Genomic DNA, 450722 nt, shown 5'->3' with positions numbered 1-450722 from the left:
GAGCAGAACCCTGGTGGCGATGTACCCGCTGCTGGGCTTGCTCGGCACGGTGAGCGGCATGGTGGCGGTGTTTGACGTGTTGGCCATCAACGGCGCCGGTAACCCGCGCGGCATGGCCGCTGGCGTTTGGCAGGCAACCCTGCCGACCATGGCCGGCATGGTGCTGGCGATTAGTGGATTGTTCAGCTTGGCGCGTCTTGAACGTGATGCGCGCCGGGCTCTAGAGCGGCTGGCTGACCAGCTGCGTCACGACTGAGATTCAACACATGAGAATGCGCCGTCACCACCAGCAAGACGAAGACACCGGCATCGACCTGACGCCGATGCTCGACGTGGTCTTTATCATGCTGATCTTCTTTATCGTCACCAGCTCCTTTATCAAGGAAGCCGGTGTCGAAGTGCAGCGGCCGCAGGCGGAAACCGCCAGCCCGCAGGACAAAGGCAATATCCTCATCGCCATCACCGCTGACGGTGAGGTGTGGATGGACAAAAAAGTGGTCGATGTACGCAGCGTGCGCGCCCATGTCGAGCGCATGCGTGTCGATCAGCCGGACGGCGCCGTGGTGGTGCAGGCAGACCAAGATGCCCGTACCGGACTGGTGGTGCAGGTGATGGATCAAGCGCGCCTGGCCGGCGTACAGGACGTTGCCCTGGCGGCCACGGCGGGAGCGCGTTGATGCGATTGCCCCTGTCGTTTGCGGCGGCCTGTGTGATGGCCTTGGCGCTGTTTGGCCTGATGCTTTATATGGTCGCGCCGCCCAGCAGCCAGCCGAGCGACGAGCCGCTGACGGTGGCCAATTTCGTTCGGCTGGATGGTGAATCCAGCGATACCGCGACACGCACCCGCCAGCAGGCACCTCAGCCACCGCAAGCGCAGACGCAGCAAGCCCCGACGCCGCCGACGCCAATGGCGGCGACGCCGAATGCCAGCCTGCCGGCGTTGGATTTACCCGTGCCGAGCTTGAGCAGCGGAATTGCGGTTAACAGTGCGCCAACGCCGAACCTGAGTGGTTTGGCTGCGGGTGCGGCGGCGCCAAGTGCGCCAGCCGCGACTGCCAGCGATGCGAGCGGAAATCCAGGCGGTCCGGAAAGCGAAGTGATGCCGCTCAATGACATCAGCCCGGATTACCCGCGCTACGCCTTGCAGCGTGGCATTCAAGGCCACGTGAAACTGGCGTTCACCATTAATCGCGCGGGCGCGGTGGAAAATGTACGCGTCCTCGAAGCCCAGCCGCAGAACGTGTTCGAGCGTGAAGCCCGTCGTGCCGCCGTGCGCTGGCGCTTTGCGCCGCGCACTGAAGGTGGCCTGGCGGTGGCACGTGAAGCCGTTAAAACCCTGTACTTCCGCCTAGAAGGAGGTCGCTAAATGGTTCGTCTATTGCTGCTGATCGCGCTGTGTGGCGCGGGTACCGCACACGCGGCAGAGCAGGCTGTTGATCCCGCAGTGTTTCGTGCGCTGGATACGGCGCAGATCGCGCAGAAAAAGGGTGATTATGCCGCGGCGCGGCGCGCGTTGGATGCCGCCAGCGCTAAACCCGATAGCCTGGAAGAAGTGCTGCTGTGGCGCAGTCGAGGCTATTTGGCCTGGGCGCAAGGCAACAATGTCCAAGCTCTTGAGATGCTCGATAGAGTCGTCAAGAGCGCCAAGCTGGACGCCGAAATGCACCGCGCCGAAGAGCTTAATCTGGCCCGGCTGAACCTTAATGAGCGGCGCTATGCACGAGTTGTGGCCCTGCTCGCGCCGCGCCAGGCCGGCGCCGATGAGGAGGTGCTGCAAATGCTGGTGCAGGCCTATCAAGGCATGGGACAGCCAGCCAAAGCCTTACCTCTGGCCGAGCGTTATGTGCAAGCCAACCCGAAAGCGGCGGACAGCTGGCTGCAGTTTTTGGTGGCAATGAATGCCGACCTGAAAAAATATGCCGCCGCCGAGCGCTGGCAACGCCAGTTGATGTTGCGCCAACCGAACAATGCGCAAGGTTGGCGTCAGTTGGCGGCTTTGCAGCAACTCAGCGGCCAGAATGGTAAGTCCCTGGCAACCTTGCGCGCGGCCTACCAGAAGGGCCTGCGCTTTAGTGAAAGTGAGCTGGATAATTTGGTGTTGCTGGCCGGCGCGGCGGACCAGCCTTGGCAAGGCGCCAAGCTGCTGGCCGGTATGCTCGATCAGGGTTTGTTGCCGCGTACTGCCGTACGTGAAGAGCGCTTGGCGCTGCTGTGGTGGCAAGCCCGCGAGCGGCGCCAGGCGGCAACCCTCTTCCGTGCGTTGGCCGCGCGTTCGGGCAGCGCCAAACACTGGATGAACTTGGCTCAGCTGGAGATGGAACAGGCGCGCTGGAAAGCAGGCCTGGAAGCCTTAGGCAAGGCCGAGCGCGCCGGCGCCGAGCGCAGCAAAGTGCGCAGTTGGCGTAACTGGGCGGAAAGCGAGTTGAGCTTCGCGCGGGAAAAACGTGTGGCCAGTGCCGGCTAGGTTCATTTCGTTTGTTTCAGCCACTAAAAAGCCAGACCCAGGTCTGGCTTTTTAGTGGCTGTCCGCCGCAGCGGGTAACACAGGTGCTTAGCTGTCGGGCAGCTCATAGGCGTAAATCTTTTCAGCTTCCATCTGATAGCCCGCTTCGGCCAGCTCGCTGCTGGTCTGCTCAACTTTGATTGGGCCTTCGATCCAGAACGGCTGGTACAGCGCATCCATCATCACACCCAGCTCAGTGGTCACGTGCACGATCTGATTGGAGGGTGGTGGCGGTACGTGAATGCAGGCGCCGAAGTACGGCACCAGCAAGAACTCGGTCACCCGGCCTTCTTCGGTGACGTCCAGCGGCACGATATAGCCTGGCAACTTCACCGCTTGGCCATCCAGCGCCTGTACCACGGGCGCTGCCGGCGATTGCTGCATCGTCGCCGGGCCAGATTCAGCCAGGGCATCGGCTAACTGCGAGAGATCATGCATGGGCGCCGGCTCAGTGACTTGCGGCGGTGCATCGGCGGGGACCATTTCTGACCAGGTCAGCTCGCGCACCTCGGCCGCCGCCAGTGGCAGGGCCAGAATGAGTAACAGGGTGGCGAGTAGAGAGCGGTGCATGGTCAGCCTCATAAACGGATCGATAAACCATCGGCCAGGGATTGGCGATACGCACGCCAGGCCGGTACACAACCCATTAACAGGGCGGCGCTCAGGATAGCGCCGAGCAGCGTCCACTCATAGCGCGTCGGTAGGTTTAGTGGCAGGTACAGGCCGTAATTCGCCTGCACATAACCCTGCGCGCCGGCGATGCCCACATACAGCAGCAACAGGCCCAGCAGCACCCCGGCCAGCGCCAGAGCAAAGGCTTCGACAATCAGCAGGCTGGCGATATGCCAAGGGCGGGCGCCGACCGAGCGCAAAATGGCCATCTCTCGGCGGCGTTCGTTGAGGCTGGTGAGAATGGCGGTGAGCATGCCGATCAGTCCCGTCAGTACGACAAACAGCGACACCACAAACAGGGCTTTTTCAGCGGTGCCCATCAGGCTCCACAACTCCTGCAGCGCCACGCCGGGCAGAATCGCCAGTAGCGGTTCGCCACGAAATTCGTTGATCTCCCGTTGCAGGCTGAAGGTGGCGATCTTGCTGTTCAGTCCTAGCAGCACGGCGGTGATTTGTTGCGGTTTCAGCGCCATGCCCCGTGCTTGTTCAGCACTGACCTTGGCCGCGCCGCGTGCCGGCATACCGTTCTGCCAGTCGACATGCAGGGCTTCCATGCCGGCCAGGGAAATATGCAGGGTGCGATCCACCGGAGTGCCGGTGCGTTTGAGTATGCCGACCACCTTGAACGGTTTGTCGTCATGCTTGACCAGACTGATGGTGGCCACGCCATGGGCCAGCACCAGCTCTTGGTCGAGCTGGTAGTCAAGCGCCTGGGCTACTTCCGCGCCGAGCACTACTTCGAACGGGTCATCGGTAAAGGCGCGGCCGCTGCTCAGTTGCAGGGCCTGAGTGCGGGCGTAGCGGTAGTGCTCGAAATACGCTGGGCTGGTGCCCATCACCCGATAACCGCGGTGTGAGTCGCCGAGGGAGATCGGGATGGCCCACTTCACCTGGCGGTGCTCGGCGAGGTGCTCGAAGCTGTCCCAGCGGATGTTGTTGGTGGCATTGCCGATGCGAAACACCGAGTACAGCAACAAGTTGACGCTGCCCGAGCGCGCGCCGACGATCAGGTCGGTGCCGCTGATGGTGTTGGCGAAACTGGCGCGGGCTTCGGTACGCACCCGCTCCACCGCGAGCAACAAACACACAGAGAGCGCGATGGCGAACACCGTCAGCCACGCAGTAAAGCGGCGGTTGCCCAAGCTGGCCAGCGCGAGACGCAGTAGATACATCGTTAAATCTCCGCCAAGCGGGTGGCTTTGTTCAGCTCTGCCAACGACAGGCTGCGGTCGAACAGTCGCGCCAGGCTCTGGTCATGGCTGACAAACAGCAAGCTGGAGCCGGCTTCGCGGCATTCGGCGAACAGCAATTCGAGAAAGGCCTCGCGGGCGTCGGCATCCAGAGCCGAAGTGGGCTCGTCGGCGATCACCAGCTCGGGCTGGCCAATCAGCGCGCGGGCAGCGGCGACGCGCTGTTGCTGGCCAATCGACAGGTCACCGGCGCGCCGCTCCAGCAGCTCGGGCTGGTGCAGACCGAGGTGGGCGAGCAGGCTACTGGTGGCCTTGGCCACGCTGCCATGGCGCTGAGTGGCGCGAGCGGCACGCAGTTTGGAGAAGTGGCAAGGCAGCTCTACGTTCTCGCACACCGAGAGAAATGGCAGCAGGTTGAATTGCTGGAAGATGTAGCCGGTGTGATCGACGCGAAAACGGTCGCGGGCGCTGACCGAGAGCCGGCTCAAGTCCTGCTCAAGCAGCTGGATGCTACCGCGATTGGGTTGCTGCACGCCGCCGAGCAGGCCCAGTAAGGTGGTCTTGCCGCTGCCGCTGGGGCCTTTGAGAAACAGGCTTTCACCGCGTTGCAGGGTGAAGGTGTCGATGTCCAGTAACTCGGGCTGGCCGGGCCAGGCAAAGCCGAGGTTGGACAGTTGGATCAGGGCTGCACTCATGGGTGAACTCGTTTGGCGCGTAGGGTGGGGCGAGGCGCGTGGCTGACGCTCTTTTCATCCACCACAAAGTGGCAGGGGTGGATGGTGAAGCGTCATCCACCCTACGTTCAATCAGTAAATTAGAAACTCAGGGACGGCTGCGCGGGTGTCAATTCCAGGCCCTGCTGGCCATTCGGGCCGATCAGTTGTACCTGAATTTTCTGGGTGGCGGGGAAGCGCTTGAACAGCTCGGCTAGATCAAGCTGCTTCAACTCGTCAGGCGTCTGGCAATCGAAAATGTAGTGCGCGTCGATGTCATTGTGCTCGCTGCCCTGGTCCTGAGCGGGGTGTTCTTTGTGCTCATGCGCGTTCTCTGCAAACAGCGGGCTTTCTAACTCTGCCTTGCGAACGCTGCAGTCGCCTGCATTCACGCCGAACAGCGCTTTTGGCTGCTTCAGCTGGCTGCGTGCCGCAGTGACCTTGGCTTTATCGGCATCGCTTTTGGCGGCATGTTCGAAGCCCACCAGGTTCATAGCCGGGCTCTCCAGTTGCAGTTCCAGCACCTTGCCATCGAGCACGATGTTGAGTTGTGCGGCGCCGTGTTCGTGGGCGTCCAGGCTGCTGTGTTCTTCATGGTGTTCATGTTCATGGTCGTGACTGGCTGCCAGGGCGGTGGCCAGGGGCAATAGCGCGAAAGGCAAGGCGAGTAGCAGGCGGCGCATGGTGATCTCCGGTCTGAATAATTAGTTGTTACGTTATAACAACTTTGTCGTGGGCATGGCCAGCTCTTCTTGGCGTGCTGATCGGGGCGTGGGAGCATGGCGGTTGATCAGATGAGGGCAGAGTCATGGTGCGAATTCGTGGGCAGATCGGCGCGTGGCCGGTGGACCTGACCGTAGAGCTGGATGCGCAAGATTGGGCGCAATTGGCGCAGCACATAACCCTGGATGCTCCGCCTGTGGCGCCGCAAGCCCCTGCGTCGACGCCGACGGCAAACGATGCCTTGTGGCAGACCACATTGGAGCTTTTACGTCGGGCTGGGCAGGTCGAAGGGCCGCAGTTGCTTGAGCAGTTGGCCGGGCTGGCCGGAGGCGAAGCGGCAGGTAAGCGCCTACTGGTGCGCCTGCGCCATTGCACTCAGGTGCGCATGGAAGCGGGTGTGGATGCGCCTATTTACCACTGGGTGGGTTGATAGGCATGGCAGGTGAGTTGCTGCGCGGTGGCATCTTGTGACTCATTTGTCGCGGCTAAAGCCCCTCCCACAGAGTTCGCTGGGCTCGTGTGAGGGGCTTTAGTCGCGAGATTCGCAACCGGCAGATAGGCGTTAGTAAATCGCCTGGTACAGCTTGCGTCGGTAGGCGGTGACCAGTGGGTGGTCGTTGCCGAGCAGGTCGAAGACTTGCAGCAAGGTTTTATGTGCAAGGCCGTCGGCGTAGCTGCGATTGCGTACAAATAACTTAAGCAGGGCATCCAGCGCCGGCTCGTAGTGCTGGCGCGCCAGCTGTTGCACGGCCAGTTGATAGCAGGCTTCATCGTCATCGGCGTTTTGCGCCAGGCGGGTTTTCAGGCTGGCAGCGTCGGGCAGTTCGCTGGCCTGGCGCAGAAAAGTCAGCTGAGCGCGGGCGCCGGCTAAAGCCTGCTTGTGTTCATCACCTTTTACCGCGTTGAGCACCGCTTCGGCTTCGTCCAGCTCGTTACGTTCGGCCAGGCAGCGGGCGTAGAGAATCAGCGCGGTGGCGTGCTCGTTGTTTTCCGTTAATAAGACTTTAAGCACGGCCTCGGCATCGGCGAAGCGGCCTTCGCTGAACAGGGCTTGCGCCGCTTCCATTGGGTCGGCTGCCTCCGGGGCAGGTTCGGCAACGTGGGTCTTGAGCAGTTCGCGAATCGCCGACTCCGGCTGGGCGCCGGTAAAACCGTCGACCGGTTGGCCATCTTTGAACAGCACCACGGTAGGCAGGCTACGAATGCCAAAGCGGGCGACTATATCCTGCTCAATATCGCAATTGACCTTGGCCAGCAGCAGCTCGCCTCGATACTCCTCGGTGATCTTCGCCAGCAGTGGCATCAGCGCCTTGCAGGGCGCACACCATTCGGCCCAGAAATCCACCAGCACGGGTTGCTCAAAGGAATTTTCGATCACCAGCTTTTCGAAGCTGGCGCTGCCTGCTATGTCAAAAATATAAGGGGAGTCACTCATGGTCGGTCTCGGCTGGGCGCAAGTGAAGAGGGGCGGAGTGCAATGGACTATTAGATGCGGCCGTGTGGGCTGGATACAAGGGGCGTTCAAGCACGCTCGGCGTGGTACAGGCTGACATAACGAAATTCGGTCGGTTCGGCCAGGTCTGGCCAGGTACAGGCTTCCCATATGCCGAGGCGCTGATACAGCGGGTGCTGGAAGTCGCGGACCCGTGAGTCGGCGACCAGCGCCTGGCGACCGCGGCTAAGGAATTGATCGAGCAGAGGCAGGTTGGCGCGGTCATACAGCACGTCGGCGACGATGATCAGATCAAAGCGATCGGTCTCGGCGAAGAAGTCGGCGGAGTAACTCAGCATCACGTTATTCAGCGCCGCGTTGGCGCGGCAGGCTTCGATAGCCAGCGGGTCAAGGTCGCAGGCCACCACTTCCAGCGCACCGGCCTTGGCAGCGGCAATTGCGACCACGCCTGAACCCGCACCGAAGTCCAGCACACGCTTGCCACGCACCCATTCGGGGTGCTCGGCCAGCCAGCGCGCGAGTACCAGGCCACTGGCCCAGCAGAAACACCAATAGGGCGGTTCTTCGAGGATGCGTCGGGTTTCTTCGGGGTTGAAGGCGCGGTCCATATTGTCAGCATCAATCAGCCACAGCTTGAGGTCAGTGCCGGGCAGGGGCGCGGCATTGAGCTGGGCGTCGCCGAGCAGTTCGCTGAGCGCCGTTTGTAAGGCGGCCGGTGCCGTCATGGAGCAGGCACCAGGCGCAGCTCACCAAGCGTCTGAGTTTCACCACGGGCAATCCGCTGCTGCGGCAAACGCAGAATCAACCTGCCGGCCTGGTTGGCTCGGCCATGCAACTCGATACGCGAGTGTTTGTTAAAGGTTTCCGGGTTGAACGGCAGGCGAAAGCCCAGCGCGCCTCCGGTGCCGCGTAGCTGGATATTGCCCAGTAGCGCTTCAGGGTTGCCGCGCGAGTCGACCGCCAGCAGAGCCAGTTCAACCTCCGCCTCATGGGGTACGTTGAGCAGGCTGCCACTCAGCTCGCGCTGATAGGCCGGCAGTGGCGCCGCTTTTGCTGGGAGTTGAACCGGCACCGGCTGAGCGGGCTCGACAGGCGCGGGTTTGTCGCTGGCGCAGGCTGTCAGCAGGGCGATCAGGCTCGAAAGGATCAGCGGTTGTAACGGCATAAGGGCTTTCATAAAGGTGATTAACTCCGCTGGTGTGAATGGGCGCCTGTATACCGTAAACCCCTCGGCTTGTCTTGCCTGCGGGATGCGCTACCATGGCCGCTTTCGTCGAGGGTCTGTTGCCGTTTCAGCGCGATCCGCGTTGCTGCGAAAAGCTCGCCAGGCTAGGCGTAGAGCGCAGGTAATGGCTATTCCCTTGCCAAGTCCTACAAGCACCGCATGGCGAGATTTTTCGCGCAACCCGAAGGGCCGGGTCTGTTTTAGTGCGATGCTGCGTTTCTCGACGGCTCATTTGGACCACCAAACTTCGCGTCTCGTGCCTTGCCTCGCGCTAAAACAGGCTCCGGCGTGTATGTGATGAAACGGTAACAGACCCTGAGGCTGCTTTATTTATGCACTGTCCTTTTTGCGCTGCCAATGACACCAAAGTGATCGACTCGCGCCTGGTTGCCGAGGGTGAGCAGGTGCGGCGTCGGCGTGAGTGCCTGGCCTGTGAGGAACGTTTCACCACCTTTGAAACGGCCGAATTGGTCATGCCCCGGCTGATCAAGCAAGACGGCAGCCGCCAACCCTTCGATGAAGACAAGCTGCGTGCCGGCATGCAGCGTGCTCTGGAAAAACGCCCGGTGAGCATCGAGCGTCTGGAAGCGGCCATCGCCCACATTAAACACAAGCTGCGCGCCACCGGCGAGCGCGAGATCAAGTCCTTGGTACTCGGTGAGTTGGTGATGGCCGAGCTGCAAAAACTCGATGAAGTGGCCTATATCCGTTTCGCCTCGGTGTACAAACGTTTCCAGGACCTCAACGAGTTCCGCGAGGAAATCGACCGTCTGTCCCGCGAGCCTGCCAAAGGTTGACGATGAATTCAGATCACGCCTTTATGGCCCGCGCGCTGGAGCTGGCCCGCAAAGGCCTGTATTCCACCCATCCCAATCCCCGTGTCGGCTGTGTAATCGTCCACGATGGGCGCATTGTCGGCGAAGGTTGGCATGCCCGTGCGGGTGAGCCCCACGCGGAAGTGCATGCGCTGCGCCAGGCCGGTGATAAGGCCCGCGGCGCGACGGCTTACGTGACCCTTGAACCCTGTAGTCATCATGGGCGTACGCCGCCGTGCGCCGATGCACTGATCAACGCCGGCATCACCCGCGTCGTTGCCGCCATGCAGGACACCAACCCGCAGGTCGGCGGTAATGGCCTGCTGCGGTTGATGCATGCCGGTATCGCCGTACAAAGCGGTGTGCTGGAGGCAGAGGCGCGCGCGCTGAATGCCGGGTTTATCAAGCGTATGGAGAAGGGCTTGCCGTTTGTGCGGGTCAAGTTGGCGATGAGCCTGGATGGGCGTACTGCCATGGCCAGTGGCGAAAGCCAGTGGATTACTGGGCCCGCTGCACGGTCCGCGGTGCAGCGTTTGCGGGCTCGTTCCAGCGTGGTGTTGACCGGTGCCGATACGGTGCTGGCCGATGATGCGCGGCTGACCGTACGCGCCGACGAGCTGGGGCTGGGGGCTGAACTGACGGCTTTGGCCATCACCCGGCCGCCGCTGCGGGTATTGGTCGACGGGCGTTTGCGCGTGCCGTTGAGTGTGCCGTTCTTTCAGGCCGGCGCGGCCATGGTGGCGACCTGTGCGGCGGCATCTGCCCGTGATCGCTATCTGGACGATGGACATGAACTATTGGCCGTACCCGGTAGCAACGGGCATGTTGACCTGCGTAAGTTGCTGATCGAGCTGGCCAGTCGTGGTGCTAACGAAGTGTTGGTGGAAGCCGGTCCGCGCCTGGCTGGGGCGTTTGCCCGCCTGGGCCTGGTGGATGAGTATCAGTTGTTTGTGGCGCCCAAGCTGCTGGGTTCCAGCGCGCGGCCGCTGCTTGATCTGCCGCTGGCGCGGATGGCCGATGCTCCAGCGCTGAAGATTGTCGAAATGCGCGCAGTGGGTGATGACTGGCGGATTATCGCGGTGCCTCAGTCGGTCGCGTGATGCGCGGCTATTCGGGCGGTCGCTTGGTCATGCAGGGCGGCGGCAATTGTGGTAAAACGCGTCTCGGCTGCGCAAGTAGCCGCAACGTTCTCAGGGCGGGGTGTAATTCCCCACCGGCGGTAATGGCTGCAAAGCCTAGCCCGCGAGCGCTTGCCAGGTGGTGTAAACCGCTGAGCAAGGTCAGCAGACCCGGTGTGATTCCGGGGCCGACGGTTAGAGTCCGGATAAAGAGAGAGCGGGATTGCCTATCAGGGCACGCGAAGGCGTGCTCACGAAATCCCTATCGATCAAACGCGCCCTGTTTTTTATAAAACAGGAGTTGGTTTAGATGTCTGATTTTTATTCCGTGCCCCGGGCTTCTGGCGCTGTTCGCCAGTGCTTTGCCGTGGGCGTTAAGAAGGGGGTGGCATGTTTACCGGCATAATCGAAGCCATTGGCAGTATCCGCGCATTGACCCCTAAAGGTGGTGACGTGCGGGTCTATGTGGAAACCGGCAAGCTCGATCTCGCCGACGTCAAACTCGGTGACAGCATTGCGGTCAACGGCGTGTGCCTGACGGCTGTGGAGTTACCGGGCGATGGTTTCTGGGCCGATGTCAGTCGCGAAACCCTGGCGCATACCGCCTTTATCAGTTTAAAAGCCGGCAGCAAGGTCAATTTGGAAAAGGCCCTGACGCCTACCAGTCGCCTCGGTGGTCACCTGGTCAGCGGCCATGTGGATGGCGTCGGCGAAGTCGTTGCCCGCGCCGATAACGCCCGTGCCGTGCAGTTCACCATTCGCGCGCCGCGCGAGCTGGCCAAATACATCGCCCATAAAGGCTCGATTACCGTCGATGGCACCAGCCTGACGGTTAACTCGGTCAACGGTGCCGAATTCGAGCTGACCATCGTGCCGCACACCCTGGCCGAGACCATCATGGTCGACTATCGCCCTGGCAGTCAGATCAACCTCGAAGTGGACCTGCTGGCCCGTTACCTGGAGCGTCTGCTGCTCGGTGACAAAGCCGCCGAGCCGAAAAGCTCGGGCATGACCGCAAGTTTTCTCGCCGCACACGGCTACTTGAACAAATAAGGAACTGCCAGCATGGCTCTTAACAGTATTGAAGAACTGGTCGAAGACATCCGCGCCGGCAAGATGGTCATCCTCATGGATGACGAAGACCGCGAAAACGAAGGCGATCTGATCATCGCGTCCGAGTGCGTCAGTGCCGAGCACATCAACTTCATGGCGCGCTTTGCCCGTGGCTTGATCTGCATGCCGATGACCCGCGAGCGCTGCGAAACCCTCAAGCTGCCGCTGATGGCGCCGCGCAACGGTTCCGGTTTTGGCACCAAGTTCACGGTCTCCATCGAAGCAGCTGTTGGCGTGACTACGGGTATTTCAGCCGCTGACCGCGCCTGTACCGTACAGGCTGCTGCTGCGAAAAACGCTAAAGCCGACGATATCGTCAGCCCCGGTCACATCTTCCCGCTGATGGCTCAGCCTGGCGGTGTTCTGGCCCGTGCCGGGCACACTGAAGCGGCCTGCGACCTCGCGCGTATGGGCGGCTTTGAGCCGAGCGGAGTGATCTGCGAAATTATGAACGACGACGGCACCATGTCGCGTCGCCCTGAGCTGGAAGAGTTTGCCAAGCAGCACGGCATCAAGATCGGCACCATTGCTGACCTGATCCACTACCGTCTGATTCATGAGCGCACGGTTGAGCGCGTCAGCGAGCAGGTACTCGACAGCGAGTTGGGCCAGTTCAACCTGGTGACCTACAGCGACTCGGTGGAAAACGATGTGCATATGGCGTTGACCCTCGGCGAAATTTGCGCCGAAGAGCCAACGCTGGTGCGTGTGCACAACATGGACCCGCTGCGTGATCTGTTTATGGTTAACCAGCCAGGCCGTTGGAGCCTGCGCGCGGCCATGGCCGAAGTGGCTAAAGATGGCAGTGGCGTGGTGCTGCTGCTGGGCAATCCGCTGACCGGTCCAGACCTGCTGGCGCACTTGGAACGTCAGTTGGGCGGTGAGACGAAAGTCGCCAACCCGACTACTTACAGCACCGTCGGCGCCGGCTCGCAGATTCTGCGCGATCTCGGCGTGCGCAAAATGCGCCTAATGAGTTCGCCGATGAAGTTCAATGCAATATCCGGCTTTGACCTAGAAGTTGTAGAATACCTGCCCGCAGAGTAAGACCGCCGCGCTACTGCGCTTGGACATACTGCGTTGAAAACCGGCTCGGCTTGCTCATTTACAACAGTAAACTCCGCAGCCTCGCCTGTTTTCTCCTTGTCTGTCCTGCGCTCGCTACGCGCTCTTCTGGTAGGCCATAATTTTTTGCCCCTGGCTCTTTAACGCTATATGAGAATTGTTCCATGACCCTGAAGACCATCGAAGGTACTTTCATCGCCCCGCAAGGCAAATTCGCCCTGGTCGTCGGCCGCTTTAACAGCTTCGTTGTTGAAAGCCTGGTAAGCGGCGCGGTTGACGCTCTGGTTCGCCACGGCGTGAAAGAAAGCGATATAACCCTCATCCGTGCGCCGGGTGCCTTCGAAATTCCGTTGGTTGCACAGAAAGTCGCCCAGCGTGGCGATTTTGACGCGATCATCGCCCTCGGCGCGGTTATTCGTGGCGGCACCCCGCACTTCGAATACGTCGCCGGTGAATGCACCAAGGGCCTGGCCCAGGTGTCCATGGAGTTCGGCGTGCCGGTTGCCTTCGGCGTACTGACTGTCGATTCCATCGAGCAAGCCATCGAGCGCTCCGGCACCAAGGCCGGCAACAAGGGTGCAGAAGCTGCATTGTCTGCCCTGGAAATGGTCAGCCTGCTGGCGCAGTTGGAGGCCAAGTGAGCCAGAGCGACGGCACCGGGCAGCAGCCACAAGCGCCGAAAAAAGGCCCCAGCACTAAAACCCTCGCGCGTCGTCAGGCGCGCACCTTGGCCATGCAGGCGTTGTACTCCTGGCACATGGCGGGTCAGCAGCTGAACGAGATCGAAGCGCAGTTTCGCGTCGATAACGATTTCACTGCGGTGGACGGGGCTTACTTTCACGAGATTCTGCACGGCGTACCGCGGCAGAAAACCGAGATCGACGGCGCCTTTGAGTCCTTGCTGGATCGTCCGCTGGATGAAATCGATCCGGTTGAATTGTCGATTCTGCGTCTGTCGACCTACGAGCTGAAGAACCGCGTGGATATTCCCTATCGCGTGGTGATCAACGAAGGCATCGAACTGGCCAAGGTGTTTGGCGCAACCGACGGGCACAAGTTCGTCAACGGCGTACTGGACAAGCTGGCGCCGCGTTTGCGGGCTGATGAAGTTCGCGCCAACAAGCGCTGAGCCTGTTTTGGGCGAGTTCGAGCTGATCCGTCACTACTTCGCCGCTGCGTCCTGTGCGCAGGCTGGCGAAGGCGTGGCTTTGGGCATTGGCGACGACTGTGCCCTGCTGGATTTGCCGGCTGGTGAACAGCTGGCAATTTCCACTGACACTCTGGTTGTCGGGGTGCATTTCCCCGAATCCCCCGATCCGTTTTTGCTCGGCCAGCGTGCGCTCGGCGTTTCGGTCAGCGATCTCGCGGCCATGGGCGCGACACCTGTTGGTTTTACCCTCGCGATAACCCTGCCCAGTGCTGATCCGGATTGGCTGCAGGCGTTTGCCCGTGGCCTGGATCAAATGGCGCAGCGCTGCGCGATTCGTTTGATCGGCGGTGATACCACCCGTGGCCCCCTAAGCCTGACGCTTACCGTGTTCGGTCGTGTGCCCAAGGGGCAGGCGTTGACCCGCAGCGGTGCGCAGATCGGTGATCTGCTCTGCGTCGGTGGTGAGCTGGGCGATGCCGCCGGTGCCTTGCCGTTGGTGCTGGGGCAGCGGCAGGCCGAGCAGGCCGTGACGCAGCCGTTGTTGGCGCGCTATTGGTCGCCTATGCCGCAGCTTGATTTAGGTTGCGCGCTGCGCGGCAAGGCCACCGCGGCGCTGGATATCTCCGATGGCCTGCTGGCTGACTGCGGGCACATCGCTGCCGCATCTGGGGTGGCGTTAGTCATTGAGCAGGCGCAGGTGCCGGTTTCCACCGCTCTACTGGCATTTGCCGGGGAGGCGCGGGCGCGTCAATGTGCATTAAGTGGTGGTGACGATTACCGATTGGCCTTTACCCTGCCGGCTCACTTCCTGCTGGAGCTTCAGCAAATGGGGTTGCCGATACAGGTAATTGGCCGGGTTGCGGCTGGCGAAGGCGTCATTTTGCTGGATTCGCGCGGTCAGCCCGTACAACCGCCGCGTAGCGGCTATCAACATTTTGGAAGTGCCTGTGACTGATCATCCCAACCAAGTTCCCGCCGAATTCGTTCCCCCGTCTGTGTGGCGTAACCCCTGGCATTTTCTGGCATTTGGCTTCGGCTCTGGCACCTTGCCGAAAGCGCCGGGTACCTGGGGTTCGCTGGTGGCGTTGCCGTTTATCCCACTGTTTCAGATGTTGCCGGACTGGGGCTATTGGCTGATGCTCGGCATTACCATGCTGTTTGGCTTTTGGCTGTGCGGCAAGGTGGCAGATGACCTGCGTGTGCATGACCATGAAGGTATCGTCTGGGATGAAATGGTCGGCATGTGGATTACCCTTTGGCTCGTACCTGAAGGGTGGGTTTGGTTGCTGCTAGGCTTTCTCTTATTCCGTGTATTCGACATCCTCAAGCCTTGGCCGATTCGCTGGATTGATCGGCATGTGCATGGCGGTGTTGGCATCATGCTCGATGACGTACTCGCAGGGGTGTTCGCCTGGATGGCCCTGCAGCTCGTCGTATGGGGATGGGCCAATGGGCTGGCTGCTGCGTTGGGCTGGTAATCAGGAGAGGGCATTAATGGGTCGGTGGTGGCTGGGGTTGGTATTCAGCATTACCAGTGCGCTGGTCTGCGCCGCAGATCCGCCGCAGATCCGTATTGCCAGCGAAACCTGGGAAGGTAGCACCCATGCAGATGGCACCGGCTTGGCCTGGGATATTTTCCGCGCGGTGTATGAGCCTGCTGGCTTGCAGTTGGCTATCCAAAGCGTGCCCTATATGCGCTCCATTGGCCTGGTACAGCGCGGCGCTGCCGATGCCTGGGCGGGTTCTTACATCAATGAAGTCGAGCAGGGTGTGTTCTACCCACGCTGGAATTACGACACTGATCAGATTGCCGCACTGGGTTTGCTGGATAAGCCTGCGCCGAGCCTGGAGACCCTCGGCGAGTTTCGCCTGGCCTGGATGCGCGGCTATGAATATCAGCGTTATTTGCCAAATTTGCGCCAGTACCGCGAAGTGTTGCGCCGTGACGGTATCCTCGGCATGTTGGACATAGGGCATGCGGATTTTTACCTCGACGCGCTGACAGAGGTCGAGGATGTACTGAGTAAGACGAGTCAGTCTGCTCGCTACCGTATTACCCCGCTGACCCTATTACCGATCTACCTGGGCTTTGCCGATACCGCGCGTGGCCGCGCCCTGGCTGAGCTGTTCGATAAACGCATGGATACCCTGGTGGCTGACGGCAGCCTGCGGCCAATTTTCCAGCGCTGGCAGCAACCTTATCCGTTCGACTAACTTGTGTGAGACGCGCCATGTACGCCTTGAAAGTAATGTTGTTGAGCGTGTCGCTGCTACTCAGCAGTTGGCTGATGGCGGCTACCCAGGTGCGGGTCGTGGGCCTGTTTCCGGGAGCTGCTGTATTAAATGTTGATGGTCAGCGCAAGCTGGTCAAGGTCGGCCAGGCTGGCCCAGGCGGGGTGACGGTGGTCAGTGCCGATAGCCGTGGCGCGGTCTTGCGCGTCGACGGTGTTGAGCGCAGCTACAGCCTGAGTCGTGAGTACAGCGATGGCTTTGCCGAGGCGCAGAAGAAGCAGCTTAGCGTGGCCAAAGGTATTGGCGGGCACTACTGGGTGGCAGGCTCTATCAATAGCCAGTCCATCCAGTTTCTGGTGGACACCGGCGCCACCTCGGTGGCCTTGAATGACGAGCATGCGCGCCGCCTGGGTATCGATTACCGGGTGGTCGGATCACCGTTGCAGGTCAGCACCGCCAGCGGCACTGCGCGCGGTTGGCGGGTGAAGCTGGACCGAGTCAAGCTGGGCGAGCTGGAAGTGCTGGGCGTGGACGCCGTGGTGCTGGAAGGCAGCTCGCCTACCGAGGCCTTGCTTGGCATGAGCTTTTTGAGCCGAGTGGGCTGGAAGGTCGAACAGGATGTGCTGGTGCTGGAGTCCAAGCACTAGCGCGGCGACACTTTGCGCTGGCTTGATCTTTATCATCAGTAATTCAGGCTAAGCGACAGTCAGGGCCTGCTGTTACAATACCGGCCTGTTTCTTCCTGCCCATTTCCTCTTTAGGAGCATCCGGTGTCCGTCGTTTTTGTCGCCGCCTCCCAGCTGCCTACGCCCTTTGGCGTGTTCACCATGCATGGCTTCCTTGAAGAAGCCACAGGCAAGGAGCACGTTGCCCTGACCTTTGGTGAAGTGGCGGATGGCGCGCCCGTGCTGGGCCGTTTGCACTCCGAATGCCTGACTGGCGACGCACTGTTCAGCCTGCGCTGTGACTGCGGCTTTCAGCTCGAAGCGGCGCTGCGTGCGATTGCCAGCGAAGGCCGGGGCGTATTGCTCTACCTACGCCAGGAGGGCCGCGGCATCGGTCTGCTGAACAAAATTCGCGCCTATGAGTTGCAGGACGGCGGTGCCGATACCGTCGAGGCCAATGAGCGTTTAGGCTTCGGCGCTGATCAGCGCGATTATGCGATCTGCTTGCCGATGCTCGATCACCTGGGTGTTTCGCAGCTCAAACTGATGACCAACAACCCGCGCAAGGTCAAAGCACTGGGTGACATGGGCATCAATGTGGCGACCCGCGTGCCGCTGCAAATCGACCACAACCCGCACAACCAAAAATACCTGGCGACCAAAGCCGGCAAGCTTGGGCATATGCTCGGCAGCTTGCATCAGGGCGAGGTTGAGGAAAGTCTGTGAAACGCAGTGAGGTGCGCCGGCGGCTGGCGCTGGAGTGGTGGCGGCAACTGGCTGCGGCTCTGCTGCCATTGTTTGTGCTCAACCTGCTGTTTGGCGCGGGTCAGCAACCGGGGTTGCTGACCATGCCGCTTTTTATCGCAGGGCTGGCCTCGATGTTTGTCAGCTTGCCGCTGTTCAGCACCTATAAGCGTGCGCTGGTGGCCACAGAAAAAGCCCTGGATACGCCGGCCGAACACGATGCTTGGCTTGAGCTGGCGCGGGTGCGACGCCTGGCATTTCTCGGTGCGGCCCTGCCTGCCTGGATTGCAGCTATCGCACTATTCGCCGGGTTGGAGGCGATTCCACTGATCCTCCTCGCAATTTCCAGTCTCGTGCTGATGTACCTTTATCGTATTCCTCACCAACTCGGCTGATGCGCGCGCTCACTTTCTGCTTGTTGCTGCTGGCCTGGCCCGGGGTGGCGGCGGAACGCGTGGTCAGCCTGGCACCCTCGCTCACTGAAATCATGTTGGAACTCGAAGCTGACGATCTATTGGTCGGCGTGCTGGATGGTGGTGAGCGCCCTGCGGCAGTTGCGCAGCTGCCCTCCGTTGGGCGTTATGGTCAACTGGAAATGGAAAGCCTGCTGGCGCTGCAACCCGACCTGGTGTTGCTCTGGCCGGACAGCATCAGCAAGGCGCAGCAGCAGCAGTTACGGCGCCTAGGTATTCCCTTGTTGATCGCCGAGCCGCGCAAGCTGGCCGACCTGGAGCAGCAGTTTGCCGAAATAGGTGCGCGTATTGGCCGTATCGAGCAGGGGCAGAAACTGCAGCGCGCGTTCAGCGCCGGGCTTGCCCGGCTGAGCCAGCGTTACCATCGCGATCAGCCTCTACGGCTGTTTTATCAGGTCTGGAATGTGCCGCTGTACACCATCGGCGGTCAGCAGATTATCAGTGACGCCCTGCGTATTTGTGGGGCTGAAAATGTCTTTGCCGAGCTCACCTTGCCCGCGCCGCAGGTGAGTGTGGAGGCGGTGCTGCAAGCGAACCCCGAGGTGATTCTGGCCGGTGAGCAAGGGCAGTTGGACGCCTGGCGCATCTGGCCAGGCGTGACGGCGGTTGCGCGTGAGCAGCTGTGGTTGGTGCCTGATGCGGGCCTGGAGCGCCCCAGCTTTCAGATGCTGGCGGCCACCGAGCGCCTGTGTCAGGTGCTCGCCAACGCCCAATAAAAAGCCCCGCAGTGTGCGAGGCTTCAGTTCACGCTGCAGGCAATACCTCAGAGTTGAGGTGTCCAGGTCACGGCAAACAGCGCGGTGCGGCCTTCGCTGTTGTAGCCGAAGCGGCCGTTGCTTGTGCTGTAAGTCGCTTCGGCATAGTCCTGGTCGAAGAGGTTGTTGAGTTTCAGGTCGAAGGCCACTTCCTGACTGGCGTGCCACTTGCCGCGCAGGCTCAGCAGGCCATAGCCGGCCAATTCGCGGGTGTTCTCAGCATCGTCATAGCGGCCACTTACGGCGCGCCAGCTGGCACCCACTGCAAATTCACCGAATGGCCGATCGATATCCAGGCTCAGCGTACGTTTGGCGCGGCGTGTGAGGGTGTGGCCAGTGTCACGATCGCGCGGGTCGATCAAAGCAAGTGCCAGGTTGGCCTGCCAGCCATACAGCTCCTGTTTGAGCGCCGCCTCGACGCCATTGATGCGGGCGGTCTGCACGTTCTGCGGAATGAAGTTCTGGTCGAGCACAATCGCGTCTTGCAGGTCGATGCGGTAGAGCGAAAGTTCCAGCGCGCCGGTTTCGCTGTAACGGCTGCGCCATTGGGCTTCGTAGCTTTTGGATGTTTCCGGTTTCAGGTCAGGGTTGGCGCTCGCGGAGCAAAAGCCGCCGAAACAGAAATCGGGGTAGTACAGGTCGTTGAAGGTAGGGGCGCGGAAGCCTTCGCTGTAGGACAGGATCAAATCGTTGTCGTCGTTGAAGGGCACCGTCAGCGCGGCGTTCCAGCTGTTCTTACTGCCGAACTGCTGGTTTTTGTCATGCCGCAGGCCCAGCTCGGTCGAGAACGCGTCGGCCTTGTAGCGGTGCTGAACAAATGCGGCCTGGTTCCAGCGCGACACCTCATTGAAGTTTTCGCTGCCACTCACGCGGTCCTCATACCAATCGGCACCCAGCAGTACTTCGTGGCGGTCGTTGAGGGTCAGGGTGTTTACCCAGTTGGCTGAGTCGCGGTAGGTGTTGAAACTGTAAAACGCATCGCTACTGGCTTGCGGTTGATCGTTGCCGGTGTCGCGTTTGTCCTCGCTGTGGCCAATTTCCAGGCGGCTATTCCACGTGTCGTTGAGGTTGGCGTCGATATAGCTGGAGAGGCTGCTGAGCCGAAAATCTGTGGTCGGCAGCGAGGTGCTGAAAAGGTCTTCAAACTCGGCCTGGCCGCGCTGATCGAGCGCGCTGAAACCCACTTTCAAGTCGTCATTGAAGCGGTGCGAAAGGTTCAGCGTCAGCGACTTATTGCGGTAGGCGTCGTCATCGCTATTGGCGCCGAAGTTGTCGCGTGTGGCGTCGATCCCTTGGGTTTCATCGAGTACCGCGCCCAGGTTAAAGCGGGTGTACGCGTCGCCGCCGGATACACCAAGGCTGCGTTCGAAGGTTTGGTTGCTGCCGGCGCCCAGGCGCACGTAGGGCTTGAGCCCGTCGCCGCTGCCTTGGCGGGTGAAGATTTGCACGACCCCGCCGATGGCATCCGAGCCATAGAGCGCTGAGCGCGCGCCGCGCACAACTTCAACGCGCTCGATCTGCTCGGGGCTGAGAAACTCCAGGCTGCTGGTGCCGCTGGACGCGGCGGCAATACGCTGGCCATCCACCAGGATCAGGGTTTGCGCGGTCGAAGTACCCCGCACGAACAGGCCCGTCTGGCTGCCTGCGCCGCCGGTACGGCTGACACTGACGCCCGGTACTCGCTCAAGCAGCTCGGCCACGCTACGAACTTGCAGGCGCTCAATGTCTTTGCGGGTAAATACCGTGGTAGCCGCTGTCACCTGCTCAATCGGTTCGGCATGCCGTCCAGAGGTCACAACCAACGGCTGCACCTCGCGGATGCTGGTTTGGTCAGCGTGGGCAGCCAGCGGCGTCAGCGCCACAGCCAAAGCAATACGGGACAACTTCATGTGATATTCCTCAAAAGACACAACACTTTTGAGGAGGGCAGGGGCAAGAACGGGCGCGCGCAAACGCAGCCTGAGCTTGACGGTGATGCCCTCCGCAACACCAGTCACATCCAGCAAGGCCGGTCTCCGGGCTCTCGACATGTGCAGCTTCACCTTCCCGGATTGCGCCAGTGGTTTATTAGGCTGCGTGCAGAATGGCTCTGCGGTCGATTACCGTTGCGGGGGCAGCGCCGGGTTGGCTGTTAAGAGCGCACCGGCTTCCCGTTTAACGCCGCTTCACTAAGAAGGGCGCACCTTGGCGGAAGTAAAACGCCGCGCACCTTAATGCGCGGTTGGATGAATTACAAGCAAGCAAGAATCAGGTTTGGATGAGCGGTGCTCATGCAGGCAGCGTGCTGAGGCGCTCGCGTACAGCTGCCTCTATCCCGGCAGCATCCAGCCCACATTCGGCCAGCATCTGTGCAGGCTTGGCGTGCTCAACGTAGTAATCAGGCAGGCCCAGGTGCAGCACCGGTTTGAGGATGCCAGCATGGGCGAGGAATTCGCTGACGGCACTGCCGGCACCTCCCATTACGCTGTTCTCTTCAACCGTGACCAGCAGCTCGTGACTGGCCGCGAGCTGACGCACCAGGGCTTCGTCCAGTGGTTTGACGAAGCGCATATCCACCACGCTGGCGTCGAGAGCCTCGGCGACTTTCAGCGCCTCATTCAACTGCACGCCGAACACTAGAAGTGCCGTTTTGCTGCCTTGGCGACGAATGATGCCCTTGCCGATTTCCAGTGGTGCGAGGCCTGACTCGATGGCGGCATTCGGGCCGCTGCCGCGCGGGTAGCGCACTGCTGCCGGGCCGTCGAACAGATGGCCGGTGGTTAGCATGCGGCGCAGCTCGTTCTCATCGCTCGGCGTCATCACCAGCATGCCGGGGATGCAGCGCAGGTAGGCAATGTCGAAGCTGCCGGCGTGGGTCGGTCCGTCTTCGCCAACCAGGCCGGCGCGATCGATGGCGAACAGCACATCAAGGTGCTGCACGGCGACGTCGTGGATCAACTGGTCGTAAGCGCGTTGTAGGAAGGTCGAATAAATCGCCACCACCGGCTTCACGCCGTCGCAGGCCATGCCAGCGGCCAGCGTTACCGCGTGCTGTTCGGCGATGGCGACGTCGAAATAGCGCTCGGGGTAACGTTCGCTGAACGCCACCAGGTCCGAACCTTCCTTCATCGCTGGAGTGATACCGACCAGGCGCGGGTCCTCGGCGGCCATGTCGCACAGCCATTGGCCGAAGACGCTGGAGTACTTGGGGCCGCTAGGTTTCTTCGGTGCGCTGTTGGCCCCCGGTTTGATCGGTTCCAGCTTGGTGATGGCGTGGTAGCCAATCGGGTCGGCCTCGGCCGGGGCGAAGCCCTTGCCCTTTTTGGTCACCACATGCAGGAATTGCGGGCCGTCGAGTTCGCGCATGTTGCGCAGGGTGGCCAGCAGGGTCGGCAGGTCGTGGCCGTCGATGGGGCCGATGTAGTTCCAGCCCAGCTCCTCGAACAAGGTGCCGGAGACCAGCATGCCTTTGGCGTGTTCTTCGGTTTTACGGGCTATTTCCCAGGCACCGGGCAGCTTCGACAGCACTTTTTTGCTGCCTTCGCGCATGTTGGCGTAGGTGCGGCTGGAGAGAATTTTGGCCAGGTAGGTGGACAGGCCGCCGACGTTCTTGGAGATCGACATGTCGTTGTCGTTCAGCACCACCAGCATGTTGGCTTTGACATCAGAGGCGTGATTCAGCGCCTCGAAGGCCATGCCGGCGGTCAGCGCGCCGTCACCGATTACCGCGACCGATTTGCGCTTGCTGCCTTGCATGCGCGCGGCGATGGCCATGCCCAGTGCGGCACTGATGCTGGTGCTGGAGTGGCCAACGCCAAAGGTGTCGTACTCACTTTCGCTGCGGCGCGGAAAGGCTGCAACGCCGTCCTTCTGGCGCAGGCTGCTCATCTGTTCGCGGCGGCCGGTAAGGATCTTGTGCGGGTAGGCTTGATGGCCTACATCCCACACCAGACGGTCATCGGGGGTGTCGAAGACGTAATGCAGAGCCACGGTCAGCTCGATGACGCCCAAGCCCGCACCGAAATGGCCACCGGTCTGCCCGACCGTATACAGCAGGTACTGGCGCAGCTCGTCGGCCAAGGTTTCTAGCTCGGCTTCGGCCAAGCGACGAAGCTCGTCCGGCGTATTGGCGCGGTCTAGAAGGGGCGTCAGCGGGCGTTCACGGGGAATCTCGTGGAAGGTCGTCGGCATCAGGCAGATCGTTATAGGTGTAAAAGATGCGGCAGTTTACCCGAAGCGCTGGAAACTGCCCAAACATGGTTCGGCCAGGGCGCTAACCGGCGGTACCCCGCTGCGACGATTTACCAGGTGTCGATTGCGCGTTTTTTGCCCTCACGTGGCGCTGGGCGGGGCGCAGCGTTGAGGCCGCGCAGCAGCCAGGCGCGGGTTTCCACGGGGTCGATCACCGCATCAATCTCGAGGAAACTGGCCATATTGATGCCTTTGCCGTTCTGGTAGGCCTTGGCCACCAATTTGTCGAACAGGTGCTGGCGCTCAGTCGGGTCTTCGAGAGCCGCTAATTCTTTGGCAAAGCCCAGGCGCACCGCACCTTCCAGGCCCATCGCGCCAAATTCGGCGCTGGGCCAGGCAATGGTGAACAGCGGCGAATGGAAGCTGCCGGCGGCCATGGCCTGGGCGCCGAGGCCGTAGCCTTTGCGCAGCACCACGGTGAAGAAGGGCACTGTAAGGCTGGCCGCGGCGATAAACATGCGCGACACATGGCGCACCGTAGCCTGCTTTTCGGCGTCCGGGCCGACCATAAAGCCTGGGGTGTCGCACAGTGACAGCAGTGGGATGTCGAAGGCATCGCACAGCTGCATAAAGCGCGCAGCCTTGTCGCCTGCGGCCGCGTCGATGGCGCCGCCCAGATGCGCAGGGTTATTCGCCAGTAGACCAAACGGCTTGCCCTCGATGCGGATAAACGCGGTGATCAGCCCCGGGGCGAACTGGCGGCGCAGTTCCAGCACCGAGTCGCGATCGGCCAGGGTGGCGATGACCTGGCGAATGTCATACACGCGCAGGCGGTTTTCCGGGATGAGGTGACGCAGCTGGCGTTGGTCCGTGCAGTGCCAGTCGCTCAGGCTGCCCTGGAAGTAACTCAGGTATTGCTTGGCCACCCGCACGGCCTCGGCTTCGTCAGCCACCAACAGGTCGATCACGCCGTTGGGTCCTTGCACGCTAACCGGGCCGACTTGCTCTGGCTTGAAGCTGCCGAGGCCACCGCCTTCGATCATGGCCGGGCCCGCCATGCCGATGCTGGCGTTCTCGGTGGCAATAATCACATCACAGCAGCCGAGCAGGGCGGCGTTGCCGGCAAAGCAACGGCCGGACACCACGCCCACCAGCGGCACCAAACCGGAGAGCTTGGCCATGCCGACAAAGGTGTGGCAGTCCAGCCCGGCCACGCCGACGAAATCGGTGTCGCCAGGGCGGCCGCCACCGCCTTCGGCGAACAACACCAGCGGCAAGCGCCACTGCGCCGCGAGGCCGAGCATGCGGTCGGTTTTCTTGTGGTTCATCACGCCTTGGGTGCCGGCGAATACGGTGTAGTCGTAGGCGATGGTCATGCAGCGTGCGGCGTGATCACCGAAGAGTGCGGCATTCACCGTGCCGGTGCCGGCGACCAGGCCATCGGCCGGGCTTTGTTCAATCAGCTCATCCAGCGAGCGGCGCCGGCGTTGCGCGGCCAGGGCGAGCGCACCGTATTCATTGAAGCTGCCATCATCGAGTAAGTCGGCGAGGTTCTCGCGCACTGTGCGCTGGCCGGTTTTACGGCGTTTCGCCACGGCCTGCGGGCGGCGTTCGTCGCGGGTGATGGCGTGGCGTTCAAGCACTTCGGCCAGGTCCGCGCGAATGTGCGCCAAGTCCAGGCTCTGTTCGTTCTGGCTGTGATCCGCTGCGACCTCGGCGGGCTCGATAAACAGCAACGCCTGGCCTTCATTCAGCGCGCTGCCGACTTGCGTCGCGAGCTTGCGGACAATGCCGCTGTGGCTGGCCTTGAGCACAAACTCCATCTTCATCGCTTCCAGCACGGCGATGTTCTGGCCGACGGCAATGGCATCACCTTCGGCTACATCCAGGCTGACCACTACCCCTGTACTGGTCGTGATCAGCGGCAGGCAGCCAGCGGGCGCGTCTACTACCGGCTCGGTGGTTTGTTGCAGCATCTGCGCAGCGGCAAAGAAATGGTGCGGATGGGCCTGCGGTTGAGCGGCCAGAAGTTCGCTCAAGTGGCTTTCGACAAAGCGCGTGGTCAGCTCATAGCTCGCCACTTGCGGCAGGCGCAGCAGGTTTTGCAGCAAGTGCAGGTTGCTGGCGACGCCTTCCAGGCGGAACTCACAGAGGGCGCGGTAGACGCGGCGCAAGGCGCTTGGGTAATCCGGCGCATGGGCGATCAACTTGGCCAGCAGCGAGTCGTAGCTTGGGCTGACCGGGTAGCCGGGGTAGCCATAACCATCCACGCGCAAGCCCGGGCCGCTGGGCGGTTGGTAGGCGCTGAGAGTGCCGGCAGCCGGGCGGGTGCTGCCGTCGGCGTTCATGCTTTCCAGGTTGATGCGCAGTTGCACGGCGCAGCCATTCAGCGCAGGCGGTTGCAGCAGGCCGAGATCGGCGAGTGAGTGGCCGGCGGCGAGCTTGAGCTGGGTGTGCAGCAGATCAACGCCCGTCACCTGTTCGGTGACGGTGTGTTCAACCTGAATGCGCGGGTTGGCCTCCATAAAATAGAAGTGCTCGGGGTGTTCGGCATTCAGCAGAAATTCGAAGGTGCCCAGGCCCTGGTAGCGGGCGGCGCTGGCCAATTTTAATGCGGCCTCGATCATGCGCTCGCGGGTCGTTGCGGGCAGGTCCGGGCTGGGCGCGATTTCCACCAGCTTCTGCTGGCGGCGTTGCAAGCTGCAGTCACGCTCCCACAGGTGGCTGACAGCGCCCGCGGCATCGCCCAGCACCTGGATTTCGATATGCCGAGCCTGGCTGACTAGCTGCTCGATATACAGCGCGTCATTGCCGAAGGCGGCGCGGGCTTCGGACTGGCAGCGGGTAAAGGCTTCTTCCAGCTCGCCAGCATTGAACACCGGGCGCATGCCGCGCCCACCGCCGCCGGCCAGGGCCTTGAGCATCACTGCACCATGCTCAGCGAGAAAGGTATGCGCTTGTTCCAGGTTAATTGCCTGATTGATTCCCGCCACCAGCGGCACCGCGCAACGTTCGGCCAATTCGCGCGCAGCGGCTTTGTCACCAAACAGTTCGAGCACCTCGGCGCTCGGGCCGATGAAGCACAGCCCGGCTGCCTGGCAACGACGGGCGAACTCGGCGTTCTCGGCGAGAAAGCCGTAACCCGGGTGCACGGCATCGCAGCCCTCGGCCTGAGCGATGGCGATCAGCTGATCCATATCCAGATAGGCCGGCACGCCACGCCCCTTGAGCGCGGTGGCGCTGTCGGCCTGGCGCACATGCAGGGAGGCGGCGTCGTCCTCGGCGTACACGGCGACCGAGCGGATGCCCAACTCACTGGCGGCGCGGGCGATACGGATGGCGATTTCGCCACGGTTGGCGATCAGCAGGGCGGCAAAAGGCATGGTGACTCCAGATTTTTATTCTGCGAGCCATCTTAGGCGCTCTGTAAGCGAGGTAAACCAAGCCTTAGCAGCTGAGGGTTGGGCTATTGATACGAGTGATAAGGGGATGGGTGATTGCGGCCATCTGGCTGATGCACAAGCAGTGGGAGGGGCTTGCAGCTCTGGTTCCTGCATCCATGCAGTCGCAGTCGAGACAAGAGCAGTGCAGCTCGCCGCTACAGCGCCTCCCACATGAGTGTCTGAGGCGGCTTAGCTGCGCCGTTCGACGATGTAGCGAGCCAATTCACGCAGCGGCTCAGCGGCTTGGTCGAAGGGGCGCAAGGCATGCAAAGCCTGGTCGCGCAACTCCAGGGCATAGGTCTTGGCCGCGTCGAGGCCGAGCAGGGCGGGGTAGGTGGGTTTGTCGTGGGCCTGGTCTTTACCTTGGGTTTTGCCAAGGGTGGCCGTGTCACTTTCCACGTCGAGAATATCGTCCTGCACCTGAAAGGCCAGGCCGATGGCACGGGCATAAGTGTGCAGCGCTTTTAACGCATGTTCGTCGGCCTGACCGCTGGCCAGGGCGCCAAGCTGCACGCTGGCTTCGATCAAGGCGCCGGTTTTGTGCCGGTGCATGATTTCCAGCGCGCCCTGGTCGAGCTGCTGCCCGACTGAACCGAGGTCGATGGCCTGGCCGCCGACCATACCGGCCGGGCCAGCGGCACGGGCCAGGGTACTGACCATGGCCAACCGCAGTTCGGCGCCATGCGGGTTGTGTGCGGCGTCGGCAAGCACCTCGAAGGCCAGGCTTTGCAGGCCGTCGCCGGCGAGAATCGCGCAGGCTTCGTCGAAGGCGATATGGGTGGTCGGCTGGCCACGGCGCAGGTCGTCATCGTCCATGGCGGGCAGGTCATCGTGGACCAGGGAATAGGCGTGAATCAGTTCCACCGCGCAGGCCGCTGCATTGGCGCGCTCCGGCTCGCCCCCGAGGGCTTCACAGGCGGCGTAAACCAGCAGCGGACGCACCCGTTTGCCACCATTGAACAGGCTGTAGCGCATGGCTTGGTAGAGCCGCTCCAGCTCTGGTTGGGTGGGGCTGAACAGGCGGTTGAGGGCGCTGTCGACGCGGTCCTGGCACTGGATCTGGTAGCCCGCAATCATGCCTGTTGATCCGCGTCGAAGGGGGCTTCCTCCAGCTCGCCGTCGCGCTCCATGAGGATCTGCACTTTCTGTTCGGCCTGAGCCAGGGCAGTCTGACAGTCGCGTGTCAGGCGCACGCCTTGCTCGAAGGCGGTCAGCGAGTCTTCCAGCGACAGCTCGCCGTTTTCCAGACGTTCGACCAGGCTCTGCAGATCGGTCAGGGATTGCTCGAAGTCGAGCGCGGCTTTTTTGCGGGCGGCCATGGCGGGGTTCTCGGGGCAGATCGGGAAAGTTAGAACCGGCGCGACACTAGCAGAGCCATGCCGCGCGGGCAAATCAAGCGGTTCGCTGGTGGCTAGCTGCCGTAGCCGCGCGCCATCAGCACCGCTAATAATGGGATGGCCAGCAGCAGTAACAGTTCCACGCGAATAACTGTGATCACCAGCCGCGCCTGGCGGGCGCTGACCTGCGGCACTTCGCCGGCTTTGAGGCTGTTGCGCCAGTTGAGGAAGACAAAGGTTGGCCCCACGGAAATCAGCCCGACCAGAATAAACAGGCCGACCTTGGCATGAAACAGGCTGTTGCCCAGGTAGTAGTCCAGGCCCTTGCCGTACAAGAGCACCCGCGCCAGGCCGCTAAGCAACACCACGCCGGCGCAGATGCCGTAGGCGATATCGGTGATGATCAGGCTGCGCGCGCGGCGCAGGTCCAGCGGCAGTTTGAATTGCACATGCTCAATGCTGAGCAGGGCAAACAGCAGAAAAATTGACAGGTAATGCAGGTAGGCGGCAATCGCTTGGCCCATCGTTACGTTCCTTCATCGGTGGATTAGTGGGCGAATTCGACCCGGTTACGGCCGTTACCTTTGGCCTGATAAAGCGCTTGGTCGGCGCGGTTCAGGGTGTCGCTGGGCGCTTCCTGGCTGGCACGCAAGGCGGCGCCAATGCTGATGGTAAGGCTGAGTGGCTGGTTGTCGATGCTCAAGGAGCTATTGCTCATGGCGCTGCGAATACGCTCGGCGATCTGGAGCAACTCTTGCGGGTCATGCACTTGCAGTAGCACCACGAACTCCTCGCCACCGCTGCGCGTGACCACATCCTGCGGACGCACGGCGGCGCTGATGCGTCGTGCGGCCTCCCACAGCACTTGATCGCCGAAGGCATGGCCGTGGCTGTCATTGACCTTCTTGAAGTAATCCAAGTCGCAGAACAGTACGCCGAGGTGCATGCCCAGTTCATCGGCCTTTTGTTGGTGCCGAGGTAAAAAGTGATTGAGGCCGGCGCGATTCCAGAGCTGGGTCAATGGGTCAAGCATGGTTTTGCGCTGCTCGCGGCTCAGCGCCGCTCGCAACTGTGCGGTCTGCTCGCTGACATGGCGCAGTTTCAGGTAGCCCTCCACCAGTATGGCCATGTCGCTAAACAGCCGTTGCTGTTGCTCGGTCAGTTGCTGCGGTGTCGGGTCGATCAAGCACAGGGTGCCCAGCGCCTGGCCTTCCTCGGAGAACAGCGGCTGTCCGGCGTAAAAACGGATATGCGGATTGTTGGTCACCACCGGGTTGTCATGAAAACGCAAGTCTTTTTGCGTGTCTTCAACAATAAACGGCTGGGTGCCAAGAATGGCGTGGGCGCAAAAGGAGATGATGCGTGGGGTTTCGGTGATCTCCAGGCCAATGCGAGCTTTAAACCATTGACGGTCGTGGTCGATCAGGCTGACCAAGACGGTCTTGACCGCGAACACCTCGCGCACCACCCGCACCAAGGTGTCGAGGTAGGGGTCGGCAGGCGTGTCGAGCAGCTCTTGATCATCGAGGATCTGCTGGCGCCGCTCTTCATCGCAGGGTATTTCAGGGCTGAGCATGGGAGGCACCTGAGGAGCTGGGGGCGAACCATTGATCGGCCCGGGTCAGGCGGTAAGCATAGCCGCCCAAGCACAGGCTGCGCAGCCCCATAAAGCTGAGAAAGGCCAGCCACAAGCCGTGGTTGCCGAGTGGCTGCAAAGCCCAGGCCAGCGGCAGGCTGAGCAGCAGCGCCAGGAGCATGGCATCACGCATTTCACGGGCGCGTGTGGCACCTATAAACAGGCCGTCGAGCAGGTAGCTCCACACCGCGATCAGCGGCAGCGCAGCGAGGTACGGCAGGTAGGCGAACGCCGCCTCGCGCACCCCTTCAATGTTGGTCTGCAGGCTGATAAACCAGTGCCCACCGAGCAGAAAGAACAGTGCAAAGCCGATGCTGGCGAACAGCGACCAACCACCGGCAACGATCAGTGTTCGGCGCAGTGCCGGGCGATCTCGGGCGCCCAAGGCATGCCCGCATAGCGCTTCCAGCGCATGGGCCAGACCGTCGAGGGCGTGGGCGGCCAGTAACAGGCCATTGAGCAGCAGGGCGTTGGCCGCCACGGTGGCATCGCCCAGGCGCGTACCCTGCACCGTGATCAGGAAGAACACCGCTTGCAGCGCCAGGGTGCGGATAAAGATGTCGCGGTTGACGGTTAGCAAGGGCCGCCAGTTCAGCCAGCGGCGCAGCGCCGCCCAGTCCAGTGTGCCGGCGTAGGCGCGTAGGGCGCGACGCGCCAGGTACAGGCCGAGCAGCGCACCGCTCCATTCGGCAATCACTGAGGCCCAGGCCGCGCCGGCCACGCCCCAGTGCAGGCCGAGGACAAACAGCAGGTCGAGGGCAATATTCAGCAAGTTGGTGGTGAGCAGAATGGCCAGCGGGCCGCGGGCGTTTTGCGTGCCCAGTAACCAGCCGACCAGGGCGTAGGTGGCCAGCGCGGCCGGCAGGCCGAACAAGCGGATATGCAGGTAACCGCGCGCCAGCTCGTCGAGTTGCGCCGAAGGGTTCATCAGGTCCAGAGCGGCGCTGCTCAGCGGGATGGCCAGGCTGATCAGTAGCGCCGCCAGCAGCACGCCAAGCAAAAGACCCTGTGTCAGCACCTGCCGCAGTGCGCCGCCATCATCACGGCCGGCTGCCTGAGCACTAAAACCGGTGGTGCCCATGCGCAAAAAGCCTACGGCCCAAGTCAACAGGGTGTACAGGCTGCCGCCTACGGCCACGGCGGCCAATTGGTGGGCGTGCGGCAGATGGCCGATCACTGCGCTGTCGACCAGCGCCACCAGCGGTACCGAGAGGTTGCTCAGAATCATCGGCGCAGCCAATGCCCACACCCGTTTATGAGTAGGAGCGTGCTGCCAGGCGTCGCGTATGGCGGTTATCACATGTGCCCTCAATCTTGGCTGAATACAGCGACAACGAAGTGCGCGGGTACGGGTTATAGGCCGGCTATTAAACACGGATCGCCGGGCGTGCGCTGCTGAGCGATATTGCGTTTGCCCAACTAGAGCCGGCTTTAACGTAGCCGGGCCGGCGTGTCGCAGATCGTTAAGCGTTTCTTAGTCCTCGCTAAGCGCCTCGACTATAGTGTCTGTCCTCTGCATCTACCCCTGTTGGAGCCCGCAATGCCGAAGAATGGACTGCTTCTGGCACTTGTCCTGAGCCTGCTCAGCGCCTGTGATTCTTCCACCTCTGGGCCTGCCGAAGTGACGGCGACCCAAGCCGCCCCGGTGAGCCCTGAAGTGGCCACGCCTGCGGTTGACCGCCAGGCGTTAGCCGAGCGCTACGCCGGCCGCGAGCTGACGGTGGTGGATGTGTCGGAAGTGCAGCTGGAGGGCGCCAGCACGCTGTCGATCAGCTTTTCGGTGCCGCTCGACCCGGAGCAGAAACTCAGCGAGCGCCTGCACCTGGTCGACAGTAAAAGCGGCAAGGTCGACGGCGCTTGGGAGCTGACCGATAACCTGATGGAGGTGCGCCTGCGCCATCTGGAGCCGCAGCGCAAGCTCGTGCTGACGGTGGATGCCGGGCTGCTCGGGCTGAACGGCAAGAGCCTGGGGGCTGAACAGGTGACCCGCCTGGAAACCCGCGACTTGCAGGCCAGTGTCGGCTTCGCCAGCCGTGGCTCCTTGCTGCCCACGCGCCTGGCCGAAGGCCTGCCAGTGATTGCCCTGAACGTCGACAAGGTCAATGTCGAGTTCTTCCGCATCAAGCCCGAATCGTTGCCGGCCTTCCTCAACCGCTGGGGCCGTTCAAGTAATCTGGATAACTGGGAATCCCGTAACCTGCTGCCAATGGCCGATTTGGTCTATGGCGGTCGTTTTGACCTAAACCCGGCCCGCAACACCCGCGAAACCCTGCTGCTGCCGGTTGCCGGCCTGGAGCCATTCAAACAGCCCGGCGTGTACCTGGCGGTGATGCGTGAAGCTGGCAGCTACAACTACTCGCAACCGGCCACGTTGTTCACCCTGAGTGATATCGGCCTGTCTGCGCGGCGCTACCAGAATCGCCTCGATGTCTTCACCCAGGCCCTGGCCGGCGGTGCTGCCCTGAGCGATGTACGTCTGGAAGTTCTCGATGCAGAAGGCCAGGTGCTGGCCGAAGGCGAGACCGACAATGCGGGTCACGCGCAGCTGCCGCTGCCACCCAAGGCCGAGGTGCTGCTGGCCCATCAGGGCGAGCAAACCAGCCTGCTGCGCCTGAACAGTTCAGCGCTGGACCTGGCTGAGTTCGACATTGCAGGGCCTGCTGCCCACCCCTTGCAGTTCTTCGTGTTTGGCCCGCGTGATCTCTATCGCCCGGGCGAAACCGTGCTGCTCAATGGCTTGCTGCGTGATGCCGATGGCCGCGCGGTAAAAACCCAGCCAGTAAATGTGGAAGTGCGCCGCCCGGATGAGCAGGTCAGCCGCAAGTTCGTTTGGCAGGCCGACGAGGCCGGTTTGTTTCAATACCAACTGCAACTGGCTGACGAGGCGCCGACTGGCCGCTGGCAGTTGTTGTTTGAGTTGGGTGACGGCAAGCCGCAGCTGTATGAATTCTCCGTGGAAGACTTCCTGCCGGAACGTCTGGCGCTGGAACTCAAGGGCAATGAAAAACCCTACACCCCCGCACAAAACGCCCGTTTCGATGTGACCGGGCGTTACCTGTATGGCGCGCCGGCAGCCGGCAATCGCCTTAGCGGTCAGCTCTATGTGCGACCGCTGCGTGAGGCGGTGGCCAGTCTGCCGGGCTACCAGTTCGGTTCGGTCACCGAAGAAGAGCTGAGCGAAGACATCGAGCTGGATGAAACCAGCCTGGACGAGCAGGGCAAGGCTAGCCTGGACATTGAAAGCCGCTGGGCCGATGCAAAATCACCGCTGCGACTGATTCTTCAGGCCAGCTTGCAGGAATCCGGTGGCCGGGCGATTACCCGGCGGGTTATTCAGCCGGTTTGGCCAGCTGAGCGTTTGCCCGGTGTGCGCGGACTGTTCGATGGCGAGGAAGTGGATGCCGACAGCCTGGCCGAGTTCGAGGTGTTGGTGGCGGATGCCGCCGGCAACAAACTGGCAGCGGATCAACTCAGCGTGCGCCTGATTCGTGAGCGCCGTGACTACTTCTGGAACTTCTCCGAAAGCGATGGCTGGAGCCACAACTACAACGAAAAATTCCTTACCTTGAGCGAAGAAACCCTCAAGGTCGCGGCCGGCGGCACCGCCAAAATCAGCTTCCCGGTGGAGTGGGGCCCGTACCGCGTCGAAGTCATCGATGCACAGACGGGCCTGCTCAGCAGCCTGCGTTTCTGGGCCGGCTACCGCTGGCAGGACAATGCCGACGGCGGCGCCGTGCGCCCGGATCAGGTCAAGCTGGCGCTGGATAAACCGGCGTACGTCGATGGCGATACTGCCCTGGTCACCGTCACCCCGCCTGCGGCGGGTAAGGGCTACCTGATGGTCGAGTCCAGTGAAGGGCCGTTGTGGTGGCAAGAGATCGAGGTGCCGGCTGAAGGTAAGACCTTCGACATTCCGATTGCCAAGGATTGGGCACGCCATGACCTGTATGTCAGTGCTTTGGTAATCCGTCCCGGTGAGCGTCAGAGCAACGCCACGCCCAAACGCGCAGTAGGCCTGCTGCACCTGCCGCTGGCGCGTGCGCCGCGCAAACTGGCGCTAACCCTCACGGCTGCGGAGAAGATGCGCCCCAACCAGCCGCTCACCGTCAAGGTGCAGGCGCGCAACGCCGATGGCAGCATCCCGAAACAGGTGCATGTGCTGCTGGCGGCGGTGGATGTCGGGATTCTCAATATCACCGAGTACGCCACGCCCGATCCCTTCGCCAACTTCTTCGGCCGCAAGGCTTATGGCGCGGACCAGTTGGACATATACGGGCAACTGATCGAAGCCGGTCAGGGCCGCGTAGCCAAGCTGGCCTTCGGCGGTGACGCGGCGCTGGCCGGTGGCGGCAAACGTCCGGACACCAGCGTGCTGATCGTCGCGCTACAAAGCCAGCCGCTGGCGTTGAACGAGCAAGGCGAAGGTGAAGTCAGCCTGAATATTCCTGACTTCAACGGCGGGCTGCGGCTGATGGCGCAAGCCTGGACCGACGAGCACTACGGCATGGGCGAAGGCAAAACGGTGGTTGCCGCCCCGCTGATCGCTGAGCTGTCGGCCCCGCGTTTCCTGGCCGGCGGCGATGAAACTACCCTGGCGCTAGACCTGAGCAACCTGTCCGGGCATGAGCAGAAACTGGATGTACAGCTAAGCGCCGAAGGCCAGCTGCGTCTGACGCAGAACTCCGGCGCGGCAATGGCACCGATTACTCTGGCGGATGGTCAGCGCACCATTCTGCGCATCCCGGTGACCGCGTTAGGTGGTTACGGCCAGGGCCGTTTCAAGGTCAGCGTCAAGGGTTTGGTATTGCCGGGCGAGGATCTGCCGCCGTTTAGCCGTGAGTGGACCCTGGGTATTCGCCCGGCCTATCCGGCGCAGCTGCAGCACTTTCGCGCGGTGCTCAAAGATGACGCTTGGCTGCTGCCGGCCAACGCCCTGAGCCGCTTTGAAGCGGCCGGCCTGGAAGCGCGCCTGGCGATTTCCAGCCGGCCGCCGCTCAACCTTGGCGAGCAGATTCGCGCGCTTAAAGCCTATCCGTACGGCTGCCTGGAGCAGACCACCAGCGGCCTGTATCCATCGCTGTACGCCGACGCGGCCACTCTGAAGCGTCTTGGCGTTGAAGCCGAGCCAGATGAGCAGCGCAAACGCGCCATCGAGCTGGGCATTGAGCGTCTGCTGAGCATGCAGCGCTACAACGGCAGCTTCGGTCTGTGGGGCGCCGACAGCGACGAGGAGTACTGGCTGACGACCTACGTCAGCGACTTCCTCCTGCGTGCCCGCGAGCAGGGTTTCGGTGTGCCGGACGAAGCGCTGAAAAAAGCCAGCGAACGCCTGCTGCGTTATGTGCAAGAGCGTCACCTGATCGAGGTCAACTACAGCGACAACGCCAACCATAGCCGCTTTGCCGTGCAGGCCTACGCCGGCTACGTGCTGGCGCGCAGCCAACAGGCGCCGTTGGGCGCGTTACGTAGTTTGTATGAGCGGCGCAGCGATGCGCTGTCCGGCTTGCCGTTGGTACACCTGGCCGTGGCCCTGCAAAAAATGGGTGACCAGCCGCGTGCCGATGAGCTGCTGACTGCCGGCCTGGCCCGTGGTCGCGACAGCAACACCTGGTTGGCCGACTACGGCAGCCCGTTGCGCGACCAGGCGCTGATTCTGGCGTTGCTGGAAGAGCATGATCTGGCGAAAAACCGACGTGAGGAACGCTTGTTCAACCTGGCCGATGAAGTGGCCGGGCAACAGTGGCTGTCGACCCAGGAGCGCAACTCGCTGTACCTGGCCGGCCGTAATCTGTTGAGCAAACCGGAGCCGAGCTGGAGCGCGGCGCTGCAAAGCGGCAGCCTGGCCTTCGAGCTGAGCAATGCCCAGCCGGGCCTCAAGCTCGATGGCAGTGATCTGGCTGCGCCGCTGAGTATCAGCAATTCCACGGACAAACCGGGCGATACGCCGCTGTATCAGCAGTTGACCCTGTCCGGCTACCCAAGCCAGGCCCCGGCGGCGGGTGGTGTAAACCTCAGCATCTACCGTGAGTACCTGGGCATGGATGGCCGCAAGCTGGACCTGAGCAACCTGCAGAGCGGCGAGCTGGTGCTGGTGCACCTGGCCGTGGCGGCCAAGCAGCGGGTGCCGGATGCCCTGGTGGTTGACCTGCTACCGGCGGGCCTGGAGCTGGAAAACCAGAACCTGGCACAAAGCTCGGCCAGCCTGGATGACGCCAGCAGCGCGGTGAAGGCGTGGCGTGAGTCGATGCAGAACGCGGCGATCAAGCATCAGGAGTTTCGTGGTGATCGTTACGTCGCGGCTCTGGATGTAAATGGCTACGACACCACTCACTTGCTGTACCTGGCCCGCGCCGTGACGCCTGGTAGCTATCGCGTGCCACCACCGCAAGTGGAGTCGATGTACCGGCCGAACTGGCAGGCACTGGGCGAAAGTCCGGGGCGTTTGGTGGTCAAAGAGCGCTAGAACCTGTCTCGGATCTGCTGCGCGTCGGCGATACTGCGTTAAAAATGGCCTCGGAATGCTCATTTACAACTCGTAAACTCCGCTTCCTCGGCCATTTTTGCCTTGTCTCGCTCTAGCTCGCGAGACCCGAAACAGGTTCTTCGAACGTACAAGGCCCGCCAAATTGGCGGGCCTTGTTGTTTAGCCAGGGTGACTTAGCTGATCAGGCCGCTCAGCAACCATAGTCCGAGTACCAGCCAGATCATCCCAGCAATGATCGAGCGTCGCATAAAAGCGCGTACCGCCAGGTACAGCAACCAGAGACCGGTCACTAGAACCACGATGCTGAGCAAGGAGGGCGTCACCCCCAAGGCCTTGGACATGCCCGCGATAAAGCTGCTGACCGCCCCGCCGAGCATGCCGAAAAAGCCGCTCATGCCCTCGACAATAAAGCGGATGACTGAGCCGACCGCTTCGCCAAGGGATTCAAAAAAACCTTCTACCGCCATGATTTCTGTTCCAAACGCGTGTATGTGATGGTTGCTGCGCGTCAGTGTGCCAGCCATTTGGCAGAATGGCAGCGCTATCGTTTGAGCGACACGCCAGTTGTGCATGGCCGTGGGCTGCACCTCAAGACAAGGAACACAGCAACACATGAGCGGCATCAAGCAAGGGTTGCGGCCCGGTTTATCGACCTGGACGCTCAGGCTGTGGCATCTACTGCGCCGGCCGTGGCTGTTGGCTGCGCTGTGTTTACTGGCCGTGCTGGCGCTAGCTGACCGCCTGTTTCCACTGCCTTTGCCGGCGGATGACCTGGCGCGCGTGGTGCTGGCTGAGGATGGCGCGCCGTTGTGGCGCTTTGCTGATCAGGAGGGTGTGTGGCGTTATCCGGTCAGCCCCAATGAGGTTTCGCCCTATTACCTGGACGCGCTGCTGACCTACGAAGATCGCTGGTTTTACCAGCACCCGGGCGTTAATCCGTTGGCGTTGGCGCGCGCGGCCTGGCAGAACCTCAGCGGTGGGCGGGTGCTCTCAGGCGGCAGTACGCTGTCGATGCAGGTGGCGCGTTTGCTCGATCCACATGCGCGCAGTTATCCCGGCAAGCTCAAGCAGCTGTGGCGCACGCTGCAGCTGGAATGGCACCTGTCCAAGGACGAAATCCTCACCCTCTACCTCAACCGCGCGCCCTTCGGTGGCACCTTGCAAGGCGTGGCAGCGGCCAGTTGGGCTTATCTGGGCAAGTCGCCGCGCCAGCTGACCCGCGCCGAGGCCGCCTTGCTCGCGGTGCTGCCGCAGGCGCCCAGCCGCTTGCGCCCGGATCGACATCCCGAACGGGCTCAGGCCGCGCGCGACAAAGTACTCAAGCGGCTGGACAGTTTTGGCGTGTGGCCGCAGGCAGCGATTAATGATGCGCTGGAGGAGCCGGTGTTGCTGGCTCCACGTCAGGAACCACGGCTGGCACCGCTGTTGGCGCGCAGGCTGAATACGCGCGGCAGCCCACCGCTGATTCGCACCACCCTGGATGCTGCGTTGCAGCGTCGTCTGGAAGACCTGTTGCTGGGCTGGCGCGCGCGACTGCCGGAGCGCACCTCGGCGGCGATTCTGGTGGTCGAGCAGCCAAGCATGGCGGTACGCGCCTACCTGGGCTCGGTGGATATCGGCGACGCCAAACGCTTCGGCCATGTCGACATGATCAGTGCCGTACGCTCGCCGGGCTCAACGCTGAAACCCTTCCTCTACGGGATGGCGCTGGATGAAGGGCTGATTCACGCCGAATCACTGCTGCAGGATGTGCCACGCCGCTATGGCGATTACCGGCCGGGCAACTTTGCCGCCGGTTTCAGCGGCGCCGTGTCGGCCAGCGAGGCCTTAGCCACCTCGCTCAACCTGCCCGCCGTGCAGCTACTGGAAGCCTTCGGCCCGAAACGTTTTGCCGGTGAGTTGCGCAGTGCCGGGGTGCCGTTATTGCTGCCGCCGCTGGCCGAACCTAACTTGGCACTGATTCTCGGTGGCGCCGGCAGCCGCCTGGAAGAACTGGTCAGCGGTTACAGCGCTTTTGCCCGTGGCGGCAAGGCTGCCCGTTTGCGCTTTCAGCCACAGGATGCGCTGTATGAGCGGCGCCTGCTGTCGCCAGGTGCGGCGTGGATCGTAAGGCATATTCTCAGCGGTCAGGCGCGCCCAGACCGCGACCCGCGCGCGCAGTTGGTGCAGCGGCCCAGCCTGGCCTGGAAAACCGGCACCAGTTATGGCTTTCGCGATGCCTGGGCGATTGGCGTAGCGCCGCGCTACCTGATTGGCATCTGGATCGGCCGCCCCGATGGCACCCCGGTGCCGGGACAGTTCGGCTTGGCTTCGGCCGCACCTTTGCTGTTGCAGGTGCACGATTTGTTGGTTAATCGCGATAGCCAGCGCGGTATAGCTTTGCCGGTTGACCCACAGCCTGCGTCGGTCGGCGTTGCCGCTATTTGTTGGCCGCTTGGGCAGCCACTGGATAGCAGTGACCCCAACTGTCGGCGCCAGCGCTTTGCCTGGACTTTGGACGGCACCACGCCGCCGACCTTGTTGGCGCAGGATCAGCCGCTGGGGCTCGGGCTGCAGGAGCATTTTTGGGTCAATTCGGCAGGGCTACGGGTCGACTCCCGTTGCCCAGGCGCCACCGCACAGATGTTGGCGCTCTGGCCTGCACCGCTGGAACCCTGGTTGCCGCGTCGCGAACGGCGCAGTGCGCGTTTGCCAGCCGCTGACCCGCAGTGCCCACCGCCTCAGGTGGCGGTTGCTGCACCGCTGTCGATAGTGGGGGTGCGCGAGGGCGACCGTTTACGGCGGCCGGCGGGCAGCGTCGAGCCGCTGCGGTTGCGTCTGTCTGCGCTCGGCGGCAGTGGCCGGCGGTGGTGGTTTGTCGAGGGCCAGCCAATTGCCGAAACCAGTGCCGATGCCGTGTTTAACCACGCCTTTACACGCAGTGGTCAGTATCAGCTGAGTGTGCTGGATGAGAGCGGGCAGACCGCCACGCTGCGGTTCAGCCTAGCCGAATGACAGGTGGCGCAAGAGCGTTGCGCCTCATAACTGACTACGCTGCAAGGAACAGGTCGGCGCGATAAACAGTCGGCCAACAGCGCAGGGATAAGCGATGTCGAGATATGGCTATGCAACTGTTTTCTGCTTGTGTGGGCTGCTGTGCAGCGCGCTAGTTACCGCGAGTGAATGGGCAGGTCCGAAGCAGGCCCCTCCTGTGCGTCGTGACATACAGGTGAGTTTTATCGCGGCGGATTTTCGTAACGGTGGGGTGGTGGGCGTGTACCGCAGCTTTGAGCGTGCCGCCAAGCTGCTGGGCTGGCAGGTGCATGCCGTAGATGGCCGTGGCGATCCGGATGAGATCAGGCGCGCGGCGGCGCTGGTGCTGGAGCGTAAGCCCGATGGCGTGGTGTTGGGTGGGTTCGAGCCGGACTATCTGGGCGATTTGCATAAGGCTTTTAAGGCCCGTGGCATCGTGCTGCTGGGCTGGCACGCCGGGGATCGGCCTGGGCCGACGGACAAACTGTTTAGCAATATCACCAGCGACCCGTTGCAGGTGGCGGATCTGGCGGCTGAATACGCCATGCGTGACGGCCAGATCGGCGTGGTGATTTTTACCGACAGTCAGTTCGCCATTGCTACTGCCAAGACCCAGCGCATGGTGCAGCGTCTGGAGGCATGCGCGCAATGTAAGGTGCTGAGCGTCGAAGACTTGCCGATTGCCAGCGCCGGGCAGGGCATGGATGAGCGTGTGCGTTCATTGCAGCGGCGCTTTGGTGCAGCGTGGAGCCATACCCTGGCGATCAATGATGTGTATTTCGATCACATCAATGTGCCGCTCAATGCGCTGGGGCGTAAGGATATTCGCAATATTTCCGCCGGCGATGGCTCGGCCAAGGCTTTGGGGCGCATCCACTCAGGGTTGTCGCAGCAGGTTGCCACGGTCGCTGAGCCACTGGGGATGCAGGGTTGGCAACTGGTGGATGAGCTGAACCGGGCTTTTGCCGGCCAGCCGCCCAGCCTGTTTGTAACACCTCCACTGTTGATTACCCCGCAGCTGCTCCAGGGCTCGGATGACCTCAGCATCGAGCTGGATTTCAGTCATGAAGAGGCCTACCTGCGGCTGTGGCGTCAGATGAACTGAAAACCCCAAGGCGCTGATTAAAGTCAGCAGGTGCAGCAGCCGATAGCGTTATACGTCGGCGGGCAATTGAGTTTGTATACAAAATTGTATTCAATCACTCACATCAAATAATAAACAAAAGGTATCTCCCATGGGCTTGTGGAAGCGCAGCATTCAGTGGCAGCTGATTCTCAGCATGGGCGCAGCATTGCTCGCCAGTATTTTGATTGTGGTGGGCGTCTATTCGGCAGTGGTCAATCGCCTGAGTGAGCGCTTTCTGGTCGAGGAAGCTTTGCCAGCGCGGGCCCTGGCGATCCGTAATGACCTTGAGCGTGTTCTCACTGCGCCCGTTACGGCCAATGCCGGGATTGCCAGCAATGTGTTCGTCCAGGACTGGCTGGCCAACGGTGAACCTGAGGAGCAGCGCGACTTAGTTGCCCGTTATTTGGAAGGGGTGCGCGAGCAGCAGAACGCCATGACCACCTCGATTGCCGTACTGGACAGCGGCAACTATTTCACGGGCAAGGGCCTGGCCCGGGTAATCAGCCGCGATCAACCCGAGAACCAGTGGTTCTACCGGCTGGTCGATGGCAGCCGTGATCAGGTACTGGAGATCGATATCGACAAAGGCACGCGCCTGCCGACCCTGTTTATCAATCAGCGAATCAAGCAAGGCGGTAAAACCCTCGGTGTCGCCGGGTTGGGGTTCAGCCTCAAGGCCATGTCGGAGATGATTCGTGATTTTCGTTTTGGCGAGCGTGGTCAGGTTTTTCTGATCGACGCCCAGGGTGACATTAAGGTGCACCCGCAAGCTGAGCTAAGCGGCAGTGGTCGTCTGGGTGAGGTGTTTGGCAAGGCCGCTGCCGAGCAATTACTCGGCAGTGATGGCAAGGCGGTGCGCTTTGAGCGCGACGGTGAGCCGTACCTGGCCGTGGCACAGAAGCTCAGCAGTCTTGACTGGCTGCTGGTCAGCGAAGTGCCGGAGGCGGAAATCTATGCCGAAGCGCGTCAGGCATTGCTGATGACCAGCGCCATTGGCGTGGGCGTTGCACTGTTTTTCCTCGGGCTGGTGGTGGTGCTGGCGCGTGGTTTGGTGCGGCCGATTCGTCAGGTGACAGTGGCCTTGGTGGAAATCGGCGGCGGTGGCGGTGATCTGACTCGACGCCTGGATGAGTCGCGTGAAGATGAGTTGGGTGATCTGGCGCGTGGTTTTAATCGCTTTATTGGCGGCCAACGTAGCTTGATCAGCGATGTATTGGCGACCAGCGAGCGCTTGCGTGCCTCGGTGGCCCAGGTTGCACAGGTGGTCGACAACACCGCCGGGCGTTCCGGCCAGCAGCAGGAAATGACTGACATGGTGGCTACCGCCGTGCATGAGATGGGCCTCACCGTGCAGGAAATTGCGCGCAACGCCAGCAATGCCGCGCAGTCCTCGCAAACCGCACGGGACGAGGCGCAGGGCGCACGTAACGAGGTGCGCCAATCTATCGGTCATATCGAAAGCATGTCTACCGACATTGGTAATGCCGCGGCTGCGGTGAGTGAGCTGGCCGAACAGGTGGCATCGATTGATCAGGTGTTGGCGGTGATTCGCGGGATTTCCGAGCAGACCAATTTGCTGGCCTTAAACGCGGCCATTGAGGCGGCGCGTGCCGGTGAAATGGGTCGAGGCTTTGCCGTGGTGGCGGACGAAGTGCGCACCTTGGCCAGTCGCACGCAAAGCTCGACCGATGAAATCCAGCAGATGATTCAACGCCTCAAGCAAGGCGCGGATACAGCGGTGAGTTCCATGCATGCAGGCCAACGCGCCACCGGTACCGGCGTGGAAGCCAGCCAGCGCACGGGGCATTCGCTCAGCGCGATTACCGAGCAGATTGAACGCATCAGTGACATGAATACTCAGGTGGCCACCGCCACCGAGGAGCAGTCATCGGTCACCGAAGAGATCAACCGTAACGTGCAGGGCATTGCCGACCTGGCGCATGCCACCGCCGGTGAGGTTCAGGTGTGCAAAGAGGACTGCAAAACCTTGCGTGGCTTGGCCGATGACCTGGCTAAACAAATGGGCAGCTTCCGCCTGTAGTGACTCAGCCTGCCGGCCGCGTGAGCGCCGTCAGGCTGATCTATCCCCCGAGCTGCATGTCGGGTCAGGCAAGCGCCAGGCGGTTGCGGCCGTTGCTCTTGGCTTGATAGAGCGCATCATCGACGCGCTTGAAGAATGCTTCGGCGTTGTCATCGCGCTGCATGTCGTAACAACCAACCCCCAGGCTTGCGGTTAGCGGCAGCACGGTTTCCTGTAAGTTGAAACCTTCGCGCTCCAGATCCTGACGGAATAGCTCGGCCAGTTGGCGGGCTTTTTCCAGGGGCGTGTTGGGCATCAGAATGCCGAACTCTTCACCGCCCAGGCGCAGCAAGGCATCACCGCCGCGGCGGAAATTGTGGCGCATGCGTTCGGCAAAAGCGCTCAGGCAGACATCACCGCAGGCGTGTCCGTACTCATCGTTGATCCGTTTGAAGAAGTCGATATCCAGCAGTACCAGCGACAGCGGCTGGCTCTGCCGTTGGGCGTTGGCCACCATCACCGGAAACAGGCTGTTGAACTGATAGCGGTTACCCAGCTGGGTCAGGCTGTCGGTGCGGCTGAGCTGGTCGAGACGCTCTTGCTGGTCGAGCAGTTGCAGTTCCAGTTTCAGGGTGTTGTGGTATTCGCGGTGGCTGCGGTTGAGCGCCAGCAGCAGATAGCTCAGGTAGAAACCCAGGGTAATCACGATGGCGTGTTTCATTTGCCAATCTGTCGCCAGGCTGAGCAGCCCAGGCAGATAAAGCAGCATCAAGGCCAGGGTCGCTCGCTTCTTGCGCATCGAGAAGGTGAACACCAGCGCGGTGCTGAAGGCAATGGTGCTGAGGGTGGCGATGATCGTCGAACTGCTGAACAGCACGTGCATCTGGGCCAGCGCATGGGCCAGCCCCCAGGCCAATGCGGTGCTGAGAATCAGCAGCCAGTGGTGGTTGAGCCAACGTTTTAGCGCGGTGGGCGTTTGTTCTTCGGGCAAGCGGTGCAGCAAACGCAGCGCTAACAGCAGCGCAAACACGGCAATACCGAGCAGCCCTGGCACCAACAGGGCCTGTGGGTCATTGCTGAACCCCCAGGTGAGCAGTCACGCCAGCAGGTAATAAATGCCACCCAGCGGCGTGCGGATGCGCGTGTCCTGGGCTTCGCGCCAGAGCGCAAAGGCCTGCGGTTGACGAGGGACGAGGGAATCGGTCATGGCCTGTGATCACAAAAAATGACGTGATCGCAGCATAACGCGTTCATCGTGAAAAAGCTGTCAGAGTGCCAGTACGCAGTCGGCGGCGCAGGCTTCGGTAAGCCCAGGCATCGCCGCCGGTTATGGCGGCGATGCCTGGCAAATCAACGCAGAATCAGCAGCGCTGATGGGCTGGTGCGCAGCAGGGTGGTGGTGGTACTGCCGAGCAAAAACTGACGAATCCGCGAGTGGCCGTAAGCCCCCATGGCCAGCAGATCGATGCCTTGCTCCAGTTGATAGGCGTGCAGGGTGGGCTCTACTTCACCGGCGCGAATGACAGTGTGCACTTCGCTGGCTGAGCCTTCTATTACCCGTGCAGCGGCTTTCAGTTGTTCCCTGGCATCGCTGGTGTCGGCACCGATCATCAGCAGATGACACGGCAGGCCTTTGAGCAGCGGGCTGGCCGCGATCATCTCCAGGCTTTTACGCGCGGTGGCGCTGCCGTCATAGGCCAGCATGTAGCTTTGCGGCGCTTTGAATGCACCGCAGCTGACCAAGATCGGCCGGTGCAGGGTGCGGATGACGTTCTCTAAGTGACCACCTAGCGGTTGGTTAAGGCTGTCGCTGGACGCGCCTTGACGACCGATAACCAGCAGGCGGATATCATCTTCCAGCTCACCCAGGCAGTTCACCAGGTCGCCATGGCGCTGGCGCAGCTGAGCAGGCTCCACACCATCGGCTTGCACCCTTTCGCGGGCCGCTTCGAGCATCAGCCGACCTTGTTCCATGGCCAGTTTATGGCGTTGCTGATCCAGGCTGGCCAGCTCTTCGAGCAAATGCTCGCGGCTGCCCAAACCGATAGCGCCGGACAGGTCGCTGCGGGTTGGGTACTGCACTTCATCCAATACATGCAGCAGGGTCAGCGGTGCGCTCAGGCGCTGGCTGGCCCACGCGGCATAGTCGCAAACTGCGCGAGTGGATTGCGAGCCATCAATACACGCCATTACTTGGGTCATAACATCTTCCTTTTAGTGGCCCGAGAGTAGATCGGTGGCGTTTTCTTTATCGTGCACACCGAAGCGGTCAACGATAGTGGCGCTGGCTTCATTGAGGCCCAGCACTTCAACTTCGGTGCCTTCACGGCGCAGCTTGATCACCACCTTATCCAAGGCCGCGACGGCGGTAATGTCCCAGAAATGCGCGCGGGACAGGTCGATAATGACCTTGCTCACGGCTTCCTTGAAATCAAAGGCAGCCACGAACTTGTCGGCGGAGCTGAAGAACACCTGGCCTACCACTGTGTAGGTGCGCTGGCTGCCATCGCTGGCGGCTTCGGAGTTGATGTAGAGGAAATGGCCGATCTTGTTGGCGAAAAACATCGCGGCCAACAGTACGCCGACAAACACGCCGTACGCCAGGTTGTGGGTATAAACGGTCACTGCCACGGTGGCGAGCATGACGATATTGGTGGAGAGCGGGAAGGTTTTCAGGTTGCGGATCGAGTCCCAGCTGAAGGTGCCGATCGACACCATGATCATCACCGCCACCAGTGCGGCCATGGGGATCTGGCTGACCCAGTCACTGAGAAACACCACCATCAACAACAGCACCGCGCCGGCCACCAGGCACGACAGGCGGCCACGGCCGCCGGATTTCACGTTGATCACCGACTGACCGATCATCGCGCAGCCGGCCATGCCGCCGAGCAGGCCAGACGCGATGTTAGCCACGCCCTGGCCTTTGCATTCGCGGTTTTTGTCGCTGTTGGTGTCGGTCAGGTCATCAATGATGGTGGCGGTCATCATCGATTCCAGCAGGCCGACCACGGCCAATGCGGCGGCGTAAGGGAAGATGATGCCCAGGGTTTCCAGGTTCAGCGGTACGTCCGGCCAGAGGAAGATTGGCAGGGTGTCTGGCAGCTCGCCCATGTCACCGACGGTACGGATATCCAAACCGAAGTACATCGCCACGGCGGTCATGGTCAAAATGCACACCAGTGGCGAGGGGATCAGCTGACCGATTTTCGGCACGTAGGGGAACAGGTAGATGATGCCCAAGCCCGCGGCGCACATGGCGTAAACGTGCCAGGTGACGTTGGTCAGCTCGGGCAGCTGCGCCATAAAGATCAGAATTGCCAGGGCATTGACGAAGCCGGTGACCACCGAGCGCGAAACAAAGCGCATCAGGCTGCCCAGCTTGAGATAGCCGGCGCCGATCTGCAGCACGCCGGTCAATAGCGTGGCGGCCAACAGGTATTGCAGGCCATGGTCCTTGACCAGTGTCACCATGACCAAGGCCATGGCCCCGGTCGCAGCGCTGATCATGCCGGGACGGCCGCCGACAAAGGCAATTACCACGGCAATACAGAACGAGGCATACAGGCCCACTTTGGGGTCGACGCCGGCGATGATGGAGAAGGCGATGGCTTCTGGGATCAGCGCAAGCGCCACCACCAGACCGGCGAGCACGTCGCCACGAATGTTAAAGAACCAGGTGTTTTTCAGGCGTTGCAGCATGGTGTGTTCCGGCGTCTGGGTCCGCTGTTACAGGCCAAGCCTGGGCGGATCGGTTAATCAAAGTCGGGCGTGGCGCAGCCATAAAACACAGCTTGCGAGCAGGGCGCTGGCGGCAATTACGGCGGCCAGGCATCACGCGGAGAGGGCGAAAAGGGTGCGCACCTTATCACAATAGCCCGACGGCAGCCCTTGTGCGCCGAGGCTTGCAGCCGTTAGCCGCGACGGATCAACCAGATACCCGCGAGGATCAGCAGCAGCCCGCCAAACTTGCCGATGCTGATGGGCGCTTCACGAAAGCCGGCCCAGCCAAAATGATCCAGCGTCAGGGCCATGCTCAGTTGCCCGGCAATCACCAACACCATAAACAGCAGTGCGCCGACCTTGGGCCCGGCAAAGGCGGCGGTGGCAATAAACATCACCCCAAGCAGGCCGCCGCTCCAGTGCCACCAGGTCAGGCCTTTTAACGCGCCAAGGCTGGGGAATTCACGCTGGGCGAGTACCAGGAGGAGTAATGCCAAGGTGCCGACCGCAAAAGAGACCAGCGATGCGGCCAATACGCTGGACACCTGTTTGGCCAGCTGACCGTTGATCCCCGCCTGCAAGGGTAGGCAGGCGCCGGCGACAAATGGCAGGGCGAGTAACCACCAGATCGGGGCAGGCATGGGCATCTCCACAGTGGGCAGGGTGCAGGAGTATGCCGAAAAGCTGTCCGCCACGTCAGCCTGGCAAGGCCAGATAAGCGCTCCCCGCATGCAAAAAGGCCTGGCGTTGAGCCAGGCCTCTTGCGTCTGCTGCGGGGTGCTTCAGCGGCTGCAGCTTATGGCCACTGCATTTCACCTTTGAGTACCTTGGCGCTCAGTTCCAGGCTGCTGGCGTCGAGCAGGTCCGGGTACTTGGTCTGCATCGTTTCGACTAGCGCCTGGCTGTTCTTGGTGTTGGGCAGTGCAGCTTCCAGGTCACTGAGGTAGTTACGGGTAAAACGCAGGTCATCCAGGTTCAACTTCGGCTGGCCCATAAAGTGCCCAGGCACCAGGGTTTTCGGCTGCAGCGCTTCCAGTTCATCCAGAGATTCCAGCCAGCTCTGACGCGCTTGCGTCGTCTGCGCATCGGCAATCCAGGGGTGGATATTGGCGTAGGTCAGCACGCCGCCGACTACGGCCTTGATGCTCGGAATCCACAGGCTGGTGTGCTTGGGGTCATGACCGATCAGCTCGATGCGTTGGCCTTCCAGGCTCAGGTGATCGCCTTGCAGCGCTTGCGGCACCAGGGTACGGGCTGGCGCGCTGTCCTTGAGAATCGGGCCCCAGTAGGCCAGCTTCGGCTCACGGCTTTTTTCGATATAAGCGATGGTCTCTGGCGTGGCCAGCACCTTGGCCTTGGGGAAGGCGCGGGTCAGGGTGTCCAGGCCGAAGTAGAAATCCGGATCACCGTGGCTGATAAAGATGGTGGTGAGGTTCTTGCCGCTGGCTTGAATACGTTCGACCAGCTCAAAGGCTTCGCGGGTGGAGAACTGCGCATCGACCAGAATGATATCGCGCTCGCCGCTGATCAGCGTCGAGGTAACCGGAAAGATCGCCTTGGCGCCTGGGTTGTAGACATCCAGGGTCAGCGGCTGGGCAATGGCCGTGGTGGCAAGGGTAAGCAGGCTGGCGGCGGTAAGCAGGCTGCGCAGGTGGTTGAGGATCGACATGCTGATCTCCTGTTGAGTAAGTGAGGCGATCTTAATTGCTTTAAATCGAGCAAAAAGCCCCTTAATCTGCGCATATTTGTTGCGTTATATGAGCTAATCATGGACCGACTGATGGCAACGCGGGTCTTTGTCGAAGTGGTGGAGCGTGGCAGCCAGACCGCTGCCGCCGAAGCGCTGGAGATGTCGCGGGCCATGGTCTCGCGCTATCTCGGCGAGCTGGAGGCCTGGGTCGGCGCGCGCTTGCTGCACCGAACCACGCGCAAGCTGAGCCTGACCGGCGCGGGCGAGCAGTTGCTCGGCCAGTGCCGCGAGATGCTGGCGATGGCCGAGGCCATGCAGAGTATTAGCCGCACGGATCAGGCTGCGCCGCGCGGTACCTTGCGCATTGCCTGCAGCCAGTCGCTGGCCCAGGCCTGGCTGGTGCATGCGCTGGATGAATTTATCCGCCGGTATCCGCAGGTCAGCGTCGACCTGTTGGTGGGCAGCCAGGCGGTCAATCTGGTGGAGGCGCGTATCGACCTGGCCCTGCGCATCACCAATCAACTCGACCCCAACCTGATCGCCCGCCCGCTGGCGGTGTGCCGTTCGGTGGTGTGCGCCACGCCAGCGTATCTGGCCAAGCACGGTACGCCACTGCGGCCTGAGGATCTGGCGCAGCACAACTGCCTGAGTTACGCCTATTTCGGCCGCAGCATCTGGGAGTTCACCCGCGCCGGTGAGCCGCATGCCGTGGCGGTGAGCGGCAACCTCAGTGCCAATGAGTCCATGGTGCTGCTGGAAGCGGTGCTGGCCGATACCGGCATCAGCCTGCAGCCGCGTTACTCGGTCAGCGCACAGCTGCGTTCCGGGACGCTGGTGCAGTTGTTGCCCGACTACGAACCGCAGCAACTGGGCATTCACGCCCTCTACGGCACACGCCGACAGATGCCGCCGGCGTTGCGGGCGTTGCTGGATTTTTTGATCGAGCGGCTGGCGGATCGGCCGGACTGGGACCTGTAAACCGGCCTACAGGGTTTTGCTGAACTGAATCAGCGCCACGCGCTGGCCTTTGGGGTCACGCCGTTCGACCACGCCGCTCAGGGCATAGCCGAGCTTGGGGTAGAGCAGCAGGCCGGCGCTGTTAGCGTTGAAGCACGACACCTGCATGCGTTTGGCGTGGTAATGCTCACGCGCAAGCTGCTCCATCACCGCCACCAGAGCGTGCGCCACACCATGCCCGCGTGCCCAGGGCGCGACCATCAGGTTGCCCAGCGCGCAGTAATCGTCGTAATGCCACTGATAAAAGTTGGCAAAGCCGGCCACCTGGCCATCGAGCAACACCACAGTGCTGTCGCGGCGCTCAGCGATGGCGGCGGCCAGCTGGCCGATGCTCAGCGGCCAGTCGGCTTTGGGGTAGCAGAAGAACAGCTCATCAGCGCTTTGTGGAAAGCTGACAATTTCGGCCAGGTCAGCCGCCGCGGCGGGGCGGTGGCTGAGGAGTGGGGTTGGGCTCATGCAACATCCTTGTTAGTCAGTCGTGCATTTGGAAATGGCGGATTAATGTGGCGGGTACTGACTTAGCACTTCGGCGACCGTGCTGCGAATCGATGCTTCGCGCTCGCTCGGGCTGGGCTGGCGGTTGCGCAGTACCTGTTCGGCACTGCCGCGCCAGACCAGCTTGCCGTCTTTGCCGTCGAGCAGATCGATCTGCAGAGTGCCGACCTGGTAGTCCAAGGTGCGGGTTTCCACATAACTCGGGCCACCCCAGAAACCGCCGCCCCATGGGTTGCCCCAGCTCCCGCCCATTTGGGTGCTGACTTGCTGCTGGCGGTTGTCGACGATCATCCACACCTGCACCTTGAGATCGCCCGCGCTGTTCGCGGCTGCCTCGCGCAAGCCACGCTGGTCGAGCTGCTCGCTGATGGCGCTGCGGATACGCTGGCCGGTGAGATCACTGTTGATGCGCGGGTCATCGGGTTTGTATTGCACGCCCGGCTCCTGCCAGCTCCAGCTGCGGTAGGCGGCAAAATCCCGACTGGGGTCGAAATCGCGTTCCAGCTGCGGCGTTTGGCAGGCGCTGAGGATCAATAGCAGGGGTAGTAACAGCAGTGATGCACGCATGGGTGCTCTCCTTTAATGCAGCGATCAGCTTGGCGGATACGCCGCCAGAGCCTGTTGTACCGCGTTGCGCAGCGCGGCGGCGCGTTCACTCTGGCTGCCGCTGCTGAGGGTTTCGGCGCTGGTACTCCAGATCGGCTGACCATCCTGGCCATCGAACAGTTCGATGCGCAGCACCATGACTTCTTCGGTATAGCTGCGCACCCGCGGCGCGCTGCCCCACATGCCGTATTGGTCGTCATAGCGGTTATGGCCGTACTGGCTGCCATAGTCCTCGCGTACCTGGCGAGTGCGTTGTTCGAGGCGCAGTTCAGCGCTGACCTTCAGATCACTGGCTTTGCCAGCGCGATACGGGCGCAGGCCGCGTTGGTCGAGGGCGTTGCTCAGGGCTTCCTGCACCTGCTCCGAGCTGGCCCAGGCTGTGCCGGCGGGCAGGCGTTGCCAGCTCCAGGTGCGGTAGCGGCCATAATCGCGTGGCGCGGCCGGGTAGGCGCTGCGGTCCAGCTGTTGCGGCGAGTGCGCAGGTGCTGGCGGCAGCGGTTTGCTGTCGGCGACATAAGGGTTGTGGCTCTGACAGGCCGCGAGGGCGGCCAGTAGCAGTAAAATCCAGAGCTGTTTCATGCATGACTCCTGCTACTCGAATAGGGGCATGGCAGGTCGTTGAGAAACGTAGGCGAGGCCGGCAAGACAAGGCAAAAATAGGCGAGGAGGCGGAGTTTACTGTTGTAAATGAGCATTCCGAGCCTGTTTTTAACGCAGTATTGCCAACGCAGGTAGTTTTTCAACGGTCTGTCAGCGTGGCCGGCAGATCCAGTGTAGATAACGGCCCAGCCCGGCAAAGCTGGGGTGGCGGCGGTAGGCCAGCTCCATTTCCAGCAGGTCGAGCAGCTCGGCCTTGGCCTGGAACGGCTGCGGCATATAGTCGTGAAATACCCGTACGCCACTCTGGCTTTCGACCTGCCAATTAGCCTCAAGTTGCGCCGCCAGCTCGCGTGGATCAAGCGGCATTTGTGGGGTCAGGCTCTGTTTTTCACCGGCGAATTCGGCCTTGCGCAGCTTGCGGAAGTGACCCTTGAGCAGGTTGCGGTAGATCAGCGCATCCTTGTTGTAGAACGCCAGCGACAGCCAGCCGCCGGGCGCGCACAGCTGGTGCAGCACCGGCAGGATGCTGTGCGGTTCGCCCAGCCATTCGAGCACCGCGTGGCAGATCACCAGGTCATAGGGCTGCTCCAGCTGACCGAGCAAGTCTTGCCAGGGTGCTTGGATAAACGTGGCCTGCTGCCCGGCGGCGGCAAAGCGCTCGCGGGCGCCGGCCAGCATCGGGGCTGCAGGTTCGGTCAGCGTCACCTGATGGCCGCGCTCGGCCAGCCACAGCGACATATGGCCAAGCCCCGCGCCAATATCCAGCACCCGCAACGGTCGTTCGGGCAGGGCCTCGGCCAGGTCGGCCTGGAGCACGGCGAGGCGAATTGCACCCTTGGCGCCGCCATAGATTTTTTCTGCAAAGCGCGTGGCCAGCTCGTCGAAGTGTCGATCAGTCATTGAGAAAGCGCCTCTCGCTGTCTGCCAGTTTGGCGCGGACGACGTGCTCCATATCCAGGCCCAGCTCACTGCACAGCAACAGCAGGTAGAGCACGATATCGCCGATTTCTTGGCCAGCATGGGCCAGCTCGTCGGCCGGCAGCTGGCGTGATTGCGCCTCGGTCAGCCATTGGAAGATTTCCACCAGCTCGGCCATTTCTACACTGGCAGCCATGGCCAGATTCTTCGGGCTGTGAAATGGCCGCCAGTCGTTACGGTCGCGAATGGCGTGCAGGCGGGTAGTCAGTTCGGCGAGGTTCATCGAGCGCTCCAGTTACGAGGCGCATAGCTTCGGGGGTTCATCTGCTCTGCGCAAGCGACTGCCGGGTGATTACCGGCGGCGCATGCTTTATTTCAGGCAGGTTTCAGTCGAGCGGCTGCCAGCTGCCGCTCATATGCGTCAATTCATCCTGACCGAGCAGACTGAATTGACCACTGCTGGCCGGCTCACTGGCCAGTAAGCGTACGTCGCTGGGCAGCAGCACCGGTTTTTGAAACCGCACGCTTACGGCATAGCCGGCAGCAGGCAGGCGTGTGCCCAGCACGGCCAAGGCGCGGCCCTTGTTCCACAGGCCATGGGCAATCGCGCGGGGGAAGCCGAACAGCTTGGCGGTGGCGGCAAACATATGGATCGGGTTGTAGTCGCCGGCGATGCGCGCATAACGGCGGCCGATATCTGCTGGCGCGCGCCAGTGCGCCAGAGTGGTCTGATCAAGTGCCGTTTCGGCTTCGCGTTCGGCCGGTGTGCCGTCCAGACGCAAAGCGCGGCAAAGAATGCGGCTATCGCCTTCCCAGAGCAGGCCGAGTTGATCGTGGAGCTGGGTGATCAGGCTGAAAGTCACGCCTTTGTCGTGGGGTTGCAGGTCCTGAACCTGCACGCTCACGCTAAACGGCCCGAGACCGCCGAGTGGGCGCAGCACTCGAATATGGTTCTCCAGGTGCACCAGGCCGAGCAGCGGGAAAGGAAAACGCTTGTCGGTGAGCAACCGCATCTGCAGGGCAAACGCCAGGATGTGCGGGTAAGGTGCAGGCAGCAGGTGGTCATCGGCAAAGCCACAGATTTGCCGGTAGCGCGCCAGATGCGCGGGGTCGACCGTGACCTGGCAACGCACACCCAGCTCGGGCAGGCTGCGGCCAGTGACGCGCCGGCGCAGTGCTGCGCGAGCAAACAGGCCAAAAAGGGCAGGTGGTGCGGGCAGTTCGAGCCAATTGATGGCCATGGGCACACTCCTCAGAACGGGTGGCAGCAGCTTAGTCGGCCAGCGCCACTGTGCATTGGCCGCGTTGCCTCGGCCTACGGCAAGCCAGCCAATCGCTTAACCGCGGGTGATTCACGCCTTGAGCGCAGGACCTAAAGCTGCCTAAGATGGCCGCGCCTCGCGAACAATAAGAACTCCTGAAAAATGCGTGACTTGACTGACGACGTGGCGCTGATGCGCCCGGTGATCGACGCCTTGCGTGCCAGCGGTACCGACCCTGATCGGGTGCTCGCACGCGTTGGCCTACCGCCTGGTGGCTTGCCTGCCGGGCGCTTTCCCCATGCTGCCCAGGCGCTGTTCTGGAAGGCTGCCACCGATGAATGCGGCGAAGAGCATGTCGGCCTCTACCTGGCTCAGCATCTGCCGGCGTTCCACGGCTTGCTGTTGGAGTATCTGTTTTTATCCAGTGAAACCTTCGGTGAAGGCCTGCGCCATGCCTTGCGCTATGTGCGCCTGCTCTCCGATACCCTGAATGCCACGCTGGAGGTGCAGGGCGAGCGCGCCGTACTGGTGCTTGGTATGACCCCTGGTACGTCACGGCATTTTCCAGAAATGCTCGCCGGCGCGGTGATTCGCTTGTTTGCGGCGCTGACCGAAGGCGATTTCAGCCCCCATGAAGTGCAGCTTATGCACACGGACGGCGCACCGCCTGAGCGTTATCAGCAGGTCTATGGTTGCCCTGCGCAACTGGGTAGCGAGCGTTATGCGCTGGTGTTCAATGCTTCAGTCTTGGACAAGACCTCACGGCATGCCGCGCCCGAACTGCTGCGTATGCATGAGTCGCTGGCGCGCCGGCAGCTGGCCGAGGTGGAGCGACTGGACCTGGTGCGTAAGGTGCGCGAGTTGATCGGCGAGTTGCTGGTCGACAGCGGCGCGACCCTGGAACAAGTGGCGGCGCGCTTGAATATGCCGGCGCGGCGGCTGCGCGAGCGCCTGGCGATGGCCGGGGTGCGCTTCAATGATCTGGTCACTGATTATCGTTGCCGGTTGGCCAAAGACCTGCTGCTCAACACCGATGAGCGTATCGAGGTGATCGTCGAACGCACCGGCTTCTCCGAGCCGAGCACCTTCTACCGCGCCTTCAAGCGTTGGGTCGGTGAGACTCCGGTTGAGTTTCGCAAGCGCGGCAAGCATTAAGAACCTATTCAAGCCTGCTGCGCGTAGGCCCTGCTGCGTTGAAAACAGGCTCGCATGGCTCTAGCTCGCGAACCTTTGCACAGGTTCTAGGAGTGCTACTGGGCGAAATAGGTCGCCCAGAAGTAATAGAGCGTCATGCCGCTGCCCACACTGATCACCAGTATGCGCAGGAGCTTGGCTGGCAAACGCTGGCCCAGCGCGCCGCCGACATAGCCGCCGACGGTGGCGCCCACCAGCAGAATTACCAGCTCATACCAGCTAACCCGGCCAGCGATGATAAAGGTCGCCGTGGCGACGCTGTAGATCACCGCCGAAATCAGGTTCTTGAGGGCATTGGCGCGGGCCAGTGGATGGCCTTCGATGGAGAACGCTGCCAGTTGCAGAATACCCATGCCGGCGCCGAAGTAGCCGCCATAGATCGATACGCCGATATGTGCGGCCAATGACAACGGGCTGTGCGGCGGTTGTGCCGCCTCGGCGCGACGGGCTGCCAGCCAGCGACTCAGCCAGGGGCTGGCGGCAAACAGCGCGGTGGCAGCCAGCAGCAGCCAGGGAATCAGGGTGGCAAATACCGCATCGCCGCCCACCAGCAACAGCAGCCCACCGAGCAAGCCGCCCGCCAGGCCGGCAACCAGCAACGGCAGTAAATAGCGGCCGAGTGGGCGTAGCGAAGCGCGCGCCGCCCAGGCTCCAGCCAGGCTGGCCGGCCATAACGCCACAGCATTGGTGGCGTTGGCGGTCACCGGAGGCAGGCCTGCCGCGAGCAGCGCCGGAAAGGAGAAGAACGTGCCGCCACCCGCCAGGGCATTCATGCCGCCAGCGGCAAAACCGGCAAGTACCAGCAGCACAATCTCGGAAACAGGCATGGCAAAGGCTCGGGCAAAAGGTCAGCAGCTTAACCAGCGTGCGCGGTGGGGCCAAGTCGACCAAGGTCTTTGGTGCATGGCTAGTTAAATTGCAGGCCGTAAAAATGGCCAGGAGTCATGTTTAAACGTTATCGGCTGCTGTCTCCATTAAGGCTTCTTTGGTTTGGAGATAGCTCTAGTTAGCCTCGGACGCCTTTTTATATGGATGTATAGCGACTAATTGCGTGGTCAGTCGTAGGCGATATTGGCAGGGTGTGAAAAGAGGCCGCATGCCTGGGCAATCATGACCCCGAGGCCCCATTTATCAAGGTGTGAGGCCTCGGTTTTAGTGGGGGTTACTTCGCGGGGTAGTCGGCAATAATTTGGTCAGCACCGGTCTTGGTCAAGCCGATCACTTGATAGGCGTGCTGAGCACCACCAACCTCCATACCTGGCGAGCCTGCCGGCATGCCAGGAACGGCGATGCCGGCCAGGTCATTGCGCTTGGACAGCTCGATTATTTGCGCCGCTGGCACATGCCCCTCGACAAACTTGCCGTCGATTACGGCGGTATGGCAGGACGCCAGTCGCGGTGCAACGCCGAGTCGTTGCTTCACCGAGGTCATGTCGCGCTCGACATGGTCGATGACGTTGAAGCCGCTCGCTTCCAGGTGCGAGATCCACTTTTTGCAGCATCCGCAATTTGCATCACGGTGAACGTCGATTGTCAGGGCATCAGCTGAATGAACGGCTGAGGTCATAAACAAGGCTGCCAGCATCGCCACTCGCGCGCCTTTACGTTTAGCTGTCATGAAGGTGCTCCTTACCGTCGGCATGGGTGTGGTTTTTGGGCGCGGTGGTCGGGGCCTGCTCCTGTTGAGTTGGCTCTGTGGTGTGATGATCAGCGCCACCCTGAGCATCCGCCGCATGGTGGCCTGCACCGCTATCTGATGGCGTCATATCGGCTGCGTGATGATCCGTACTCTTCGCCGAATCGCCATGATGACTGGCACTAGCGTTCGCTTTTGGGCTATCTGGAGCATGATGATCTGTTGCAGCTTCAGGCTCGGCATGATGATCCGACTTGGCGCTGCCATGCTGGCCTTCGTGGTTATGCATCTGGGTCTCACCACCGCCATGCTCGTGACCACCGCTCGATGCAACCAGCGCTTGATATTGCTGGGCATCCATTTTCGGCAACTGGTTGAGGAATGCGACCATGCCCCAGATATACGGGTCACCCATGCTCTTGCCCCAGGCCGGCATGCCAGTGGCCTTGATGCCATGTTTGATCACCCAGAACGCGGCGGCTGGACTGTCATCGATACCCATCTTCGCGAGGTTAGGCGGAGCGGGGTAAAGTGCTTGGCTTAGCTCAGTTTCCGCGACGCCCGGTGCCAAATGGCAGCCGATGCACATCGAGTTGTAGTTGCCTGCGCCAGCTTTAATCAGCGCCTCGTCATTGAGGTTAGGCACCTCAATGTCCTTGGAGCGCACTTCGATAGAGCGATCACGGGCCATCGTCAGGAATGCATGTACTGCAGGGAAGTGAGGGTCATCGGCGCCCACGTTGATCAGGCCCAAATAGGCCACGGCACCTACCGCCATACTTCCGACTACGCTCGCCGCCACCAGGGTTTTAATTGTTTTTTTCATGTCAGGCTCTTCAGGTTCTCAAAACCACATCCGAATACCGGCAACCAAGCGTGCCTCTTCAACATCCCCGCCCTCATCGCGCACTAAGTCGGCAGTGTTGCCGTAGGAGCGACTCCAGGAAACGCCGATGTAGGGCGCGAACTGGGGAATGATCTCGTAGCGCAGACGTAAACCGACCTCTGCATTGGCCAGGCCGGAACCTATGCCGCGCTCGGGATCGTTCTTGCCATAGAAGTTCACTTCTGCGGTCGGCTGGAGGATCAGGCGATTGGTCAGCAGGATGTCGTACTCGCCTTCTAAGCGTGCAGCCGTCTGGCCGTTTTCGCCGACAAAGGCAGTGGCCTCAGTCTCGAAGGCATACAGCGCCATGCCCTGAATGCCGAAGGCAGCCCAGGTCTGTGGCGACTCTGGTTTGAAGTCCTGGCGAACCCCCGCGACTACATCCCACCATGGGCCGATTGAGCGGCCGTACAGGGCCTGCAGCTCAGCGTCCTCAGTGACACCATTGGTGCGTTCACCCTCGGAGCGCAGCCACAGGCGATTGATGTCACCGCCAATCCAGCCGGAGGCATCCCAGGCCAAGGTACTGCCCTCATCGGCATCCTGGTATTCGAGTTGGTCAAGCAGGAAAAAGCTGTTGATGGCGCTGTCGTGAACCTTGTGCCCGGGTAACGGCGGAAACGCGGCTTCACGATCCGCATCTGTCAGAACCGGGATAGGCGTGCGACTGGTCGTTCTCGGGGTTACAGCGGAACCATGGTTCATCTTTGTATGATCCATACCCTCCATCTGCCCTTGCATGGCGCCGTGACCCATCTTGCTGTGGTCCATAGCCGGAGCTTTTTTGGGGGGCTGGCTTTGGCTGTGACCCATCTGGCTATGATCCATGCCCGGCATCGGTTCTTTGGTAGAGCCGTGGTTCATCTTGCTATGGTCCATCGGCATGGAACCGTGGCCCATGGCCGAATGATCCATTTCCTCTGCAGCGTGAGTTAACCCGCTGCTAAGCACGCTCAGCGACACTGCCAGTGCTATTAGGGACGGGTGTAAAAGCCTAGTGGTCATGGTTCGAACCTGCTTCGGCTTCGCTGCCGCCATGCTTATCCATCATGTTTTCGTGGTCCATGCCGCCATGATCCATTTGCTGGCTAGCCGCAGCCTTTGCCTTCGCGTGCTCAGTATTTTTTTCACTTGCGGCTTCAGACGCAGGGGCTTGAGTCGCGTGTTGTTCGTGCTCACTGTGACCTGCACCGGCCAATGACAGCGGAACATACAGAACAGCCCAAAGGCTCAACATAGCAGCGCTGCCAACCAGGGCTTTTCGCTTCATTAAAATGCTCATCAGATATCTCCTTTACTCATCCACACGAACTTCACGGAACATGCCCATTTCCATGTGGAGTAGCAGGTGGCAGTGGTAGGCCCAGCGACCCAATGCATCAGCCGTTACTCGATAGCTGCGTTTGGAACCTGGCGGCATGTCGATGGTGTGTTTTCGAACCATAAAGTTGCCGTTCGCATCCTCCAGATCACTCCACATACCGTGAAGGTGGATGGGGTGCGTCATCATGGTGTCGTTGACCAGCGTGATGCGCACGCGCTCGCCGTACTTAAGGCGCAACGGCTCAGCATCCGAGAACTTGATGCCGTCGAATGACCAAGAAAATTTCTCCATGTGCCCGGTGAGGTGCAGCTCAATGGTTCGGCTAGGCTCACGGCCGTCCGGATCGGGGAAGGTGCTTTTCAAGTCGGAATAGGTCAGCACGCGACGACCATTACCACGCAGTCCGATGCCCGGATCGTCCAGCTTGTGGGTCGGGGTCATGGTCTGCATGTCGACCAGCGGGTTATTGGTTTCAGAGGCTGGGTGCGCTTGCATTGCTGCGCCTGCGCCCATCCCCGCCATACCTGAATGGTCCATGTCGGCCATTTTGCTGTGATCCATGCCCGCCATGTCACCTTGCATCCCGCCAGCGCCCATACCGGCCATCTTGCTGTGATCCATGCCGCTCATGTCGCCTTGCATGCTGCCATGGTCCATACCCGCCATGCTGCCATGGTCCATACCCGCCATGCTGCCGTGATCCATACCCATGTCGCCCATGGCGATCAGGGGGCGAGGATCCGTTTCGGGTACTGCAGCGCTTAAGCCCTCTCGTATAGCCAGAGTGCCGCGGGCATAGCCGGTGCGATCCATGGACTGAGCAAAAATGGTGTAAGCCTCTTGCTCGGCGAGCTCGACAATCACGTCGTAGGTCTCGGCAACGGCGATACGGAACTCGTCGACACTGACCGGGCTTACGTACTGGCCGTCGGCGGCCACCACGGTCATCTTCAAACCGGGGATACGTACGTCGAAGTAGCTCATCGCCGAACCGTTGATAAAGCGCAAACGGAGCTTTTCACCCGGCTTGAAGATACCGGTCCAGTTGCCATTAGGTGCCTGGCCGTTCATCAGGTAGGTGTAGGTATAGGCGCTGACGTCGGCGAGATCGGTGGGGCTCATCTTCATTTCAGCCCACATCTTGCGATCTGCAATTGTTGCCGACCAACCTTGCTCGCTGACGTCGTTGATAAAGTCGCCAACGGTGCGTTTATGAAAGTTGTAGTAGTCCGACTGTTTTTTGAGCTTGGCCAATAACCGGGTTGGGTCTTCATCGGTCCAGTCAGTCAGCATCACCACGTAGTCACGGTCATAGCTGAATGGCTCAGGCTCTTTGGCATCGATGACCAAAGCGCCGTACACGCCGATCTGCTCCTGCAACCCCGAGTGGCTGTGGTACCAGTAGGTACCGTTTTGATTGACCTTGAACCAGTACTCGTACATGCCATCGGGCGCGATGCCGTGGAAGCTCAAGCCAGGTACACCATCCATGTTGGCGGGCAAAATGATGCCGTGCCAGTGAATCGAGGTGTCTTCGGTCAAGCGGTTTTTCACCCGCAACGTGACGGTGTCACCTTCCTTCCAGCGCAAAATTGGCCCTGGAATAGACCCGTTAATAGCCATCGCGGTCCGGGTTGCGCCGGTTATGTTTACTGGCGTTTCACCAATGAACAAGTCGAAGTCGGTGCCAGTCAATACGTTGGGCTGACCTGGGCTGGTCACCGCCCAAACGGGAGTGCGCCACAAGCCAAGGCCTCCGAGAATGCCGGTGGCGGCCAAGCCTTTAACGAAGGTTCGTCTTGAGGTTTTGCAGTGCATACCGTTATGTCCAATCAGTTGGAGGAACCAGGGGTAACCAACCGTGACGTCAGGTTGATTGTTAGTTTCATCCTGGGAGGGGTTTCCCTATCAGCCTTGCTCACTGTCGTGATTGTTCAAGTCGTTTCGACAGCGAGCTTGAGAAGTTGCCATATTTCAACCGGCTAATTGATTACATTTCTGTCAGGTTGGCCGCTTGCTAGCAGTTGGCGTGACCGGCTTTTGGGGTTTTATTACCTGCAACCGGCGACTCTTTTTTCTCTTGCTGGGCCAGTTGATAGGCTTCCATCGATACCTTGCTGGCCTGTTCCATACGGGCAATAGTCCGTTCAGCACCGCCTTCGGCCATCGCCAAAGAAGAAGCGGTAAGCGCGATAACCACGAACAGGGTTTTGATTGATTTCATCTGGGCGTTCCTCGATTCAGTTCAGTTAGCCCGGTGACCCAAGGTGGGTCGTTATCAGGCGTTGAGCTTCAGGCTCGAAGTAACCTTAACCAGAGCGCCCTGTCATAAACCTGAGCTGAACATTACAGTTCTGTCAGGTTGCTACTTCTCTCTTGTCGAGTCTCCACGGGCCTCTGTAGTGTCTACTCATGCCCGTTTACGAAGCCTGTGCGGATTCGGTTTATGGCATGCCTGGCAGCGATGCCTGAGCTTCTTCCGGTCAGTGGCGTTAAATAGTCCTGACCCCACACAACGCTCAAGAGAGAGAGCCACTATGTCGACCAAAAATACCGTTGCCACCGGTGCTGCCTTGGCACTCGTTGCCGCTAGCCTATTTGCCACCCTGCCGGTTCAAGCGGCTCAGGACGCGAAAACAGCTGAAGTGCAATGCTTTGGTGTGAATGGCTGCAAAGGCCAAAACGATTGTATGACTGCAAAAAACGCCTGTAAGGGCCAAGGGGAATGCAAAGGTCAGGGTTTCAACTTGATGCCGCAGGAAAAGTGCGATGAAGCCGGCGGTAAAACCAGCGAGTAAGCCCAGCCAAGGGAGTGCGAGTCACTCCCTTGGCTCAGAACTCTAATAAGCAAAAGCAACACGCTGGGTTTTGGCCTGGGCTTACGTAGCGAGTATTACCCGCAGATTCTGGAGCCCCCTCCCGTAATCAGAACATCCGGCGAGCAGCCGACGGCTATGCGCTGACCTGCGCGGCATAACCCAGGTCTTGAATCACCTTGCGGATAGATTCCGCGGGTTCTTGACTGTCTACCGATACCTTACCGGCAGCACGGTCAATCGCCACTTCTGCGGTGTCATCTACCGTCTGAATTGCTTTTGTGATCTTGCTGACGCAGCTGCCACAACCCATTCCGGATACCTGTAGAACGAACATAAATCACCTCGTTGGTTAGGCGGCATAGGTGCCGTAACCTGAGCATCGACCTTGTCACGACGGCAAGGTCAAGCTTGTTTTTTAGTGTTGATAGATGTTCTTTCAGCGTTGATGGATTACAGATGCCTGCCGACTGGTTTTAGATTCACGTTCATTTCAGTCGATGCGGATTTTCCGCGGCCTCGATGCGTTGAATAGCGATTAACCTATATCAATCCGCACTTAACGATTAGCGTAGGTTTACTTTGCCGACCATTCCCGATGGGTAGTGGCCTGGGATGTTGCAGGCGAACTCAAGCCCCGTAGTCTTAGTAAAGGTCCACACCAACTCTTCAGTGGCGCCCGGCTCGAGCAAAACGCTGTTTGGATCGTCGTGTGTCATGCCGACCCTCTTCATCCCGCCCATGGCATGCTCCATCTTGCTCATGTCATTTGCACTCGTGGCAGACGGCGTGCCGTTCTGAAACATAGCGGCCATTTCTTTTTGATGGGCGGCATGGGTGGCTGCCGTGCCCAAGTTGAACTCATGCAGCAGCGAGCCCTCATTCTTGAGTACGAAACGGATGGTTTCTCCTGCGTTGATATCAATAATCTTCGGCTCAAAAAAGATATCGCCCGTCCTGATCTCAATGCTGCGACTCAAGGATTACATTTTCGTAAGCTTCTGGTTGGGCGGGGGATTTGACTGCACACTCAGGCCACTCAAAATTGGGAAACCGCCCGCATGAAACTTCTGGTCGCTGACGACGAGCCAAAAACAGGTACTTACCTGCAACAGGGCCTCACTGAGGCTGGCTTCAACGTCGACCGTGTTATGACGGGAACGGATGCGCTTCAGCATGCGCTAAGCGAAGCCTATGACCTGCTGATTTTGGACGTGATGATGCCGGGCCTGGATGGCTGGGAAGTGCTACGTATGGTTCGGGCGGCGGGGAAGGATGTGCCGGTGTTATTTCTGACGGCCCGTGACGGTGTTGAGGATCGCGTGAAAGGCTTAGAACTGGGGGCAGACGACTACTTGGTCAAGCCCTTCGCCTTTTCTGAGTTGTTAGCCCGCGTCAGAACATTGCTGCGGCGCGGCAATAGTTCGCCCACGCAGACCACCATGAAAATAGCCGATCTTGAAGTTGATCTGTTGAAGCGGCGTGCCGTACGCAGTGGCAAGCGAATTGACCTGACCGCGAAGGAGTTCGCGTTGCTCGAACTACTGCTGCGCCGCCGCGGCGAAGTCCTTCCCAAGTCGTTAATCGCCTCCCAGGTCTGGGACATGAATTTCGACAGCGATACCAATGTGATCGAGGTGGCTATCCGACGCTTGCGGGCGAAAATTGACGATGATTTCGAGCTAAAACTGATTCATACCGCTCGTGGTATGGGTTACATGCTTGATGCGCCGGAGTCTGAATGAAGCATCTGTCGCTGACCGCGCGCATGAGCTTGATGTTCATGCTTGCGGTGATTGCAGTCCTCACGGCGGCCGGCCTGAGCTTCAATGAGCTCAGCCGGCATCACTTTATGATGCTCGACCAGCAGACGCTGGATGAGAAGCTCGAATCGACTCAGCAGATTCTGAGTAATACGCGCAGTCATGCAGACCTTGAAGAGGTGTTGCCTCAGCTGAAAGCGCTATTAGGGGCTCACCATGATCTCACTGCGATCATCCTTGCAAACGACGGCAGCGTACTTTTTGCCGAGCCACAGCCGTTCAATATTCCCGAGAAATACCGCCTCAACCCTGACCACGGCATGTGGGTATGGGAAGAGAATGGGCACCTGTATCGTGGGATGACCGCGCAGGTCTCAACCCCCGAGCAACCCGCGTTTCTAACAGCCTTGCTGATCCTTGATGTGACCAATCATGTGCATTTCTTTGAAACGCTGCAGCGCTGGTTCTGGATTGGCTTGGTCATTAGCGCGCTGGTCAGCGCTGCGTTGGGTTGGGTGGTCGCGCGTAGTGGGTTGAGGCCCCTGCGGCAGGTGACCTTTGTTGCTACGTCAATGTCGGCAAGGTCACTGAAAGAGCGTATCCCACTAGAGCCCGTCCCCCTTGAGCTTCAGCAGTTGGTGACTTCGTTTAATGCGATGCTTGCCAGGCTCGACGACGCATTTGTTCGACTCTCAAATTTCTCTGCCGATATCGCTCATGAGCTACGCACACCTCTCAGCAATCTGATGACGCACACCGAGGTGGTGCTTACGCAAAAACGCAATCTTGAAGCGTATGAAGACAACCTCTACTCGAATCTAGATGACCTTAAGCGCATGTCGCGCATGATCGACGACATGCTGTTCCTGGCTAAATCGGACAACGGTTTGATTATTCCCGAGCAAACGCGCATTGAGTTCAGCGAGGTGGTCGCCAAGCTGTTTGAGTACTACCACCTGTTAGCAGACGAGCAAGGCATCCAGTTGGCTGTGACCGGTACAGGTCACGTGCTGGGTGACAAACTGATGTTGGATCGGGCGATCTCGAACTTGTTGTCCAATGCGCTGCGCTATACACCTGCCGGGAAGACGATATTGGTAACGATCAAGTCGAGCGCAAGTGCTGTCACGCTCACCATCGAGAACCCAGGTGACACCATCAAGCCGGAGCACCTGGATAAACTTTTTGACCGTTTCTATCGGGTAGACCCAGCACGTCGTGAAGGCAGCCCGAGCAATGCCGGGCTTGGCTTGGCGATTACTCGATCCATCGTTGAGTCCCACAAAGGAAAAATCTGGTGCGCCTCCGGCAATGGCACCACAGCCTTTCACATGGAGTTTCCTCAGCAGCCATCATAGGGCCGTCATGACCCAAGGCGAGTTGAGGGCTGAACTTGAGCGACAAGCACACAGCGTTGTTGCCATCACGGGCGATTCAAGCTGCTTCATTGTTGCTGCCATTTTGGACCTGAGAAGGTTTGTACTCCCTGGGCCTTCTAGGCTGTTGTGGCTTTCTTTAAGCAATAAAAAAGCCGGCTTGTGGCCGGCTTTTAGGGGGTAGCCTCGACTTATTTTTGGTAAGCCGCGGCCGCCTTGATGATTTCGGCGCGGGCGGCGTCTGCGTTGCCCCAGCCTTCAACCTTGACCCATTTGCCTTTTTCGAGATCTTTGTAGTTCTCGAAGAAGTGCTTGATCTGCTCAAGCAGCAGGGCTGGCAGGTCGGTGTATTCCTGCACGTCCACGTACAGCTGGCTCAGCTTGTCGTGGGGTACGGCGATCAGTTTGGCGTCGCCACCGGCTTCGTCGGTCATGTGCAGCACGCCGATTGGGCGGGCGCGCACTACCGAGCCTGGGGCTACTGGGTATGGCGTGACGACCAGCACGTCGAGGGCATCGCCATCGTCGGCCAGGGTGTTAGGGATGTAGCCGTAGTTGGCCGGGTAAAACATGGGGGTGGCCATAAAGCGGTCGACGAACAGGCTGTCGGTGTCTTTATCGATTTCGTATTTGATCGGCGCGTGGTTAGCCGGGATTTCGACAACAACGTAGATGTCATTTGGCAGGTCTTTACCTGCTGGAACCTTGCTGTAGCTCATAAGTGACTCCCGGTACTGGGCCAAAAAAAGTGGCGCGATTATAGGCATATTCCCCTGGTGTTGCTACGCCGGGATGCCTAGCCATTGGTCGCGAACCCGCCATTATCGACTCTGACTTGATAGTCCGGGCTGTCGGCTTGCAGTTGGCGCAGGCGCGCCAGCGGGTCCTGCCGGTAGAACAACGCCAGCTGCGCGTATACCGCCGGGAAAGCCTCGGCGAGCAGGTCCGGGGCGCTGAAGAAATATTCGCTGGTAACGGCAAAGAACTCAGCCGGGTCTTCCGCCGCGTAGGGGTCGATGGTGGTTTCGGCCTCGGGGTGGGCGTCCAGCTCGGCGTTTAGCTGATCGAAGGCGCGCTGCATGGCTGTGGCCCAATCCTCAATGCGCATGTTGCTGTGCAGCGGCGGCAGGCCATTGGCGTCGCCATTTAACATGTCCAGCTTGTGTGCCAGTTCGTGAATCACCAGGTTGTAGCCATCCCACTGGCCGCTGGCTAACACGCCGGGCCAGGCGAGAATCACCGGGCCTTGCTGCCAGGCCTCGCCGCTGTGTTCACCCTCCCATTCATGCACCACGCCGCTGGCGTCGCGGTGGCGTTGCGGGCTGACGAAATCATCCGGGTAGAGCACGATTTCATGAAAACCCTGGTACCAGTCGAGATCGGCCAGGTGCAGCAGCGGCAGCTCGGCCTGCACCGCCAGCAACAGGCGGGCGTGGCTATCTAGCTCGACGCCGGGTAGCGCGGTCAGGTGTTTGTGATGCAGAAACAGCACGGCGCGTTCACGCAGGCGCTGCTGCTCGGGGCTGTCCAGGCCATCGAGTATTGGCAGCTGTTGCTGCACGGCGAGCCACTGCGCAGGACTGACGGGGTAACGGGCAAGGAGGCGCTGGCGACGCCAGGCACGGAGCGACCACATGGACTCTGCTCGGCGAGTAGAAAGCGCCCACCATAAGCCGAGGGGCAGTGCCGGGCAAGTCGGCACAAAGGCTGCAATAGCTTGGCTGTGCGCGACCTGGGAGGGCTGCCAATGTCGATCGAGCCTCTGCATCATCCCGCCGTTAAACTGCTCTGTGGCCAGGGTATTGACCTGCCAAGCCAGGCTGCACGGGCTCGCGCGATTTGGCTGCCGGGGCGCGAAGGGCGCGCTCCGGTGTTATGGGGGGCACTGCTCTGGGCGCGCGATTGCACTGATGTAGTGCGAACGCTGGAGGCCTATCTGGATGGTCTGTTAGCGGATTGCACGTGCACCCCGGCTGGCTGGAGCGAAGCCCAGGCGGCGCGGCAGGTGTTGGCAGGGTTTAATCAGCAGCTGTTTCGTCAGCATCAGGCCGGCCACAGGCTGGCGCAGTTAGATGCCGGATTGCTGTTGGTACAGGGCGCCCAGGTGCAGTTTCTTCAGGCCGGGGCGATTGGTTTGTTGCGCCATCAACATGGCAATGCCCGCAGCCTGGCTGGGCGCGAGGGTATGCAGTTGGGCGCGCAGGCCGAGCTGGCGCTGGTGCAGCACAGCCTGACCCTGACCCCGGGCGAGCTGTTGCTGCTGGCGCCGCAGCCTTTGTTGGATGTGGCCGATTTGCAGGGGCTGCGTACTGCCGCGCCCGCGCTGAGCGATGACGCTCTGTCCGCGCTACTGGCGCCCCTCATGCAGGCGCCTGGTGCCGCAGCCTTGTTGCAGTTGGGGGAAGCTGAGGTTGCACCGACATTGGCGCAACGCCAGCCCTGGCCCGTCGTGGGCTCTGCACACCCTGGCCTGCAGCTGGATGGCTGGGTGCTGCTTTCGGCCTGTAGCTATGGTCCGCCTGGGCGAGTATTTCGCGCCACCGATCCACGCGGTCGTGAGGCTATTGTATGGCTGGCCGAGCAGGCGGCGGATGAGGTTTTCTGGCAGCGCGAGTGGGTGTTGCGTTGCAGCCCGGTGACTGGTTTGGCGCAGATATTGTCCTCGCATCAGCCGCGCGAGCATGCCTTCTGGTTGTTCGAACCGCCCGCCAAAGGCATGCGGAGCCTGGTCGATTGGCTGGCAGCCCATGGGCCGCTGGATGCTGTGACGCTGCTGGTCATGCTCGAACAATTAATTGCTGCGGTGCGTGGCTTGCAGCGGCGAGGCATGCAGGGGCTGTGGCTGAATCCGCGCAATATCCTGGTGGGTGATGGCAGCCGGGTGTTGTTGCTGCCTGAATATGCTGCGCTGTTGCCTGGGGTGGCGCCGCAGCGCTTGCCTCAACAGGCGGTGCCGTTGGCTCCCGAAGCGCGATGTGGGCGGATGTTGGAGGGGCGTGCCGACCAGTTTGCCTTGGCGGCACTGGTTTATTGGTTGTTCTGCGGGCGCTGGCCGGAGGCTGCGCAGCCGGACGCCGGTTACAACAGCCGCTATGTGCCGCTGTCGCACTACCGCGCGCAGGTGCCGGCGGGTTGGGATGGGGTGCTGGCGCGTGCCCTGGCGCCTCGGCCGGAGGCCCGCTTCGAGGCGCTGTCGGAGTTTGAACGGGCGTTGCGTCAACCGTTGTCCCAGCACTCTGGCCCCATGCTGCGCGCACGGCACTATCGCCCGCATTGGCGCCTGGGGTTGCTGGGCCTGCTGGTGCTGCAATTGGCAGTGGGGTTGTGGCTGAGCCTGGGCGGTTGAAGCACGTACCGCCTGCGACGCATTGAGCGTCGCCGGCGTCGTGTAAGGCTTAGGGGGCGGTGAAGTCTTCGCTGATCGACAGAACAAAACTCTTGAACTCGGTATCTTCCTTGAAGCCGATGGATTCGTAGAGTTTGTGCGCAACTTCGTTATCGACGCTGGAGGCCACGCGCAGACGCACGGCATTGGTTTCTTTAGCCATTTGCTTGGCCGTCTGGATCAGGCGGTCGGCGACCAATTGACGGCGTGCATCCTGGCAAACGTAGATGTCGTTAAGAATCCACACGCGCTTGAGCGAGAGCGAGGAGAAGCTCGAGTAAAGCTGGCAGAAACCGAGAATTTTGTCTTCGTCATCGGCCATGGCCAGGTAGATCACTGACTCTTTACGGCTGATGCGTTTTTCTAGAAATTTTCGCGAGGAGTCAGGGTAGGGCAGTTGGCCGAAGTGCTCGCGGTAATCCACGAACAGGGGGGTCAATTGATCCAGATGCTCCAGGGTCGCTTGGACGATGCGCATGGTGAGCCTCTACTTCAGTCATGTGGATGGCTTTGGCAACACGGCAGCGCTGCCTGCGAACGACCCGATGCTGCCTAAAGCTTTTGGAAAGTGCAATCCAAACAAGCGTTTGGCTGGAATTGCCGCCCGCCAGGCGTATGCAGTGCACAAGGCAGTCGACTCTGGATTACCGTGGGAGAGGCTTTAGCCGCGACGCTTTAGCATTTCAGGCTAGTCGCGGCTAAAGCCCCTTCCACATAGCCGGGCACTGCAGCCGCCGATTAGGGCGGCCTAACCCAGCAAGAAATTTTCGCGTTGCTCTCCTCCCGCCAGCAGCGGCACCTCGGCCTCATCCTTCAAGTTGACCCCCGACAGTTGGCGCCTGTAAGCCTCACGCATCAGGTACAGCAGGCGGTGGCTGGCCATGGCGTAGCTCAGGCCTTGCGCGCGTACGTTGGAAATGCAGTTGCGGTAGGCGTCGGTCAGGCCAATCTTGGGTGCATAGGTGAAATACAGACCCAAGCTGTCCGGGGAGCTAAGGCCAGGGCGTTCGCCGATTAAAATCACCACCATGCGCGCGCTCAGCCGCTCGGCCACTTCATCCGCGACAGCGACGCGGCCCTGGCTGACCAAGGCTACGGGGGCCAGGCTCCAGCCTTCGGCTGCGGCCTGTTCGGTGATGCGCTCGATCATGGGCAGGGCGTTGCGGTGCACGGCCAGTGCGGAGAGGCCGTCTGCGACGACGATGGCCAGGTCGTAACCGTCCGGGTTGTTTTCGCGGTGCTGGTCCAACACTTCGGCGGACTCATGGCTCAGGCGCCGGCCCAGGTCCGGGCGCTGCAGGTAGGTGTCACGGTCTTTGGCGGCGCTGTGCAGCAGCAGGCTTTGCCGGTGCTGGCTGGCGAGACCGGCAGCCAATGCCGCATGGTCGAACGGCAGGTGCACGGCATCGCGGGCCTGGGCGTGGGCAAACTGGAAATCCAGCTGGGCGCGGGTCGGCATACTGGTGCCGGCGCGGCCGAGGGCGATGCGCGCCGGGGTCAGGTTGCGCAGTTGCTGCCAGGGGTTTTCGCTGGCGCCGCTGAGTGGGCTGTCATCGTACATAAGCGGCTCCTTAATTAACCAAGCTGCGCCAGGGCCTGACGAAACGCCGGCGGCAGGCTATTGCCCATGCGCGGAGGCCCGTCGGTCTGAGTGAAAATACCCATGCGCTGCAGCCAGCCTTCGAATTCGGGGGCCGGTTTCAGGCCCAGGCTCTGGCGGGCATACAGGGCGTCATGAAACGAAGTGGTCTGGTAGTTGAGCATCACATCGTCGGAACCGGGAATGCCCATGATGAAATTGATCCCGGCCACGCCGAGCAGGGTCAGCAGCACGTCCATGTCGTCCTGATCGGCTTCGGCGTGGTTGGTGTAGCAGATGTCGCAGCCCATCGGCAGGCCCAACAGCTTGCCGCAGAAGTGGTCTTCCAGGCCGGCGCGGATGATCTGCTTGCCGTTGTACAGGTACTCCGGGCCGATAAAACCGACCACGGTATTGACCAGAAATGGCTTGAAGTGGCGAGCCACCGCATAGGCGCGGGTCTCGCAGGTTTGCTGGTCGAGACCATGGTGAGCGCCGGCGGATAGCGCGCTGCCCTGGCCCGTTTCGAAGTACATCAGGTTGTCGCCCAGGGTGCCGCGCTTGAGGCTCAGGCCGGCGTCGTAACCTTCCTGCAGAATCTTCAGGCTGACGCCAAAGCTGGCGTTAGCCGCCTCGGTGCCGGCAATCGACTGGAATACCAGGTCCAGCGGCACGCCACGGTTGATCGCCTCGATCGAGGTGGTGACGTGCGTCAGCACGCAGGCTTGGGTGGGGATTTCATAGCGCTGGATGATGCCGTCGAGCATCTTCAGCATGTCGCTGATCGAGCTCAGGCTGTCGGTGGCCGGGTTGATGCCGATCATGGCGTCGCCGTTACCGTACAGCAGGCCATCGAGAATGCTCGCGGCGATGCCCGAAGGCTCGTCGGTCGGGTGGTTCGGTTGCAGGCGGGTGGACATGCGCCCGCGCAGGCCGACGGTGTTGCGAAAGCGGCTGACCACGCGGATTTTCTGCGCGACCAGCACCAGATCCTGCACACGCATGATTTTCGATACCGCGGCGGCCATCTCCGGCGTGAGACCGGGGGCGAGGGCGCGCAGGCTGGTTTCATCGGCAGCATCACCGAGTAGCCAGTCACGAAAGCCGCCAACGGTCAGATGGCTGACCGGAGCGAAGGCGGCGGGGTCATGGCTGTCGATGATCAGTCGAGTGACTTCATCCTCTTCATAGGGAATCAGCGCCTCAGTCAGAAAATGCTTGAGCGGAATATCGGCCAGGGCCATCTGCGCCGCAACGCGCTCGCCGGCATTGCTCGCGGCAACGCCGGCGAGAAAGTCGCCAGAGCGCGCCGGGCTGGCCTTGGCCATGACCTCGGCGAGGCTGTCGAAGCGGTAGATTTCACCACCTACCGTATGTTGAAAACTGGACATCGCGTGTCTCCAAAACCCCGCGCTGGCAGAGCGGGATAAGCTGCGCCAGCGCGGTGGGTGTTACTTGAGCGCTGCCTCGGCTTTACCGATGGCGACGAATTCTTCTTCCGGCGTACCGGCCACCAGGTGATGGCGGCTGTACAGGGCGAAGTAGGCTATCAGTACGGCGTAGATAACCGCAGCGCCAATCACCACGCGTGGGTCAACGAGGAAGCCGGCAACCACGGCCACGCAGGCCAGCACCAACGCGATGCCCGAGGTGACGATGCCACCTGGGGTGCGATACGGGCGATGCATCTCCGGACGGCGCACACGCAAGGTGATGTGCGCGGCCATCATCAGCACGTAGGAGATGGTAGCGCCGAACACTGCGACCAGAATCAGCAGGTCGCCCTGGCCGCTCAGTGACAGAGCAAAGCCGATCAGGCCGGGCACAATCAAGGCCAATACCGGCGCCTTGTTTTTGTTGGTCAGCGACAGCGAGCGCGGCAGGTAGCCGGCACGCGAGAGGGCGAAGATTTGCCGAGAGTAGGCGTAGATGATTGAGAAGAAGCTGGCGATCAAGCCGGCCAAGCCGATCAGGTTGACGAAGCTGCTCATCCAGGTTGATTCACCGTAAGCAATGGTCAGCGCTTCCACCAGTGGATTGCCCGAGGCCATCAGTGCGTTAGCACCTGCGCCACCTGGGCCAATCAGCAAAATTGCCAGAGCGAAAACCAGCAACACCAGCATGGCGCCAATCAAGCCGCGCGGCATGTCGCGCTGCGGGTTGCGGGTTTCTTCAGCGGCCAGGGGCACGCCTTCGACGGCGAGGAAGAACCAGATCGCATAGGGAATCGCCGCCCATACGCCGACATAGCCGAACGGCAGGAAGCTGCTGGCGCCTACGGCCTCGGTGACGGGGATATCGAGCAGGTTGGCGACCGAGAAGTGCGGCACCATGGCGACGATAAACACACCGAGGGCAATGGCGGCCACGGCAGTGATGATAAACATCAGCTTTAGCGCTTCACCCACGCCGAAGATGTGAATGCCGATAAACAGCACATAGAAGGCCAGGTAGATCGCCCAGCCGCCGATGCCGAACAGCGATTCACAGTAAGCGCCGATAAATACCGCAATGGCGGCAGGCGCAATGGCGTACTCGATGAGGATCGCGGTGCCGGTAAGAAAACCGCCCAAAGGCCCAAAGGCGCTGCGGGCAAAGCCATAACCGCCGCCGGCGGTGGGGATCATCGAGGACAGTTCGGCCAGGGAGAAGCACATGCACAGGTACATCAGCGCCATCAGCAGGGTGGCGAGAAACATGCCGCCCCAGCCGCCTTGGGCGAGCCCGAAGTTCCAGCCGGCGTAGTCGCCGGAAATGACGTAGGCAACGCCTAAGCCGATCAGCAAGACCCAGCCGGCTGCACCTTTCTTCAACTGCCTGCTTTGGAAATAGTCGGCATCGACCTGCTCTAAATCGGTGCCTTGCGGTAGACCTACCGCACTGGTTTGTTCTGCTGCCATGGGAGTTCCTTATCAACACGCTGGCCGCAGCGCAGGCCCGGCCAGGCGTGTAGGTATGTGAGGGAAGAGAGTTACCCGGTGGAGCAGCAACCGTTATGCCAACTGCGCCTCTGGACTAGACCTGAGGCGCGAGCTGGCAGGTCGATGTCGTTTTGCGGCATCGACTGCGGTTGCGCAGGCGCTTGGTAGCGCCTGCTGGGGCTAGAAAAAGCCCAGTGGGTTGGTGTCGTAGCTCACCAGCAGGTTCTTGGTCTGCTGATAGTGTTCGAGCGCCACCTTGTGGGTTTCACGGCCGACGCCGGACTTTTTGTAGCCACCGAACGCGGCGTGAGCCGGGTACAGGTGGTAGCAGTTGGTCCACACGCGCCCGGCTTTGATCGCCCGGCCCATGCGATAGGCGCGGTTGATGTCGCGGGTCCACAGGCCGGCGCCGAGACCGAACTCGGTGTCGTTGGCAATCGCCAGGGCTTCGGCTTCGTCCTTGAAGGTGGTGACGCTGACGACCGGGCCGAAGATCTCTTCCTGAAACACGCGCATCTTGTTGTGACCCTTGAGCAGAGTCGGCTGGATGTAGTAACCGCCACCCAAGGTGCCGCTGAGTTTTTCTACGCTGCCTCCGGTCAGCAGCTCGGCACCTTCCTGCTTGGCGATTTCCAGGTAGCTGAGGATTTTGTCGAACTGTTGCTCGGAGGCTTGAGCGCCAACCATGGTGTCGGTGTCCAGCGGGTCGCCGCGCTTGATCTGCTCAACCTTCTTCATCACCTCTTTCATAAAGGCGGGGTAGATCGACTCCTGCACCAGAGCGCGTGATGGGCAAGTGCACACCTCACCTTGGTTGAAGAAGGCCAGCACCAGGCCTTCGGCGGCTTTTTCGATAAAGCTTTGCTCGGCCTGCATGATGTCTTCGAAGAAGATATTCGGCGATTTGCCGCCCAGCTCCACGGTGCTCGGGATGATGTTCTCGGCGGCGCATTTCATGATGTGCGCGCCCACCGGGGTCGAACCGGTAAAGGCGATCTTGGCGATGCGTTTGCTGGTGGCCAGAGCTTCGCCAGCTTCTTTGCCGTAGCCCTGTACCACGTTGAGTACGCCGGGCGGCAGCAGGTCGCCGATCAGCTCCATCAGCACGCTGATGCCCAGTGGCGTTTGCTCGGCGGGTTTCAGTACCACGCAGTTGCCGGCAGCCAGGGCAGGGGCGAGTTTCCACGCGGCCATCAGGATTGGGAAGTTCCACGGGATGATCTGCCCAACCACGCCCAGCGGTTCATGGATGTGGTAGGCCACGGTGTTGCCGTCAATCTCGGCGGCGCTGCCTTCCTGGGCGCGCAGGCAGCCAGCGAAGTAACGGAAGTGGTCGGCGGCCAGAGGGATATCGGCGTTCAGGGTTTCGCGTACGGCCTTGCCGTTGTCCCAGGTTTCGGTGATGGCGAGCATTTCCAGATTGGCTTCAATGCGGTCGGCAATCTTCAACAGGGTCAGTGAGCGCTCCTGCACTGAGGTCTGGCCCCAGGCATCGGCGGCGGCATGGGCGGCATCCAGGGCTTTGTCGATGTCCTCGGCGCTGGAGCGCGGGAATTCGGCAATCGGCAGGCCGTTGACCGGTGAAATGTTGGTGAAGTACTGGCCTTTTACCGGGGCCACAAATTCGCCGCCGATAAAGTTGCCGTAGCGGGATTTAAACGAAACGAGTGCACCTTCGGTGCCGGGATGGGCGTAACGCATGCTGAGTGTCTCCTGGTTCTTATGCTTATTCTGGTGATACAGCGAAGAGCGCTGTGGCGCTTAACCAGAGCTAGAGCAAGCACCGGGCCAGGAGTTGTGAATGCCCGAAATAGAGCCTGTGCGTTGGTTTTTTAGGGTGGCTGTTGGCGGGCGTATGTATCGCCGGTGATACAGGGTGGGGTGACACTTTGTGCCAGGGGCGATACAAGCCGTGACTCGCCGGTCGGGCTGTCTTGCAATGGCTCGGCGGCTGGTAGATGCTCGGCTATCACGTGCACCTCCACAGTGGAGAACAATAACAATGCACAACTCAGCAACTCGTCACGCCCAGCAGGTGCTGACGGTGGCCCAAGGGCGCGGCCAACTCGCCGGTCCCGCAAGCGATTCTTCGGTGGCGCGCTCATGGCTGCGCTGCCTGCAACAGCATCACCTTGATCCGGCGCAGAGCATGCCGCCGGCGGTGATCGAGCACGCGCGGATGCTCGAGCGGCGCGAAGAGTTGCAGCAGGTGTTGGAAATTTCCAATAACGAGATGAACAGCCTGCATCGCCAGCTGGCCGGCAGTGGTCATGCCGTGCTGCTGACCGATGCGCGTGGGGTGATCCTCAATTGCGTCACCGAGCAGGCGGAAAAACGTACCTTCGAACAGGCAGGCCTATGGTTGGGCGCCGACTGGAGCGAGGCCTGCGAAGGCACTAATGGCATCGGCACCTGCCTGGTCGAACGCCAAGCGCTGACCATTCACCAGAACGAGCATTTCCGCAGCCGGCATACCGGACTGACGTGTTCTGCCAGCCCGGTATTCGACCCCCATGGCGAACTGCTGGCGGTGCTGGACGTGTCCTCGGCGCGGCATGACGTGTCGCGACAAAGCCAGTTCCACACCATGGCCTTGGTTAACTTGTCGGCCAAGGCGATTGAAGGCTGTCATTTTCTGCGCAGCTTTGAGAGCGAGTGGCTGTTACGTTTTCACGCCCAGGCCGAATACATCGGTCAATTCAGTGAGGGTTTGCTGGCCTTTGATGGCGACGGCCGGGTACGTGCAGTGAACCAGAGTGCGATCAACTTGCTGGGCTTGTCGCGTAAGCAGCTGCTCGGCCGCACATTAATAGAGGTATTTGACTGCCACCTGGATGACCTGCTCGGTCGCGCCTCGCCGCAGCCCAGCGCCAGTTGGCCGCTGTATACCCAGCGCGGTCAGCAGCTCTTCGCCATGCTCCGTGGTCAGCCACGGCGCAGGGTGCAAGCGTTGAACGCAGGAGGATTAGCGACCCCGGGCTTGTGCCTGGCCGATCCCGCGTTGCAAAACGATTTTCGCCGCGCGTTACGGGTGTATGAGCGTGATGTGCCGTTGTTGATCGGCGGCGAGACTGGCACCGGCAAGGAGGCCTTTGCCAAGGCTCTGCACCAGGTCAGCTCGCGTGGCGGCAAGCCCTTTGTCGCGCTTAATTGTGCATCGATTCCTGAGAGCCTGATCGAGAGTGAGCTATTCGGTTATCGCGGCGGCAGCTTCACCGGCGCACGCAAGGAAGGTATGCGTGGCAAATTGCAGCAGGCCGATGGCGGTACCTTGTTTCTTGATGAGATCGGCGACATGCCGCTGCCCCTGCAAACTCGATTGTTACGGGTGCTGGAAGAGCGTTGCGTCGAGCCAATTGGTGGCGCAGCGCAGGCCATCGATGTGCGGGTGATCAGTGCCAGCCACCGCGACCTCGCCGAGCGAGTGGCCAGCGGGCAGTTCCGTGAGGACCTGTTCTATCGCCTCAATGGCTTGGTGATTGAGTTGCCTGCGCTACGCGTGCGTAGCGATAGGCGCGAGTTACTGGATTTTCTTCTGGCTGAGGAAGCACGCGGGCAACCGGTGCGTCTCGATGAGCGCGCGCGCGAGGCACTGCACGCGTATCCCTGGCCAGGTAATGTGCGCCAGCTGCGTAATGTGCTGCGCACGCTCTGCGCGCTGTGCGAGTGCGGAGTGGTCAGCTATGGCGAACTGCCTGCGGAAATTCGCCATGCGCGACCGGCGCTTGCTCAGTTGCCCGCCCCCAAGCCAGACCAGCTGGGCGACGCCGAGCGGCAGGCCCTACTGGCGGTCCTAGAGGCGCAGCATTGGCACATGAGCCGCAGCGCTGAGCAGTTGGGCATTAGCCGCAATACCTTGTACCGCAAGCTGCGCAAGCATGGGGTGGCGCGCGCCATCTGAAAAGTTGCTTCCCCCCGTCAAGACTGCCCGATAAATGCTGGCGTATGGCCAGTTTTCCAGTGGATTTTGTCTAAACCAAGGGTTAGTCTCGGATGCACATGTTTTTTGGCGTCATTTTTTTCAATGCCGCCTTTTGCCGCTCAAGTTTGTGTTCAGGCAGCAGATAGCTAGCATTAACAGGGATGTGTCGAGCAGGGGCTGCCGCGGCTCTGCGGTGAGGGTTTGCCGGCCCGCGTGAAGCGTGGTGCGTCAAGTTCGACTGGGTTGGCGATAGCTGTGCGCCAAACGTTGCTGAATGTATTTATCGAGATCATTTATGTCGTTGTCGCTCACTGCCCCCGCCACCGTCTCAAACACCTTCGGTCACCTGTTTGGCACTGCCGCCGTTACCGGAGGCAGCCTGACCGGCGAAAGCTCGTTGTTTGGCATCGTCAATCTGGTGCTCCTGCTGCTGGTTGTAGGTGCCGGTTTTTGGTGGATGCACAGCAAGCATGCTCAGGCATTGGCGGCTGTGCGCCAGGCATTAGCCGCCAGTGAGGCGAAATGCCGGACGTTGGTCGAACCTGAAGTGTTGGCGCAACAGCAACAGCAAAGCCGCCAACAACTTGCCGAGTTACAGCACGCGCTGCAGCAGGCCCAGCAACAAGCAGAGCAAGAGCGCAATGCCTTGTGCCAGGAGCATGAGCAGACGCGACAGGCCCTCGAAGCAGAGCTGCACCAGCACACGCACAGCCGAAAAAATCGTTTGCACGAAATGAATAGCCAGATGTTGTTGATCAAGGCTGCGGTGCAAGAGTTGTTGGATGTCACCAGTACCATCGAGCGCTGGCATGAAGGCATGAACGGCATCATGGTGCACAACAAGATCATGCAGAAGCAGATTGGTGACTTTAAAAACATTGTTGGGCAGATCGCCATTCTGTCATTGAACGCCGCTATTGAAGCTGCACGTGCCGGCGAGTCTGGGCGTGGCTTTGCCGTAGTAGCTGACGAAGTGCGTAAGTTGTCTACCAGCGCCGAGACGCTCAACGAGGACTACCGCACTAACCTGAACAAGAATGCCTTGATCGCCACCCTGGCGTTTCAGGACGTGCAGGCCGGCGGCAATATGATTGTGACTGCCATTCATGGTGTGCAAAGTCAGGTCAACAGCCTTGGGCAAACCCTGCAAGGTGCTGACTAAACCATGCGTAAAGCCAATTACGAGCTCGAATCGACGCTCTACAAGCTGATGCAGGTGGCGCTGGAGCAAACCCTCAAGTCGTGTGACGCCGGTGTGCCCTGGGTCACCACCAAGGTAGAAGGGTTTGCCGAGTTGCAGCATGCGAGCTGTATTGTTCTTACCGTCTCGTCGTTCAAATTCAAGATCATGTGCTTGCTGCATCTTTCTATGGACGCGGCCAATCGCCAGTTTGTCGCGGATGCGCTGGGCAGCCCTGTCGAAGAGCTGCAGGAGTCTGAGTACAGCGACTACTTGCTGGAAATGAGTAACAGCTTCTGTGGCAACCTGAAGCGTCACTTGCAGAGCAGTTGCCCGCCGCTGGGCATGTCGACCCCCAACTTTCTCGATCGCCACTGCTTTGATGGCAGCATAAGCGTGCAGTTCGCCCACAGCGTGCATGTGCGTGCGCAAATGGCCGTTGGTGCGCCCTCACTGTTTGCCGCCAGTGCTATGGTCATCCTCAAGAATGACGGTGATCTGACGTTGCAGCACTACCACGAACATGTCAGTGAAATTGACAGCGAAGCGGACAGTTCCGGCGAGCTGGAGTTGTTCTAGTCCACCCGGTTTTTATGGCAGGGGTAGCGTAACGATGATTGGTTTTGACAGGCAGTTGGTGAGTAAGGTGTTGATCTTCGAGGATGTGGCGTCGGCCCAGGTCGAGCTCAAGGCCTTGTGTGCCGAGTATGGACTGATTGGCTTGAAACAAGCCCAGCACTCGGCGATGAACATGCTGGAAAGTAACATCGACCTAGGCGCCGTGCTGATTTCAGAAAGCTGTACGGACCCGGCCTCCGGCATTGCCGACGGGTTTGCCCTGGCTCGACACATTCATCAGTTACGCCGGGAACTCCCCATCTTTATCCGCCGCGAGGGTCGCAGCGATCTGGATGATTTGAGCCCAGAGGCGCGCAAGGGCATCGCGGGTGCCTATGACATCGAACGTCCCGAAAGCTTCAAGCTGCTGCTCGATCAGTACTTGGCCGACACCGAATACCCTATCTCGTTAATTCGCCGCATCGAAGAAATCACCCATAGCTCCTTGAATGCCCTGTTCCGCGATATCGAGGTGAGCAATGAGCTGCCTTATCTGGTCAAGGACAAGCTGACCTATGGCGACATCCTCAGTTTGTTGCCGGTCGAGGCCCCCTGGTTCAGCGGATACATGATGGTGCAATCCGAAGAGCAGCCGATGCTCGAGTTGATCAAGGACGGGCGGACGTCTATTGATGGCACGCATGTCGATTTTCGCGATGTGATGGGCATGCTGAGCGAGATTACCAACCTGGCATGGGGGGGGCTGCGCACCCGTTTACTCGCCCTGCATCCTGTGCAAAGTGGTGAGGAAACCCGTATCAGCGTCCCGATCACGGTCAATCAGTACAAAGAGTACATCTCCTTTGGCACCGACCGTTCTCAGCTGTGTTTCAAGTACACCTTGCGCGATCGTCACGATCGGCTGGCCCCGGTCACGCTGTACCAGAAGTTCATCTTCAATATCCGCTGGTCGCCAGAAGAGTATCGCCAGGCTGACGAAAACAGCGTGGAAGAGCTGGTAGAAAGTGGTTGTCTGGAGTTGTTCTAGATGACCCAGGGGCGCGGGCATTTCTAGCTTTTAGGCTTAACAATAAAAATAGGTAAGGCTGAATCCAATGGCACAAATACTCGTAGTAGATGACAGCGCTGCAATCCGTAACGAAGTGGCAGCATTCCTCAAAAATAACGGTTTTAGCGTTGAGGTCGCGGTGGATGGCAAAGATGGGCTCACCAAGCTGAAGATGGATTCGGCGGTCAAACTGGTGATATCGGACGTCAATATGCCGAATATGGATGGCTTGACCATGGCCGAGAAAATCCGCAGCGAATTGGGCAATCAGACCGTCAATATCATTATGTTGACCACGGAAAACGACCCCAATATGAAAAGCCGGGGTAAAGCGGCTGGGGTCAAAGGCTGGATTGTTAAACCCTTCAACGGCGCCAATGCATTAGGTGCAATTCAGAAACTGGTTGCCGGCTGACAGTAATACCTAGGTTGCACACGCGTCGACCCAGCGACCTTGGCCGGTCGTGTTGGAGGCCTCGCTTGCTAGTTGGAATATAAAAACAAAATATCCAATAAATGGTGGTTGCATGCCCAGTCTCAAATTGAGCTTCAACCAGAAAGTGGCGTTTGGATTTGCCATTATTCTGGTGTTGTTGACGATATCCGGCGGAATGTCATTGTGGACATTGAGTGACATCAGCCGGTCCAATCAACGGGTGCAGGAAACAGCGGTGCCCGTTGTTACCGAAGTCAACAAAGTGCAAATTCGCCTGCTCAAATTGGCTAATCTCAGCGCACTGGGCTTTAACGCGTTAAGCGAAGCGGATATTCGACCTTATCGCGATGACTTCGAGAGAGGGGCTGGGGAGTTTGCAGAAGGCTTCAAGCAACTTGAAAGCCTCGCTCAGGCGGACCCGCAACGTGCTGAGCTGGTCGCCGAAATTAAGCGTAATTACGAGGTGTACACCGCGGCCGTGCGCCAGATGTTCGACGCCAAACTTGCTGTGCTGGTGGCCAAGCAGCAGGCTGAAGATGAGGTTGCGGTGGTCATGGAGCGCTCCGACGATGTCGGTTTTGCTTTTATGGAAATCGTTAACGCCCGTGCGCCAAGCAAAGCCTTGGAAAAGGATTTGGAGTTGGCTCAGGGCTTTGCCAACCAGGCCGATGCCTTGATGGCAGGTGTGGCCAAGGCCGCCCAGGAAATTCAGGTCAGTGAAGCCAGTGACCGCCTGGAAAGCGCCCAGGATGACTTCGAGTTCATCATCAACGGATCGATGTCGTGGTTCGATAAGGCCGCCCCACTTTTCGAGCCCATGGATGATGCCAATATCATCCAAACCGCACGTGACAGCGTGGAGGCCCTGCGTGCACGGCTCAAAGCGCAACCGAGCCTTGTGGACTACAAAATTGAGCAGCTCACCCAGGCGGAAACTGCCCGCGAGCAGCTGAGTGCGTCCAAGGCCGCCGTGGAAAAATCGGTGACGGGGCTTGATGAGGTTTTGGTTTCGGCCGATGCGCAGTTCAATCGCCTGCAAGCGGAGCTCGGCGACAGTGTGAGCTTCGGGTTCAAAAGCACCATTATGATCTTGATCATTTTGCTGGCACTGGCCACGCAAAACTTCAACTCCATGCGCCTGGCTATTCGTAAAAAGATGATTGATCTGGCCAAGCTCAACGGCATAGGTGGCACCCTGGCCGCTGCGCGTGATCAGGACTCAGCACTGGAGCTGGTATTGCACGCCATGTACGAAAAAATCGGCATTGAGCGCGGTTCGGTGTACCTGTTCAACAAGGACAACGAGCTGGAGGCCAAAGCCTTCCTGCCGCCCAAGCAAATGGACGGTGCGCCTTCGGCGATTACCTTCACCATGGGCGAGGGCATCATTGGCCGTGCAGCGTCCTCGAAGAAAGCCTTGTTTGTACCCGATACCAGCCGCGACTCCACCTATGTGGGTGGTGAAAACGAGAAGTCCAAGGCATTGCTCTGCGTCCCGCTGGTGGACAAAGACATTCTTATCGGCGTGATGAACTTCTCCGGCGATGTCAACAAAGTGGTCTTCGCGGACAGCGATTACGAGTTTGTGGCCTCCGTGGCGCGTTCATTGGTGACCACCATCAAAAACATCCGCATGGTTGAGGTAATCGAAGAGCATAACCGCACCCTGGAGCGCAAAGTCGAGGAGCGCACAGCGGCGCTGAAACAGAAGAACGATGACATTGCCAACATGTTCTCCAACATGCACCAGGGGCTGTTTACCATCATCGAAGGCGGCTTGATCCATCCCGAGTACGCGGCGTATCTGGAAACCATTTTCGAGACCAAGGAAATCGCCAACCGTAACTTTGTCGATTTGATGTTCCGTAGCTCGACGCTTGGCGCCGACGTTATCGACGCGGCATCCACTGCGGTGGCGTCCATCGTGGGTGAAGATTCGATGATGTACGAGTTCAACTCGCACCTGCTGGTCACCGAACTGACGCTGGAGTTTGTCGATAAGCCGAACAAGCTGATTGAGTTGGATTGGGACCCGATCGTGGATGATCAGGACGTGATCACCAAATTGATGGTCACAGTGCGCGACGTCACTGCACTCAAAGCGCTACAGGCCGAGGCGGAAGGGCAGAAGCAAGAGCTGATGATCATTGGCGAAGTGCTCTCGGTAGATGCTGACAAGTTCAGCGACTTCATTGAAGGCTCCGAGTCCTTTGTCGGTAAATGCCGCACCATCATTGAGCAAACTCAACAGAAAGATCTGGGCAAGTTGGCTGAGCTGTTCCGCAATATCCATACGGTTAAAGGCAATGCGCGCACCTATGGGCTTAAGCACATTACCGACACCGTGCACCGTATCGAGAACACCTACGACCAGCTGCGTAAGAATGACGACATGCAATGGCAGCCGCAGGAGCTGCTCGGTGAGCTGGCGTTTGCCGAGCAAGCGATCAAGGTGTATCGCGGTATTTTCAAGGACAAGTTAGGCCGCGATGGCAAGCAAGGCATCGCTGGTGCGCGCGTTGATCGCGAGCAGATCAGCCGCCTGATGGAGAGCATTGCCGCCCTATCCAACACTGAGTTGCCGGCCAATGTGATCAATATTGTGCGAGATACCTACCACTCACTGGCCTCGATTGATGCCGAGCCGTTGGGTGCAGTAATCGCTGACGTGCTGACCTCGGTGCAGTCCCTGGCTGCTGAACTGGGCAAGCCGGCGCCGCGTATCGAGATAGCCGAGCATGATGTCTACACGCGCAGAGAAGCGCACAGCATGCTCAACAATATCTTTATGCATGTGCTGCGTAACGCGATGGATCACGGCATTGAGAGTGCTGCCGAGCGGCTATCTGTGGGCAAGCCTGAGCAGGGGTTGATTGGTATCGATACCCTGGAAAATGACGACGGAATAACCTTTGCGATACGTGATGATGGCCGCGGCATCGCCATCACTAAGCTGTTTGAAAAGGCGCTGGAGGTGGGCATTTATCCTGCCGGTACGGCGCGTCCATCGGCGCGCGAAGTGGCTAACTTGATCTTTGCCTCTGGCTTTTCCACTGCCGAGCAAGTCACTGAGGTGTCCGGGCGCGGTGTAGGTATGGACGCGGTGCGTGAGTTCCTCGAAGCCGAAGGTGGCAGTATTCAAGTGCAGTTGGATGCAGGCGATGAAGCCGCGGACTTCCGGGCGTTTACCACCTTGATTCACTTGCCGGCCAAGTTCTGCGTGATCCCGCCGGAGTTCGCCCAGGCGAGCTGATGTTCGACGTTGCCTCGCCACGATCGGGTGGCGGGGCGCTCTCCCTTTTTTGCTAGGCAGGCGCCCGTCTGCCAGCTTCTCGCGTGATAGCCCTGGCTGCTTGTGCAACGCTTTGTGGGCGACTGCTGTGCTAACCTGCGGCCATTCTGTTGTGGCCATTTCACAGGTTTTGAGGGCACCCATGCATATCCATGTTCTCGGTATTTGCGGCACTTTTATGGGCTCGCTTGCCGTGTTGGCCAAGGCCCTCGGTCACCGTGTGACCGGCTCTGACGCCAATGTCTATCCCCCCATGAGCACCCAATTGGAAGCCCAAGGCATTGAGCTGACTCAAGGTTACGACGCCGCGCAGCTTGAGCCTGCGCCTGATCTGGTGGTGATTGGCAATGCTCTGTCGCGTGGTAATCCTGCGGTGGAGTATGTTCTGAATAAAGGCCTGCCCTATGTCAGCGGTCCGCAATGGCTGGCTGATCACGTGTTGCAGGGCCGTTGGGTCATGGCCGTAGCGGGTACGCATGGCAAAACCAGCAGCTCGAGCATGCTGGCCTGGGTGCTGGAACATGCCGGGATGAGCCCGGGGTTCTTGATTGGTGGCGTGCCACAGAACTTTGGCATTTCCGCTCGCCTGGGTGACACGCCATTCTTTGTGGTGGAGGCCGACGAATATGACAGCGCTTTTTTCGACAAGCGCAGCAAGTTTGTTCACTACCGCCCACGCACCGCGATTCTCAATAATCTGGAATTCGATCACGCGGATATCTTCCCTGATCTAGCGGCCATCGAGCGTCAGTTCCATCATCTGGTGCGCACCATTCCTGGCGAAGGGCTGATCATTCATCCCACCACCGAGCCTGCGCTCAAGCGTGTGATCGAGATGGGGTGCTGGACGCAGGTAGCCACCACCGGTGAGGGTGGGCAATGGCAGGCGCACCTGCTCAGCGCCGATGGCTCGCGTTTCGAGGTGAGTTTCGAGGGCAAGGTTGCCGGCACCGTGGATTGGCAGCTGACCGGCCAGCACAACGTCGCCAACGCCTTGGCCGTACTGGCGGCGGCGCGGCATGTCGGTGTGGTGCCGGAGCTGGGTATTGCCGCACTGTGTAGCTTTATTAACGCCAAACGGCGCATGGAGAAGGTTGCTGAAGTGAATGGCGTGACCATCTTTGATGACTTCGCTCACCACCCGACGGCAATCGCCACCACCTTGGATGGCCTGCGCAAACGCATCGGTGATGCCAAGCTGATTGCCATCGTCGAGCCGCGCTCCAACTCAATGAAGCTCGGCGCGCACCGCGATGGCTTGCCTGAATCCGTGGCGCAAGCCGACTCGGTGTACTGGTATGCCCCGCCAAACCTGGGCTGGGACCTTGCAGGCGCCGTGGCCACTTCGACTGTACCGACCCAGGTTTGCGACTCGCTGGAAGCGATCATTGCCGGGGTAAAAGCCGAAGCAGCGCCGGGCACCCAGATAGTGGTGATGAGCAACGGCGGCTTCGGCGGCCTGCATGGCAAGTTGGCTGCAGCTTTGGAGGCATAAATGTCCGGACCTGAACGTATTACTTTGGCCATGACTGGCGCTTCTGGCGCTCAGTACGGTTTGCGCTTGCTCGACTGCCTGGTGCGCGAAGACCGCGAGGTGCACTTTTTGATTTCCAAGGCTGCGCAATTGGTGATGGCCACGGAAACCGACGTCATCCTGCCGGCCAAGCCGCAGGCGATGCAGATGTTCTTGAATGAGTACACCGGCGCTGCGCCGGGGCAGATTCGTGTGTATGGCAAGGAGGACTGGATGGCCCCGGCGGCCTCCGGTTCCGGCGCGCCCTCGGCGATGGTGGTGGTGCCCTGCAGCACGGGTTCCCTGTCGGCAATCGCCAATGGAGCATGCAACAACCTTATTGAGCGCGCGGCGGACGTGGTGTTGAAAGAGCGTCGTCAGTTGATTCTAGTGCCGCGTGAGGCGCCGTTTTCCAGCATCCACCTGGAGAACATGCTCAAGTTATCGAACATGGGCGCGACTATCCTGCCGGCATCACCGGGCTTTTATCATCAGCCACAAACCATTGATGACCTGATTGATTTCGTTGTGGCGCGGATTCTTAACTGCCTGGGTGTGCCGCAGGACATGTTGCCGCGCTGGGGTGAGCATCATCAAAGCACGCCTGATGAATAAGCGGCTGGCTTGCGCGCTAAGTGCTGTGTTGTTGAGCCTGACGGTCAGCGGTTGCGCCACTGTGCGCACCCTGGATGCGGCTAAGCCAGGAGCTCCGGTGGTGTATGCCGGTACCCGATTGAATCTGTATGCGCTGCAAGGGGGTTGCTGCGCGAGCGAGCGCTTCGGCGCCGAACCGCCAGTTTATCCGGCGGCTGACCTGCCCGTCAGTGCGCTGCTGGATACCCTGTTGCTGCCGTTGTCCCTGGCCACCGCTATTGGGCTAAACCTGGGCATCAGCGGCGGGCTATAACTCCGCTCAAGCATCCGGAATACGAGCACCCTTGTTCTGCCAGGTCGCGGCCACCGGCCAGTGCTCAAGGGCGTGCGCCGGCCCTGGCTTAGCGAACAAATAACCTTGAAAGCGCCTGCAGCCCATGTGCTGCAATGCATCGTACTGCTCCTGGGTTTCTACACCCTCGGCGGTGACTGCCAGGTTGAGGTTGGCGCCCAGCGCCAGGATGGTGCGGACGATGGCGGCGTCACTGGTGTGTTCGAGCAGGTCATGGACGAAGGATTGGTCAATCTTCAGCTGATCCAACGGTAGACGCTTGAGGTAGTTGAGCGAGGAGTAGCCGGCGCCAAAGTCATCCAGCGCCAGGAGCACGCCGCGCGCTTTCAGTTGGCTCATCTTGCCGATCAGTGTTTCCACATCCTCCACCAGCTGGCTTTCGGTCAGCTCCAGTTCCAATCGCTGAGGGTTCGCGCCGCTTTCTGTCAGGGCGGCAATGACATCCTCAACAAAATCGGGGTGGTGGAATTGCCGCGCACTGACGTTAACGGCCAGGGTGAGCTGGGCCAGCTGTGGGTGTGCGGCCCAGGCCACCAGTTGCAGGCAAGCACTGTGCAGAATCAGGCGGCCCAGGGGCAGAATCAGCCCGGTGCTTTCTGCCAACGGGATGAACTCGGCTGGTGGCACCAAACCGCGTGTGGGGTGTTGCCAGCGGACCAGGGCTTCGGCGCCGACCAGTTGCCCGTTTACGTCTACTTGGGGCTGGTAGTGCAGAATAAAATCGCGCTGGCCGAGGCTGTGGCGCAGGTCGACTTCCAGACGAGCACGGGCGTTGACCTCGGCCTGCATCTTTGGATCGAAGAAGCACAAGGCGTTGCGCCCGGCGGCCTTGGCCTGGTACATGGCCATGTCGGCCCGCTTGAGCACTTCATCAACCGTGCTGCGCTCACTGGGGAACAGCGCGATGCCGATACTGGCTGTGCTGATATGGCTGCGCCCTTTCAGGGCATAAGGCGCCGCCAGTGCGGCGTTGATCTTTTTACCGACATTTTCGACCTGTTGTCCGGCCTGCGCAGGGTTCAGGTTAAGGCCTTCGAGCATCAGCACAAATTCATCGCCGCCTAGACGGGCCAGGGTGTCTTGGGCGCGTACGTGATTGCTCAATCGCTCAGCCACTTGCTGCAGTAGTTGGTCGCCCATGTCATGGCCGAGGGTGTCATTGAGGTCTTTGAAGTTATCCAGGTCAATAAACAACAACGCGCCCTGTTGCAGGCCACGCGCATGCTTAGCCAGCGCCTGGTGCAGGCGATCTAGCAGCAGGCGGCGATTGGGCAGACCAGTGAGCGGGTCGTAGAAGGCCAGCTGGTTGATCTTTTCCAGGTTTTTTTTGTGCTCGGAGATGTCGGTGGAAATGCCGCATAAGGCGTAAATTTTGCCGTTGCAATCGCGCAGAGGCAGTTTGATCGAGTGAAAGACCCGCTCGCTGCTGCCGTCCAGGCTGCGGTTGATTTCTTCGGTCTCGACCCGCTCGCCGAGCTTGAGTACACGGCGATCGTTTTCATGCAGGTTGGTGGCCGTGTCGATATCGAAGAACTGCTCATCGGTCTTGCCGGTGACCTGCTGCACGTTCTGGCCGAACAACTCACACACCTTGCGATTGGCGTACTGATAACGCAGCTGTTCATCCTTGATGTAGATATAGGCTTCGACGCTATCGAGAATGGTGTTTAGGCGTTGCTCGCTGGCCTGCAGGTGTTGGGTTTTGTCTCTGATCTGGCGGCGTAACAGCAGGGCGCTCGCCAGGGTCACTACTAACAACGCAGTGAGGACCGCCAGCCCCCACCACACGCTGGTCGGCACCAGCAATCTAGGGCGCTCGCCACCCCAGCGCTGCAGGATCTGGTAGTACACCGAGTTGGGCGAGTCTTGCCAGTTCAGAAGGTGCTTGTCGATACGTGCCAGCAGGTCGGCATTGCTGCCCTTGCGAGTGGCGTAGAACAGCTGTGCCGGTAGGAACATCACCGAGCTGTTTTGCAGCTGGTACTCCTGCGCATGGAAGTCGCCAAAACGCTGGTTGGCCACAACCGCATCGGCCTGGCCTGCTGCAACCTGCGCAAAACCTTGCGGCAGGCTCTGTACGCCGATCAGTTGGGCCTTCAGACCAAAGCTGTGCAACAGCTCTTGCAGGTATTGTTCTTGCACCGAGCCTTGCAGCACGGCAATGCGCAGGTCTTGTAGGTCGATAATTGAGCTGAGCTGCAGGTTTTCTGCGCTGTACAGCTGCGACCAGCTGAATAGTGAGGGGATTTTATGGAAGTCGAGAGCCAGGGCGCGATTCTCGTTGAAGGCAACGTCGGGCATCAGATCGATGAGGCCGCGCTGCGTCAGCTCCAGGCAGTGTTGCCACTCGCAAGGCACCGGCCTCAGTTGCCAGTTTTCTTGGCGGGCAATTTCGTTAAGCAGCTCGCCAAGGATGCCGGAGAGCTTGCCATCAGTGCCCAGGAGCAGTTTCGGCTCATTGGCGTATACGCCAACACTGACCTGGCGCGGTTCAGCCCAGGCGGCCTGAACCATCAAGGTTAAGGCGCTTAGCGAGAGAAGCCAGCGAGCGAGCAGGGGGTGTAACAGGCGCTTCATGCGTGGGCCAACTTCCATTCGGTAGTCCATGGACTAACGATAGTCAGAATATGGCCTCGGCGCAGACGGATGCTGGCAATTAGCTAGGGGTTACTCGGCCCAGCCTTGGTAGATATAGGTCATGGGCCTCGGGCCCTTGAGGTAGCGGTTGCTCAGCTCGCCAATCTGAAAGCCGCCCGCCGTGATCAGTGCTTTGATGTCGCGATTGAGGTGGCAGCCACCAGCTAATGGCTTCCACAGCGGGGTCAGGCGATTCTGCCAGCGCAGCACGGGCAGTTCCGGGGCCATGCCGTGTTCGCAAAACAGCAGACGGCCGCCGGGTTTGAGCACACGGCGCATTTCTTTCAGCGCGGCCACGGCGTCGGGGATGGTGCACAGGGTAAAAGTGCAGACGATGCTGTCGAAGCTGGCGTCTTCTGCCTGGATCTGCCCGAGTTCGAGGGCAATCATCTCTACCGGAATACTGATGGCAGCGGCGCGTTGCTTGGCCAGTTTCTGCATATCGGCGCTGGGGTCTACGCCGATAATAATGCTGACCTTGGCGGCGTCGTAGAAGGCCAGGTTAAGGCCGCTGCCAATGCCGATCTCCAGCACCCGGCCATGGGCCTGGGGCACCAGTTGCGAGCGGGCTTTCATCACCGCGCCCATGCCGCAGGCGAAGTCGATCAGGTGCGGTAGTAGGTAGCGGTCATACATGCCCACGGTGTTGCCTCGGTTGGTACTTAATCAGCGTCGTTGCTGGCGTCGTCCGGTTGGTCATTGTTGTCGCCACTGGTGGCGGCAAAACATTTGATCCGGTGCGGGCTGCTGGTGCCGTCGATAACCCAGGCGTCGGCTTCACCATCGAAGCGTGCGGCCATTACCTGGCTCAGGCTGAAATGCCACTTACGTAAGGCGCGACCATCCATGCATTCGATGCTCAGCAGGGGCGCGTCGCCAGCCGGCGGGCTACCGGCCTGGTGCTGCGCCAGTTGTTCGGCGTTCAGGCTGAACTGCCAGGCATGCAAATCGTCGATTTCCAGCATATCTGCCTGGCTCAGGGCGGTGATCAGGTCGTGCGCGGTGGTGCTCATAAATAGACTCTTCTGTTAGCGGCCGAGACGGCGCAGTTGGTCTGATTCGATCACTCGGGTGCCAGAGCCCTCTTCCAGCGCCAGCCGCCACAGGGCGCGGGCCAGGACGGTGGCTTCGATGCCGCGGTATTTGCCCGGTAGCCAGCGCATAAACGGTGCGGCAAGACGCTCGCCGAGGCGAAAATCCTGGCGCGCCCCGAGCAGCAGCGATGGGCGAACGATGGTCAGCTGCGGCCAATTCTGCGCGCGCAGGGCCTGTTCCATTTCACCTTTGACCTTGTTGTAGAACACCGTGGAATTGGCGTCTGCGCCGAGGGCGCTGATCACCAGTAGGTGGCGCGCGCCAAGCGCGCGAGCGCGCGTGGCAAAAGCGATCACCAGGTCATGGTCGACTGCGCGAAAGGCTTCCTGCGAGCCGGCCTGCTTAATGGTGGTGCCCAGGCAGCAGAAGGCGGTATCGACCTTGCCGTCGAGTTGCGGCAGCAAGGTCAGCAGTTCGCCCTGCGGGTTTTCCAGGTGTGCGTGCGCGGCCAGTGGGCGGCGGCTGGGGGCCAGCACGCGAGCGACCGTGGGCTCGTTCAGCAAGCGGTCCAGCAGGTGCTCGCCAGTTAGGCCGGTGGCGCCTGCGAGAAGGATGTGCTGGGGCGTCAAATACATAGTGTGGAGTTCTCCGCTGATATTAATCAGCTTATCAGGCTGTTGGGTACGCGCATGGCTGTTAGGGGTTGACCGCAGATTGCACCTCAAGTGCAGTGTTAAGGGCGCGCTCAGCCTGCTGCTCGCGCAGTTTGCGCCACTGTGCAAGCACCGCTTTGGCGGGCCAGATCTGCGGTTCTGACGGCTCAAAGCCATCGGTTTTTTCACGTTCGGCGACGCTGGCCTTGGCCAATGTGAAGGCGCGTTGCAGGTCGTCGGTCTGTTGCAGGGCCTCGGCAAACAGGGCGCGACCGAAGTAGGTGAAATCGTTCTCTTCCGAGCAGCCGAAGGACACCCGGTCGGCCCGCGCAGCGGTGATCACCAGGGTCTTTTCATCCTGTAGCTTGGGGATAAATCCGCCGGAGTAGCAGGCCGAAATCACCAGCACCTTGTGCCGATCCTTCAGCGGTTCGAGCAGCGCTGCCAGTTCGCTGGCGGGCAGGTCGTCAAGCTGCATGCGCGGCTGGTCGAGGTTCAGTTCATGCTGGGCTGAGCCATGGCTGGTCAGGTAGATAAATATCAGGTCTTCCTCACCGCTGCGTTCAGCCAGGGCCTGAACACTGCGGCTCAGGCTGGCACTGGTGGCCAGCGGGCGATCGGCTAGGTGGTCGCGGTGGTTGACCAGGGTGATCAGGCCGTGGGCAGCGAAGCGCTCCTGCAGCAGGTTGCCGACATAATCGGCTTCGCGCATAAACACGCTCTGCTTGCCATCGCCTGCCAGGGTCAGGGCATACAGCTCGATGGCAGGCGTTGAGGCGGGCAGTTTGGCGATGGCAGCATCGAGCAGTCGGCCTTGTTCCAGCAGGCCGGTGGCCAGTGCGTCGGGTATGGCATTGCCTTGAGCGTCACGAATCAGCCGGCCGTTCTGCCAGGTGCCGCTCTGCTGGCTGCCATCGGCCAGGCTCAGGCGTCCCTCGCCGTGGTAACTCCAATCACTGAACAGGCCGGCATAATGGCTGCCGTCGCTGCCCTTGAATTCGCCTTTGCCAGTCAGGCTGCCATGGGCGAAGCGCCCGCTCCAGACATCGCCATCGGCGCTCTGATAGCGGCCCTTGCCGTGGAACTGGTTGTCGCGGAACTGGCCACTGTAGAGATCGCCGCCCAGGCTCTTGAAGCTGCCCTGGCCATTGAGTTGGCTGTTGTCGAATGTACCGACGTACTCATTGCCTTCGGCGTCGGTCAGTACGCCCTGGCCGTCGGGCTCGCCTTTCTTGAACTGGCCCTGGAAGCTGGCGCCGTTGCTCCACTGCAGCTTGCCCAGCCCGTTGTATTGCCCCTTGCTGAACTCGCCGCGGTATTCCAGTTGGCTGCTTTTCAGGTGACCTTCACCGCTGGGCATGCCGTTGGCAAAACCGCCCTCATAGCGACTGCCATCGCTGTAGGTGAGGCTGCCCTGGCCATGAAAATCGCCGCGCTGGAATTCGCCGGTATAGAGCTCGCCGTGCTTGCTGCGCCATTCGCCCAGGCCGCTGAATTGACCGTCCTTGAACGGCCCCTGGTAGTAGCTGCCGTCGCTGTAATCCAAGCGGCCAGGACCTTGCAGCAGGCCGTCTACAACCTCGCCACGGTAGCGCCCGCCATCAGGCAGCACTGCGTCGGGCGGCAGCAAGGGTTCGCTATCACCACAGGCGATCAGCAGCAGGGCGAGGCTCAGTGGGGCCAGGAGGGAGAGAGGGCGCATGCAGAGAATCCAGGCTGGGAGGTCGTTGCCGAGTATGCCTTAAAGCGCTCTAAGTACCGTGATTGAGCGCACCGGCAGGTACATGAAATAGAAAAGGCGCACAGGCATTTGCCTGTGCGCCTTGGTTCGGCGGCTGCGATCAGACGAAGCAGAGGGTCAGTGGTTCGGCGATATAAGCAGGTTTTTCCGAGCCTTCAATCTCCAGTACGACCTTGGCTTTAAGCAGCCACTGGCCGGGGTTCTTCTCGGTGGCATCGGTCAAGTTGACCACCAGGCGCACCTTGGAGTTGACCTTCACTGGCTGGATAAAGCGCACGCTGTCCAGGCCATAGTTGACGGCCATCTTCAGTCCTTTAGGCATGATCATGATGCCTTCCATCAGCTTGGGCACCAGCGACAACGAAAGGAAACCATGTGCGATGGTGGAGCCGAAAGGGGTGAGCTTGGCTTTTTCTGGGTCTACGTGGATGAACTGGTGATCGCCGGTGCATTCAGCAAACTGGTTGATACGATCCTGGTCGATGGTCAGCCATTCGGAACGACCGAGCTCTTTACCGATATAGCTGGGCAGTTCGGCGGCGGGTACTGATGTCATGGTTTCTCCTTGAAGACGCGAGTGTTGTTTTTTTTGGGGCGTAAATCCTTCTGCCCTAAGATCATCATGGGTTTGTCGCAGGGTCAAGTGCCTCGTGCGTGCGCGGCAAGCTGCCGTGAGTGCTGCGCGACCGCTGTAAACCGGCCCTTGCCGGGCGCATCTGCTTATAATGCGCGGCATTGCGTCTGGCATCATACGATTCGGAGATTACCCGTCATGCTGTTACGCGGCCTTTCCTGGCTGGTGCTGTGCCAGTTGCTCGGCACTGCGCTGAATGTCCTGCTGATTCCAATTCTGCCGGGGCCGATCATCGGCATGTTGCTGCTGTTCGGCTTTCTGCTGCTGCGCGGTGAGGTGGGTGAACCGCTGCACCAAGCCTCCAGCAGCCTGCTGAAATACCTGCCGTTGCTGCTGGTGCCGCCAGCGGTAGGCGTGATGGCCTATGCCGAAGCTATTTTCGCCGACTTCTGGGCCATTGTTGGCGCACTGCTGTTGTCGTTGTTGATCTCGATTGTGTTCGCTGGCTGGCTGATGCAGAAGTTGATCGACCGCCAGCAGCGCCGGGAGGATGCATGACAATGGAATGGCAGGCCGCCTGGCAGGCGCTGATCCACCATCCCCTCTTCGGTGTGGGCATCACTCTTGGTGCTTACCAGTTGGCGATTGCCGCCTATGAGAAAACCCGTTGGGTGTTCCTGCAGCCGGTGTTGGTGTCGATGCTGGCGGTGATCGGTATTCTGCTGGCGTGCGGGCTGACTTTTGCCGAGTACAAAGACAGCGCAGCGGCCCTGACCCTGTTTCTTGGGCCGACCACGGTGGCGCTGGCGGTCCCGTTGTTTGTCAATTTGCGGCGCATCCGTCAGCTGTTCTGGCCGACGCTGATCACCTTGCTGGTGGCCGGTGTAGTCGCCACGGTGCTGGGGATTACCCTGGCCTGGGCCTTCGGCGCCGAGCACATCATGCTGATGAGCATGGCGCCTAAATCAGTGACGTCGCCGATTGCCATGCTGGTGGCTAACCAGATTGGCGGGATTGCCGCGTTGGCGGCGGTATTTGTGATGATCACGGGGATCATTGGCGCCATCGTCGGCCCGTCCCTGCTCAAGCGCTTCGGCGTGCAGCATCCGGCGGCGCTGGGCATGGCGCTGGGCCTGACTGCACATGCAGTAGGCACCGCGCGGGCGCTGCAGGAGGGTGAAGAATGCGGCGCGTTTTCAGCCCTGGCCATGAGCCTGATGGGCGTATTCACCGCCGTATTGCTGCCGCTGGCGATTTTGTTGTGGCTATGAAAGAGGTATGTATGACCCTGCCGTTGTTTCCACTCAATACCGTATTGTTTCCCGGCTGCATGCTGGATTTGCAGATATTCGAAGCGCGTTATCTGGACATGATCAGCCGCTGCATGAAGCAGGGCGAAGGTTTTGGTGTGGTCTGCATCATTGAGGGCGCAGAGGTGGGGGAGGCTGCTGGGCAGTTCTCGGCCATTGGTTGCGAGGCAATCGTGCGCGACTTTGAGCAGCGCCCCAATGGGCTGCTTGGGATTCGTGTTGAAGGGGGGCGGCGTTTTCGCGTGCAGCGCGCTCAGGTGTTGCCGGATCAGCTGACTCTGGCTGAGATCGAATGGCTGGACGAGCCGCCTGAGCAGCCCTTGACCGCCGAACATGCCGATCTGCTTGCGCTGCTCGGTGCGCTCAGCGCACACCCGCTGGTAGCGTCGCTGGGCATGCCGAGCACGCCAGATGGTCAAGAGGCATTGGCCAATCAGTTGGCATACCTACTGCCACTGGAGGTCGAGCAGAAACTGCAGCTACTCGAAATGCCAGAAGCCCCCGTACGTCTTGAGCGCTTGCAGCAGCTGCTGGAGCTGTTGCAGGGCGAGCGTCAGTAACGGTACAGCAGCAATCCGGCGGACAGCTGCCAGGTGGTGATGCCGCCGAGCAGCGCGATAATCGCCGGTAGCAACAACCACCACACTTTCCCTGGCAACGCTGGCAGTGGCGCACGCCATTGCACCAAGGCTAAGCTCAGGGCGCAGAAACAGGCGGCCAGTAGGGCGCCGGCAATAATGTCACTGGGCCAATGCACGCCTAGGTAAATCCGCGAACCAGCAATCGCCGCGGCGGGCAGGCTGGCCAGCAGCAGCCAGGTCAGGCGCATGCGGGCCGGTTGCCCACGGCCTGCCAGCACCCCGAGCAGCAGAAAGAAGGCGAAGGCTGCCGAGCTGTGACCGCTGGGGAAGCTGAAACTGCCCAGTGGTTCCAACAGCACATCGGGGCGGCTGCGGGCGAAGAATGCCTTTAATGCGCCGTTGGCCAGGGCTGTGCCGAGCAGAATGCCAATGGCCAGGCAGAGCGTGCGCCACTGCCGGGTAACCAGCAGAATCATGCACAGCAGCACGGCGGCTGCCAGTTGCGTGTGCATATCGCCGAGACGGGTAACCAGCACCATCAGCGTGTCCAGCGCCGGCTTGCGATGTTCCTGCACCAGCGTCAGCAGGCCCTGATCGAGCTGGCTCAGGTGTGGCCAGCTGAACATCAGCCCCGCCAACAGAGCCAGACTTGCCGCTGCGGTCAGCAGGCTGGTGTGCCGTTGTCCGCGCAGGCTGCCTTGCACGCTGATACCCACCACCAGTGCGACACCGGCTGCTATGGCCCCAGCCTGCGACCAGAAGCCCTCTGGCAGTGGTAGACGCAACGCAGCGCCTGTAGCCCAACCGGGCAGCATGTAGGCGATTGACCATCCCACTCCGGCCAGCAGGCTGACGATAAAAAAACGCCCGAAGGGCATGTCAAACATGCCGGCGACCATCGGCAACATGGGCCGCAGCGGGCCGATAAAGCGGCCGATCAGTAGGCTGGCAACACCGTAGCGAACAAAGTAGCCGTGGGCGCTGTTCAGCCATTGAGGGTGGTTGCGCAGCACGGGCAGGCGAGCAATGTCTTGATGGAAGTAGCGCCCAAGGGCGTAGGACAGACAATCGCCCAGTAGTCCACCGAAAAACGCCAGCAGCAAGGTTTCCCCCAGGCCCAGCGCCCCGCTGCCTGCCAGAGCCGCAACCGCAAACAGCAGCACGGTGCCGGGTACCAGAATGCCGACAATCGCCAGGCATTCAGTGCAGGCCAGTAAGAAAATAGCCAGGCCCAGCCATTCGGGGTTGGCGCTTAGCCAGGAGGTCAGGGTGTCGAACCATTGGCTCATTGATGGTCATCCGTGGGGTTGAGTAAATGATAGTCCTGACCGGCGCGTTGGCCGCGGCGCAACGGGTTGCGTGTGCAATGGCGCGCGAAGGCCGCGTCGACAAAACGATAAGGCAGCTGTTCGTCACGGCCATGGGGGATGCCCAGGCGCGCGCATTGCACGATCTGTTGTGGCTGCTCGCCGATATCTTCAACAAACAAACGCTGTTCATCGAAGTGTTGCGCATCCCAGTCGGGCACCTTCAAGTTCATGGCTTTACACAGCAGCGTTTGCCCGGCGCAGAGGGTTTGAATTGTGCGCGGCCGGCCCTGGGCGTCGGGGTTGTTGGCCTGCATCTGGGCCAAGGCATCCGTGTCACTGTGCCTGTCTTGCCAGGGAAAGGCGGATTTAATCAGCACCGCATTCCCCGGGCCCTTGGCGCTGAAGTTCAGCGAGTCACCACCGCGGGCGTAGTACATATAGATATGCCCGCCATCCATAAACAACGCGCGCCGTTTATGGGTGTAACCCAGTGAGGCATGGCTGCCTTTTTCACTCAGGTAGTAAGCCTCGGTTTCGATGATCCGCGCGCTTAGCCAGCGCTCGCCCTGTTTATGGCGGATTATCTTGCCTAGCAGCTCGCGGGCGAGCAGGCATGCATCGCGGTCGAAGAAGCTGGCTGGCAATGCGCGGCCCTGGGGCCAGGGCAAACTAATGATGGGATCGGCTAGCATGCGATGTCACGGTCACTCGGCAGGGCATAGGCTGCGGGTCTGTTAGCGCTGTGTTCGCGGCTACGCGGCTCACGAATGAAGCGCTAATAGCCTCTAGAATAACAATAAGAGCCTGAATCATGCCTGAACGTGCCCGCGTCAGCAGCGCCCATATCAGCCCCAGCGCCCACTACACCGGGTATGTCTGGTACCGCCATCAGTTGGCGGACACGGCCTTTGTCACCCGGTTTGGGCGTTTTGTGCATGGTTTGCTCAGCCCGATTACCTGGGGCGCGCGGATGGCCTTTGACCTGGATATCGAGCAGTTGCTGCTGCAGCGGCATTTGCAGATCGATGCCCAGCTGACTGCGGCAATTGAGCAGGGCGGGGTGTGTCAGGTGGTGGAGATTGCTTGCGGCCTATCGCCACGCGGTCGGCGCTTTAGTCTGCGTTACCCGCAGCTGCGTTATATCGAGGCGGATCTGCCGGTGATGGCGGCGCGCAAGCGCCTGCTGCTGAATGCAGAAGGCTGGCTGGGCAGCCAGCATCAGGTACGTGCGGTAGATATTCTCGCCGAAGAAGGAGCGAACTGTTTGGCGGCGCTGTTCGCCGAACTGGATCAGAGCAAGCCGGTGGTGGTGATTACCGAAGGGCTGGTGAATTACTTCGAGCTGGCGCTGGTCGAGTCGTTCTGGACGCGTCTGGCCGAACAGTTGCGTGCGTTCCCCCAGGCCACTTACCTCACCGAGCTGTACCCCGACCTGCGCGAGCATCCACGTTACCGTCAGTTGCGCTGGGGTGTCGGGCTGATTGGCCGGCTGACCCGCGGCAACTACCCGCTGCACTACCGCAATGACCCGGCGATTGTGCAGGGCTTTGAGAAGTGTGGCTTTAGCCAGGTTGTGGTGTTTGATCCGAGCCGTACAAGCCAGGCGCTTGGCCTGGCGCCATCGCGCAGCGCAGGGCTGGTGCGGGTAATTGAGGCGCGGGTGTAAGCGACCGCGCCAGGGCGTGTAGCCGGGGTTGAGGTTCGGTGGGTTACGCGGCGTAGGCAAGATGTAACGGTTTGCCGCTAACCCACCCTAGGCGCAGGCTGCGGTCGGTAGCGGCTGTGACTGGAACTGCGTCGCCAACGCCTGGCTGGCCTGCTGATCGCTGTGTGGGAAAACGAAGGCCAGGCCATTTTCATTCTGACGCAGCGCCAGCAGCGGCTGAGCGGGCAAGTCCTTGCACAGCAACTGCCAGCCGCGCAGGTCGGTCGTTTGCGGCAGGTCGGCGTGCAGCAGCCCGCCGAAGAAGCCCAGCTCGCTGATATCTACCGACCACTCGCCGCCATCAGCATGTTGCAGGCGGGCCTGGCGTTGGCTGGGCGGCAGGCGCGGCTCGTGGCGTTTGTCCAGCTGCAGCAGTTGCTGTTTGGCCAGCAGGCTGCTGCCTGGGCTGCGGCTGGGCAGGGCTTCGCCGCGCAAAAACGGGCGATACAGGTTGGTGCAGGCCTCGCGCTGCTCGAATTGTGCCAGGTGATCGGCATTGTGGATCAAGGCGCAGCTGGCGTCAGTGCAGGCCGCGGCAAAGTGCGCGTGCTCCCAGGGCTGGGTGAAGTGGTCATATTCACCGGCCAGCACCAAGGTCGGACAGCTGGGGTGCGTGGCAAACCCTGGAAAATCCAGAAGACGCTGGCTGTTCTGCCGGTAGCGTTCGATATCGGCTGCGGATAAGCGTTGGATCTGCCGCAGCAGGGCTTTGCGAAACACCGGTGCCACGCCGGTTTGCTGCAGGCGTAAAGGGTTGAGCAAGCCGGTCAGTGCGCCATGGGCAAAAGCTTCGGTGCGGCCTTCGGCCAATAAGGCCAAGCCTTCTTGTAAGAGCAGGCGCGCACCGGGGCGTCCGAACGCGGTAATGCCCGCCAGCAACACGCGGGCGCACCGTGTCGGGTGGCGTGCGGCAAACAACGCGGCCAGAGCCGAGCCATATGAGAGACCTATCGGCATCAGGGCGGGCAGTTGCAGTTCATCGGCGAACACGGCAATCAGGTCAGCCAGTTGCTCCAGGCTCAGCTGTGGCGCCAGCTGCAGGTTGCCGCCCTGGCTTGGCAAATCGAGCAGAATCACGGGGTGGTGCTCAAGCAGCTCGCTGACTTCGCTGGCAAACGAGCGAAAGCTCTGGAACGCGCCGCCCAGCAGCAGCACCGGCGGACGTGGGTCATGGCTGCGATGGGCATAAGCCTGGTAATGCAGGCGCAGTTCGCCGAGGTGCAGCACCTGTGGGGCTTCGCTCAGGTGCGCGGGGCTGTAGTCGGTGCGGTAGTGCATGCTTGTCCCGCCTTGGCACTCGGCCGCCTGTTTTTCTTTTATGGGCAAGGTAAACACTCGTTAAAGGTTTGTTTACCTAACCTTCGGCCGGCATCGTGTTGTGGGTGTCACCCCGTGTAGCTGTGTCTGGCGGGGCATTGCATGAGGACGTTACCGTCGGTGCTAGTGCGTGCGTTGGCTACCGTCCGCCGCGCAGTGCTGGGCGTGAAGCAGCGCGGCCGTTATACTCAGCGACTTTTTTCAACCGCCAGACCCACCAAGACCATGACTGAGTCCGTGCTCGACTATATGACCCGCCTGGGACAGGCCGCCCGTAGCGCTTCGCGTGTGCTCGCGCGCGCCAGTACAGGGCAGAAGAACAGCGCGTTGCAGGCCGCCGCCGCCGCGCTGGATGCGGCCCGCAGCGATTTGACCGCTGCCAATGAGCTGGACCTGGCTGCCGCGCGCGCCAATGGTCTAGAGCCGGCGATGGTTGATCGTCTGGCGCTGACCCCGGCGGTGATTGATTCGATGATCGAGGGCCTGCGTCAGGTCGCGACCCTGCCGGACCCGATTGGCGAGATCCGCGATATGCGCTTTCTGCCGTCCGGGATTCAGGTCGGCAAGATGCGCGTGCCGCTGGGCGTGATTGGCATCATCTATGAGTCGCGGCCGAACGTGACCATCGACGCCGCGAGCCTGTGCCTGAAGTCCGGTAACGCCACCATTTTGCGCGGCGGCTCCGAGGCGATTCATTCCAATCAGGCGATTGCGCGCTGCATTCAGCTCGGCTTGGCCGAAGCCGGTTTGCCTGCCAGCGCCGTGCAAGTGGTGGAAACCACGGATCGCGCGGCGGTGGGCGCGCTGATCACCATGCCAGAATTTGTTGACGTGATTGTGCCGCGTGGCGGCAAGGGCTTGATCGAGCGCATCAGTCGCGATGCCAAGGTGCCGGTGATCAAGCACCTGGATGGCGTGTGCCATGTCTACATCGACAGCGCCGCCGACCTCGATAAGGCTATTCGTGTCGCGGATAACTCCAAGACGCATCGTTATTCGCCGTGCAATGCCATGGAAACCTTGCTGGTGCACGCCGCTGTGGCGGCCAAGGTGTTGCCGCCGTTGGCTGCGATCTACCGCGACAAAGGCGTTGAGCTGCGCGGTGACGCGGCAACTCGGGCACTGCTTGGTGGTGATGTGCTGGAGGCAAGCGAGGACGATTGGTTCGCCGAATACAATGCACCGATTCTGGCAATTCGCATCGTCGAATCGTTGGACGTGGCCATTGAGCACATCAACCATTACGGTTCGCAGCACACCGATTCGATCATTACCGAGAACTTCAGTGATGCGCGGCGTTTCCTTACCGAAGTGGACTCTGCCTCGGTGATGGTCAATGCATCGACCCGCTTTGCCGATGGTTTTGAATATGGCTTGGGTGCGGAGATCGGTATTTCCACGGATAAGCTGCACGCCCGTGGTCCGGTCGGTCTGGATGGCTTGACCAGTGAAAAGTATGTGGTGTTCGGCGACGGGCATATCCGCACCTGATGGCCAAGCGCAGCGGCGCCCGACGCATTGGCCTGCTCGGAGGCACCTTTGACCCGGTGCACATTGGTCATTTGCGCAGCGCCGTGGAAGTGGCGGAGTCGCTGCGTTTGGACGAGTTACGGCTGATTCCCAGCGCGCGGCCGCCGCACCGCACTGCGCCGCAAACCAGTGCTGTGGACCGTCTGGCGATGGTTCGGCTGGCGGTGGCAGGTGCGGATGTTTTGCAGGTGGATGATCGCGAGTTGCTGCGCGATAAACCGTCCTACAGCATCGACACCCTGGAGTCGCTGCGCGCTGAGTTGGCCGCTGATGATCAGTTGGTGCTGCTGCTCGGCTGGGACGCGTTTTGCGGCCTGCCAAGCTGGCAGCGTTGGGAAGAGTTATTACTGCATTGCCATATTCTGGTGTTGCAGCGTCCGGATGCTGACAGTGAGGCGCCGGAGGCGCTGCGTAACCTGCTCGCAGCTCGCAGTGTGAACGACCCTTCGGCCTTCAACGGGCCTAATGGTCAAATTGCTTTTATCTGGCAGACCCCCCTGGCGGTGTCTGCCACCCAGATCCGCTCGTTACTGGCGCGCGGAAAGTCGGCACGTTTTCTAGTGCCTGACGCGGTACTGGCCTATATCCATGCACACGGACTGTACCGTGGCGCGAATTGAACACGAGGCAAACGAGTTACTTATGACAAACGCAAAAAAAATGCAGAGCGAAGACCTGGTCAAGCTGGCCATCACCGCTCTGGAAGAAATCAAGGCGCAGGACATCACCACCATCGATGTGCGCGGCAAGACCAGCATCACTGACTTCATGCTGATCGCCAGTGGCACCTCCAGTCGTCACGTTAAGTCGCTGGTCGACAACGTATTGGAGAAGGTCAAGGAGCAGGGCGTGCGCCCTATCGGTACTGAAGGCATGGACACCGGCGAGTGGGCATTGCTCGACCTTGGTGACATCGTGGTTCACGTGATGCTGCCGACCGCTCGCCAGTTCTATGACCTTGAGCGTCTTTGGCAGGGCGCTGAGCAGAGCCGTGCACAGTTCAGTGCTGAGCCTGACGCTGATCAGCAGTAAGGGCGCGCTTCTGTGCGTATCAAGCTGATCGCCGTGGGTTCGCGGATGCCGCGCTGGGTGGAGGATGGTTGGCAGGAATATGCCAAGCGCATGCCCAGTGAGCTGTCCCTGGAACTGGTGGAAATCCCACTGACCACCCGCGGCAAGAATGCCGACGTAACGCGGATGATTCGCCAGGAAGGCGAGGCCATGCTGGCCAAAGTCGCGCCGGGGGAACGCATTGTCACCCTGGAAGTCGAAGGGCGGCCTTGGAGCACCGAGCAATTGGCGGTTGAGTTGGATAAATGGCGTTTGGATGCGCGCACCGTCAACCTTATGGTGGGTGGCCCGGAAGGGCTGGCGCCTGAGGTGCAGGCGCGCAGTGAACAGCGCTGGTCGTTGTCGCCGTTGACGCTGCCGCACCCCTTGGTGCGTATTCTGATTGGCGAGCAGATGTACCGTGCCTGGACCGTGTTGTCCGGCCATCCTTACCACAAATGATTTTTCATAAGTAACCAGCAGCCACCGATGCCGCAACCTATCCGCCTTAAAGACCACGAGAAAGACGGCCGCCTGATCCGCAAGCGGGCGTTGGTGGGTGCTGTGCTGGTGTTGCTGTTGACCTCGGTGCTGGTTGCGCGTCTGTATTACTTGCAGGTGGTGCAGTTCGAGCACCACACCACGCTGGCGGAAAATAACCGCATCCATGTACAGCCGATTCCGCCAAACCGCGGGCTGATCTATGACCGCAATGGCGTGATCATTGCCGACAACCGCCCCAGTTTTAGCCTGACCCTGACCCGTGAGCGTGCCGGCGACTGGCCGCAGGTGCTCGACGTGATCGTCGAAGTGCTGGAGCTGGGCCCGGATGAACGCGCCTTGTTCGAGCGGCGCGTGCGTCAGGGGCGTCGGCCGTTCGAGCCGGTGCCGGTGCTGTTCGAGCTGTCTGAGGAGCAAATCGCCCGCGTGGCGATTAACCAGTTCCGTTTGCCCGGGGTGGAAGTCTCCGCGCAGCTGGTGCGGCATTACCCGTTGGGTGAGCACTTTGCCCACTCGGTGGGTTATGTCGGGCGCATCAACGAGAAAGAGTTGAAGACCCTTGATCCGGTGTCCTACAGCGGCACGCACCATATCGGCAAGACCGGTATCGAGCGTTTCTATGAGGATGACCTGCACGGCGAGGTGGGCTACGAAGAGGTCGAAACCAACGCCCGGGGCCGCGTGCTGCGCGTGCTCAAACGCACCGACCCGACGCCTGGCAAGGATATTGTCCTGAGTCTCGATGTGAATCTGCAGAGAGCCGCTGAAATCGCCCTGGCGGGGCGGCGTGGGGCGATTGTGGCGATTCAGCCGCAAACCGGCGAGGTGTTGGCGATGGTCAGTCAGCCCAGTTTTGATCCCAACCCTTTCGTGACCGGTATCGGTTTTAAAGCCTATGCCGATCTGCGTGATTCGATTGATCGGCCGCTGTACAACCGAGTACTGCGCGGGCTCTACCCACCGGGCTCAACCATCAAACCGATGATGGCCGTGGCTGGGCTGGATGCTGGGGTCGTTACCCCGCAAACCCGGGTGTTCGATCCTGGCTTCTATCAGCTGCCCAATCACAGTCATAAATACCGCAACTGGAACCGTACAGGCGACGGCTGGGTGGATATGGACTTGGCCATCTCGCGCTCCAACGACACCTACTTCTACTCGCTGGCGCACAAAATGGGCATCGACCGCATGCATGACTACATGAGCCGCTTTGGCTTGGGTCAGCGCGTGTCATTGGACATGTTCGAAGAAACCTCTGGTTTGATGCCGTCGCGCGAATGGAAGCGTGCGCGTTACCGTCAGGCCTGGTATCCGGGGGAAACCCTGATCCTCGGTATCGGCCAGGGTTATATGCAAACCACGCCGCTGCAGCTGGCCCAGGCCACCGTGCTGATGGCTACGCGCGGCAAGTGGATTCGTCCGCATTTGGCTAGAACCATCCAGGGGCGAATTCCCCAGGACCCGAACCCACTGCCGGATCTCGTGCTGCGTGACCCGAAGTTTTGGGATAACGGGCGGCATGGCATGGAGCAGGTGATGCACGGCCCTCGCGGCACCGCGCGCAAGGTCGGCGACGCTGCGCTTTATCGGATTGCCGGCAAGAGCGGCACCGCGCAGGTGGTGGCGATCAAGCAAGGCGAAAAATATGACCGCAGCAAGGTGGCCGAGCGCCATCGTGACCATGCGCTGTTCGTCGCGTTTGCCCCAGCGGACAACCCGCAGATTGCCGTGTCGGTGATGGTGGAAAACGGTGAGTCCGGTTCCGGGGTTGCCGCGCCGGTGGTTAAACAAGTTATCGATGCCTGGCTGCTCGATGAAAAGGGTCAGTTGAAAGCCGAATATGCTCCGCCTGTGGCGGCTGAGGTCGTTAAGCCATGAGCAATAATTTCGACCGTAACCTTTCCACCGATGACCTGCTGCGCCGACGCGCGAGCGTGCTGCAACGCCTGCATATCGACGGTATTTTGCTGTTGCTGTTGCTGATTCTGGCGACCGGCAGCTTGTTTATTCTGTATTCCGCCAGCGGCAAGAACATCGATTTGCTGACCAAGCAGGCGACCTCGTTCGGTATCGGCTTGGTCGGCATGTTTATCATTGCCCAGCTCGAGCCGCGCTTTATGGCGCGTTGGGTGCCGCTGGCGTATATCGGTGGTGTGGCTTTGCTGGTGGCCGTGGATGTGATGGGTCACAACGCCATGGGGGCGACGCGCTGGATCAATATCCCAGGGGTGATTCGCTTTCAGCCTTCGGAGTTTATGAAGATCATCATGCCGGCGACCATCGCCTGGTACCTATCCAGCCGCAGTTTGCCGCCTCGCCTGAAGCACATCTGTATCAGCCTGGCGATGATCATCGTGCCCTTTGTGCTGATTCTGCTGCAGCCTGATCTGGGCACCTCGTTGTTGATCATTGCCTCTGGCGGCTTCGTGTTATTTATCGCCGGCCTGCAATGGCGCTGGATTCTCAGTGCTGTGGCCGCTGTGGTGCCGATTGCCATCGGCATGTGGCTATTCGTGCTGCGCGACTATCAGAAGCAGCGTGTGCTGACCTTCCTCAACCCGGAAAGTGATCCGTTGGGCAGTGGCTGGAACATCATCCAGTCCAAGGCGGCCATCGGTTCGGGCGGGGTGCTGGGCAAGGGCTGGTTACAGGGCACCCAATCGCACTTAGATTTTCTCCCAGAGAGTCACACCGACTTCATCATCGCCGTTTTGGCCGAGGAATTTGGCCTGGTGGGGGTGTGTTTGTTACTGCTGGTGTACATGCTGTTGATCGCACGCGGCCTGGTGATTACCGTGCAAGCGCAGACGCTGTTCGGTAAGCTTCTCGCCGGCGCGCTGACGATGACGTTCTTTGTTTATGTATTCGTCAATATCGGTATGGTCAGCGGCCTGTTGCCCGTGGTGGGTGTGCCATTGCCATTTATCAGCTACGGCGGCACGTCACTGATTACGCTACTGGCAGGATTTGGGATTTTGATGTCGATCCACACTCATCGTAAGTGGATGACGCAAGCTTGATTGGGGTTATGAATTTAATGCAAAGCACGCGTGGTTGGATGGTACGTACTGCACCTTGGCTGGCGATCGCCGGGGTGTGTGGGATAGTTCAGCCGGCCGCTGCCGGGGACTACCAGCAGTCACCGCAGGTGGCTGAGTTCGTCACCGAAATGACCCGCGATTATGGTTTTGCCAGCGAGCAGCTAACCAGCATGTTTGCTGAAGTCGAGCGTAAACAAGCGATTCTTGATGCCATTTCGCGGCCAGCGGAGAAGGCCAAGCCGTGGAAAGACTACCGGCCGATCTTTATTACGGACAAACGCATCAGTAAGGGCGTGGAGTTCTGGGCGCAACACGAGGCGACCCTGGCCCGTGCCGAAGCCGAATACGGTGTGCCAGCCCAGGTGATTGTGGCCATCATCGGGGTGGAAACCTTTTACGGTGGTAACACTGGCAGCTATCGAGTGATGGATGCACTGTCGACGCTAGCCTTCGACTACCCGCCACGCGCGCCATTCTTTCGTAAGGAGCTGCGCGAGTTTCTGCTGCTGACCCGCGAAGAGCAGGTCGAGCCATTGAGCATGACGGGCTCCTACGCCGGGGCCATGGGCTTGCCGCAATTTATGCCGAGCAGTTTCCGCGCTTACGCCGTAGATTTTGACGGCGATGGCCATATCAATATTTGGACTAATCCGGCGGATGCCATCGGCAGCGTCGCCAGCTACTTCAAGCGTCACCACTGGCAGCCAGGGCAGCCCGTGGTCAGCGCCGCTACTGTCACGGGTACGCAGGCCGAGCAAGGCCTGACTGTAGGGCTGGATCCGGTGAAAAATGTGGCTGAGTTGCGGGCGCTAGGCTGGACCAGTGCCGACCCGCTGGCGGACGACTTACCGGTGACGGCCTTCCGCCTGGAGGGTGCCGAGGGCGCCGAGTACTGGATGGGCCAACCCAACTTCTTTGTGATCACCCGCTACAATCGCAGTGTGATGTATGCCATGGCGGTCAATCAGCTGGCCGAGTTGCTGGTTGATGCACGGGGTAAGAATTGATGTCGCGTTTACCATTCAAATTGGCTGCTTATGGCAGCTTGGCGCTGCTGCTGGCCAGCTGCTCGTCCACCCGTGCGCCGCAACCGGTTGCACCGGTAAAGCAGGGCGGGGCGATTTCTGGGCCGGGAGACTTCAATCGTCCACACAAGGATGGTGCACCCTGGTGGGATGTTGACGTCTCGCGGATTCCCGATGCCGTGCCGATGCCTCACTACGGCGCGGTCAAGGCCAGCCCTTACACCGTATTCGGCAAGCAGTACTATCCCATCCCCGATGCCCGTCGTTATCAGGCGGTTGGCCCCGCGTCTTGGTATGGCACCAAGTTCCACGGTCAGGCCACCGCTAACGGTGAGACGTACGACCTGTACGGCATGACCGCCGCGCACAAGACCTTGCCACTGCCCAGCTACGTACGAGTGACCAACCTGGATAACGGCAAAACCGCCATTTTGCGGGTTAATGACCGTGGGCCGTTCTATTCCGACCGAATCATCGACCTGTCCTTCGCTGCAGCCAAGAAGTTGGGTTACGCCGAAAGCGGCACCGCACGGGTTAAAGTTGAAGGTATTGATCCGCACGAGTGGTGGGCTCAACAGGGCCGGCCGGTGCCTATGGTGCTGGCAGCGCCACAACAGACGGCTCAGGTCCAGACCACACCGCAGCCCGTTGCTCAGCCGTTTGAACAGTACTCACCGCCACCGCAGCAGCATGCCTCCGCGGTGCTCCCCGTGCAGATTGACGCAAAAAAAAACGTTTCAGTCGGAGCCTCTGGCCTGTATCTCCAAGTGGCCGCCTTCGCCAATCCGGACGCTGCGGAGCTACTCAAGGCCAAGCTGAGCGAGACAGTGGCTGCGCCAGTGTTCGTCAGCTCAGTGGTGCGCAACCAGCAGATCTTGCACCGCGTGCGTCTGGGGCCGGTGAGCAGCCAAAGCGAGGCTGAGCAGCTGCAGAGCAGCGTGCGCTTGGCTAACCTCGGCGAGCCAACCCTGGTCAAGGCAGACTGACGTGGCACTTATGGCTTTTCTGCGGGACTAAACAGCACCCCTGTCCGTTTACGATTGGCCAGGAGTCGCACTGACTATGCCCTTAGGGGCTGTTCCACCATCAGCAACTTAGAGAGACGGATGAATATCACCAGCTTTGCGCAACGCGTGTTCTTGTCACTTTTTCTGCTCAGCGCACCGGCTGTCTGGGCCAATCAGCAAGTGATCCCTTCTGCACCGCAGTTGGCGGCCAAATCCTATGTGCTGCTGGATGCCGCCAGTGGCAAGGTGCTGGTGGAAAACAACGGCGACCAGCGTCTACCGCCGGCCAGCCTGACCAAACTGATGACCGCTTACATCGCCACCCTGGAAATTCGCAAAGGTAAGATCGGCGTACAAGACCTGGTGCCGATCAGTGAGCATGCGTGGCGCACCGGTGGTGCTTCGTCCGGTGGTTCGACCATGTTCCTGCCGCTCAACAGCCAAGCTTCTGTGGATGACCTGCTGCACGGTGTGATTATCCAGTCGGGTAACGACGCGAGTATCGCACTGGCTGAGTACATCGCCGGCAGTGAAGACGCATTCGCTGACATGATGAACGAAACGGCTGCACGCCTGGGCATGAGCAACAGCCACTTTATGAATGCCACGGGTTTGCCGCACGCCGAGCATTACTCCAGCGCTCACGACATGGCCATTCTCGCTCGCGCCATCATCAATGAAGATCAGGAACACTACGCCATCTATGCGCAGAAAGAGTTCCTCTGGAACAACATCAAGCAGGGTAACCGTAACCTGCTGTTGTGGCGCGACAAGACTGTTGATGGCCTGAAAACCGGCCACACCGAGGAAGCGGGTTACTGCCTGGTCGCCTCCGCTGTGCGTGATGGCGCGCGAATGATTACCTCGGTGTTCGGCACCGTCAGTGAGTCGGCCCGCGCGGCTGAAACCCAGAAGCTGCTGACCTATGGTTTCCGCTTCTTCGAAACCCGCACCTTCTACAAGCAAGGCCAGGAACTGGCTCAGGCTCAGGTTTGGAAAGGCACTGTGCGTCAGGTTAAAGCAGGTTTGGCGTCTGATTTGAGCCTGACCCTGCCCAAAGGTCAGCTGGAAAAGCTGCAAGCCGGCATGATCCTCAACCCGCAGCTCACTGCGCCAATTGCCCAGGGTGATGTGATTGGTAAAGTTGAGGTGAAACTGGGCGAGGAAGTGGTGCACAGCGCCGACTTGATTGCCCTGGAAGCCATCGAGGAAGGTAGTTTCTTCCGCCGCCTGTGGGATAGCATCAGCCTGTTCTTCTTTGGACTCTTCAACTGATATCGTGACCGACACGCTCCTGCAGGCCGCGGGAGCGCTGTTGTTGCCACGGCTTACGAGGCCGTTACCACCATGAGTCAACCTGACGTTAAAACGCACAAGATCGAATTTCCCTGCGCCGATTACCCGATCAAGGTGGTTGGCGACAGCGGAGAAACCTACAAGGACACGGTGATCGAAGTCCTCAGCAAATATGCCAAGGTCGATCTCACTACCCTGGCCGAGCGCCAAAGCAGCAACGGCAAATACACCACGGTGCAATTGCATATCATCGCCACGGGTGAAGACCAGTTGCGCGATATCAACAGTGCGCTGCGTGCGACCGGTATCGTCCATATGGTGCTCTGATGAGCCTGCCGCTCGGCTTTCGTCAGTTGGGTCGGGTTGAGTACGAGCCTACCTGGCATGCGATGCAGCGCTTTACTGACACGCGTGGCGCGGATACACCAGACGAGGTCTGGCTGCTTGAACACTCCCCCGTCTTTACCCAGGGGCAGGCCGGCAAAGCCGAGCATGTGTTGTTTGCGGGTGACATTCCGGTGGTGCAGGTTGATCGCGGCGGTCAGGTGACTTACCACGGCCCCGGCCAGTTGGTGGCTTACCTGCTGCTGGACGTGCGCCGCAGTGGCATTGGCGTGCGTGAGCTGGTCAGCCGGATCGAGCGCAGCCTGATTGATCTGCTGGCCAGCTATGGCGTCAACGCCACTGCTAAGCCCGATGCACCCGGGGTGTATGTGGATGGGGCGAAGATCGCCTCGCTGGGGCTGCGTATCCGTAATGGTCGTTCTTTCCACGGCCTGGCGCTAAATGTGGACATGGACCTGCAACCGTTCCAGCGCATCAACCCCTGTGGCTATGCCGGCATGGCCATGACGCAGCTGGCCGATCAGGTCGAGGGGTCGATAGACATTTCCGACGTCAGTGCGCGGCTGCGCGAACAGCTGGGCAAACACCTGGACTACCCGCAACAGCAGACCCTGGCCGGCGTAATGGACTGTTAGATAGCGGCAGAATAAAAAACGCCTGACCCTAGGTAAATCCAGGGTCAGGCGTTTTTTTATGGTCCGATTAATTCAGATTCAGGGTCGGAATCAGGCTGTTGTCGAGCGGCTGGCCTGGCACGGGTACCGGCGCAGCCAGGCCCAGGTTGTTCTTCTCAAACACCTTGTCGGCGCGGTAGCTGGAGCGTACCAGCGGACCGGCGGCCACTTCCATAAAGCCTTTTTGCAGGCCGAGCTCGCGGAAATGATTGAACGCTTCCGGGCTGACCCAGCGCTGGACCTTCAAGTGGTTGCGCGTGGGTTGTAGGTATTGACCAAGGGTGAGGATGTCCACGCCGATGGCCCGCAGGTCATCCATGGTTTCCAGGATTTCTTCGTCGGTCTCACCGAGACCGAGCATCAGGCTGGTCTTGGTCAGCACGTCCGGGCGATGGCGTTTGGCATGCTCCAGTACGCGCAGGGTCTTCTCGTAGCCGGCGCGCGGGTCGCGCACGGCATGAGTCAGGCGCTTAACCGTCTCAACGTTTTGCGCGAACACTTCAAGACCCGAATCGACTACGCGCTCGATGGCCTGCAGGTCGCCGTCGAAGTCCGGGGTCAGGGCTTCTACCACGACATGCGGGGTGCGTTCTTTTATGGCCCGAACGCTGGCGGCGTAGTGCGCAGCACCGCCGTCGTCCAGGTCGTCGCGATCCACCGAGGTCAGCACGATATAGCGCAGCGCCATGAGCTCCACCGACTTGGCGGTGTTCTGCGGCTCTTCCAGATCCAACCAGCCATTCGGGTTGCCGGTATCCACGGCGCAGAAGCGGCAGGCGCGAGTACACACCGAGCCCATCAGCATGATGGTGGCGGTGCCGTTGGACCAGCACTCACCCATATTCGGGCAATGGGATTCCTGGCATACCGTGCTCAGGCGGTGTTCGCTGACATTGCGCTTGACCGCTTCGAAGCGACTGCCGCCGGGCGCCTTGACCCGCAGCCATTTTGGCTTGGGCTCGAAGACCTGAGGTTCGCTTGAGGCGCGGCGCTTTTGCCCGTCCTTGATTGCGGTGATGCCTTGAGTGGTGCGAAATTTTTCGCCGCTGGCAACGGTTTTAGGCGGGGAGGTATCGGACATCGGCAATCTGGGCTCCGCTAGAGGCTCCGGGGGACGAGGCGGCTTGTGGCCGCCGCGCAGTCTATCACAGGGTGTGACTGTGCAGTCCGTTGAGCGCCGTGCGGTTCCAGCTGCTCGGTTGGAGCGGCCGGCGCGCAGGGTTTGGACGCGGCGCAGTTAGTTATCTGAGTTGCAGCAACAAATCATGGCTGGGGTAGCCGTCCGCAGGTTGCCCTTGGCTCTGCTGGAATGCGCGTACCGCCTTGCGCGTATTAGCGCCGATGATGCCGTCTGCGGGGCCAGGTTCGTAGCCTTTGCTGGCGAGCAGTTCCTGCAGTTCGATGCGTTCGCTGCGTCCCAGTTGACGGTCGCCTCGCGGCCATGCGGCTTGTACGCCCGGATTGCCATCCAGCGCATCGCTGAGTAGGCCAATGGCCAACGCGTAGGCAGTGGAGTTGTTGTATTTGAGAATGCTGCGGAAGTTGTTCAGCAGCAGGAACGCCGGGCCGCGATGGCCGGCAGGTAGAAACAGTGTGGCCAGGCTTTGCTCATCGGCATCGACGGCTCTAACTGGGTTGATCCCAAGGGTGCGCCATTGCGCCACGCTGCGGCGCACTTCCGGGTCGGCCAGGGCGTAGTCGAAAGCCTGGGGCAGGTTTACTTCAAAGCCCCAAGGTTGACCATTTTCCCAGCCGGATGCTTGCAGGTAGTGTGCGGCGGAGGCCAAGGCGTCAGGGGGCGAGCTCCATAAGTCGCGACGGCCGTCACCATCAAAATCCACGGCATGCTGATTGAAGGTGGTCGGCATAAATTGAGTTTGGCCCATGGCGCCCGCCCATGAGCCAATCAGCCCCTGCGCAGGGCCGTCACCGGCTTGCAGTATCTGCAGTGCGGCCAACAACTGGCTGCGCCAGAATACTTGGCGGCGGCCGTCATAGGCCAGGGTGGCCAGGGAACGGATCACGTTGTGGCTGCCGATATTGCTGCCGTAGTTACTTTCCATGCCCCAGATAGCGATCAGCACTTCATGGTCTACGGCATAGGTGCTGCGAATGGCTTTCAGCGTTGGCCGGTGCTGTGCTTTGAGCACGCGGCCCTGGGCGATGCGCGAAACCGAGACGGCGCCGTCGATGTACTCCCATACCGGACGCGTGAACTCTGGCTGGCTGCTATCTGAGGTGACAACCCGCGGGTCAAGGGTGATACCGGCAAATGTGCGGTCGAACAGGTCTGCATCGATCCCGGCGGCGATGGCATCGCTGCGTAGCAACGTGCGCCATTCATCAAAGCTGAGTAGCGGCGTGGGGCTGAGGACGGCGCTCGCAATTGGGCTCGCGGGTGCAGCGGTAGCCGTGATCGGCGCGGCGGCAAGCGGTTGGGCGGGTGCGTCGGCGCAAGCCGTCAAGAGCAGTAGGATGCACGCAGTAGCGCTGTGGGACAGGCCCCGAATAAGCAGGTAAGGCATGGTGGTCTCGGCACATTTTGCAGGCCGTAACCTTAGCACGATTGAGGCGTTATGCGGGCTGCAGCGGGCGTTTCAAGCAGCCAGAAAGTATGAAGCCTCCCAGTTTTGCTGGGAGGCTTCGCGGCGGTAGCTGCCTTTGCCTTTGCTGGGTGTTTCCTGGCGTGAGCGAAACAGTGGCTGGGCAATCAGGGATTTGGCCTTGTTAGGCCGGTTTTTGGCTTTCTTCGCCATGGCGTGTCCTCAGGAAATGGTCTGCACCTTTGCAGGCGGCTGAAGCATGATCCGCTGCTTGCTGAATGTCCAGAGGTCGAACGCTAGTGGCTTAGCCCAAGGCGTTGGCCGCAGACGCTCAGGGTCAGTAAGCTCAGGCCGCTCCATGGGTTGCCTGCCGCTTGGCCCTTGATCTGGGCGTCAATCTGTTGGGCGTCTTGCAGGAGAGCAGCCCAGCGTGCGGCAGTTAGGCGTTGCAGGGCTTTGCTGACCAAAGGGCGGCGTTTGTCCCAGACTGGGGGGCGGGCTGAGCTAAACGCTTTATCCAGCGGCATGCCTTGGGCATGTTGCTGGGCGAGGGTGGCCAGTAGACGGATTTCCCGCGCCAGCGCCCAAAGGATTACCGGCGGCTCCACCCCTTCGCCGCGCAGGCCTTCGAGGATGCGCAAGGCATGCGCGGCTTCACCATTGAGGGCCGCGTCGATTAGGCCGAACACATCAAAGCGCGCACTATCTGCCACCGAGGCGTGCACGGTGTCGACATCGATCTGTGTGCCTTCGGCCAACAGTTTAAGTTTTTCGATTTCCTGGGCGGCGGCGAGCAGGTTGCCTTCAACGCGTATGGCAATCATGTCTACCGCTTCGGCGCTGGCGCTAAGGCCGGACTGCGCCAGGCGCTGGCGAATCCATTGCGGTAGCTGGTGGGCATCAACCGGCCAGATCTGCACGAATTGAGTCTGTGCGCCTTCGATCAGCGCCTTACCCCATTTGCTCTTCTGTGCGCTGCCATCGAGCTTTGGCAGGCTGACCAACAGTACGGTGTCTTCGGCAGGGCGTGCCAGGTATTCGAGGAGGGCTGCGCCCTTGTCGCTAGGCTTGCCGTTGGGCACGCGTAACTCCAATAAGCGCTTATCGGCAAACAGCGACAGGCTGGCGCCGGCTTGTAGCAGGTTGCCCCAGTCGAAGTTATTGTCGGCGTTGAATACCTGGCGCTCGCTAAAGCCTTGCTGGCGGGTGGCGGCACGGATGGCGTCAGCCGCTTCCTGGCAGAGCAGCGGTTCATCGCCGCTGACCACATACACCGGGCTCAGGTTGCCCTGCAGGTGCTTGCCGAGTTGTGCCCCGTTGAGTTTCATGGCTGGTTGAGTTTCATCGCGGTGCGAAGCGGGGCCGCTTGCGCGGCCCGGCAGCCTTACTGGGCAGGGATTGGCAGCTGAATCGGTGACTGTTGCGGTTGAGCCGCCTGTTGCTGGCGAGCCGCTTCCAGGGCATCGGCTTCGGCCTGCGCCTTGGCTTCTGCAGTTTGCTGCAGCTGGTCGAGCTGCTGCGGAGTGATCTGCTGCAGGCGCAGTACCAGCTGCTGGATCAGTTCGCGGTTCATTTCCTTGCGAGTTTGCTCAGCTTCCTGGTCATTGCCGATCAGGTTGTTGCCGTCCTGTGCGTAGAAGCTCTGTGCTTCCAGTTTATCGCTGAGCAACAGCAAGTTTTTGCTGCCGCGAATTTCGTACTCGAGGGTTTTGTTCAGTTCGTACTCGGCCGTGCGGGCGGAGCTGGTGAAGCTGGCCGCGCGACGGTCTTCCTGTTCGTTGCTCAGAACCAGGCTATACGGCGCACCCGGGTAGACCCGTACGCCGTTGGTCTCCAGCACTTCACGCACGTCCTTCACGGTTTCGCCGTAGGCATTGCGCGCGCTGACGTCGAGCTCTTTGAGGGCGAACTGAACGTCACCGGTGCCGCGCAGCTGGAAGCCACATGCGCTGAGCAGGGTGGCCAGGCCCATTACCAACAGATTCCGTTTGATCATCTTTTATCCCCTTGGCGTATCGTGCGGCGCGCCGCTTAGCGGCTGCGCCGAGCTTAATCAGTTGGCTACGATGTTGACCAGTTTGCCTGGTACCACGATGACCTTGCGAATGCTCAGGCCTTCGGTAAAGCGCAACACGCTTTCATTGCAGCGTGCAGCGGCTTCGACTTCCTCACGGGAGGCCGAAGCGGATACTTCAATTTGCCCGCGCAGCTTGCCGTTCACCTGGATCACCAGGGTCAGGCTGTCCTGTACCAGGGCTGATTCGTCCACCTGTGGCCAGCGGGCATCGATGATAGCGCCGTCGTGGCCCAACTCCTGCCACAGCTGATGGCTGATGTGCGGTGTGATTGGTGCCAGAAGTAAGGCTACCGCCTCTAGGCCTTCCTGTAGCAGGGCGCGGTCCTGACTGGTGCCTTGCGCGGCTTTTTCCAGCACGTTCATCAGCGTCATCACTTGGGCAATGGCGGTGTTGAATTTGTGGTGCTGGCCAATATCGATGCTGGACTGCTTGATCGCCAAGTGAGTGGCGCGGCGCACCGCCTTCTGCTCGTCGGTCAGGCTGGCGAGGTCGAGTGCACCGGCAATGCCCTGATTCACGTGATTTTGCGCCAAGCGCCAGACGCGGCGCAGGAAGCGATTCGCGCCTTCAACGCCGGCGTCCGACCATTCGCAGCTCATGTCAGGCGGCGAGGCGAACATCATAAACAGGCGGCAGGTGTCGGCGCCGAACTGGTCGATCATCGACTGTGGGTCGACGCCGTTGTTCTTTGACTTGGACATCTTCTCGGTGCCACCGATTTCCACCGGCAGGCCGTCGGCTTTCAGCTTGGCGCTGATGACCTTGGCTTTAGCGTCACGCTCAAGCTCGACGTCAGCTGGGTTGAACCAGTCTTTGCCGCCGTTATCCAGGGTGCGGTAGTAGGTATCCGCCACCACCATGCCCTGGGTCAGCAGGTTCTTGAATGGCTCGTTAGACGACACCAGGCCTTCATCGCGCATCAGCTTGTGGAAGAAGCGCGCATAAAGCAGGTGCAGAATCGCGTGTTCGATACCGCCGATGTATTGATCGACCGGCAGCCAGTGGTTGGCGGCCGCTGGGTCGACCATACCGCCGGTGTAATGCGGCGAAGCGTAGCGGGCGTAATACCAGGACGATTCAACGAAGGTGTCCATGGTGTCGGTTTCGCGCTTGGCCGGGCTGCCGCATTTAGGGCAGCTGCATTCGTAGAACTCAGGCATGCGCGCCAGCGGGCTGCCCGCGCCATCTGGCACCACGTCTTCTGGCAGTACCACCGGCAGTTGATCGTCCGGTACCGGTACGTCACCGCAGGTGTCGCAATGGATGATCGGGATTGGGCAGCCCCAGTAACGCTGGCGGCTGATGCCCCAGTCGCGCAGGCGGAACTGAGTCTTGCGCGCGCCGTGGGCGTTGGCTTCAAGATCAGCGACGATAGCGTCGAAGGCGGCATTGAAGTCGAGGTTGTCGTACTGGCCGGAGTTGACGGTTGTCAGTCCCGCTTTGTCGCCGTACCAGTCCTGCCACTGCTGGGCATCGTAGTCTTTGCCTTCGCCGGCATAGACCTGAGTGATGGGTAGGCCGTATTTAGTGGCGAATTCGAAGTCGCGTTCATCGTGTGCAGGTACGGCCATCACCGCGCCTTCGCCGTAGCCCCACAGTACGTAGTTGGCGACGAACACCGGCAGCTTGTCGCCGCTCAGCGGATGGATAACGAACTGGCCGGTGGCCACGCCTTTCTTCTCCATGGTGGCCATGTCGGCCTCGGCCACGGAGCCGGCTTTGCATTCGGCGATAAAGGCGGCGATGGCTGGGTTGCTTTCGGCAGCGCGCTGCGACAGCGGGTGCTCGGCGGCAACGGCGACATAAGTCGCGCCCATCAGGGTGTCGGGACGGGTGGTGTAGACCTTCAGCTGGCCGTCAATACCGACGCTGGCGCGGTCGTAATCAAAGGCTACATCGGCGCCGAAACTCTTGCCGATCCAGTTGCGCTGCATGGTCTTGACCTGTTCTGGCCAGCCATCCAGTTCATCCAAGCTGCTCAAGAGCTCTTCCGCATAGGCGGTGATCTTGAAGTAGTACATGGGGATTTCGCGCTTCTCGATCAGCGCGCCGGAACGCCAGCCGCGGCCGTCGATGACCTGCTCGTTGGCGAGGACGGTTTGATCCACTGGGTCCCAGTTTACCGAGCCATTTTTGCGGTAGATCACGCCTTTTTCGAACAGTTTGGTGAACAGCCACTGTTCCCAGCGGTAGTAATCCGGTTTGCAGGTGGTGACTTCGCGGGTCCAATCCACTGCCAGGCCCAGGCTCTTGAGCTGGGTCTTCATGTAGGCGATGTTCTCGTAGGTCCACTTGGCCGGTGCGACCTTGTTTTTCATCGCCGCATTTTCCGCCGGCATGCCGAAAGCGTCCCAGCCCATGGGCTGCAACACGTTCTTGCCCTGCATGCGCTGGTAGCGTGTGATCACGTCACCAATGGTGTAGTTGCGCACATGGCCCATGTGCAGCTTGCCGCTTGGGTAAGGGAACATCGACAGGCAATAGAAAGTCTCCTTGCCCGGCTGTTCGCTCACTACAAAGGATTTCTGCGCGTCCCAATGGGACTGCGCGGCGGCTTCTATTTCACGGGGCGAATACTGTTCTTGCATGGCTACCGGCACTGGGAATAAGGGCTTGCGGGAAGCGCCGTAGCATACATGAGCCCTGCTTAATCAGGGAAACCCTGATTGCGCCGGCTTTGACTGGCTGCAGCCGAGGTTCGCCGTTTGTCGCGGCATCCGGCTGCTGAAAAAGCGAACGCTAAGCTGATTATATGGAGCACGCGACGTGCTCCGTTGCGAGGTGATGGATGGCAGAATTAAGGCGTGGCGTTCCCGGCGCAGGCCTGTATGAACGGCTGCTGCAGCGTCTTGCCATGGCGTTGGATGAGGCGGACAGTTTGAGCGTGCTGTCCACGCAACCGCCGCTGGAGTTGGAGTTGCGCGGCTTGACGGCGGCAGAAATGGAGCTGATTCGCGCCTACCTTGATCGGGACCTGGACTGGCTGCGCGGCTGGCACGCGGCGGCTCAGGAAATGGCGCAGATCGAGCAACTGCCAAGTTCACGCAAGGTTGGCCGCACCGGGCGCAAGGCCACGGCTGCACTGCCCGGCAAGATAAAGCCCTTGCTTAAGCGGCGCCTACAGCTGTGTTGCGCGCTGTGCGGAACCCTGGCCGGTTGGCAGCCGGGTAATGGTGTGCAGGCGTGTAAGGCCTGTGGTTCACAGTTGTTTCGGGCCAGTAATCACCGATAGGCTGCGCGCACCCATGGAGGTGCCCAATGCCGCTTCGCTACATTCTTAAACAGTTTTTCCTGCCGCCAGGCTTGTTCCTGCTTTTGCTGTTGGCCGCCTGGTGGCTACGACGGCGTTTCCCGCGATTGGCGGCAGGCTGCATGGTTGTTGGGTTAGGAGGTATGTGGCTGTTTAGCCTGCCGGTGGTGGTCGAGCATTCGGCGCAGCTACTGGAAACTGAGCCGGCGCTAAAAGAAACGCAGTGGCTCGATTTGAATCAACAGGTCGATGTGATTGTGGTGCTGGGTGGTGGGCGTGAGCTGGATGATCCCGGCTGGGGCGCTGATCAACCCAGCCTGATGGCGTTGGAGCGGGTGCGTTTCGCTGCGCGCCTGGCCAAAGCCTCGGGTTTGCCGCTGCTAACCAGTGGCGGGTTGCACTATGGTGTCCCGCCCAGTGAGGCGGCATTGATGGCTGACGTGCTGGCGCGCGATTACAACTTGCCGGTGCGGTGGCAGGAGGGCGTGAGCCGCACCACGTGGGAGAATGCGACCCACAGCGCTGAGTTGCTGAAGCAGGCGGGGGTTACCCGCGTGGTGTTGGTCACCCAGGCCTGGCATATGCCCAGGTCACGCTGGAGTTTCGAGCAGGCCGGGTTGCAGGTAGTCAGTGCGCCGATGGGCTTTCTCGGTACGCCTAATGGCCGCCCTGCTGGCGGTTGGTTACCGGAAAGCAAGGCGGTGTGGCAAAACGGTCTGCTGCTTAACGAGGCCATCGGCTTGTTGGCGTATCGGTTGTTCTACCGGGGCCCCGCTGAGCAGTAACAACCCCGGTTTTTAACACTAGCTATTGATCAACTCCGCATGGTGGCACGCCACCTGTCGTGCATCGAGCAGACGCAACGCAGGTTGTTCGACCTGACAGCGCTCGCTGGCATGCGGGCAGCGCTGGTGGAACGCGCAACCGCTGGGCGGTGACAGCGGGTTGGGTAGCTCGCCACTGATCTTGATCTTGGGTTTGCTCGGATCAGGATGAATAGTTGGCGTCGCCGACAGCAGTGCCTGGGTGTAAGGGTGCAGTGGGCGCTGGTAAATCTGCTCGCTGGGGCCCATTTCCACCGGGCGGCCGAGGTACATCACCAGCACATCGTCGGCAACGTGTCGCACCACCGAGAGGTTGTGCGAGATAAAGACGTAACCGGTGTTGAACTCCTCCTGCAGGTCCATAAACAGGTTAAGCACCTGGGCCTGGATCGACACGTCCAGCGCCGAGGTCGGCTCGTCCGCCACCAGCACCTTGGGCTGCAACATCATCGCCCGCGCCAGAGCAATACGCTGACGCTGGCCGCCGGAGAACATATGCGGATAGCGCTGGTAGTGTTCGGGGCGCAGGCCGACCTGTTGCATCATCGCCTGTACACGTTCACGGCGCTCGGTGCGCGACAGCTCGGTATTGATCAGCAGCGGTTCGCCCAGCTGGTCACCGATTTTCTGCCGCGGGTTGAGTGAGGCGTAGGGGTTCTGGAAGACCATCTGCACGTCGCGGCGCAGCTGTTTGCGCTCGGCCTTGTTGGCGCCGGTTACTTCCTGCCCGGCGATCTGCAGCGAGCCGGAGCTGGGCTCCTCGATTAACGTCAGCGCGCGGGCCAGGGTGGATTTACCGCAGCCGGACTCACCGACCACGGCCAATGTCTTGCCCGCCTGCAGCTCGAAGGAGACGCCATTGAGGGCCTGAACCTGGGCATTGGGTTGGAACAAACCGCGGGAGATGTCGTAGTGACGGGTCAGGTCGCGTGCAGTTAGAACAGTGCTCATTAAGCCACCTCCGCAGTCAGATTGAGCGGATAGAAGCAGCGTACTGCGCCGCGCTCATGGGCATCCAGGGTTGGCCGTTGTTCACTGCAATGGGGCTGGGCGTAAGGGCAGCGTGGGGATAGCAGGCAGCCTGCCGGGCGGTCATAGCGCCCAGGGACAATGCCGGGCAGGGTGGTCAATCGGCGTTGACCCTGGCTGTGTTCGGGAATCGCCTTGAGCAGCGCCTCGGTATAGGGGTGAGCTGGGGCATTGAACAGCTGCGGCACGTGACCAATCTCCACGGCCTGCCCTGCATACATCACGCAAACCCGCTGCGCCGTTTCAGCCACCACGGCCAGGTCATGGGTAATCAGTACCAGGCCCATGTTCTGTTCGCGCTGCAGGCTCACCAGCAGCTCCATGATCTGCGCCTGAATGGTCACATCCAGCGCGGTGGTCGGTTCGTCGGCGATCAGCAGCTTGGGTTCGGCGGCAATCGCCATGGCAATCGCCACCCGTTGGCTCATGCCGCCGGACAGTTGATGCGGATAGGCATTGAGTCGGCTGGCGGCGGCGGGGATTTCTACTCGATCGAGCAGCTGCAGCGCACGCTCGCGGGCGGCCTGGCCCTTGAGGCCCAGGTGCTGGCGCAATACTTCTTCGATCTGGAAGCCCACGGTAAAACTGGGGTTGAGCGCGGTCATCGGGTCCTGAAAGATCATCGACAGGTCCTTGCCGACAATGTGCCGACGTTGGCGGCCCTTGAGGCGCAGCATGTCGGTGCCGTCGAATTGCAGGCTGTCGGCCGTGACGATGCCGGGGGCATCAATCAGGCCCATCAGCGCCATCATGGTCACCGACTTGCCAGAACCGGACTCGCCGACAATCGCCAGCACTTCGCCCTTTTCGATGCGCAAATCGAGGCCGTCGACCACGGGTACGGCAGTGGCGTCGCCGAAGCGCACGCTGAGGTTTTTGATATCCAATAGGCTCATGCAGGGTTCCTCACTGCGCATTCTTGAGTTTCGGGTCGAGTGCATCACGCAGCCCGTCGCCCATTAGATTGATTGCCAACACACTGAGCAGAATGGTCAGGCCCGGCAGGCTGACCACCCACCAGGCGCGCTCGATATAGTCGCGCGCCGAGGCCAGCATGGTGCCCCACTCAGGCGTCGGCGGTTGTACGCCAAGGCCGAGAAAACCCAGGGCTGCGGCATCGAGAATCGCCGAGGAAAAACTCAAGGTGGCCTGTACGATCAGCGGCGCCATGCAGTTGGGCAGCACGGTGATAAACATCAGTCGCGGCAGGCTGGCGCCAACCAGGCGTGCCGCCGTGACGTAATCGCGGTTCAGTTCGCTCATGACCGCCGCGCGGGTTAGGCGCACATAAGATGGCAGTGAGACGATGGCGATAGCGAAGATGGTGTTGATCAGCCCTGGGCCGAGGATGGCGACGATAGCCACTGCCAGCAGCAAGGATGGCAGGGCCAGCATGATGTCCATCAGGCGCATGATCGACGGGCCCAGCAGGCGCGGAAAGAACCCCGCAATCAGCCCCATAAAAATGCCGGGTATCAGCGACATCAGTACCGAGGCCAGGCCGATCAACAGCGACAGGCGTGCGCCGTGGATCAGCCGCGAGAGCAGGTCACGGCCGACTTCATCGGTGCCCAGTAAAAACTGCAACTGGCCACCCTCCAGCCAGGCGGGCGGGGTCAGCATAAAGTCGCGGAATTGTTCGCTAGGGTCGTGTGGCGCAATCCACGGCGCGAACAGCGCGCAGATCACCAGCACGATCATAAACAACAGCCCGGCAACCGCGCCCTTGTTGTGAGCGAAGGCTTGCCAGAACTCCTTGAGTGGCGATGGGTAGAGCAGCGATTGGTCGAGGCCGGCGTTTAGGGTTTCAGTGGTCATAGTGGGCTCCGTAGAACCTGTGCATGGCCTCGCGAGCTAGCGCGAGACAAGGAAAAAGTAGCTGAGGAAGCGGAGTGTGCTGTTGCACATGAGCATTCCGAAGCTGGTTTTGACGCGGTATCGCCGACGCGCAGCAGGCCATGAGCAGGTTCTTAGCGCTGATGGCGGATGCGGGGATTGGCCAGGCCGTAGAGAATATCCACGACGAAGTTGACCAGGATCACCAGGCAGGCGATCAGCAGAATGCCGTTCTGCACCACCGGGTAATCACGCGCGCCGATCGACTCGATCAGCCATTTGCCGATACCGGGCCAAGAGAAGATGGTTTCAGTCAGCACCGCGCCGGCTAACAGCGCGCCGATTTGCAGGCCGAACACCGTGAGTACCGGAATCAGCGCATTGCGCAGGCCATGCACGAACACCACGCGCGCCGGCGACAGGCCTTTGGCGCGGGCAGTGCGTACATAGTCTTCGCGCAGCACTTCAAGCATGGCTGAGCGGGTCATGCGGGCAATCACCGCCAAGGGAATGGTACCGAGCACAATGGCCGGCAGAATCAGGTGGTGCAGCGCATCAGTAAACGCGCCGGGTTCGTCGGCCAGCAGGGTGTCGATCAACATAAACCCAGTGACGGGTGGAATGTCGTAGAGCAGGTCGATACGCCCGGACACTGGCGTCCAACCCAACCACACCGAGAAGAACATGATCAGCAACAGGCCCCACCAGAAAATCGGCATGGAGTAGCCGGCCAGTGAAATGCCCATCACGCCATGATCGAACAAGGAGCCGCGTTTGAGGGCGGCTATCACGCCAGCGATCAGGCCGAGCGTGCCGGCGAACAGCAGGGCGGCCAAGGACAATTCCAGGGTGGCGGGAAAAAGGGTGATGAATTCGCGCCATACGCTTTCGCGGGTGCGCAACGACTCACCCAGGTCGCCCTGAGCCAACTGGCCGATGTAGTCGAAATATTGTGCGTACAGCGGTTTGTTCAGGCCCAGGCGCTCCATGGCCTCGGCGTGCATCACCGGGTCAACGCGACGTTCGCCCATCATTACTTCCACGGGGTCGCCGGGGATCATACGAATCAGCGCGAAGGTCAGCAGGGTGACGCCGAAAAAGGTGGGGATCAGCAGCCCCAGGCGGCGAGCAATAAAAGCCAGCATGCGAGTCAGTGCTCCATCAAGGGTAGGCGTGCGCGGGGCTGCATGGCCTGGCGCTGTTGTAGGGCGGCGTGTGGCTCGGCACCTGGGTGCCAGGCGAGCGTGCGCTTTGCAGGTAGGACGCGGTAGGCAACGGCGAGCCAGCCGGTTGGACGTAGCCAGATAGGTGCAGGCATTAACGCAATCCTCGGGTTTTACGCAGCGTGCAAGCGGTGGCCGGGTAGGCTGCCGTTGCCCGGCTGGCGAGCGGTTGGATAAACCGCTCGCCAGCATGGTTGAGGGCTGCTGTTACTTGACGCCGACGCCGTAGAAGGAGTTCAGCGCGAACGGACTGATCTTGAAGTCCACGACCTTCTTGCTCATCGGCTGGTAAACCGTGGAGTGGGCGATCGGGGTGATCGGTACTTCACGCTTGAGAATCACCTGGGCTTGCTTATACAGCTCGGTGCGTTCGGCAGTGTCAGTCACACGCTTGGCGGCTTTTACCAGCTTGTCGTAGTCGGCATCACACCACTTGGAGAAGTTGTTGCCGTCTACTGCGTCGCAGCCGTACAGGGTGCCCAGCCAGTTGTCCGGGTCACCGTTATCGCCGCTCCAGCCGATCAGCATGGCGTCATGCTCGCCGGCTTTGGCGCGCTTGAGGTATTCGCCCCATTCGTAGCTGACGATCTTGGCCTTGATACCGACCTTGGCCCAGTCGCTTTGCAGCATTTCGGCCATCAGCTTGGCGTTGGGGTTGTACGGGCGCTGCACGGGCATGGCCCACAGGGTGATTTCGGTGCCTTCCTTGACGCCGGCGGCCTTGAGCAGTTCCTTGGCTTTTTCCGGGTTGTAGGCGGGGTCTTTGATGCTGTCGTCATAGGACCACTGAGTAGGTGGCATGCCATTGACCGCCAGCTGACCGGCGCTCTGGTACACCGCATCGATGATGCCCTGCTTGTTCACCGCCATGTCCATGGCCTGGCGCACTTCGAGTTTGTCGAAGGGCGGGTGGGTGACGTTGTAGGCGATATAGCCGACGTTGAACCCGGCCTGCTCGGGCATATCCAGATTCGGGTCTTTTTTCAGTGCATCCAAATCCGCCGGGCGGGGGAACAGGGTGACCTGGCATTCGCCGGCCTTGAGTTTCTGCATGCGCACTGAGGCGTCGGTGTTGATGGCAAAAATCAGGTTGTCGAGCTTGACCTCGTCGGGCTGCCAATACTCCTTGTTGCCTTTGAAGCGAATCACCGCATCTTTCTGGTAGCGGCTGAATACGAACGGGCCGGTGCCAATCGGCTTCTGGTTGATGTCGGCGGCTTTGCCGGCCTTGAGCAGGCTATCGGCATATTCGGCGGACTGGATCGAGGCGAAGCTCATCGCCAGGTTCTGGATAAAGGCGGCGTCAACTTCGTTGAGGCTGAACTTGACGGTCATGTCGTCGAGTTTTTCGATCTTGGCGATGTTGGCGTCCATACCCATGTCGGTGAAATAGGGGAATTCCGACGGGTAGGCTTTGCGGAAGGGGTGATCTTTGTCGAGCATGCGCTGGAAGGTGAACAGCACGTCATCGGCGTTAAAGCTGCGGCTCGGCGTGAAGTACTCGGTGGTATGAAATTTCACGTTCGGGCGTAAGTGAAAGGTGTAGCTCAAACCGTCTTCGCTGATGTCCCACTTCTCGGCCAGGCCAGGGATTACAGCGGTACCGCCGCGCTCGAATTGGCTCAAGCGGTTAAACACGGTTTCGGCAGCAGCATCGAAGTCGGTGCCGGTGGTGTACAGGCCTGGGTCGAACCCAGCGGGGCTGCCTTCGGAGCAAAACACCAGGTTGCCGGCGGCGCTGGCAAGCGGGGTGCTGGCGATCAGCCCAGCGGCGAGTAAAGCCTGGATGATGGCGTTCTTACGCATAGTGACCTCATGGTTATTATGGTTGTGATCCTGAGGGGCCTCTTATGGAGACCTTGGGAGAAGCTATGCAGGGCGTGTGCCGGAGGCAAGGGGCATGTCGCAGTGAGAGCCGGAATGACGGTGCTGCGGTATGTTGTTGTCGCATTTTTATAACTGTGCGGGGAAAACATGGCAAAGCGCCGCTATCGTCTGATAACGGCGCTGCTTCTGTTTGTAGCAGTTTTCACGGCATCTGCACTTCAATCACCCCATCGGCGTTGATGTTGACCTGGCTGGTGCCGGCTTCGATCTCCGGTGTCACCGCCGCATCCATCATCGCAGCGCCTTTCATCGCTTCCATCCGCATCGGCATGGGGCGCTGGAAACCACCGCTGTTGAGATTCAGGCTGACCAGCTTGTAACCGCTGCCACCCAGGGCTTCAGTCGCAAGCTGGGCACGAGCTTTGAAGGCGGTGACGGCATCCTTGAGCAGGGCATCTTCGTGGGTCTTGCGGGTGTCATCGGCGATGCTGAAGTTCATGCCGCCCATTTTCAGGGTTTGCAGCATCTCTCCGGTGAGCTTGGACAGGGCGCTGAAGTCGGCGCTTTCCAAACGCAATTCGGCGCGCTCGCGCCAGGCGGTGATTTTCTGGCCTTTATCGTCGTACACCGGGTAGCTGTTACGGCTGCCGGACGCGACGCTGACGCCTTTGACCTGGCGTGCCTGGGCGATGCTGGCGTTGAGGGTTTTGCTGATCTGTGCGGCGAGGGCGGCTGGGTCGCTGTCTTGAGCTTCGCTGTAGAGGGTGACGTGCATCAGGTCGTGGGCGATTTCCTGATTGACCTCGGCGCGCAGCGCGACTTGGTTGTAGCGGGCCTCTTCGGCCATGGCCGTGGCGCTCAACAGGGTGGTGGCGCTCAGCAGCAGAGCGGTGGCGAGGCGGGACAATGGCAGCATGACAATTCCTTTATGTGGTGGGCGCATGGGTTATGCGCGGCTTTCCAGAGGGTAGACGTAACTATCTGACTGGTCGGGTTAAATCCGGTTCCAGAATTTTTCCCGGTTTGTGGATGGCGCTCCTGCGGCTGCGGCGTGTTGCCGCAGTTGGCGGCGCAGACGCTTGGTTATACTCCTGTAGCCCACTCGATGGGCACCTTGGAGCATCTTGGAGATTTTATGCTCGCACCTGTGCAGCTACTGTCGGCGAGTCGGCAAAACCTCTGGCGCCTGACCCTGATCCGCATTCTGGTGCTGGCGGCGCAGGCCGGTTCTGTGGGCTTGGCCTACAAGTCCGGGGCACTGCCGCTGCCCTGGCTGGAACTGAGCGTCACCCTCGGGATTTCCCTGGTGCTGTGTTTGCTGACTGCGCTGCGCTTGCGCGGGCCCTGGCCGGTGACTGAGCAGGAATATGCGGTGCAGCTGGGTTGCGACCTGATTATCCACAGCCTGCTGCTGTACTACTCGGGTGGCTCGACCAACCCCTTCGTTTCCTATTACCTAGTGCCGCTGACCATTGCTGCGGCGATCCTGCCTTGGCTTTACACCATCACCCTGTCGGGGCTGGCGTTGGGCGGTTACACCTTTTTGTTGATCTGGTCGCACCCGCTGGATTTACCGCAGGGGCCGCGCGAAAGCCTGCTGATTTACGGTATGTGGCTGAGCTTTGCCTTGGCTGCCGGTTTGATCACCTTCTTCGTCGCGAAAATGGCCGAAGAGCTGCGTCACCAAGAAGAGCTGCGCGCCGAGCGCCGTGAAGAAGGCCTGCGTGACCAACAGCTGCTCGCTGTGGCAACCCAGGCTGCCGGCGCCGCCCACGAATTGGGCACTCCGCTGGCGACCATGAGTGTGCTGATCAAGGAGCTGCGCCGCGAGCACCAAGAACCGACCCTGCAAGAGGATCTGGCGGTGCTGCAGGAACAGGTCAAGTTATGCAAGGAAACCCTGCAGCATCTGGTGCGCGCCGCCGAGGCGGATCGGCGTCAGGCGGTGGTCGAGCTGTCGTCGGTGGAGTGGCTGGAGGCTGCGCTCAATCGCTGGCACCTGATGCGCCCGGAAGCCAGTTACCGCTATCAATGCTTAGGGCGAGGTGCGCCGCCACGGATGATGCCGCCAGCTGATCTGACTCAGGCGCTGCTCAACCTGCTCAACAACGCTGCTGATGCCTGCCCGGACAAACTGGACATTCGCCTGGACTGGGATCACCAATGGCTGCGCCTGAGCATTCGGGATTTTGGCGACGGTGTGCCGCTGGCAATTGCCGAGCAGCTGGGGCGACCGTTCTTTACCACCAAGGGCAAAGGCTTTGGTCTGGGCTTGTTCCTCAGCCAGGCCAGCGTCACCCGTGCCGGCGGCACCGTTAAACTGTATAACCACGAAGAAGGCGGCACGCTCACTGAGCTGAAGTTGCCGCGCGCCTATGGCCGAGCTTAAGGAAATACCCGAATGAGCGATGAAGTGCTGTTCGAAGGCGAAGAACAACCGCACCTGCTGCTGGTCGATGACGACCCCACGTTTACCCGCGTCATGGCACGCGCCATGAGCCGCCGAGGCTTGCGAGTTTCCACTGCCGGTTCGGCGGACGAGGGTTTGGCCATTGCCGAGCAAGACATGCCGGATTACGCCGTGCTGGATCTGAAAATGGAAGGTGACTCAGGCCTGGTGCTGCTGCCCAAGTTGCTGGAGTTGGACGCCGAGATGCGCGTGGTGATCCTTACCGGTTATTCGAGCATTGCCACCGCCGTGGAGGCGATCAAGCGCGGCGCCTGCAACTACCTGTGCAAGCCGGCCGATGCCGACGATGTGCTGGCCGCACTGCTGACTCAGCATGCCGACTTGGACACCCTGGTGCCGGAAAACCCGATGTCGGTGGACCGTCTGCAGTGGGAGCATATTCAACGCGTACTCAGCGAGCATGAAGGCAATATCTCCGCCACGGCGCGCGCCCTGGGCATGCACCGGCGCACCTTACAGCGCAAGTTGCAGAAACGTCCGGTTCGGCGTTAAGCATCCGCTTACGCTCTGCGGCGCGTCGGCTCTGCTGGCTTAAGGGCAGGCTCTAAAGGTTGTTTTTGTGGCCTGCCATTCATGGCAGCCACGCTGCGGGCCGCCGCTGTGCGACGTTAAAAATAATTTCCGGCGTTTTTTCCCGCATGAAAGGTTGCTGAAAGCTTTTCGCGGGGCGGCCTTGCTATCATTAGCGCCCTATCTAAGTAGTTGCCAGGGGCTGTCATGCTCGCCGTTGTTCAGCAAACCATCAGCGTTACGGCCCCCGTATTTTCCATGCTGTTTCTCGGCGTGGCCCTCAAACGTTTCGGGCTGATTGATACGGGTTTTATCAACACCGCGTCGACGCTGGTATTTCGCGGCACCCTGCCGACCCTGCTGTTTCTTGGGATCATCAAGGCCGATCTAAGTACCGCCTTACAGCCGGCGCTGCTGTTGTATTTTGTCCTGGCCACGCTGGGCTGCTTTTTGCTGGCCTGGGGCTGGTCGGTTTTACGCTGCCCCGAGGCGGATCGCGGTATCTACACCCAAGGCGCTTTTCGCGGCAATAACGGCATTGTCGGCTTAGCCTTGGCGACCAGCATGTACGGCGATTACGGGCTGTCGGTGGGGGCGGTGCTCGGCGGTGTGGTGATCCTCAGTTACAACGTGCTGTCGGCCATCATCCTGGCTATGTATAGCCCGCAGGCCAAGACCGATGTCTGGAGCCTGAGCAAAAGCATTGCCACTAATCCCTTGATCGTCGGTGTGTTATTGGCGATTCCGTTTGCCGCGTGGCAAATCCCACTGCCGGCTTGGCTGCTGACCTCCGGCGGTTACTTTGCGCAGATGAGCCTGCCGCTCGCGTTGATTTGCATTGGCGCCACGTTAACCCTGGACTCTTTGCGCCAAGGCAGCGGCGTGGCCGTCAGTTCCAGCCTGATGAAAGTGTTCTGGTTGCCGTTGCTGGCCACGCTAGGCGCCGGGTTGTGCGGTTTTCGCGGTGCTGATCTGGGCATTCTGTTTCTTTATTTTGTCAGCCCAACGGCGGCGGCCAGCTTTGTCATGGCCAAGGCGGTCGGTGGTAACGCTCAGTTGGCGGCCGCGATTATTGTGATCACCACCTTGGCATCGGTGGTCAGCACCAACCTCGGGTTGTTGGTCCTGCAGTGGGTCGGTTGGATCTAAGTAAAAGAGCGAGCCGGGAGTCGGCGGTTATGGCTCCAGGCAATACGCAACCGGGTTAAATGTGAGCCACTCTGAAACTTCAGAGGGCCGTCACCGGCTGCGATTGTCAGGGGGGGTACAAGACGCTACCCTGCGCGCCTTCGCGCCTATTTAAAGGACTAAATCATGCGCAGCCTGTTGTCGCTCTTGTGCCTGGCGCTGCCTGCATCGATGGCCCTGGCCGAGCCCACGGCCAGCCTGGAAGGCCCTACCTCGGGTTGGCGTTATTCCGGCCTGCTCGACCGCACCGAGAATGCTCGCGTCGCTTACCCGACGCCGCCGATTGACCGTGGTGCGCAACGCAACCGCAGCATGATCGAAGGCAAACTCACGGGTACCCAAGGTTTGCGCCAGCCCCATAAGCTGGCAGTCAACGGCAACCCGCTGCCCCTCTATACCGACGCCGAAGGGCGCTTTGCCCGCCCGTATAACTTCGCTGCCGGCTCTAATAGCGTTGAGCTACGTGCCAATGGTCAGCCGCTGCGGCGCATCCAGTTTTATGAAGCCAACACGCTGAAGACCCCGGCCCGGGTGCGCATCGTGCTCGGCTGGGATGACCCACAGGCCGAGCTCGACTTGCACGTGGTCACCCCTGATGGCCAGCATGCTTTCTGGGCCGACCCGGTGATGAGCAATGGCGGCGGGCTGGATGTCGACAGTGTGGATGGCCCCGGTCCGGAAATGTTCACCATGACCGCGCCGCTGCATGGCACCTACCTGATTTACGTGAATTACTGGGGCAACCTGAACAGTCAGGGCTACAACTTCCAGGCCGGCAGCAACCTCAACGAGGTGATTACCTCGCAGATCAGCCTGGTGTTCAACGAGAACACCGTCAATGAAAAGCGCGAGACGTTTGTGGTGCCGCTGCGCACCATTGGTGATCTGCTGCTGATCAAGTCTTTCAACTATTGAATGTTCCCTGTGCGGGGATGAACCGAGGTTTGTAGACATGAGCGAAAACACCACACCTGCTGCTGCCGGCGCAGACGTACCGGTTCTCCGACGCTTGCCTCCGTTACTGCTTGCCCTGGCAGTGGTGTTGCCCGTGGCGGCGGCTGGGGTTTTCGGTTGGTTGTGGCAGGGTCAGCAGGCGACTCGCCAATTGGCTGAGGCGAACCTGCTCGGCTTGGACCTGGCGCGCCCGGATGTACTGATCGAAAGCGCCTCGCTCAGTCGGTTGCCCAAGGATCTGCTGGCCGTGCCTTTGTTGCGCGACACCCTCACCGAGGACTTGGTGTTCTATTACGAGACCAATGCCGACCGCTTAGGCCTGACGGGCAGTCTGCGGCGCATCATCTATGAGCATGACTTGCAGTTGCGCGACAACCTGCTCGATGAGTTGCTTGATCAGCCGGCCGAGGTGGCCTTGTGGCGTGATGCTGGCGGGCGACTCAAGCACTTCTTGGTGATAATTGAGCGTGGCGGTTTGGCCAAGGCATTAGAGCCGTTGGCCAAAGTGGCGCTGGACGATAGCCAGTTGAGCCAGGCAGGCGAATTTATTGTCGATGGCAGCGCGGTGCCTTTCTACCGCTTGCGCTACAACAACGACCGCTCGCTGGTCTTCGCCTCCCATGGCGATCAGCTGTTACTGCTGTCCAGCGCCGATATGTTGTTCGCTGCAGAGCCCGAGCCTGAGCTGGCGTCTAGCGCAGCGGCCGCTATGAGTGCGGACGCTGTGGCCCCGGAACCGGATGAGACCGAGGTTGCCGCTCCAGTGCCCAGTGAGCCGTTACTGGCGAAGGTTTCGACCGACACGCTTGAAGCCCTGCTTACCGGTCTGCACCCTTTTCCTGAGCGCTTCGGCCTGGACGCCCGCGCCTCACTGAGCCAGCGCGTCACCCTCAGTTCGGATTTTCTTGGCCTTGGTTATCAGCGTTTTATTCCGGCCTTTGCAGGTTTACGTTTCGAGATGGACGAGCAGGGCTGGCACAGCTTCCTGGCCCTGAATGAGGTTGAGGATCAAGCCGCGTTCGACTTCAGTCCGGTATGGCGCGCTATGCCCATGGGGGCCAGCGCCTGCGTCGCCCTGCCAGTGGCTGCGGCTGTGCCCGAGCGGTTGTTAAACAAGGTGGGGACTGAAGCCAAGGTCTCCGCCGAGCTGGGCAGCCAGCTCAGCGGTACGGCTGGCCTGTGCTGGTACGCCGAGTCGCGGCTGCACTCGCCGTTACTAGTCGGAACGCTCAAGGGCGAAGCCAGTGCGCAGACCGATGCCGAATTGGGTAAGTTATTCGGCAGCCTGATCGGTGCTTGGGAGGCTAATGCCGACGGTGGGGTCTTCCCGGTCGAAAGCAGTGAGCGGGGCACCGTGCATCAGTGGCAGCGCGACGTGGGCTCCAACTTCGGCCAGTACCCCGCCAGCCAAGCCGCTCAGCCCGATGCGCTGGCCGCCCGTGGCTATTTTCGCGTCAGCCTGGCGCGGCACGGTTCGACCCTGCTGTTCTCGCTGGACGACCGCCTGGTATCCAAGGCTCTGAGTACGTTGGATAAGCGCTTCCCGCCGCTGGCCGACGTGCTGCCCAAGGATGCGTTGGTGCCGGCCTACCTTGCGCCGCAGAGTTTGGCCGCATTGCTAGAGCGCGAGACCCTAGAGAGCCTGCCGGAAGACATGGAGCCGGTGTTTCGCAACGCCGCGCAAAACAACTTACTGCCCAAGCTGCGGGCGCTTTCCGAGCATGGCAAGTACGCCCTGACCCTGCCGGCTGGCAGCGAGCCGGATAGCGCCTGGCAGTGGCTACCGCTGCAGTGGCGCGCCCTGTGAAAGCACGCTATTTCCCCTTGCTCGCCGGCTTGCTGCTGTGCAGTCAGGTGTTGCTGGCTCAGACAGCTCCGGCGCTGGATGCGCAGCAGTCCCAGGTGTTTCGCGCCTGGTTTGTGCGTATCGCCCAGGAACAGTTGCGCCAAGGTCCTAGCCCACGGTGGCAGCAACAGGATTGTGCGAGCCTGGTGCGCTTTGCCGCCAACGAGGCGCTCAAGGTGCACGACGCCAAGTGGCTGCGCGCCAATGGCCTGTCCAATCGTTATTTACCGCCGGAGCTGGAACTGAGCGCTGCCCAGCGCCAGCTCGCCCAGCAGTGGCAGCAGGGCGGCGGGCAGAGCGGCCCTTACGTCAACGCGATCAAGCTGATCCAGTTCAACAGTCAGTTTGTTGGGCGTGATCTCAATCAGGCGCGTCCCGGCGACCTGATGTTCTTTGATCAGGGTGACGACCAGCACCTGATGATCTGGATGGGCCGTCACATTGCCTATCACACCGGTACCAGCACCCAAACAGACAACGGCATGCGCTCAGTGAGCCTGCAACAACTCATGACATGGAAGGACACCCGATGGATACCCGACGCATCCAACCCCAACTTTATCGGCGTCTATCGGCTGCACTTTCTCAGTCGATGAAGGCGCGCGCTAGCTGCATCGTGCTGCTGCTCAGTCTGCTGCCTCTGGGTGTCAGCCAGGCCGACGACAGCGTGGAACCGAGCGGCTATGCGCCGGTGGCCGGGCAGTCGTTCTTTCTGCTTGCTGATGCCAGTTTCGCCAGCGACGAAGTGGCTCAGGTGCGCCTAGAGGCACCGGGGCGCGACTATCGACGTTACATGATGGAACCCTACGGCGGGGTCGATATGCGTGTGTACCGCATCGACCAGCCGTTGGACTTTCTCAAGCGGCAGAAGAATTTGCACCGGGTAATGGCCGAAGGCGAGTTCAAGGGTGAGGGGCTGTCCAATACCCTGAGCTACCTGTGGGATAGCTGGTACCGCAAGTCGCGTCGGGTGATGCAGCGCGCCTTTTCCTATGAGTCGCGCAAGCACGTTACCGAGGAAGCGCCGGAGCTGAAAATGGGCGACGCAATCAGGGCGCCGACCCCATTCGAGGCGCAGCCGCAGTTTGCGCCGATCAAAGGGTTGCCGCTTATCGCCCAGTTTCGCTACCCGCTGTGGGATGCCAAGCCGATTCAGCCGCCTGAGGGCGTCGAGCTGGCCGGCTCATCCAGCTCCTTTATCAGCGTCAATCCGGGCAACGTGTATATCCCCTTGGGCAAGCTCAAGCCGGGGCTGTATCTGGTTGAAGCGTTGGTGGGTAAGTACCGTGCGACCACCGTGGTATTCGTTTCCAACACCGTGGCGGTGAGCAAGATCGCCGGCAACCAACTGCTGGTCTGGACTGCGCACAAACAGCAAGGCGGCGCGGTGGCGGGGGCCAAGGTGCTGTGGAGTGACGGCTTGGGCGTGATGAGCAGCGGTAGCACCGACGAGCAAGGCCTGCTGCGCCTGACGCACGCCAGTCCGGAGCGCTCTTACGTGCTCGGCGAAGACAGCGAAGGCGGTGTATTCGTCTCCGAGAATTTTTATTACGACAGCGAAATCTACGACACCAAGCTCTACGCCTTTACCGACCGCCCGTTGTATCGCCCCGGCGACTGGGTGGAAGTAAAAATAGTCGGTCGTGAGTTCAAGAATGCCCGCGACTCTGTGGTCGCACAGACCGCAGCGCTTAAACTCAGCGTGCTGGATGCCACGGGCACGGTGTTGCAAAACCTCGACCTGACCCTCGACAGCCTGGCGGGAACCCAGAGTCGTTTCCAGTTGCCTGACAACGCCGTGGCCGGTGGCTACGAACTGCGTTTCAGCTACCGCGACCAGCTCTACAGCAGCGCCTTTCGCGTTGCGGACTACATCAAGCCGCACTTCGAAATCGCCCTTGATCTGAACAAGGCGGATTTCCGTACTGGCGAGAAAGTCAGCGGCAAGCTGGTGCTGCTCTACCCGGACGGCAAACCGGTGAAAAATGCCCGCCTGCAATTGAGCCTACGTGCCCAGCAGCTGTCGATGATCGACAACGAGTTGCAGTATCTCGGTCAATTCCCCGTAGAACTCAGCAGTGCCGAGCTGACCACCGATGGCCAGGGGCGTGCCGAACTCGACCTGCCGGCGGCGGACAAGCCAAGCCGTTACCTGCTTACGGTATTTGCCAGCGACGGTGCTGCTTATAGGGTCAAGGTCAGCAAGGAAATCCTTATTGAGCGCGGCGCTGCACGTTATCGTTTGGAGGCGCCAACGCGCTTCAGCACGGCGGGCGATGCGGTGTCGTTCACCTACAGCAGCGAGCAAGCGACTGAACTCAAACCGGCCCGCTATGAGTGGGTGCGTCTGGAGGACCAGAGCCAGCAGAGCGCCAGCTTGGACGACGACGCAGCAGGTTTCAGCCTCAACTTCGAACGTCCCGGTACTTACAGCATCACGCTTAAGGACAAGCATGGCCTGATCCTTGGGGCCACCGGCCACTCGGTCAGTGGTGATGGCGTTAAGGCGGTAGCGGGCACCGTAGAAGTCTTGTTCGACCAGGACGAGTATCAGGCCGGCGCCGAAGCGGTGGCACTGATCACCTTCCCCGAGCCGGTGAGTGATGCGCTGCTGACCTTGGAGCGCGACCAAGTTGAAGCCACCGCGCTGCTGTCCACGGGCGGCGATTGGCTCAAGCTGGAGAAGCTCAACGACACCCAATACCGCGTGCGCATAACGGTCGACGATCACTTTGCGCCCAACCTGACGTTTTCCGTGCTTTACACCAAGGGCGGTGATTACAGCTTCCAAAACGCAGGGATCAAGGTAGCCAAGCCGCAGTTGGAAATCGCGATCAATGCAGATCAGGAGCGCTATCAACCGGGGGACACCGTGACGCTCGATCTGGCCACCCAGTTCCAGGGCAAGCCGGTCGCCACACGCCTGACTGTCAGCGTGGTGGACGAGATGATCTATGCCCTGCAGCCGGAAATCGCACCGGGCATCGACCAGTTTTTTTATCACCCGCGGCGCAATAACGTGCGCACCAGCGCCAGTTTGTCGTTTATTAGTTATGACGTGGCACTGCCGGGTAGCCCAACCGCACCGGGGCGGGCCAACCGCAGCGAGCGAGGGGTAAAGGTGCTGGAGCGGCCGCGCCGTGAGGAAGTCGACACCGCCGCCTGGCAGCCTGACCTGGTCACCGATGCCGAAGGTAAAGCGCGTTTGACCTTCCGCATGCCGGACTCACTGACCCGCTGGCGCATCACCGTGCGCGCAGTCAATGAGGCTGGCGAAGTGGGGCAGCGCAAGCACTTCATCCGCTCGGAAAAGCCGCTGTACCTGAAATGGAGTGGGCCGACCCTGTTCCGCGCCGGTGACCAGCCGCAGCTGGGCCTGTTCGCCTTCAACCAGGGCAACGAGAGTGCTCAAGCCGAACTGGTTACCCGCTATGCCGGCCAGGAGCAACGCCAGTCGGTCGAGCTGGAAACGGGCGTGAACTACCTAGCGTTGCCGCCTGCCAGTCTGGTGGCCGGGGAGTGGAGCGCTGAGCTGGTGCAGGACGGCAAGCCGGTGGATGCCCTTGCCGTGCCCCTGCGCGTCGTCGGCGAAGGCTGGCAACGTTTGCACTCGCAGAGCTTGAGCCTGAGCCCGGGCAGCAATCCCCTGAGCCTGCCGGCCGATGCCACGGCTATTCGCCTGCGTTTAGACGCGAGCTCGCAAGCGCTGTTTCGCGCGGCCCTCGACGATTTGCTCGAGTACCCCTATGGCAGCGTCGAACAAACGGCCAGCCGCTTGCTGCCGCTGAGCCTGGCCTACCCGGTCCTGGCCAAGGAAGAAGCCCGCATCGGCGAGCGCCTGCGTTTGATCATGCAAAACAGCCGGCTGCGCCTAGTACAGATGGCCGGTCCGGAAGCCGCGTTCACCTGGTGGGGCGAAGACGGCGAGGCGGATGCTTTTCTCACCGCCTACGCCTATTACGCCGATTGGCATGCCAGTCGCGCGTTAGGCATCAGCCTACCGCCTGAGCACTGGCAACGGGTGTTGGAGGTTTACGCCAAGCAAGCGACGGCTACACCTTTGCTGCAGCGCGCACTGATTCTCGATTTTGCTCGCGAGATGCAGTTACCGGTAAATAGCCTGCTGGAAGGTCTACTGACTAACCTGAGCCAAGCCGGCGAGGGTGATGAGGTGAGCCTGGATGATGCCGGTATGACCAGCGTGGTGATGGCCGCGCCCAACTCGACGCTCGGCCTGGCATTGGCGCGGGTGCTCGCCGCCGATCTGGCGACGACGACCAAGGTCAGCCTGCCGGCGGCCTTCGTTGCCGATCTGGACGACGCTCGCCAGCGTGTGGTGAGCAGCACTCACCCGTTCGCCGCTGCGCTGCGTCAGGCCCATGGCCAACCCGATTCGGCGCAGGTCAACGCCCTGTTGCAGCGCCTGACACCAGAGCAAGCGACCCTGGAGCGGGCGCTGGCTCTGACCTGGCTGCACAACCGCATCGAGCAGACACCGGTGCTCGCACTGCCAGCGCCGGGTGCCGGCTGGCTGGCCCAGCAGGGCGCGACCGGCGAGAGCTGGTGGCAATGGCAAGGCCAGGAACCACCTACCGCGCTGCTGGTACCGACCGAACAGAGCGGCACTGTGCAAGCCTCGCTCAGCTTCGACAGCGCCGCCGCGCCGAGCGGCGAGCTGCCGGTGCAGGTTAGCCGCCGTTTGCTGCGTCTGGTGCCGGGTGAGAAGGCCTTCAGTTTCAGCGTTGAGGCGGTGGGTGACGGTCCGTTGTCCAGCGCTGAGCTGTATCTCGATGAGGTGACTCTGCAAGGCGACGCCGAGCATGCCTATCGTTATGGGCTGCTGGAAGTGCCACTGCCTCCGGGCGCCGATGTCGAACGTACCACGTGGGGTATTCAGGTCAGCGGTTTGGGCTCGGCTGAGGCTGCGCCGCTGGAGAAGGCACGTCACGAGCCGGGGCAGATGCTCTACGCGGTGCCACTCGACAGCCTGCAAGGCACGGTGCAGCTGCGCCACCTGGTGCGGTTTTCGCAGAAAGGCCAGTTTCACCTCCCGCCGGCGCGTTATGTGCGCCTATACGACCCGCAGCAGCAGGCCGTTGAGCAGAAGCCGGCATTGACTGAGTTGCAGGTCAAATAAGCGGTGCGTGCACTCTGCTGGCTGGCGCTGTGGCTGCCCCTGCTCGCTGAAGCGGGGCAGGCGCCCCTGCAAGTGGCGTGGCGCACCAGTCAGGGCGACCAGCTGTTGCAGTTGGACCGCGAGCAGGTGCTGGCGCGCGGCAGCTTGCCGAGCCAGCTACAGGCCCCGCTGGGCAGCTTATGGAAACTGTTTGTTTACGCCTATTTGGTGGATAACCAGCAGGACGATCCTGGCTATACCTGCAGCGGCCAGGACCGCGAAGAAGTCTATTGCTGCCAGGCCGGCGAGCGCATCGACCGCGACCAAGCCTTGGTCAAGTCGTGCGGTTTGTATTTCACCCCGGTGCGTTTAGGACTACAGGCTGGCGAGTGGCAGCGCTACTGGGCGGCGCGCCGAGCGCCGACCTGGTTGCTTGACCTCGACCGTCTACAGCCGCAGCGCCGAGTCGCGGTGAGCGAGTTGCTTGAGGTGCTCGCCAATCTACCGGCCCAGGCCGAGGCGCGGCGGGTGTTGCTTGATGTGCCGCTGCATGCACCCGATGCGGCGGTGCTTGGTGCTCTCGGCGGACGCCTACGGGTGAAGACCTGGAGTTGGCTGGCCGATGACGATGCACAGGCCCGCCAAGGCGGGTTTGCCGGCTGGTTGGTTGATGGCACGCCGCTGTGGGTCGGTGGCTCCGGTACCAGTCAGAGCATTCTGCGCAACTATGCCGAGGTGCTTGGGCGCACGTTGCCGGCCCCTTGGCCACAGGAGTTGGGTGCCTGCGTGGAGGTGGCATTGTTTGATCGTTACCCGCTGCGGCAGGTTTACCCGCTAGACCGCACTGCAGTCAGTGGCGAGCTGCGTGGGCACTATGAAGTGGAGTTTGCCAATGGCAACCGCTTGCCCATCGAGAGCACCGGTGAGTTGTTTCTTCTGCGCGACGGTGCCCAGGTGCGTCTTGTCGCACGCCTGAGCCGTGAGGAATATGTGGCGCGGGTACTGGATCGCGAGGCTGCTGCGCACCCTGCAGAGGCCGCCAAGGCCCTGGCGGTGACCATTCGCAGCTACCTGCTGCAGAACGCCGAGCGGCGTGGCGAGTGCCTGGCCATACGCGATAGCAGTGCCAGTCAGCGCGTCGCTCCCCGTCCCGCTTCAGCCACTGCGCGTGCCATCGCCGCGTGGACGGCGGACCTGGTGCTGGCGGGCAGCGCCGTGACCTATCACGCCGACTTGCCCGGCCCTGAGCGTCTCGTGTGGAGGCAGGCGGTGGAGCAGGCCGAGTCGGGGCTGCGTTACGACACCATTCTGGCCCGTGCTTTTCCGCGCGCCAGCCTCAGCCGCTGGGATAAGCCGGTAGCCGCCTGCCAGCCGCTGGATGCTGCCGAGGGCTGGTTGCACGCGCAGCGCAGGCAGTGGCGTGCGACCCTCGATGGTGAGCCGGGCTACAGCGAAACCGCGCAGTTCACCGTATGCCGCCTGCTTTCCGGGAATCCTTATATCGACCGTGAGCGTCGCCGTATCTACGTGCGTGGCTTACTGTCGCTGCAGGATCGACTCGACCTGACGCACGAATACCTGCACTTGGCCTTCGAAGCTCACCCCAATGGCCAGGACGAGGACTACATCGAACGCCTCGCCCGTCACCTGCTTCTGGAATAGACCCCATGACCCTTCGTTTGCGTTCTACCGCCCTGTGCCTGATGGCTTTATTGCCGATAGTTGCCTGGGCCGAAATTCGTCTGGACACCCCGCGTAGTGGCTGGCGCCAGGGCTCGGCAGAGGGTGTGCACTTTATCCAAGAAGTTAACTATCCGGCGTCCTCGGTCAACAGTGCGCCAGATCAGGCCGATACCGCGCGTATTCGCGGGCAGATCAATGGCGTTAGCAAGGGGGATGGCGCGCCGGCGCGGCTGATCGTCAACGGCATCAGCATGCCGCTCAAGGTGCAGGAAGATGGCGGCTTTGACCGTCCATTCGTGTTCCCGGCCGGCAGTAATAATGTCGAGGTGCGTAGCCCGGATGGACAGCAGGCGCGCCGCGTGCAGTTTTACCACCAGGGCAGCGGCGAGACGCCGGCCAAATTGCGTGTGGTGCTGTCCTGGGACAGCGACAACACCGACCTTGATCTGCACTTGGTGACGCCCGACGGCGGCCATGTTTGGTATGGCGACCGTTCACTGGCTAACGGGGCGGCGCTGGATGTCGATGTGACCAGCGGTTTCGGCCCGGAAATGATCGCCTCACCAACCCCGCTCAAGGGGCAGTACCTGGTCTATGTCAATTACTACGGTGGAGCGGGCAACCCGGAATCGAGCCTGACTGTGGCGCAGATCACCCTGATCAGTGAGGAAGGCACGCCAAGCGAGAAACAGCAGTCGTTTCTGGTGCCGATGCGCGCCGCGGGCGAGCTAACACTCGTCAAACAATTCAGTTATCCGTGATCCCCGTCAGCTGAGCGGTGCCTATCAATAAGCACCGCTAGGGCCGGTGATTCCCAGGTTAGAGCTCAGGTGCTGACGCTTGCCAGGCCTCGATAACCTCTTGGGCGGCGCGAAAAGCATCGATGGTCGCCGGCACGCCGGCATACACCGCGCAATGCAGCAGCGTCTCGCGAATCTCCTCCACCGTGCAGCCGTTATTCAGCGCGCCGCGCACATGGCCCTTGAGCTCTTGCGGGCATTTCAGTGCGGTCAGCGCCGACAGGGTGATCAGGCTGCGGGTCCTGCGATCCAGGCCTTCGCGGGTCCAGACGCCGCCCCAGGCGTGCTCGTTAACGAAATCCTGCAGCGGCTGGGTAAAGTCAGTGGCGTTACCCAGGGCGCGGTCGACAAAGGCATCGCCCATCACTTCGCGGCGCGCTTTCAGGCCTTTCTCGTGGCTATCGTTCATGGTTCAGGTCGCCTCATTACGCTGCTTGCGCCACGCGCGGCCGGCGATGATCACCAGGGTCACGGCGGTTAGCGGCAGGGCGTAGCCGAGCATGGCGTTACCGAAGGATTCGGCGAACGGTTTGCCGGTGGAGAACAGCACCAGATAAACCGTGTAGGCTGCGTAATAAGCCAGAAACAACAGGCCTTCCCAGCGATTGATACGGTAGCCACTGAAGAAAATCGGCAAGCAGGCTACAGCCACGGCGATCATCACCGGGAAGTCGAACGCTAAGGCATTGGCCGCCACGTTGATGGCCTGCGGTGAAACCATCGACGCCAGGCCCAGCACGCAGAGCAGGTTGAAGATATTGCTGCCGACAATGTTGCCCACGGCGATATCGCGCTCGCCTTTAAGGGCGGCTGTGATCGAGGTGGCCAGTTCTGGCAGAGAGGTGCCGATGGCGACCACGGTCAGGCCGATCACCAGTTCCGACAGGCCCAGGGTGCGGGCCAGGCTGACGGCGCCTTCAACCAGAAAGTTGGAGCCGCTGACCAGCAGCACCAGGCCGGCAATAATTAAACCCAGATTGATCGCCCAAGCGTAGGGCTTGGCGGGTTCGTCGAGGCCGAACTCCTTGGCGAACTCATCATCTTCGTTAACGTCTTTACTGCGACGCGAACTGATGATCAAAAAGGCGGTGTAGCTGATGATGCCAGCGAACAGCAAAGCGCCGTCGAGGCGGCTGAGGCTGCCGTCCCAGGCCAGGGCATACACCACCAGGCTAGCGCCGATCATGATCGGCACGTCCAGGCGGATCAGTTGGCGTGAAACGATCAGGGGGGCGAACAGTGCGGTCATGCCGAGAATCAGCAACACGTTGGCGATGTTGCTGCCAACCACGTTGCCGATGGCCAGGTCGCCACTGTTGTTGAAGGCGGCTTGTACGCTGACGGCGGTTTCTGGTGCGCTGGTGCCGAATGCGACGACAGTGAGGCCGATTACCAGCGGTGGAATGCCGAACTGTGCGGCCAGTTTGGCGGCGCCGCGCACCAGAACTTCGGCGCCGGCCACCAGCAGCACCAGGCCAGCGATCAGGTAAACAAAGGTCATCAGGGTCATTGCAAGGGGCTCCAGAAAAGTGGCGTTAGTTTAATCATCGGCTTGCGGTGCGTCAGAGGGCAGCTCTGCGCGCCATCACCTTCTTTTGTAAGCGCCTGTGTTTATTGTGTCAGTTGCTGCACGCGCACCGGCGCTATGCCGTCGCGCAGCATGCCCAGTTGCTCAGCGGCCTTTTTCGACAGGTCGATGATGCGTTTTCTGGCGTAGGGGCCGCGATCATTGATGCGCACCACCACGCTCTTGTCATTGCGCAGATTGGTCACCTTTACCAAGCTGCCAAATGGCAGGCTACGGTGCGCGGCAGTCAGTGCGTGCTGGTCGAAACGTTCACCGCTGGCGGTTTTATTGCCATGGTGGCGTGCGCCGTAATAGGACGCCTGACCCTCGGCGCGATAACCGTTTGGGTCGATTTGACTGTGGCTGGCGCAGGCACTGAGTAGCAGGCTGGCGATGGCAATCAAGATCAGGCGCATAGAACCTCTGCTGGTTTTGGCGTGTTGTTGGGTATCGCTGTGCTCAGGCTCCGCGCCTCGCCCCATCCTACGAGTAAAACAACGCCGGGCTAGCCCGGCGTTGTTATTACAAGCCATCCTTGGCCTGCCGTCGGCTGACGCTGCGGTTTAGCCTTCGAGCTTTTTCTTCAGCAGTTCGTTGACCTGCCCGGGGTTAGCCTTGCCTTTCGAGGCCTTCATCGCTTGGCCGACGAAGAAGCCAAACATCTTGCCGCGCTTGGCTTCGTCGCTGGCGCGATACTGTTCGACTTGCTCGGCGTTGGCCGCCAGTACCTCATCCAACATGGCTTCGATGGCTTTGGTGTCGGTGACCTGTTTGAGGCCCTTCTTCTCGATCACCTCGTCAGCCGTTGCACCTTCGCCGGCGGCCAGGGCTTCAAAGACCATCTTGGCGATCTTGCCGCTGATGGTGTTGTCCTTGATGCGCAGGATCATGCCGCCCAGTTGCTCGGCGGACACTGGCGATTGTTCGATCTCCAGGTTGTCCTTGTTGAGCAGGCTAGACAGCTCCCCCATCACCCAGTTGGCGGCCAGCTTGGCATCGCCACACACACCGTTGACGGCCTCGAAGTAGTCGGCCAGTTCACGGCTGGCGGCCAGTACGTGGGCGTCGTAGGTGCTGAGGCCGAACTCGGCTTCAAAGCGCGCGCGCTTCTCGACCGGCAGCTCCGGCAAGGTGGCGCGAATTTCGTCGAGGAAGCTTTGCTCGATCACCACCGGCAGCAGGTCCGGGCAGGGGAAGTAACGGTAGTCGTTGGCTTCTTCCTTGCTGCGCATGGAGCGGGTTTGGTCTTTGTTCGGATCGTACAGGCGGGTTTCCTGCACCACCTTGCCGCCGTCTTCGATCAGCTCGATCTGCCGTTGCACTTCATGGTTGATGGCTTTTTCGATAAAACGGAACGAGTTGACGTTCTTGATCTCGGCGCGTGTGCCGAATTCGGTTTGGCCAACCGGGCGCACCGAGACGTTGCAGTCGCAGCGCAGTGAGCCTTCGGCCATGTTGCCGTCGCAGATACCGAGGTAGCGCACCAGCGCGTGCATGGCTTTGACGTAGGCCACGGCTTCTTTTGCCGAGCGGATGTCCGGCTCGGAGACGATCTCCAGCAGCGGCGTGCCAGCGCGGTTGAGGTCGATGCCGCTCATGCCGTGGAAGTCTTCGTGCAGGCTTTTACCGGCGTCTTCTTCGAGGTGCGCGCGGGTGATGCCGATGCGCTTCTGCGTGCCGTCTTCCAGGGTGATGTCCAAGAAACCCTTGCCGACGATGGGGTGATCCATCTGGCTGGTTTGGTAGCCCTTGGGCAGGTCTGGGTAGAAGTAGTTTTTACGGGCGAAGATGTTGCTTGGCGCGATTTCGGCGTCAATGGCTAAGCCGAACTTGCAGGCCATGCGCACCGCTTCGGCGTTAAGCACCGGCAGGGTGCCCGGCATGCCGAGGTCAACCAGGCTGGCCTGGGTGTTGGGCTCGGCGCCAAAGGCGATGGCGCTGGCAGAGAAAATCTTCGATTGAGTGCTGAGCTGGGCGTGGATTTCCAGCCCGATTACGGTTTCCCATTGCATGCGTGTCGTCCTCAGAATCCAGCCGGAGCTTGGGTGTGCCAGCCAGTGACCTGTTGGTACTGGTGAGCGACGTTGAGCAGGCGGCCTTCCTGGAAGTAAGGAGCGAGCAGTTGCACACCGACCGGCAAGCCATCGATGAAGCCCGCAGGCATCGACAGACCGGGGATACCGGCGAGGTTGGCGGTGATGGTGTAGATGTCTTCCAGGTAAGCGGCGACCGGGTCGTTGTTTTTCTCGCCGAGCTTCCAGGCCAGGTTTGGCGTGGTTGGGCCGAGGATCACGTCGACGTCGTTGAAGGCGGCGACAAAATCATTCTTGATCAGGCGCCGGATCTTCTGTGCCTTCAGGTAGTAAGCGTCGTAGTAGCCGGCGGACAGCGCGTAGGTGCCGACCATGATGCGCCGCTTCACTTCCGCACCGAAGCCCTCGCCGCGCGAGCGCTTGTACAGGTCTTCCAGGTTCACCGGGTTCTCGCAGCGATAGCCGAAGCGCACGCCGTCGAAACGCGACAGGTTGCTGCTGGCTTCGGCCGGGGCGATCACGTAGTAGGCGGGAATCGCGTGCTGCATATTCGGCAGGCTGATCTCTTTAACCGTGGCGCCGAGCTTTTTCAGCTCTTCGACGACTGCCATGACTTTTTCACCGATGCGCGCATCGAGGCCGGTGCCAAAGTATTCCTTAGGCAGACCGATACGTAGGCCGCTCAGCGGTTGGTTGAGTGCTGCCAGGTAATCGTCGACTGGTTGGTCAACGCTGGTGCTGTCCTTGGCGTCGAAACCGGCCATGGCCTGCAGCATCAGGGCGCAGTCTTCAGCGTTGCGCGCCAATGGGCCGCCTTGGTCGAGGCTGGAGGCGTAGGCAATCATGCCCCAGCGCGAGACGCGGCCGTAGGTCGGCTTGATCCCGGTGAGGTTGGTCAGCGCCGCCGGCTGGCGAATCGAGCCGCCGGTGTCGGTGCCGGTCGCAGCGGGCAACAGGCGCGCCGCAACGGCTGCGGCTGAGCCGCCACTGGAGCCGCCCGGAACGCGGCTTAGGTCCCAGGGGTTTTTCACCGCGCCGTAGTGGCTGGACTCGTTGGCCGAGCCCATGGCGAATTCATCCATGTTCAGCTTGCCCAGGGCCACCGTGCCAGCGCTGGCGAGTTTGTCGACCACGGTGGCGTTATACGGGGCTTTGAAGCCGCTGAGGATCTTCGAGGCGCAGCTGGTCAGCACGTCTTGGGTGCAGAACAGGTCCTTGTGGCCAATCGGTGCGCCGAGGAGCGCGCCGTTTTCGCCTGCTGCACGGCGGGCGTCGGCGGCCTTGGCTTGGTTCAGCGCCAGTTCTTCGGTAACCGTAATAAAGCTGTTGAGCTGCGGGTCGAGTTGGGCGATACGCGCCAACAGGTTGCGGGTCAGCTCTTCAGATGAAAATTGCTTGTCGGCGAGTCCGCGGGCGATCTCGGCCAGAGTCAGTTGATGCATGGCTAGGCGTTTCCCTTACTCGATGACTTGCGGAACCAGGTACAGGCCGTTTTCCACGGCAGGAGCAATGGCTTGGTAAGCCTCGCGCTGGTTGCGTTCGGTGACCTGGTCGGCGCGCAGGCGCTGAGTGGCTTCCAGCGGGTGCGCGAGCGGCTCGATGCCGTCGGTGTTGACGGCCTGCATCTGGTCAATCAGGCCGAGGATATTATTGAGGGTCTCGGTGGTACCCGGAATATCGGCTTCGTTCAGGCCCAGTCGAGCCAGATGAGCGATCTTCTCCACGTCGGAGCGTTCAAGCGCCACAGGTTTCTCCCTAAATATGAAAGTGGCGCAGTTGCTGGCCACTTTTGGAAATGTGAACGGGTTACCATGCACAGGTGCGCAGGGAACAGATAGTGATGAATGGCGGTCATAGGCCGCGATGATGGGCCGTAAAGCCCGTAAAAACCGGCAATCTAACATATTGGCGCCTTGCTCAAAATCCCTGCCGTTGTTAGAGTTTGCCGCACTTTTTTACCCACGCGTTGCCTAGGGTCCTTATCCCATGTTCAAAAAACTGCGTGGCATGTTTTCCAGCGATCTGTCGATTGACCTGGGCACTGCCAATACCCTGATTTATGTCCGCGAGCGCGGCATCGTCCTGAACGAGCCGTCTGTCGTGGCTATCCGCACCCACGGCAACCAGAAGAGCGTGGTAGCGGTCGGCACCGAAGCCAAGCGCATGCTCGGTCGCACCCCCGGCAATATCGCGGCTATCCGACCGATGAAAGATGGCGTGATCGCCGACTTCAGCGTCTGCGAAAAGATGCTGCAGTACTTTATTAACAAGGTTCACGAAAACAGCTTCCTGCAGCCATCGCCGCGTGTGTTGATCTGTGTGCCATGCAAATCAACCCAGGTCGAGCGCCGCGCTATTCGTGAGTCGGCTCTCGGTGCCGGTGCCCGCGAAGTGTTCCTGATCGAAGAGCCAATGGCAGCGGCCATCGGTGCCGGCTTGCCGGTTGAGGAAGCCCGCGGTTCGATGGTTGTCGATATCGGCGGCGGTACCACTGAAATCGCGCTGATCTCGCTGAACGGTGTGGTGTATGCCGAATCCGTACGTGTCGGCGGCGACCGTTTCGACGAAGCCATCATCACCTACGTGCGTCGCAACTATGGCTCGCTGATCGGTGAGTCCACAGCTGAGCGCATCAAGCAAGAAATCGGCACCGCTTATCCGGGTGGCGAAGTACGTGAAGTGGACGTGCGTGGCCGTAACCTGGCTGAAGGCGTACCGCGTAGCTTCACCCTGAACTCCAACGAAGTGCTGGAAGCGCTGCAAGAGTCCCTGGCGACCATCGTGCAAGCGGTTAAAAGCGCGCTGGAGCAATCGCCGCCTGAGCTGGCTTCCGACATCGCCGAGCGTGGCTTGGTGTTGACCGGTGGCGGCGCATTGCTGCGTGACCTGGACAAACTGCTGTCGCAGGAAACCGGCCTGCCGGTTATCGTTGCCGAAGATCCGCTCACCTGCGTTGCACGCGGTGGTGGTAAGGCGCTGGAAATGATGGACCGTCACACCATGGACCTGCTGTCCTCGGAGTAACGCGTCAGTTGCAGGCCAGCCGGTTGTCCGGCTGGCGCAATGTAGGTGCCGCACTTTCCTATTGAGCCTAAGCTGCAACCGGGTCTTACCCCGCTTGCAGCTTTTGTTTTGCTGGCTGATGCCGTGAGGAGCTGCCGATCAAACCGCTATTTGCCAAAGGACCTTCGCTGGGTGTGCGCCTGTTGGTGTTCACTGTGCTGTCGGCTGCGCTGATGGTGGTCGATGCTCGTTTCACGCTGTTACAGCCGTTGCGTGCGCAGTTGGGCTTGATTGTTGAGCCGGTTTACTGGGCTGGTCGATTGCCGGTGCGGCTGTGGGAGGGGGCTACGCAGGAGCTGAGCACACGCAATGAATTGGCCGCTGAGAATGAGAAGCTCAAGGCTGAGCAATTGATGATGCAGCGCCGCTTACAGAAGCTGGCGGCGCTGACCGAACAGAACGTGCGCCTGCGTGAGCTGCTCAATTCGGCGGCCTTGGTTGATGATGAGGTGCTGGCCACCGAGCTGATCGGCATCGATCCCAACCCGTTTACTCACCGCATTCTGATCGATAAAGGCGAGAAGGACGGCGTGGTGTTGGGGCAGCCGGTGTTGGATGCGCGCGGCTTGATGGGCCAAGTGGTCGAGGTGATGCCTTATACCTCGCGGGTGTTGCTGCTGACGGACACCACCCACAGCATTCCGGTGCAGGTCAATCGCAATGGTTTGCGTGCCATCGCCAGCGGCACCGGTAATCCGGAGCGTCTGGAGCTGCGCCACGTTGCCGATACGGCCGACATCAAAGAAGGCGACCTGCTGGTCAGCTCCGGCTTAGGTCAGCGTTTTCCAGCGGGTTACCCGGTGGCCATGGTCACTGAAGTGATTCATGACTCCGGCCAGCCCTTCGCGATTGTGCGGGCGATGCCCACTGCAATGCTCAACCGTAGCCGCTACATGCTGCTGGTGTTTACTGATCCACGCACGCCAGAGCAGCGCGCTACCGAGTCGGCGCAAGCCCAGGAAGCGCTGGACCGTGAAATTTTGCAGCAGGCGCAGCCTGCCGTTGATGCGCCAGTAGCGCCCGCCAATCCACCGGAGGCAGCGCAATAATGGCCGCGCGTTCAAGCAATACCTGGGTTGTCTGGCTGACCTTTGCGCTGGCGTTTCTGCTGAGCGTATCGAGCATGCCTAAATTCATGGAGCTGGGTCGGCCGCTGTGGCTGGCGCTGTTTCTGACTTACTGGGTGCTGGCATTGCCGCACCGTGTGGGCATGACCACAGCTTGGGGCGTCGGCCTGTTGGCGGATGTGCTCAATGGCACCTTACTTGGCCAGAATGCGCTAATCCTGACGCTGATTACCTTCCTGGTGCTGACCCTGCATCAGCGCCTGCGCATGTTCCCGATGTGGCAACAGAGCATGGTCTTGCTGGTGGTGTTTGGTCTGGCTCAGTTGGTACAGCTGTGGCTGAATGCCCTGACCGGCAGTCGTCCGCCAACCTTGGCGTTCGTGTTGCCGGCGCTGGTTAGCGCCTTGCTCTGGCCTTGGGTTTGCACCCTTTTGCGTGGGCTGCATCAACGTCTGGGCGTCAACTAAGCAAGGCATCTTGGCCTTGCGTTTATCCGACAGGGAGAAGTCAGCATGGCCACCCTTTATCTCGCTTCCGGATCGCCGCGTCGCCGTGAGCTGCTGACGCAAATTGCCGTGCCCTTTCGCACACTAATCGCCCCAATTGATGAAAGTGCATTGCCAGACGAGTCGCCAGTCGCCTATGTAGAGCGTCTGGCGCTTGCCAAGGGGCAGGCTGGACTGGCGGAATTGATCGACTCTCAGGACGCTGTTGTGCTCGGTGCTGATACGGCCGTGGTGCTCGACGGGCGCATTCTCGGTAAGCCCGCCGATCGTGATGAGGCGTTGGCGACCCTCAGTGCGCTGTCTGGACGCAGCCATCAAGTGCTGACGGCCGTAGCGCTAGTGAGTCGCGAACGGGTCGCTTCACGGGTGGTCACAAGCCAAGTAACGTTCCGCGCGCTGAGCCTGGCTGAAATTGAGGCCTATTGGGCTAGCGGCGAGCCGCAGGACAAGGCTGGGTGTTACGGTATTCAAGGTCTGGCGGCGGTGTTCGTCAGTCAGTTGCACGGCAGTTATTCGGCGGTGGTGGGTTTGCCGTTATGTGAGACTGCTGCGTTGCTCGCAGAATTTGCTATTCCGTGCTGGCAGTCGTTGCCAGATCACAGTCAAGAGGTTGCGGGTCGCGGGTGAATGACCGCCTTTATCGGCGCTGATTCCGGGCTTTCAGCTTTATCTCAGAAGAGATGAGCGCATGAGTGAAGAGATCCTGATCAACATCACGCCGATGGAATCGCGCGTGGCGGTGGTGGAAAACGGCGTGTTGCAGGAAGTACACGTTGAGCGCACGCAGAAGCGTGGCATCGTCGGCAATATCTATAAAGGCAAAGTGGTGCGTGTGCTGCCGGGCATGCAGGCGGCCTTTATCAACATCGGCTTGGAACGTGCCGCGTTTATTCATGCGGCGGAAATTTCCAGCCGCGAAGGCTCTGCAGTGGAGAGCATCAGCGCGCTGGTGCACGAAGGCCAGAGCCTGGTCGTGCAGGTGACCAAGGACCCGATTGGCAGCAAGGGCGCCCGCCTGACCACGCAGCTGTCCATTCCGTCGCGGTACCTGGTTTACATGCCACGCACAGCGCACGTCGGCATCTCGCTGAAGATTGAGGATGAGGCTGAGCGCGAACGCCTCAAGCAAGTGGTGACCGATTGCGTGGCCGCCGAAGGTATTGAAGAAGCCGGCGGTTTTATCTTGCGCACCGCCGCCGATGGCGCGGGTGCCGATGAAATTCTGGCGGACATCCGCTACCTGCGTCGCCTGTGGGAGCAAATCGCCACGCAGATGAAGGTCGGCTCGACGCCGCTGGTGATTTACGAAGACCTCAGCCTGGCCCTGCGCACCCTGCGTGACCTGGTGAGCCCGAAGATCGAGAAGATTCGTGTCGACTCGCGTGAAACCTTCCAGAAAATTACTCAGTTCGTTGCTGAGCTAATGCCTGAAATCGCTGATCGTCTCGAGCATTACCCTGGAGAACGGCCGATTTTCGACCTCTACGGGGTCGAGGATGAAATCCAGAAGGCGCTGGAGCGTAAGGTGCCACTTAAATCGGGTGGCTACCTGATCATCGACCCGGCCGAGGCGATGAGCACCATCGACGTGAACACCGGTGCCTTTGTGGGCCACCGCACGCTGGAAGAGACCATCTTCAAAACCAACCTGGAAGCCGCCACGGCGATTGCCCGCCAGCTGCGCCTGCGCAATCTAGGCGGGATCATCATCATCGACTTCATCGATATGGAAGATGAGGAACACCAGCGCCAGGTGCTGCGCACCCTGGAGAAACAGCTGGAACGCGATCATGCCAAGACCAATATCATCGGCATCACCGAGCTGGGCTTGGTGCAGATGACCCGCAAACGCACCCGTGAAAGCCTCGAGCAGGTGCTGTGTGAGCCGTGCAGTTGCTGCCAGGGCCGCGGCAAGCTGAAAACCCCGGAAACCACCTGCTACGAGATCTTTCGCGAAATTCTGCGCGAGGCGCGGGCCTATCAGCCGGAAGGCTATCGGGTGTTGGCTAACCAGAAGGTGGTTGATCGCTTGCTCGATGAAGAGTCCGGCAATGTCGCCGATCTTGAGGCATTTATCGGTCGCACCATCAAGTTCCAAGTTGAGACCATGTACTCCCAGGAGCAATACGATGTGGTGTTGCTCTGACATGCGTACATACCGCCCGAGTGTGAACTGAATGCAGGTCTTTGCGCGCGGTTTTGCCCTGCTGCTGCGTGGCGCACTGGGTTTTTGCGCCTTGGCACTGGTGCTGGCGGCCCTGTATGTCAGCCTCGGCCGCGAGTTGGTGCCTTTGGTGGCCGAATACCGCCTGGAGGCCGAAGACAAAGCGCGTGAGGCGTTGGCGATGCCGGTGAAAATCGGTGCATTGGAAGGCCTGTGGCAGGGCTTTTCTCCGGTGTTCACGGCCCATGACGTGGCGATTGGCGAGGGTGGCGCGGCGCTGCAGCTGGACCAGGTGCGGGTGGTGCCCGATGTGCTGGCCAGCCTGTTAGCGCGCCAAGTTCGAATTGCCCGGTTAGAGCTCGACGGCGTGCAGCTGGTGGTGGCGCAAAGTGAAGACGGTAATTGGTCGCTCAAGGGCTTGCCCCCGCGCAGCGAGCCCGCGCCCTTTGATCTGGCTCAGGTGTTGGCCCAGTCACAGGCGGTTAAGCGGCTGTCGCTGCTCAATAGCCAGGTGACCGTGCAGGCCTTCAATCAGCCGGTGCGTACCTTGACCTACGTCAACCTCACCGTGCGCAATGGCAGTGCTCGACAGCGCCTGGATGGTCGTGTGCTGCTACCGGATGGCCAGCCACTCGCCCTGCAAGTGCGCACACGTTTGCGTGCAGAACACTGGCAGAAGGCGGAAGCCGATGTGTACCTGAGCCTGCCGCAAAGTGATTGGGCGGCCTGGGTGCCGGCGAGCCTACTGGCGCAGTGGCGGCTTGAGCAGCTGCAGCTCGGTGGAGAGGTCTGGCTGAGCTGGGCCAAGGGCGGTGTACAGCGCGCTGTCAGCCGTTTGCATGTGCCCCAGCTCAAGGCCGGTTATGCCAAGCGCAAATCAATAGCACTGAACAATGTGGCCCTAAATGCCTATTTCACCCGTACGGAGTCGGGTTTCAAGCTGTTACTGGATGATCTGGCGTTCAGTCGCGATGACAAGCGCTGGGGTGAGGTGAGCCTGGCACTGACCCAGCAGGCCGAGAGCGCCGAAGTGCAGGAGCAATGGTTGCTCGGCATCGACCGCCTCGATCTGGCGCCGTTGCAACCGCTGGTGGCGGCGCTTGCGCCACTGCCGGATAACGCCTTGGCGCTGTTGGAGCAGCTGGATCCGCACGGCGCGCTGCGCAATATTCAGCTCGACTTGCGACCACAGCTAACTGACAGCAAGCGCTTACAGTTCTCGGCCAACCTAGAACGTGTTGGTTTTGCGGCGTGGCACGGCTCGCCGGCGGCGGAGAATGTCAGTGGCAGCATCGGTGGTGATTTGGGGCAGGGTGAACTGCGCGTCGATAGCGAAGATTTTTCCCTGCACTTTGACACCCTGTTCCCCAATCCCTGGCACTACAAAACCGCCAACGCCCTGCTGACCTGGCAGATTGATGAGCAGGCGTTTACCTTGCGCAGCCCGTATCTGCAGGTGGTGGGTGACGAAGGCCCCGCTGCCGGTGATTTCCTGATTCGTTTGCGCATCGACCCAAGCGAAGAGGACTACATGGACCTTCGTGTGGGCCTGCGTAACGGCGATGCACGCTACACCGAAAAATACCTGCCCAGCCGCTCACCGGGCTTGAGCCATGAGCTGGATGCGTGGTTGAAGACTGCCATTCGAGGCGGTGCGGTAGATGAAGGCTATTTCCAGTACCAGGGCTCGCTGAACAAGGGCGCCGAGAATGCCGCACGCAGCATCAGCCTGTTCTTCGCCGTACATGACGCTGAACTCGCCTTTCAGCCCGGCTGGCCCGCGCTGCGTGAGGGGCGTGGGCAAGTATTTATCGAGGACAGCGGCGTGCGCGTCGAACTGGCTGAGGGGCGTTTGCTCGATAGCCAGGTGCGCAACGCCCAAGCGCTGATCGCGACCTCATTACCTGGCAAGCCGCCGCGCTTGCTGCTAACCAGCGAGCTGAGCAGCAGCGTCAAGGATGCCCTGCATATTTTGCAAAAAGCCCCGATCGGCACGGCAGAAACCTTTGCCGGTTGGAGTGGTGAAGGTGCGCTGACCGGCAAGCTCAAACTCGACTTGCCGCTGCGCAAGGGGCTGGCGCCTGAAGTGGTGGTGGACTTTGCCACGCAAGGCGCGCAGCTCAGCCTGACTAACCCGGCGTTGCAATTCAGTCAGTTACAGGGGGCTTTTCGTTACAACACCGCGAGCGGTCTAAGTGCCCCGGATATTCGCGCCCAGGTGCTTGGCCATGCGGTGCGTGCCAAGGCGTTGGCTGAGGGCAGTCGTGGTAAGGCGCGCAGCCGTATCGAAGCCAGCGGGCAGATTGCTGTCAAGGAACTGAGCACTTGGTTGGGTGTTACTCAGCCGCTGCCGGTCAGTGGCAACCTGCCTTATCGCCTGAACCTCACTCTGGACGGCGCCGACAGTCAGCTGCGTGTGAGCTCCACCCTCAAGGGGGCGGCGATTACTCTTCCAGCACCATTCGGCAAGACAGTGGACGAGGAGCGTGCAACACAGTGGCGCATGAGCCTGGGCGGTCGCGAGCAGCGTTACTGGCTGGATTATGCGCAGTTGCTGAGCCTGACGTTTGCAGCGAGTCCGGGTCAATTTAACCAGGGCCGTGGTGAAATTCGTTTAGCCGACGGCCCGGCAAACCTGCCAGCGGGTCAAGGTTTACGGGTGCGTGGGCGAGTCGCCGAGCTGGATTGGTCGGCCTGGCAACAGGTGTTACAACCTTATGCCAGCGTGCCAGTCAATGATGCGCAGCGTTTGTTCAAAGATGCGCAATTGCACATTGGCCGTTTTAACGGTTTTGGTATCAGCCTCGATACGTTGGCCGTGGGTGTTACGCGCGAGGCTGCGACGTGGATGGTGAGCCTCGACAGTCCGCAGCTGAAAGGCCAGGTTGGGGTGCCGGATGGCGGCCAGGCGCCGATTGCACTGGCGCTCGACTACCTGCGTTTGCCCGCAGCCGCGCCCAAGGCTGCGGTTGAGCCTGTGGTGGACGCGCCAGATGCGTTGGCGGCCGTTGATCCGAGCAGTTTCCCGGCGCTGGATGTGCGTATCAGCGAGGTTTTTCAAGGCGTCGAGCCCCTGGGTAGCTGGTCACTCAAGGCGCGCCCGGTAAGCGCAGGTGTGCGCTTCAGTGAGTTGGACCTCAACCTTAAAGGACTCAAGATTGCTGGGCAGGCCTCTTGGCAGCACACGGCCAACGGTGTGCGTACGGCCTACAAAGGCCGGTTGGGTGGTGCAGACCTGGCCGATGTGTTGATTGCCTGGGGTTTTGCGCCCACGGCCAGCAGCCGAAGCTTTCATCTGGATGTGGACGGTGACTGGCCTGGTTCGCCGGCCTGGTTCGGCCTGAAGCGCTTTAGCGGCTCGCTGGATGCTTCTCTGCGTAAAGGGCAGTTCTCGGAAGTTGAAGGGCCTGCTTCGGCGCTTAGGGTCTTCGGTCTGCTGAATTTCAATTCGATTGGCCGACGCTTGCGCCTGGACTTCTCCGATCTATTGGGCAAAGGCCTGAGCTATGACCGGGTCAAGGGTCTACTGGAAGCCAAGAGCGGCGTGTTCGTAACCCGTGAGCCAATCGCTCTGGAAGGGCCGTCGAGCAACCTTGAGTTGAATGGCACGCTGGATATGACCACAGACCGCATCGATGCCAAATTGTTGGTGACTCTGCCGGTGACTAACAACCTGCCGTTGGCGGCGCTTATTGTCGGTGCGCCAGCTATTGGTGGGGCGCTGTTCATTGCCGATAAGCTGTTGGGTGACCGCGTTGCGCGGTTTGCCAGTGTGCAGTACGACGTCACAGGGCCTTTGAAAAGTCCGGATATCAGTTTCGATAAGCCCTTCGAAAAACCGCAGTAAACCCCCAGCGATTGATAGGCAGCCGTGCAGTCTGCCGCTATGGCTTGTAAGCTCAAGCTTGGTATTGGCATTGAGATAAGGCAGACATGAGCCTCGCAGTTGTTCAAATGGTCAGCCAGGACGATGTCCTGGCCAATCTGGCGCAAGCTCGGCAGTTGCTTGAGCAGGCTGCTGCGCAAGGCGCGCGGCTGGCTGTCTTGCCTGAGAACTTCGCGGCCATGGGGCGGCGTGATCTCGCCGCATTAGGGCGTAGCGAGGCGCTGGGCGAAGGGCCTATCTTGCCCTGGCTGCGACAGGCAGCCCGCGACTTAAAGTTGTGGATCGTCGCCGGCACATTGCCCCTGCCTCCGGACGGTGAACCCGAGGCCAAGGCGCACGCCTGCTCTTTGCTGATCGATGAGTGCGGTCAGCGGGTGGCGCGCTATGACAAGCTGCACCTGTTTGATGTGGATGTCAGTGACAGCCAGGGGCGTTACCGCGAGTCCGATGACTACGCGTTCGGCAGTCAGGTGGTGGTGGCGGATACCCCGGTGGGGCGTCTGGGGCTGACGGTCTGTTACGACTTGCGCTTTGCCGAACTCTATAGCGCCCTGCGTGCGGCAGGTGCGGAATTGATCAGCGTGCCAGCGGCGTTTACGGCTGTCACCGGGGCGGCCCACTGGCAGGTACTGACCCGTGCGCGGGCAATCGAGACGCAGTGCTACGTGCTGGCAGCCGGGCAGGGTGGCACGCATCCCGGCGGGCGCGAAACCTTTGGTCATTCGGCGCTCATCGACCCCTGGGGGCGTGTACTCGCAGAGTTGCCGCACGGGCCGGGCGTGCTGCTGGCCGAACGCGATGCCGTCGAGCAGGCGGCGATTCGTCAACGCATGCCGGTGATGCGACATAAACGATTTTTTGCAGCGGCCGAACCGCGGCTGCCAGGTTTGGAGTAGCTATGAACAATATGTTGGTGTCTGTCAGTGAGCATCTGCTCGGCGCAGGCGGTTTGACCATTGATCACCTGCCCGGCGTTTTGGCTGAGTTGGCCGGGCCGGGAATTGATGCCGCTGACCTGTATTTTCAGAGCCAGGTGTCGGAAACCTGGGCGTTGGAAGATGGCATTGTCAAAGAGGGCAGCTTCAACCTCGATCAGGGGGTGGGGGTGCGCGCCCAGTCCGGCGAGAAAACCGGCTTTGCCTACAGTAACGCGATTACTGCCGACGCCCTGAGCCAGGCTGCGCGTGCCGCCCGCTCCATCGCGCGGGCTGGCCAGAGTGGCCGTGTACAGGCCTTCAGCAGCCCGCTGGTCAAGCCGCTGTACGCGCAGGACAACCCGCTGGATGTACTGGGCCGGGCGGAAAAGGTCGAGCTGCTCAAGCGTATTGATGTCGCTACGCGTGCGCTCGATCCTCGCATTCAGCAAGTCTCAGTCAGCTTGGCTGGCGTCTGGGATCGAGTTCTCGTCGCCGCGACTGACGGCAGCCTGGGTGCCGATATCCGTCCGTTGGTGCGCTTCAATGTCAGCGTGATCGTTGAGCAGAACGGCCGCCGTGAACGGGGCGGGCATGGCGGTGGTGGGCGCACCGATTACCGCTATTTCCTCGAACAAACCAGTAATAACGAAGAACGGGCCATGGGCTATGCCCGTGAGGCTCTGCGCCAGGCGTTGGTCAACCTAGAAGCGATTCCAGCGCCCGCCGGTAGCATGCCCGTGGTGATGGGCGCTGGCTGGTCCGGCGTGCTGCTGCACGAGGCGGTCGGTCATGGTCTGGAGGGCGACTTCAACCGCAAGGGCAGTTCGGCCTACAGCGGTAAAATCGGTGAAAAGGTGGCGTCGAGCCTATGCACCATCGTCGATGACGGCACCTTGTTTGAGCGTCGCGGCTCGCTGAGCATGGACGATGAAGGCACGCAGACCCAATGCACCACGCTGATCGAAAACGGCGTACTCAAGGGCTATATTCAGGACAAGCTGAATGCGCGGTTGATGGGTGTGGCAGCGACGGGGAATGGGCGGCGCGAATCCTATGCGCACCTACCGATGCCGCGCATGACCAACACCTACATGCTCGCCGGTGAAAGTGACCCGGAAGAAATCATCCGTTCGGTGAAAAAGGGCATCTACTGCGCCAACCTAGGCGGCGGTCAGGTCGATATCACCAGCGGCAAATTCGTGTTTTCCACCAGTGAGGCTTACCTGATTGAGGACGGCAAGATTACCGCGCCGGTCAAAGGCGCGACCCTGATCGGCAATGGCCCGGAAGCCATGAGCAGGGTGTCGATGGTCGGCAACGACCTGGCGCTGGACAGTGGCGTGGGGACGTGCGGGAAGGACGGCCAATCGGTGCCCGTTGGTGTGGGTCAGCCGACGCTGAAGATTGATGCGATTACTGTAGGTGGAACGGGCAGCTAAGGGTTCGAAATGGGTTAGCCATGGGGCTCACCCACCTGAATGCAGCGTGCGTAGGTTGGGTTAGCCAAGGCGTAACCCACCCTCAAGGTAAGCTCAACGCAAGCCGCGTTGCGCTTCATCCAGCTCGCGGATGTATTTGAAAATTTTGCGTGAAGCGGCCGGTACTTTGTCTTGCGCCAGTTCGTGCTGGCTCTGACGGATCAGTTGGCGCAAGTGTTGGCGGTCTGCGTCGGCATATTCGCTAACAAAGGCTTCCAGTGTGTCATCGTTACCGTTGATCAGCCGGTCGCGCCAGCGTTCTAGGTTATGGAAGCGTTCGTTGTACTGGCGGGTGGAGGCATCCAGCTGGTCGAGCAGGGTCAGGATGGACTCAATGTCCTGATCGCGCATCAATCGACCAATAAACTGCACATGGCGTTTCTTCGCAGCGTTGGCCGTGTGCTTGGGTGCTTCGGCAAGTGCGCGGCGCAGCTCGTCGGTTAGCGGCAGCTTATTCAGCAGGTCGAGTTTCAGGGTGGTTAGGCGTTGCCCCAGATCTTGTAGCGCATGAAATTCGCGCTTGATTTGGGTTTTGCTCTTCTCGCCGGAGAAGTCGTCAAGGTATTCAGACATGGTGGCGGTCCAATGGAAAACGCCGACATGATAGCAGCAAGTTTCCAGCTGTAAGCGTCTGGCCTGTGTGGCCGCGTTTGCCGCTTATCGTTCAGGAGTGTTTATGAGTGCAGTAGATACCGTCGGCCCGCAGGGCGTGCCGCAATTGCAGGCCCAGGTCGAGCAGATTATTGCCGAAGCCAGAAAGCAGGGTGCGAGTGCCTGCGAGGTGGCTGTGTCGGTGGAGCAGGGCTTGTCTACCACCGTGCGCCAGGGTGAAGTGGAAACGGTTGAGTTCAACCGTGATCAAGGCTTTGGCATCACCCTCTATGTCGGTCAGCGCAAGGGTTCGGCCAGCACCTCGGCCAGTGGTGACGCGGCGATTCGAGAAACAGTCGCCGCTGCTCTGGCCATCGCCAAGCATGCCTCTGAAGATGAATGTGCCGGTTTGGCTGATGCTGGGCTGATGGCCCGTGAGTTGCCGTCGCTGGATCTGTATCACGCCTGGTCGATCACCCCGGAGCAGGCTATTGAGCAAGCATTGAGCTGTGAAGCTGCCGCCTTTGCGGCTGATTCACGGATCAAGAACGCAGACGGCACCACCCTCAATACTCATCAAGGTTGCCGGGTTTACGGCAACAGTCATGGTTTTGTCAGCGGCTATGCCAGCACTCGGCACAGCCTCAGTTGCGTGATGATTGCCGAAGCAGACGGGCAGATGCAGCGGGACTACTGGTATGACGTTAACCGTCAAGGTGAGCTGTTGGCCGATGCGGCCAGCATTGGTCGCCGCGCCACCGAGCGTGCTGTCAGCCGTTTGGGCGCACGCCCGGTGCCAACCTGTGAAGTGCCGGTGCTGTTCGCCGCCGAGTTGGCGGGCGGGTTATTTGGTAGCTTCCTGGCGGCCATCTCCGGCGGCAACCTGTACCGTAAGTCATCGTTTCTTGAAGGCACATTAGGGCAGCAGTTGTTCCCTGAGTGGCTCAAGCTGGACGAGCGCCCGCATATTCCACGTGCCTTGGGTAGCGCGGCCTTCGATGGTGACGGCCTGGCGACTTATGCCAAATCCTTCGTCGAGCGCGGCGAGCTGTTGTCCTATGTGCTGGGCACCTATTCCGGTCGTAAGCTGGGCATGCCTAGCACCGCTAACTCCGGTGGTGTGCATAACCTGTTTGTCAGCCATGGTGATGAAGACCAGAAAGCCCTGCTCAAGCGTATGGGGCGCGGCCTGTTGGTCACTGAGCTGATGGGGCAGGGGCTGAATATGGTGACCGGCGACTATTCGCGTGGCGCCGGCGGTTATTGGGTGGAGAACGGTGAGATCCAGTTCCCGGTTCAAGAGGTCACTATCGCGGGCAACCTGCGTGACATGTTCAAACAGATTGTTGCGGTGGGTAATGATCTGGAGCTGCGCAGTAATATCCGTACGGGCTCAGTACTGATCGAGCGGATGACCGTTGCAGGCAGCTGATTGGCAGGCATAGAAAAGGGGCTGAACGCTTAAGCGCTCAGCCCCTTTTCTATTGGGTGACGTGTTACTCGCCTTCGTCGAAGAAGTTGTTGATCAGTTCGCAGAGTGCGGCGATTGCATCGCCATCCTGTTCACCTTCGGCGTGCAGGTGCACGGTGGTGCCCTTGCCTGCCGCGAGCATCATGACCGCCATGATGCTCTTGCCGTCGACCAGGCTGTCGGGTGTGCGGCCGACTTTGACTTGGCAAGGAAACCGCCCGGCGACGCCGACAAACTTGGCCGCAGCGCGGGCATGCAGGCCAAGCTTGTTGATGATGATGATTTCGCAGGCGGGCATCGCGGCAATTCCTTAACTGAGGTCGCGGTGACGAATCTGAACATTTTTCAGAATGGGCTTAAGCGTCTCGCCAATACGATTGGCCAGGTAGACCGAGCGATGGTGGCCGCCGGTGCAACCAATGGCCACCGTGACATAGGCGCGGTTGCTCGCGGCAAAGCGGGGTAGCCACTTGGTCAGGTAGGCGAGGATATCCTGGTACATGTCTTCAACATCGGCCTGGGCTGAGAGGTATTCGACCACCGGTTGATCCAACCCAGAAAAATCGCGTAAATCGGGTTTCCAGTAAGGGTTGGGCAGGCAGCGCACATCGAACACCAGGTCGGCATCCACTGGCATGCCACGCTTAAAACCAAAGGACTCGATTAGGAATGCGGTGCCCGGCTCAGGCTGATTGAGCAGGCGCAGCTTGAGGCTGTCACGCAGCTGGTACAGGTTGAGATGGGTGGTGTCGATCTTCAGGTCAGCCAGGTCGATGATTGGGCCGAGCAGCAGGCTTTCATCGGCAATGGCTTCGGCCAACGAACGACTCTCGTTGGTCAGCGGGTGACGCCGGCGGGTTTCTGAAAAACGTTTGAGTAAGGTTTCTTCGTCAGCATCCAGGTAGATCACATCGCACTTGATGTGCCGAGCGCGTACCTCTTCGAGTAACTCGGGAAAGCGCTTGAGGTGGCTCGGCAGGTTGCGCGCGTCGATGGAGACGGCGACCTGTGGATGCAGCAACTCGGTGTGCACAAGCGCCCGCTCGGCCAGCTCAGGCAGTAACCCGGCTGGCAGGTTGTCGATGCAGTAGAAGCCGTTATCCTCCAGTACATCAAGGGCGGTGCTTTTGCCTGAACCGGAGCGGCCGCTGACGATGATCAGGCGCATGCTTAAGCTCGATTGAGTTGGCTTTGTACGTCAACTACGACCTGGTACAGCGCTTCGCTGCTTTCAGCTTGACGCAAGCTGGCGCGCACATCGCTGCGGTCGAGCATGCTGGCGATCTGTCTCAGCAACTCCAGGTGAGCATCGGTGGCCGCTTCAGGCACCAGTAGGACAAATAGCAAATCCACTGGCGCACCGTCGATCGCGTCGAAGTCAACGGCGGCGTCGAGACGCAGCACTGCACTGATCGGCGCGCTACAGCCGGGCAGACGGCAGTGCGGAATGGCGATGCCATTACCGAAACCGGTTGAGCCGAGCTTTTCGCGGGCGATTAGGCTTTCGAAAATGTCTTGGCCATCCAGGTCAGGCAGCTCGCGCGCCACCAGGTTGGCAATCTGTTCGAGAACACGTTTTTTGCTGCCACCCGGCACGTTCACTAAAGAACGGCCGGGGGTCAGGATGGTTTCAAGTCGGATCATAGGAGATAGACGACGTCAGCGGGCCATAGCGCCCTGTTGACGATCGAGCTGTTTTTCCTTGTGTTTGATGAGTTGTCGGTCGAGTTTGTCAGTCAGTAAATCGATGGCGGCGTACATGTCTTCATGCTCGGCATTGGCGACGACTTCGCCGCCTGCAATGTGTAAGGTCGCTTCGATTTTCTGTTTGAGCTTTTCGACCTCCATGATGACCTGTACGTTGGTGATCTTGTCGAAGTGGCGCTCCAGTCGTCCAAGTTTCTCGACGATGTAGTCGCGCAGGGCGTCGGTCACATCCAGCTGATGTCCACTGATGTTGACTTGCATACCGCTTTCTCCTTGTTGCCGTGTGTAAGAGGCAGGCGAGAGGCCTGCCGCCGGAACACTGTGGCGTGGAAGACTCTGGCAGAACGAGCCTGGCACGGTCGCTAATCACTATTGGCAGTATGGCTGCTTTTGAGCAAAGGCGAGGCCTGGGCGTGTACTGTGCAGTGCTTTGATCTTCCTTCTGTGTGCCGCCTTAGATCAATCGTTTACGCTCACTGGAAGGCGCTATTCCGAGGGATTCACGGTACTTTGCGACCGTGCGGCGGGCTACTTGAATGCCTTGTGCTTCCAGTAAACCAGCGATCTTACTGTCACTCAACGGCTTTTTCGCATTTTCCGCGGCCACCAGTTTTTTGATGATGGCGCGGATCGCAGTCGACGAGCATTCGCCACCCTCGGAGGTGCTCACGTGGCTGGAGAAGAAGTATTTCAGCTCGTAAATGCCACGCGGCGTATGCATGAATTTCTGTGTGGTCACCCGTGAGATGGTTGACTCGTGCATGCCTACGGCTTCGGCAATATCGTGCAGAACCAAGGGCTTCATCGCTTCGTCGCCGTAATCGAGAAAGCCGCGCTGATGTTCGACGATCTGCGTGGCTACTTTCATCAGGGTTTCGTTGCGGCTTTGCAGGCTTTTGATAAACCAGCGCGCTTCTTGCAGCTGGTTGCGCATAAAGGTGTTGTCAGCGCTGGAGTCGGCGCGTTTCACAAAACCGGCGTATTGCGCGTTGACCCGCAGGCGTGGCATGGCCTCCTGGTTCAGCTCTACCAGCCAGCGTTCGTTGTGTTTGCGCACGATCACATCGGGCACTACATATTCGGGTTCGCTTGATTCGATTTGCGAGCCGGGGCGCGGGTTGAGGCTTTGAATCAGGTCGATCACCTGGCGCAGCTCGTCTTCCTTGAGTTTCAGGCGGCGCATTAGCTGGCTGTAGTCGCGGCTGCCAAGCAGGTCGAGGTAGTCACTGGCCAGACGCTGTGCTTCGCTCAGCCAGAGCGTTTTGGCGGGCAGCTGGCGCAGTTGCAGGAGCAGGCACTCGCCCAGGTTCCGCGCGGCGATCCCGGTGGGCTCGAATTGTTGAATGCGGTGCAGCACGGCTTCGACTTCGTCGAGCTCGATGTCCAGCTCCGGGTCGAACGCCTCGACCACTTCCTCGAGAGTTTCTTCGAGATAGCCCTGGCTGTTGATGCAGTCAATCAAGGTCACGCCAATCAGGCGATCCTTGTCCGACATTGGGGCTAGATTGAGTTGCCAGAGCAGGTGGCTTTGCAGGCTCTCACCGCTAGACGTGCGAGTGGTGAAGTCCCATTCGTCGTCATCATTGGTGCTGCTGGGCAAACTGCTGGCGCTGGTCTGGTAGATGTCTTCCCAGGCAGTGTCGACGGGTAGCTCGTTAGGAATGCGCTCGCCCCAGTCACCTTCTTCAAGGTTGTCCACGGTTTGCGTGGCTTCCTGGTAGTTGGTTTCTTGGTACGGCGTTTCAGGCTGTTCGCTGGGTGTGGCGCTTTCTGCGCCATCAGCCATGGGGTCCGAATTGTCGAAGTCATCGCCTTCTTCCTGGCGCTCGAGCATCGGGTTGGACTCCAAGGCCTCCTGGATCTCTTGTTGCAGATCCAAGGTGGACAGTTGGAGCAGGCGGATGGCCTGTTGCAGCTGCGGTGTCATCGTCAGCTGCTGGCCCATTCTCAGGACTAGCGATGGTTTCATTGCAGACCTTATTTACCGGCGTCTGTGCGCAGCCACTACAGGGCGCTTTTAAAAAGCGCCACTAGGAAGCAAATTATATGCCTGACTCTAAAGGTTTTGCCTAGCCTTGGCTGCAGTAGGCTTAAGAAAAGCCGTGGTTACAGCCTGAACTCATGCCCCAGATACACTTCTTTCACTGTCTGGTTGGCCAAGATGGTTTCGGCATCGCCTTCGGCGATGAGTTGACCATCACTGACGATATAGGCCGTTTCGCAAATATCCAGGGTCTCGCGCACGTTGTGGTCGGTGATCAACACACCGATGCCCTTGGCTTTGAGGTGGTGAATGATTTGCTTGATGTCGCCGACCGAGATCGGATCGACACCTGCGAAGGGCTCATCGAGCAGAATGAATTTGGGGTTGGTCGCCAGGGCGCGAGCAATTTCCACGCGACGGCGCTCACCACCAGACAAGCTCATGCCGAGGTTGTCGCGGATATGGCTGATGTGGAATTCCTGCAGCAAACCTTCAAGTTCCTTGCGGCGCGCGGCGCCATCGAGGTCTTTGCGGGTTTCCAGAATGGCCATGATGTTGTCGGCCACGCTGAGCTTGCGGAAAATCGAGGCTTCCTGCGGTAGGTAGCCAATACCCGCACGGGCACGGCCATGCATGGGTTGGTGGCTGACGTCGAGGTCATCGATCATCACGCGACCCTGATCGGCCTGAACCAGGCCTACGATCATGTAGAAGCAGGTGGTTTTGCCTGCCCCGTTGGGGCCGAGCAGGCCGACAATCTGCCCGCTGTCGATGCTCAAGCTGACGTCGCGCACGACCTGACGGCCTTTGTAGCTCTTGGCCAGGTGTTGGGCTTTCAATGTGGCCATTATTACTGCGCCTGCTGTTCGGCTGGTTTGTTCTTCGGCTGGATCACCATGTCGATGCGCGGACGTGGCGCGGTGACGTTGGTGCCCGTGGCGCGACCGGCGTTGACGATCTGGCGCTGGGTGTCGTAGACGATTTTCTCGCCTTCGAAGGTGTTGCCCTCTTGAATCACCTTGGCCTGATCGATCAGTACCACGCGCTCGTTGGCCATAAAGTATTGGATGGTCAGGCCGTAGGCCTTGACGATCTGCTTGTCGGCTGACGGCAGTTGCTCGTAGTAGGCTGGCTTGCCGACGGAGGTGAATACCTCGACATCACCCTGGGCGTTCTGGGTGATGGTCACAGTATCGCCGGTGACCTTCATGGTGCCCTGGGTGATAACTACGTCGCCGCGATAAACGGCAACGCCTTGTTTGTCATCCAATTCCGCGCTGTCAGCCTGAATACGGATCGGCTGTTCACGGTCGGATGGCAGTGCCCAGGCGCTGACACTTCCGAGTGCGGCGCTGAGGCTGAGTAGTAGGGGGAGGGTGTTAACGAGCCTCATGCTGACCTCTTACGTTGGACAGCAGGAGCATCCTGCCGTCATTCATGTACGCTTTCATTCCTTTTGCCGTGGTCACCCCATTGGCAGCGTCGATTCTAACGGCTTGCTGGGTCTGCGCATATTCCTTCTCGGGGAATACAGTCAGGCGGCTGGTGGTGAGGATGGTCGGGCGGCCCTTGGCATCGGTGCGCTCGACGCGCACCTGCTCGATCAATTCGACTTCTGTACCGCCGGGCGACACTTCGCCGCGCTCACTGCGAATTTTCCAGGGCAGCTCTGTGCCGCGGAACAGGTTCATATTTGGCTCCGTCATCAAAGTGATGTCGCTGGCCTTGATGTGCTCAACCTTGTCGGCAGTCAGCTCGTAGTGCAGTTTGCCATCGGGCTGGTATTGCACGGTGTAGGTGTTGGTTGCGTAAAAGTCGATGGCGTTGTCAGTCTCGGCAGCGTGCGATTGCGAGCCAAAGCTATCTGGGTTGAGGTTCCAGTAGCCGAGCGCCGCCACCAGCAGGGCAACACAAGCGAATAGGACAATATTGAATAACTTGCGGGGCATGGTTGGCCTATAGATAAGCGGCTTGAGCCGCGTCAAGGGTGCCTTGAGCGCGCATGATTAGTTCGCAGAACTCGCGTGCGGCACCTTCGCCTCCACGAGCCTTAGTCACGCCGTGGGCATGCTGTCGGACAAAACCGTCGGCGCTGGCGACTGCCATGCCCAGGCCTACACGACGAATCACCGGCAGATCAGGTAGGTCGTCGCCGAGGTAGGCGACTTGTGCATAGTCTAGGCCCAGTTCGCCGAGCAGTTCATCGAGTACCACCAGTTTGTCTTCGCGGCCTTGGTACAGGTGCTGGATCCCCAGGTTCTGCGCGCGCCGCTCAACCACAGGTGTTTTGCGGCCGCTGATGATGGCGGTACGCACGCCGGAGTTGATCAGCATCTTGATGCCGTGGCCGTCGAGGGTATTGAACGTCTTGAATTCGCTACCGTCGACGAGAAAGTAAAGCTTGCCGTCGGTCAGTACACCGTCGACGTCGAAGATCGCCAGTTTTACCGATTGGGCGCGTTGTTGCAGATCCGCGGTGGTTGCGTTAGTGGTCATCACATTACTCCTGCGCGCAGCAGGTCGTGCATGTTTAACGCGCCGATCGGCTGGTGATTATCGTCGATCACCACCAGTGAGCTGATTTTGTGGTCTTCCATGATTTTCAGGGCCTCTGCCGCAAGCATTTCCGCGCGTGCGGTCTTGCCGTTGGCGGTCATTACGTCATCAATAATGGTTTGGCGTACGTCGATGTTATGGTCCAGGGTGCGGCGCAGGTCGCCATCGGTGAAGATTCCGGCCAAACGGCCATCGTTCTCGGTGACCACGGTCATGCCCAGGCCTTTCTGGGTCATTTCTAGCAGTGCGTCGCGCAATGAAGTGCCACGGTTAACGCGTGGCAGATTGGCGCCTGCGTGCATGACGTTTTCCACTTTAAGCAACAGGCGACGGCCCAGCGCGCCACCTGGGTGCGAGAAGGCGAAATCTTCGGCGGTAAACCCGCGGGCTTCTAGTAGTGCGATGGCCAAGGCATCGCCCAACACCAGAGAAACTGTGGTGGAGGAAGTTGGAGCCAGGTTCAGTGGACAGGCTTCTTGGGAGACGCGAGCATCGAGGTTGACCTCGGCGGCCTTGGCCAGTGGCGATTCAGGGTTGCCGGTCATGCTGATTAGGGTGATGCCCAGGCGTTTAATCAGCGGCAGCAAGGTGACAATTTCCGCTGTTGAGCCGGAGTTGGACAGGGCCAGGACCACGTCGTCGCGGGTGATCATGCCCATATCGCCGTGGCTTGCCTCGGCAGGGTGGACGAAAAAGGAGGTGGTGCCGGTGCTGGCCAGGGTAGCGGCAATCTTGTTGCCCACATGCCCGGATTTACCCATGCCAACCACTACTACGCGACCTTTGCTGGCGAGAATCAGCTCGCAGGCACGCACAAAGTCACCGTTGATACGCTGCAGCAGATCTTGGATCGCCTCGAGTTCTAAGCGAATGGTGCGCTGCGCTGACTGGATCAGGTCGGTTGATTGGCTCATGACTTCTCGGCGGCGTACTGGCTAAAAGCTGCCGATTATAACGGTAAAGGTGCGCCTGCCCAGTGTTTCCAGTTGCGAGTTGGCTACTGGATTTGTGCGGCACTTATCTTCGGCAACAAGTTCAATCTTGGGTGCGTGGTGCCTCGATGGTATAGTTCGCGCCCATTTTCGGTACGTTCGACGACCAGTGGTGCCCTTTGTTCTGGGCCGTGCGTCAGTCAGGCAAGCGTTGAGCAAGGAGTCCAGATGAGCGCCGAGAACCCGTATGCAGTCGAGCTTAAAGGTGTGAGCTTTAAGCGCGGTGAGCGGGATATTTTCAAAAACATCGATATCCAGATTCCCCGTGGCAAAGTCACCGGCATCATGGGCCCGTCTGGCTGTGGCAAAACCACATTGCTGCGTTTAATTGCGGCCGAGCTTAAGCCGAGTCAGGGTGAAGTCTGGGTCAATGGTTTGAATTTACCGACGCTGTCACGCAGTGAACTGTTTGATATGCGCAAACAGATGGGTGTGCTGTTCCAAAGCGGCGCGCTGTTTACCGACCTGGATGTGTTCGAGAACGTCGCCTTTCCGCTGCGGGTGCATACCCAACTGCCGGAAGAAATGATTCGCGACATCGTGCTGATGAAATTACAGGCCGTGGGCTTACGCGGTGCGCTCGAGCTGATGCCCGATGAGTTGTCCGGAGGCATGAAACGGCGCGTGGCGCTGGCGCGAGCGATTGCCTTGGATCCGCAAATACTCATGTATGACGAGCCGTTTGTTGGCCAGGACCCGATTGCCATGGGCGTTCTGGTGCGCCTGATCCGTCTGCTAAGCGATGCGTTGGGGATCACCAGCATCGTGGTGTCCCATGACCTGGCAGAAACCGCGAGTATCGCCGACTACATCTATATAGTCGGTGATACCCAAGTATTGGGGCATGGTACGCCGGCTGAACTGATGGCTTCAGACGACCCCCGGGTGAAGCAATTTATGCAGGGCATTCCTGATGGCCCGGTACCGTTTCACTTTCCTGCGGCTAATTACCGCGACGATTTGCTGGGGGAGCGCTGATGCGCAAAACATCTGTGCTCGAACGGGTGCGCCTGTTCGGTCGTGCCGGTATTGATGTGGTAGCCACGCTGGGGCGTTCCGGTCTGTTTTTGCTGCGCGCCTTATTTGGTCGCGGCTCAACGGGTAATAGCTTTCAATTGCTGGTTAAGCAGCTGTATTCGGTCGGGGTGATGTCTCTGGCCATCATCGTCGTATCCGGCATCTTTATCGGTATGGTGCTGTCGCTGCAGGGCTTCAGCATTCTGGCGCAATATGGCTCGGAACAGGCTGTGGGGCAGATGGTCGCCCTAACCCTGTTGCGTGAGCTGGGGCCGGTGGTTACGGCTTTGCTGTTTGCTGGGCGCGCTGGCTCTGCGTTGACGGCGGAAATCGGCAACATGAAATCCACCGAGCAGCTGTCGAGCCTAGGGATGATTGGCGTCGACCCGCTCAAATACATTGTTGCCCCGCGTTTGTGGGCCGGTTTTATCTCGATGCCGTTGCTGGCGATGATCTTCAGTGTGGTCGGTATCTGGGGTGGCGCGATGGTCGCCATTGACTGGCTGGGGGTATACGAAGGCTCGTTCTGGGCCAATATGCAAAGCAGTGTTTCGTTTCGTGAAGACGTGCTCAATGGCGTAATCAAGAGTGTGGTTTTTGCGTTTGTCGTGACCTGGATCGCCGTGTTCCAAGGCTATGACTGTGAGCCAACGTCGGAAGGGATTAGTCGTGCCACCACCAAAACAGTGGTGTACGCCTCGCTCGCCGTATTGGGGCTGGACTTTATTCTGACCGCTTTGATGTTTGGAGATTTCTGATGCAGAACCGCACGCTGGAAATTGGTGTCGGCTTGTTCCTGTTGGCCGGGTTGTTGGCCTTGCTGCTGTTGGCCTTGCGCGTCAGCGGCCTGACAGTTGGTAACAGTGATAATACTTATAAGGTGTATGCGCACTTTGAGAATATTGCCGGTTTGACGGTCAGATCGAAAGTGACCATGGCCGGTGTCACAATCGGCAAGGTCACCGCGATTGATTTGGACCGCAACAGTTATATGGGGCGCGTCACCATGCTGTTGGATGATGCCGTGGATAACCTGCCGGCAGACTCCACCGCCTCGATTTTAACGGCGGGCCTGCTGGGCGAAAAATACATTGGGATTAGCGTAGGTGGTGAAGAAGAGGTGCTGAGCGATGGTGGCACCATTCACGACACGCAGTCGTCATTGGTACTGGAAGACCTGATTGGCAAGTTTTTGCTCAACTCGGTCAACAAAGACCAGGCTAATTAATAGAGGTGCTGAATATGCTCAACACACTGCGTAGTGGTCTTTTTATCTGTCTGGCGGCCATGTCTTTCTCGCTGCTGGCAGCCCCCGCTGCTCATGAGGTGGTGCAACAGACCACCACCACGTTACTGGCAGATCTCAAAGCGAATAAAGAGCTATATCGCACTGACCCTGGCGCGTTTTACAACGCCCTGAATGGCATTTTGGGGCCGGTAGTGGATGTAGACGGTATTTCCCGTGGCGTGATGACCGTGCGTTACTCGCGCCAGGCCTCTCCCGAGCAAATGCAGCGCTTTCAGGAGAACTTTAAACGCAGCCTGATGCAGTTCTACGGCAACGCCTTGCTCGAATACAACAATCAGGACATTCGCGTATTGCCGGTAAATGGTCGGCAGGGCCCGCAGCGCACCTCAGTTAACATGGAAATCGAGGACGGTAATGGCGCGGTTTACCCGCTGTCCTACACCATGGTCAGTCAGGACGGCACCTGGAAGATGCGCAACGTGGTGATCAATGGCATCAACGTTGGCAAATTGTTCCGCGATCAGTTCTCCCAGGCCATGCAGGACAATCGCAATGACCTGGATAAGGTCATCGACAACTGGACTGAGACCGTCGCCAAAGCTCGCCAAGGGACAAATGCGTCGTGAGTCAGGCCAGTATCAGCGAAGTTTCGCCCGGCGTTTTCAGCCTGTCGGGTGTGCTTGATTACCTGAGCGCTCCGGCGCTGCGTGATCAAGGTGCGCGCCTGCTTAAAGCCAGTAAGTTGAGTGCGTGCGTGATCGACTGTGGTGGCGTGGTTAAATCCAGCAGTGTTGGAGTGTCTTTGTTGCTGGCTTTTATGCGTGATGCTGCTGCAACCGACAAAGCCTTGAGGGTGAGCAATCTGCCTAAGGATATGCGTGAGATCGCCGGCGTTTGTGGGCTGCTGGAAATTCTACCGCTGCAAGCCTGAGCATGGCTTCGGTCGGCTGGGGATAATGCGGGGTTCGCAGGCGGGGGGCTTTTTTGTATGATGCTCGACCCGCGAGCGACTGCTCGGCTGTCGTTAATTCATGCATTGATCGAGGTTGAGCATGCAGGCCTTAGAAGTAAAGAGTCTCCTTGAGGCTAAATTGCCGGATACCCAGGTGGAAGTTGAGGGCGAAGGCTGCAACTTTCAGCTGAACCTAATCAGTGACGAATTGGCCGCACTTAGCCCGGTCAAGCGTCAGCAGCAGATTTACGCTCACCTCAATGCCTGGATCGCCGATGGCAGTATCCACGCCGTGAGTATGAAATTCTTCAGCCGTGCCGATTGGGCCGCGCGCTCCTAAACCGAGAGAATCATGGACAAACTGATTATTACCGGCGGTGTGCGCCTCGATGGCGAAATCCGCATTTCCGGGGCGAAGAACTCTGCCCTGCCGATTCTCGCCGCCACCCTGTTGGGCGACGCGCCTGTCACCATCTGTAACCTGCCGCATCTGCACGACATCACCACCATGATCGAACTGTTCGGTCGTATGGGTATCGAGCCGATCATCGACGAAAAACTCAGCGTCGAAGTCGATGCGCGGGCGATCAAAACCTTGGTTGCGCCCTATGAGCTGGTGAAAACCATGCGTGCCTCGATCCTGGTGCTTGGCCCAATGGTCGCGCGCTTCGGCTATGCCGAAGTAGCCCTGCCAGGCGGTTGCGCCATCGGCTCGCGTCCGGTTGACCTGCACATTCGTGGCCTCGAAGCCATGGGCGCAATCATCGATGTCGAGGCGGGCTACATCAAGGCCAAGGCGCCTGAGGGCGGCCTGCGTGGCGCGCACTTCTTCTTCGATACCGTCAGCGTGACCGGTACCGAAAACATCATGATGGCCGCCACTCTGGCCAAAGGCCGCAGCGTGCTTGAAAACGCTGCCCGTGAACCGGAAGTGGTCGACCTGGCTAACTGCCTGATCGCCATGGGCGCGAAAATCAGCGGTGCCGGCACCGACACCATCACCATCGATGGTGTTGAGCGCCTGCATGGTGCGCGTTTCAGCGTTATGCCTGACCGTATTGAAACCGGCACCTACTTGGTGGCTGCTGCGGCCACTGGCGGCCGGGTCAAGGTCAAGGACACCGATCCGACCACCCTGGAAGCTGTGTTGTCCAAGCTGCAGGAAGCCGGTGCCGAAGTCACCTGCGGTAATGACTGGATTGAGTTGAATATGCACGGCAAACGGCCGAAGGCCGTCAACCTGCGCACGGCGCCGTACCCAGCGTTCCCGACCGACATGCAGGCGCAGTTCATCGCATTGAACGCGATTGCCGAAGGCACTGGCACGGTCATCGAAACCGTGTTCGAAAACCGCTTTATGCACGTGCATGAAATGATCCGCATGGGCGCGCAGATCCAGGTTGAAGGCAACACAGCCATCGTCACTGGTGTTGAAACGCTCAAAGGTGCGCCTGTCATGGCCACCGACCTGCGTGCGTCAGCCAGCCTGGTGATTTCGGCGCTGGTGGCCGAGGGTGACACGTTGATTGATCGCATTTACCACATCGACCGTGGTTACGAGTGCATTGAGGAAAAACTGCAGATGCTGGGCGCCAAAATCCGCCGTATTCCGGGTTGATGCCATGCTGACTATTGCCCTCTCCAAAGGCCGGATTCTGGATGACACCCTGCCGCTGCTGGCCGCGGCGGGCATCGTGCCGACCGAGAATCCGGATAAAAGCCGCAAACTGATCATCCCGACCACCTTAGATGATGTACGTCTGCTGATCGTGCGTGCCACTGACGTGCCGACTTATGTCGAGCACGGCGCGGCCGATCTCGGTGTGGCGGGTAAAGACGTGCTGATGGAATACGGCGGCCAGGGCTTGTATGAGCCACTGGACCTGCGTATTGCCCAGTGCAAGCTGATGACGGCTGGTGCAGTTGGCGCGCCCGAGCCGAAAGGCCGGCTGCGCGTGGCGACCAAATTCGTCAACGTAGCCAAGCGTTATTACGCCGAGCAGGGCCGTCAGGTCGACATCATCAAGCTGTACGGCTCGATGGAGCTGGCACCGCTGGTGGGGCTGGCCGATAAGATCATCGACGTGGTCGACACCGGCAACACCCTGCGCGCCAACGGCCTAGAAGCTCAGGAGCTGATCGCCATGATCAGCTCGCGACTGATCGTCAACAAGGCGTCGATGAAGATGCAGCATGCGCGCATCCAGATGTTGATCGACACCCTGCGTGATGCGGTCGAAGCACGACACCCCCGCTGAGTCCCATGGCCGCCCCTGTGCGGCCTAGCCTATCCGCGTTATAGCCAAAATTCTCAGGTGCCCGCGCGGAGTGGTTGTTACGCTACGGGCGCCCGAGCATTTGCCAATTAAGAGGCCCGCTATGACCGCTCCTATCGCTATCCGCCGACTCAATGCCGCTGACCAGGACTTTGCCCAGCATCTGGATCATCTGCTGAGCTGGGAAAGTGTTTCGGACGATACGGTCAATCATCGCGTGCTCGACATCATCAAGGCCGTGCGTGAGCGTGGTGACGCGGCGCTGGTCGAGTTCACCAAGCAGTTCGATGGCCTGGATGTGGCTTCCATGGCGGATCTGATTCTGCCGCGCGAGCGTCTGGAGTTGGCCCTGACCCGCATCACGCCGGAGCAGCGCAGCGCGCTGGAAGTTGCAGCAGAGCGTGTGCGCAGCTACCACGAACGACAGAAACAGGACTCCTGGAGTTACACCGAAGCCGACGGCACGGTGTTGGGGCAAAAAGTCACCCCGCTGGATCGCGCCGGTCTGTATGTGCCGGGTGGTAAGGCGTCGTACCCATCTTCGGTGTTGATGAACGCCATTCCGGCCAAGGTCGCCGGTGTACTGGAAGTGGTGATGGTGGTGCCAACGCCGCGTGGCGAAATCAATGAGCTGGTGCTCGCCGCCGCCTGTATTGCCGGCGTTGACCGGGTGTTCACCATTGGTGGCGCTCAGGCTGTCGCTGCGCTGGCTTATGGCACCGAAAGCGTGCCGCCGGTGGACAAGATCGTTGGCCCTGGCAATATCTATGTCGCCACCGCCAAGCGCCATGTGTTTGGCAAGGTCGGCATCGATATGATCGCCGGCCCTTCGGAAATTCTCGTGGTGTGCGATGGCCAGACTGATCCGGACTGGATCGCCATGGACCTGTTCTCTCAGGCCGAGCACGATGAAGACGCCCAGTCGATTCTGGTCAGCCCGGACGCCGCCTTCCTTGATCGTGTGGCTGAAAGCATCGCCAAACTGCTGCCGACGCTGGAGCGTGAAACGATTGCCCGCACTTCGCTGGAAGGTCGTGGCGCGCTGATCCAGGTTGCCGATATGGCCCAGGCCATCGAGGTGGCCAATCGTATTGCGCCGGAACACTTGGAGCTGTCGGTGGAAAACCCAGAGCAATACCTGCCGCTGATCCGCCACGCCGGCGCGATCTTTATGGGTCGTTACACCGCAGAGGCGCTGGGTGATTACTGCGCCGGGCCGAACCACGTGCTGCCGACCTCTGGCACTGCGCGCTACTCTTCGCCGCTGGGTGTTTACGACTTCCAGAAGCGCTCGTCGATCATCCATTGTTCGGCCGAAGGTGCGTCGGAGCTGGGCAAGATTGCCAGCGTCCTGGCGCGTGGCGAGTCGCTGACCGCCCACGCCCGTAGCGCCGAGTACCGCATCAAGGGTTGAGCGTAGGGTGGACAATGCTCTGCTTGTCCACCTTATGTGCATGTAATTACGGTGGACAAAAAAGCGTTGTCCACCCTACAAAAATCGAATTCGAGGAGAGAAGGGCAGATGAGCAAATTCTGGAGCCCCTTCGTCAAAGACCTGGTGCCTTATGTGCCGGGTGAGCAGCCGAAACTGGCCAAGCTGGTCAAACTCAACACCAACGAAAACCCCTACGGCCCGTCGCCCAAGGCAATCGCGGCCATGCAGGCCGAGCTGAATGATAGCCTGCGTCTGTACCCGGACCCCAATAGCGACCGCTTGAAGCAAGCAGTGGCCGACTATTACGGTGTGCAAACGGCTCAAGTGTTCGTCGGCAACGGTTCTGATGAAGTGCTGGCGCATGCCTTTCACGGCCTGTTTCAGCACGGCCAGCCGCTGCTGTTCCCGGACATCAGTTACAGCTTCTATCCGGTCTATTGCGGCCTGTACGGCATCACTTCTGAGCAGATTGCGTTGGATGAGCAGTTCCAGATTCGCGTTGAGGATTATGCGCGGCCCAACGGCGGCATCATTTTCCCTAACCCGAATGCGCCGACTGGTTGCGCGCTGGGACTAGAGGCGATTGAGCGTCTGCTCAAGGCCAATCCGGATACTGTGGTGCTGGTCGATGAGGCCTATATCGACTTTGGTGGCGAGACGGCGATCAGCCTAGTAGATAAATATCCGAACCTGCTGGTTAGCCAAACCCTATCTAAATCACGCTCGCTGGCCGGTTTGCGGGTTGGTATCGCAGTCGGCCATCCAGATCTAATCGAGGCGCTGGAGCGGATCAAGAACAGCTTCAACTCTTATCCGCTGGATCGCATGGCAATTGCCGGCGCGGCGGCGGCGTTTGCGGACAAGGCGTATTTCCAGCAGACCTGTCAGCGCGTGATCGACAGTCGCACAGCTGTGGTGGCTGGGTTGGAGAAGCTGGGCTTTGCGGTGCTGCCGTCTGCCGCGAACTTCGTTTTTGCTCGGCACCCGGATAAAGATGCCGCGACGCTGGCTGCTGGCCTGCGTGAGCAGGGCGTGATCGTGCGGCACTTCAAGCAAGCGCGCATTGCCCAGTTCCTGCGGATTACCATCGGTACACCGGAGCAAAACCAGGCGCTGTTGGATGCGCTGCAGGGCCTGTAGGTCAGCGTTGTGCAAAAGCCGGAGCGTTCAACCTCCGGCTTTTTTATGCCGCTTTAACGCATAAAGACTGTGTCGATACGGGGTGAATGGCGGCGATTATTTGCCTTGTGCGGGCGGGCGCACGCCGATTTCAGCGGTCAGTTGCAATGGTTTGCTATTGCGCAGGATGTCGATGCGGATCTTATCGCCCGGTTTGGCGCGGGCCACTTGGTTCATTGAGCGGCGGCCATCACCGGCTGCTTCACCGTCGATGCTGAGGATCAGGTCGCCCGGTTGCAAGCCAGCCTTCTGCGCAGGACCGTCGCGATAGATGCCGGCCACGACAATGCCGGGGCGACCATCCAGGCCAAAGGACTCTGCCAGTTCCGGCGTCAGTGGTTGCACTTCAATACCCAGCCAGCCACGAATCACCTGGCCATGCTCGATAATCGCCCGCATCACCTCCATGGCCAGTTTCACCGGGATGGCAAAGCCGATGCCTTGCGAGCCGCCAGACTTGGAGAATATGGCGGTGTTGATACCGACTAAATTGCCGTAGGCGTCGACCAGTGCACCGCCGGAATTGCCGGGGTTGATCGCCGCGTCAGTCTGGATAAAGTCTTCATAGGTATTAAGGCCCAGCTGGTTGCGCCCGGTGGCGCTGATGATGCCCATGGTCACGGTCTGACCGACCCCAAAAGGGTTGCCGATGGCCAGGCTGACGTCACCAATGCGGATGTTATCCGAGCGGCCTAGGGTGATGAACGGTAGGTTTTGCAGGTCGATCTTCAGCACCGCCAGATCCGTTTCCGGGTCACTGCCAATCAGTCGTGCCAGGGTTTCGCGGCCGTCTTTTAGTGCCACTACTATCTGGTCGGCATCGGCGACCACGTGGTTATTGGTCAGCAGATAGCCTTCCGGGCTCATGATAACGGCCGAACCTAGGCTCGATTCCATGCGCCGCTGCTTGGGCAGGTTGTCGCCGAAGAACTTGCGAAACTGTGGGTCTTCAAACAGTGGATGGGTGGACTTGTTTGAGTACTTGGTGGTGTACAGGTTAGCGACGGCGGGGGAGGCGGTCGTAACCGCTTCGGCATAGGACACCGGGCCTTCCTGCATGCGGCTATAGAACGGCGCTTGGCGCACGTTGACATCCTGCCCCGGTAAACCGACCCATTGAGGGAAATATTGCATGATCAGCAGTGCCGATAGCACGCCGACCAGCAGGGGCCAGCCGAATATACGCAGGGCCTTGAACATCGATCCAATCCTGAGGGTTGCGAGGGGCGGGCACGCCCCTTAAGGTGCGCCATTATAGGGAAGCGGCTGGTAATAAAGCAGCGCCTCGTAACGCTTGATTAAGGAAACGCTATGGCTATTGCCCTGACAACTCTGGTGGAGGAAGCGGACCGCTACCTGAATGCTGCGCGTATCAGTGATTATTGCCCCAATGGTCTGCAGGTCGAGGGGCGCCCGCAGGTACGCCGCATCGTCAGTGGCGTGACGGCCAGCCAGGCGCTGATCGATGCCGCCGTCGAGGCTGAAGCGGATGTACTGCTGGTGCATCATGGTTACTTCTGGAAGGGCGAAAACCCCTGCATCACTGGGATGAAGCGCCGGCGTTTACAGACCCTGCTGGCCAATGACATCAGCCTGCTGGCCTATCATCTGCCGCTCGACGTGCATCCCGAGGTGGGCAATAACGTGCAACTGGCGGCGCAGTTGGGCATTACCGTGGAAGGCCCGTTGGAACCGGGAAACCCGCGCACCGTAGGCCTGATCGGTTCGCTCGCCGAAGCCATGAGCCCACATGATTTTGCCCGTCATGTGCAGCAAGTGCTCGGACGTGAGCCGCTGCTGGTCGAGGGGCGCGAGATGATTCGCCGTATTGGCTGGTGCACGGGTGGCGGTCAGGGCTACATCGATCAAGCCATCTCTGCCGGAGTTGACCTGTACCTGACGGGGGAAGCCTCTGAGCAAACATTCCACAGTGCGCGGGAAAATGGCATCAGCTTTATTGCGGCCGGTCACCACGCGACTGAGCGTTACGGGGTCCAGGCTTTAGGTGAATACCTGGCCAAGCGCTTCGCCACCGAGCATCTCTTTATCGATTGTCCCAACCCCATCTGAGGCCGGATTACGGCCTCTTGTGCAGGCATAAAGCTAGATCGTTTCGATCTAACCGCTCTCCTGATTAGACGAAGGTGCTGTGCTAGAGTGCGCCTTCGTCCGCGGCCGCCGGCCCAAACACATTGCAACGCGTGAGTAGCCATGCTCGATAAACTGACCCACCTGAAACAGCTTGAGGCGGAAAGTATCCACATCATTCGTGAAGTGGCCGCCGAATTCGATAACCCGGTAATGCTCTATTCCATCGGTAAAGACTCCGCGGTGATGCTGCATCTGGCGCGCAAGGCGTTTTTCCCTGGCAAGCTGCCGTTCCCGGTGATGCACATCGATACTCGCTGGAAATTCCAGGAGATGTACGCTTTTCGCGAGAAAATGGTCAACGAGTATGGCCTTGAACTGATCACCCACATCAATCCTGATGGCGTGGCGCAGGACATGAACCCCTTCACCTACGGCAGTGCCAAGCACACCGACGTGATGAAGACCGAGGGCCTCAAGCAGGCACTGGATCAGTACGGCTTCGATGCCGCCTTTGGTGGCGCGCGCCGCGACGAAGAGAAATCCCGCGCTAAAGAGCGCGTGTATTCCTTCCGCGATAGCAAGCACCGCTGGGACCCGAAGAATCAGCGCCCCGAGCTGTGGAATGTGTACAACGGCAACGTCAAGAAGGGCGAGTCGATCCGCGTATTCCCGCTGTCCAACTGGACCGAGCTGGATATCTGGCAGTACATCTATCTGGAAAGCATCCCGATCGTGCCGCTGTACTTCGCCGAAGAGCGCGAAGTGATCGAGATGAACGGCGCGTTGATCATGATCGACGACGAGCGCATCCTCGAACACCTCACCCCAGAACAGAAAGCCAGCATCCATAAGAAGATGGTGCGCTTCCGTACCCTGGGCTGCTACCCGCTGACTGGCGCGGTGGAGTCCACGGCAACCAGTTTGCCGGAAATCATTCAGGAAATGCTGTTGGCCAAAACCTCTGAGCGCCAAGGCCGAGTCATCGACCATGACTCCAGCGGCTCGATGGAAGAGAAGAAACGTCAGGGCTATTTCTAAGCAGGGGTTAATATGTCGCACCAATCCGAATTGATCAGCGAGGACATCCTCGCCTACCTGGGCCAGCACGAGCGTAAAGAGCTGTTGCGCTTTCTTACCTGCGGCAACGTCGACGACGGTAAAAGCACCCTGATTGGCCGTCTGCTGCATGACTCCAAGATGATCTATGAAGACCATCTGGATGCCATCACCAAAGACTCGAAAAAGGTCGGCACCACTGGTGAAGACATCGACTTGGCGCTGCTGGTCGATGGCCTGCAGGCCGAGCGCGAGCAAGGCATCACCATCGATGTGGCCTATCGCTATTTCAGCACCACCAGGCGCAAGTTCATCATCGCCGACACCCCTGGCCATGAGCAGTACACGCGCAACATGGCCACAGGCGCGTCCAACTGCGACCTGGCGATTATTCTGATCGACGCCCGTTACGGCGTGCAGACTCAGACCAAGCGCCACAGCTTTATCGCCTCCTTGCTGGGCATCAAGCACATCGTCATTGCGGTCAACAAGATGGACCTCAAGGGCTTCGATCAGGGCGTGTTTGAGCAGATCAAGGCCGACTACTTGGCGTTTGTTGAAGGCATTGCCTTCAAGCCAAGTTCGATGCACTTCGTGCCGATGTCGGCGCTCAAGGGCGACAATGTGGTTAACAAGAGCGAGCAGTCGCCTTGGTACGACGGCCAGTCGCTGATGGAAATTCTTGAGACTGTTGAGGTGGCAGGCGACCGTAACTTCGATGACCTGCGCTTCCCGGTGCAGTACGTCAACCGCCCCAACCTCAACTTCCGTGGTTTCGCCGGCACCCTGGCCAGCGGCATCGTGCGCAAGGGTGACGAGGTTATCGCGCTGCCATCGGGCAAAGGCAGCAAGGTCAAGTCCATCGTCACCTTTGACGGTGAGTTGGAGCAGGCCGGCCCAGGCCAGGCGATTACCATCACCCTGGAAGACGAAATCGACGTGTCGCGTGGCGACATGCTGGTGCATGGCGATAACCGCCCGCAGGTGGTCGACAGCTTCGATGCCATGCTGGTGTGGATGGCCGAAGAGCCGATGCTGCCGGGCAAGAAATACGACATCAAACGCGCCACCAGCTATGTGCCAGGCTCGATTGCCAGCATCGCTCACCGGGTGGATGTAAATACCCTGGAAGAGGGTGCGGCGAGCAGCTTGCAACTCAACGAAATCGGCCAGGTGCGCATCGCACTGGATGCACCGATTGCGCTGGACGGCTATGCGCACAACCGCACCACCGGCTCGTTTATCATCATTGATCGTCTGACCAACGGCACCGTTGGCGCGGGCATGATCATCGCCGAACCCATAGGTGTGCAGAGCTCGGGCGGTCATCACGGCAAGCTGGCTCACGTTTCCACAGAGGAGCGTGCTGCGCGTCTCGGTCAGCAGCCGGCAACTGTGCTGTTCAGTGGCCTGTCGGGCGCTGGTAAGAGCACTCTGGCCTATGCGGTGGAACGCAAGCTGTTTGACATGGGTCGTGCGGTCTATGTGCTGGATGGCCAGAACCTGCGTCACGACCTGAACAAAGGTCTGCCGCAGGACCGTGCCGGGCGTACCGAGAACTGGCGTCGTGCGGCTCACGTTGCACGTCAGTTCAACGAAGCCGGCTTGCTGACGTTGGCGGCCTTTGTCGCGCCAGATGCTGAAGGGCGCGAGCAAGCCAAATCGCTGATCGGTGCTGAGCGCCTGATCACCGTGTATGTGCAGGCTTCACCGCAGGTCTGCGCCGAGCGTGACCCGCAGGGGCTGTATGCCGCCGCTGGCGACAACATTCCGGGCGAGTCCTTCCCGTACGACATCCCGCTGAATGCCGATCTGGTGATCGACACGCAGACGGCGTCGGTGGAAGACGGCGTCAAGCAGGTGTTGGCACTGCTGCGTGAGCGTGGCGCGATCTAAATCCGCGACAGAACAAAAAGCCCCGCCTAGCGCGGGGCTTTTTGTTGGCTGCCTGGTCGCCGCAGCAACCGAGTCAGTGACTATTACTTGTTCTTCAACCCGTAGCTTTCATCCAGCATGCCCGGTACGTCGGCATTTTTTGGTGCGTAGTCCTTGGGCATTTCGTGATGTGTCGGTGCTTTCAGGCGTTCGCGCTTTTCGCCGCTATCTTCTGTATGCAAGGTGGCGAGCAGGCGCTGGCGGGTGAGCTCGTCGAGGGCAAGGCGGTTGGCCCCGTCGGACAAGTGTTGCTGCACATCCAGTTGGGTCTGGCTGAGTTTCTTCACCAGATTGGCAGTGGTATTGAAGTGGGTAACCACTTCACTTTGGTAACTGTCGAAACGTTCTTGAATTTCGTCCAGCTGGCGTTGGGTGCGGCTTGGAGCTGCATTGGGTGCCAGGCGGGCGATCAGGAAGCCAATGGCAATGCCGGCTACCAGGGTAATGGCGGGTAGCAACCAGGCGGTGAGCGTCTGTTCCACGAGTCCTTCCTCTCTATACGGCTTTGCTTTACGTTAACGGCTCGAACCTGCGCTGTATACCGCAAAGCGCGCCATGTTATGTATGGCGTGTCTGCGTCGCAGGCTGTCAGCTAGACGAGTCGACCCACTGCGAGGTCACGGAGTTCCCTCTTGCTCACCCGCGAAACCCCTTTGATGATTGCCGGCCCCAGCGGCCAACTCGAAGCCCTCTGGCAGGATACCCCCGACGCCCGCGGGGTAGCGCTAATCTGTCACCCCAATCCGGTGCAGGGCGGCACCATGCTTAACAAGGTTGTTTCGACCTTGCAGCGTACGGCTCGCGACAATGGCCTGGCCACGTTGCGCTTTAATTACCGCGGCGTCGGTGCCAGCGCTGGCAGCCACGATATGGCCAGCGGTGAAGTGGATGATGCTGAGGCTGTGGCCAATTGGCTGCGTGCACAATATCCGCAGTTGCCGCTGACGCTGCTGGGCTTCTCCTTTGGTGGTTTTGTCGCCGCTGCCCTCGGCGCGCGTTTGGAAGCCCAAGGGGTGACGCTCAACAAGCTGTTTATGGTGGCCCCGGCGGTGCATCGCCTGACCGAAGAAAATCCCCCAGCCAGCAGTTGCCCGCTGATCCTGATTCAGCCCGAAGACGACGAAGTGATCGACCCGCAGGTGGTTTACGACTGGTCGGCAGCACTCGGACGTGCCCATGAGCTGCTGAAAGTGGCAGAATGCGGCCACTTTTTTCACGGCAAGTTAACGGATCTCAAAGATCTGTTGGCGCCGCGTCTTTGAACTGTTTGTAGCGCTGAAAACGCTCAACCGAATAAGCGAACGTTATGACCACTCGTATCCTTACCGGCATCACCACCACCGGCACCCCGCACCTGGGCAACTATGCGGGCGCGATTCGCCCGGCCATCGTTGCCAGTCGTGCCGCCGATGCTGACTCGTTCTACTTCCTCGCTGACTATCACGCACTGATCAAGTGCGACGAGCCGGCGCGTATCCAGCGTTCACGCCTGGAAATCGCGGCCACCTGGCTGGCGCTGGGGCTGGATACCGACAAGGCAACCTTCTACCGGCAGTCGGATATTCCTGAAATCCCCGAGCTGTGCTGGCTGCTGACCTGCGTTGCAGGCAAGGGCCTGCTTAACCGCGCCCACGCCTACAAGGCTTCGGTGGACAAGAACGTCGAGCAAGGTGAAGACCCGGATGCGGGCATCACCATGGGGCTGTTCAGTTACCCGGTGCTGATGGCGGCGGACATCTTGATGTTCAATGCGCACAAGGTGCCGGTTGGTCGCGACCAGATTCAGCACGTGGAAATGGCCCGCGATATCGCGCAGCGCTTCAACCACCTGTTTGGCCAGGGCAAGGAGCTGTTCACCCTGCCTGAAGCGGTGATCGAGGAAGACGTGGCGACCTTGCCCGGCCTCGACGGGCGCAAGATGAGCAAGAGCTACGACAACACCATCCCGTTGTTCGGCAGTGCCAAGCAGTTGAAGGACGCCGTTGCGCGAGTCGTCACTGACTCCAAACTGCCCGGCGAGCCGAAAGATCCGGACAGTTCGCACCTGTTTACTCTCTATCAAGCCTTTGCTGCACCCACCCAGCAGGCGGACTTTCGCGCAGCACTGCAAGACGGTCTGGGCTGGGGCGAAGCCAAGCAGGCGCTGTGCAGCCTGCTTGAAGCCGAGCTGGGTGAGGCCCGCGAGCGTTATCACGCGCTGATCGGAAAGCCGGCTGACCTGGAAGATATCCTGTTGGCCGGCGCCGCCAAGGCGCGCAAGACTGCCACGCCGTTTCTTGGCGAGCTGCGTGAGGCCGTGGGCCTGCGCTCTTTCCGCAGCCAGGCGAGCAGTGCTGCTGGCGAGAAGAAAAAAACCGGCAAGAGCGCGCGCTTTGTCAGCTTCCGCGACGATGACGGCAGCTTCCGCTTCCGCCTGCTGGATGCGGCAGGCGAGCAGTTGCTGCTGTCCAAGTCGTTCGCCGACGGCAAGGCCGCGGGTATGGTTAACAAGCGCCTGCAGTCTGGCGAAGCGCTGGATGTGCGTGAACAAGATGGTGGCTTCGGCGTCTGGTTGGACGACGAATGCGTGGCGCAAAGCCCAGCGTTCGCCGACAGCAGCGCCCGCCAGGCAGCCGTTCAGCGCTTGCGCGAGGCCTTGGCCCCAGCCGAGTAAACACTCGGTAGGCTGGGTTGAGCGAAACGATACCCATGGCGGCCATGCTTGATGGGTATCGCAGGCTCAACCCATCCTACGATTCTGGCGCCTCAGGCATGATGTGCGGATCGATGACTTTGTGGGAGGGGCTTTAGCCGCGACAGCTTGTTGGTGTCGCGGCTAAAGCCCCTCCCACGGATCGGTATGCCTTGATAAGCCGATTGCCAAGTAACGGGTGCGTCGCTAAAGTGACGCCCCCGTTTTACTTGCCCGGCTAACGAATTTATGACCCCCCTAGAACGCTACCAGGCCGACCTCAAACGCCCCGATTTCTTCCATGATGCCGCCCAGGAAACTGCGGTGCGCCATCTGCAGCGGCTGTATGACGACCTGGTCGCCAGTGAAAACGCGTCGACTGGGTTGCTAGGCAAGTTGTTTGGTAAGAAGCCGCAAGGGCCGGTCAAAGGGCTGTATTTCTGGGGTGGGGTCGGGCGCGGCAAGACCTATCTGGTTGACACTTTCTTCGATGCGCTGCCCTTCGACCGCAAGGTGCGCACCCACTTCCACCGCTTTATGAAGCGCGTGCACGAAGAAATGCGCACCCTCAAGGGCGAGAAGAACCCGCTGACCATTATCGGCAAGCGTTTCGCCGACGAGGCGCGGGTGATCTGCTTCGACGAGTTCTTCGTGTCCGACATTACTGACGCCATGATCCTGGCCACCTTGCTGGAGGAGCTGTTCAAGAATGGCGTGACCCTGGTGGCGACCTCCAACATCGTCCCTGACGGTCTGTACAAGGACGGTCTACAACGTGCGCGCTTCCTGCCGGCGATTGCCTTGGTTAAGCAGCACACCGATGTGGTCAACGTCGACAGTGGCGTCGATTACCGCCTGCGCGCCCTGGAGCAGGCCGAATTGTTCCACTGGCCGCTGGACGCTGAGGCCGAAGTCAGTTTGGAAAAGAGCTTCCGTAGCTTGTTGCCCGAGCACTGTCTGGTGGAAGAGAACAAGCCGTTGATGATCGAGAATCGCGCGATCATGGCGCGCAAAGAAGGCGACGACGTGGCCTGGTTTGAATTTCGCGAACTGTGCGATGGCCCACGCAGCCAGAACGACTACATCGAGCTGGGCAAGATCTTCCACGCGGTGATCCTGGCCAATGTCGAGCAGATGAGCGTGGCCAAGGAAGACATGGCGCGGCGCTTTATCAACTTGGTGGATGAGTTTTACGACCGTAACGTCAAACTGATCATCTCCGCCGAAGTGGAACTCAAAGATCTGTACACCGGCGGTCGCCTGACGTTCGAGTTCCAGCGCACCCTTAGCCGCTTGCTGGAAATGCAGTCTCACGAGTTCCTGGCGCGCGCGCACAAGCCTTAATCCAGCGCGTTTACGCCTGCAAATAGCCCGGATTTGTCCGGGCTATTTCGTTATTGCCCAGACTGATGTGTGTAAAGACAAGCGGGCCGCTTGCCGTCAGGCAGGATAAACTCAGCACCATCGCCTTTTAGCCCTTTGTGGTAACCCTATGACCTTTGCCTCCCTCGGTCTGATCGAGCCTCTGCTGCGCACCCTCGATAGCCTCGACTACAAAACCCCCACCGCCGTGCAGGCGCAGGCCATTGTGCCGATTCTTCAGGGTCGCGACCTGATGGCTGCGGCGCAGACCGGTACCGGCAAGACCGCCGGTTTTGCCCTGCCGGTGTTGCAGCGGCTGATGATGGAAGGCCCCGAGGTGGCGAGCAACTCAGTGCGGGCACTGGTGTTGGTGCCGACCCGCGAGCTGGCCGAACAGGTGTTGCAGAGCTTTGTGACCTACGGCCAACACCTGCCACTGCGCAGTTTTGCCGCGTATGGCGGGGTGAGTATCAACCCGCAGATGATGAAGCTGCGCAAAGGTGTGGATGTGCTGGTGGCCACGCCGGGGCGTTTGCTCGATCTTTACCGGCAGAAAGCGGTGAAGTTCAACCAGGTACAGACCCTGGTGCTGGACGAAGCCGACCGCATGCTCGACCTGGGTTTTGCCAGCGAGTTGGAGGATGTGTTTCGTGTGTTGCCGAAAAAGCGGCAAACCTTGCTGTTTTCCGCCACGTTCTCCGACGTCATCCGCAGCATGGCCAGCGAGATGCTCAATGACCCGCTGAGCATTGAGGTCAGCCCGCGTAATGCGGCGGCCAAATCGGTCAAGCAGTGGCTGATTCCTGTGGATAAAAAGCGCAAAGGCGAGCTATTTCTGCATCTGTATCAGACCAAGCGCTGGAGTCAGGCGCTGGTGTTCGTGAAAACCCGCAAGGGTGTTGATGAGCTGGAAGCCGAGTTGCAGCGTCACGGCATCAGCGCCGACGCGATCCATGGCGACAAGCCCCAGGCCACGCGGCAGCGGGCTTTGCAGCGGTTCAAGGACGGTGAGGTCAAGGTGCTGGTGGCAACCGATGTGGCGGCCCGTGGTCTGGATATCGATACCATGCCGTTGGTGGTGAATTTCGACCTGCCCACCGTCGCCGAGGACTATGTGCACCGCATCGGCCGTACCGGGCGTGCCGGCTCCACGGGGCAGGCGGTGTCGCTGGTCTGCGCTGATGAAGTGCAGCTGTTGTCGGCCATCGAAACCCTGACCCAGCAAGTGCTGCAGCGTGTCGATGAGCCCGACTTCATCCCCGATCACCGCGTCCCGCAAACCCTTCCAGGCGGTCAGGTGGTGAAAAAGCCGAAGAAGGCCAAGAAGCCGAAAGTGGTTGGCGGCGGTAAGAGCGGGAGTCTGGGCCGCTGGATGGAGACCGATGAGCCGGCAGCTCCCGTTGTCAAAGCCGTGCGCAAGGTGCCGAGCTTTGGTGGCGTAGCCGGCAAGCCGGGGAAATTTACCAAGTAGCCTCAGGCTTGTGCGGCGGTTTGCGCGGCGGCTTGGGCCGCTGCCAGCTGCTTCTTGTGGGTAGCGGCGGCGGTCATGTCGTAGATCACCACGCAGATGTGCTCGACCTCGCCGGTGGCGCCGGCCAGGGGTAACAGGGTGACGTTCTGGTACATAAATTCTTCCTGCCCGGTGATGGGTTGGTAATTCTTGAAGTGCATCAGGTACGGGTGCTGCTCCCATAGGCTGAACGCACGGGTGCCCAGTTGCACAACCGTATCGACCTTACGTTTTAACCAAACCTCGTTTATCTCTGGGAACAGGCTGAACAGGGTTTTGCCGTGCACCTCATCCGGGCCCATGCCGGAGTGGTTTTCCATAAAACTGTTCCATACCTCGACCTGATATTGGCGGTCGAGCACGATGACGCCAACGTCGATGCACTGCACGATGTCGAGCAGCCAGTGCACTTCTTTAATATCAATCTGTGCGGGCATAGGTGGGTGGCCTAGTTCATCAGGTAGTTGAGCTTGTTGGTCAGACGTTTGATCGAGTCTTCGGTAAACAGCAGCAGCAAGTCGAAGTGAATGTTGTGCGCCTCCAGGCTGTAGCTGACTTCCACTGCCAGGGTCTTTTTCCAGCGCCGCTGATTGAGGTGAATCAGTTGCTCGATGGAAGAGTGTTGGCCGAGCAGTTGCGGATGCCCCTGGGAAAAGCGCACATCGATCTGCTCAGCGATCCCGGAGAGGCATGCTCCGATGATGATACTGGCCAGATCCAGCAGCATTTCCGAGGTTTCCAGGTCGTCTTTGGGCTGCCAGTTGAGCAAGCGCGCCATGTCGGCCACTTCCGAATCATGGAACAGCAGCAGTGATTCACCAGCGATGCCGTCGCCGATAAAGCCCTGGCATACGGCGCTCATGCGCTCGCCATGCATGGCGTCGGTGAGGGTCATGTGCAGTTCGCTGACTTCGAAGATATTCACCTGCGGCACCGGCAGCTGTACGAACACGCCGAGTGCTTTGGCCAGTAACGCGGCGGCGCGGCCCATGGCAACGTTGGTGATCTCACGCAGGGCATCGCGGAAGTTAACCTTGAGGTCATCCAGTAGTGCGGCTTGGGCTACGGCGCCGGGCGTGGCTTTGGGGTCGAACAAGCCGAGTTCGAGCAGGGTGCTACGCAGAACTTCGGGGTCAGCAGGTTTCTTGATAAAGGCCAGGGCACCGAGTTCCTTGACCCGGCGTACAGCTTCATCCTGTACGTCGCCGGAGACCACCAGCACCTTGCAAGCCAAACCTTCGGCACGGATCGCCGCCAAGGTTTCGTAGCCGTCCATTACCGGCATGGTCAGGTCCAACAGCATCACCTGACCAAGGCCCTGACGCAGCGCAGTAAGGGCTTCCTGGCCGTTGGTGGCCTGGCTGATGGTCACCGGCCATTCGGGAGGCAGGGCGCGGATCAATTGCTTGCGCGCCATGTTGGAGTCGTCGCAGACCACTAGAGGAATCAAGGCGAAAGATTACCTGTGCGCGTGGAAGAACACCGCTCTGGGACGGTTTTCACTCAGCATAGCCGCTTAGGCTTTTGTGCGGGGTGCTTATTCGGTCGGGTTTTGCAGCCATTCGAGGGCGCCAAGGGCGGCGCGGCGGCCGCTGGCGAAGCAGGCAGTCAACAAATAGCCCCCGGTTGGAGCTTCCCAATCGAGCATTTCTCCGGCGCAGAAGGTGCCGGGCAGTGGCTTGAGCATCAGGTGTTTATCAAGCTGCTCGAAAGGTACCCCGCCAGCCGTGCTGATAGCTTCATCCAGCGGACGCGGGCGTATCAGGGTAATGGGCAGGGCCTTTATGGCGTTGGCTAGCTGCTTTGGGGCGTCGAAGCATGCCGCGCTAGCCAGCTCGCGTAGCAGAGCGGCTTTGACGCCATCGATGCCAGCCTGGCGATGCAGGTGTTTGGCCATCGATTGTGAGCCGCGGGGTTTGCTTAGGGCAGCAAGCAGCTTGCTCAGCGGCGTTTGTGGCAGCAGGTCGAGGTGCACCGTGGCGCTGCCGTGCCGGTTGATCGTCTCGCGTATGTTTGCCGACAGGGCATACACCAGGCTGCCTTCGATGCCACCGGCGGTCAGTACGAACTCACCGAGACGCGGCGTTTCATCCGGTAGATTGAGGCTGACGTTCTTTAATGGTGCGCCGGCAAACTTATCGCGCAGAAACGGGCTCCAGGCCGCCACATCAAAGCCGCAGTTGCTCGCTTGCAAAGGCGCGAGCTGCACGCCGCGCGCCTCTAACAGCGTCACCCAGGCCGCGTCCGAACCCAGCCGCGCCCAGCTGCCGCCGCCGAGGGCCAGCAGCGTGGCGTCAACGGTTACGGTTTGTTCGCCGGCTGGCGAATGGATCAGCAAGGCGCCTTGGGTATCCCAACCCAGCCAACGATGGCGGGTATGGATCTGCACACCCAACTCGCGCAGGCGCTTGAGCCAGGCGCGTAGTAGTGGCGCTGCTTTCATGTCAGTCGGGAATACCCGGCCCGAGGTGCCGACAAAGGTGTCGATGCCCAGCCCGTGAATCCAAGCGCGCAAGGCATTGGCATCGAAGTTCTGCAGTAGCTCGGCCATTTCAAGCTGGCGCTCACCATAGCGGGCGACAAAGGCCGGTTTGGCTTCGGAATGGGTGATGTTCATGCCGCCCACGCCGGCCAGCAGAAACTTGCGCCCCACCGAGGGCATGCCGTCGTACAGATCTACCTGCGCGCCACCCTGGGCCAGCACTTCGGCGGCCATTAGCCCGGCGGGGCCGCCGCCGATAATGGCAACGCGAGGGGCAGGCTGTTGGGTAATGCTGGTCATGATGAGATCAGGGACGGTGAGCGGGTGGGCATTCTAACCGAGGCCGCCTTGGCCTTGTCATTTCGACGAGCTTCGGGCACGGTCGCGGTTGAGCCTTTTTCTGACTGGAGCTTTGTATGTCTGACCTCTACCCCAGTATCGACCCCGACGGTCTGATCGAATATTCGGTGGTCTACACCGACCGCTCCCTCAATCACATGTCGCAGTCGTTTCAGGGCGTGATGAAGGATATTTCCAGCACCCTGAAACAGGTCTACAACGCCCATGCTGTGGCTGTTGTGCCCGGTAGTGGGACTTACGGTATGGAAGCGGTCGCGCGCCAGCTGGCCACCGGGCAGAAGTGCCTGGTGCTGCGCAATGGCTGGTTCAGCTACCGCTGGACGCAGATTTTCGAGATGGGCCAGATACCGTCTGAAGCGATTGTGCTCAAGGCCCGGCCGGTGGCGAGCAGCAGTCAGGCGGCGTTTACTCCGCCGGCGCTGGCTGATGTGTTGGCGGTCATCGCTGTAGAAAAGCCTCAGGTGGTCTTCGCTCCGCATGTTGAAACGTCTTCCGGGATGATCCTGCCGGATGGCTACCTGCGCGCCGTGGCGGATGCCGTGCACGCAGTTGGCGGCTTGTTTGTGCTCGATTGCATCGCCTCCGGCACCCTCTGGGTAGACATGCAGGCGTGCGGTATTGACGTACTGATCAGTGCGCCACAGAAAGGCTGGAGCGCCTCGCCGTGCTGCGCCTTGGTGATGCTCAGTGAAGCGGCCCAGGCTCGCGTTGAAGCCACCCAGAGCACCAGCTTTGCCTGCGACCTGAAGAAATGGCTGCAAATCATGCAGGCCTACGAGCAAGGCGGCCATGCCTACCACGCGACCATGCCCAGCGATGCCCTGGCACGTTTCCGCGATGCCATGCGTGAGGCTGAGACCCTCGGTTTCGCCACGGTGCGTGAGCAGCAGCAGGAACTCGGCGATCGGGTGCGTGCCATGCTGGCCGGCAAGGGCTTTAACAGCGTCGCCGCGCCAGGCTTCGAGGCGCCTGGGGTGGTGGTGTGCTACACCGACGATGCGCAAATCAAAAACGGCAGCAAGTTTGCCGCTCTAGGTTTGCAAATCGCCGCGGGGGTACCGCTGCAATGCGATGAGCCCGCGGATTTTCAGACCTTCCGTGTCGGCCTGTTCGGGTTGGATAAGCTGAGCAATATCGAGCGCACTGTAGCGACGCTAGAGCAGGCGCTGGATAAGGTGTTGGCGGGGTAACGCCCCAGCGCCGCTATATACGCCGCTGCTGGGCGCTCAATACCAAAGCGATACCGCCGAGCACCGCAGCGGCGCTAAGCAGCAGGCGTAGCGTTAGGCTCTCGTTGAGCAGCAGGCTGCCGGCCAGTGCGGCGATGATCGGTACGCTGAGCTGCACGCAGGCCGCTTGAAAGGATTGCAGGCCACGCAGCGCGCTGTACCAGATGGCGTAACCGACCCCAGAAGTCAGTGCACCTGACAGCAGGGCATAGACCAGCCCCGGCACGTCCAAGCTGGCCTGCGTTATAAACAGGGCGCTGAGCCCCAATGTCATAGGCACGGCGCGCAAAAAGTTACCGGCGGTGGCCGCCAGCGGGTCTTTTACTCCGCGTCCTAGCAGGGAGTAAACGGTCCAGGCGACGCCCGCCACAATCATCAGCAACGCGGGCCCAGCTGGCGGTCTGCTGGCCCCTGGCAAGAGCAGCACGAGCAAGCCCGCGAACGCCAGGAGTAAGCCGCTACACCCCATCAAGTTAAGACGCTCGCCGCGATGCAGGCCCCAGGCGAGCATGCTCAGTTGTACTGCGCCGAACAGAATCAAAGCGCCTGCGCCGGCATCCAGATTGATATAGGCAAAGGAGAACGCGGCCGCGTAGGCAAACAGTGCCGCCGCTGCTGGCCAGCTGCCGGCGTTGCCACGGCTGGCCGTGCGCATGCGCAGCAGTAACCACAGGGTCAGGGCGCCCGCGAGCAGGCGCAGGCTGGTGAAACTGGCGGCATCGATTGCAGTTTCGCGCAGCGCTAGTCGGCACAGCAGCGAGTTGCCGGCAAAGGTCAGCATGGCCAGAGCCGTCAGCAGTAAAGTTCGAGTGTTCATAAGTCATACGCGGTTCGAGGACGGGCCATCTAAGCACAGCTATGCCACTGCTGCCGGCCCGCAGACTGCGTCTTTAGTCGCAAATGACTGATGCGTCTGGGGCGAAACTCAGGCGCGCTCCAGTACCCAGCGGTCTTCTGCACGGAAGGCAATCAGCAGCAGACTGGCGGCGAAGATGATCAGTGACGGATAGAACAAGGCATTGCTGCCGCTGAACACCCAGCCCCAGGGGTCGAGTACCGATTTGGCTACCGCCAGCAGCGAGGCGCTGTTGAACAGCACTTGCAGCGGGTACACCCAGCGGCGTGCAAAACCTACCACCACAGCCAGCCCTACCAGCATCTGCAGCACGCCGGCGCCCTGCAAGGCGCTCTCAGCGGCGAGAAAGCCAAAGTAGAACTTGTTGGCCACTGCCATGCCGTGCTCGACGTTGAACACCTTGTCGGCCCCCCAGATCACCAGCAGCCAACCCAGTGAGATACGCAGTAATAACAAGCTGATCTGTTGCATTGATTAACTCCGAGTGCTCGCCGATCGGCGGCTGCTGGGGAATAGGTATGGGGGTTACGACGTTGCGTTATTGGCCTGCGGCGAGCTGGCGGGCCACGTCACTAAAGTCGTCGAGCGTGAGATCGGGTTGAACATCCCAGGGGTCAAAAATTGCCTGTGGGTCACGACGTAGCCAGGCTGTGGATAAACCCGCGTGAGCCGCGCCGAGGATGTCGAACGGGTTCGACGAAACCAGGCGTATCTTGCTGGCGGGTAGGCCGCAGGTTTGCGCCAGGTGAGCGTAAACCTTGGGATCTGGTTTGAAGGACTGCACATCCTCGACGCTGACCACCGCCGCAAAATACTGCGCAATCTCTGCACGCTCGAGTAGCTGCTGCACGGCCGCGCGGCTGCCATTGGAGAACGCATACAGCGGTATGCCTTGCTGCTGCAGTGCCTCAAGCCCGGCGGGTACGTCGGCAAAGGCCGCCAGCTCGGCATAGGCCAACATGGCTTGCTCAACCGCCGCCGCGCTGATGGCCACCTGGTGTTGCTGGCAGGCAAATAACAGTGCTTGGCGGGTGCATACGGAGAAATCGCAGTAATCCCCCATCAGGCCACGGCGAAAGCTGTATTCCAGCTGCTTCTGCCGCCACAGCTGTGACACCGCCGGGGCTTTAGCGCCGATCAGTTCACTCAGACGCGTAAGCACGGCCTGGGTGTCGATCAGGGTTCCGTAGATATCAAATGCCACTGCGCGGGTCATATAAGCATCCACTGTTTACTGAGAGAGGGCGTGTCAGGCGAGCCCGGCACGTGCCGGGCTTATCATCGAGTTATTTCTTTTCCCAGGCATACACCTCAAACACCTTATCCACCGGGGTTTGTGCAATGTGGTTGGTGTAGTTGCTCATGACCTTCTGGCTCAGGCCGAGAATGACCTCCAGCACATTGCGCTGGGTGTAACCGGCTGCGTAGAAGGCGGCTAGCTGCTTGGCTTCAAGCTCGCCGCGCTGGCGCACCATGGCCAGGGTGAAGTCGCGCAGGGCTTCCAGCTTCGGCGTAGGCAGTGGTGTTTCGTCGCGCAGAGCGTTGTTGATCTCGTCCGATACCTTCATCAGCTTGGCGATGCCGGTGTGGGCCGGTACGCAGTAATGGCAGGCGTGTTCGACGTTGATGGTTTGCCACACCACGGTCTTTTCGTCGGCATCGAAGCTGCTGTTGAGAAACAGGCCGTGCAGCACCTGGTAGCCATCGAGCAGTTCAGGAGACTCGGCCATTACGGCATGCAGGCCCGGTACTCGGCCGAAGGCTTTCTGCGATTTTTCCAGCAGTGGCTTGGCGGCTTCGCTGGCGCTGTGCTGGTCGTGCAGGGTGAAAGAACTCATGACGTAACCCTTTATTTGAGTGATCGTTCAATAATTGAATGGCCACCGTAATTGAATAAAGAGAGGCGATCAAGTCAAAATTGAGCGATCATTCAAATTGAAGCTAAGCGTTCAATTGCAATTTATTTCGAGAGTTAAAGATGGCCCGTACGGCTCGTTTTGATCGACAAGTGGCTCTACAACGGGCCGTTGAGTTGTTTTGGTCGAGGGGGTACTACGCCTCCTCGATGAAACACATCGAAGAGGCGCTGGATATGCGTCCTGGCAGCCTCTACGCCACCTTTGGCAGCAAAAGCGGCCTGTTTAGCGAGGCGCTGGACGCCTATGCCAACCGTAGTGGTGGTGAGTTCCGCGAGATACTCGACAGCGCGCCAAGTGTTGTCGCGGGCTTGCAACGCTACCTGCAGATGCTGGCGCGCTGCTGTATGGGGCACGCACAGGCTCCGGCGCAGGCCTGCATGCTGATCAAGACCTTGCTCGAAGTGAATGCCGAAGATGCAGCCTTGCTGGCGAAGGTAGATGCCATGCTGGCTGCTATCGAGGTGCGCCTGCGTGAGGCTTTACAGCAGGCGCAGGCCAATGGCGAGTTGCGTGCGGATGTGGATTGCGCCCGCCTGGCTCGCCTGCTGCAAGCACAGATTATGGGGTTGCGCGCCTTTGCCACCCGCGACGTGCCCGATGCGCAGATTGCCGCGCTGGCTGATGACATGGCGAGCATGCTCGACAGCTTTAGCCCTTCAGCAGGCTAAGCCAGCACAAGCGTGTGTGTGCGCCCAGGCGGGCCAGTGACAGGGTGTCGGTGCCGATATGGCACTGCAGGTGCACCGCGCGCAGGCCGTTGATGTCGCCGAGGCGCGGCAGATCAAAACGCACCACTTCTGATAAGTGTTCGGGCGAGGCGATAAACAGCTGGGTCTGGTAGTCCGGCGAGGCCACATGTATGGCGGCGCGCTCATTCCAGTTGGCTTTATTCAGGGCAAACGAGTCATCCATGACGGTGTTCCTTTCAGGGTGTTGAGGAATGCTGATCCAGTGCGCTAAGAATGGCGTGCGCGGCCTTGATCCTGGCAGCGTTGGGGTAGTTCTTGTTGGCCAGTAATACCAGGCCCAGGTTCTGGCTGGGGACAAATACGGCATAGGCCCCGAAGCCGCCGGTGGAGCCGGTTTTATTGAACAGGCTGTCGCCTGGCTCAAGCTCGGGTGGCAGCAGGCGGGTAGCGGGTTGCGACTCCAGGGCCATGGCCGGGGCGTTGCCGGCCTGCAAACGCTCCAGGCTGATTGGGTAGGGGTAACGTTCCCAGCCCAGGCCCTGGGTCATTTCGCCGACGCGGTAATAACCGCTGTGGGTCATGACGATGGCACGTTGCAGGTCAGGGCTGAGGCCGGTCGGACTGAGGTTAGCCTGGACAAAACGCAGCATATCTTTGGCATTGGTTTTCACCCCGTAGGCTTCGGCGTCGAGCATCCCCGGTGTCACCCGCAGTGGCTGATTGTCTTTGCTGTAGCCGAAGGCATAGCGCGGCATCTGCGCCGACGGCACCTGGATATAGCTGTGCGACATGCCGAGCGCGGGGAACAGGGTGCCTTCCATCAGCGTGGGGAATGGCTGACCCATGCTCTTGGCCGCAAGCAGGCCAAGCAGGCCGATGCTGGGGTTGGAGTAGCGCCGCTGAGTGCCGGCGATATGCTCGGGCTGCCACTGGCGGTAATAGGCGAGCATGCTGGCCGGGTCGGTCACCTTGTCGGGAAATTGCAGCGGCAGCCCGCCGGCGGTGTAGGTGCCGAGGGCGAGCAGGCTGGCGTGTTCCAGCGGGCTGCCGCGCAGCTCGGGCCAATGCTGGCCGGCGCTGTCGATCAGGGTCAGCTTGCCGGTGGCCTGGGCCAGTGCGGCGAGGGTGGCGGTGAGCGGTTTGCTCAGTGAACCGATTTCAAACAGGGTGTCACTGGTTACCGCTTGCGGGTCGTCCAGGCGCGCCACGCCGTAATTGAAGTAGTGCGCTTGCCCATTCAGGGTGATCGCTACCGCCATGCCGGCGATGTCGTATTCCGCCATTACCGGGCGGACGTTAGCGTCCACCAGCGACTGCAACGTGTCGTCTGCTTGAGCGGCAGCGGTGAATGCGAGCGTGGTTAGCAGGGCGGGCAGGGCAATGAATGTTCTGGGCATGTCGTGAGAGATTCCTTGGGCGTGGTGTGCGCGATGTGACAGTACGGCGGGCGGTTTTATCCCAGCCCGTGTGCTCGCCATACCTTGGCTGCACTGTGATGGAGAATGCCGTGGCGGCGAGCCAGCGCTGCGCGGTCCTTGTCGTAGCCGCCGCCAATCACACCGACCACTGCAATATCGCGGCCCAGGCAGTGATTAAGTACGGCCTCGTCACGGGCGGCGATGCCAGCGTCTGTCAGGTTGAGGTAGCCGAGGGCATCGCTCTGATGCACGTCGACGCCAGCGTCGTAGAGCACGATGTCGGGTTGGTACAGCGCCAGCAGGTAATTCAGGGTGTCGTCCACCACCTGCAGATACTCAACATCGCCCATGCCGTTGGGCAGGGGTATATCCCAGTCGCTGGCAGCCTTGCGCGCCGGGTAATTGTTTTCGCAGTGCAGCGATACAGTGATCGCTTGCGGGGTGTTCTCCAGCAGGCGCGCGGTGCCGTCGCCCTGATGCACGTCGCAGTCGAAGATCAGCACGCGCTGGGCTTTACCGCTCTGCAACAGGTACTGACTGATCACCGCCAGGTCATTGAAGATGCAGAAACCTGCAGGGTGATCGTAGTGGGCATGGTGGGTGCCGCCGGCCAGGTGGCAGGCCAGGCCATGTTGCAGGGCTTGCTCGGCCGCCAGCAGCGAACCACCCACGGCGCGAATGGTGCGCTGCGCCAAGGCTTCGCTCCAGGGCAAGCCGAGGCGGCGCTGCTCATCATGGGCCAGTTCGCCACTGATAAAACGTTCGATATAAGCCGGGCAGTGGGCCAGGGCCAGCACCTCGCTTGAACAGCGTTCAGGGCGCAGCAGTTCGGCATCGATGCACAGGCCACTGTCCACCAGGTGATCGCGCAGCAGGCGGAATTTTTCCATGGGAAAGCGGTGCCCGGCCGGGAAGGGAGGGCTGTACTCGTCGTGGTAAACCAGCGGCAGCAGCATGGGGCAGGCTCGTGCGGATGTGCGCGAAGTATGGCGGCAGGCTCACTCCAGGCTCAAGCTTGGCTGTCGGTTGGCCATAATGCTGCCATTATTGTCCGCATCCATCCGGCAGATGGGCCGACAAACCGTGGCGAAGCCTTTACCATCTCGCCCCCCAGCGTTAACAGGAGAGCATGCATGAGTCAGGTGTTGAATGAGTTGGTCGCCCTGCTGACCCTGGAAACCATCGAAGAGAATCTGTTTCGCGGTGTGAGTCAGGATCTTGGTTTTCGCCAACTGTATGGCGGCCAGGTGCTGGGCCAGTGTGTGTCGGCGGCCAGCCAGACGGTGGACCCGGCGCGCCATGTGCATTCCATGCATGGTTATTTTTTGCGCCCAGGTGACGCCACCTTGCCGGTGGTTTATCAGGTCGAACGCGTGCGTGACGGAGGCAGCTTCAGCACGCGGCGGGTCACGGCGATCCAGAAAGGTAAGCCGATTTTTACCTGTAGCGCCTCGTTTCAGTCCGATGAAGAAGGCTTTCACCACCAGAACCCGATGCCGGACGTGCCGGGGCCGGAAGAGTTGAAATCGGAAACCGAGCTGGCGCGTCTGGTTGTCGACGCCTTGCCTGAGCGCATGCGTGAGCGGGCGGTGAGCGCCAAGCCGATCGAGATTCGCCCGGTGACGGTGGGCAACCCTTTTGCGCCGAAACCCAGCGAGCCGGCCAAGCATGTGTGGTTTCGTGCCGCTGGCGAGCTGCCCGATGATCCGCAGCTGCACAAGTACCTGTTGGGCTATGCCAGTGATTTCAATTTGCTGACCACCTCGATGCTGCCGCACGGCGTATCGGTGTGGCAGAAGTTTATGCAGGTCGCCAGCCTCGACCACTCGCTGTGGTTCCACGGCAACCTGCGCATGGACGACTGGCTGCTGTACAGCATGGACAGCCCCTGGGCCGGTAATGCCCGCGGTTTCTCCCGTGGCAGCATCTTCAATCGTCAGGGCCAGTTGGTTGCCTCGGTCGCGCAAGAGGGTTTGACCCGCGTGCGTGAGGACTGGAAGTGATTGGGGCGCAGGCCCTCGCCAGCGCGCGGCATTGGGTGTTCGATATGGACGGCACCCTGACGCTGGCGGTGCACGACTTTGAGGCAATTAAACGGGCGCTGGATATTCCGTTGGCTGACGACATTCTCGGCCATTTGGCTGCACTGCCCGAGGCGGTAGCAGCAGCCAAGCATGCCTGGCTGCTAGAGCATGAGCGTGAGCTGGCGCTGACCTCGCAGCCGGCACCGGGTGCGATTGAATTGGTGCGCGCGTTGCACGAACGCGGCTGCCGCCTCGGTATCCTCACCCGTAACGCACATGCGCTGGCGTTGCTCACCTTGCGCGCGATTGGCTTGGATGACTGCTTTGCCGTAGCCGATGTGATCGGCCGTGATGAAGCGCCGCCCAAGCCAGACCCGGGCGGCTTGCTGCACTTTGCCAAGACCTGGCAGGTGGCGCCCAGCGAGCTGGTGATGGTCGGTGATTACCGTTTTGACCTGGAGTGCGCTCGCGCCGCTGGCGCGCGTAGCGTGTTGGTCAACCTGACGGAAAACCCCTGGCCGGAGTTGGCCGACCATTTCGCTGTAGATTGCCGGGCATTGCAACAGGTGTTGTAGGGTGGATCGGGGCGCGTAGCTGACGCTTTTTTCATCCACCCAATGACCTCCCATTTTCAATGGATGCAGCCGGACTCCAGTTGTAGGGTGGATGGCGCTCTTTTCATCCACCACCGGGTCACAATGGGGGATGGGTGAGGCGTCATCCACCCTGCGGTTTGGCTGTTCAATGGCAGCAGCCGGACTCCAGGTCCTTGAGGATTGGGCAGTCCGGGCGATCGTTACCCTGGCAGCTGTCCATCAATTCCTTGAGCGTGTCGCGCAGGCCGCTGAGTTCACTGATCTTGCGTTCCAGTTCGCTGATGTGGGTGGCGGCCAGGGCTTTCACATCTGCACTGGCGCGTTGGCGGTCTTGCCACAGGGTCAGTAGCTGGTTGACCTCGGCCAGGGAAAAACCGAGGTCGCGTGAGCGTTTGATAAACGCCAGACGATGCAGGTCCTGCGCGTTGTACTGGCGGTAGCCGCTGTCGGTGCGGCCAGCCTCGGGCAGTAGGTCGATGCTTTCGTAGTAACGGATCATCTTGGCGCTAAGGCCGGTTTTTTTCGCAGCTTGGCCGATATTCATCGTTGTGCTCCTGCCCTGCGGCTTATTCGTGGTCCTTGGGTTTCCAGGTTTTCAACAACAACGCATTGCTCACCACGCTGACGCTGGACAGCGCCATGGCAGCGCCGGCCAGCATCGGGTTGAGTAGGCCAGCCGCCGCCAATGGAATGCCGATTAGGTTGTAGGCGAACGCCCAGAACAGGTTTTGGCGAATTTTGTTGTAAGTGCGTTTGCTGATGTCCAGGGCGTCGGCCACCAAACGCGGGTCGCCACGCATCAGGGTGATGCCGGCCGCGTGCATGGCCACATCAGTGCCGCTGCCCATGGCAATGCCGACATCGGCGGCGGCCAGGGCAGGGGCATCATTGATGCCGTCGCCAACCATGGCCACCACCGCCTCTTTCTTCAGTTCAGTGATGATCGCGGCCTTGTTCGCCGGCAGTACCTCAGCATGTGCTGCGCTGATACCCAGCGCCTGGGCCACGGCGTTGACGCTGCCTTTGTTGTCGCCACTGATCAGGTGGCTGGCGATACCTTGCGCAGTCAAGGCGGCAATGGCTTCTACCGCACCGTCCTTGAGGGTGTCGCCAAAGGCAAACAGGCCCAGTACCTGTGGTTGTGGGCTGAGCTCCATCAACCAGGACAGGGTGCGGCCTTCGGCTTCCCAGGCCAATGCTTCGGCAATCAAGGTTTGATTCTGCAACCAGTGCTCTTCCAGCAGGCGTTTGTTGCCCAGGGCCAGCTCACGCTCGCCAATCCGCCCGGCAATGCCACGCCCGGCCAGTGCTTTGCTGTCGCGCACCTCCGCCAGGGTCAGCTGCTGTTCGGCGCATTGATCGAGTACCGCCTTGGCCAGCGGGTGTTCGCTGCCGCGCTGCAGAGCGCCTGCCAGTTGCAGCAACTGTGTGGTATCACCGTCGACAGCTTGCAGGTGGGCGATGCGCGGTGAGCCGGAGGTCAGGGTGCCGGTCTTGTCGAAGGCGACCAGGCTGACCGAGTGGGCGACCTCTAACGCTTCGGCATCTTTAATCAAAATGCCATGCCGTGCCGCCACGCCAGTGCCGGCCATGATCGCGGTGGGTGTGGCCAGGCCGAGGGCGCAAGGGCAGGCAATCACCAATACAGCCACGGCGTTGAGCAGAGCGGTTTCAATTCCTGCGCCGAGCACCAGCCACGTAATTAGGGTAGCCAGGGCGATTAGCAATACGCTGGGAACGAAGATCCGGCTGACTTTATCCACCAGCTTCTGAATCGGTGCCTTGGCGGCCTGGGCGTCTTCGACCAAGCGAATAATCTTCGACAGCACGGTTTCGGCGCCCAAGGCCGTGGTTTCGATCAGTAAGCGGCCTTCGCCGTTGATGGCCCCCGCAGTTACGCTGTCTCCCGGTTGTTTGGGCTGAGGCAAGCTTTCACCACTGATCAGTGCCTCGTCGGCGTGGCTCTGGCCTTCCTGTACCAGGCCGTCGACCGGGAAGCGCTCGCCGGGCTTAACCACAATGCGGTCGCCCAACTGCAACTCGGCGAGAGCGACCCATTGTTCGCTGCCGTCTTGCAGGCGCAAGGCGCGCTCGGGGCGCAACGCCTGTAAGGCGCGAATGGCGCTGCTGGTTTGCCGTTTGGCGCGGCTTTCCAGGTACTTGCCGAGCAATATCAGGGTGATGATGACGGCTGAGGCTTCGAAATACAGGTGCGCCATAGCACCGTTTGGCGTGATGGCCCACTGATACAGGCTCAGGCCATAAGCAGCGCTGGTGCCGATGGCCACCAGTTGATCCATGTTGCCGGTTTTGCTGCGCAGTGCGCTCCAGGCCGCGCGGTAGAAGCGTGCGCCGAAGATGAACTGCACCGGTGTGGCCAGGGCAAACTGCGCCCAGGCTGGCAGCATCCAGTGCAGGCCGAAGGGGTCGACAAGCATGGGGATGACCAGTGGCAGGGTCAGGAGCACAGCCAGAAGTAGCATCCAGCGCTCGCGCTGTAGCTGTTTGGCGGCGCTGGTCGGCGTATTTTGTAGCTCACTGATCGGGGTGGCCTGATAACCGGCCTGGCGGATGGCTTGCAGCAAAGTCTGCGGGTCAGTGCCCTGGAGCACCTGCACGTGTGCGCGCTCTGTGGCCAGGTTGACGCTCACCGACATTACGCCAGGTTGTTGCGCCAGCGCGCGTTCGATACGGCCCACGCAACTGGCGCAGGTCATGCCGCTGATGGCCAGCTCCAAGCGCTCATTTGGCACCTGGTAGCCGGCGCCGCTGACAGCTGCAATCAGCTGCACCAGGCTGCCGACAGGCGCTTCGATGCGCGCCTGTTCGCTGGCCAGGTTGACACTGACGCTGCTGACGTCGGCCACTTTAGTCAGTGCATGCTCGACCCGGCCGGCGCAACTGGCGCACGTCATGCCGTTGATCGGCAGGTCAAAGGTTGTGAGATCGGTCATGCGACGCCCTCCATTGGATTTCGCAACAGCATCAACCTTTCCACCTTGGTAAGGTCAAGTGCTGCTTTTGGCGTTGCCCTTTTTTGCTGGCAACCCCTTAGAACCGGTGCGACGTCAGGTAAAAAATGCCGCCCGGTGATTTTTTATGGCTTGACCTTACCCCGCTGGCAAGGAGGACACTGTGCGCCTCAATAGGTTAATTCAGGTGATTAGTGATGCAAGCAACCAGCGTTCATACATTTCGGGTCGAAGGCATGACCTGCGATCATTGCGTAAAATCGGTAACCGAAGCGGTGTTAGCGCGCGATGCGGCCGCCGATGTCAGGGTAAAGCTGCAGGGCGGCGAGGTGACGGTGGGTAGTAGCTTGCCCAGTGATGAGCTGATTATCGCGATTGCCGAAGCAGGCTACAGCGCCGGCCTGGCCTGAGTACAAACTCACTGAGTGAGGGGCCAATCGAGGATCAGCCCGCGAAAGCAGGCATCGACCATTGGCGCGGCGTCTTGCGCTGGATTGAACAGCGTGGGGTCACGCAGCCAGTCGTGAAACAGACCGATCAATAATGCATGCACGGTTCGCGCGGCCAGGCGCGGACTGAGCCCCGGGTGCAAGCGCGCACTGACAGATGGGGCATTGAACTGCTGCTCGCAAAGATCGATAAACAGGTTAATAAAAGCTTCGTGACGTTCTTCGGCCTCGCGCAACTCTTCGGTGAACTCACAGCGGCGAAGCAGAATCGTGAAAATACGCCGCTTTTGTTCATCACGGGCCAGCCCTTCAATGGCGTCGATGCACATATCGCGCAAGGTGTGCAGGGGGTCACTGTCGGCATCGCCATGCAGGCGCTCGGCTAGCTGTTCGGGCGGCAGACGCACCTGGCTGAGCATGGCGTTGAACAGATGAGCTTTATTGGCAAAGTGCCAATACACCGCGCCACGGGTCACGCCGGCGTGTCGGGCAATATGTTCCAGGCTGGTGTGCGCCACGCCTTTTTCCAGAAACAGCGTTTCGGCGGCCTGCAGAATGGCGCAACGGGTTTTCTCGGCTTCTTCTTTGGTTCTGCGCATGGCGGTAGACGTATTTCTGACTAGGCTCAGGGGCAAAGTGTAATTAACTTAAGGCTAATGTTCTATTTACAAACACTTGTGTATGTAACTAGCATTGCCGATCTTATTTTTGTGCCTTGCGTCGTCTCGGAGAGACCCATGCTTTTTCCCCCTCGTTTCTCGGCAGCTGCCGGTTCCCTGCTGTTGGCTTTTTTGACTGCTCCGCTGTACGCCGCTGATGCACCGCCAGCACCTGAAGTGGTGGTTGAAACCGTCAAGGTTGAGGCGTTGCCGCTTGAATTCGAATACTCGGCACGTACCGCAGGCTTTCGTGAAGTGCAGGTGCGGGCCCAGGTCAGCGGCATCCTGCAAGAACGCACCTACCTTGAAGGTAGCCAGGTCAAGCAGGGTCAGGTGATGTTTCGTATCGACCCGCGCACCTACCAAGCGGCACTGAGCCGTGCCAAGGGTGCGCTGGCGCAGGAACAGGCGCGTTACCGGCAGACCGAGCGCGATCTCAAGCGCATCCGCGAATTGCAGAAGAAGGGGTTTGCCAGCGAGAGCGAGCTGGATAACGCGGTGTCCAACTTCGAGCAGAGCAAAGCCAATATCCAGGCCGCTCAAGCCGAGGTGCAGTCCAAGCAGATCGATCTCGACTACACCACGGTGAAAGCACCGATCTCCGGGATTACCAGTAAGGAAACCGTCTCCGAAGGCAGCCTGATGGTGGCCGGCGATCCGAATGCCAGCCTGTTGAGCAACATCACTCAGCTTGACCCTATTTACGTCAACTTTGCGGCCCCTGACTCGGATGTTGAGAGCGTGCGCAGCGGCCTGCAAAACGGCAGCCTGCTTCGCCCGGAAGACGGCAAGATGAGCGTGCAGATTGTTCTCGGTGACGGCAGCGTCTACCCGTTGGAAGGCAAGGTCGATTTCACCGACAGCCTGGTCGATCGCAGCACGGGTACTGTCAGTGCTCGTGCCGTGGTGCCCAACCCTAATCAAGGGTTGTTGCCGGGCCAGTTCGTGCGTGTACACGTCAAGGGCCTGAGCATGCCGAATGCGATGACGCTGCCGGAGCGTGCAATTGCACAAGGCCCGGCCGGCACCTTCGTTTATGTGGTGGATAAAGGCGATGTGGCGCGCATGCGCCAGGTCACTACCGGGCACACCGCCAAAGGCCGCTGGGTCATCATGGCCGGTATCAGTGCCGGTGACCGGGTGATCGTTGAAGGCTTGGCCAAAGTGCGACCGGATACCCCGGTAAAAGTCGCCAGCTCATCTGCGCAAAAATCCTAAGGAGCGTATTCAGTGATTTCACGCTTCTTTATCGACCGTCCGGTATTTTCCGCGGTCATCTCGATCGTCATCGTGCTGGCGGGCCTGATGGCCATGCGCGCGCTGCCGATCGCCCAGTACCCGCAAATTTTGCCGCCGCAGGTGTCGGTCAGCGCTAACTATGCCGGTGCCAGCGCTCAGGTTATCGCCGAAACCGTAGCCGCCCCCCTGGAGCAGTCGATCAACGGCGTGCAGGGCATGATCTACCAGCAGTCCAACTCAGGCGGCAGCGCCATGAGCCTGTCGGTTTACTTTGAGGTAGGCACTGATCCGGATCAGGCCACCATCGACGTTAACAACCGGGTGCAAGCCGCCCTGGCCAAGTTGCCGGAAGAAGTGCGCCGCCAGGGCGTCAAAGTGCAGAAGAAATCTTCGGACATTCTGCAGGTGGTTACTCTGTATTCGCCGGATGGTTCGCGCGACCCGATCTACATCAGCAACTATGCCTTGATCAATGTGATCGACGAGCTCAAGCGTTTGCCAGGCGTGGGCGATGTCAGCCAGTTCGGTTCGAAAGACTACTCCATGCGCATCTGGCTTCGCCCGGACAAGCTGGCGCAGTTCAATCTGACCCCGACCGATGTGGTCAATTCGATTCGCGAGCAGAACTCCCAGTTTGCCGCCGGCAGTTTCGGCCAGCAGCCGCTAAAGCAGGAACAAGATTTCACCTATACGGTGACCACCCAGGGCCGCTTTACTGACCCCAAAGAGTTCGAAAACGTCATCCTGCGTACCGATCAAACCGGTGCCAGTCTCTTGCTCAAGGATGTTGCGCGGATCGAGCTGGGGGCACAGGACTACTCGCTGATGACCTCGCTCAACGGCCAGCAGAACGCCGCTTTTGGTGTTTATCTGCAGCCCGGAGCGAATGCTCTGGATACTGCCGATGCGGTGAGCAAAACACTCGCTCGACTGTCGAAGAACTTTCCCAGTGGCATGACCTACAAAGTGCCTTACGACACCACTAAATTCGTCCGGGTATCGATCGAGGAGGTGATTCATACCTTCTTCGAAGCCTTGGTGCTGGTGGTGTTGGTGGTATTTATCTTCCTGCAGAACTGGCGTGCCACGCTGATCCCGGTGCTGGCCATTCCGGTCTCGCTGATCGGCACGTTCGCCGGCATGCACATGCTGGGTTTTTCGATCAACCTGCTGACCCTATTCGGTTTGGTGCTGGCCATCGGTATCGTGGTGGACGACGCCATTGTGGTGATCGAGAACGTTGAGCGGGTGATGGCCACCGACAAGGTAGGCCCCCGTGAAGCGACCATCAAGGCCATGGAAGAAGTGACTGGGCCGATCATCGCCATCGTGCTGGTGCTCTGCGCGGTATTCGTGCCAGTGGGCTTTCTCGGTGGCCTGGCCGGGGAGATGTATAAACAGTTCGCCATCACCATTGCCGTGTCGGTGGTGATCTCGGGCATCGTTGCCTTGACCCTGAGCCCGGCGCTGTGCGCTTTGCTGCTCAAGCCTGGGCATCACGAACCGGCTGCGCCGTTCCGCGCCTTCAATCGGTTCTTCGACAAATTGACCAACGGCTACACCGCCGGCGTGCGCTTCTTCCTCAAGCGCTCGGCGGTCGGCCTGCTGCTGTTCGGCGCGATGATCGCGGTGATGGTGCTACTGTTCAATCGGGTGCCCAGCTCGCTGGTGCCCAACGAAGACCAAGGCTATGTGATCAACGCCTACTTCCTGCCCCCAGCCGCTTCGCTGACTCGTACCGAGAAACTCACCGGTGACGTGACCCAGCAGTTGATGGCGCACCCTGCGGTGCAGGATGTGGTGACCTTTGCCGGCTTCGACGTGCTGACCTTCGGCACACGCAGCAACGCCGGGGTGTCCTTTGTGCCGCTGAAAGACTGGAGCGAGCGCACGACGCCTGAGCTGGATGCGCGCAACCTGACCCGTGAATTCATGGGCATGGGCGCGGCGCAGAAAGACGGCATGGTGATGAGTTTTAACCCGCCGCCAATTACCGGCATGAGCACCACGGGTGGTTTTGAAGGCTATATCCAAGACCGCAGCGGCGGCACCACTGCCGAGTTGGCAGTTAAGGTGCAGGCGTTTATCGCCGCCGCGGCCAAACGTCCTGAGTTGGCGGGTGTACAGAGCACCTTCAGCGCCAATGTGCCGCAGTACTACATCGACCTGGATCGCACCAAAGCCAGTGCCTTGGGCGTGCCGGTGAACGATGTATTCACTGCCATGCAGTCCACCTTCGGTAGCTACTACGTCAACGACTTTAGTCTGTATGGCCGTACCTTCCAGGTCAGCCTGCAAGCCGAGGCAGACTTCCGGCGCAAACCTGAAGACCTGTCGCAGGTTTATGTGCGCGCCTCCAGTGGTGAGCTGGTGTCGCTGGCCAGTTTGGTTAAGGTTGAGCGAATTCTCGGCCCCGATACTTACGCGCGCTTCAACGTCTATCCGGCGGCGAAGATTCTTGGCGGCCCCGCTCCAGGCTTCAGCTCGGGTCAAGCCTTGGAGGCGATTCAGCAAGTGGCTGACGAAGTGCTGGGTAACGATTACAGCATCGGTTGGACGGGGTCGGCTTTCCAGGAAGTGGCGTCCCAGGGTTCGGGCAGCAGTGCCTTTGTCTTCGGTCTGATCATGGTGTTCCTGATTCTCGCCGCGCAATACGAGCGTTGGACGCTGCCATTAGTGGTGGTCACCGCGGTGCCATTTGCGGTGTTCGGCGCGATCCTTGCGGTGTGGCTGCGCGGTATTGAGAACGACCTGTACTTCCAGGTGGGTCTGATCACACTGATCGGCCTGGCGGCGAAGAACGCCATCCTGATTGTCGAGTTCGCCGTGCTCAATCGGCAGAATGGCATGGGCATTTTCGAGTCGGCGCTGGAGGCTTCGCGCCTGCGCTTCCGTCCGATCATCATGACCTCGCTGGCCTTTATCCTCGGTGTTGTACCGTTGGCGATCAGCTCAGGCGCCGGCTCGGCCAGTCGTCACTCAATCGGTACCGGGGTGATCGGCGGCATGTTGGCGGCAACGTTCCTGGCGATCTTTATGATTCCGATGTTCTACCTGCTGGTGGAGTCACTGGCGGCCAAGATAAGCGGTGGGCCGAAGAAGGCGGCGAAGGACTCTGTTGTCTGACACGTCTGCGAGCGGAGTGTGAGCGCATTTAACACCCTGCCGGATACCAACATAACCGGAGTTGATCCGGGCTGAACCGACACCCCACAGCCTTTGGCTGGCGGGGTGTCGTCATTATTGTGAATCGATTCACCCCTTCGTCTGGATACTCATGCCGTTACGTATTTTGTTGATTCTTGGTGCATTGAGCGCGTTTGGCCCGCTGGCTATCGACTTCTATCTGCCCAGCTTCCCGGCACTGGCCCGGGCCTTTGGCACTGATGTGGAACATGTGCAGCAATCGCTGGCCGCCTACTTTATCGGCTTGGCCATTGGCCAGCTGCTCTACGGGCCGCTGGCTGACCGTTTTGGGCGACGCATGCCGTTGCTGGTCGGGTTGTTGCTGTTCAGTCTGGCGTCGTTGGCGTGCGCATTGGCACCGAGCCTGGAATGGCTGATTGCTGCACGGTTCGTGCAGGCGTTGGGCGGCTGCGCCGGGATGGTGGTGTCGCGCGCGGTGGTGCGTGATATGTGCGACCCGATCAATTCGGCCAAGGTGTTTTCCCAGTTAATGCTGGTGATGGGCCTGGCCCCGATCCTCGCCCCACTGGCGGGGGGCTTGTTGCTTAGCACCTTGGGCTGGCCTTCGATCTTTATTTGCCTGACGCTGTTCGGCCTGCTGTGCATGCTGGCGGTGGCTTTATGGCTGCCGGAGACCTTGTCGAAGGACGTGCCCGTTGCACCGTTGCGCGGCGCCCTTGGCGAGTACCGACGGTTACTGGGTGACCGACCGTTTCTCGGTAATGCGCTGACCGGTGGCTTTGCCGTGGCGGGTATGTTCGCTTACATCGCCGGCTCGCCATTTGTATTTATCGAGCTCTATGGCGTTCCGGCGGCCCACTATGGTTGGCTGTTCGGCAGCAATGCCCTGGGCTTTATTCTGGCTGCGCAGCTCAATGCCTGGCTCGTGGCGCGGCACGGCCCGAGTTATTGGTTGCGCCGCGCCGTAGGGTTCTACCTGACCTGCGGTCTGGCGTTGTTGCTGGTGGCAATCGCCAAGCCGCTGAGCCTGTGGCCATTGATGTTGCCGCTGTTTGGCTGCATCGCCTGCCTCGGTATTCTCCTGCCTAACGCCACAGCCAGCGCCATGGCTGGGCAAGGCCGCCATGCCGGCAGCGCCTCGGCGTTGCTCGGCAGCTTGCAGTTCGCCATTGCGGCCAGCGCCGCTGGACTTGTGGGCGTGCTGCATGACGGTAGCGCCTGGCCGGTAGCCGTGGTGATTTTCGCTTGCGGGGTTTTGTCGATGGGCTTCTCGCTGTTCACCCGTTGGGCCGAGCGCGGCACAACGGGCGTGCCACGTTAGCCGGCGGCGCGTTGCAGCTCGACCGGCAAGGCATGCGGTGCATTCACCCGTGCTTGTAAGGTGCTGACAAATTGGCGGGCTTCGGCTTCACTGCGCAAGGTGACACTGTGCGTGCCGAGGCGGACTTGCCAGCGGCTACCGGCGGCTGTTTTTAGCGGTTTGATCATGATGTTCATCGCCGAACCTCCTCTGTAAGAACCTGTTTCGCCTGGGATGGCGTTACCGCGCGAGTGCGTGAATAGGTTTAGGAGAGGGCAGTTTAGTCGCTCAATATGAACATTCATTGACCTGTAACAAACCCAGCCAGCGCTGGCGCACCGTTGGTCTGATCAGTTCACGGTGGTGACGCTGAACTGCACGGCCAGCCCTGCAAGCCGGGTGAACTCGGTAACCAGGGCGATATCAGCAGCGCTTGGCCGGGTTGGCTGCGAGTAATAGATACCGAAGGTACCCAGTACCTGGCCGTTGTCATCCTTGAAAGGTAATGACCAGCAAGCCTGCAGGTCGGCTGCCAGGGCGATGGCTTGGTAATCGTGCCAATACGGGTGCTGGCTGAGGTCTTCGACAATCACCAGCTCACCACTGGCGGCGGCATGTCCGCATGAGCCGACTTCCAACGCCGCCTGCAGCCCGTCGATGGCTTGGCAATAAGCGTCTGGCAGGCTCGGTGCTGCGCCGACATGCAAGCACTGTTGTTCATCAAGCAGCATGATGGAGGCACGCATCTGCGGTTGCAGGCTTTCCAGGCGTTGGCTGATGCCGCTCAGAATGCTGCGCAGCGGATGCAGACCCAGTAGCTCATCGAGCACCGCGTTACGCGCCTTTTGCAGCTGCTGGGCCTGGTGGCGGTCATGCACGTCATGCAGGCTACCGTGCAGGCTGTGTTCGGGTAGGCTCAGGTGCAGGTGCAGTTCAACCCGGCGGGCTTGGCCATTGCGGGTGAGCAGCTGGCACTCCAGGCGCAAGTTGGCCAGCTTACCGCTGCGCAGTTCTTGCAGGCGTTGGCGTAGGCTACTTTGTCCCAGCTCCGGGATAAAACGCTGCAGTGGGCTGCCCAGGCTTTCGTGGATCGGGTAGCCGCTGATCTGGGTCCACGCAGGATTGAGGAAGCTCAATTGATCGTCGACATCGGTGATAAAAATCGCATCACCCAGGTGTTCAACCAGTGAGCGGTAGCGGCTCTCGCTGAGCTGTAATTCACTGTCTATTTTTTTCAGCTCGGTGAGGTCGATGTCGACGCAGTACAGCTCTTGCTGATCAAAGCTGTTACGTAGAATCAGGTGGCTGGAATAGACCCACACCAAGCTGCCGTCCTTGCGTTGGAGCTGTACCTCGGCGGCAGAAATCGGTGGGCCGCCGAGTTGCCACGTATTGATCGCGCTGGCCACCTTGCTGCGTGCAGAGATGGGAACGATCAACTCCTCAAGACGCCGCCCCATCACTTCGTGCATGGCATAGCCGTAGAGCAGGGTGCTGGCCTGGTTCCAGTAAATAACCCGGCGTTCGCGGTCATAGCCCTGCACGGCAATCCGTGGGGTTTGTTCGAACAGTTGGCGAAAGCGCTGCTCGCTTTCGCGCAGGGCACTTTCATCACGTTTCTGCGCGCTGATATTCTGCACCGTACCGAGGGTTCTACCTTGCTCATCGACCTCGCCTCGCAGCATCAGCCAGGTGGCATGCTGTTGCTGGGGCTGCAACAGGCGGGCGCTGACTGTCATGGCCGTGCGCTCCTCTAGCAAGGCTTGCAAAGCGCGTTGGACGCTAGCGCGCTCAGCAGGGTGTAGCCAGCTGAGTAGGTGCTGAACGCTACACTGTTGGCTGTCTTGGTTACGGCCGAGCAGGCTCAGTGCTTCGTCACTCCAGCTGAAACCGTTGCGGTATTCCCAGCTGCCGAGTGCGGCGGTGCGTTGCGTCTGTTGCAGCAGGCGGCTGTTGTGGGTGAGCTCTTCGAGCAATTGGCGCTGCGCTTGGCGGTCACGGTAGCTGACAAAAAAGATCAGCCCGGTGCTGAGCAGAATAAACAGCAGGTCTTGCACCCAATGCAGCTCGGCGGCCAGATCGTGTTCACTGACGAACAAGGTAAGCAGGTGCTCGCTGCCGAAAATCCACAGAGAGCTGAACAGGATATAGACGCCAGCCAGGCGCAGTGGGCCTTGAAGATCGGGTCGCATCCCTTACCGCCAATGGCTAGCCAGTTTGAAGGTGAATGGATTGTTGCCTGACTGCATACAGGCAATGTGGTGAGTCTAGCTCGCTCCTAGTCGGCTGCAGGGTGCACGCTAAAAAATCTGCCCGGCCCACGAGGGTGTGGGCCGGTGGGTTATTAGAAGCCTTCGAGAACGATCTTGCCCTTGGCTGTGCCACTCTCCAGCAAGCTGTGGGCGCGACTCAGATTGGCGGCAGTGATGCTGCCAAAGTGCTCGCCGAGGGTGGTTTTCAGGGTGCCGGCATCGACCAGTTCGGTAACTCGTTGCAGCAGCCGGTGCTGCTCGATCATGTCCGCAGTCTCGAACAGCGAGCGGGTAAACATCAGCTCCCAATGCAGCGACAGGCTCTTGCGTTTGAGTTGCATGATATCCAGCGCCTGCTCGGGGTCGTCGATCAGTGCCAGGCGGCCTTGCGGAGCCAGGGCTTCTACCAGTTGGGCGAAGTGCTGATCGGTCTGGGTCAGGCTGGCGACGTGGGTCACCTGATTGATGCCGATACGCTTGAGTTCTTCGCTCAGGGGTTGACGGTGGTCGATCACATGGTGGGCGCCCAGTTCACGCACCCAAACCTGGGTCTCGGGGCGTGAGGCGGTGCCGATCACGGTCAGCCCGGTGAGCTGACGCGCCAGTTGCACCAGGATCGAACCCACGCCGCCGGCCGCGCCGACAATCAACAGGCTCTGGCCCAGGTCCGCGCTGCCCTGGCTGATCTGCAGACGCTCGAACAGCAGCTCCCAAGCGGTGATTGCGGTCAGCGGCAGGGCGGCCGCTTCGGCGAACGCCAGCGTCTTGGGCATGTGTCCGACGATGCGTTCATCCACCACATGCAGTTCGCTGTTGGCGCCGGCACGGTTGATCGCTCCGGCGTAATACACCCGGTCGCCCGGCTGGAACAGGCTGACCTCGCTGCCCACGGCCTGGACGATGCCGCTGGCGTCCCAGCCGAGCACCTTGGCTGCGCCGTCTTCGGGGGCAACGTTACGGCGGATTTTGGTGTCCACCGGGTTCACTGAAATAGCCTTGACCTCGACCAGCAGGTCGCGGGGGCCAGGTGTGGGGGCCGCAAGTTGCACGTCTTGCAGTGCATCGCGGTGGTCGATTGGCAGGGACTGGTAATAGGCGACGGCTTTCATCTGAATGGTTCCTTAGAGAATACGGTGCATGAGTTGATGATCGACCGGTTCCAGCAAGCTGCCGCAGGTGTCGACGAAGTGCTTAAAGTGCGCGGTTTGCTGGTGCGCACTGAGGGCGGCGGCATCCAGCCATTGCTCAACCATGATGAAGCGGTTGGGCTGGTCCTGATGGCGGTGCAGGTTGTATTGCAGGCAACCGGCTTCTGCCTGGCTGGGTGGCACGAGCTGGCGCAGGCCGGCTTCAAGTGCCTGCGCGTGGCCGGGCAGGGCAGTGATGGTGGCAATGAGGGTGAGTGGGCTCGACATACGTTGGCTCCGGTTGAAGAGATGGCCATGCTCGGTTATTTGATTGACGAGAAAAACAGCCTGCTACTAGAGTCTCTTTCAATATTATTTTGATAATGAATTGCCATGCTGCGTTTTGATGACCTGCAATTGTTTGTTTGCACCGCTGATCTGGGCAGCCTGTCGGCTGCGGCACGCCGCTTGGATATATCCCCAGCGGTGGCCAGTGCCGGGCTCAAACGCCTCGAGCAACAGTTGCAAGCGCGCCTGTTCAACCGCTCTACCCGCAGCTTACGGTTGACGCCTGAAGGCGAGCTGTTTCTCGGCAACGCGCGTTTGGCCCTGCAGAGCCTAGACGAGGGGCGCCAACAGTTGGCCGGCAGCAAGGTCGGTATCAGCGGCCCGCTGCAGTTGTCGGCACCGTCGGACTTCGGTCGCAACATCCTGCTGCCCTGGCTGGACGAATTTCAGCAGGCGCACCCCCAGGTGCAACTGCGCCTGCTGCTGGGCGATCGTGTAGCGGATCTGTTTCGCGAGCCGGTGGATATCGCCCTGCGCTACGGCGCCCCGGAGGATTCCAGTTTGGTCGCTTTGCCGGTGGCCGCCGCGAACCGCCGTGTGCTCTGCGCCGCGCCGCAGTACCTGCAGCGGCATCGCACGCCACAAACGGTGGAGGAGCTGGCGGAGCACAATTGCCTGCTCTATATGCTCGGCGGGCGGTTGCATGACCGTTGGCGCTTTAGCGATGGCAGGCGTGAGCAGAGCATCAGCGTGAAGGGTGATCGGGTCAGTGACGACGCCGATGTGGTGCGGCGCTGGGCGGTGAGTGGGGCTGGAGTGGTGTACAAATCCTGGCTGGATGTGGCCGGCGATGTGCAGGCCGGGCGGCTCAGGGTGCTACTGCCTGAGCTACGCGGTGAGCCGACGCCGCTCAATCTGATCTGCGCGCACCGGGCGCAGCTGAGCAAGCCGGTGTTGCTGTTGCGCGAGTTTGTACAAACGCGATGCGCTGAGTTGTTGGCGCATGCGCCATGGCCGCACTAAGATTGCCGCCAGCACGCTGCGGCAATCAACCACAGTCGAGCCGCGCGAATACCGCGCAGAAGCAATGCTAGAGTCGCGCCCCATGAAATTGACCCGTACTGACCGCCGTCTGCTGGCCTGGATGCTGTATTTCAGCGTGCTGTTCAGCGCGTTCGCCTGCAGTATCGGGCACGGGCAGATGGCGGGTTTGCAGCTCAGTGGGCTCAGCAGCCAGTACTGCTCCTTCGACGGCAACTTCGGTGCGGGTGCGGATCTGGATGGTTCTGGGGTGGTGGCGCCCAACCCGGCTACGGGAAGCGGTTGTAGCCTTACCAGTCTGTTCAGCGCGATCATCCTGGCGGCCTTCTTCGGTTTGCTGGGGCTGCTGGCGGCCAGCCGTGCACCGACTACCTTCTTTGTCTTTCTTCCCCGTCCCGTTCGTTACTTCTGGCCCTCGGCCAACCCTCGCGCCTCTCCGTTGCTCTAGCGAATAACCAGCGGGCTTATGCCCACCGTATGACAGCCGATCTGTGCTCATTTGCACGTGCGGGTGTGGTTTTTGCGAGCTAATTGGAGTTGACCTATGAGCCGACGTGCTCCTGCTTTTTACAACCTGGCCTGGCGCTGGCACTTCTATGCCGGGCTGTTCGTTATCCCGTTTCTGATCCTGCTGTCGCTCACCGGGATCATTTATCTGTTCAAACCGCAGCTCGATCAGCTGATGTACCCCGAGCTGCTGCAGGTGCCGGTGGCGGCGCAGCAGATCAGCGCGGATCAGCAATTGGCGGCGGTGCAGCAGGCGTATCCGCAGGCGTTGATTAAACAGTACATGCCGCCAGTGACCGAGGGCCGCAGCGCGCAGTTTGTTGTCGATAATGCCGGGCAAGCGCTGAACCTGTTTGTCGACCCTTATCGCGGCACGCTGCTCGGCAGCCAGGATGCGCAGAGCAACCTGCAAGCCATCGCCCGCCAGCTGCACGGCGAGCTGATGATTGGCACTGTCGGCGATCGCTTGATCGAGTTGGCCGCGGGCTGGGGCATTGTCTTGGTGGTGTCGGGTCTGTACCTGTGGTGGCCGCGCGGTAGCAGCGGGGCGGGTGTGCTGTGGCCACGACTGAGTGCGCGAGGGCGTTTGCTGTGGCGCGACTTGCATGCCGTGACAGGCTTCTGGGGTTCGCTGTTTTTGCTGTTTATGCTGCTCACCGGTATGACCTGGACCGGCTTTTGGGGCGCGCAGTTTGCCGGTGCCTGGAATCACTTTCCGGCGGCGATGTGGGATGACGTGCCGCAGTCCGGAAAGCTCACCGGCAGTCTGAACAACAGCAGCCAGCAGACCGTGGCTTGGGCGGTGGAAACCACGCCGCTGCCGGCTTCCGACCCGCATGCCGCACACAATGGCCATGCTGCCAATCCTGCGTCCAGCGCTGCGCCGCAGGTCAGCTTGCAGCAGGTGGTCGACAGCGCCGCTGAGCAGGGCGTGCAACCGGGTTACAGCATCACCCTGCCCAAGGGCGAGCGTGGTGTGTACAGCGTGGCGCTGTTCGCCGATGACCCGCGCAACGATGCCACCCTGCATATCGACCAATACAGCGGCGCGGTGCTGGCCGATGTGCGTTGGAAGGATTACGGCCTGGTGGCCAGAGCCGTGGAAACCGGCGTCGTGCTGCACGAAGGCAAGCTGTTCGGCTTGGCCAACCAGCTGTTTATGCTGCTGGTGTGTCTGTTGATTCTGCTCAGCGCGGTCAGCGGTTTGTTGATGTGGTGGATGCGTCGCCCGCAAGGGCGCTTTGGTGTGCCACCGCTGCGCCACGACTTACCTCGCTGGAAAACCGCCATCGTCATCATGTGCCTGCTCGGTGCGGCCTTCCCGCTGGTAGGAGCTTCGCTGCTGCTGATCTGGGCGCTGGACTGGCTGTTGTTGTCGCGGCTTGCCGGGCTGCGTCCGCTGGCCAGCGATTGAGTAAAGGCATGAGCGCAGGCCTGGCTTGCGCTCACTGATTGCTTCACCCTGCTGTGTATGCCATGGACTGTCAGTCCATTACTGGAGGAACACCATGCTGTTGAAAAAGACCCTGCTGATTGCTGCCTTACTGAGCCCGAGCCTGTTTGCCAGCGCCCATGAATACAGCGCGGGTGAGTTGCATATCGAGCATCCTTGGTCGCGGGAAATGCCGCCGGTGGCGCCTACAGCGGCAGCCTATTTTGTGGTGCACAACAAGGGCGCCGAAGCTGATCGGCTGGTGAGCGTGGCGACGCCGGTGGCCGGCAAGGCCGAGATGCATGAACACCTTCATGCCGATGGCTTGATGAAAATGCAGCAGGTGCAAAGCGTGGCAATTCCCGCCGGCGGCGAAGTGAAATTCGAGCCGATGGGTTATCACGTGATGCTGTTCAACCTGAAGCAGCAGGCCAAAGACGGCGAGCGCTTTCCGCTGACCCTGACCTTCGAAAAGGCCGGTGCGGTTGAGGTGGAGATCACCGTGCAGAAGGATGCGCCGGCGCAAGAAGCCGCGCACCACTGATCGTGTTGAGTGCTTTGGCCGCGCTAAATCCAGTCGCGGCTAAAGCCCCTCCCACGGGATAACTGCAGTGGGAGGCGCTTCAGCTCGTAGGGTGGATGACGCTTTATTCATCCACCAATTCGCGATGGTGGATAAGAAAAGCGTTATCCACCCTACTCAGGTCTCGTAGACCCTGGACTTAATCCAGGTTACGCGTTGGCTGACGGATATTTCTTGAGGGAACGCGGAGTCGCGCTGCATTCAGTCGCGGCTAAAGCCCCTCCCACGGGATAACTGCAGTGGGAGGCGCTTCAGCGGCGATGGTCAGGCTCAGACCAGTCGCGCATCCAGGCTGTTCTGCGCCAGGCGCTTAGCCTGCTCCTGGGTCATGCCCAGGCTCTCGTGCAGCGCGGCGAAGTTTTCGGTGACGTAGCCGCCAAAGTAGGCCGGGTCGTCCGAGTTCACCGTCACCTTCACGCCGCGTTCAAGCATCTGCAGGATGTTGTGCTGGCGCATGTCGTCGAATACGCAGAGTTTGGTATTCGACAGCGGGCAGACGGTCAGCGGGATCTGCTCGTCGATGATGCGCTGCATCAGACGCTCATCTTCGATGGCGCGCACGCCGTGGTCGATGCGCTGGATTTTCAGCAGATCTAGGGCTTCCCAGATGTACTCGGGCGGACCTTCCTCGCCGGCGTGGGCCACGGTCAGATAACCTTCGCTGCGCGCCTTGTCGAACACCCGTTGAAACTTGCTCGGCGGATGCCCCATTTCCGAACTGTCCAGACCCACGGCGATAAACGCATCGCGGAACGGCACGGCCTGCTCCAAGGTTTTGAATGCTTCTTCTTCGGGCAGATGGCGCAGAAAGCTCAAAATCAAACCGTGGCTGATGCCGAGTTTTTTCTCGCCATCCACCAGCGCCTGTTTGATCCCGCGCAGTACCACCTCGAAGGGAATGCCACGGTCGGTGTGGGTCTGCGGATCGAAGAACGGTTCGGTGTGGATAACGTTCTGCTGTTTGCACTTGAGCAGGTAGGCCCAGGTCAGGTCATAGAAGTCCTGCTCGCTGCGCAGCACATTGGCGCCAGCGTAGTAGAGGTCGAGAAACTCCTGCAGATTGTTGAAGGCGTAGGCACTGCGCAGCGCTTCGACGTCGTTCCAGGGTAGGGCGATTTTGTTGCGTTCGGCCAAGGCAAACAGCAGCTCGGGCTCGAGTGAGCCTTCCAAGTGCAGGTGCAGTTCGGCTTTGGGCAGGGCGTTGAGCCAGTCGTACATGGTCAGATCTCGTTATCAGGCGTAATCGCGGACAAGTTTAACCGCTTGGTCAGATTTCGCCGAATCGGCCTATGTAGGGTGGACATCGCTTTTTATGTCCACCAAGCGGATTGCGTGGTGTTGCAGGAGGTGGATGAAAAAAGCGTCATCCACCCTACAGGCTGGGTTGTGGGATTGTGGGAGGGGCTTTAGCCGCGATAGGTCAACAGCTCGCGGCTACGACTGCATGGATGCAGGAGGTAGAGCGAAGCAGGATGCCAGAGCCGAAAGCCCCTCCCACGGCATCAAACTACCTGCTCTTCGCGCCGATAGGCATAGGTGTCGGCAAAGCGCGACAACAGGTATTCGGCGCTGGTTACGGACGGGTATTTCGGCGGGTTGGCGGCGTCCGAGCAGTTCGGCAGGCAGCTGATTTCGGTGTCCGGGTGTGGCTCGGCGAAGAACGGCATGGAGTAGCGATCAACCCCCAGCGGACTGACGACCCGGTGCGGCGTCGAGGTGTAGCGGTCGTTGCTCCAGCGCGCGAGCATGTCGCCGATATTGACCACAAAGCTACCGGTAATCGGTGGCGCATCGATCCACTGGCCATCGCGGCTGCGTACCTGTAAGCCGCCGGCGTCGTCCTGATAGAGCAGGGTGATGCAGCCGTAATCGGTGTGCGCACCGGCGCCTTCTTGTTCGGGGCTGCTGGCAGTGTGGCGTGGCGGGTAGTGGATCATGCGCAGCACGCTGATCGGCTCATGAAAACGCGTGTCGAAGAAGTCGCGCTCGATATCCAAGGCCAAGGTCATGGCGCGCAGCAGGGTGTTGGCCAGCGCCTGCATGTCGTTGTAGTGCTGCTCCATCAGCTCAGTCCAGCCTGGCATGTCCGGGTGACGGTTGGAGCCACGCAGCGGCTTACCGGCCAGCACTTCCGGGTGATCGGCGGGCATGTGAAAGCCCATGTCGAAGGTTTCTTTTAGATCACTCGGTTTGCTTGGGTCCAACTGCTCGGTGGCAATCGCCCCGTAGCCGCGATGGTGGGCAGTCTGGGTGATGTCGATCTTGAGCTTTTCCGCGGACGGCTGGGCGAAGAAGGTTCTGGCGGCCGCCAGCAGCTCGGCAATGCGCGTCGGGCTGATCGGGTGCCCGGTGATGTAGAAGAAACCCCACTCTCGGCAGGCACGGTCGATTTGCTCGGCCACGGCGGGCCAGGCAGATTCGTCGGTGCTGTAGAGAGGGGCGATATCGATAATTGGCAGACTGTTCATAAAGGCTCCGGGTGGGGCGGTGCTGCGAGTCTTCTCGTACCCAGGGCAGCGAAAAAGGACGATGCCCAGTTAAGGCATCGTCCTTCTGATGCGGTTCTGCCTGAGGGCAGGGACGGCATCGGTGATTGCTGAAAACTATCGCCGCTAAAGCGCCTCCCACACTGTGGGAGCGGCTTCAGCCGCGATTCTTTGTTTACTTCGGCAGTTCAGCCTTTACGTTTTCCACGTAGTAGTTCATCGAAGCCAGCTCGGCGTTAGTTGCCGCGACACCGGCCGGGATTTTCTCTACGCCGCTCTGGTCCTTGATCGGGCCGGTGAACGGGTGGAAGGCGCCGCTCTTGATGTCGGCGATAATCTGCTCGGCTTCGGCCTTCACATCAGTCGGCACCAAGTCGCTGATCGGCAACTTGATGGTGTCTTCAGCCAGGCCGCCCCAGAAGTCCTGGGATTTCCAGTTGCCGTCGATCACCGCCTGGGTGGATTTGACGTAGTGCGGGCCCCAGTCGTTGACGATCGAGGTGAGCACGGCTTTCGGCCCGAAATGCGCCATGTCCGAGGCGTAGCCCACGGAGTAGACGCCACGACGCTCGGCGGTCTGGATCGGTGCGGGGCTGTCGGTGTGCTGGAACACCACGTCCACGCCCTGGTCGATCAGTGCGTTGGCCGCATCGGATTCCTTGCCTGGATCGAACCAGGAGTTAACCCACACCACTTTGATTTCGGTGCCTGGGTTGTACTTGTCCAGGGCCAGCTGAATCGCGTTGATGTCGCGGATCACTTCCGGGATAGGGAAGGAGGCGACGTAACCGATCTTCTTGGTTTTGGTCATTTTCGCCGCGAGGAAACCGCCGACATAACGGCCTTCATAGGAGCGCGACAGGTAGGTGCCGAGGTTCTTGTCCTGCTTGTAACCGGTGGCGTGCTCGAAGGTGACTTTGGGGAACTGCTTAGCCACTTTCAGCGTTGGGTTCATGTAGCCGAAGGAGGTGGTGAAGATCAGATCAAAGCCGCCCTTGGCCATGTTGCGGATCACGCGTTCGGCGTCTGCGCCTTCTGGCACGTTCTCCACATAGCTGGTTTCGACTTTATCGCCGAGTTCCTTGATCAGCTCCTGGCGGCCTTGCTCGTGCTGGTAGGTCCAGCCGTGGTCGCCAATCGGGCCAATATAGACGAAACCAACCTTCAACGGATCGGCGGCGGACGCGCCCAAGGTGGCGCTGAAACCAAGGGCGGCGACGAGGGCGCGCAGCAGGGGGTTTTTGCTCTTGTTCTGCATGGTCGATGGAACTCCGATGTGTATGGGTGCGTTGTGGTTAAACAGCTAGCGGAGGGATTGCAAAAAGCTGACCAACTGGACAATTAGCGCGTTAAGCCGCGCTAAATCACGGATACCTGCTTTGGCGAGGTTGGCTGGTGGTGTTGTGCTGGTGCATTGGGTGAAAGCCGTGCTGCGAGATGGTGCGTGCTTTTATGATGTTTGTTCGCGGCTAAAGCCCCTCCCACGGTGTGCACATTAGTCTGTGGGAGGGACTTTCGGCTCCGGCATCCTGCTTCGCTCTACCTACTGCATCCATGTAGTCATAGCCGCGAACTAGGCAAAACATTCAGTGCCCTGGCTGCCAAGGCTTGCCCAGCGATACCGGGGCAAACAGCCGGGTTTTGATCGCATCCCGCGAGAGCAGTACCAGCACCAGAATCGTCGCCACATACGGCAGCATCGCCAGCAGGTTGGAGGGGATCGACAGGCCGATACCCTGGGCAACCAAATGAATGATGCTGGCCAAGCCGAACAGGTAAGCACCGAGCAGTACGCGCAGTACCCGCCAGCTGGCGAATACCACCAAGGCCAGGGCGATCCAGCCGCGGCCGGCGGTCATGTTTTCCGCCCACATCGGCGTATAAGCCAGCGACAGGTAGCCGCCCGCCAGTCCGGCCATGGCGCCACCGAACAGCACTGCTAGTGTGCGTACGCGCAGCACCGGCAGGCCCATGGCGCTGGCGGCGTCGGGGTTTTCGCCGACTGCCTGGATGATCAAGCCGATACGGCTTTTCAGCAGCACCCAAGCCACCAGGCCGAACAGGGCGAAGGACAAGTACACCAGCACGTCCTGGTCGAACAACATGCGCCCGATTAGCGGGATTTCACTGAGCAGCGGAATGGCAATGGGTTCGAAGCCAGTCAGCGGTTTGCCGACCCAAGCTGCGCCAACAAAGGTCGACAGGCCGACGCCAAAAATAGTCAGCGCCAGCCCGGTGGCTACTTGGTTGGCGTTAAAACCCAGGGCGACGGCAGCGAACAGCATCGACAGCAGCATGCCGGCGGCCATGGCCAGCAGCACGCCGAGCCACAGGTTGCCGGTGCTCAGGGCGACGATAAAGCCGATCACCGCGCCGAACAGCATCATGCCTTCCTGGCCGAGGTTGAGTACGCCGCTCTTCTCGCAGATCAGTTCGCCCAATGCCACCAGCAGCAACGGCGTACCGGTGCGCACCATGGCGTAGAAAATATTGCTGAGTAGATCGAGATCCATGTTTGAAACCTCAAGCTGCGCGCCAAGTGCGGCAGGTAAAAATGATGTCGGTTATCTGACTTGTGGGAGGGGCTTTAGCCGCGACGCTGTATCGCTGTAAAAGCAGTCGCGGCTAAAGCCCCTCCCACGGATTAGTGTTTGGCCTTAAACAGCCACTTGCTTGAGTGCTGTGCGCTGCAACCACTTCAGCTTCAACCGTGGCCGGTAAAGAATCAGCACATCGCAGGCGAGCAGGAAGAACAGCATCATTCCCTGGAACAGTTGGGTGATGGCCTGCGGCAAGTTCATGGTCATCTGCGCGTTCTCGCCGCCCAGGTACAGCAGCGCCATCAGCAGGCTGGCGAACAGAATCCCGAGCGGATTTAGACGACCGAGAAAGGCCACGGTAATGGCCGCGTAGCCATAGCCGGGCGACACCTGTGGCACCAGTTGGCCAATCGGCCCAGCCACTTCGCCAACCCCGGCCAAGCCTGCCAGCCCGCCACTGACCAGCAGGGCGAACCACACCAGGCGTTTCTCGCGAAAGCCGACAAAGCCGGCGGCGCGGCGGTCGAGGCCGAGCACTTTTATCTGGAAGCCAAGAAAGCTCTTTTGCAGCAGCACCCATACGGCTACCAAGGCCAGCAGGGCGAAGTACAGACCGCCATGCAGGCGACCATCTTCACTCACCAACGGCAGACGGCTGGCGTCGCCGAACATTGCTGATTCTGGGAAGTTGAAGCCGGCGGGGTCTTTCAACGGGCCGTGCACGAAGTACAGCAGCAGGTTCAGGGCGATGTAGTTGAGCATGATGCTGGTGAGGATTTCGTTGGCATTGAACTGGGTGCGCAGCCAGGCCGTCAGGCCGCCCCAGGCCGCGCCGGCAGCGATGCCCGCCAGGATGACCCAGACCAGCGCCCAGCGACTGTCCCATTCGATAATCTGAATCGCCATGGCGCTGCCGGCCAGCGCGCCGAGCAGCAACTGGCCTTCTGCGCCGATATTCCAGATGCGTGCCTGATACGCCACCGCCAAGCCAAGGGCGCACAGCAGAATCGGCAGCGCTTTGACCAGCAGTTCGGACACGCCGTACCAGTCGGCTAGCGGCGCGATCAGCAAGGTGTGCAGGGTTTCCAGCGGGTCATGGCCGAGCAAGGTGAACAACAGTGCGCCGCTGATCAGGGTGAGTGCGGCGGCGAGCAACGGTGACAACCAGAGCATGGCGCGCGATTGCTGGCCGCGCGGTTCGAGGGATAACAGCATGTGACGCTCCGTCAGCTCAGGCCGGCAGCGGTCGCTGCGGCGGGGCGGGTAATAGGGGATGCAGGGGCGAACTCGCCAGCCATCCAACGGCCGACTTCGACCGGAGAGGTTTGTGCGGTTTCAGCCAAGGCGGAGAGCTTGCCGCTGCACAGCGCGCCAATGCGATCGCTGATCTGGAACAGTTCGTCGAGGTCTTCGGAGATCACCAGAATCGCTGCGCCGCCATCGCGCAGGGCAATCAGCGCGCGGTGAATCGCCGCCGCCGCGCCCACGTCCACGCCCCAGGTTGGATGCGCGGCCACCAGCAGTTTCGGGTTTTGCAGAATTTCGCGGCCGAGGATGAATTTCTGCAAATTGCCGCCGGACAAGCTGCGCGCTGGCGCATCGGAATCCGGGGTTTTCACCGCAAAACGCTGGATGATCTCGTCCGCCAGGGCGCGCACCTTGCTGCGCTGGATCAGCCCCTTACTCAGCAACCCTTGCTGAAATGCGGTGAGCAGGGCGTTATCGGCCAGACTCATGTCCGGCACGGCGCCGTGGCCCAAACGCTCGGCCGGAACAAAGGCCAGGCCGAGTTTGCGCCGGGCATCCGGGTGGAGGTGGGCGATGGGTTTTTGATCGAGGCTGATACGCGCATGCTCGTTGCGCGGCAGAAGGGTTTCGCCGCTGAGCAGGGCGAGTAACTCATCCTGACCATTACCGGCGACGCCGGCGATACCGACGATTTCGCCGCTGCGCACTTCCAAACGCAGGTTGTGCAGGTCGCTGCCGAACGGGTCAATGTTGTCCCAGCTGAGATCATCCACACGCAGGCGTGTAAGGCCGCCGGCGGCTTTTGGGTAGCTGCTCTCCAGTCCCTCGGCGTCGCCGACCATCAGCCGCGCCAATTGCAGATCCGAGCACTCACTCGGCACGCAATGGCCGGACACTTTGCCGCCACGCAGCACCGTGGCGCTCTGACACAGCGCGCGTACTTCACCGAGCTTGTGGCTGATAAACAGGATGCTGCAGCCCTCGTCGGCCAGGCGGCGCAAGGTGACGAACAACTCGTCGGCCTCCTGCGGGGTGAGTACCGAGGTCGGCTCATCGAGGATCAGCAGTTTGATGTCCTGCATCAGGCAGCGGACGATCTCCACTCGCTGGCGCTCGCCGATGGACAGGCTGTGTACCAGTCGACCCGGCTCCAAGGCCATGCCGTAACGCTGCGACACCTCACGAATTTTCGGCTCCAGCTGCTTGGGTGTGCCCGCGCTGGCACCCATGGCCAGAGCGATGTTCTCGGCCACGGTGAGGGTTTCAAACAGCGAGAAATGCTGGAATACCATGCCCACGCCGAGGCTGCGTGCCATGGCAGGGTCGCGCATCTTCAAGGCTTCGCCCTGCCAGCGGATTTCGCCGCTGTCGGGTTGGGTGACGCCGTAAATGATCTTCATCAAGGTGCTTTTACCCGCACCGTTTTCGCCCAGCAGTGCATGGATTTCGCCAGCGGCGATGCTCAGGTCGATACGGTCGTTGGCCAGGCAGCCGGGGTAGCGCTTGCTGATACCGCTCAGCTGCAAACGCGGAGTAGAGGGGGAACTGGACATGGGCAGTGGCTCAGAAATGACAACTGCCGTGGTTAAAGCAAAAAGCTGGCCAGTGAGTCAGAAATGCCGTTTGGCTGCGCTGCTCTCGGGGTGGATGTCAGGTGGCGCGTGCAGGAGGCTTTAGCGTGGTGCGTAGTGTTTAAGAGGATGATGCGTTTTGGTGCATTGCTGATTGCATGGCGCTGGCAGGAGGCAGTTCGCGGCTAAAGCCCCTCCCACAGCAGCCCCACCTTCGAGCACCCACATTTGCGGCTAAAGCTATCCCACAGGTGGGTGCCCGTGGGAGGGGCTTTAGCCGCGACAGAGGTTATTGCAGTTGCAGCTCAATCCGCCCACGGCTGATATCCGCCAGCAGCCGTTGCAGCTCGGCAACCCGTTGTGGTGGTACGGCCAGCTGTAAATCGGCGCCCGTTGCGTCGTAGCTTTCGGCTTGCAGCAGGCAATCCAGTTCGCTCAGGCGCGCCTTGAACAGCGGCAGTTCGGCGAACAGGCAATGGCAGCAGTAGTGGTCGCGGGCAATCAGTTCGCGGCGCTCGGCCGTTTGCAGGCATTTGTTGGCGCTGCCGCCGTAGGCGCGAGCCAGGCCGCCGGTGCCGAGTTGGATGCCGCCGTACCAGCGGATCACCAGTACCGCCACCTGATCCATATCCTGCGCCTCAATCGCTGCCAGTATCGGTCGGCCGGCGGTGCCACCGGGTTCACCGTCGTCACTGAAGCGGTACTGCTGGCCGACCTTCCAGGCCCAGCAGTTGTGGCTGGCGTTGGTATCGCTGTGCGCGGCGATAAACGCCTGCGCCTCAGCCGCGCTGGTAACCGGCGCGGCGAGGGTGATAAAGCGGCTTTTGCGAATCTCCTCGCGGTAGTCGCAAGGTGCGAGCAGGGTGAAGGGCATTAGGGTTTGTCGACGTTTCGGCGCGAACCGCGTTGCTGCGCCAAATGGTGCCAGGCTAGGCACGGGACGCAGATAATGGTCATTCCCTTGTCAAATTCCGTAACGACGCATGGCACCATTTGCCGCGCAACCCGCAGGGACGGGCCAGTTTCTGCGCGGCGCGTCGTTACTCGTCGTTCATTTGGAATAACCAAACTTCTCTCCTCGCGCCTAGCTCCGCGCAAAAACTGGCTCCGTCGCGGCCGTGACGAAGCGTCAACAGACCCTACTTCGGCGGGGTCAGGCCGCAGCCCTTGAGGATGATGCTGGTCAGTTGCTCTGCCGCTTCTTCGTAATCGGCTTTGACCAGGCGCGAGCGACCGGTGACGCGGCAGATCTGCGAGGCGAAGTCGGCGTAGTGCTGGGTGCTGCCCCACAGCAGGAAGATCAGGTGCACCGGGTCGACCGGGTCCATCTTGCCGGCGGCGCTCCAGGCCTCGAACACTGCGGCGCGGCCACGGAACCAGGCCTGGTAATCCTGATTGAGCATCTGCGACAGGTGCTCGCCGCCGCTGATCACTTCCATGGCATAGATGCGCGAGGCTTTTGGGTGGCGGCGAGAGAATTCCATCTTGGCGCGGATATAGCCGGCCAGCGCAGTGGCAGGGTCATCGTCTACGGTCAGGGTGTTGAAGGTGTTGTCCCACAGTTCGAGGATGTTCACCAGCACCGCCTGATACAACCCCAGCTTGTTGCTGAAGTAGTAATGCAAGTTGGCTTTCGGCAGCCCGACGTTCTGCGCGATGGTGTTCATGCTGGTGCCTTTGAAGCCGTGCTTGGCGAATTCTTCTTCGGCGGCCTGGATGATGGCTTCTTCGTTTTTCTGCCGAATACGCCCGGCAGGTTTGGCAGTCGGGTCGACACTGTGTGCGTGTATTTCAACAGTCATAAACGGTTCCGCAGTGGTCAGGTTTTTGGACGACAGCACTGATAACCCAGGGTTGCCGGGGAGGCAAGGGTAAGGGTCATAAAAATCGCTGTAAGCGCCATTTCGCGGGCGATTTGCACTGTATTTGTGCGTGTTTGGCGCTATCAGCAAGGCTGATGGATTTCAGCAAGCCGTGCCCTTAGGTTTGTTTCACGCTTCAGCCAGCGCTTCGAGAAAGCTCTCCAGCACCAGATGTGGGCGGCGGCCTTTGCGCGTGACCGAGGCCAGGCTGACGTCATAAAAGCGGCTGTCAGGTTTGAGTACGCGCAGGCGGCCCTGCTGCACCCAGGCCTGCGCATAGTGGTCGGGCAGGTAGCCGATATAGCGCCCGGTGAGAATCAAAAAAGCCATGCCTTCGCGGTCCGAGGCGCTGGCCGTGCAATTGAGCGCTTGGTAATGGCTCTGCACCTCGGGCGGCAGGCGGAAGGTCGGGGCGATGGCTTCCTGGCTGTCCAGTCGGCTGTCTTCCAGTTGCTGGTCATCGACGTAGAACAGCGGGTGGCCGACCGCGCAGTAAAGCAGTGAGCGCTCGTCGTACAGCGGCTGATAGTCCAACCCAGACAGCGCGCTAACCTGCGGCACCACCCCGATGTGCAGGCGGCCGTCGAGCACGCCTTGTTCCACTTCGCTGGGCGGCGTCATGCGGATATGGATATGCACGTCCGGGCCGCGTTCTTTCAGGCGCGCCAGGGCGTTGGTGATGCGCATGTGCTGCACCGTGACCAGGTTGTCGGTCAGGCCGATATTCAGCTCGCCGCGTAGGTGCTGGTGCAGGCCGTTGACCTCGGTGCGAAAGCTCTCCAGCGCCACCAGCAACTGTTGGGTGCTTTGGTACACCTCACGGCCTTCTTCGGTCAGGGCAAAACCGGCGCGACCGCGTTGGCACAGGCGCAAACCGAGGCGCTGTTCGAGGTCGCTCATCTGCTGGCTGATCGCCGAACGACCGATGCCCAGGGCGCTTTCCGCGGCGGAAAAACCGCCGCATTCCACCACGCTGCGAAACAGCTTGAGCAGGCGGATATCAAAGTCACTGACCTGGGCCAGCGGATCGGGGCGGCGAGCGCTCATTGTTTCATGCTCATTGTTTAGTGAGTGGTTAACTAAAGATATGAAGAGTCGTGTTTTCACGACTCTAAGCCCGTGGCACCTTTGCTGGCAACAGATTCGCTTTCTTGTAGGAGGGGCTTTAGCCGCGACAGCGTTTGAGTCTCGCGGCTAAAGCCCCTCCTACGGTATTTACATTGCTCAGTCGCTCATACGCGAGGCCATCATGAACATGCCGCAGACCGAAGTCCCGTCCTTGGCCAGCCAGCTCAAGCTGGATGCGCACTGGATGCCGTTTTCCGCTAACCGTAACTTCAAGCGCGACCCGCGTTTGATTGTCGGTGCAGACGGTAACCACTTTATCGACGACAAAGGTCGGCGCATCTTCGACAGCCTGTCCGGGCTGTGGACCTGCGGCGCAGGGCACAACCGCAAAGAAATTCAGGAGGCCGTGGCCAAGCAGTTGGGCACTCTCGATTACGCGCCAGGCTTTCAGTACGGCCATCCGCTGTCCTATCAGCTGGCTGAGAAAATCACCGAGCTGACCCCGGCCGGCCTCGATCATGTGTTCTACACCGACTCCGGCTCCGAGTGCGCCGACACCTCGGTGAAAATGGCCAAGGCTTACTGGCGTTTGAAGGGCCAGCCAAGCAAAACTAAATTTATCGGCCGCGCCCGTGGCTATCACGGCGTAAACATCGCCGGCACCTCGCTGGGCGGCATCGGCGGCAACCGCAAGATGTTCGGCCAGATGATGGATGCCGACCACCTGCCGCACACCCTGCAATCGCACCTGGCCTACACCAAGGGCATGGCCGAGACGGGCGGCGTCGAGCTGGCCAACGAACTGCTCAAACTGATCGAACTGCATGACGCCTCTAACATCGCTGCGGTAATCGTCGAGCCGATGGCGGGCTCTGCTGGCGTGCTGGTGCCGCCGGTTGGCTACCTGCAACGTCTGCGCGAGATCTGCACCCAGCACAGCATTCTGCTGATCTTCGACGAAGTGATCACCGCCTATGGCCGTATGGGCAAGTGGACCGGTGCCGAGTACTTCGGCGTGACGCCGGACATCATGAACACCGCCAAACAGGTCACCAACGGCGCGATTCCGATGGGCGCAGTCATCGCTTCCAGCGAGATATACAACACCTTTATGAACCAGGCGATCCCTGAGCACATGGTCGAGTTCGGCCATGGTTACACCTACTCGGGCCACCCGGTGGCTTGCGCCGCTGGCCTGGCAACCCTGGAGCTGCTCAAACGCGACAACCTGATCGAGCAATCGGCTGCTCTAGCGCCGATTTTTGAAGAGAAATTGCACGGCCTCAAAGGCAGCAAGCACATCGTCGATATCCGCAACTGCGGCCTGGCTGGTGCGCTGCAGATTACCCCGCGTGACGGCGATCCGGTTATCCGTCCGTTCGAGGCCGGCATGGCCTTGTGGAAGGCCGGCTTCTACGTACGCTTCGGCGGCGACACCCTGCAGTTCGGGCCAACCTTCAACACCAAACCTGAGCAGCTGGACTCCGTGTTCAACGCCGTCGGTGATGTGCTGAACAGCCTGGATTGATCCCTTTTTGTGGGAGGGGCTTCAGCCGCGACGTTGCAATGTCGCGGCTGAAGCCCCTCCCACGACAGAACCCTCTGGCGGCCAAACCGCCTTGCAGAATTTGCTAATGGAGTTTTTATGACCCTCGTTAATCACCTGATCCACGGCGAAATGACCGCCGGCACCGGCCGCACTGCAGACGTGTTCAACCCGTCCACCGGCCAAGTCAGCAAGCAAGTTGCCCTGGCCGACCGCGCCACCATGCAGCAGGCCATCGACTCGGCCAAGAGCGCCTTCCCGGCCTGGCGTAAAACCCCGCCCGCCAAGCGCGCTCAGGTGATGTTTCGCTTCAAGCAGCTGCTCGAAGATCACGAAGCGGCCATCTCCAAGCTGATCAGTGAAGAACACGGTAAAACCTTGGAAGACGCTGCCGGCGAACTTAAGCGCGGCATCGAAAACGTCGAATTCGCCTGTGGCGCACCGCAGATCCTCAAGGGTGAATACAGCCGCAATGTCGGCCCGAACATCGACGCCTGGAGCGACCTGCAGCCTATTGGCGTGGTCGCGGGCATCACCCCGTTCAACTTCCCGGCCATGGTGCCGCTGTGGATGTACCCGCTGGCCATCGTCTGCGGCAACTGCTTTATCTTGAAGCCGTCCGAGCGTGACCCAAGCTCCACCCTGTACATCGCCCAACTGCTGCAAGAGGCCGGCCTGCCTAAAGGCGTACTCAACGTGGTGCACGGCGACAAAGAAGCGGTGGATGCGCTGATCGAAGCGCCAGAAGTCAAAGCCCTGAGCTTTGTCGGCTCCACGCCGATTGCCGAATACATCTACAGCGAAGGCACCAAGCGCGGTAAGCGCGTACAGGCTTTGGGCGGCGCGAAGAACCACGCCGTGCTGATGCCCGATGCCGACTTGGACAACGCCGTCAGCGCACTGATGGGCGCGGCCTACGGTTCCTGCGGCGAGCGCTGCATGGCCATCTCGGTCGCCGTATGCGTGGGCGACCAGATTGCCGATGCGCTGATCGAGAAGCTCACCCCGCAAATCAAAGCACTGAAAATCGGTGCCGGCACCAACTGCGGCCTCGATATGGGCCCACTGGTTACCGCTGTCGCGCGTGACAAGGTCAAAGGTTATATCGATGCCGGTGTTGCCCAAGGCGCAAGCCTGGTAGTCGACGGCCGTGATCTGGTGGTTTCCGGCAACGAAAACGGCTACTTCGTCGGCGGCACCCTGTTCGACAGAGTCACGCCTGAGATGACCATCTACACCGATGAAATCTTCGGCCCCGTGCTGTGCATCGTTCGCGTCGGCAGCCTTGAAGCCGCTATGCAACTGATCAACGACCACGAGTACGGCAACGGCACCTGCATCTTCACCCGCGACGGCGAAGCGGCACACCTGTTCTGCGACGAAATCGAAGTCGGCATGGTCGGCGTCAACGTGCCGCTGCCCGTACCGGTTAGCTACCACAGCTTCGGCGGCTGGAAGCGCTCGCTGTTCGGCGACCTGCATGCTTACGGCCCAGACGGTGTGCGCTTCTACACCCGCAAAAAAGCCGTTACCCAGCGCTGGCCACAACGCGCCTCGCATGAAGCGGCGCAGTTTGCCTTCCCGAGTAATAACTAAGTAGCTGCCAAGGGGCTGGTCGCAAGAGCAGCCCCTTTTTTAGATGTGTATTACCCGTGGGAGGGGCTTTCGGCTCTGGCATCCTGCTTCGCTCTACCTCCTGCATCCATGCAGTCGTAGCCGCGAGCTGTTCGCGACCAATGCCCTCGGCGGATGCATTTTGTGGGAGCGGCTTCAGCCGCGATAACAGCCACACCCACACATCGCGGCTAAAGCCGCTCCCACAAGAGCCTGCAGTACGTAGGATGGGTTGAGCGCAGCGATACCCATCAAGCAGCACCGCTTTACGCAACAAACCAGCCGCGCGGGCGCGGCGTTGGTGCAGTGTCCGGCCTGGCCGGTTACGGCACCCCTTGGGTGAGCGGGTTCACGATTAGCGTGACCCGTAAGCCCGCTCTCCCAAGGGCAGCCCACTTCAACTATCTATGAAGAGGACTCCTTGCAATGAACAAACCCATGATTGGCTTACCGTTATGCCGCTGGCAGCTGACCGACCGTGATATCGGCTGGTTTCATCTGGTGGGCGAGAAGTACATCAGCGCCGTCACCGGCTTCGGTGCCTTTCCGCTGATGATTCCGGCTTTTGGCGATGACCTGGACATGGACACCGTGCTCGATAGCGTCAGCGGCATCATGTTCGGTGGCTCGCTGTCCAACGTGCACCCCAGCACCTATGGCGACGATCACCCAGGCTTGGGCCTTGCAGACAAACCGCGCGACGCCACTGTGTTACGGCTGATGCGCGCCTGTATCGAACGTGGCATTCCCTTTCTTGGCATCTGCCGGGGCGTGCAGGAACTCAACGTGCTGTACGGCGGCACCCTGCACCGCGAAGTGCACAACGTGCCTGGCCGGCTCGATCACCGTGAGGTGAAGGACGTACCGGACGATGTGGCCTACGGCCCGATCCATGACGTGAACCTGAGCGAAGGCGGCGTGCTGCACACACTGCTGGGTGAGCGGCAGATCAAGGTCAACTCACTGCATGGCCAGGGCATTGATCGCCTGGGTGAAGGTTTGCAGGTTGAGGCGGTGTGTGAGGATGGGCAGATTGAAGCCGTCAGCGTGATTGGCGCCAAGGCGTTTGCCGTTGGCGTGCAATGGCATCCTGAGTATCGCTATTGGGAGAAGACGGATTACAACGCGCTGCTGGGGGCGTTTCATCAGGCGGCGAGGGAGTATCAGGTGAAGAAGTTGGAGAAGAGTAGGGCGGTGGAGGTTGCTTGATTGGTGTAGTGATCTTGTAGCGTGAATAAAAAGGCCCGTCTAATAACGGGCCTTTTGGTTTTGTATTGGTCTAGTCGAGCTTGTGTGCTAGTTCAATTACGTTTCTATAATCTGAAAAAATATGCATTCTATCAATTACTGAGTTATATATGCTTTCCTTCCAGCCGTTGATGGTGCTTCCCATTCGTTGTCTTTGCTCTCGATTGTAGCTTATTAGTTCTAGATAGAATAATGCTATTTCGGTTAATGTTGTGTTGGATGATGTGAATGATATAGTTACTTGCTGTAGGTTTTTGAGTATTTCTGCACTTTTGGAAACTGGGTTGTCGGTTGAGTTCAGTGCTTGGTATAACTTTTCGTTAGAAGATTTTGCAAAAATTAGAAAAGCTACCCAGAAGAAATTAAATTCTTTTTCGTTAAGAAAGTCGCTGGTGCTTTTTATTTGTTTTATAAGTCGTATAGTGTCGCGTAGCTCTAGGTCGAAAAGTTTAGATAGGGCTGCGATTATGAGTGAGTTTTCACTATAGCCTTCAATTTCGCATGTGATAGTGTGAGTGTCTGGGTATGCTGCTTTTTGTGAGTTTCGATAATTCCTCTCTATTCTCCCTGATATGTTGACTCCTAGTTTTAATGATTCTATTTTCGGCATATTCTCAGAAATTACTCTGAATGTGTCTCTGTTGTCTAAACGGAACTCTGAGTCGAAAAATCTGGCTAGATATCTCTCGCTGTAAAATTGTTCTCCGTACACTGCTCGTATAGAGTGAGCTAGCTGCTTGGAGTCTGATGCAACTATGAATCGGCAGTCTTCCAGCTCAAAAAAGTGTTTTATTCTTTCAAGTAGTTCAATTGCATATGTGGGCCGGCATCGGTCTAATTCGTCAATGAAAATAAAAGCCGGGCTGCTTTTGCCTCTTTTTTCTGCAGCTTGAGATAGCGTTTCTGACACGGCTTCTTTGAAGGCGATGATGTTGTCTGATGTTTTTGATTGTTCTTCAATTAATTTACCTACCAATGATTCTGTGAGGTCGGAAACTTCATCGGAAGTATTGTCGCCTAGTAGTTGATCAATTTCTACGCCGAGAAATTTCTTCACCAATCCCTTCGCTATCAAGGGAGTAGCTTTTTTAATCAAGTTTGATCCTGCTGATATTATGGTTTTTCCAGCGTCTGTGGAGTTTAATGTCGTTGCGTCTTTAGTTTGTTGTTCAATGCAGGTGATCAGTGCTATCAGCGGTTCGCTGGAGAAGTCGTTAGCCCAGGAATCAAAAATTATGCATATATGGTTTTTGCTGAGTTCTTTTGCCCATCGGGATAGAAAAAATGATTTTCCTGAGCCCCAAGGTGAGTTGACGTTAAGTACTTTTATGTGAGAATTTGCTAGCAGGTATGTGGTTAGAAAGTCACTGCTTTTCTTTCTGTCCATATAGTCGTCATGCCAAATAGTTTCTTCTTCGGTTATCATTGTGTGCTCCTTGCCTTCTAATTTTATAATTGCAATTGTAGAGTCGAGCGTAGCGATACTCATAAATAATGGCTATCTAAAATCATCATTTATGCACTCTCCAACGTTTATGTTCGCACCCGCATCATCCGCCCAATTCCTCGGGTATAACCTTGCTCGCACATACCGGTGAAAAGACGGCCACGTGGTGCCAATGCTTGCGTGGGGTGTGCCTGGAGGTTGGTGTGCACTCAAAGCTTATGTGTTGCCCGGTCTAACGGTTCCGCCCTTACGGCGGCTCACTTTTGGCAGACGCCCCAAAAGTAAGCAAAAGGTCTTGCCCCTTGCATCCGGGTCTCGCTGCGCTCGACTTCCCTCGTTCCATCATTGCTCCAGGGGCCCGCCGCGAAGGGCCATCCCTGGCCCATCGCGGCTCTCGCGGCATCCATGCCGCTCAACCCCTTGCGCAACGATTCCACTCGGCCTCCTGATGGGGCGTTTGGCGGCGTCTGTGAGATCGTGAGGGAAAAGCATGGTGGGTTCACCCGCTCTAAAGGCTACGAACCGTAGGAGCGACCCATGGTCGCGACGTTTTTGCTTTTTGCTTTTTGCTTTTTGCTTTTTGCTTTTTGCTTTTTGCTTTTTACCTTTGCCGTCCACAAATCGCCCAGTCAACGCGGTCCCCGAATCCCGTCAGGAGGCCGAGCGCAGGTGCTGTGGAGAGGGGCGTTTGGCATGGATGCCAAACGAGGAACGATGGGCCAGGGATGGCCCACCGTGACGACCCTCGGAACAGTGCCGGAGCGAGGGAAGTCTGGCGAAGCCAGACCCGTATGCAGGGTGTGCTTTCTCTTTGGTTACTTTCTCTTTGCACAAGAAAAGAGAAAGTAACTCGCCGTAAGGGCGAAACCAGTAAGCAGAGCCAATACACCTGTGGCGGACTGCCTGCGGTCAATCATCGGAGGATTTACCGCGATAGTCGCTTTCGCGCTACCGCTGCGTCGTGGTGAGGCCAGCGCTGGCGCAGTCACCAGCCTTAACTATTCTCTACAAACGCCGATAGAGCGTATTACTGGTCAGCGAGAAGGCGATGTCCCATGAGAATCAAGTCCAAACTGTTGGTGAGCTTTCTGGTTGCAACCCTGATTCCGGTCTTGGTGGTGGCGCTGCTGACGATTCGCAATGTCACGGAGCAGGCCAAAGAGAACTTCCTGGTATCCAGCAGCCTGGATATGAAGCTGGTGAACAACAGCTTCGCCACCTTCTTTGATTCGGTGGGCTACACCGTTTCGGCTCTGGCGGAATATCCCGCAGTCAAAGATACCGAGAGTGGCCCGCTGACCACTTACTTCGGTGAGGCGCGCAAGCCTGGTCAGGTCGCTACTGCCAACGGTGGGCGCGAGAAGCAGATTTTCGATTACTACTCCAGCATCGGTAAGAGCAACCCCACCTTTGGCTACGTGTATATGAGTGATACCGAGGGCGGCTATGTGGAGTGGCCGGGCACCGGGGATTACGGTGACTGGGACCCGCGTAAGCGCGAGTGGTACCCCATTGGTAAAGACGCCAACTTCACCCTGGCGCGGCGCGACGGTTATTACTGGGAGCCGGATGACGCGGTGTATGTCTCGGTGCTCAAGGGCTTCAAGGACAACGCCGGGCAGTTTGCCGGGGTGGTCGCGGTGGACGTGTCGCTCAAGGCGCTGACGGATATGGCGCAGAAGGTGCGCTTCGGTGAAACCGGTTTTCTGATGCTGGCGGAGGGCAGTGGCACCTTGCTTGTGGATGGCCTGCAGCCGGAAAACAACTTCAAAAAAATCAGCGAGCTGCCCGGTGAGCACTTTGCGACCATCGGCAAGACCGAGAATGGCCTGGTCGAGGTGGAAATCGACGGCGTTGCCTACATGGCCAACGTCTACACCTCGCCGGAACTGGGCTGGAAGTTTGTCGGCTTCAAGCAGGCCGATGAGATTTACGCCAGCGCCCGTGAGCTGACCTGGATCACCCTGGTGGTGTGCATCGTGTTGGTGCTGGTATTCGCCGCGGCTGGGGTGATTATCGCTAACCGTATAGTCAACCCGATCAATCTGGTGAAAGACGGTCTGCGCACCATCGCTCAGGGTGAGGGTGACCTGACCCGCCGCCTGGACCTGCTCAGCAGCGATGAAACCGGCGAGCTGGCCAAGTGGTTCAATCAGTTTATCGAGTCGATCCAGGGCATGATTCGGGTGATCAAGGAAAACGCCATCAGCATGGATGGCGTTTCCAGTGAAACCAACAAGCGCACCACGGCGATGTCCGCCACGCTGCAGCGCCAGTTGAGCGCGGTTGAGCAGATTGTCACGGCGGTAACCGAGATGTCTTCGGCCGCCAATGAAGTGGCTAAAACCTGCGTGCAGACCGCCGATGTGTCGGAACAGGGGTTGGTGGCCACGCGCAATGGTAAAGAGGTGATTGCCCGCAGTACGTCCGGGGTTAACAAGCTGGGCAGCAGCATCCAGAACTCCAGCAAGGTGATTCAGGAGCTGGAGAAGGAAACGGTCAATATCAACAACATCCTCTCGACCATTCAGCAAATCGCCGAACAAACCAACCTGCTGGCGCTCAACGCGGCCATCGAAGCCGCCCGCGCGGGCGAGCAAGGGCGCGGCTTTGCGGTGGTGGCCGATGAAGTACGCAACCTGGCCAAACGCACCCAGGACTCCACCGAGCAGATCAACAACATCCTCAACTTGCTGGTTAATCGCATCAAGGAAGTGACGGTGAGCATGGACCAAAGCCTGGTCGAGTCGGGTAAGGCCATCGACCTGTCCGCCGAGGTGATGGCTGCCTTTGAAACGATTGAAAGCAAGGTGCATATGATCCGCGACATGACCATGCAAATTGCCACGGCTACTGAAGAACAGCATTTGGTGACTGAGGAAATTAACCAGAACATCGTCGCCATCAACGACGCGGTGACGCAGATATCGGTCCAAGCATCGGAAGTCGAGAGCTATGCCCAAGAGCAAAGTGGCTTGAGCAGCGAGCTGAAACAGTTGGTGATACGGTTCCGCACCGAGTAAGCGCGGGTTAACCCCCAGATAAAGCCCCGCAAATGCGGGGTTTTTTCTGCCTGCTATATCCGTGGCCGTGCGCAAACCCACTGGCTAATAGCTGGGCGAGTTAACAGAGCGCACCTGTCGCACATGACGTTGTTCTATCGCGCCCCGTATGATCGCCGGCTTATTTACTGTGCGGGTCAGAGAGGGCCTTACGGATGAAGCGATACCTGAATCAATGGAAGTTCTGGGTGCTCTGCGTGCTGCTGGGCAGTGTGTTGGGATGCGCTTCGCGTGGTGGCGATTATCCGGGCGGGGCGGCTGCTTCCGCGGAGGCTGCAGTGCCGGGTACACAGTTGCAAGGCAAGGCGGCTGGGCGACTATTGGTGTGGACGGCCAGCTTTACCTTGGAGGTGGTCGATGTTGATCAGGCCAAGGTACAGCTCAGCGAACGCATGTTGGCGTTGGGCGGTTATGTCGAGGAAGCCAGTGATTATGGCTACAGCAACCAGAGCCTGGTTTTTCGTGTACCCAAGGATGCTTTCGAGGTGGCCATGGGCAGCGTCGAGCAGAGCGGCACTGTGCTGCGGCGCCATGTTAAGGGTGAGGATGTTACCGAGCAGTACGTCGATGTGGAGACACGTCTGAACAATAACCGTGCGCTGCGTGATCGCCTTAAAGAGCTACTCGGCAAGGCCCGAGACGTGAAAGACATCCTGCAGATCGAGAGTGAGCTTAACCGCGTGCAGTCGGAAATCGACTCGATGGACGCGCGCATGCGCATCCTCAAAGATCAGATCCAGATGTCCACCCTGACCGTTGAGCTGCGTCAGCAGGTGCCGGCCAAGCCCGCCACTATCTATGGCCCGCTGGGTTATCTGTACAAGGGCGCCGAGTGGTTTGTCACCAAGCTGTTCATCATCCGCGAATAACCTGCGGAAAGGCTTCCTGCTGATTGTGTTGTGCACAGGGTTTTACAAAGGGTTGCCATCCTCACATGCGATGGCTGCCCTTAACCTGCACAAGGAAGCTGATCATGGATATCACTCCCGTTTCATCCTTCAATTCGTTGCCTCTTGCACGCCGGCTGGGCGGGCTGGCGCTGCTGTTGGCGCTGGCGCAGCCGGCTATGGCGGTAAATGTCGTTTACGACGGCTCATGCGCTAACGCGCCTGATCGTCTTGCGGTTGCCAATGCGGTGGCGCGCGCCACGACCTGGTCGAATGATGCCTACAACCTGGTAAACAACAATGAGCAGGCACTGCGCAATAACCCGCCGAGCCCTTATCTCACCTGGTTCGGCACCTTTGAGCAGGGCCGCTATCAGCGAGTGCGCAGTGTGCTGGATGGTGTGCGTTTCAAGCTCAGCTCAAACAGCACGCTGACCGCCTATTGCCGGGCCAATCCGGCTGTGCCTTGCAATAACCCTGGTTATGTCGCAGCCACTAATGCGCGCGTGCGAGGTGATTTTGATGTGTGGTTCTGCAATGCCTTCTTTGCGCTGCCTGCCAACGTCGGGTTCGATACCCAGGCCGGTAGCGTACTGCATGAGATGACCCACTCGATTGGTAATACCGAGGATATTCCTGGTGGTTATGGCCCAGCTAACGCGGCAAACCTTGCTACCAATACCCCGGCTCGTGCTGTCGATAACGCGGACAATTACGAGTTCTTTGTCGAGCAGCTTTACGATTGATTGCCACCGTCCTGCGCTGCGGATGCTGCCGCGGCGCAGGGCACCAGCGTTATGTTTCTTGCAAGTGATGCTGATAAAAAAAGCCCCGCAATTGCGGGGCTTTTTTTACCTGCGATAGCCATGGTCGTCGTGGTAGCGGTGTTTGTGGCCATGCCAGCGTTTGTGGCGCGGCCGTTCCTGCACGTAATACATCGGTGCTGGTTGGTAATAGACCGGCTGACGCTCGTAGTACACCCGTTGTGGCGGGTAATAGGCCGGTGGCGGCGGGTAGTACTCACGCGGTGGTGGGGCGTAGACCTGCACGGGGCGGCTTTGGCTGACGATAACGCCACCAATCACCGCGCCCACCACGGCTCCGGCAATCGTTGCGTCACGATTGGAGGCTTGCGCTGGAGCCTGGGCAAACAGCGCCAGGCTGGCCACCAGGCCGGTGATAAGGGGGATACGCGAAAGCATGATGGAAACTCCTCTGCAAACCGGTTTTTTCCGGCTTGTAGTTTCGACACCGAGTGTTGCGCAGCATTGCAGGGTGGAATGTAAAGCCTGTGTAAAACAGGGCGACGATGTGGGTTGAGCAAGCGCAGGGCAAATCGGCCAAAGCGCTACTGCCTGTTTATGCCCGGCTGGGGAGGGTAGCGCTTAAGTAAAAGGCCGCTCAATTGTGCTGCCGGAGGAAATATTTGGCAGTATCAGCAGGCTGGTGGAGCAAACAACAATTCAATCCACCGCCTTTGCTTCTGTACGTCAGACCTAGCAGACCGTTGAAAAGCGCAGCTGGCTTTGCAACTGCCTGCGAGGCCTGGAGCCGGACGCGGAGAAGCCCCCTCATTCAAGGAGTCGCTTATGTTGAGCCGCAAAGGATTTCTGCTTGCCACCGCCGCTGGGCTGTTGGCCTGTCACGTGCAAGCCGCTGATGTCACGGTCAAGCTGGGCAGCACGGAACGTGTTACCCGGTTATTTGCTTATCCCAACAACTGCAATGTGATCTGCTATCGCGATTGGACGCTGGAGCAGACCGCCGAGCACTACCTGAGCCAGAGCTTGCAACGCGATGGTTACGACACCGCCAAGGTCACCGTGCACCGCGAGCAGCACGACCTGTACGCCAAATTCACCGAGGTGCCCGAGGGCTACGGCAAGCCGCTCGAACAGCTGCTGAAGACTGGAGAGCTGGCCTATGCGGGCGCCAAACTGCTCAATAAGGATGGCAAGTGGCAATACAACTGGTCGTTGTTCCTACCGCTGGGCATGGCGCTGGATAACCGCAAGAGCGTTGAGTTGTTGCACTTTCCACCGGATTACTCGCTAACCCAGGCGCAGGACTATCTAGAGTCGAGCACCACGAATCGCTGGGCTGAGCTGCTTACCCAGAACGGCATCAGTGCGGCGCAGACGCCGGCCTTCCAGACCATTATCGATATTGCACCGATTGCCGCGCCTGCCGACGCCGGTAGCGCGCTTGAAGGTGTTTACAGCTATTTCAACGCCTACCAGACGCAGATGGTGATGCAGCTGACCGCTGGTGAAGGCGGCCAAACGCTGCCCATGGTGGCCTTTGGTAGCCCGGTGCGCAGCTGGGTTAATCAGCAGTACGGGGTCTCTGTCGATGTGCTCGGGCTGGCGCAAATCAGCCCGGTTGCTGGGCAGCAAGTGGCCGTACTTGGCGCCAACCACCCCAGCTACATCTGGTACGCCGCTGACCCGGAAAACTATAACGGCGATCAGCAGAAGGCCGATGCTGCCGGCCTCAAGGTCATGGGGCAGGATCTCAGTGCCGCTTGCTGGCAGGCCCGTATGGGCGAGCAACCCAATCAGGATGCGAGCCCGGTTTTGAGCGCCTGCAGCGAGAAATGGCAGGTCACTGAAAAGCTGCAAACCTGCGAGCTGTTCTACACCTCGGTGCGCAGCCTGACTCCTGAAGCCGCGCAGGCCAAATGCACACCGGCGAGTAGCTAAGTACCTCGGCCAAAGCTCACTGCTGTGAGCTTTGGCCGCAGGCTGCGAAACAACAGGTTTGCTGCGCTCATCTTGTCGGTGTTTGCGAGATTGCCCGGTAAGCTTACGGCCACCCAGCAACTGCTAGCGGCCACGGACTTCTTATGCTCACCCTCGACTGGCTCCGCCATCACCCCGAACACACTGAGCAATTGGCTGAGTGGCTTTACCAGCAATTTCCCTATGAGTTCAGCGAGCAAAGCCTGCTCGACTGGCAGGCTGAGTTCGTTGCTGGTCAGCACAATGGTGACTGGGAGATGTTGGTTGCCCTTGACCATGGTCAGCTATTGGGCTGCGCCGGTTTGGCGAAGGATGACTTACCGCTGCGAGCCGAACTGGGGCCTTGGCTGGCATGTGTTTATGTGCGCCCGGAGGCCCGCGGCCAGGGCCTGGCCGAGCGGTTGGTTGAGCGCATCTGTGCCACCGCCCGCGAGCGCGGCCACGCGAGGCTCTATCTGCACACCTACGACCGCGCGGATTATTACGCCCGGCGTGGTTGGGCGTTGCTGGAGCGCTTCCAGGCCTGGGGTAACCCTCAGCATCTGATGTGTCGCCAGCTTTAGCAGGCGGTTGAACCCACCTGCGTTGCCATCATGGTGTCCCAGTTTGTCCGGTACGTTCGCTCGCGCTAAGGAGTGGAGGGTGTTTCATTGCCAGCTGGAGCCTCTGGCGCATCAGGTGTTACCGCTGGAACCTGGTTTTGCGCGGCTAGATAGGCTTGTAACTTGGCCATCTGATCGTTTTTCAATTGGACCAAACGCTGCAGTTTGTCGAGTTGACTCTGCAGATCGGCAATACGGCTTTTCATTTCAGCGTTTTCACGATTGGTCGAATCGAGGCTTTCCTGGGTGACTGCCAGCTGATCAAGCAGGGCTTTGTTGTTTGCCTTGCCTTTATCACTGCCGGCGCCCGCCTTGTCGCTGCCGTCCGAAACCAGTTTCAGGTTGTCGCTGCGTTCAATTTTGGCCGGCACTGTTGCTGCGCTGCTGCGCTTGCTGGCATCCAGCTGACGGGCGCTGGCGGCCACACTACGGCCCTCACGCCATGCTGCGGTCTGCTCGTTAACCTGAGCGATGGCGGCGCTTTGCGTGCGGCTGTTGATCTGTTGTGCATCAGGTAGGCGCAATACTTGCCCGCTTTTCATGCGGTTGATGTTGTTATCGATAAAGGCCTGCGGATTGAGCTCCTGGATCGCCAGCATGGCCTGATGCACGCTGCCGCCAGAACGCGCACGGTTAGCAATGTCCCAGAGGTTATCGTTGGCGGTGGTCTTGTACTCATTGCCTGCCAGTGGTGTGGCGGCAGCAGTGCCGGCTGATGCTGGCTGAGTTGTAGGCGCCGCTGGACGCGCTGCCGGCGGCTGTGCACGTGGCGCCGAAGAGGCGGCGGTTACCGGCCGTTGCACTGCAGCAGGGATAACGCTTTGCGCGGTATAGAGCGGCGGGTCCAGCAGCAGGGTGTATTCACGCTGCAAACGGCCATTTGGCCAGAGCACCTGCACCAAGAAGTTCAGGTAAGGCTCGCGCATCGGTTTATTCGAGGTCACCCGGATAACGCTTTTACCATTGGCTTTGAGCACCGGGGTGAATTTCAGGTCGGTCAGGAAGAACTGACGATCAATCCCGGCTTTATTGAATGCTTCTGGGGATGCCAGGGTCGGGATCACTTCATTGGCGTCCAGGTCGCGGCCTTCCAGCAGCTCAATCTCAGCCACCAATGGCTGATTGAGCGCCGACTGCAGCGTCACTTCACCCAGCCCTAGCGCGTGCGCCATGCCGGATGACAGCGCCGAAGCCGCTGCAATTGCCAGCACCAGTTTACGAACCCGAGCCATAGCGTTATCCCTTGTGTTATCTGTTTATCGACCCGTGAGAGGGCCTTGAATCGGATGCTGTTTTATTCGCAGGGGGCCTGCTCAACACTCAATTCGGCCAGCATTGGCCGCGTCAAAAGCGCTGGGATCTTATGGCGTTGCGCCGATTAATTGTGTTGATCAGCTAGCAAAACGCTCAAGAGTTTCGCCCTGAATTGCCGTAAATGCGGCCTCCGTCGCGCGTGCAACATTCGCCTGCGGGTGCGGGACTTGGTTCGGCTGGGGCTGGAGTAGCGTGGCTGCGGTGCCGTCAGGTGTTCCTGACAGCATCCTGTTGGGGCGTTAGCCGTTCTGTGCGTCTCGGCGGCATTGCGCCTGCAGGTCAGCCCAGCCTTCGGTACCGAGGTTTTCCAGGGTCTGAATATTGGCTTCGAAAATCGCCTCCGGGTCTGGGAAGGCGGCCACGGCGCGGTCGATGCTGGCTTCGCGGAGAATGTGCAGGGTTGGGTAAGGCGAGCGGTTGGTGGCGTTGCTGACATCGTTGACGCCGGTGTCGGCAAACTGGAACTGCGGATGGAAGCTGGCTACTTGCAGGGTGCCGGCATAACCGAGGTCATCGAGGGTGTCGTCCACTAGGCCGAGAAAATCATTGAAGTCGAGAAAGTCGGTAAGTGCAGCGGGGTGGATCAGCAACGTGGTGTCGGTTTCATTCGGCGCGCAGTTGGCCAGCGCGTGCAGCTCATCGATCAAGGCGCTGAGTAGCTCTTTCGGCTCGGCACTGGCGCACACCGCATAGCGCACTTGCCCTTTGACCTGCACGGCCTTGGCGAACGGGCAGAGGTTCAGGCCGATCACCGCGCGATCAACCCAGGCGCGGGTTTCGGCAATGGCGTGGGCGGCGCTCGGAAAGGTGGTGCTGGGCATAGAACAATACTCGGGCTGGCGTGGCGTGAAGTTTAGCGCCAATAGAGGTGTGAAGGCTTTCAGGCTTAACCGCTGTTACGGGACGGGTTGCCGGCGCGGCGTTGTGGGGTGCAGTTACCGGGGTCGAGAGCGCCGACGTAAGGATTACCGTGGCCCATCACGCAGCCGACCTGCTGATTGCGCCAGCGCTCCCATTCGCTCACCGGGTATTGCCGGCTCCAGGCTTCATAGGTACGTCGGTCCAGTTTGGATAAGCGCAGCTGGTAGCGCTCGGCCATATACAGATAGATGCGCGCCGATGCACCGCGAGCGTGAGCCGGTGGCATGGCGGTTTTCGCCTTGAAGTTGACCACCATCGGACAGCTTCCGTACTGCGAGGGTTTTTCGCTGAGCATGCCGAGGGCGTAGTTGGAGCGGTCGCCATTTACTTCGCCAATGCTGGGTACCAGGTTGTGCAAGTCGGCTTCGGCAGCTTTGAAACTGGCGTCGTTGCGTGCGCAGTTTTTGCGGCCGCCGTTCTGCCAGCACTGACGCTGATGGCCAATTACCCAGGCTGGCACCACATGTTCCCATTCCAGACGCTGAGCGCGGCGCAGCTGTTTGCGCGGGCTATAGCCGCAGCTGCCGAGGTCGACCCGGTTACCGCTGTAGGCGCATTGGCAATAGAAGGTGTTGGGCCGTTCGGCATACAACCGCCAGGCGATTTTCTTGGCGGCGCTAAAGGTTTTTGGTGCATCGGCGAAGGCTGGCAGGGTAACCAGCAGGCAAAGCAGGACAAACAGACGCGGCATGGGGCGCTCGACAGCCAAAAAGCTGCGGATCATACCGATTAAAGCGCTCTGCGACGGGCATTTTGACGATGCGCTGATCAGCGGTTGGCAATCTTTTGCGTGTGCTGCGGTCTGTTGGCAGTCCACCTGAGCTTATGCAGCTAGGTGCTTGATTGTGCTGAAAGTCATGTATTGGAGGAGGAAAACTGGCCAATCTGGATTTTGTTGCTAGCGTTACCCCATCACACCACAGCGAACGACCTTCTCTGATGAGTACTGAGCAGCTTATGCAATGGCTGAGTAACCGTCCCAGCTGGCTGGGCGGCAGCGCCGTGTCGATGTGGCAGTTGCCTGTGCTGGTCACGTTGTTATTGGCCGTGAGTGGCTGCTCAACGCGGCAAGATCATCAAACCATTATCAGTAACCAAAGCGCGATTAAGCCCACCGAGTTCTTCCAGAGCCACGCTGACCGCATGGCCACACTCGGCATGCGTAACAACCTCAACAGCCTCTACCGTCTGATGGACAAGCTGTACCTGCGCAACCCACGTGAGTGGCGTAAAACCGGGTTAACTGATGTAGAGGCTGTGAAACGTGGCGTGCACCGCGCCATTGAGCTAGACCAACCACTGCCGCAACTGGGGGGACGCACCGATGTCGCAGCCCTCGGCTATGCCTTGAGCGCGGAGTACCAGGGCGACCGTGTTGGAGCGTTTATCTATTCGCTAGCGAGTATGTTGATCACCGCGCATGGCGGCCGTACCGAGTACTACCTGAGCGATACGCTTGACCCGCAGTTTATTCACAACGCCGCGCGTAACGTCGAGAAAGCCAGTTGGATGCTCGCCCAGCGCACGGACGCCGGTGGCAAGCCTTGGCTGTTGTCTAACGAGATTTCGGCCGAGGGGCGTAACCTCAGTTATGCCGTGGAGTTTGGCAAGATCGTCGCGCGCTTGGATTTGCTCACCGATGTGTTGGATGAGCGTTACCGGCGCATGGGTGTGAGTTATGCCCAAGGGCTGCTATTTATGAACTTCCTGCCCGTTCAGTAAGTACCGCCGCTTTCAATAGCCGTCGTCCAGACGCTTCTGGCTCTGCACGTTAGCCGCTTCTATTTGTTGCTTAAGTTGCTCTGCCTGTTGTTGCAGCTGCGCCGCCTGTTCGGCTTGCAGGCTGGCAGTGGCTGCCGTTTCGCCTAGGCCGCAGGCGCTGAGCAGCAAGGTAGTGGCAAGCAGGGGGGCGGTGAGACTGCGCATGGTGACTCCGGGTGAGGTGGGCAGATCAGTGCCAGCGTTGGTAGATGGCGTCCAGGGTGCCAGCCTGTCGTAAACGCTCAAGGGCTGCTGCGAACGGGTCGGCACGCGTGCGATCACCTTTGGTAAAGGCGACATAACGTGGCATTTCCACCAGGGGCTTGGCCAGGATGCGCACGCTCTGTTCAGCGCGTTGTTCACGCACAAAGTACATCAGTTGCACCCGATCCCCGACTATCACGTCAATGCGCCCGGCCAACAGCATGGATACCAGCTGGCGTGGGTTCTGTGCGCTGCTGTCGCGCCGTAGGTCAGCCTTGTCGAAGTCCGACTGGTAGGCGTAACCGCGTACCTGGCCAATGATGTAGGGCGACAGGTCGTCGAGCTCGGCCCAATCGGTGAGGTTGGTTTTGCGCGAGGTCATAAATACCGTGGAGCCGGTGCGGATCGGCCCGACCAGCTCGTACTGCTGCATGCGTTCCGGCGTGCCGGCGAACTGAAAGGCCATTGCCACATCGCCGCGATCAAGCATGCGCTTGACTCGTTCCCACGGATAAAGACGCAGGCTGTAGGGGAGTTTGGCTTCCTGCATCACCGCTTCCACCAACTCGACGTCCAGCCCTCGCGGGAGGTCATCTTCGATGGTTACAAAGCTGTAGGGGGCGAACTGTTCGTCTCCGACCACTTTCCATTCTTCGGCCTGCACTACCCAGGGCATCAGCAGCAAACACAGCGCAGCAATACGCATGGCGTTCTCCCGGTGGGTATTCACGCGAGTTAAGTACTCGTTGTTGATGCTAGCCAATGCTGTGCGGGCCTGCACGGCCACTCGACATTTTGCCAACCTTGCGTGGCTTTTTATAAAAAAACCCCGGTTCTAGGCCAGGGCTTTGAGTGCGTATAAACGACTCAGACTTTGCGCACGAACTCGGATTTGAGCTTCATCGCGCCAATGCCGTCGATCTTGCAGTCGATGTCATGGTCGCCATCGCACAGGCGGATACCCTTGACCTTAGTGCCGACTTTAACCACCAAGGATGAGCCTTTGACTTTCAGGTCCTTGATCACGCTAACGGTGTCGCCGTCCTGCAGCACGTTGCCCACTGAATCCTTGATCACTTTGCTGTCATCCGCCTCTGCTTCAGCAGTGGCTGACCACTCGTGGGCGCACTCCGGGCAGATCAGCTGGGCGCCGTCTTCGTAGGTGTATTCGGAGTTGCAGTTAGGGCAGGGCGGCAGAGTGCTCACGGCAGGTCCTTGGCGGGTCAATTAGAAAGGCCGCATAGTGTATAGGGTTTTGTCTGCCGGGGTTTTACTGGGCTGTACCTGGCGCTAGTGGTTGTGGCCAGTTCAGGGTGCCGCGGTCATTGAAGCGCCAGGTGCCAAACAGGCCGGCGGCCAATTTACCACGCAGCTCATAGGGCAAACCCTTGCCGTTCTGATAGCCGGCGGCCCCCCAGGCTTGGCGCAACATGGCGTAGGCGGAGAGGCTGACTGGAACCTGCAATATGGTTTCGCCATAACGCGGAATCTGCCCGTGTTGATCACTCACACCACTGAGCAGCGGTTGTTGATTGACCTTCAGCTCCATGGCGATGCCGTCGAAGTCGATGGGGCTGTTATTGGGGTTTTGTACGCGCAATTTGACTGCGAAACGCATTTCCAGGTCTTCGCTGGGCAGGGGTTCGATACCGACTAACTGAATCTGCAACGGGTCGCGCGGTGTCAGGCTGCTGCAGGCGGCCAGCGTGGCGAGTAGGCTGATAAGCAGAAGGTGTGTGAGTGTGCGGTGAAGGCGCTTGGGCATGCTGGGTTCCACTGCTGAAGAGTCACAGAGTAGAAGACCCCGATACTGGGGCGATTACGCCGCAGCTGGGAAAATAAGCCTGGGGAAGGTGACAGCGGGAATGCCCGCCAGCCTGCAATCACAGGCGCTGGCGGGTTTGCAGTGGCGTATCAGAAGTGCGCTTTTACCAGCAGGCTGGCGGTGTTCTGATCAGTCGCACCAACGAAGTTGTCGCTGACGAAGCCGCTGTCCTGAATGCCGTATTTGTCCTTCCAGTAATCGTATTCGATACCGACATACAGCTGCTTCTCGCCCCAGCTCATGGCTTTGCCCAGGTCGTATTTGATCTGTGGGTTGAAGTGCAGGTTGGCGTGGTAGCTCTTGTCGTTATCCACCACCCAATCCATAAAGCCGTCGATCACGATGTCGGATTTACCCACCGGGATGGTGTAGCTCCACACCGGGGTGATCTGCCAGACATTATCGCCGTCGCGTTTGCCATCCGTGGTTCGGTTGTAGAAGTTCAGCGAGAAGTAATCGAAGCCCGGAATCGCCAGATCAAAGCCAGGGCCGATCAGGTAGGACTCGACATCGTCTTCGCCAAACTCGTAGGTGGTAGCCAGCAGCACGTCTTTAATTGGGCCGAATTCAAGCTTGGTGTTGAACAGCTTGCCGAGCGACAGGCGCGGCGAGAACTCGCCGTAGAAGGTGTGGCCGTCGCCTGCGCCATTGGTGGCGTCGGTGTTGTACTTGATGGTGTCGACGAAGAAGAACAGGTCACCAATATTCCAGCCACTGGCGTGCTCGAAGGTGATGGTCTGCTGGATTTCCGGGTCGATCTTGTAATCCTGGCCATACAGATAGGACAGGCTGTTGTTCTGCCAGTGCAGCAGGTCACCCGCCATGGCCTGGCCGCCCGCCAGTAGCCCGCCAGCCATGACCAAAGTGGAAAGAGTAAGGTTCATCGAGTGGTGCTCCCCAAAGTGCTGAATTATCGTTTAAACCTGTCTAAGTGGTCAGGCTGTCGGGGCTTGAGCAAGAATAGGGCCAGGTAATCGAATAGTGCCGTGAGCACCATGCGAAGCGCGTTTTAGCTGGGTCGAGGTGTGTTTAAAGTTTTGCTGGGGTGACGGTAAGCGCGCTAGTTACTGACCTGGCGGGCAGTTTTTGCTCCAGGTTGGTGCGCTTACGCAGTGCCCTAGTCTGTACTTGCGGGGTTCTGGGTGGGGTGCAGCTGCTTATTAGCGCGGGTCCGGATTACTGATTTCCGCTAACGACTCCAGGCTTTGCAGCTCAACCAGCTCCAAGCTATTGCCAAACTCGGCTGGTGTGCCAGCCAGTTCGCCGAGCAGCGCCCACTGTTGATCCAGTTCGGAGCTGATTGCCAGCATGCGTTCGATCATCTTGTGTGCAGTTGCATGCACGCTGCTGTCTTGTGCATTGAGCAGCTCGAACGACATGGCGGTGATGGCGGCAGTCAGGTGGGTAAGGCTGCGCGTGGACAGGTTGAGTAGCTCGGTTAATTGCGCTTCCTTGGCAGTCATAGCCAGATCTCCTTGTGAACCCTGCCCAGAGCTTAGCCTGATACGGGCTTGAGCGGCTATTCCCTCTATCGGTCCGATTGTGCCACCTGGCCTGTGCGGCGGTATTGCGATGTGAGTGTGCGCTGCCTGTATCTGGTTGCGCTGGCCGATGGGCTTACTCCGTCGGCGGTTGCGCGTAAAGCGGGTTGTTGTGCTTTGCTTGGGTAAGGCGTTTACCGCGTCTGGGTGCAACTTGGTAGCGTGATATGGGTTGTACCTATTGTCGGAAGATCGAGACTATTTTTAAACGAGCGTTTTTCTTGTGTGCCGCAAAATTTCCATATGAGCCGCACCAGGCTTGGGCTCTTGCCAGAAAATAGCTGGGCTGTGCGCTGTCGAGGAATGTGTTGCTTAGGGATTATGTTTGGTTGCACCTAGTTGCACCTTATGTGGTCGCGGGTTTAATCTCTCGCCAGTTTTTGCCGTGCTCCAGCCCCTATAGGACAAACCAATGGCCACCACCACCCTTGGCGTAAAGCTCGATGATGCAACCCGTGATCGCCTCAAGCAGGCAGCGCAGTCAATTGACCGCACGCCGCATTGGCTGATCAAACAGGCCATCTTCAATTACCTGGAGCAGGTCGAGGGTGGTTTGACCCCGGCCGAGCATTCCGGTTTGGCGGCGGTTGCCGGTGAAGAATCGGTTGAGTCGCTCAGCGAGCAGGGTTTGCAGGTGTTCCTCGATTTTGCTGAAAGCATCCTTCCGCAATCGGTACTGCGTGCGGCCATTACCGGGGCTTATCGCCGTCCGGAAACCGAAGCGGTGCCGATGTTGCTGGAGCAGGCGCGCCTGCCCAAGGACATGGCCGAGGCCAGCAACACGCTGGCCATGCGCATTGCCGAGAAGCTGCGCAGCCAGAAAAACGCCGGCGGCCGTCAGGGCCTGGTGCAGGGTTTGCTGCAGGAGTTCTCGCTGTCGTCGCAGGAAGGTGTGGCGCTGATGTGCCTGGCCGAAGCACTGCTGCGTATTCCGGACAAGGCCACCCGTGACGCGTTGATCCGCGACAAGATCAGTAACGGCAACTGGAGTCAGCACCTGGGCAACAGTCCGTCGATGTTCGTCAACGCCGCATCCTGGGGCCTGTTGATCACCGGCAAGCTGGTGTCTACGCACAACGAAGCCGGTCTGGTCACCTCGCTTAACCGCATTATTGGCAAAGGCGGCGAGCCACTGATCCGCAAGGGCGTGGACATGTCCATGCGCCTGATGGGCGAGCAGTTTGTCACTGGCGAAACCATCGCCGAAGCCTTGGCTAATGCCGCCACTATGGAAAGCAAAGGCTTCCGTTATTCCTATGACATGCTCGGCGAAGCCGCGCTGACAGCTGAAGACGCCAAGCATTACCTGGCCTCTTACGAGCAGGCCATTCACGCCATCGGCAAGGCCTCTCACGGCCGTGGTATTTACGAAGGCCCGGGCATCTCGATCAAGCTGTCGGCCCTGCATCCACGCTACAGCCGCGCCCAGTACGAGCGCGTGATGGAGGAGCTGTACCCGATCCTCCTTAATCTGACCAAGCTGGCCAAGCACTACGACATCGGCCTGAATATCGACGCCGAAGAAGCCGACCGTCTGGAAATCTCCCTCGATCTGCTCGAGCGTCTGTGCTTCGACCCGGCGCTGACCGGCTGGAACGGTATTGGCTTTGTTATCCAGGCTTACCAGAAGCGTTGCCCCTATGTGATCGACTACGTGATCGACCTGGCCAAGCGCAGCCGTCACCGTCTGATGATCCGCCTGGTTAAAGGCGCGTACTGGGACAGCGAGATCAAACTGGCCCAGGTCAATGGTCTGGAAGGCTATCCGGTGTTCACCCGTAAGCCGTACACCGATATTTCCTACATTGCCTGCGCGCGCAAGCTGCTGGGCGTGCCGGAAGCGATCTACCCGCAGTTCGCCACTCACAACGCCCACTCGTTGTCGGCGATCTATCAATTGGCCGGGCAGAATTACTACCCCGGTCAGTACGAGTTCCAGTGCCTGCATGGCATGGGTGAGCCGCTGTATGAGCAAGTGGTGGGCAAAATTGCTGACGGCAAGCTCAACCGTCCGTGCCGTATTTATGCCCCGGTGGGCAGCCATGAAACGTTGTTGGCCTACCTGGTGCGCCGCCTGCTGGAAAACGGTGCCAATACCTCATTCGTTAACCGGATTGCCGACCACAGTATTTCGATCAAAGAGCTGGTGCTCGACCCGGTTGTGCAGATCGAGCAGATGGCCGCGCAGGAAGGTAGCCTTGGTTTACCGCACCCGCGTATCGCCCTGCCGTGCGCTTTGTATGGCGAGACCCGGAAGAACTCCGAAGGCATCGACCTGGCCAACGAACACCGCTTAGGCTCGCTGTCTTCGGCGCTGCTGAGCAGCACTAACAACGCTTACAAGGCCATGCCGCTACTTGGGTGTGACACCCCAGAGCTGAGCGAGGCGCAGCCGGTACGCAACCCGGCCGACCACCGCGACATCGTCGGCCACGTGTATGAAGCCAGTGAGCAGGATGTAAAAAATGCCGTGCTCTGTGCGGTGTCCAGCGGGCAAATCTGGCAATCCACCCTGCCGGCTGAGCGCGCCGCTGTTCTGGACCGCGCAGCGGATCAGATGGAGGCGGAAACCCAGCAGCTGATGGGCTTGTTGGTGCGCGAGTCGGGTAAAACCTTTGCCAATGCCATTGCCGAAGTACGTGAGGCAGTGGACTTCCTGCGCTACTACGCCGCACAGGCGCGCAATCATTTCAGTAATGACAGCCATCGTCCGCTGGGTCCGGTGGTGTGTATCAGCCCGTGGAACTTCCCGCTGGCCATCTTTAGCGGGCAAGTAGCAGCCGCGTTGGCAGCCGGTAATACCGTGCTGGCCAAACCGGCCGAACAAACCCCGCTGATCGCCGCACAAGCGGTGCGCATCCTGCTGGAGGCCGGTGTGCCGGCCGGTGCCGTGCAGCTGCTGCCGGGCCGCGGCGAAACCGTCGGTGCCGGCTTGATCGGCAACGAACGCGTGCGTGGGGTGATGTTTACCGGCTCCACCGAAGTGGCCGGGATCATTCAGCGCAACCTGGCCGGTCGCCTGGATGCACATGGCCGCACGCTGCCGCTGATCGCCGAAACCGGCGGTCTCAACAGCATGATCGTTGACTCGTCGGCATTGACCGAGCAGGTGGTGGTTGATGTGGTCGCCTCGGCCTTCGACAGCGCCGGTCAGCGTTGCTCGGCGCTGCGCGTACTGTGCGTGCAGGCAGACGTGGCGGATCGGGTGATCAACATGCTCAAGGGCGCCATGGCCGAATACAGCCTGGGTAACCCGGAGCGTTTGAGCACGGACATCGGCCCGGTGATCGACGCCGAAGCCAAGGACAACATCGATCAGCACATCGCGAAAATGCGCGACAAGGGTCGCAAGATTTTCCAGGCAGCGCGTAGCAATGGCGATGACCTCAGCCGTGGCACCTTCGTCACGCCAACGCTGATCGAACTGGACAGCTTCGACGAGATGCAGCGTGAGATCTTTGGCCCGGTGCTGCACGTGGTGCGCTATGCCCGCGCTGATCTGGGCAAGCTGCTGCAACAGATCAACGACAGTGGTTACGGCCTGACGTTGGGCGTGCACACGCGCATCGATGAAACCATCGCCCAGGTGGTTAACAGCGCCAAAGTTGGCAACCTCTACGTCAACCGCAACATGGTCGGCGCAGTAGTCGGCGTGCAGCCGTTTGGTGGCGAAGGCCTCTCCGGTACTGGCCCGAAAGCCGGCGGCCCGCTGTATATGTACCGTTTGCTGGCGACCCGTCCGCAGGACGCCGTGGCCAAGCAGCTGCAGCAGGAAAGTGGCGAGATTGCCCGTCCAGCCGAGCAGGCCAAGGTGATTCAGGCCCTGCAGGAGTGGGCAGCCAAGCATGAGCCGAGTCTGTCCGCGCTGAGTGCGCAATATGTTGAGTTGGCGCAGAGCGGCACCGTGCAGATGCTTACCGGCCCAACCGGTGAGCGCAACAGCTACAGCCTGCTGCCACGTGAGCATGTGCTGTGCCTGGCTGATGACCGTAGCGATTTGCTGGTGCAGCTGGCAGCGGCCCTGGCCGTGGGTTGCCACGTGCTGTGGCAGGAAGGCGAGCTGACCCGCGAGCTGTTTGCTGCACTGCCCAAGGCGGTGCAGCAGCGCATCACGCTGCTCAGCCAGTGGAGCGAAAGTGACAGCAGTTTCGACGCCATCTTGCACCACGGTGATTCCGATCAGCTGCGCGAAGTCTGCCAGTTGGCTGCTCAACGCCCTGGCGCAATTATCGGTGTGCACGGTCTGCACAAAGGCGAGACGGATATCCCCCTGGAGCGTCTGTTGATCGAACACGCCCTGAGCATCAACACCGCAGCGGCCGGCGGTAACGCCAGCCTGATGACCATCGGTTAAAGAGCTTTACCGAGCATGCTGCCCCGACTGGCTTTAAACCCGTCGGGGTGGATGGCAACACCGGCTTACCGCCACCTCCAGGCACCTTGCCCAGGTGTTTGATGCTGCACTGCAGCGCCCGTCGTACATCCGGCAACGGAGGGCTACCCGCCCAGTACGATGCGTTTCTTCCCTTCTGGCATTTCGATGCACTGCGCTCGCCTACCCGGCGGGCGCTGCAACGGAGCTACCCGCTCCGTTGCGCATCGCCCGCCTGTCGACTGTTTAGATCTAATCCCGCGTTGTTATGTGCCCCAGCTTTCACTCGACTGTGCGTAGCCGCAAGAGGCTCAAGTGTGTCGATAGCGCTATTTGGTTTTGCCAGCCAGCTGATTGCGCAGGGCGCGCTCGACCGCAATCTGCAGCGTGTATGCAGGTGCTTCGATGGCGTCGTGGTCGCGGGTGTAGCGGCGGGTAAATTCACGCACGCCCCATTGCTGGTATTGCTGCACGTGCAACAGCTCATGCGCCCAGAGCGCGACATTTTGTTGGGCGTCCTCAGCGTTGCGAAAGACGATGATGTCGATCAGCGTCACCGCCTGCACGTCGGGATTTTGCAGTAGGGCATTGCCGGCGTTGAGTGTCGCGCCGCTGTCGACCTTAAAGCGCGCTGAGTCGAGCACTGCTATGGCGAAATAAGCCTCCAGCTGGGCGCGGATATGCAGGGGCACGGGCTCGGTTCCGTCGGCTGCTGCACGCTGACGCGCTTGCAACAAGCCCTGCTCAAGACCGGAGGCGGCGAGCTGGCTGAGGTCTTCATACAACACGTCGATGTCGGCCTGGCTGATCGGCGCACAGAAGCACGCCACGGCACAGACCTGCTGCTGCCCGCTGGGGCAGGCGAGAACCGAGGCGGCGAGGCCGAGCCCGCCAACCAGCAGGGCAACCCAGCGCAGAGGGTGACGCAAAAACACTGCAGGCAAGGACGTCTCCCTCAAACAAGAACGGCCGACGCAGTCTGCGCCAGTGTCGTGTGGCAGTCGGACAGTGGCCGTTGCGTTTGGTTGCAGCGTGCGCTGGCGGCTACACCCGCACCCAGCGCTGCCGAGTCCAGCTGCTTAGTGCGTCGACGCCGAATACCAGCAGCAACATGGCGATGATCACCGTGCTGGCCTGGGCTTCCTGGAACAGGCTAAGGCTGACGTAGAGCATTTGCCCCAGGCCGCCGGCCCCGACGAAGCCGAGTACGCTGGCCATGCGGATATTGTTTTCCCAGCGGTACAGGCAGTAGGCCAACAGCTGTGGCCACAGGTTGGGCAAGGTGCCGTAGCAGAATGCGGCGACCTGGCTGCCGCCCTGTAAACGAATCGCCTCAGCCGGTGCGGTGGGGGTATTTTCCAGCGCTTCGGCAAACAGCCGGCCGAGCACGCCAGCGGTGTGCAGGGCCAGAGCCAAGGTGCCGGCGTTAGGGCCGAGACCGGCGGCGAGCACCATCAGTGCGGCCCAGACTAATTCTGGAATCGCGCGTAGGGCATTCAGGAGCAGGCGTGCGGCGCTTTGCAGTGGCCAGCCGAAGCGCCCGGCGGCGGGCAAGGCCAGTAGCAAACCGAATACGGCCGCCAGCAAGGTGCCGAGGGCCGACATGGCGAGGGTTTCCAGCGCGCCACGGCCGATGGTCGTCAGGTGCTTCGTGCTCAGGTCGGGCTCAAGAAAGCGCTGCACATACGCGCCCATCTGCCGCAGGCTGTCAGCACTGCTAAGTGCGCCCAGGTCAAGGCTCAGGTAGGCGAACGAGGCGAGCACGGCCGCGCCGATGCCCAGCAGCAGTAGCACGTTGGTCAGTCGGCTCATAGCAGCCGCCCCCGCAGCAAGCGGCTGAGCTGGTCGGCCAGCAATACCAGCAGCACAAAGGTCAGCAACATGCTGGCCACTTCGCCGCCAGCAAACATGCGCAGTGACAGGTCAATCTGCTGGCCGAGGCCACCGGCGCCGACGAAGCCCATCACCACTGAGGCGCGGATTGCGCACTCCCAGCGGTACACGGTGTAGGAGGTCAGCTCCGCCGCCGCATTGGGCAGAATGCCGTAGGTAAACGCTGCCAGCCGGCCACTGCCGGCCTGAAGCAGAGCGTGCATGGGGCGCTGGTCAACTGACTCGTAAATCTCCGCATAAACCTTGCCGAGCATGCCGCTGTAGGTGATGGCGATGGCCAATACCCCGGCAGTGGGGCCGAGGCCGACGGCGCGTACGAACAATAAGGCCCAGACGATCTCCGGCACGCTGCGCAGGAAGATCAGCAGGCCGCGCACCGGCCAGCGCAGCAACTGCGCCAGCGGCTTGGGCCGCCCACTGCGGGAGGCGGCGGACAGCGACAGCGCGCGGCTGGCCAGCAGGCTGGCCGGAATTGCCAGCAGCAGGGCTAGGGCCATACCCGCAGTGGCGATGGCCAGGGTCTGCAGGGTGGCGTGCAGCAACAGTTCGAGGAATTCATCGCTGTGCGCTGGCGGCCAAAACGCCGCTACAAAGCGGCCCATCTCGCTCTGGCTGTCAGTTTGCAGCAGCACGCCGAGGTCCAGCTCGCTGAGCTGGATACCCGGCCACAGCAGAGCCAGCGCCAGTAGCGTCAATAACAGCCGAGGCAGGGCGGCCGGGTCGCGGTTGGCGCGGTTTAGCATCGCGGGATCTGCAGGCTCAGGCTGACGGCGGGTACGGTTGGTGAGAGCAATTTCTCGTTGGCGTAGAGCGCATCAAGCTGCGTGTGGTCAACCTCAGCCGCCGGGCGGTCAAAGAGAATCTGCCCATCGCGCAGGCCGATAATCCGTGGGAAGTGCGCCAGGGCCAGCTCCACTGCATGCAGGCTGGCAACCAGGGTTACGCCGCCGGCTTCGGCATGCTGACAGAGCACGCTCAGGGTGTGTTCAGCCAGCACTGGGTCCATGGCCGATACGGGCTCATCGGCCAGTAGCAGCTCAGGCGCTTGGTACAGCACGCGGGCGATGCCAACGCGCTGCAACTGACCACCTGAGAGTTGTTGGCACTGGGCGAACAGCTTGTCAGCCAGGTCCAGCTTGGCCAGCTCGCGGCGTGCGCCAGGGATGTCCAGTGGGTGCAGCAGGTTGAGCAGGCTTTTGACCAAGTGCCACTGGCCGAGTTTGCCGGCCAGCACAGCGGTGATCACCCGTTGCCGTGCTGGTAGCGGCGGCGCCTGATGCACCAGGCCGATACGCGCGCGCAGGCGCTGACGTTGGCGCGCCGAGAGTTGCCAGGGCTGTTCGTTGAACACCTGTAACTCGCCACTGCTCGGTTGCAGAGCCGTGGCGAGCAGATTGAGCAGGCTCGACTTACCGGCCCCAGACGGGCCGATGATCGCGACCCGCTCACCGGCGCTGATTGTCAGGCTTACGCCGCGCAGGGCGTGCACGCCGTTACCGTGCTGCAGAGTCGCCTGGTGCAGGCGCAGGCTCATTTCAGCAGATCGGCAGCGCGGGCAGCGTCCTCGATACCTTGGTAGTTCTCAGGCTTGGTTTCGATAAAGCGGCTGGCGGCCTGCAGGTCGAGGATTGCCTTGTGCTCAGGGTTTGCCGGGTCGAGGGCGAGGAAGGCCTTCTTGATTTTCTCTGCCAGCACGGGATCAAGGGTGCCACGCACGGTCCAGTTGTAATCGAAGTAGGGCGGGGTGGTGGCGAAGACGTTGACCTTGTTGGTGTCGATCTTGCCAGCGGCGACCAGTTTGTCCCACACACTGGCGTTGAGTACGCCAGCGTCAACCTTGCCAGCCTGGACCCAGGCGGCAGTGGCGTCGTGCGCACCGGAGTAGCCGATGCGGCTGAAATAGTCTTCCGGCTTGATCCCGTCCTGGGTCATGAAGAAGCGCGGCATCAGGCTGCCGGAGGTGGACGACACCGAGCCGAAGGCGAAGGTCTTGCCCTTGAGGTCGGCCAGGGATTTCACGTCAGGGTTGGCCGTGATGAATTTGCTGGTGAACTGCGCATCTTGCTCGCGCTGCACCAATGGGATGGCATTACCCGTCTTCAGGCGCACTTGAACGAAGGTGAAACCGCCGAGCCAGGCCAAGTCGAGGCGGTCGGTGGCTAGCGCTTCTACTACGGCTGGATAATCGGCGACTGGGACGAACTCGACCTTCATGCCCAGTTGCTGTTCCAGGTAGGCACCCAGCGGCTTGAATTTACGCAGCAGTTCGGTGGGGGCTTCGTCGGGGATGGCGCTGACTTTCAGCACATCAGCGGCGTGGGACAAGGTGGCGGACAAGGACAGGGCAACGCCAGCGGCGAGCGCCAAGGTACGTTTGAGCATGAAGATTCTCCGGTTCAATAGCGGAAAAGGTTCGAAGAGGCAGGTCGCAACATGCGCACTGCGCGTAGTCAGGGTAATAGACGTGGCGCGATTATATGGGGCACTGCAGCAAAGGCCAGCTTTGCTCGCAGATCGTTGAAAACTACCTGCGTTGGCAATCCTGCGTTAAAAACGGCCTCGGCAAGCCGCTTGCGGCTAACGCGCTTCAGCGCGACCCGAAGGGCGAGTGGACCGAGTACTGCTCATTTACAGCTCGTAAACTCGACTCTGGCATCCTGCTTCGTTCTACCTCCTGGATCCATGCAGTCGTCCGCGCCTCGGCCGTTTTTGCCTTGTCTTGCCTGCCTCGCCTACGTTTTTCATTCGCCTGCTAGAATCCGCGCCTGTTTTTTGATTTGCCGAGAGCCTGACCGATGAGCGAGCCGATTCGCCTGACCCAGTACAGCCATGGCGCTGGTTGTGGCTGCAAGATTTCCCCCAAGGTGCTGGATGTGATTCTTGCCGGTAGCGGCGCACAGAACCTCGACCCTAAGCTGTGGGTGGGCAATGCCTCACGTGACGATGCGGCGGTGTATGCCCTCGATGATGAGCGTGGGGTGGTTTCGACCACGGACTTCTTTATGCCGATTGTCGATGATCCCTATGACTTCGGCCGCATTGCCGCCACCAATGCCATCAGCGACATCTACGCTATGGGCGGCGACCCGCTGATGGCCATCGCCATCCTCGGCTGGCCGGTCAATCTGTTGCCGCCGGAAGTCGCTCGCGAAGTGATTCGCGGCGGCCGCGCAATCTGTGATGAAGCCGGCATTCCGCTGGCAGGCGGTCACTCCATCGACGCCCCAGAGCCAATTTTTGGCCTGGCCGTGACGGGTGTGGTGAACAAGCGCCACATGAAGCGCAATGACACGGCCACGCTCGGCTGTCAGCTGTACCTCTCCAAACCGCTGGGCATCGGCATCCTCACCACTGCCGAGAAAAAGTCCAAATTGCGTACCGAAGACGTCGGCCTGGCGCGCGACTGGATGTGCACCCTGAACAAACCCGGTTCGCGCTTCGGCAAATTGGCCGGGGTCACGGCGATGACCGACGTGACCGGCTTTGGCCTGCTCGGCCACCTGGTGGAGATGGCTGACGGCTCAAACCTCACCGCGCAACTCGACTACGCTGCCGTACCGCGCCTGCCGGGGGTCGACTATTACCTGGCCGAAGGCTGCGTGCCGGGCGGCACCCTGCGTAATTACGACAGTTATGGCGAGAAGATCGCGCCGATTACCGAGGCGCAACGCGATCTGCTGTGCGACCCGCAAACCAGCGGCGGTCTGCTGATCGCGGTGACGCCTGAAGGTGAAGCGGAGTTCCTCGCCGTAGCGGCTGAGCTGGGCCTGAACCTGGCGCCCATCGGCCGTCTGGTGGAGCGACAGGCATACGCGGTAGAGGTGCTCTGATGCGCGAAAACAGCAGCAACTACCGCGAAATCTTCCTTAACGATGTACCGATGATGGACGCCCGCGCCCCGGTGGAATTCAGCAAAGGTGCCTTTCCTGGTGTGCTCAACCTGCCGCTGATGGATGACAACGAACGCCAGCGGGTCGGTACCTGTTACAAGCAACACGGCCAGGATGCCGCCATCGATCTCGGCCACCAACTGGTCAGCGGTCAGGTTAAGGCCGAACGGGTCGCGGCTTGGGCAGCGTTCGCCAAGGCCAATCCAGAAGGCTACCTGTACTGTTTTCGTGGCGGCTTGCGTTCGCAAATTACGCAACAGTGGCTGGCGGAGGCTGGTATCGATTACCCGCGGGTAATCGGCGGCTACAAAGCGATGCGCACCTTTTTGTTGGAAACCACTCAGCAAGCGATTACCGAGTGCGACTTCGTCATTCTTGGCGGCCTTACCGGCACCGGCAAAACCGACGTGCTTGTGCAACTGGATAACAGCTTGGATTTAGAAGGTCACGCCAATCACCGTGGCTCCAGCTTCGGCAAACGCGCCACGGGCCAGCCGATGCAGATCGACTTCGAAAACCGCCTGGCCATCGACCTGCTTAAGCAACGCGCCCGTGGCACCGAGCAATTTGTTCTAGAGGACGAGGGGCGCATGGTCGGCAGCTGCACCGTGCCGCTGGCGCTTTACCAAGGCATGCAGCAGTACCCGTTGGTGTGGCTGGAAGATGCCCTTGAGGACCGCGTCGAGCGCATCCTGCGCGATTACGTGGTCAACCTGTGCGCCGAATTTACTGCCTTGCACGGTGAGGAAGAGGGCTTTCGGCTCTACGCCGAACGTCTGCTGCAAAGTCTGAGCAATATCCAGAAGCGCCTGGGCGGTGAACGCTACCAGCGCTTGCTGGCCATCATGCAAGTGGCGCTGAACGAACAGCGCAGTGGCGCGGTTGAGCTGCACCGCGACTGGATCGCCGGGCTGCTGTGCGAGTATTACGACCCGATGTACGCCTATCAGCGCGATAGCAAGGCCGCGCGTATTGAGTTCGCCGGCGACCAGGCTGCGGTCATCGCCTACCTGAAGGCGCGTCAGGCAAAGGCCTAAGCCGGGGAGGCCTGAGCCTAGGCGCTCGGCTCAGGTACTAAAGCGCAGAAGTGGACGCCTAACGCCAGCGCCGGCCGAGGTCGTCCTTACTTGGGGGCGCTTCAGTTTTGCTCTTTTGCCAGGGCGCGCTGGTAGCTGCTGATGCTTTCCAGGTTACGGATATAGCGTTCGATGTGCGGGAAGGCCTGAGCGCCTTTTAGGTTATTCAGTGCCCCCTGCACGACGAAGCCCAGCATAAAGTCCGCACCGGTCAGGCGCTCTGCTAGCAGGAAGTTCCGACCTTCAAGGTGGTTGTTGATATGGGCAAACACCTTGTTGAATTCAGTCTCCGCGTAGCTGTTTAGAAACTTCAGGTCGGTGCCTGACTGGGTTTCATACTGATTAAATATTTTCAGTAGAAAAGGCAGCATGGCGGAGCTTTCTGCAAAGTGAATCCACGTCAGGTAATCAATGTATGCAGCTGAACCTTCAGCAGGTGCCAAGTGAGGCGCCAGGCGCTTAATCAGTACTTCCACCATCGCGCCAGACTCGGCAATAACCTGCCCGTCTAGTTCAATCACCGGCGATTTGCCGAGCGGATGGATGGCCTTTAGTGAAGCGGGGGCCAAGTGGGTTTTTGCATCGCGCGTGTACTTGATGAGCTCATAGGGCTCACCGATTTCCTCGAGTAACCAGAGGATGCGAATTGAGCGTGAAGCATTAAGGTGGTGAAGTTTGATCATCGGTGTGGCTCCGTTTGGGGCGCATCGTGCATATGGCGCGCTGATGTGTGATTGGTAATTGGCGTGTTCTGGACGGATGCTACGCGCTCAGTAGTCAACTGGTCTACTATTGAAAGGGTGTGCTCGAAGCGTAGCGCTTTTTTGCGGAGTAGCCTCTGCAGTCGGCGGGTTGCATTGCGGTTTGGCCTGGGTGGCCGAGGGGGAGTGTTGATATAGTAGAGCGTTGATATTCACAGTAGACGACTGGTCTAATTTATTGGTAACCTGCCCCGATGAAGCAAAACTACGATGACACGCGCCAGCATTTACTCGACACCGGCCACCGCATGATGGTGGTGAAGGGCTTCACAGGTGTGGGCCTTAACGAGATTTTGCAGGCCGCCAGCGTGCCGAAAGGCTCGTTCTACCATTACTTCAAATCCAAAGAGCAGTACGGCCAGTCCTTGCTCGAGGATTACTTTCGCACTTATCTGGCGAACATGGACGAACGCTTCGCCGTCACGGGCAACACGGCCCGCGAACGACTGATGGACTATTGGCAGAAGTGGCTGGACAGCTACTGCGAGCCCTGCGATGAGCAGAAGTGCCTGGTGGTGAAGCTGAGCGCTGAGGTGGCCGATCTTTCTGAGTCCATGCGCCTGACGCTGCGCGATGGCGCAGATCAAATCATTGCGCGGATTTCTGAGTGTATTGAGCAGGGCCAGCAAGACGGTTCCCTGCCGCCAGGCGATGCTTACCGCACGGCGACGGCCCTTTATCAGCTGTGGCTCGGCGCCAGCCTGCTGAGCAAGCTGCACCGTAATAGTCGGTCGCTGGAAAACGCCATGGACACGACCCAGACCATGTTGGCCTCTGACAACACCTAATGGCGAGACTGCCCACCAGTAGGTGGGCTTTTTTTATCGGCTTAATAGCCGACTGGTCTAATTTATCTGCTCCGAGACAACCATTTCTTCAACATCAGCCAGGAGTTTGCACATGCCCCAGTCAAAGCAAATCAATCGACGCGTTGTTCTGGCCTCGCGCCCGCACGGTGCGCCTGTCGAGGCGAATTTCCGCATTGAGCAAAGCCCTATTCCTGAGCCTGCAGAAGGGCAGGTGCTGCTGCGTACCGTCTACCTGTCGCTCGACCCTTACATGCGCGGCCGCATGAGTGATGCACCGTCCTATGCGCCGCCGGTGGAAGTCGGCGGGGTGATGGTGGGTGGCACTGTATGCCGTGTGGAGGCTTCGAAAAACCCGGTCTACAAGGTCGGTGACTGGGTGCTGTCCTTTGCTGGCTGGCAGGACTACACGTTGTCCGATGGCAGTGACCTGACCGCGCTGGGCGAGTCGCCGGCACAACCCTCTTATGCCTTGGGCATCTTTGGTATGCCGGGCTTCACCGCGTATATGGGCTTGCTCGATATTGGCCGGCCGCAGGCGGGCGAAACACTGGTGGTGGCGGCTGCTACCGGGCCAGTCGGCGCGACTGTCGGGCAGATTGGCAAAATCAAGGGCTGCCATGTGGTCGGCGTCGCCGGCGGCGCGGAAAAGTGCCGGTATGCCGTCGAGGTGCTGGGCTTTGATGCCTGCCTCGATCACCGTGCGCCGGACTTCGCCGAGCAACTGGCCAAGGCCTGCCCGGCGGGTATCGATGTCTACTTCGAGAATGTCGGTGGCAAGGTCTTCGAGGCGGTGCTGCCGCTGCTCAATACCAAGGCCCGAGTGCCTGTCTGCGGCATCGTCGCGCACTACAACGACACCGCCTTACCCAGCGGGCCAGATCGCTTGCCGTCTTTGATGGGCGCCATTCTGCGTAAGCGCATTCATGTGCAGGGTTTTATTATTTTTGATGATTACGCGCACCGCTACGACGAATTCTTTAACGAGATGTCGAGCTGGTTTGCACAGGGTCAGATCAAGTATCGCGAGGAATTAGTGAACGGCTTGGAAGAGGCGCCTATGGCCTTTATCGGGCTTCTCGAGGGCCGTAATTTTGGCAAGTTGGTGGTTCGCGTCGGTCACGACTGATTGTCTGGCGTTGGAGTGACCATGGTTCGTGCTCTGCCAGCTCAAGCTCCTTGCTGGCAGGGTTTTCTTATTTAAAAAATCCAGGCCGCTAAGTTACAGGCAATGCCTGCAGAGATTTTTATGCATACACCCAGCAAGCGCTCGCATCAAATAAACGCCATGTTCTGGCGTGTCGTGGTGGGCTGTCTGGGGTTATACCCTACGCTCTTATTGGTGCTGAGTGTGTTGGCCCCGCTGACCCGTGATCTGAGTTTTCCGCTAATGGTATTGGTGGAAGTGCTGGTATTGGTGCCTGTCACCCAGCTTATCTCCTTCCCACTGGCCGGGTGGCTGGTTGCCCGTTTAAGGCGGATTAATTCGTGAGGGCATGAAGCTGTTTTAGTCTGCGTCACGTAGCGCACCCACATGATCAAAGCGATAACCAAGGTTGTCGGCATTAACACTTTAGGCAGAGGAAATAACATGCAAACGTTAATCATCAACGGACAGTCGCAGCAGGTTGACGTTGCCCCCGATATGCCTCTGCTATGGGTCTTGCGCGATGTGCTGGGCCTGACCGGAACCAAATATGGCTGTGGCATTGCCCAGTGCGGCGTGTGCACCGTGCACCTCGATGGCCAGCCGATCCGTTCATGCGTGACGCCGATTTCCGCTGTAGCGGGGCGCTCGATCACCACCATTGAGGCCATCGGCGAGACGGCCGTGGGCCAAGCCGTGCAGCAGGCCTGGCTGGCGCATGAGGTGGTGCAATGCGGTTACTGCCAATCAGGGCAGATCATGGCCGCCACGGCGCTGCTGCAGAGCCAGCCGAAGCCCGATGATCAGGCGATTGATGCCGCCATGGCGGGCAATCTTTGCCGCTGCGCCACCTACACCCGTATTCGCACGGCCATTCACAGTGTTGGCCGTGTAGAGGAGGCGTGAGATGAAAAAGCCTAACGAAATGACTGTTGATATGTCCCGTCGCCGCCTCTTGCAGGGCAGCGGTATCGCCCTCGGCGGCTTGGTGTTGAGTACCTGGCTACCGCCGTTGGTGTCTAAAAGCGCAGCCGCCGAGGCGGCGGCGACAGGTCGGCTTGGTGATCGCTCCGCTGAGGGTTTCGGTGCCTTTGTCCGCGTTGGCCCCGATGGCGTGGTCACGGTGATCTCGCCGAAAATTGAAATGGGCCAGGGTGCGCACACCGGTATTGCCATGATGGTCGCCGAGGAACTGGAAGTGCCCCTGGATCAGGTGGTGATCCAGGAAGCGCCACCGAACTCGGCGCTGTATACCGACAGCCTGATGCAATTTCAGGCCACCGGTGGTTCGACTTCTACTCGTGTTACCTGGGAGCCGCTGCGTCGGGCGGGCGCTACGGCGCGGATCCTGTTGATCCAGGCGGCTGCTCTGCAATGGCGCGTCGCGCCGAGCCTGTGCCATGCGCAGAACGGCCAGGTGTTTGGCCCCAATGGCCTGCAGGCGGCCTATGGCGACTTGGTCGAGGCGGCTGCGACGCTGCCATTGCCCGATGCAGTGCCGCTGAAAACCCCCGAGCAGTTCAAGTTGCTGGGCACCCCCGCGCAGCGTCTGGATACGCCCGCGAAGGTCAACGGCAAGGCGCGCTTTACCATCGACCTGCAAATCCCCGGCATGCTGGTGGCCTCCAGTATCACCTGTCCGGTGTATGGCGGGCGGCTGCTCAACGTTGATGACAGTCAGGCGCGACGAGTGCCTGGGGTGCGCGACATCGTGCGCCTGGACAATGCCGTGGCCGTCACCGCGAGCAACTTCTGGGCCTGCCAGCAGGCCATCAAGGCGCTGAAAATCGAGTGGGACCTCGGCCCACATGCCGCGATTGGTTCAGCGCAGTTGGACCAGGAGCTGCTCGCGGCCAGTAGCCGTGATGGCGTGGTCGGCAAGCGCAGCGGCGACATTGAACAAGCCAAGCAGCAATCGGCCAGCCAGTTCGAGGCGGTTTACGAGCAGGCGCTGTTGTCGCATTCACCGCTTGAGCCCATGAGCTGCGTGGCCCATGTGCGTAAAGATGCCTGCGAGCTGTGGGTCGGCACCCAAGTGCCGGTGTTCGCCCAGCAGACGGCAGCCCAAATCACCGGGTTGCCGGCGGAAAAAATCCAGGTGCACAACCAGCTGATCGGTGGCGCATTCGGTCGGCGTCTGGAATTCGACTTCATCACCCAGGCAGTGGCCATCGCACGCCAGGTTGCTTACCCGATCAAGCTGATCTGGAGCCGTGAAGAGGACATGACCCACGACCTCTACCGGCCGCTTTACGCCGACCGTATGCAGGCCGCTCTTGATGAGCAGGGGCGACCGCTGGGTTGGGAGCACCGCATCGCCGGTGCCTCGATTCTCGCCCGTTATGTCGGCAGCTTGCCGCCCAATGGCGTGGATGCCGATGCCGTGGAAGTGGCGGTAGACCCCATCTACAGCCTGGCGCATTTGCAGGTTCGTTATATCCGCCAGGAGCCGAGCGTTGTGCCCGTGTCCTGGTGGCGCGGCGTGGGCCCGCTGCGCGGCACCTATGCTCTGGAATGTTTTATTGATGAGCTGGCGCACAACGCCAAGGCCGACCCGGTGGCCTACCGCCTGGAGCTGATGGCGGAGCAGCCACGTGCCCAGGCGGTGCTGCGTTTGCTGGCCGAAAAGACTGACTGGAATAAGCCGTTGCCCGCCGGGCAGGGCCGTGGTGTGGCGGTCAGTGCGGTGTTCGGCAGCTACGTGGCGACCCTGGTTGAACTGGAGATGCAGGGCGACTTGGGCATACGCATCAAGCGCCTGGTCAGTGTGGTGGATTGCGGCTTTGCGACTAACCCGACCTCGGTTAAGGCGCAGATCGAGGGCGGCACGCTGTTCGGCCTGTCCGCCTCGCTATTCAACGAAATCCTCATCGAAAACGGCCAGGTGCAGCAGACCAACTTCCACAACTACCGGCAGCTGCGCATCAGCGAAGCGCCGGCGGTGGAGGTGCACCTGCTGCCGAGCCTGGAAGCGCCGGGTGGCGTCGGCGAGGCCGGTACTGCGTTGATCGGTCCGGCCCTGGTCAACGCCCTGTTCGCCGCATCGGGCCAGCGCATTCGTCGCTTGCCGCTGAGCCGTTTCGGCTACTACCCGGTTTAAGGAGCACCTGATGAAATTAATAAGCAACCTACTGCTGCTCGCCAGTGCTGCTCTGCTGGCGCAAGCGGCCTATGCCCAGGACGATTCGCTGGCTAAGGGCGAATACCTCACGCGCGCCGCCAACTGCGTGGCTTGCCACACCGTGCCCGGCGGTGAACCTTTCGCCGGTGGCGTCGAGTTCAAGCTGCCGTTCGGCTCGCTGTTTTCGCCCAACATTACCCCTGACACGCAAACCGGCATCGGTGCGTGGACCGATGACGAGTTCGTCAGTGCGCTGCAGACCGGCGTGGGCCGTGATGGCCAGCACTACTACCCGGCGTTCCCCTATACCTCCTACAGCAAGATGTCGCGCGATGACATCCTCGCGATCAAGGGTTACCTCGACAGCCTGGAGCCAGTCGAGCAAGCACCGCGCGAAAACCAAATCGGCTTCCCGTTCAATCAGCGCTGGGGCATGGTTTTCTGGAATTTGCTGTTCCTTAACGATGAGCCATTTCAGGCGGACAGCCAGCGCTCTGCTGAGTGGAATCGCGGCAAATACCTCGTCGAAGGGCCGGGTCACTGCGGCGAATGCCATTCACCGCGCAACCTGTTTCAGGCAGTCAGCAGCGACCGCTCGCTGGCCGGTAACCTGCTCCAGGGTTGGAACGCCTACAACATAAGTGCCGACCCGGTGCACGGCATTGGTGCCTGGCCCACGGACGTGCTAGCTGGCTATTTGAAGGATGGCGCAGCGCCAGGCCTGGGTTTGTCTTCGGGGCCCATGGCAGAGGTGGTGGAAAACAGCTTGCGCCACCTGACCGACGCTGACCGTCAGGCGATCGCCGTCTTCCTCAAGAACTCGCCGCCGCGCAGTGAAGGCGTGCCTCGCCCGCAGCAGGTCACGCTTGCTGAACCGGGCAGCGGTAATGCGCTCGGCAACAAGCTGTTCGCCGAAGCCTGCGCCAGTTGCCACCGCTGGGACGGCACGGGCAACCAGAGCCAGACGGCCATGCTGCTGGGCTTGAAGACGGTCAACGACCCGGCCGCCAGCAACTTGCTCGGCATCTTGTTGAGTGGCCATGGTGCTGCCGACGCCCCTGTGGATCGGCTTATGCCGTCGTTCGGCAGCATTTACAACGACCAAGAGCTGGCCGCGCTGAGCAGCTTCATGTTGCAGCGCTTTGGCGACAGTGGTGCGCAGGTATCGGTGCCAGCTGTGGCTAAGCGCCGGACCGAGTCCCTGCATTGAGCGGAGGTGCCGCATGTCGGGCCTGAACACATTGCTGGATGCGCTCCTGGCCGAGCGCGAGGCTGGCCGCGAAGCGGTGCTTGCGACTGTGGTCAAGGTCGAAGGCTCGGCGTATCGGCGGCCGGGTGCGCGCATGCTGGTGTCGCGCTTCGGCAGGCCCGAGGGCACCATCAGTGGTGGCTGCCTGGAGGCGGAAGTGGCGAAAAAGGCCTGGTGGCTGACCGAAGCCGGGCCGGCGCTGCGCAGCTACAGCACCGCCGAGGCGGATGAGGCCAGCGAGGAAGCGCTGAGCTTCGGCCTGGGCTGTAACGGCAAGGTGCATGTGCTGTTCGAGCGCCTGCCGGCCAACGGCCCTTGCGCCTTGGTCGATGCCTTGCTTGGCGTGCGCGACAGCCAGCAAGCGGCGGCCATTGCCACGGTGATCGCCAGCCCGGGCGCTGCTTCGCCACGCTTAGGCGAGCGCTTGTGCTTGGTGCCTGGTCAGGATGCCAAAGGCGAACTACTGCGCTCGGGGCTGGCGGAACAGATCAGCGCTGATCTGCAGCAGACCTTGCTGCGCGGCAAGTCATCCCGCTGTGTCTATCCAAATGGCGCGGGCGAAGTGGAGGTGCTTCTGGAGTACCTGCCGCCTGTGCGACGCCTGGTGATCTTCGGCGCGGGCCATGATGCCCAGCCGCTGGTGCGCATGGCCAAGCTGTTGGGTTGGCATGTGACGGTGATCGACGGCCGGGCGCACTTTGCCCGAGCCGAGCGCTTTGCCGAGGCTGACCAGATACTGGTCGGCGACGTCGAGCAGCCTTTCGCTTACCACGAGCTGGTGCGCGGGGCTGCGGTAGCGGTGATGACCCACAGCCTGGTGCAAGACGCGCATTGGCTACAGGGCGTGTTGCACAGTGAACCCTGCTATGTCGGCCAGCTAGGCCCGCGTGAGCGTACCGAGCGCTTGTTGGCCGGCATCCACGAACAATTGGCTAAACCGCAGGACGAGCTGCCGGGGCTGGCATGTTTGCATTATCCGATCGGCCTGGACCTGGGCGGCGACACCCCGGAAAGCGTGGCCATGGCGGTGCTGGCGGAAATTCAGGCAGTGCTCAACGGCCGCCATGGCGGCAGCCTGCGTTTGCGCGCCGCGAGCATCCATGACAGCGACCCTGTGCTGATCGCTGGCCAGGCCGCAACCGCTGTTACTACAGAAGCTTTTCGGCAGTTCGCCGTGCAGCGCTGACGACTGATCAACCGAGGAACCCATCCGCATGAATCAAGCCATACGCGTTGTCGCGGTACTGACCGCCAAAGCCGGCAACGAGCAGCAGGTCGAGCAGATTCTGCGCGCCTGCGTGCAGCCTTCGCGCGGCGAAGACGGTTGCCTGGCTTACGTCTTGAATCGCTGTATTGAGCAGGCCGGACGTTTTGTCTTCGTCGAGCGCTGGGCCAGCCACGAGGCGATAGCGCTTCATCGGCAGATGCCGCATTACACGGCCATGGCCAATGCCCTTGGCGAGCTGCTGAGCGATCGTCAGGTTTATGTGCTTGAGGACATCGAAGCCACCACTGATGCCCACGCGGGCGTCGCCGGGTGATTGTTGATCGACATGGTCGGCGTTTTCGCAAACTTCGTCTGAGCCTCACCGCGGCCTGCAATTACGCCTGCACCTACTGTGTGGCCGATGGCCGTCGCTTGGTGGCCGCGCGCGATGAGCTGACGGCGGCGGCGATGCTGCGTGCCGTCGAGTTGCTCAGGGATGTTGCCGGTGTTGAGGAACTGCGCATTACCGGTGGCGAGCCGCTGCTGAGTGACCGGCTGGAGCCCTTTCTGCAGGGCATTGGTAAGCTGGCGTTGCAAGGCATCAGCCTGACCACCAATGGCCAGTTGTTGGCCGGCAAACTGCCGTTATTGCGCTGCGCCGGCATCCAGCGACTCAATGTGTCCCTCGATACGCTCGACCCGAGCGCCTTCCGCACGATCGCCAAGGGCGGCGACCTGCAGACGGTGCTCAGCGGCATCGAGCAGGCGCGCCGAGCCGGCATGAGCATCAAGATCAACATGGTGCCGATGCGTGGCAGTAATCTCGATCAAGTTATGCCCATGTTGGCGTTCTGCCTGGAGCAGGGCTACGAGCTGCGCTTTATCGAACTGATGCGCATGGGCCATTTGGCCCAGCATGCAGAGGCTTTTCGCACCCAGTTCGTCGGCCAGCGCGAGCTGCTGGAGCTTATCGGCCAGCGCTATGCCTTCACCCAGGCTGAGGCGCCGGTAGACTCCACCGCGCTGCGCTATAGCGTGGGCGAGCGCGGGGCGTTCGGCATCATTGCCAACGAAAGCGCGCCCTTTTGCCGGAGTTGCAGCCGTCTGCGCCTGTCGTCTACGGGCTGGTTATATGGATGCCTGTCATCCAATCGCGGGCACTTTATGGGCGCGCTGTTGGATCTGCCGACTGAGCAGGCGCAGCCGCAGCTGACCGGGTTGCTCGGCCGTGCGCTTGCGGACAAGCAGGACGCCACGTTTACCGGCAGCGCCCTGATTATGAAGTCGGTGGGTGGCTGAGGTCGGCCGGCCTGTCGACGTCCCGCAGAATGCCGTGGTCATTGAGCGTCACGGCAATCACCTGTTGCGCATGGCTGGCGATCAAGCCCTTGGCCCCATTCTCGCCTTGCAGTTGCATCAGCTCTGGCCAGAAGCACCGGCCGAACAACACCGGGTGGCCGCGCTGGCCTTCGCAGTAAGCCACGACGATATGTTCAGCGTGGGCCTGCGCTCGCAGTTGCCGCAGGGTGGCGACAGAAATCCACGGCATATCTCCAAGCAGCACCGCCACCGCAGTGGCCTGCGAGTGTGCCAGGCTCTGGATGCCGGCAGCCAGGCTTGAGCCCATGCCCTGTTTGGCGTGAGCTGCCCGCACCAGCTGAACGCCGGGTGGAATAGCCAGGGCCTGGGCATCGTCCTCGGCTTTTAATACGACTCGAACATCGCTGAAGGCTTCTTGCGCACGCAGCACTGTCGCGCGCAGCAAGCTGTTGCCGTCTGCCAGCTGGGCGCGGCGTTTGTCGCTGCCGAAGCGTTGCCCGTAGCCTGCGGCCAGTACCAGGCCAATACAGTCCGGGTTGCTCTGCAGTTCTGTCATGTTGAGAAGTCCTTAATGCTCTGCCGGGTTATTGCTCTGCGCAGCGCTTGAGTGTGGACGTGTAGGCGGGGGCTTGGGTAACGATCAGGCGTGTCGCCGCGAGAAGGGTGCAATTATCCAGATGCTGCATGACGGCGTCATCACTGCTGCGTCGCGCGAATTGGCCCACCCGGTCGTCGCCGTTTGCAGCCCAGAAGAAGACGGCCGTCAGGGTTAAACCGTGACGGCCGCTGTGGCGGGTTTATTTGGTGTAGGTGGGGTAGTCGCTATAACCCTTCTCCGTGCCGCCGTACATGCTGCTTGGGTCGACCGGGTTGAGCGGCCAACCATTGGCAATGCGCTGCGGCAAATCCGGGTTGGCAATGAACGGACGGCCAAAAGCGATCATGTCACCCAAGCCTGCCTCCAGGGTTTGCGCCCCGCGTTGTGCGGTGTAGCGGCCGGCGTAGATGATGCGGCCGCTAAAGGCCTGGCGAACCTCGCGGCGGAAGTCTTCGGGAAGGTCCGGGGCGTTGTCCCAGTCGGCCTCGGCGATCGACAGGTAGGCGATACCCGCTTCTTCGAGCACCTTGATGGCCTCGATGTAGGTGCTGTGCGGATCCTCTTCAACCAGACCCAAATAGACCCGGTCCTCGGCCGTGCTTTCAAACAACGGCGCGAAGCGCACGCCCAAACGGTCGGCACCGACAACCTCGGCTACGGCCTGGACAATCTCGCGCAGGAAGCGCAAACGGTTGTGCAGCGAACCGCCATATTCATCGTCGCGCTGGTTGCTGTGCGCAGAGATGAACTGATTGACCAAATAGCCGTTGGCGCAGTGGATCTCCACGCCATCAAAGCCCGCACTCAGTGCGTTGCGCGCGGCCTGCGCGTACAGCTGCACCAGTTCTTTGACTTCGGCATTGCTCAGTGCGCGGGGCACTGAAGGCTCGGCCAGGGCACCGGTACCTGGGCCGGTTTCGATGAACACCTTGACGTTGGTCGCGGCAATCGCCGAAGGCGCTACCGGCGCTGCTCCATCGGGCTGCAGCGAGGTGTGCGAAACCCGACCGACGTGCCAGAGCTGGGCGAAAATGATGCTGCCGACGGCATGCACGGCATCGGTGACGTTGCGCCAACCGTCGATTTGCGCCTGGCTGTGAATGCCCGGTGTCCAGGCATAGCCCTGGCCACGGGGTTCGATTTGCGTGCCCTCGGTGACCATAAAGCCCGCGCCGGCACGTTGCTGGTAATAGGTGGCCATCAGCGGGTTGGCGATGTTCCCCGGCTGGGTGCTGCGCGAGCGGGTCAGGGGCGGCAGGACGATGCGGTTGTTGAGCACGTAAGGGCCGAGTTGTACCGACTGAAAGAAGCGACGGGTATCCATTTTTACATTCCTGGTGAGGCCCGCCGCCACCTAGCGGCCACGGGCAAAAAGTGCGCCTCTGCCGGCGTCGGCAGAGGCGTGACGCGGGCCTTAGGCCATCATTTTGAGCAGCGCGTGGGCGGTGGCTGCGGAGGAGGCCGGGTTCTGGCCCGTGATCAGCAACCCGTCGGTGACGACATGCACCTGCCAGTCGGCTGTCCTGCTGTAGTGGCCGCCCTGGGCCATGAGCATGTCCTCGACCAGGAACGGCACCACCTGAGTCAGGCCCACAGCCTCTTCCTCGCTGTTGCTGAAGCCGGTGACCGCTTTGCCAGCGACCCATGGCTGACCGTCGCTGCCCTTGATGTGGCGCAGCACCGCAGGCGCATGGCAAACCGCGGCGACCGGCTTGCCAGCGGCGATGGCGTGCTCGATCAAGGCGATGGATGCGGCATCTTCGGCCAGGTCCCACAGTGGGCCATGGCCGCCGGGGTAGAACACGGCATCAAACTCGGCGCTATTTATGTCGCTCAGCTTTAGCGTATTGGCCAGCGCGTGCGTGGCGACTGAATCGGCCTCGAAACGGCGGGTGGCGTCGGTCTGGAAGTCAGGCTCATTACTCTTTGGGTCAAGCGGTGGCTGACCGCCGTTGGGCGATGCCAGGATCAGTTGCGCGCCGGCGTCGAGAAAGGCGTAGTAAGGCGCGGCGAGCTCTTCGAGCCAGAAACCGGTCTTCTCACCCGTGTCGCCAAGTTGCTCGTGGGAAGTCAGAACGAGGAGGATTTTCATGTGGTTTACCTTGCGGTTAAAAGAGGTTGTGGCTGTTTGCTCATGTGCCGCTAGCGTGGGTGTGCAGCGCTAGCGGCGCGGCTTAGAGGCTCGCTTCAAGCACCTGGCGGCTGACGTCTAAGTTGACGTCGTTGTGTTCGCCTAGGGCGGTTAGGCGGTGAGCGGCGAGCTGGTTGATCAGCGCATCGATGGCGTCAGCACCAAGCTGGTAGGCCGATAAGCGCGTCGGTAGGCCGAGGCTCTCGAGGAACGTCCGGGTCTGTTGGATGGCGGCGTCAATCCGCTGTTCTTCGTCGCCCTGGCGGATCTGCCAAACCCGCTCGGCGTATTGCAGCAACTTGGCGCGCTTGGCTTCACGGCGAACTTCCAGGTTCGCGGGCAGCACGATGGCCAGCGTGCGTGCGTGATCGATGCCGTGCAGCGCGGTTAGCTCATGGCCGATCATGTGGGTGGACCAGTCCTGCGGTACGCCCGCGCCAATCAACCCATTGAGCGCCAAAGTGGCGGTCCACATAAGGTTGGCGCGGGTGCTGTAGTCGGCGGATTCCTCCAGCATCAGCGGGCCGATTTCGATCAGGGTTTGCAGCAGCCCTTCGGCGAAGCGGTCCTGCACGCGGGCGTCGATCGGGTAGGTCAGGTACTGCTCCATGACATGCACGAACGCATCGACCACGCCGTTTGCCAGCTGGCGAACGGGGAGGGTCTGGGTCTTGGTCGGGTCGAGAATTGAAAATTGCGGGAACACATGAGCACTGCGAAACGGCAGTTTGGCTTGCGTTGCCCGGCGCGTGACCACGCCGCTGTTGTTCATTTCCGAGCCGGTGGCAGGCAGCGTCAGTACGCTACCGAACGGCAGGGCGTGGCGGATCTTGGCGCCGCGGGTTTCGAGAATGTCCCAGGCATCGCCGGCATAGCCAACCGCAGCAGCCACGAACTTGGTGCCATCAATCACCGAGCCGCCACCCACCGCGAGCAGGAAGTCCACGCGCTGCTCACGGACCAACGCTACGGCCTGCATCAATGTTTCATAGCTGGGGTTCGGCTCGATACCGCCGAACGCCTGCACGTGCCGGGCACCAAGCGCTTCGCGCACTTGCGCCAGGGTGCCGGTTTTCTCGGCGCTCTGGCCGCCGTAAAGCAGCAACACGCGCGCCTCAACCGGCACTAAATCATCCAGACGGCCGATGGTGTCGCGGCCAAAGACAATACGGGTAGGGTTGTAAAAATCGAAGTTGAACATGCCTTTATCCTTAATAGACCAGTCGTCTATTGTTGCTGCGAAGTCTCGCGCGGGGTTGCCGTGAGCGCGCGGCGTAATGTGCGTGGCGTTCGATGTTCAGTGCGCCATGGCGTGCTAGGAGTTTGCGCTATGGGGCTCTGTGCGCTGGTTTGCTAGGCCAGATGCTGGTCTGAGTTCACCTGTGGTCTGCAATATATTTCAAAATAGACCAGTCGTCTACAGTGCTGCCAGGTTTCTTCATCACCCGCTCGCCCTCAGGATTCGTCAGGCGGTTGAGTCAGGGGGAATGTAAAAGGCGTGTCCGTCAATTGACGTATGTCGGCGTCAATGGCACTGAACGCCCGGTTTAAACTGGATTTCAGGCACAAAAAAAAGACGTCCAAGGACGTCTTTTTTTTGTATTTGGTGGGCCGGGGTAATCTGAACTGGTATTGTAACCTACTGATATAAATAATTTTATTCGGTTAATAAATTCCTTTGGAATACTGTTTGGAATACAGATTTTTGATGCTGTTGCTTCAGTGGGGTTTCGGGTGATGTGAGTGCTTCACCTTGCTACGAGAAGAAGGTTCATGGGGTGCCTGCTAATAATCAAGATGTATCCCTGCTTGGAACTCACCGGTTATCAGGCGTTCGATGACTTGTGGTCGCTTCAGTTTGTGCTTTGCGGCCAACTCATCCAGCTGGGCGATCACCGCTATCGGGATCATTACGTTGAGCTGCTTCTTATCAGGATTGCGGACGTCGAGCTGCTTGCGATTCCATCTCTTTTTTATCTCATTGATGATCGCTTTTTGTTCGTTACGCCCGAGCCTTGCTCCGTCGAAAAACATGAGTAGCTCTTTATAGTTTGTAATGGGAGTGTCTCGTCTGGACAAAAGACGGTTGTCTTTTTCCAGCCACTCCCAAGCGCATGCACAGCGCTTGGTGCCTTCCTTCTTGTCTCCGAACCACTCAAATGCACTGTCCTTTGCTTTGTGCCTAAGCCATTCCTTGCGAAGAGATTCTACCTCGTACAACTTTTCCTCTAGGTCAGCATTCCAAACATCAATGATAGCAATCAGGTGCTCTCTACCTTTGAGGTGCACGGCTCTCCTGGGAAGCCTGAAATCAGTGATTTTCGTGACTCTTTCGAGCAGCCATTGATACTGCCTCTCGTCCTCTTCAATCCAAGTCAGTGACTCATCTGGAATCAGGCTTCGGTCCTTCTCCCGAGCAATGCGATGCAGGGCGTATTTTTTGCGCTTAAGAAAAACTGCGATCTCGTCTCGCATCGTCTCGCCACTGCATGTGCGTGGGTCAAATGGAGCGTTCTGGGTCATGTAGAGGTGTAGCCATAGCCAGATATCGCGGCGAGCATTGCGGCCCTTCTCCTCGAGTAGCTCGCTGAGCGCATCCGCGCTCTTAACGTTGTCATTGACGGCCATAGTTTAAACCTATCGTAATTTAATAATTGATACTATTTATCTAAATTGAAATATTATCCTAGCTTTGATCTATCCATGATCTATCAATGTTCTATTCGCGTTATAAGGTAATTTATTTGAATTATATTAATTCTATATCAATATTCTATGATTAATCTATGTGGTTTTTTTTTGTGAAACCTAGTAGTTATGCGGCTTTTAGCCGTAGCTGTTGGGTTTCATTGGTCGATCAATTCCTTAAATCACATGCGAATTTATTCCCATTAATTTATAGCGCTTTTCTTTGGTTCCGTACACCGCTCTAGAATATTCCCGTTGCGAGTTCCTCGGCGGTCACCCATTGGCTGCCAGTCACTCTCAAGACCAGCTACCTGCTCTAGCTATATCTGGGTAATTGGTTGCTGGAAGGAGTCCAGCCTCGTCCCATGCTTGAATCTGCGAGCGGCTTGATCGAGGGCTGATTTCTTGGGCTTGTACAGCACCGCCTCATTCTCGATGAGTCGGTAGGGATGCCACTTTAGGGGCGGAGTGGGATGGCGTAATGAAAGTGCTAATTGGGTATGGAGCTGGCGGCCGCGACTTCCCCGGCGAGAGCAAACGCATTGAGTTGAGTTGAGTTGTTTTCGATGGATTCAGGGTGCGGCCTGGCCGCCGAGAGTGAGGCCTCAGGTCATTAGGCTGGGTTAATCAGGTCATTTTTTACAACCTCAACCAATCCTCTGAGCCATACAGAGGAGCCCGCTCATGAGAATAATCCGCCTGAAAGAAGTCATCGACACCACCGGCCTGGCACGCTCAACAATCTACAAGTACATCGGGGAAGGCACGTTCCCAGCAACAGTCTCGCTAGGCGACCGTTGCGTCGGATGGGTTTACAGCGAGGTCTGCGATTGGATCCTGGCAAGGATCGAGGAGCGCGATCTGGCTGCGGATGCACCAAGCCGGGCCGGTCGCTTAGAAATGGTCAGCAGCAATTAACATTACGCGCCATGACTGGCTTCGGCTGGTCATGGCGTATATGCCGCATGGGAGGTGCTGGATTATCAGCTAACTCCCCCAAGAACCAGAGGGTTCAATTTCTAGGTTGGCAAGGGAATGTTGCTCCCCATTGCCTTGCTAGGCTGGGGGTGGTCATGGGGCTCGGAGCGGGATCTAGTTATATAGCTCTAGATGATTACCAATCCATAACCATTCAATAGCCTGAGCGCTGATAGCTATACAACCACCACTACCCAGCCCATGGGGTAGGTCATCAGTTAAAAAATACTTAACACGTACCTGGTATGCCGCTAACCAATCAGGTACACCAGCATGACCAAGCAAAACGGCTACACATATCATTCTCAATCCAATATCTCTCTCCGGATTGAGCGACTTATTAAAGCCATCCAGCGTACAGATGGCCAAGCATTTCGCATCACTTACTCGAAGCATGGTGATGAGCAGATCAGTGAAACTAGGCTGTCAAAATACTTCGATGGGATCGAGCAGATGGTCGCTCTGTTCGAATACGATCGGGAGTATCAGTACAGCTGGCACTTGAACCTGTTCCGAGACGCATGTCAGGCCATTTGGATTAAACGCAGCACAGTCGGTATTACCTGCTTGAACGAGGATGAGTCACGCTATCTGAGTGCCAGCGAGACGCTCAACGAACTGACCACCTGCATCCGAAGCCTTCTAGGCAGAAAGGGGGTCAATCGACAGGAGCACGTTCAGCGCCACCTAGCGATTCAGCAGGAGATCGAAATCGGTCGTTACGTTGACGCAGTGCTTGATCGCTACGCTCGTACCTGCGTTGTCAGGGTTGATCTGTATTACCGTCCCCAGGCTCAAGCTAGGTTGCGTGTGGAACAGGTATTCGACGACCTGGATCGGTTGATTGCTGAGCGTGAGCGTAACCTGATCTTTGACAATGAAATCGGCTACATATGCAGCGTTGAGCAAGGCGAAGATCATGGATATCACATCCACGCTGCCTTCTTCTTCAACGGTGCCCAGGTGAGTGCTGATATCTACAGGGCCCAGCGAATAGGGGAGCTGTGGGAGCGGATTACCCGTGGTCAGGGCTACTTCAATAACTGCAATCTAGACAAAGACAAAGACAAATACGAAGACAGGCTGGGGATTGGCCTAATCCATAGAAAGGATCTGCATGCGCGGGGGAACGTGCATTACACCATGGGTTATCTGGTCAAGAATGATCAGCATCTACGGCTCAAGCCGATAGGTGCTCGCTGCTTGCGCAAAGGCCAGGCAAGGAAAGCCTCCGGAACGACTAATCGATCCATTGCTAAGCGAGCTTGATTCATCAAGCAGTCTGGGTTGATAAATACAGCCGTCCTGGTGATGCCTATGAGTTACCAGTGTGCTGCTCTCTAGCGCGATGCTTGTGGAGTCCTCGCCCACCGATGGTTTAGGCTCCGCCCAGGAATCTATGACTGAAGGGAATTCAGGAGTGACAGAAAAAGTAGAGCGATGCCGGCAGCATTACCAGTTGGTATATGAAAGGAATCAGCCAGAACTCAGCAAGGGCCGTGCTCTTGATGAATGTCTGCATCATTTCTTGGATCAACGCCCAGCAGGCAAGACCCTGTCTGCCATTGATCGTGCGCAAGGCCTAGCTTCGGCAGCGTGCTGGCTCGATGTTGAGGCAGTGGCAAGTTCTGAGCTGGCCAGCCTAGCCCTCGGCCGAGGGCTGCACTTCGATAATGCAGTCAGTGTTGATCTGCTGCTGCACCTCGCTAACGACAACCCAGACACCCTCAGATGGGCGATTCGCTACTCGAAGCTGTTTGAACGTACAGAGTCGCCGCTTTGGCTTGCGCTCCGTGCCGCGCTCGCCGGGGAAGAGTGGCAACTCTTCTTCGGCGTATGCGACCGTTTACTGGATCAGCTCAAGCCGTTTGATGAGCTCATAACCCTTGCTGGAAAACAGCTAAAGCACTTATCGCTGCTGGAGCTGTTTTCCTACCTCAGTGTGCTGGCCTATCAGGCGTTTTCTGAAGACGGTTCCGATGACCCTTCCGGTCAGCAGTGGAAGGTCTACAACCGCATTATCTTGAACAAGCTCCGGGCATGCTCGGAAGAGGATTTCCGCCTGAGCGAGGCACGGCTCGGGAAATCGCTGAAACGTCATCTATCACCGATTATCTTTCCTGAGCCCAGCAATTCTGACGTGGTGACATGTCGTCAAAACCTCGAATCGTTAGCCGTTCTGATTGGGGCAACCCAAGAACGGATCGACTACGAAGGCTCAATCGACTGGTTCTGCTTCGACCCTGAATGCCGTTACCAGCGCAAACCGGGTGAGTCGGTTATCTATAACGAGTCGGAGGCGGGAACAGAGCGGTGGCAGCGGACTGGGCGTAAGAACGATCTGCTTTGGCACTACTGGATGAGGCGTGCCATACAGGCCTTCATCGACTCCGGCATGGCTGAGCAAACTATTGGCTCGCCTGAGAATCATGAGCTGAACCAGCTGGCCTATATCAAGGCGGTTCGCAGCAAGCTGCAGTTACAGCAGATATACGGCCTGGATGAGCAAGTGTTGCTCAATGACGGCTCCCAGGTTCAGCTTCACCACGTATTGCTGGCGAGTGAACTGACTTCGGTTTTCTTTCAAAGTCAGTTTATCCAGCCATTTCAGCACCACCTGCGCGAATCGGGCGTGCTTGCCCAAGCGCTAGGACGCTTGGCCATGAATGGCCTGCTTTCCGGGGAAAACCGGTTCCCCATGACCTGGTCCGAAGAGCAAGAAAAGATCCGCAAGATCACCGGCTGGACTGTCTGTGACGAACACCCTAAAGGTAGCGCTGATTCAGCCAAGGCCATCCTCACGTTTTGGACCAGCGACTTCAAAGCGCTCTCCCAGCAATTGAAGCTGCAACCTCGGATGCCTGCACCGAGGCTTTACGAGCAGCCCTTCTACAAAATCGGCCGCTACAGTTTTCAGTTTCCTTGGGTTGGCGCGCAGCAAAACAACCTGACGGCAGCCATCAATAACCTTCGGCGCGTGAATGCACGCCGGGCCGATATGCAGGCTGAAACCCAGCGGGTAGAGCTGGCGCTAGCCGAAAGTCTTAGGCAGCGCGGTTTTGCCGTTGAGGTGGGCTATCGGCCATTGGCAACCGAAGAAGACGATGCCGGCGAGGTGGATCTGATCTGCCACCAAGATGGCGTATTGCTGCTCTTGGAGGTCAAGTCGGGCTATATCCGCTCGACCACCCATGAGGTCTGGCTCCATCGCACCAACACATTACGCAAGGCTGCCTGGCAGTTACGGCGTAAGCAGGTGGCGGTGCTCAGTGCGCTGATGGCTGATCAAGAGCTGCGCTCCAAGTTGGGCTATCACGGCCAGCAGCCTGAAGCGTATATGCATGCCTGGATCGTCGACACGTCCATTGAGTTGGATGGAGAGTCCGTCGATGGTTTCAGGGTGGTGTCCCGTGAAGCGCTGGAGATCATCCTGCGTGATGAGAAGTATCTTCTCCGGCCCATGGTTGAAGGTGACGAGGGCACTCGGGATTCAATGTTTCCTGACGGGTTTAATGCTGGTCGATTTGTCGCTGTTGTTGAGTCAGATGAGCTGTGGCGCGGCATCTGTTAAAGCACGGTCGGCAACAGCTTGGCATACCTGTGGCGCTGCAAGGCTTCTGAAAGTTCGTCTCCAAAAAGCCTAGATACCGCGTCAAACCAGGTGGTTAGGATGCGATTTCCTTACCACCCAGCAGGAGACAATCATGTCCAAGCAACCCAACTCCACCAGTCAGCAGCGCCAGCAGCAGAACCACAGATCGGATGCCCTGAACAATAATCGCGGCACGTCGGGCACCAACCCGACTAATGCTCACGTTCATGGCAATCGCGGGAAACAACTCAACCCCAACCAGCGCTAGGAACGCGCTCCCCCGGTCGTCGCTGGCCGGGGGTATTAAGGATTTCAGATGAATATAGATACTTGCTTTGCCACCCAGGGCGAGTTGGTCAAGCTGGCCTACGATGCATTCGGCGTGCTTCCCCGCAAGGGAACCCTTCGTGCGAGCAAGGAGGCCAGCCGTGATGGTATTGATGAGACACAAAAGAAGTCCATTCAAAAGCAGTTGGCGAGGCTTGCCGAGGAGGAAGGCGGGCTGCTGTCGAATTTCGGGCAGATGATTCAAACGCTCAGCAGCATCCTGACAGCGTATTTGCCCAGCATTCAGATCATGAGTGCCATAGGCGACCCGCTCGATGACCTTCTGGATGCCTACAGTCGGCTGGTTCGTGAAGAGGGCACCTACCTCAGCAAGGCTGAAACCCTTCGGTACTTCATTTCGACCAAGGCAATCCCTTTGCTGGTCGTTTCGCTGAATCAGAGCCTGCTCAAATACAGAATCGCAGATATGGAGCTCGACACGCCGGAAGACACATTCTGGTACCTGCCGACAGTCGCTGAAGATGGCAGCCTGGTAATGCCCCTAGAAAAGGTCATGCGCTGGGTCTATGCGCGCTGTGACCTCTCGCAGACGCAGTTTCACTACCCAGGCAAGAATCCGCGAAGTGACAACAACACCCTTCAGCAGAATCTCGACAACGCAATCAAGTGGACGCGAGGCGCAAGGCTTCCGGCGCTTCCTGCCCTATTTAAAAATTTCGAAGAATCCTTCGGTGCGCTGACTCATTGCGGGCGAGAGATACCCAAAGAGCTTCAGGCCAGCATCCTAGCGGCATTAATGGTCGCTCGGTTTTCGAGCTACCTCGCAAGGGAGATTGCTGATGCCTACGATCATCAATACCTCGCCGAGGTCTGCCAACAGTTTCGCGAGTACACCCTGTGGATCGCCGATGATGTCAACGAATTTAAGGCCGAGCTTGCTCCGGTGATACGGCGGCAGGAGTCCCCTGAGTTGGCCCTATTTGTTTGGCTCAACGCTTGCAACCACTACTGGGCATTCTTCGACAGCAAATTGGCAGCCGTCGCCGACACTCTGCAGCGCCGCCAGAATGCTTGTCTGGGGGCACCAATACGAGATGAAGTGCTCACGGCGCTCAAGAGTAAGTACGGCCTTTTTGCCGTGTGCTCCCTTTTAGATCGAATTCAGCGGCAGTCCGCCTTTCTTACCCCCCCATGGCTTTGCTGAGTTGTTGTACCAAGGTTTTGATCTCAAGGATGATCCTGCAACCCAACTGGGCCAGATCGACGAGTATGCTTTTCAGGTAGCGGCATACGGGCTTGATGAGCCGTTGTGCTGGATGGTGCCTTGGCTGCGTGGGGTCTACCACTACCGCAAGGATGAGTTTGCGGTTGCCATGCCGCACTTTCAGGCGGCATTTGAAAATGCCAAGTACCGGGCAGGCAAAAACCAATACAAGTTGGTGAATCAATACGTCGAGGTCGCGGCAAAAAATGGTGACCGACGAGCCTTCAAGAAGGGCATTGAATGGGCGCAGTACCTAGGCATCAAGGTGCGCTGGCTGTGTGATGATGAGCTGACCGAAGAGAAGCTGGACTACGTCTACTACATTATGCAAAAGGCGCGGTATGACCACCAAATGTAGTGCGGGTAGATGGACTAGCCGCCACCTCCTCCCTCGTCGCCCTGTTAGGGTGTCGTGCACTCGAAAGCGCCTTTCGGCGACATTGCTGGCGTGCAGTCCGCCAAGGATCAGGGCGTTGCTCATGAAAAATTCTCGATGACTGTTTTATGTACAGTGGTCGTCCGTTTTTAGATGTAGCAAGAGGCATCCGTCGGCGCAGGTCGGCATGCGTTCTAAATGTTTACATACCGAAAGTTTACGTATCGCCTCCGAGGTTAATGATGCCTATGGTTGTGGCATCGCCACCCAAGGAGATCCGCCATGATCATGCTGAGTTCGCTGACTGAACATCTTGTACTGATAGCAGCTTTGACCCTGATGCTGGGTTTGGCCCGTGTTGCCTATGGTGGTCAGCTGTATTGACATCCCGCCATGCCATTACGTCGAGTCTTTTTCAGAACGACGTAAACATGTGCCTGTCTTTGCTGTGTTTATGCCTAGGCTCTGGCTCACAAGGCCGCATGCTTTTACACCATCTACTCGGCTCGTTTGACTGCTGTGCAGCTTTTGAAAACTGTAGGGGGCACCTATGAGTGTTGATATGTATCGTCGTCAAGTCGCCAGCGTTCGTGAAGCCATAGCAAAGCTATCGAGCTTGAAGGCCGGGGAGTCGCAGAAGGCGGCTGATGCGGGGAAAAAATCTCTTGCTGCTGGATCTGCCGCCAGCAAAACCAAACAGTTATCTACAACTACCTCCAAGCTTAAAGAAGCCACCCGATATGCAGATTTGCAGGCGAAGCATTTGGTTGAAGTTGCCAAGCTGGAGAAGAAGATTGCCGCAGAGCAGAAAAAACTGGCAACAGCTGAGTCGCGCGTGGAAAGCGAAGAAGCGAAGGTGCTGAAGAAAAGAAATACGGAGCAGCAAAAAATGCAGGAGGCGCAAAAACGGCAATTCCGAGAGGTAGAGTCCAGCCTGAAAACGCATGATTCTCTGCACAGGGAAACTGCTGCCCGTATTGATAAGTTGGCTGCGCTGCCCGAGGAAATTAAGGTTGCCTTCTTTGCGACTGATCCTGCGACAGCCTCTGACCGCAGGCTATTGCTGGATGAAGAAGTCCGTGAGATTCACCAAAAAATTCGACTATCGGATCATCGTGACGCGGTAAAGCTTGAGTCGAGATGGGCGCTGCGTCCTTCAGAAATTCTGCAATACATGAACGAGCTTAAGCCCACGATTGTGCATTTTAGTGGGCATGGCAGCGATCAGGATGAGCTCGTTCTTCAAGACCGAAACGGCGACGCTAAGCTGGTTTCGATGGCGAGCATTGTCGCCACCTTTGAACTTTACGACTCGGTTCGGTTGGTTTTCTTTAATACGTGCCACTCGTTCAACCAGGCGGTCGCATGTACGCAATATGTGGATGCGGCAATTGGCATGAATCAGTCAATTGGCGACGAAGCTGCCCGCGTATTTTCAGCGCAGTTTTATTCGGCTATTGGCTTTGGCTGCTCAATTCCGGCTGCTTTCAAGCAAGCTAAGACTGCGTTGATGCTGGAGGGTATTTCAGAGGACTCCACTCCAGAGCTGTACCTGCGTGATGGTGTCGATGAAAGCGACCTCATATTGGTTAAGCCTAGGACTCAGTGATAAAGCCATCCCTGCAGCTCATCCAAGTTCACCACCACAATCTGCTGCGCCGTGGCCTTGGTATGAACTTTGGTCGTATCGATCTGATAGCGCTGCAGCACGTACTGCACCAGCGCACCTCGGGTCTCGATCACCAGCCGACCGTCCTGCATGGCGTAGTCGGTTTCGATGATGGATTTTTGCTCGGGTTTCAGGCGTGAGTCGGGTTCGATAATGACCTGTACCTTAGTGCTCCAGCCAGGATCTAGCTCGCGCGTGTATTCGGTTTCGTCATCCATCAGCTCGGGTACGCCGCGAAAGCGGCTCAGCACAAAATCCCGGTAATCGCGGTTTTTCTCGCAGTAGGCGCGCAGGTGCCAGCGCATGCCGGTGTAGATCAGCGTGTGCGGTGCGATCAGCCGAGTTTCCACCTGCGGCGTATTGAACGACACATACTCACACTCCAGACGTAGCCCGGCCCTGCATGCCTTCAATAGCGGGCGCAGCACTTCAGGGCGCACCGAGCGATCCGGCACTTGCAGCACTTCGGTGTGGGCGTAGGCTAGAGCCAACCCCTCCACATGCGGGGCGCGGTCGTGGCTTTGGCTGACCAGGTGTAGATAAGCGCTGGCGCTGTCGTCTATAAACAGCGGGCTGAACTGCTTGCTCGGCACATACCCCTTCAAATGCTTGTCATATTCCAGGTTTTTAGGCGCGTGGTCGTTGATATAGGTATTGATGTCTTTCGACGCCTGCTGGCGGCTGATACCGAAGCTCTGCATCAGATGGCCCGTGGTTAAGCGGCCTTCCCACCATGCTACTGTTTCGATCAGGCGGTAGCGTAGGGCCAAATCCCAGCGGATGGATTCAATCGACTGTTTTCGTTTCATTGGCTCTCCACCTGCTCGAAAACTTTACCTGTACAGGTAAACACTCTAGATGAGTCGCTGAAGCTTACATATCGTGAGCGCTGTGCTCAATGAGAGATCTACGCGGTTCTCCCTTGGCGCACTTGATCCATAGGTTTTTCATTCGGTTGAATCGTTCTCTTCGAGGGAGCCCCGCGAGGGTCCTGATTTGGTGATTCATTTATTGAAATGCCTGAGGGCTAACAATTTTCACAAGGAAGTCGATTTTGTCGTCTGTCATTTATAGCTATCTGGCCAAAGTTCAATCACAGCAGCCCATCAACTTTGATGCGCTGATCGCAAAGCTTGTGGCTGCAGGCGTTGCGCGAGAAGACATCAGTCGCATTTTTTTGGCCAAGAAGCTTAAAAAAAATAGCTATCACGTCGAAGTGCTTCTTTCGGCAGCCTTCGATGAGCTTTTGATGAGGTTCAGGCCATCGGATGTTGGAGGCCGAGTCGGAGCAGCTATAGACGGCAATAGCCATCGTGTTGGTGTATCCGAGTCGTTACTGATATTTCGCTCTGCTCAGCATCGGCATCCGACTGTGGCGGTAACTGAAGCTGGCGCATGGGTGCTGCCGAGGGCACTGGGCAGGGTGGGGGTTATTGTTGAAAACCTGGAGAATTTCCTTCGAGTAGATGAAACGCTGCCGTTCATTGCTGGGATGTTGGCTGGTACCGCCAGTGATATTGAGCTGATCTCCGGTTCGGGCAATCAGGTGACTAACAAGCTGAATGCCAATGTGCTGAGTCAGTTCGATGAGCTGTATTGCCTGTTCGATGTGGACATGGGAGGCCTACGGATGTTCGCTTCTTTGACAGCGTTGCTGCATGAAAAGCCCCCCGTTTTCCTTGTCCCGCCTGACGTTGAAAAGCGGTTGGCTCAGTCCAAGTACGCGTTGACCGATCAACAGCGGCAGGAGGTCATTAAGTATCAAGGGCTATCACCTGAGACAGATCAATTGATCCGGTTCATGCGTGACAGCAGCAGGGTGCTTGAGCAAGAAACCTACTTGGTGACAGCAGTATGTGAGGAGCGTCCATGAGCATCGAATCTATGTTCCACGAAGCCTTCAAGATGAAGCAGATCGTGCTGATCAACAGTGGGGCTTACTGCTATACGAAGGTTCGAATCGACCAACACACGGCCTTGCTCGGCGACAACAATAAGGGCAAAACCTCAATGCTCAATGCATTGAAGTTCTTCCTCTTGCCCGAAGAAAATCTCCACGATTGTGAGCGAAAGTTCGGATTCAAGAGCACAAAAGGCCACTACGGCCGAGATGCGACTTTTGGCTTCTATTTTCCAGAGCGGAACTCCTTCATGGTTCTTGAAGCGGAGAATCCGCATGGGCCGTTCTGCATCATCTTGAATATGGGCACCAAGCAATACAGCTATGAGCGTACTGCTGTGCCAGTGCCATATTCGGAAATCGAGCACCTCTTCTGGAATCATGAATCCAGCCTCAACGGAGGCATGGGGGCGCCGATTGAAGGCTTGTCGACTTCACAGATTGAGCCGACCCTGAAAAGGCTGGGCGCTGTAGTGATCAAGGATGTGGCGAATATCAAGGAGCGAATCTACAGGCACCAGCCTACACGCCCCGATGCTGGTCGCTTTTGTCTGCTGCCGCTCAAGAGCGGTGGCAGCCAAGCTCGTGAGATTGATGCCTGGAAACGCCTTATTCACCTGGCCTTCGACATTGCAGCCAAAGATAAACGTACTCTGCCGGACACCATCGCTACGATCATTGAGGGCAGAAAGGATCGTACTGAGGCCGAACTGAACGTCAACCTCATCGAAATCCTGTCGCGTTATGAAACCCTCAGCGCGGTAAAAAACCGACTCCAGGTGATTCGCAACGGGCAGCCTTACTGGGATCGCTTTACTCAGAACTTCACCGATCTTCATGTCCAAAGCTCGGATCTGATGAATCTGTTGTGTGACGTTGAGCAGGGCATCAACCAGCAGGGCACGGTTTACCTCGACGCCCGTATGCAATGCTTTGCGAACTACAGTGCGGTCAAAGAAACTGCTGATCACCAGTGTGAACAGGCGGCTAGTAAAAACACCCAGCGCAAGGAACTGAAAGGCGCTATCGGCGAGATCACGAAGAACTACGAGCGGATCAAAAAGGATTTAATTGACCTCTCAACGGCGATGCATGGCTACTCGTCCATGACCCCGGAAGAGATAGCTGCCGCACTGGCTGAGCAGGTCGAGGAGGATCTAGCCGACATCAAGGCTCTTAAGGACGACGGCGAGTTTCGTCGTGAGTTCGAGCAGTTAACACGTGAAATCAACAAAGGCAGCCAGAAGGTCAAGGATCTTGATGTCCTCATTGAAGGTGCGAAACCGTCACTCCTGGATCTGGACCAGATCCCCAGCCGTACAGCGGACACTCTCTACTCGCTGAACCAGGAGGTCTTCACCGGCGAGTGCCCTCCATTGCTCGAAGGTAACATTGAGACGATTAAACGTTTCGCCGCGTTGTTTAACGAGGAGGAAGGCTCGCTCACGTTCCTGAGCAGTCCGACGTCAGTCCCGGTTAAACATTACGATGCCGGCAAGCTGCTACAGAGCCGTAAGGACGAATTGGCATCTGTCCAGAAGCGCCTTATTCAGCAAAAACGGCGCGCCAGTGATCTTGCCAATAAGACGAAAATGTCAGTCGAGCAGATCGAAAGCACCATTGCTGCTAAACAGGCTCAGATCGAGAAGGATGAGCGCAACATTGCCCTGTTGAAACGTCATGAATTCATTGAGCAGGAGTTCGTGCGATTAGAGCGGGAACATGGCGAAGCTACCGAGCGGTTCGAACTTCTTGAGGCCCGCTGCCTTGAGCTCAACCTGCAACTCGACGAAGCCAACCGTCTGGTTGACCAGGCCAGAACAGCATTGGAAGCCGCTAAGGAACGTGAACAATCCATGCTCCGCTGGAGCAGGACGGTCAACGACATCCTGCATTCGCGTCTGGAGTATCTGAAAACCGGCTACCAACGTGCAGAGCGTCAGGAGGTCGTGGTTACTCAGGAGTTGATGGATGCCATCGAAACCCGCAGTCAAGCTATCAGTCGTAGCTTCAACCAGATCAAGTCGCTGGTGTCCGATCTGTTAGTTGCGGTTGCTCTAGACGACGATGCCGAGCATGCCCACCGCAGTGCAGTAAGCCTGGAAACGCTGAGCAATTTGCATGAGAAGTACAGGGTTCTCTATGGTCGTCTCGATATGGAAGAGAACAACCATTTCAACCAAGTGGTTCAGCATAATGATGACACCATGATCCAGATTCAGTCGATCAGGCACGCACGCACCCTGATTAGTACTTTTATCAAAGAGATCGAGAATCACCTGTCGTCAATCAAGGTCTCTAACCTCACTGCTGTGGCAATCGACTGCCAGCTACATCCCCAATTCGACGAGCTGCTTAAGACCGTAGACTCCGTGAATCTGACCGGAGGCGAGTTGCCACCACAAGTCCTCTACGATCGCCTTGGTAAATTCTGTACTCAGTTCGTCGAGTCTGATCAGCGTCGGGATGCAACCCTGAATATGGCTCGCCTGATCGTCAGCGTCGATTACCGTGTCAAGCTGCAAGGCAGCGATGAGTTCACTGTCGAAGCCCAATCAACGGGTACTTCAGTGATGATCAACTGCCGTCTGCTGGCCTTCCTACTCAAAGAGTTGCTGCAAGCCGACACCAAGGTCAGCTTGCCACTGTTTATCGATGAGCTGTCCAACCTCGACGACAAGAATCTGCGTTCGGCACGCGACATTGCCGACGCGGATGGCTTTTGTGTATTCGGGGCTACGCCTGGCCTGACATCTGGTATCAGCAAAGTTCTAGGTAACTACATGAACCTCGACTACTTCAGCGCAACCGACCAATCCTACAGCCCGAACCGGACGATTCTCTACACCGGTCTCAGTGAGTCCTTGATCGCCTTGGAGTACCGTGAGGCAGTCGAGCCGGCTCTTGCTGTCGAAATAGGCGAGTAGAGGATCTGATGGTCGTCAAAACGGATATTGCACTGATCAGCATGATCCAGAACAAGGGGGTTTTCCTTGATCTGATTGATCACATGGACAAAGTCGGTGAGGGTGAGGAAGTCCGCATTGTCATGTACCAGCAGAGTTTACGCGCCCTGTTGGATTCTGTAGCACCGCTACCGAGCACGCGAGTTGTGCGCGAGGTGCCGGCCGAGCGGCGCAAACTGGAAAGCGCTCTTTGCATTGAAAACCTTGAGCGTGTCGGCCTGGTCATTCAGGTAGACAGCGCTCGTGGGGTGATGGTTTTCGCCCCCTTCGTGATCGAGATGTTCCGGCACTTCGATGGGGCGCGTCTGCGTCATTTGAACAGTGCCGATTACGAGTTGATCCGGGCATCGTTCAACCGGCTCTACGAGGTTTTTATCACTCTGCCGTCTCTGAATCGCGAAGACATTGGGTTTCAGGAGCAGGTGAGTGTGCTGCGTAAGGAGATACGCGCTGCAACCGCCAAGATGAAGGAGTGCGTGGATGCGCTACAGAGCCGGCTCCAGCGGCTCGGTGAGATCGTCGATCAGATGCGTTATGACGTCATCGATGAGGTGGCGAAGGCTCAGGAAGCCCTAGGCGAGATCAACAGCATCTACCTGCGCAACATCCTGCCAGCCTTGCAGTTCCTGGGCGAACACACTGACCTAAAGGGGACTAAGCCTGCCCTCACTGCACTGACCTGTATCGGCGACCAGCTGGCCCACTATGGGCACGACAAGCTGGCCAGCTCGGTTTATTACTCCGTCGAGTCGATTCGCTCATACCGGCACGACATTTCGATCATCAGTGGCTCGTTAATGCGCTATGTCCAGCAGAGTGAGGCGCACCGTCGAGCCTATGACAAGATTGAGCAGGCTTGGAATCGTCTCTACGGGGGCGTGCGCGAGCTGCATGATGGAAGCTTGAAAGACAATATTCTGCCCAGCACACATCCTGTATTTGCCCGCCTGAACACCTATTCCGGGCTGAAAATGCGAGTGTTCGAAGCAAAAGTTGAGTGGCAAGACGCTAACCAGCGCTTGGCGTTGGCAGAGCATCTACGCACAACACTGCCCAACATCAAGATCAGTAGCGGGAAGATCCACCAGCTCAGCGGGCAGACCAATGAGTCGGGTGAGCTCAAACGTCGGCGTGATGCTCGCTTATTGGCCATAGGTAGTCTGGTCGAGGAATGGGAGCCACGGCTTATCGATGACGCCCACGTCGCTATGCATGAACACTTGAAAGACCGCCTTAAAGGGTACGAGTTGACCGATCTCCTAATGTCGGTGGGCTGGCTGCGCAAGCGAGAAGGAATTTTCCTCATCCCGCGCTACCAAATCGGCAACCTCGCAACTGACTGCGAGAGCCTTAGGTACTACAAGCTGCAAGTGGAGACTGAACATGCTTGAGCACGAAGCTTCTATGCCAGTTGTGCAGGCCAAAGTGATGAATCGAAAGCTGTCAGTAGAGCTCTATGGTCAGCTCATGTACGGGAAGATGATCAACCGCACCGCATCGGTTGATGGGGTCTTGAAATCGAATCCGTACTTCGAGGAAGTGCTGAATAATTTCGATCACTACCGCAATCTCTACGATCTGATTGGGTATGAGCTGGTCATGCGTGATGGCTTCGCCTTCATCCGGACCAGTGATGGCACTGATGTCAAAGATGACCTGGCACGCAACATCCAAGGTCTGCTACTGGTTCTGTTTCGGGGAACATTGGAGCTGGGCTTCACAATGGACGTACTACTGAATGATTCAGCAGGGCTGTCAAACATTCATATCGAGGAGATTGGTAAGGGGGAGGATAAGATCGAGGTGCTGATGGCGTGTGGGATGAAAAGCGGTGTGCTGATGGAGCACATCAAGAAGCTGGAGGCTCGCGCAATCGCCTACCGGAATGGCAAGGGAAACCTCGTTCTTTCTGAGTCCGGTACCGCTTTCTTCAACGATCTGCTCAGCGAGGGAGATCTCGACGTTTAGGTATAAACACCTCTTTGAGGGACATCAGGCCGCGCTATGAGATCATTGCAATACAATCACCAGTGAGCCGAAGTACAGCTCAATTGTCTCTACCGACATAACAAGGAGGTTCGCGTGTCGATCCTGCAAGAGATATTTTTATGGTCTCAGAAGAGTCTTGCGCCTTGGCAGCAGGATGCAGTCTCAAGACTTTATGTTAATCGCACGATGGCAGACGCCGATCTTGAGGACCTTTATGCACTAGCCAAGGCGGAACATGGGATTGTCGACCCCAGCGGACGTCAGTCAAAGCCGCTAGCTGCAGGGCAGTTCGTAGCGGCTCCGCTCAAGAATCGTTTGGTTCAGCTGACAGCGATTAAAGATTTTGTGAACGTCAATGCCTTGGCTGAAGGCATGCGCCTGCCGATCAGCCCTAATGGTTTGACGGTCATTTATGGAGAAAACGGGGCTGGTAAATCTGGCTACTCACGAGTACTTAAGCAAGCTTGTCGCGCACGTGACCAGCGTGAGCTAATTCTTCCTGATGCACGAAAGGAGCCCGGTAAAGTTGGGCCAGCTCAAGCGGTCTTTGAAGCCACAGTAGATGGTCAGCCGATTGAGCTTCACTGGGTAAATGGAAAGGAGTCCCCTGAGCAACTCTCGGAAATCGCTATATTTGACAGCCTCTGTGCTCGGGCCTACATCGACAACCAAGGGGACTTCGCTTATGTCCCTTATGGGCTCGACATCCTGGGTGGCTTAGTTGCTGTATGCAGTGCTATCAAAGATAAAGCCACTACTGAGAAACGGCTCAACACTCCCAATATTGCTATTTTTTCAACCTTAGCTCAGACCAGTACAGCGGTGGGGCGGGCGCTCAAAGCAATTCCAGGTGCGACTAAAGCCCCTGAGGTCGAAGCCTTGGCGACGCTTAGCGTGCTTGAAGCAGACCGTCTTATTACCCTCAACAAAGTGCTGGCTGAAGCCGACCCAAAGCAAAAGGCACAGGTACTTCAGCTGAGAGCTCAACGGCTAACGGATCTCTCCGTCCAAATTACAGCTGCAGTTGACTCAGTCAGCGATGCAAAAATTCTAGAGCTCAAGAGGCTTGTCGAAACTTCAAGTACTGCTCGGAGGGCTGCCGAGCTTGCGGCTGGGGTATTCAAGGAAACTCCGGGATTACTGCCAGGTACTGGTGGGGATGAGTGGAAGGCACTCCTTGATGCCGCTAGAGCATTCGCTACTCAGTCACATGCGGGGCACCAGTACCCTCACTTGCCAGATGACTCCCCGTGTCCGTTATGCCAGAACCCATTGGGGCAAGAAGGGGTTGATCGGCTTGCTAGCTTTGATGCTTTTATTGCGCAGGCAGCCGAACGGGCTTGGAAAGATGCCCGTAAGGCTGCAATGGATGCTCTTCGTGCCTTCGAAGTCGCCAAGCCAAATATCCAGATTGATGCGGCGCTCAAGCAGGAGCTGAACGATGCTAGCCCGGAGGCAGCCGTCAACTGTTCCGAGATACAGTGCGTCTTACTGGATCGACATGCACAAGCTTTAGCTGCCTGTGTTAGCAAGTATGAGTGGAGTCGTATCCAACCGATGCCGGTCGAACCTTGCAGGGTTTTGTTGGAGCTTACGACCAGGCTAGAGAGCGATGCTAAGGCGCTCGAAGCAGCGATGGACGAAAAAGCTAAAGCTGCCATGGTTGTTGAGCAAGCCGAGTTAGACGCTAGAACGCGACTGATTGACTTCAAAATTGCAGTCTTGGATGCCATTGCCAAGCATGAGCACTCATCAAAGCTCCAGGCTTGTATCGAGTCAATCTCTCCCGCAGGTATCTCCCGTAAGGCCACTGAGCTTTCAAAGACAACGGCTACGCAGGAGGTCGCGGATGCACTCAATGCCGAGCTTCGCAGCTTAAACGTTCATGAGTTGCAAGTAGTGATGAAACCGGTATCGCCTGGTGGCAAGACACAGTTCAAGCTTGCCCTGCAATTGCCAGGCGGCAGCCCTCCAGCGGCTGTCCTCAGTGAAGGCGAACAGAGAGCTATTGCCATTGCAGCGTTCCTGGCAGAGATGCAACTGGGGAAAGGGTTGGGTGGAGTTGTATTTGACGACCCTGTTTCATCACTTGACCACCGCAGGCGCTGGGAGGTCGCCGCACGCCTTGCTGCTGAGGCCAAAAAACGGCAGGTGATTGTATTCACTCATGACATCTATTTCCTGTGCATCCTTCAACAGAAGGCTGAAGAGGCTGATGCAGAGTTGAGTACACAGTGCATCCGCCGCACGGGAGCAGGCTTTGGTGTTCAGACAGATCGTATTCCCTTCGACAAGCTCAAGACGAAGGCTCGAATCGGTGCTCTTCGTCAGCTGCATGTCAGCGTGGAGAGAGCATACAAAGCTGGAGAAGAAGACGATTACAAACGACTGACGCGAGATGCTTATTACCACCTAAGGCTTGCGTGGGAGCGTGCCGTCGAAGAAGTGCTGTTTCAGAGTGTGATACAGCGGTTCAATGAAGGTGTTTCCACTCAAAACCTGCGTTATGTGGTCGTTGAGGACGATGATTACGCAGAGATCGATGCTGGAATGACCAAGAGCTCCAAGTTCGAGCACGATGCTGCAGCACCTGCGCAGCTCCCAACACCACACCCAGATGAGCTTAAGGGCGATATTGAGCGGCTTGAAACATGGAGAGCCGCAGTAGAAGCGCGCAAGCAGATAATCGAAGCTCAACGTAAGTAGAGCAGCAAGTCGCCAGCTGATTAAGGGAAGTACTTCATGTCAATCAATCAAACTCAGCTTTATGACACGCTGGAATCACTGACCCAGCAAGCAGACGTACAGGCTGAGTTCATTTATGGTTTTCTGGATGCCTACGGCTTCGCTAAGAGCACGATTACCCAGATCAGGAACGGCGGTGTCCGTAATGTGGCCAAGATCGGCGGTGATGTTGGGCTAAAAGGCCAACTCTATTTCCATCCTGCTCAGGCTGGTGAGAGCGTCCATGAAGCCGCTGATCGTCTCAAGGCCAGCGATATCATCAAGACACAGAAGATCCGCTTCGTCATTGTCACCGACTACAAAGAGCTGGTGGCCTATGACCTCAAGGCGGATGAGCGCATGGAAACGCCACTCACCGAACTGCATCAGCTGTACAGCTTTTTCTTGCCGCTGGCTGGCCTTGAGAAGAGTTACACCCACAGCGAAAGTGTGGCGGACGTAAAAGCGGCAGAGAAGATGGGGCGACTGTTCGACTTAATTCGTGAGCGCAATCAGATCACGACTGCTGACGAAGTGCATGGCCTCAACGTGTTCCTCACGCGTCTACTTTTTTGTTTCTTTGCTGAAGACACCGAAATTTTCGCCAGACATCAATTCAGTGGTGCGATCAAATCTACCACCCGTGAGGATGGTGGAGACGTAGCTGAGTTCCTAGGCAAGCTGTTTGCAGTGCTCAGTGAGCCGGAGGATGGCAGCCTGCGTCTCTCCATGCCGGCACATCTGATAGCTTTTCCGTATGTGAATGGCGGCCTGTTCGCGCAGCAGATAGTAATCCCCGAGTTCGGGGCTAGGGCGCGCCGCCTGCTGCTGGAGTGCGGAACGCTGGATTGGTCACAGATCAATCCGGATATCTTTGGTTCGATGTTCCAAGCCGTTATCGACGAGGAGCAGCGCAGCACCATGGGGCAACACTACACCTCCGTGAGTAACATCATGAAGGTGATCAAGCCGCTATTTATAGACAAGTTATACGCTGAGCTGGAGCGTTCGCGGGGTAGCGAGAAGAAGCTGAAAGACCTATTGGAGCGGGTTGCCTGCATCAAGGTGTTCGACCCGGCCTGTGGCTCAGGTAACTTCCTGATCATCGCCTACAAAGAGCTGCGCCGCTTCGAGATGGAGGTGTTCCGTGCGCTGAACGAAGTCAGCAAGCAGCGTGTGATGTTCATGACAGGTATCAAGCTGTCGCAATTCTACGGCATCGAGATCGACGACTTTGCTCATGAGATTGCTTTACTGTCGCTATGGCTGGTTGAGCATCAGATGAACACTGAGTTCAAGGTGGCCTTTGGTTACGCGGAGCCGTTGCTGCCGTTGAAGGCGAGCGGCAATATTGTTCATGGAAACAGCCTGCGCTTAGATTGGAATGATGTTTGCCCGATTACGACCGATGATGAGATGTACATGATCGGGAATCCACCATTCGTTGCATCTGGTAAGGATCGGTCGCAAGAACAGGGCGACGATATGGCCCTGGTCTTTCAGGGGTTTGACAGCTACAAGGATCTTGACCTAGTGGCTTGCTGGTTTTGGAAGGGGGCACAGTACATCGATGGCACCCGGTCTGAATTGGCCTTGGTATCCACTAACTCAATCTGCCAAGGCGAGCAGGTAGCAATGCTCTGGCCAAGTATCCTTAATCTCGGCCTGCACATCAGCTTCGCATACCAACCATTCAAGTGGAAAAATAGTGCCAAGAAGAACGCAGCCGTCCATGTCGTAATTGTTGGGTTGTCTGCCAATCCATCTAGTCGAGTGCTTTTTAAAAGCATTGGGAATGAATGGCACGCTCAAATTATTTCTAATGTCAGCCCATATCTACTGGAAGGAAGCAACACTGTCGCTTATGGGCGGCGAAAACCAATCGCCCAAGTCACTCCTTTTGCCAACGGAAGTATTGCCGCAGATGGTGGGCACCTTATCTTAGATGCTGCTGAGCGCGAGCAGCTTATTGCCTCTGAACCGGCTTCTGCTAAATGGATCAAGCCCTATCGTGGCGCAGACGATCTTCTTTCTGGCATTACTCGATATTGTTTGTGGCTGGCTAATTGCTCTGCAGATGAATTGAACTGTATGCCCGGTGTAATGAAGCGTGTTGAGCGTGTGAAAGCTACTCGACTGCTCAGTCCGAAGGATCAGACGAAGAAAAAGGCCAATACCCCTCATTTGTTCACGGAAATTCGCCAGCCTCGAGAAGGTAGCTATCTGGCCATCCCAAGAACGTCCTCAGAGAACCGAATGTACGTTCCCATTGGCTATGTAGATAGCTCTGTTATCGCTAACAACGACTTACAGATTATTCCTAATGCGACTCTCTACGAGTTCGGTGTGCTTACTTCAATCATGCACAATGACTGGATACGTGTTGTGGCTGGGCGTATGAAAAGCGATTACCGCTATTCAGCCTCATTGGTCTACAACACGTTCCCATGGCCCGAGGCCTCAGAGGCTCAGCGAGCGCAGATCGAAGCTCTAGCTGAGGAGGTTCTGATGGTTAGAGAGCGCTATCCGGAAAAGTCGCTGGCTGACCTGTACGACCTTAGCTGCATGCCAGATAGCCTCACATTTGCCCACAAGGCGCTGGATGCGGCAGTTGAACGGCTATATCGATCTCGACCGTTTCGTGACACATCTGAACGTCTAGATCACCTGTTTGCCCGTTATGAGATGCTGATTGAGCAGGAGCGTCAGCTGCTGGCTGCTCAAGCTGCGACCAAGAAAACCCGTAAGCCCCGCGCATCCAAGACTGCCGCCTAGTAACTGGAAAGGACCCAAGAGCATGGTTGATTTGCTGAAAGTGGAGTACGCCCAAACGGGCAAGAGCGCAAACCTTAACGAGATGGGGATGCGCGAAATGCAGGCACGGGCCTTTGCTTCACGCACCAGTCAGTACCTGCTGTTAAAGGCCCCTCCAGCTAGCGGCAAGTCCCGAGCTCTGATGTTTCTGGGACTTGACAAGCTGGTGAACCAAGGGCTGCGCAAGGTCATCGTCGCGGTGCCTGAGATGTCCATCGGTGCCTCCTTTCGAGACACCGCGCTGACCGAGTACGGTTTCTTTGCTGATTGGTCGGTGCTGCCGTCGAACAATCTGTGTTTGCCGGGTGGTGAAGGCTCGAAAGTTGAGTCGTTCCGCCGCTTTATGCAGGCACCTGATGAGCAGGTATTGGTATGCACCCATGCGACCCTGCGCTTCGCATTTGAGAAGCTGATACCTGCTGACTTTAACAACACACTGGTGGCGATTGATGAATTCCACCACGTCTCCGTCGATGGAGATAACCGCCTGGGGGCGCTGATTGACTCACTGATGAAGCAATCCAGTGCGCATATCGTGGCGATGACTGGTTCCTACTTCCGTGGCGACACGGTGCCGATTTTGCTACCGGACGATGAGGCACAGTTCGACAAGGTGACGTACACCTATTACGAACAGCTCAACGGTTACCGCCACCTGAAATCGCTGGGCATTGGCTACCATTTCTACCAAGGGCGCTATATTGATGCGCTGAAGGATGTGCTGGATAGTCGCCAAAAGACCATCATCCATATTCCGAACGTCAACAGCGGTGAGGCCGCAGTGGGCAAGCATGAAGCGGTCGATCACATACTCGACGTGATGGGGACAGTGCTTCAGCAAGATCCGAGCACCGGTATTTTCACCGTTAAGCGCCTCGACGGTTCGCTGATGAAAGTGGCTAACCTGGTCGATGACGGCCCGACACGCTCATTAGTTGTCGAATACCTGCGCAACATCACGAAGGCGGATGATCTAGATGCTGTGATTGCCCTTGGCATGGCGAAGGAAGGTTTCGACTGGCCCTGGTGCGAGCATGTCCTGACCATCGGCTATCGAAGCTCGATGACGGAAGTCGTGCAGATCATCGGGCGTGCCACCCGCGACTCTGAGGGTAAAGCCCACGCTCAGTTCACTAACCTGATTGCTCAGCCGGATGCTGAGGATGAGGACGTGAAAGTGTCGGTAAACAACATGCTCAAGGCGATCACTTTGTCGCTGCTGATGGAGCAGGTGTTGGCCCCGACCGTGACGTTTAAACCTCGCTCGCAGATGAAAGAAGGCGAGAGGGTTGAGCCAGGCACAATTATCATCAATGACGTAACGGCCCCTGTCTCCGAAAAGGTCATCAAGATTTTGAATGGCGACAGTGACGACATCATTGCCACACTGATCCAGAAGCCCGAAGTGGGAAAGTCATTGGTCGGTGGTGGTGTTCAGCCTGAGGTCATCAATGAGAGCGAGTTGCCTAAGATCATCGAGACGAAATACCCCGACTTGACTCCTGAGGAAGTCGAACAGGTACGTGAAGGTGTCCTGACCAAAGTATTGATCAGCACCTCTGGTGGGCTGTTTGATGAGGCAGACCTCCCTCCGGGTGCGGTAATCATTGAGGGCGGTAACACTGCTGGTGGCACTTGCTATCCGCTAGAAGAGTCTGGTGGACACTACATCACGCAGCCCACAGCTCCCCCTCAGCCGCCTAATGCTCCGGAAGGCAGTCGGCAATTTGTGAAGATGGGCGATAAGTTCATAAACATCGAGCACTTGACCATTGACTTGATTGATCAGGTCAACCCGTTCCACGGTGCGTACGAGATTCTGTCGAAATCCGTGACCCCTGCAATGCTGAAGACAATTCAGGGTGTGGTTGCGGCAGGCCGGATCAACATGACCGATGAGGAGGCGGTGATCCTCTGGCCGCGCATTGTGGCATTCCGCCAAGAAAAAGGGCGAGAGCCCTCCCTGACCTCAAATGACCCAATTGAGGTGCGCTATGCCGAGGGATTAGAGTACATCAAGAAGCGTAAACGCGAGAAGCTTCAGCAACAGCAAACAGCGTGATAGGGGGCAATGGAATGAACCTAGGTGGCAAGAAGTGCCGCGAACTCAACTCGTTGAATGAAATCTTCGACGCGTCAGATGAGTTTGGCCTGCTCAACGTGAAGCCACGCGCTGCTGCGCCCGGCAAGAATGATCTGATGTCTTCTCGGTTTGAAGAACTCAATCAGTTCCTTGACCAGTACGCTCGCCTGCCGTCTGAACACGGCGAAAGCCTGTCTGAGCGACAAATGGCAAAGCGGCTGAAGGCTATTTTGGAGGGGGGCAATCACGTTGCACTGGCTGCGCTTGATCGGCACAACGTCTTTACGAAGCTCAATCTGGCGCAGGCCGTGATACCTGCCCCACCACCACCTTCTACTTCTGTGAACGTCGAAGACGTGATGAGCATCGACGATATTTTGGCTGGAGATGACTTGGGGTTGCTCGATGTCGGCGACATGAGCATTCTTGATATCAGGCATGTTCCAGCTGAAAGAGATGTGCCGGATGAAGTTGCTCAGCGCAGTAAGTGCGAGGACTTCTGGCAGTTTGAGCCGACTTTCAAAAATCTGCACGCTGACCTTAGAAGTGGTAAGGCGGAGTCTGTGCGCTTCGCTGAGAACTGGCAGATTACGGTGGGCGACGCCTTCATTCTCAACGGTGTCATGTGCTTTGTGGATGAGGTTGGCGATGAGCACGGACGCGGTGAGCATAAAGATGCAAGGCTACGGTTGATCTTCGAGAACGGCACTGAGTCGAACATGTTGCGTCGCTCACTTGGTCGCGCGCTCTACATGGATGAAACAGGTCGGCGCATCCTGCGTGACCGAGATGACGCTTTGGCCGAGGCGTTTCAAGACATTCGCCTGACTCATCGTGACCGCCGAACTGGGGTGGTCTATATCGTCAAGTCGCTGAGCAACAACCCCGCTCTGGCTCAGTTTCCACATCTCTACAAAATCGGCTACACCGAGCTGACGGTGGATGAGCGGATTCGCAATGCAGAGCGTGATATCGCTTTCTTGGAAAGTCCGGTGCAGAAGGTTACTGAGTTTGAGTGTTACAACATGAATCCGCAGCGGTTCGAGGCGCTGGTTCACGGCTTCTTGGCAGTCCAACGACTCAACGTGAATTTAGTCGGGAGGGACGGGAATTACTATCGCCCGCGTGAGTGGTTTGCTGTCTCGTTAGAGGTGGCAAGGGACGTGATCAACCGAATAATTGATGGAACAATCACGCAGTTCCGGATGGATAATACGACAGGGCAAATGGTCAAAAAAAACCGTCAGATTTCTTGAATGGGCAATTTACGCCGAAAGCCAGTCAGGAGATTCCCGGTTTCAGGGGCAGTCACGTGAGGCTGCTGAGCGTTGTATCGAGGCGGGATGTGTTCCTTGAGTTGTGGCGAAAAGATGCAGGGCAAGACCTGCTGAACTCAACCAGAACATAAGCGGAAAACGGACTCGAGCAACAAAAAAAAGGAATCGAAGCATAGAGGGAGGCTATGAGCCTCCCTCTATGCTCAAACGCTTACCCAATCCTTGGGAAGCGTTTGAGTACTCCATAAAAGAACAGGCAGGCAATTCCTGCTGTGACCAAGAGCGGCGGAAATCGCAGCAACAGGATTACAGCCAGAACCACTGCTGCTGAACTCGCCAGTACGCCGATGAAGGCGACCAGCGCAATCAGAAAGCGAACTAACACCATGGTTATTTCCTCAATGTGGGCCAGGCGATTGCCTCCTGGTCTAGGCGTTCAAGAAGCCTGTGCGTCGGAAGTCAGGGTCTCCAGCTTTAGGGCTAGCGAGGGTTTTCTCGTCGCTGCCTGGTTAGCGCTGGTTTGGGGTTGAGCTGGCTCCCCTTCTGTGGGAAAGAACTCTTCGGCGATGGCTCCGCTGTCTTCCTCGCTGTCCTCGAAAGCCCCGTTGCTGAGTCCCTGCCGAGCTGCATTGTCTAGCGCCGCCTGATCGAAGCCTGCCGATAGCCTCGCTTCATCCAGTTGTTTGGCCGCGAGCAATGCCTCTTCCATACTCATACCGCCACGCACGGTGATGTCGACATAAAAGATCGGTGTGCCATGGCTCTGCCGAGTCGACTTGCCACGTAGACGCAGCTCCAGCGGTAGGCAGGCCAGACGGTTGCCCGAGATGGCCTGGAAGTAATGCAGTCGAGCAGCCAGGGTGCGGATGCTGTTGAAACCGGTGGTGCGGAATACAAAGCTGCCCAACGGATCGTCATCACCAATCAGCACGTTCAATCGGCCATAGGGTTTGCAGGCACCGCCTTTTGCCAGCGAGCAGGCATCTGGTGAGGGGCAAGGCAGTGATTGCATTCCTTCGGATGTAGCGCGTTTGCAGGTCTCGCCATTGCCCACGCACAACGGTCGTCCGGACTGTCGATCAAACAGTGTGTAGTCGGCGCGGAAGTTCAGCTCTGGCTCGTTGAACAACAGACGCACCGGGATACTGCGCAGCTTGTTTTCCTGACCTTTACGCAGCTCGTCATTGAGTGGGTGCAGCAGCCAGCCATCCCGGCCCTGCACCTGGGAAGTGATGGTGAATTGATCATCTTTCTCCGGCAGACGTTTGCCGTTTCTCTCGACGACCTTACCGATTGAAATCCGCCCGAGTACCGGAGGGGTTATTGCCAGACCTTTGAGCATGTAGGTTCTCCTGGAAATGAAAAAAGGCCAGCCACGCAGCGCGAACTGCATGGACTGGCCAAGAGGGAGGTATGGTTGAAGGGGGTGGATGTCAGTTGATCAGGAAACGGCGACTGCCTTCCTTGAGCTTGGTGTAGCGAACCTGCAAGTAGGGTTTGTCCTTGAGCATGCGCTCCGTATCGAGTGCGGTGCTGTCCTTGGATTTCTTCCAGCTAATGAAGCCGTGACTGAACTCTGCACGGGTGGCGTCGCCCATTGCCTGCTGCAACATCTGTTTGAGTTGAGCTTCGCGGGTTTCCTTCTCACTGATTGACTGACGTACCACCTTGAGCTCCAGGTAGGCCGCTGCCAAACCAGCACGACCACTGAAGTCGATGGTCTGGCCGTTGTCTTGCGGATACAAACAACGCAGCGCTAGTTCAGCCGAAGCAGAACCATCGGCAGGCGGAGGCGTATCGGTTTCCACGTACTGCCAGAACTTGCGCTCCAACTCGATTAGGCGAGCAATCATCTGTTCGTCCCGCTCGATACGATGAATCTCCAGCGTCTGCCCGCCCAGCAATACAGCCACATCTGCCGCCTGTTTGCCGGTGACAGCGAGCTGGTGCATCACCTGCAACTGAACATATTCAGGTACGCCCTCTTTCCAGAGGCGTGCCCCATTTATGCCGGCTGTCTTGCATTCGAGAATCTGCACGCCTTCAGCACCGATCACCTCACGATCGATGTTGGCCAGCATCCAGGGCAGCTCAGGATCCGGATGTTGCAGCACTGCGTTGATGCGCCGAACCTTATTCGTGGTGCGTTTGCTGTAATGCCACGCCACGATGGGCTCCAGCACATTGCCCCAGTACATCGGGCTTTCTTCATCGTGCGGATCGGCCTTCGGTAACGTGGTGTCACGCCCGGTTTTCTCCATCCACAACTCCAGCTGCGACTTGTAGGGATTTAGGCCCACTGCAGCGCCAGCATCCGAGCTACCGATGCCTTGCTTACGTACCGCCAGCCAGTCTTCACGGGGTAATTCCTTGGTGCTTATTAGGCGTAACGCCGGGCGAAGTTTGCTGGTGCTGCTCAACGGACTAGCTTTCATAGCGTTCACCTTGCGGACATAAAAACGCCCGACCAGCACAAGGCTGACCGGGCGTAATAGGGTTAAAGGAAGTGAGAGAGGTCAGGCGACCAGTTGTAGGGCGGTGTTCAGGGCACGCTGTTTAATCTGCGCCCCCTGGCCGAACCAAGCCGAGTCCATGCGGTACTCGTTACTGCGCGCACGGCGTTCGTGGTCAACGTACTCGGTCACAGCATTGAGTAAGCCCCAGGCGGTGCCATTGGCCGAGGCCAGTTGACTGCCCCTTCCACGACCTTCGTACAGTTCTTGAACCTTACGCAGAGCACGCTCATTGGGCAGCACCTCCGGCAGTGCACCGGTTGGCGAGGTATCGCACAGCACGTTCATAAAGAAGCCCAGCGACTCATGCCACTGCACCTTGCGTTCAGCCAGCGCACGCATGCGGTACATGAAGTCGTCCCATTGCGAGACGGCGATACCGAGCTGATTTTTTACTGCCTTGGGATCAAAGCGGGTGTTGTGCGGCACCTTTATGGCGCGGGTAGTACCGTCCAAGGCAATTGTCAGGGTGTTGTTGCAGACCACTCGCACGGTGGTGGGCGTTGCGGTAGTCGCCAAGGTGCCATCGCAGGAAGTGGCCAACAGCAGGTAGCCGTTGACCTGATCATTACCCTTTAGCGCAGCCCCTTGACCGGTACGCGCCAGCGCCCAGAACTTCCGCCCACCTTTGAGCACTCCAGCGGTTTCCAGCTCGTAGCCAGAGACTTCGGTCAGATCACGGTAAAACTCTAAGACTTCCCGAGGCTGCACCGTGTGGTAACGGTTGGAGACCACCGACAGCGGTGCCTTAGTGTCCGAACGGAACAGCACCTTTTGCTCGGGAAACGAGTGGATAGCGCCCAGCGGGCCGATGCTGTCCGATTTAAAATGTACCGGGCTTTCCTGGATCTGCCAGTCCATGCCGGCTTCGCGTTGCCAGACTTCGATGGGTTGTTTCTGAGTGAGCTGATTGCCCAGGCCATGCCAGGGAGCATTGCCAGCGTAGGCCATTGTTTCAACGAGATGAGCCATGGTTGAGATTCCTTTGGGAGCAGGCCGGCATAAAGCGCCGCGCAAAGCGCAGCACCGTCCGGACGATATGGATAGAAAGAGATGGAGCGGCCAGGTCAGGCCGGTAGGTTGAAGCGGTGGCCGCAGAGCAGGCAGAGGTTGTGGGCCAGGACGTGACGGTCGAGCGTGTCGCCCAGCTGCGCGCCGAGCGCACAACCACCAACCCCGCCGGCCAGGCCACCGAGGATGGCCCCCGATACCGAACCGAGGGTGATACCAACAGGGCCAGCGAAAGCGCCAATCAACGCACCTGCTTGGCCGCCAGCCAGTGCAGCGCTGACGCCACGCACAGCACCGCCCACGGTGCCGATGGTTGCGCCGATTTTCATGGCGTGATGGAAGGACGCGACTTTGGGTGAGTGACAGCGGGGGCAGTGCAATGACATAGGGAGAACCTTATTGGTGGTGATGTCATTGCAGTTATGTGTGGTTGAGATTTTTTTGAATTGCATACCCCTGATAGGTTGGAACCGGCCAAGATCGGAGGTAGACACCATAATGGCCTTCCGATAGCGTGACGACGAACATACGGAGTGTCTGGCTCAAGAATGATGCGGGGATGCTCACTCTTGCAGCGTGTTGTCATAGGAGGACTGGTTTACATGCATCTGCATTCGTATCGACTGAAAAATTATCGACGCCTGCGAGACGCTCGAGTTGAGCTTGCCTCGGATATCTCAATTTTCGTTGGTGCCAACAACAGCGGTAAGACCTCGGCGACAGAAGCGATTGTGATGTTCTTGACCGGGGCAAAGAATCGCTTTTCGCTTTTCGACTTTAGCTCCCATACCTGGAAAGAACTCAACGAGCTTGGAGAGGCGGATCCAGCTCACGACGCAGATGCAAGTATTCCTGTAATTGCGTTGGATCTATGGTTCCACGTTGACGAAGCAGACCTCCATCTCGTTATTCCAATACTCCCTAGCAGCGACTGGGCCGGTAGCCAGGTTGGTCTGCGGGTCGAGTTTGCACCACGAAGCGCAGTCGAGTTGCTCCAACGTTACCGTGCAAAAAAACAGGAGGCTCTTCAGCGAGTCGCCGCATTGCCTGGAGGGGGGGGTAACTACGTTCCATGGCCAAGATCCTTAACGGATTATCTTGAGAAAGAACTCCAGAGTGAGTTCGATCTGCACTACTTCGTATTGGATCGAGCGCAGTTTAATGAGGAGCTTGTCGCTCTCGATGAATATGAACCTGCCCCTCTCGCCGGTGAGTTGAGCGGAGGAGCCATTCTAAAATCATTAGTTAGGGTTGACTGCCTCAACGCACAGCGACACCTCACGGATCCATCCTCCAATACTCAAGGAGGCGGTGGCAGGTCTGAAGACCTTTCCCGGCGTCTGAGCCGCTTCTACCAGCGTAACCTTGAGCAACGAGATGATGACCATAGCGCGCTCAAGGCTCTATTTGACTCCGAAGTAGGGTTGAACAAGCATCTAATGGATGTTTTCGAACCGACCCTGAATCGTATCGCACAGCTTGGCTACCCCGGCCTCAACAACCCTCGGTTGGAGATAAAATCGGCGCTGAACCCCGCGACCGTAATGAGCCAGGATGCTCGCATCCACTATGTTCTGGGCGACGGTGAAGGCGCGGTTCGCCTGCCTGACAGCTATAACGGTCTCGGCTTCAAGAATCTGATTTACATGGTTGTAGAGATCCTTGACCTTCAGGCCAAGTGGGTCGATGAAGACGGCCGCCCGCCGCTCCATCTGATTTTCATCGAAGAACCGGAGGCGCATCTCCACGCCCAGCTTCAGCAGGTGTTCGTTCGTAACGTCCTAAGCTTGTTAGAAATCGCTGGGGAAACAGGCGGCGCATTCATGAGCCAGGTCGTTGTCACAACCCACTCCCCTCATGTCATCTATGAGCGGGGCTTTGGTCCAATCCGTTACTTCCGGCGCCATGTTGTAGGTGGCGAGCAGAGCACGCAGGTTCTCAACCTATCGAGTTTTCAAGCTGGTGACGCTCCGAAAGATCGAGACTTTCTCCAGCGCTACCTGAAGCTTACGCATTGCGATTTGTTCTTCGCGGATGCGGTCATCCTCGTCGAGGGAAACGTCGAACGGCTGCTGATGCCGCTGATGATTGAAAAGGAAGCGAGCTCACTTCGGTCAACTGCACTTTGCATCCTCGAAGTCGGGGGGGCATTCGGCCACCGCTTCAAGGAGCTGATAGAGTTTCTTGGCATCACCACACTCATTATCACTGATATCGACAGCGTCACAGATGCTGCCGCCCCAAGCCCCGATGTTGAAGATGAGGATGAAGAAGTAGAGTTTGAGATCCCGAGCGATGAGCCCGAGGCACCGCCTGTCAAACGTTACGGCAAGACATGTTTGCCGGGAGTGGCCGGAGCGGTGACTTCAAACCAGACCCTTATTCAGTGGCTCCCACGTATGCGGGCCATTGAAGATCTCCTTGCTGCGGACGCTCTTGCGAAAGTGGAGAATTTGGCCGGTTCGGAGCCATCAAAGGTTCGTGTCGCATACCAAGTGGCTACGGATGTGACGTGGGCAGCCTCAACATCCACCTTATGTGGTCGAACACTCGAGGAGGCCTTCGGTCTTGAGAATGCCGAGTGGTGCCAAACCGCTGAACAGCGCCCTGTCGGGCTGAAGCTCAAGACTGTCCCCGCAAATCCATTAGCGCTTGCGGGTGGTCTACATAAGCGGGTGACCAGTAAGAGCTTTGACAAGACGAAGTTCGCGCTACAGGTGCTCGCCTGCGACAAGGGTGCATGGACTGTTCCGCTTTACATCAAGCAGGGGCTGGTTTGGCTTAGAGAGCAGGTCAATCTGGAAGTGGAGCAAGAGGCGGAAGCTATTGCCGAGGCTGTACTTGAGACTGAGGGCGGAATTGAATGAGTAGTAGCCGCGCCAACAAACCTGATACGCCTGCGGACATTCAACTACGGAACTGTCTGATAGCACCCGTGAAGTGTAGCTTCACTATGATCGCCGGGGCAGGCTCCGGTAAGACCACATCACTTGTGAAGGGGCTCGCGACAATTATTTCAGCCCATGGCGCGGCACTGAAGCTCAACCGCCAACGAGTCGCCTGCATTACCTATACCGAGATTGCTGCGGGAGAAATCTGGGCGGACGTTGGAAGCAACCCGCTCGTTCATGTTTCAACTATCCATAGTTTCCTTTGGATGATCACACGGTCATTTCAGAATGATATCCGTGTATGGGTTGGCCGCAGGATTGATGAGAGGATTGTTGAGCTCGAAACAACGGCAGCGGCTTTCGGCCCTCGGGTCCACCAGCGAACTCGAGACAAGAACCGCCGGGATGTCGCCCGCTATGAGGAGTCGAAAGCAGTCGTCCAGAGCGTTAGCAGCTTTACATACGGCACAGGGCCCAATTATCCAAGGGGTGTGCTGGGGCACGACGATATAATTCGAATGGCGACTGATTTCCTGCGTGAGCGACCACTGTTCCGGACGTTGCTGGCACAACAGTTCCCCTTTGTATTCGTCGATGAGGGGCAAGACACACAGGACGTCGTTGTCGAGGCGCTTAAGGCTGTTGCATTTCAGGCGGGTGCAAACTTCAGTCTCGGGTTCTTCGGTGACCCGATGCAGCGGATTTTTCCTACGGGGGTCGGTCGCATTAATTCGGAAGACAATTGGACCTCAATAGAGAAGGAAGAAAACTTTCGCTGTCCAACGACCGTCCTTGCAGTCGCAAATGCGATCCGCCGTAGTGGCGACGATCTGGTCCAAACCGGGGGCAGGACCGAAGAGGTTGATGGAGAGCGTCTACCTGTTGAAGGCACTGCGCGCATCTTTATCCTGCCAGCGGACGGCCGCCGCAATGAGTTTATGACAGCTGTCCGCGAATTCGTTGCTCAGTCAAATGATGATCCTGCTTGGCGGGAAGGACCCGAGGCAGAGGTAAAACTCCTCGTCATCGTGCATCGGATGGCAGCGATACGTCTTGGGTTTGGTGAATTGTACGCGTCAATGAATGACAGGGCTCCGAGCAAGTTTAGCGAAGGCTTTCTGGACGCCAGCGCCTGGCCGCTTCGGCCTTTTGAGACGTTCGTCCTGCCGATGATTGAGGTGACTGAAGCGGGCCACGAATTCGAGGCCATGGCGCTTCTGCGTAAGCATTGTCCGTGCCTTGCCAAAGAAACCCTACTCGGGAAGAACGTCTCAGAACTGCTTGGCCGCTTGAGGGCAGCAACCCACCGTCTTGTCGAGTTGATGACCGAGGGGAATGGAGCTAGCAATCGTGATGTGCTCGTCCTGCTGCGTGATCAGCAACTAGTCACCCTCGATCCACGCATCCTGACCTACCTCGAAGAGGTGCCTCCTGATCAGGTTGAGGAAGAAAATGGTGACGACGAAGAAGATTCGCGTGAAATTTCTGCGATGGAAGCGTTCCTCATGTGCCCTGCTGAGCAGTTTCGAGGATTTCGCCGCTACATTCAGCAGCAATCCCCATTTTCCACGCAGCAAGGCATTAAGGGGGCCGAATTTGAGCGTGTGCTCGTCGTCCTAGACGACGATGAGGGTACTCATGTTCAGTTCTCTTACGACAAGTATTTCGGCGTGAAAGAATTGTCGAAGCGCGACTTGGAGAACATGCGAGATGGAAAGGAAACGTCTGTCGACAGGACTCGTAGACTTTTCTATGTGTGCTGTACGCGGGCCCTAAAAGACCTTGTTGTCATATACTTTTCGACTACGCCAGATGCGGCTGAGCGGCAAGTAAGAGCGTCGGGTATATTCCCTGACGATGCAATCCTCACAGAAGAAGCGCTTCGTTAGATTAGGAGCCAGCTCCTAATCCCGTTTTGGCCATCTTTTATGGTCGCCTAATGCCTAAAACAGAAGGGAGCGGTTGGCAGAGGCCAGTGAAGACAATGCCTCGGGTCAGGTGTAGGTGGAGGGCAACCGATTGCAGGCGGACAGCTGGGTCCTCGGCCAACCGCCTCTGCCCTCTAGCATTTCTGCCCATTACCGCATCAGCATGGCCCCTATCCGTTAAGTAGCAGACCAGTTATTTGCGTATTGAAACGACTTTTTTGTCGTGATTTTCCTTGATAACTGACACCGAAAAATTCCCAGTTGCTGCTTCCTGAATGTGTTCACTCCACCAAGCCATCATTGGCCGTCTGCGCTCGATATAGTCCGCCCGGTTATAGGCGCTGCGAACCTCGTCCTTGTCGACATGGGCAAGTGCTACCTCGATCAGTTCGGGATCCCAGCCATGCTCGTTGAGTATGGTGCTGGCCATTGAGCGCATGCCATGGCTCACCAGGCGCCCTTCGAAGCCCATGCGCTTTAGCGCCATGTTGGCGGTCTGGCTGTTGCAGTGGGTTCGAGGATTCCGGTCTGCAGGAAACACGTACTCCCGATGCCCGCTGTAGGGTTTGATTGCATCCAAAAGCGCTAGTGCTTGTTCCGTGAGCGGCACGATATGTATGCGCCGTTTCTTCATGCGCTCTGCAGGAATCGTCCAGATACGCTTTTCGAAGTCAATATCGGCCCAGCGGGTGGTGGCTGCCTCTGCTGGCCGGGTCATGGTGTTGAGTTGCCATTCGATAAGGCAGCGCGTCGTTCTTTTTATACTGGCATTGGCAATTGCGACCATGAGCTCTTTCAGCTCATCGGGAGCAAGTGCCGCCATGTTCTTCTTTTTCGGTTTTTTAAAGACGGAGCGAATCCCGCTGAGTGGATTTGCGTGAATCAGTCCCGAGTTGACCCCGTAGGTCATGATCTCGTTGAGACGCTGCGATAGCCGTTTAACGGTTTCAAGGCTGCCTTTGGTTTCGAGTGGCCGAAGCAGGTTGATGACTTGCGGTGCGGTGATGGCCGAGATCGGTGTGGTGCCCAAATCCGGAAACACGTGCAGCGTCAGTGAGCGCCAGATGTCCTCAGCATAGGCAGGTGTCACTGCATCCTTTTTCAGCTCATACCAAGAGGTCGCGACATTCTGAAATGTGTGCTCAGTTTCAGCCTTCTTGGCTTGTCCTAAAGCTTCCCGATGTCCTTTCGGGTCAGTTCCCATGGCAAGCAGCTCTCTCGCCTCAACGGTCATTTTTCTAGCTTGCGCCAGAGAGAGTTCTGGATAGGTGCCAAGCCCCATATTGATGCGCTTCTTCGTTATGGGGTGGTGATAATTAAGGTTCCATAGCCTAGAGCCATTGATTCTCACTCGCATCTGTAAGCCATTTCCATCACTAAGAACGTAATCCTTGTCCTTAGGCTTGGCGGCTTTGATTTTGAGTTCAGAGAGGGTGGTAGCTTTGGCGCCCATTGGTATTCCAAGAAGAGATTCTGTATTCCAAAAATTAGCACTTGAGTGCTTGGAATACAATTTGGAATACAGATTGGCGTGGCTTTGAGTGGATGCTCGTGGACGCTGGTGGCGCTGAAAGCCCCGTATTTGCTGGATTTCAGGCACAAAAAAGGACGTCCGTGGACGCCCTTAGATGTGTATTTGGTGGAGCCGGGGGGATTTGAACCCCCGTCCGCCAGTGCTCCGCTGTTGGTTCTACATGCTTAGCCGTGTCTACTGAGTTAACCCTTGGCCGCCCGACGGGCAGGGTGCTTTGGGCGAGTTGTGTAAGTTTTAGGCGCTTCGTCCACAACGTACTAGGCGACGATTCTGTTCTATATGACAATCATTTCGGGTTTACAGACATCCCCTAATGATTGCTGGAGCCGAAGCTACCAGAAGTGCGACTAGGCTGCTTACGCAGCTAGTTGAGCACCGTAATTGTCATCATTGGCAATTATAGAGTTTTGCAACAGTGGATTTACGAGTTCTGTTACCAACTCGGCATGCCCCTCAAGTTTCACTACCGGCGTCGAATCCTAATCGGCCCCAAAACTTGTGTTGCTGGTACTGGGACGCGAGTCTACGCCAAAGGTTCCACAGCGTCGACCCAACAATTGCCTGTCGGACGCTGATGACAGTTGCCGGCTATGATTGCATCCTGCACATTCGCTTTGTCTTTTGGATGAGACCCTCGTATGCCGCGCACGACGCGTTACCCTTTGCGCCAGTGGATCTGGCGCGCTTTTGTGCAAAGCGCTCTGATTCCGCTGATTCTGGTCGAGTCAGTGTTGATCACTGTATATCTGCTGAGTAATGCGGCCATTCGTGATGCGCAGATTGAACATTTGCAGGAGAGCGCGCTAGACGATCTCTCGGCTGCGGCCATGCGTGAGGGGCAGGTGATCGACGGGCGCTTGCGTTCAGTCGAAGCCCAGGTGCAGATATTTCGTGACGCTGCGCTCAATGCGTTACGTAACGAAGGCTTTCAACCTGATGTACTGGAGCTCCAACGCCATGCGTTGTCTGAAAGCGGCGTGTTCTTCAGTCGCAGCGATGATGGCCGAGCGGCATCCTTTTATGCCAACAGTACGCCAGTCGCGCAGCAGGACCATGCCAAGGCTTTGCGACTGTCTCAACTCGACCCCTTGATGCGCTCGATCCAGGCGGCTAACCCCATGGTGGCGGCGGCCTACTTCAATAGTTGGGATAGCTATAACCGCATCTACCCCTTCTTTATGACGCCCGAGCAGTATCCCCATGACATGGTGATACCTGATTACAACTTCTATTACCTGGCGGACGCTACGCACAACCCTGGTCGCAAGGTGGCGTGGACCGATGTGTATCTAGACCCAGCGGGTATGGGCTGGATGATGTCGGCAGTGGCGCCAGTTTATCGCGATGATTTTCTCGAAGGCGTAGTGGGGCTGGATATCACGGTCGGACAGATGCTGGGGGAGATTGGCGAGTTGGGGGTGCCTTGGCAGGGGTATGCCATGTTGGTCAGCCGTGATCACAATATCATGGCCCTCCCGCGTGCCGGTGAAGAGGATTTTGGCCTGCGCGAGCTGACGGAATACTCCTACGCCGAAGCGGTGCGCCGTGAGGTGCTCAAGCCTGAGGACTTCAACCTGGCCAAGCGCGCGGAAATGCAGCCGTTGTTGCAGGCCATGAAGGCCGGGCAGGGCAATGTGCAGGAAGTGGTGCTCGGTGGGCGCAAGCAGCTGATCGCGTGGAGTGAGATTCCGCAGACCGGTTGGCAGCTGCTGTTGGTGGTTGATGAAGCGAGTATCTACAGCGAAACGAACCGATTGGCTGAGCGTTACCTGCATATCGGCTATCTGTTAATTGTCGGCCTGGGGCTGTTCTACCTGCTGTTTTTTGCCTTGATGTGGGTGCGCTCGCGGCGTTTGAGCGAGCAGTTGGTGCAACCGATTGATGGGGTAGTCGGGATGATGCGCGAGTTGGGTCAAGGCAATTATCAACCCAGTGCGCCCAGTAGCCAGATCGACGAGCTGGTGAGCATGGCGGTGGCCGTGCAGCATACTGGCGAGCAGTTACAGGCCAGTGAAGTGCAGCGTGTAGACGCGCAGCGGATTCTTCAGTTGGTGCTGGAGAGCACCACTGAAAGTCTCTGGGAAGTCGAGGCGGCCAGCATGAGCATCAGCCTCAGCGAGCGCTTTCTCAAGCGTTTTGGTGTGGCTCATGCGGTGATGAGTTTCAGTGAGTTTAACCAGCGTGTGCATCCCAATGATCTAGAGCGGATTCGCCATCTGCGCCAGCTGTTTGCCAGCAGCGGTGAAGATCAGTTCGAGGCCGAGTACCGCTACGCCGATGCGCAGGGTGAATACGTCTGGTTGCTCAGCCGCGGCAAGGTGCTGGAACGTGACGCTGATGGGCGTGCATTGCGCGTGGCTGGCACCCACGTTGATATCACTCGGCTTAAACAGGTGCAGGAGGACTTGCGCCGCGCCAGCCTGGATGCTCAGGCCGCCAGCCAGGCCAAGAGTCGTTTCCTCTCCAGCATGAGCCATGAGCTACGCACGCCGCTCAATGCGATCTATGGCTTTGGCCAATTGATCGAAATGGAGGCGCAGGACAAGCCAGAGGCCAAGCTAGAAGGCGATTATGCCCGTGAGATCGTCAATGCCAGTCGCCATCTGACGTCATTGGTGGACGATATTCTTGATCTGTCGAGCATTGAAAGTCGGCGTCAGCAGCTCAAGCTTCAAGCGGTGGAGGTCGGCGCACTGCTGCATGGCTGTGCCGAGCTGGTGCTGCCGGAGGTGCAGCAGCGTCAGTTGCACATGCAGGTTGTTGCTGAGGCGGACACGGGTCTGTATGTGCAGGCGGACATGCGCCGCGTGCGTCAGGTGCTGCTCAATTTGCTGTCCAATGCGATCAAGTACAACAGCCCGCAGGGTTTATTGCGCATTGGTTATGAAGTGCGTTCCGACTGTGTGCGCTTGTGGGTTGAGGATAATGGTGCGGGCCTGAGTGCCGAGCAGCAGGCCAACTTGTTCCAGCCATTCCAGCGTCTTGGTCGAGAGAATTCCAATATTCCCGGTACTGGGATTGGTTTGGTGTTGTGCCGCGAGCTGGCCACCTTGATGGCAGGCGAGATGGGTTTTAGCAGTGTTGCCGGCAGCGGCAGCCGCTTCTGGATTGATCTGCCAGGCGCTGCAGCTCCAGCCGCTCAGGTTGCTCCTAATATTGATGCAGTGGCGATGCAGCCCAAACAGCTGGCCGAGGTGTTGTGTGTTGAAGATCACCCGGCTTGTCTGAAAGTGGTTCAAGAAGCGCTGCGAGAGTTTGCCGACGTGCGCGGTGCCGGGTCGGTGCAGCGCGCGCTGATCGAACTGGAGCAATGCACACCGACGTTGCTATTACTCGACCTGGATTTACCCGATGGTGACGGGATGCAGGTGCTTGATGCCATGCGTCTGAATCCGCGGCTGCAAGGTGTTCCTGTGTTGGTCATCAGCGCTGCTGCGGATGAAGCGGTGTTTGCTGAAGCACGTCGACGCGGTGCGCAAGCCTGCTTGGCTAAGCCAATTGATTTGGCACAGGTGCGGCGCGTGGCACTCAGTTTGTTAGGGCAGGGGGCCCCAGGAGGGCGCTAGGCGTTGGCGAACTGCAGCGTTCGACAGATGGGTGCAATCACGCTCGCGCGATAGGAATAGTGGTTTTGGTAATCAGGTAATGGATCGTACGATTGCTTACCGATGCCCGGCGCCCATACGCATTAGTCAGCGTGGGTGGGCGCTCAGGCTGTTCAGTCGGTGTTAATTGACTTGGCTGTCGGTCTTCATTAACAGCTCTAACGCTTTAGTCGCGTGGGTGGCGCAATCTTCTGAGTTGCCCGCACTTCTGGCTTTTTCAGCCATCATTTTATGCTCTTCAACCTGCTCCTTAAGGGGCGAGCCTAAGGTTTCCATCGCATTGGTGTTGTCATCAAGCTGCTGCATTTTGACCGTGCACAGGTCATCAGCGGCAAACGCAGGGGAGGCCAGTACGGCGGCGGCAAAAAACAGGGCTGTACGCTTCATGTGATAGTCCTCTCATCGTTGATTGTTTCTCGGCCCTGGCTGCCTCTCAAGGCATGGTCCACGGGGCGAGATCTACATCCGCCTAAATCATTCAGGCATAAAAAATGACTGCCGTGTATTTGGCAAAGTTCATTTTTTTTGACGAGGATGTGCGCGTATCACTTCACTTTTTGCGTACTGCGTTGTTCCGGTTTCCCTTCACGCGCGTGCCCGGCTGACCCGGTCCAGCAGATACACCAGCCCGTGGTATTCGATACCGCCATGTTGGCTCAGGCCGATTTCGCAGGTGCGGCTGGTGCTGATGCCTTCCTCGCAGTACTGCACGGCGGATTTCAGGCTGCGCAGGGCATGCTCGTTCAGCTCCGGGGTGGTAAAGCCCTTGTCGCCGGCAAAGCCGCAGCAGTGAATGCCCTCGGGAATCACCACCTCTGAGGTGCAGCGCCGCACGATATCGATCAGCCCTTGAGCCTCGCCCAGATGTTGGGTGCTGCAAGTGACATGCACCGCCACCGCTTTTTCCTGTGGGCTGATGTCGAGACGGTCGAGCAACTGTTCGCGGATAAACTTCACTGGGTCATGCAGTTTCAATCGAGAATCCAAGCCATCCTGAATCAGCCGTAGGGTGCAGGGGCTGGTATCGCAGTAGATAGGGTCGAGGCCGCCACGGCTGGCCTTGAGCAGCGCGTCGATCAGTTCCTGCTTTTTGCGTTCGGCTTGCTCGGCATAGCCTTTGGAGGCAAACGGCTGGCCGCAGCAGAGGTTATCCAGGTCATCCGGGAACACCACCTGGAAGCCGCCTTTCTCCAGCAGCGCGCGGGTTTTGTCGAGCAGGGGCATTTGCTCGGCATCGGTTGCAGCTGGGCCCATGGCGCGGGACACGCAGGCCGCCAGATAGACCACGCGTGGCCGTGCATCCTCATTAGATTTGGGTAATTGCAAACGCTGCAACGGTTGCGGCATGGCTGGCGTCCACTGCGGTACGCGGCCCTGGCTGGCTTTGCTGATAGCCGCCGAGGTACGACTGAGCAGGGGCGCGCCCATGACCATGCGCGCGCCACTGGCCACGTGCAGCATGACCCGTGCGCCTTGCATGGCGCGGCGAAAGTTATTTGCCAGCCAGTCGGCGCTGCGCTGATTGTTAGCGTCGCGGCCACGCAACTGACGCACCAAGTCGCCGGTGTTAATGCCCACCGGGCAGCGCTGCGCGCACAGGCCAGTGGCGGCGCAGGTGTCGATGCCCTGGTATTGATAAGCCGCTTCCAGCTCGCGGGTATCGATGCCGGCACGTTGCTTGGCTTGGATATCGCGCCAGATCACGATGCGCTGACGCGGGCTCAGGGTCAGCCCTTTGGACGGGCACACTGGCTCGCAGAACCCACACTCGATGCACTTATCGATAATCTCATCGGCGGCCGGCAGCGGCTTGAGGTTTTTCAGGTGCAGTTGCGGATCATCCGACAGCACCACATCCGGGTTGAGGATGCCTTGCGGGTCTAGCAGGCGCTTGATCTGCCACATCAGCTGGTAGGCATCACTGCCCCATTCCAGCTCGACAAAGGGCGCCATGTTACGGCCGGTGCCGTGTTCGGCTTTGAGCGAACCGCCAAACTCCACCGCTACCAGTTGCGCTACATCGTCCATAAAGGCTGAGTAGCGGGCGATCTGTTCAGGTGTTTCGAAGGCCTGGGTAAATACGAAGTGCAAGTTGCCTTCCAGGGCGTGGCCGAAAATGATCGCCTCGTCATAACTGTGCTTATCGAACAGCGCGAGCAGGCGGTTGACGCCCTCGGCGAGCTGTTCGACGGGGAAGGTCACGTCTTCGATGATCACCGTGGTGCCGGTTTGGCGCACCGCGCCGACGGCGGGGAAGGTGTCCTTGCGGATCTTCCACAGCAGGTTGTAGACGCTCGGGTCTTCGCTGAAATCCACCTGCTTTTCCAAGGGGAAAGCGGCGATGGAGGCCATGATCAATTGCAGTTGTTCGTGCAGCAGGCTCTGGTTGGCGGCGCGCGATTCGATCAGCAGGGCGCAGGCGTTATTGGACAAGCCTTTGACCCATGCCGGCATGCCGGGTTTGTCCTGTACTGAACGCAGGCTGCGGCGGTCCAGTAGCTCGACGGCGGACACCGGTTGTTGTTTGAGCACGCTGACCGCGCGGCAGCAGCTTTCCACATCGGGGAACACCAGCAGGGCGCTGGCCTTGTGCGGGTAGTCGGGCACGGTGTTGTAGGTCACCGCACTGATAAAGCCCAGAGTGCCCTCGGAGCCGACCAGCAAGTGGCTGAGAATATCCAGCGGCTGATCAAAGTCGATCAGGGCGTTGAGCGACAACCCGGTGGTATTTTTTAGTCGGTACTTGTGGCGGATTTTCGCGGCCAGTTCAGTGTTAGCACGGGTGCTGCGCCCCAGTTCGCTGAGTTGCTCCAGCAGCTCGGCGTGGGTGGCGAAAAAGCGCGTGACGCTGAGCGGGTCTTCACTGTCCAGCACCGTGCCATCGGCCAGCACCAAACGGATGCCGGCCAGGGTGTGGTAGCTATTTTGCGCAGTACCGCAGCACATACCACTGGCGTTGTTGGCGACGATGCCGCCGATTTTGCAGGCGTTGATCGAGGCCGGGTCGGGGCCGATTTTGCGCTGAAACGGCGCGAGTACGGCATTCGCCTGAGCGCCGATTACGCCGGGTTGCAGGCGAATCTGCGTGCCCTGGCCGCGAATCTCCCGACCGTTCCAGTTGTCGCCCAAGACGATCAGCACTGAATCGCTGATGGCTTGCCCGGACAGGCTGGTGCCAGCGGCGCGGAAGGTCACCGGCACCTGATGCACACCTGCCAGTTTGAGCAGCTCAACCACTTCCTGTTCCGCTTCGACGCGCACCACCAGCTTGGGAATCAGCCGGTAGAAGCTGGCGTCGGTGCCGAAGGCCAGGGTCGACAGCGGATCGTCGAAACGACGGTCGGCCGGGATCAGGCATTCAACAGCGGTGAGAAAATCGGCAGGCAGGCTCATGCAGGCTCCAGATCAAAATGCGGCTTTAGGATGCAGCGTGGTGCAGTTCGCGTACCAGTGAATCGGCGCTGATTTCGCTGATCGATTTGGCCCCGGTCAGCACCATGGCCACGCGCATTTCTTTCTCGATCAAATCCAGCAAGTTGCTTACGCCCGCTTCGCCGTCGGCTGCCAGCGCGTAGATAAAGGCGCGGCCGAGCATCACCGTGTCAGCACCGAGAGCAATCATCCGCACCACGTCCAGACCGGTGCGAATGCCGGAATCGGCAAGAATCGCCAAATCGCCTTTAACCGCATCGGCAATCGCCGGCAGGGCGCGAGCGCTGGAGAGCACGCCATCAAGCTGGCGACCACCGTGGTTGGACACGACGATGCCGTCGGCACCGAAGCTCACTGCATCCTTAGCGTCCTGTGGGTCGAGAATGCCTTTGATGACCATCGGGCCATCCCAAAACTCGCGAATCCACTCCAAATCCTTCCAGCAGATGGAGGGATCGAAGTTCTCGCCCAGCCAGCCGATGTAATCGGCCAAACCGGTGGGGTTGCCGCGGTAGGCGGAAATATTGCCGAGGTCATGGGGCTTGCCCAGCAGGCCGACATCCCAGGCCCAGCGTGGGTGGGTCACGGCTTGCAGCATGCGCCGCAGTGGCGCATTGGGGCCGCTCATGCCGGAGTGGGCATCGCGGTAGCGCGCGCCCGGTACGGGCATGTCCACGGTGAACACCAGGGTGGTAACGCCCGCGGCCTTTGCGCGCTCCAGGGCGTTTTTCATAAAGCCGCGGTCTTTCAGCACATACAGCTGAAACCACATAGGCCGGTCGATGGCCGGGGCGACTTCTTCAATCGGGCACACCGAAACGGTGGACAGGGTAAAGGGAATGCCCTTGGCCGCTGCGGCTTTGGCCGCCTGCACTTCACCACGACGTGCGTACATGCCGGTGAGGCCCACGGGCGACAGGGCCACGGGCATGCTCAGGGTTTCATTGAATAAGCGGGTTTCCAGGCTCAGTTCCGACATATTGCGCAGCACGCGCTGGCGCAGGGCGATGTCGGCCAGATCCGCCATGTTACGGCGCAGGGTGTGCTCGGCATAAGCGCCGCCGTCGATGTAGTGAAACAAAAACGGCGGCAGCTTGCGTTGGGCAGCGGCGCGGTAATCGGTGGAGGCAGAAATGATCATGGAGTCACCCGGAATCAGGAATAAGGGGTAGGCGTTTAACGCTGCGTGCCGGGCTGGCGACGCGCAGCGATCGGTCAAGTTCAGCTCGCCATCAGTGGGTCGCTGATGCCCAGTACATACACCGCAAACAGTGCGATCAAGCCAGTAAACAGTACGTAGTACAGGGTAGGCCAGACGGTCTTGCGCAGGATGCTGCCCTCGCGGCCCAGCAGGCCGACCGTGGCTGACGCCGCGACCACGTTGTGAATGGCGACCATGTTGCCGGCCGCCGCACCAATGGCTTGCACCGCGACGATCAGCGCGCTGGAGATGCCCAGGCTGTTGGCCACGCCAAACTGGAACTGGCTGAACATCATGTTGCTGACGGTGTTGGAGCCGGCGATAAAGGCACCCAGGGCACCGACGCTCGGTGCCAACAGCGGGTAGATACCGCCCACGCTATCAGCCACCCAGCGCGCCATCAGGATCGGCATGCTCGACAGCTCAGCGGTATTGACCCCGGAGTTGATCAGGATGCGCACCATTGGCACGGTAAACAGCAAGACAAAGCCTGCACTTAGCAGCACACCAGAGGATTCTTTGACTGCTGAACCGAGGTCGCGCAGCTTCATGCCATGCAGGAAAAAGGTTGCGATTACCACTGTCACCAGAATCCCGCCCGGCAGGTACAGCGGTTGGAAGTTAGCGCTGATGCCGGTTTCGCCGAGCAGATCGGGGAAGTTGAGCATTACGCCTTTGAGTGCGGCGCTTACCTCGGGGAATATCCGGCTGATCACCAGCAGCAAGCCCACCAGTACATAGGGCAGCCAGGCGCGCAGGGCGCTCATCGGCTTGGCGGTCAGCTGGTCGAGTTTCATTTCCACGGTGCCCAGCCACTCAGCCGGCCATTTGTCCGCCGGGGCGAAATCCCAAGTGGTTTTCGGCAGCAGAAAGCCCATGCGTGCGGCGCTGGTAACAATCGCCAGGCCAATCAAGCCACCGGCCAGGGACGGGAATTCAGGGCCGAGGAACACGCCAGTCAGCGCATAGGGAATGGTGAAGGCCAGGCCCGCGAAGATCGCGAACGGCAGCACTGCAAAACCGGCTTTCCAGCTTTTCTCGGTGCCGAAGAAGCGCGTCAGCATCAGCACCATCACCAGCGGCATCACGGTGCCGACGATGGCGTGGATGACTGCCACTTCACTGGTGATCAACTGCAGAAACTGCGCCCAGGAAGAACCCTGCTCAACCAGCTGTGCGCCGATGGTGGCCGAGTCCAGGCCGGTGTTGACCCCGACGATGATCGGCGTACCCACCGCGCCGAACGACACCGGCGTGCTTTGCACCAGCATGCCCATCAGCACTGCAGCCATAGCCGGGAAGCCGATGGCTACCAGCAGTGGTGCGGCGATGGCGGCAGGTGTGCCGAAGCCGGACGCGCCCTCAATAAAACAGCCGAACAGCCAGGCAATGATGATGGCCTGAATGCGCCGGTCCGGGCTGATGGTGGCAAAGCCGGCACGAATCGCGGTGATACCGCCCGAATGCTTGAGGGTGTTGAGCAGCAGAATCGCGCCGAAGATGATCCACAGCAGGCCGAGGGTAATCAGCAGCCCCTGCACGGTGGAGGCCAGGACGCGGTTGAAACTCATGTCCCAGGCGACCATGCCAACGCAGGCGGTGAGCAGGTACACCAATGGCATGGCGTGTTTGGCTGGCCAGCGCAGGCCGATCAGCAGAATGGCGGCGAGCAGGATGGGGGAAAAGGCGAGTAGAGCAAGAAGACCAGTTGACATGACGGCCTCCCCTTAACGCTGTGCGTTGAGCATGGGTAAATGCGGGTGCAGCGGTATGGCGAGTCGATAGGCAAGAGCCGGCATGGGGTGACCTCGTTGGATTCTTGGAATTGTCTTAGTCGTGTAAATTGGTAATACCAATTTACACGACTGCGCGGTCAGGGTAAGAGTGACCGCTTTAGCCTGTCAATTAGCTGCCTTACGACTTTGGTCGAAATGTGCCGCCTTGCCTGTGCGCCGAGTGGGCGATAGGCTGACCTCCAGAGGGCCCGAGAGGCCCGTGGCAGGTGGTCAAACCAGTGGAGTACGGATAATGGAAGTGGGGTCGGTGCGTCAGCGCCGTTTGTCGGACGATATCGTCAGTCAACTGGAAACCATGATTCTCGAAGGCACGCTCAAGGCCGGCGAACGCTTGCCGGCCGAGCGTGTGCTGGCCGAGCAATTTGGTGTGTCGCGGCCATCGCTGCGTGAAGCGATCCAGAAACTGGCGGCCAAGGGCTTACTGCTCAGTCGGCATGGTGGCGGCAATTATGTGGCCGAGACCCTGGGGTCGACCTTCAGTGATCCGCTGCTGCACCTGCTGGAAAGTAACCCCGAAGCCCAGCGCGATCTGCTGGAGTTTCGCCACACCCTGGAAGGCTCCTGCGCCTTTTACGCCGCGCAACGCGCCACCGAGCTGGATCGACAGCGCCTCAGCGATGCGTTTGCGCTATTGCAGGACTGCTACAGCCGCAGCGGTAAGGTGACCCGTGCCGAAGAGGGCACCGCCGATGCCAACTTTCATTTGGCGATTGCCGAGGCCAGCCATAACGCCGTGCTGCTGCACACCATTCGTGGTTTGTTCGATCTGCTCAAACGCAATGTACTGACCAACATCGGCGGCATGTATGCGCAGCGCGACGAGACCCGCGACATGTTGATCGAACAACACCGCGCTTTGTACCAGGCGATTATCGAAGGCCGCGCCGAAGAGGCGCGCACGCTGTCCAATCGGCATATCGACTATGTGCAAGAAGTGCTGGCCGAAGTGCAGCAGCAGGCGCGCCGTGAAGAGCGCGCGCAGCGTCGCGGCAAGCTGTGACGCCTCGGCGTTGCTGGCTGTGCGCCTGGATGCTGGGCTGAGTTGTTTCTGTCCATTTGATCGGCGGACTTTCTCTCGCTAAGCGCAGTTAAAACGGGCATGGTTAGGTTCTCTTGACGTCGCGGCCGCCCTCTTCGGGGCGAGCGCTATGCAACCTCAAAAGAACCTATTCATCCCTGGACCTTAAGCGCCACCGCTCGGAGATAGTTATGCCCCCTATGGATACTGAGCAACAACTGGCGGCCCGTCTGGCCCTCCTGCAAAACCCGCAAGCGCAGGACTGCACGGTTTATCGCGCCGATGAAAAGGATCAGGACCCGGATGCTGAGGAAGTGGATCTGGGTGATGCCAAGGTGCTGTTCTGCGGCCCGTTTGAGGCTCCGGCCGATTGGGACGCGGCAGAGCGCGAGGATTACTTTGGCGACAGCGCACCTGAGCTGTTTGTGAATGCGCGTATTGAATGCGAAGCCAAGCCCGGCTCAAAGAGCCATTTCACGGTGGATATCGGCGACTATGTCGCGGCTCAGCCGAGCCTGGGTGAGGTGGTGATGTATTACGTGCACGATTATCTGGATGACGACACGGGCTGCACCTATGTGCTGCACCGTGATGAAGAAGTGCTCGAGTAACGCCATCAAAACGCCGGGTTTCCTGTGAGGCCCGGCTCGTTTCCTGTTTATTTGCTGTGCGCCGTTTATCCGCGATTCGCCCTGTAGTACCGGGTTATTACCCACGCTTGGCGAATCGGCATAACACTCTGTGCTTCTCAACTCACAAAGGGAGCACGCAAATGGCCGCTAAAAAGATTCTCATGCTGGTCGGCGACTACGTCGAAGACTACGAAGTCATGGTGCCGTTTCAGGCGCTGTTGATGGTCGGTCACCAGGTGCACGCCGTGTGCCCGGACAAGACCGCCGGGCAGAGCGTACGCACCGCTATCCACGATTTTGAAGGTGAGCAAACCTACAGCGAAAAGCCGGGGCATAACTTCGCCCTGAATTTCGACTTCGCCCAAGTTAAGGCTGAAGACTACGATGCCCTCGTGGTTCCCGGTGGGCGTTCGCCTGAGTACCTGCGCTTGAACCCTCAGGTTGTGGCGTTGGTGCAGGCATTCGATAAGGCCGCTAAGCCGATTGCAGCGGTTTGCCACGGTGCTCAGTTGCTCGCAGCGGCCGGTATTTTGAAAGGGCGCGAATGCAGTGCCTATCCAGCCTGTGGCCCGGACGTGACAATGGCCGGTGGGCAGTACATCGACATCGCCGTGGATCAGGCCCACGTCCAAGGTAACCTGGTCACTGCTCCGGCATGGCCGGCGCACCCGAACTGGTTGGCGGCGTTTTTGAAAGTGCTGGGCACTCAGATCACGCTATAAAATCGAAGTCACATCTGGGGCCTGCGTGGCCCCAGCATCCAACGAGGGGAGCCGTCATGTGTGAGCTTTACGTTAAAGCCGACCCGATTCTCTACGAATCCCGCGCCCGTTCACTGCGCATTCGCGGCGTGGTCACCACCCTGCGTTTGGAAAACCAGTTCTGGGACATCCTGCGCGAGATTGCCGAAGTGGATGGCATGACCACCAATCAACTGATCACCAAGCTGTATGACGAGGTCATGGATTACCGCGGCGAAGTGGTTAATTTCGCCTCGTTTCTGCGCGTTAGTTGTACTCGATATCTGGCGCAACGCCATGCTACAGCCTCAAATCTGAGTCTCGTAAGCCGTATCGGATAGGTTTCGTATACCGGTCAGGGTAAACCGTCTTCAGCTTCCTTTTTATTCCATCCTTCCCGTGCAAATTGCCCTGGCCGTCTTTGCAAAATCATGCATTTTGCATGCTTCTATAGTGCTATTTATTTCATAACTATTTGTTTAATAAGAATTAAATATATTCCTACGAGTTGGCATGCGTGGTGCTCTATTCATTCGTGTGATTTACCAATCCAACTAACAGCCCGAAGAGAGAGACCTCGACCATGAATGCAATCGACCTGCTCAAAGCCGACCATAAAGTAGTCAAGAACCTTCTCGCTCAGCTCAGCGAAACCACCGAGCGCGCGATCAAAACGCGTACCGACTTGGTAGGCAAATTGGAAATGGAGCTGACGGTACACACAGCGCTCGAAGAGGAGATTCTTTACCCCGCTTTTAAAGCGGCCGGCGCAAAGGAAGAGGCTGAGATGTATTACGAGGCCAAGGAAGAGCATCGCACTGTGGATTCACTGGTGCTGCCAGACTTGAAGGACACCAACCCAAAAAGCCCAGAGTTTGCTGGCCGCGCCAAGGTCGTCAAAGAGCTGTTGGAGCACCACATCAAAGAAGAAGAGAGCGAGATGTTTGTGCAAGCCAAAAAAGTTCTGGGTAAAGCCAAGCTGGAGGAGCTTGGTGTGCAAATGGAAGAAATGAAAGTTCAGCTTAAAAAAGAGCTAACTGCGGCGGCCAAGTCTGGATCAAAACAGCATGCAGCTTAAATTCTTGCATCAAAATAAAGGGAGTTTGCGCCATGATTGAATCTACTACTGCCTATCGCGTTCATCCCGGCCACGGGGCCGGCGTTTCTTGGGGCGCGATATTCGCTGGGGCACTGGCCGCAGCATCACTGTCGCTGATTCTGCTACTGCTGGGAGCAGGTTTCGGTTTCAGTGCCATTTCCCCCTGGGCCAATGAAGGCGCGAGCGCCAAGACCATGGGCATCTCAGCCATCCTTTGGTTGACCCTAACCCAAGTAGCCGCTGCTGCAGTGGGCGGATACCTGGCCGGGCGGTTACGTGCCCACTGGGCGACGGTGCATGGTGATGAAGTTTTTTTTCGTGATACAGCCCATGGCTTTTTGGCGTGGTCGGTAGCAACGTTGCTGAGCGCAACGCTGGTGTTGGGGGCCGTCGGTGGGATCTTGGGTGCAGGTGCCAAAGTCGGTGCGAATGTGGCCTCCGGTGCTGCCACCGCTGCTACGTCGGTTGCGGCGGCGAGCCAAGAAAACTGGATGTCCTATTACACGGACTCGTTGTTCCGCTCAGTTGATCCTGTTCCTGCTGCTGACGGCATGACGCCGCCATCAGATACGGCTCAGGCGGGTATGGAGGCTGGACGGATCTTCACCAGCAGCATCGCTCAAGGCCAATTGAGTGAAGACGATAAGCAGTATCTGGGGCAGGTAGTCGCCCAGAACACCAACCTGACTAAGGTCCAAGCTGAGGCGCGCGTGCAGGAAACCTATGCTCGTACTGTGCAGGCCTTGCAACAGGCTGAAGAGCAAGCCCGTGCCGCTGCAGATACCGCGAAAAAAGCGGCTGCTTGGACATCACTTTGGATGTTTATTGCCCTGTTGTGTGGTGCCTTTATCGCCAGCCTGACTGCAACCTTTGGTGGTCGCCAGCGTGATCAAGTGACCTATAGCCGTGACCTCGGCTGATCCCCAACCTTTTCAATATTGGAGAATCTTATGCGCTCTTTACTGCTCTGGGTACTCGGTGTGCCAATCCCGCTCATCATCTTGATTGCAATTATTCTTTAATCGCACAGTTGTGCGCTGACTGATTGCTATCCCCATACCGCGCTCATTGAGCGCGGTATTTTTTGCCTAAAGCAATTGTTTGCCCAGCATGAAAGCGGTCGGGTAGCAGGTTAGCATTGGCTCGTCGTAGCCAGAGATAGTCTAGTTCGCGCTCCACTGGCTGGGGCATTCGACCCGTCCGAGAGTAGCTTATTGCGCCGGCGGGGCTGCGATGCGCAATGCCGGATCGCCCAGCGGATGGCTGAGTGCATCGAAGAAACGCAGCTCCACGTCCTGTTCGGCGAACAGCGTGGTGTAGTGCTGTTTCTGCTGCTGGATAAACATCGGGTTGTGCGGGTAGATCGAGATGGCTAGGGTCTTCAGTCGGGCCTGCTGCAAGGCCTGAACCAGATGCTGATCCTGCGCCGCCAGGTTATGGCCGAAGATGCACAGGGCTTCTTTGGGCTGGGCCAACTGGCTGTAGCAGAACGACAGGTAATCCGAGCTGCGGATGGCTTTGAGTTTATCGGTGCTGCTGCCTTCGTTGACGAACAGCGGAATATCGCCCAGGTGATTGATGGCGAAGCTGGCCAGCAAGGTGCTTTCTGATGAGTTTAGGATGCGCGTGCTGCCGTCAAAATTCTTTACCAGATGCATGCCGCCGTGCAGGTAGAGCATGCGCGTGGCGCTGCCTTGAGGGTTGTTATTACCGAGGTCGAAGGTCGAGTCCGGGCCACGGAATAAATCTTCGAACGCCTCTGGCGTCTGCATCACGGCCCAGTAATTGAGCAGGTCGTAATTACCTGAATACACCGTTTGGTACTGGCTGAGTGCGCTGTTGATGCGCGTCAGGCTGTTGGCTTGCATCTGGCTCCAAGGAATATGCACTGAACGCACGGCGTGGATCAGCGCTTCCTTGATGGCGAAATAGCGATGGCGCGGCGACGATGAGTTGATGGTCAGTGCGGCATTGACTCGAATGCTGTTCTTTAACGCGCTGAGCACTTGCTCGAAATTGCTGGTATCCAGCGCGCGGAACACGCTCAGTTCGGTGGGGCTGAGCGGGCGGTTCTTGGTGGTTTGCGCTTCGTCAAACAGCGAGAAATACGCAAACTTGCGCCATACCGCCAGGCTCGCGCCATTGCCGATCAGCAGCTCGGTAAAGCCAATGCTGCTGTTCAGGGTGGTCCAGTCTTCGAGTTCGCCAGTAAGTGCCGGGAGTTTCATAGTCGCTATTCGTCGCCTTGAGCCAGGGGTGCGCAGGGCGCGACTTTAGCATGGGGCACAGTTGCAACTGGCGTGGTCTGCATCGCGGTGGCTGTTTTCGTTTGAGCGGATGTGGCCGCCCATTGCACTGTAAGAATGCTGCCCAATACGGCCAATAAGCCGAGTAATGCCACGCCGGTGATGCTCTGCCCCAGTAAGGCCCAGCCCAGCAGCACCGCCATGAGCGGGCTGAGCAAACCCAGGGATGACACGGCCACCGGGGTTAAGCGGGCGATGCCGCGAAACCACAACACATAAGCCAGCAACGCGCCGAACAGCGACAGGTAGGCATAGCCGAGCCATTGCAAAAGGCTGAGGGACGGCAGTGGCGGGTCCATCAACCAGGCGACGGGCAGCAGCAACAGGCCGCCCAGCAACAGCTGCCAGCCGGTAAACGCCAAGAGCGGCAACTTGAGTGACCAGCGCCGTGTGAGGTAGGTGCCACTGGCCATGCAGGCGGTGCCGACAAAGGCGGCGACAATTCCGACCGGGTCCCAGCTCGCTCCGGGTGCTAACAGCAGGGCGGCCATCCCGGCGATGCCGACCACGCTAGCGGCAACCGCGAGTGATGCCGGTCGCTGGCGATCCATCGACCACACCAGCCCCATCACTAGCAGCGGCTGAATGGCCCCGACTACAGCCGCCAAGCCACCCGGCAAGCGATACGCGGCGACAAACAGCAAGGCTTGAAAGAAGCCGATATTCAACGCTGCCAACGTCAGCAGGCGCGGCCAGTCTCTGCGCGGCGGCAGGTAGCGACTGTACAGCACCAACAGTAAACCAGCGGGCAGGGCGCGCAGCAGCGCAGCGGTAAAGGGCCGGTCCGGCGGCAGGATCTCGGTGGTGACGATATAGGTCGACCCCCAGATGGCGGGTGCCAGTGCGGTAATCAATACATCCAGCCAGGTGTTGCGCGAAGTTAGGCGGTCCATGCATTTGTCTCGCATTCAAGATAAAATGCGAGGCTAATGCCAACTTGTCTTGAGTTCAAGATAAAAATCTTCAGGGGTAAGCCAATGGCGATTCAACGGCAGATGGATGCGGTCGATGCAATTCTTCAGCAGTGGGGGCGCGAACGGCCTGATCTGGATGTCAGCCCAATGGGCGTGATCGGCCGGCTCGGGCGCTGCTCGGCGTTACTGCGCCGCGAACTGGATAAAGTCTTTAGTAGCTTCGGTATGACCGCCTGGGAGTTCGATGTGCTGGCCACCTTGCGCCGCGCCGGCGAGCCTTTCTGCCTTGCTCCGACGACTCTGTTTTCTACACTGATGATTACCTCCGGCACCATGACCCGGCAGTTGCAGCAGCTCGAAGCGTCAGGGCTGGTCAGTCGTCTGGCCAATCCCAGCGATGCACGTAGCATGCTGGTGCAGTTGACGCCGGCCGGGCTGGAGTTGATTGATCGGGCGGTGACGGCACATGTCGCCAATGAGACGCGGCTTTTAGCGCCGATTGCGGCCGCAGAATTAGCGCAACTGGATGCGCGGTTATCTGAGCTGTTGGCTGTTCTGGAGCCGGTAGCCGAGTGATGTTCCTGTAAGCCCGGCGCAAGCAGACTGGGCGACGAAGCGAGGTGAGTGATGAGCAACGAACTAGTGATTGAAGATATTCAACTGGGTGACGGCAAGGAAGTGGTCAAGGGTGCGCTTATCACCACCCAATACAACGGATTTCTCGAAGATGGCAGCACGTTCGATTCCTCCTATGCGCGCGGCAAGCCTTTCCAGTGCGTGATCGGCACCGGTCGGGTCATCAAGGGCTGGGACATCGGCATGATGGGCATGAAGGTTGGCGGCAAGCGCAAGCTGTTCGTGCCCTCGCACCTAGGCTACGGCGAGCGTGAATTCGGCGCGCATATCAAGCCGCACGCCAATCTGGTCTTCGAGATCGAGCTGCTGGAAGTGCTGACGCGCGATGATTAAGTGAGGGACGTCCTCTGCCAGAGGCGGCCCTCTGCACCAATGTCGTGGCCCGGTTCTGGTGCTTACGTAGGATGGGTGGAGCAACGCGATACCCATCACTTCCTCTGACGAATCAAGCGCTGAGCCGATAGCTGCATGGGTATCGCTGCGCTTAACCCATCCTACGAGCGATTAACCAGTCTCTGAATAACGCTGTGGCAGCAGACAGGGGGCGGGCGAGGTCGTGTACGACGAATTCAGCCAGCCCCGTTTCAACAAAGTGCTCTGTCACACGTACCAAATCACCCTTGTCGATTGCCTCTTGCGCCATAAATGCCCAAGCGAGACCAATGCCTGTGCCTTGTTGAATTGCCGCGTAGGTCAGGGTGAGTTGGTTGAAGGTAGGGTTGGATTTGGGCGGTTGGTAGGCCATATCAAAGTGGGCAAACCAGTCGCGCCACTCGAAGCAGTCCCATGTCGACGCCAGTTGGATCAAGGGCAGTTTTGCCAGTGCGTCGAGCGTTTTCACCTCGCTACCGCTCACGCCTGGGCGAGCCAATGGATAGATGACTTCGGGGATTAGCGGGGTCGCCTCCAGGTTCGGCCAGTCACCGCTGCCATAGAGAATCGCCAGGTCATGCTCGGGCACCATAAACGGCATGATGTCGTTACTGGCGTGGATGTGGATGGTGATGTGCGGATGTTCGGCATTGAATTCGAGTAGGCGCGGGAATAACCAAAACTGCGAAACCGCATGGGTCGCCAACACGGTGACGGTATTGGGATGGTGGGTTGTACTAATTCGCTGCCCCGTTAAATGTATGCGTTGCAGTGCCGGCACGACCTCTTGCTGGTAGATCCCGCCTGCTGTTGACAGCTCAACGCCGCGAGCGCCCCTGACAAATAGCGCAACGCCGAGAGCTTGCTCGAGGGTGCGTATCTGTTTGCTGATCGCGCTTTGGGTCACGCACAACTCATCGGCGGCGCGGGTAAAGCTGCCCAAGCGAGCCACGGACTCGAAAGCAATTAACGTATCGAGTGGAGGCAGGTGGTGAAAGCGTGCGGACATTAGACGTTCTCAACAAATGGCATGCCTGTTTGGAATGACAGCATGCGGCAATGTCGCTACAGACCTCAATGCTTTAGCCATAAAGTCGCCACCTTGAATGAAAGGGAAGAGCGGCATGAAGAAGGCAGTAGTCCAAGGTGGCATGGCAGGAGCTCTTTGGGGTGCCGTGATAGTGGCACCTGCATTGATTCCGGATGTTCACCCGGTGGTGATCAGCTGCGTGCGGTTTTTGCTCTATGGGTTATTTGCGACCCTGATAGCACTGCCCAATGCTCGCGCGTTATTTCGCCGGCTGACTCGCCAGGATCAACGACTCCTGCTTGAGCTGGCGCTGACCGGCAACCTGCTCTATTTCATCTTGTTGAGTGCGGCCGTGCAGGATGCCGGCGTTGCAACGGCATCGCTTATTAATGGGCTGATTCCCATCGCGGTGATGCTGATGGGGCGCCGTTATAGCCAGGTCAGTTTGCGCTCAATGCTGTTCTCGCTCGCACTGATTTTCACCGGCATTATCTGGCTCAACCTTCCAGCCGTTATGGCGGTCATTCGCGGTGAGGGCGGCATGCGGCAGATGCTGGGGGCCGGTTACGCCTGTCTCGGTGTGCTGTCATGGTCGTGGTTTGCACTGCGCAATGCTCATCAGCTCAAAACAGGGCGTTTCACTCCGGGGGAGTGGTCAACGCTGCTCGGCATAACAACCGGTTTTATGGCCTTGCTGCTGAGTGTAATGGTGATCCTGACTCAGCCGCAGCTAGTGCCCACCGACCTTAGTCGTGAACGCCTCACGATCTTTATGCTGACCGCTTTGTTTATGGCCATTGCCGGTTCGTGGGTGGCTAACGCGCTGTGGAACGCGGCGGCGCAACGCTTGCCCGTCTCTATCGGCGGGCAATTGATTATTTTCGAAACCCTTTGCGCGCTGTTCTACAGCTACTTATTGGCGTGGGCACTGCCCAGTGCTGTGGAGGTACTCGGCATGCTGTTGGTGCTAGGGGGTGTGTGCTGGACGATCCGCACGGAAAGCCGCAGCGTTATCCCCAAACGGCTGCATATGGCCTAACTCGAACTAGATCATTGTGGGTTTGTGCGATCACGCCCAGCAGGCCCGTAGTGTGTGGCGCTGCTGGGGGGCTTTCACCGGGCTAGCCGGCTTCTTGGCGGGTCAAACCCACTGATCATTACGCTTGCGCCGTACCCGCAACATGGTCGGTAGGATCAGCCCAGCGAGTAGCCCCGCCCCGGCAATGCCACCGCCATACACCATGTAGCGTGTCAGTACCTGTTGGTTTTCTTCGCCCAATTGCGCTTGCAGCTCACGTAGCTCGGAGTTGGCTCGGCTTAACTCTATATCCAGAGTCGAACGGGCGGTTTGCAGCTCGTCGATCAGGGTTTTGCGTGAGTCCAGGGTTTCCTGCATGCCCTGTACGCGGGGTTCCCAAGTGCCATTGATGCCTTCTAGCTCGGCACTCAGGTCGCTCACTTTTTGTTCAAGCTGCGGCAGGTGTTCGGCCTGGCCGGGTACTTCTTGCAGGTCTTTGTTGGCAATCCACACGGCATCGCCACCTTCGCCGCGAACCTGGCTGTAATCGCCGTCGGTGCGCAGCAAGGTGACCTTCTGCCCGGAGGTGAGTGTGCCAACGATACGGTAGCCGTTGGTTGGGCCGCTGCGCACAAAGGTATTCAGGCTGTCACTGACCCAGCGCGTATTACCGGCATTTGTTTCAGCGTGGGCGCTAACGCTGGCCAGTAGGCACGCAGCCAGGGTGAGGTTGTGCAACGAAGGGACACGGGAGGGGAAGTGACGAAATAGGAACATGGGGCAATCTTCACATGGCGATTGAACGAAACCCTGTAAACGGGTGCGATAAAAGCCGGCCAAGCGAATGAGTGAAGACAAATACGCGATCAGGATGGCGCACTGCAGCAGAGCTGCCAGGTGGGCAAATGGCCATGCAATCCATCCAGTGGGCCGACAGCAGACAGACACTGGGGGAGTGAGTGGAGTTCACTTACCTTAGCCGAGAAGGTGGATGTTGCGCGTGGTTAGCACGGCCTCACCGTTGCGCGCGGGCCGTGCTGTTTTACTCTTTAGTCGCGCCTAGTCTTTCTCTTTTGCGGGGGATGCGTTTGTCTGTTGCATGGCTGTGGCTGTGGCTGTGGACGTGGCGGCAGTGGCACTGCTGTCGGCCACGCCGGTGGTGTTGCCGAGTAGGCTGCCTGTCGCGGTTTGCAGATAGGCTTGCAGTTGCTGAGTCAGCGTGTCGCCCGGCATCGGGGGCGCCAGTAGGGTGGCTTGCGGGTGTGCGCCCAGTTGGTAGCGGTAGCGGCGCGGCTCCATATCCTTGGGCAGGATCAGGATTTCTTCACCCTTGAGCATGGCCACTGTCTGGTCGCTGCCTGAGGGTTTGATGATGGCGAAGCCAGGGTCGTTGGCCGGTAGGCTCAGCAGGTCGCGGCCCCAGCACTGCTGGCGCACTGTGCCGCCAAGCCGACCCATGATGGTTGGCACGATATCGACTTGGCTCGCAACGATGTCCTGGGTGGCGCCGAAGGTGTTCTGGATGCCAGGGGCAATAAGCAGCAATGGAACATGAAAGCGGAACAGGTCCATTTCGGTCAGTTGCTCTTTGGCGGCAAAACCATGATCGCCCACCACCACGAACAGGGTGTTCTTGAAGTAAGGAGCCTGGCTGGCTTTTTCAAAGAATTGCCCGAGTGCCCAATCGGAATAACGCATGGCTGTCAGGTGCTGATCAAGCGAGTCATGCCCGCTAACCTGCTCGACCGGCAAGACGTCCGGCAGGGCGTAAGGGGTGTGGTTGGAGAGTGTTTGCAGCAGCGCGTAGAAGGGTTTGTCCGGGTCTTGCTTGAGTAGCTCCTCGGCGGCGCGGTCGAACATGTCCTGGTCGGACACCCCCCAGGTTGGGTCAGCCACCACCGGGTTCACAAAGTCATGGCGGCCAATAAAGTTGCTCATGCCTTGGTTGCCGAAGAAGCCGCGCTGGTTGTCCCAGGCAAAATCACCGTTATAGACATACAAATCGTTGTAGTCACGGGCGCTGAGTAGCTGCGCCAAACCGGAAAACCCATGGCCGCCTTCCGGGGTCTGCATCAGGTATTCGAAACCGGGCAGATTAGGGAAACAGGCCATGCTGGCGAACATGCCCTGGTGCGTGTGGGTGCCATTGGCGAAGAAGTTTTTGAATAACAATCCTTGCTTAGCCAGTCGGTCAAAATTCGGCGTGATCGCTGCGTCGCTGCCCAGGGCACCGACAAAGTGGCCCGCAAAGCTCTCCATCAGAATCACCACCACATTGCGCACAGGCAGCTGGGTGTCGCTGGGCGACAGTGAGTCACGGCGTACGGCAGCGGTATCAGGGTCGACCAGCGTGTCGTGGGCGCTGAGCAGTAGCTCGCGGGTTACGGCAGTGGCCTCGACAGCCGGCATGCTGGCTTTCCAGACCTTGTGGCTATCGTCCGCGTAGCGACTCTTCGCCGCGGTGTACAGGCTGAGCGCGCCATTGAGACCCAGCTGATTGGCAAACATTGATTCGGTGGTAAACGCATCGCCCCAGCGTAGCGGTGGGCCCTGACGCAAGGTGCCGCGCGCGGCGAGTACGGAGAGCGTCAGGCACAGCAGCAGTACCAGGCCATGGCTGGCGTATAGCGCCATGGGCCGTTGTAGCTGTGGCTGTTGGTCGTTGTCTTTGCGGCGTGTGAGCCAGTCGATCCTGCTCAATAACAGGATAAATGTGCTGCTCAGCAGGGCCCACGCCAGCAGCAGGCGTACCACGGGGAAGCCATACCAGAGCATGCTCAGCACGGTCGCGGGGTCTTCCTGTAAGTATTGGAAGACCAGGGCATTAAGGCGCTGATGAAACTCCTGATAGAAGTTCAGCTCGATCAAACCGAGCAAAATCGCCAGGCTGGCGCAGGCGCTTAGCCACAGCCGTTGCCAGGTGCGATGTGTCATCGCCGGTCGCCAGGCCAGGGCTAGCGTCAGCGGGGCGCAGATAAATACCACCAGGCGCAGGTCGAAGCGCACGCCGTTGCTAAAGGCTTCGCCCAGCCCCTGCCAGGCGGCATCGTCCAGCAGCTCGCGGTTAAACAGCAGCAACGCCACGCGCAACAAGGACAGCAGCAGTACAAGTAGCACCGCGCTACTGAATAAGAAGGCCAGATGCTCGCCGAGACCGATCCGGTTGAAGGTATCGGGTGTGGCTGCGCGTGCAGAGGAACGGCGGGGCATGAATGAGCAGCCTTATAAGAATAAGTGGCGAACGGATTAAATGAGGATCAAGCCCCAGGTCAGGCCGATCAGGAGCAGGGCGATAAATTGCGCGGCGCTGCCCATGTCTTTGGCCTGCTTGGACAGTGGGTGAATGCTCAGGGAAATACGATCGACGGTGGCTTCGATGGCAGAGTTGAGCAGCTCGACGATCAATGACAGCAGCGGCACGATCATCAGCAATACACGCTCACTGCGTGTGACGTCGACCCAGCAAGCCAGCGGCAGCAGCAGCCCATTGAGCAGGAGCAGTTGGCGGAACGCCGCTTCGCCGCGATAGGCCGCTTGTAAGCCCATAAGTGAATAGCCACTGGCGTCGACAATGCGTCGTAGTCCAGTGCGGCCTTTGAGCGACAGGGCGTCATGCGTATCTAAAATGGGTTTGCCGTTCATGCTGGCAGCTCTAGTTGTTCAGGCTGCCAGTGGCGTTGCGGGGGATATACAGGAGGCGCGTAATCGTGGGCGGGGAAAGCATGCATGGCTGAGCGTCCAGTGGGGGAACGCTCGCCACACTAAACAGCCATGCATCAACAGCCTGTTAAGAGGATGTGAAAATTTCGTCAGTTGCCTGGCTAAAGCTCACCTTAAAGCAGGTGCCACCCTCGGTCTGGTTATGCACCGAGATCATCCAGCCTTGTTTGGCACAAATCCGTTTGACCAGTGAAAGCCCCAGCCCCAGTCCTTCGCCGCGCGCCTGGGGGCCGCGCACGAATGGTTGGAAAATCTGTTCGTGTTGATCGTGGGGGATGCCGGCGCCGCTGTCCTCCACACGAAACCCGTTGCCTTCCAGTACCAGGCGGACAAAGCCGTGTTCGGTGTAATGCAACGCGTTGCGCAGCAAGTTAGCCATCACCGTGCTGAGAAATGTGGCGTTGTAGCAGCCACTGTCGCGACCTTCTTCTGCGAATTCAAAGGCCAGCCCCTTGCCTTTGAACATGGGTTCCCAGCGCTCGACCTGTGCCGCGGCGACACTGGCCAGGCTACTGTCTGCCACAAAGGCCGTTTCATTGGCTTTGTCCCGGGCCAGCTGCAAAAAGGTTTGCACCAACTCGCGCATTTCTTCGCTGGCCCTGGCGATACGCTCAAGTTGTTGGCGCTCACGGGGCGACAGAGTGGCTTCGGCAAGCAGCTCGCAGGAGGTTGCGATGACCATCAGCGGTGTACGCAGTTCATGGCTGACATCGCTGGTGAACAATCGCTCGCGCTCCAGCGAATGCCGTAGCTGGCCTAGGGTGCTGTCGAAGGCAGCAGCCAGTTGACCCACTTCGTCATCGGGATAGTCCGGTGCCAGGGGCGGAGCCAGTGTGTGTTGCTGGTCGCGGTGACGCACTTGTTGCGCCAGCCGGCTGACTGGGGCCATGACTTTGCGCGCCATCACCAGGCCCAGCGCCCAGGCACCCACCACGGTCAGGAGAAAGCCGGCAAAAACCACGTTGAACAAGGCCTGCTCACGCGCTTCGAACTCATGTTGCTCTTGCACCAGCTGATAGGTGTTGCCGTTGATTTCTTTTACAAACACATAAAAGGCCTTCTCCTCGTCAACCACCTCATTAAATCCCTCCGGTAGTCCCGCGTACTGCTCTGGAATAGCGTACTCGGCAAGGTTGGAGGCAAAGAACCGGGTGCTGGAATCGAGGCGAGGAGTGATGCCATGTTTGAGGTCTTCATGCAGCACCGTGTCCAGCTCGCGGTTGAGCTCCTCGGATACCAGGTGCTCTTCAATGACGTGCACCACGGCCACGATGCTCAAGGAAAACACGCCGCTAACCAACACGGTCATGAGCACAAAGGCAATCAGGATACGTCGCGCGAATGGCTGTTTAGACGCCATGGGCATGCTCCGCCAGGCGATAGCCAACCCCATGCAGGGTGTGCAGCAGCGGTGTGGCGAAGGGCTTATCCAAGACCTGGCGCAGTTGGTGGATATGGCTGCGCAGGCTATCGCTGTCGGGGCTGTCATCGCCCCAGAGGGCTTCCTCTAATGCCTCGCGGCGGATCACGGCCGGGCTTTTCTGCATCAGTACGGCCAATAGCTTGAGGCCGATGGGATTGAGCTTGAGCGGTTTGCCCGCGCGGCTGACATGCAGCGTATCGAGGTCATAAATCAGGTCGGCGACTTTCAGTTGGCGTTTACGGCTGCCTTGGCTGCGGCGCAGGATCGCTTCAATCCGTGCCACCAACTCGGACAGGGCAAACGGCTTGATCAGGTAGTCATCGGCACCGACATTGAGCCCCTGTAAGCGGTCGTCCAAAGCGTCGCGGGCGGTCAGCATGAGGATTGGCACTTCACTGTGGCCATCTTCGCGCAGGCGTTTGCACACCTGATAACCGTCAATGCCAGGCAGCATGATGTCCAGCACGATCAGGTCATAGTGGCCGCTGCTGGCCAGGTGTAGGCCACTCAAACCATCCTGCGCGCAATCGACACTGAAGCCTTTGAGCTGCAGGTAGTCGAGGATGTTGGCCAGGATATCGCGGTTGTCTTCGATGACCAGAATGCGCATGGGGCTGTTCTCTTTCGGCTTTGACGTATTTTTCACATCGCGTTGACGCGTCTCTCACAGATGCAATCGCACACTGCGGCACGTTCATCCAACCGGGATCATACGATGCCTCAGCTTCATTTCGCGCAACTTCGTTATCTGTCGATCATCGTGCTGACATGGTTGGCGGTGTTCTTTCTGACCCGCAGCACATTGTTGGCCAGTCATCTGGCGGACGCTCACGTAGGGGCTGGGCAACTGCTCAGCCTATACGGGGTCGGCTTGGTGTACGACCTGAGCTTTTTGCTCTATGCCAGTCTGCCCATGGCCCTCTACCTGCTGCTGTGCCCACGCCGCCTATGGCAACAGCGCTGGCATAAACAGCTGCTGCTCGGTGTGGTCGGGGTGAGCCTGTTTGTCATGCTGTTTACGGCGGTGGCGGAGTGGCTGTTCTGGGATGAGTTTGGCGTGCGCTTCAACTTTATCGCCGTCGACTACTTGGTGTATTCCGAGGAGGTGATCAACAACATCCTCGAGTCGTACCCGATTTACCCACTGCTGGCGTTGTTGGCGATGATCGCCGTGGCGGCGACTGCACTGTTGCGTAAAGCCGTAATGGCGGCATTGGATGCACCGCGCTTGCGCCCTGCGCCGGCACTGCTCAGCGTATTGGCTGTGCTGCTGTTGGCCGGGTTGAGCAGTGTGTTGATTGGTCAAGATGCGCCGCGCGGCACCGATGGCAACGCGTATCAGCGTGAGCTGGCGAGTAATGGGCCGTTCCAGTTCTTTGCCGCGTTCCGTAACAACGAGCTGGATTACCAACAGTTCTACGCCACGCTGGCGGCGCCTGAGGTGGCCAGTTTGTTGCGCAGCGAGATCAGTGAGCCCAACGCGCGTTTTATCGGCAGTGACCCGCAGGATATTCGCCGCACTATCGACAACCCTGGGCAGCCCAAGCGCTTGAACGTGGTGTTGGTGACTATTGAAAGCCTCAGTGCCAAATACTTGGGCAGCTTTGGTGACAGCCGCGGATTAACCCCCAACCTCGATCAGCTGCGTAAGCAGAGCCTGAGTTTCAGTAATTTCTACGCCACCGGCACCCGTACCGATCGCGGTCTGGAAGCCATTACCCTGTCGATTCCCCCCACGCCGGGGCGCTCCATCGTCAAGCGCATTGGGCGTGAGTCAGGCTATGGCAGCCTGGGCCAACAGTTCAGTGCGCAAGGCTATGACAGCGTGTTTATCTACGGTGGGCGTGGCTACTTCGACAATATGAACGCCTTCTTTGGCGGCAACGGTTACCGCATCGTCGACCAGAGCAGCGTGGCCGAGGCGGATATGGTGTTCCAGAACGCCTGGGGCATGTCCGATGAGGACATCTACAAGCAGGCAATAAAAATCGCCGATGCCGACCACGCCGCCGACGAACCCTTCTTCCTGCAGGTGATGACCACCTCCAATCACCGGCCCTATACCTACCCAGAAGGGCGCATCGACATCCCGTCTGGCGATGGCCGTGAAGGCGCGGTGAAGTACACCGACTATGCCATTGGCCAATTTCTCGCCCAGGCGCGGGATAAGCCCTGGTTCAAGCAGACGGTGTTTATCTTTGTCGCCGATCACACGGCAGGAAGCGCCGGCAAGGAAGACCTGCCGGTGGCCAACTACCACATTCCTTTATTTATCTATGCCCCGGCACATATTCAGCCGCGTGAGTTCAGTGACCTGGCCAGCCAGATCGACCTGGCGCCCACGCTGTTGGGTTTACTGAATATGGACTATGTGTCGACCTTCTTCGGCCGCAATGTGCTGCGCGATGACCGTGCTCCAGGGCGTGCCTTACTGGGTAACTATCAGCACCTGGGGCTGTTCGACGGCAGCAGCCTGGCGATCCTCAGCCCGCGTAAAAGCATGCGTCGTCATGATGATGCGCTGGGCCTGAGTCATGAGGTGAAGGTGGACGCCAGCGACAGTCTGGAACGACGCAACATTGCCTATTACCAAGGCGCCAGCCATGCCTTCAAAAAGCACCTGATTGCCTGGCGGCCGAGCGTTTTACCCGACGCGCAACTGAGCAAGCGCTAACCCTCAATTTTTGCAGGCACTGCTCGGCAGTGCCTGAGCTGGAGCACCGTTATGCAGGCCAATCGGTCTACCGAGTTCTCACGTTATTTTGATTTCCGTCTGGGCTTGGGTATCCCTGTGGCGCTGATGGTCTTGCTGTTGCTGTTTGATCCCAGTGGCCTGGATTTCGCCATCGAGCATCTGTTCTATCAGCCAGGCCTCGGTTTTATCGGCAAGCGCCATGTGTGGCTGGAAGACATCCTGCATGACCGAGCCAAGCAGCTGGTCATCGTGTTTGGCGTGCTGGCGATTATTGGCTTGGTCATCAGTCTGCTGCCGACCCGGCTTAGGCAATGGCGACGACCATTGGGGTTTCTGGTGCTGGCGCTGGGACTGTCGACCAGCATCGTCACGCCCTTGAAGGCCCTCACCGGTGTGCATTGCCCTTGGAGCTTAAGTGAATTTGGTGGCACGGAGACCTTTACCCCATTGCTCAGCGAGCGCGCCGTGACTGAAAAGCCGGGTCGTTGCTGGCCGGGCGGGCATGCCTCATCGGGGTTTTCCCTGCTGGCGCTGTTTTTTCTGTTGCGTGATAAGCGCCCGCGTCGTGCGCGCCTCGCTTTGGTTTTTGCGTTAGGGCTGGGCGCAGTGTTTTCGCTCGGACGGATGATGCAAGGCGCGCACTTTTTGTCACACAACTTGTGGACGCTGCTCTTCGACTGGCTGATCTGCCTGCTCTGCTATCGCTGGATACTCTATCGCGCCCCGTTACCGCAACGTGTCGCAAAACTGCAGCTTGAATTACTAGAGGGCTAACGGATGCCAACTTTTATCTATGTATGCCGTCTTGGTTTTGCCGCATTGCTCTTTACCCTGGCGTTAGTGGCGCTGCCAAGCAGCCTGGCCTGGAGTGCGTTGCCGGCGCAGTGGCTGTCGAGTAACCCGGTGCGACCACTGAGCTGGGCGCAGCCGATTGATAAGAGCTTCAATCTCTATGGCATGCAGCCTGACTTGTATCGCAGCGCGCTGCCGCAGGCTTCAGCGCAGCCGCTGCTGAAATCCCTGGGCATTGCCACGGTGATCAATTTTTATCAGCGCGGTGATGGCAGCTGGTTGCATGACCCGCAGATACACCAGGTGCAACTGCCTTTGCGCACCGACCGGATTGATGACGCGGATGTACTAGAGGTCTTGCGCAGCATTCGCCAGGCCCAAGCCCGTGGGCCGGTGTTGATTCACTGCAAGCACGGACAGAACCGCACCGGCTTGATTGCCGCAATGTATCGCGTGGTCTACCAAGGCTGGAGTAAGCAGCAGGCGTTGGCCGAGATGCGCGGTGGCGGCTTTGGTGGTGAAGACCGCATGGGAGACGCCGAGCGCTATCTGCGCGAGGTTGATATTCAGAAACTACAAGTGGCCTTGGCCAGCGGCACATGCAGTACCACGCCCTGGGCGTTGTGTACGGTCACAAACTGGTTTGATAAGGCGTTCAACGGGTGATCAAGGTGGCTCTATCGGTCTTGGCTGCTGGCATAAGTCGCGCGTATTCCGGTGGTCGGTTGATGGCTGCGTTTATCTGCATCGCATTGCTGCTGAGCGGCTGCCAAAGTACCCGTGAGTTGTTGCAGGCCGAGGGTTATCCGCCAGCATTTGTCGACGGTTTTGAGGCCGGTTGTAGCAGTGGCCGACAGGCTGCTGGCGCCCTCGATGGCTTTCGCAAAGACGTGCCGCGCTACCTGGTAGCGCCCTTATATGCCCAGGGCTGGGACGATGGTTTTCGCCAGTGCCAGGCGCGGCAGAGCAGCGAGTTCGAGCGTGAGTGGCAGGATGATGGCTGGCGCGACCGCGACCGTGAGTGGCGCACGCATGTTGACCAGGCGATGGCCCAGGCATTGCGGCGCAGATAAGGCTGCAAAAACAACAAACCCGGCACTCGGCCGGGTTTGTGGTAACGCTACAACGTTTACTTAATCTCGACCGCCAGGCTGTCGTGGATCTTCTTGTTCCAGATCGCCGGGCCGGTGATGTGCACCGACTCGCCCTTGGTGTCGACCGCCACAGTAACCGGCATGTCTTTCACTTCGAACTCGTAGATCGCTTCCATACCCATTTCTGGGAAGGCCAGCACGGTGGATTTTTTGATCGCTTGTGACACCAGATAAGCGGCGCCGCCAACGGCCATCAAGTACACGGCCTTGTGATCCTTGATCGCTTCGATAGCAATCGGGCCGCGCTCGGATTTACCGATCATACCGAGCAAACCGGTGCTTTCCAGAATCTGCCGAGTGAACTTGTCCATCCGCGTAGCGGTGGTCGGACCTGCAGGGCCAACCACTTCATCACCGACCGGGTCGACCGGGCCGACGTAATAGATGAAGCGACCTTTGAGGTCGACCGGCAGTTGCTCGCCCTTATTGAGCATCTCGACCATGCGCTTGTGCGCGGCGTCGCGGCCGGTGAGCATCTTGCCGTTGAGCAACACGGTCTCGCCCGGCTTCCAGCTCTGCACGTCTTCCGGGGTGAGGGTGTCGAGGTTAACGCGGCGCGCACTCGGGCCGGCTTCCCAGACGATTTCCGGGTAAGCGGACAGGTCCGGCGCTTCCAGTTCGGCCGGGCCGGAGCCGTCGAGCACGAAGTGGGCGTGACGGGTGGCGGCGCAGTTGGGGATCATGCACACCGGCAAGCTGGCGGCGTGGGTCGGGTAATCCATGATCTTGACGTCGAGCACGGTGGTCAGGCCGCCCAGGCCCTGGGCACCAATTCCCAACTGGTTAACCTTCTCGAACAGTTCGAGGCGGATTTCCTCGATTCTGTTCGAAGGGCCACGTGCTTGCAGTTCGTGGATGTCGATGTGTTCCATCAGCACTTCTTTGGCCATGACCGCCGCTTTCTCGGCTGTACCGCCGATACCGATGCCGAGCATGCCAGGCGGGCACCAGCCAGCGCCCATTTCTGGCACGGTCTTGAGCACCCAGTCGACGATCGAGTCGGACGGGTTGAGCATGGCCATCTTCGACTTGTTCTCGGAACCGCCGCCTTTGGCCGCGACGTCTACCGACAACGTGTCACCGGGCACCACGGAGTAATGGATCACAGCTGGGGTGTTGTCTTTGGTGTTCTTACGTGCGCCAGCTGGGTCGGCCAGGATCGAGGCGCGCAGGACGTTTTCCGGCAAGTTGTAAGCGCGGCGTACGCCTTCGTTGATCATGTCATCGACGCTCATGGTCGCGCCGTCCCAGCGCACATCCATCCCCACCTTGATAAACACGGTGACGATGCCAGTGTCCTGGCAGATCGGCCGGTGGCCGGTGGCACACATGCGCGAGTTGATCAGGATTTGCGCCATGGCGTCGCGCGCCGCCGGGGATTCTTCTTTCAGGTAGGCCTCATGCATGGCCTGGATGAAATCCACGGGGTGGTAGTAGGAGATGAACTGCAGGGCGTCGGCGACGCTCTGAATCAGGTCGTCTTGCTTGATCACGGTCATGCGGTGCGCTCCCTTTTTCTATGGGTAGGAGTAGGGCAGAAATGTCGAAGAGCGCTGGGGCATGCCCGGCGCAGGTTTATCGCGGCATATGCACAAGATAAAAAGGCGCGGCAGTATACCGCGCACGCTGCCCGGCGGACACCGGCTAAGGCCTCGACCATGGTCGTTGGTCGGTCAATTGAGCCGACTAATGACGTGGCGGCGGCCTAGGCATTCTGTGAGCACAGGGGTAGAGTGGCGGCTAGATGCCAGCATGGGATGGAGCCCATAAACCCATGAGCCTAAGTAGCCAGCGGGTAACCCAGCGATCTCTGCAAAGCCTGCTGCTGAAGCGTTTCGGCATGGCAGTGGCAACCTATGCACTGACCGGGCTGTTGTGCTGGATCGCTGTATTTGCTGGGCTGTTGCACGCCTCTCCGTTAACGGCTCTGACCATCACGGCCTTGGCCGCTCTGAGCCAGCTGTTGTTTCTTGGCTTGTTTCTATCGCGTTTCAATCTGCGTGCCGCCGATCCCAGCCTGACTGAACCCCAGGTGCTGGTGGCCTTGGCTTGGCTGACTGTGTTGTTGTCGCTGTTCAGTGAAGGGCGCGGCAGCATGCTGGTGATCTACCTGCTTATTTTGCTGTTCGGCGTGTTTCAACTGCCGCCCAGGGTGTTCGCCCGTTGCGCGCTGTTTGCCTTTTTTGGCTTTGCCGGGTTGAACCTGTATGAAGCCTATACCCTGCAGCTCAGCGCACCGCGTGTGGCGTTGATGCAAACGTGCGTGTTGGCAATGGTGCTGGTATGGCTGTGCCTGTTTGCCAGCTACGCGCAGGCCATGCGCCAGCGGATGCGCCAACGCCGCTTTGCCTTGCAGGCGCATCAAGACACACTGCGTGGCATGATGCGCCAGCTGGAAGACCTGGCGGCTACGGACGAACTGACCGGTCTGTGCAATCGTCGTAACTTCTTGCGCTTGGCCAGTCGCGCGCTGGCCGAGCTGCGCAGCGGGGGCCAGCACGGCTTGGCCTTGCTCGACCTGGATCATTTCAAACGGATCAACGATGTCCACGGCCATGCCGCTGGGGATCGGGTTCTGCAAACGTTCGCCTCCGTCGCCCGCGCCTGTCTGCGCGATGGTGATGTGGTGGCCCGCTACGGCGGTGAGGAATTTGTATTGTTATTACCCAACACCGACGCTGATCAATTCTCGGCCTGTTGTGAGCGTCTGCGTGAGGCGTTCAATCGCTCCGAACCGCTGGGCGTGAAAGTGGCCAGCCTGAGTGTGTCCATCGGCATGACCTTGCTGACGGTGCACGATGACCTTGATGAAGCCCTGCAACGTGCCGATCAGGCGCTGTACCAGGCCAAGCGTGACGGACGTAACCGTTGCGCGGCGACCTGGGAGGATGTGGATGCCTGAGTTGCGGGCCGCTGAACGCTGTCTTGAAGTCCCTTCTGCCAGTAACCTCTTAGACAGCCTGTTAGCGGCTGGTATTGCTGTGCCCTACAGCTGCCGGGCCGGCAGTTGCCATGCCTGCCTGGTGCGCTGCGTGCGCGGTGAGTTACTCGATGCCAAGCCCGAGGCGCTTGCTCAGACGCAGCGTGAGCAAGGTTGGCGACTGGCGTGCCAGTGCCGGGTGGTGGGTGATGTTGAAATTGAGGTTTTTGATCCGCGGCGCGATGGCCTGCCGGCTACGGTGTTCAGTTGCGACTGGCTGAGTCACGACGTGCTGTGCTTGCGCCTGACCCCACAACGGCCATTACGCTACAGGGCCGGGCAGCATGTGCAGCTCTGGAGTGAGGAGGGCATTGCCCGGCCCTATTCGCTGGCCAGCCTACCCGGCGAAGATCCCTGGCTGGAATTTCATATCGATTGCCGCCACCTGGGTGCCTTTGCCAGCGCAGCACGGGCTTTGCAGCCCGGCGATAATCTGCGCTTGGGTGAACTGCGCGGCGCAGCCCTGCATTATGACCCTGAGTGGCAAGCTCGACCGCTGTTGCTGATGGCATCCGGTACCGGGCTGGCGCCGCTGTATGGGCTGTTGCGCGAGGCGCTAAGCCAGCAACATCAGGGCGCTATCCGGGTTATTCATCTGGCGCATGACCAGTCCGCGCATTACCTTGCGCAGCCCTTGCAGGCGCTCGCGGCCAGCCATCCTCAGGTGCAGGTCGCACAAGTTGTGTCGGCCGAGTTGCCGGCTGCTTTGGCCGAACTGCGCCTTGTTTCACGACAAACCATCGCCTTACTCTGCGGCCACCCCGACAGCGTTGAAACCTTTGCGCGCCGCCTGTATCTGGCGGGCTTACCGCGTAGCCAGGTTTTCGCTGACGTCTTTTTGCCCCACGCGCGCTAGCCATTCAGGTTTTCAGCTCGCGGGTGGCCTGCCGTGAGGAACAATGATGAGCGAGCACCTGCTGGTTGAGCGTGAGCAAGGGTTGCTGACCCTGCGCATGCACCGCCCCGATAAGAAGAATGCCCTGACCCGCGCCATGTACAGCGGCATGGCCGAAGTGCTGGTGCAGGCCGATCAGGATAAAAACGTGCGCGCCGTGCTGATCACCGGTGGCGAGAGCTGCTTTACCAGCGGCAACGATGTTGCAGACTTTATCAAGGCGCCACCGACCGGGCTGAACAGCGAAGTGTTCCAGTTTATGCAGGCGCTGTTTGAGTTCAGTAAACCGGTGGTGGCTGCCGTCAACGGCCCGGCCGTGGGCATCGGCACAACGCTGTTGCTGCACTGCGACCTGGTGTACGTCAGCCGCGAGGCCACGTTGAAGATGCCCTTCGTCAACCTTGGCCTGTGCCCTGAATACGGTTCCAGCCTGATCCTGCCGCGCCTTCTAGGCCACGCTCGCGCTGCCGAATTGCTCCTACTCGGGCAGAGCTTTACTGGCGAACAGGCTGCAGCTTGGGGCATTGCCAATCAGGCGTTGGATAACGGAGCGGCAACTCTGGGCAAGGCCCGGCAAATGGCCCTGCGCTTTCAGCAACTGGCACCGGCAGCCGTAGCGGACAGCAAGCGGCTGATGCGCGCGCCGGATCGCGAGCAGCTGCGCCGGGTCATTGAGGAAGAGGGCGCGCTGTTCGGCCAGCGTTTGCGCTCGCCGGAAGCTATCGAGGCCTTGACGGCCTTTATGCAGCGGCGCACGCCGGATTTCAGCAAGTTTGCCTGAGACCTTAAGGCGAACAAAAAGGCCGCTCGAATGAGCGGCCTTTTGCGTTGCAGCGAAGCAGTTACACCAGTGCTTCACCGACATGCAGCAGCTTCATGGTGTTGGTGCCGCCGATGGTGTGGTAGCTGTCGCCCTTGGTCAGGATCACCCAGTCGCCGGCCTGCACTACGCCGCGCTTAAGCAGCTCGTCCACTGCGGCCTGGCTGACTTCCGCCGGTTGCAGGGCGGCGGGGTCGAAGGGCACGGTGTAGACGCCACGGAACATGGCCGCACGGGCCTGGGTTTCGCGGTGCGGCGAGAAGGCGAAGATCGGCACCGAAGAGCGGATGCGCGACATGATCAGTGGGGTGTAGCCACTTTCGGTCAGGGCGATAATCGCTTTCACGCCAGGGAAGTGGTTAGCCGTGTACATCGCCGCCAGGGCGATGCTTTCGTCGCAGCGCTCGAACTCGGTGCCGATGCGGTGGCTGGATTTCTTGCTGGTGGGATGCTTTTCCGCGCCCAGGCAAATGCGCGCCATGGCTTGCACCGCTTCCAGTGGGTAGGCGCCCGCGGCACTTTCCGCCGAGAGCATCACCGCATCGGTGTAATCGAGCACGGCGTTGGCCACATCCGAAACCTCGGCGCGGGTCGGCATCGGGTTCTGGATCATCGACTCCATCATCTGTGTGGCCGTGATCACAGCCTTGTTATGACGGCGCGCATGCAGAATGATTTTCTTCTGGATGCCGCACAGCTCGGCGTCGCCGATTTCCACACCAAGGTCGCCGCGAGCCACCATCACCGCATCGCTGGCACGGATCAGGCCGTCGAGTGTTTCGTCATCGGCCACGGCTTCGGCACGTTCGATCTTGGCCACTAGCCAGGCGGTGCCGCCGGCTTCATCACGCAGCTTGCGCGCGTAGTGCATGTCGTCGGCATCGCGCGGGAAAGACACGGCTAGGTAATCCAGCTGCATTTCGGCCGCGAGTTTGATGTCGGCTTTGTCTTTCTCGGTCAGCGCTGGCGCAGTCAGACCGCCGCCGCGGCGGTTGATGCCTTTATGGTCGGACAGCGGGCCGCCGATGATCACGTCGCAGTGCAGGGCATCAGCCGTGGCGCTGGTTACGCGCATCACCACACGGCCATCGTCGAGCAGCAACTCGTCGCCGACACCGCAGTCCTTGACCAGGTCCGGGTAGTCGATACCGACAATTTCCTGGGTGCCGGCGGTCAGCGGGTGGCTGGTGGAGAAGGTGAAGCGATCGCCTACTTTGAGCTCAATACGCTTGTCGGCGAATTTGGCGATGCGGATTTTCGGGCCTTGCAGGTCGCCGAGTAGGGCAACGTGACGGCCATGCTTGGCCGCCAGCTCGCGCACCAGCTTAGCGCGGGCTTTGTGCTCATCAGGCGAGCCGTGGGAGAAGTTCAGGCGGGCGACATCGAGGCCCGCGATGATCAGCTGTTCAAGCACTTCGGGGCTGTTGCTGGAAGGGCCGAGGGTGGCGACGATTTTGGTGCGGCGAACGGTCATGCAGAGACTCCTGAGTTGCATCTGGGCACGAGGCTACTATGCCGCAACTATGTAGTCATTGTTCCTCTGCACTACCAGAACCTATATACGATCTGCTGCGCGTCGGCCCTGTTGCGTTAAAAATCGGCTCGGCAAGCCGTATACGGCTAACGCGCTTTAGCGCGGCCCAGAGGGCGAGTGGAACGAGTAATGCTCATGTACAAAAGTACACTCCGCTTACTCGCCTGTTTTGACCAGCCGGAGGCTGTTACTAACGTAGCGCCTTGCCGGTCTCTAGCTCGCGAGATCGTAAACAGGTTCTTATCGATTGAGTGCTTGGTCCAGGTGGCGGGCGGCCTTGCTGTTCAATTCACTCTCGGGGTATTGCACCAGCAGGCGGCGCAGGTAGGTGATGGCCTTGTCGCGGCTGGCTTGGGCGTTGTCCGGCGCCAGGTACATCAAGGCGAGCTGGTACAGGGCTTTTTCCTTGATATCAGCGGGGATGCCAGGGTCGCTCAGTGCTAGCAGATACAGTTCTTCGGCTTCGCTGACGCGGTTTTTCAGCACGGCGCGGCGCGACAGCAGGGTCATGTCAGGGTCGAGGCTGGGCTTGTACAGATCGAGCTGCTGATTGGGCTTCCAGTGAGCGAGCAGCTCGCGTGAGGTTTGCTGCACCGGCTCGTCTGCACGCTCGCGGATCATCACGATGCGCGCTTCGGCACGCTCGGCGGCGCGGCTGGCGGGGAACTGGTTGAGCACCTGATAAAAGTAGTTGAGCGCCTTGTTGTCATCGCGCTGTTCGTTGAAGCGGTTCATGTAGAGCAAACCGATTTGGTACAACGAGATGGCGCGCACCTCGCCGCTGAGTTTCTCGTCACGGTAACCGGTGAGGTACAACTGCTCGGCCTGTTCGCTCTTGGCATCGCGGATGGCCTGGGCGCTGTAGGTCAGCAGGTCACCTTCCTCTTCGATGGCGGCGAGCATGCGGTTGTTCTTCAGGGTCTTGTATTCGACCACCTCGTTGGTGGTGATCTGCGCGATAAAAAGCGGTGTAGTGGGTGAGCAGGCGCTCAGTAGCGAGGCGCAGAGTATTAATAATTGGCGGGATAAAGGCGGCATGATAACTCCTGGGCGCAATGGCCATTGCGCGCCAGTCTAGTTAGCCGCATGGGCGGCGGCCAAGTCCTTGGCGGCATTACCCATCAGAGGATATGTTGCTGCAGAATTTTCCCGCGCAGTCGATACACTGCTCATCGGAGGAGAGGCTTATGCGCATACTGTTAATTGTTCTGCTGGTGCTGGGTGTGGTGGGTTGTAATCGCTACTCGTTTGATCATCACCTCAATAGTGCCTACGAGGCTTATGATCGTGGTGAATGCGAAGCGGCGATCCTGTCGCTGTCCAAAGCCGAACGTAACAGCCGCTCACGGCGCTATATGCAGCCAGAAATCTCCCTGTTGCGTGGCCAGTGTCTGGAGCGGCAGGCCCTGTTCGTCGACGCCATGCAGACCTACCAGTTTATCCTCACCCATTACCCCGCCAGCGAGTACGCCTATCGCGCCCGTGCGCGTATGGAAACCTTGCGCGAACTCGGCCATGAGGGCGTGGGTGTGGCGGCCAAAGTTACCGCGGTCAAGCCTTGACCGCTGGTCGTACAGGTTATAGAAAGCTCCATTCGGCATTAAGCTGAGGCTTTACGGGAGGGAATCCATGCGCGTTTTGTTGTGCCTGCTGTTATTACCGGGGCTGGCGGCTGCGGAAATCTATCGCTGGACCGATGCCAATGGCCAGGTGCACTTCGGCCAGCGTCCGGCTGCGGCTGGTGCCGAGAAGGTCGAAGTCAAACCACAGGTGGTTGAGCGCGACCAACAAACCCGTGAGCGGGAAGAGCGCGCCAGCCGTTTTTACGATGCGCGCCGTGATGAGCAAGCGCAGGCCTCGCAGGTGGCCGTCGAGCGACAGGCTAAGCGCGCCGATGAATGCCGCGACCTGCGTCAGAGACTGGCCTCGATTCCAGAAGGTCGCAGCTATTACCGTACTGAAGCGGATGGCCAGCGCAGTTATTACAGTGATGAGCAGGTCGATACCGCTCGTCAGCAACTGCAGAGCCAGGTGTCTGAACGCTGTTCCTGAAACTGGTTTAAGCGCAGTAGTGGGGCCATACTAAATGGCCATCTATAGCGATTTGCCACTATGTCCACACATGTTCAGCGCAGCATCGAACGCCACCAGCTGCCTTACTACCTGAAGGTGTTCAATCGCATCACCGACAAACCCATGGGTTATATCGGTAACGTCTCCCTGGACGGTTTGCTGCTGATTAGCCAGCTGCCCCTGCTGGTGGGTGCGCGTTTTGATATGCGGTTGAAAATCCCTGGGCATGATGCACCGCATTTCGTCGATTTTTCGGCCGCCTGCCAGTGGTGCCGCGAGGATGTTACGCCTGGCTGCTACGACTCCGGATTCGCGCTGGTGGCGCCGCCCGCCGATTACGTTGAGATGGTCGATGCCTTGCGGCATTACTTCAGTTTTAGGCCGATGGCCACATCAGCCTGAGGTCGTCCGGCAGGCTTTCCAAACAATAAAAAACCGCCCATAAGGCGGTTTTTTATTGGCGGGCGAGTTAAACGCTGGCTGCCTGCTCCAGTTGCAGCAGGGCATCTGAGCGTGTTTGCACTTCGCGGTAACGCTCGGCATCACTGGCCAGAACGGCACTCATTGCCGGGAAGATCTCGTTCAGCTTGTTGCTCCACTGCTCAGACTTGAATTGATCAGCAAAGCAGCGCTGGATCAGATCAAGCATGATCGAGACAGTCACCGATGCGCCTGGTGATGCACCGAGCAGAGCCGCGAGAGAACCGTCTTCTGCCGCCACCAATTCGGTACCGAACTGCAGAATACCGCCGTTTTTCGGATGCTTTTTAATGATCTGCACGCGTTGGCCGGCAATCTCGATGCGCCAGTCTTCAGCTTTGGCTTCAGGGTAAAAGCCTCGCAGCGTTTCAAGGCGCTTCTCTTCGGACTGCAAGACTTCTTTGACCAGGTAGCGGGTCAGGTCGAAGTTGTCGCGCGCTACGGCCAGCATTGGTCCGATATTGTTGAAGCGAATCGACAGCGGCAGATCCAAGAACGAGCCACGCTTGAGGAACTTGGTGGTAAAGCCTGCGTAGGGGCCGAACAGCAGCGAGGTTTTACCTTCTACTACGCGGGTATCCAAGTGCGGCACCGACATTGGCGGTGAGCCAACTGCCGCTTGGCTATAGACCTTGGCCTGGTGCTGCTTGACGATTTCTGGGTTGTCGCAACGCAGCCACTGGCCGCTGACCGGGAAGCCGCCAAAGCCTTTGCCTTCTGGAATGCCGGACATTTGCAGCAGCGGCAGCGCCGCCCCACCGGCGCCGAGGAAGACGAACTTGGCCTGGATTTCACGGTTGTTGCCGCTTTGCAGGTCTTTGACGCTGACGCGCCAGCCTTGGCCACTGCGCTTGAGGCCAACGACCTTCTGGCTGCAGGTGACTTTGGCTTCGTTCTGCTGGCGCAGGTGCTCGAGCAGGTGCAGGGTCAGTGCGCCGAAGTTAACGTCGGTGCCTGCCATCACGCGGGTAGCGGCGATGGGCTCATTCGGGTCGCGACCCGGCAGCATCAGCGGCATCCACTCGGCCATGGTGGCGCGGTCTTCGGTGTATTCCATTTCCGTGAAGGCATGGTGGGTTTTCAGTGCAGCAAAGCGCTTCTTCAGGAAGTCGATGCCTTTCTGCCCGCGCACGAAGCTCAGGTGTGGAACCGGGCTGATGAATGATTTAGGCGAGCCAAAGCGGCCTTTCTCGACCAGATAGGCCCAGAACTGCTTGGACTCCTCGAACTGGGTGTTGATGCTTACCGACTTCTGGATGTCGATAGAACCGTCGGCCGCTTCCGGCGTGTAGTTCAGCTCGCACAGGGCCGCATGGCCGGTGCCCGCATTGTTCCACGGATAAGAGCTTTCACTCGAAGCCGTGCTCATCATGTCGAGCACTTCCAGTTTGATCGCTGGGTCGAGCTCTTTCAGCAGCACGGCCAAGGTCGCGCTCATGATGCCGGCGCCAACCAGCACCACATCCATTGTTTCGTAATCGTTCTGCGCCATTACCACTTCTCCGCAAACCAGCACTCAATTGACGTTAGTTAGCTTGTGTGTGCAACCACAGCCGATTAGCAGTCGTCGAGACGCTCAGGGTTGAAGGAAGCTGGCTTCTGGGAGTAGATGCCAACCGCGAGATCATTCATTTTCGCCACACTCTTGTGAAGTTTTCCAAACCGTTTTTTCACGCTCTTTTGGAGTCGTGAGCCTCAATACACGTCTGCCCGGACCAATTTTCCAGCGCCGTAAAGCAGCCATTGCAGGTAATGCATGGCGTTATACAGGGGAAAAAGCGGCAACCGAAGGCAGCGCGAAGTGGGCGACTCTCTGGGGCGCGGCCGATGAATGATGCATCAGCGCTACGGCAGGGCCCGAACAGGAGGCGTCCTTATAATCGGGGCGCGATTATAAGGGGAAAGCGGGGAAATTGATCGTTTGGCGTGACTTTTCTTCTTCCGCCGGTCAGGCCGCCAGCATTTGCTGGATGCGCAGGCATGGCGTGACTTGGGCGGTTCTGGCGCCGGCTGGCAGCGGTTGATTGAGCCAGCTCAGGCAGCTCTGTTGCACCTCAACCCAGCCCGAACCTTGCGGCGCCTGGGTTGACTGGCGCAAGGCGCGGCAGATGCCTTGTGCGTCGAGCAGGGCAAACGAGCGCATTGAACGACGTGGGGCGAGCAGGTTGCGCAGTGAGAACATGGCGAATTACTCACGAACAGGGAAGACTAAAGTCTTATGCCTGATACGCATGACAGGCGCGTTACGGGAACCAGTGGCCGTGATAAACGTCCTAGAAAGCAGCGCTGTCAGGCATATCCAGCGCTGGTTATACTGCGCGCCACGTCTACCCCTTATTTATGGAGAGTTGAGCATGCTGCATCGTCTGCTGTTTGGTCTGGTGGCTGTTGCCAGCCTTACTCTGGTGGGTTGTGCCCACAGCCCGCAACAACTCAGCCCACAACCCAAGCTTAATAGTCCGCTCACAGCCGTTGGCCAAGGCCAGCCTGTGGTAGTGCGAGTGGCCGATGGCCGTCCTTCACCCGTGCTGGGCACCCGCGGTGGTCTGTACCCTGAGACCAGCGCTATCAGTGTGACCGGTCAGGATATCCTGCCTAAGCTGCAAGCCCAGGCCGAGGCCGCCGTGCGTTTGCTTGGTTTCACCCCAAGCGCCAATGCCGTCAATGCGCCGCAACTGACCCTGACGCTGGCTGAACTCAAGTACCAGTCGCCGAAGGAGGGCATGTATGTGACTGAGGCTGACATGACCGCGACCTTTCGCGTAGATGTGCAGAACAGCAGCCGGCGCTACAGCGGCCGTTACGGCGCATCGTTGAATCAGCGGTTCGGTATGGCGCCCAATCAGGCCACCAATACCAAGCTGATCAGTGATGTGATGAGCGATGCGCTGACCCGCGCCTTCAAGGACCCGACCATCAGCCAGATGCTCGCGCAATAAGCCCTCTCGTAACCATAAAAAAGCCCGGACAAGTCCGGGCTTTTTTACATCTATTTTTTATGGCGACGGCGGCATCAAGCGGCTTCGCTGTAGAACTCTGGCAGGCTCATGCCGGTGCGCGTGTCTATATCGGGCAGGGCGTAATGCTCATGTCCGCCCATGGCGCAGTACACCAGCCAGTGATCGTCCTGCACGTTGAATGACAGCTCATCGATGACGGCCTCTATGTCATCCAGTGAATCAATCAGGTAGTCGCGGTCTTGGGGTTGGGCATGCAACATAGTGCGTTCCTCCATGGATATTTAGGTCTTTCGCCGCGCGCCAAGCCATTGTGGCTAAGGCGCTGGGGGTGAGTCTTAGACCATAGCCTACGCAGATGACAGTGTTTAGACCGCTTGGTCATAGCGACTGCGATTCGTCGGAATCAAGCCGCTGGCAGTGCATCCTTCGGTAGACTCCGCGCCCTTATTTTGACTGCCAGATGTTGCATCGGGCGCATTGATAACCAGGCGTGAGGTTGCTCGCTGCCTTTAAGAAGTTGGGGGTGTGGATGTCTTTGCAAGCGCTTTGGTTGCTGGCAGAAGGTCAGCCTGGGCAGTGGCTGAACGGACTGGCGCTGTTTTTTGCCATGATGGGTGCTTGGCTTCTGCTGGCCACTCGCATGCGCGAGCAGCGTGCTTGGGCGCGATTGCTGGCGGGCAGTGAGCTCAATGAGCTGGCGACTGAGGCTTATGGCTTTGATGCACCGACTTTACGGTTGAACCGGTTTTTCTATCGCTTTGGCTATGCCTGCCTGGTGACGGCTTTGCTGCTGTCCTGGTTGAGCACTCTGTTGTAGTGCCCGTGCGGGCCCTAAAAAGCGCTAGCCTCAGAGGGCTGTCTTTTTAGGGCGGCGAATGGCCTACAGTGGCAGGCCAGCCTTGACCCGGTACTGGTTACGCACAGGGTTGGCGTATTGCAAGATCAGGTAAGGGCGCTGCTCGGGCGGGCAGTTGGCCAGGCGACGCTGCCATTCCGTTTCGGCTACGCGAAGTTCTTCAGCCGGGAAGCGCTCTGCCGCTGTGGGCACTGCCAGTGCAGGGTCACGATCAGCCCACATGGCGTACGCCAGGTAATGCACGGGGAACAGCCGATAGCCGCTGAGGATCTGCCGATCCATCTCCGTTGCCAGCAGTTTGCTGTCTTCCAGGCCTTGGCTGACCGGTGCGCTGAAGTGCACATGCACGCGGCCTTTATAGCCGGTAATACCAAGCGCGATGCTTTGATCATCCTCGCCGGCCACTTTGGTGTAACTGCCACTGTTGGCACGAATAGACAGCTCGCGAGCCTTGGCTTGGTCGCAGGGGTCGTACTCGTAGCTGATTGATACCGGCGTCAGCTGCAGTGCGTTGATTACCTCGGCGAATGGCTCGCCCTTGCGGCTCATGTGGAACATCTTGAGGATTGCTGAGTCGGTGCGGTCATCACCGTCTTTGGCGCGGCCCTCGGCCTGGGCGATCCAGATCGATTCGCCGTCGACGCGGATTGAGTGGTTGATATAGGCCGACAGCAGCTGATACGCCGCCAATTTTTCGCGGCGACCGCTGATTGAGCGATGCACGATAAAACTCTTGTTCAGGCGCATCAGGTCGCTGACATAGGGCTTCTGCAGCAGATTGTCGCCGATGGCGATACGCGGCGTCGGCAGGCCTGCGTGGTACACCGCGTAGTTGACGAAAGCGGGGTCCATAACGATGTCGCGGTGGTTGGCGATGAACAGGTAAGCGTTACCCGCCTGCAGGCGCTCTATGCCGGAATAGGTCACGCCATCTGTCGCGCGCTCGATGCTGTGGTCGACGTAGCGCTCGACCCGCGTCTGCAATTGCGCCACTGAACGCACGTCACGAAACTCAAGACGCAAGCGATAGGCTATAAGTGGTTTAAGCAGCCAGCCTAAAGGGCCTGCCAAACGGGGGAAGCGGAACTGCGTGAGAATGCCGAGAAACTCATCGTCTGCCAGCAGGCGCGCGAGCACGGCAGGGACTTCGGCGTCGGCGTAAGGTCGGATGGCATCGAATTCGCCCATCATGCTCTCTTGTTGTGGTTGGCTTTGGTAATGCTTACTGCGCTGATCGTCGCGCCTAAAACATCGGGTGCACGACGACAGGGCCAGCTATAGACCGGCGATTATACGCCCAAGTCACAAGGAGACCGCGATGCTGGAAAGTCAGGACTACCAATGCCCTTATTGTGGTGAGCAGGTCGAGGCGTTACTCGACCTGTCTGCGGGTGATCAGCAATACATCGAAGACTGCCCCGTGTGCTGTCGCCCCATCGTGTTTTCACTGCAGACCGATGGCGAGGATTGGAGCCTGGATGTGCGTGGGGAGAATGATTGATGCAGCGAATTTATGAACCGCAGGACCTGATGGAGGGCGAGTTACTGCTAGGCATGCTGGCCAGTGAGGGTATTGAGGCCTATCTAACTGGGCAGCATTTGGCTGGTGCGGTGGGTGAATTACCCGCCTGCGGTTTGCTCGGGCTGATGGTTGACGATGAGCAGGCACGTAGGGCACACGAACTCATCGCCGCGTACAATAGCGCGCTACCGCTGCCCGGCGATGAGCCGGACAATCATCAAGGCTCGTTGCTCTGCTAACAGCCTGTTTTCGCTTTGCATGGCGCAAGCTCGCAAGCCCGTAAAGCAGGTTTAAAACGCCTCTGCACAGCTACTGTCTTTACTCCAAGCGCTATCGAGTTTCCCCATGTGTGGACGTTATGCCCTGTTCCGTTGGACGCCTGCATTTGCGGCGATTCCCGGCTTCCCTGCTGACCAGTTACCGCACTGGAGCATCTCGCCCAATAGCCAGGTGTTGCTGCTGCGCAACGTTGAGGGCGAGCGCCAACTGACGCGCGCCCGTTGGGGGCTGACGCCACCCTGGTTGACTGACCTGACTAAAACCCCCGCCCAGGCGCGTGCGGAAACCCTTGCCGAGCAACCGATGTTTCGCGAAGCGTTTCGCCTGCGGCGCGGTTTGCTGCCGGCTAACGGTTTTTATGAATGGCGAGGCACGGCGCGCAAACGTCCCTATTGGCTTACCGCTGAGACCACACCGCTGTATTTCGCGGCCTTATGGGAGGCCTACCCGGTTGAAGGTTGCGTTTACCTGAGTGCCGCGGTGGTCACTCAGGCCGCTGCCAGTCAGCGTCGCCCGTTGATTCTCGATGAGGCCGGGCAGGCCGCCTGGCTGGCTGCTGATACATCACCGGTTGAGCTACAGGCATTACTGGCACGGCCGCCGGTTGCTCTGCGTGAGCGAGTGCTGGCCAATCTGATTAATGATCCCAAGCTCGATGCGCCCGAATGCCTGACTCCCGCATAAGCGGTGACATGCGGGGCTAATAAAAAGGCGGACTGCGTGGCAGCCCGCCTTTTTATTAAGGTTCGTTCAGACCCTGAACTGGTTGATTAGGCGACGTTGTTGCTCGGCCAACTTGGTCAGCTCTGCACTGGCTTGGCTGGCCTCGTCAGCACCGCCGGCCACTTCATTGGCCACTTGACCGATGTTGGTGACGTTGCGGTTGATGTCTTCAGCGACGGCGCTCTGCTCTTCGGCGGCGCTGGCGATCTGGGTATTCATGTCGTTGATCACCGATACGGCTTGAGTGATCGACTCCAGTGCGGCGGCGGCCTGGCTGGCTTGCTGCACACTGATATCGGTCTTGCCTTGGCTGTCTTCCATCACCTTGACCACGTCGCGGGTGCCCTGCTGTAGCTGCTGGATCATGGTTTGAATTTCTTCGGTGGCTTTCTGGGTTTTCTGCGCCAGGTTACGTACCTCATCGGCTACCACCGCAAAGCCGCGGCCTTGTTCACCGGCGCGAGCAGCCTCGATGGCGGCGTTGAGCGCAAGCAGGTTGGTTTGCTCGGCAATCCCGCGAATCGCCACCAGGATGGCGTTGATGTTCTCGCTGTCCTTGGCCAGGGTTTGCACCACGGTGACCGCCCGGCCGATTTCCTGCGCCAGGGCGGCAATCGCATCGGCGGTGTGCTGCACCGTCTGCTTGCCCTGATTGGCCGCGCGGTCTGCATGGTTGGCGGCCTCGGCCGCATGGGTGGCATTACGCGCTACGTCCTGAGCGGTGGCGGTCATTTCATGCACGGCGGTGGCGACCAGTTCGATCTCTGCCAGCTGTTTCTGCACGCCGGTATTGGTGCGGATGGCGATGTCGGCGGTGTGCTCGGAGGAATCACTGACTTTCTGTACCGAACTGACCACTTGGCTAATCATGCTTTGCAGCTTGCCGAGGAAGGTATTGAAACCCTTGGCAATATCGCCCAATTCATCGCTGCGATTCACCTCCAGGCGGCGGGTCAGGTCGCCATCACCCTGGGCGATGTCATCGAGCATGGCCACCATCTGCCGCAGTGGGCGGGCGATGCCGTAGCCGACAAACCAGATCACCAGCATGCCAACGCCGGCAACCAACAGACCTACCAGGGCCATGCCCAGGGTGTCAGCCTCGGCTTGCTTGGTAAGGCCGCTTTGCAGTTCCTGCAGGTCGGCGAATACCGCGCTGGTCGGCAGTACGATGGCCAGGGTCCAGCGTGTTGACGTGCCGGCAACCTGGAACGGCAGCAGCAATTGCAGTAATTGGCGTTGCTCGTCGAGCATGTTGATCGGTTGATCGTTGCTGCTCTGTTTGAGTTGATTGAGCAGCTCTGGATCGATGGCCTTGCTCGCCGGCTGGCCAATCAAGGCGGCGTCCTGGGTTGCAGCAATCAGGGTGCCGTTGGCGGCGATCAGGGCAAGTTCACCTGCGCCGCCGTAGAGCTCACCTTTGGCCGTATTCAGGCGCTCCTGGATAAAATCCAGAGCCAGGTCGTTGCCGACAACGCCCCGGAACTGGCCATTGACCATGATCGGCGCGTTGAAGGCGGCAACCAGTACCTGTTTACCGCCGAAGTCGTAGGAGGCCGGGTCAATTACGCAGGGTTTGCCGGTTTCCTTGGGGCACAGGTAGTACTCGCCAGTGCGCACTCCGGTGGGTTGAACTTCCTCACTTTCCATCTGCTCCACAGTCAGAGCGTCAAGCTTCAGCTGGTCACCATCCCGGTACCACCAGGGCATAAAGCGGCCTGTATGGTCGTAAGCGTTTTCTTTCTGATTGACGTAGAGATCGTCGTCCTGGTCGAAGGCGTTGGGTTCCCAGCCGATATAAAGGTCGAGGAGGTCAGGGTTGGCCTTGAGGTAGTCACCTACCAGCTTGCTCAGCTCCTCGCGGGTCAGGCTGATGCCAGGGCTGCCATCGGTGCTGCTCATCTGGCTGTTGAGGGTGGCCAGGCCCTTCGCCACCGTCATGGGGTGTTCGAATTGACGTTGCAGTTGGCCGACCTGGGCTCTGGCCAGGGCGTTGAGGCGTTGGTCGATCACGTCCTCCAAGAGGCCTTGGGTGCGCTCTTGTACCTGAGTCTGGGTTCGCGCTCCGGCAAACAAGGCGTAGAGCACCAAGGCGACGACCACTGCCAGGATGCTGGCCCCCGCCATAAGAGCAACGGAGGACTGGATCGACCTGAATCGCATAGGGACTCCTCAACACGATAGTTGCGCCTGTTTCTGGCGTATCGGCAGCCTAGCGTCAAAGCATGAGCTCGTCGCTGTATCTAGCAAAGAGCCTTGAGAGGCATAGTGCAAGCCGTGCAGGTTGTGTTGCCCTGGCACACGACCTAGCATACGGCCCCTGTTGTGAAGGAGAACGAACATGAATACCCCATTTCGTCTGGCCAGCCTGGCGCTCTGCAGCCTGCTGACAGCCTGCCAGGCGGTGAACACCACCAGTGGCGGCGCCGTAGGTGTTGAGCGTAAGCAGTACATGTTCAGTGCGCTCTCGACTCAAGAAGTCAATCAGATGTATGCCAAGTCTTATCAACAGACCTTGGGGGAAGCATCCAGTAAGGGCGTGCTGGATAAAACCAGCAATAACGCTAAACGTTTGCGCACAATTGCTAATCGTCTGATCAAGCAGGCTCCGCTGTTTCGTCCGGATTCGGCGCAGTGGCAGTGGGAGGTCAACTTGATCAAGAGCCCCGAGCTAAATGCTAACTGCGGGCCGGGCGGCAAGATAATTTTTTACAGCGGCATCATCGAGAAGCTCCAGCTGAGTGATGATGAAATTGCCGCGATCATGGGTCATGAAATGGCTCACGCCCTGCGCGAGCACAGCCGTGAAGCGATGTCCAAAGCCTATGGTATCGAGCTGACTAAGCAGGGGGCAGGCGCTTTGCTTGGTCTGGGCTCTGACAGCATGGCGCTGGCCGATGCGGCGGTGCAGTACGGCATGACTCTGCCCAATAGCCGTGGTAACGAGAACGAAGCGGATTTGATTGGCCTGGAACTGGCCGCGCGGGGAGGCTACAACCCCAATGCCGCCGTCAGTCTGTGGCAGAAAATGGCCAGGGCCAGCGAAGGTGCTCCGCCCGAGTTTATGAGCACGCACCCATCGTCAAGCAGCCGTATTGCGGCGCTACAGGCGGCTATTCCCAAGGTGATGCCGCTGTATGAACAGGCGCGTTAAAGCGTCGTAAACAAAAAGCCCCGCTCACATGCGGGGCTTTTTTGTTATGCACTGCAGCGTGTCTCTCAAGGCATAGCTTTGGCGGCAAAGGGTTGAGTGGGTAAGCCAAGCTGGGAACGAAAGCTTTCCATGTCAAACATGGTGCAGATTTCCTGGATCTCGTTGCTTGAGCTCAGCGTCCAGAAGGCCATGGCGGAGATGCTCAACACTTTGTCGCTGGGTGGATAGCCGAGCGCGGGCTTCTGGATGGTGCCAATCAGGGTGCTCCAGGTGACCACCTTGTTACCTTCGGCGATGCATTCTTCGATCACCACCTGCAGGTCCGGCATGGCATGACGAATATCTTGCACCATCTGTGCAAACGCGGGGCTGCTCAGTGGCCTGCCGATAAATGAGCTTTTGTAGAGGAAGTCTTTGCTGTGCAACTGCTCGGCGAGCGCTGTGCGGCCTTTGTTCCACGACAGGTCGATATGATGACGTACCAGTTTTTTCCGATCATCCAGTGACATGCGCATATCCCTGACTGCGAGTGGGCAGGATTTTGCGCACTGTAGCAGTCGTTTGGAAGCGGAGGTAGTGGCCGAAACGCCAGTGAACTGGCGTCAGCTTGATGTCAAATTAGCCCGCTGAACTTCAGCGCCTGATACCCCGCATACAGTGCCAGGGCTGCAAAGGCGCAAGCGGCGACACGGCGGATCAGCGTCAAGGGCAGTCGGTCGGCGGCGAAGTTGCCGGCCAGCACCACTGGCACGTTAGCCAATAGCATGCCCAGCGTGGTGCCGATCACCACCAAGATAAAGTGCGGGTACTGTGCGGCCAGCATCACGGTAGCGATCTGGGTCTTGTCACCCATTTCCGCGAGGAAGAACGCGATCAGGGTGGTCAGGAATGGCCCGTAGCGCTTGAGTTTTGAGCTTTCATCGTCATCCAGTTTGTCCGGGATCAGTGTCCACAGCGCTACGGCAACAAAGCTGGCAGCGAGAATCCAGCTCAGGGTGGCGGGGGAGAAGAAGCTGGCAACCCAGTTGCCGATCGCGCCGGCGGCGAAATGGTTGGCCAGGGTGGCCACCACGATGCCCCAGATGATCGGCCAGGGTTTGCGAAAGCGTGCGGCCAACAGCAACGCGAGCAGCTGCGTCTTGTCGCCGATTTCGGCCAGGGCCACGATAAAGGTTGGAACAAACAGAGATTCGAGCATCAGGCTTCCTAAGGGGCGGGTCGACATGGCTATGACACGTACAGCCTTCCCGCCCCGGGTAAGGTGTGCGTGTCATAGGTCTGGTCAAACCGCAGGCCTCGCTAAGAAGGCCTTGGGTCGCACGCGCCATGCTCTGCCGAGCAAGTATGTTGACGCGTGCCGGGCGAGCTGGCGCTCGCGGGAGACTACTCCCCTAGGACGCGCGCATTCTGCCCGCGCATCCGTGATAGGGCAAGCTCCGGTTAACCTTTGCTGGCGCGGTAGATGCGAAAGCCCTTGGCGTGGGCCATGGTTTGGCAGGGGCCGAGGTGTTGTTCGATCAGTGGCGGATATTTGAGAAAGCTGTTGGCGACCAGGCGCAGCTCGCCCTTGCTGGCCAGATGCTGGTTGGCCTGTCGCAGCAGGTGTTCGGTGGCCTGGTAGTGGGTGTGCACACCCTGGTGAAACGGCGGGTTGCTAAGGATCGCACTCAGGCCCGTAGGCGCGGCATCGATGCCGTCGCCATTGATCACGTCAGCCTGCAAGCCGTTGGCTGCCAAGGTCAGGCGGCTGCTTTCGACGGCAAAGGCGTCCACATCCAACAGAGTGATCTGGCTGTCCGGGTAGCGGCGTTTCAGCGCTGCGCCGAGTACGCCGGCTCCGCAACCAAAATCTAAGATGTGCCCGCGGGGTAAATTGTCGAGGTGTTCAAGCAGCAGCGCGCTGCCAACGTCCAGGCGACCATGGCTAAAGACGCCTGGCAGGCTGAGCACTTGTAGCGGCCCGTCGGCCAGGGCGAGTTCATAGCGTTGCGCCAGGCTGTGCAGGTCCGGCGAGGCGGGCGCGTGGTCAACCCTTACCTGCCAGAGCTGGCAGTGCCGCGCGCTGTCGAGTTTGCGTGCTTGGCCAAAAGACGCCAGCTGCTTGGCTGCGCGCTCAATGCCAGCGCGTTTTTCACCAACCAAAAACAGCTCGCGACCGTTCAGGCGGGTCGCCAGGGCATTGAGCAGGTATTCAGTCAGCTCGCGGGACTTTGGCAGAAACAGCACGGCCGCCTGGAAGTCGCGTTCGCCGGGCTGGGTGCCAAAGTGGCAGCGCTTGCTGAAGCGGGCGTCCAGCAGCGCGTGCTCGCCGGCATGCCAGCTCCAGCCGTGAGCTTCGGGGAGTTGACCCAGCAGGTCATCCGCTGGCAAACCGGCCAACAGCAGCGGGCCTTTGAATAGGTCGGCCTGGCGCAGCAGTACTTCGCTTCGCGGGTCCATAAGCGCTCCTCGGAAAAAGTGGCGTAGCTTAGCGCTTAGCTGACCACGCGCACAGGCGCGCCGCTGAAGAATCCCAGTGCGTTTTCGCTGAGCTGGCCGACGATGCGTTGCCGGGCTTCACGGCTGCCCCAGGCGCTGTGTGGGGTGATGATCAGCCGTGGAATATCGGCAGCGAGCAAGGGGTTGCCGTCCTTTGGTGGTTCCTGGGTCAGCACATCGGTAGCCGCGCCGCCTAGATGGCCGGCACGCAAGGCGTCGGCCAGTGCCTGTTCGTTGATCAGGCCGCCGCGGGCGGTATTGATCACAAATGCTGTGGGTTTCATCAGGCTGAGTTCGCGGGCGCCGAGCATGTTCAGGGTGTCGCTGTTCAGCGGGCAATGCAGGGTCAGTGCATCGACCTGCGGCAGCAGTTCATCTAGGGGGATGCGGTCTGCACGCGCCGGACGGCCTGGCAGTTGTCCAGGCAGTACACGCATGCCAAAGGCTTCTGCCAGTTTGGCGACTGCGCCACCCAGTTCGCCATGGCCGAGTAGGCCGAGGGTCTTGCCGTGCAGTTCGACGATTGGGTAATCAAGCAGGCAGAACTGCTGGGCCTGTTGCCAGTGGCCGGCGCGAACGTCGCGCTGGTAGTCAGACAGGCGCGTGGCCAGCGCCAGTAGCAGCATCAAGGTGTGTTGTGCCACCGATGGCGTGCCGTAGCCCTGACAGTTGCTCACGCTAACGCCGTGTGCGCGGGCAGCGGCCAGGTCAATAGGGTTGGTGCCGGTGGCGGCCACCAACACCAGTTGCAGTTCCGGGCAGGCGGCAAACACCTCGGCACTTAGTGGCACCTTGTTGCTGATCGCCACTTGCGCGCCTTGCAAACGTTCGATGGTTTGCGCCTGGGTGCTGTGCGGATACAGCTGCAGTTCGGCGAAGCAAGCGCTCAAACTGGACAAGTCGAGGTCGCCCAAGTCGAGTGAGTTGTGGTCGAGAAAAACGGCGCGGTGACTGTTACTCATCAGCTGTATCTATCCTGCGGGTTTGGGCGGGGAGTAAGGTGGCGAGCCTAACAGAATCATTTCGACGTCGCGGAGTCGCCCCATGTACTGGACTGAGTTTTTAGCTGTGGCCTTGATTCACTTGCTGGCGGTGGCCAGTCCAGGCCCGGATTTTGCGATTGTGGTGCGCGAGAGTGTTGGCCATGGCCGGCGTGCCGGCATCTTCAGTGCGATAGGTGTGGGCTGCGGGATTTTTATCCATGTGGCGTATTCACTGCTGGGCATCGGCTTGATCGTCTCGCAATCGCTGGTACTGTTCAATGCGTTGAAATGGCTGGCCGCAGGCTATTTGCTGTACATCGGCATCAAAGCATTGCGCGCCAAACCGGCAAGCCCGAGCGAAGCGGAGTTGAATCTGGATGAGGGGGCACGCTCGCCGCGTGCAGCCTTTGTCGCCGGCTTTGTGACCAACGGCCTGAACCCCAAAGCCACGCTGTTTTTCCTCTCGCTGTTTACTGTGGTGATCAACCCGCATACGCCGCTGCCCGTGCAGGCGGGTTATGGGGTTTACCTGGCGGTGGCAACAGCGTTGTGGTTTTGCATGGTTGCCCAGCTGTTCAGTCATCAGCGGGTGCGTGCCGGTTTTGCGCGAATGGGGCACTGGTTTGATCGTTTGATGGGTACGGTGCTGATAGGTTTGGGCGTCAAATTGGCCTTCACTGAGTTGCGTTGAGCTGAATGCACTAACAAAAACGCCCCGCATTAGCGGGGCGTTTTGTTTGGCGCGGCGCGTTTAGTCGTCTTTGCCTTTGGTGCGCATCGCGCGCTGCACTTCGCGATCGGCGTCGCGCTCTTTCTCGGTGTGGCGTTTGTCGAAGTCCTTCTTGCCTTTACCCAAGGCAATTTCGCACTTGATCAGGTGCGCCTTCCAATAGATCGACAGGGCGACGCAGGCATAGCCTTTCTGCTGCACGGCACCGAACAGCTTGTCCAGCTCGCGCTTGTTCAGCAGCAGCTTGCGCGTGCGTATCGGATCGGCGATCACGTGGGTGCTGGCCGTAGTCAGAGGGGTGATGTGGCAGCCCATCAGCCAGGCTTCGTCATTTTTGAGCAGCACGTAGCTGTCAACCAACTGAGCCTTGCCTGCGCGCAGACTTTTCACTTCCCAGCCAGCCAGGACGAGTCCTGCCTCGAAACGGGTTTCGACGAAGTAGTCGTGCATCGCCTTTTTGTTTTGCGCGATGGTGCCTTGTGGGTGTTTCTTTTGTTTAGCCATAGGGCGCGCATTATAGGGAGTCACTGGCGCGGGCGCTATGTGTGCGACGAGGCAAAATCAGCTTTGCTACGCGCCTGATGCCACATGGCGTCGGCTGCGCTTGAGCCGTTCTGGTGAATCCCCGACAATGCGCGGTCTTTTATCAACAGAGCGGGCTAGCCGAACATGGCGAACGACAAGGTTTCGATCCACGGTGCCTGGGCCAGCCGCTGGGTATTTATTCTGGCGGCGACCGGTTCGGCCGTCGGCTTGGGCAATATCTGGAAATTCCCCTATATGACCGGCATGTACGGCGGCGGGGCGTTCGTGATGATGTACCTGGTGTGCATCTTTATGGTCGGCTTGCCGATCATGCTTGCCGAAACCCTGATCGGTCGGCGCGGCCGGCAGAGCCCGGTGAATACCCTCAAGGCCCTGGCTATTGAATCGGGCGCCTCGCCGAAATGGTCCTGGGCGGCGCTGGTGGGGATGGTTGCCGCTCTGCTGATCCTGTCGTTTTACAGTGTGGTGGCGGGCTGGTCGCTGGATTACATCCTCAGCATGGGCGGCGGGCAGTTTGCTGGCGTCAGTGCCGAGGGCGCTGGTGCGGCGTTTGGTGCGCTGACCGCTGACCCATGGCGACTGACCTTGTGGCATACGCTGTTTATGCTGCTGACTGGCTTTGTTATCGCCCGTGGGGTGGTGGCCGGTCTTGAGCGCAGCTTGCGCATCATGATGCCGCTCCTGTTTGTGTTGTTGCTGGTGCTGCTGGGTTACAGCATGACCACTGGGCATTTTATGCAGGGCTTTCACTTCTTATTCGATTTTCAGCCTGATCGGTTGCTCGATGGCGTGCTGGCTGCCATGGGTCATGCCTTCTTCACCTTAAGTGTCGGTGTAGGCGCCATCATGGTCTACGGCTCGTATATGCCGAAGAACGCCTCGATTGGCAGCACCATCCTCACCGTCGGTATTCTCGATACCCTGGTGGCTCTTACTGCAGGTTTGGCACTGTTCCCCATCGTCTTTGCGGGTGGGTTGGAGCCGAGTGCTGGGCCGGGGCTGATGTTTGTTACGCTGCCGGTTGCGTTTGGCAACATCGCCTTTGGTCAGGTGATGGGGACGCTGTTCTTTATTTTGGTGCTAATTGCCGCCTGGACCTCATCGATCTCCATGCTGGAGCCGGCGGTGGCCTATCTGGTCGAGCGCAGCAAGCGCAGTCGGGTGCTGGTGACCAGTGTGCTGGCGTTTCTTTGCTGGGCGGTTGGCATGGGTACGGTGCTGTCCTTTAACCTGGGGGCTGAGGCTAAGTTTTTTGTCTTCGCTGAAGATGGTTTCCACTTGTTCCAGTGGGGCGCCGAGGGTGGGCGAAACTTCTTCGACACTATCGATTACCTGACCAGTCGTATTCTGCTGCCGCTTGGTGGGCTGGCCTTTGCCGTATTCGCGGGCTGGGTACTCAAGCGTGAGGCGGTGCGTGAAGAGCTGGCGATGAAAAGCCCGCTGCTGTTCAACGTGGTGTATTGGTTAATTCGTGTGGTCGCGCCGATTGGGGTGTTGATCGTCTTTGTTGCCGAGTTGAGTAAATGATTTTTGGCATTCTGTTTAGCCAGGTGGTTGCGTTATGAGTACGCATATTCAGCGTTCAGCGTTGTTGCCTTATCCGGCGCAGGCGTTGTTTGATCTGGTCAATGATGTGGCCAGCTACCCGCAGTTTCTGCCTTGGTGTTCAGCCAGTGAAGTGCTTGAGGTCAGTGAAACGCATATGCGCGCCAGCTTGGCTGTCGCCAAAGCCGGATTGAGTCAGCGCTTTGTGACGGCCAATACCTTGGTGCCCGGTGAGCGGATTACCTTGAATCTCGTTGAGGGTCCGTTTACCCAGCTATATGGTCATTGGGAGTTCAAGGCGTTGGGCGACAAGGCGTGCAAGATCAGTCTGGACCTGACCTTTGATTATGCGGGCCCTCTGGTGCGTGCCACGCTTGGACCGCTGTTCAATCAAGCTACCAATACCTTGGTCGATGCCTTTTGCCAAAGGGCCAAACAACTTTATGGATAAGCCCAATATCGTGGTTGAAGTGGTTTATGCCCTGGCGGATAAGCAGAAGTTGCTGCGCTTGAGCCTGCCTTACGGCAGTACGGTGCGGCAGGCGGCTCTGCAGTCCGGCATGCAGGTGCATTTCCCCGACGTGGATCTGCACAGCAGTCCGCTGGGTATCTTTGGCAAGGCGGTGAGTAAGCCGGATGAGCGGGTGCTGGAAGACGGCGAGCGGGTAGAAATTTATCGGCCATTGGTTGCCGACCCGAAAGAGGTGCGCAAGCAGCGTGCGGCCAAGGCGGCGCAAGCTAAAGCAGAGGGCGGCGAGCAGTAACGCGTATAGAGCGGCCGTGATGAGCGGCGGAGCATAAAAAAGCCCGGACATGTCCGGGCTTTTTTGTCGGCAGATATTACTGCGGAGTGCTTTCCAGGGGTTCTGGTGTTGGCACTGGAACGACTTTTACATCGTCCACTTCACGCTGGATCTGCTCAAGCAGCGAACCCGGAGCAGGTTTTTCTTCAACCTGTTGCGTTGTTTGCGGCGTGGTCACCCCACTGCCTTCGCCCAGGATCGCTTGGTCGCGGCTGACGCCCGGCATAAAGTCGCCAGACAGGCCTACCAGCTGATCGTCAGCGCCGAAGTTCACACTGACACGCTCCTGCAAGCGCTCACCGCCACCTGGCTGAATGCTGTACAGGTAATCCCAGCGGTTGGCGTGGAAGGTGTCGGTGAGCAGGGGGTTACCCATGATAAACCGTACTTGCTTACGGGTCATTCCCGGACGCAACTGGTCTATCATGTCCTGCGTGACGACATTGCCCTGTTGGATGTCGATTTTATAAACCCCGGGGAATGAACAACCGGCGAGTGCGAGTAGCCCCGTAAGGGTGAGGCTGGTCAGCAGGAGTTTGGTTTTTTGCATCGGTGGGCGACTTCCACTATCTTGGCTGGGCAATATAACCCCGGATCATACCCGCAATAAAGGAAGCTGCGAAGCCGCTTCCGTGAGAAAGCAGACCATGGTTGAAAATAGCGAACTACGCAAGGCTGGCCTGAAAGTGACCCTGCCACGGGTCAAGATACTGCAAATGCTCGACTCTGCCGGTCAGCGTCACATGAGCGCCGAGGATGTCTACAAGGCACTGATGGAGGCGGGCGATGACGTGGGTTTGGCGACTGTCTACCGTGTATTAACCCAGTTTGAGGCGGCCGGTTTGGTGGTTCGTCACAACTTCGATGGCGGTCATGCGGTCTTCGAGTTGGCGGACAGCGGCCATCACGACCATATGGTTTGTGTCGATTCCGGTGAAGTGATCGAGTTCTTCGATGCCGAGATTGAAAAACGCCAGAAAGAAATCGTCAAAGAGCACGGTTTTGAGTTGGTTGATCACAATCTTGTGCTGTATGTACGCAAGAAAACCTGATTGACGCAGGCATGACAAAGGCGACCCCAGGGTCGCCTTTGTGCTTTCTGCGGCTTTTAAATCAGGCTTGAGCGCTGCCGACCATCTGGCGCGCGTGGGCAAGTGATTCTTCGGTCAAATCGACACCGCCAAGCATGCGCGCGATTTCCTCAACCCGTTGCGTCGAGCTGAGTTTGCTGACTGCGGTGCGTGTGGCGTCGCTTTCACGCACTTTGTGTACGAACAGATGCTGATGGCCTTGGGCAGCAACTTGCGGCAAGTGAGTAACGGTCAAAACCTGGCCGCGTTCGCCGAGACGGCGTAGCAGCTGCCCGACCACTTCGGCGGTGGGGCCGCCGATGCCGACATCGACCTCATCGAAGACCAGGGTAGGTACGCGCGAGGTTTGCGCGGTGATGACCTGAATCGCCAGGCTGATACGCGACAGTTCGCCACCCGAGGCGACCTTGGCCAGGGCTTTCAGCGGTTGGCCAGGGTTGGCGCTGACCAGAAACTCCAACTGTTCTAGGCCATTGGGGTGTGGTTCGCTGTTGCTGTTGGCACTGAGCTTGATATTGAAGCGCCCGCCCGGCATGCCGAGGGTCTGCATCTCCACTTCTACCGCACTGGCCAGTTGGCCAGCGGCGTTATTGCGCAGGGTGCTGAGTTCCGTCGCTTTGTCTTGGTAGTGGCGCGCGAAGGCCGCCAGCTCGTCTGTCAGGCGTTCAGCGGCCTGGTCGTCGGCATTCAGGCTTTCCAGTTCTTCGAACAACTGCTGCTGCCTGGCGCCCAGTTCACTGGGCTGTATGCGGTGCTTGCGCGCCAGGGTGTAAATCGCATCCAAGCGCTCTTCCATCTGTCGTAGGCGCTCGGGGTCGGCGTCGAAATGATCGAGAAAGCGATTCAGTTCGCCAACGGCTTCTTCGACCTGAATCTGCGCACTGGCCAGCAGGTTAGTGGCCTCGCTGAGCGCCCCTGGCTGACCCTGAAAGGCACCGAGACGGTTGAGGCTGTTGGTGAGTGCGGACAGCACGTTGCCAGCGTCATTCTCGCTGCATTGCTCAATGACCAGACGGCAGGCGCTGAGCAGACTTTCGGCGTTGGTCAGATTTTTGTGTTCCAGCTCAAGCTGTTCCAGTTCATTTTCGCCAAGGGCCAGATTATCCAACTCCTCAAGTTGATAGCTGAGCAGCTGATGACGGGCGCGCTGCTCGTCGCCGATGCTGGATACACGCTCCAGCTCATTCTTGGTTTGCTTCCAGCGCTGTGCGGCGAGTTGCACTTGGCGCGCCAGTTCCTGGCTGCCGGCATATTCATCGAGCAGACGGCGGTGGGTCTCCGGCTTTAGCAATGATTGGTGTTCATGCTGGTTATGGATGTCGATCAACAGTTCACCCAGGGCTTTGAGGTCGCCTTGGGGGCAGGGTGAACCGTTGATATAACCCCGCGAGCGGCCTTCGGCAGTTATCACGCGGCGCAGGATGCACGGGCCGTCGTTTTCTAGGTCGCGCTCCGCCAGCCAGGCGCGGGCCTCGGCAATGTTGCTCAGGTCGAAGCTGGCGAGGATGTCCGCTTTGTCTGCACCGGGGCGCACCACGCCGCTGTCGGCGCGATCACCCAGGGTCAGGCCGAGGGCGTCGAGCATGATGGATTTGCCTGCGCCGGTTTCGCCGCTGATCACGCTCATGCCGGCGTCTAGCTCTAGGTCAAGGTGTTCAACAATGGCGTAGTTGTGTACGGACAGGTGCACCAGCATGGTGAGGGCCTCCCAAGTTCATGTCTGGTTATTTATACAGTGTTTTTTTGTGGGCTGACAATCCATCTGCTGTCCTTGAAAGCATATTTTTTGCCCCCATATACCGGTCAAGCACGTGAGTTGAGGCTCGCGTCGAATTTTAAGAGGAGAGACGCATGGCTGACGAACAGACCCTGGATACGCAGAACCCCGATGTACAAACAGCGGCTGAAGCCGCTGCGGGCGATGACTTAGTTGCTCGCGTGCAAGCGCTGGAAGAGCAACTGGCCGCTGCGCAGGATCAATCGCTGCGTGTGGCTGCCGATCTGCAGAACGTGCGCCGTCGCGCCGAGCAAGATGTAGAAAAAGCGCACAAATTTGCGCTGGAGCGATTCGCCAATGACTTGCTGCCGGTGGTGGACAGTCTGGAGCGCGGCCTTGAGCTATCCAGTCCGGATGACGAAGCAATCAAAGCGGTGCGTGAGGGCATGGAGCTGACGCTCAAGTTGTTCCACGACACCCTTAAGCGTTTCCAGTTGGATGCTATCGACCCGCACGGTGCGCCGTTCAATGCCGAGCATCACCAGGCCATGGCAATGCAGGAAAGCACTAGCGTCGAGCCTAATAGCGTGCTCAAGGTGTTCCAGAAGGGCTACATGCTCAACGGCCGCTTGTTGCGCCCCGCCATGGTGGTGGTCAGCAAGGCTCCGGTGGAAGCGCCACCCTCGATTGATGAGCAGGCTTGAAATTCACCGAGCCGCCCCCATTAAACAGTCAAGCGTTTTAGTGCTACCGCAGCTGTCAATAAACAGCAGCGGGATTATCAAAGTTTCGGGAGAGTAAAGATGGGCAAAATTATCGGTATCGACCTGGGGACCACTAACTCCTGCGTCTCCGTTCTAGAAAACGGCAAAGCCAAAGTTATTGAAAACGCCGAAGGTGCACGCACCACGCCGTCGATCATTGCCTACGCCAATGATGGCGAGATTCTGGTCGGTCAGTCGGCCAAGCGCCAAGCAGTGACCAATCCGCACAACACGCTGTACGCGGTAAAGCGTCTGATCGGTCGTCGTTTTGACGAAGAAGTCGTGCAGAAAGACATCCAGATGGTGCCTTACAAGATTTCCAAGGCAGATAACGGCGATGCTTGGGTTGAAGTGAACGGCCAGAAAATGTCACCGCCACAGATCTCGGCTGAAATTCTGAAAAAGATGAAGAAGACCGCCGAAGACTACCTCGGTGAAGCGGTGACCGAAGCGGTGATTACCGTTCCGGCTTACTTCAACGACAGCCAGCGTCAGGCCACTAAAGATGCCGGCCGTATTGCTGGTCTGGACGTTAAGCGCATCATCAACGAGCCAACCGCAGCCGCACTGGCTTACGGTATGGACAAGGCCAAGGGCGATCACACCGTGATCGTTTATGACCTGGGTGGCGGTACGTTCGACGTTTCCGTAATTGAAATCGCTGAAGTCGACGGTGAGCACCAGTTCGAAGTGTTGGCCACTAACGGCGACACTTTCCTCGGCGGTGAAGACTTCGATATTCGTCTGATCGACTACCTCGTTGACGAATTCAAGAAAGAAAGCGGCATGAACCTTAAGGGTGACCCGCTGGCGATGCAGCGCCTGAAAGAAGCCGCTGAGAAAGCCAAGATCGAACTGTCTTCGAGCAATTCGACCGATGTGAACCTGCCATACATCACAGCAGACGCCAGCGGTCCTAAGCACTTGAACGTAAAAATCTCCCGCGCCAAGCTTGAAGCGCTGGTAGAAGACCTGGTTCAGCGCACCATCGAACCTTGCCGCATCGCATTGAAAGACTCTGGTATCGACGTTGGCGCGATCAACGACGTGATCCTGGTCGGCGGTCAGACCCGTATGCCGTTGGTGCAGAAGCTGGTCACCGAGTTCTTCGGTAAAGAAGCGCGTAAAGACGTTAACCCGGACGAAGCCGTGGCCATGGGTGCCGCTATCCAAGGCGCAGTACTCTCGGGTGATGTGAAAGACGTGCTGCTGCTCGACGTTAGCCCGCTGACCCTCGGTATCGAAACCATGGGCGGCGTGATGACCGCGCTGATCGAGAAGAACACCACGATTCCAACCAAGAAATCGCAAGTGTTCTCGACTGCCGACGACAACCAAGGCGCTGTGACTATTCACGTGCTGCAGGGCGAGCGTAAGCAGGCCAGCGGTAACAAGTCGCTGGGCAAGTTCGACTTGGCTGAGATTCCGCCAGCACCGCGTGGCGTACCGCAGATCGAAGTGACCTTCGACATCGACGCTAACGGCATCCTGCACGTTGGCGCGAAAGACAAGGCCACCGGCAAGACTCAGTCCATCGTGATCAAGGCCAACTCCGGTCTCTCCGAGGAAGAAATCGAGCAGATGGTGCGTGACGCCGAGGTTAATGCCGAGGAAGACCGCAAGTTCGAAGAGCTGGCTACTGCGCGTAACCAGGGCGACCAACTGGTACACGCCACTCGCAAGATGATCACTGAAGCAGGCGACAAAGCCACTGCTGATGAGAAGGCAGCCATCGAAACTGCGCTGAGCGCACTGGAAGTGGCGGTTAAAGGCGACGACAAGGCTGATATCGAAGCCAAGATGACCGCGCTGTCCGAAGTCACTGCTCCGCTGGCGCAGAAGATGTATGCCGAGCAGCCGCAGCCAGGTGCTGCTGAGCAAGGCGCTGAGCAAGCTCAGGACGCAGGTGATGATGTAGTCGACGCTGAGTTCGAAGAAGTTAAAGACAACAAGTAAGCGCAAGCTTATGCCGTTCTGGCCGGGCGTGGCGCGAGTTGCGCCCGGCATGATTCGCCGCGCGGGAGCTTGCTCCCGCGTTGGCGTGTCTGGAGTAGACGATTTTAAGGTGTTGAAGACTTATGGCTAAACGTGACTTTTATGAGGTGCTCGGTGTTGAGCGCGGTGTCAGTGAGGCGGAGCTGAAAAAGGCTTATCGCCGCCTGGCCATGAAGCATCACCCGGACCGCAATCCCGACGACAAAGCCTCGGAAGAGAAGTTTAAGGAAGCCAACGAGGCTTACGAAGTGCTGTCCGATGCGGCCAAACGTTCGGCGTACGATCAATACGGCCACGCCGGTGTTGATCCGCAAATGGGTGGCGGCGGTGGCGGCCCAGGCGGGGCGAATTTCTCCGACATCTTCGGTGATGTATTCAGTGACTTCTTTGGTGGCCAGCGTGGCGGCCAGCGTGGTGGCGCGCAGCGTGGCAGCGACCTGCGTTATACCTTGGAGTTGGATCTGGAGGAGGCTGTGCGCGGCACCACGGTGACCATTCGCGTACCGACGCTGGTCAACTGCAAGCCATGCGATGGCTCGGGTGCGAAAAAAGGCACGGCGCCAGTCACCTGCACCACCTGTGGCGGTATTGGCCAGGTGCGCATGCAGCAAGGCTTCTTCTCGGTGCAGCAAACCTGCCCACGCTGCCATGGCAGCGGCAAGATGATCACTGACCCGTGCGGCTCGTGCCATGGTCAGGGGCGTGTGGAAGAAAGCAAAACCCTGTCGGTGAAAGTGCCAGCGGGCGTTGATACCGGTGACCGCATCCGTCTGACCGGGGAGGGCGAGGCGGGTGCGATGGGTGGCCCTGCGGGCGATCTGTACGTTGTGGTGAATGTGCGCGAGCATGCGATCTTCCAGCGCGACGGTAAGCACCTGTATTGCGAAGTACCGATCAGCTTTGCTGATGCAGGCCTGGGTGGCGAACTGGAAGTGCCAACCCTGGACGGTCGGGTCAAACTGAAAATCCCTGAAGGCACCCAGACCGGCAAGATGTTCCGTTTGCGCGGCAAGGGCGTGGCCCCGGTGCGCGGTGGTGGTGCGGGCGATCTGATGTGCAAGGTGGCGGTGGAAACCCCGGTCAATCTTGATAAGCGTCAGCGCGAGCTGTTGGACGAGTTCCGCAAAACCCTGGAGGGCAATAGCTCGCACTCGCCGAAGGCCAATGGCTGGTTCGAGGGTGTTAAGCGCTTCTTTGGCGACCTGTAACCTCGGGCGGCAAGTTGTGCGGTGCGGCTGAGTTGGCACCCCACAACTTGTGGCTTGCAGTTTGGAGTTAAGTTCTATGCAACGTATTGCAGTGATGGGCGCCGCTGGGCGCATGGGTAAAACCCTGATCGAGGCCGTGCAATTGGCCGATGGCGCGCAGCTGAGTGCGGCGGTTGATCGTGCTGACAGTAGCCTGGTCGGTGCGGATGTCGGTGAGCTGGTCGCGCAGGGCAAGATCGGCGTCAACCTGGTCGGTGATCTGAGCGCGGTGCTCGATCAGTTCGATGTGCTGATCGACTTTACCCATCCTTCGGTCACCCTGAAAAACTTGGAAGTCTGCCGTCAGGCCGGTAAGGCCATGATCATTGGCACCACCGGTTTTTCGCCAGAAGAAAAGCAGCTGCTGGCCGATGCCGGCAAGCAGATTCCGATCGTGTTTGCCGCCAACTTCAGCGTTGGCGTCAATCTGTGCCTGAAATTGCTGGATACCGCCGCGCGCGTGTTGGGTGATGACGTGGATATCGAAATCATCGAAGCGCACCACCGCCACAAGGTCGATGCGCCTTCCGGTACTGCGCTGCGCATGGGTGAAGTCGTGGCCAATGCGCTGGGGCGAGATCTGCACAAGGTCGCCGTCTATGGGCGCGAAGGCCAGACCGGTGCGCGCGAGCGCGAAACCATCGGGTTTGCCACTGTGCGCGCCGGCGATGTGGTCGGTGATCACACTGTGCTGTTCGCTGCCGATGGTGAGCGGGTGGAGATTACACATAAAGCTTCGAGCCGTATGACCTTTGCCAAAGGCGCAGTGCGCGCGGCGTTGTGGCTGCATAAGCGCGAGCCAGGGCTGTATGACATGCAAGACGTTCTGGGGCTCAACTGAGGCATTCTGTCGCAGTAGTGGCTTTTGCCTGGGTCTTAGTCGCACCGGTGGTGGACCAAAAAGGCAGTTTCCTGTAAGCTTTCTGCTTTAGTGTGTCCACTAAAGTTGCGCAGAATGAATCAGATAAAAAAGCGGGGTGACGGTGCATACGTCATCCCGCTTTTTTACAATCTGCGTTTGCTTCACGATTTGATCTTCGGAGGTTTTCTTGAGTAAGCCAGCCCTTAAACCTGCCATTTTGGCTCTTGCTGATGGCAGTATTTTTCGTGGCGAGGCCATCGGTGCCGATGGCCAGACTATTGGTGAGGTGGTTTTTAACACCGCCATGACCGGCTATCAGGAAATCCTTACCGATCCTTCCTATGCCCAACAGCTCGTTACCCTGACCTATCCGCATATCGGCAACACCGGCACCACGCCGGAAGATGCTGAGTCCAATCGTGTATGGGCCGCCGGGCTGATCATTCGTGACCTGCCGCTGACCTCCAGCAACTGGCGTAACAAGCAACCGCTGGATGAATACCTGAAAGAGAGCGGTACCGTCGCCATCGCCGGCATCGATACCCGTCGCCTGACCCGCATTCTGCGTGAGAAGGGCTCGCAGAACGGCTGCATCCTCGTAGGCGACGACGCTACCGAAGAAAAAGCCCTGGAATTGGCGCGTAGCTTCCCTGGCCTGAAAGGCATGGATCTGGCCAAGGTGGTCAGCTGCACCGAGCGTTACGAGTGGCGCTCTAATGTGTGGAATCTAGAAACCGACAGCCATCCAGAAGTCCCGGCTAATGAGCTGAAGTATCACGTGGTCGCTTACGATTACGGTGTTAAGTGGAACATCCTGCGCATGCTGGTTGAGCGTGGTTGCCGTTTGACTGTGGTACCGGCGCAAACTCCGGCGAACGACGTGTTGGCACTCAATCCCGATGGTGTGTTCCTGTCCAACGGCCCGGGCGATCCTGAGCCGTGCGATTACGCCATCCAAGCGATCAAAGACGTGCTGGAAACCGACATCCCGGTATTTGGCATCTGCCTCGGCCACCAGTTGCTGGCCCTGGCTTCTGGTGCCAAGACCCTGAAAATGGGCCACGGTCACCATGGTGCTAACCACCCAGTACAAGACCTGAAAACCGGTGTGGTGATGATCACCAGTCAGAACCACGGTTTTGCCGTGGATGAAGACAGCCTGCCGAGCAATCTGCGCGCGATCCATAAGTCGCTGTTCGATGGCTCCCTGCAGGGCATCGAGCGCACTGACAAGGATGCTTTCAGCTTCCAGGGGCACCCTGAAGCGAGCCCCGGCCCAGCCGATGTGGCCCCGCTGTTTGACCGCTTTATCGAAACCATGGCCAAGCGCCGCTAAACCTCGCCGACTGACCCAAGGATTCGAGTAACCGCTATGCCAAAACGTACAGATATTAAAAGCATCCTGATCCTCGGCGCTGGCCCGATCGTTATCGGCCAGGCCTGCGAGTTCGACTACTCCGGTGCTCAAGCGTGTAAAGCCCTGAAAGAAGAGGGCTACCGCGTCATCCTGGTGAACTCCAACCCAGCCACCATCATGACTGACCCGGCCATGGCCGACGCCACCTACATCGAGCCGATCAAGTGGTCCACCGTGGCCAAGATCATCGAGAAGGAGCGTCCAGACGCCCTGCTGCCGACCATGGGTGGCCAGACCGCACTGAACTGCGCACTGGACCTGGAAAAGCACGGCGTGCTGGAAAAGTTTGGCGTCGAGATGATCGGTGCTAACGCCGACACCATCGACAAAGCCGAAGACCGTTCGCGCTTCGACAAGGCGATGAAAGACATCGGTTTGGCCTGCCCGGTTTCCGGTATCGCGCACAACATGGAAGAAGCCTACGGCGTGCTGGATAAGGTTGGCTTCCCCTGCATCATCCGGCCGTCCTTCACCATGGGCGGCACCGGCGGCGGCATCGCTTACAACCGCGAAGAATTCGAAGAAATCTGCGCCCGCGGTATCGACCTGTCGCCGACCAGCGAGCTGCTGATCGACGAATCGTTGATCGGCTGGAAAGAGTACGAGATGGAAGTGGTCCGCGACAAAAAGGACAACTGCATCATCGTCTGCGCCATCGAAAATTTCGACCCGATGGGCGTGCACACCGGTGATTCGATCACCGTAGCGCCCGCGCAGACCCTGACGGACAAGGAATACCAGATCCTGCGTAACGCCTCCTTGGCGGTACTGCGTGAGATCGGCGTGGAAACCGGCGGCTCCAACGTGCAGTTCGGCATCTGCCCGAATACTGGCCGCATGGTGGTGATCGAGATGAACCCGCGCGTGTCGCGTTCCTCGGCACTGGCCTCCAAAGCTACCGGCTTCCCGATCGCCAAGATCGCCGCCAAGCTGGCTGTCGGTTACACCCTCGATGAGCTCTCCAACGACATCACCGGCGGCCGCACCCCGGCTTCGTTCGAGCCGGCCATCGACTACGTTGTGACCAAAATCCCGCGTTTCGCCTTCGAGAAGTTCCCTAAAGCCGACGCGCGCCTGACCACCCAGATGAAGTCGGTGGGTGAAGTCATGGCCATCGGCCGCACCTTCCAGGAGTCCCTGCAGAAAGCGCTGCGTGGCTTGGAGGTAGGCGTTTCAGGCCTCGATCCGATGCTCGATCTGGCTGATCCCGAAGTCGAAAGCACCCTGCGTCGCGAGCTCACCGTGCCCAGCGCCGACCGCATCTGGTACATCGGCGATGCTTTCCGTGCGGGCAAGACCGTGGCAGAAGTCTTCGAGCTGACCAATATCGATGAATGGTTCTTGGTGCAGATCGAAGACCTGATCAAAGACGAAGAGCGGATCAAGACGCTGGCCCTGTCCAGCATCGACCGTGACTCGATGTACAAGCTCAAGCGCAAAGGCTTCTCCGATATTCGCCTGGCCAAGCTGCTGGGTGTGACCGAGAAAACCCTGCGCAGCCAGCGCCATAAGCTCAAGGTGCTGCCGGTGTACAAGCGCGTTGACACCTGCGCCGCCGAGTTCGCTACCGACACCGCCTACATGTACTCGACCTATGAGGAAGAGTGCGAGGCCAATCCGTCGAGCCGCGACAAGATCATGATCCTTGGCGGTGGCCCTAACCGTATCGGTCAGGGTATCGAGTTCGATTATTGCTGTGTGCATGCGGCGCTGGCACTGCGTGAAGATGGTTATGAAACCATCATGGTCAACTGCAACCCGGAAACCGTCTCGACCGACTACGACATCTCTGATCGTCTGTATTTCGAGCCGGTGACCCTGGAAGACGTACTGGAAATCGTCCGTGTCGAGCAGCCGAAAGGTGTGATCGTGCAATACGGCGGTCAGACGCCATTGAAGATTTGCCGCGCCTTGGAAGAAGCAGGCGTGCCGATTATCGGTACTTCGCCTGACGCGATCGATCGTGCCGAAGACCGTGAGCGCTTCCAGCAGATGGTGCAGCGCCTTGGTCTGCGTCAGCCTGCCAACGCCACCGCGCGTAGCGAAGACGAAGCGCTGGCGCATTCGAAAGTGATTGGTTATCCGTTGGTGGTGCGTCCGTCCTATGTGCTGGGCGGTCGTGCGATGGAGATTGTCTACCAAGAAGACGAGCTCAAGCGTTATATGCGCGAAGCGGTAAAAGTGTCGAATGACAGCCCGGTGCTGCTCGACCACTTCCTCAACTGCGCCATCGAAGTCGATATCGACGCGGTGTGCGATGGCGAGACCGTGGTAATCGGCGCGATCATGCAGCACATCGAGCAGGCAGGTGTGCACTCCGGCGACTCGGCGTGCTCACTGCCGCCATACTCGCTGCCGGCGCATATCCAGGATGAGATCCGCGATCAGGTCAAGAAAATGGCCTTGGAGCTGGGTGTAGTTGGTCTGATGAACGTGCAGATGGCTGTGCAGGGCGAGGACATCTTCGTCATCGAAGTGAACCCGCGCGCCTCGCGTACCGTGCCGTTCGTCTCCAAGTGCGTCGGTGTCTCCTTGGCCAAAGTGGCTGCCCGTGTGATGGCGGGCAAGTCGCTGGCTGAAGCCGGTTACGCCAAAGAGATCATCCCGCCGTATTTCAGCGTTAAAGAAGCGGTGTTCCCGTTCGCTAAATTCCCGGGTGTTGACCCAATCCTTGGCCCGGAAATGAAGTCCACCGGTGAAGTCATGGGCGTGGGTGATACCTTCGGCGAAGCCTTCGCTAAAGCCCAGTCGGGAGCCAGCGAAATTCTGCCGAACACCGGTTGCGCCTTTATCAGTGTGCGTGAAGACGACAAGCCGGAAGCCGTGCAAGTCGCTCGCGATCTGGTCGCGCTGGGCTTCGAAGTGGTGGCCACCGCAGGCACCGCTAAAGTGATCGAGGCCGCTGGCTTGCCCGTACGCCGGGTTAACAAGGTGACCGAGGGTCGTCCGCACGTGGTCGACATGATCAAGAATGACGAAGTCACCCTGATCATTAATACCACCGAAGGTCGTCAGTCCATCGCCGACTCCTACTCCATTCGTCGTAACGCCCTGCAGCACAAGATCTATTGCACCACCACCATTGCGGCGGGGCAGGCGATCTGTGAAGCGCTCAAATTTGGTCCAGAAAAGACCGTGCGCCGGCTGCAGGATCTGCATGCAGGAATCAAGCATGACTAAATACCCTATGACCGTTCAGGGTGCTCGCGCCCTGGAAGAAGAACACGCGCACCTGACTAAGGTGCTGCGGCCCAAGCTCAGCCAAGAAATTGGTACTGCGCGCGAGCTCGGTGACCTCAAGGAAAACGCCGAATACCACGCTGCTCGTGAGCAGCAGGGGATGGTCGAGGCACGTATCCGTGATATCGAAGGCCGCATGCAGAATGCGGTGATTATTGATGTCACCACCATCGAGCACACTGGCAAGGTGATTTTCGGCACGACTGTAGAAATCGCCAACTGCGAAACCGATGAAAGCGTGACGTATCAGATCGTTGGTGAGGATGAAGCGAACATCAAGCAGCGCAAGCTGTCGGTTGGGTCGCCCATCGCGCGTGCTTTGATCGGCAAGGCAGAAGGGGATGTGGTTATCGTGCAGACCCCAGGCGGCCCGATCGAATACGAAATAGTCGAGGTTCGTCATATCTAAGCCAGGCTCGCGTGATGCTGGCGCAATCAGTTGGTTGTTGGCTCAGACTCTCTGGGTCGGCGGCCTCTGGTTGTTGCATTTTTTGATAATGCCGGCGATATCCAAGGTCGGGCTGGCGTCGCTGCTGGTTGAAGAGCTTGGCGACACGTTGCGGCCGCTGCTGGTCGGTTTGGCGGCTGTTTGTGCGTGCGTGCAGGTGCTGGTGTTGATTCGAGCCGAGCGTTTGGTCAGCCTGGTGCGCGATATGCGCGGGCAATTGCTGCTGGTCGTGATAGCAATGGCAGTCAGTTACTTTGGCGTGCGCCAATGGCTACCCACAGCCGGGTTATGGCAGATGTTCAGCTACCTAGTGATGGCGTTCTGCGGGTTGTTACTGGTCTTGCAACCGGTACCTGACCGCTTCAGGCCTAAGGTCTGATCGCACAGGCTTTTGTGTACGGTAGGATGTTTGCGAAGGCGCTGTGTGCGCCTCGCAGTGGCGGCGGGATCAGGCGTGATGGCGGTGAACGTTGGACAGGTTCTTGTTCACTTTCGGATTTTTGCGATAGATCAACGCCATTTTGCCAATTACCTGGACGAGATCGGCATTGCCGGCTTTGCACAGTTCGTTAATGGCGGCTAGGCGGCTTTCGCGCTCAGTGATGCGCAGTTGTACTTTAATCAGCTCGTGGTCGCTCAGTGCGCGCTCCAGCTCAGCCTGTACGCCTTCGGTCAAACCATTGTCAGCCACGATCAACACAGGTTTGAGGTGGTGGCCAATGGATTTGAATTGTTTCTTCTGCTCTTGAGTGAGCGGCATAATCTGATTCCTGCATTTAATCTGGTAAAAACGACGGTTAGTTTACCCGAGCGCCTTCGGGGTCGCCCAGATATTCATGCGTTACACATACCGAGGTATTGCGTGGCCCGTACCAAGAGCAGTCAAGGTTGGCTGAGAGAGCATTTCAACGACCCCTACGTCAAAATGGCGCAGAAGGATGGCTATCGTTCGCGCGCCAGCTACAAGCTCCTAGAGATCCAAGAGAAGGATCGCATCCTCCGGCCTGGCATGACGGTAGTCGATCTGGGGTCAGCGCCCGGTGGCTGGTCACAGGTCACCAGTCGGGTGATTGGTGATAAAGGCACGCTGATAGCCTCCGACATCCTTGAGATGGACAGTATCCCGGATGTGACTTTCATTCAGGGTGACTTTACCGAGGATGCAGTGTTCGAGCAGTTGCTTGAGGCGATCGGGGGGCGTCCGGTGGACCTTGTTATTTCAGATATGGCCCCCAATATGAGTGGTGTAAGGGAGTCGGATCAGCCGCGTGCGATGTACCTGTGCGAATTGGCGCTGGATTTGTCGACGCGGGTTCTGCGTCCCGGTGGTGATTTTCTGATCAAGATCTTCCAGGGCGAAGGCTTTGCTGAATACCACAAGCAAGTGCGCCAGTTGTTCGACAAGGTGCAGATGCGCAAGCCGCTGTCTTCACGTGATCGTTCGCGTGAGCAATATATGTTGGCGCGTGGTTTTCGCGGCCAGCCCGAGGCCTGAGCCTGTGCTGGGTGTACTGCCGAACAAATAAAGGGTTACAGACGGCGCCTGCCAGGGGTGGGCGTTGTGTAGTAAGTTAGATCAGTACATAACTGGTCGTCATGCGAAGCGCGCTTCAGCAAGGGGCCTGCTTCAGAGGGTAGCTAATTGAACGACATGGCAAAGAATCTGGTCCTGTGGCTGATCATCGCCGCCGTCTTGGTGACGGTGATGAATAATTTTTCCAGCCCGAGTGAGTCCAACAAACTCAATTATTCGCAGTTTATCCAGCAGGTTCAGGATGGCGGCGTTAAGCGTGTGACGGTTGATGGTTTCATCATCAGCGGCACGCGCAGCGATGGCTCGTCATTTGAGACCGTGCGCCCGGCGATTCAGGATAACGGTCTGATCAAGGACCTGATGGACAATAACGTCGAGATCGTCGGCAAGCAGCCTGAGCAGCAGAGCATCTGGACTCAGTTGCTGGTTGCCAGCTTCCCGATCCTGGTGATTATCGCGGTGTTCATGTTCTTTATGCGCCAGATGCAAGGTGGCGCAGGCGGTAAAGGCGGGCCGATGAGTTTCGGCAAGAGTAAGGCGCGTTTGCTGTCGGAAGATCAGGTTAAAACCACTTTTGCTGACGTCGCCGGGTGTGACGAGGCCAAAGAAGAAGTCAGCGAGCTGGTTGAGTTTCTGCGCGACCCAGGCAAGTTTCAGCGCCTGGGTGGTCGTATTCCACGCGGCGTGCTGATGGTTGGTTCGCCTGGTACCGGTAAAACATTGCTGGCCAAAGCCGTTGCCGGTGAAGCCAAGGTTCCGTTCTTTACCATTTCCGGTTCGGATTTCGTCGAGATGTTCGTCGGTGTCGGTGCATCTCGTGTGCGTGACATGTTCGAGCAGGCCAAGAAACACGCGCCATGCATCATCTTTATCGACGAAATCGATGCCGTTGGTCGCCATCGTGGCGCAGGCATGGGCGGTGGTCATGATGAGCGTGAGCAGACACTCAACCAGTTGCTGGTGGAGATGGATGGCTTTGAAGCGAACGACGGCATCATCGTGATTGCCGCTACCAACCGTCCAGACGTACTTGACCCAGCTCTGTTGCGTCCAGGGCGTTTCGACCGTCAGGTTGTGGTGGGTTTGCCGGACATTCGTGGTCGCGAGCAAATCCTCAAGGTCCATATGCGCAAAGTGCCAATGGGCGAAGATGTCGCGCCGGGTGTGATCGCGCGTGGTACGCCGGGCTTCTCCGGTGCCGACTTGGCGAACTTGGTCAATGAAGCCTCTTTGTTTGCTGCGCGCTCCGGTAAGCGTGTGGTTGAGATGAAGGAATTCGAGCTGGCCAAAGACAAGATCATGATGGGTGCCGAGCGCAAGACCATGGTCATGTCGGATAAGGAAAAGCTCAATACCGCCTTCCACGAAGCCGGTCACGCTATTGTTGGGCGCTTGGTGCCTGAGCATGATCCTGTCTATAAGGTGTCGATCATCCCGCGCGGTCGCGCCCTGGGCGTGACCATGTTCCTGCCTGAGGAAGACCGCTACAGTCTGAGCAAGCGTGCGTTGACCAGTCAGATTTGCTCGTTGTTCGGTGGGCGGATTGCCGAAGAAATGACCTTGGGCTTCGACGGCGTCACCACCGGTGCATCCAACGACATCATGCGCGCCACGCAGCTGGCCAAAAATATGGTGACCAAGTGGGGGTTGTCGGAAAAACTCGGCCCGCTTATGTATGCGGAAGAAGAGGGTGAAGTCTTCCTTGGTCGTAGCATGGGCAGCAATCAGAGCAATGTTTCTGCTGACACCGCAAAGCTGATTGACCAAGAAATACGCAGCATCATCGACGGCTGTTATGCCACCGCCAAGCGTTTGCTGGAAGAAAATCGCGACAAGCTGGATGCAATGGCTGAGGCGCTGATGAAGTATGAAACCATCGACGCTGAGCAAATCGAGGACATCATGAATGGTCTCGCGCCGCGTGAACCGAAGGGTTGGCAGAGTAAAGACGATAACGACGGTACGCCTACTGCGCCAGTAAGCCTCGTTGAGCCTTCGGATAAGCCAATCGGTGGCCCTGCCGCGGAACTCTAAGGCTCTCCATGTCTGTTGTGCCTACCTTTGACCGGCTGCCGTGTGGCAGCCGGTTTCTTGATTTAAGCCGTCCGCATGTGATGGGTATTCTCAACGTAACCCCCGATTCGTTTTCCGATGGCGGGCGTTATGGTCAGCGTGATGCGGCGTTACGTCATGCTGAGGCGATGCTGCAAGCGGGGGCGACGCTGATTGATGTCGGTGGTGAGTCGACGCGTCCTGGCGCTCGTGCGGTTTCTTCGGTTGAGGAGCTAGAGCGGGTTGCGCCCGTCGTTGAGGCCATTGCTCGCGAGCTGGATGTGATCATTTCAGTGGATACTTCAACGCCTGCAGTCATCCGTGAAACTGCGCGACTGGGCGCTGGTTTGATCAATGATGTGCGTTCACTGCAGCGTGATGGCGCTTTGGATGCGGTGGCGGACAGTGGCTTGCCGGTGTGCTTGATGCACATGCGCGGTGAGCCCACCACCATGCAGCAGAACCCTCAATACCCTGATGTCGTGGCAGAAGTGCGCGAGTTTCTACTTGAGCGCCTGACTGCTTGTGCGGCGGTTGGGATTGGCGCTGAGCGAGTCATCCTTGATCCGGGTTTCGGTTTTGCGAAAACCCTGGAGCACAATCTCTCGCTATTCAAGCATTTGCAGTCGCTGCATGTGTTGGGTCGGCCTTTGCTGGTCGGCGTGTCGCGCAAGAGTATGATCGGCAAGGTGCTGGGGCATGAGGTGGGTGAGCGCCTATACGGCAGCCTGGCCTTGGCTGCACTGGCGTTGAGCAAAGGGACGCATATTTTGCGGGTCCACGATGTGGCACAAACAGTTGATGTAGTGCGGATGATCGCCGCGGTTGAAGCGGCCGAATAAGTTAGAAGGAATTGTGGGATGGGTAGAAAATATTTTGGTACTGACGGTATTCGTGGGCGTGTCGGTGACTTCCCTATTACCCCGGAATTCATGCTCAAGCTCGGCTGGGCAGCCGGGATGGCGTTCCGTAAGCAGGGCAAATGCCGCATTCTGATTGGCAAGGACACGCGTATTTCCGGCTATATGTTCGAGTCTGCCTTGGAGGCGGGTCTGTCTGCGGCCGGCGCGGATGTAATGCTGCTCGGCCCAATGCCAACGCCAGCAATCGCCTACTTGACCCGTACGTTCCATGCTGAGGCCGGGATCGTTATCAGTGCCTCGCACAATCCGCATCACGACAATGGCATCAAGTTCTTCTCGGGGCAGGGCACCAAGCTGCCGGATGAGATTGAGATGATGATCGAGGAGTTGCTCGATCAGCCGATGACCGTGGTTGATTCCGAGCAGCTGGGCAAAGTCTCGCGGATCAACGATGCCGCCGGCCGCTATATCGAATTCTGTAAGAGCAGTGTGCCGAGCAGTACTGACTTTGCTGGGCTGAAGATTGTCGTCGATTGTGCTCATGGCGCGGCGTACAAAGTTGCGCCAAGCGTATTCCGTGAGTTGGGCGCACAGGTAACGGTTCTGTCGGCGCAGCCCAATGGTTTGAATATCAATGACAACTGCGGCTCGACTCACGTCGAAGCGCTGCAGGCTGAAGTGCTGGCACAGCAGGCTGATCTGGGTATTGCCTTTGATGGTGATGCGGATCGCGTGTTGATGGTCGATCACTCCGGCGCGGTGGTTGATGGTGATGAGTTGCTGTTTATCATCGCCCGCGACCTGTTGGAGCGCGGCAAGCTGCAGGGGGGGGTGGTCGGTACACTGATGAGTAATCTCGGGCTGGAGCTGGCCCTTGCTGATCTGGGTATTCCGTTTGTGCGTGCCAAGGTCGGCGACCGGTATGTGATTGCCGAGTTACTGTCGCGTAACTGGCAGTTGGGGGGTGAAAACTCAGGCCATCTGGTGTGTTTCCAGCACACCACCACGGGCGATGCGATCATCGCCGCGTTGCAGGTGCTGATGGCGCTCAAGCGTCGTGGGCAAACGTTGGGTGAGGCGCGACTGGGCATGCAAAAATGCCCGCAGGTGTTAGTCAATGTCCGCTTCGCTGGCGGTGCTGATCCGCTGGAGCACCCGTCGGTGCGCGAAGCCAGTGCGCGAGTGACCGAGCAAATGGCTGGCCGTGGCCGTGTGTTGCTGCGCAAGTCTGGCACCGAACCATTGGTGCGCGTCATGGTTGAGGGTGACGATGAAGATCAGGTGCGCGGCTATGCCGATGAATTAGCTAAAGTTGTTGCAGGCGCCTGTGTTTGATTCGGCTTGCCAGTCGCTTAGCTGTTGGGTAACATCTGCGCCCTCTTTGACCGACGAGGTAAAGCATGCGTCGCCCAATGGTAGCTGGTAACTGGAAAATGCACGGTACCCGCGCCAGCGTCGCAGAGCTGATCAACGGTCTCGCTCAGCAGGCTTTGCCTGCTGATGTGGATGTTGCAGTTTTTCCCTCTTGCTTGCATCTCGGTCAGGTGGTTGATGGCCTGACAGGCAAGGTTGTTGCGGTAGGTGCGCAAGATTGCGCGACCGAGGCGCAGCAAGGTGCTTTGACGGGTGAGGTGGCGGCAAGTCAGTTGCGCGACGCCCTTTGCTCGCTGGTGTTGGTTGGTCACTCCGAACGCAGGTCTTTGCTGGGTGAGGGTGATGAGGTTGTGACGCGCAAGTTTGCTGCGGCTCAGGCCTCGGGTTTGCTACCGGTGCTGTGTGTTGGTGAGACCTTGGCTCAGCGCGAGGCGGGGCAGACGCTCGAAGTGGTCGCTGCGCAGTTGTCTGCGGTGGCAGATGCTTTAGGTGTTGAGGTTTTTGTTGATGCCGTAATTGCCTATGAGCCGGTTTGGGCTATTGGTACGGGCTTAACTGCCTCGCCTGAGCAGGCTCAGGAAGTGCATGCGGCGATTCGTGCGCAGTTGGCGGCGAAAAGCCCTCAGCTGGCAGAGAAAGTAAGAATTCTATATGGCGGCAGTGTTAAAGCCGCCAGTGCAGCCGAGTTGTTCGGTATGCCGGATATCGATGGGGGGCTTGTGGGTGGAGCCTCTCTGAATGCAGATGAGTTCGGTGCGATCTGTCGCGCCGCAGGAAGCTAAGAAAATGCTGGAAACAGTTATCGTTGTTCTTCATCTGCTGGGTGCCATCGGCGTTGTTGTGCTGGTTTTGCTGCAGCAGGGTAAAGGTGCTGATGCAGGTGCCTCTTTTGGTGCTGGCGCGTCCTCTACTGTGTTCGGTAGTCAAGGAACTACTACCTTTCTGAGTCGAGTTACTGCTATACTTGCCACCGCTTTTTTCATGTCTAGCTTGGGCTTAGGCTACTTTGCTAAAGAGAAAGCTGATGGTATGGCTCAGGTTGGTTTGCCTGATCCGGCAGTCTTGGAAGTACAACAGGCTGCTCCAGCTGTTGAAGATGTACCTGTTCTTGATGCAGCTAAGCCGGCTATCGAAGCGGCGGACGTACCTCAGGCTCCTGAGCAGCAGTAACACGCAGTAAGTAACATGCAGTAAATGATTTTGCCGAGGTGGTGGAATTGGTAGACACGCTACCTTGAGGTGGTAGTGGCCATAGGCTGTAGGGGTTCGAGTCCCCTTCTCGGTACCAATTTTCAAGAAGGCCCGCTCGATGCGGGCCTTCTTGTTGCTGGAGCTTCGATTGACCCTTTGATGGGATCAGTCGTATAATCCGGCCCCAGCTTTGATGTGGGATTGAGCAGCAAGGTCGCTCCTCGGATGTTGAATCCGAAGATGGCTGGGTTAAACCAGCCCCCGCATTGAGTTGCAGAGGAGCCCCTTTTAAGGGGCTTTTTGCTAGCTGGGTGACAGCTTTACCGGCCTTTAATGGGCGGTTCGATGATGGGCGTTTCGCCCATTTTTTATTTTTACAGCATGCGCGAGGGGTTCAGGTGTCGAGCAAGCTAGAACAGTTGCAGGCCTTGGTGGCCCCGGTAGTCGAGGCTCTTGGCTACCAATGTTGGGGTGTCGAGTTCCTGTCACAAGGGCGGCATTCTCTGCTGCGAATTTATATTGATAAACAGCCTGACGGCGTGCTGATCGAGGACTGTGAAATTGTCAGTCGACAGATCAGTGGTGTGCTCGATGTTGAGGACCCGATCAGCGCCGAGTACACCCTTGAGGTGTCCTCGCCAGGCATGGATCGGCCGCTGTTCACTATTGAACAGTTTGCCGGCCATGCGGGCGAGCAAGTGAAGATCAAACTGCGCTCGCCTTTTGAAGGGCGACGCAACTTTCAGGGCCTTCTGCGCGGTGTGGAAGAGCAGGACGTGGTGGTGCAGGTGGATGACCATGAGTTTCTGTTGCCGATCGATATGATCGACAAGGCCAATATTATCCCCAGGTTTGATTGAGACGCGGATCCCGCGCAAGTGGCGCGGATAGCGCGGATCCAATGGATTGCGAAAGGCGAGGCGTACGATGAGCAAAGAAGTACTGCTGGTTGTTGAGTCGGTATCCAACGAAAAGGGCGTGCCGGCTAACGTTATTTTTGAAGCGCTGGAGCTGGCGTTGGCCACGGCTACCAAGAAGCGTTTTGAAGATGAAGTTGAGTTGCGTGTGACGATTAATCGTCAGACCGGCAACTACGAAACATTCCGCTGCTGGACAGTGGTGGAAGAAAGTGACTTTGATGATCCTGCACATCAGGTCACCACTGACATGCCACGCGCAGTCGAAGCCAGTGCAAGCGTTGGCACCGTGCTGGAAGAGAAGATCGATTCGATCGAGTTTGGCCGAATTGCTGCGCAAACTGCCAAGCAAGTGATTGTGCAGAAAGTCCGCGAGGCTGAGCGTGCTCAGGTGGTTGAGGCTTACCGCGAGCGTCTGGGTGAAATCATCTCCGGCACAGTGAAGAAAGTCACCCGTGACAGCGTAATCGTTGACTTGGGTAACAACGCTGAAGCGATGCTAGCCCGCGAAGACATCATCTCGCGTGAAACTTTCCGTGTCGGTGTGCGCCTGCGTGCATTGCTCAAGGAAATTCGCACCGAAAACCGCGGCCCGCAGCTGATCCTTTCGCGTACAGCGCCAGAAATGCTCATCGAGTTGTTTCGCATAGAAGTGCCGGAAATTGCTGAAGAGCTGATCGAGGTGATGGGCGCTGCCCGTGATCCAGGTTCGCGCGCTAAGTTGGCTGTGCGTTCAAAAGATAAGCGCATTGACCCACAGGGTGCCTGTATCGGTATGCGCGGTTCGCGCGTGCAGGCAGTCTCCGGTGAGTTGGCGGGTGAGCGTGTTGATATCGTGCTGTGGGATGACAACCCCGCACAATTCGTGATCAACGCCATGTCGCCAGCCGAAGTGGCCGCCATTATTGTCGACGAAGATGCTCATGCTATGGACATCGCCGTTGGCGCAGACAACCTTGCTCAGGCCATTGGTCGCGGCGGTCAGAACGTGCGTTTGGCCAGTCAACTGACTGGCTGGACCTTGAACGTGATGACCGAAGCGGACATCCAGGCCAAGCAGCAGGCGGAAACAGGCGACATCCTGCAGCGCTTTATCGACGAGTTGGAAGTTGATGAAGAGTTAGCCCAGGTGTTGGTCGAAGAAGGCTTCACCAGCCTTGAAGAAATTGCCTACGTACCGATGGAAGAAATGCTCAGCATTGATGGTTTTGACGAGGATATCGTCAGCGAGCTCCGCGCTCGTGCCAAAGATCGCTTGCTGACTAAAGCCATCGCCAACGAGGAAAAGCTGGCAGATGCCCACCCAGCCGAAGACTTGCTCTCGCTTGAGGGGATGGATAAGGCGCTTGCGCATGAACTGGCAGTGCGCGGCGTTGTTAACCGCGAAGACCTGGCCGAGCAGTCTATTGATGACCTGCTCGACATCGACGGTATCGACGCTGAGCGAGCCGGCAAGTTGATCATGGCCGCCCGAGCCCATTGGTTCGAGTAAGCAGTTGCGGCCTGAGGAGAGAAATGCATGACGCAAGTCACGGTTAAAGAACTGGCCCAAGTGGTCAATACGCCGGTTGAACGCCTGCTCCAGCAAATGAGTGAGGCAGGTTTGCCGCACAAGAGTGCTGAGCAAGCGGTAACTGACAGTGAGAAGCAGGCCTTGTTGGCCCATCTCAAGAGCAGTCACGGCGACAGCAAAACAGAAGAGCCGCGCAAGATTACCTTGCAGCGCAAAACGACCAGCACACTACGGGTTGCCGGTAGCAAGACTATTAGCGTCGAAGTGCGTAAGAAGAAGACCTTCGTCAAGCGCAGCCCAGAAGAGATCGAAGCTGAGAAGCAACGTGAACTGGCTGAGCAACGTGCTGCTGCTGATGCCGTGCGGGTGAAAGCTGAAGAAGACGCTAAGCGTCGTGCAGCTGAAAACGTGCAGAGCCCAAGTGTTGCTGCCGAAGCCGTTGCCGCTACTGAGGCTGCACCTGCGCCAGTGGCTCCGGTAGACGTCTCGTTTGTCACTGCCCCGGTAGCTGACGAGCGTAAAAAAGACGAACCGCGCCGTCCAGATAAAGCCCGCAATGATGACGCTGACCGTCGTGGTGGCGAGCGCAAGACCACTCAGCATCGCCCGAGCGCCAAGGAAAAGGCTCCAGCTCCGCGCGTTGCCCCGCGCACCATTGACGAAGAAAGCGACAGCTTCCGTCGTGGCGGCCGTGGCAAAGGTAAGCTGAAGAAGCGCAACGCTCATGGTTTCCAGAGCCCAACCGGCCCTGTGATTCGTGACGTTGCCATCGGCGAGACCATCACTGTGGGCGATTTGGCTCAGCAGATGTCGGTTAAAGCGGCTGAAGTTATCAAGTTCATGTTCAAGATGGGCACCCCAGTGACCATCAACCAGGTACTGGATCAGGAAACTGCCCAGTTGATCGCCGAAGAGCTGGGCCACAAGGTTAAGCTGGTTAGCGACAATGCTCTGGAAGATTCCCTGGCCGAGTCTCTGAAGTTTGAAGGTGAGTCGTTCTCCCGTGCACCGGTTGTGACCGTAATGGGCCACGTTGACCACGGTAAAACCTCGCTGCTCGACTATATCCGTCGTGCCAAGGTTGCTGCTGGCGAAGCCGGTGGCATCACCCAGCATATCGGTGCGTACCACGTAGAAACTGAGCGCGGCATGGTTACCTTCCTCGACACCCCAGGCCACGCCGCGTTTACCGCGATGCGTGCCCGCGGTGCCAAGGCGACCGATATCGTGATCCTGGTGGTTGCAGCGGACGACGGCGTAATGCCGCAGACCATTGAAGCCGTTCAGCACGCGAAAGCTGCTGGTGTGCCGCTGGTGGTTGCGGTGAACAAGATCGACAAGCCGGGTGCTGATCTCGACCGCATCCGTAGCGAGCTTTCGGTACACGGCGTGACCTCGGAAGAGTGGGGCGGTGATACACCGTTCGTCTCCGTATCGGCGAAAGTCGGTACCGGTGTTGATGACCTGCTGGAAGCCGTGCTGCTGCAAGCCGAGGTTCTCGAACTGAAAGCTACGCCATCGGCCCCGGGTCGCGGTGTAGTGGTTGAATCGCGCCTGGATAAAGGTCGCGGTCCGGTTGCCACCGTACTGGTTCAGGACGGCACCCTGCGTCAAGGCGACATGGTGCTGATCGGCTCCAACTTCGGTCGCATCCGCGCCATGCTCGACGAGAATGGTAAGCCGATCAAAGAAGCTGGTCCGTCGATTCCTGTTGAAATTCTCGGTCTGGACGGCACGCCGGATGCCGGCGACGACATGAGCGTTCTGACTGATGAGAAGAAAGCTCGCGAAGTCGCGCTGTTCCGTCAAGGCAAGTTCCGCGAAGTGAAACTGGCCCGTGCTCACGCCGGTAAGCTGGAAAACATCTTCGAGAACATGGGTCAGGAAGAGAAGAAGACGCTTAATATCGTCCTCAAATCCGATGTCCGTGGTTCCCTGGAAGCGCTGCAAGGCTCGCTCGGCGGCCTGGGTAACGATGAAGTGCAAGTGCGTGTGGTCGGTGGCGGCGTCGGTGGTATCACCGAATCCGATGCCAACCTGGCGCTGGCCTCCAACGCTGTACTGTTCGGCTTCAACGTGCGTGCCGATGCTGGCGCGCGCAAGATCGTCGAGCAGGAAGGTCTGGATATGCGTTACTACAACGTGATCTACGACATCATCGAAGACGTCAAGAAAGCCCTCACCGGCATGCTCGGCAGCGATGTTCGCGAGAACATTCTGGGTATCGCCGAAGTGCGTGACGTGTTCCGTTCGCCGAAGTTCGGCGCGATTGCCGGTTGTATGGTGCTCGAGGGTACGGTTCACCGTAACCGTCCGATCCGCGTACTGCGCGACGATGTGGTGATCTTCGAAGGCGAGCTGGAATCTCTGCGTCGCTTTAAAGACGATGCGGCCGAAGTGCGTAACGGCATGGAGTGCGGTATCGGCGTGAAGAGCTACAACGACGTCAAAGTCGGCGACAAGATCGAAGTGTTCGAGAAAGTCCAAGTGGCTCGCAGCCTGTAAGCTCGAGTCGCAACACGCAACGCCCGGCCCCGCTTTTGCGCGGCCGGGCGTTTGCCGCTTTTAGGTCCGCTGCTTGTTTGAGCCGCGTGACGAGTGAAGGTAGTAGAAATGGCCAAAGAATTTAGCCGGGCTCAGCGCATCGGCGACCAGATACAGCGTGAATTGGCGCAGCTGATCCGTATGGAAATCAAAGACCCGCGTCTTGGCGGTCTGGTGACCATCACTGCAGTGGAAGTGAGTCGCGATTCCAGTCATGCCAAGGTGTTTGTCACCATCATGGGTGGCGAGCCTGAAGAGGGTGTTGATCCCGTGGTGCAGAGTATCAAGGTGCTCAACGATGCCAGCGGTTTTCTGCGTATGCAGTTGGGTAAGGCAATGAAGCTGCGCAGCGTGCCGAACCTGCGCTTTCACTACGATGCCAGCGTGATTCGCGGCGCGGAGTTGTCGGCGCTGATCGAGCGTGCGGTGAGCGAAGACCGTCAGCACGATGAAGATTCAACTGAGGCCAAGGAGTAAGCGCGTGGCCCAGGTAAAACGTATTCGTCGTGCCGTCGATGGCATCATTTTGTTGGATAAGCCAAAAGGCTTCAGCTCCAACGCTGCACTGCAAAAGGTGCGCTGGTTGCTCAATGCCGAAAAAGCCGGGCACACCGGCAGCCTTGATCCTTTAGCTACCGGCGTATTGCCGCTGTGCTTTGGTGAGGCGACCAAGTTCTCCCAGTACCTGCTCGATGCCGACAAAGGCTACGAGACCCTGATGCAGCTAGGCGTTACCACCACCACGGCAGACGCCGAAGGTGAAGTGTTGGAGCGTCGCCCGGTGACCGTTGGTCGCGACGATATCGAAGCGGTTTTGCCCGGTTTTCGCGGTGAAATCAGCCAGATACCGCCGATGTACTCGGCGCTCAAGCGTGACGGCCAACCACTTTACAAGCTGGCCCGCGCGGGTGAAGTAGTGGAGCGCGAGCCGCGTTCTGTTACTATTGCGCGCCTGGAATTACTGGGCTGCGAGGCGGACCAAGCACGCTTGGCGGTGGATTGCACCAAGGGCACCTATATCCGTACGTTGGTCGAAGACATTGGCCACTTGCTAGGTTGCGGCGCACACGTTGCAGAGCTACGTAGAACCAAAGCCGGCCCCTTTGATTTGACCCGCACCGTCACGCTCGAAGAGCTGGAACGGGTGCATGGCGAAGGCGGTAACGAGGCGGTCGATCAGTTCTTGTTGCCATCCGACAGTGGTTTGCAACATTGGCCGCTGCTGCAGTTCTCCGAACACAGTTCGTTCTACTGGTTGCAAGGGCAGCCGGTACGCGCACCGGAAGCGCCGAAGTTCGGCATGGTACGGGTGCAAGATCACAACGGTCGCTTTATCGGTATCGGTGAAGTGAGCGAAGATGGGCGCATTGCGCCGCGTCGATTGATTGCGAACAAGGCCTAGCCTTGGTTATAAACACGGGCCATAGGCCTGTGATGCAGGATTCGGTCAGTATGGCCGTAGCGCAGGCAAGGGGTTTCGGCTCTGGCCTGCGTGTATCGAGGGTGGCTGTTAATAGGCACGGTCATTCCTCACTTAAAAACACGGGAAGTGATTCCCGGCCTATTGAAACTGCTGCGTTGCAGCCGTTTCGTAATTGAGAGGATTGCCCACATGGCACTCAGCGTTGAAGAAAAAGCTCAAATCGTTACCGACTACAAGCAAGCTGAAGGCGACACCGGTAGCCCGGAAGTGCAGGTTGCACTGCTGTCCGCCAACATCAACAAGCTGCAGGGGCACTTCAAGGCCAACGGTAAAGACCACCACTCGCGTCGTGGCCTGATCCGTATGGTTAACCAGCGTCGTAAGCTGCTGGATTACCTGAAGGGTAAAGATGTTAGCCGTTACAGCGCCCTGATCGGTCGCCTGGGTCTGCGTCGCTAAGCAATGCTTATGCGTAGCTGACTGCCGAAGCTGGAAGTGGGGTTTGCCCTGCTTCCAGCTTTTGTTTTTGTGCTTTAGCTGTTTTGGACGATAGCGGGTCCGATACCCGTAACCGCCCACTCATTCTGCAAGACCCGTTTGTTCATCTAAGGGTGATAGAACGGCAGCAAGAACCGCTTTCCCCAAGGGCAATGAAGAGAAGGAAAACACCGTGAACCCGGTAATCAAGAAGTTCCAGTTCGGTCAATCGACCGTTACCCTCGAGACTGGCCGTATCGCCCGTCAAGCCTCCGGCGCAGTGCTGGTCACCGTTGACGACGACGTTGCTGTATTGGTCGCTGTTACCGGCGCCAAAACTGCCGACCCGAGCAAAGGCTTTTTCCCGCTGTCCGTGCACTACGTAGAAAAAACCTACGCAGCCGGTAAAATTCCAGGTGGGTTTTTCAAGCGTGAAGCCCGTCCAAGCGAAAAAGAAACCCTGACCTCGCGCCTGATCGATCGTCCGATCCGCCCGTTGTTCCCAGAAGGTTTCCAGAACGAAGTGCAGGTTGTCTGCACCGTGATCTCCACCAGCAAGAAAACCGATCCGGACATCGCGGCCATGATCGGTACTTCGGCTGCCCTGGCGATTTCCGGCATCCCGTTCAACGGCCCAATCGGCGCCGCGCGCGTAGCCTTCCACCCGGAAACTGGCTACCTGCTGAACCCCAACTACGAGCAGCTCAAGGCTTCCAGCCTGGACATGGTCGTAGCCGGTACTAAAGACGCCGTGCTGATGGTTGAATCCGAAGCCAAAGAGCTGACCGAAGACCAGATGTTGGGCGCTGTATTGTTCGCCCACGATGAGTTCCAGGTTGTGATCGATGCGATTGCCGAGCTGGCTGCTGAAGCCGCTAAGCCGACATGGGACTGGCAGCCGAAGGCTGAGAACACTGCATTGCTGAGCGCTATCCGTAGCGAGTTCGGTGAAGCGATCTCTCAGGCTTACACCATTACCATCAAGCACGAGCGTTATGCCCGTCTGGGTGAGCTGCGTAACGAAATCGTGGCCAAGTTCTCCGGCGAAGAAGGCCAGCCAAGCGCTGGTGAAGTCAAAGAAATCTTCGGCGAAATCGAATACCGCACCGTGCGCGAGAACATCGTTAACGGCAAGCCGCGTATCGACGGTCGTGACACCCGCACTGTTCGTGGTCTGAACATCGAAGTCGGTGTACTGGCCAAAACCCACGGTTCGGCCCTGTTCACCCGTGGTGAAACCCAGGCGCTGGTGGTAGCCACCCTCGGTACCGCCCGCGACGCCCAGCTGCTCGACACTCTCGAAGGCGAGCGTAAAGACCCCTTCATGCTGCACTACAACTTTCCGCCGTACTCGGTGGGCGAGTGTGGTCGCATGGGCGCCACTGGCCGTCGCGAAATCGGTCACGGCCGTTTGGCGCGTCGTTCTATCGCGGCCATGCTGCCATCGGCTGACGTGTTCCCGTACACCATCCGTGTGGTCTCGGAAATCACCGAATCCAACGGTTCCAGCTCCATGGCTTCGGTTTGCGGTGCTTCCCTGGCTCTGATGGACGCCGGTGTGCCGATGAAGGCGCCGGTTGCCGGTATCGCCATGGGCCTGGTTAAGGAAGGCGAGAAATTCGCTGTTCTGACCGACATCCTCGGCGACGAAGATCACCTGGGCGACATGGACTTCAAGGTTGCTGGTACCGCCAATGGCGTTACTGCGCTGCAGATGGACATCAAGATCCAGGGCATCACCGAAGAGATCATGGAAATCGCCCTGAATCAGGCACTGGAAGCACGCCTGAATATTCTCGGTCAGATGAACCAGGTCATCGCGACTTCGCGCACTGAGTTGTCGGCTAACGCCCCAACCATGATCGCGATGAAGATCGACACCGACAAGATCCGCGACGTGATCGGCAAAGGTGGTGCAACCATCCGTGCCATCTGCGAAGAAACCAAAGCTTCGATCGATATCGAAGACGACGGCACGATCAAGATCTTCGGCGAAACCAAGGAAGCTGCAGAAGCTGCGCGTCAGCGCGTTCTGGGTATCACCGCGGAAGCTGAAATCGGCAAGATCTACGTCGGTAAGGTTGAGCGCATCGTCGACTTCGGTGCCTTCGTCAACATCCTGCCGGGCAAAGACGGCCTGGTGCACATCTCCATGCTGAGCGATGCCCGCGTTGAGAAAGTCACCGACATTCTCAAAGAAGGTCAGGAAGTTGAAGTGCTGGTTCTGGACGTGGACAACCGCGGCCGTATCAAGCTGTCCATCAAAGATGTAGCGGCGGCTAAAGCGTCAGGCGTTTAATCGTCTAACTGCTTCGCTGTAAAAAAGGGTCCTTCGGGGCCCTTTTTTATTGCCCTTAGAAAAGCACCTGCTAAGTCGTGCACCGTGCATGGGGTAATCAGGCGGGGCATGCAAAATGCACGAGTCATGATGATAGGTAAATTTACTAAGTTATTGATATTAAAGATAAATTTAACTTTTAAAAACCTGGCACGCCACCTGCAATAGTACTTGTGTCACCGCAACCAATGATGGTTGCAGTTAATTTTACTCATGCAGGAGCACTATCCATGAAACAGTCAATCAAGCACGTTGCCAGCGCCACTCTGACCGCCACTGCCCTGAGCCTGTTATTGGCCGGGCCGGCTCTTGCCGAAACCAGCACGGTGGTACAGCCAACAATGTTGGCCGCCAGTGAAACCATGAACACCACGGAAGATGCAGTCACCGATACCTGGATTACCAGCAAAGTGAAGTCGACCTTTCTGGCGGACAGTGAACTGAGCGGTATCGACATCAAAGTCGAAACCAATAAAGGCGTAGTGACCCTGTCGGGTGTTGTGGCTACCGAAGCTGAGCACGACCTGGCCGTAGCCAAGGCGAAAGAAATCAAAGGCGTAACTGCTGTTTCCGCCGAAGCCTTGAAAACTGCTGAATAAACCAATGGCCCCAGGGCTCGCGTAAGAGCCCGCTGTCCATACCATCACGAGGATTGAGTTATGAATTCCGACGTAATCAAAGGTAAGTGGAAACAACTGAACGGCCGTATCAAGGAGCGTTGGGGCAACCTGACCGACGATGATCTGGATGTTGCTGAAGGCCACAGCGAATACCTGGCCGGCAAGCTGCAAGAGCGTTACGGTTGGACCAAGGAAAAAGCTCAGGACGAGCTGCGTGATTTCAGCAGCAAGCTGTAACCCAGCGTTAAAAAGCCCCGCAGGCCAAGCCTGCGGGGCTTTTTTATGTGCGGTAAGTTGACCTGCTTACTTACCGCGCTTGCTCTCGATCTTGATTAAGCGATTGCCCTCGAAGCGCAGAAACTGATACATGCCATTGCGCGGACCATACGCCCATTCCTCTACGGCCACTTCATTGCGAAAGCCGTACTCATCCAGCACTTCGCGATAGCCGACAAACTCACGGCTGATCGGCTCTCCGCACTTGTTGCTGACAATGCTGGTTGAGTCTTTCAGGCTGATCAGGCCGCTATCACAACGCAGGGTCGAAGACGCGTGTGCCGTCAGCGGCAGAACAAACAGCAAGCTGCATATCAACGTTTTCATAGGTTTTCCGGGGGTACGGTTCAGCGGCTGCGACGCCGTTCGATGGCGCGCAGGCGCGTGCCTTCAAAGGTAAGGATGCTCAGCATGCCATTATCAGGCCCATAGACCCATTCCTCGATCTGGTATTCGCGGCGTTCATTCGGGCCGAGCGAGTAGCCGACCAGGTCGCGAAACACCGGTTCGCCGCACTTCTGCAGGACTTCGAAACGCCGGTCATCCAGGCTCACCAGTTGACTGCCACAGCGCATTGTCTCGGCTTGCGCCATGGAAGCTGCACCAGTCAGTGCGAGCAATAAAGTGGTGGGAATTGCGCGCATCAACATCAACGTTACTCGCTACCAAGGTGCAGGGTGGTGGCGACGCGGCCATCGGCGTCAGCCTGTGTGATGTTGACATCCAGCAGGTAGATACGTTCGTCGCTTAGCCCACCACGCTCCACCAGATAGCTCTTTATTTCGGCCGCGCGGACTTGGGCCAACTGACGCAACAGCAGTTTGCTCTGCGCCCAGGATTGCAGCACGCTCTCACGCATTTTTACGCTGCGCTCTTCGTCGTTCAGTTCGGCCCACTCGGCCGGTGGTTGTTGTTTGAGGCGGGTGCGGTAGATGCCTTCGAGCAGTACCCTTTTGTCGTCCTCATCCACCACCAGATCGCTGGCCTCGGCAGGTACATCATCGCCACGGCGTTGCAGCATCTTGTACCAGGTTTTTTGGTATTCGCTCTCTAGGCGTGCTGCGGCCAATGGCGGACCGTCGCTGCTTTCAGCGCCCATGCCTTCGATTTCCAGGCGCAGGGTAGGGCGTTCCTTCAAAGCACTGGCCAGGGTGTCCAAGGCCTTCTGCGCATCGGCGTCGAGTTCGACTTTTCCGGCAGTGAAACGCACGGTGCTGAGGTCGACATTACCACCACTGACCAGCCCACCGATAAATTTGAACGGGGCCTGAGCCGCACGCAGCACCAGATTGCGCAGGGTTTGCCAGACGATTGGCATCACGCTGAATTGTGGGCTGTTGAGGTTACCTTGGACGGGCAGCTGGATTTCGATATTGCCTTGGGTGTCTTTCAGGAGCGCCACAGCGAGGCGAATAGGCAGGTCCATGGCATCTTTACTGTCGACCTTTTCGCCCAGTTGCAGATCTTCCAGCAGCAGTTTGTTCTCGGCGTTGAGGTTGCCTTTCTCGATCTGGTAATGCAGGTCAAGGTTGAGGCGACCCTTGCGGATGCGAAAGCCAGCGAACTTGCCGGAGTATGGGGTCAGGGTCGTCAGTTCGACGTTCTTGAAGCGGGTGGTGATGTCCAGGCTGTTCATCGGGTCGAATGGGGTGAGTTGCCCCTTGATGCTGACAGGGGCGTACTTGTCGATCTTGCCCTTGATATCAACGCTGGCGGCTTTGGGGCTCTGGTTGTCCAAGGTGCCGATCTGGCCGTTGAGTTGGCCGATGGCCGTGGCGAAGTTGGGGCGCAGGCTGAAGTCGGCGAAGTTGGCCGAGCCGTCTTTGATGCTGACGCCGCCGATACGGATCGGTAGCGATTTCTCGGCCGATGCTTTACTCGTTTCGGCGCTGGCGGGTTGGGGCACCATCAGGTCGTTGATATTGGTGCTCAGGTCTTCGTTGATGATAAAGCGCACGTAGGGTTGTTGCAGTTTCACCTGGTCAATCACCAGCCCCTTGCCGTGCTGGTAATCGAGCCCATCTACCACGACTTGTTGCCACTTGAGGAAGTCGCGGTTCTTGAGTGTGTCGAGGGTATGCAGCTGGTTGATCTCGGCCTGCCCGCCAATGCTGAAGGCCAGCGGTTCGACGCTTTGCAAGTCGACCGCCAGGTCACTGCCAAGCTTGCCGCTGCGCAGCTCCAGGCGCACGAAGGGGCTCAGGTAGGTCTGTGCCAGGCGTAGGTCGATATCGCGCGTGGCAACCTGCAGCTTGGCTGTGGTCGGGGTCAGTTGTACCTGGCCGTCGGCCTTGATCTGCCCGGTCTTGTTCACCCCCGTATCGAGTTTAAGGCCGAAAGGTGAAGTGCCCAGACTGTCGAAATCGCTCAGGTCGAGATTAAGCGGAGCCAGGTCGATTTTGACTTCCGCGCCGCCGGCGCGGTCGGCCAGGTGTACCTGATAGTCGCGCAATTGCACGTCACGCAGGATCACCTGCCAGGGTTTGCTGGGCTTTTGCGGTTGGCCTGCAGTAGCGGTTTGCAGCTCAGCGGATTGCTCGGCGGTGGTTGGCTCGGATGAACTTTTCACCGGCGCGGTTTCTGGTGCCGCGGTGGAGCCCGCGCCACCCTCATTTGAAGTTGGAGTTGGAGCCGGTTTAGCAGGTTGGCTGGCCAGTAGCTTCTGCCAGTCGAGCTGGCCATCGGCCTCGCGTGCGGCCCAGGTTTCCAGTTTCTGGCTACGAATCTTGCCGACGAGGACCTGTTGCTTGGCCAGGTCCACGCTGGTTTCGCTGATATCCAGACTTTCCAGGCGCAGCAGGGGCTTGTTCGCCGGGCTCTTGATGGCAAAGTTGCTGACGCTGAGCTGGGTGTTGCTCAGCAACAGTTCGGTGTTTTTGGCTAGGTTCAGGCTGTAATCGCTGCTGAGGTTGATGATGCCGTCTTCCAAAACCAGTGGCAGCGCATCGCGCACATAAGGCCAGACGCCTTTCAACTTGCCGTCAGTGACTTTCAGGCTGCCGCTGGAGCTGATCGGCACCAGGCTGATGCGCCCGCTCCAGTCGATGCGTCCGCCTTTGGGTCCAGTGGCAACCAGGGTCATGTCGGCGTTATCGTCGGGCAGGGTGCTCAGATTGAGCAGCTCAAAGTTGAGGTCGTCGTAGATAAAATTGATCGGCTGGCTGGGGCGCAAGTCCTGAAAGTGCACGTTGCCACCGCTCAGTTTTATCCGCGAAATACGCAGTGGGAACGGTTCGCCGGCGGGTTCTTCGACCTCGGGCTGTGTGCTCGCCGGGACGTTGAACAGCTGAGTCAGGTTGAGCCGGCCGTCCTTGCCGAAGAGTACTTCGCTGTGCGGTTTGTCCAGCTCGATATCGGCCAGATGCAACATGCCTGTCCACAGGCTGTCGAGTTGCAGGTTGGCATATAGGCGTTCGAAGGCGATCTGTTGCTGTTCGGCTTCGCCAATCTGCAGGCCCCAGAGGCTGAGCTCCAAGCTGAACGGGTTGAATTGCAGGCGTTGCAGTGTGGCGGGGACTTCGGCGTATTGCGCCAGTTGCTGATTGGCGATGCGCAGGCCGATACCGGGCAGAATCAGAAAACCCAGCAGGCTGTATAGGGCAACGGTGATGGCAATGGCGCTGGCAGCGCGCTTTATTCCTTTAAGCATAAAAACGTCATCTATCCCGACGAAAAGTGCCTTGGAGTATGGCACGCGTGCGCGGTTCCGCAGAGGCTCTGCGTGGGCATTTTCTCCAAGTGTGGGTGCGATCAGAACTGCAGGATCAGGGTCTTTAGTGGTGGTTGAGCATCTTGTGACGGGAAATCGCTGGCCGGTGCCAGTGCGTGGCAATCGCGCACGGGGCGGCCGATTTTCTCCGCGCAACGCAGCACGTGCTCACGCCAATCGGCCATGGCGACTTTTGCCAGGTTATTGCAGCAGATCAGCACGCCGTCATCAGCCGTGGCGAGGATCGCGGGCTTGAGCAGGCTTTGGTAGTCGCGCAGCAGGTCGACGGTGCCGAACGCGCTTTTGGCCCAGGCGGGCGGGTCGAGTAACACCAGATCAAACTGACGCGACGTTAAGCGTGGATAGTCCGGCAGTTTGTGGCCACGACGCGCGCTAATCGGCAGGCCGGCCAGCTGGCGAATCGCTGGAAAATAATCGGACTGTACAAATTGCATGGGCCGCAGCTGCTGATTGAGCTGACCATTCTCGCGACCGACCGCCAGATTGCCTTCGGCAAAGTCCAGATTGAGCACCTCACTGGCCCCGCCTGCAGCCGCGCTCAAGCCGACGCCACAGGTGTAGGCAAACAGGTTGAGTACTGACTTGCCGGCGCTGTGCGCTTTGACCCAGCCACGGGCGTTGCGCAGGTCGAGAAACAACAGCGGGTCTTGCCCGGCATGGCGGCCGCGCACGCGGTAGTTGAGCCCCCACTCATGGCCGACTAAGTCTTCCAGTGCGGCGGGCTCGGCTTGGTAGATCGAATCAGTGCGGTCGATACGTGAATTGCCCTGGGAGCGGTCGTTGTAGACCAGCAGCAGCTGTCCGTTAAGGCTGGTCTGGCACTGCTCGGCCAGTTGCAGCAATTCGTCGCGACTCAGGCTCTGGTGAAAGCTTTGCACCAGTAATTGCGGGCCGTAACGGTCGATGGTCAGGCCGCCGACGCCTTCCTGGCTGCCGTGGAACAGGCGATAGCAATCTGTGCCCTGTTGATGCAGTTCTGTCAGAAGGTCTTGGCGGTTATTCAAGGCGGCGCGCAGCGCCTGATCGAGAGCGGGCATGCGCGGTAACTCGAAAAAGGAGGGCGCGCAGTTTATCAAGATTCACCTGCCGGGATGCAGGCTCGGCAAAAACAGCAAGGGCACCCGAAGGTGCCCTTTAATTTGCGCGTGTAATGCCATTAGGCGATGCGGTTAATGCCCGTGCGGTCAGCGCCGTCAGCCGCGACGCGGTTGCCACCGGTACGATCTGCGCCATCTTCGGCCAGGCGATTGATGTTGGTGCGGTCGAAGCCATCTTCGGCGACACGGTTACCGCCTGAACGGTCTGCACCATCTTCAGCAATGCGGTTAATGCCCGTGCGGTCAGCACCGTCAGCCGCGACGCGGTTACCACCGGTACGATCTGCGCCATCTTCGGCCAGGCGATTGATGTTGGTGCGGTCGAAACCGTCTTCGGCGACACGGTTACCGCCCGTGCGTTCTGCACCATCTTCAGCGATTCGGTTGATGCTGGTGCGGTCAAAGCCATCAGCGGCGATACGATTGCTCAGGGTGCGCTCGGCGCCGTCTGCGGCGAACACATTGCTGGCCAGGCCGGCGGCAAGCAGGGAAGCGATCAGGTACTTGTTCATGTATGTGTCCTCGAAAGAGTGGGTAAGTGGCTAGGGGGCCAATGTTGCGCCGCAGCCTGACTCTTGAGAAACGCAGACGGTCAATAGCCATCATCAGTGCTGTCGATGGCAAATAAAAAAGCCGGCCCCCTAATTGATGGGGCCGGCTTTTCGTTGCTAGAGCTGAGCGTCGGTATCAGGCCCGTTCTATAGCCAGTGCCACGCCTTGCCCGCCGCCGATGCACAGGGTGGCGAGACCCTTCTTAGCGTCACGCTTGATCATCTCGTGCAGCAGGGTGACCAGCACGCGGCAGCCGGAGCCGCCGATCGGGTGGCCGAGGGCGATGGCGCCGCCGTTGACGTTGACCTTGCTGGCATCCCAGTTCAGCTCCTTGCCGACCGCCAGGGCCTGAGCGGCGAAGGCTTCGTTGGCTTCGATCAGGTCCAGGTCGGCGAGCGCCCAGCCGGCCTTAGCCAGGCAGCGCTGGGTGGCGCCGACCGGACCGATGCCCATGATGGCTGGGTCGACACCGGCGTTGGCATAAGCGGCAATTTTCGCCAGTACCGGCAAGCCCAATGCCTCAGCCTTGGCCGCGCTCATCAGCAGTACGGCGGAGGCGCCATCGTTGAGGCTGGAGGCGTTGCCGGCAGTGACGCTGCCGTCCTTCTTGAATGCGGGCTTGAGTTTGCCCAGGGATTCGGCGGTGGTGCCGGCGCGCGGCTGTTCGTCAGTGGCAAAGGCCACCGGGTCGCCTTTGCGCTGGGGAATCAGGATTGGGGTGATCTCATCAACAAAACGCCCGGTTTCGATGGCTGCCACGGCTTTCTGCTGCGAGGCGGCGGCGAAGGCGTCCTGCGCCTCGCGGCTGATGTCGTATTTATCCACCAGGTTCTCGGCGGTGATGCCCATGTGGTAGTCGTTAAAGGCGTCCCACAGGCCGTCGGTGATCATGGTGTCGATGACCTTGGCGTGCCCCATGCGCAGGCCGGTGCGCGCGCCTGGCATGACATAAGGGGAGAGGCTCATGTTCTCCATGCCGCCGGCGATGATCACCTCGGCGTCACCACAGCGGATGGCCTGGGCGCCCAGGTGCAGGGCTTTCAGGCCCGAGCCGCAGACCTTGTTCAGGGTCAGCGCCGGTACGGCATGCGGCAGGCCTGCGAGAATCGCGGCCTGGCGCGCTGGGTTTTGCCCGGAGCCTGCGGTCAGTACCTGGCCGAGGATCACTTCGTCGACCTGCGCGCCGTCCAGGCCGGTTTGTGCAAGCAACTGGCGGATTACCGCAGCGCCCAGTTCCGGTGCTGGAATGTTCGCCAGTGAACCCTGGAAGCTGCCGATGGCGGTGCGGGTGGCGGCAACGATGACGACGTCTTGCATAACGTGATCCTCACAAGTAGCAGGCGCGGCGGGCCGCGAAAGGTCGCTATGGTGGCACAGCGGCTTTGTTTACGGCCAGCGCGCGAACCGACCGGTCAGCGTGGCGGCAACTGCAGACGTTTGCGTGCGCGGTGGATGGCGCCGCCGCGTACCGCCCAGCGCAGCACGGGGGCCAGGCTGTGTACGCCGGAGTGAATCAGCCGGCTGCGAGCCGGGCTGATCTGCTGGCCGAGCATCTCCTGCGCCCAGTTGGGTAGCAGGTCGATGCCGGCCTGCATCAACAGTTTGGCCACCGGCGCGGCGATGGCGCTAGGGGCGGGTGCGCCCAGTAAGATGCGCAGGATTTCCAGGGAGCGTTCATCGCAGCGTAGCTCGGGGCGTACCGCTGCCAGGTAGGTATTAACGTCGGCGCGTGAACGCGGTACTTGGCTCGCCCCCAGGCGTTCAGCGATCAGAGCGATTTCCGCGTAGTAGCGGTCTTGGTCGGCCTCGCTCAGCTGCGGGTTGCGGTAACGTAGATGAGCCTGAAGAAAGCTGTACACCTCGGCCACATGCACCCAGGTCAGCAGCGCAGGATCACTGGCGGCATAGGCGCGGCCATCTGGGGTGGTGCCCGTGACTTTGAGGTGAATGGTTTTGACCTTGTCGATCAGCCAGTCGGCATCGGCGCGTGAGCCGTAGGTGGTGCCGGAAATAAACTGCCCGGTGCGGCGTAGGCGGCCGAGCAGGTCGTCACGAAAATTCGAGTGGTCCCATACACCGGCCAGCGCCAGTGGGTGCAAGGCCTGCAGCAGCAGGGCGCTGATGCCGCCGATCAGCATGCTGGTGAAGTCGCCATGCACCTGCCAGCTCACCGAGTCTGGGCCGAACAGGCCAGGGTCGCCCTGGGGCTTTTCGAAGTCGATCTGACCGAGGGCGATACCGCTCAGGCTAAGGACTTGGCTTTCGATGCGGCGGCGAATAAATTCCATGGAATAGGTTGTTCGCTTGCTGGTGTAGGGCGGGTGCATCCGCCGTGCGGATCACTGGTTGAGCTCGTAGGGTGGATCGCGCTCTATCGATCCACCGTGGGCCGTGGTGGATGAGCAGAGCGTCATCCACCCTACCGCTCGGCTTAGCGGTTTAGGCGTTGCTCGATCAGTCCGTCCACCACGCCGGGGTCGGCCAGGGTCGAGGTGTCGCCCATGTTTTCCAGCTCGTTGCAGGCGATCTTGCGCAGGATACGCCGCATGATTTTGCCTGAGCGGGTCTTCGGCAGGCCCGGTGCCCACTGAATGAGCTCGGGTTTGGCGAAACCGCCAATCTCCTTGCCGACCAAGGCGAGCAATTCTTTTTTCAGTGCGTCGCTGACGTCTATGCCGTTCATCGGTGTGACAAAGGCGTAGATGCCCTGACCTTTGAGGTCGTGCGGGTAGCCCACCACAGCCGCCTCGGCGACGGCGTCATGCAGCACCAGTGCGCTTTCCACCTCGGCGGTGCCGATGCGATGGCCGGAGACGTTGATCACGTCATCCACACGTCCGGTGATCCAGTAGTAACCGTCCTCGTCACGACGTGCGCCGTCGCCACTGAAGTAATAACCCGGATAAGGCTTGAGGTAAGTGTCGATCATCCGTTGGTGGTCACCGTAGATACTGCGAATCTGGCTGGGCCAACTGTCCTTGATCGCCAATACGCCTGAGCCCGGGCCATTGATCTCCTTACCCTGCTCATCCAGCAGCACCGGTTGCACGCCGAAGAACGGACGAGTCGCCGAACCGGGCTTGAGGTCTGTTGCGCCAGGCAATGGGGTGATCAGAATCGCCCCGGTTTCGGTTTGCCACCAGGTGTCGACGATGGGGCAGCGGCGCTCGCCGACCACGTTGTAATACCACTCCCAGGCTTCTGGGTTGATCGGTTCGCCGACGCTGCCGAGCAAGCGCAGACTGCTGCGCGAGGTGGCTTTAACCGGGCCTTCGCCTTCACGCATCAGCGCGCGCAGAGCCGTTGGCGCGGTGTAGAAGATATTCACTTGATGCTTGTCGATGACCTGCCAGAAGCGCGAAGCGTCTGGGTAGTTGGGCACACCTTCGAAAATCAAACTGGTGGCGCCGTTGGCCAGCGGGCCGTAGACGATATAGCTGTGCCCGGTGACCCAGCCGACGTCGGCGGTGCACCAGTAGATATCGCCTTCGTGGTAGTCGAACACGTACTTGTGGGTCATTGCCGCCATCAGCAGATAGCCGCCGGTGCTGTGCAGCACGCCTTTGGGTTTACCGGTGGAGCCGGAGGTGTAGAGGATAAACAGCGGATCTTCGGCGTCCATAGGCTCCGGCGGGCAATCGCTGTCGGCCTCGTGCAGAGCTTCGTGGTACCAGATGTCACGACCTTCCACCCAGTCGATGTCGCCCTGGGTGCGCTCGACCACTACGACCGTGGAGACTGCCGGACAGTTCTGCAGCGCCTTGTCGACATTGGCCTTGAGCGCCACGTACTTGCCGCCGCGCACGCCTTCATCGGCGGTGATGACGGTGTGGCAATCGGCGTCGAGAATGCGGTCACGCAGCGCATCCGGGGAGAAGCCGCCGAATACCACCGAATGCACCGCACCGATACGGGTGCAGGCGAGCATGGCGTAGGTGGTCTCGGGGATCATCGGCATGTAGATGCACACCCGGTCGCCCTTTTTTACGCCACGGCTTTTCAGCACATTGGCCAGGCGGCTGACGTTGTGGTGCAGCTTCTTGTAGGTGATGTGCGCCGACTCGCTGGGGTTGTCGCCTTCCCAGATCAACGCAATTTGCTCGCCGCGCGTGGCCAGGTGGCGGTCAATGCAGTTGTAACTGACATTCAGTTGGCCGCCCTTGAACCAGGAGCCGTGACCGCTGAGCAGGTCACCCTGTTGCACGCTGGTCCAGGGCTTGGACCAATCGAGAAAGGTCTTGGCCTGCTCGGCCCAAAATATTTCTGGTTGCTCGATCGACTGCTGATAGAGGCGTTGGTAGTCGTCGTTGTCCAGGTGAGCGCGTTGGCGCACGGCATCGGCAACTGGGTGGCGGGTGATTTCGAACATGGCGGGTCCTTGTTGTTGTGTTCCGCGATATCGGGGTCTGTTGCCGTTTCGTTCGCGGCCGCGCCGGAGCCTGTTTTGGCGCGAGACAAGACACGAGATACGAAGTTTGGTCGTTCCAAATGAGTATCGAGAAACGCAGTATCGCGCCAAAACAGGCCCGGCCCTTCGGGTTGCGCGAAAAATCTCGCCATGCGGTGTTGGAGGACTTGGCAAGGGAAAACCATTACCTGCGTCCTCCGCCTGGCCTGGCGAGATTTTTCGCAGCAACGCGGTTCGCGACGAAACGGCAACAGACCCCGGTAAGGGTGCACCCAAGCGGGTGCTTGGTTCAAGTGCTGGCCCTGTGCATCCATGCCGGGCCTTGAGTATTGTGCCGGGTCAGCCGCGATGATGGTCGCGGAAATGCTGAATCAAGCCTTGAGTCGAGGCGTCGGCAGCGGGCTCATCGAGTTGCCCGGTTAGGCGCTGATAAACGCCTTTGCCGAGCTCTTTACCCAATTCGACGCCCCACTGATCGAAGGCGTTGGTGCCCCAGATCGCGCTTTGTACAAAGACTTTATGCTCATACAGGGCGACCAGGGCGCCGAGTTTGAACGGGTCAATACGATTGAGCGCGAGGATGTTACTCGGACGGTTTCCGGGGATTATCTTGTGCGGAGCCAGGCGTTGTACCTCGGCTTCGTCCAGGCCTTTGCTGCGCAATTCATATTCAGCTTCGGCGCGGGTCTTGCCATGCATCAGAGCCTGGCTTTGCGACAGGCAGTTGGCAAACAGCCACTGGTGATGGTCAGACAATGGGCTGAAACTGTTGACCGGCACGATAAAGTCCGCCGGGATCAGTTCGGTGCCCTGATGCAGCAACTGGTGATAGGCGTGCTGGCCGTTGCAGCCGACACCGCCCCAGATCACGGGCCCGGTACTGAAGTCTACCGGGCTGCCGTCCTGACGTACTGTTTTACCGTTGGACTCCATGTCCAGCTGCTGCAAATGCTTGGTGATGTTACGCAGGTAATGATCGTAGGGCAGGATCGCCTGGCTTTTCGCGCCCCAGAAGTTGCCGTACCAGATCCCCAGCAGGGCCATCAGTACAGGCATATTTTCGGCCAGCGGCGCCTGGGTAAAGTGCTGGTCCATGGCATAGGCGCCGGCCAGCAGCTCCTTGAAGTTGGAGATGCCGATGGCCAGGGCGATAGGTAAGCCGATGGCTGACCAGAGTGAGTAACGACCGCCGACCCAGTCCCACATCGGGAAGACGTTTTCCGCCTTGATGCCGAACTCGATGGCGGCCTTCTGGTTGCTGCTCACCGCGATAAAGTGCTTGTGCAGCTCGGCTTCCGGACCGCCCATGGCCAAGTACCAATCGCGCGCCGCGAGGGCGTTCTTCAGGGTTTCCAGGGTGCTGAAGGACTTGGATGAGACGATAAACAGAGTGGTTTCCGGGTTCAGTCGGGCGGTCAGGTCACGAAATTCGCTGCCGTCGATATTGGCCAGGTAATGGCAGCGCACACCGCGCTGAGTAAAGGGGCGTAATGCTTCGGACACCAGTTGCGGGCCGAGGAAGGAGCCGCCGATACCGATATTTACCACTTCGGTGATGGGTTTTTCGCTGTAACCGCGCCACAGGCCGCTGTGGATGCGGCTGACCAGGTCAGTCATCTGGCTGAGTACGCGGTGCACCTGGGGGATCAGGTCGATGCCATCCAGTTCCAGGCGCCGACCAATCGGGCTGCGCAACGCGGTGTGCAGCGCTGCACGGCCTTCGGAGGCATTGACTTTCTCACCCTTGAACAGCGCTTGAATGGATTCGCCTAGTTTGCTCTGCTCGGCCAGTTGCACGAGTAAGCCAAGGGTTTTTTCATCGATCAGGTTCTTCGAATAATCCAGCAGCAAGCCGCAGCTGCTGAGGGAGAAACGGTTAAAGCGTTGCGGATCACTGGCAAAGGCCTCGCGCATGCTGAAGTCGTTCATCTGCTCGCGATGTTCGCGTAGCGCCTGCCAGGCGGGCAGGGAGGTGACGTCATGCGGTTGTTGGTAATAGGCCATTTGATGCGTATTCCTTATTTTGGGTACGGCGCGTCATGCAAAAAAGCCCGGAGTGATCCGGGCCTTAAGTGTAACTGGCAGTGGCAGGTAGCAGGCAACCAGCGTTCAGGTCGGGGTGTCGAGCTCGAACGCTAGGTTGTCAATCAGCCGGGTATTGCCGGTAAAGGCCGCCACTAAAATAACCAAATGCCGATCGTCGGCTGTGGCGGGGCGCAGGCCATTAGCTTCACGCACTTCCAAGTAGTCTGGGCGCAAGCCCGCCGCACTGTGCTGTGCTTGCGCGGCAGTAATCAGCTTGGCGTAGTCGCGCTCTCCGGCCTTAATGGCGTTGGCCATTTCTTTCAGCGTGCGATACAGCAATGGTGCGGCGTCACGTTGCTCGGCGCTCAGGTAACCGTTGCGCGAAGACAACGCCAGGCCGTCTTCGGCGCGAACGGTTGGCTCGCCAATAATCTGGATCGGCATGTTCAGGTCACGCACCAGGGTGCGGATTACCGCCAGTTGCTGGAAATCCTTCTGGCCGAAGATCGCCAGGTCCGGCTGCACCATGTTGAACAATTTACTCACCACGGTGGCGACACCTTCAAAGTGCCCCGGGCGGCTGGCTCCGCAGAGGCCTTCGGATACCCCTGCTACGCTGACGCGGGTCTGACCGTCCGTACCGTGTGGGTACATCTCCGCGACATCTGGGGTGAACAGTAGGTGACAACCCGCTTGAACCAGCTTTTCCTGATCGGCAAGCAGGGTGCGCGGGTAACTGTCGAGGTCCTCGTTGGGGCCGAACTGTAAGGGGTTGACGAAAATGCTGGCCACCACAAAGTCCGCTCGCTGCGCTGCTTTTTCCACCAGTGCGGCGTGGCCGGCATGCAGGTTACCCATGGTCGGCACGAAGGCGATTTGTTTACCCTCGGCGCGCGCCTGACTGACAGCGGCGCGTAACTCGCGCACGCTTTTAACTGTGTTCATGCAGAAAATCCGTGCTCGGCTGCTGGGAAGCTCTGGTCTTTGACCGCTTTGACGTAGGCGCTGATGGCATTCTGGATGCTGCTCTGGCCGGCCATGAAATTCTTCACGAACTTGGGTGTGCGGCCGCTCAGGGAGAGGCCGAGCATGTCGTGCAGCACCAGTACCTGGCCGTCTGTTGCGCTGCCAGCGCCGATGCCGATTACAGGGATCTTTACCGCCTGGCTGATTTCAGCGGCCAGTTCGCTGGGCACGCATTCGAGTAGCAACATGGACGCGCCGGCCTGCTCCAGCGCCATGGCGTCGGCCCGCATCTGCCGTGCTGATGCTTCCTGACGGCCCTGAACCTTGTAACCGCCGAGGATATTCACCGCTTGCGGAGTCAGGCCGAGGTGGGCGCACACGGGAACGCCGCGTTCGGCCAGCTGGCGAATCGGTTCGGCCAGCCAGGCCGCACCTTCCAGCTTGACCATGTGCGCACCGGCTTGCATCAGCGCAGCGCAATTGCTCATGGTCTGCTCAAGGGTGGCGTAGGCCATAAAGGGCAAGTCAGCGAGGATCAGCGCGCCTTGGTTGCCGCGTTTCACGCAGGAGGTGTGGTACGCCATGTCGGCAACCGTGACGGGCAGTGTGCTGTCATGGCCTTGCAAGACCATGCCGAGGGAGTCGCCCACCAGCAGCACATCGACGCCGGCCTGACAGGCCGTCTGGGCGAACGTGGCGTCATAGCAGGTCAGCATGGCGATTTTCTCGCCGCTCTGCTTGAGGCTTTGCAGGGTGGTCAGGGTTACATCAGGCATGAAAACTGTCCTCACTCAGGCGTTCAGTCAGCAGTTGTGCTGCTTCAAGTTGGCCTGCATTGGCCGCGAATTGCACCGGTGCGGGGCAACGGGACGCCTATAGTCCAGATGGGTGGGCTCGAAGTCAATTGCAGGTGTTACCGGCTTGTTACTGGCGTTACCGCCAATCTGCTTGCTGCTTGACGGGGTGGGCGCGGTACTCAAGGTGTGACTCCGCAGTCGCAGAGGGTTTGCGCTCAGCACGGTGTTGCTCAGTTCAGCTGTTCCAAACCCACAAAGGGGCAGCTGTCGAGCAATTCGCTCAAGGCGCGACCATCGGGTAGTCGCAGCGTTGGAGCGATCTCGGCCAACGGGTAGAGCACAAAGGCGCGGGCATGCATGTGATAGTGCGGCACGGTCAGCCGCGGGGTGTCCAACTGCTGGTTGCCGAATAGCAGAATATCCAGATCCAGGGTGCGCGGGCCCCAGCGTTCGGCTTTGCGCGTGCGCCCTTGTTCCAGCTCAATGGCTTGTAGCGCATCAAGCAACGTCAGGGGGCTAAGCGTGGTGTCGAGCGCTGCCACCGCATTTACATAGCGCGGTTGGTCGGCCGGGCCGAGCGGGTCGCTGGCATAGAACGAGGATTGGGCAACCAATGTGGTGTGCGCCAAGGCTGCCAGCGCCGCGAAAGCGCTGTGCAGTTGCTCAAGCGGGGTGGCCAGGTTGCTGCCCAGGCCAATATAGACGCGTGTCATTATTCGCCCGTTGGGGTGCTCGGGCTATCGGTCGCTGGGCCGCGTTTGCGCTTGCTGTTGCTACGTTTGCGTTTGCGCGGTGCGCCGGCGGCATCATCTTTGTTGCTGAGGTCGCGGATCATGTTGCGTCGCTCACTGTCGCTGACGTCCTGATAACGCGTCCACCAGTCGCCCAGGCCACCGGTTTCCTCGCCCGCGCTTTCGCGCAGGAGGAGGAAGTCGTAACCGGCACGGAAGCGTGAACTCTCTAACAGCGTGTCAGCGCGTTTGCCACTGCGGCGCGGCAGGCGTTCCTGCATATCCCAGATTTCGCGGATCGGCATGGTGAAGCGCTTAGGCACAGCGATACGCTGGCACTGTTCGCTGATCAGTTCGTGAGCGGCTTCTTGCATGGCCGGGATCGGCGGCATGCCGCGATCCTGCAGCTTGATTACGCGGGCCGGCAACGCTGGCCAAAGCAAGGCAGCGAGCAGGAAAGCCGGGGTAACCGATTTGCCCTGCTGAATACGCAGGTCGGTGCTGTCCAGGGCATTACGGATCAACTGATCGGTGTAATCGGGGTTGAGCTTCAGCGCTTCGGCGCTGGCCGGGAACAGTTGACCGAACAGACCATAATCGACCAGTAGCTCGTAGGTGTAGACCGCGTAGCCGGCGAGAAATAGCTTGAGCACTTCATCGAACAGGCGCGCAGCGGGGATGCCAGCGAGCAACGGAGCCAGTTTGTAGATGGGCGCGGCGCTGTGTTTCTCGATGTCGAAATCCAGCTTGGCGGCGAAACGCACCGCGCGCAGCATGCGCACTGGGTCTTCCTGGTAGCGCTGGGTTGGGTCACCGATCAGGCGGATCAGGTGGTTGCGGATGTCGTGCACGCCATTGGCGTAATCGAGGATGCGTTCTGTGACCGGGTCGTAATACAGCGCATTGATGGTGAAGTCGCGGCGCTGGGCGTCGTCTTCCAGGCTGCCATAGACGTTATCGCGCAGAATGCGCCCGCTTTCATGGCGTGAGGACAGGTTGCTGTTCTCTTCCTCATCACCTTCGGGGTGATTGGCGCGGAAGGTCGCCGTCTCGATGATTTCGCGGCCGAAATGCACGTGAACCAGTTTGAAGCGACGGCCGATGACCCGGGCATTGCGGAATTCAGCCCGCACCTGCTCCGGTGTCGCACTGGTGGCTACGTCAAAATCTTTAGGCTCGATGTCTAGCAGCAGGTCGCGTACGCAACCACCGACCAGGTAGGCCTGATAGCCCGCTTGCTGCAGGCGTTCGACCACGCTGACGGCATAACGGCTAATTTCACCGCGCTCGATAGGGTGCTGGCTACTGCTCAGCACTTCAGGCGTGCTGTGCGAGTGGTTGCCGCGACGGATAGGGCTACGAAAGGACTTGAACAGCTTTTTCAGCATGGGAGGCACTGTTTGACTAAATGACTGGCCAGAGTATATGCCGGCCACAGGAATGGCGCGGATTCTAGCATTGAGTAGGGGTTTGATGCAGGAAACGGCAGGAGACTGTTGCTGGCGGGGAGTTTGAAGCTACTGGGGGAGCCGAAGCTCCCCCCTAAATTGCTGCGTGCTCTGTTTTTATTATTATGGCGGGCTTGTTGTTTTTGTTGATTTACCCGTTCCATCCAGTCAGGGACTTTTGGAAAACTTCCCAAGATGGGAATCAAGGGAATCAAGAGCAAACGGATTACTTTGGATGCTGACGCTGCCATGATCACACTGTGACCCAACCAGTACAGGCTCTGCCTTAGGGCAGTTTTATAATTCTCGGCCTGGTTTTGGGGCGAACCCCAAAGGCAATTCCTTTCCAAAAGAATCAGTTAGCTACGCCTCTGCATTGTTGTTTTTATTGTGCTGGAGTCGGTATGTCTTATTTTTATTAGGTTTGCTGCGTACTTATTATTGTTTTTGTACAAGTGATAAAGCAGATCCCGTGCCAGTTTTTACGAACCCTTATAAATCAATGGCTTGAGTGGTTTTGCCGTCTGACTGAGGGCATAAAAAAGCCGGGTTCTCGTTACCATAAGACCCGGCTTTGTTACTAAGTGTTGATTGGGTAACAGACTGCGGAACCTCTTGCGCACCCATCTGTCACCCAGTCGCCGCGCTTTACAGGCTGTGAAGCACTACCTGCATTGGCGGCGCGGCGTCAGCACAGGCTCGGCTAGGGGTTTAAACGGCCTGTCAGCCCGCGGTTGCACCCGAAGATTTGCGTCGTGGGATGCCCAGCCGCTGGCGGCGCTCCCACAAGCATTTGCGGCTGATACCGAGTTTGCGGGCCAGTTCGGTCTCGGTCATATGGTCTTGGTGCTCCAGCACGAAGTGCTGGAAGTAGTCTTCCAGTGACAGGTCTTCGGTTGGCTCGCTCGACTCATGTCCCATGCCGCTGCTGTGGGGCGGCAGGCCAGTGAAGTCGTCTTCAAGGTCGTCCAATTCGATATCGATGCCCAGCAGCTCGGCCGAGATGCTATTACCTTCGCAGAGGATCACCGCGCGCTCGATGGCGTTCTCCAGTTCGCGCACGTTACCCGGCCAAGGGTAATGGCGAATGGCTTGTTCGGCGTCCGCAGCAAAACACATGTCGAGTCGACCCTGGCGGGTGCTCTGGCGAATCAGAAAGGCGCGGGCGATATCGCTCACGTCAGCCCCACGCTCGCGCAGCGGCGGCAGTTTGAGTGCGATTACGTGCAGGCGGTAATACAGGTCTTCACGGAACTGGCCGATTTTCGACAAGCTTTTTAGGTCGCGGTGGGTCGCAGCGATCAGGCGTACATCGACCTTCTGCGATTGCACCGAGCCCACCCGGCGAATTTCACCTTCCTGCAGCACGCGCAGCAGGCGTGCTTGCGCTTCTAAAGGCAGCTCACCGATTTCATCGAGGAACAAGGTGCCGCCATCGGCGGCTTCCACCAGACCTGCACGACCAGCGCTGGCACCGGTGAAGGCGCCTTTCTCGTGGCCGAACAATTCAGACTCGATCAGCGATTCGGGGATGGCCGCACAGTTCACCGAAATCAACGGCGCCTTGGCGCGGCGAGAGAGGTTGTGCAGGGCGCGGGCCACCAGTTCTTTACCGGTGCCGGATTCGCCTTGAATCAGTACGTTGGAGTCGGTGGGCGCGACCTTGCGAATCTTGCTGTACATCTCCTGCATGGAAGCGCAGGAGCCGATGATGCCGATTTCGCCATTGCTGTTGTCCACAACCTTTTCGCTGCCGGCTTTCGAGCTCACGGCAGCAGGGGCGGGTGCGTGTTTGGCTTGCTGGTGATCGCGCAGAATACGCGCCACGGCTTGGAGCATTTCATCGTGGTCGAAGGGTTTGGCGATGTAGTCGACCGCGCCCATCTTCATCGAGTCGACGGCTGAGCGCAGGCTGGCGTAGCTGGTCATGATCAGCACCGGCGTGCCCTGGCCGAGCTTGATCAGCTCGGTGCCGGGTGCGCCAGGCAGGCGCAAATCGCTGACAATCAGGTCGAAGCTGGGAATGCTGAAGCGTTCTTGAGCTTCTTGCACCGAGCCGGCTTCGCTGACTTCGTACTGGTTGCGTTCCAGTAGGCGGCGCAGGGCAGAACGGATAATGGTTTCGTCTTCGACGATCAAAATATGAGGCATTAATTTGGTCTCTCGACGGTCTCGGGGCATGCCGCTGGGCCAACTGGCCTTGCAGGCACGCTCTCTGATAGCTGGTTTAAGTCGCTAGGGACGTCGCCTCGACATGCCTCGGCAGGCTGACCCGGATGCGGGTGCCGCGTTGAAGCTCGGGGTCAGCCGGGCTGTCGATTGTTATCTGTCCATAATGCTCTTCCACGATCGAATAGACCAGTGCAAGGCCCAGTCCCGTACCTTTGCCTGGGTCTTTAGTGGTGAAGAAGGGCTCGAACAGGCGGTCGATGATTGCCTTAGGAATGCCGGTGCCTTCGTCCTCAACGATCAGGTCGATGGTGTGTTCGAACACCTCGCTTTTAACCCGTATCGCGCTGCCCGGCGGTGAGGCGTCGCGGGCGTTGGACAGCAGGTTGATCAGCACTTGGGCCAGCCGCTGCGGATCACCGACTACCCAATGGTCGGAGTCGCAGAGGTTGAAAAACTGCACCTCGACACTGCGCCGGTTGAGGTCCAGCAGGGCGATAGCGTCTTGCGCGACTTGGGCCAGGCAGACGGGTTCTTCGCTGTTCTGATGACTGCCGGAGTGGGCGAAGCTCATCAGCGACTGGACGATGCGCGACACACGTTTGGTCTGTTCGATGATCTGCTCGCTGATTTCGGTCAGTTCGCTGTCGCCTTCGCGCTCCTCGCGCAGGTTTTGCGCCAGGCAGGCGATGCCGGTGATCGGGTTGCCGATTTCGTGGGCGACGCCTGCGGCGAGACGGCCGATAGAGGCCAGGCGTTCGGAATGCACCAGCTTGTCTTCCAGCATTTGGGTGTCGGTGAGGTCTTCAACCAGCAGTACCAGGCCACTGTTACCGGGTGCCAGAGGTTCGTCGATGGCCGCTTTGTGCAGGTTCAGCCAGCGAGTCTGGCCGTCGAGGGCCAGACGCTGTTTATGCAAGTGCTCGTCCGGCAGTTCGATAAAGTGTTGCAACAGGGCCCGCCATGGTTCGGCCAGGGTGCTCAGGCGTGAGCCGACAACGCGTTGGGCAGGGATCTCGGTGAGGTCTTCCATGGCTTTGTTCCACATCAGAACTTCCTGGTCCTTGGCCAGCGAGCAGACGCCCATGGGAAGCTCTTGCAACGTTTGCCGGTGGTAACGGCGCAAGGTGTCGAGTTCGGCGGCCAGGCCCGTGAGGCGCGAGTGGTAGTCCTCAAGGCGGTTTTCGATAAAGTGGATGTCCTCGGTGACATAGGTTTCGCTGCCCGCCTTAAAGGGCAGAAAGGTTTCGACTATGTCCTGGGCCACGCTGGGGCCCATCAGTCCTGAAAGGTTGGCTTCGATGCGGTCACGCAGGCGGCGCAGGGCGTAGGGGCGACCTTCATCGAATGGCAGATGCAGATCGCGCAGCGCCTGTTCGATCTCGTGCTGTGCGGTTTTTGCACCCAAGGGTTTGGCCAGTTGCGCGGCAAACTCTTGCGGCGAGTTCGCCAACAATTCACGCCGTTGCGGACGACGCACGTTGTCCACGGCGCAGGCTTCGGCCGCGCTTTTCTCTTCCGGGCTGGCTTCGGTGAACAGTGATACCAAGGTGAACATCAGTACGTTAGCCGCCAGCGAGCCGATGGCCGCCATGTGCCAGCTGCTGTCGTCCAGTACATAGATGACGTTGAACCAAGGCAGGTACAACCCTTGCAGATTCCCGAGCATCGGCAACAGCATGCTCACTATCCACACACCGATGCCGGCCAATAGCCCAGCGATAAAGCCTTTGCGGTTGGCGGTCGGCCAATACAGCACCGAGAGTACGCCGGGCAGGAACTGCAGGGTGGCGACGAAAGCGACGATGCCCAGGTTGGCCAGGTCCTGTTCGGCACCCAGTAATAGGTAGAAGCCGTAACCGGCCATGATGACCAGCAAGATAAGGGCGCGGCGGGTCCACTTCAGCCAGCGGTAGATATTGCCTTCCGAGGGCGGCTGGTACAGCGGCAGCACGATGTGGTTGAGCAGCATGCCGGACAGCGCCAACGTGGTGACGATAATCAGCCCGCTGGAGGCCGACAGCCCGCCGACATAGGCGATCAGCGCCAGGGTCTGGCTATTCACGGCGATGCCCACGCCGAGGGTGAAGTATTCCGGGTTGGTGGTGGCCCCCAGCTTCAGCCCGGCCCAGAGAATCAGCGGCACCGCCAGGCTCATCAACAGCAGGAACAGTGGCAGGCCCCAACTGGCACTGACCATGGCACGCGGGTTGAGGTTTTCGGTGAAGGTCATGTGGTACATGTGCGGCATGACGATGGCCGAGGCGAAGAACACCAGCAGCAGCGTGCGCCACGGGCCTTCCTGCAAGGGCGTATGCAGGCTGGTCAGCGAAGATTGGTTCTGCACCAGCCAGGACTGCAGGTCCTGCGGGCCGTCGAATACGCCGTACAAGGCATACAGGCCGATAATGCTGATTGCCACCAGCTTGACCACCGACTCGAAGGCAATGGCGAACACCAGGCCTTCGTGCTTCTCACGGGTGGCGATATGGCGGGCGCCAAACAGAATGGTGAACAGGATGATCAGCCCGCAGTAAGCCAGAGCAACACGTTCCTGTACCGGCTCGCGGGTGAGAATACCGATGGAGTCGGCCACCGCCTGAATTTGCAGGGCCAGCAATGGCAGCACGCCGACCAGCATAAATACCGTGGTCAGGGCGCCGGCCCAGGTGCTGCGGAAGCGGAAGGCAAACAGGTCAGCCAGGGATGACAGCTGGTAGGTGCGGGTGATTTTCAGAATTGGATAGAGCAGCACCGGTGCCAGCAGAAAGGCCCCAGACACCCCCAAGTAACTGGCGAGGAAGCCGTAACCATACTGGTAGGCCAGGCCCACCGTGCCGTAGAAGGCCCAGGCGCTGGCGTATACGCCGAGTGACAGGGTGTAGGTCAGCGGGTGGCGGATCACCCAACGCGGAATCAGGCCGTGCTCACTGATCCAGGCCACGCCGAACAGAATAAGAAGGTAGGCGGCGCTGATCAGGATCAGCTGGCTCAGGCTAAAGCTCGTCAGCATTAGGTTGGCTCGGCGAGTAAATGAAAGGCAGCATCAACATTCGCCGCAGGGGTTCAGAGTTCATCGGCATCTTGCTGGCTCTGCAGAATAAAGGTCACGACGATCAGAATCAGCCACAGCAGATAAGGGCGGTACCAGGCCCCGTTGGGGTCGATCCACCAGTCCATGATGGCCGGGGAGAACAGGTAGATCCCCACCACCAGGATCAGCACCAATCGATAGATATACATGCCGCATCTCTTCGCTTAATTGCCGGCGATGGTAACGGATGCGTGGCGCTCTGCGTAGGTCAGCTGTTGGGCGGGCCAGCCAAGCAGCTTTCGTAGGGTGTTTGGTTTTTTCTTATTAGTTGGTACTATCGTTCCAGTTAATAAAAATAACGCTGGAGATTGCCATGCGCCTTGCCCCGCTTTCCATACTTGCTCTGCCCCTATTGCTGGCCGCCTGCGGTGAAGAACCGGCCCCGGTGGCCAACCTGGATTTTCAGAAAGACCTGCAAACCCAGCTGATCAAGGCCAAGCCTGGCAGCGTGATTGAAATTCCGGCCGGCACCTACCAGCTTGATCGCAGCCTGAGCCTCAAGGTCAGCGGCGTGACCATCAAGGGCGCGGGCATGGATAAGACCATCCTCAGCTTCAAGGGACAAAAATCCGGTGCCGAAGGTTTGCTGGTAGATGCATCGGACTTCACCATTGAAGACATTGCCTTCGAAGACACCAAGGGAGATTCGCTGAAAGTAGTGGGCGGCAAAAACATCATCATTCGTCGCGTGCGCACCGAATGGACCAACGGGCCGGCCACCGAGAACGGTGCGTACGGCATCTACCCGGTGCAAACCGAGAACACCCTGATTGACGGCGCGGTGGCCATCGGCGCATCGGACGCCGGCATCTATGTTGGCCAGTCGCGCAATGTGGTGGTACGCAACAGCCGCGCCGAGCGCAACGTTGCCGGCATCGAGATCGAGAACACCATTGGTGCTGACGTTTATGACAACGTGGCCACCGGCAATACCGGGGGCATATTGGTATTCAACATGCCCAACCTGCCGCAGGCCGGCCGGGTTACGCGGGTGTTCCGCAACAAAATCGAAGGCAACAACCACAAGAACTTCGGCCACAAGGGCACACCGGTGGCCAGTGTGCCGGCCGGTTCCGGCGTGGTAATCAACTCCAATGATGATGTCGAGGTGTTCGACAACGATATCGGCGAGCACAAGACCGCCAATGTGATCATCAGCAGTTACTTCAGCACCGGTTATACCGATCTCTCCACCGCCGAGGGCTTTGACCCTTACCCCGAAGGTATTCATATCCACGGCAACCGCTTCGGTCCGGCCGGTGACAGCCCTGATCATCTTGAGCTGAAAGCCCTGAAAATCAGCCAGTTTGGCTTGAGTGGCCGCCTGCCGGATATTCTCTGGGACGGCTACATCAACCTCGACATTCTGGTGGGCGGCAAGCTGCCCGCCGACCGGGCGATCTGCATCAACAACGGCGAGGCCGGCATGATCAATGTCGACGGACCGAACAACTACCAGAACATCAGCACTGAGATGGCCGACTATCGTTGCAGCTTGCCGCCGCTGCCGGCAGTTAAATTGGCCTCGGCCGAAGCCGGTCAGGGGGCCTGATGCGCAGGCTGCTTTTAGGTGTGTTGCTGCTCCTCGCCGGCTGTGAACAGCCGCAGGCGCCGCTGTATATGCCGGACGGCGACAACTACCCGGAAAAGCTCAGTGGCTGGGGCATGTTGCAGCGCGCCGATGGCTTTATCGCGCCGATTGCCGAAGCGCTGCCTTATGATCTGAATACCCCGTTGTTTACCGACTACGCGCACAAGCTGCGCAGCGTGTGGATGCCGGCAGGCACGGCGGCGAGCTACGCCGAGGCGCATTTCGATTACCCCGTAGGCACTGTGCTGAGCAAAACCTTCTACTACCCCAAGGATGCCCAGGGCCGCCTGCTACTAAACGAGCAGGATGATCGCGACCCGCAGCGTGGCCTGCAGTTGGCGCGGGTGCAGTTGATCGAGACACGTATCCTGCTCAAGCAGCAGGACGGTTGGGTGGCGCTGCCTTATGTGTGGGATGCGCAGCAACAAGAGGCGCATCTGGAGTGGGCGGGCGACAGCCGCGAGCTGAGCCTGCTGGATGCTAAGGGGCAGACCCAGGCCGTGAGCTACCAGGTGCCCGATGCCAACCAGTGCGCAGGTTGTCATGAAGAGCGCGCAGGGCAAGGTATCAACCCGCTAGGCCCGAAGGCGCGTCATTTGAACAAGGACTTCGCTTACGCCGATGGCACGCATAACCAGTTGCAGCACTGGCAGCAACAGGGTCGTCTGCAGGCGTTGCCTGCCGATTTGCAGGGCGTGCCGCAGAACGCTTTATGGCCGACCCCACGCAGTGGCGAAAGCCTGGAGCAGCAGGCGCGCAGTTACCTGGATGCCAACTGCAGCCACTGCCACAACGCCAAAGGGCCGGGCCGCACCTCGGGGCTGACGCTTGATCCGGCGACGGCCATTGGTATTGGTTACGGCTTATGCAAACAACCGGTGGCGGCGGGCAAGGGCTCGGGTGATCGGCTGGTGGACATCCACCCCGGTCAGCCGGATAGCTCGGTATTGATGTATCGGCTGGAAAGTGTCGACCCGAGCATTATGATGCCGGAGCTGGGGCGTTCCACTGTGCACGCCGAAGGCGTTGAGGTGCTGCAGCGCTGGATTGCCAGCCTGCCAGGGGATTGCTGAACCATCATTGGCTAGGTGGTTTTGCATGGGGCTTGTGGGAGGGGCTTTAGCCGCGGCATTTATTCACCGTTAGAGTTGAACGCCGCTAAAGCGCCTCCCACAAAGTTGACCTGCAAAATTGAGCGAAGCGCGACCTTTTTTCGTGCGCGGCGCTAGGGGCGGGGCGTGGCAGGCGCTGTTGTGGTGCGTGCTGCTATGCAGCGGTGGCGGCAGGCCGCGCTGGCTGTGGCCTGGGCCACTGGCATAAGTCTTGCGCTACTGGGTTATCGCCCAGGTTTGCAGGAGGCCGCTGTGTCGATCCATATCGCCTTGCACCATATCAGCCACTACCGCTACGACCGCGCCGTCAACCTTGGCCCGCAGGTCGTGCGCCTGCGCCCTGCGCCCCATAGTCGTACCCGGGTGTTGTCCTATGCCTTGAAGGTCGAGCCGGCTGAGCACTTTATCAATTGGCAACAAGACCCCCAGGGCAATTACCTGGCGCGCCTGGTGTTTCCGGAGAAGACCCGTGAACTCAAGGTCGAAGTTGATCTGGTCGCCGAAATGGCGGTGTTCAACCCCTTCGACTTCTTCCTCGAACCCTACGCCGAGAAAATCCCGTTCGCCTACACCGAGGGTGAGCAGCTGGAGCTGGCACCCTATCTGGTGAAGCTGCCGGCGGAGGCGCTGTTCGCCAAGTACCTGGCCAGTATCGAGCTTACACCGACGCCGAGCGTGGACTTTTTGGTGGCGTTGAATCAGCGTCTGTCGACTGACATCAGTTACCTGATCCGTCTGGAACCGGGTGTGCAGACTCCTGAAGAGTCCCTGCAAAAAGGCTCCGGCTCATGCCGCGACTCGGCCTGGCTGCTGGTGCAGTTGTTCCGTCACCTCGGGCTGGCTGCGCGTTTTGTGTCCGGCTATCTGATCCAGCTCAAGGCGGATGTGAAATCCCTCGACGGCCCGTCCGGCACCGAGGTGGACTTCACTGACTTGCACGCCTGGTGCGAAGTGTATCTGCCGGGGGCCGGCTGGATCGGCCTTGATCCTACCAGCGGCCTGTTCGCCGGCGAGGGCCATATTCCACTGGCTTGCAGCCCAGAGCCATCTTCGGCGGCGCCAATCAGCGGCGGCGTGGATGAAAGCGAATGCGAGTTCAGCCACGAGATGTGGGTCGAGCGCATTTGGGAAGCGCCGCGGGTCAGCAAGCCCTACAGCGATGAGCAGTGGCAGGCGATTGTTGCTCTTGGTGAGAAGATCGACACCGATCTGCAAACCCAGGATGTGCGCCTGACCATGGGCGGCGAACCGACCTTCGTCGCCCTGGATTACCCCGATGATCCCGAGTGGAATACCGCTGCTCTGGGGCCGAACAAACGCCGCTTGGCCACTGATCTGTTCCATCGCCTGCGTGACCACTATGCGCCCGAGGCGCTGGTGCATTTCGGTCAGGGCAAGTGGTACCCCGGCGAGCAGCTGCCGCGCTGGTCGCTGAATGCTTACTGGCGCCGTGACGGCGAGCCGATCTGGCAGAACCCGGCGTTGTATGCCGATGAGCAGCAGGACTACGGCGTTAATGCGGCCCAGGCCGCCGACTTTCTTGGTGTGCTGGCCGAGCGTTTGGGGGTTGATGGCAAGTGCTGCGTGCCGGCCTATGAGGACCGTTTTTATTACCTGTGGCGCGAACGTAAGTTGCCGATCAACGTCACGGCCGAAGACTCGCGCCTGGCAGACGCGTTGGAGCGCGAGCGCCTGCGCAAGGTTTTCGAGCAAGGGCTGGATAAGGTGGTCGGGCATATTCTGCCCTTGGCGCGCAATGCTAAGCAGCAGGGCTGGCAGAGCGGCAGCTGGTTTCTGCGCGATCAACATTGCCGGCTGGTGCCGGGTGATTCGGCCATGGGCTATCGCCTGCCGCTGGATTCGCAGCCTTGGGTCAGCGAGGCCGATTATCCCTATGTGACGCCGGAAGATCCGACTCAGAGCTTCGCCCCGCTGCCAGCGGCCTCTCAGATCAAACCGCAGCTGCGTGGCGTTTGGCCGGGCAGTTCCAATGGTGCGGCCAAGCGTCCGCTGCTCGGTCAGTCGGCCGCCGCCGTGGTGCGTACCGCACTATGCGCCGAAGCGCGGGATGGCAGGTTGTACCTGTTTATGCCGCCGCTGGTGCGTTTGGAAGATTATCTGGAGCTGGTGGCGGCGATTGAGGCCACGGCCGCCGAGCTGAAATGCCCGGTGCTGTTGGAGGGCTACGAGCCGCCGCAGGACCCGCGCCTGCAGTTCTTCCGGGTGACCCCGGATCCGGGTGTGATCGAGGTGAATATCCATCCGGCGGCCAGTTGGAGTGAACTGGTCGAGCGCACGGAGTTTCTCTATGAGCAGGCGCGTGAGTGCCGGCTGAGTAGCGAGAAATTTATGATCGACGGCCGCCACACCGGCACCGGCGGCGGTAACCACTTTGTCCTCGGCGGTGCGACCTCGGCGGACTCGCCATTCCTGCGCCGGCCCGACCTGCTGCGCAGCCTGATCAGTTACTGGCATAACCACCCGTCACTGTCCTACCTGTTCAGCGGGCTGTTTATCGGCCCCACCTCCCAGGCGCCGCGTATCGATGAAGCGCGCAACGATGCGCTGTATGAGCTGGAAATCGCCTTTGCGCAAATGCCCGAGCCAGGGCGCGACTGCCAGCCTTGGCTGGTCGACCGTCTGCTGCGCAACCTGCTGGTGGATGTAACCGGTAATACTCACCGCGCTGAGTTCTGCATCGACAAACTGTATTCGCCGGATTCAGCCTCCGGGCGCCTCGGCCTGCTGGAGCTGCGCGCCTTCGAGATGCCGCCCCATGCACAGATGAGCCTGGCCCAGCAGTTGCTGATTCGGGCGTTGGTTGCGCGCTTCTGGCGTGAGCCTTACAAACCGGCGCGCTTGGTGCGTTGGGGCACGGAGCTGCATGACCGTTTTCTGCTGCCGCACTTTATCGAGCAGGACTTCGCCGATGTGCTGCAAGAGCTGGACGCGTGCGGCTATCGCCTGCGTAGCGAATGGTTTGCCCCACATTTTGAGTTCCGCTTTCCCAAATCAGGCGACTTCAACGTCAAGGGTATCGAGCTGGAGCTGCGTCAGGCGCTGGAGCCGTGGCATGTGCTGGGCGAAGAGAACGGCGGTGGCGGTACGGTGCGCTATGTCGATTCCTCGCTGGAACGCATGCAGGTCAAACTCAGCGGCCTGCCAGCGGATCGCTATGTGCTGACCTGCAACGGTGTGCCGGTGCCGCTGCGGCCCACCGGTAAGGTCGGCGAGTTTGTTGGCGGGGTGCGTTTTCGCGCCTGGCAACCGGCCAACTGCCTGCACCCAACTATTGAGGTGCATGCGCCGCTGGTGTTCGATCTGGTCGATAGCTGGATGAGTCGTTCCCTCGGCGGTTGTCAGTACCATGTCGCCCACCCTGGCGGACGTAATTACGACAGCCTGCCGGTGAATGCCTACGAGGCCGAAAGCCGGCGTCTGGCGCGCTTTTTCCGCCTGGGCCATAGCCCGGGCAAACGTCCGGCGCTGGCGCCGATCAATAATAATGAACTGCCCATGACCCTGGATTTGCGCCTGACCTAGTCAGCGTTTGTTCTAGGCGCCAGCTGTGCCCCCTGGATGGGGGAAAGCAGCAAACCGCCGGGAGCGGCTGCTACCCGGCGATGTATCTGCGCAATACCAGAACCTTTAACTGAGCCTGCCATGCCTGATCTGCTTGCCGACTACCCGCTGACTGCCGGGGCTTACCACGAACTGCTCGATGCTCAAGGTCAGGTGCGCCCGCACTGGCGGCGGTTGTTTGAGCGCTTGCAGCGCAGCAGCCCGGCGCAACTGGCCCAACGTCAGGCCTTGCTGGCGCGGCAGATTCAGGAAAACGGCGTGACCTACAACGTCTACGCCGAACCTGATGGGGCCGATCGACCTTGGGAGCTGGATCTGTTGCCCAACCTGATTCCCGCCGAGGAATGGCAGCAGATTGCCGCAGGCGTGGCGCAGCGCGCCGGCCTGTTGAATGCGGTGCTGGCGGATATCTACGGCCCACAGCAGTTGTTGGCCGATGGCCTGCTGCCGGCCGAGCTGGTGTTTGGCCACAACAACTACCTGTGGCCATGCCTGGGCGTGCAACCGCCGGGCGGCACTTACCTGCATCTGTATGCGGTGGATCTGGCCCGCGCGCCGGACGGCCGTTGGTGGGTCACCGCCGACCGTACTCAGGCGCCGTCCGGGGCCGGTTATGCCCTGGAAAACCGGCAGATTGTTTCCCGCGCGTTCCCCGATCTGTACCGCGACCTGCGCGTGCAATATCTCGCCGGTTTCTTCCGCACCCTGCAAGACACCTTGGCCCGGCAGGCTCCGGCCGAGGGTGAAACACCTTTGGTGGTATTGCTGACTTCCGGGCGCTTCAACGAAAGCTATTTCGAGCACCTGTACCTGGCCCGTCAACTGGGTTATCCGTTGGTCGAGGGCAGCGATTTAACCGTGCGCGAGGCCAAGGTTTACCTGAAAACCCTGGCCGGCCTGCGCCGCGTGCATGCCGTGCTGCGTCGTTTGGATGATGACTTCTGTGACCCGCTGGAGCTGCGCACCGACTCGGCGCTTGGCGTGCCGGGGCTACTTGAAGCAGTGCGCCAGGGCCATGTGCTGGTGGCTAATGCGCTGGGTAGCGGCGTGCTCGAATCCCCCGGTTTGCCGGGCTTTCTGCCGGCGATTGCCGAGAAGCTATTGGGTGAAGAGTTGTTACTGCCTTCTATTGCCAGTTGGTGGTGCGGCGAGCCGCCGGTGCTGGATAAGGCCTTGGATAAGCTTGATGAGTTGCTGGTGCGCGCCAGTTTCCCTTCACAAAGTTTCGCCCCGGTGTTTGGCCGTGATCTGGATGAGACGCAGCGTGCCGAGTTGGCCGAGCGCCTTAAAGCGCGACCCTATGCCTATGTTGCCCAAGCCCTGGCGCAGCTGTCGCAAGCCCCGGTTTGGCAACCGGAAGAGGGCACCCTGGCCCCGCGCGCCATTGGCATGCGCGTGTTTGCCGTGGCCAGCGCCGACGGTTACCGGGTGATGCCCGGCGGGCTTACCCGAGTGGCCGTCGACGCCGATGCCGAAGTGGTGTCGATGCAGCGTGGCGGCGCTAGCAAAGACACCTGGGTGCTCGGCGAACGCAGTACCGGCGGTGAGCCTTGGCAGTGGCTGCGACCGCTGGGTGTGGCCGATTTGGTGCGCAGCGATCCCTATCTGCCATCGCGGGTGGTGGAGAACCTTTACTGGTTTGGTCGCTATAGCGAGCGTTGCGAGGATGGTGCGCGGCTGCTGCGCATCATGCTGGCGCGCTATGTGGATGACGATGATGACCCGCAAGCACTGCAAACGGCTCTGGGCTTGGCTGAGAGCTTGGGCGTGCTGCCCGACGCCGACAGCGGCGAGTTGCATCAGCGCTTGCTTGAAGCGGTGCTGGGCGCCGAGTGGCCAGACAGCCTGCGCGCCAACTTGCAGCGCTTGCAGTGGGTGGCCGGTAGCGTGCGCGGCAAACTGTCCCCGGCCAACTGGCAGGCGTTGCTCGAACTGCAACGCGAAGCGCAGAACCTGGATGCCGAACAGGCCGATTTTGGCGAGTTGTTGGACTTTCTCAATCGCGTGCTGATGTCGCTGGCGGCGCTGTCCGGTTTTGCCCTGGATGACATGACCCGTGATGACGGCTGGCGCTTTTTGATGATTGGCCGCTGCATTGAGCGTCTGCAGTTTCTCTGTGACAGCCTGGCGAACTTCCTGCGCAGCAGTGCCGCGCATGATCAATCGTCGCTGGAATGGCTGCTGGAACTCGGCAATAGCAGCATCACCTACCGCACCCGTTACCTGGCTTCGGCCCAGCTGATCCCAGTACTCGATCTGTTGCTGCAGGACGAGCAGAATCCCCACTCGGTGTTGTTCCAGGTGCGCGTCTTGTTGCGCTCGCTGGAGCGCTTGGGTGAGCGTTATGAACTGCCCGCCGAACGCCGCCTGGAACAGCTGGAAGGACAGCTGGCGCGGCTGAGCTTGAGCAGCCTGGAAAATCCGCTATTTGGCAGCGCCAGCGTGACGGATGCACTGGAGGGTATGGCGAGTTTGCTGGAGAACATCAGCCTGAGCAGTGCGGATATTTCTGATCGCATGGCGTTGCGCTTCTTCGTGCATGTCGACCCCAGCCAGCGGACTCAGTCGTCATGAACAGCGCCCACTACCAGATTATTCACGACACCCATTACCGCTACGCCAGCCCGGTCTCCCTGGCGCAACAGCTGGTGCACCTGTGGCCACGGGCTTGTGCGTGGCAGCGTAACCATGCGCAGCAATTGCTGGTCAGCCCGCAACCCTGCCAGCGCCAGGACACGCTGGATGTATTCGGCAACCCGCTGACCCGTCTGGTATTCGAGCGCCCCCACGACGAGCTCAAGGTCAGCGCGCAGTTGCAGGTTGAAGTGTTGGCCCGGCCGGCGCTGGATGTGCAGCAATCACCCGCTTGGGAACAGGCCTGCGCGGCGCTGAGTTACAGCGGCAAAGCCCTGTTGCCGGACGTGTTGGAAGCGACGCGTTTGCGCTTCGAGTCGCCGTATGTGCACCTCAAACAAGTATTCAACGACTATGCCGCCGAGTGCTTTAGCCCCGGCCGTCCGCTGTTGGCGGCGGTGGATGAGCTGATGCAGAAGATTTTCAGCGAGTTCAGCTTCGATGCGGCTGCCACCCAAGTGGCGACTCCCCTGCTGCAAGTGCTGGAAGAGCGCCGTGGCGTGTGTCAGGACTTTGCTCACCTGATGCTGGCCTGCTTGCGTTCGCGCGGCTTGGCGGCGCGCTATGTCAGCGGTTACCTGCTAACCCAGCCGCCACCGGGCCAGCCGCGCTTGATCGGCGCCGATGCCTCGCATGCCTGGATCTCGCTGTTCTGCCCGCAGCAGGGCTGGGTGGATTTTGATCCGACCAATAATCTGCGCCCAGGGCTGGAGCACATCACCCTGGCCTGGGGCCGCGATTTTGCCGATGTTTCGCCACTGCGCGGGGTGATTCTGGGCGGCGGTGAGCATGATCCCGACGTGCAGGTCACGGTGTTGCCCATTTCCGCCGTAACGGCCTGATCACCCGCTCAGCAGACGGGTGATCAGTTTTCCAGGTTGCCCCTCAAGTAGCGCTCTTGCTGGGCTTCAACGTGTTCCAGAGTCGCGTGGCCAGGCTGACCACAAGCAGCACGACAGCCCCGGCGGCAATCCCAATCAGCGCGTTGAATAGGGTTGGCAGTACGGCCGTCAGAAGGGCACTGCTGGCGGCGACGCTGTGCGCCAGGCCATCGACCCACTGCTGCACGGCGTGTACGCCATGAACCAGGATGCCCCCACCGACCATAAACATGGCGGCGGTGCCGACAATCGACAAGCCTTTCATCAAGTAGGGTGCGGCGGTCAGAATGCCACGGCCAAAGCTGCGTAGCAGGCGACCCTTTAGCCCTTCAATATTGAGTTGGCTGAGGTGCAAGCCGGCGTCATCCAGTTTGACGATACCTGCCACTAGGCCGTAAACCCCACACGTGATGACGATAGCGATGATCGACAGCACGAGCACCTGCTCGCTAAAACTGGCCAGCGCCACGGTGCCCAAGGTGATCGCGATGATTTCCGCCGAGAGAATAAAGTCGGTACGGATCGCGCCTTTAATCTTATCTTTCTCGAACGCCACGATGTCCTGTTGGCTATCCGCCACCACATTCAGTCGCTCGGCACGCTTTGCCTGGTCCTCAGCTTTGCTGTGGAGGAATGTGTGTGCGAGCTTCTCGAAGCCCTCGTAGCAAAGGAACGCGCCGCCGACCATCAGCAGCGGGGTCACCAACCAAGGTGCGAAGGCGCTGATCAGCAGTGCAGCAGGCACCAGGATCAGCTTGTTTTTGAACGACCCTTTAGCCACCGCCCATACCACGGGTAACTCGCGTTCGGCGCGTACACCGCTGACCTGCTGGGCATTCAGTGCCAGGTCATCGCCCAGCACGCCGGCGGTTTTCTTGGCGGCGACTTTGGTCATCAACGAAACGTCGTCAAGGAGGGCGGCAATGTCATCGAGCAGGGTTAACAGGCTAGCGCCGGCCATGGAGAGGGTTCCTTTTCTTTGGGCTGGGTATAGGGGCGCGCCGGTGCATAGCGCGGCCGGTTGCCTTGCGCAGATTTATACGTGAGTCAGCCTGTAGGGGCCATAGGCGGCCGTACTAGGTTTGCTGCAACGCACGAAAGCCGGCAGTGAAGGCAACGTTAACCATCGTCATATCGCGGCACTAATCACTGTTGCTGCAACAGGCTCCGCTGGCGCCACTGGCGTAGGTTGCGAGCAGGTTACGTAACAGTTGATGGATGGGCATAGGGTTTTCCTCTGTAGGTCAGGCGACCTTACGCCTGAACCTGCATGGAGGCGTGTTGATTGTCTCGATAGGGGTCATAGTCAGGGTTGTCTGCGGTGTTATGCACAGGCGCTGCGCGAGTGTGCGCTAGTTGTGCACAAAGACTGTGGAGTGAGTTGTGGATAAGGTGGGTGTAGGCGCGTGTAGGCTTAGTCGTCTGGCTCTTGAAGCGGGTTGTGTGATTTTTGATCAGTTAATTATTTATTGTATAAACAACACGTTAGCCTGGTTATTCGACGCGCGATGGGGTAGCTGCAGAAGTTGTCCACGGCTACTGTGGGTAGACCTGTTGATAACTCTTGTATGCCTGCCTGAAGGGCATGTAAAGCCTGGCTTTACGCCTGTTGAGCAATTTTTGAGCAGTTGATTGGGAGGTTTCTTGGCGTCATTTTCACCCGCTTGAGTCAAGTAATAATCACGCTATTTCAAAGGTTTACTGCTTGAGTGTGGCGCGCGGTGGATAACTTATCCCAGGTTGCTGTGGAGTGATCTGTGGATAAGCTGCGCACGCTTGCGTTCAAGCCACAGCGGGCGTGGCCTGAGCGCGATAGGTTGTTTTTTGTACAGCGGTGGGCGTTTGGCGTTTTTTACGGTTTCGCGAGCGGCAGCCCTGCAAGCTAGCGCCTGCGCTTACTTGCAACCCAGCAGGGTCGGCCGCCGCTCGGTCGTAAACGGCTCTTAATCTTCCAGAGCGCTGATCTGCGTCGAGCGTCCCAGCACTTGCAGGGCGCGGTCCGGGTAGTCGGTGATCAGGGCGTGGGCGCCTAGATCAAGCAGGCGGCGCATGTCCGGCTGTTCGTTGATGGTCCACAGCTGCACATTAAGCCCACGTAGCGCGGCGGCCTTGAGCAGGCTCGGGCTGGCGATTGCTAAGCCGTTATGCGCTTCGGGAATCTGCAGGGCCTGGTAGGAAGGTGACAGCAGGCTGCCCAGCCCCACCCAGTTAAGTGCCACCAGCATGCGCACTGAGCCGGGGCCTGCTGAGGTGGCGACCCCAGGGCATTGTTCGCGAAACAGTTGCAGGCTGCGGTCATAAAAACTACCGACGATGACGCGGTCGAGTTGCTGGTGCGCCGTAAGTGCATCACACAGCAGTGCCTCCATACCGACATCCGGCACCTTGATCTCGATTACCTTGGCCTTTGCAGGGGTATGTTCGAGCACCTCGATAAAGCTTGGGATGCGGATGCCCTGGCCGCGATAGGGATAGCTCTGGCCGCCATCGGCGCTCCAGTTATAGCCGGCATCCAGCGCTTGTAACTGCTCCAGGCTGAGCGCGGCGACCGGGCCTTCACCATTGGTGGTGCGCTCCAGGGTGCGGTCGTGAATTACCACCAGCTCGCCGTCACGCGACAGGTGCAGGTCCATTTCCAGCATGTCCACACCCAGGGCACTGGCGCGCTGGAAGGCAAACAGGCTGTTCTCCGGCCACAGGCCTTTGCCGCCACGGTGGGCGATAACCAGTGGTTGCGCAGCAAAGCGATTGAGCACTGCCATCGGTTGAGCCGGTTTGCTGGTCAGGGCCAGTACACCGAGGGCGATGGCCAGCAACAAAAGCGGAGCAGATAGAAAGCGGGCGACGCGCAGCATGGTCAGAGTCCAGGGCAGTCAAGCAAGGTGTGTTAATACGCACCGACTATGACAAAGCCGTGGCGGCTGAGCGAGAGGCGAAATGCGCCAGCCTAGCGACCTTTGCGGTCAGGGATGGCTGGCGCTGAGTCTGTGGGTGGACGCGCGTCATTCACCCGAGCATGCGATTAGCCCAGCAGCAGCCAGGCGCCGGTGACTGCCGAGGCCGCGCCGAGCACCCGTACCACGGGTGCAGCAGCCTGGGGCAGCAGGCGCACCAGGGCGTAGCCGCTGGCATGTAGGGCAGCGGTAGCCACCACGAAACCGGCGGCATAGCCCCATGGGCTGGCCAGCGCTGGCAGTTCCAGGCCGTGAGCGACGCCGTGGGTCAGGGCAAACAGCGCGGTCATGCCGAGCGCAATCAGCAGCGGCAAGCGCATGGCCACGGCGACCAGTAAACCGAAGGCCAATACCGAGGCGGCGATGCCAGTTTCCATCAATGGGATCTGCACGCCGTTAAAGCCGAGCAGGCCACCGACCAGCATGCTGGCGACGAAGGTCAGCGGCAACGCCCAGCGCGCCGCGCCGGATTGCTGCGCGGCCCACAGGCCGACGGCGAGCATCGCGAGCAAGTGATCGAGGCCGAATAGCGGGTGCGCCAGACCCGCCAGGATGCCAGCGTGGTCGTGTCCGGCATGGGCGAAGGCCACGGCGGGGCTGAGGAACAGGGCAAGAGCGAATAAGGTTTTGCGCAGGTTCATGGGGGGTATCTCCTTGACTGAATAAGGTTCTCAGGCTGCCGTGAGCATGCCGTGGCGTTCGATAAAGGCGATGATTTCATCCAGCCCTTTGCCAATTTTCTGGTTGCTGAATACGAACGGTTTGTCGCCACGCATTTTCAGGGTGTCGCGCTCCATCACCTCCAGCGATGCGCCGACCAGCGGGGCCAGGTCGATTTTGTTGATCACCAGCAGGTCGGACTTGCAGATGCCCGGCCCGCCTTTGCGCGGCAGCTTGTCGCCGGCTGATACGTCGATCACGTAGATGGTCAGGTCCGACAGCTCGGGGCTGAAGGTGGCTGAAAGGTTGTCGCCACCGGATTCGACGATGATCAGGTCCAGGCCCGGAAAGCGCCGATTGAGCTGGTCGACCGCTTCCAGGTTGATCGAGGCGTCTTCGCGAATGGCCGTGTGCGGGCAGCCACCGGTTTCTACGCCGATGATTCGCTCTGGGGCCAGGGCCTCGTTACGCACCAGAAACTGTGCGTCTTCCTGGGTGTAGATGTCGTTGGTCACTACGGCCAGGTTGTAGCGCTCGCGCAGGGCCAGGCACAGAGCCAGGGTCAGGGCGGTTTTGCCGGAACCGACCGGGCCACCGATACCGATGCGCAGGGGTTGGCTGTTCATGCTGGGGTCTTCCTTATGTTCAAGAACGGAATAAACGGCTGTATTGGCGTTCGTGCGCCATGCTCGCCAGGGCCAGGCCGAATGCGGCGCTACCCCAGTGTTGCGGTTGTAGTTCGCTGGCCTGGCGCTGGGCCTGATCCAACAGAGGGACTAGTTGTGAGGTCAGGCGTTGTGCGGCCTGTTGGCCCAGCGGCAGGGTCTTCATCAGCACCGCCAATTGGTTTTCCAGCCAGCCCCACAACCAGGCGGCGAGGGCATCCTCGGGGCTGATCTGCCAGGCACGGGCGGCCAGTGCCCAACCCACTGCTAGACCGGGCTCGTCCAGCTCGGCAAACAGCTGCTGCGCCGGCTGATCCAGCTCCGGCAAGCCGCTGAGCAGTTGCTGTAGCGAGTAACCCATCTGCCGACTTTCCAAGCGCAGTTCGCGGGTTTCGCGGCTGGCACGCTGTTGCTCGGCCAGACTGCGCAGCTGCGGCCAGTTCTCAGCCGCGGCAGCTTGGCAATGGGCAAGCAACAACGGCGCTTCGAAGCGGGCGAGGTTGAGCAGCAACTGATCGGCGATCCAGCGTTGGGCGCTTTCGGCGTTAGCGACCAAGCCTTGCTCGACAGCCATTTCCAAGCCTTGGGAATAGCTGTAGCCGCCAATCGGCAGTTGCGGGCTGGCGAGCCTCAAAAGTTGCCAAGCTGGATTCACTTGCGTGCCCCGAATTGATGCAAGCGTGGCGCGTAGCTGAACTCGGCGTCGCCGGCGTGGGAATGGTGATGACCGCCGCCATAGGCACCTTGTTCCGGTTGGTAGGGCGCCTCGACGCTTTCAACCGTTGCGCCGAGCTGTTCGAGCATGGCCTTGAGTACATAGTCGTCCGGCAGGCGCAGCCAGCCATCGCCCAGTTGCAGAGCGACATGGCGATTGCCCAGGTGGTAGGCGGCGCGCATCAGTTCGAACGGGTTGGCGCAGGTCACGTGTAGCAGTGGCTCGGCGCGGGCGAGCACGCGGACGATGCGGCCGTCTTCGGCTTGCAGGCATTCGCCGTCATGCAGAGCCGGTTGGCCGCGTTCGAGGAACAGGCCGACATCCTCGCCGTTGCGGCTGAAGCAGCGCAGGCGGCTTTTGCTGCGGGCTTCGAAGCTCAGTTCGAGTTCGGCGTCCCAGTGTGGCTGGACGGTAATACGGTGGTGAATCACCAACATGGGGCAGTTTCCGGCAGTTCAATACCGGTTACAGAGCAAGGTGCTTGCCAAACTGCCGTTGCGCCACGCAGAGCGGGCGCGTTGTGTCCGGTGTGGCAGAAAATGGCGCGCAGAGCGGGGTGGTTTGGTGCATGCGCTATATTTGTGCGCTTTTTTGGGGCGCTGGGTGTTTAGTCGGTCTGTTGGCCGAGGCCTTGCCAATGTTTAGCGCCGATAAAGATAAAGCGCAGCTGCTCGATCATTTTGACTTCAGGCGAGGCGTGCATCGGCAGGGTTGGGGCGGGTGGGTCAATCAGCTCGGGTAAGGTGGCAAATACGGTTTTCACCACCAGGTCGGCAATGATGTTCTGCGCTGGGGCGTCGAAGTGCTGCAGCTTTGGCATGAGTGCCAGGTCCGCGACCAGGTCGGCGGTAATGCGTTCACGCAGTGCGCCCACTGCCTGGCGTACCAGTAGCGAGCCACCGTACTGCTCGCGGGCGAGAAACAGGAATTGCGAACGGTTGGCTGCCACCGCGTCGAGGAAGATGCGCACCGAGGCGTCGATCACGCCGCCCACTTCGAACTCGTGGTGGCGAACCTGGCGGATGGTTTCTCGGAAGGTTTCACCGACCTCGGCGATCAACGCCAGACCTAGCGCGTCCATGTCGTCGAAGTGGCGGTAGAAGCCGGTCGGCACGATGCCGGCGCTACGTGCGACTTCACGCAAGCTCAAGCTGCCAAAGCCGCGACCACTGTCCATCAGGCTGCGCGCGGCATCCATCAGGGCGTGGCGGGTTTGCAGTTTTTGTTCGGCACGCGGCTGTAGTGGTTTCAAACGTCGGTGACTCTGCATTACGAAATCAGCCAAGCACTCTAACAAATGACTACTGCTTATGCCGAGTTGCGTGCGCGCAGGTGTAGTTGAGTGTACGAGTGTTGACTGGATTGGAGTGCCCTGCCAGTCTAGTGAACAATTGTTCACTGGAGTTTTCCATGGCCCTTCTTCCTTTTACTTGGGTGCGTGGCCTCACACACCTGTTGCATCCGTTGCGTGTGCTGGTCGCGCGCGGTTGGTTGCGTGAAAGTGATGTTGATGCCGCTTTGGCGCTGCTGCACCCGGCGTTGCGGCTAAACCGGGTGTTTGCCCGGGTTATGCAGCGTCAATGGGTGGCCGAGGACATGCTCGAATTGACCCTGCGCGCCAACGGCAATTGGCGCGGCGCAAAGCCGGGTCAGCATCTGCAGCTGTATCTCGAACGTGACGGCGTACGCCTGAGCCGCAGTTACAGCCTGACTGCGTTGCAGCTCGGTGGCCGTTTGCAGGTTGCGATCAAGCATCAGCCGGGCGGGCGTGTTTCGCCCTACCTGCTGGAGCATCTGGCAGTGGGCGATGTGCTGGAGCTGGGCGCAGTGTATGGCGAATTGAGCTGGCCCGAGGCGCAACAGGGCGTGTTGCTGTTGGCTGCAGGCAGTGGCATCACGCCGCTGCTGGGGTTGCTGCGCGCTGCACTGGCTCGTGGGTTCAGCGCTCCGGTGACGCTGCTGCATTACGTTCGCGAGCAGGGCCAGCGAGCGTTTGTCGATGAGTTGCAGGCGTTACAGGCCCAGCACAGCAACCTACAGGTGCGCTGGTCGCTGACTGCGAGCGAAGCTGAGGCCGGCGAACTGATGGGGCGTTTTACGGCCGAGCATCTGGCCGCCGTGCCACAGCTGATCCAACGCAGCGTACTGACCTGTGGCCCGGCGGGGTTTGTTAGCCAGGTGCAACAGTGGTGGCAAACCGCCGGACTACCGGGCGCCTTGCAGGCAGAAGCATTCACTCCACCCGCGTTGAACCGCGATGTCAGTTTGCGCCAGGTAATGGTGAATTTTGCCCGCAGCCATCAGCAAAACCGGGTCGACAACCAGCGCAGCCTGTTGGATCAGGCCGAGGATTTCGGCATGAAGCCGGCTCACGGCTGCCGTCAAGGCATCTGCGCCAGCTGCACCTGCACCCTGCTCAGCGGCACGGTGCGGGATGTGCGCACTGGCGCGCTGTTCAGCGAGCCGGGGCAACCGATCCGCCTGTGCATCAGCGCGCCCCACAGTGATGTTGAGATCGACCTTTAACTGGCGAGGTAATCCCCATGCGCTTTGATCGCGAATTATCCATGGCTGAAATGAACGCGTTCGGTAACGAGCTGGATGCCCTGCGGCAACGCACCCTGGCCGATTTAGGTGAGGTAGATGCGCGTTATATTCGCCGCATCCGCACGGCGGTGCGACTGTGTTGCGCGGCGGGGCGGGTGTTATTGATGTTCGGCTGGTTTCCGCCGACCTGGCTGCTGGGCACCTTGCTATTGGGCTTGGGCAAAATTCTGGAGAACATGGAGCTGGGCCATAACGTGATGCATGGCCAGTACGATTGGATGAATGACCCCGAGCTCTCCGGGCGCAGCTATGAATGGGACATCGCCGGGCCTGGCGATTTCTGGCGGCACACCCATAACCATGTACACCACACGTGGACCAACGTGTTGGGCATGGATGATGACGTCGGTTACGGCGTGGTGCGGTTATTTCCCGAGCAACGCTGGAAGCCGTTTTACCGCTGGCAGCCGTTGTGGGTGACGTTGCAGGCTCTGCTGTTTCAATACTCGGTAGCCGTTCAGCACCTGCGTTTGGACAAGGTCTACAAAGGCAAGCTGAGCAAGGCCGAGGCACGCCCGCTGATCCGCCAGTTCAACGCCAAGATCCTCCGGCAGTGGGGCAAGGATTACCTGTTCTTCCCGCTGCTGGCGCTGCTGTTAGGGGTCAATGCCCTGGCGGTGCTGGCCGGTAATGTCGTGGCCAATTTGATTCGTAATCTGTGGACCTTCACCGTGATCTTCTGCGGCCATTTCACGGAAAAGGCGGCGGTGTTCAGCAAGGAGTCGGTGGTGGGCGAGAGTCGTGGGCACTGGTACCTGCGGCAGCTACGCGGTTCCAGCAACCTTAACGGCGGGCCGCTGTTTCATATCCTCACCGGCAATCTCAGCCATCAGATCGAGCACCACCTGTTCCCTGACTTGCCGGCGCGCCGTTATGCCGCGCTGGCCGTGGAAGTGCGTGAGATCGCCGAGCGTTATGGCCAGGTCTACAACAATGGCAGCCTGTGGCGGCAGTTTTCGACGGTGCTTAAGCGGATCTGGATTTACCGCCGGCGTCCGGTCGAGGCTATGTCGACTGGCGCTTAATCGCGCTACCCAAGCTATGTAGGGTGGATCGGGGCGCGTAGCTGACGCTGTTTTCATCCATCATGGCCGTTGGTGGATGGGTGAAGCGTCATCCACCCTACGAGGCTATGCGGGTACTGCTAGAAAAGCTCAGCGCGTGAACACGCAGGTCAGATAGCGGTTGCTAAAGCCGTAACGCAGCATCGAGTACAGTCGGCTGAACAGGTACAGCGGGCGCCGCCGGTAGTACAACAGCACGGCATTGCCGACCCCTTCGCTGCGGTGCTGTTTGTGTTGATCGGCCTGTTTCGAGAATAAACCTTTGAACTGCCACCACTGAATCTGCTCCAAGTGCTGGCGGGCATGCAGCCCGTGCTGGCGGAACAGTGCATAAAAGCTGCGGGTGCTGAAGTCATGCAGGTGGTGGGGGTTGCCGTCCAGGGTTGGCGTGATCGGCACCGAGGCGATGACCTTGCCGCCCTCGGCCAGTAAGCGCGCATAGTTGGCCAGAAGCTGTTGCGGGCGCGGCAGGTGCTCGATGGTTTCCAGGCTGACGATGCAATCGAAGCCCGGTTCGCTGCGGAACTGCTCGGCATCGGCACACTCATAACGCAGGTTGGCCAGCTGGTAATGCTGGCGGGCGTAGGCAATGGCTTCGGGGTCGATGTCTACGCCGATGACCTGCTTGTCTGGGTGTCGCTCGGCCAGCAGCGCCGTGCCATAGCCGCAGCCGCAGGCCATATCCAATATGCGCGCGCCACTGAGGTGCGTGGCGGCAAATTCATAACGCTGCATATGGATGTGCAGGCTAGCCTGGTCATCCGGGTTTTGTGGGTTGAGGTCCTTCGGGTAAATCCGTTCGATGGTGTGCATGGTCATGGCAGCGCAAAGAGGAGCCGGGACTATATGACAGGCGGCTCGCGCTGCCCACTCCTCACACGACCTGTCATACGGTCTGTATATGCACAGCATTGGCATGCTTTGTGGTTCAGCATTTTCTTTCTCGCGGTAAGACACAAGGATGGTTTGCTATGTCGACTTCTACTGCACCCCGTTATCCCCTGGTCCTGGTGCCCGGCTTGTTCGGCTTTATCAGCCTGCTCGGTTATCCCTATTGGTACGGCATTGTCACGGCGCTGCGCCGCATCGGTGCAAAAGTCTTTCCAGTGCTGGTGTCTTCGGTGCATTCCACCGAGGTGCGCGGCGAGCAATTGCTGCTGCGTATTGCTGATGTGTTGCAAGAAACCGGCGCCGAAAAGGTGCACTTGATCGGCCATAGCCAGGGCGCCCTGACGGCGCGTTATGCGGCGGCGCTGAAGCCTGAGTGGGTGGCTTCCGTTACTTCAGTGGCCGGCCCTAATCACGGCTCCGAACTGGCGGACTTTCTCAAGCGCAAAGCACCACATGGCAGCTGGCGCGAGCGTCTGTTGTCGCGTCTGCTGCGCGGTGTGGCCCGCTGCATGGCCTGGCTGGAGCGCGGTTATAAGGGCGAACCACTGCCGATGGATGTGGCGGCGGCGCAGCAATCGCTGACCAGCGACGGTGTGGCGGCGTTCAATGTGCAGTACCCACAGGGTTTGCCGGAGGTCTGGGGCGGTGAGGGCGCGGCCGAGGTCAATGGCGTGCGTTACTACTCCTGGTCCGGCACCATTCAGCCGGGTATCACCGATAAGGGGGGTAATCGTTTCGATGGGCCGAATGTTGCCTGCCGCATGTTTGCCAAGACTTTTCAGCGTGAGGTTGGGCAGTGCGATGGCATGGTTGGGCGTTACAGCTCGCACTTGGGTACCGTGATTGGTGATCAGTACCCGATGGACCACTTCGATATCATCAATCAGACCTTCGGCCTGGTTGGCAAAGGTGCTGAGCCGGTGAAGTTGTTTGTTGAGCATGCGCAGCGTTTACAGGCTGCAGGGCTCTAGCTCGCGAGATCGTAAACAGGTTGTTAAGCCTCGTTTAGATCGACCCAGATGCCCTGATCATCTTCGCTGATGGCCAGTATCTGCAGCGCTTGCCCGGCGCAGGGGCCGGCGACGCATTCGCCAGATTCGATCAGAAACAGTGCGCCGTGGGTGGCGCACTGGATCAGGCTGGCGCTGGTATCAAGAAACTGGTCAGGAAGCCATTCCAGCGGGATGCCACGGTGCGGGCAGCGATTGCGATAGGCATACAGCTGGCCGTCCTTGCGCACGGCAAACAGCTTCTTTTCAGCTATCTCAAAGCCCCGGCTCTGGCCTTCGGCCAGCTCATCCGGCGCACATAAACGCAACATAGGAACCTCCACGACAGGCGCGCATTATGCCGCCCTGGCGGGGAAGTGAAAGAGCAGGGCGCATCCTTGCGCCAAGTGGAACTCGGTTGAGTGCTCGCAATAGCGCGCTTATCAGGTGTGGCGGTCAGATTTCCCAGACCAGATTCACGGCAGCATAGCGGCCCGGCTGGGTATAGCGACCCAGGCTGGTGCTGTCTTCACTGATGCTGCGTACATCGCCCCACTGCCAGTATTGTTTGTCACCCAGGTTATACAGGCCGGCGTTCACTGAGAGTTGCTCAGTTGCCTGCCAATACCCTGTCAGGTCGAGCAAACCGTAGCCGGAGGGTTCGTACTGATTGGCCGTCTGGGTTTGGTCGACGCGCTCTTTGGCCGCCACCAACGTCCAGGCCAGTTCGCCGCCAAACTGCCCGCTGGGTGCGTCATAACCGAGGCCAAACACCGCTTTCAGCGGATCGACACTGTTGATCGGCTGGCCGCTGGCTTCGTCCTTGCCGCGTGCATAAGCAATCGAGCCGCGCAGATGGGTGCCGTTCGGCAGACCAACGCTGTTGAGGAACAGCTCACCTTTGGCTTCGGCGCCGCGGATGGTGACGCGATCCAGGTTTTGGTACTGGAAGGTCATGCGCCCGTTGCCGGTTGGGTCGTTGGCCAGGGTGACCTGCTCGATAAAATCGTCGTAGCGGTTGTAGAACAACGCCAGGGCAATGCTGCCGGCGCTGTAGTTGCCGCGCAAGCCGAGCTCATAGCTGTCGCTGGTTTCCGCCTTGAGGTCGGGGTTGGCAATGGTTTGGTAGCCACGGGCAAAGTTGATGAACTCACCGAAGATATCCACCGCGTTGGGCGCACGGAAACCGGCGGCGTACTGGCCGTAAATGCTGTGAGCGTCATCGAGCTGGTAGGTCGCGCCGAACTTGGGCGAAATGGCGTCGTCTTTGTAATCAGAAGGGTTGTTGTTGACCGGTTGGCTGTTCAGGTACTCCTGGGTGACGTCCGGTTTCATCTGGTAATGGTCATAGCGCACACCCGGCAGCAGGGTCCAGCGGCCGATCTCGATGCTGTTCTGAGCAAACAAGGCGTACTCGGTGGACGTTGGGTCGGGGAAGTCGCTCAGTGGGAAGGTTTCATTGCCCGGAATGGCCGGTACCGGCAAACCATTGTTGGCATAAACCTCGTTGCCACGGCGCAGGTCACTGCTGTCCAAACGTTTGATGTCGACGCCGTAGACCAGGTGATGCTTGGCGTTGCCGGTTTCGAACAGCTTGTCGAATTTAGCGTTGAGCGCCCACAGTTTTTCCTCGTAGGAGGAGTCGCGGCTGCGCTCACGCAGACGACCCGCGCTGAAGCGGGTTTGTTCGGTGCGTTGACGGATTTGGCTGTCCTGATAGCTCAGCTGCCAGTCAACGCGGTCGGCGATCACGCTGCCGAGCTCGAATTGATGCTGCAGGCTAACGCGCTGGCGGTCGGTGGTGTCCGTGGCATCGGCGGTGCGCACGGTGGCGTTCGTGCTGTATTCGCTGAGCACGCGGGTGTTGGCGCGGTCTTCCAGGGTCTCGTAGGTCAGCTGCAGGCGGTCGCTATCGTTGTAGCTCCAGCCGATTTTGCTCAGCAAGTTGTCGGCGCGGTAATCCTGCGGGTTGGCTTCTTCACGTGGTGCGCCGATCCCGCTTCGGCCGCCAAAGGTGTCTTGGGCCTGACCGTCGCGCCGGCCGAGGTGTACCAGGCCATCGAACTGGCCCTGGCGTGCGGCCAGGGTGGTGCTGCGCATCCAGCTGTCGTCGGCGCCGCTGTAGCCAGTTTTGAGGCGGGCGTAGACGTCATCACCTTCATCCAGATAGTCGCCGGCATCTTTGGTGAGGAAGCTCACGGCACCGCCAATCGCGTCGCTGCCATACAGCGAGCTGGCCGGGCCACGGATGATTTCCACCTGCTTTACCGTGTCTGGGTCGACGTAGTTGCGGCGTGAGTCTAGGAAGGGCCCGAAGGTGAAGGCATCCGGGGTCGGTACGCCGTCCACTTGGGTTAGCACGCGGTTACCGCCAATGCCGCGAATAGTGAAGCCCGCGAGGCCAAAACGGCTGCCGGTGCCGCCCACGGTAACGCCGGGCTCATAGCGCACCAGGTCCTGAATGTTCTTCACGTTCTGCTGATCGATATCGCGTTCGGTTTGTACCGACACCGTGCTCGGCACTTGGTCCAGGGTTTGCTCGGTTCGAGTCGCAGTGACGGTCACCGTGTCGAACTGGTTCGGCGCTTTCTCGGCGCCAAGTGCCAGTGATGGGCTCAGCAATAGCAAGGCAAAGCAGGTGCGGCGTGGGAATGGAGGGCTTCTGTGCATGGGGACTCCAGGATCGTACGGGCGGCTTCTGTGGCCACCGGGTTGGCATCGGCGGCAAACCTAAACGACATTGACATGCAAATGCAAATAGTTATCAAATAGATTTAATTCGATTTGACTGGATCTCTGCATGTTGCGTTTGCCGTTGTTTTTGTTGCTGTCGCTGGCGCTGCATGCCGCCGGCTGGCTGCTGCATGGCAAGGCGCAACCGCCTGCGTTGAGTGCGGCGCAAACCCGCGAAGCGCCCCAGGTACTGCGCCTGGCTGCAGTGCTGCAACAGGCCGCGCCGGCGCCGGTCAAGCTGCCAGAGCAACCGCAACCGCAACCGCAACCGCAACCGCAACGCCAGGCAGTAGTTCCTAGAAAGGCACCGGTACCTAAGCCTGCAACGCAGGCGCCAGAGGCCAAGGCAAAGCCAGCGCTAGTGGCACAGCCAACTCAAAGCCAGCCCGTGCAAGCGCAGCCAACCAAGACAACCAGTCAGTCGCCAGTGGTGGTTGCAGCTGCTCAGGTCGTGCCTACCAAGTCGGTTGCCGCGCAACCGGCCGCTGAAGTGTTCAGCGCTAAACCGAGCTTTCGTGATCCGCCACGCCAACCGAACTACCCGGCTCAGGCGCGGCGGCGAAATCAGCAAGGTGAGGTGCTGGTTGAGGTGCGCCTGGATGCGCTTGGTCGGCAACGCAGCCTCAACGTACTGCGCTCTTCGGGGGTGGACAGTCTCGATCGCGCCGCGCTTGAGGCCGTGGCGCAGTGGCGTTTTCGCCCTGAAACCAGCGGCGGCCAGGCCGTGCCTAGCCGCGTACAGATCCCTATTCGGTTCGCTTTGACGGCGAGCCGTTGATTAATCAATGAGGAGTTTTCCATGAGCACACACGTCCAGCCTGTCGCCCCCAGCAATGACCTGTATCTAGCCTGGCAGGTGCTACGCCGCGAGCAGCCACGCCTGCGCGCCCGTGATGCTGCCGAGCGTCTGGCGGTCAGCGAGGCTGAGTTGGTGGCCAGCCGTCTCGATGTCGACGCGGTGCGCCTGCAGCCAGACTGGACGCAGTTGCTGCCGGCACTCGGCGAATTGGGTTATGTGATGGCGCTGACCCGTAACGAGCATTGTGTACACGAGCGCAAAGGCTACTACCGCGACGTAACGGTGACCGGCAACGGGCAGATGGGCTTGGTGGTGTCGGCTGATATCGACCTGCGCCTGTTCCTCGGCGGTTGGGCCAGCGTGTTTGCCATCGAGGAGCAGACGGCCAAAGGCGTTCAGCGCAGCATCCAGGTGTTCGACCGCCAAGGCACTGCGGTGCACAAGGTATTTCTCACCGAAGACAGCCAGCTAAGCGCCTGGGCGCCTCTGCTGGAGCGTTTTCATATGGCTGAGCAGCGCGCCGAGCTGGAGCTGTTGCCGCTGCCCCAGGCGCAGCCGCCGCAAGCCGATGCTCAGGTGGATGTGAATGGCTTGCGCGTGGGCTGGTCGACCCTCAAGGACACGCACCATTTCTTCGCCCTATTGAAAAAACACGGCACCACCCGCACTCAGGCCCTGCGCCTGGCGGGGAGTGAATGGGCTGAGCCGCTGGACGTGCGTGAGCTGCCGAAATTACTGGAACAGGCTGGCACGCGTGAGGTGCCGATCATGGTGTTTGTCGGCAATCGCCACTGCATCCAGATTCATTCCGGTCCGGTACGCAACCTGCGCTGGATGGACAGCTGGTTCAATGTGCTCGACCCCGAGTTCAACCTGCACCTGCAGACCACTGGCGTGACCGAACTGTGGCGGGTGCGCAAACCGAGCAGCGATGGCGTGATCACCAGCTGGGAAGCCTTCGATGCCCAGGGCGAGCTGGTGGTGCAGCTGTTTGGCGCACGCAAACCCGGCATCCCGGAGCGTGAGGACTGGCGCGCCCTGGCCGAAAGCGCTGCTGCGCTGGAGTGCTGAAATGAGCCAGTGGTGGAGTGCGATGGGGCCGCTGGGCTGGCCGCTGGCGCTGTGTTCGCTGCTGGCGCTGGCGCTGATACTTGAGCGTCTCAGTGTTTTTTTGCGTTTGCAGCCGCTGAGCACTGCTGCTGGGCGTGCGGCAGTCAGCGCTTGCCGCACCTGTGAGCGTGAGCATTGCAAAGGCCGTGCGCGCGGTTGGCGCTATGGCCTGGCGTTGTTGCTCAAGCACAGTGCCTTGCCGGCCGTGCAGCGTGAAGAGCTATTAGGTTGCTGGTTGCTGGAGGAGCGTCAGCGCCTCAATCGCCAGCTGCGCTTGCTGCAGCTGATCGGCATGCTGGCGCCCATGCTCGGCTTGCTCGGCACGGTGCTGGGCATGCTCGAGATGTTTGCCAATATTGCCGGGCAGAACAGCCCGGTAACCCCGGCGTTGCTCGCTGATGGCCTGTGGCAGGCGCTGTACACCACAGTCTGGGGCTTGCTGATCGCCATCCCGGCGCTGGCGGCGGGTCAGGGCTTTGCCTTGTGGGCTGAGCGCTATCTGGAAGGTGTGCAAGCGCTGCTCAATCGCTGTCAGTTGGCGTTGGACGGTCTGGAGCTGGAACTAACCGGCAGTCCATTGGCGGCGCAGTGGGTGCTGTCGTGATCCGCTTGCCGGCGACCACTGCGGCGCAGGGCAACCTGTTACCCGACCTGACGCCGCTGCTCGATGTGATTTTTATCGTGCTGGTGTTCTTTTTGCTGACCGCGCAAACGCCGCTGCTGGAACTGCCCTTGCAGTTGTCGCAGAGCCGTGAGGCCTTGCCCACAGCGAGTGCCGGCAATGGCGAGCGCATCCAGGTACAGCTTTCGGCCGAAGGCGCTTGGCGTTTTAACGGCACGCAGCAGACCGATTTTGACACGCTGCGCGCTGCACTGATCACGGCCTTTGCCGCCGACAAAACTACCGCTTTGGACCTGGCGTTGGATCGTCAGGCGCCGCTGTCGGCATTTCTTGACCTGATGGCGCTGCTGCAACAGCAGGGTATTCAGGACAGTCGCATTCTTTTAGAGGCCAATCATGAAACGCCTTAATGCTGTACTCGCTCTGTGTGCGAGTGTCTTGTTCTGTGGCTCGGCGCTTGCCGCTGAGCCGTTGCCGCAACGCTGGATTAGCTCCGGTGGCTCGCTCAGTGAATGGGTGGTGGCGTTGGGTGGCGAGCGTCGGCTGGTGGGCGTGGACAGCACCAGTCAGCACCCACAGTCGCTGCGAGCGTTGCCGAGCATTGGCTATCAGCGCCAGTTGGCGGCCGAAGGCATGCTGACCCTGCGTCCTGATGTGTTGATAGGTAGCGAGGAAATGGGCCCGCCGTCCGTGCTGGCGCAACTGCGCGGTGCGGGGGTGCGAGTAGAAATGCTTTCGGCCAAGGCGGATCTGCCCAGCCTGCGGGCCAGCTTGCGGCGTATCGGCATGCTGCTGGGTGAGCCGCAGCGTGCCGAACAGGCCTTTGCGGCGTACCAGCAACGCCTGCAGCAACAAACCGACTGGTTAGTGACTGCGCAGCGCGAGCAAGCCATGCCAGGGGTGCTGTTATTGCTCGGGCACGCCGGCGGCAGCCCGATGGTGGGCGGTAAAGACACGTCGGCGGACTGGCTGATTGAGCGTGCGGGTGGGCGCAATTTGGCCAGTCATCACGGGTATAAAGCGTTGTCCACTGAAGCCTTGTTAGCACTCGACCCTGAGGTGGTGATCATTGCTGATCGCAGTCTTGCGGGAGATGCTGCGCGCGAGGCCCTGTTACAACAGAACCCGGCGCTGGCGGCGACGCGGGCAGCGCGTAATCAGCGTTTACTGATGCTCGATCCAACATTGTTGGTCGGTGGTCTGGGCCCGCGTTTGCCAGATAGGCTGGCGGCCTTGTCCGCAGCCTTTTATCCTGCCAGCCAACCTCTGGTCGCCGAAGCTAAGCCCACGCCATGAATCCTGTTATCCGACCACGTTCACTGTTTATCGCGCTGGGCTTGCTGTTGGCGCTCGCGCTCTGGTTGTCGCTGGCGCTGGGGCCGGTCAGCCTGCCGCTGCTTGATACCCTCAAGGCGGCGCTACGCCTGCTCGGTCTGGCGCAACCGGGAAGCGACCTGGCTCAGGCCGAACTGATACTTGGGCAGATCCGCCTGCCGCGTACCTTGCTGGGGCTGTTGGTCGGTGCCGTGTTGGCGCTGTGCGGGGTGGCGATGCAAGGATTGTTTCGTAATCCGCTGGCCGATCCCGGCTTGATCGGTGTTTCCAGTGGTGCGGCTCTTGGAGCATCCATTGCGATTGTGGGTGGCGTTGCGTTGGGTGGTTTGCCCGAGGCTTTTGCGCCTTATCTGTTGTCGTTGTTTGCCTTTCTAGGTGGCTTGGGGGTGACCGCGCTGGTGTACCGCCTGGGCCGGCGTGATGGCGAAACCCATGTGGCGACCATGCTCCTGGCGGGTATTGCGCTGACCGCACTGGCCGGTGCGGCTATCGGGTTGTTCACTTATCTGGCCGATGACGCCACTTTACGCACCCTGACGTTCTGGAACCTGGGCAGCCTCAATGGCGCCAGTTACAGCCGGTTGTGGCCATTGCTGTTGGTGACGGCGGCAGTGGCACTGTGGCTGCCGCGCCGGGCCAAGGCGTTGAATGCCTTGCTATTGGGGGAGTCGGAGGCGCGCCATCTGGGCTTCGCTGTGGAGCGAATCAAAGCTGAACTGGTGTTTTGCACCGCACTTGGCGTTGGCGCGGCCGTGGCGGCGGCGGGGATGATCGGCTTTATCGGCTTGGTGGTGCCGCACTTGGTGCGCCTGCTAGTGGGGCCGGATCATCGCGTGCTGTTGCCGGCCTCGGCCCTGGCGGGTGCCAGTTTGTTGCTGCTGGCGGACCTGGCGGCGCGGCTGGTGCTGGCACCTGCCGAATTGCCGATCGGTATTGTCACGGCGCTGATTGGGGCGCCGTTCTTCCTTTATCTGCTACTGCGGGGGCGTACCTGATGCTGCGCGCAGAGAATCTGGCAGTGCAACGCGGCCCGTGCACGGTGCTGGCGGATATCAATCTGGAATTGCATCCTGGCGAAGTGCTCGGGGTGCTGGGGCCGAATGGCGCCGGCAAGAGCACCTTGCTTGGCGCCTTGTGTGGCGAACTGCAACCGAGCCATGGCGACGTCTGGCTCGATCAGCGGCGGCTGCAAGACTGGCCCGGCAGTGAGCGTGCGCAACGTCTGGCAGTGTTACCGCAAACCTCGACGCTGAACTTCGCCTTTCGCGTAGAAGACGTGGTCGGTATGGGCCGTTTGCCCCATGCCAGCGGCCGGCTGCGCGATGAGCAGATCATCAAGCAGGCGCTGGAGGCGGCCGATGCGTTGCATCTGGCTGGGCGCAGTTACCTGGCGTTGTCCGGCGGCGAGCGGCAACGGGTGCACCTGGCGCGGGTGCTGGCGCAGCTTTGGCCGGGCGGTGAAGGGCAAATGTTGCTGCTCGATGAGCCGACTTCGATGCTCGATCCGCTGCATCAGCACACTACGTTGCAGGCCACGCGCGCCTTCGTTGAGCAGGGCGCGGCGGTGTTGGTGATTCTTCACGATCTGAATCTGGCCGCGCGCTACTGTGATCGCCTGTTGCTGTTGGAGCGCGGCCGCCCTCATGCGCTGGGTCGTCCCGAACAGGTGCTACGTGCCGAACCGCTGCAGGCGGTATTCGGGCTGGAGGTGCTGATTCAGCAGCATCCAGAGCGTGGTCATCCATTAATCATTGCCCGCTAAGGTCATCGTTATGCGCATGGTGTTATTGCTGGTTGCTGCGCTGTTGAGCGCCTGTCAGGCCTCGTTACCGGCTTTACCCGCTTGGCAAAGCCCGGCGGGTTTGCAACATCCCGAGCTGGGACAAATTGTTGAGCTGCGCACCGGCGTGCTGCTAACGCCTGAGCAACTGCTGGCGCGCTTGGCCGCAGCACCTAAGGTGCTGGTGGGCGAGCGGCACGACAATCCCGATCACCACGCGTTGCAGCTGTGGCTGTTGCGAGCTCTAGCTACGCAGCGTCTGCAGGGCAGCCTGTTACTGGAGATGCTGACGCCGGATCAGCAGGTCAAGGTTGATCAGGTGCGCGCATCCATCGCTGCTGGGCAAGCACCGCAAGACATGCTCGATGCCCTGGCCTGGCAGCCGGGCTGGGCCTGGTCGCTGTACGGGCCGCTGGTGCAGCATGCGCTGCGTCAGCCTTACCCGCTGCTGGCGGCCAATCTTGAACGGCGCGAAATCATGCAGATATACGCTCAGGTGCCGCCGCTGCAAGGCCAGGCATCCACGGCGCCGCCGGTGCGTGAGGCGTTGCTCAAACAGATTCGTCAGTCGCATTGCAATCTGCTGCCGGAAAGTCAGCTGCCCGCCATGCTTGCGGTGCAGCAGCAACGCGACCGGCGCATGGCTGAAGCGCTGCTAGCGGCACCTGAGCCGAGCCTGTTGTTTGCCGGCGCATTCCATGTACGCCGCGAGCTGGGCGTACCGCTGCATTTGCAGGATTTAGGTGCTGCCAAGGGTGTGCATGTGTTGATTCTGGCGGAGGCCGGCAGCCAGGTTGCCGCCGAGGCTGCCGATTTCGTTTGGTACACCCCGGCGCAACCAGAGCAGGACCACTGCGCCAAATTGCGACCCTAGCCCGATTTGCCTGCGGCTGAGCAGGTAGTCTGCGGTTTTCACCGGAGACTGACGATGCCAGCCGCTGCTCACGCCCTAATTACCCGTTACTTCAACGCCCTCAACGAACGCGACAGCCGTGCCTGCCTGGCTCTGCTTAGTGCCGATGTGCTGCTGGACATTAACCAGGGCCCGCGCGAGCAGGGCGTACAAGCTTTTGCCGATTACCTGGAGCGCAGTCAGCGCTGCTACCGCGAAAGCATCGATAACCTGCAAATTCTCACCGAGCCAAGCGGGCAGCGCGCCGCCTGCGAGTTTACCTTGAGCGGTGAATACTTGAGCACCGACGACGGCTTGCCGGACGCCTGTGGCCAGACCTATCAATTGACGGCAGCCAGTTTCTTCGAGATTCAGGGCGACAAGATCGTCCGGGTAAGCCAGCACTTCAATCTGCCGGAGTGGTTGGCGCAGGTCGATTTCTAGAGGTTGCTGAACGTACTTTTCGACAGGCAAAAAAAGACCCGGCAAGAGCCGGGTCAATAACCGTGATTAGCCTGATGAGGAGATAATCTGAAGAGGCCGACTGAAGGTCTCTTAAGCTTATCGGCTGATCTCGCGACCAGTTGTGATAATAATAACAATTCTCATTTTCAAGTCAACACGTAAGCGTAAACTTTTTCCTTCTGGCGCAATGTCGCTATCGCCTAAAAGCAAAAACCCGACTCGAAGTCGGGTTCTTGAGGCTGCCAGGTGGGTCAGGATACGTCGGCAGGCAGACGCAGCTGGGTGACTTCCTTGTTCAGCAGATCAATACGTTTAGCCATGCTTTCGATCAGGCTGTGAGCAATCCGTGGGTTGCTTTGCATCAGGCTGAGAAATTGCTCCTTTGGAATCACCATCACCGTGCAGGGTTCGATTGCCAGTACAGTGGCGCTGCGTTTCTCGCGGGTGAACACCGCCATGGCGCCAAAGATTTCATCTTTCTGTACATCCCCGACCTTGTGCCCGTCGACATAGGCTTCGGCATGGCCTTCGATAATGATGAAGACGTTGTCAGCCACGTCGCCCTGATGGATCAGCTCTTCGCCTGCAGCAAAATGCTGGAAGCCAGTGGACGGACGAATTTCAGGCTGCTTCAGACGGACCAGTGCATCAGACAGTAGGGCGGTGTGACCAATCAGGTACTGGATAAACAGTTCTTGGCGATGCTCGCTGGCGTAGATGTGCTTGAACACATCGCTGCGCGAGTAAGGAATCAGGCTCAGCTGCTCTTCGCTGCTGTAGCGGCAGCTGGGCATGTCTAAACCCTGACGCAGGCCGACCAGATCACCTTCCTGCAGATAAAACAGCGGACGTTCATCGACCACAGCATGCAGCAGGCCATTTTCAATGATGAATAATTGATTACCCGGCAGCATCTTGGCCAGATCGTCCGCACGCTCAAGCTGTAGCGGTGATCCAGCAGGCGCAAGCCCCTCGAGCAATTGAGTGGGGATGCTTTGGAGTCGGTTGATCAGCTGATCGGCGTAAGCCGGTTGCTCCCCGAGTAAATACATGAGCAAATTTCCTTGAACTGGCTGGGCATACTAAACCGCACGAACGTCCCTAAAACAATAGTTGCCAGCGTGTCTCAGGTAAATCAAAAGGCTGAGAGGTTGTGAGCTAGCTCTTGTTGTGGTGTGAACTTTCATCGAGTTGGCCATTGAGTTCGGCCTTATGCCCAGGTGGCAGCTCGTTCCAGTGTACATCCAGTAACGCGCCTTCAATTGCATAGAGCAGCACCTTGGACGCCCTGAAACCCCGTGCGCGCACAGCTCGGTATGCGCTGACCGCACCCAGTCTGCGCAGGTCGTTGGCGCTGTGAATGCCAACCGCGTGTAACCACTGGGCCGAGGTTTTACCGAGATTTTTCAGGTGTTGCAGTTCATCGTTCATCAAGCCTCCTTGCGCTGCTGGGCAGTCGTGCGGATGGAGTCAGTTTGGCGTGCCTGCTAGAAAGTGTAGCGGCCAGCAGGCAAAGCGTGGCTGTTTCCCGTATGCCAAGCAGCAGGCTGGTGTCAGTCCTGCTCAGCGGGTGTTGTAGCGTAGGCGTGTGCCGAAATTCACCGACATAAGAATCTCGTCAGCCGTCAGCTCGACCGGGAAGTAGGCCCCGGAAATCTGGGCGTGCGCCAGGCTGGCACCTTCAAGCTGGGCATTACGCAGGTCGAGGCCGCGCAGATCGGTGCCGCGGAAATAGGCATTGGTGAAGTTGATGCCTTGGGCATCCAGGGCGCGCAGGTCAATGCCGCGAAAATCACCGTCGCTCAGGTCGACGACTGTGTCTTTGGGCTTTTGCGCATTGAAGGCGGAAATTTGCTCGTTGCGGATCAGGCTATACAGCGGGTTATCCAGTTGTCGGGGCTGGCTCATGAGGTCTCTCCATAGGGTCTCATCGCCAGTATAGAAGCAGCGGCGCGCTCTGCTCGCGCCGCCAATCAATTCCCCGTATCGCCTTACAGGCCCGCAATGCCCTGGCGAATGCGCGTAATCAGGCTGTCCAGGCTGGCGCTTTCGTGGGTGTCTACGCGCTTGCTGTGCAGTAGTTCATCGTCACTCAGCGCTTCACGGCTGGCCTGTTGGGCGCGTACGACATCCATATTGGCGTCGGATGGGTCGTTACCGGCAGCCTTGCGACGTTCTAGCCAACTGGCGATCACCTCGTCAGGGGCGCTGCATTCCAGGATCAGGAAGGGCGCACCGCATGCTTCGGCAATCTGACTGGCGGCTTCGCGCTGCGCCTGCTTGAGGTAAGTGGCGTCGATCACTACCGGAAAGCCAGCATGCAGTGCGGCGTCGGCCAATTGATGCAGGCGCTGGTAAGTAGCGGTGCTGGCATCCTGGTTGTATATGCCGGCGCTGAGCTTGCCGAGGTCGGCATCCTTCTGCTCGCCGAACAAACGCTTGCGCTCCACATCCGAGCGCAGACGAATGGCGCCGAGGGCTTCGACCAGGCGCATGGCGACATGGCTTTTACCCACCGCTGAAACACCGTGGGTAATGGCCAGAAAGCTGGATGGGATGGCGCTGTAGCTTTCCGCCAGGTTGGCGTAGTTGCGGTATTGGCGCAGGGTCACGGCTTTTTGCACGGCATCGGTTTGATGGGCCAGGCTGAACAGCGCGACTTTGGCGCGTACCAGTGCACGGTAAGCCTTGTAGAAGTTCAGCAGCTCGAGGGCTGCGTAGTCGCCGGTATGTTCCAGCCAGGCATTAACGAAGCGCCAGGCGTGGGCCTTTAAACCGCGGTCTTCCAAGTCCATGGCGAGGAAGGCGGCGTCCGAAGCGATGTCGATCAGGCGGAACGGTTCGTTGAACTCAATGCAATCGAACAGCACCACTTGATCGTCCAGCAGGGTAGCGTTACCCAGGTGGATGTCGCCGTGGCATTCGCGGATCGAACCATTGGTGGCGCGTTTGGCCAGCAGCGGTTCAAGACGTGCGTAGCTGGCTTCGGTCCAGGCTTCTAAGGCTTCGAGCTGTTGCAGGTCACCTGTGTCACTGAGCATGGGACGGATTTGTTCGAAATTCTGCCGCATCGGCGCGACGATTGCCTGCGGCGCACACAACGCATGGTTAGAGGCTACCGCTGGGGTCGATGCATGGAAATCGGCAATTTGTTTGGCCAGGGCGTCGATATGCGCTTCGCTCAGTTCGCCACGCGCCTGCACATCACTGAGCAGTTGGCTTTGCGGGAATTGGCGCATTTTCAGTGCATATTCGATAGCTGGACCATTGCCGCCAAGCTCTGGGGCGTCGACGCTGCCGCCTATCGGCACAACCTCCAGGTACAAGCCTTGGGTCAGACGTTGGTTGAGGCGCAGCTCTTCCTTGCAGAAATGCTCACGGGCGCTCAACTCAGTGAAATCAAGGAAGCCAAAGTTCACTGGTTTCTTGATTTTGTAGGCAAAGGGGCCGGTAAGCACCACCCAGGAGATATGGGTTTCGATGACCTGGAACTGCTCCACGGGGTGAGGGTAGAGGGCCGGGTTCTGCAGTGCGGCGATCAGAGCTTGGCTCACGGGCGATCCTTGGCGTTGTGCTGAAAAAGAGGCGGCCATTATGGCCGCTCAACGGCCGTCTGCAAACCGCTGCTACGACCTGCTGGCAAGTGGGCAAAGTGCGTATAATGCCGCGCCATGACTCGTACCCGATCTTCCCGACCCCGTTCTAAACGCCGCTCTGGCGGTATGCGCCCCTGGTTGGGCTGGGCTATCAAGCTCAGCCTGGTTGGCCTGGTGGTGCTCGCCGTGTTTGCGGTTTACCTCGATGCAGTGGTGCAGGAGAAATTCTCCGGCAAGCGCTGGACTGTGCCCGCCAAGGTCTATGCCAGGCCGTTGGAGCTATTCGTTGGGCAGAAGCTGGCCAAGGATGACTTCCTCAAGGAGCTGGATGCTCTGGGCTATCGCCGCGAAAGCGCGGTGGCCGGACCTGGCGGCGTTTCAGTGGCGGGCAACAATATCGAGCTGCATTCGCGCGGTTTTCAGTTCTATGAAAGTGTTGAGCCATCGCAGCGCGTGCGTGTGCGTTTCTCCGGTGACTATGTTGCGGGCCTGACTCAGGCTGGCGGCGGCAATCTGGCGGTGGCGCGGCTTGAGCCGCTGCTGATCGGCGGTTTGTACCCGGCGCATCAAGAAGACCGGGTGCTGATCAAGCTGGAGCAGGTACCACCCTATCTGGTGGAAACCTTAGTGGCGATTGAAGACCGTGAGTTCTTCAATCACTTCGGCGTGTCGCCCAAGGGCATTGCTCGCGCGGTATGGATCAACGCCACCGCGGGTCAATTGCGCCAGGGCGGCAGCACCCTGACCCAGCAGCTGGTGAAGAACTTCTACCTGACCAATGAGCGCACTCTGGTTCGTAAAGCCACAGAAGCGATGATGGCGGTGTTGCTGGAGCTGCATTACGAGAAGAAAGACATTCTTGAGGCGTACCTCAATGAAGTGTTCCTCGGTCAGGATGGTCAGCGTGCAGTGCACGGCTTTGGCCTGGCCAGCCAGTACTTCTTCAGCCAGCCACTGTCTGAATTGAAGCTTGATCAGGTGGCGCTGCTGGTGGGTATGGTCAAAGGACCGACGTACTACAATCCGCGGCGCAACCCCGAGCGCGCGCTGGAGCGGCGCAATCTGGTGCTTGATGTACTGGCCGCGCAGGGTGTGGCCAGTGTCGAAGAGGTAGAAGCAGCGAAGCAGAAATCGCTCGGCATTACCCGTCGAGGGACTTTGGCGGATAGCTCATTCCCGGCCTTCCTCGATCTGGTCAAGCGCCAGCTGCGCGAGGACTACCAGGAGCAGGACCTGACCGAGGAAGGTTTGCGCATCTTCACCAGTTTCGATCCGATTATGCAGCTCAAAGCCGAGAGTGCCTTGGCTGACACCCTGAAGCGGCTGTCGGGGCGCAAGGGGGTCGATCAGGTTGAGGCGGGGATGGTGGTCACTAGCCCTGAAAGCGGTGAGGTGCAGGCCATGATTGGTAGCCGTCAGCCGCGCTTTGCCGGTTTCAATCGGGCGCTGGATGCGGTGCGGCCGATTGGTTCGTTGATCAAGCCTGCGATCTATCTGACGGCACTGGAGCGTCCGAGCCAGTACACCTTGACCAGCCTGCTCGAAGATCAGTCGTTCTCGATCAAAGGCCAGGATGGCCAGGTCTGGAGCCCGCAGAACTATGACCGCAAGGCCCATGGCACGATTTATCTATACCAAGGCTTGGTCAACTCCTACAACCTGTCGACCGCCAAGTTAGGATTGGAAATAGGCGTGCCTGAAGTGCTCAAGACCATGAATCGTTTGGGTGTCGAGCAAAACTGGCCGGCGTATCCGTCGATGTTGCTAGGGGCTGGTGGGTTGAGCCCGATGAGTGTGGCGAACATGTACCAGACCCTGGCCAATGGCGGCTTTAATACGCCATTGCGCGGTATTCGCAACGTGTTGACGGCCGAAGGCGAGCCGCTCAAGCGTTACCCGTATCAAATTCAGCAGCGCTTTGACAGCGGCGCCATCTACCTGCTGCAGAACGCCATGCAACGCACGATGTCTGAAGGTACCGGGCGTTCGGTGTACAGCCAGTTGCCGCGCTCATTGGCGTTGGCGGGCAAAACCGGTACCAGTAACGACTCACGTGACAGCTGGTTTGCCGGTTTTAGTCAGGATGTTTTGGCGGTGGTGTGGCTGGGGCGTGATGACAACGGCCCGACGCCGCTAACCGGTGCGACCGGTGCGCTGCAGGTGTGGACTGACTTTATGCGCAAGGCTGACCCGCTGCCGCTGGATATGCCAGTGCCGGATAACGTGGTGCAGGCCTGGGTGGATGCCAGCAGTGGGCAGGGTACTGACCCGAGTTGTCCGAATGCAGTGCAGATGCCGTATATTCGCGGCAGCCAACCCGTCGCCGGGCCGGCCTGTGGTATTCAGGCGCCGGTCAATGAAGTGATGGATTGGGTACGCGGCTGGTTGGATTAAGTGAAGAGGGTGTGACGTGAATAAGTGGTTGATTCCAGCTGTAACGGTTTCGCTGGTACTGGCTGGTTGTAGCAGTGTGCCGCGCGGCTCGATTCCTGTAGTTGAGGGCGGTACTGCGGTTGCAGGCGCACAGTCTGGTACCCCGGGGGGCTATAGTGCTCCGTCCGCTCAACCTCAAGCGCTGCCAGAAGATTCTGGTGTGGTGGTGATGGTGCCAGGTGGTAGCTCCGCGCCGATTCAATCATTCCCGGCAGGTAATGCACCGCTGGATACCAGCGGCAGTAGCCAGCCCTGGAGCAGTACGCCTTCTGCAGCGCCTCAAGGCGGTTATTCGGCCCCTGCGCCGAGTGGTATTCCTAGCGGCGGCTTGTCCATGGATGAGCAGTTGGACGGCCCTGTGCTGGCGTTGCTGACCACTGCGCAGCAGCAGCAGGGTGGTGGTGACCTCAATGGTGCTGCGTCGAGTCTGGAGCGCGCCCAGCGCATTGCGCCGCGCGAACCGCAGGTGCTCTATAAGCTTGCTGAAGTACGTTTAGCCCAAGGCGATGCCGCGCAGGCTGAGCAGTTCGCGCGCCGTGGCCTGAGCTACTCCAGTGGTCGCCCGGCTCTGCAGGCCAGTTTGTGGAATCTGATAGCTCAAGCGCGCGAGCGTCAGGGCGATGCTGCAGGCGCAGCGCAAGCTCGCGAGCAGGCGCGAGTTAATCTCTGATGGATGCGCGCGTGTCTGCACTGGCCGAGCAGTTGTTGCTGATCGAGCGTGAACTGCGCGTGCAGGGTTGGTGGCAGGCGCAAGCCCCCAGCCTCGATGCGTTGTCCAGTGAGCAGCCGTTTTGTGTCGATACGTTGGCGTTCGAGCAATGGCTGCAGTGGATGTTTTTGCCGCGGATGAAGCAGTTGTTGGAGGCGGGCGCGGTGCTGCCCAGTGTCTCGGGGATTCAGCCGATGGCTGAACAGGTCTATGGTGGACAGCTAAAAAAAGCAGGTCAGCTGATCAAGCTTTTGGGTGAATTCGATCAGCTGATTGTGGGTGCGACCTGAGTCGCACCAATCGGCTTACTTGCAGTTGTCGCTAATCGACTTCTGCGCTTCAGTAATGCGCGCTTGCCGCTCTTCTTCGCTCAATCGACGTATTTCGCCGTCAACTTCTACGCGAACGCGAGGGTTGTTTTCCAGTTGCGCGAGGTTAGTGCGTACGTCTGCGCAGTACTTCTTGCGCTCGGCTTCCTTAGCGACAACCTCCTGCTTGACCTTCTCATCAATGGCCGCCTGCTCGGGATCAGCAATGCTCTCGAAAGTCGGCGCTGCCTTGGATGCTTCAGCAGGTGCAGGCTTGGGCTGAGGTGTGGCGGTGTTGACGCTGGTGGCTTGCTGGCCTTGCGGCGGCTGGGCGCTGAAGTGCGTCACGCCTTTTTCGTCAACCCACTTGTAAACCTGGCTGGCCATGGCGGTTGCGCTCATGGCGAGCAGCAAGCTGCTGGTGATAATCATGCGGCGCATGCTGTTTCCTTATGTTGAGCTGCGGTACCTGCTGACTACTATAACCAAAATGTTGGAATCGTCATCCTGCGCTGCGTCACAGCAGAAGATTGCAGATTCGCTCACGGATTACTTGACTTGGCCTCGACGAATCCCAACAATTCCACGTTCGCTGTAGTGGAGTCCGCCGCAAGCAGGCTTTAGCTCAGCAGACATGAGGCGCACACCCGCGCCGACCTGTTACACCCGCAACGCGTTACCTCGCGCTGGGTGGGAAAGTTCCGCAACACCAAGGAGCGTTCCCAATACTTGCTCAGTTGTAGCTGACGTAGTCGGCGACCACCGTCGCTCATGCTCTGCTGGCAGTAAACCTATCTTAGGCCGTCCATATTGGTGGGCGGTTTTCTGGCGTTTTAGAGGTGAACAACGTGGAGCTTTTATCCGGCGCTGAAATGGTCGTCCGCTTTTTGCGTGACGAAGGCGTTAAGAACATCTATGGGTACCCTGGTGGTGCTCTGCTGCATATCTACGATGCCCTGTTCAAAGAGCCGGAAGTGAATCACATCCTGGTTCGTCACGAGCAAGCGGCAACTCACATGGCTGACGGTTATGCCCGTGCCACCGGTAAAGCCGGTGTGGTGCTGGTAACTTCTGGCCCTGGTGCGACCAATGCCATTACCGGTATCGCCACTGCCTATATGGATTCGATTCCAATGGTGGTGTTGTCTGGCCAGGTGCCCAGCAACATGGTCGGTACTGATGCCTTCCAGGAAACCGACATGATTGGTATCTCGCGGCCTATCGTGAAGCACAGCTTCATGATCAAAAACGCTGCGGAAATTCCGGAGGTCTTGAAAAAAGCCTTCTACCTGGCGCAGTCCGGTCGTCCCGGCCCGGTGGTCGTAGATATTCCTAAGGACATGACCAATCCGGCCGAGAAGTTCGAGTACGTCTATCCGAAGAAGGTCAAGCTGCGCTCCTACAGCCCAGCATTGCGCGGGCATTCGGGGCAGATCCGCAAGGCAGCCGAATTGCTGCTGACAGCCAAGCGCCCAATCATCTACTCCGGTGGCGGTGTGATCATGGGCGGTGCTGCAGCGCCGCTGACTGAGCTCGCACAGATGCTCAATCTGCCCGTGACTAATACTCTGATGGGCTTGGGTGGCTATCCGGGTACCGATCGCCAGTTTCTCGGCATGCTCGGTATGCACGGCAGCTACACCGCTAACCTGGCCATGCACCACGCTGATGTGATCTTAGCGGTTGGCGCGCGTTTCGATGACCGTGTGATCAACGGCGCGAGCAAGTTCTGCCCGAACGCCAAGATCATTCATGTCGATATCGACCCAGCGTCCATTTCCAAAACCATCAAGGCCGACATTCCAATTGTCGGCCCCGTTGATAGCGTCATGACCGAGATGGTCGCGATCCTTAAAGAGATCGGTGAGCAGCTGAATAAAGAAGCACTGTCGAGCTGGTGGAAACAGATCGAAGAGTGGCGCGGCGGTCGTATCATGTTCCCTTACGACAAGGGCGACGGCATCATCATCAAGCCGCAAACCGTGATCGAAACCCTGTCCGAAGTCACCGGCGGCGACGCATTCGTCACCTCCGACGTAGGTCAGCATCAGATGTTCGCGGCGCAGTACTACCGCTTCAACAAGCCAAACCGTTGGATCAACTCCGGCGGCCTGGGCACCATGGGCTTTGGTTTCCCAGCGGCGATGGGCGTTAAGTTGAGCTTCCCGGATGACGAGGTCGCCTGCGTGACCGGTGAAGGCAGCATCCAGATGAACATCCAGGAGTTGTCCACCTGCCTGCAATACGGTTTGCCGGTGAAAATCGTCAACCTGAACAACGGCGTGCTGGGTATGGTGCGCCAGTGGCAGGACATGATGTACAGCAGTCGTCACTCGCACTCTTACATGGAGTCGTTGCCAGACTTCGTCAAGTTGGCTGAGGCCTATGGCCACGTTGGCATGCGCATCACTGATCTGAAAGACCTGAAGCCGATGATGGAGGAGGCCTTCGCGATGAAAGATCGCCTGGTGTTCCTCGATATCCAGGTTGATACCAGTGAGCACGTCTACCCGATGCAGATCAAAGACGGTGCAATGCGAGATATGTGGCTGAGCAAGACGGAGCGTACCTAATCATGCGACACATTATTTCCCTGTTGCTGGAAAACGAGCCTGGCGCGTTGTCTCGTGTGGTGGGTCTGTTCTCGCAGCGCAACTACAACATCGAAAGCCTTACTGTCGCGCCGACCGAAGACCCGACATTGTCGCGTCTGACGTTGACTACAGTTGGGCACGACGATGTCATCGAACAGATCACTAAAAACCTCAACAAACTGGTTGAAGTGGTCAAACTGGTCGACCTGTCGGAAAGCGCTCACGTCGAGCGTGAATTGATGTTGGTGAAGGTCAAGGCTACTGGCGCTCAACGCGCCGAGGTCAAGCGCACCACCGATATCTTTCGTGGGCAGATCGTGGATGTTACGAGCAGCGTCTACACCATCCAGTTAGCTGGTACGAGCGACAAGCTGGACAGCTTTATTCAGGCTGTCGGCACCGCTTCGATTCTGGAAACTGTGCGCAGTGGTGTAACCGGCATTGCTCGCGGCGATAAGGTGCTTAGCATCTGATAGCGTTGCACTGATAAAACGAAAAGCCCTCGGGAGAATACCTCCTGAGGGCTTTTTGCGTTTTGGGGAAATGCCTCGCTTCCAGCGTTTAGCGTTGGCGATTCCAGAAGGCGTTGATCAGCGGATCCTTAAGGCGTTTCTCCAGCGCGAACAGGCCGATATCGTAAGCAGTTAGCGGTGGTTGGATGTCGTAGGTGCGGATGCGGGCAGTCAGTGGGCTGTTGTCGAGTACGATTTGCGGGACTACGCCAATGCCAAAACCGAGGCTGACCATGCTGACGATGGCTTCGTTACCGCTGACTTGTGCGTAAATACGCGGTTTGATGTTGTGGCTTTTTAGCCAGCGATCGGTGCGTGTGCGCGCGAGGCCTTCTTCCGAGAGAATCATCGGCACATCCTGCCAATTGGCTGCGCTAGGGTGTTTCAGCTGCTCATCAGTTAATAGCTGGGATGACAGTGGGCCAATAAAACGCAGCTCGGAACGGGCAATCGGCTGGAACTCGATGCCGGGCGGCAGGCTATCGGGGCGGGCGCCGATGGCAAGGTCTTCCAGTCCTTCTTGTATGCGCTCAACGGCTTTAGCGGCGTCACCTGTATGCAGCTTCATCTCAATGCGCGGGTAGTCCTGACGAAAGTTGCTCAGGATGTCGTAGAGAAAGCTGTAGCTGGCCGTTACCGAGCAATACAGCGAAAGCTCCCCATGCAGAACCAATTGATCCTGTTTGAAGGCCTGGCGAATGGCTTGCCAGCCGCTTATTACCTCTTTTGCATATTCGCGAAACTGGATGCCCTCGCGGGTCAATCGAACCGAGCGGTTATCGCGTAAAAACAACGGTGCGCCGAGTTCGTCCTCAAGTTGTTTTATGCTGCGGCTGAGTGCGGAAGGACTGACGTGCTGCTCGCGGCTGGTCTTGCCGAAGTGCAGGTTATCGGCCAAAGAAAGAAAAAGTCGAAGAGAGTGGTTGTCCATTATCATTTCTAATATCGGCATGTTGTGTTGCAAATATATCATTTTACGCAATGAGGCCGATCACTTAAGGTGTGCTCGTCGCGGTGCTTGCACCCATCCATTTCGTTTAGAAGAGTCAAGAACATGAAAGTTTATTACGACAAAGACTGTGACCTTTCGATCATCCAGGGTAAGAAAGTTGCCATCATCGGTTACGGTTCCCAGGGCCACGCTCAAGCGTGCAACCTGAAAGACTCCGGCGTTGACGTGACTGTAGGCCTGCGTAAAGGCTCGGCCACTGTTGCCAAAGCAGAAGCCCACGGTCTGAAAGTGGCTGATGTGGCCACGGCTGTTGCCGGCGCTGATTTGGTCATGATCCTGACTCCGGATGAGTTCCAGTCCCAGCTGTACAAAAACGAAATCGAGCCGAACATCAAGAAGGGCGCAACCCTGGCCTTCTCCCACGGCTTCGCGATTCACTACAACCAGGTTGTACCGCGCTCTGACCTCGACGTGATCATGATCGCGCCGAAGGCTCCAGGTCACACCGTGCGTACCGAGTTCGTCAAGGGCGGCGGTATTCCTGATCTGATCGCTATCTACCAAGATGCTTCTGGCAACGCCAAAAACGTTGCCCTGTCCTACGCTTCGGGCGTTGGCGGTGGCCGTACCGGTATCATTGAAACCACCTTCAAAGACGAAACTGAAACCGATCTGTTCGGCGAGCAAGCCGTACTGTGTGGCGGTACCGTTGAGCTGGTTAAAGCCGGCTTCGAAACCCTGGTTGAAGCGGGCTATGCGCCTGAAATGGCTTACTTCGAGTGCTTGCACGAACTCAAGCTGATCGTTGACCTCATGTACGAAGGCGGTATCGCCAACATGAACTACTCGATCTCCAACAACGCCGAATACGGCGAGTACGTGACCGGCCCAGAAGTCATCAACGCTGAATCCCGTCAGGCTATGCGTAATGCTCTGAAACGTATCCAGGACGGTGAATACGCTAAGATGTTCATCAGTGAAGGTGCAACTGGTTACCCTTCGATGACTGCTAAGCGCCGTAACAACGCTGCTCACGGTATCGAAATCATCGGCGAGCAACTGCGCTCTATGATGCCGTGGATTGGTGCCAACAAGATCGTCGACAAAGCTAAGAACTAAGCACTGTTGATGTGATAAAAAAACGCGGCCATGGCCGCGTTTTTTCATGGTGCGCTAAGGCTTCTGGTATAAAGCCTGGGTATTGCATGGGCGCTGCGTGAACCCTGATGGTCGGCGCCTGTCGAAATTTTCCAAGTCCGTTGCAAGGTGTTGTTCATGAACGAACGTCCAGATGAGCCCCAATCTTCCGGCGAAGCAGAAAGTCTGCTGCCAATCGATGAGCATATAGAAGAGGGGCATGACGCTGAGGGGCGTAAGGTCCGTCATCGCGGTATTTACTTACTGCCCAACCTGTTTACCACGGCTAATTTATTTGCCGGCTTCTACGCCATCATCAATGCCATGAACGGCAACTTCTATGTGGCGGCGGCGGCGGTATTCGTGGCCATGGTGTTGGATGGGTTGGATGGTCGCGTGGCGCGCCTGACCAATACCCAGAGCGCCTTTGGTGCTGAGTACGACTCGTTGTCCGATATGGTCGCCTTTGGTGTGGCGCCGGCACTGCTCGCCTTTGAGTGGGCGCTGGGTAGCATGGGTAAGGTCGGCTGGATGGTGGCCTTTATCTATGTGGCGGGAGCTGCGCTGCGCTTAGCGCGCTTCAATACGCAGATTGGCAGTACTGATAAGCGCTACTTCATCGGTCTGGCCAGCCCTGCGGCGGCCGGTGTAGTGGCGGGCACCGTGTGGGCGTTCAGTGATTTCGGTATCAAGGGCTCGAATATGGCCTTTGCTGTGGCAATCCTGGTGGCGGCTGCGGGCATGTTGATGGTCAGCAATATCAAGTACAACAGCTTTAAGGATTTAGACCTAAAAGGGCGTGTGCCTTTTGTGGCGATCCTTGTGGTAGTGCTGCTGTTTGCGGTGGTGTTCAGTGATCCGCCACGCATTCTGTTGATCATCTTTCTGGCTTACGCCGCCTCTGGGCCTATCCAATACCTGCTGCGTCTGCGCCGTGTGAAAAGCGCGTAACAAGAGCCTAGTGGGCTCGACAAAGCCGTTGAAGCGTCAGCTTCAACGGCTTTGTCGTTTCTGCAGGCGACGCGGTTTGGGCTTGTGCGCGTGAATTGGCTGCTCCTGAAGGAGAACTGTAATAAAGGATTGACCTTCTATAGTTAATCCCTATAATTCGCACCTCTTCAGGCGTATGCGGCTCCTTAAACTCCTTGTAAAACAAGAAGTTAGATTTAAAAGAGGGGTTGCAAAGCAGCGAAAGCTGCGTAGAATGCGCCGGGCTGGCAGGGTGGTGGTTTGATCCTGTTGGTGCTTCGGTCGA

At 59.4% G+C, this 450722-nt stretch carries 412 protein-coding genes, 1 tRNA gene, 1 other RNA gene, 8 pseudogenes and 3 riboswitches (1 of these 425 running past the window's edge); of the genes and pseudogenes, 221 read left to right on the top strand and 201 right to left on the bottom strand.

Going from position 1 to position 450722, the window contains the following annotated elements; translation table 11 throughout:
• The 4 genes in view from D8779_RS16415 to D8779_RS16400 are tightly spaced (at most 10 nt apart) and all read left to right on the top strand, a layout consistent with a single transcriptional unit that may run on beyond the window.
• Nucleotides 1–256: the 3' end of a MotA/TolQ/ExbB proton channel family protein gene (locus tag D8779_RS16415; protein WP_136665564.1), read on the top strand. 293 nt of this gene lie to the left of the window's left edge; only the last 256 of its 549 coding nucleotides appear in the window; the start codon falls outside the window, past its left edge; the stop codon is at nt 254–256.
• Between the two features lie 10 nt (nt 257–266).
• The gene (locus tag D8779_RS16410) at nt 267–677 is read left to right on the top strand and encodes an ExbD/TolR family protein (RefSeq protein WP_136665563.1); all 411 of its coding nucleotides are present in this window, start codon (nt 267–269) and stop codon (nt 675–677) included.
• The gene (locus D8779_RS16405) at nt 677–1366 is read left to right on the top strand and encodes an energy transducer TonB (protein ID WP_136665562.1); all 690 of its coding nucleotides are present in this window, start codon (nt 677–679) and stop codon (nt 1364–1366) included. The genes D8779_RS16410 and D8779_RS16405 overlap by 1 nt, the downstream gene beginning before the upstream one ends.
• Nucleotides 1367–2464, top strand: a complete 1098-nt coding sequence (locus D8779_RS16400) for a tetratricopeptide repeat protein (RefSeq protein WP_136665561.1) — start codon at nt 1367–1369, stop codon at nt 2462–2464.
• Nucleotides 2465–2551: 87 nt separating this feature from the next.
• Here the strand turns inward: D8779_RS16400 and D8779_RS16395 are convergent, their stop codons facing one another.
• The 4 genes from D8779_RS16395 to D8779_RS16380 form a co-directional block, all read right to left on the bottom strand.
• Entirely contained in the window at nt 2552–3073 is a 522-nt protein-coding gene (locus tag D8779_RS16395; RefSeq protein WP_136665560.1) for a DUF3299 domain-containing protein, read from the bottom strand.
• Nucleotides 3074–3081: 8 nt separating this feature from the next.
• Nucleotides 3082–4347 carry an ABC transporter permease gene (locus D8779_RS16390; protein ID WP_136665559.1) on the bottom strand — a complete coding sequence of 422 codons (1266 nt, stop codon included), beginning with the start codon at nt 4345–4347 and terminating at the stop codon, nt 3082–3084.
• Between the two features lie 2 nt (nt 4348–4349).
• Complete coding sequence (locus D8779_RS16385) at nt 4350–5060, bottom strand: ABC transporter ATP-binding protein (RefSeq protein ID WP_136665558.1); 711 nt, start codon at nt 5058–5060, stop codon at nt 4350–4352.
• A 119-nt stretch (nt 5061–5179) separates the two neighbouring features.
• Entirely contained in the window at nt 5180–5761 is a 582-nt protein-coding gene (locus D8779_RS16380) for a DUF2796 domain-containing protein (RefSeq protein WP_136665557.1), read from the bottom strand.
• 125 nt (nt 5762–5886) lie between these two features.
• On the opposite strand from D8779_RS16380, the gene D8779_RS16375 reads away from it, so the two are divergent.
• Complete coding sequence (locus D8779_RS16375) at nt 5887–6231, top strand: hypothetical protein (RefSeq protein WP_136665556.1); 345 nt, start codon at nt 5887–5889, stop codon at nt 6229–6231.
• A 132-nt stretch (nt 6232–6363) separates the two neighbouring features.
• On the opposite strand, the gene trxA is transcribed toward D8779_RS16375, so the two are convergent.
• The 3 genes from trxA to D8779_RS16360 all read right to left on the bottom strand — a co-directional run bounded on the left by trxA (nt 6364) and on the right by D8779_RS16360 (nt 8419).
• The gene (trxA, locus tag D8779_RS16370) at nt 6364–7236 is read right to left on the bottom strand and encodes a thioredoxin (protein WP_136665555.1); all 873 of its coding nucleotides are present in this window, start codon (nt 7234–7236) and stop codon (nt 6364–6366) included.
• A gap of 86 nt (nt 7237–7322) precedes the next feature.
• Nucleotides 7323–7979 (bottom strand): class I SAM-dependent methyltransferase, encoded by a 657-nt coding sequence (locus D8779_RS16365; RefSeq protein ID WP_136665554.1) that lies wholly within the window; start codon nt 7977–7979, stop codon nt 7323–7325.
• On the bottom strand, nt 7976–8419 hold the full coding sequence (locus tag D8779_RS16360) for a YbaY family lipoprotein (RefSeq protein WP_136665610.1): 444 nt from the start codon (nt 8417–8419) through the stop codon (nt 7976–7978). Before D8779_RS16360 ends, D8779_RS16365 begins: the two co-directional genes overlap by 4 nt.
• A gap of 392 nt (nt 8420–8811) precedes the next feature.
• Here D8779_RS16360 and nrdR point away from each other — a divergent pair, with 392 nt between their 5' ends.
• From nrdR to D8779_RS16295, 13 genes are all read left to right on the top strand, one after another.
• The gene (gene nrdR, locus D8779_RS16355) at nt 8812–9276 is read left to right on the top strand and encodes a transcriptional regulator NrdR (protein WP_136665553.1); all 465 of its coding nucleotides are present in this window, start codon (nt 8812–8814) and stop codon (nt 9274–9276) included.
• Nucleotides 9277–9278: 2 nt separating this feature from the next.
• Nucleotides 9279–10394, top strand: coding sequence for a bifunctional diaminohydroxyphosphoribosylaminopyrimidine deaminase/5-amino-6-(5-phosphoribosylamino)uracil reductase RibD (gene ribD / locus D8779_RS16350; protein ID WP_136665552.1), 1116 nt, complete (start codon nt 9279–9281; stop codon nt 10392–10394).
• A gap of 82 nt (nt 10395–10476) precedes the next feature.
• Nucleotides 10477–10635, top strand: a riboswitch (FMN riboswitch).
• 167 nt (nt 10636–10802) lie between these two features.
• A complete protein-coding gene (locus D8779_RS16345; protein WP_136665551.1) occupies nt 10803–11465 on the top strand; it encodes a riboflavin synthase in 663 nt (220 codons plus the stop codon).
• Between the two features lie 12 nt (nt 11466–11477).
• Complete coding sequence (gene ribBA / locus D8779_RS16340; protein ID WP_136665550.1) at nt 11478–12572, top strand: bifunctional 3,4-dihydroxy-2-butanone-4-phosphate synthase/GTP cyclohydrolase II; 1095 nt, start codon at nt 11478–11480, stop codon at nt 12570–12572.
• 182 nt (nt 12573–12754) lie between these two features.
• A complete protein-coding gene (gene ribH, locus D8779_RS16335; protein WP_136665549.1) occupies nt 12755–13231 on the top strand; it encodes a 6,7-dimethyl-8-ribityllumazine synthase in 477 nt (158 codons plus the stop codon).
• Entirely contained in the window at nt 13228–13719 is a 492-nt protein-coding gene (gene nusB, locus D8779_RS16330; RefSeq protein WP_136665548.1) for a transcription antitermination factor NusB, read from the top strand. The genes ribH and nusB overlap by 4 nt, the downstream gene beginning before the upstream one ends.
• Before the next feature lie 7 nt (nt 13720–13726).
• On the top strand, nt 13727–14695 hold the full coding sequence (gene thiL / locus D8779_RS16325) for a thiamine-phosphate kinase (RefSeq protein WP_136665547.1): 969 nt from the start codon (nt 13727–13729) through the stop codon (nt 14693–14695).
• The gene (locus D8779_RS16320; RefSeq protein ID WP_136665546.1) at nt 14688–15218 is read left to right on the top strand and encodes a phosphatidylglycerophosphatase A family protein; all 531 of its coding nucleotides are present in this window, start codon (nt 14688–14690) and stop codon (nt 15216–15218) included. The genes thiL and D8779_RS16320 overlap by 8 nt, the downstream gene beginning before the upstream one ends.
• Before the next feature lie 16 nt (nt 15219–15234).
• Nucleotides 15235–15954 carry a substrate-binding periplasmic protein gene (locus tag D8779_RS16315; RefSeq protein ID WP_136665545.1) on the top strand — a complete coding sequence of 240 codons (720 nt, stop codon included), beginning with the start codon at nt 15235–15237 and terminating at the stop codon, nt 15952–15954.
• Between the two features lie 17 nt (nt 15955–15971).
• The gene (locus D8779_RS16310) at nt 15972–16619 is read left to right on the top strand and encodes a retropepsin-like aspartic protease family protein (RefSeq protein WP_136665544.1); all 648 of its coding nucleotides are present in this window, start codon (nt 15972–15974) and stop codon (nt 16617–16619) included.
• 123 nt (nt 16620–16742) lie between these two features.
• A complete protein-coding gene (gene ribA, locus D8779_RS16305) occupies nt 16743–17363 on the top strand; it encodes a GTP cyclohydrolase II (protein ID WP_136665543.1) in 621 nt (206 codons plus the stop codon).
• Entirely contained in the window at nt 17360–17776 is a 417-nt protein-coding gene (locus tag D8779_RS16300; protein WP_136665542.1) for an MFS transporter, read from the top strand. The genes ribA and D8779_RS16300 overlap by 4 nt, the downstream gene beginning before the upstream one ends.
• Nucleotides 17776–18570, top strand: coding sequence for a cobalamin-binding protein (locus tag D8779_RS16295; RefSeq protein WP_136665541.1), 795 nt, complete (start codon nt 17776–17778; stop codon nt 18568–18570). The genes D8779_RS16300 and D8779_RS16295 overlap by 1 nt, the downstream gene beginning before the upstream one ends.
• Before the next feature lie 47 nt (nt 18571–18617).
• Here the strand turns inward: D8779_RS16295 and D8779_RS16290 are convergent, their stop codons facing one another.
• From D8779_RS16290 to D8779_RS16255, 8 genes are all read right to left on the bottom strand, one after another.
• The gene (locus D8779_RS16290) at nt 18618–20498 is read right to left on the bottom strand and encodes a TonB-dependent receptor domain-containing protein (protein ID WP_136665540.1); all 1881 of its coding nucleotides are present in this window, start codon (nt 20496–20498) and stop codon (nt 18618–18620) included.
• Between the two features lie 100 nt (nt 20499–20598).
• A riboswitch (cobalamin riboswitch) is annotated at nt 20599–20811 on the bottom strand.
• 66 nt (nt 20812–20877) lie between these two features.
• Complete coding sequence (dxs, locus tag D8779_RS16285) at nt 20878–22779, bottom strand: 1-deoxy-D-xylulose-5-phosphate synthase (protein ID WP_136665539.1); 1902 nt, start codon at nt 22777–22779, stop codon at nt 20878–20880.
• A gap of 110 nt (nt 22780–22889) precedes the next feature.
• Nucleotides 22890–26162, bottom strand: coding sequence for a carboxyl transferase domain-containing protein (locus tag D8779_RS16280; protein ID WP_136665538.1), 3273 nt, complete (start codon nt 26160–26162; stop codon nt 22890–22892).
• A gap of 249 nt (nt 26163–26411) precedes the next feature.
• Nucleotides 26412–27299, bottom strand: a complete 888-nt coding sequence (ispA, locus tag D8779_RS16275) for a (2E,6E)-farnesyl diphosphate synthase (protein WP_136665537.1) — start codon at nt 27297–27299, stop codon at nt 26412–26414.
• The gene (locus D8779_RS16270; protein ID WP_136665536.1) at nt 27296–27541 is read right to left on the bottom strand and encodes an exodeoxyribonuclease VII small subunit; all 246 of its coding nucleotides are present in this window, start codon (nt 27539–27541) and stop codon (nt 27296–27298) included. The genes ispA and D8779_RS16270 overlap by 4 nt, the downstream gene beginning before the upstream one ends.
• A gap of 92 nt (nt 27542–27633) precedes the next feature.
• Nucleotides 27634–28083: a DUF2214 family protein gene (locus D8779_RS16265; RefSeq protein WP_136665535.1), complete on the bottom strand. Its 450-nt coding sequence runs from the start codon at nt 28081–28083 to the stop codon at nt 27634–27636.
• Nucleotides 28084–28106: 23 nt separating this feature from the next.
• Complete coding sequence (locus D8779_RS16260) at nt 28107–29135, bottom strand: GGDEF domain-containing protein (protein ID WP_136665534.1); 1029 nt, start codon at nt 29133–29135, stop codon at nt 28107–28109.
• Nucleotides 29122–30492 carry an MATE family efflux transporter gene (locus D8779_RS16255; protein WP_205895835.1) on the bottom strand — a complete coding sequence of 457 codons (1371 nt, stop codon included), beginning with the start codon at nt 30490–30492 and terminating at the stop codon, nt 29122–29124. Before D8779_RS16255 ends, D8779_RS16260 begins: the two co-directional genes overlap by 14 nt.
• Nucleotides 30493–30735: 243 nt before the next feature.
• Between D8779_RS16255 and D8779_RS16250 the strand changes: the two genes are divergently transcribed.
• On the top strand, nt 30736–35658 hold the full coding sequence (locus D8779_RS16250; protein WP_136665533.1) for an alpha-2-macroglobulin family protein: 4923 nt from the start codon (nt 30736–30738) through the stop codon (nt 35656–35658).
• Nucleotides 35659–35852: 194 nt separating this feature from the next.
• Here D8779_RS16250 and D8779_RS16245 read toward each other — a convergent pair whose 3' ends face one another.
• The gene (locus D8779_RS16245; RefSeq protein ID WP_136665532.1) at nt 35853–36146 is read right to left on the bottom strand and encodes a hypothetical protein; all 294 of its coding nucleotides are present in this window, start codon (nt 36144–36146) and stop codon (nt 35853–35855) included.
• A 145-nt stretch (nt 36147–36291) separates the two neighbouring features.
• On the opposite strand from D8779_RS16245, the gene pbpC reads away from it, so the two are divergent.
• From pbpC to D8779_RS21160, 4 genes and pseudogenes are all read left to right on the top strand, one after another.
• Nucleotides 36292–38673, top strand: coding sequence for a peptidoglycan glycosyltransferase PbpC (gene pbpC / locus D8779_RS16240; RefSeq protein WP_136665531.1), 2382 nt, complete (start codon nt 36292–36294; stop codon nt 38671–38673).
• A 196-nt stretch (nt 38674–38869) separates the two neighbouring features.
• The gene (locus D8779_RS16235; RefSeq protein ID WP_240789752.1) at nt 38870–39796 is read left to right on the top strand and encodes a substrate-binding domain-containing protein; all 927 of its coding nucleotides are present in this window, start codon (nt 38870–38872) and stop codon (nt 39794–39796) included.
• 130 nt (nt 39797–39926) lie between these two features.
• Nucleotides 39927–40988: pseudogene (locus D8779_RS21165) on the top strand (cache domain-containing protein); the annotation flags it as partial.
• A gap of 132 nt (nt 40989–41120) precedes the next feature.
• Complete coding sequence (locus tag D8779_RS21160) at nt 41121–41858, top strand: methyl-accepting chemotaxis protein (protein WP_420875612.1); 738 nt, start codon at nt 41121–41123, stop codon at nt 41856–41858.
• Between the two features lie 64 nt (nt 41859–41922).
• On the opposite strand, the gene D8779_RS16225 is transcribed toward D8779_RS21160, so the two are convergent.
• The 5 genes from D8779_RS16225 to D8779_RS16205 all read right to left on the bottom strand — a co-directional run bounded on the left by D8779_RS16225 (nt 41923) and on the right by D8779_RS16205 (nt 47229).
• A complete protein-coding gene (locus D8779_RS16225) occupies nt 41923–42891 on the bottom strand; it encodes a GGDEF domain-containing protein (protein WP_240789751.1) in 969 nt (322 codons plus the stop codon).
• Nucleotides 42892–43187: 296 nt separating this feature from the next.
• On the bottom strand, nt 43188–44039 hold the full coding sequence (locus tag D8779_RS16220; protein WP_136665528.1) for a universal stress protein: 852 nt from the start codon (nt 44037–44039) through the stop codon (nt 43188–43190).
• A gap of 12 nt (nt 44040–44051) precedes the next feature.
• Nucleotides 44052–45539, bottom strand: coding sequence for a SulP family inorganic anion transporter (locus D8779_RS16215; protein WP_136665527.1), 1488 nt, complete (start codon nt 45537–45539; stop codon nt 44052–44054).
• Nucleotides 45540–45751: 212 nt separating this feature from the next.
• Entirely contained in the window at nt 45752–46201 is a 450-nt protein-coding gene (locus D8779_RS16210; protein WP_136665526.1) for a DMT family transporter, read from the bottom strand.
• 155 nt (nt 46202–46356) lie between these two features.
• Nucleotides 46357–47229 (bottom strand): MBL fold metallo-hydrolase, encoded by an 873-nt coding sequence (locus D8779_RS16205; protein ID WP_136665525.1) that lies wholly within the window; start codon nt 47227–47229, stop codon nt 46357–46359.
• A gap of 99 nt (nt 47230–47328) precedes the next feature.
• Between D8779_RS16205 and D8779_RS16200 the strand changes: the two genes are divergently transcribed.
• Nucleotides 47329–48228: a LysR family transcriptional regulator gene (locus tag D8779_RS16200; RefSeq protein WP_136665524.1), complete on the top strand. Its 900-nt coding sequence runs from the start codon at nt 47329–47331 to the stop codon at nt 48226–48228.
• Between the two features lie 6 nt (nt 48229–48234).
• On the opposite strand, the gene D8779_RS16195 is transcribed toward D8779_RS16200, so the two are convergent.
• The 6 genes from D8779_RS16195 to D8779_RS16170 all read right to left on the bottom strand — a co-directional run bounded on the left by D8779_RS16195 (nt 48235) and on the right by D8779_RS16170 (nt 52127).
• Nucleotides 48235–48723: a GNAT family N-acetyltransferase gene (locus D8779_RS16195; protein ID WP_136665523.1), complete on the bottom strand. Its 489-nt coding sequence runs from the start codon at nt 48721–48723 to the stop codon at nt 48235–48237.
• Nucleotides 48724–48765: 42 nt separating this feature from the next.
• The gene (locus D8779_RS16190) at nt 48766–49329 is read right to left on the bottom strand and encodes a DUF4136 domain-containing protein (RefSeq protein WP_136665522.1); all 564 of its coding nucleotides are present in this window, start codon (nt 49327–49329) and stop codon (nt 48766–48768) included.
• 24 nt (nt 49330–49353) lie between these two features.
• Nucleotides 49354–49947 carry a DUF4136 domain-containing protein gene (locus D8779_RS16185; protein WP_136665521.1) on the bottom strand — a complete coding sequence of 198 codons (594 nt, stop codon included), beginning with the start codon at nt 49945–49947 and terminating at the stop codon, nt 49354–49356.
• A 171-nt stretch (nt 49948–50118) separates the two neighbouring features.
• The gene (locus D8779_RS16180) at nt 50119–50868 is read right to left on the bottom strand and encodes a methyltransferase (protein ID WP_136665520.1); all 750 of its coding nucleotides are present in this window, start codon (nt 50866–50868) and stop codon (nt 50119–50121) included.
• Entirely contained in the window at nt 50861–51169 is a 309-nt protein-coding gene (locus D8779_RS16175; protein WP_136665519.1) for a MazG-like family protein, read from the bottom strand. Before D8779_RS16175 ends, D8779_RS16180 begins: the two co-directional genes overlap by 8 nt.
• A 103-nt stretch (nt 51170–51272) precedes the next feature.
• Nucleotides 51273–52127: a MaoC family dehydratase gene (locus tag D8779_RS16170; RefSeq protein WP_136665518.1), complete on the bottom strand. Its 855-nt coding sequence runs from the start codon at nt 52125–52127 to the stop codon at nt 51273–51275.
• A gap of 183 nt (nt 52128–52310) precedes the next feature.
• Between D8779_RS16170 and D8779_RS16165 the strand changes: the two genes are divergently transcribed.
• Nucleotides 52311–53303, top strand: a complete 993-nt coding sequence (locus D8779_RS16165; RefSeq protein ID WP_136665517.1) for an AraC family transcriptional regulator — start codon at nt 52311–52313, stop codon at nt 53301–53303.
• 95 nt (nt 53304–53398) lie between these two features.
• Here the strand turns inward: D8779_RS16165 and D8779_RS16160 are convergent, their stop codons facing one another.
• The 7 genes from D8779_RS16160 to D8779_RS16130 form a co-directional block, all read right to left on the bottom strand.
• Complete coding sequence (locus D8779_RS16160; RefSeq protein ID WP_136665516.1) at nt 53399–54169, bottom strand: sulfite exporter TauE/SafE family protein; 771 nt, start codon at nt 54167–54169, stop codon at nt 53399–53401.
• A 335-nt stretch (nt 54170–54504) separates the two neighbouring features.
• Entirely contained in the window at nt 54505–54960 is a 456-nt protein-coding gene (locus D8779_RS16155; RefSeq protein ID WP_136665515.1) for a DUF411 domain-containing protein, read from the bottom strand.
• Nucleotides 54950–55804: a c-type cytochrome gene (locus D8779_RS16150; RefSeq protein ID WP_136665514.1), complete on the bottom strand. Its 855-nt coding sequence runs from the start codon at nt 55802–55804 to the stop codon at nt 54950–54952. The genes D8779_RS16155 and D8779_RS16150 overlap by 11 nt, the downstream gene beginning before the upstream one ends.
• A gap of 18 nt (nt 55805–55822) precedes the next feature.
• The gene (locus D8779_RS16145) at nt 55823–56869 is read right to left on the bottom strand and encodes a copper resistance protein B (protein ID WP_136665513.1); all 1047 of its coding nucleotides are present in this window, start codon (nt 56867–56869) and stop codon (nt 55823–55825) included.
• A complete protein-coding gene (locus D8779_RS16140; RefSeq protein WP_136665512.1) occupies nt 56859–57146 on the bottom strand; it encodes a hypothetical protein in 288 nt (95 codons plus the stop codon). Before D8779_RS16140 ends, D8779_RS16145 begins: the two co-directional genes overlap by 11 nt.
• A gap of 12 nt (nt 57147–57158) precedes the next feature.
• Nucleotides 57159–59006, bottom strand: a complete 1848-nt coding sequence (locus D8779_RS16135; RefSeq protein ID WP_136665511.1) for a copper resistance system multicopper oxidase — start codon at nt 59004–59006, stop codon at nt 57159–57161.
• Between the two features lie 199 nt (nt 59007–59205).
• Nucleotides 59206–59412, bottom strand: a complete 207-nt coding sequence (locus D8779_RS16130; protein WP_136665510.1) for a co-regulatory protein PtrA N-terminal domain-containing protein — start codon at nt 59410–59412, stop codon at nt 59206–59208.
• 313 nt (nt 59413–59725) lie between these two features.
• Here D8779_RS16130 and bufA2 point away from each other — a divergent pair, with 313 nt between their 5' ends.
• A complete protein-coding gene (gene bufA2, locus D8779_RS16125) occupies nt 59726–59986 on the top strand; it encodes a BufA2 family periplasmic bufferin-type metallophore (RefSeq protein WP_136665509.1) in 261 nt (86 codons plus the stop codon).
• Between the two features lie 154 nt (nt 59987–60140).
• On the opposite strand, the gene D8779_RS16120 is transcribed toward bufA2, so the two are convergent.
• A complete protein-coding gene (locus tag D8779_RS16120) occupies nt 60141–60341 on the bottom strand; it encodes a heavy-metal-associated domain-containing protein (protein WP_136665508.1) in 201 nt (66 codons plus the stop codon).
• A gap of 229 nt (nt 60342–60570) precedes the next feature.
• On the bottom strand, nt 60571–60984 hold the full coding sequence (locus D8779_RS16115; RefSeq protein WP_136665507.1) for a cupredoxin domain-containing protein: 414 nt from the start codon (nt 60982–60984) through the stop codon (nt 60571–60573).
• Nucleotides 60985–61065: 81 nt separating this feature from the next.
• On the opposite strand from D8779_RS16115, the gene D8779_RS16110 reads away from it, so the two are divergent.
• Complete coding sequence (locus tag D8779_RS16110) at nt 61066–61749, top strand: heavy metal response regulator transcription factor (RefSeq protein WP_136665506.1); 684 nt, start codon at nt 61066–61068, stop codon at nt 61747–61749.
• Nucleotides 61746–63125 carry a heavy metal sensor histidine kinase gene (locus D8779_RS16105; protein WP_136665505.1) on the top strand — a complete coding sequence of 460 codons (1380 nt, stop codon included), beginning with the start codon at nt 61746–61748 and terminating at the stop codon, nt 63123–63125. Before D8779_RS16110 ends, D8779_RS16105 begins: the two co-directional genes overlap by 4 nt.
• A gap of 209 nt (nt 63126–63334) precedes the next feature.
• Here the strand turns inward: D8779_RS16105 and ppa are convergent, their stop codons facing one another.
• Entirely contained in the window at nt 63335–63862 is a 528-nt protein-coding gene (gene ppa / locus D8779_RS16100) for an inorganic diphosphatase (protein ID WP_136665504.1), read from the bottom strand.
• A gap of 77 nt (nt 63863–63939) precedes the next feature.
• A complete protein-coding gene (locus tag D8779_RS16095; protein ID WP_136665503.1) occupies nt 63940–64779 on the bottom strand; it encodes a M90 family metallopeptidase in 840 nt (279 codons plus the stop codon).
• A 111-nt stretch (nt 64780–64890) separates the two neighbouring features.
• Between D8779_RS16095 and D8779_RS16090 the strand changes: the two genes are divergently transcribed.
• A complete protein-coding gene (locus D8779_RS16090) occupies nt 64891–66489 on the top strand; it encodes a protein kinase family protein (RefSeq protein ID WP_136665502.1) in 1599 nt (532 codons plus the stop codon).
• 49 nt (nt 66490–66538) lie between these two features.
• Here the strand turns inward: D8779_RS16090 and D8779_RS16085 are convergent, their stop codons facing one another.
• The 5 genes from D8779_RS16085 to exaC all read right to left on the bottom strand — a co-directional run bounded on the left by D8779_RS16085 (nt 66539) and on the right by exaC (nt 72729).
• The gene (locus tag D8779_RS16085) at nt 66539–67006 is read right to left on the bottom strand and encodes a GNAT family N-acetyltransferase (protein ID WP_136665501.1); all 468 of its coding nucleotides are present in this window, start codon (nt 67004–67006) and stop codon (nt 66539–66541) included.
• 270 nt (nt 67007–67276) lie between these two features.
• Nucleotides 67277–68089, bottom strand: a complete 813-nt coding sequence (eutC, locus tag D8779_RS16080) for an ethanolamine ammonia-lyase subunit EutC (RefSeq protein ID WP_136665500.1) — start codon at nt 68087–68089, stop codon at nt 67277–67279.
• A 14-nt stretch (nt 68090–68103) separates the two neighbouring features.
• Nucleotides 68104–69498 carry an ethanolamine ammonia-lyase subunit EutB gene (locus D8779_RS16075; protein WP_136665499.1) on the bottom strand — a complete coding sequence of 465 codons (1395 nt, stop codon included), beginning with the start codon at nt 69496–69498 and terminating at the stop codon, nt 68104–68106.
• A 60-nt stretch (nt 69499–69558) separates the two neighbouring features.
• The gene (gene eat, locus D8779_RS16070) at nt 69559–71007 is read right to left on the bottom strand and encodes an ethanolamine permease (RefSeq protein ID WP_136665498.1); all 1449 of its coding nucleotides are present in this window, start codon (nt 71005–71007) and stop codon (nt 69559–69561) included.
• 201 nt (nt 71008–71208) lie between these two features.
• Nucleotides 71209–72729 carry an acetaldehyde dehydrogenase ExaC gene (gene exaC / locus D8779_RS16065; protein WP_136665497.1) on the bottom strand — a complete coding sequence of 507 codons (1521 nt, stop codon included), beginning with the start codon at nt 72727–72729 and terminating at the stop codon, nt 71209–71211.
• Nucleotides 72730–73030: 301 nt separating this feature from the next.
• Here exaC and D8779_RS16060 point away from each other — a divergent pair, with 301 nt between their 5' ends.
• The 9 genes and pseudogenes from D8779_RS16060 to D8779_RS16020 all read left to right on the top strand — a co-directional run bounded on the left by D8779_RS16060 (nt 73031) and on the right by D8779_RS16020 (nt 83905).
• Entirely contained in the window at nt 73031–74929 is a 1899-nt protein-coding gene (locus tag D8779_RS16060; RefSeq protein WP_136665496.1) for a sigma-54-dependent Fis family transcriptional regulator, read from the top strand.
• A gap of 295 nt (nt 74930–75224) precedes the next feature.
• Nucleotides 75225–75936 (top strand): annotated as a pseudogene (locus D8779_RS20705) (methyl-accepting chemotaxis protein); the annotation flags it as partial.
• Nucleotides 75937–76115: 179 nt separating this feature from the next.
• Entirely contained in the window at nt 76116–76709 is a 594-nt protein-coding gene (locus D8779_RS16050) for a hypothetical protein (RefSeq protein ID WP_136665495.1), read from the top strand.
• A 34-nt stretch (nt 76710–76743) separates the two neighbouring features.
• Complete coding sequence (locus D8779_RS16045) at nt 76744–77736, top strand: chemotaxis protein CheX (RefSeq protein ID WP_167492588.1); 993 nt, start codon at nt 76744–76746, stop codon at nt 77734–77736.
• A gap of 67 nt (nt 77737–77803) precedes the next feature.
• Nucleotides 77804–78172 carry a response regulator gene (locus tag D8779_RS16040; RefSeq protein WP_136665493.1) on the top strand — a complete coding sequence of 123 codons (369 nt, stop codon included), beginning with the start codon at nt 77804–77806 and terminating at the stop codon, nt 78170–78172.
• Nucleotides 78173–78284: 112 nt separating this feature from the next.
• Nucleotides 78285–81446 (top strand): GAF domain-containing protein, encoded by a 3162-nt coding sequence (locus D8779_RS16035; RefSeq protein WP_136665492.1) that lies wholly within the window; start codon nt 78285–78287, stop codon nt 81444–81446.
• 181 nt (nt 81447–81627) lie between these two features.
• Nucleotides 81628–82980 (top strand): UDP-N-acetylmuramate:L-alanyl-gamma-D-glutamyl-meso-diaminopimelate ligase, encoded by a 1353-nt coding sequence (gene mpl / locus D8779_RS16030; protein WP_136665491.1) that lies wholly within the window; start codon nt 81628–81630, stop codon nt 82978–82980.
• Complete coding sequence (ubiX, locus tag D8779_RS16025) at nt 82981–83613, top strand: flavin prenyltransferase UbiX (RefSeq protein WP_136665490.1); 633 nt, start codon at nt 82981–82983, stop codon at nt 83611–83613.
• A complete protein-coding gene (locus D8779_RS16020) occupies nt 83606–83905 on the top strand; it encodes a YceK/YidQ family lipoprotein (protein ID WP_136665489.1) in 300 nt (99 codons plus the stop codon). Before ubiX ends, D8779_RS16020 begins: the two co-directional genes overlap by 8 nt.
• 6 nt (nt 83906–83911) lie before the next feature.
• Here the strand turns inward: D8779_RS16020 and D8779_RS16015 are convergent, their stop codons facing one another.
• From D8779_RS16015 to D8779_RS15990, 6 genes are all read right to left on the bottom strand, one after another.
• Entirely contained in the window at nt 83912–86521 is a 2610-nt protein-coding gene (locus D8779_RS16015) for an EAL domain-containing protein (RefSeq protein ID WP_136665488.1), read from the bottom strand.
• Nucleotides 86522–86611: 90 nt separating this feature from the next.
• On the bottom strand, nt 86612–87223 hold the full coding sequence (locus tag D8779_RS16010; RefSeq protein ID WP_136665487.1) for a class I SAM-dependent methyltransferase: 612 nt from the start codon (nt 87221–87223) through the stop codon (nt 86612–86614).
• 20 nt (nt 87224–87243) lie between these two features.
• Nucleotides 87244–87594 carry a DUF5629 family protein gene (locus tag D8779_RS16005; RefSeq protein ID WP_136665486.1) on the bottom strand — a complete coding sequence of 117 codons (351 nt, stop codon included), beginning with the start codon at nt 87592–87594 and terminating at the stop codon, nt 87244–87246.
• A 15-nt stretch (nt 87595–87609) separates the two neighbouring features.
• Nucleotides 87610–88251 carry an oxidoreductase gene (locus tag D8779_RS16000; protein ID WP_136665485.1) on the bottom strand — a complete coding sequence of 214 codons (642 nt, stop codon included), beginning with the start codon at nt 88249–88251 and terminating at the stop codon, nt 87610–87612.
• Nucleotides 88252–88312: 61 nt separating this feature from the next.
• Complete coding sequence (locus D8779_RS15995; RefSeq protein WP_136665484.1) at nt 88313–89971, bottom strand: C13 family peptidase; 1659 nt, start codon at nt 89969–89971, stop codon at nt 88313–88315.
• Nucleotides 89972–90110: 139 nt separating this feature from the next.
• Nucleotides 90111–90566 (bottom strand): MaoC family dehydratase, encoded by a 456-nt coding sequence (locus D8779_RS15990; protein WP_136665483.1) that lies wholly within the window; start codon nt 90564–90566, stop codon nt 90111–90113.
• A 216-nt stretch (nt 90567–90782) separates the two neighbouring features.
• On the opposite strand from D8779_RS15990, the gene D8779_RS15985 reads away from it, so the two are divergent.
• From D8779_RS15985 to D8779_RS15975, 3 genes are read left to right on the top strand one after another with little or no spacing between them, the layout of a single operon-like run.
• Nucleotides 90783–91142 carry a CidA/LrgA family protein gene (locus tag D8779_RS15985; RefSeq protein ID WP_136665482.1) on the top strand — a complete coding sequence of 120 codons (360 nt, stop codon included), beginning with the start codon at nt 90783–90785 and terminating at the stop codon, nt 91140–91142.
• A gap of 2 nt (nt 91143–91144) precedes the next feature.
• Nucleotides 91145–91855 carry an LrgB family protein gene (locus D8779_RS15980; RefSeq protein WP_136665608.1) on the top strand — a complete coding sequence of 237 codons (711 nt, stop codon included), beginning with the start codon at nt 91145–91147 and terminating at the stop codon, nt 91853–91855.
• Nucleotides 91856–91866: 11 nt separating this feature from the next.
• Nucleotides 91867–92454 carry an LON peptidase substrate-binding domain-containing protein gene (locus D8779_RS15975; protein ID WP_136665481.1) on the top strand — a complete coding sequence of 196 codons (588 nt, stop codon included), beginning with the start codon at nt 91867–91869 and terminating at the stop codon, nt 92452–92454.
• Here D8779_RS15975 and D8779_RS15970 read toward each other — a convergent pair.
• Both D8779_RS15970 and D8779_RS15965 read right to left on the bottom strand, forming a co-directional pair.
• Nucleotides 92448–93764, bottom strand: coding sequence for a bifunctional DedA family/phosphatase PAP2 family protein (locus tag D8779_RS15970; RefSeq protein ID WP_136665480.1), 1317 nt, complete (start codon nt 93762–93764; stop codon nt 92448–92450). The two genes, D8779_RS15975 and D8779_RS15970, sit on opposite strands and share 7 nt — an antisense overlap.
• A complete protein-coding gene (locus tag D8779_RS15965; protein ID WP_136665479.1) occupies nt 93761–94477 on the bottom strand; it encodes a DNA-3-methyladenine glycosylase in 717 nt (238 codons plus the stop codon). The genes D8779_RS15970 and D8779_RS15965 overlap by 4 nt, the downstream gene beginning before the upstream one ends.
• A 119-nt stretch (nt 94478–94596) precedes the next feature.
• Here D8779_RS15965 and D8779_RS15960 point away from each other — a divergent pair, with 119 nt between their 5' ends.
• Entirely contained in the window at nt 94597–95451 is an 855-nt protein-coding gene (locus D8779_RS15960) for a class I SAM-dependent methyltransferase (protein ID WP_136665478.1), read from the top strand.
• A gap of 87 nt (nt 95452–95538) precedes the next feature.
• Here the strand turns inward: D8779_RS15960 and D8779_RS15955 are convergent, their stop codons facing one another.
• Complete coding sequence (locus D8779_RS15955; RefSeq protein ID WP_136665477.1) at nt 95539–96768, bottom strand: alpha/beta fold hydrolase; 1230 nt, start codon at nt 96766–96768, stop codon at nt 95539–95541.
• A 264-nt stretch (nt 96769–97032) separates the two neighbouring features.
• Here D8779_RS15955 and D8779_RS15950 point away from each other — a divergent pair, with 264 nt between their 5' ends.
• The 11 genes from D8779_RS15950 to lipB all read left to right on the top strand — a co-directional run bounded on the left by D8779_RS15950 (nt 97033) and on the right by lipB (nt 107237).
• Nucleotides 97033–98298 carry a glutamate-5-semialdehyde dehydrogenase gene (locus tag D8779_RS15950; RefSeq protein WP_136665476.1) on the top strand — a complete coding sequence of 422 codons (1266 nt, stop codon included), beginning with the start codon at nt 97033–97035 and terminating at the stop codon, nt 98296–98298.
• A complete protein-coding gene (nadD, locus tag D8779_RS15945; RefSeq protein WP_136665475.1) occupies nt 98298–98957 on the top strand; it encodes a nicotinate-nucleotide adenylyltransferase in 660 nt (219 codons plus the stop codon). Before D8779_RS15950 ends, nadD begins: the two co-directional genes overlap by 1 nt.
• 40 nt (nt 98958–98997) lie before the next feature.
• Nucleotides 98998–99369, top strand: coding sequence for a ribosome silencing factor (rsfS, locus tag D8779_RS15940; RefSeq protein ID WP_136665607.1), 372 nt, complete (start codon nt 98998–99000; stop codon nt 99367–99369).
• Nucleotides 99370–99381: 12 nt separating this feature from the next.
• On the top strand, nt 99382–99849 hold the full coding sequence (gene rlmH / locus D8779_RS15935; RefSeq protein ID WP_136665474.1) for a 23S rRNA (pseudouridine(1915)-N(3))-methyltransferase RlmH: 468 nt from the start codon (nt 99382–99384) through the stop codon (nt 99847–99849).
• A gap of 27 nt (nt 99850–99876) precedes the next feature.
• Nucleotides 99877–101766 (top strand): penicillin-binding protein 2, encoded by a 1890-nt coding sequence (gene mrdA, locus D8779_RS15930; protein WP_136665473.1) that lies wholly within the window; start codon nt 99877–99879, stop codon nt 101764–101766.
• A 38-nt stretch (nt 101767–101804) separates the two neighbouring features.
• Entirely contained in the window at nt 101805–102908 is a 1104-nt protein-coding gene (gene rodA, locus D8779_RS15925) for a rod shape-determining protein RodA (RefSeq protein ID WP_205895834.1), read from the top strand.
• A 17-nt stretch (nt 102909–102925) separates the two neighbouring features.
• Nucleotides 102926–103936 (top strand): lytic murein transglycosylase B, encoded by a 1011-nt coding sequence (gene mltB / locus D8779_RS15920; RefSeq protein ID WP_136665606.1) that lies wholly within the window; start codon nt 102926–102928, stop codon nt 103934–103936.
• Complete coding sequence (locus tag D8779_RS15915) at nt 103936–104940, top strand: septal ring lytic transglycosylase RlpA family protein (protein ID WP_136665471.1); 1005 nt, start codon at nt 103936–103938, stop codon at nt 104938–104940. Before mltB ends, D8779_RS15915 begins: the two co-directional genes overlap by 1 nt.
• Nucleotides 104941–105060: 120 nt before the next feature.
• Complete coding sequence (locus D8779_RS15910; RefSeq protein ID WP_136665470.1) at nt 105061–106236, top strand: D-alanyl-D-alanine carboxypeptidase family protein; 1176 nt, start codon at nt 105061–105063, stop codon at nt 106234–106236.
• 72 nt (nt 106237–106308) lie between these two features.
• Nucleotides 106309–106584, top strand: coding sequence for a DUF493 domain-containing protein (locus tag D8779_RS15905; protein WP_136665469.1), 276 nt, complete (start codon nt 106309–106311; stop codon nt 106582–106584).
• Nucleotides 106584–107237, top strand: a complete 654-nt coding sequence (gene lipB / locus D8779_RS15900; protein ID WP_136665468.1) for a lipoyl(octanoyl) transferase LipB — start codon at nt 106584–106586, stop codon at nt 107235–107237. The genes D8779_RS15905 and lipB overlap by 1 nt, the downstream gene beginning before the upstream one ends.
• A gap of 67 nt (nt 107238–107304) precedes the next feature.
• Here lipB and lipA read toward each other — a convergent pair whose 3' ends face one another.
• The 6 genes from lipA to leuS all read right to left on the bottom strand — a co-directional run bounded on the left by lipA (nt 107305) and on the right by leuS (nt 114485).
• Complete coding sequence (lipA, locus tag D8779_RS15895) at nt 107305–108357, bottom strand: lipoyl synthase (RefSeq protein WP_136665467.1); 1053 nt, start codon at nt 108355–108357, stop codon at nt 107305–107307.
• Nucleotides 108358–108517: 160 nt separating this feature from the next.
• The gene (locus D8779_RS15890; RefSeq protein WP_136665466.1) at nt 108518–109801 is read right to left on the bottom strand and encodes a lytic murein transglycosylase; all 1284 of its coding nucleotides are present in this window, start codon (nt 109799–109801) and stop codon (nt 108518–108520) included.
• Between the two features lie 72 nt (nt 109802–109873).
• Complete coding sequence (gene arfA / locus D8779_RS15885) at nt 109874–110032, bottom strand: alternative ribosome rescue factor ArfA (protein WP_136665465.1); 159 nt, start codon at nt 110030–110032, stop codon at nt 109874–109876.
• A gap of 83 nt (nt 110033–110115) precedes the next feature.
• On the bottom strand, nt 110116–111147 hold the full coding sequence (holA, locus tag D8779_RS15880; RefSeq protein WP_136665464.1) for a DNA polymerase III subunit delta: 1032 nt from the start codon (nt 111145–111147) through the stop codon (nt 110116–110118).
• 56 nt (nt 111148–111203) lie between these two features.
• On the bottom strand, nt 111204–111815 hold the full coding sequence (locus tag D8779_RS15875; RefSeq protein WP_136665463.1) for an LPS-assembly lipoprotein LptE: 612 nt from the start codon (nt 111813–111815) through the stop codon (nt 111204–111206).
• Nucleotides 111816–111872: 57 nt separating this feature from the next.
• Entirely contained in the window at nt 111873–114485 is a 2613-nt protein-coding gene (gene leuS, locus D8779_RS15870; protein ID WP_136665462.1) for a leucine--tRNA ligase, read from the bottom strand.
• A gap of 200 nt (nt 114486–114685) precedes the next feature.
• On the opposite strand from leuS, the gene D8779_RS15865 reads away from it, so the two are divergent.
• Together D8779_RS15865 and D8779_RS15860 are read left to right on the top strand one after the other, a co-directional pair.
• Nucleotides 114686–115129 (top strand): hypothetical protein, encoded by a 444-nt coding sequence (locus D8779_RS15865; RefSeq protein ID WP_136665461.1) that lies wholly within the window; start codon nt 114686–114688, stop codon nt 115127–115129.
• A 26-nt stretch (nt 115130–115155) separates the two neighbouring features.
• Entirely contained in the window at nt 115156–115932 is a 777-nt protein-coding gene (locus D8779_RS15860; RefSeq protein WP_136665460.1) for a YdcF family protein, read from the top strand.
• An 18-nt stretch (nt 115933–115950) separates the two neighbouring features.
• Here the strand turns inward: D8779_RS15860 and D8779_RS15855 are convergent, their stop codons facing one another.
• From D8779_RS15855 to D8779_RS15830, 6 genes are all read right to left on the bottom strand, one after another.
• Nucleotides 115951–116922 carry a peptide ABC transporter ATP-binding protein gene (locus D8779_RS15855; protein ID WP_136665459.1) on the bottom strand — a complete coding sequence of 324 codons (972 nt, stop codon included), beginning with the start codon at nt 116920–116922 and terminating at the stop codon, nt 115951–115953.
• Nucleotides 116922–117896 carry an ABC transporter ATP-binding protein gene (locus D8779_RS15850; protein ID WP_136665458.1) on the bottom strand — a complete coding sequence of 325 codons (975 nt, stop codon included), beginning with the start codon at nt 117894–117896 and terminating at the stop codon, nt 116922–116924. The genes D8779_RS15855 and D8779_RS15850 overlap by 1 nt, the downstream gene beginning before the upstream one ends.
• A gap of 10 nt (nt 117897–117906) precedes the next feature.
• Nucleotides 117907–118818 carry an ABC transporter permease subunit gene (locus tag D8779_RS15845; RefSeq protein ID WP_136665457.1) on the bottom strand — a complete coding sequence of 304 codons (912 nt, stop codon included), beginning with the start codon at nt 118816–118818 and terminating at the stop codon, nt 117907–117909.
• A 152-nt stretch (nt 118819–118970) separates the two neighbouring features.
• Nucleotides 118971–119981 (bottom strand): ABC transporter permease subunit, encoded by a 1011-nt coding sequence (locus tag D8779_RS15840; protein ID WP_136665456.1) that lies wholly within the window; start codon nt 119979–119981, stop codon nt 118971–118973.
• A 285-nt stretch (nt 119982–120266) separates the two neighbouring features.
• On the bottom strand, nt 120267–121865 hold the full coding sequence (locus D8779_RS15835; protein WP_136665455.1) for an ABC transporter substrate-binding protein: 1599 nt from the start codon (nt 121863–121865) through the stop codon (nt 120267–120269).
• A 223-nt stretch (nt 121866–122088) separates the two neighbouring features.
• Nucleotides 122089–122802, bottom strand: a complete 714-nt coding sequence (locus D8779_RS15830; protein ID WP_136665454.1) for an SIMPL domain-containing protein — start codon at nt 122800–122802, stop codon at nt 122089–122091.
• A 219-nt stretch (nt 122803–123021) separates the two neighbouring features.
• Here D8779_RS15830 and D8779_RS15825 point away from each other — a divergent pair, with 219 nt between their 5' ends.
• From D8779_RS15825 to D8779_RS15785, 9 genes are all read left to right on the top strand, one after another.
• Nucleotides 123022–124275, top strand: a complete 1254-nt coding sequence (locus D8779_RS15825) for an ATP-binding protein (protein ID WP_136665453.1) — start codon at nt 123022–123024, stop codon at nt 124273–124275.
• 12 nt (nt 124276–124287) lie between these two features.
• The gene (locus tag D8779_RS15820; protein WP_136665452.1) at nt 124288–124848 is read left to right on the top strand and encodes a response regulator transcription factor; all 561 of its coding nucleotides are present in this window, start codon (nt 124288–124290) and stop codon (nt 124846–124848) included.
• Between the two features lie 225 nt (nt 124849–125073).
• A complete protein-coding gene (locus D8779_RS15815; protein WP_136665451.1) occupies nt 125074–126015 on the top strand; it encodes an AEC family transporter in 942 nt (313 codons plus the stop codon).
• Between the two features lie 165 nt (nt 126016–126180).
• Nucleotides 126181–126969, top strand: a complete 789-nt coding sequence (locus tag D8779_RS15810; RefSeq protein ID WP_136665450.1) for a YfaP family protein — start codon at nt 126181–126183, stop codon at nt 126967–126969.
• Nucleotides 126970–127006: 37 nt separating this feature from the next.
• Entirely contained in the window at nt 127007–128815 is a 1809-nt protein-coding gene (locus D8779_RS15805; RefSeq protein WP_136665449.1) for a DUF2138 domain-containing protein, read from the top strand.
• On the top strand, nt 128812–129450 hold the full coding sequence (locus tag D8779_RS15800; protein WP_136665448.1) for a DUF1175 domain-containing protein: 639 nt from the start codon (nt 128812–128814) through the stop codon (nt 129448–129450). The genes D8779_RS15805 and D8779_RS15800 overlap by 4 nt, the downstream gene beginning before the upstream one ends.
• The gene (locus D8779_RS15795; protein WP_240789753.1) at nt 129447–133991 is read left to right on the top strand and encodes an alpha-2-macroglobulin family protein; all 4545 of its coding nucleotides are present in this window, start codon (nt 129447–129449) and stop codon (nt 133989–133991) included. The genes D8779_RS15800 and D8779_RS15795 overlap by 4 nt, the downstream gene beginning before the upstream one ends.
• Before the next feature lie 3 nt (nt 133992–133994).
• Nucleotides 133995–135632, top strand: coding sequence for a DUF2300 domain-containing protein (locus D8779_RS15790; RefSeq protein WP_136665446.1), 1638 nt, complete (start codon nt 133995–133997; stop codon nt 135630–135632).
• A gap of 5 nt (nt 135633–135637) precedes the next feature.
• On the top strand, nt 135638–136414 hold the full coding sequence (locus D8779_RS15785) for a YfaP family protein (RefSeq protein ID WP_136665445.1): 777 nt from the start codon (nt 135638–135640) through the stop codon (nt 136412–136414).
• Between the two features lie 58 nt (nt 136415–136472).
• Here D8779_RS15785 and D8779_RS15780 read toward each other — a convergent pair whose 3' ends face one another.
• The 6 genes from D8779_RS15780 to gatC all read right to left on the bottom strand — a co-directional run bounded on the left by D8779_RS15780 (nt 136473) and on the right by gatC (nt 141798).
• A complete protein-coding gene (locus tag D8779_RS15780; RefSeq protein ID WP_136665444.1) occupies nt 136473–136862 on the bottom strand; it encodes a carboxymuconolactone decarboxylase family protein in 390 nt (129 codons plus the stop codon).
• A gap of 3 nt (nt 136863–136865) precedes the next feature.
• Nucleotides 136866–137963 (bottom strand): calcium/sodium antiporter, encoded by a 1098-nt coding sequence (locus D8779_RS15775; RefSeq protein WP_136665443.1) that lies wholly within the window; start codon nt 137961–137963, stop codon nt 136866–136868.
• Nucleotides 137964–138064: 101 nt separating this feature from the next.
• Nucleotides 138065–138436 carry a septal ring lytic transglycosylase RlpA family protein gene (locus D8779_RS15770; protein WP_136665442.1) on the bottom strand — a complete coding sequence of 124 codons (372 nt, stop codon included), beginning with the start codon at nt 138434–138436 and terminating at the stop codon, nt 138065–138067.
• 147 nt (nt 138437–138583) lie between these two features.
• A complete protein-coding gene (gene gatB, locus D8779_RS15765) occupies nt 138584–140032 on the bottom strand; it encodes an Asp-tRNA(Asn)/Glu-tRNA(Gln) amidotransferase subunit GatB (protein ID WP_136665441.1) in 1449 nt (482 codons plus the stop codon).
• Nucleotides 140033–140043: 11 nt separating this feature from the next.
• Nucleotides 140044–141495, bottom strand: a complete 1452-nt coding sequence (gene gatA / locus D8779_RS15760) for an Asp-tRNA(Asn)/Glu-tRNA(Gln) amidotransferase subunit GatA (protein ID WP_136665440.1) — start codon at nt 141493–141495, stop codon at nt 140044–140046.
• A gap of 15 nt (nt 141496–141510) precedes the next feature.
• Nucleotides 141511–141798: an Asp-tRNA(Asn)/Glu-tRNA(Gln) amidotransferase subunit GatC gene (gatC, locus tag D8779_RS15755; RefSeq protein WP_136665439.1), complete on the bottom strand. Its 288-nt coding sequence runs from the start codon at nt 141796–141798 to the stop codon at nt 141511–141513.
• Between the two features lie 241 nt (nt 141799–142039).
• Here gatC and mreB point away from each other — a divergent pair, with 241 nt between their 5' ends.
• The 8 genes from mreB (at nt 142040) to tldD (ending at nt 153095) form a co-directional block, all read left to right on the top strand.
• Nucleotides 142040–143077 (top strand): rod shape-determining protein MreB, encoded by a 1038-nt coding sequence (mreB, locus tag D8779_RS15750; protein ID WP_136665438.1) that lies wholly within the window; start codon nt 142040–142042, stop codon nt 143075–143077.
• Between the two features lie 173 nt (nt 143078–143250).
• Nucleotides 143251–144165 carry a rod shape-determining protein MreC gene (gene mreC / locus D8779_RS15745; RefSeq protein WP_240789749.1) on the top strand — a complete coding sequence of 305 codons (915 nt, stop codon included), beginning with the start codon at nt 143251–143253 and terminating at the stop codon, nt 144163–144165.
• The gene (gene mreD, locus D8779_RS15740) at nt 144165–144650 is read left to right on the top strand and encodes a rod shape-determining protein MreD (protein WP_136665436.1); all 486 of its coding nucleotides are present in this window, start codon (nt 144165–144167) and stop codon (nt 144648–144650) included. The genes mreC and mreD overlap by 1 nt, the downstream gene beginning before the upstream one ends.
• A 45-nt stretch (nt 144651–144695) precedes the next feature.
• Nucleotides 144696–145316 carry a Maf family protein gene (locus tag D8779_RS15735; RefSeq protein WP_136665435.1) on the top strand — a complete coding sequence of 207 codons (621 nt, stop codon included), beginning with the start codon at nt 144696–144698 and terminating at the stop codon, nt 145314–145316.
• Nucleotides 145317–145377: 61 nt separating this feature from the next.
• Nucleotides 145378–146835, top strand: a complete 1458-nt coding sequence (gene rng / locus D8779_RS15730; RefSeq protein WP_136665434.1) for a ribonuclease G — start codon at nt 145378–145380, stop codon at nt 146833–146835.
• 31 nt (nt 146836–146866) lie between these two features.
• Entirely contained in the window at nt 146867–150700 is a 3834-nt protein-coding gene (locus D8779_RS15725; protein WP_136665433.1) for a YhdP family protein, read from the top strand.
• A gap of 86 nt (nt 150701–150786) precedes the next feature.
• Nucleotides 150787–151635: a carbon-nitrogen hydrolase family protein gene (locus tag D8779_RS15720; protein ID WP_136665432.1), complete on the top strand. Its 849-nt coding sequence runs from the start codon at nt 150787–150789 to the stop codon at nt 151633–151635.
• Nucleotides 151636–151637: 2 nt separating this feature from the next.
• Nucleotides 151638–153095, top strand: coding sequence for a metalloprotease TldD (gene tldD / locus D8779_RS15715; protein WP_136665431.1), 1458 nt, complete (start codon nt 151638–151640; stop codon nt 153093–153095).
• 93 nt (nt 153096–153188) lie between these two features.
• Here the strand turns inward: tldD and yjgA are convergent, their stop codons facing one another.
• Nucleotides 153189–153707: a ribosome biogenesis factor YjgA gene (yjgA, locus tag D8779_RS15710; RefSeq protein ID WP_136665430.1), complete on the bottom strand. Its 519-nt coding sequence runs from the start codon at nt 153705–153707 to the stop codon at nt 153189–153191.
• Between the two features lie 103 nt (nt 153708–153810).
• Here yjgA and pmbA point away from each other — a divergent pair, with 103 nt between their 5' ends.
• Nucleotides 153811–155157 carry a metalloprotease PmbA gene (pmbA, locus tag D8779_RS15705; RefSeq protein WP_136665429.1) on the top strand — a complete coding sequence of 449 codons (1347 nt, stop codon included), beginning with the start codon at nt 153811–153813 and terminating at the stop codon, nt 155155–155157.
• 64 nt (nt 155158–155221) lie between these two features.
• On the opposite strand, the gene D8779_RS15700 is transcribed toward pmbA, so the two are convergent.
• From D8779_RS15700 to D8779_RS15655, 10 genes are all read right to left on the bottom strand, one after another.
• Nucleotides 155222–155494, bottom strand: coding sequence for an HPr family phosphocarrier protein (locus D8779_RS15700; RefSeq protein WP_136665428.1), 273 nt, complete (start codon nt 155492–155494; stop codon nt 155222–155224).
• Between the two features lie 12 nt (nt 155495–155506).
• A complete protein-coding gene (rapZ, locus tag D8779_RS15695) occupies nt 155507–156364 on the bottom strand; it encodes an RNase adapter RapZ (protein WP_136665427.1) in 858 nt (285 codons plus the stop codon).
• A 2-nt stretch (nt 156365–156366) separates the two neighbouring features.
• The gene (gene ptsN / locus D8779_RS15690) at nt 156367–156840 is read right to left on the bottom strand and encodes a PTS IIA-like nitrogen regulatory protein PtsN (protein WP_136665426.1); all 474 of its coding nucleotides are present in this window, start codon (nt 156838–156840) and stop codon (nt 156367–156369) included.
• A gap of 15 nt (nt 156841–156855) precedes the next feature.
• The gene (hpf, locus tag D8779_RS15685; RefSeq protein ID WP_136665425.1) at nt 156856–157164 is read right to left on the bottom strand and encodes a ribosome hibernation-promoting factor, HPF/YfiA family; all 309 of its coding nucleotides are present in this window, start codon (nt 157162–157164) and stop codon (nt 156856–156858) included.
• A gap of 193 nt (nt 157165–157357) precedes the next feature.
• Nucleotides 157358–158872 carry an RNA polymerase factor sigma-54 gene (locus D8779_RS15680; protein WP_136665424.1) on the bottom strand — a complete coding sequence of 505 codons (1515 nt, stop codon included), beginning with the start codon at nt 158870–158872 and terminating at the stop codon, nt 157358–157360.
• 137 nt (nt 158873–159009) lie between these two features.
• A complete protein-coding gene (gene lptB / locus D8779_RS15675) occupies nt 159010–159735 on the bottom strand; it encodes an LPS export ABC transporter ATP-binding protein (RefSeq protein WP_136665423.1) in 726 nt (241 codons plus the stop codon).
• Nucleotides 159736–159737: 2 nt separating this feature from the next.
• A complete protein-coding gene (lptA, locus tag D8779_RS15670) occupies nt 159738–160280 on the bottom strand; it encodes a lipopolysaccharide transport periplasmic protein LptA (RefSeq protein ID WP_136665422.1) in 543 nt (180 codons plus the stop codon).
• Nucleotides 160267–160836 carry an LPS export ABC transporter periplasmic protein LptC gene (lptC, locus tag D8779_RS15665; protein WP_136665421.1) on the bottom strand — a complete coding sequence of 190 codons (570 nt, stop codon included), beginning with the start codon at nt 160834–160836 and terminating at the stop codon, nt 160267–160269. Before lptC ends, lptA begins: the two co-directional genes overlap by 14 nt.
• 7 nt (nt 160837–160843) lie before the next feature.
• Nucleotides 160844–161383, bottom strand: coding sequence for a KdsC family phosphatase (locus tag D8779_RS15660; RefSeq protein WP_136665420.1), 540 nt, complete (start codon nt 161381–161383; stop codon nt 160844–160846).
• Complete coding sequence (locus tag D8779_RS15655) at nt 161383–162357, bottom strand: KpsF/GutQ family sugar-phosphate isomerase (RefSeq protein WP_136665419.1); 975 nt, start codon at nt 162355–162357, stop codon at nt 161383–161385. Before D8779_RS15655 ends, D8779_RS15660 begins: the two co-directional genes overlap by 1 nt.
• Before the next feature lie 246 nt (nt 162358–162603).
• On the opposite strand from D8779_RS15655, the gene D8779_RS15650 reads away from it, so the two are divergent.
• The 10 genes from D8779_RS15650 (at nt 162604) to hisC (ending at nt 170504) form a co-directional block, all read left to right on the top strand.
• The gene (locus D8779_RS15650; protein WP_136665418.1) at nt 162604–163413 is read left to right on the top strand and encodes an ATP-binding cassette domain-containing protein; all 810 of its coding nucleotides are present in this window, start codon (nt 162604–162606) and stop codon (nt 163411–163413) included.
• Nucleotides 163413–164210, top strand: coding sequence for a lipid asymmetry maintenance ABC transporter permease subunit MlaE (mlaE, locus tag D8779_RS15645; protein ID WP_136665417.1), 798 nt, complete (start codon nt 163413–163415; stop codon nt 164208–164210). The genes D8779_RS15650 and mlaE overlap by 1 nt, the downstream gene beginning before the upstream one ends.
• On the top strand, nt 164210–164680 hold the full coding sequence (gene mlaD / locus D8779_RS15640) for an outer membrane lipid asymmetry maintenance protein MlaD (protein ID WP_136665416.1): 471 nt from the start codon (nt 164210–164212) through the stop codon (nt 164678–164680). Before mlaE ends, mlaD begins: the two co-directional genes overlap by 1 nt.
• Before the next feature lie 14 nt (nt 164681–164694).
• A complete protein-coding gene (locus tag D8779_RS15635) occupies nt 164695–165327 on the top strand; it encodes an MlaC/ttg2D family ABC transporter substrate-binding protein (protein WP_136665415.1) in 633 nt (210 codons plus the stop codon).
• On the top strand, nt 165324–165632 hold the full coding sequence (locus D8779_RS15630) for an STAS domain-containing protein (RefSeq protein WP_136665414.1): 309 nt from the start codon (nt 165324–165326) through the stop codon (nt 165630–165632). The genes D8779_RS15635 and D8779_RS15630 overlap by 4 nt, the downstream gene beginning before the upstream one ends.
• Before the next feature lie 121 nt (nt 165633–165753).
• Nucleotides 165754–165993 carry a BolA family protein gene (locus tag D8779_RS15625; RefSeq protein ID WP_090255487.1) on the top strand — a complete coding sequence of 80 codons (240 nt, stop codon included), beginning with the start codon at nt 165754–165756 and terminating at the stop codon, nt 165991–165993.
• Between the two features lie 12 nt (nt 165994–166005).
• Entirely contained in the window at nt 166006–167271 is a 1266-nt protein-coding gene (gene murA, locus D8779_RS15620) for a UDP-N-acetylglucosamine 1-carboxyvinyltransferase (RefSeq protein WP_136665413.1), read from the top strand.
• A gap of 4 nt (nt 167272–167275) precedes the next feature.
• The gene (gene hisG, locus D8779_RS15615; RefSeq protein ID WP_136665412.1) at nt 167276–167911 is read left to right on the top strand and encodes an ATP phosphoribosyltransferase; all 636 of its coding nucleotides are present in this window, start codon (nt 167276–167278) and stop codon (nt 167909–167911) included.
• Nucleotides 167912–168032: 121 nt separating this feature from the next.
• Nucleotides 168033–169343, top strand: a complete 1311-nt coding sequence (gene hisD / locus D8779_RS15610) for a histidinol dehydrogenase (RefSeq protein WP_136665411.1) — start codon at nt 168033–168035, stop codon at nt 169341–169343.
• A gap of 108 nt (nt 169344–169451) precedes the next feature.
• Nucleotides 169452–170504, top strand: coding sequence for a histidinol-phosphate transaminase (hisC, locus tag D8779_RS15605; protein WP_136665410.1), 1053 nt, complete (start codon nt 169452–169454; stop codon nt 170502–170504).
• A 96-nt stretch (nt 170505–170600) separates the two neighbouring features.
• On the opposite strand, the gene algW is transcribed toward hisC, so the two are convergent.
• Nucleotides 170601–171743 carry a Do family serine endopeptidase AlgW gene (gene algW / locus D8779_RS15600; protein WP_136665409.1) on the bottom strand — a complete coding sequence of 381 codons (1143 nt, stop codon included), beginning with the start codon at nt 171741–171743 and terminating at the stop codon, nt 170601–170603.
• A gap of 111 nt (nt 171744–171854) precedes the next feature.
• Between algW and D8779_RS15595 the strand changes: the two genes are divergently transcribed.
• From D8779_RS15595 to cysN, 3 genes are all read left to right on the top strand, one after another.
• The gene (locus tag D8779_RS15595; protein WP_136665408.1) at nt 171855–172613 is read left to right on the top strand and encodes a Nif3-like dinuclear metal center hexameric protein; all 759 of its coding nucleotides are present in this window, start codon (nt 171855–171857) and stop codon (nt 172611–172613) included.
• A gap of 141 nt (nt 172614–172754) precedes the next feature.
• Nucleotides 172755–173672, top strand: coding sequence for a sulfate adenylyltransferase subunit CysD (gene cysD, locus D8779_RS15590; RefSeq protein ID WP_136665407.1), 918 nt, complete (start codon nt 172755–172757; stop codon nt 173670–173672).
• Between the two features lie 12 nt (nt 173673–173684).
• Nucleotides 173685–175586 (top strand): sulfate adenylyltransferase subunit CysN, encoded by a 1902-nt coding sequence (cysN, locus tag D8779_RS15585; RefSeq protein ID WP_136665406.1) that lies wholly within the window; start codon nt 173685–173687, stop codon nt 175584–175586.
• 83 nt (nt 175587–175669) lie between these two features.
• Here cysN and D8779_RS15580 read toward each other — a convergent pair whose 3' ends face one another.
• On the bottom strand, nt 175670–176107 hold the full coding sequence (locus D8779_RS15580) for a Z-ring associated ZapG family protein (protein WP_136665405.1): 438 nt from the start codon (nt 176105–176107) through the stop codon (nt 175670–175672).
• Nucleotides 176108–176257: 150 nt separating this feature from the next.
• On the opposite strand from D8779_RS15580, the gene D8779_RS15575 reads away from it, so the two are divergent.
• The 4 genes from D8779_RS15575 to D8779_RS15560 all read left to right on the top strand — a co-directional run bounded on the left by D8779_RS15575 (nt 176258) and on the right by D8779_RS15560 (nt 181129).
• On the top strand, nt 176258–176887 hold the full coding sequence (locus tag D8779_RS15575; protein ID WP_136665404.1) for an alpha/beta hydrolase: 630 nt from the start codon (nt 176258–176260) through the stop codon (nt 176885–176887).
• Nucleotides 176888–176931: 44 nt separating this feature from the next.
• A complete protein-coding gene (locus tag D8779_RS15570; RefSeq protein WP_136665403.1) occupies nt 176932–178278 on the top strand; it encodes a tryptophan--tRNA ligase in 1347 nt (448 codons plus the stop codon).
• 267 nt (nt 178279–178545) lie between these two features.
• Complete coding sequence (gene zapE, locus D8779_RS15565) at nt 178546–179640, top strand: cell division protein ZapE (protein ID WP_136665402.1); 1095 nt, start codon at nt 178546–178548, stop codon at nt 179638–179640.
• Between the two features lie 148 nt (nt 179641–179788).
• Nucleotides 179789–181129 (top strand): RNA helicase RhlE1, encoded by a 1341-nt coding sequence (locus D8779_RS15560; protein WP_136665401.1) that lies wholly within the window; start codon nt 179789–179791, stop codon nt 181127–181129.
• A 2-nt stretch (nt 181130–181131) separates the two neighbouring features.
• Here the strand turns inward: D8779_RS15560 and D8779_RS15555 are convergent, their stop codons facing one another.
• The 3 genes from D8779_RS15555 to D8779_RS15545 all read right to left on the bottom strand — a co-directional run bounded on the left by D8779_RS15555 (nt 181132) and on the right by D8779_RS15545 (nt 183950).
• Nucleotides 181132–181605: a PAS domain-containing protein gene (locus tag D8779_RS15555; RefSeq protein ID WP_136665400.1), complete on the bottom strand. Its 474-nt coding sequence runs from the start codon at nt 181603–181605 to the stop codon at nt 181132–181134.
• 11 nt (nt 181606–181616) lie between these two features.
• Entirely contained in the window at nt 181617–182585 is a 969-nt protein-coding gene (locus tag D8779_RS15550; protein ID WP_405120081.1) for a response regulator, read from the bottom strand.
• 120 nt (nt 182586–182705) lie between these two features.
• On the bottom strand, nt 182706–183950 hold the full coding sequence (locus D8779_RS15545; RefSeq protein WP_136665398.1) for a TIGR03862 family flavoprotein: 1245 nt from the start codon (nt 183948–183950) through the stop codon (nt 182706–182708).
• 116 nt (nt 183951–184066) lie between these two features.
• Here D8779_RS15545 and D8779_RS15540 point away from each other — a divergent pair, with 116 nt between their 5' ends.
• Nucleotides 184067–185200 (top strand): aminotransferase class V-fold PLP-dependent enzyme, encoded by a 1134-nt coding sequence (locus D8779_RS15540; RefSeq protein ID WP_136665397.1) that lies wholly within the window; start codon nt 184067–184069, stop codon nt 185198–185200.
• Nucleotides 185201–185213: 13 nt separating this feature from the next.
• Here the strand turns inward: D8779_RS15540 and D8779_RS15535 are convergent, their stop codons facing one another.
• The 4 genes from D8779_RS15535 to D8779_RS15520 form a co-directional block, all read right to left on the bottom strand.
• Entirely contained in the window at nt 185214–186056 is an 843-nt protein-coding gene (locus D8779_RS15535; RefSeq protein ID WP_136665396.1) for a DMT family transporter, read from the bottom strand.
• A 108-nt stretch (nt 186057–186164) separates the two neighbouring features.
• Entirely contained in the window at nt 186165–186566 is a 402-nt protein-coding gene (locus D8779_RS15530; RefSeq protein ID WP_136665395.1) for a DoxX family membrane protein, read from the bottom strand.
• Between the two features lie 67 nt (nt 186567–186633).
• Complete coding sequence (locus D8779_RS15525) at nt 186634–187311, bottom strand: haloacid dehalogenase type II (RefSeq protein WP_136665394.1); 678 nt, start codon at nt 187309–187311, stop codon at nt 186634–186636.
• Nucleotides 187312–187381: 70 nt separating this feature from the next.
• Nucleotides 187382–187933: a carboxymuconolactone decarboxylase family protein gene (locus D8779_RS15520; protein ID WP_136665393.1), complete on the bottom strand. Its 552-nt coding sequence runs from the start codon at nt 187931–187933 to the stop codon at nt 187382–187384.
• Between the two features lie 140 nt (nt 187934–188073).
• On the opposite strand from D8779_RS15520, the gene D8779_RS15515 reads away from it, so the two are divergent.
• On the top strand, nt 188074–188682 hold the full coding sequence (locus D8779_RS15515; RefSeq protein WP_136665392.1) for a TetR/AcrR family transcriptional regulator: 609 nt from the start codon (nt 188074–188076) through the stop codon (nt 188680–188682).
• Nucleotides 188683–188701: 19 nt separating this feature from the next.
• On the opposite strand, the pseudogene D8779_RS15510 reads toward D8779_RS15515, so the two are convergent.
• The 3 genes and pseudogenes from D8779_RS15510 to D8779_RS15500 all read right to left on the bottom strand — a co-directional run.
• A pseudogene (locus D8779_RS15510) lies at nt 188702–188926 on the bottom strand (SAM-dependent methyltransferase); the annotation flags it as partial.
• Between the two features lie 13 nt (nt 188927–188939).
• Nucleotides 188940–190100, bottom strand: a complete 1161-nt coding sequence (gene ampC / locus D8779_RS15505) for a class C beta-lactamase (protein WP_136665391.1) — start codon at nt 190098–190100, stop codon at nt 188940–188942.
• Nucleotides 190101–190156: 56 nt separating this feature from the next.
• On the bottom strand, nt 190157–191077 hold the full coding sequence (locus D8779_RS15500) for a histone deacetylase family protein (protein WP_136665390.1): 921 nt from the start codon (nt 191075–191077) through the stop codon (nt 190157–190159).
• Nucleotides 191078–191254: 177 nt separating this feature from the next.
• Between D8779_RS15500 and tesB the strand changes: the two genes are divergently transcribed.
• Together tesB and D8779_RS15490 are read left to right on the top strand one after the other, a co-directional pair.
• Nucleotides 191255–192124, top strand: coding sequence for an acyl-CoA thioesterase II (tesB, locus tag D8779_RS15495; RefSeq protein ID WP_136665389.1), 870 nt, complete (start codon nt 191255–191257; stop codon nt 192122–192124).
• A complete protein-coding gene (locus D8779_RS15490) occupies nt 192121–192720 on the top strand; it encodes an HAD family hydrolase (RefSeq protein ID WP_276605890.1) in 600 nt (199 codons plus the stop codon). Before tesB ends, D8779_RS15490 begins: the two co-directional genes overlap by 4 nt.
• Before the next feature lie 166 nt (nt 192721–192886).
• On the opposite strand, the gene cueR is transcribed toward D8779_RS15490, so the two are convergent.
• Nucleotides 192887–193285 carry a Cu(I)-responsive transcriptional regulator gene (gene cueR / locus D8779_RS15485; protein WP_136665388.1) on the bottom strand — a complete coding sequence of 133 codons (399 nt, stop codon included), beginning with the start codon at nt 193283–193285 and terminating at the stop codon, nt 192887–192889.
• Between the two features lie 22 nt (nt 193286–193307).
• Entirely contained in the window at nt 193308–195695 is a 2388-nt protein-coding gene (locus D8779_RS15480) for a heavy metal translocating P-type ATPase (protein WP_136665387.1), read from the bottom strand.
• A gap of 215 nt (nt 195696–195910) precedes the next feature.
• On the opposite strand from D8779_RS15480, the gene D8779_RS15475 reads away from it, so the two are divergent.
• Nucleotides 195911–196123, top strand: a complete 213-nt coding sequence (locus D8779_RS15475) for a heavy-metal-associated domain-containing protein (RefSeq protein WP_136665386.1) — start codon at nt 195911–195913, stop codon at nt 196121–196123.
• A gap of 8 nt (nt 196124–196131) precedes the next feature.
• Here the strand turns inward: D8779_RS15475 and D8779_RS15470 are convergent, their stop codons facing one another.
• The gene (locus D8779_RS15470) at nt 196132–196761 is read right to left on the bottom strand and encodes a TetR family transcriptional regulator (RefSeq protein ID WP_136665385.1); all 630 of its coding nucleotides are present in this window, start codon (nt 196759–196761) and stop codon (nt 196132–196134) included.
• A 138-nt stretch (nt 196762–196899) separates the two neighbouring features.
• Between D8779_RS15470 and D8779_RS15465 the strand changes: the two genes are divergently transcribed.
• From D8779_RS15465 to D8779_RS15455, 3 genes are all read left to right on the top strand, one after another.
• A complete protein-coding gene (locus D8779_RS15465) occupies nt 196900–198039 on the top strand; it encodes an efflux RND transporter periplasmic adaptor subunit (RefSeq protein WP_136665384.1) in 1140 nt (379 codons plus the stop codon).
• 12 nt (nt 198040–198051) lie between these two features.
• On the top strand, nt 198052–201186 hold the full coding sequence (locus D8779_RS15460) for an efflux RND transporter permease subunit (RefSeq protein WP_136665383.1): 3135 nt from the start codon (nt 198052–198054) through the stop codon (nt 201184–201186).
• A 151-nt stretch (nt 201187–201337) separates the two neighbouring features.
• Nucleotides 201338–202528 carry a Bcr/CflA family multidrug efflux MFS transporter gene (locus D8779_RS15455; protein WP_136665382.1) on the top strand — a complete coding sequence of 397 codons (1191 nt, stop codon included), beginning with the start codon at nt 201338–201340 and terminating at the stop codon, nt 202526–202528.
• Here D8779_RS15455 and D8779_RS15450 read toward each other — a convergent pair.
• From D8779_RS15450 to D8779_RS15435, 4 genes are all read right to left on the bottom strand, one after another.
• Entirely contained in the window at nt 202525–202704 is a 180-nt protein-coding gene (locus D8779_RS15450) for a hypothetical protein (protein ID WP_136665381.1), read from the bottom strand. The two genes, D8779_RS15455 and D8779_RS15450, sit on opposite strands and share 4 nt — an antisense overlap.
• Nucleotides 202705–202857: 153 nt before the next feature.
• Nucleotides 202858–204699, bottom strand: a complete 1842-nt coding sequence (locus D8779_RS15445) for a PAS domain S-box protein (protein WP_136665380.1) — start codon at nt 204697–204699, stop codon at nt 202858–202860.
• Between the two features lie 152 nt (nt 204700–204851).
• Nucleotides 204852–205868, bottom strand: a complete 1017-nt coding sequence (locus D8779_RS15440; RefSeq protein ID WP_136665379.1) for a zinc-binding alcohol dehydrogenase family protein — start codon at nt 205866–205868, stop codon at nt 204852–204854.
• Between the two features lie 12 nt (nt 205869–205880).
• A complete protein-coding gene (locus tag D8779_RS15435; RefSeq protein ID WP_136665378.1) occupies nt 205881–206174 on the bottom strand; it encodes a putative quinol monooxygenase in 294 nt (97 codons plus the stop codon).
• Nucleotides 206175–206279: 105 nt separating this feature from the next.
• On the opposite strand from D8779_RS15435, the gene D8779_RS15430 reads away from it, so the two are divergent.
• From D8779_RS15430 to D8779_RS15415, 4 genes are all read left to right on the top strand, one after another.
• Nucleotides 206280–207197 carry a LysR family transcriptional regulator gene (locus tag D8779_RS15430; protein ID WP_136665377.1) on the top strand — a complete coding sequence of 306 codons (918 nt, stop codon included), beginning with the start codon at nt 206280–206282 and terminating at the stop codon, nt 207195–207197.
• Between the two features lie 82 nt (nt 207198–207279).
• On the top strand, nt 207280–207663 hold the full coding sequence (locus tag D8779_RS15425; RefSeq protein ID WP_136665376.1) for a DUF2946 domain-containing protein: 384 nt from the start codon (nt 207280–207282) through the stop codon (nt 207661–207663).
• Between the two features lie 96 nt (nt 207664–207759).
• Entirely contained in the window at nt 207760–209136 is a 1377-nt protein-coding gene (locus D8779_RS15420) for a PepSY-associated TM helix domain-containing protein (protein ID WP_136665375.1), read from the top strand.
• Between the two features lie 94 nt (nt 209137–209230).
• A complete protein-coding gene (locus D8779_RS15415; protein WP_136665374.1) occupies nt 209231–209698 on the top strand; it encodes a copper chaperone PCu(A)C in 468 nt (155 codons plus the stop codon).
• A gap of 309 nt (nt 209699–210007) precedes the next feature.
• Here the strand turns inward: D8779_RS15415 and D8779_RS15410 are convergent, their stop codons facing one another.
• The 9 genes from D8779_RS15410 to D8779_RS15370 all read right to left on the bottom strand — a co-directional run bounded on the left by D8779_RS15410 (nt 210008) and on the right by D8779_RS15370 (nt 220491).
• A complete protein-coding gene (locus D8779_RS15410; protein ID WP_136665373.1) occupies nt 210008–210955 on the bottom strand; it encodes an adenosine deaminase in 948 nt (315 codons plus the stop codon).
• 284 nt (nt 210956–211239) lie between these two features.
• Complete coding sequence (locus D8779_RS15405) at nt 211240–212205, bottom strand: 2-oxoglutarate and iron-dependent oxygenase domain-containing protein (RefSeq protein ID WP_136665372.1); 966 nt, start codon at nt 212203–212205, stop codon at nt 211240–211242.
• A 193-nt stretch (nt 212206–212398) separates the two neighbouring features.
• The gene (locus D8779_RS15400) at nt 212399–213481 is read right to left on the bottom strand and encodes a BMP family ABC transporter substrate-binding protein (RefSeq protein ID WP_136665371.1); all 1083 of its coding nucleotides are present in this window, start codon (nt 213479–213481) and stop codon (nt 212399–212401) included.
• A 328-nt stretch (nt 213482–213809) separates the two neighbouring features.
• Entirely contained in the window at nt 213810–214736 is a 927-nt protein-coding gene (locus tag D8779_RS15395; RefSeq protein ID WP_136665370.1) for an ABC transporter permease, read from the bottom strand.
• A gap of 144 nt (nt 214737–214880) precedes the next feature.
• Nucleotides 214881–215978, bottom strand: a complete 1098-nt coding sequence (locus D8779_RS15390) for an ABC transporter permease (protein ID WP_136665369.1) — start codon at nt 215976–215978, stop codon at nt 214881–214883.
• An 11-nt stretch (nt 215979–215989) separates the two neighbouring features.
• Nucleotides 215990–217564, bottom strand: a complete 1575-nt coding sequence (locus tag D8779_RS15385; protein ID WP_136665368.1) for an ABC transporter ATP-binding protein — start codon at nt 217562–217564, stop codon at nt 215990–215992.
• Between the two features lie 307 nt (nt 217565–217871).
• Entirely contained in the window at nt 217872–218456 is a 585-nt protein-coding gene (locus D8779_RS15380; RefSeq protein ID WP_136665367.1) for an IMPACT family protein, read from the bottom strand.
• A 265-nt stretch (nt 218457–218721) separates the two neighbouring features.
• Entirely contained in the window at nt 218722–219384 is a 663-nt protein-coding gene (locus D8779_RS15375; protein ID WP_136665366.1) for a TetR/AcrR family transcriptional regulator, read from the bottom strand.
• 189 nt (nt 219385–219573) lie between these two features.
• Nucleotides 219574–220491 carry a LysR family transcriptional regulator gene (locus D8779_RS15370; RefSeq protein WP_136665365.1) on the bottom strand — a complete coding sequence of 306 codons (918 nt, stop codon included), beginning with the start codon at nt 220489–220491 and terminating at the stop codon, nt 219574–219576.
• A gap of 202 nt (nt 220492–220693) precedes the next feature.
• Between D8779_RS15370 and aptA the strand changes: the two genes are divergently transcribed.
• The 3 genes from aptA (at nt 220694) to D8779_RS15355 (ending at nt 224881) form a co-directional block, all read left to right on the top strand.
• Complete coding sequence (aptA, locus tag D8779_RS15365) at nt 220694–222040, top strand: omega-aminotransferase AptA (protein WP_136665364.1); 1347 nt, start codon at nt 220694–220696, stop codon at nt 222038–222040.
• A 117-nt stretch (nt 222041–222157) separates the two neighbouring features.
• On the top strand, nt 222158–223654 hold the full coding sequence (locus D8779_RS15360; protein ID WP_136665363.1) for a CoA-acylating methylmalonate-semialdehyde dehydrogenase: 1497 nt from the start codon (nt 222158–222160) through the stop codon (nt 223652–223654).
• 444 nt (nt 223655–224098) lie between these two features.
• Nucleotides 224099–224881, top strand: coding sequence for a gamma-glutamyl-gamma-aminobutyrate hydrolase family protein (locus D8779_RS15355; protein WP_136665362.1), 783 nt, complete (start codon nt 224099–224101; stop codon nt 224879–224881).
• Between the two features lie 70 nt (nt 224882–224951).
• On the opposite strand, the gene D8779_RS15350 is transcribed toward D8779_RS15355, so the two are convergent.
• Complete coding sequence (locus tag D8779_RS15350; protein ID WP_167492587.1) at nt 224952–226346, bottom strand: KAP family P-loop NTPase fold protein; 1395 nt, start codon at nt 226344–226346, stop codon at nt 224952–224954.
• A gap of 558 nt (nt 226347–226904) precedes the next feature.
• Between D8779_RS15350 and D8779_RS20565 the strand changes: the two genes are divergently transcribed.
• The 5 genes and pseudogenes from D8779_RS20565 (at nt 226905) to D8779_RS15335 (ending at nt 231062) form a co-directional block, all read left to right on the top strand.
• Nucleotides 226905–227216 (top strand): hypothetical protein, encoded by a 312-nt coding sequence (locus D8779_RS20565; RefSeq protein ID WP_167492582.1) that lies wholly within the window; start codon nt 226905–226907, stop codon nt 227214–227216.
• 206 nt (nt 227217–227422) lie between these two features.
• Nucleotides 227423–228481 (top strand): annotated as a pseudogene (locus tag D8779_RS21155) (cache domain-containing protein); the annotation flags it as partial.
• A 63-nt stretch (nt 228482–228544) separates the two neighbouring features.
• On the top strand, nt 228545–229390 hold the full coding sequence (locus tag D8779_RS21150) for a methyl-accepting chemotaxis protein (RefSeq protein WP_420875611.1): 846 nt from the start codon (nt 228545–228547) through the stop codon (nt 229388–229390).
• Between the two features lie 194 nt (nt 229391–229584).
• The gene (locus D8779_RS15340; RefSeq protein WP_136665359.1) at nt 229585–230298 is read left to right on the top strand and encodes a DUF4349 domain-containing protein; all 714 of its coding nucleotides are present in this window, start codon (nt 229585–229587) and stop codon (nt 230296–230298) included.
• Between the two features lie 104 nt (nt 230299–230402).
• Complete coding sequence (locus tag D8779_RS15335) at nt 230403–231062, top strand: M35 family metallo-endopeptidase (protein ID WP_136665358.1); 660 nt, start codon at nt 230403–230405, stop codon at nt 231060–231062.
• A 105-nt stretch (nt 231063–231167) separates the two neighbouring features.
• Here D8779_RS15335 and D8779_RS15330 read toward each other — a convergent pair whose 3' ends face one another.
• On the bottom strand, nt 231168–231518 hold the full coding sequence (locus D8779_RS15330; RefSeq protein WP_205895829.1) for a hypothetical protein: 351 nt from the start codon (nt 231516–231518) through the stop codon (nt 231168–231170).
• A 387-nt stretch (nt 231519–231905) separates the two neighbouring features.
• Between D8779_RS15330 and D8779_RS15325 the strand changes: the two are divergent.
• Together D8779_RS15325 and D8779_RS15320 are read left to right on the top strand one after the other, a co-directional pair.
• Nucleotides 231906–233009: pseudogene (locus tag D8779_RS15325) on the top strand (hypothetical protein); the annotation flags it as partial.
• Between the two features lie 152 nt (nt 233010–233161).
• Nucleotides 233162–233620: a GNAT family N-acetyltransferase gene (locus tag D8779_RS15320; RefSeq protein WP_136665357.1), complete on the top strand. Its 459-nt coding sequence runs from the start codon at nt 233162–233164 to the stop codon at nt 233618–233620.
• Nucleotides 233621–233688: 68 nt separating this feature from the next.
• Here the strand turns inward: D8779_RS15320 and D8779_RS15315 are convergent.
• The 3 genes and pseudogenes from D8779_RS15315 to D8779_RS15305 form a co-directional block, all read right to left on the bottom strand.
• Nucleotides 233689–234891: pseudogene (locus D8779_RS15315) on the bottom strand (type IV pilus assembly protein FimV); the annotation flags it as partial.
• Between the two features lie 321 nt (nt 234892–235212).
• On the bottom strand, nt 235213–235794 hold the full coding sequence (locus tag D8779_RS15310) for a DUF1415 domain-containing protein (protein WP_136665355.1): 582 nt from the start codon (nt 235792–235794) through the stop codon (nt 235213–235215).
• 65 nt (nt 235795–235859) lie between these two features.
• Nucleotides 235860–236585 (bottom strand): endonuclease, encoded by a 726-nt coding sequence (locus tag D8779_RS15305; RefSeq protein ID WP_136665354.1) that lies wholly within the window; start codon nt 236583–236585, stop codon nt 235860–235862.
• A gap of 317 nt (nt 236586–236902) precedes the next feature.
• Between D8779_RS15305 and D8779_RS15300 the strand changes: the two genes are divergently transcribed.
• Entirely contained in the window at nt 236903–237616 is a 714-nt protein-coding gene (locus D8779_RS15300) for a hypothetical protein (protein WP_136665603.1), read from the top strand.
• Nucleotides 237617–237628: 12 nt separating this feature from the next.
• Here the strand turns inward: D8779_RS15300 and D8779_RS15295 are convergent, their stop codons facing one another.
• The 6 genes from D8779_RS15295 to D8779_RS15270 all read right to left on the bottom strand — a co-directional run bounded on the left by D8779_RS15295 (nt 237629) and on the right by D8779_RS15270 (nt 241147).
• On the bottom strand, nt 237629–237820 hold the full coding sequence (locus D8779_RS15295) for a hypothetical protein (RefSeq protein WP_136665353.1): 192 nt from the start codon (nt 237818–237820) through the stop codon (nt 237629–237631).
• Between the two features lie 25 nt (nt 237821–237845).
• A complete protein-coding gene (locus D8779_RS15290; RefSeq protein ID WP_136665352.1) occupies nt 237846–238565 on the bottom strand; it encodes a substrate-binding periplasmic protein in 720 nt (239 codons plus the stop codon).
• Between the two features lie 161 nt (nt 238566–238726).
• Nucleotides 238727–239065 carry a zinc ribbon domain-containing protein YjdM gene (locus tag D8779_RS15285; protein WP_136665351.1) on the bottom strand — a complete coding sequence of 113 codons (339 nt, stop codon included), beginning with the start codon at nt 239063–239065 and terminating at the stop codon, nt 238727–238729.
• 64 nt (nt 239066–239129) lie between these two features.
• Nucleotides 239130–239624, bottom strand: a complete 495-nt coding sequence (locus D8779_RS15280) for an LEA/WHy family protein (protein ID WP_136665350.1) — start codon at nt 239622–239624, stop codon at nt 239130–239132.
• A 149-nt stretch (nt 239625–239773) separates the two neighbouring features.
• Nucleotides 239774–240568, bottom strand: coding sequence for an outer membrane protein OmpK (locus tag D8779_RS15275; RefSeq protein WP_136665349.1), 795 nt, complete (start codon nt 240566–240568; stop codon nt 239774–239776).
• A 276-nt stretch (nt 240569–240844) separates the two neighbouring features.
• On the bottom strand, nt 240845–241147 hold the full coding sequence (locus D8779_RS15270) for a hypothetical protein (protein WP_136665348.1): 303 nt from the start codon (nt 241145–241147) through the stop codon (nt 240845–240847).
• A gap of 490 nt (nt 241148–241637) precedes the next feature.
• Here D8779_RS15270 and putA point away from each other — a divergent pair, with 490 nt between their 5' ends.
• Nucleotides 241638–245579, top strand: coding sequence for a trifunctional transcriptional regulator/proline dehydrogenase/L-glutamate gamma-semialdehyde dehydrogenase (gene putA, locus D8779_RS15265; protein WP_136665347.1), 3942 nt, complete (start codon nt 241638–241640; stop codon nt 245577–245579).
• Nucleotides 245580–245926: 347 nt separating this feature from the next.
• Here the strand turns inward: putA and D8779_RS15260 are convergent, their stop codons facing one another.
• The 5 genes from D8779_RS15260 to D8779_RS15240 all read right to left on the bottom strand — a co-directional run bounded on the left by D8779_RS15260 (nt 245927) and on the right by D8779_RS15240 (nt 249872).
• Nucleotides 245927–246541, bottom strand: coding sequence for an eCIS core domain-containing protein (locus D8779_RS15260; protein WP_420875610.1), 615 nt, complete (start codon nt 246539–246541; stop codon nt 245927–245929).
• Between the two features lie 100 nt (nt 246542–246641).
• Nucleotides 246642–247409, bottom strand: coding sequence for a phosphonate ABC transporter, permease protein PhnE (gene phnE / locus D8779_RS15255; RefSeq protein WP_136665346.1), 768 nt, complete (start codon nt 247407–247409; stop codon nt 246642–246644).
• Nucleotides 247406–248233, bottom strand: a complete 828-nt coding sequence (locus tag D8779_RS15250) for a PhnE/PtxC family ABC transporter permease (RefSeq protein WP_136665345.1) — start codon at nt 248231–248233, stop codon at nt 247406–247408. The genes phnE and D8779_RS15250 overlap by 4 nt, the downstream gene beginning before the upstream one ends.
• Entirely contained in the window at nt 248227–249024 is a 798-nt protein-coding gene (locus tag D8779_RS15245; protein WP_136665344.1) for a phosphonate ABC transporter ATP-binding protein, read from the bottom strand. The genes D8779_RS15250 and D8779_RS15245 overlap by 7 nt, the downstream gene beginning before the upstream one ends.
• A complete protein-coding gene (locus D8779_RS15240) occupies nt 249021–249872 on the bottom strand; it encodes a putative selenate ABC transporter substrate-binding protein (RefSeq protein ID WP_136665343.1) in 852 nt (283 codons plus the stop codon). Before D8779_RS15240 ends, D8779_RS15245 begins: the two co-directional genes overlap by 4 nt.
• Nucleotides 249873–250285: 413 nt before the next feature.
• On the opposite strand from D8779_RS15240, the gene selD reads away from it, so the two are divergent.
• Both selD and mnmH read left to right on the top strand, forming a co-directional pair.
• A complete protein-coding gene (selD, locus tag D8779_RS15235; RefSeq protein ID WP_136665342.1) occupies nt 250286–251320 on the top strand; it encodes a selenide, water dikinase SelD in 1035 nt (344 codons plus the stop codon).
• Nucleotides 251320–252417, top strand: coding sequence for a tRNA 2-selenouridine(34) synthase MnmH (gene mnmH, locus D8779_RS15230; RefSeq protein ID WP_136665341.1), 1098 nt, complete (start codon nt 251320–251322; stop codon nt 252415–252417). Before selD ends, mnmH begins: the two co-directional genes overlap by 1 nt.
• Before the next feature lie 101 nt (nt 252418–252518).
• Here mnmH and D8779_RS15225 read toward each other — a convergent pair whose 3' ends face one another.
• Complete coding sequence (locus D8779_RS15225) at nt 252519–253139, bottom strand: glutathione S-transferase family protein (protein WP_136665340.1); 621 nt, start codon at nt 253137–253139, stop codon at nt 252519–252521.
• 272 nt (nt 253140–253411) lie between these two features.
• On the opposite strand from D8779_RS15225, the gene D8779_RS15220 reads away from it, so the two are divergent.
• From D8779_RS15220 to D8779_RS15180, 9 genes are all read left to right on the top strand, one after another.
• A complete protein-coding gene (locus D8779_RS15220) occupies nt 253412–254005 on the top strand; it encodes a TetR/AcrR family transcriptional regulator (protein ID WP_136665339.1) in 594 nt (197 codons plus the stop codon).
• A 112-nt stretch (nt 254006–254117) separates the two neighbouring features.
• Nucleotides 254118–255152 (top strand): NADP-dependent oxidoreductase, encoded by a 1035-nt coding sequence (locus D8779_RS15215; RefSeq protein WP_136665338.1) that lies wholly within the window; start codon nt 254118–254120, stop codon nt 255150–255152.
• 120 nt (nt 255153–255272) lie between these two features.
• The gene (locus tag D8779_RS15210; protein WP_090376352.1) at nt 255273–255515 is read left to right on the top strand and encodes a hypothetical protein; all 243 of its coding nucleotides are present in this window, start codon (nt 255273–255275) and stop codon (nt 255513–255515) included.
• A 99-nt stretch (nt 255516–255614) separates the two neighbouring features.
• On the top strand, nt 255615–256076 hold the full coding sequence (locus D8779_RS15205; RefSeq protein ID WP_090376350.1) for a (2Fe-2S)-binding protein: 462 nt from the start codon (nt 255615–255617) through the stop codon (nt 256074–256076).
• A gap of 1 nt (nt 256077) precedes the next feature.
• The gene (locus D8779_RS15200) at nt 256078–258270 is read left to right on the top strand and encodes a xanthine dehydrogenase family protein molybdopterin-binding subunit (protein ID WP_136665337.1); all 2193 of its coding nucleotides are present in this window, start codon (nt 256078–256080) and stop codon (nt 258268–258270) included.
• A gap of 10 nt (nt 258271–258280) precedes the next feature.
• Nucleotides 258281–259501, top strand: coding sequence for a cytochrome c (locus D8779_RS15195; RefSeq protein WP_136665336.1), 1221 nt, complete (start codon nt 258281–258283; stop codon nt 259499–259501).
• 13 nt (nt 259502–259514) lie between these two features.
• Entirely contained in the window at nt 259515–260726 is a 1212-nt protein-coding gene (locus D8779_RS15190; protein ID WP_136665335.1) for an XdhC family protein, read from the top strand.
• Nucleotides 260727–260754: 28 nt separating this feature from the next.
• On the top strand, nt 260755–261081 hold the full coding sequence (locus tag D8779_RS15185) for a putative quinol monooxygenase (protein ID WP_136665334.1): 327 nt from the start codon (nt 260755–260757) through the stop codon (nt 261079–261081).
• The gene (locus D8779_RS15180; RefSeq protein ID WP_136665333.1) at nt 261078–262046 is read left to right on the top strand and encodes a GTP 3',8-cyclase MoaA; all 969 of its coding nucleotides are present in this window, start codon (nt 261078–261080) and stop codon (nt 262044–262046) included. The genes D8779_RS15185 and D8779_RS15180 overlap by 4 nt, the downstream gene beginning before the upstream one ends.
• Here the strand turns inward: D8779_RS15180 and D8779_RS15175 are convergent.
• The 5 genes from D8779_RS15175 to D8779_RS15155 all read right to left on the bottom strand — a co-directional run bounded on the left by D8779_RS15175 (nt 262024) and on the right by D8779_RS15155 (nt 267424).
• On the bottom strand, nt 262024–262623 hold the full coding sequence (locus D8779_RS15175) for a nucleotidyltransferase family protein (RefSeq protein ID WP_136665332.1): 600 nt from the start codon (nt 262621–262623) through the stop codon (nt 262024–262026). The genes D8779_RS15180 and D8779_RS15175 overlap by 23 nt on opposite strands.
• A gap of 241 nt (nt 262624–262864) precedes the next feature.
• Entirely contained in the window at nt 262865–263989 is a 1125-nt protein-coding gene (locus D8779_RS15170) for an alkene reductase (protein ID WP_136665331.1), read from the bottom strand.
• Nucleotides 263990–264079: 90 nt separating this feature from the next.
• Nucleotides 264080–264757, bottom strand: a complete 678-nt coding sequence (locus D8779_RS15165) for a type 1 glutamine amidotransferase domain-containing protein (protein WP_136665330.1) — start codon at nt 264755–264757, stop codon at nt 264080–264082.
• Between the two features lie 82 nt (nt 264758–264839).
• Entirely contained in the window at nt 264840–265997 is a 1158-nt protein-coding gene (locus D8779_RS15160; RefSeq protein ID WP_136665329.1) for an iron-containing alcohol dehydrogenase, read from the bottom strand.
• Between the two features lie 584 nt (nt 265998–266581).
• Nucleotides 266582–267424 carry a hypothetical protein gene (locus D8779_RS15155; RefSeq protein WP_136665328.1) on the bottom strand — a complete coding sequence of 281 codons (843 nt, stop codon included), beginning with the start codon at nt 267422–267424 and terminating at the stop codon, nt 266582–266584.
• A 744-nt stretch (nt 267425–268168) separates the two neighbouring features.
• Here D8779_RS15155 and D8779_RS15150 point away from each other — a divergent pair.
• From D8779_RS15150 to D8779_RS15125, 7 genes are all read left to right on the top strand, one after another.
• Nucleotides 268169–268402, top strand: a complete 234-nt coding sequence (locus D8779_RS15150; RefSeq protein WP_136665327.1) for a helix-turn-helix transcriptional regulator — start codon at nt 268169–268171, stop codon at nt 268400–268402.
• 333 nt (nt 268403–268735) lie between these two features.
• Complete coding sequence (locus tag D8779_RS15145; protein ID WP_136665326.1) at nt 268736–269731, top strand: YagK/YfjJ domain-containing protein; 996 nt, start codon at nt 268736–268738, stop codon at nt 269729–269731.
• 151 nt (nt 269732–269882) lie between these two features.
• Nucleotides 269883–272033, top strand: a complete 2151-nt coding sequence (locus D8779_RS15140) for an NERD domain-containing protein (RefSeq protein WP_136665325.1) — start codon at nt 269883–269885, stop codon at nt 272031–272033.
• Nucleotides 272034–272166: 133 nt separating this feature from the next.
• Nucleotides 272167–272322 (top strand): hypothetical protein, encoded by a 156-nt coding sequence (locus tag D8779_RS15135; RefSeq protein ID WP_136665324.1) that lies wholly within the window; start codon nt 272167–272169, stop codon nt 272320–272322.
• A 48-nt stretch (nt 272323–272370) separates the two neighbouring features.
• A complete protein-coding gene (locus tag D8779_RS15130) occupies nt 272371–273546 on the top strand; it encodes a hypothetical protein (protein WP_240789745.1) in 1176 nt (391 codons plus the stop codon).
• Between the two features lie 4 nt (nt 273547–273550).
• Entirely contained in the window at nt 273551–273964 is a 414-nt protein-coding gene (locus D8779_RS20850) for a hypothetical protein (protein WP_240789744.1), read from the top strand.
• A gap of 568 nt (nt 273965–274532) precedes the next feature.
• Nucleotides 274533–275591 (top strand): CHAT domain-containing protein, encoded by a 1059-nt coding sequence (locus tag D8779_RS15125; protein ID WP_136665323.1) that lies wholly within the window; start codon nt 274533–274535, stop codon nt 275589–275591.
• Here the strand turns inward: D8779_RS15125 and D8779_RS15120 are convergent.
• On the bottom strand, nt 275585–276460 hold the full coding sequence (locus D8779_RS15120) for a helix-turn-helix transcriptional regulator (protein ID WP_136665322.1): 876 nt from the start codon (nt 276458–276460) through the stop codon (nt 275585–275587). The genes D8779_RS15125 and D8779_RS15120 overlap by 7 nt on opposite strands.
• 245 nt (nt 276461–276705) lie before the next feature.
• On the opposite strand from D8779_RS15120, the gene D8779_RS15115 reads away from it, so the two are divergent.
• The 8 genes from D8779_RS15115 (at nt 276706) to D8779_RS15080 (ending at nt 291383) form a co-directional block, all read left to right on the top strand.
• A complete protein-coding gene (locus tag D8779_RS15115) occupies nt 276706–277524 on the top strand; it encodes a DUF2220 family protein (RefSeq protein WP_136665321.1) in 819 nt (272 codons plus the stop codon).
• Complete coding sequence (locus D8779_RS15110; protein WP_136665320.1) at nt 277521–280478, top strand: MICOS complex subunit MIC60; 2958 nt, start codon at nt 277521–277523, stop codon at nt 280476–280478. Before D8779_RS15115 ends, D8779_RS15110 begins: the two co-directional genes overlap by 4 nt.
• 8 nt (nt 280479–280486) lie before the next feature.
• Complete coding sequence (locus D8779_RS15105; RefSeq protein ID WP_136665319.1) at nt 280487–281908, top strand: hypothetical protein; 1422 nt, start codon at nt 280487–280489, stop codon at nt 281906–281908.
• Nucleotides 281901–282485 carry a condensin complex protein MksE gene (locus tag D8779_RS15100; protein ID WP_136665318.1) on the top strand — a complete coding sequence of 195 codons (585 nt, stop codon included), beginning with the start codon at nt 281901–281903 and terminating at the stop codon, nt 282483–282485. Before D8779_RS15105 ends, D8779_RS15100 begins: the two co-directional genes overlap by 8 nt.
• Nucleotides 282486–282599: 114 nt before the next feature.
• Complete coding sequence (locus D8779_RS15095) at nt 282600–285212, top strand: AAA family ATPase (RefSeq protein ID WP_136665317.1); 2613 nt, start codon at nt 282600–282602, stop codon at nt 285210–285212.
• Nucleotides 285213–285248: 36 nt separating this feature from the next.
• Nucleotides 285249–288005 (top strand): class I SAM-dependent DNA methyltransferase, encoded by a 2757-nt coding sequence (locus D8779_RS15090; protein WP_136665316.1) that lies wholly within the window; start codon nt 285249–285251, stop codon nt 288003–288005.
• 22 nt (nt 288006–288027) lie between these two features.
• Complete coding sequence (locus D8779_RS15085; protein WP_136665315.1) at nt 288028–290106, top strand: DEAD/DEAH box helicase; 2079 nt, start codon at nt 288028–288030, stop codon at nt 290104–290106.
• Nucleotides 290107–290120: 14 nt separating this feature from the next.
• Nucleotides 290121–291383, top strand: a complete 1263-nt coding sequence (locus D8779_RS15080) for a GIY-YIG nuclease family protein (RefSeq protein ID WP_136665314.1) — start codon at nt 290121–290123, stop codon at nt 291381–291383.
• Nucleotides 291384–291615: 232 nt separating this feature from the next.
• On the opposite strand, the gene D8779_RS20560 is transcribed toward D8779_RS15080, so the two are convergent.
• From D8779_RS20560 to D8779_RS15060, 5 genes are all read right to left on the bottom strand, one after another.
• Nucleotides 291616–291792, bottom strand: a complete 177-nt coding sequence (locus tag D8779_RS20560) for a hypothetical protein (RefSeq protein WP_167492586.1) — start codon at nt 291790–291792, stop codon at nt 291616–291618.
• A 48-nt stretch (nt 291793–291840) separates the two neighbouring features.
• Nucleotides 291841–292746, bottom strand: a complete 906-nt coding sequence (locus D8779_RS15075) for a recombination directionality factor (RefSeq protein WP_136665313.1) — start codon at nt 292744–292746, stop codon at nt 291841–291843.
• A gap of 91 nt (nt 292747–292837) precedes the next feature.
• Nucleotides 292838–293839, bottom strand: a complete 1002-nt coding sequence (locus tag D8779_RS15070; RefSeq protein WP_136665312.1) for a YqaJ viral recombinase family nuclease — start codon at nt 293837–293839, stop codon at nt 292838–292840.
• An 81-nt stretch (nt 293840–293920) separates the two neighbouring features.
• A complete protein-coding gene (locus D8779_RS15065) occupies nt 293921–294889 on the bottom strand; it encodes a DUF932 domain-containing protein (protein ID WP_136665311.1) in 969 nt (322 codons plus the stop codon).
• A 95-nt stretch (nt 294890–294984) separates the two neighbouring features.
• Entirely contained in the window at nt 294985–295314 is a 330-nt protein-coding gene (locus tag D8779_RS15060) for a hypothetical protein (protein ID WP_136665310.1), read from the bottom strand.
• A gap of 216 nt (nt 295315–295530) precedes the next feature.
• On the opposite strand from D8779_RS15060, the gene D8779_RS15055 reads away from it, so the two are divergent.
• Together D8779_RS15055 and D8779_RS15050 are read left to right on the top strand one after the other, a co-directional pair.
• Nucleotides 295531–297795 carry an ATP-dependent nuclease gene (locus D8779_RS15055; RefSeq protein ID WP_136665309.1) on the top strand — a complete coding sequence of 755 codons (2265 nt, stop codon included), beginning with the start codon at nt 295531–295533 and terminating at the stop codon, nt 297793–297795.
• Nucleotides 297792–299708, top strand: a complete 1917-nt coding sequence (locus D8779_RS15050) for a UvrD-helicase domain-containing protein (RefSeq protein ID WP_136665308.1) — start codon at nt 297792–297794, stop codon at nt 299706–299708. The genes D8779_RS15055 and D8779_RS15050 overlap by 4 nt, the downstream gene beginning before the upstream one ends.
• Nucleotides 299709–299940: 232 nt before the next feature.
• Here D8779_RS15050 and D8779_RS15045 read toward each other — a convergent pair whose 3' ends face one another.
• Nucleotides 299941–301200, bottom strand: coding sequence for an integrase domain-containing protein (locus D8779_RS15045; protein WP_136665601.1), 1260 nt, complete (start codon nt 301198–301200; stop codon nt 299941–299943).
• 184 nt (nt 301201–301384) lie between these two features.
• Nucleotides 301385–301772, bottom strand: a transfer-messenger RNA (tmRNA) gene (ssrA, locus tag D8779_RS15040).
• Nucleotides 301773–301919: 147 nt separating this feature from the next.
• On the opposite strand from ssrA, the gene D8779_RS15035 reads away from it, so the two are divergent.
• Nucleotides 301920–304847, top strand: coding sequence for an ATP-binding protein (locus D8779_RS15035; protein WP_136665307.1), 2928 nt, complete (start codon nt 301920–301922; stop codon nt 304845–304847).
• 162 nt (nt 304848–305009) lie between these two features.
• On the opposite strand, the gene D8779_RS15030 is transcribed toward D8779_RS15035, so the two are convergent.
• From D8779_RS15030 to D8779_RS15015, 4 genes are all read right to left on the bottom strand, one after another.
• Nucleotides 305010–305273 carry a hypothetical protein gene (locus D8779_RS15030; protein ID WP_136665306.1) on the bottom strand — a complete coding sequence of 88 codons (264 nt, stop codon included), beginning with the start codon at nt 305271–305273 and terminating at the stop codon, nt 305010–305012.
• A gap of 198 nt (nt 305274–305471) precedes the next feature.
• Nucleotides 305472–308279 carry an FAD-binding and (Fe-S)-binding domain-containing protein gene (locus tag D8779_RS15025; RefSeq protein ID WP_136665305.1) on the bottom strand — a complete coding sequence of 936 codons (2808 nt, stop codon included), beginning with the start codon at nt 308277–308279 and terminating at the stop codon, nt 305472–305474.
• A gap of 25 nt (nt 308280–308304) precedes the next feature.
• Nucleotides 308305–309459 carry an FMN-dependent L-lactate dehydrogenase LldD gene (gene lldD, locus D8779_RS15020; protein WP_136665304.1) on the bottom strand — a complete coding sequence of 385 codons (1155 nt, stop codon included), beginning with the start codon at nt 309457–309459 and terminating at the stop codon, nt 308305–308307.
• Between the two features lie 80 nt (nt 309460–309539).
• Nucleotides 309540–311234 (bottom strand): L-lactate permease, encoded by a 1695-nt coding sequence (locus D8779_RS15015; RefSeq protein WP_136665303.1) that lies wholly within the window; start codon nt 311232–311234, stop codon nt 309540–309542.
• 313 nt (nt 311235–311547) lie between these two features.
• On the opposite strand from D8779_RS15015, the gene D8779_RS15010 reads away from it, so the two are divergent.
• From D8779_RS15010 to D8779_RS14985, 6 genes are all read left to right on the top strand, one after another.
• Nucleotides 311548–312315 (top strand): FCD domain-containing protein, encoded by a 768-nt coding sequence (locus D8779_RS15010; protein WP_136665302.1) that lies wholly within the window; start codon nt 311548–311550, stop codon nt 312313–312315.
• 209 nt (nt 312316–312524) lie between these two features.
• Nucleotides 312525–312944: a hypothetical protein gene (locus tag D8779_RS15005; protein ID WP_167492585.1), complete on the top strand. Its 420-nt coding sequence runs from the start codon at nt 312525–312527 to the stop codon at nt 312942–312944.
• A 161-nt stretch (nt 312945–313105) separates the two neighbouring features.
• Nucleotides 313106–313687 (top strand): DJ-1/PfpI family protein, encoded by a 582-nt coding sequence (locus D8779_RS15000; RefSeq protein WP_136665301.1) that lies wholly within the window; start codon nt 313106–313108, stop codon nt 313685–313687.
• 56 nt (nt 313688–313743) lie between these two features.
• Complete coding sequence (locus D8779_RS14995) at nt 313744–314046, top strand: ribbon-helix-helix domain-containing protein (RefSeq protein ID WP_136665300.1); 303 nt, start codon at nt 313744–313746, stop codon at nt 314044–314046.
• Nucleotides 314047–314288: 242 nt separating this feature from the next.
• Nucleotides 314289–314783, top strand: a complete 495-nt coding sequence (locus D8779_RS14990) for a hemerythrin domain-containing protein (protein WP_136665299.1) — start codon at nt 314289–314291, stop codon at nt 314781–314783.
• A gap of 32 nt (nt 314784–314815) precedes the next feature.
• On the top strand, nt 314816–315724 hold the full coding sequence (locus D8779_RS14985) for a hypothetical protein (protein ID WP_136665298.1): 909 nt from the start codon (nt 314816–314818) through the stop codon (nt 315722–315724).
• Between the two features lie 291 nt (nt 315725–316015).
• Here D8779_RS14985 and D8779_RS14980 read toward each other — a convergent pair whose 3' ends face one another.
• Both D8779_RS14980 and D8779_RS14975 read right to left on the bottom strand, forming a co-directional pair.
• On the bottom strand, nt 316016–317032 hold the full coding sequence (locus D8779_RS14980; protein WP_136665297.1) for a DUF4917 family protein: 1017 nt from the start codon (nt 317030–317032) through the stop codon (nt 316016–316018).
• A 5-nt stretch (nt 317033–317037) separates the two neighbouring features.
• Nucleotides 317038–318003 (bottom strand): EamA family transporter, encoded by a 966-nt coding sequence (locus tag D8779_RS14975; protein ID WP_136665296.1) that lies wholly within the window; start codon nt 318001–318003, stop codon nt 317038–317040.
• Nucleotides 318004–318087: 84 nt separating this feature from the next.
• Between D8779_RS14975 and D8779_RS14970 the strand changes: the two genes are divergently transcribed.
• Nucleotides 318088–318600, top strand: coding sequence for a MarR family winged helix-turn-helix transcriptional regulator (locus D8779_RS14970; protein WP_136665295.1), 513 nt, complete (start codon nt 318088–318090; stop codon nt 318598–318600).
• Between the two features lie 51 nt (nt 318601–318651).
• Nucleotides 318652–318993, top strand: a complete 342-nt coding sequence (locus D8779_RS14965) for an FKBP-type peptidyl-prolyl cis-trans isomerase (RefSeq protein WP_136665294.1) — start codon at nt 318652–318654, stop codon at nt 318991–318993.
• 151 nt (nt 318994–319144) lie between these two features.
• On the opposite strand, the gene D8779_RS14960 is transcribed toward D8779_RS14965, so the two are convergent.
• Nucleotides 319145–320041 (bottom strand): LysR substrate-binding domain-containing protein, encoded by an 897-nt coding sequence (locus D8779_RS14960; RefSeq protein WP_136665293.1) that lies wholly within the window; start codon nt 320039–320041, stop codon nt 319145–319147.
• A 115-nt stretch (nt 320042–320156) separates the two neighbouring features.
• On the opposite strand from D8779_RS14960, the gene D8779_RS14955 reads away from it, so the two are divergent.
• Nucleotides 320157–321101, top strand: a complete 945-nt coding sequence (locus tag D8779_RS14955) for a DMT family transporter (RefSeq protein ID WP_136665292.1) — start codon at nt 320157–320159, stop codon at nt 321099–321101.
• 102 nt (nt 321102–321203) lie between these two features.
• Here the strand turns inward: D8779_RS14955 and D8779_RS14950 are convergent, their stop codons facing one another.
• The 5 genes from D8779_RS14950 to D8779_RS14930 form a co-directional block, all read right to left on the bottom strand.
• Nucleotides 321204–321857 (bottom strand): TIGR04211 family SH3 domain-containing protein, encoded by a 654-nt coding sequence (locus D8779_RS14950; protein WP_136665291.1) that lies wholly within the window; start codon nt 321855–321857, stop codon nt 321204–321206.
• Between the two features lie 282 nt (nt 321858–322139).
• Nucleotides 322140–324290, bottom strand: a complete 2151-nt coding sequence (locus tag D8779_RS14945; RefSeq protein WP_136665290.1) for an LTA synthase family protein — start codon at nt 324288–324290, stop codon at nt 322140–322142.
• Between the two features lie 36 nt (nt 324291–324326).
• Nucleotides 324327–324722 carry a diacylglycerol kinase gene (locus D8779_RS14940; protein ID WP_136665289.1) on the bottom strand — a complete coding sequence of 132 codons (396 nt, stop codon included), beginning with the start codon at nt 324720–324722 and terminating at the stop codon, nt 324327–324329.
• Nucleotides 324723–324867: 145 nt separating this feature from the next.
• Nucleotides 324868–326160 (bottom strand): sensor histidine kinase, encoded by a 1293-nt coding sequence (locus D8779_RS14935; protein WP_136665288.1) that lies wholly within the window; start codon nt 326158–326160, stop codon nt 324868–324870.
• Entirely contained in the window at nt 326150–326833 is a 684-nt protein-coding gene (locus tag D8779_RS14930) for a response regulator transcription factor (protein ID WP_136665287.1), read from the bottom strand. The genes D8779_RS14935 and D8779_RS14930 overlap by 11 nt, the downstream gene beginning before the upstream one ends.
• A 105-nt stretch (nt 326834–326938) precedes the next feature.
• Here D8779_RS14930 and D8779_RS14925 point away from each other — a divergent pair, with 105 nt between their 5' ends.
• The 4 genes from D8779_RS14925 (at nt 326939) to D8779_RS14910 (ending at nt 330783) form a co-directional block, all read left to right on the top strand.
• Nucleotides 326939–328897 carry an LTA synthase family protein gene (locus D8779_RS14925; protein WP_136665286.1) on the top strand — a complete coding sequence of 653 codons (1959 nt, stop codon included), beginning with the start codon at nt 326939–326941 and terminating at the stop codon, nt 328895–328897.
• Between the two features lie 51 nt (nt 328898–328948).
• The gene (locus D8779_RS14920) at nt 328949–329692 is read left to right on the top strand and encodes a phosphatase PAP2 family protein (protein ID WP_205895827.1); all 744 of its coding nucleotides are present in this window, start codon (nt 328949–328951) and stop codon (nt 329690–329692) included.
• Nucleotides 329693–329695: 3 nt separating this feature from the next.
• Nucleotides 329696–330376: a dual specificity protein phosphatase family protein gene (locus tag D8779_RS14915; protein ID WP_136665285.1), complete on the top strand. Its 681-nt coding sequence runs from the start codon at nt 329696–329698 to the stop codon at nt 330374–330376.
• Nucleotides 330377–330438: 62 nt separating this feature from the next.
• A complete protein-coding gene (locus D8779_RS14910; RefSeq protein WP_136665284.1) occupies nt 330439–330783 on the top strand; it encodes a hypothetical protein in 345 nt (114 codons plus the stop codon).
• Between the two features lie 56 nt (nt 330784–330839).
• On the opposite strand, the gene D8779_RS14905 is transcribed toward D8779_RS14910, so the two are convergent.
• On the bottom strand, nt 330840–332363 hold the full coding sequence (locus tag D8779_RS14905; protein ID WP_090243671.1) for a fumarate hydratase: 1524 nt from the start codon (nt 332361–332363) through the stop codon (nt 330840–330842).
• A 275-nt stretch (nt 332364–332638) separates the two neighbouring features.
• Between D8779_RS14905 and D8779_RS14900 the strand changes: the two genes are divergently transcribed.
• From D8779_RS14900 to D8779_RS14890, 3 genes are read left to right on the top strand one after another with little or no spacing between them, the layout of a single operon-like run.
• On the top strand, nt 332639–333766 hold the full coding sequence (locus D8779_RS14900) for a GGDEF domain-containing protein (protein ID WP_136665283.1): 1128 nt from the start codon (nt 332639–332641) through the stop codon (nt 333764–333766).
• The gene (locus D8779_RS14895; protein ID WP_136665282.1) at nt 333759–334700 is read left to right on the top strand and encodes an iron-sulfur-binding ferredoxin reductase; all 942 of its coding nucleotides are present in this window, start codon (nt 333759–333761) and stop codon (nt 334698–334700) included. The genes D8779_RS14900 and D8779_RS14895 overlap by 8 nt, the downstream gene beginning before the upstream one ends.
• A gap of 46 nt (nt 334701–334746) precedes the next feature.
• On the top strand, nt 334747–335520 hold the full coding sequence (locus tag D8779_RS14890; protein WP_136665281.1) for an enoyl-CoA hydratase: 774 nt from the start codon (nt 334747–334749) through the stop codon (nt 335518–335520).
• Nucleotides 335521–335581: 61 nt separating this feature from the next.
• Here the strand turns inward: D8779_RS14890 and pyk are convergent, their stop codons facing one another.
• Complete coding sequence (pyk, locus tag D8779_RS14885; protein ID WP_136665280.1) at nt 335582–337033, bottom strand: pyruvate kinase; 1452 nt, start codon at nt 337031–337033, stop codon at nt 335582–335584.
• Nucleotides 337034–337333: 300 nt separating this feature from the next.
• On the bottom strand, nt 337334–338131 hold the full coding sequence (locus D8779_RS14880; RefSeq protein ID WP_136665279.1) for a tetratricopeptide repeat protein: 798 nt from the start codon (nt 338129–338131) through the stop codon (nt 337334–337336).
• Between the two features lie 149 nt (nt 338132–338280).
• On the opposite strand from D8779_RS14880, the gene D8779_RS14875 reads away from it, so the two are divergent.
• The 3 genes from D8779_RS14875 to D8779_RS14865 all read left to right on the top strand — a co-directional run bounded on the left by D8779_RS14875 (nt 338281) and on the right by D8779_RS14865 (nt 339568).
• The gene (locus D8779_RS14875) at nt 338281–338655 is read left to right on the top strand and encodes a tetratricopeptide repeat protein (protein WP_136665278.1); all 375 of its coding nucleotides are present in this window, start codon (nt 338281–338283) and stop codon (nt 338653–338655) included.
• Nucleotides 338656–338722: 67 nt separating this feature from the next.
• On the top strand, nt 338723–339145 hold the full coding sequence (locus tag D8779_RS14870) for a DUF4124 domain-containing protein (protein ID WP_136665277.1): 423 nt from the start codon (nt 338723–338725) through the stop codon (nt 339143–339145).
• 60 nt (nt 339146–339205) lie between these two features.
• Entirely contained in the window at nt 339206–339568 is a 363-nt protein-coding gene (locus tag D8779_RS14865) for a PilZ domain-containing protein (protein WP_136665276.1), read from the top strand.
• Nucleotides 339569–339635: 67 nt separating this feature from the next.
• Here the strand turns inward: D8779_RS14865 and mqo are convergent, their stop codons facing one another.
• Together mqo and D8779_RS14855 are read right to left on the bottom strand one after the other, a co-directional pair.
• Nucleotides 339636–341138 carry a malate dehydrogenase (quinone) gene (mqo, locus tag D8779_RS14860; RefSeq protein ID WP_136665275.1) on the bottom strand — a complete coding sequence of 501 codons (1503 nt, stop codon included), beginning with the start codon at nt 341136–341138 and terminating at the stop codon, nt 339636–339638.
• A gap of 456 nt (nt 341139–341594) precedes the next feature.
• Nucleotides 341595–341828 (bottom strand): hypothetical protein, encoded by a 234-nt coding sequence (locus D8779_RS14855; RefSeq protein WP_136665274.1) that lies wholly within the window; start codon nt 341826–341828, stop codon nt 341595–341597.
• Nucleotides 341829–342000: 172 nt separating this feature from the next.
• Between D8779_RS14855 and D8779_RS14850 the strand changes: the two genes are divergently transcribed.
• Nucleotides 342001–342585 (top strand): YajG family lipoprotein, encoded by a 585-nt coding sequence (locus D8779_RS14850; protein WP_136665273.1) that lies wholly within the window; start codon nt 342001–342003, stop codon nt 342583–342585.
• 74 nt (nt 342586–342659) lie between these two features.
• On the opposite strand, the gene D8779_RS14845 is transcribed toward D8779_RS14850, so the two are convergent.
• Entirely contained in the window at nt 342660–342866 is a 207-nt protein-coding gene (locus tag D8779_RS14845) for a hypothetical protein (RefSeq protein ID WP_136665272.1), read from the bottom strand.
• Nucleotides 342867–343135: 269 nt separating this feature from the next.
• Between D8779_RS14845 and D8779_RS14840 the strand changes: the two genes are divergently transcribed.
• Nucleotides 343136–343423 carry a hypothetical protein gene (locus tag D8779_RS14840; protein ID WP_136665271.1) on the top strand — a complete coding sequence of 96 codons (288 nt, stop codon included), beginning with the start codon at nt 343136–343138 and terminating at the stop codon, nt 343421–343423.
• A 63-nt stretch (nt 343424–343486) separates the two neighbouring features.
• Here the strand turns inward: D8779_RS14840 and D8779_RS14835 are convergent, their stop codons facing one another.
• Nucleotides 343487–344653, bottom strand: coding sequence for a 1-acyl-sn-glycerol-3-phosphate acyltransferase (locus D8779_RS14835; protein ID WP_136665270.1), 1167 nt, complete (start codon nt 344651–344653; stop codon nt 343487–343489).
• Between the two features lie 127 nt (nt 344654–344780).
• On the opposite strand from D8779_RS14835, the gene D8779_RS14830 reads away from it, so the two are divergent.
• The 3 genes from D8779_RS14830 (at nt 344781) to D8779_RS14820 (ending at nt 345947) form a co-directional block, all read left to right on the top strand.
• Nucleotides 344781–344963, top strand: coding sequence for a CPXCG motif-containing cysteine-rich protein (locus D8779_RS14830; protein WP_090375916.1), 183 nt, complete (start codon nt 344781–344783; stop codon nt 344961–344963).
• Complete coding sequence (locus tag D8779_RS14825; RefSeq protein ID WP_136665269.1) at nt 344963–345223, top strand: putative signal transducing protein; 261 nt, start codon at nt 344963–344965, stop codon at nt 345221–345223. The genes D8779_RS14830 and D8779_RS14825 overlap by 1 nt, the downstream gene beginning before the upstream one ends.
• A gap of 106 nt (nt 345224–345329) precedes the next feature.
• The gene (locus D8779_RS14820) at nt 345330–345947 is read left to right on the top strand and encodes an SOS response-associated peptidase (RefSeq protein ID WP_136665268.1); all 618 of its coding nucleotides are present in this window, start codon (nt 345330–345332) and stop codon (nt 345945–345947) included.
• Between the two features lie 66 nt (nt 345948–346013).
• Here D8779_RS14820 and D8779_RS21145 read toward each other — a convergent pair.
• Together D8779_RS21145 and D8779_RS21140 are read right to left on the bottom strand one after the other, a co-directional pair.
• Nucleotides 346014–346610 (bottom strand): annotated as a pseudogene (locus D8779_RS21145) (methyl-accepting chemotaxis protein); the annotation flags it as partial.
• A 261-nt stretch (nt 346611–346871) separates the two neighbouring features.
• Nucleotides 346872–347888 (bottom strand): annotated as a pseudogene (locus D8779_RS21140) (methyl-accepting chemotaxis protein); the annotation flags it as partial.
• 439 nt (nt 347889–348327) lie between these two features.
• Here D8779_RS21140 and D8779_RS14810 point away from each other — a divergent pair.
• Entirely contained in the window at nt 348328–349140 is an 813-nt protein-coding gene (locus tag D8779_RS14810; protein WP_136665266.1) for a M48 family metallopeptidase, read from the top strand.
• Between the two features lie 65 nt (nt 349141–349205).
• Here D8779_RS14810 and D8779_RS14805 read toward each other — a convergent pair whose 3' ends face one another.
• From D8779_RS14805 to D8779_RS14790, 4 genes are all read right to left on the bottom strand, one after another.
• Nucleotides 349206–349649 (bottom strand): ketosteroid isomerase-related protein, encoded by a 444-nt coding sequence (locus D8779_RS14805; protein ID WP_136665265.1) that lies wholly within the window; start codon nt 349647–349649, stop codon nt 349206–349208.
• Nucleotides 349650–349753: 104 nt separating this feature from the next.
• Entirely contained in the window at nt 349754–350338 is a 585-nt protein-coding gene (locus D8779_RS14800) for a TMEM165/GDT1 family protein (RefSeq protein ID WP_136665264.1), read from the bottom strand.
• Nucleotides 350339–350412: 74 nt separating this feature from the next.
• Nucleotides 350413–350544: riboswitch (yybP-ykoY riboswitch) on the bottom strand.
• 36 nt (nt 350545–350580) lie between these two features.
• Nucleotides 350581–351579: a class I SAM-dependent methyltransferase gene (locus D8779_RS14795; protein WP_136665263.1), complete on the bottom strand. Its 999-nt coding sequence runs from the start codon at nt 351577–351579 to the stop codon at nt 350581–350583.
• Nucleotides 351580–351614: 35 nt separating this feature from the next.
• The gene (locus D8779_RS14790) at nt 351615–352580 is read right to left on the bottom strand and encodes a 2-hydroxyacid dehydrogenase (RefSeq protein ID WP_136665262.1); all 966 of its coding nucleotides are present in this window, start codon (nt 352578–352580) and stop codon (nt 351615–351617) included.
• A gap of 82 nt (nt 352581–352662) precedes the next feature.
• Here D8779_RS14790 and D8779_RS14785 point away from each other — a divergent pair, with 82 nt between their 5' ends.
• Nucleotides 352663–353292, top strand: coding sequence for a LysE family translocator (locus D8779_RS14785; protein WP_136665261.1), 630 nt, complete (start codon nt 352663–352665; stop codon nt 353290–353292).
• Between the two features lie 60 nt (nt 353293–353352).
• On the opposite strand, the gene smpB is transcribed toward D8779_RS14785, so the two are convergent.
• Nucleotides 353353–353835 carry an SsrA-binding protein SmpB gene (smpB, locus tag D8779_RS14780; RefSeq protein ID WP_136665260.1) on the bottom strand — a complete coding sequence of 161 codons (483 nt, stop codon included), beginning with the start codon at nt 353833–353835 and terminating at the stop codon, nt 353353–353355.
• A 165-nt stretch (nt 353836–354000) separates the two neighbouring features.
• Between smpB and D8779_RS14775 the strand changes: the two genes are divergently transcribed.
• Genes D8779_RS14775 through D8779_RS14765 form a run of 3 tightly spaced genes read left to right on the top strand, consistent with a single transcriptional unit; the run spans nt 354001 to nt 356186 of the window.
• A complete protein-coding gene (locus D8779_RS14775; protein WP_136665259.1) occupies nt 354001–355404 on the top strand; it encodes a sodium-dependent transporter in 1404 nt (467 codons plus the stop codon).
• A 34-nt stretch (nt 355405–355438) separates the two neighbouring features.
• Nucleotides 355439–355873 carry a type II toxin-antitoxin system RatA family toxin gene (locus D8779_RS14770; protein WP_136665258.1) on the top strand — a complete coding sequence of 145 codons (435 nt, stop codon included), beginning with the start codon at nt 355439–355441 and terminating at the stop codon, nt 355871–355873.
• Nucleotides 355866–356186: an RnfH family protein gene (locus tag D8779_RS14765; RefSeq protein WP_136665257.1), complete on the top strand. Its 321-nt coding sequence runs from the start codon at nt 355866–355868 to the stop codon at nt 356184–356186. The genes D8779_RS14770 and D8779_RS14765 overlap by 8 nt, the downstream gene beginning before the upstream one ends.
• Before the next feature lie 76 nt (nt 356187–356262).
• Here D8779_RS14765 and D8779_RS14760 read toward each other — a convergent pair whose 3' ends face one another.
• Nucleotides 356263–356775 (bottom strand): outer membrane protein assembly factor BamE, encoded by a 513-nt coding sequence (locus tag D8779_RS14760; RefSeq protein WP_136665256.1) that lies wholly within the window; start codon nt 356773–356775, stop codon nt 356263–356265.
• A 97-nt stretch (nt 356776–356872) separates the two neighbouring features.
• Here D8779_RS14760 and fur point away from each other — a divergent pair, with 97 nt between their 5' ends.
• Entirely contained in the window at nt 356873–357277 is a 405-nt protein-coding gene (gene fur, locus D8779_RS14755; protein ID WP_136665255.1) for a ferric iron uptake transcriptional regulator, read from the top strand.
• Nucleotides 357278–357338: 61 nt separating this feature from the next.
• Here fur and recN read toward each other — a convergent pair whose 3' ends face one another.
• A complete protein-coding gene (recN, locus tag D8779_RS14750) occupies nt 357339–359012 on the bottom strand; it encodes a DNA repair protein RecN (RefSeq protein WP_136665254.1) in 1674 nt (557 codons plus the stop codon).
• 155 nt (nt 359013–359167) lie between these two features.
• Between recN and grpE the strand changes: the two genes are divergently transcribed.
• The 8 genes from grpE (at nt 359168) to D8779_RS14710 (ending at nt 369385) form a co-directional block, all read left to right on the top strand.
• Complete coding sequence (gene grpE / locus D8779_RS14745) at nt 359168–359737, top strand: nucleotide exchange factor GrpE (RefSeq protein WP_136665253.1); 570 nt, start codon at nt 359168–359170, stop codon at nt 359735–359737.
• A gap of 99 nt (nt 359738–359836) precedes the next feature.
• Nucleotides 359837–361753 (top strand): molecular chaperone DnaK, encoded by a 1917-nt coding sequence (gene dnaK / locus D8779_RS14740; protein WP_136665252.1) that lies wholly within the window; start codon nt 359837–359839, stop codon nt 361751–361753.
• Between the two features lie 122 nt (nt 361754–361875).
• A complete protein-coding gene (gene dnaJ, locus D8779_RS14735) occupies nt 361876–363000 on the top strand; it encodes a molecular chaperone DnaJ (RefSeq protein WP_136665251.1) in 1125 nt (374 codons plus the stop codon).
• Nucleotides 363001–363076: 76 nt separating this feature from the next.
• Nucleotides 363077–363880 (top strand): 4-hydroxy-tetrahydrodipicolinate reductase, encoded by an 804-nt coding sequence (gene dapB, locus D8779_RS14730; RefSeq protein WP_136665250.1) that lies wholly within the window; start codon nt 363077–363079, stop codon nt 363878–363880.
• A 208-nt stretch (nt 363881–364088) separates the two neighbouring features.
• Nucleotides 364089–365237 carry a glutamine-hydrolyzing carbamoyl-phosphate synthase small subunit gene (carA, locus tag D8779_RS14725; protein WP_136665249.1) on the top strand — a complete coding sequence of 383 codons (1149 nt, stop codon included), beginning with the start codon at nt 364089–364091 and terminating at the stop codon, nt 365235–365237.
• A 36-nt stretch (nt 365238–365273) separates the two neighbouring features.
• Entirely contained in the window at nt 365274–368498 is a 3225-nt protein-coding gene (carB, locus tag D8779_RS14720; RefSeq protein ID WP_136665248.1) for a carbamoyl-phosphate synthase large subunit, read from the top strand.
• Nucleotides 368491–368967 (top strand): transcription elongation factor GreA, encoded by a 477-nt coding sequence (greA, locus tag D8779_RS14715; RefSeq protein ID WP_136665247.1) that lies wholly within the window; start codon nt 368491–368493, stop codon nt 368965–368967. The genes carB and greA overlap by 8 nt, the downstream gene beginning before the upstream one ends.
• A gap of 37 nt (nt 368968–369004) precedes the next feature.
• Complete coding sequence (locus D8779_RS14710; RefSeq protein WP_338109872.1) at nt 369005–369385, top strand: DUF4149 domain-containing protein; 381 nt, start codon at nt 369005–369007, stop codon at nt 369383–369385.
• Between the two features lie 69 nt (nt 369386–369454).
• Here D8779_RS14710 and D8779_RS14705 read toward each other — a convergent pair whose 3' ends face one another.
• The gene (locus D8779_RS14705) at nt 369455–369766 is read right to left on the bottom strand and encodes a YhbY family RNA-binding protein (protein WP_136665245.1); all 312 of its coding nucleotides are present in this window, start codon (nt 369764–369766) and stop codon (nt 369455–369457) included.
• Between the two features lie 102 nt (nt 369767–369868).
• Here D8779_RS14705 and rlmE point away from each other — a divergent pair, with 102 nt between their 5' ends.
• From rlmE to D8779_RS14625, 16 genes are all read left to right on the top strand, one after another.
• On the top strand, nt 369869–370501 hold the full coding sequence (rlmE, locus tag D8779_RS14700) for a 23S rRNA (uridine(2552)-2'-O)-methyltransferase RlmE (RefSeq protein WP_136665244.1): 633 nt from the start codon (nt 369869–369871) through the stop codon (nt 370499–370501).
• 156 nt (nt 370502–370657) lie between these two features.
• Nucleotides 370658–372574, top strand: coding sequence for an ATP-dependent zinc metalloprotease FtsH (gene ftsH / locus D8779_RS14695; RefSeq protein ID WP_136665243.1), 1917 nt, complete (start codon nt 370658–370660; stop codon nt 372572–372574).
• 8 nt (nt 372575–372582) lie between these two features.
• Complete coding sequence (gene folP / locus D8779_RS14690) at nt 372583–373434, top strand: dihydropteroate synthase (protein WP_136665242.1); 852 nt, start codon at nt 372583–372585, stop codon at nt 373432–373434.
• A gap of 18 nt (nt 373435–373452) precedes the next feature.
• Nucleotides 373453–374790 carry a phosphoglucosamine mutase gene (gene glmM / locus D8779_RS14685; RefSeq protein WP_136665241.1) on the top strand — a complete coding sequence of 446 codons (1338 nt, stop codon included), beginning with the start codon at nt 373453–373455 and terminating at the stop codon, nt 374788–374790.
• Between the two features lie 65 nt (nt 374791–374855).
• Complete coding sequence (gene tpiA / locus D8779_RS14680; protein ID WP_136665240.1) at nt 374856–375611, top strand: triose-phosphate isomerase; 756 nt, start codon at nt 374856–374858, stop codon at nt 375609–375611.
• A 4-nt stretch (nt 375612–375615) separates the two neighbouring features.
• The gene (secG, locus tag D8779_RS14675; RefSeq protein ID WP_136665598.1) at nt 375616–375999 is read left to right on the top strand and encodes a preprotein translocase subunit SecG; all 384 of its coding nucleotides are present in this window, start codon (nt 375616–375618) and stop codon (nt 375997–375999) included.
• A 32-nt stretch (nt 376000–376031) separates the two neighbouring features.
• Nucleotides 376032–376117 (top strand) — tRNA-Leu (locus tag D8779_RS14670).
• A gap of 301 nt (nt 376118–376418) precedes the next feature.
• The gene (gene rimP / locus D8779_RS14665; protein WP_136665239.1) at nt 376419–376880 is read left to right on the top strand and encodes a ribosome maturation factor RimP; all 462 of its coding nucleotides are present in this window, start codon (nt 376419–376421) and stop codon (nt 376878–376880) included.
• Between the two features lie 67 nt (nt 376881–376947).
• The gene (nusA, locus tag D8779_RS14660; RefSeq protein WP_136665238.1) at nt 376948–378429 is read left to right on the top strand and encodes a transcription termination factor NusA; all 1482 of its coding nucleotides are present in this window, start codon (nt 376948–376950) and stop codon (nt 378427–378429) included.
• Nucleotides 378430–378456: 27 nt separating this feature from the next.
• Entirely contained in the window at nt 378457–380955 is a 2499-nt protein-coding gene (gene infB / locus D8779_RS14655; protein ID WP_136665237.1) for a translation initiation factor IF-2, read from the top strand.
• 108 nt (nt 380956–381063) lie between these two features.
• The gene (rbfA, locus tag D8779_RS14650) at nt 381064–381471 is read left to right on the top strand and encodes a 30S ribosome-binding factor RbfA (protein ID WP_136665236.1); all 408 of its coding nucleotides are present in this window, start codon (nt 381064–381066) and stop codon (nt 381469–381471) included.
• Between the two features lie 4 nt (nt 381472–381475).
• Nucleotides 381476–382396: a tRNA pseudouridine(55) synthase TruB gene (gene truB, locus D8779_RS14645; RefSeq protein WP_136665235.1), complete on the top strand. Its 921-nt coding sequence runs from the start codon at nt 381476–381478 to the stop codon at nt 382394–382396.
• Between the two features lie 210 nt (nt 382397–382606).
• The gene (gene rpsO / locus D8779_RS14640) at nt 382607–382876 is read left to right on the top strand and encodes a 30S ribosomal protein S15 (protein ID WP_136665234.1); all 270 of its coding nucleotides are present in this window, start codon (nt 382607–382609) and stop codon (nt 382874–382876) included.
• Nucleotides 382877–383087: 211 nt separating this feature from the next.
• On the top strand, nt 383088–385193 hold the full coding sequence (gene pnp, locus D8779_RS14635; protein ID WP_136665233.1) for a polyribonucleotide nucleotidyltransferase: 2106 nt from the start codon (nt 383088–383090) through the stop codon (nt 385191–385193).
• Between the two features lie 269 nt (nt 385194–385462).
• Nucleotides 385463–385831 carry a BON domain-containing protein gene (locus D8779_RS14630; RefSeq protein ID WP_136665232.1) on the top strand — a complete coding sequence of 123 codons (369 nt, stop codon included), beginning with the start codon at nt 385463–385465 and terminating at the stop codon, nt 385829–385831.
• Nucleotides 385832–385891: 60 nt separating this feature from the next.
• The gene (locus D8779_RS14625) at nt 385892–386089 is read left to right on the top strand and encodes a CsbD family protein (RefSeq protein WP_136665231.1); all 198 of its coding nucleotides are present in this window, start codon (nt 385892–385894) and stop codon (nt 386087–386089) included.
• 66 nt (nt 386090–386155) lie between these two features.
• On the opposite strand, the gene D8779_RS14620 is transcribed toward D8779_RS14625, so the two are convergent.
• The 16 genes from D8779_RS14620 to D8779_RS14545 form a co-directional block, all read right to left on the bottom strand.
• Nucleotides 386156–386455, bottom strand: a complete 300-nt coding sequence (locus D8779_RS14620) for a DUF2845 domain-containing protein (protein WP_136665230.1) — start codon at nt 386453–386455, stop codon at nt 386156–386158.
• A 20-nt stretch (nt 386456–386475) separates the two neighbouring features.
• A complete protein-coding gene (locus D8779_RS14615; RefSeq protein ID WP_405121093.1) occupies nt 386476–386772 on the bottom strand; it encodes a DUF2845 domain-containing protein in 297 nt (98 codons plus the stop codon).
• An 11-nt stretch (nt 386773–386783) separates the two neighbouring features.
• Nucleotides 386784–389777 carry a DUF748 domain-containing protein gene (locus D8779_RS14610; protein ID WP_136665228.1) on the bottom strand — a complete coding sequence of 998 codons (2994 nt, stop codon included), beginning with the start codon at nt 389775–389777 and terminating at the stop codon, nt 386784–386786.
• 101 nt (nt 389778–389878) lie between these two features.
• The gene (locus D8779_RS14605) at nt 389879–390895 is read right to left on the bottom strand and encodes a class I SAM-dependent rRNA methyltransferase (protein WP_136665227.1); all 1017 of its coding nucleotides are present in this window, start codon (nt 390893–390895) and stop codon (nt 389879–389881) included.
• Nucleotides 390896–391014: 119 nt separating this feature from the next.
• Complete coding sequence (locus tag D8779_RS14600; protein ID WP_136665226.1) at nt 391015–391467, bottom strand: phage infection protein; 453 nt, start codon at nt 391465–391467, stop codon at nt 391015–391017.
• Between the two features lie 175 nt (nt 391468–391642).
• Nucleotides 391643–392824 carry an acetyl-CoA C-acetyltransferase gene (locus D8779_RS14595; RefSeq protein WP_136665225.1) on the bottom strand — a complete coding sequence of 394 codons (1182 nt, stop codon included), beginning with the start codon at nt 392822–392824 and terminating at the stop codon, nt 391643–391645.
• A gap of 95 nt (nt 392825–392919) precedes the next feature.
• Nucleotides 392920–393795, bottom strand: coding sequence for an oxygenase MpaB family protein (locus tag D8779_RS14590; RefSeq protein WP_136665224.1), 876 nt, complete (start codon nt 393793–393795; stop codon nt 392920–392922).
• A gap of 143 nt (nt 393796–393938) precedes the next feature.
• On the bottom strand, nt 393939–395876 hold the full coding sequence (gene acs / locus D8779_RS14585) for an acetate--CoA ligase (protein WP_136665223.1): 1938 nt from the start codon (nt 395874–395876) through the stop codon (nt 393939–393941).
• A gap of 378 nt (nt 395877–396254) precedes the next feature.
• Nucleotides 396255–397919 (bottom strand): glucose-6-phosphate isomerase, encoded by a 1665-nt coding sequence (pgi, locus tag D8779_RS14580; protein ID WP_136665222.1) that lies wholly within the window; start codon nt 397917–397919, stop codon nt 396255–396257.
• A gap of 105 nt (nt 397920–398024) precedes the next feature.
• Entirely contained in the window at nt 398025–398885 is an 861-nt protein-coding gene (panC, locus tag D8779_RS14575; protein ID WP_136665221.1) for a pantoate--beta-alanine ligase, read from the bottom strand.
• Nucleotides 398882–399682 (bottom strand): 3-methyl-2-oxobutanoate hydroxymethyltransferase, encoded by an 801-nt coding sequence (gene panB, locus D8779_RS14570; RefSeq protein ID WP_136665220.1) that lies wholly within the window; start codon nt 399680–399682, stop codon nt 398882–398884. Before panB ends, panC begins: the two co-directional genes overlap by 4 nt.
• Before the next feature lie 251 nt (nt 399683–399933).
• A complete protein-coding gene (gene folK, locus D8779_RS14565) occupies nt 399934–400416 on the bottom strand; it encodes a 2-amino-4-hydroxy-6-hydroxymethyldihydropteridine diphosphokinase (protein ID WP_205895826.1) in 483 nt (160 codons plus the stop codon).
• Complete coding sequence (locus D8779_RS14560) at nt 400416–401822, bottom strand: polynucleotide adenylyltransferase PcnB (protein ID WP_136665218.1); 1407 nt, start codon at nt 401820–401822, stop codon at nt 400416–400418. Before D8779_RS14560 ends, folK begins: the two co-directional genes overlap by 1 nt.
• A 783-nt stretch (nt 401823–402605) precedes the next feature.
• Nucleotides 402606–404033 (bottom strand): sigma-54-dependent transcriptional regulator, encoded by a 1428-nt coding sequence (locus D8779_RS14555; RefSeq protein ID WP_136665217.1) that lies wholly within the window; start codon nt 404031–404033, stop codon nt 402606–402608.
• A gap of 76 nt (nt 404034–404109) precedes the next feature.
• Complete coding sequence (locus D8779_RS14550; protein ID WP_136665216.1) at nt 404110–407064, bottom strand: sensor histidine kinase; 2955 nt, start codon at nt 407062–407064, stop codon at nt 404110–404112.
• Between the two features lie 53 nt (nt 407065–407117).
• On the bottom strand, nt 407118–407294 hold the full coding sequence (locus D8779_RS14545; protein WP_090243806.1) for a hypothetical protein: 177 nt from the start codon (nt 407292–407294) through the stop codon (nt 407118–407120).
• Between the two features lie 164 nt (nt 407295–407458).
• On the opposite strand from D8779_RS14545, the gene D8779_RS14540 reads away from it, so the two are divergent.
• From D8779_RS14540 to D8779_RS14520, 5 genes are all read left to right on the top strand, one after another.
• On the top strand, nt 407459–408697 hold the full coding sequence (locus tag D8779_RS14540; RefSeq protein WP_136665215.1) for a parallel beta-helix domain-containing protein: 1239 nt from the start codon (nt 407459–407461) through the stop codon (nt 408695–408697).
• Complete coding sequence (locus tag D8779_RS14535; protein WP_136665214.1) at nt 408697–409809, top strand: SO2930 family diheme c-type cytochrome; 1113 nt, start codon at nt 408697–408699, stop codon at nt 409807–409809. Before D8779_RS14540 ends, D8779_RS14535 begins: the two co-directional genes overlap by 1 nt.
• A gap of 291 nt (nt 409810–410100) precedes the next feature.
• The gene (locus D8779_RS14530) at nt 410101–413391 is read left to right on the top strand and encodes a transglutaminase family protein (RefSeq protein WP_136665597.1); all 3291 of its coding nucleotides are present in this window, start codon (nt 410101–410103) and stop codon (nt 413389–413391) included.
• Nucleotides 413392–413511: 120 nt separating this feature from the next.
• On the top strand, nt 413512–416004 hold the full coding sequence (locus D8779_RS14525; protein WP_136665213.1) for a circularly permuted type 2 ATP-grasp protein: 2493 nt from the start codon (nt 413512–413514) through the stop codon (nt 416002–416004).
• Nucleotides 416001–416906, top strand: a complete 906-nt coding sequence (locus D8779_RS14520; RefSeq protein ID WP_136665212.1) for a transglutaminase family protein — start codon at nt 416001–416003, stop codon at nt 416904–416906. The genes D8779_RS14525 and D8779_RS14520 overlap by 4 nt, the downstream gene beginning before the upstream one ends.
• A gap of 43 nt (nt 416907–416949) precedes the next feature.
• Here D8779_RS14520 and D8779_RS14515 read toward each other — a convergent pair whose 3' ends face one another.
• The 7 genes from D8779_RS14515 to D8779_RS14485 form a co-directional block, all read right to left on the bottom strand.
• Nucleotides 416950–417906, bottom strand: coding sequence for a DUF808 domain-containing protein (locus tag D8779_RS14515; protein ID WP_136665211.1), 957 nt, complete (start codon nt 417904–417906; stop codon nt 416950–416952).
• A gap of 982 nt (nt 417907–418888) precedes the next feature.
• On the bottom strand, nt 418889–419800 hold the full coding sequence (locus D8779_RS14510) for a glycerophosphodiester phosphodiesterase family protein (RefSeq protein WP_136665210.1): 912 nt from the start codon (nt 419798–419800) through the stop codon (nt 418889–418891).
• 167 nt (nt 419801–419967) lie between these two features.
• Nucleotides 419968–420540 (bottom strand): HupE/UreJ family protein, encoded by a 573-nt coding sequence (locus tag D8779_RS14505; RefSeq protein ID WP_136665209.1) that lies wholly within the window; start codon nt 420538–420540, stop codon nt 419968–419970.
• Nucleotides 420541–420570: 30 nt separating this feature from the next.
• A complete protein-coding gene (ureG, locus tag D8779_RS14500) occupies nt 420571–421185 on the bottom strand; it encodes an urease accessory protein UreG (RefSeq protein WP_136665208.1) in 615 nt (204 codons plus the stop codon).
• A 19-nt stretch (nt 421186–421204) separates the two neighbouring features.
• Nucleotides 421205–421879, bottom strand: a complete 675-nt coding sequence (locus tag D8779_RS14495) for an urease accessory protein UreF (RefSeq protein ID WP_136665207.1) — start codon at nt 421877–421879, stop codon at nt 421205–421207.
• Nucleotides 421876–422376, bottom strand: coding sequence for an urease accessory protein UreE (ureE, locus tag D8779_RS14490; protein ID WP_136665206.1), 501 nt, complete (start codon nt 422374–422376; stop codon nt 421876–421878). The genes D8779_RS14495 and ureE overlap by 4 nt, the downstream gene beginning before the upstream one ends.
• A gap of 170 nt (nt 422377–422546) precedes the next feature.
• Nucleotides 422547–423209: a TetR family transcriptional regulator gene (locus D8779_RS14485; protein ID WP_136665205.1), complete on the bottom strand. Its 663-nt coding sequence runs from the start codon at nt 423207–423209 to the stop codon at nt 422547–422549.
• Nucleotides 423210–423349: 140 nt separating this feature from the next.
• Here D8779_RS14485 and D8779_RS14480 point away from each other — a divergent pair, with 140 nt between their 5' ends.
• Together D8779_RS14480 and D8779_RS14475 are read left to right on the top strand one after the other, a co-directional pair.
• Complete coding sequence (locus D8779_RS14480; protein ID WP_136665204.1) at nt 423350–424465, top strand: flavin reductase family protein; 1116 nt, start codon at nt 423350–423352, stop codon at nt 424463–424465.
• Between the two features lie 17 nt (nt 424466–424482).
• A complete protein-coding gene (locus D8779_RS14475; RefSeq protein ID WP_136665203.1) occupies nt 424483–425571 on the top strand; it encodes a fatty acid desaturase family protein in 1089 nt (362 codons plus the stop codon).
• 129 nt (nt 425572–425700) lie between these two features.
• Here the strand turns inward: D8779_RS14475 and D8779_RS14470 are convergent, their stop codons facing one another.
• The gene (locus D8779_RS14470) at nt 425701–426429 is read right to left on the bottom strand and encodes a class I SAM-dependent methyltransferase (protein ID WP_240789743.1); all 729 of its coding nucleotides are present in this window, start codon (nt 426427–426429) and stop codon (nt 425701–425703) included.
• Nucleotides 426430–426581: 152 nt separating this feature from the next.
• On the opposite strand from D8779_RS14470, the gene D8779_RS14465 reads away from it, so the two are divergent.
• Nucleotides 426582–427472 (top strand): esterase/lipase family protein, encoded by an 891-nt coding sequence (locus D8779_RS14465; protein ID WP_136665202.1) that lies wholly within the window; start codon nt 426582–426584, stop codon nt 427470–427472.
• A gap of 23 nt (nt 427473–427495) precedes the next feature.
• Here D8779_RS14465 and D8779_RS14460 read toward each other — a convergent pair whose 3' ends face one another.
• Together D8779_RS14460 and D8779_RS14455 are read right to left on the bottom strand one after the other, a co-directional pair.
• Nucleotides 427496–427822, bottom strand: coding sequence for a Rieske (2Fe-2S) protein (locus tag D8779_RS14460; protein ID WP_136665201.1), 327 nt, complete (start codon nt 427820–427822; stop codon nt 427496–427498).
• Nucleotides 427823–427946: 124 nt separating this feature from the next.
• A complete protein-coding gene (locus D8779_RS14455) occupies nt 427947–430160 on the bottom strand; it encodes a TonB-dependent hemoglobin/transferrin/lactoferrin family receptor (RefSeq protein ID WP_136665200.1) in 2214 nt (737 codons plus the stop codon).
• A gap of 130 nt (nt 430161–430290) precedes the next feature.
• Here D8779_RS14455 and D8779_RS14450 point away from each other — a divergent pair, with 130 nt between their 5' ends.
• Genes D8779_RS14450 through D8779_RS14410 form a run of 9 tightly spaced genes read left to right on the top strand, consistent with a single transcriptional unit; the run spans nt 430291 to nt 437205 of the window.
• The gene (locus D8779_RS14450; protein WP_136665199.1) at nt 430291–431001 is read left to right on the top strand and encodes an energy transducer TonB; all 711 of its coding nucleotides are present in this window, start codon (nt 430291–430293) and stop codon (nt 430999–431001) included.
• A 21-nt stretch (nt 431002–431022) separates the two neighbouring features.
• Nucleotides 431023–432093: a hemin-degrading factor gene (locus D8779_RS14445; RefSeq protein WP_136665198.1), complete on the top strand. Its 1071-nt coding sequence runs from the start codon at nt 431023–431025 to the stop codon at nt 432091–432093.
• A gap of 1 nt (nt 432094) precedes the next feature.
• The gene (locus tag D8779_RS14440; RefSeq protein WP_167492584.1) at nt 432095–432736 is read left to right on the top strand and encodes a MotA/TolQ/ExbB proton channel family protein; all 642 of its coding nucleotides are present in this window, start codon (nt 432095–432097) and stop codon (nt 432734–432736) included.
• Entirely contained in the window at nt 432721–433164 is a 444-nt protein-coding gene (locus D8779_RS14435) for an ExbD/TolR family protein (RefSeq protein WP_167492583.1), read from the top strand. Before D8779_RS14440 ends, D8779_RS14435 begins: the two co-directional genes overlap by 16 nt.
• A complete protein-coding gene (locus tag D8779_RS14430; protein ID WP_136665195.1) occupies nt 433151–434050 on the top strand; it encodes a heme/hemin ABC transporter substrate-binding protein in 900 nt (299 codons plus the stop codon). The genes D8779_RS14435 and D8779_RS14430 overlap by 14 nt, the downstream gene beginning before the upstream one ends.
• On the top strand, nt 434047–435084 hold the full coding sequence (locus D8779_RS14425; RefSeq protein ID WP_136665194.1) for a FecCD family ABC transporter permease: 1038 nt from the start codon (nt 434047–434049) through the stop codon (nt 435082–435084). Before D8779_RS14430 ends, D8779_RS14425 begins: the two co-directional genes overlap by 4 nt.
• A complete protein-coding gene (locus D8779_RS14420) occupies nt 435084–435851 on the top strand; it encodes a heme ABC transporter ATP-binding protein (RefSeq protein WP_136665193.1) in 768 nt (255 codons plus the stop codon). The genes D8779_RS14425 and D8779_RS14420 overlap by 1 nt, the downstream gene beginning before the upstream one ends.
• A 10-nt stretch (nt 435852–435861) precedes the next feature.
• Nucleotides 435862–436743 (top strand): ChaN family lipoprotein, encoded by an 882-nt coding sequence (locus tag D8779_RS14415; RefSeq protein ID WP_136665192.1) that lies wholly within the window; start codon nt 435862–435864, stop codon nt 436741–436743.
• Between the two features lie 54 nt (nt 436744–436797).
• A complete protein-coding gene (locus D8779_RS14410) occupies nt 436798–437205 on the top strand; it encodes a nuclear transport factor 2 family protein (RefSeq protein ID WP_136665191.1) in 408 nt (135 codons plus the stop codon).
• Between the two features lie 272 nt (nt 437206–437477).
• Here the strand turns inward: D8779_RS14410 and D8779_RS14405 are convergent, their stop codons facing one another.
• The 4 genes from D8779_RS14405 to D8779_RS14390 all read right to left on the bottom strand — a co-directional run bounded on the left by D8779_RS14405 (nt 437478) and on the right by D8779_RS14390 (nt 440780).
• A complete protein-coding gene (locus D8779_RS14405; protein WP_136665190.1) occupies nt 437478–438278 on the bottom strand; it encodes a Crp/Fnr family transcriptional regulator in 801 nt (266 codons plus the stop codon).
• A gap of 106 nt (nt 438279–438384) precedes the next feature.
• Complete coding sequence (locus D8779_RS14400; protein ID WP_136665189.1) at nt 438385–438657, bottom strand: TfoX/Sxy family protein; 273 nt, start codon at nt 438655–438657, stop codon at nt 438385–438387.
• A 132-nt stretch (nt 438658–438789) separates the two neighbouring features.
• Nucleotides 438790–439134 (bottom strand): pentapeptide repeat-containing protein, encoded by a 345-nt coding sequence (locus D8779_RS14395; protein WP_136665188.1) that lies wholly within the window; start codon nt 439132–439134, stop codon nt 438790–438792.
• An 83-nt stretch (nt 439135–439217) separates the two neighbouring features.
• Nucleotides 439218–440780 (bottom strand): bifunctional aminoglycoside phosphotransferase/ATP-binding protein, encoded by a 1563-nt coding sequence (locus tag D8779_RS14390; RefSeq protein WP_136665187.1) that lies wholly within the window; start codon nt 440778–440780, stop codon nt 439218–439220.
• A 117-nt stretch (nt 440781–440897) separates the two neighbouring features.
• Between D8779_RS14390 and mrcB the strand changes: the two genes are divergently transcribed.
• Genes mrcB through D8779_RS14375 form a run of 3 tightly spaced genes read left to right on the top strand, consistent with a single transcriptional unit; the run spans nt 440898 to nt 444254 of the window.
• On the top strand, nt 440898–443216 hold the full coding sequence (gene mrcB, locus D8779_RS14385) for a penicillin-binding protein 1B (protein WP_136665186.1): 2319 nt from the start codon (nt 440898–440900) through the stop codon (nt 443214–443216).
• A 16-nt stretch (nt 443217–443232) separates the two neighbouring features.
• A complete protein-coding gene (locus tag D8779_RS14380; protein ID WP_136665185.1) occupies nt 443233–443925 on the top strand; it encodes a tetratricopeptide repeat protein in 693 nt (230 codons plus the stop codon).
• Nucleotides 443925–444254: a YqcC family protein gene (locus tag D8779_RS14375; RefSeq protein WP_136665184.1), complete on the top strand. Its 330-nt coding sequence runs from the start codon at nt 443925–443927 to the stop codon at nt 444252–444254. The genes D8779_RS14380 and D8779_RS14375 overlap by 1 nt, the downstream gene beginning before the upstream one ends.
• A gap of 15 nt (nt 444255–444269) precedes the next feature.
• On the opposite strand, the gene D8779_RS14370 is transcribed toward D8779_RS14375, so the two are convergent.
• The gene (locus tag D8779_RS14370) at nt 444270–444713 is read right to left on the bottom strand and encodes a DUF4124 domain-containing protein (protein ID WP_136665183.1); all 444 of its coding nucleotides are present in this window, start codon (nt 444711–444713) and stop codon (nt 444270–444272) included.
• 407 nt (nt 444714–445120) lie between these two features.
• On the opposite strand from D8779_RS14370, the gene D8779_RS14365 reads away from it, so the two are divergent.
• Together D8779_RS14365 and ilvN are read left to right on the top strand one after the other, a co-directional pair.
• Nucleotides 445121–446845, top strand: a complete 1725-nt coding sequence (locus D8779_RS14365; RefSeq protein WP_136665182.1) for an acetolactate synthase 3 large subunit — start codon at nt 445121–445123, stop codon at nt 446843–446845.
• A 2-nt stretch (nt 446846–446847) separates the two neighbouring features.
• Nucleotides 446848–447339 carry an acetolactate synthase small subunit gene (gene ilvN / locus D8779_RS14360; RefSeq protein WP_136665181.1) on the top strand — a complete coding sequence of 164 codons (492 nt, stop codon included), beginning with the start codon at nt 446848–446850 and terminating at the stop codon, nt 447337–447339.
• 88 nt (nt 447340–447427) lie between these two features.
• Here ilvN and ilvY read toward each other — a convergent pair whose 3' ends face one another.
• Complete coding sequence (gene ilvY / locus D8779_RS14355; protein ID WP_136665180.1) at nt 447428–448309, bottom strand: HTH-type transcriptional activator IlvY; 882 nt, start codon at nt 448307–448309, stop codon at nt 447428–447430.
• Between the two features lie 123 nt (nt 448310–448432).
• On the opposite strand from ilvY, the gene ilvC reads away from it, so the two are divergent.
• Nucleotides 448433–449449 (top strand): ketol-acid reductoisomerase, encoded by a 1017-nt coding sequence (ilvC, locus tag D8779_RS14350; RefSeq protein ID WP_136665179.1) that lies wholly within the window; start codon nt 448433–448435, stop codon nt 449447–449449.
• A 156-nt stretch (nt 449450–449605) separates the two neighbouring features.
• Nucleotides 449606–450418, top strand: a complete 813-nt coding sequence (gene pssA / locus D8779_RS14345) for a CDP-diacylglycerol--serine O-phosphatidyltransferase (protein ID WP_136665178.1) — start codon at nt 449606–449608, stop codon at nt 450416–450418.
• A gap of 7 nt (nt 450419–450425) precedes the next feature.
• On the opposite strand, the gene D8779_RS20700 is transcribed toward pssA, so the two are convergent.
• A partial coding sequence (locus tag D8779_RS20700) for a hypothetical protein (protein WP_205895825.1) occupies nt 450426–450722 on the bottom strand: 297 nt, incomplete at its 5' end.

Source organism: Pseudomonas leptonychotis (assembly GCF_004920405.1).
GTDB lineage: Bacteria > Pseudomonadota > Gammaproteobacteria > Pseudomonadales > Pseudomonadaceae > Aquipseudomonas > Aquipseudomonas leptonychotis.
Note: the sequence above shows the minus strand (reverse complement) of the source record. Positions and strands in the feature narration are given on the sequence as shown.

What these genes read in the sequence shown, in the direction of transcription:
- putA (WP_136665347.1), top strand. Translation starts at nt 241,638, where the DNA reads ATGGCCACCACCACCCTTGGCGTAAAGCTCGATGATGCAACCCGTGAT.
- D8779_RS14410 (WP_136665191.1), top strand. Translation starts at nt 436,798, where the DNA reads ATGCCAGCCGCTGCTCACGCCCTAATTACCCGTTACTTCAACGCCCTC.
- gatA (WP_136665440.1), bottom strand. Translation starts at nt 141,495, where the DNA reads ATGCATCAACTGACTCTGGCCGAGATCGCCCGCGGACTCGCCGACAAG.
- carB (WP_136665248.1), top strand. Translation starts at nt 365,274, where the DNA reads ATGCCAAAACGTACAGATATTAAAAGCATCCTGATCCTCGGCGCTGGC.
- D8779_RS15335 (WP_136665358.1), top strand. Translation starts at nt 230,403, where the DNA reads ATGGATATCACTCCCGTTTCATCCTTCAATTCGTTGCCTCTTGCACGC.
- gatB (WP_136665441.1), bottom strand. Translation starts at nt 140,032, where the DNA reads ATGCAATGGGAAACCGTAATCGGGCTGGAAATCCACGCCCAGCTCAGC.
- mlaE (WP_136665417.1), top strand. Translation starts at nt 163,413, where the DNA reads ATGCGCAAAACATCTGTGCTCGAACGGGTGCGCCTGTTCGGTCGTGCC.
- D8779_RS14875 (WP_136665278.1), top strand. Translation starts at nt 338,281, where the DNA reads ATGCGCATACTGTTAATTGTTCTGCTGGTGCTGGGTGTGGTGGGTTGT.
- D8779_RS15125 (WP_136665323.1), top strand. Translation starts at nt 274,533, where the DNA reads ATGAGTGTTGATATGTATCGTCGTCAAGTCGCCAGCGTTCGTGAAGCC.
- D8779_RS15355 (WP_136665362.1), top strand. Translation starts at nt 224,099, where the DNA reads ATGAACAAACCCATGATTGGCTTACCGTTATGCCGCTGGCAGCTGACC.
- D8779_RS15075 (WP_136665313.1), bottom strand. Translation starts at nt 292,746, where the DNA reads ATGCTCAAAGGTCTGGCAATAACCCCTCCGGTACTCGGGCGGATTTCA.
- D8779_RS16210 (WP_136665526.1), bottom strand. Translation starts at nt 46,201, where the DNA reads ATGCCTGCCCCGATCTGGTGGTTACTCGCCCTGCCATTTGTCGCCGGC.
- D8779_RS16175 (WP_136665519.1), bottom strand. Translation starts at nt 51,169, where the DNA reads ATGAACCTCGCCGAACTGACTACCCGCCTGCACGCCATTCGCGACCGT.
- folP (WP_136665242.1), top strand. Translation starts at nt 372,583, where the DNA reads ATGTCTGTTGTGCCTACCTTTGACCGGCTGCCGTGTGGCAGCCGGTTT.
- D8779_RS14445 (WP_136665198.1), top strand. Translation starts at nt 431,023, where the DNA reads ATGAGCACACACGTCCAGCCTGTCGCCCCCAGCAATGACCTGTATCTA.
- D8779_RS15725 (WP_136665433.1), top strand. Translation starts at nt 146,867, where the DNA reads ATGCAGGTCTTTGCGCGCGGTTTTGCCCTGCTGCTGCGTGGCGCACTG.
- D8779_RS15775 (WP_136665443.1), bottom strand. Translation starts at nt 137,963, where the DNA reads ATGACCCTGATGACCTTTGTTTACCTGATCGCTGGCCTGGTGCTGCTG.
- smpB (WP_136665260.1), bottom strand. Translation starts at nt 353,835, where the DNA reads ATGGCTAAACAAAAGAAACACCCACAAGGCACCATCGCGCAAAACAAA.
- D8779_RS14525 (WP_136665213.1), top strand. Translation starts at nt 413,512, where the DNA reads ATGCCTGATCTGCTTGCCGACTACCCGCTGACTGCCGGGGCTTACCAC.
- D8779_RS15890 (WP_136665466.1), bottom strand. Translation starts at nt 109,801, where the DNA reads ATGCCTTACCTGCTTATTCGGGGCCTGTCCCACAGCGCTACTGCGTGC.
- yjgA (WP_136665430.1), bottom strand. Translation starts at nt 153,707, where the DNA reads ATGTCTGAATACCTTGACGACTTCTCCGGCGAGAAGAGCAAAACCCAA.
- D8779_RS16185 (WP_136665521.1), bottom strand. Translation starts at nt 49,947, where the DNA reads ATGAAACAGCTCTGGATTTTACTGCTACTGGCCGCCCTCGCGGCCTGT.
- ureG (WP_136665208.1), bottom strand. Translation starts at nt 421,185, where the DNA reads ATGAACAGCCAACCCCTGCGCATCGGTATCGGTGGCCCGGTCGGTTCC.
- pmbA (WP_136665429.1), top strand. Translation starts at nt 153,811, where the DNA reads ATGAGTGCAGTAGATACCGTCGGCCCGCAGGGCGTGCCGCAATTGCAG.
- ilvC (WP_136665179.1), top strand. Translation starts at nt 448,433, where the DNA reads ATGAAAGTTTATTACGACAAAGACTGTGACCTTTCGATCATCCAGGGT.
- D8779_RS15175 (WP_136665332.1), bottom strand. Translation starts at nt 262,623, where the DNA reads ATGACAGAACTGCAGAGCAACCCGGACTGTATTGGCCTGGTACTGGCC.
- mlaD (WP_136665416.1), top strand. Translation starts at nt 164,210, where the DNA reads ATGCAGAACCGCACGCTGGAAATTGGTGTCGGCTTGTTCCTGTTGGCC.
- ptsN (WP_136665426.1), bottom strand. Translation starts at nt 156,840, where the DNA reads ATGATCCGACTTGAAACCATCCTGACCCCCGGCCGTTCTTTAGTGAAC.
- D8779_RS15910 (WP_136665470.1), top strand. Translation starts at nt 105,061, where the DNA reads ATGAATATCACCAGCTTTGCGCAACGCGTGTTCTTGTCACTTTTTCTG.
- D8779_RS14625 (WP_136665231.1), top strand. Translation starts at nt 385,892, where the DNA reads ATGAATTCCGACGTAATCAAAGGTAAGTGGAAACAACTGAACGGCCGT.
- D8779_RS15145 (WP_136665326.1), top strand. Translation starts at nt 268,736, where the DNA reads ATGACCAAGCAAAACGGCTACACATATCATTCTCAATCCAATATCTCT.
- D8779_RS14475 (WP_136665203.1), top strand. Translation starts at nt 424,483, where the DNA reads ATGCGCTTTGATCGCGAATTATCCATGGCTGAAATGAACGCGTTCGGT.
- pssA (WP_136665178.1), top strand. Translation starts at nt 449,606, where the DNA reads ATGAACGAACGTCCAGATGAGCCCCAATCTTCCGGCGAAGCAGAAAGT.
- D8779_RS14450 (WP_136665199.1), top strand. Translation starts at nt 430,291, where the DNA reads ATGTTGCGTTTGCCGTTGTTTTTGTTGCTGTCGCTGGCGCTGCATGCC.
- D8779_RS14545 (WP_090243806.1), bottom strand. Translation starts at nt 407,294, where the DNA reads ATGTATATCTATCGATTGGTGCTGATCCTGGTGGTGGGGATCTACCTG.
- rpsO (WP_136665234.1), top strand. Translation starts at nt 382,607, where the DNA reads ATGGCACTCAGCGTTGAAGAAAAAGCTCAAATCGTTACCGACTACAAG.
- D8779_RS15330 (WP_205895829.1), bottom strand. Translation starts at nt 231,518, where the DNA reads ATGCTTTCGCGTATCCCCCTTATCACCGGCCTGGTGGCCAGCCTGGCG.
- D8779_RS14935 (WP_136665288.1), bottom strand. Translation starts at nt 326,160, where the DNA reads ATGGCGTCTAAACAGCCATTCGCGCGACGTATCCTGATTGCCTTTGTG.
- D8779_RS15185 (WP_136665334.1), top strand. Translation starts at nt 260,755, where the DNA reads ATGAATCAAGCCATACGCGTTGTCGCGGTACTGACCGCCAAAGCCGGC.
- D8779_RS16090 (WP_136665502.1), top strand. Translation starts at nt 64,891, where the DNA reads ATGTCGATCGAGCCTCTGCATCATCCCGCCGTTAAACTGCTCTGTGGC.
- D8779_RS14800 (WP_136665264.1), bottom strand. Translation starts at nt 350,338, where the DNA reads ATGCTCGAATCTCTGTTTGTTCCAACCTTTATCGTGGCCCTGGCCGAA.
- D8779_RS15805 (WP_136665449.1), top strand. Translation starts at nt 127,007, where the DNA reads ATGAGCGAAAACACCACACCTGCTGCTGCCGGCGCAGACGTACCGGTT.
- D8779_RS15845 (WP_136665457.1), bottom strand. Translation starts at nt 118,818, where the DNA reads ATGACCACTGAAACCCTAAACGCCGGCCTCGACCAATCGCTGCTCTAC.
- D8779_RS15370 (WP_136665365.1), bottom strand. Translation starts at nt 220,491, where the DNA reads ATGAGCGCTCGCCGCCCCGATCCGCTGGCCCAGGTCAGTGACTTTGAT.
- murA (WP_136665413.1), top strand. Translation starts at nt 166,006, where the DNA reads ATGGACAAACTGATTATTACCGGCGGTGTGCGCCTCGATGGCGAAATC.
- D8779_RS16195 (WP_136665523.1), bottom strand. Translation starts at nt 48,723, where the DNA reads ATGAGCCCAACCCCACTCCTCAGCCACCGCCCCGCCGCGGCGGCTGAC.
- D8779_RS16245 (WP_136665532.1), bottom strand. Translation starts at nt 36,146, where the DNA reads ATGGCGGTAGAAGGTTTTTTTGAATCCCTTGGCGAAGCGGTCGGCTCA.
- D8779_RS14830 (WP_090375916.1), top strand. Translation starts at nt 344,781, where the DNA reads ATGCTGGAAAGTCAGGACTACCAATGCCCTTATTGTGGTGAGCAGGTC.
- D8779_RS15305 (WP_136665354.1), bottom strand. Translation starts at nt 236,585, where the DNA reads ATGCCGCGTCTGTTTGTCCTGCTTTGCCTGCTGGTTACCCTGCCAGCC.
- D8779_RS15995 (WP_136665484.1), bottom strand. Translation starts at nt 89,971, where the DNA reads ATGCGCCCTCTCTCCCTCCTGGCCCCACTGAGCCTCGCCCTGCTGCTG.
- D8779_RS16215 (WP_136665527.1), bottom strand. Translation starts at nt 45,539, where the DNA reads ATGCTGCAACGCCTGAAAAACACCTGGTTCTTTAACATTCGTGGCGAC.
- D8779_RS14825 (WP_136665269.1), top strand. Translation starts at nt 344,963, where the DNA reads ATGCAGCGAATTTATGAACCGCAGGACCTGATGGAGGGCGAGTTACTG.
- D8779_RS16000 (WP_136665485.1), bottom strand. Translation starts at nt 88,251, where the DNA reads ATGTATTTGACGCCCCAGCACATCCTTCTCGCAGGCGCCACCGGCCTA.
- D8779_RS15130 (WP_240789745.1), top strand. Translation starts at nt 272,371, where the DNA reads ATGAATATAGATACTTGCTTTGCCACCCAGGGCGAGTTGGTCAAGCTG.
- D8779_RS14930 (WP_136665287.1), bottom strand. Translation starts at nt 326,833, where the DNA reads ATGCGCATTCTGGTCATCGAAGACAACCGCGATATCCTGGCCAACATC.
- D8779_RS15200 (WP_136665337.1), top strand. Translation starts at nt 256,078, where the DNA reads ATGAAAAAGCCTAACGAAATGACTGTTGATATGTCCCGTCGCCGCCTC.
- D8779_RS15350 (WP_167492587.1), bottom strand. Translation starts at nt 226,346, where the DNA reads ATGATAACCGAAGAAGAAACTATTTGGCATGACGACTATATGGACAGA.
- pbpC (WP_136665531.1), top strand. Translation starts at nt 36,292, where the DNA reads ATGAGCGGCATCAAGCAAGGGTTGCGGCCCGGTTTATCGACCTGGACG.
- mrdA (WP_136665473.1), top strand. Translation starts at nt 99,877, where the DNA reads ATGCCGCAACCTATCCGCCTTAAAGACCACGAGAAAGACGGCCGCCTG.
- D8779_RS15570 (WP_136665403.1), top strand. Translation starts at nt 176,932, where the DNA reads ATGACCACTCGTATCCTTACCGGCATCACCACCACCGGCACCCCGCAC.
- lldD (WP_136665304.1), bottom strand. Translation starts at nt 309,459, where the DNA reads ATGATCATTTCTGCCTCCACCGATTACCGCGCCGCTGCCCAACGCAAG.
- D8779_RS15440 (WP_136665379.1), bottom strand. Translation starts at nt 205,868, where the DNA reads ATGAAAGCCGTCGCCTATTACCAGTCCCTGCCAATCGACCACCGCGAT.
- D8779_RS15100 (WP_136665318.1), top strand. Translation starts at nt 281,901, where the DNA reads ATGCTTGAGCACGAAGCTTCTATGCCAGTTGTGCAGGCCAAAGTGATG.
- D8779_RS15555 (WP_136665400.1), bottom strand. Translation starts at nt 181,605, where the DNA reads ATGCCCGCACAGATTGATATTAAAGAAGTGCACTGGCTGCTCGACATC.
- nrdR (WP_136665553.1), top strand. Translation starts at nt 8,812, where the DNA reads ATGCACTGTCCTTTTTGCGCTGCCAATGACACCAAAGTGATCGACTCG.
- secG (WP_136665598.1), top strand. Translation starts at nt 375,616, where the DNA reads ATGCTGGAAACAGTTATCGTTGTTCTTCATCTGCTGGGTGCCATCGGC.
- D8779_RS14760 (WP_136665256.1), bottom strand. Translation starts at nt 356,775, where the DNA reads ATGCAAAAAACCAAACTCCTGCTGACCAGCCTCACCCTTACGGGGCTA.
- D8779_RS15195 (WP_136665336.1), top strand. Translation starts at nt 258,281, where the DNA reads ATGAAATTAATAAGCAACCTACTGCTGCTCGCCAGTGCTGCTCTGCTG.
- D8779_RS14515 (WP_136665211.1), bottom strand. Translation starts at nt 417,906, where the DNA reads ATGGCCGGCGCTAGCCTGTTAACCCTGCTCGATGACATTGCCGCCCTC.
- D8779_RS16105 (WP_136665505.1), top strand. Translation starts at nt 61,746, where the DNA reads ATGAAGCATCTGTCGCTGACCGCGCGCATGAGCTTGATGTTCATGCTT.
- D8779_RS15395 (WP_136665370.1), bottom strand. Translation starts at nt 214,736, where the DNA reads ATGGATCTCGATCTACTCAGCAATATTTTCTACGCCATGGTGCGCACC.
- selD (WP_136665342.1), top strand. Translation starts at nt 250,286, where the DNA reads ATGAGCGAGCCGATTCGCCTGACCCAGTACAGCCATGGCGCTGGTTGT.
- panC (WP_136665221.1), bottom strand. Translation starts at nt 398,885, where the DNA reads ATGAACACAGTTAAAAGCGTGCGCGAGTTACGCGCCGCTGTCAGTCAG.
- lipB (WP_136665468.1), top strand. Translation starts at nt 106,584, where the DNA reads ATGAGCCTGCCGCTCGGCTTTCGTCAGTTGGGTCGGGTTGAGTACGAG.
- D8779_RS14375 (WP_136665184.1), top strand. Translation starts at nt 443,925, where the DNA reads ATGGATGCGCGCGTGTCTGCACTGGCCGAGCAGTTGTTGCTGATCGAG.
- eutC (WP_136665500.1), bottom strand. Translation starts at nt 68,089, where the DNA reads ATGTACGATGACAGCCCACTCAGCGGCGCCAGCGAAAACCCCTGGCAG.
- D8779_RS14550 (WP_136665216.1), bottom strand. Translation starts at nt 407,064, where the DNA reads ATGCTGACGAGCTTTAGCCTGAGCCAGCTGATCCTGATCAGCGCCGCC.
- D8779_RS16060 (WP_136665496.1), top strand. Translation starts at nt 73,031, where the DNA reads ATGCACAACTCAGCAACTCGTCACGCCCAGCAGGTGCTGACGGTGGCC.
- D8779_RS16135 (WP_136665511.1), bottom strand. Translation starts at nt 59,006, where the DNA reads ATGCACTGCAAAACCTCAAGACGAACCTTCGTTAAAGGCTTGGCCGCC.
- arfA (WP_136665465.1), bottom strand. Translation starts at nt 110,032, where the DNA reads ATGGCGAAGAAAGCCAAAAACCGGCCTAACAAGGCCAAATCCCTGATT.
- D8779_RS16140 (WP_136665512.1), bottom strand. Translation starts at nt 57,146, where the DNA reads ATGAGCATTTTAATGAAGCGAAAAGCCCTGGTTGGCAGCGCTGCTATG.
- D8779_RS16385 (WP_136665558.1), bottom strand. Translation starts at nt 5,060, where the DNA reads ATGAGTGCAGCCCTGATCCAACTGTCCAACCTCGGCTTTGCCTGGCCC.
- D8779_RS16165 (WP_136665517.1), top strand. Translation starts at nt 52,311, where the DNA reads ATGCGTGACTTGACTGACGACGTGGCGCTGATGCGCCCGGTGATCGAC.
- D8779_RS15520 (WP_136665393.1), bottom strand. Translation starts at nt 187,933, where the DNA reads ATGAGTTCTTTCACCCTGCACGACCAGCACAGCGCCAGCGAAGCCGCC.
- mnmH (WP_136665341.1), top strand. Translation starts at nt 251,320, where the DNA reads ATGCGCGAAAACAGCAGCAACTACCGCGAAATCTTCCTTAACGATGTA.
- pyk (WP_136665280.1), bottom strand. Translation starts at nt 337,033, where the DNA reads ATGACCGTTCGCCGCACCAAAATCGTCGCCACCCTCGGCCCTTCCAGC.
- D8779_RS15830 (WP_136665454.1), bottom strand. Translation starts at nt 122,802, where the DNA reads ATGCTGCCATTGTCCCGCCTCGCCACCGCTCTGCTGCTGAGCGCCACC.
- D8779_RS15680 (WP_136665424.1), bottom strand. Translation starts at nt 158,872, where the DNA reads ATGAAACCATCGCTAGTCCTGAGAATGGGCCAGCAGCTGACGATGACA.
- D8779_RS15135 (WP_136665324.1), top strand. Translation starts at nt 272,167, where the DNA reads ATGTCCAAGCAACCCAACTCCACCAGTCAGCAGCGCCAGCAGCAGAAC.
- exaC (WP_136665497.1), bottom strand. Translation starts at nt 72,729, where the DNA reads ATGCGTTACGCCCATCCCGGCACCGAAGGTGCACTCGTTTCGTTTAAA.
- D8779_RS14965 (WP_136665294.1), top strand. Translation starts at nt 318,652, where the DNA reads ATGAGCAACGAACTAGTGATTGAAGATATTCAACTGGGTGACGGCAAG.
- lptA (WP_136665422.1), bottom strand. Translation starts at nt 160,280, where the DNA reads ATGAGGCTCGTTAACACCCTCCCCCTACTACTCAGCCTCAGCGCCGCA.
- D8779_RS15865 (WP_136665461.1), top strand. Translation starts at nt 114,686, where the DNA reads ATGGCAGAATTAAGGCGTGGCGTTCCCGGCGCAGGCCTGTATGAACGG.
- D8779_RS16155 (WP_136665515.1), bottom strand. Translation starts at nt 54,960, where the DNA reads ATGACAGCTAAACGTAAAGGCGCGCGAGTGGCGATGCTGGCAGCCTTG.
- hisC (WP_136665410.1), top strand. Translation starts at nt 169,452, where the DNA reads ATGAGCAAATTCTGGAGCCCCTTCGTCAAAGACCTGGTGCCTTATGTG.
- D8779_RS16260 (WP_136665534.1), bottom strand. Translation starts at nt 29,135, where the DNA reads ATGCTCAGCCCTGAAATACCCTGCGATGAAGAGCGGCGCCAGCAGATC.
- D8779_RS15035 (WP_136665307.1), top strand. Translation starts at nt 301,920, where the DNA reads ATGCCGCGCACGACGCGTTACCCTTTGCGCCAGTGGATCTGGCGCGCT.
- D8779_RS15375 (WP_136665366.1), bottom strand. Translation starts at nt 219,384, where the DNA reads ATGACTGTTGAAATACACGCACACAGTGTCGACCCGACTGCCAAACCT.
- D8779_RS15070 (WP_136665312.1), bottom strand. Translation starts at nt 293,839, where the DNA reads ATGAAAGCTAGTCCGTTGAGCAGCACCAGCAAACTTCGCCCGGCGTTA.
- D8779_RS15795 (WP_240789753.1), top strand. Translation starts at nt 129,447, where the DNA reads ATGAAGGCGCGCGCTAGCTGCATCGTGCTGCTGCTCAGTCTGCTGCCT.
- D8779_RS16145 (WP_136665513.1), bottom strand. Translation starts at nt 56,869, where the DNA reads ATGACCACTAGGCTTTTACACCCGTCCCTAATAGCACTGGCAGTGTCG.
- D8779_RS15515 (WP_136665392.1), top strand. Translation starts at nt 188,074, where the DNA reads ATGGCCCGTACGGCTCGTTTTGATCGACAAGTGGCTCTACAACGGGCC.
- D8779_RS15500 (WP_136665390.1), bottom strand. Translation starts at nt 191,077, where the DNA reads ATGCTGCTGCCGCTGGTTTACCACGACGAGTACAGCCCTCCCTTCCCG.
- D8779_RS16075 (WP_136665499.1), bottom strand. Translation starts at nt 69,498, where the DNA reads ATGTCCAGTTTTCAACATACGGTAGGTGGTGAAATCTACCGCTTCGAC.
- D8779_RS16110 (WP_136665506.1), top strand. Translation starts at nt 61,066, where the DNA reads ATGAAACTTCTGGTCGCTGACGACGAGCCAAAAACAGGTACTTACCTG.
- D8779_RS15360 (WP_136665363.1), top strand. Translation starts at nt 222,158, where the DNA reads ATGACCCTCGTTAATCACCTGATCCACGGCGAAATGACCGCCGGCACC.
- D8779_RS15275 (WP_136665349.1), bottom strand. Translation starts at nt 240,568, where the DNA reads ATGAACCTTACTCTTTCCACTTTGGTCATGGCTGGCGGGCTACTGGCG.
- D8779_RS16395 (WP_136665560.1), bottom strand. Translation starts at nt 3,073, where the DNA reads ATGCACCGCTCTCTACTCGCCACCCTGTTACTCATTCTGGCCCTGCCA.
- D8779_RS14915 (WP_136665285.1), top strand. Translation starts at nt 329,696, where the DNA reads ATGCCAACTTTTATCTATGTATGCCGTCTTGGTTTTGCCGCATTGCTC.
- cysN (WP_136665406.1), top strand. Translation starts at nt 173,685, where the DNA reads ATGTCGCACCAATCCGAATTGATCAGCGAGGACATCCTCGCCTACCTG.
- D8779_RS14940 (WP_136665289.1), bottom strand. Translation starts at nt 324,722, where the DNA reads ATGAACGGCAAACCCATTTTAGATACGCATGACGCCCTGTCGCTCAAA.
- D8779_RS14870 (WP_136665277.1), top strand. Translation starts at nt 338,723, where the DNA reads ATGCGCGTTTTGTTGTGCCTGCTGTTATTACCGGGGCTGGCGGCTGCG.
- D8779_RS14985 (WP_136665298.1), top strand. Translation starts at nt 314,816, where the DNA reads ATGATTGAATCTACTACTGCCTATCGCGTTCATCCCGGCCACGGGGCC.
- D8779_RS16265 (WP_136665535.1), bottom strand. Translation starts at nt 28,083, where the DNA reads ATGGGCCAAGCGATTGCCGCCTACCTGCATTACCTGTCAATTTTTCTG.
- panB (WP_136665220.1), bottom strand. Translation starts at nt 399,682, where the DNA reads ATGCCTGATGTAACCCTGACCACCCTGCAAAGCCTCAAGCAGAGCGGC.
- hpf (WP_136665425.1), bottom strand. Translation starts at nt 157,164, where the DNA reads ATGCAAGTCAACATCAGTGGACATCAGCTGGATGTGACCGACGCCCTG.
- ampC (WP_136665391.1), bottom strand. Translation starts at nt 190,100, where the DNA reads ATGCCCAGAACATTCATTGCCCTGCCCGCCCTGCTAACCACGCTCGCA.
- D8779_RS15780 (WP_136665444.1), bottom strand. Translation starts at nt 136,862, where the DNA reads ATGAACGATAGCCACGAGAAAGGCCTGAAAGCGCGCCGCGAAGTGATG.
- D8779_RS15450 (WP_136665381.1), bottom strand. Translation starts at nt 202,704, where the DNA reads ATGAACATCATGATCAAACCGCTAAAAACAGCCGCCGGTAGCCGCTGG.
- dnaK (WP_136665252.1), top strand. Translation starts at nt 359,837, where the DNA reads ATGGGCAAAATTATCGGTATCGACCTGGGGACCACTAACTCCTGCGTC.
- mreD (WP_136665436.1), top strand. Translation starts at nt 144,165, where the DNA reads ATGGCCGCGCGTTCAAGCAATACCTGGGTTGTCTGGCTGACCTTTGCG.
- D8779_RS15250 (WP_136665345.1), bottom strand. Translation starts at nt 248,233, where the DNA reads ATGCTAAACCGCGCCAACCGCGACCCGGCCGCCCTGCCTCGGCTGTTA.
- D8779_RS16150 (WP_136665514.1), bottom strand. Translation starts at nt 55,804, where the DNA reads ATGAAAAAAACAATTAAAACCCTGGTGGCGGCGAGCGTAGTCGGAAGT.
- D8779_RS14980 (WP_136665297.1), bottom strand. Translation starts at nt 317,032, where the DNA reads ATGAAACTCCCGGCACTTACTGGCGAACTCGAAGACTGGACCACCCTG.
- D8779_RS14610 (WP_136665228.1), bottom strand. Translation starts at nt 389,777, where the DNA reads ATGCTTAAAGGAATAAAGCGCGCTGCCAGCGCCATTGCCATCACCGTT.
- phnE (WP_136665346.1), bottom strand. Translation starts at nt 247,409, where the DNA reads ATGAGCCGACTGACCAACGTGCTACTGCTGCTGGGCATCGGCGCGGCC.
- D8779_RS15320 (WP_136665357.1), top strand. Translation starts at nt 233,162, where the DNA reads ATGCTCACCCTCGACTGGCTCCGCCATCACCCCGAACACACTGAGCAA.
- D8779_RS15975 (WP_136665481.1), top strand. Translation starts at nt 91,867, where the DNA reads ATGACCCTGCCGTTGTTTCCACTCAATACCGTATTGTTTCCCGGCTGC.
- ureE (WP_136665206.1), bottom strand. Translation starts at nt 422,376, where the DNA reads ATGTTGGTGATTCACCACCGTATTACCGTCCAGCCACACTGGGACGCC.
- D8779_RS15425 (WP_136665376.1), top strand. Translation starts at nt 207,280, where the DNA reads ATGAAATTGACCCGTACTGACCGCCGTCTGCTGGCCTGGATGCTGTAT.
- D8779_RS14395 (WP_136665188.1), bottom strand. Translation starts at nt 439,134, where the DNA reads ATGAGCCAGCCCCGACAACTGGATAACCCGCTGTATAGCCTGATCCGC.
- D8779_RS16310 (WP_136665544.1), top strand. Translation starts at nt 15,972, where the DNA reads ATGTACGCCTTGAAAGTAATGTTGTTGAGCGTGTCGCTGCTACTCAGC.
- D8779_RS14510 (WP_136665210.1), bottom strand. Translation starts at nt 419,800, where the DNA reads ATGCTGCGCGTCGCCCGCTTTCTATCTGCTCCGCTTTTGTTGCTGGCC.
- D8779_RS16095 (WP_136665503.1), bottom strand. Translation starts at nt 64,779, where the DNA reads ATGTGGTCGCTCCGTGCCTGGCGTCGCCAGCGCCTCCTTGCCCGTTAC.
- tpiA (WP_136665240.1), top strand. Translation starts at nt 374,856, where the DNA reads ATGCGTCGCCCAATGGTAGCTGGTAACTGGAAAATGCACGGTACCCGC.
- pgi (WP_136665222.1), bottom strand. Translation starts at nt 397,919, where the DNA reads ATGGCCTATTACCAACAACCGCATGACGTCACCTCCCTGCCCGCCTGG.
- D8779_RS16045 (WP_167492588.1), top strand. Translation starts at nt 76,744, where the DNA reads ATGATTGGTTTTGACAGGCAGTTGGTGAGTAAGGTGTTGATCTTCGAG.
- D8779_RS15105 (WP_136665319.1), top strand. Translation starts at nt 280,487, where the DNA reads ATGGTCGTCAAAACGGATATTGCACTGATCAGCATGATCCAGAACAAG.
- D8779_RS15290 (WP_136665352.1), bottom strand. Translation starts at nt 238,565, where the DNA reads ATGCGTATTGCTGCGCTGTGTTTGCTGCTGATGCCCTGGGTAGTGCAG.
- D8779_RS15545 (WP_136665398.1), bottom strand. Translation starts at nt 183,950, where the DNA reads ATGACCAGCATTACCCAACAGCCTGCCCCTCGCGTTGCCATTATCGGC.
- D8779_RS14420 (WP_136665193.1), top strand. Translation starts at nt 435,084, where the DNA reads ATGCTGCGCGCAGAGAATCTGGCAGTGCAACGCGGCCCGTGCACGGTG.
- folK (WP_205895826.1), bottom strand. Translation starts at nt 400,416, where the DNA reads ATGACACGCGTCTATATTGGCCTGGGCAGCAACCTGGCCACCCCGCTT.
- D8779_RS15825 (WP_136665453.1), top strand. Translation starts at nt 123,022, where the DNA reads ATGCTCGCACCTGTGCAGCTACTGTCGGCGAGTCGGCAAAACCTCTGG.
- D8779_RS15080 (WP_136665314.1), top strand. Translation starts at nt 290,121, where the DNA reads ATGAACCTAGGTGGCAAGAAGTGCCGCGAACTCAACTCGTTGAATGAA.
- D8779_RS15530 (WP_136665395.1), bottom strand. Translation starts at nt 186,566, where the DNA reads ATGCAACAGATCAGCTTGTTATTACTGCGTATCTCACTGGGTTGGCTG.
- D8779_RS15415 (WP_136665374.1), top strand. Translation starts at nt 209,231, where the DNA reads ATGCTGTTGAAAAAGACCCTGCTGATTGCTGCCTTACTGAGCCCGAGC.
- ilvN (WP_136665181.1), top strand. Translation starts at nt 446,848, where the DNA reads ATGCGACACATTATTTCCCTGTTGCTGGAAAACGAGCCTGGCGCGTTG.
- D8779_RS15660 (WP_136665420.1), bottom strand. Translation starts at nt 161,383, where the DNA reads ATGACCACTAACGCAACCACCGCGGATCTGCAACAACGCGCCCAATCG.
- D8779_RS15310 (WP_136665355.1), bottom strand. Translation starts at nt 235,794, where the DNA reads ATGCCCAGCACCACCTTTCCGAGCGCCGCCCACGCCATTGCCGAAACC.
- D8779_RS15700 (WP_136665428.1), bottom strand. Translation starts at nt 155,494, where the DNA reads ATGCCCGCCTGCGAAATCATCATCATCAACAAGCTTGGCCTGCATGCC.
- D8779_RS15625 (WP_090255487.1), top strand. Translation starts at nt 165,754, where the DNA reads ATGCAGGCCTTAGAAGTAAAGAGTCTCCTTGAGGCTAAATTGCCGGAT.
- D8779_RS16050 (WP_136665495.1), top strand. Translation starts at nt 76,116, where the DNA reads ATGCGTAAAGCCAATTACGAGCTCGAATCGACGCTCTACAAGCTGATG.
- D8779_RS14920 (WP_205895827.1), top strand. Translation starts at nt 328,949, where the DNA reads ATGCAGGCCAATCGGTCTACCGAGTTCTCACGTTATTTTGATTTCCGT.
- D8779_RS21160 (WP_420875612.1), top strand. Translation starts at nt 41,121, where the DNA reads ATGACTGACATGGTGGCTACCGCCGTGCATGAGATGGGCCTCACCGTG.
- D8779_RS15160 (WP_136665329.1), bottom strand. Translation starts at nt 265,997, where the DNA reads ATGTTCAACTTCGATTTTTACAACCCTACCCGTATTGTCTTTGGCCGC.
- recN (WP_136665254.1), bottom strand. Translation starts at nt 359,012, where the DNA reads ATGCTGGTGCACCTGTCCGTACACAACTACGCCATTGTTGAACACCTT.
- D8779_RS14855 (WP_136665274.1), bottom strand. Translation starts at nt 341,828, where the DNA reads ATGTTCTCACTGCGCAACCTGCTCGCCCCACGTCGTTCAATGCGCTCG.
- D8779_RS15850 (WP_136665458.1), bottom strand. Translation starts at nt 117,896, where the DNA reads ATGAGCCTATTGGATATCAAAAACCTCAGCGTGCGCTTCGGCGACGCC.
- cysD (WP_136665407.1), top strand. Translation starts at nt 172,755, where the DNA reads ATGCTCGATAAACTGACCCACCTGAAACAGCTTGAGGCGGAAAGTATC.
- D8779_RS14370 (WP_136665183.1), bottom strand. Translation starts at nt 444,713, where the DNA reads ATGCGCCGCATGATTATCACCAGCAGCTTGCTGCTCGCCATGAGCGCA.
- D8779_RS14555 (WP_136665217.1), bottom strand. Translation starts at nt 404,033, where the DNA reads ATGCCTCATATTTTGATCGTCGAAGACGAAACCATTATCCGTTCTGCC.
- ilvY (WP_136665180.1), bottom strand. Translation starts at nt 448,309, where the DNA reads ATGGACAACCACTCTCTTCGACTTTTTCTTTCTTTGGCCGATAACCTG.
- D8779_RS15980 (WP_136665608.1), top strand. Translation starts at nt 91,145, where the DNA reads ATGGAATGGCAGGCCGCCTGGCAGGCGCTGATCCACCATCCCCTCTTC.
- grpE (WP_136665253.1), top strand. Translation starts at nt 359,168, where the DNA reads ATGGCTGACGAACAGACCCTGGATACGCAGAACCCCGATGTACAAACA.
- D8779_RS14945 (WP_136665290.1), bottom strand. Translation starts at nt 324,290, where the DNA reads ATGCCCCGCCGTTCCTCTGCACGCGCAGCCACACCCGATACCTTCAAC.
- holA (WP_136665464.1), bottom strand. Translation starts at nt 111,147, where the DNA reads ATGAAACTCAACGGGGCACAACTCGGCAAGCACCTGCAGGGCAACCTG.
- glmM (WP_136665241.1), top strand. Translation starts at nt 373,453, where the DNA reads ATGGGTAGAAAATATTTTGGTACTGACGGTATTCGTGGGCGTGTCGGT.
- greA (WP_136665247.1), top strand. Translation starts at nt 368,491, where the DNA reads ATGACTAAATACCCTATGACCGTTCAGGGTGCTCGCGCCCTGGAAGAA.
- D8779_RS16180 (WP_136665520.1), bottom strand. Translation starts at nt 50,868, where the DNA reads ATGACTGATCGACACTTCGACGAGCTGGCCACGCGCTTTGCAGAAAAA.
- nusA (WP_136665238.1), top strand. Translation starts at nt 376,948, where the DNA reads ATGAGCAAAGAAGTACTGCTGGTTGTTGAGTCGGTATCCAACGAAAAG.
- D8779_RS16410 (WP_136665563.1), top strand. Translation starts at nt 267, where the DNA reads ATGAGAATGCGCCGTCACCACCAGCAAGACGAAGACACCGGCATCGAC.
- D8779_RS16205 (WP_136665525.1), bottom strand. Translation starts at nt 47,229, where the DNA reads ATGTCGATCCTCAACCACCTGCGCAGCCTGCTTACCGCCGCCAGCCTG.
- D8779_RS15875 (WP_136665463.1), bottom strand. Translation starts at nt 111,815, where the DNA reads ATGATCAAACGGAATCTGTTGGTAATGGGCCTGGCCACCCTGCTCAGC.
- D8779_RS15240 (WP_136665343.1), bottom strand. Translation starts at nt 249,872, where the DNA reads ATGCTCAAACGTACCTTGGCGCTCGCCGCTGGCGTTGCCCTGTCCTTG.
- D8779_RS14955 (WP_136665292.1), top strand. Translation starts at nt 320,157, where the DNA reads ATGAAGAAGGCAGTAGTCCAAGGTGGCATGGCAGGAGCTCTTTGGGGT.
- D8779_RS15270 (WP_136665348.1), bottom strand. Translation starts at nt 241,147, where the DNA reads ATGACTGCCAAGGAAGCGCAATTAACCGAGCTACTCAACCTGTCCACG.
- D8779_RS15650 (WP_136665418.1), top strand. Translation starts at nt 162,604, where the DNA reads ATGAGCGCCGAGAACCCGTATGCAGTCGAGCTTAAAGGTGTGAGCTTT.
- D8779_RS16160 (WP_136665516.1), bottom strand. Translation starts at nt 54,169, where the DNA reads ATGCCTGTTTCCGAGATTGTGCTGCTGGTACTTGCCGGTTTTGCCGCT.
- dnaJ (WP_136665251.1), top strand. Translation starts at nt 361,876, where the DNA reads ATGGCTAAACGTGACTTTTATGAGGTGCTCGGTGTTGAGCGCGGTGTC.
- D8779_RS14895 (WP_136665282.1), top strand. Translation starts at nt 333,759, where the DNA reads ATGCCTGAGTTGCGGGCCGCTGAACGCTGTCTTGAAGTCCCTTCTGCC.
- D8779_RS20560 (WP_167492586.1), bottom strand. Translation starts at nt 291,792, where the DNA reads ATGGTGTTAGTTCGCTTTCTGATTGCGCTGGTCGCCTTCATCGGCGTA.
- D8779_RS15300 (WP_136665603.1), top strand. Translation starts at nt 236,903, where the DNA reads ATGTGGCAGTTGCCTGTGCTGGTCACGTTGTTATTGGCCGTGAGTGGC.
- D8779_RS14820 (WP_136665268.1), top strand. Translation starts at nt 345,330, where the DNA reads ATGTGTGGACGTTATGCCCTGTTCCGTTGGACGCCTGCATTTGCGGCG.
- D8779_RS15220 (WP_136665339.1), top strand. Translation starts at nt 253,412, where the DNA reads ATGAAGCAAAACTACGATGACACGCGCCAGCATTTACTCGACACCGGC.
- D8779_RS14400 (WP_136665189.1), bottom strand. Translation starts at nt 438,657, where the DNA reads ATGAACGATGAACTGCAACACCTGAAAAATCTCGGTAAAACCTCGGCC.
- D8779_RS15990 (WP_136665483.1), bottom strand. Translation starts at nt 90,566, where the DNA reads ATGACATCAGTACCCGCCGCCGAACTGCCCAGCTATATCGGTAAAGAG.
- D8779_RS16295 (WP_136665541.1), top strand. Translation starts at nt 17,776, where the DNA reads ATGCGCGCGCTCACTTTCTGCTTGTTGCTGCTGGCCTGGCCCGGGGTG.
- D8779_RS15810 (WP_136665450.1), top strand. Translation starts at nt 126,181, where the DNA reads ATGCGCAGCCTGTTGTCGCTCTTGTGCCTGGCGCTGCCTGCATCGATG.
- D8779_RS14900 (WP_136665283.1), top strand. Translation starts at nt 332,639, where the DNA reads ATGAGCCTAAGTAGCCAGCGGGTAACCCAGCGATCTCTGCAAAGCCTG.
- infB (WP_136665237.1), top strand. Translation starts at nt 378,457, where the DNA reads ATGACGCAAGTCACGGTTAAAGAACTGGCCCAAGTGGTCAATACGCCG.
- D8779_RS15390 (WP_136665369.1), bottom strand. Translation starts at nt 215,978, where the DNA reads ATGCTGTTATCCCTCGAACCGCGCGGCCAGCAATCGCGCGCCATGCTC.
- D8779_RS15525 (WP_136665394.1), bottom strand. Translation starts at nt 187,311, where the DNA reads ATGACCCGCGCAGTGGCATTTGATATCTACGGAACCCTGATCGACACC.
- D8779_RS14405 (WP_136665190.1), bottom strand. Translation starts at nt 438,278, where the DNA reads ATGTATTTACTCGGGGAGCAACCGGCTTACGCCGATCAGCTGATCAAC.
- D8779_RS15165 (WP_136665330.1), bottom strand. Translation starts at nt 264,757, where the DNA reads ATGAAAATCCTCCTCGTTCTGACTTCCCACGAGCAACTTGGCGACACG.
- D8779_RS15455 (WP_136665382.1), top strand. Translation starts at nt 201,338, where the DNA reads ATGCCGTTACGTATTTTGTTGATTCTTGGTGCATTGAGCGCGTTTGGC.
- D8779_RS14845 (WP_136665272.1), bottom strand. Translation starts at nt 342,866, where the DNA reads ATGTTGCATGCCCAACCCCAAGACCGCGACTACCTGATTGATTCACTG.
- mqo (WP_136665275.1), bottom strand. Translation starts at nt 341,138, where the DNA reads ATGGCGCAGAACGATTACGAAACAATGGATGTGGTGCTGGTTGGCGCC.
- D8779_RS21150 (WP_420875611.1), top strand. Translation starts at nt 228,545, where the DNA reads ATGATTCGGGTGATCAAGGAAAACGCCATCAGCATGGATGGCGTTTCC.
- ispA (WP_136665537.1), bottom strand. Translation starts at nt 27,299, where the DNA reads ATGATTGCGGGCTACCAGATCCAGTGCCAGGACCGCGTCGACAGCGCC.
- ftsH (WP_136665243.1), top strand. Translation starts at nt 370,658, where the DNA reads ATGGCAAAGAATCTGGTCCTGTGGCTGATCATCGCCGCCGTCTTGGTG.
- D8779_RS14415 (WP_136665192.1), top strand. Translation starts at nt 435,862, where the DNA reads ATGCGCATGGTGTTATTGCTGGTTGCTGCGCTGTTGAGCGCCTGTCAG.
- ribBA (WP_136665550.1), top strand. Translation starts at nt 11,478, where the DNA reads ATGGCTCTTAACAGTATTGAAGAACTGGTCGAAGACATCCGCGCCGGC.
- D8779_RS14990 (WP_136665299.1), top strand. Translation starts at nt 314,289, where the DNA reads ATGAATGCAATCGACCTGCTCAAAGCCGACCATAAAGTAGTCAAGAAC.
- D8779_RS14560 (WP_136665218.1), bottom strand. Translation starts at nt 401,822, where the DNA reads ATGCTGAAAAAGCTGTTCAAGTCCTTTCGTAGCCCTATCCGTCGCGGC.
- D8779_RS14850 (WP_136665273.1), top strand. Translation starts at nt 342,001, where the DNA reads ATGCTGCATCGTCTGCTGTTTGGTCTGGTGGCTGTTGCCAGCCTTACT.
- acs (WP_136665223.1), bottom strand. Translation starts at nt 395,876, where the DNA reads ATGTTCGAAATCACCCGCCACCCAGTTGCCGATGCCGTGCGCCAACGC.
- D8779_RS14890 (WP_136665281.1), top strand. Translation starts at nt 334,747, where the DNA reads ATGAGCGAGCACCTGCTGGTTGAGCGTGAGCAAGGGTTGCTGACCCTG.
- D8779_RS15815 (WP_136665451.1), top strand. Translation starts at nt 125,074, where the DNA reads ATGCTCGCCGTTGTTCAGCAAACCATCAGCGTTACGGCCCCCGTATTT.
- D8779_RS14440 (WP_167492584.1), top strand. Translation starts at nt 432,095, where the DNA reads ATGAGCCAGTGGTGGAGTGCGATGGGGCCGCTGGGCTGGCCGCTGGCG.
- D8779_RS15735 (WP_136665435.1), top strand. Translation starts at nt 144,696, where the DNA reads ATGGCCACCCTTTATCTCGCTTCCGGATCGCCGCGTCGCCGTGAGCTG.
- D8779_RS14465 (WP_136665202.1), top strand. Translation starts at nt 426,582, where the DNA reads ATGTCGACTTCTACTGCACCCCGTTATCCCCTGGTCCTGGTGCCCGGC.
- lipA (WP_136665467.1), bottom strand. Translation starts at nt 108,357, where the DNA reads ATGTCCGATACCTCCCCGCCTAAAACCGTTGCCAGCGGCGAAAAATTT.
- D8779_RS14975 (WP_136665296.1), bottom strand. Translation starts at nt 318,003, where the DNA reads ATGGACCGCCTAACTTCGCGCAACACCTGGCTGGATGTATTGATTACC.
- D8779_RS16015 (WP_136665488.1), bottom strand. Translation starts at nt 86,521, where the DNA reads ATGAAGCGCCTGTTACACCCCCTGCTCGCTCGCTGGCTTCTCTCGCTA.
- D8779_RS14795 (WP_136665263.1), bottom strand. Translation starts at nt 351,579, where the DNA reads ATGGACCCGCGAAGCGAAGTACTGCTGCGCCAGGCCGACCTATTCAAA.
- D8779_RS14620 (WP_136665230.1), bottom strand. Translation starts at nt 386,455, where the DNA reads ATGAAAACGTTGATATGCAGCTTGCTGTTTGTTCTGCCGCTGACGGCA.
- D8779_RS15400 (WP_136665371.1), bottom strand. Translation starts at nt 213,481, where the DNA reads ATGCAGAACAAGAGCAAAAACCCCCTGCTGCGCGCCCTCGTCGCCGCC.
- D8779_RS15015 (WP_136665303.1), bottom strand. Translation starts at nt 311,234, where the DNA reads ATGTCAACTGGTCTTCTTGCTCTACTCGCCTTTTCCCCCATCCTGCTC.
- D8779_RS14630 (WP_136665232.1), top strand. Translation starts at nt 385,463, where the DNA reads ATGAAACAGTCAATCAAGCACGTTGCCAGCGCCACTCTGACCGCCACT.
- D8779_RS16270 (WP_136665536.1), bottom strand. Translation starts at nt 27,541, where the DNA reads ATGGCCGCCCGCAAAAAAGCCGCGCTCGACTTCGAGCAATCCCTGACC.
- tldD (WP_136665431.1), top strand. Translation starts at nt 151,638, where the DNA reads ATGAACAATATGTTGGTGTCTGTCAGTGAGCATCTGCTCGGCGCAGGC.
- D8779_RS14950 (WP_136665291.1), bottom strand. Translation starts at nt 321,857, where the DNA reads ATGTTCCTATTTCGTCACTTCCCCTCCCGTGTCCCTTCGTTGCACAAC.
- D8779_RS14595 (WP_136665225.1), bottom strand. Translation starts at nt 392,824, where the DNA reads ATGCAAGACGTCGTCATCGTTGCCGCCACCCGCACCGCCATCGGCAGC.
- D8779_RS16280 (WP_136665538.1), bottom strand. Translation starts at nt 26,162, where the DNA reads ATGCCTTTTGCCGCCCTGCTGATCGCCAACCGTGGCGAAATCGCCATC.
- lptB (WP_136665423.1), bottom strand. Translation starts at nt 159,735, where the DNA reads ATGGCCACATTGAAAGCCCAACACCTGGCCAAGAGCTACAAAGGCCGT.
- D8779_RS15785 (WP_136665445.1), top strand. Translation starts at nt 135,638, where the DNA reads ATGACCCTTCGTTTGCGTTCTACCGCCCTGTGCCTGATGGCTTTATTG.
- nadD (WP_136665475.1), top strand. Translation starts at nt 98,298, where the DNA reads ATGGCCAAGCGCAGCGGCGCCCGACGCATTGGCCTGCTCGGAGGCACC.
- D8779_RS15295 (WP_136665353.1), bottom strand. Translation starts at nt 237,820, where the DNA reads ATGCGCAGTCTCACCGCCCCCCTGCTTGCCACTACCTTGCTGCTCAGC.
- D8779_RS15535 (WP_136665396.1), bottom strand. Translation starts at nt 186,056, where the DNA reads ATGAACACTCGAACTTTACTGCTGACGGCTCTGGCCATGCTGACCTTT.
- D8779_RS15550 (WP_405120081.1), bottom strand. Translation starts at nt 182,585, where the DNA reads ATGGCGCGCAAGCAATTGATCCGCGCCCTGCCTCCCGAATGGCCGGTG.
- D8779_RS16360 (WP_136665610.1), bottom strand. Translation starts at nt 8,419, where the DNA reads ATGCCGTTACAACCGCTGATCCTTTCGAGCCTGATCGCCCTGCTGACA.
- D8779_RS14705 (WP_136665245.1), bottom strand. Translation starts at nt 369,766, where the DNA reads ATGCCGCTCACTCAAGAGCAGAAGAAACAATTCAAATCCATTGGCCAC.
- D8779_RS15385 (WP_136665368.1), bottom strand. Translation starts at nt 217,564, where the DNA reads ATGTCCAGTTCCCCCTCTACTCCGCGTTTGCAGCTGAGCGGTATCAGC.
- D8779_RS15050 (WP_136665308.1), top strand. Translation starts at nt 297,792, where the DNA reads ATGAGTAGTAGCCGCGCCAACAAACCTGATACGCCTGCGGACATTCAA.
- D8779_RS15475 (WP_136665386.1), top strand. Translation starts at nt 195,911, where the DNA reads ATGCAAGCAACCAGCGTTCATACATTTCGGGTCGAAGGCATGACCTGC.
- D8779_RS20565 (WP_167492582.1), top strand. Translation starts at nt 226,905, where the DNA reads ATGGTCGCGACGTTTTTGCTTTTTGCTTTTTGCTTTTTGCTTTTTGCT.
- rapZ (WP_136665427.1), bottom strand. Translation starts at nt 156,364, where the DNA reads ATGCGCCTGATCATCGTCAGCGGCCGCTCCGGTTCAGGCAAAAGCACC.
- D8779_RS14835 (WP_136665270.1), bottom strand. Translation starts at nt 344,653, where the DNA reads ATGATGGGCGAATTCGATGCCATCCGACCTTACGCCGACGCCGAAGTC.
- D8779_RS15820 (WP_136665452.1), top strand. Translation starts at nt 124,288, where the DNA reads ATGAGCGATGAAGTGCTGTTCGAAGGCGAAGAACAACCGCACCTGCTG.
- ribD (WP_136665552.1), top strand. Translation starts at nt 9,279, where the DNA reads ATGAATTCAGATCACGCCTTTATGGCCCGCGCGCTGGAGCTGGCCCGC.
- D8779_RS15835 (WP_136665455.1), bottom strand. Translation starts at nt 121,865, where the DNA reads ATGCGTAAGAACGCCATCATCCAGGCTTTACTCGCCGCTGGGCTGATC.
- D8779_RS15010 (WP_136665302.1), top strand. Translation starts at nt 311,548, where the DNA reads ATGGAAGTGGGGTCGGTGCGTCAGCGCCGTTTGTCGGACGATATCGTC.
- dxs (WP_136665539.1), bottom strand. Translation starts at nt 22,779, where the DNA reads ATGCCGACGACCTTCCACGAGATTCCCCGTGAACGCCCGCTGACGCCC.
- rsfS (WP_136665607.1), top strand. Translation starts at nt 98,998, where the DNA reads ATGCAGAGCGAAGACCTGGTCAAGCTGGCCATCACCGCTCTGGAAGAA.
- D8779_RS15635 (WP_136665415.1), top strand. Translation starts at nt 164,695, where the DNA reads ATGCTCAACACACTGCGTAGTGGTCTTTTTATCTGTCTGGCGGCCATG.
- D8779_RS15955 (WP_136665477.1), bottom strand. Translation starts at nt 96,768, where the DNA reads ATGCACTACCGCACCGACTACAGCCCCGCGCACCTGAGCGAAGCCCCA.
- D8779_RS14995 (WP_136665300.1), top strand. Translation starts at nt 313,744, where the DNA reads ATGTGTGAGCTTTACGTTAAAGCCGACCCGATTCTCTACGAATCCCGC.
- D8779_RS15205 (WP_090376350.1), top strand. Translation starts at nt 255,615, where the DNA reads ATGCAAACGTTAATCATCAACGGACAGTCGCAGCAGGTTGACGTTGCC.
- D8779_RS14970 (WP_136665295.1), top strand. Translation starts at nt 318,088, where the DNA reads ATGGCGATTCAACGGCAGATGGATGCGGTCGATGCAATTCTTCAGCAG.
- D8779_RS16345 (WP_136665551.1), top strand. Translation starts at nt 10,803, where the DNA reads ATGTTTACCGGCATAATCGAAGCCATTGGCAGTATCCGCGCATTGACC.
- D8779_RS16315 (WP_136665545.1), top strand. Translation starts at nt 15,235, where the DNA reads ATGGGTCGGTGGTGGCTGGGGTTGGTATTCAGCATTACCAGTGCGCTG.
- D8779_RS15000 (WP_136665301.1), top strand. Translation starts at nt 313,106, where the DNA reads ATGGCCGCTAAAAAGATTCTCATGCTGGTCGGCGACTACGTCGAAGAC.
- D8779_RS14910 (WP_136665284.1), top strand. Translation starts at nt 330,439, where the DNA reads ATGGCTGCGTTTATCTGCATCGCATTGCTGCTGAGCGGCTGCCAAAGT.
- leuS (WP_136665462.1), bottom strand. Translation starts at nt 114,485, where the DNA reads ATGCAAGAACAGTATTCGCCCCGTGAAATAGAAGCCGCCGCGCAGTCC.
- rng (WP_136665434.1), top strand. Translation starts at nt 145,378, where the DNA reads ATGAGTGAAGAGATCCTGATCAACATCACGCCGATGGAATCGCGCGTG.
- D8779_RS15120 (WP_136665322.1), bottom strand. Translation starts at nt 276,460, where the DNA reads ATGAAACGAAAACAGTCGATTGAATCCATCCGCTGGGATTTGGCCCTA.
- D8779_RS15560 (WP_136665401.1), top strand. Translation starts at nt 179,789, where the DNA reads ATGACCTTTGCCTCCCTCGGTCTGATCGAGCCTCTGCTGCGCACCCTC.
- D8779_RS15470 (WP_136665385.1), bottom strand. Translation starts at nt 196,761, where the DNA reads ATGCGCAGAACCAAAGAAGAAGCCGAGAAAACCCGTTGCGCCATTCTG.
- D8779_RS15430 (WP_136665377.1), top strand. Translation starts at nt 206,280, where the DNA reads ATGCTGCGTTTTGATGACCTGCAATTGTTTGTTTGCACCGCTGATCTG.
- D8779_RS15280 (WP_136665350.1), bottom strand. Translation starts at nt 239,624, where the DNA reads ATGCCCAAGCGCCTTCACCGCACACTCACACACCTTCTGCTTATCAGC.
- D8779_RS16200 (WP_136665524.1), top strand. Translation starts at nt 47,329, where the DNA reads ATGGACCGACTGATGGCAACGCGGGTCTTTGTCGAAGTGGTGGAGCGT.
- tesB (WP_136665389.1), top strand. Translation starts at nt 191,255, where the DNA reads ATGAGTCAGGTGTTGAATGAGTTGGTCGCCCTGCTGACCCTGGAAACC.
- mpl (WP_136665491.1), top strand. Translation starts at nt 81,628, where the DNA reads ATGCATATCCATGTTCTCGGTATTTGCGGCACTTTTATGGGCTCGCTT.
- mreB (WP_136665438.1), top strand. Translation starts at nt 142,040, where the DNA reads ATGTTCAAAAAACTGCGTGGCATGTTTTCCAGCGATCTGTCGATTGAC.
- D8779_RS15435 (WP_136665378.1), bottom strand. Translation starts at nt 206,174, where the DNA reads ATGTCGAGCCCACTCACCCTCATTGCCACCATCACTGCCCTGCCCGGC.
- zapE (WP_136665402.1), top strand. Translation starts at nt 178,546, where the DNA reads ATGACCCCCCTAGAACGCTACCAGGCCGACCTCAAACGCCCCGATTTC.
- bufA2 (WP_136665509.1), top strand. Translation starts at nt 59,726, where the DNA reads ATGTCGACCAAAAATACCGTTGCCACCGGTGCTGCCTTGGCACTCGTT.
- D8779_RS15405 (WP_136665372.1), bottom strand. Translation starts at nt 212,205, where the DNA reads ATGAACAGTCTGCCAATTATCGATATCGCCCCTCTCTACAGCACCGAC.
- D8779_RS15720 (WP_136665432.1), top strand. Translation starts at nt 150,787, where the DNA reads ATGAGCCTCGCAGTTGTTCAAATGGTCAGCCAGGACGATGTCCTGGCC.
- D8779_RS14455 (WP_136665200.1), bottom strand. Translation starts at nt 430,160, where the DNA reads ATGCACAGAAGCCCTCCATTCCCACGCCGCACCTGCTTTGCCTTGCTA.
- D8779_RS14540 (WP_136665215.1), top strand. Translation starts at nt 407,459, where the DNA reads ATGCGCCTTGCCCCGCTTTCCATACTTGCTCTGCCCCTATTGCTGGCC.
- D8779_RS16290 (WP_136665540.1), bottom strand. Translation starts at nt 20,498, where the DNA reads ATGAAGTTGTCCCGTATTGCTTTGGCTGTGGCGCTGACGCCGCTGGCT.
- rbfA (WP_136665236.1), top strand. Translation starts at nt 381,064, where the DNA reads ATGGCCAAAGAATTTAGCCGGGCTCAGCGCATCGGCGACCAGATACAG.
- D8779_RS16120 (WP_136665508.1), bottom strand. Translation starts at nt 60,341, where the DNA reads ATGTTCGTTCTACAGGTATCCGGAATGGGTTGTGGCAGCTGCGTCAGC.
- lptC (WP_136665421.1), bottom strand. Translation starts at nt 160,836, where the DNA reads ATGCCCCGCAAGTTATTCAATATTGTCCTATTCGCTTGTGTTGCCCTG.
- D8779_RS16085 (WP_136665501.1), bottom strand. Translation starts at nt 67,006, where the DNA reads ATGCGCATCGTCCAAGCGACCCTGGAGCATCTGGATCAATTGACCCCC.
- hisD (WP_136665411.1), top strand. Translation starts at nt 168,033, where the DNA reads ATGACCGCTCCTATCGCTATCCGCCGACTCAATGCCGCTGACCAGGAC.
- D8779_RS16040 (WP_136665493.1), top strand. Translation starts at nt 77,804, where the DNA reads ATGGCACAAATACTCGTAGTAGATGACAGCGCTGCAATCCGTAACGAA.
- D8779_RS15025 (WP_136665305.1), bottom strand. Translation starts at nt 308,279, where the DNA reads ATGAGCCTGCCTGCCGATTTTCTCACCGCTGTTGAATGCCTGATCCCG.
- D8779_RS16250 (WP_136665533.1), top strand. Translation starts at nt 30,736, where the DNA reads ATGCCGAAGAATGGACTGCTTCTGGCACTTGTCCTGAGCCTGCTCAGC.
- D8779_RS14480 (WP_136665204.1), top strand. Translation starts at nt 423,350, where the DNA reads ATGGCCCTTCTTCCTTTTACTTGGGTGCGTGGCCTCACACACCTGTTG.
- D8779_RS15480 (WP_136665387.1), bottom strand. Translation starts at nt 195,695, where the DNA reads ATGACCGATCTCACAACCTTTGACCTGCCGATCAACGGCATGACGTGC.
- D8779_RS15215 (WP_136665338.1), top strand. Translation starts at nt 254,118, where the DNA reads ATGCCCCAGTCAAAGCAAATCAATCGACGCGTTGTTCTGGCCTCGCGC.
- D8779_RS16170 (WP_136665518.1), bottom strand. Translation starts at nt 52,127, where the DNA reads ATGGCCATCAATTGGCTCGAACTGCCCGCACCACCTGCCCTTTTTGGC.
- D8779_RS15155 (WP_136665328.1), bottom strand. Translation starts at nt 267,424, where the DNA reads ATGGCCGTCAATGACAACGTTAAGAGCGCGGATGCGCTCAGCGAGCTA.
- D8779_RS14810 (WP_136665266.1), top strand. Translation starts at nt 348,328, where the DNA reads ATGAATACCCCATTTCGTCTGGCCAGCCTGGCGCTCTGCAGCCTGCTG.
- D8779_RS15540 (WP_136665397.1), top strand. Translation starts at nt 184,067, where the DNA reads ATGTCTGACCTCTACCCCAGTATCGACCCCGACGGTCTGATCGAATAT.
- D8779_RS15595 (WP_136665408.1), top strand. Translation starts at nt 171,855, where the DNA reads ATGGCTATTGCCCTGACAACTCTGGTGGAGGAAGCGGACCGCTACCTG.
- D8779_RS14925 (WP_136665286.1), top strand. Translation starts at nt 326,939, where the DNA reads ATGCCTCAGCTTCATTTCGCGCAACTTCGTTATCTGTCGATCATCGTG.
- D8779_RS14425 (WP_136665194.1), top strand. Translation starts at nt 434,047, where the DNA reads ATGAATCCTGTTATCCGACCACGTTCACTGTTTATCGCGCTGGGCTTG.
- D8779_RS15190 (WP_136665335.1), top strand. Translation starts at nt 259,515, where the DNA reads ATGTCGGGCCTGAACACATTGCTGGATGCGCTCCTGGCCGAGCGCGAG.
- D8779_RS16130 (WP_136665510.1), bottom strand. Translation starts at nt 59,412, where the DNA reads ATGAAATCAATCAAAACCCTGTTCGTGGTTATCGCGCTTACCGCTTCT.
- D8779_RS15960 (WP_136665478.1), top strand. Translation starts at nt 94,597, where the DNA reads ATGCCTGAACGTGCCCGCGTCAGCAGCGCCCATATCAGCCCCAGCGCC.
- D8779_RS16365 (WP_136665554.1), bottom strand. Translation starts at nt 7,979, where the DNA reads ATGACGGCACCGGCCGCCTTACAAACGGCGCTCAGCGAACTGCTCGGC.
- eat (WP_136665498.1), bottom strand. Translation starts at nt 71,007, where the DNA reads ATGGCAGCAGAACAAACCAGTGCGGTAGGTCTACCGCAAGGCACCGAT.
- D8779_RS15245 (WP_136665344.1), bottom strand. Translation starts at nt 249,024, where the DNA reads ATGAGCCTGCGCCTGCACCAGGCGACTCTGCAGCACGGTAACGGCGTG.
- aptA (WP_136665364.1), top strand. Translation starts at nt 220,694, where the DNA reads ATGAACATGCCGCAGACCGAAGTCCCGTCCTTGGCCAGCCAGCTCAAG.
- D8779_RS15655 (WP_136665419.1), bottom strand. Translation starts at nt 162,357, where the DNA reads ATGAGCCAATCAACCGACCTGATCCAGTCAGCGCAGCGCACCATTCGC.
- D8779_RS14765 (WP_136665257.1), top strand. Translation starts at nt 355,866, where the DNA reads ATGGATAAGCCCAATATCGTGGTTGAAGTGGTTTATGCCCTGGCGGAT.
- D8779_RS15970 (WP_136665480.1), bottom strand. Translation starts at nt 93,764, where the DNA reads ATGAGCCAATGGTTCGACACCCTGACCTCCTGGCTAAGCGCCAACCCC.
- D8779_RS14485 (WP_136665205.1), bottom strand. Translation starts at nt 423,209, where the DNA reads ATGCAGAGTCACCGACGTTTGAAACCACTACAGCCGCGTGCCGAACAA.
- dapB (WP_136665250.1), top strand. Translation starts at nt 363,077, where the DNA reads ATGCAACGTATTGCAGTGATGGGCGCCGCTGGGCGCATGGGTAAAACC.
- hisG (WP_136665412.1), top strand. Translation starts at nt 167,276, where the DNA reads ATGCTGACTATTGCCCTCTCCAAAGGCCGGATTCTGGATGACACCCTG.
- D8779_RS14960 (WP_136665293.1), bottom strand. Translation starts at nt 320,041, where the DNA reads ATGTCCGCACGCTTTCACCACCTGCCTCCACTCGATACGTTAATTGCT.
- ppa (WP_136665504.1), bottom strand. Translation starts at nt 63,862, where the DNA reads ATGAGCTACAGCAAGGTTCCAGCAGGTAAAGACCTGCCAAATGACATC.
- D8779_RS15770 (WP_136665442.1), bottom strand. Translation starts at nt 138,436, where the DNA reads ATGCGCCTGATCTTGATTGCCATCGCCAGCCTGCTACTCAGTGCCTGC.
- D8779_RS15420 (WP_136665375.1), top strand. Translation starts at nt 207,760, where the DNA reads ATGAGCCGACGTGCTCCTGCTTTTTACAACCTGGCCTGGCGCTGGCAC.
- D8779_RS15085 (WP_136665315.1), top strand. Translation starts at nt 288,028, where the DNA reads ATGGTTGATTTGCTGAAAGTGGAGTACGCCCAAACGGGCAAGAGCGCA.
- D8779_RS15045 (WP_136665601.1), bottom strand. Translation starts at nt 301,200, where the DNA reads ATGGGCGCCAAAGCTACCACCCTCTCTGAACTCAAAATCAAAGCCGCC.
- mrcB (WP_136665186.1), top strand. Translation starts at nt 440,898, where the DNA reads ATGACTCGTACCCGATCTTCCCGACCCCGTTCTAAACGCCGCTCTGGC.
- D8779_RS15860 (WP_136665460.1), top strand. Translation starts at nt 115,156, where the DNA reads ATGCCGCTTCGCTACATTCTTAAACAGTTTTTCCTGCCGCCAGGCTTG.
- D8779_RS15170 (WP_136665331.1), bottom strand. Translation starts at nt 263,989, where the DNA reads ATGGATACCCGTCGCTTCTTTCAGTCGGTACAACTCGGCCCTTACGTG.
- D8779_RS15985 (WP_136665482.1), top strand. Translation starts at nt 90,783, where the DNA reads ATGCTGTTACGCGGCCTTTCCTGGCTGGTGCTGTGCCAGTTGCTCGGC.
- D8779_RS14590 (WP_136665224.1), bottom strand. Translation starts at nt 393,795, where the DNA reads ATGGAATTTATTCGCCGCCGCATCGAAAGCCAAGTCCTTAGCCTGAGC.
- ubiX (WP_136665490.1), top strand. Translation starts at nt 82,981, where the DNA reads ATGTCCGGACCTGAACGTATTACTTTGGCCATGACTGGCGCTTCTGGC.
- D8779_RS15060 (WP_136665310.1), bottom strand. Translation starts at nt 295,314, where the DNA reads ATGTCATTGCACTGCCCCCGCTGTCACTCACCCAAAGTCGCGTCCTTC.
- D8779_RS14430 (WP_136665195.1), top strand. Translation starts at nt 433,151, where the DNA reads ATGAAACGCCTTAATGCTGTACTCGCTCTGTGTGCGAGTGTCTTGTTC.
- D8779_RS16390 (WP_136665559.1), bottom strand. Translation starts at nt 4,347, where the DNA reads ATGTATCTACTGCGTCTCGCGCTGGCCAGCTTGGGCAACCGCCGCTTT.
- D8779_RS14520 (WP_136665212.1), top strand. Translation starts at nt 416,001, where the DNA reads ATGAACAGCGCCCACTACCAGATTATTCACGACACCCATTACCGCTAC.
- D8779_RS16400 (WP_136665561.1), top strand. Translation starts at nt 1,367, where the DNA reads ATGGTTCGTCTATTGCTGCTGATCGCGCTGTGTGGCGCGGGTACCGCA.
- D8779_RS15410 (WP_136665373.1), bottom strand. Translation starts at nt 210,955, where the DNA reads ATGTACGACTGGCTCAACGCCCTGCCCAAAGCCGAACTGCACCTGCAC.
- D8779_RS16375 (WP_136665556.1), top strand. Translation starts at nt 5,887, where the DNA reads ATGGTGCGAATTCGTGGGCAGATCGGCGCGTGGCCGGTGGACCTGACC.
- D8779_RS15855 (WP_136665459.1), bottom strand. Translation starts at nt 116,922, where the DNA reads ATGAGCACTGTTCTAACTGCACGCGACCTGACCCGTCACTACGACATC.
- D8779_RS14790 (WP_136665262.1), bottom strand. Translation starts at nt 352,580, where the DNA reads ATGAGTAACAGTCACCGCGCCGTTTTTCTCGACCACAACTCACTCGAC.
- D8779_RS15840 (WP_136665456.1), bottom strand. Translation starts at nt 119,981, where the DNA reads ATGCTGGCTTTTATTGCTCGCCGCCTGGGGCTGCTGATCCCCACCTTT.
- D8779_RS16380 (WP_136665557.1), bottom strand. Translation starts at nt 5,761, where the DNA reads ATGCGCCGCCTGCTACTCGCCTTGCCTTTCGCGCTATTGCCCCTGGCC.
- D8779_RS15445 (WP_136665380.1), bottom strand. Translation starts at nt 204,699, where the DNA reads ATGCGACCCGATCTTCAAGGCCCACTGCGCCTGGCTGGCGTCTATATC.
- D8779_RS14505 (WP_136665209.1), bottom strand. Translation starts at nt 420,540, where the DNA reads ATGAACCTGCGCAAAACCTTATTCGCTCTTGCCCTGTTCCTCAGCCCC.
- D8779_RS15340 (WP_136665359.1), top strand. Translation starts at nt 229,585, where the DNA reads ATGAAGCGATACCTGAATCAATGGAAGTTCTGGGTGCTCTGCGTGCTG.
- mltB (WP_136665606.1), top strand. Translation starts at nt 102,926, where the DNA reads ATGCAAAGCACGCGTGGTTGGATGGTACGTACTGCACCTTGGCTGGCG.
- D8779_RS15465 (WP_136665384.1), top strand. Translation starts at nt 196,900, where the DNA reads ATGCTTTTTCCCCCTCGTTTCTCGGCAGCTGCCGGTTCCCTGCTGTTG.
- D8779_RS14470 (WP_240789743.1), bottom strand. Translation starts at nt 426,429, where the DNA reads ATGACCATGCACACCATCGAACGGATTTACCCGAAGGACCTCAACCCA.
- D8779_RS14615 (WP_405121093.1), bottom strand. Translation starts at nt 386,772, where the DNA reads ATGCGCGCAATTCCCACCACTTTATTGCTCGCACTGACTGGTGCAGCT.
- D8779_RS15915 (WP_136665471.1), top strand. Translation starts at nt 103,936, where the DNA reads ATGTCGCGTTTACCATTCAAATTGGCTGCTTATGGCAGCTTGGCGCTG.
- D8779_RS14785 (WP_136665261.1), top strand. Translation starts at nt 352,663, where the DNA reads ATGTACTGGACTGAGTTTTTAGCTGTGGCCTTGATTCACTTGCTGGCG.
- D8779_RS14460 (WP_136665201.1), bottom strand. Translation starts at nt 427,822, where the DNA reads ATGTTGCGTTTATGTGCGCCGGATGAGCTGGCCGAAGGCCAGAGCCGG.
- D8779_RS15090 (WP_136665316.1), top strand. Translation starts at nt 285,249, where the DNA reads ATGTCAATCAATCAAACTCAGCTTTATGACACGCTGGAATCACTGACC.
- D8779_RS15055 (WP_136665309.1), top strand. Translation starts at nt 295,531, where the DNA reads ATGCATCTGCATTCGTATCGACTGAAAAATTATCGACGCCTGCGAGAC.
- D8779_RS16190 (WP_136665522.1), bottom strand. Translation starts at nt 49,329, where the DNA reads ATGCGTGCATCACTGCTGTTACTACCCCTGCTATTGATCCTCAGCGCC.
- D8779_RS14770 (WP_136665258.1), top strand. Translation starts at nt 355,439, where the DNA reads ATGAGTACGCATATTCAGCGTTCAGCGTTGTTGCCTTATCCGGCGCAG.
- D8779_RS14605 (WP_136665227.1), bottom strand. Translation starts at nt 390,895, where the DNA reads ATGCCCGCTCTCGATCAGGCGCTGCGCGCCGCCTTGAATAACCGCCAA.
- D8779_RS14880 (WP_136665279.1), bottom strand. Translation starts at nt 338,131, where the DNA reads ATGCCGCCTTTATCCCGCCAATTATTAATACTCTGCGCCTCGCTACTG.
- D8779_RS14535 (WP_136665214.1), top strand. Translation starts at nt 408,697, where the DNA reads ATGCGCAGGCTGCTTTTAGGTGTGTTGCTGCTCCTCGCCGGCTGTGAA.
- D8779_RS14805 (WP_136665265.1), bottom strand. Translation starts at nt 349,649, where the DNA reads ATGTCACTGGATGATCGGAAAAAACTGGTACGTCATCATATCGACCTG.
- ribH (WP_136665549.1), top strand. Translation starts at nt 12,755, where the DNA reads ATGACCCTGAAGACCATCGAAGGTACTTTCATCGCCCCGCAAGGCAAA.
- D8779_RS15030 (WP_136665306.1), bottom strand. Translation starts at nt 305,273, where the DNA reads ATGAAGCGTACAGCCCTGTTTTTTGCCGCCGCCGTACTGGCCTCCCCT.
- D8779_RS15380 (WP_136665367.1), bottom strand. Translation starts at nt 218,456, where the DNA reads ATGCCCTTCACCCTGCTCGCACCTTGCGACTACCGCGAGGAGATTCGC.
- D8779_RS16220 (WP_136665528.1), bottom strand. Translation starts at nt 44,039, where the DNA reads ATGACCCAAGTAATGGCGTGTATTGATGGCTCGCAATCCACTCGCGCA.
- D8779_RS15965 (WP_136665479.1), bottom strand. Translation starts at nt 94,477, where the DNA reads ATGCTAGCCGATCCCATCATTAGTTTGCCCTGGCCCCAGGGCCGCGCA.
- D8779_RS16005 (WP_136665486.1), bottom strand. Translation starts at nt 87,594, where the DNA reads ATGAGCACCACCGCGCACGACCTGATCACCGCCCTGAGCCAGGCAGAT.
- D8779_RS16035 (WP_136665492.1), top strand. Translation starts at nt 78,285, where the DNA reads ATGCCCAGTCTCAAATTGAGCTTCAACCAGAAAGTGGCGTTTGGATTT.
- D8779_RS15110 (WP_136665320.1), top strand. Translation starts at nt 277,521, where the DNA reads ATGAGCATCGAATCTATGTTCCACGAAGCCTTCAAGATGAAGCAGATC.
- D8779_RS15065 (WP_136665311.1), bottom strand. Translation starts at nt 294,889, where the DNA reads ATGGCTCATCTCGTTGAAACAATGGCCTACGCTGGCAATGCTCCCTGG.
- D8779_RS15225 (WP_136665340.1), bottom strand. Translation starts at nt 253,139, where the DNA reads ATGATCAAACTTCACCACCTTAATGCTTCACGCTCAATTCGCATCCTC.
- D8779_RS15210 (WP_090376352.1), top strand. Translation starts at nt 255,273, where the DNA reads ATGCATACACCCAGCAAGCGCTCGCATCAAATAAACGCCATGTTCTGG.
- D8779_RS14775 (WP_136665259.1), top strand. Translation starts at nt 354,001, where the DNA reads ATGGCGAACGACAAGGTTTCGATCCACGGTGCCTGGGCCAGCCGCTGG.
- algW (WP_136665409.1), bottom strand. Translation starts at nt 171,743, where the DNA reads ATGTTCAAGGCCCTGCGTATATTCGGCTGGCCCCTGCTGGTCGGCGTG.
- D8779_RS15905 (WP_136665469.1), top strand. Translation starts at nt 106,309, where the DNA reads ATGAGTCAACCTGACGTTAAAACGCACAAGATCGAATTTCCCTGCGCC.
- D8779_RS15005 (WP_167492585.1), top strand. Translation starts at nt 312,525, where the DNA reads ATGCCCCCTATGGATACTGAGCAACAACTGGCGGCCCGTCTGGCCCTC.
- cueR (WP_136665388.1), bottom strand. Translation starts at nt 193,285, where the DNA reads ATGAATATCGGCCAAGCTGCGAAAAAAACCGGCCTTAGCGCCAAGATG.
- D8779_RS14905 (WP_090243671.1), bottom strand. Translation starts at nt 332,363, where the DNA reads ATGACCGTGATCAAGCAAGACGACCTGATTCAGAGCGTCGCCGACGCC.
- D8779_RS14865 (WP_136665276.1), top strand. Translation starts at nt 339,206, where the DNA reads ATGTCCACACATGTTCAGCGCAGCATCGAACGCCACCAGCTGCCTTAC.
- D8779_RS14600 (WP_136665226.1), bottom strand. Translation starts at nt 391,467, where the DNA reads ATGAACAAGTACCTGATCGCTTCCCTGCTTGCCGCCGGCCTGGCCAGC.
- trxA (WP_136665555.1), bottom strand. Translation starts at nt 7,236, where the DNA reads ATGAGTGACTCCCCTTATATTTTTGACATAGCAGGCAGCGCCAGCTTC.
- D8779_RS15150 (WP_136665327.1), top strand. Translation starts at nt 268,169, where the DNA reads ATGAGAATAATCCGCCTGAAAGAAGTCATCGACACCACCGGCCTGGCA.
- D8779_RS16405 (WP_136665562.1), top strand. Translation starts at nt 677, where the DNA reads ATGCGATTGCCCCTGTCGTTTGCGGCGGCCTGTGTGATGGCCTTGGCG.
- D8779_RS15950 (WP_136665476.1), top strand. Translation starts at nt 97,033, where the DNA reads ATGACTGAGTCCGTGCTCGACTATATGACCCGCCTGGGACAGGCCGCC.
- D8779_RS16020 (WP_136665489.1), top strand. Translation starts at nt 83,606, where the DNA reads ATGAATAAGCGGCTGGCTTGCGCGCTAAGTGCTGTGTTGTTGAGCCTG.
- fur (WP_136665255.1), top strand. Translation starts at nt 356,873, where the DNA reads ATGGTTGAAAATAGCGAACTACGCAAGGCTGGCCTGAAAGTGACCCTG.
- D8779_RS14840 (WP_136665271.1), top strand. Translation starts at nt 343,136, where the DNA reads ATGTCTTTGCAAGCGCTTTGGTTGCTGGCAGAAGGTCAGCCTGGGCAG.